The organism is Microbacterium sp. Root180, from assembly GCF_001428485.1.
In the GTDB taxonomy this organism is placed as follows: domain Bacteria; phylum Actinomycetota; class Actinomycetes; order Actinomycetales; family Microbacteriaceae; genus Microbacterium.
Genome location: NZ_LMHS01000003.1, coordinates 568963 through 930908 on the forward strand (window position 1 = coordinate 568963; position 361946 = coordinate 930908).

The window sequence follows — 361946 nt, forward strand, 5'->3', positions numbered from 1 at the left end:
GAGCACGTCGGGTATCCACTCGGCTGCCATGGCCTCAGCCTAGGCAGAGGGGAAGCATCCGGGCACCAGGTCCGAGGATCGCACGCCCTCAGTCGCGCGAGATCGAGACCATCTCGTCGCGCGGCACGACCTTGATGCGGGCACGTCCATGAGGAGCGCCGAGCGCCACCTCGTGCTCATCGAGGCGGTGCCAGCCGTCGAGGTCGGTCCAGATCACTCCGCGGGACGCGAGCATGGCCGGGATGGCATCCTCGGACGGGTCCTCGGGGGTCCACCACGAGCCCTGGTCGTTGATGAGGTGCCGGACCGTCTCCATCGCGTCGGACTTGGTGTGGCCGATGAGGCCGACCGGTCCGCGCTTGATCCAGCCGGTCGCGTACACGCCCGACACGCGCTCGTTGGAGTCCTTGTGCAGCGCCTGACCCTCGTGGTTGGGAATCACGCCGTGGCGCTTGTCGAACGGCACGCCCGGCAGCGGCGACCCGAAGTAGCCCACAGCGCGGTAGATCGCCTGGATCGGCAGTTCGCGCATCTCGCCGGTGCCGACGACGCCGCCCTCGCCGTCGGGACGCGTGCGCTCGTAGCGGAACGACGACACCCGGCCCTCGGCATCCTTCACGACCTCCAGCGGCTTGGCGTAGAAGTGGAGGTGGAGGCGGCGCGACGCCGATCCGCCGGCGTTGTTGACCGACTCCCGCTTGCGCCATGACTGCAGCACGCGGTCGATCACGAGCACCTGCTTGTTGCTCGCGATGGCGGCCTTGGACGCCTCGTCGTAGTCGAAGTCCTCGTCGTAGACGACGAGGTCGACGTCGCGCAGCTCGCCGAGTTCGCGCAGCTCGAGCGGGGTGAACTTCACCTGCGCGGGGCCGCGCCGGCCGAACACGTGGACGTCGGTCACCGCCGAGTCGACCAGACCCGCGTGGACGTTGTCGGGGATCTCGGTGGGAAGCAGGTCCTCGGCGTGCTTGGCGAGCATGCGGGCTACGTCGAGGGCGACGTTGCCGTTGCCGATGACCGCGACCGACTCCGCGTCCAACGGCCACTCGCGCGGCACGTCCGGGTGGCCGTCGAACCAGCTGACGAAGTCCGCCGCGCCGTACGAGCCGACGGCGTCGATGCCGGGGATGTCGAGGGAGGTGTCGCGGATGGCTCCGGTCGCGAAGATCACCGCGTGGTAGTGGCGCTTGAGGTCCTCCAGCGAGATGTCCTCACCGAAGCGCACGTTGCCGAAGATGCGGATGTCGCCGCGGTCGAGCACCTCCCGCAGAGCGGTGATGATCCCCTTGATGCGCGGGTGATCCGGGGCGACGCCGTAGCGCACGAGTCCGTACGGAGCGGGCAGCTGCTCGAAGAGGTCGATCGACACGTCGAACTTGCGCTCGGCCTTGAGCAGGATGTCGGCCGCGTAGATGCCCGCCGGGCCCGCGCCGACGATCGCCAGTCGGAGCTTGGTCATGGAAGGTCCTTTCGGAAGGAGGTCGTTGAGCGAGCGGAGCGAGTCGACACGGCCGCGCCCGACGCTAGCTGGAGCGGTCGGCGACGGCCTGCGCGAAGCGGGTGAGGGCCTCGCGGACCGGTCCGTCGGGCAACGGGGCCAGTGCCTGGACCGCCTCACTCGACCACGCGTTCGCGAGATCGAGCGTGGCCTGGGTGGCGTCGTGGTCGCGGAGCTCGGCGAGCGCGTCGTCGAGGATGGCCGGATCGGCGCCGTCGGCGATGCGCGCAACGCCCTCGTCGATGCGGTCGCGCAACGCGCGGGAGGCGGCATCCGGTCGCTCCGAGAGCACGAGGTACGGCATCGTCGGCACACCCGCGCGCAGGTCGGTGCCGGGCACCTTGCCGGTCTCGTCGGGGTCTGCCGACAGGTCGATGACATCGTCGAGCAGCTGGAACGCGACGCCGGCCTTCTCGCCGAACGTCACCATCGCCTGCTGGAACTCCTCAGGCCCGTTCGAGAAGATCACGCCCGCCTGCGCCGCGGCGGCGATGAGCGATCCGGTCTTGTCGGAGAGCACCTGGAGGTAGAACGCGACGCGGTCGTCACCCTCCTGGGGGCCGACGGTCTCGTGCATCTGGCCGAGCACGAGCCGCTCGAAGGTGTCGGCCTGCAGCTGGATGGCGCGATCGCCGTGGCGCGCCATGATCTGGCTGGCCCGCGAGAAGAGGAGGTCGCCGGTGAGGATCGCGACGCTGTTGCCCCACACCTCGTGAGCGCTGGGCACTCCGCGGCGCTTGTCGGCGGCATCCATGACATCGTCGTGGTAGAGCGAGCCGAGGTGGGTCATCTCGAGCGCGGTCGCGCCGTCGATCACGCGATCGGTCGCGCCCTCCCCGAGCTGCGACGTCAGCAGGGCGAGCACCGGCCGGATCCGCTTGCCGCCGGCCTCGTACAGGTAACGGCTGGTCGTGTCGGCGAGCGCATCGGAGCTTCGCAGCTCGCGCTCGAGCGCGACGTCGACGCGCTTCAGGCCCGCTTCGACCGCGGAGTGCAGCTTGCGGGACCGGGGCCCGGCGAAGATGCGGTCGGTCAGGCCCAGCTTGCCCGCGATGCGCGAGCCCTGCGCTGAGGGAGTCACACGCCCAGCCTACCGGGGCCCTCGCAGCCCGGTCGCCCAGGCCCGAGTCGCCAAGACACGCCGACACGGCGTCGCGGGTGCGGCGTGTTTCGGCGACTCGCGTGACGAGGAACGCTCAGCCGCGGTCGACCGGCCGCGTCGCGCGGTGCAGGGCGACGATGCCCATCGAGAGGTCGCGGTGCGCGACATCCGTCCAGCCCTGCTCCCGGATCCACGTCGAGAGCGTGCGCTGGTCCGGCCAGTCGCGGATCGACTCGTTGAGGTAGTCGTACGCCTCGGCGTTCGAGCTCATCGCCTTGGCGACGATCGGCAACACGCGGTCGTTGTAGAAGCGGTAGAGCCCGTGGAATGCGCGCGACGGCGGGTGCGAGAACTCGCAGACCACGAGGCGCCCACCCGGCCGCGTGACCCGCAGCAGCTCGGCGAGCGCCTTCTTGGGCTCGTTCACGTTGCGCAGGCCGAAGGACATCGTGACGGTGTCGAACTCCGCGTCGTCGAACGGCAGATCGGTCGCGTCGGCCTGAACGAAGGAGAGATTGCGGATGCTGCTGTGCCGCCGCCGCCCCTCGGCGATCATGCCGGGCGAGAAGTCGGCCGCGACAACGGTCGCACCGCTACGGGCGAGGGCGACGCTCGACGCGCCGGTGCCGGCCGCGAGGTCGAGGATGCGCTGGCCGGGACGCGGGGCCACGGCACGCGTCGTCGCGGCGCGCCAGAACCGGTCGTTGCCCATGCTCAGCACGGTGTTGGTGCGGTCGTAGGCGGGTGCCACCTGGTCGAACATGCCGCTCACGCGCGAGGGGTCCTTGTGGAGGTCGGCGCGGTTCGGCTCGTGCTCGGAGGGGTGGGATGCCACGCGACGAGTCTAGGCGCGCTCGACGCTCACTCGAGGTCGAGGGCTGCCAGGCGCGCGAGCCACGCATCCGGCGTCGCGTCGTCGAAAGGCGCCTCGTGGGCGATCACGCGGCGCTCCAGGTCGAGGGCGAGCGCTTCGAGGCGCTCGACGACCTCGAGCGGGTAGCCGTACGCGACGCGGTGCTCCTCCCACTCGTCCTGGTCGTCGATGTAGACACCCGTGCCCTCACGGTCGACGACGTCGAGATCCATGTCGATGCCCGAGGGCTCATCGCCCTCCCAGTGCACGTCCCACGCGAGGTCGATGTAGGTGCGGGTGCGGTGCGGCGCGGCGTTGCGGGTGAACACCCAATCGCCGGACGGTGGAACAAGGGTGACGTTCGGATGCTGCGGCGCGAACGTGCGACCGGGGCGTGAGCTGTCCCACCCCGGGAGCTGCCCGAACCACTCGCCCCAGCGGTCGCTGCCGAGGTAGACGCACTCGTGGATCCAGTGCGGACCGCCGTCCCACTTGCGCCAGCGGAAGAGCAGACGGGTGCCCGGCGCGGGGCGGTCGGAGACGGCATCGTCGGTCACCCAGCGAGTCTAAGCGCGACGGCATCCGGCCTCGCCTCCCCGTGCGAGTCGCCAAGACACGCCGACCCGGTCCCCGCCAGACGGCGTGTCTTGGCGAGTCGAGGAGGGGGAGAAGGACTCTAGGCTTGACGTGTGACCTCCCCGCGCCGCCTGCCGCAGCTGGTGGTCGAGACCCGCGAGATCGATCCCGTCGAGGACCTGCTCGCGTTCGCCGATCCCCGATCCCCGTTGGCGTGGCTGCGTCGCGGCGAGGGCATCGTCGGGATCGGCCACATGGTGACGGGATACGAGACGGGCGTCCCCGGAATCGACGCGGATTCGCTCCCCTCCCCGGCGGAGGCGTGGCGCGCGATCAGCGCCGCGGCGGAGATCGACGACCCGGTCGGCGTGCACGGCACCGGGCTCGTCGCGTTCGGCACCCTCGCCTTCGATCCGCGCTCGCGGGCCTCGAGCCGGCTGATCGTGCCGCAGGCCGTCATCGGCCGGCGCGACGGGAGATCGTGGCTCACAACGATCCGCTCGACGGCCTCATCGGCGCCGGCGCCGGTCATCGCGCCGGTCCCCTACGGTCCGTACTGGTCGGCGACGCTCGGTCCGGGCGCGCTCGATCCCGAGGGGTACCAGGCCGCCGTGCGGGCGGGTCTCGACGCGATCGCCGCGGGAGAGGTCGGCAAGGTCGTCCTCGCGCGCGACCTCGTCGGCACGGTGCCGGCCGGTTCCGACCTGCGCCGCCTGGTGCGCGCCCTCGCCATGGGATACCTCGACACGTGGACGTTCGCCGTCGACGGACTCATCGGCGCGAGCCCCGAGACGCTCGTGACGGTGTCGGGCGGCGCGGTCACGGCACGGGTCCTGGCCGGAACGATCCCCCGCGGCGCCGACAACGACGACGACGCCGCGGCATCCTTCCGTCTCGCCCACAGCGGGAAGGATCTCGACGAGCACCAGTTCGCGGTGCAGAGCGTGCTGGACGCCCTCGCCCCGCACGTGAGCTCGGTGCGCGCCGACGACGAGCCGTTCTCACTCGAGCTGCCGAACCTGTGGCATCTCGCGACGGACGTGGAGGGCGAGATCGCCGACCACGCGTCCGCCCTCGACCTCGTGGCGGCGCTGCATCCGACGGCCGCAGTAGCGGGAACACCGACGGATGCCGCGATCGAGGTCATCCGCCGCATCGAGCCGTTCGACCGCCGCCGCTACGCCGGACCGGTGGGCTGGGTCGACGCCCAGGGCGACGGCGAGTTCGCGATCGCGTTGCGGTGCGCGCAGATCGGAGCCGACCCTACGCGCGGCTTCGCGGAGTTCAGCGACACGATCCCCGTCGTAGCGCATGCGGGCGCCGGGATCGTGGCGGGAAGCGACCCCGAGACCGAGCTGCTCGAGACCCGCGTGAAGTTCCGCCCGATCGTCGACGCGCTGGCCTGACGCGCTCTCCGCTTCGGGCTTGCACAGTCCCGACGTGCAGAACTCCTCCGATCCGGTCGCCGAGGGCTGCCATCCCGGGGGATCTGCGGCCGAGCGCTCCGTTCTTGAGGAGTTGTGCACGCCTTCGACGAGACGCGCGGGGCTATCGGCGCGGGCTCACGCGGGAGATCCCGACGACGAGCACGGACTGCGTAGCGAGGGCGACGAGGATGAGCGCGCGCTGCACCAGCCCCGCAACACCGTCGTTGCCGCCGGCGCCGGTCGCGTCGAACGTCAGCTGGAAGACGACGAAGAGCACGAGGGTGAGAGCTCCGCCCACGAAGCCGACGGTCGCGAGGCGGGGCGAGACGCGGCGCAGCGCCGCACCGGCGAACAGGAAGCCGATCGCCGGTACCGGCACGGCGAGGAGGAACCCGAGGAGGTGCAGCATCATCGACTCGAGGGTGAAGACGCCGCACACGATCATGCCGACGCCGGTCAGCGAGATGAGGACGAACGCCGTCGTCGCGAGGCCGCCGTATCGCGTCCATCGCCGGGCGGTCGAGAGGGTTCCGGTGAGGACGAGGATGCCGCCCACGATGAACGCGGCGTTCATCCACGGCCCCGTGACGCCGAGGCCGAGTCCGCTCACCGGCTGACTGATCCACGAGTACGGCGAGATGACGTTCCCGAACAGCTCGTAGCCGGGGCTGATGACGCCGAGGACGAGCCACGCGAGGGTGAAGAGGATCGCTCCCGCGGGCGCGAGGACGGCAACCCGGTTGCGGGTCGAAACGGTGTTCTCAGGCATGGCGAAGCATCCCTTCCTTCGATTCGATGGGTGTGAAGCGCAGGTGGCGGAGGGTCAGGACTTCTTGTCGGGGGCGAAGAGCATGCGCGCGAGGACGAGCATCATCAGCGCGAAGCCCGCTGCGAAGGCGACCGGCGCCCACCACCACCCGACCGTGAAGACGAGCACGGCGATCACGCAGAACGTCACTATCCAGATCGCCGCGGAGTAGATGCCGAACCGCGCCGCGGTCTCGGGCTCGCGCTCGAACCGGTTCGCCGGCTCGTCGGCGAGTGCGCGCCGGGTCCAGGCCTTGTGGCGGTTGGTCTGCGTCGCGCCGAGGAAGGCGAACAGGATGATCGAGGTGATCACGCCGAGCGCGGCGAACACGATTCCCCACACGGGCATCGTGCCGAAGGCGACGAGCGCCCCGAATCCGATGCCGTATGCGCCGAGGAACGTCGCCAGCGCGTAGGCGCCCGCCCGCCCCGACGGCATGGGGTGGTTGGTCGTGGTCTCCTGCGAGAGCGAGTCGCCCACGAGCAGGCCGATCGCCGTCGACGCGAAGCCGAACAGGGCGACCTGTCCCCAGATGATGATCGGCAGCACGCCGACCGCGCTGAGGATCCCCAGCGTGATGCCGATGACGGCGACCGCCGACCACACGACCACGCGCACCACGAAGCCCGGCTTGGGCCGCACCCGGTGCTTCTGCTGCAGCGCGGCATAGCCCGAGAGACCGGCGGAGGGGGCGGCATCCGTCCCCTCGTCCAGGAGCTCGCGGACGTCGCCGAGCTCCGCGACCGCGGTGCGCGCGGCGTCGGCGGGGGTGCGTCCGTCGGCCTCGAGCTCGGCGGTGCGTGCGATGAGGCTCGTGCGCACCTCCTCCTTCAGGTCCTGGGCGTCGGGCGTCATCTCGACGCCGCGGAAGGCTTCGTCGAGCAGGCGGTGGATGTCGGTGTTCTCGGTCATTTGTCCAGGTCCTTCACGTCGAGGAGAGAGTCGATGATGCGCCGGGTCGCCGTCCAGGCGGCGACGTTGCTGCGGAAGACCGCGCGTCCGGCGTCGGTGATGCGGTAGTACTTGCGGCGACCGCCCTGCGTCTCGTCGCCCCAGTAGGACTCGACGAGCCCGTCCTTCTCGAGGCGGCGGTAGGTCGCGTAGAGGGTGGCTTCCTTGATCTCGTAGCCGCCGCCGGTCGCGTCGCGGATCGTCTTGTAGATCTCGAAGCCGTACCGGTCTCCGCGCCGCAGCACACCGAGCACGATGGTGTCGGTGTGGCCGCGCAGCAGGTCGGCTGCGAAGGCGTCGTCCTTTGTCATGTCGAGTACTGTATCACATCAAGTACTTTGCGACACAAGTATCTATATCGCATCGGATTCTCGGCGCCTAGACTCCCGCCATGTCGTTCGACGTCGCCGCCGAGGCGTACGACCGGTTCATGGGCCGCTTCTCCCGGCCGCTCGCCGTCGCGTTCGCCGACTGGGTCCCCGTCGCGCAGGGCGCGCGGGTGCTCGACGTCGGCTGCGGGCCCGGAGCACTGCTCGCCGCCCTCGCCTCACACACCTCCCCCGACCAGCTCGCCGGCATCGACCCGTCCGAGAGCTTCCTCGCCGCCGCGCGCGCCCGGTTCCCGTGGGCGGACCTGCGTCACGGATCGGCCGAGGCCATCCCCTTCGACGACGACGACTTCGACGCCGCGCTCGCTCAGCTCGTCGTGCATTTCATGACGGATGCCGCCGCCGGCGTCGCGGAGATGGTGCGCGTCACCCGCCCCGGCGGCACCGTGGCCGCGTGCGTCTGGGACTTCGCCGGAGGCCGTGCGCCGCAGAGCACGTTCTGGTCGGCGCTCGGCTCGGTCTCCCCGGGTGTGGAGAACGAGTCACGGCGCACCGGTTCGAGCGAGGGCGACATCACGGGGCTGCTGCGACAGTCCGGATGCTCGGACGTCCAGGAGGCGGAGCTCTCGGTCGCCGTGGACTTCGCGTCCTTCGAGGAGTGGTGGGAGCCGTACACACTCGGCGTCGCCCCCGCGGGGCAGCAGCTCGCGAGGCTCGCCGATGCCGACCGCGTGCGCGTGCGCGCGCGCTCGGCCGAGCTCCTGCCGTCCGGGCCGTTCACGATCACCGCGACCGCGTGGGCCGCGCGCGGCATCGTGGCGGACTAGGTCGCCGCGAGCCGCTTCTTCTCGGCCTCGATGTCGAAGGTCGCGGCCGGCCAGTGCGGGTCGATCTCCTCGAGCGCCTCCAGCAGGAGGTGCTGCACGGCGATGCGCGCGTACCACTTGCGGTTCGCCGGAACGACGTGCCAGGGCGCGTGGTCCGTCGAGGTCCGGTCGAACACCCGCTGGTAGGCATCCATGTACTTAGGCCACAGCTGCCGCTCGTCGACGTCGCCCGGGTTGTACTTCCAGTGCTTGTCCGGCCGCTCGAGCCTCTCGGCGAGCCGGGCCTTCTGTTCGTCGGACGAGATGTGCAGCATCACCTTGACGACGCGGGTGCCGGCATCCGTCAGCTGCTTCTCGAACGTGTTGATCGCCCCGTAGCGGCGCTCGATCTCCTCCGGCGGCGCGAGTTCGCGCACGCGCCCGATCAGTACGTCCTCGTAATGCGAGCGGTCGAAGACGCCGATCACGCCCGGCTCGGGCACGCGTTGAGCGACGCGCCACAGGAAGTCGTGCTCCAGCTCCTCGGGCGTCGGCTTCTTGAACGCGGTGATCGACACGCCCTGCGGATCGACCGACCCGACGACGTGCCGGACGATGCCGCCCTTGCCCGCCGAGTCCATCGCCTGCAGCACCAGCAGGACCGCGGACTGCGTCGCCCCGGCGCGGCTCTCGGCGAACAGGCGCTCCTGGTACTCGTCCAGCTGCACTGCTCCCGACGCCAGGTCCTCGGCCGCCTGGGCCTTGTCCTTCTCGTACCCGGGGTTCCCGGAGGGGTCGACGTCGGCCAGCACGAAACCCTCGTTCACGCGCAGCAGTTCGGCGACATCCCCGGTCCAGTGCTTCTGGCTCTTGGCAATCATCTGCCCATCATGCCGGGCGCAGGTCCGCGAAGGCGAGGCTCGCCGGCGCTACCGCTCCCGCGCTTGCACAACCGCGCCCGCGCTTGCACAACCGCGCCCGCGCTTTCCGTTTGTGCGGGAGTTTGCGCGCCCGACGGCGTGGTGGAGCGCACATTCGCCCGCACAACCGCGCCCGCACCCGCACCCGCACTACCGCTCCCGCGCTTGCACAACCGCACCCGCGCTTGCACAACCGCGCCCGCGCTTTCCGCTTGTGCGGGAGTATGCGCGCCCGACGGCAGGGTGGAGCGCACATTCGCCCGCACAACCGCGCTCGCACCTTCGCCCGCGCAACCGCTCCCGCGCTCTCAGTTTGTGCGGGAGTATGCGCGCCCGACGGCGGGGTGGAGCGCACATTCGCCCGCACAACCGCTCCCGCGCCCGACGGCGGGCTGGAGCGCGCGCGCCGGCGCTACCGCTCGAGGGGGACCTCGATGAGCTGCCGGCCGCCGACGGGCGAGGTCAGCGCCTGATCGAGCGCGGACCGGGTGGTGACGCGCCGATACTCCCACCCGTACGCGAGAGCGAGCTGCTCGAGGCGCACCGTGTGGGGCGTGAGCAGCACCCGGTCCATCGCTTCGGAACCCGCGATCTCGGCGACCTCGAGTCCGTCGAAGATGGTGCCGCCGCCGTCGTTGCCGACGACCACCTGCAGGCGCGGCTCGTCCTCGGCAGGAGGAAGGAGCAGGGCGCCGACGTCGTGCAGCAGCGCGAGATCGCCGAGGAGCACGCGGGTCACCCCGGGCCGTCCTCCGCTCTGGCTGGCCAGCGCGATCCCGGTGGCTGTCGCCACGGTGCCGTCGATTCCGGCGAGCCCGCGGTTGGCGTGCACCGGCACCTTCTTGCCGCCGAGCACCTCGTCGGCGACGCGAACGAGGCGCGACGAGCCGAACACGAGCCGATCGTGCGGCCACGTCGCACGCCACACCGCATCGACCAGCGCCGCACGGTCGAGGGGAGCCCGCACCGCCGCGAGTTCCGCGGCGATCGCTCCCAGACGCTCCTGCGGCACCGCGGAAGACAGGCCGTCCGCGTCGGGGGCGGGCGGGGCGAGATCGACGGATGCCGCGCGCGACGCGCGCATCCACGCGCCCAGCCAGGCGCGGTCCCCGTCGCCGCTGGCCGCGGCGATGGCGTCGACGGCGGTGGTCGCGCCGTTCAGGTTGAGCGGCTCCCCCGGCCCTCGGACCGCGATCACCTCGACCTCGGGGTCGGACAGCAGCGCGGCGACCTCCCGGCTCAAGGTCGGATGCCCGAGCACGACGGCGCGCTCGATGCGCCCGCCCAGCTCGGGGTCGCGCAGCAGCCCGCGATACCCGTGCACGAGGTGACGGCCGAAACGGGCGCCGCTCACGATCTCGGCGATGAGCGGCCACGAGCCCGCATGCGCGAGCATCTCGGCATCGGGACCTGCATCGGCCCCGGCGATGACGACGGTGCGCGGACCCGAGACGAGCACGAAGGGGTGGTCGTCGGGGTCGTCGGGGACGTCGGACTCGCCGATCCCTCCCCCGCCTTGGTACAGGGCGCCGGATGCCTCCTCCTCCGCCTCGTCCGCGGCGGGTGGACCGTCGGGATGGGCGTCGGGCGCGACGGCGAGCTCAGGACTCGGAACACCGAACCACGCGGGCAGGTCGCCGGCGAGCGGCTCGCGGAACGGGAGGTTGAGGTGCACCGGCCCGGCCGACCGCAGGCCCGCGCCGAGCGCGGCGGCCACGGCCTCTTCGGCCACGCGACGCAGCATGGCGCTCTGCTCGTCGTCGCCGGCGAGGTCGCACTGCTCGGGTACGGGGAGGTCAGCCTCGTAGCGCACGCTCGGGGCGAACATGCCGGGCTGCCGCGTGGTCTGGTTGGCCCCGACTCCCCGCAGCTCGGGCGGGCGGTCGGCGGTGAGCAGCAGCAGCGGAACGCCCGCGTGATGGGCCTCGAGCGCTGCGGGAAGCAGGTTGGCGACGGCGGTTCCCGACGTGCACACGACGGCTGCCGGCATCCGCGTCTCCCGTCCGATGCCGAGTGCCGTGAATCCCGCGACGCGCTCGTCGACGCGCACGTGCAGGCGAATCGCGCCGCGCCGCTCGAGTTCGGAGGCGACCAGGGCCAGCGCCTGCGAGCGCGAACCGGGGCTCAGCACCACATGGGCGATCCCGAGCTCGACCAGACGGCTCAGCAGGGCGGCGGCGGCGTCGGTGGCAGCGGAGGCGAGTCCGCGCTCGGCGCCTGACACGGTCAGCCGACGACTCCGCGCTGCCCGCGCTCGTCGTCGCCCTCGTTCGGGCGGACAGGCGGGTCGGCCGGGGCATCCGGCCCGGCCGAGGAAGGGGTGCCGGGCGTGGCGGTGCCGGCCGAGTCCGTCGCGGCTGCGGGCGCGGCGGTGTCGGCCGAGTCCGACGCGGCGGCGGGCGAGCCGGTGGGCCAGCGGGGGTCGTCGCCCTCGGCGTCGAGCTGGGCCAGCTCCTCTTCGAGGCGGCGGATGCGCTCGTCCTGGTCGGAGATCGCGCCGATGCGGCCGAGGAACTCGGGATCGTCGTCGGGTGCGCGCCGAGCGGCGCGCGCGGAGCCCCGCGTGCGACCGACGATGAGCCAGAGCAGGCCCCCCAGCACGGGGATCAGGATGACGATGAGGATCCAGACGGGCTTGCTCACACCCCGGTGGCGCGTGGCCGGCTGCACCGCGCAGTCCACGATGGTGTAGACCCAGAAAGCCGTCGCCACCAGGGCCAGGATCAGCAGGGCCCGCGTCATGCTCCCATCCTAGGCGAGCCCGACGCACCGTGGCCGCCTCGTGACCGAACCGTCGCCTGCGCCGCCGGGAGCGCCGGGCGGCTCGATTACGATGGACGGGTGAAAGCTCGCTCCGCCCTGGTCTACTCGGTGCTGCGGCTGCTCGCATTCCTCGTGCCGTTCGCGATCCTCATGCTCTTCCCGATCATGCGGCAGTACTACTGGCTCGCAGCGATCTTCGCCGCCCTCATCGGCCTGAGCCTGTCGCTGCTGTTCCTGCGCCGCCCGCTCGACGAGATGACCTCCGGCATGGCCGAGCGCCGCGAGCGCGAGCGCCGCGCGGTGAGCGACGAAGAGGCCGAGGATGCTGCGACCGTGGGCGACGCCGCGCCCGCCCCGGGCGACGCCGCATCCGGCGGTCGCACGCCGGGCGAAGGATCCGATCGCTCCACCGCCGACTGAGCCCGCGGTCGGCGGATCAGCCCACGAACGCCCAGAACAGGAACGCGCCGTACGCCACCGAGGTGAGCGAGGTGAGCCCGAGGGCGACGACCAGCTCGCGCGGGTCGCGGTAGGTCCACACGATGAGGATCGCGGGAAGCGCCGCCAGCAGGACGAGCAGCGTCAGCCACGCGATCGGGTAGAACAGGGCCAGGAACACGGCGATGCCGAAGGGCGCCAGCACGAAGATGCTGAAGAGCCAGCGCGTGGCCGTGCGGCCGATGAGCACGGTCAGCGTGCGCTTGCCGGCGACGCGGTCCTGATCGATGTCGCGCAGGTTGTTCGCCAGCAGGACGGCGCACGCGAGCAGACCCGCGGCGACCGCGCCGAACCAGGCCTCCTGCGGCAGCGAGAGCGCCTGCACCCAGGTGGTGCCGAGCGTGGCGACCAGCCCGAAGAAGACGAACACCATGACCTCGCCCAGGCCGTAGTAGCCGTAGGGTCGCTTGCCTCCGGTGTAGAACCAGGCGGCCGCGATGCACACGAGGCCGACGGCGATGAGCCACCACTGCTGCGTGCGGATCGTGATCGCGAGGCCCGCAACGGCCGCGACGGCGAAGAACAGCAGCGCGGCGGAGAGCACCGCCCGCGGAGACGCCTTGCGCGATGCGGTGAGGCGGGCGGGTCCGATGCGGCGGTCGTCGGTGCCCCGGATGCCGTCGCTGTAGTCGTTCGCGTAGTTCACGCCGATCTGCAGGGCGACCGAGACGATGAGGCAGAACAGCGCGATCACCCAGTGGAACTGGTCGACGACCAGCATCGCCGCGCCCGTTCCGATGAGGATCGGGGTCACCGCGAGCGGCAGCGTGCGCAGGCGCGCAGCGGCGATCCAGTCGCTCGTCGTCGCCTTCGCGACCGGGCGCGGACCGTGCGCCTGCTGCGGCTTCTGCGGGTTGCCGCGCGCGGGCTGCTTCTTCGGACCGGGATGCTTGCGCTTCTTGCTGGGAGTGCCTGCCACGGTTCGTCATCCTAGACGCCCTCCGTTTGTGCGGGTGAATGCGCGCACGACGCCCGGGCGCTGCGGGCGAATGCCCGCACAAACGGCAAGGCGGATGGGCGAGCGCGCAACCCCCTGGCTGTGTGCGCGTCCGCGGCGCAGGATGGGCGCCATGCTGAGCATCGGATCCATCGTTCTGACCGTGGAGGACATCGAGCGCGCCGGGACGTTCTGGCGCGCCGCGCTCGGGTACGTCGACCGCGACGCGCCGAGCGACGACTGGGTGATCCTCGACCCGCCCGACAAGGCGACCTGGGCCGCGCCCGGTGCGAGCCTGGCGCTCTCTGTGACGGGCTATCCGCAGCACTACCCGCCGCGGATCCACCTCGACCTCTACGCGGAGGATCAGTCAGCCGAGGTGGCTCGCCTCCTGGCGATCGGCGCTCGAGAGGTCGACTGGGACGACTACCCCGCCGACGCCGACTGGGTCGTGCTCGAGGACACCGAGGGCAACCGCTTCTGCGTCGTCGACACCGGCCCGTTCAGCGCCGCCGCGACACCCGGTCGTTGAGCGAGCGCATCCCCGGTCGTTGAGCGAGCGAAGCCCCGGTCGTTGAGCGAGCGAAGCGAGACGAAACGCCCCGCCAACGCCCCTCAGCGCAGCGCGATCACGGCCCGGCGGATCGCCTCGCGGTCGGGTTTCCCCGACGGCAGCGCCTCGAGCTCATCGACGAGGACGAGCCGGGACGGCCGGGCGTGCGCGCCGATCCCCTCCTTCACGGCGGCACGCGCCTCCTCGAGCTGCACGGATTCGCTGCGCCGCAGCGCCTCGCCGCGCGCCGCGACGATGACGGATGCCTCCCCCCAGCGCTCGTCGGGAATCCCCACGACGACGGACGAGGCGAGGCCCGGTACCGTCCGGACGATCGCCTCCACCCGATCCAGCGACACATTGACCCCGCCCGAGACGATCACGTTGTCGATGCGGCCATGCACCCGGAGGACGCCGTCGTCGACGAGTCCCGCGTCGCCTGTGCGATACCAGCGCGTGCCGTCGGCGTCGCGGAGGAACGCGGCATCCGTCAGCTCTTCCGACTCCAGGTACCCGTCGGCCAGCGTCGGGCCCGACACCTGCACCTCGCCGCGCGCGACGCGCAGGGCGACGCCGCGGAGCGGAACGCCGTCGTAGACGCATCCGCCGGACGTCTCCGTCGAGCCGTAGGTGCGCACGATGCGCGCGCCGGCCGCCTCCGCGCGCTCGAGGGTCGCCGGCGGGAGGGCCTGCCCGCCCACCAGGATCGCTTCGAAGGATCGCAGCGCCGTCAGGACGGGGGAATCGTGCGCGGCCGCGTCGAGCAGCTTCGCCAGCTGCGCGGGGACGAGTGAGGTGAAGGTCGGGATGCGCCGGCCGTGCTCGCTCGAGGCCATCATCAGCGCCGTCGCCGCGAACGCCTGCGGCGTGAAGGCACCGGCCATCACTGCCGGCTCGCGGTCGGCCACGATCGAGCGCACGAGCACCTGGAGCCCCGCGACGTAGGTTGCCGGCAGCGCCAGCAGCCACGCGCCCTCGCCGAGGCGGTCGGCCGTAGCCATCGCGCTCGCCGTGAGTGCGTCGCGACTGAGCACGACGCTCTTGGGGACGCCGGTCGACCCCGATGTCGTCACGACCACGGCGGTGCCCGCACGCACCTCCGCAGGGAAGGCGCTGACGAGGCCCAGGCCGAGCGCGGGCCCCGCGCCGTGCAGGGCCCCGCGCAGCCCTCGGAGGATCTCCCGGGGATCATCGCCGACGACGGGCTCGAGCTTCATCGGCAGCCCATTGCTTGGCGAGAACGCGCGCATGTCACCGAAGCGCCCTCCGCCAGTGACACAAGTGGGTTCTCGCGAAGCGGGGAGGGGCGCATCGTCAGTAGTGCCACGGATACGGCGACCAGTCGGGGTCGCGCTTCTCGAGGAACGCATCGCGCCCCTCGACCGCCTCGTCGGTGCCGTAGGCGAGCCGCGTCGCCTCGCCCGCGAACACCTGCTGACCGACCATGCCGTCATCGACGGCGTTGAACGCGAACTTCAGCATGCGGACGGCCGTCGGCGACTTGGTGAGGATCGTGCGGGCCATGGCGACGGCCTCGCGCTCGAGCTCCGCGTGCGGCACGACCCTGTTGACGGCGCCCATCTCGTAGGCGCGCTGGGCCGAGTACTCCTCGGCGAGGAAGAAGACCTCGCGCGCGAACTTCTGGCCGATCTGGCGTGCGAAGTACGCCGAGCCGTAGCCGGCGTCGAACGAGCCCACGTCGGCGTCGGTCTGCTTGAAGCGCCCGTGCTCCGCCGAGGCGATCGACAGGTCGCACACGACGTGCAGCGAGTGACCGCCGCCGGCAGCCCAGCCGGGGATCACCGCGATGACGACCTTCGGCATGAAGCGGATGAGCCGCTGCACCTCGAGGATGTGCAGCCGGCCGGCGCGCGCCGGATCCGTCACCGCATCCGTCTCGGAATACTTGTAGCCGTCGCGTCCGCGGATGCGCTGATCGCCGCCCGAGCAGAAGGCCCAGCCGCCGTCCTTCGGGCTCGGGCCGTTGCCGGTGAGGAGCACCACGCCGATGCGCGGATCCTGCCGGGCCTGGTCGAGCGCTGTGTAGAGCTCGTCGACAGTGTGCGGGCGGAACGCGTTGCGCACCTCGGGACGATCGAAGGCGATGCGGGCGATGCGCCCGTCCTTCGACACGTGGGAAGTGATGTCGGTGAACCGGTCGGCGCCGGGCGCCGGCATCCACTCTTCCGCGTCGAAGATCTCAGAGACCATGGCCTCCAGCATATTCGGGCGGATGCTGCGGCTCAGGCCGCGTTCTTCGCGTCGCGCCAGCGCAGCCACGAGCGGATCAGCTCGAAGTCCCAGTCCGGTCCCTGGAATCCGAGGGTGAACAGGCGCACGCCGGCGTCGTAGAGCTCATCGGCGACGTCCTCGCCCCGTCTCTGCAGCTCGTTCGAGACGACGAGCCCCGACGTGTCGCGCTCCTCGCGCTCGGCCCAGCGCTCGATGACCTCGAGCTTGTGCGCCAGCTCGTCGGGGCGCACGAAACTGTGCCAGATGTCGGCGTGGCGGGCGACGAGCCGCAGCGTCTTCTGCTCCCCCTTGCCGCCGATCATGACCGGGATCTCGCGCGTCGGAGCGGGGTTGAGCTTCGCCCAGCGCTCCTCGATGCGGGCGAGACCGTCAGCGAGATCGTTCAGTCGTGACCCCGCCGTGCCGAACTCGTAGCCGTACTCGTCGTAGTCCCGCTCGAACCAGCCCGACCCGGTCGCGAAGATGAACCGCCCGGTGCCGCCCTTGGCGGAGATGTGGTCGATCGTGCGGGCCATGTCCGCCTGCAGGTCGGGGTTGCGGTAGCTGTTGCAGTTGACGAGGGCGCCGAACTCGACGCGCTCGGTCTGCTCCGCCCACGCCGCGAGCATCGTCCATGACTCGAAGTGCAGGCCGTCCGGATCGCCGGACAGCGGGAAGAAGTGGTCCCAGTTGAAGAGGATGTCGACCCCCATCTCCTCGAGCCGCAGCACCGCGTCGCGGAAGGCGGGATAGGGAGCGTGCTGGGGCTGGAGCTGCACGCCGAGGCGCACCGGAGTGTCGAGGAGAGGCATGGATTCAGCCTATTTCCGCTCCCACACCGACTGGGCCGTTTGTGCGGGCGAATGGCCGGAGCAGCGAGGCGCCACGCAGGCATTCGCCCGCACAAACGGATTGTGGCTCAGGCTCTGCGGGCGCGATAGGCCTTGAGCGCGCCGTCCACGGTGTCCCACACGGCGATGCCGCCGATGAAGAAGCCGGTGACGATCGATACGATCGCGCCCACTTCGGCGCCCTCCTCGCCGATGATCGTCGGGAAGTACGCGGGATTGATGAGCTCGCCCTGCATGAGCAGCCAGATCGCGGGGATCGCGATCGCGGCGTTGAGCACGCCGTTGACCACCGCGAGCCAGGCCGTCCATCGCCCGACGGCGTAGACGGTGATCGCCAGTGCGGCCTCCAGCGCCATGAGCGCGAACAGGCCCAGGATCCACCCGGGCCACAGGCCGGGCGCGAGGAACGACAGGCCGGGCTGGGTCGGAACGAAGCCGATGAACAGGTCCCACAGGATCGCGCCCGCCGCGATCACGAGGAACACGAGGGAGGCGACGAGATCGCCCAGTCCGGCTCCTCGAGGGCGCGGCTCGGGAAGCTGATCGACGGACCATTCCTGGAACGGAAGGGACTTCTCACGGCCCTCGGTGCGCTCGACGACGACGAACACGAGTGTCGTCCAGAACGCCACATGCACGCCGACGGTGAGCGCGAGAGGCCAGATCGCGCCCATGATCTGGCCGAAGGACGCGCCGTCGATCACCATGGCGAGCGAGACGCCGAACACGGCGCACGGGATCACGATCCACAGCAGGAGCTTCAGCAGGCGCCACCACTGCAGGAAGTAGCGCGGACCCAGAAGCCACAGCGGACGATCCAGGTACCCGGCGGCGAGCTTGTCGGGGTCGCCGAGGTCGGTGAGCACGGCGCGCTCGGCGGCCTCGGGCGCGTCGCCGGCGGCGACGCGCGCCTCGACCTGGTCGTCGATCGACGCGCGCAGCTCCGCGGCGAGATCGGCGCGCTGCGCCTCGGGGACGGAGCGCATGGCGGCGTCGACGTAGCGGTCGGCGAGAGTGACGGAAGCGGTCATGTCAGTTCTCCTCGGGGAGGGTGCCGATCGCGGTCGCGATGGCGCGGAATTCATCGGTGAGGGTGGCGGCCAGGCGGGTGCCGGCGGCGCTGGTGCGGTAGAACTTGCGAGGCCGTGCCTCGTCGGTGTTCCACTCGCTGGTGAGACAGCCCTGCTTCTCGAGGCGGCGCAGCAGCGGATACAGCGTGTTCGCGTCGGTGGGGAAGCCGCGCTCCCCCAGCTGCTCGAGCAGGCCGTACCCGTAGCCGGGCGCCTCGAGCAGTCGCAGACACGCGAGCACGATCGTGCCGCGCCGCAGCTCCTGCAGGTGCGTCTCGAGGATCTCGGTTTCGCTCATGTCTCACACCATACTGTGTGACACACACTATCGTCAATCACACATTGCCGGATGCTGCGCGTTATTGCCTCACCGGCGTCTCGCCGACGCCGCAAGTCCCTTGAACAGCCCGTACCCGGCCGCGAAGACTCGATCCATGGTTCTCGTCGGCTACCACGCCTCCCACGAGCAGCTGCCGCCCAGCGTGCTCCTCCGCTCCGTCGTCGCCGCCGAGCGTGCCGGTTTCGATGCGGCGATGTGCTCGGACCACCTCGCGCCGTGGGGGGTGCGCCAAGGCGAGTCGGGCTTCGCGTGGTCCTGGCTCGGCGCCGCCCTCGCCTCGACGTCCTTCTCGCTCGGCGTGGTCAACGCTCCGGGACAGCGCTACCATCCGGTCGTGATCGCGCAGGCGATCGCCACCCTCGAGGAGATGTTCCCGGGGCGATTCTGGGCCGCCCTCGGCAGTGGGGAGGCGATGAACGAGCACGTCACCGCCGACCCCTGGCCCTCGAAGGACCGCCGCAACGCACGCCTCGACGAATCGATGACCGTGATCCGCCGCCTCCTCGCCGGCGAGGAGGTCACGCACGACGGCGAAGTCCGCGTCCACCGTGCGCGCGTCTGGTCGCGCCCGGCCACGCCTCCCCCGCTCTTCGGGGCGGCAGTCAGCGCCGAGACCGCCGGGTGGCTCGCCGGCCGCGTCGACGGCCTCGCGACCGTGGCGCAGTCCCCCGATGTGCTCCGCCGCGTGGTCGAGGCCTACCGGTCGGCAGGAGGCGAGGGACCGTGCGTGCTCCAGGTGCATCTGTCGCTGGCCGAGACGGATGCCGCGGCCCTCGCACTCGCGAAGGACCAATGGCCGAACGGCCTCATCGGACCGCCGCGCGCGTGGGACTTCGACCAGCCGGAGGACTTCGACGCCGCCGTCGCGGACCCGGACGAGGCCGAGCTGCGCAAGGCGGTCCTGGTGGACGCGGATGCCGTGGCGCTCGCCGAGCGCATCGCCGAACTGGTCGGCATCGGGTTCGACCGCGTCTATCTGCACCACGTGGGCAAGGGCCAGGACGCCTTCCTCGCCCGTGCCGCCGACGAGCTGCTCCCGGCACTGAGGAGGGCGCTGTGAAGATCACCGATACCGGAGACCTGTGGTGGAAGTCCGCGGTCGTCTACTGTCTCGACGTCGAGACGTACCTCGATTCCGACGGCGACGGCATCGGCGACCTGACGGGGCTCGGCCGCCGCATCGACTACCTCGCCGACCTCGGGGTCACGTGCCTGTGGCTGATGCCGTTCTACCCGACGGCCGACCGCGACGACGGCTATGACGTCACCGACTTCTACGGCGTCGATCCCCGCCTCGGCAACCACGGCGATCTCGTCGAGGTCATCCGCTCGGCGCGGGATCGCGGCATCCGCGTCATCGTCGACCTCGTGGTCAACCACACCTCCGACAAGCACCCGTGGTTCGTCGCCGCCCGCCGCTCGAAGACCTCGCCCTACCGCGACTTCTACGTGTGGCGCGACGAGCCGCCGGCGAACAACGTCAACGCGGTGTTCCCCGGCGAGGAGAGCACGCTGTGGGAGCTGGACGAGAAGACCGGCCAGTACTACCTGCACAGCTTCTACCGCCATCAGCCCGATCTGAACATCGCCAACCCGACCGTGCGGGACGAGATCGCCAAGACGATCGGCTTCTGGCTCCAGCTGGGGATCTCGGGCTTCCGCGTCGACGCGGTGCCGTTCCTCCTCGAGGTACCGGAGGGCGCGGACTTCAGCGATCCTCACGAGTATCTCCGCGACCTTCGGCGCTTCCTCCAGCGCCGGTCGAAGGAGGCCGTCCTGCTGGGCGAGGTGAACCTGCCGTATCGCGACCAGCGGACATACTTCGGCACGGGCAAGGGCGAAGAGCTGACCCTGCAGTTCGACTTCATCGGCATGCAGGCGCTCTACCTCTCGCTGACGCGCTCCGATCCGCGACCGCTCGCGAAGGCGCTGCGCGGGCGGCCGGCGATTGCGCCCGAGTCCCAGTGGGCGAACTTCGTGCGCAACCACGACGAGCTGACCCTCGACAAGCTCACCGAGGCCGAGCGTGAGGAGGTGTTCGCGGCTTTCGCTCCCGACGAGAGCCAGCGCGTGTACGGGCGCGGCATCACGCGGCGCCTCCCGACGATGCTCGGCGGGGATCCGCGCCGCATCCGCATGGTCTACAGCCTGCTCTTCTCGCTGCCGGGCACCCCGGTGCTGTTCTACGGCGAGGAGATCGGCATGGGCGAGAACCCCGAGATCCCCGGACGGATGTCGGTGCGCACGCCGATGCAGTGGCACGACGGCCGCAACGGCGGGTTCTCGAGCGCCGCTCCCTCGCGGCTCCCGTCGCTCCCGCCCGAGGGCGGACACGGGCCGCGGCACGTCAACGCCTCGGACCAGATGAACGACGAGGGCTCGCTCCTGCATTTCATGCGCCGCCTGGCCGCGCGCTACCGCATCTCGCCCGAGATCGGCTGGGGCGAGCTCGAGATCCTCGAGCACGACGCCCCGGGCGTGCTGGTCCACTCGCTCACCGCCGACGTGGGACGGATGATCGCGTTCCACAACTTCACCGACGAGCCCCGGGCGGTCCGCATCGCGCTGAGCGACGAGCCCGCGGGGACGGAGCTGAGCGATCTGTTCGGCCCCGGCCGGACACCGCTCGACGACCGGGGGCGCTTCGAGATCGAGCTTGCGCCCTACGGCTGGTCGTGGCAGCGGCTCTCGCGTCCCGGGGACGGCCGCATCGGCTGACGAGAAGCCGCTGCAGTTCGCTACGGACGCTGCGTCGCGCGACGCCGCGGTCGCCGGAAAGTGTGGCGGTCGGGCGCCGCGGGGGTCGCGGGAGCATGATGGGACGCGTGAGCACCCCCGCACCCCTTCCCCCGCTCGCCGAGCTCCTCGCGTCGGCGCACGTCGTCGCTCTCCCGCTCACGACGCGGTTCCGCGGTGTCGACGTGCGCGAGGCTGTCGTGTTCGAGGGGCCAGAGGGCTGGACCGAGTTCTCGCCGTTCACCGAGTACGACGATCACGAGGCGGCGATCTGGCTCCTCGCCGCGATCGACTTCGGATGGATGCCGCAGCCGGCCCCCGTCCGGTGGGAGGTGCCGGTCAACGCCACGGTGCCGGCGGTGGACGCGGCATCCGTTCCCGCGGTCCTGGCGCGCTTCGACGGGTGTCGCACTGCGAAGGTCAAGGTGGCCGAACCCGGACAGCGCCTCGCCGACGACATCGCCCGCGTGGCGGCCGTCCGCGCGACGATGGGCCCGGAGGGCCGCGTGCGGGTCGACGCCAACGGCGCGTGGAACGTCGACGAGGCCGAGCGGGCGCTGCACGCACTCGCCGAATACGACCTCGAGTACGTCGAGCAGCCCTGCGAGACGACCGAGGAGCTCGCCGAGCTGCGGCGCCGGGTGAAGTACATGGACATCCCGATCGCCGCCGACGAGAGCGTGCGCAAGGCGGCCGACCCGCTCGCCGTCGCGCGCGCCGGCGCGGCGGATCTGATCGTGGTGAAGGCGCAGCCGCTCGGCGGCGTGCGGCGAGCGCTCGAGATCGTGGCCGAGGCCGGGCTTCCCGCGGTCGTCTCGAGCGCCCTGGACACCTCGATCGGACTGTCGATGGGCGTCGCCCTGGCCGCCGCCCTTCCCGAACTCGACTACGACTGCGGGCTCGGCACCGCGTCGCTGTTCACGGCGGATGTCGCGGGCCCCGCACTCGCGCCGGTGAGCGGCATGCTCCCCGTCGGCCGCGTCACGCCTGATCCGGCGCTCCTCGCGGAGAACGCGGCATCCCCTGAGCGTCGCGACTGGTGGCTCGACCGGATCGCGCGCTGCCACGCGGTGCTCGCGGCGCGCTGAGCGTGCTCAGGACTGCGGCGGCTCGATGATGAGCTGCGCGACGCGGGCAAGCTCCTCATTGGTGCGACGGCACATCTCGTCGTAGTCGACTCCGGCCATGACGGAGCGGACGGCGGCGCCTTCCCACACGGTCAGCATGAGGCGTGCGGCGGCCTCGGAGGGCAGGCGGAAGCGCAGCATGTTCGCGCGCCCGATGTCCTCGATGATCTGAGCGACGCTCTCGCGCATCTCGTCGTCCTGAGCGAGGTACGCCGAGGCGAGCTCGGGATTGCGCAGCGCGTGGATGCGGATCTCGCTCATGAGCAGCACGCCCAGCCGGTCGTCGGCCGACACGTCGAGCGCCTGCTGGATGATCGCGAGCGCGTCGTGGGGAGCGTCTTCGAACGCACCGGAGCGCTCCAGGTCGCGGACCCGTCCGCGCACGGCGGCGACGCGCTCGCGCGCCACGTTGCCGGCGAGCTCGAGGAAGAGCTCGTCCTTGGTCTCGAAGTTGGAGTAGAACGCACCGCGCGTGAAGCCCGCGCGGTCGCAGATGGCTTCGACGGATGCCGCGTCCAGCCCGACCTCGGCGAAGACCTCGGCGGCGGCATCCAGGAGCTTCTGACGTGTGGCCTCGCGTCTGCGCGAGGTCACGGCGACGGCGTCGGTCATGCGGCCTCCTCTCCCGGCTTGTCAGTCCATGGAAACACACACGGACTACACAGGTTCGAGTCGCGCTCCGGTTCTACGATACACTCATGTATCCGATACGGCGCTGTATCGAAAAAACCTGATCCATCCGGAACGCGGAGGCGCTGTGTCCACCCTGCTGTATGCCCTCGGCCGTTGGTCCTACCGTCACCCGTGGCGGGTGCTCGTGGCCTGGCTGCTCCTGCTGGGCATCGCCGGCGGCAGCGCCGCAGTGTTCATGAAGGGCACCGACAACTCCTTCTCGATCCCCGGCACCGAGGCCCAGGAGGGCATCGCGCTCCTCGACCGCAGCTTCCCGCAGGCCAGTGGCACTAGCGCGCAGTTGGTGATCGTGGCCGAAGACGGGGAGTCCGTCGCCGAGGACCCCTACGCGGCCGCGATCGACGACACCATCGCCCAGCTCGAAGACCTCGACGGCGTCATCGCCGTGACCGACCCGTTCAACGAGATGGTCACCGGCCTCGTGTCGGACGACGAGTCGGCGGCGATCATCCGGCTGCAGTTCGACGGGCAGGCCACCGACATCTCGGACGAGACCAAGGAGACCCTCGAGCAGGTCGGCGACGATCTCCGCGAGACGCTTCCCGAGGGATCCCAGGTCGCCATGGGCGGCGACGTCTTCGCCACGTCGGTCCCGGCACTCTCGCTCATCGAGGGCGTCGGCGTGCTGATCGCGCTCTTCGTGCTCATCGTCACGTTCCGCTCGTTCGCGGTGGCGTGGTTCCCGCTCGTGTCGGCCCTCATCGGCGTGGGCCTCGCGATCGCGCTCATCTACGTGTCCACGGCGTTCGCATCGGTCTCATCGACCACGCCGATGCTCGCGATCATGCTCGGGCTCGCGGTCGGGATCGACTACGCCCTGTTCATCGTCGCGCGACATCAGGACCAAGTGCGCGCCGGCGTCGAGCCCGAGGAGTCCGCCGCCCGCGCCACCGGCACCGCCGGATCCGCCGTGGTGTTCGCCGGAGTCACGGTGCTCATCGCCCTCATCGGCCTCGGCTTCGCCGGCATCCCGTTCCTCACCACGATGGGCATCGCCGCCGCCGTCGCCGTCGCGATCGCGGTCGTCGTCGCCATCACGCTCACGCCCGCCCTGCTCGGCTTCTCGAAGGGCCGCATCGCGGGCTGGGGTCATGTCCGCAAGCAGCGCGGCGTCGCACTCCCGGTCCGCCGCCGCACAGCAGCAGGGGCAGCGGATGCCGAGGCCGAGGACGCCGCGACCGCCGCGCCCGCGACCGACGCCGAGCCCGCTGCGGAGGAGGCGGCGCCGGTCGCGCACACCCCCGCGAAGAAGACGAACCGCTGGGTGATGCTCGTGACGCGGCATCCGATCGTCACCACGGTCGCCGTCGTGCTCACCCTCGGGGTCATGGCCATCCCCGCCGCCAGCCTCGGGCTCGCCCTCCCCAACGCCGGGCAGCAGCCCGAAACCAGCCAGGCGCGTCAGGCGTACGACCTCACGGCGGAGCACTTCGGCCCCGGCTCGAACGGCCCGCTCATCATGACCGGCACGATCGTGACCTCCACCGACCCGCTCGGCCTCATGGCCGACCTCGCCGACGAGATCGAGCAGGTGCCGGGCGTCAAGGAGATCGCGCTGGCCACGCCCAACGAGACCGCCGACACCGGGCTGATCCAGATCGTGCCCGAGACGGCGCCCGACGACCCCGCGACCGCCCAGCTCGTGCGCGACCTGCGCGCCCTCGCTCCCGAGCTGGAGGAGGAGTACGGCGTCGACCTCAAGGTCACCGGCTTCACCGCCGTCGGCATCGACATCTCCGACCGCCTGGGCGCCGCCCTGTTGCCGTTCGGCGTGTTCGTCGTGGGCCTCTCGCTCGTGCTGCTGATGATCGTGTTCCGGTCGATCTGGGTGCCGATCAAGGCCGCGCTCGGCTACCTGCTGTCGGTGCTCGCCGCCTTCGGCGTCGTCGCCGCCGTCTTCGAATGGGGCTGGGGCGCGGATCTGCTGCACGTCACGCGCGAGGGCCCGGTCATCAGCTTCATGCCGATCATCCTCATGGGCGTGCTGTTCGGCCTCGCGATGGACTACGAGGTCTTCCTCGTCAGCCGCATGCGCGAGGACTACGTCCACGCCCGCCGAGGAGCCCACCCCACCCGTGGCGACGCCGACATCGCACTCGGGGCGGTGCGCTCCGGCTTCACCGCGTCGGCGCGCGTGGTCACTGCGGCCGCGATCATCATGTTCGCCGTCTTCGCGGCCTTCGTCCCCGAGGGCGACGCCTCCATCAAGCCCATCGCGCTGGGTCTGGCCGTCGGCATCGCCGTCGACGCGTTCCTCGTGCGTATGACGCTGGTCCCCGCGGTGATGGCCCTCCTGGGCGACAAGGCATGGTGGATGCCGCAGTGGCTCGAGCGTGTGCTCCCCCACTTCGACATCGAGGGCGAGGCGGTGGAGCGCGAGCTCTCGCTGGCCGAATGGCCCGAGCCCGGGACGACCGCCGTGGTCGTGGGCGAAGACGTCGCCGTCCGCGCCGACGGCGGACCCGCGGGCGACGTCGCGCTGTTCGATGGCGCGACCTTCCGGGTCGAGCCGGGCGGCACGCTCCTCGTGACGGGCGACCCCCGCGCCGTCCGCGCCTTCGGCCTGACCGTCGCCGGACGCCTCGCGCCGAGCGACGGACGCCTGCGCGTCGCCGGGCATCTGCTCCCGGAGCGCGCCGCGTGGGTGCGCGCACACGTCGGCGTGGCACTCCTCGCCGACGCCGACGACCCCGTGCGCGAGCTGCGCCGCGCACTCGGCGGGCGGACCACCCTGATCGTGATCGACGGCGTCGACGCGCTCGACCACGCCGAGCGCGACCAGGCGGCCGCGCTCCTGCGGGACGCCCAGGCCGCGCTGCGCGCCCGGGCCCGCGACGGCGCCGAGGCGCACCTCACCGTCGTCGCCACCGCGAAGGCCGACGGCCCCGCGATCTCCCTTCTCTCCGACGCCCGGCGCCCCGACGTGAGCTCGCTCGCGCTGAGGACGGGCGCGGCATCCGCTTCTTCCATCTCCGAGGTGAACGCATGACCCTCTCCATCGAACGCGCACGCACGCGCCGGCCCGTCACGTGGCTGACGCTCATCGGGGTGCTGCTGCTCCCCGTCGTCATCGGCGGCATCCTCGTGGCGGCGCTCTACAACCCGACCGAGCGGCTCGACTCGCTCAACGCGGCCATCGTGAACGAGGACGAGGCGGTCACGATCGACGACCAGCTCGTCCCCCTCGGACGGCAGCTGACCGCCGGGCTCGTCGAGGGCTCGGACGATCAGCCGAGCAACCTCACCTGGACGATCTCCAACGCCGACGACGCCGCATCCGGCCTCGCCGACGGCACGTACGCCGCGGTCATCACGATCCCCGAGAACTTTTCGGCGGCGGCGACCTCGACCCGTCCCGGCGAGACCCCCGAGCGCGCCACGATCGAGGTGCAGACGCCGCCCGACAGCCTGATCGTCGACGACGCCATCACCGCGCAGGTGACGTCGGCGGCGGCATCCATCATGGGCGAGCAGCTCTCGCAGGTGTACCTCGAGAACGTGTTCCTCGGGTTCACCACCCTCGGCGACCAGCTCGGCGAGGCCGCGACCGGTGCACAGTCTCTGGCCGACGGCGCCACGCAGGCCGCAGACGGCGCGACGCAGCTGGCCGACGGGATGCCGCAGCTGGCCTCCGGCGCGAGCGGTCTGGCCACCGGCGCGGGCGACCTGCAGGACGGGCTCGGGCAGATCGCCGGCGGGATCGGCGGCGCGGCCGACGGCGCGCGGGATCTCGGTGCCGGTCTCGACACCGCGGCCTCGAGGGTCAACAGCCAGGACCTGCAGGACGCCGCCGACGACACGGCCGCCTATGCGGGCGACGCGGCCGACGAGACGAAGGCGCTGGCGCTGCTGCTGGGCAATCCCGATCCCGCCGACGGCCCGCTCGGTCTGGCGCAGACCCTCGGCGGCCTTGCCCAGCAGTGCATCGCCGCGGGCGGTTCGCCGGCCTTCTGCGGTCAGCTCGGGACAGCGGCGGCCACGGCCGGCACTGCGGCGCAGGATGCCGGCACCGCGGCCACGAGCGCGGGCTACGCCTCCGGCTACGCCGACGGCACGGCCGACGGCATCGCCGACCTGATGTCGAAGACGAGCGCCGGCCTCACCGAGGCCGCCGACGGCGCGCGCGCGCTCGGCTCCGGCCTCGACCAGCTGGCCTCCGGCACGTCCCAGTCCGCTGCGGGTGCCGGGCAGCTCTCGTCGGGCGCCGCGCAGCTCGCGGACGGAATCGGCCAGGCGGGCACGGGGGCGACCTCACTCGCGGACGGCGTCGCACAGCTCGCCGGCGGCACCTCGACGCTCGCGGACGGGCTGAGCCAGGCATCCGACGCCGTCCCGTCGTACACGGACTCGGAGGCGACGAGCCTCGCCGAGGTCGTCGCGAACCCCGTCGGCGCGGAGGGCGTGGGCTCGTCGCTGTTCGGCGCGTCGGCGATCCCGCTGCTGTCGACCCTGGCGCTGTGGTTCGGCGGGCTCGCGACATTCATCGCGCTGCAGGCCGTCTCGCGCCGCGCGCTCACGGCCCGGGAGCCCTCGGCGCTCCTCGCGCTGCGCGGCTTCGCCCCCGCCGCCGCCCTCGGCGCCGCGCAGGGCTTGCTCGTCGCCGCCGTCGTGCAGCTCGCCTCGTCGTACGACTGGGGTCAGTGGTGGGTCTTCGCGGGTGTGAGCGTCGTCGCGGGAATCGCGTTCGCCGCCGTGAACCAGGCGCTCGTCGCCGTGTTCGGCGGCGCAGGCCGGTGGATCTCGGCGTTGATCGGCGTCCTCGCCGTCGCGACCGGAGTCGTGTCGACCGTGCCCGGCGTGCTGTCGGGGATCGCGGCCCTCATGCCGACCTCTCCGGCCTACAACGGCATGCTCGCCGCGCTCAGCGACACCAGCGGTGTCGGCGCGGCGCTCGCAGGGCTCGTGATCTGGGCGGTGCTGGCGTTCGGCGCGACGATCCTCGCGGTCGCACGTCGCCGCACCACGTCGGCGCGTGCCGTGCTGAACGCGGCACCCGTCACCGCCTGACGCTTCCGCCCCTCGCCGAGAACGGCCCGGTCCCACCTTGGGGCCGGGCCGTTCTGCGGTGCGGCGCCTGCCACCGAGACGCTTCGGTCTCTCCCGGCGGTCGCTTCCCTCCACCACCGGGCGGCCGCATGTCCCGCAATCGGCGGTCCCATGTCCCACAATCAGTCGCTAGGGCACCCTCTTCCGAGCGTTTGTGGGACACGATCCGGAAGAAGTGGGACATGGGATGAGCCGCGAGCGCGAGCCAGAAGAACGGATGCCGCCGCCCGGCGCAACGTGAGGGGACCGGATGCCGCCGCCCGGCGCGGGCCGGGACTCAGCTCAGGCCGGAGTAGGCGTGAAGGCCCTTGAAGAACATGTTGACGATCGTGAAGTTGAAGATCACGGCCGTGAAGCCGATGATCGACAGCCACGCCGAACGGCTCCCGCGCCAGCCGCGCGTCGCACGGGCGTGGATGTAGCCGGCGTAGAGCACCCAGATGACGAAGGTCCAGACTTCCTTCGTGTCGAAGCCCCAGTACCGGCCCCACGCGTCGTTGGCCCAGATCGAGCCCGCGATGAGGGTGAAGGTCCAGAAGATGAAGCCGAGGATCGCGAAGCGGTAGGCCAGCGACTCGAGCGCCTCGGAACTCGGGAGCGTCCGGAGGAAGCCCGGGCCGGACTTCACCGGCGCACCGTCCGCGATCTCCGCGGCAGCAAGGGCCCGTCGCTCGCGCCGTGCTTGCATCAGCTGCAGCACGGACAGCCCGAACGCCAGCGCGAAGAGGGCCGTCGCGAGTGAGGCGACGAACACGTGGATGACGAGCCACACCGACTTCAGCGGGTCCATCAGGGGCACGATGTCGGTGTAGAACCAGATCGCCGTGCCGCCCAGCAGCACGACCACGAGGCCGGTGATGAAGGTGCCGAGGAATCGCAGGTCGTAGCGGAACAGCACCCCGAGGTAGACGGCGACGATCAGCAGCGTGCCGGTCAGGGCGAACTCGTACATGTTCGACCACGGCACGCGGCCCGCGGCGATGCCGCGCGTGACGTCCGCACTGAGGTGGAAGAGGAAGGCCAGCACCGTGAGCGACGTGCCGATACGCGCCCAGACCAGCCGCGGACGCTGCGAGATCGGGGCGTTCAGCGCCGTCTCGGCCGCCCGCTCCTGCGCGCGCATCTCGGCGATGCCGACACGCCCCGCGCCGACGAGCTCGCGTACCTCGGCGTCCTTCGCGTCGACGGCGACCGCTCCCCGACGGGACAGGTCGACCGCGTACGCGATGAAGGCCAGCGCGTAGACGGCGATGGCCGTCCAGACGAGGAGCACCGAGACCGAGTCGAGCGAGAGGACGGAGGCTTCGGGCATGATCTCAGTCTACGCGCGGAGCCTGCGGGGTCTGCGGGGCCCGCAGGCTCTCGCGGTGGCGCTGCGCGAACTGCTCCACGGCCGTATCGAGCGTCGGGTCCTCGCCGCGCGCCAGCGCCGCGTACTCGATCTGCAGGGTTCCCCCGTCCGGCACGACCTTCACCCACATGCGCCGACGCGGGACGAACAGTGCGGCGAGGAGCCCCGCGGTCGCGAGCACGGCGAACACGAGCACCCAGGTGGCCGCGGCATCCCGATGGATCGACAGCGATACGTACCGCTTCACCGAGCCCTCGTAGCCATGGGCGGAATCGGATGCCTCGTTCTCGAACGTGATCGTGCCGTAGCCGCCGGGCAGCTCGGTGGTCTCGCCCGGGGCGAGCTCGATCGCCGCGACGTCGGCCCCGCGGCCCGCGAGCTTGTCCATGCCGCTCGGGTCGAGCGTGTACACCGAGCGGGGCGTGCCGTCGTCGATCCCGAGATCGCCCACGTAGACGTCGAGCGAGAGCACCGGGAGGACGAGGTCGGGGTAGGCGGAGGCGAACGCCCCGGTCGAGAGCGGCGCCTGCGTGGGGTAGAAGAATCCGACGAGACCCATCTGCTCCGACAGCCCGTCGGGGATCTTCACCACGCCGAGCGAGGTCATGTTCGTGTCCTGCGGCAGGAACGGCACCGACTCCGAGTACACGACCTCGCCCTCGGGGTCGCGGACGGTGATGGTCGGCGCATAGCCGTTGCCCATCAGGTAGATGCGGTCGCCCACCATCTCCAGCGGGTGGTTCACGCGCACCTCGCCGGTCTGCGGCTCCTCGCCGGCGAGCTGGGTCGTGAGGTTCGCGACGAAGTCGCCCGCCTGCCCCGAGCCCTGCTCGCCATACGGCTGGTAGGTGACGTCGAACCGGTCGAGCGTGAGCGAGTACGGCGCGAGCGCGTTCTCGTCCACGAAGCGGCCCGGGTTGAACGACGTGTAGTCCAGCATCGAGTTCACGAACGAGCGGCCCTCGATGATGACCGTCTGCCCGGTGTAGGTGAACCCGCCCCCGAGCCCGACCGACAGCAGCACGCCGACGAGCGCGGCATGGAAGACGAGGTTGCCGGTCTCACGGAGGTACCCGCGCTCCGCCGACACCGACAGAGCCGGGCCTGCGTCGTAGCGCTCGACGCGGTACCCGGCCTTCTTCAGCTGCTGCTGCGCGAGGTCGATCGCCGAGGACGCGGCGGTGGCGGCATCCGTCCCGGGCGTCAACTCGACGACCTCGGTGCGGTGCGCGTCCAGACGCGACAGGCGGGCGGGGGTGCGCGGGGGCTTGGCGCGCAGCGCCTTCCAGTGGTGCCGGGTGCGGGGGATCACGCAGCCGATGAGCGACACGAACAGCAGGATGTAGATCGCCGAGAACCAGGGCGACGTGTACACGTCGAACATGCTCAGGTTGTCGAGGATCGGCGCCAGATCGGGGTTGTCTGCGAAGTACTGCGTCACGCCGTTGGGGTCGGCGCTGCGCTGCGGCACGAGCGAGCCGGGAACCGCCGCGATCGCGAGCAGCAGCAGCAGCACGAGGGCGGTGCGCATCGAGGTGAGCTGGCGCCATCCCCAGCGCAGCCATCCGACGACGCCCAGTACCGGCTGGGTGATCTCGTCAGCGGAATCGGCGTGGTCGGCCGGCCGCAGCGGCTCGGAGCTGTCGAGGTCAGAGCGGGAGCGGGACACTGCGGAACACCCCCTGCAGCTGCGCCATGATCTGGGTCCACACGCCGGTCACCATGAGCAGGCCGAGCGCGATGAGCACGACACCCCCGGCGATGTTGACGGCGCGGATGTGGCGGCGCACGAACGTGACCGAGCGCGTCGCCCACCCGAAGCCCAGGGTGAGGAGCAGGAACGGGATGCCGAGACCCAGCGAGTACGCCACGCCCAGCAGCGCCGCGCGGCCCGCCGAGCCGGAGTCGAAGGCCATCGTGAGGATCACGGCGAGCGTCGGGCCGATGCACGGCGCCCAGCCGATGCCGAGGGCAACACCGAGCAGTGGGGCTCCGACGAGTCCGAGGTTGCCGCGCACCTGCGGGCGCGCGATGCGCTGGGCGAGGCCGAAGACGCCGATGAACACGAGGCCCATCGCGATGATGACGACGCCGAGGATGCGCGTGATGAGGTCGGCGTACTCGAGGAGGAAGCGGCCGAGGGTTCCGCCGAGCATCGCGATGCTCACGAAGACGACGGTGAATCCGGCGATGAAGAGCAGCACGCCCAGCAGCAGGCGTCCGCGCGCCGGGGCTTCGACCGCGACGGACGTCGAAATCCGAGGAGATTTCGACGAATCGGGGCCCGGAACGCCTCCGGACGCCGGAATGTCCTCGGATTTCGACGCCGAACCCGGTGCAGCGGCCGGGCGCGCGGAGCGCGAGGGCGCCGAGACGGCGCCGCCGATGAAGCCGAGGTATCCAGGGACGAGGGGCAGCACGCACGGCGAGAGGAAGGAGAGCAGCCCGGCGAGCACCGCGATCGGGATCGCCACGAGCAGCGAGCCGTCGGCGACGAGGTCGCCCGGATTCACGACTCCCCCAGCGCGTCGTTCACGAGTGTCTCGAGGATGGTGGTCTCGCTGAGCTGGCCGATCACGCGCGCCGCGACCCGGCCCTCGCGGTCGAGCACGAGGGTGACCGGCACGGCGTTGAGAGGCGTCTGACCCGCGAAGGCGAGCTTGATCGAACCGTCGACGCTGGCCAGCGCGCTCGGGTAGCCGACGCCGTAGGTCTCGGCGAAGGCCTGCGACGCCTCGGCGCCGTCGTACAGGTTCACGCCGAGGAACGCGACGTCGTCCGCGGCGAACGACTGGTTGACCTCTTCGAGCAGCGGCGCTTCGACGCGGCACGGCGCACAGGCCGCGTACCAGAAGTTCACGACGAGCACCTCGCCGCGATACTCGTCGCTGGTCGTCGCCTCACCGGTGTCCAGCACGCCCTCGAAGTCGACCGGCTCGGTGCGATCGGCCGGCTTGATCTCGACGACCTCGAAGCCGTCGGCGGCGATGAACCCCTTGCCGTCGCCCGAGCGGTACTGCTCGGCGAGCGGATCGTTCGTGCAGGCGGCCAGTCCCGCGACCAGCACCAGGGCGAGCAGAGCGGATGCCGCGCCCCGCGCGCGTCGCAGACCAGGACGGCGGTCGGTGGGACCGGAAGAACCCATCACACGGCCCCCACGTCGACCGAGCCCGACAGAGAGGCCGGCTCCGCGTAGGCGATCTCGGTCCACTTTCCGTCCTCGTCCATCTCGAAGCTCGTCACGCTCGACAGCGCGCACCGCCGTTCGCGCGGGTCGTGGCGCGAGGGGAGACCCGTGACGGCGAGGTGGGTGATCCAGATCGGCAGCTGGTGCGACACGATCACGACGTCGCCGCCGTCCGCGGCCGTCCACGCCTCGGTCATCGCCTCGTTCATGCGCGCGATCACCTCGGCGTACGGCTCGCCCCAGCTGGGCAGCGCGGGCTTGCGCAGGTGACGCCAGTTCCACGGGTTCACCAGGGCGCGCAGCATCCGACGGCCCTCGAACACGTTCGTGGGTTCGATCACGCGCTCGTCGATGCGGGGTTCGAGGCCGAAGAGCTCGGTGAACGGCTCGGACGACTCCTGGGTGCGCTGCAGCGGCGAGCACACGAGGGCCGTCACCGGGCGGTCGAGCGCCTGGACGTACTCGGCGGCCTGACGGGCCATGCGGCGTCCGTCGGCGCTGAGCCCGTATCCGGGGAGTCGCCCGTAGAGCACGCGCTGGGGGTTGTGGACCTCCCCGTGGCGCACGAGATGGAGGCGATCGGCGGGCACGGGTCCAGTCTACGGTGGCCGGATCTATGAGACGCCTGAGCGTCAGCCCGCCGAGACGCTCTCGCGTTCGCGCTCGGGCGCCTCGGCGGAGCGCGAGCGGGATGCCGCGATCAGTGCGCGCGTCCGCACGAAGAGGAACCACGCCACGGCGAGCGCGACGACCGCGATCACGACGTACTGCACGATGTCGACGTACTGCTCGACCACATGCCACGACTCCCCCAGCAGGAAGCCCGACAGCACGAAGATCGTGTTCCAGATGAGGCTCCCGGCGGCCGTCAGCAGACCGAATCGCCACAGCGGCATGCGCGTCACGCCTGCGGGGATCGAGATGAGGCTGCGGAAGATCGGGATCATCCGGCCGAAGAACACCGCGACCGAGCCGTGACGGTGGAACCACCCGACGGTGCGGTCGATGTCCTCCGGGTGCAGCAGCGGCACGGTCGCCGCGACGCGCCGCAGGCGGTCGACGCCCAGCCACGCCCCGAGGCCGTAAAGAAGGAACGCGCCCACGATCGAGCCCGCCGTGGTCCACGCGAGCGCCTCGAACAGCGTGAAGGAGCCCCTGCTCGCCGCGAGGCCGGCCATGGGGAGCACCACTTCGCTCGGCAGCGGCGGGAAGAGGTTCTCGAGGGCGATCGCGACGCCGGCGCCGGCCGGACCGATGACGTCCATGAGCGAGACGGACCACTCCAGCAGAGCGGAGAGCCAGGAGGTGTCGGGGGAGGTTTCGGTCATCGGGGGCTTCGCCTTCGGTGATCGGATGCCGCGGCCACGGCCGCGCGGTCACTTCGACGTTAGGCGGCGCAGGTGAACGGCGCCTGGGTGCAGACCCCCCGATATCCGGTGCGTCCTCAGGCGGACGGGACGCCCAGTCCGGCGATGAACGCGCCGAGGAACCACGACCCGATGATGAAGGGCGCCGCGGCGATCGGGACCCAGAACGCGATCTTGCGGAAGGCCAGCATCAGGATCGTGACGACGGATGCTGCCAGCAGCAGCACCCACGGGAGCGCGACGGCGGTGACCAGGCCGGTCCCGATGAGTTCCGAACTGCACTCCCGCGCCCCGCACGGGTCCGACGCCATGGCGAGGAAGAAGCCGAAGAACGACATCAGCGCCGCGAGCGCGGCCAGCCCGACGAGCAGGATCGATGAGACCACGATGTCCCAGACGCGCACCGGCTGCCGTCCGGCGGCGCTGCGGAGGGCGGGAGACGTGGTCACGGCGCCATCATAGAGCCCACGTAGACTGATCCCTCGTGAGTGAACGCGTCCTGGTGAAGCAGCTGCAGGGTCTCCCCGACGGTCCGGTCTCCGTCTCCGGCTGGGTCGAGACCGTCCGTGATCAGAAGAAGGTGCAGTTCGTCATCCTTCGTGACGAGACCGGCGCCGTCCAGCTGGTCAACCCGGCCACCCGCCCGGCGGAGGACGGCACGGAGCAGGATGCCGCGGCCCTGGCCCTCACCGACCTCATCTCGAACCTCTCCGGCGGCACCTTCCTGACCGTGACCGGCGAGCTCAAGCACGACGAGCGCGTCAAGCTCGGCGGAGTCGAGATCAAGATCGGCGCGCTCGACGTTGCCGCCGCGGCTCTCCCCGAGACCCCGATCGCCGCCGACAGCGGGCTCGACAAGCGCATGGACTGGCGCTTCCTCGACCTGCGCCAGCGTCGCAACAACCTCATCTTCCGGGTGCAGACCACGCTCGAGCACGCGTTCCGCTCTTACTGGATCGAGCGCGACTACATCGAGGTGCACTCGCCGAAGCTCATGGCGTCGGCCTCCGAGTCGAACGCGGAGCTGTTCGAGGTGCCCTACTTCGAGGAGAAGACGGCCTACCTCGCCCAGTCGCCGCAGTTCTTCAAGCAGATGGCCCAGGTCGCCGGCTTCGGCAAGATCTTCGAGATCGCCCCCGCGTTCCGCGCCGACCCCTCGTTCACGTCGCGCCACGCGACGGAGTTCACGTCCATCGACGCCGAGATCAGCTGGATCGACTCGCACGAGGATGTCGCCGCCATGCAAGAGGAGCTCCTGCAGACGGGCATCCAGGCGGTCAAGGACAAGCACGGCGCCGAGATCGAAGAGCTCTTCGGTCTCGAGGTGCAGGTGCCCAGCATCCCCTTCCCCCGCATCCCGCTGGCCGAGGCGCGCGAGATCGTCAAGGCGCGCGGCTACGACATCCCGCGCACCGACGGCGACCTCGACCCCGAAGGCGAGCGCCAGATCTCGGCGCACGTCGAGGAGACCTACGGGCACCAGTTCGTGTTCATCACGGACTACCACCCCGAGATCCGCGCGTTCTACCACATGCGCAACGAGGAGACCGGGCTCACCAAGAGCTACGACCTGCTCTTCAAGGGCGTCGAGATCACGACGGGCGCGCAGCGCGAGCACCGCGTCGACGTGCTCATCGAGCAGGCGGCCGAGAAGGGCCTGGAGCCCGAGCACCTCGACTTCTACTTCGACTTCTTCCGGTACGGCGCCCCGCCGCACGGCGGGTTCGGCATGGGCCTGGCCCGCGTGATGATGCTGCTGCTCGGACAGGATTCGATCCGCGAGGTCACGTATCTGTTCCGCGGCCCGACGCGCCTTGCTCCCTAGTCCCGTGATCCCCGGGCTGCAGAACTTCCGAGACACGGGAGGCACTCCGCTGCGCGCGGGCGGCTCGACGCGGTCGGGTGTGCTCTACCGCTCCGAGGCGCTGAGCGGTCTGTCGGCGGAGGGCCTCGACGCCCTCGCATCGTCGGGCATCGGGGTCATCGCTGACTTCCGCACCGAGATGGAGCGGGGCCTGGCTCCCGACGTGCTGCCGTCCACGCGCGCGTTCGACGTCGTCGAGCTCCCCCTGCTCGAGGGCGCTATGACGGGCCTCGCCCAGAGCGCCCTGACGGCATCGGATCCCTCGAAGGCGGAGGCCGCGATCGCGGCGGCGCTTGCCCAGCTGCCGTCGCTCGGCGATCTCTACGTCTCGATGCTCGGCGGGGGCGCGGCATCCTTCGCCCACCTCGCCCGGCTCGTCGCAGCCTCCCGCGACGATGCCCCGACCGCGGTGCTCGTGCACTGCACGGCGGGCAAGGACCGCACCGGCGTCGCCGTGGCACTGCTGCTCGACGCCGTCGGAGCAGACCGCGACGCCGTGGTGGCCGACTACAGCGCGTCCGCCGCCAACCTGGCCGGCCCGTGGGCGGACCGGATGCGGGCGATGATCACGGGCATGGGCGTTCCCCTCACCCCCGCGATCGACGCGCTCGTGACCGGCACTCCGCCCGAGGCGATCGAGCGGGCACTCGCCTGGATCGACGACCAGGGCGGATCGGCCGACTACCTGCGCTCGGGCGGCCTGACCGAGCCCGAGCTCGCCGCGCTGCGCACCCGCCTCACGGCCTGAACGGGCGGCCCTTCATCATGCGCCCGCGGCCTCGAGTGCGGCGCGCAGCCGGTCGGGCGACACGCGCCAGTGGCCGTGGAGGGTTCCGTCGATGAGCACGACCGGGATCTTCTCCCACCACTGCGCGTAGAGCGCGGGATCGTCGGCGATCGAGAGCTCCTCGACTTCGACCGCGTCCTCGGGCAGCTCGGAGACGACGGTCTCGACGATCTCGCGGGCGACGTCGCAGAGGTGGCAGTCGGGCTTGCCGATGAGGGTGAGGGTCGTCACGCCCGGCTCACTGCTCGAGGGGATAGCCGGCCGAGATCCATTCGTCTGTGCCGCCGTCGACGTTCGTGGCGTCGTAGCCGCGCGCCTGCAGGGCCTCGACGACACGGCCGGACCGGCCGCCGACCTTGCAGATCACGGCGAACGCTCCGTCGGGCAGCGCGTCGAGGTGCTCGCCGATCGTCGACATCGGCAGGTTGACGGCGCCGGGAACGCGGCCGGACTCGAACTCCCACGTCTCTCGCACGTCGATGACGGGCGTGTCGGGCTGGTCCCGGAGCTGGTGGACGGTGATCGACGGCATGCAGGTCTCCTTCGGCGGACGATCGGCGGATACACGAAGCGCCCGTCCGAAGACAGGCGCTTGGTGTCGATGCCGCTTACTTCTTGTTGCGGCGCTGGTGGCGCGTCTTGCGAAGCAGCTTGCGGTGCTTCTTCTTCGCCATGCGCTTGCGGCGCTTCTTGATGACTGAACCCACGGAAAACCTCACAATGTCGGGGTCTGGGCGCGATTGGCTCGCGCCCGGGATCGGGCAGATCGAAAAATGCCTCGGGACAGTCTAGCCGACGTCGGCGATAGGCCGTTGCAAAGCCGCCGTGACGGCCGACTCGGGCACTCGGTAGCTCCGTCCGAAGCGCACCGCGGGGAGCTCGCCCGAGTGGACGAGCCGGTAGACCGTCATCTTCGAGACGCGCATGAGCTCCGCGACCTCGGCGACGGTGAGGAAGCGCACGTCAGGCAGCTCCGTCATGTGATCCCTTTCCCCAGAAGTGCTTGCCACACTCTAGAGCGTGGAAGGGACGCGTGTAAACCTGTGTGACCAGTGAGATTCCTGGGGCCTGGGGGACTCAGCCGTCCGCCCGTTGCCGCGATCGGCGGTCGCGCGCCTCGCGAGCTGTCTGGCGCAGCATCCGATGCGCGTCCCGCAAGCCCTTCTCGGCGTCGCGCACGGCCTTCTGCGCCTCGCGATAGCGCTTGTCGTCGCTGATCTCCGCGTCGTCCAGCCCCTGCCATGGCGCCCGTGCCGGGCGGTCCCCACCGGCCACCGCGTCGATGTACTGCGCGACGCCGTCGAGGCTGCGCTCGAGGCCGAAGGCGAACGGGTCGGACTCGTCGAGGAACGCGCCGGCGTCGATCGCCTCGCGCAGCGCGGGGTACGCCTCGGCGCTGATGAGCGAGCGGAACAGAGCGTCCTCGTAGCGAGCGATCTCGTGGTCGCCCATCCCGCGCTCCCGCTCGAGGCGCGCGTAGCTGGCCAGCACGATGCCGGTCCAGCGGGCAGCTCCCGTCACGATGAGCAGCACGGCGAGACGCTCGTCGTGCGTGAGCGGCGTCTCGGCGAGAGCCCGGATCCCGGCATCCATCCACGCAGCGCTGTTGGGTGTCGACGGGATGCCGCGGATCGGCACCTCGAGGACCCAGGGGTGGCGCAGGTAGGCCTGCACCTGCTCGCGGTAGAGCGCCTCGAGCTGCGCGCGCCAGCCGCCCGCGTTGCGGCTCTCCTCGGTCGGGAGGCCGGTCGCCTCCTCCTGCATCAGCAGCACGAGGTCGTCCTTGGCGCTCACGTAGCGGTAGAGCGACATCGGCGTGTAGCCCAGGCGCGCCGCGACGGCCGCCATCGAGACGGCGCCGAGGCCCTCGGCATCCGCGATGTCCACCGCAGCCTCGACGATGCGCTCGACGCTCATCTCGCGCTTGGGCCCGCGCTGCGGGTTCGCCGCGACGCCCCATGCCAGCGCGATGCCGCGCGGGAGCTCGGGTTCTTCGACGTCCACCATGCCCGCCAGTCTAGGACTGTATATGTGGTAAACAGTGTGTTACCTTCATAAACAGTTTGCGGCATACACAGTATCGCCGCGAGAACGAGGAGATGCCATGGCGACCGACCGGAGCCCGCTCGCGATCGAGGTGAGCGCGCTGCGCAAGGCGTTCGGCGCGCAGACCGTGCTCGACGACCTCGACCTGACCGTCCGGCGCGGAGAGGTCTTCGCCCTCCTCGGCCCCAACGGCGCCGGGAAGACGACCACCATCAACGTGCTGACCACCCTCGTGCGTCCTGACACCGGCACCGCCCGGGTCGCCGGCGTCGACGTCGCGAGCGATCCCGAGGGCGTGAAGCGCCGCATCAGTCTCACGGGACAGTCCGCGGCCGTGGACGACGTGCTCACCGGAGGGGAGAACGTCGAGATGCTCGGCCGGTTGTCGGGGCTCTCCCGACGTGCCGCCCGGCGCCGCGCGGTCGACCTCCTCGAGCGATTCGACCTGGCGGATGCCGCGACCAAGCGCGTCCGGGCATACTCCGGCGGGATGCGCCGACGACTCGACCTCGCGCTGAGCTTCGTGGTCACTCCCGAGGTCCTGTTCCTCGACGAGCCCACCACAGGCCTCGACACCCGCAGTCGCCGCGAGCTGTGGGACGTCATCCGCTCCCTCGCGGACGCCGGCACCACGGTCTTCCTCACGACGCAGTACCTCGACGAGGCCGATCAGCTCGCCGACCGCATCGCGGTGCTCGACGGTGGCCGGATCGTCGCGACCGGCACGTCCGCGCAGCTCAAGTCGCGTGTGGGCGGCGACACCGTGGAGATCCGCGACGACCACGGCGACCTCCTGCGCGAGGTGCCCACCGACGGCACGGTGACCGGCCTGCGTGCCGCCCTCGACGTGCTCGACGAATCCGGCGCCGAAGGAGTCGTCTCCCTGCGACGACCGAGTCTCGACGACGTGTTCCTGGCACTCACCACGTCCGATTCCCGCCGCACCGCGGCCGTCCTCGAGGAGATCGCATGACCGTCCTGACCCCCGACGGGCCCGCCCTCAAGCCCCGCATCGGCGGACTCACCGCCGAATCCGTGTTCCTCGGGCGGAGCCTGCGGCACTCCCTCCGCGACGGCGAGTCCGCGCTGATGGCGGTGATGCTCCCCGTCATCCTCATGCTGCTGTTCACCTACGTGTTCGGCGGCGCGATCGATCCCTCCGGCGGCTACGTGGACTACGTCGTTCCGGGCATCATCCTGCTGTGCGCGGGCTTCGGCTCCTCGAGCACCGCCGTCTACGTCGCCAGCGACATGCAGGCGGGCATCATCGATCGCTTCCGCACGATGCCCGTTCGCGCGAGCGCCGTTCTCACTGGACACGTCATCGCGAGCGTGCTGCGCAACCTCGTCGCGACCGGGCTCGTCGTGGGTGTCGCGCTCCTCGTCGGCTTCCGCCCGACCGCCGACGTGTGGGGGTGGCTCGGAGCCATCGGCATGATCGCCCTGTGGATCGTGGCCATCACCTACCTCTTCGCCGCTCTCGGGCTCGCGACCGGCAGCCCGGAAGGCGCGAACGCCTACGGCTTCATCATCCTGTTCCTGCCGTACCTGTCCAGTGCGTTCGTCCCCGTCGAAACCATGCCGGGCTGGCTGCAGTGGGTGGCCGAGAACCAGCCCGTGACCCCGATCATCGAGACGATCCGGGGCACCCTCATGGGCACGCCGATGGACGGCGGGGAAGCCTGGTGGGGCGTGGGCTGGTGCCTCGGGATCCTGGCCTTCGCGTTCGTCTGGGGCGCGTGGCTGTTCCGGCGCAAGTCCGGTCGCCGCTGACCCTCAGCGGCCGGGGAGCTTCTTGAGCGCCGTGGCGACGGCGTGCTTGGCGGATGCTGCCGCCCGGCCGACCACGTCGGCCGCGTGCGCCGCCGAGTCCGGCAGCGTCGAGCCGTTCGAGCTCTCGAAGTCGTCGTCGTCGCCGAGGAAGGGGACCAGCCAGTCGTCGACCTCGTCGAGGGGGGCGGCCGACAGGCTGTAGTACCGGTGCTGCCCTTCCTCGCGCACCGACACGAGGTGCGCCTCGCGGAGCACCTTGAGGTGCTTCGATACGGTGGGCTGGCTCGCGCCGAGTTCGCTGACGATGTGCGAGACGCTCGTCCCCCGTTCGCCGGCGGAGGCACGATCGAGAAGGAGCTGCAGGATGTCGCGGCGCGTTCCGTCCGCGATCACGTCGAAGATGTCCGCCATGTGCTCAGATTAGTCATGCCGCCCGCGGAGTACCATGACGGGAGTCTCGTGGCGAGAGGGGCGACGGATGCCGACTGACCCGCGTGGGTCGCTCGTTCGACGCGCTGTCTCCGCATTGCGCAGCTTCTGGGATCAGCTTCGCAATCTCACGACCTCGTCACCGGCGCGGTTCGCCGTGCTCGTGTTCGCCATGCTGATCCTCGTCTTCACCGCCCTGCTCTCGCTGCCCGCGGCCTCGATGAGCGGGCGCCGTCTCCCGCTGGCTGATGCGGTGTTCACGGCGGTGTCGACGATCTGCGTGACGGGATTGTCGACCGTCGACATCGCGACGACGTTCTCGCCTTTCGGCAAGGCGGTCATCTTCGTCGGCGTGAACATCGGCGGAATGGGTGTGCTGACCCTCGCCTCGATCCTCGGCCTCGTGATCTCCAAGCGCCTCGGGCTGCGCGCGAAGCTGATCGCGGCAAGCGACTCGAATCCGCTGCGTACGCACGGCGGCCCGGTGAACGAGGGCCAGACGATCCGCCTCGGCGAGATCGGCACGCTGTTGCGAACGGTCGCCCTCTCGACGCTGCTCATCGAGGCTCTCGTCGCGATCGCGCTCTATCCCAGCCTCCTCTTCGCCGAGATCGCGCCGCTCGACGCGCTGTGGGAGGCGCCCTTCTACGCCGCGATGGCATTCACGAACACCGGCTTCACTCCCAACCCGGGCGGGCTCGTGCCGTTCGCCGATGACTACTTCCTCTTGACCGTGCTCATGGCCGGCGTGTTCCTCGGCAGCATCGGCTTCCCGGTGATCTACGCCCTGTGGAAGCACTACTGGCACGTGAGGAAATGGCCGCTGCACACCAAGCTCACGATCATCACCACCGTGCTCCTGTTCTTCGCCGGCGCGGCCGCGTTCCTGGCTCTGGAATTCAACAACCCCAAGACGTTCGGCTCGATGAACGCCTGGGACACGACGTTCCAGGCCTTCTTCCTCTCCGCCATGACGAGATCCGGCGGATTCTCGGTCGTCGATGTCGGAGACCTGTACGGCTCATCGCTCATCGTCGGGTGCATGCTCATGTTCGTCGGCGGCGGGTCGGCGTCGACCGCCGGCGGCATCAAGGTCACCACCCTGGCCGTGCTCGCCCTCGCGGTGTGGTCGGAGGCGAAGGGCCGCCAGTCCGTGGAGGCGTTCGGCCGGCGCATTCCGAGCGACGTGCAGCGCGTCGGTCTCTCGGTGGTCGCCTGGGGGGCCACGATCGTGGCGCTGTCCACGATCGTGATCGCCCAGATCAGCCAGGAACAAGTCTCCGACGTCCTGTTCGACGTGATCTCGGCGTTCGGCACGGTGGGCCTGTCGACGGGGCTCACCGCGGAGCTTCCAGACCCCGCCGTCTACGTCATGGCGCTGACGATCTTCATGGGCCGCATTGGTACAGTGACTCTCGCCGCGGCCGTGGCCGCGTCATCCCGATCGCAGCTTTACTCGCTGCCCGTGGAAAGGCCGATCGTTGGTTGAACGGATCCGCAGCGACGCTCCCGTCCTCGTGATCGGACTCGGGCGCTTCGGCGCCGCGTGCGCCGGCGAGCTCGACCGGCTCGACCGCGAAGTGCTCGCGATCGACGAGAGTCTCGAGCTGGTGCAGAAGTGGTCGGAACGCGTCACCCACACGGTGCAGGCCGACGCGAAGAACATCGACGCCCTCAAGCAGATCGGCGCGCAGGACTTCCAGGTCGCCGTCGTGGCGGTCGGTTCGTCGATCGAGGCATCCGTCCTCATCACCGCGAACCTCGTCGACCTCAAGGTGCCGCAGATCTGGGCGAAGGCGGTGTCGCAGTCGCACGGCAAGATCCTCGCCCGCGTGGGTGCGAACCACGTCATCTACCCCGAGCGCGAGGCGGGCGAGCGCGTGGCGCACCTCGTGAGCGGACGGATGCTGGACTTCATCCGCTTCGACGACGACTTCGCGCTCGCGAAGCTCTACCCGCCGAAGTTCATCCGCGGCGTCGGCCTCAACGAGTCCGGCGTGCGGACGAAGTACAACGTGACCGTCGTCGGCGTGAAGAGCCCGGGCAAGCCATTCCGCTACGCCGAGGCGAACACGGTCGTGACCAATCACGACCTCATCATCGTGTCGGGCACGAACTCCGACATCGAACGGTTCGCCGCGCTCGACCGCTGAACCCCCGCGGCTCCCAGTGCGCCGACCGCCCGGCGCATAACTCCTGCACTTTCGCTGGGCACGGCGGTGACCTCCGCGTCGCCTGGCCGACGGTCGAGCCCGCAAGGCAGCTTTTGCAGGAGTTATGCGCCCCGCACAACTGCAGCCGAGCGCCGGCCGCGCTTACGCGCCGGCGGCCAGTTCCTTGGCCCGCGCGAGGGCGGCGGCGGTCGCCGCGGCGAAGGTCTCGTCGAGGCGGGCGTCCTGCAGCACCGCGACCGCGCGCTCCGTGGTGCCCTTGGGGCTCGTCACGCGGCGGCGGAGTTCGGCGGGATCGTCATCGGATGCCGCGAGCAGCGCCGCAGCGCCGATGAAGGTCTGCTCCGCCATCAGGCGGGCGTCGGCTTCGCTGAATCCGTGGCCACGCGCCGCCTTGGTGAACTCCTCCACCACGAGGAAGAAGTAGGCAGGCCCCGATCCGGAGATGGTCGAGAGCGGGTCGATCTGCGACTCGGGCACCTCGACGACCGTGCCGACGGTCTCGAAGAGCCGCCGCACGAGGGCGGTCGCCTCGCCGCTCGCGTGCGTGCCCGCCGCCAGACCGGTCACGCCCTTGCCGACGAGCGAGGGCGTGTTCGGCATCGACCGCACAACCGCGATGTCATGGCCCAGGATCGACTCGAAGGTCGCGATCGTCACGCCGGCGGCGAGGCTCACGACGATCGTCCCCGGCCGCAGCGCGGGTGCGATCTCGCGGAGCAGGTCGGGCACCATGGCCGGCTTCACGCCGACGAGCACGACGTCGGCGGAGGATGCGGCATCCATGTTCCCGGTGGGCTGCTCCTCGAGCGCGATGCTCGCCACGCCCGGCAGTCCGGCGAGCGCGGCGGCCTTCTCGGCGGTGCGGTTGGTGACCGTCACACCGCCCACGGCGAGGCCCGAACGGACGAGGCCGTGAAGGATCGCACCGCCCATGGACCCGGCTCCGAGGATCGCGATGGGCGGGAGAACGGGCGCGTCGGTCATGCCGCCAGTCTACGATCGGTCATCTTTGTTGCGTATTGACTTATATAAGTCTTTACGCAATTATTGGGTCGTGCACGCACTCGACATCCTCGGAGACCCGGTGCGTCGGCGCATCCTCGAGCTCCTCGCCGAAGGAGAGCGGAGCGCCGGCGAGATCGGGGAGGTCGTGCAGCGCGAGTTCGGCATCTCGCAGCCGGCGGTGTCGCAGCACCTGCGCGTGCTGCGCGAATCCGGATTCGCCACCGCTCGCGCCGACGGCACCCGCAGGCTCTACGCGCTCGATCCCGAGCCCCTGTCGGCCGCGGCGGCGTGGTTCGACCCGTTCCGGCGCTTCTGGCAGCCGCACCTCGACGCGCTCGGCACGGAGCTCGCACGCGGGCGCAGGGAGCGGCGACGGGCGGAGGAGCCGGCCGGCACAGAGAAGTCCGACCACATCGTCACCGGCGACACAGCCACAGGCGACACAGCCACGACCGAACCCCAGGAGGATTGACATGGTCGACGTACAGCGACAGCTCGACGCGGTGACGCGCACGGTGCGGGCGAAGGACATCGACGGAGCACCGTCGCACGTCCAGACGCTCGCGCAGACGTATCCGTCTCCCATCGAGGACGTGTGGGATGCCGCCACCAACGCCGATCGCATCCCCCGGTGGTTCTCGCCGATCTCCGGGGACCTGCGCCTCGGAGGCCGGTACCAGATCGAGGGCAATGCCGGCGGCGAGATCCTGGAGTGCGTCCCGCCCGCGGGCGGCGCCGCCCACTACTCGGCGACCTGGGAGTACGGGGGCGGTGTGACCTGGATCACGGTCGCGCTCACCGCCGTCGGCGACGATGCGACCCGGTTCGAGCTCACGCACACCGCCCGGGTCGACGAGATCCCACCCGGATTCTGGGAGACATTCGGCCCGGGAGCGACCGGTGTCGGCTGGGACGGCGGCCTGCTGGGGCTCGCGCTGCACCTCTCCGGCGCCGGCGACGGACCCGGACCAGCCGAGTCGGACGCGTGGGCGAGGACCGACGAGGGCATGGCGTTCTTCCGCGGTGCGGCGGACGGCTGGGGCGCGGCGCACGCCGCCTTCGGAGCAGACGCCGACACCGCCGCGCGCGCAGCCGACCAGACGTTCGCGTTCTACACCGGCCAGGCACCCTCGGACATGGAGGGGTGACGCGAGGGGTTCCGGCGGTTCGCTTCGGCGACCGCGGGACTATCATCGTGACATCGGGGGCGAGGGCGCCTCCCGCGTGGACTCTGGAGGCCCTGAGCATGACCCTCTTCGACGGCATCGCGGAACGCGTCATCGAGACGCCGCGGCTGAACGTCAGCATCCTGGAGCGCGTGGGCGACAGCCCGTCGACGCCGGCGGAGCGCACGGTCGTGCTGATCCACGGCAACGTCTCGTCGTCGCTGTTCTGGCAGGAGCTCATGGAGGACCTCCCCAGCGATCTCCGGGTGATCGCGATCGACCTGCGCGGCTTCGGCGGCACCGAGCACGCGCCCATCGACGCGACGCGCGGCGTGCGCGACTTCAGCGACGACGTCCACGCGACGCTCGAGACCCTGGGCATCCGCGCCGCGCATTTCGTGGGCTGGTCCATGGGGGGCGGTGTCGTCCTGCAGTACGCGCTCGATCACCCGGTGCTCAGCCTGACGCTGGAATCCCCGGTGTCGCCGTACGGCTTCGGCGGCACGCGCCGGGACGGGAGCCGTGTCACCGACGACGACGCCGGCAGCGGCGGCGGTGCCGGCAATCCCGATTTCGTCCAGCGGCTCATCGACCACGATGAGACCGACGAAGCGCCGACCTCTCCGCGCAGCGTGTTCCGCGCCCACTACGTCGGCCCCGAGTACCGCACGGACCACGAGGACACCTGGGTCGCGTCGATGCTCACGACCTCGACCGCAACCGGCAACTACCCCGGTGATTCCGTCGCGAGCGACAACTGGCCGGGGTTCGCCGCCGGCACGATCGGCGTGCTCAACACCCTCGCCCCGAAGCATTTCAATGTGTCGGGGATCGTCAACCTCGCCGAGAAGCCTCCGATCCTGTGGGTGCACGGCACCCTCGACCCGATCGTCTCGGACACCTCGGTCTACGACCTCGCCACCCTCGGCAAGCTCGGAATCGTCCCCGGCTGGCCGGGCGAAGAGGTCGCTCCCCCGCAGGAGATGGTGTCGCAGACCCGCGATGTGCTCGCGCGCTACGCGGCCGGCGGCGGCGAGGTCACCGAGCTCGCCCTCGAGGGGGTCGGGCACACCGCGCACCTCGAGCGACCCGCCGAGTTCCGGCACGCGCTGCTGACGGTCATCGGCTACGTCGGCCCGTCGGCCAACCCCGCCCCGCCGACCGAGGCGATCATCATCCGCTCCGCCGACTGACCGGCCGTCGCACCCGGCGCGGGCCCGGTCGCGGCATCCGTAGACTCATCGCATGAGTGCTTCCGGCGGCGGCAAGGCGATCCTCGCGGCGTTCCTGGCGAACATGGGCATCGCCCTGGCGAAGTTCATCGCCTGGTTCCTCTCGGGGTCCGCCTCGATGCTCGCCGAGGCGATCCACTCCGTCGCCGACTCGGGCAACCAGCTGCTGCTGATGCTCGGCGGACGCAAGGCCAAGAAGCGCGCCGATCGCGAGCACCCGTTCGGCTACGGCCGCGAGCGGTACGTGTACGCCTTCGTCGTGTCGATCATCCTCTTCTCCGTCGGTGGCCTGTTCTCGATCTACGAGGGCATCGAGAAGCTCACCCACCCGCACGAGCTCACCAACTACTGGATCCCGATCGCGGTGCTGCTCATCGCGATCGTGCTCGAATCGTTCTCGCTGCGCACCGCCGTTAAGGAGAGCAACCACGTCCGCGGGCGCGGGCAGTCGTGGGTGTCCTTCGTGCGGCATGCGAAGGCTCCGGAGCTGCCCGTCGTCCTGCTCGAGGACATCGCCGCCCTGATCGGCCTGGTGTTCGCGCTCTTCGGCGTCGGCATGACCTGGATCACCCACAACCCGCTCTTCGACGCGATCGGCACGCTGATGATCGGGACGCTGCTGATCGTCGTGGCGATCACCCTCGGCATCGAGACGAAGAGCCTGCTCGTGGGTGAAGGAGCAACGGATGCCGACTACGACCGCATCGTCACGGCGATCACCGGCGGGCACGAGATCGAGAAGCTGATCCACATCAAGACCCTCTACCTGGGCCCCGACGAGCTGCTCGTGGCGGCGAAGCTCGGCTTCGCGTCGGATCGGCCGCTGGCGGATGTCGCCGCCGACATCGACCGCATCGAGACGCGCGTGCGCGAGGCGGTGCCCACCGCGCGCGTGATCTACTTCGAACCAGACATCTACCGGCCCGGAGACGACCCCGCCCCTCCGACGGAGGAGTTCGTCATCCGGTCGGCGGACTGACGCGGGCATGGAGTACTGCGTCTTCACCGAACCCCAGCAGGGCGCGAGCTACGACCACCAGCTCGCCTTCGCCCAGACTGCCGAGCGCGTCGGCTTCGACGGATTCTTCCGCTCCGACCACTATCTGCGGATGGGCGCCGGCGACCCGCTTCCCGGCCCCACCGACGCCTGGACGACCCTCGCGGGTCTCGCGCGCGAGACCTCGCGCATCCGCCTGGGCACCCTCGTCTCGTCCGTGACGTACCGCCAGCCGGGCGTGCTCGCGATCCAGGTCGCGCAGGTCGACGCGATGTCGGGCGGCCGCGTCGAGCTCGGCCTCGGAACCGGCTGGTTCGAGCGTGAGCACCGGGCCTACGGCATCCCCTTCCCCGCGAAGCGGTTCGACCTGCTGGAGGAGCAGCTCGCCATCGTGACCGGCCTGTGGGGCACTCCCGCAGACGCCACGTTCGGCTACGAGGGCGCGCACTACCAGCTGACGGACGCGCCCCCGCTCCCCCGGCCGGTGCAGTCCCGTGTCCCCGTCGTCGTCGGTGGCGGAGGCCCGAGGCGCACCCCCGAGCTCGCGGCGCGGTTCGCCACGGAGTTCAACATCGGCTTCCGCCCGGAGCGCGAGATCGCCGAGAAGTTCGCCGGTGTGCGTGCGGCGTGCGAGCGCATCGGCCGCGACCCCGCCACCCTCAAGCTCTCGGTCGCGCTCACGACCCTGGCCGGGGCGAACCAGGCCGAGCTCGAGCGCCGTGCCGCTCGCCTGGGCGACACGGTCGACGAGATGCGCGACGGCGTGAACATCGTCGGCGGCCGCGACGAGATCGTCGACAAGGTCGAGCGGCTCGCCGAGCTCGGCGCCGGCCGGATCTACCTGCAGCTGCTCGATCTGCAGGACGTCGACCAGGTCGAGTACCTCGGCGCGGACGTGCTGCCCCACCTTCCGCGGTGACGAGCCCCGCCGCTCATGACACGCGCGTGACCGGCAGGCGGTACGACGGCAGGCCGCGCCGGCGGATCAGCCATTCGGCGAACACCAGGTTGGGGAGCCAACACAGGAACGGGACCGCCGCGTAGGCGTTCGCGAACGCGCTGTCGAACTCCCACGGCTGCCCGAGCAGGAGAGGCGCCAGCAGCAGGAGCGGCAGCCACAGCCGCAGTGTCACGCCCGCGTAGGTGAGCGCGTAGTTGCGGATCATCCACGCCTGATGGCTGGGAACGTCGCGCCGGCGGATCGCCCGGTATGCCCGCCACCCCGTCACGAGCCACAGCACGGCCAGGGCGCCGAATCCGAAGAATCCGACGTAGCCTGCGGGACTCGAGGGCGCGATCACGAGCCCTGCGATGCCGCCGATGCCCACTGCGACCAGGTAGATCCGACCGACCCAGCGATGCACGCGCGGCACGCGATCGCGCAGGCCTCGCCAGAACTGCAGGGCGCCACCCACCAGCGCGATGGCACCGCCCACGATGTGCACGTACAGCGCCCCCTGGACGAAGACGGATGTCTCGGCATATGTGGACGCGAGGCCCACGTCGTCGCCGGCCAGGTCGCTGAGCGAGGCGGTGAAGTACGGAACCGCCGAGAAGGCCACCACGGCGAGCGCCGTGAGCAGCACGAACGTCCAGGCGATGCGGCGGCCCGCGCGCCGGTTGCGCGTGGCGAGAGGAGCGGTGCGGACGGGTTCGATGAGGCGGGTCACGCGAGTCACGCTAGAGCCGGCGCCGCGGTCCGAGGCAGGGGGCAGACCCCCCGAGGACCGGCGTGCGAACCCCCCGATTCCGCACCGGCGCCGACCTGTCGGAGGACTCGGCGCAGGAGTATTCTGCGCTCATCGATTGCGGGGTGGCACCATGCCCGACGGAATCAACGCACGACCCTGGGCGGCCGCGGCGGCCATCGCTCTCCTGGCTCTCGCGCTCGGCGGTTGCACCGCCGACTCGCGGACGCCCACGCCGGACGGCATCTCCCTCCCGAGCACGCCGACGTTGCGGTCCATCATCGACGCGCAGCCCGAGCATCCGGTCTTCGAGCTCGTCCAGGAGACGACGGACTTCGACGGCGACCGGGCCGAGGTGGTGTCCTACGAGAGCGGCGGACTCACCGTGCAGGCGGTCATCCGCAGACCGCCCTCGGGGGCACCGTCGAGTCCCGCGATCGTCTTCGTCCACGGCTCCACGGACGAGGAGGCCTACTCGGGGCTGACGGAGTACGACGATCTGGCAGACCTGCTCGTCGACAGCGGATACACCGTGGTGTCGCCCGACCTCCGCGGCCACGGCGACTCCGATGACGGCTCATCGTGGGAGATCGACATGGACGTCGGCGCGACACTGGACGTCGTCAACGCCGTGCGCGCCACCGCGGCCGACTCCCGGGTGGATCCGGACCGCGTCGCGATCGTCGGCCATTCGTCCGGCGGAACACTGGCCGTGAAGGCGTCGGTCGTCGATCCGCAGATCGCCGGGGCGATCGTCGCGCTCTCGCCGTCGCACGTCTCGCCGTGGGAGGAGGTGAAGACGTTCCTCTCCGGAACTCCGTCGTACGACACGGTCGTCGCCGCGCACGGCGACATCGACGAATCACCCGAGTACTGGCGCGACATCTCGGCGCTCACGTACGTCGACCGCGCGGCGGCACCGCTGCTCATCCTGCACGGCACCGCCGACGAGGTCGTGCCCATCGGGTGGTCCCGGTTCGTGCAGGCGCAGTGGTCGGCGGCCGGAAAGGACGTCACCCTGACCGAGGTCGAGGGGGCGGACCACTGGATGGACGGCGACGTCGCGCTCATCGACCGGACGGTCTCCGGCTTCCTCGCGGAGCGCCTGCCCTGATCCGGGATCAGCGGCGCACGTCGAAGAACGCGCGGAGCAGGGCGGATGCCTCGTCCTCGCGCACCCCTGCCACGACCTCGGCGCGGTAGGGCAGCCGACGGTCCCGCACGACGTCGTACACCGACCCGGCGGCGCCGGCCTTCTCATCCCACGCCCCGAAGACGAGGCGTGAGATGCGGGACTGCAGCACCGCGCCCGCGCACATCACACACGGCTCGAGGCTGACGACCAGGGTGCACCCTTCGAGGTTCCAGGAGCCGAGGGATGCCGCGGCCTGCCGCAGCGCGACGATCTCGGCGTGGGCGGTCGGGTCGTGGGTGGCCTCGCGAAGATTGCATCCCTCTCCGATCACGCTGCCGGCGGCATCCGTCACCACTGCCCCCACCGGCACGTCGCCGGCCGCGCCCGCGGCTTCGGCGAGCGCGAGCGCGCGTTCCATCGCAGCGAGGTCGGCGGGCTCGAAGGTCACAGCACGAGCGTAGGCCCGCACGGCCGCGCGCGAACACTCTCGAGCGAGCCGCCCCACGCACTACCCTGGGCGTATGCGCCTGCACGTCGCCGATCATCCTCTCATCACCCACAAGCTCACGGTGCTGCGCGACGAGCGCACGCCGTCGCCGGTGTTCCGTCAGCTCACCGAGGAGCTGGTGACCCTCCTGGCGTACGAGGCCACGCGCAACGTGCGGGTGTCGCCGGTGGAGATCCAGACCCCGGTCACCACGACCACCGGTGTCAAGATCAGCGAGCCGCGACCGCTGGTGGTCCCGATCCTGCGCGCGGGCCTCGGGATGCTCGAGGGCATGGTGAAGCTCATCCCGACCGCCGAGGTCGGGTTCCTCGGCATGGTGCGCAATGAGGAGACTCTCGAGCCCTCGACGTATGCCGAGCGGCTCCCCGACGACCTCAGCGACCGTCAGTGCTTCGTGCTCGACCCGATGCTCGCGACCGGTGGATCGCTTGGCGCCGCGATCGAGTTCCTCTTCGCGCGCGGCGCGCAGGACGTCACGGCGATCTGCCTGCTCGGCGCCCCCGAGGGCGTCGCCGCGATCGACAAGCAGGTCGCCGGGCGCGACGTCACCCTCGTGCTCGGCGCGATGGACGAGCGGCTCAATGAGAAGGGCTACATCGTTCCCGGTCTCGGCGACGCGGGTGATCGGCTGTACGGCACGGTCTGAGCGTCACCTCCGGGAATCGCGTCGAGGATCGCCCCCGCCGGTCGCCACGCGCTGCCGGGAACCGGATCGCAGCCCGATGCGCGCCGTGACCGTGAAGGCACCGGCCGCGATCGCATAGAAGGCAAGGTCGGCGACGACCTTGCCGGCCAGGAGTCCCCACATCGGGTCCGCGAACACCAGGACGCCGGCCACGAGCGCGGCCGGACGGATCAGGAAGGTGTCGAGCAGCTCCGCGACGCCGAACTCGGCGACCAGGAGCATCCCGGTGCGAGCCGCCGCGCGGCGACGCGGCGAAGGCCCCGTCCGCTGCTCGAGGTAGATCGTGACGGCGAGGACGGCATAGAACCCGACGGCCTCGCCCGCGACGGCCGCGAAGGCGATCGCTGCCGGGGCGTCGGTCCACGCCGTCACACCGAGTCCGGCGACGACCATCGCCGCGGTGCCGACGATCTCAGCCGGGAGGTAGCGCGTGATCCAGAAGACGATCCCGCGCCTCCGGGCGCGAGGAGCGGCGGGAATCGGGCCCCGCGCCGTCTCGTCGACGGTTCCGGTGGCGATCGCGCTCATCTCGCACCCCCTTCCCCGTGACAGAGGAAGGCAGGGCGCGCGTGATACGGAAGATGGTGCGGCATCCGCCCCTCGCCGAACGAATGCCGCACCCGCGTCTCTTCGACGCGAATCCCACGCTAGGCGACGGATCTGATCACGCGAACGGGGTTGACATGCCCGCCTGCGCCATTTACTGGCGGCGCTTCATTCCTCGAGGAGAGGGTCCTGGGGGCTGCGCCTCCCGGTCTCCTGCTCCCAGAACTCGAGCTGCTGGGTGAGCGCCTTGGCGAGTTCGAACACCTGCTCGGGAGGGATGCGGATGCGGCTGACGACGCGTGCGGGCACGATCGTGTGCCGTTCTCCGGTCTCGGCGTCGACCTGCTCGCGCGGCGGCTGCGCGAGGGTGAGGAAGTCCATCACGAAGACGGTAGGCGTGTGCCAGACGTTCGCGAAGTCGGCGTAGGCGCCGCCGATGTGCTCCGGGGGCAGGTCGATCTCGAACTGGCGGGGTGCCTCATCGGCCATGGATGCCTCCTTCTGCCGCTGAGCGCGAGTCTACGCGCGGCTCAGCGGCGCCCGACCAGCCGGGCGAATCCGCTCAGCCGGGCGACTCCTTCGGGCGTGTACGGCAGGTCGTCCAGCAGGGCTGGGGAGTGCACGAGGTAGGCGGTGTGCTTGGCGCGGGAGATCGCGACGTTGAGCCGGTTGCGCAGCAGCAGGAATTCCAGTCCGCGCGGGGCGTCTCGGCCGGAGGATGCTGCCAGCGACACGATGGCCACCGCAGCCTCCTGCCCCTGGAACTTGTCGACCGTGCCGACCGGAATGTCGGTGAATCCGGCGGCGGCGAGCGCCTCCTCCACGGCGACCTGCTGCGCGTTGTAGGGAGTGACGACGATGATGTCGCTCTGTGCGAGCGGGCGGACCGGCTGCACCGTCGCCGCGTCGGCGTCGTCGACGGCGACGTCGGTCCACGGCCGACCGACGAGGTCACGCACGATCGCGACCACCCGATCCGCCTCTTCGACCGAGCGGGTCGCGTTGCCGTGATGGCGGACGGGCACCGGCACCACACCCGCCGGCACGCCCTCGATGCGGCGCAGCCCCGTCGAGGGATGGGCCTCGAGTTCTCCCCGGTACGAGAGATGCGACACGGGCTCGGCGATGTCGGGGTGCATCCGCCGCGTGCGCGCGAGGAAGTAGCCGTACTCGGGCGGGATGACGTCGGCGCCGTCCATCACCCAGCCGAGCGCCGAGGTGTCGACGGGTTCGGGGTGGGTGCCCTGACTCACCTGCGGCAGCTGCTGGGGATCGCCGAGGAGCAGGAGACGTGGCGCCGCCACGGACACCGCGACGGTCGAGGCGAGGGAGAACTGGCCGGCCTCGTCGATGACGAGCAGGTCGAGGCTGCCGCGCGGAATGCGACCCTGGTGGCTGAAATCCCACGCGGTGCCGCCGATGACGAAGCCGGTCTCGGCCTGCTCGGCCGCGAACGCCATGACCCCGTTCTTCGGAATCGCAGTGAACCCGTGGTCGGCCGCGGCATCCTTCGGCGCCTTCGCCACGGCCTGCGGCGCGACCCCGGCGGCGATGACGCGTTCGAGCAGCTGCTCGACGGTGGCGTGCCCCTGCGCGACGACGCCGATCTTGAACGCGTGGTCGCGAACGAGCCGGGCGATGACGTGCGACCCGACGTACGTCTTGCCGGTTCCGGGAGGCCCCTGCACGGCGAGGTAGCTGCGATCCAGATCGAGCACCGCTCGGACGATCGCGTCGACGTCGTCTCCCGTCGATGCGGGAAGCGCGCCGGAACGGGTGCGCGGCGGGCGACGCCGCAGGATGTCGGTCGCCGGGTCGGCGGGGAACTCCGGCGCGGCGTCGAGGACCGCATCGGCCCACGCGTCGATCGCCGACTGCTGGTTGCCCGCCGACGGCGGGGCGGCGGGAGTGAGCGCGATCGGGAGACGGGACCACGTGACGCCGTCGACCGCCGTCTCCTCGACGATCGCCCCGTCGTCGAGGACGTCGATCACCGTGATCGTGCGGTACGAGTGGATCCAGCGCACCGTCGGCTCGAACGGATACGGCGCGGGCAGCTCGTACAGCGCGAACGGGTTGGCCCCCGTGCTGAGCCGCGTGCCGGGTGCGAGTTCGCCGCGCAGCTCGATCGTGCGTCGCTCGCCCCCGCGGCCGCTCTCGGCGAAATGCCAGTCCTCGACGACGCGGCTCCGCGCGGGGTCGATGACCACGACGTCCCGCGTCTCCTCCCACAGCGAGACCGGCTCACGCAGCCTCAGGAAGTGCGTGGCCCAGAACGACTTCGCCTCGCGCGGGTAGTAGTCGATCGCCGCCGCGCCGAGCCGCAGCGACTGCGCTTCGGCCGAATCGGTGGGATGCTGCGCGGCGAGCCGGTCGAGCGCGAGGGCACGCGGCGAGGGCTCGTAGGTCCGCTCGTCGGGCTCAGGGTTCGGCGAGGGCCGCATGCCGGTCTCACGCGCCCGATCGACGAGCCAGTCCCGCAGGCGACGCGTCGATACGCAGTCGTAGCGGTTGTAGTCGGCCAGGTCGTCGAGGATGGCCGAGCCCTCGGCATCCGCTCCGTCGGTGATCAGCGCGCGCGCCTCGACGTACCGGACGATCGAGTCATCGCCCTTCTGCACGTCGCTCGTGCGCACCTCGTCACCCATGTACAGCGGTTCGAGCTTCTTGATCGAGTACGAGCGCGACCCGACGCGCAGTGCGCGCCGGACGATCGGATAGAGATCGACGAAGACGCCGTCGCGCAGCAGCCGGTCGACGTCGGCCTCTCGCACGCCGTGCCGGGCGGCCATCGCCAGCAGGTGCGTGGGCTCGTAGGGCGCGTAGTGGTAGATGTGCATCCCCGGGAACTGCAGACGCCTCAGGTTGACGATGTCGAGGAACGTCTCGAGCGCCCGCTTCTCTTCGGCGAACGTGTGCGCCCACAGTGCGGTGTACTCTTCGCGGCCGTCGACCCACCCGAACAGATAGTCGATGCCCCACTGCACCGGCTCACTCTCGCGGCCCGGCGGATTGGTCTCCGTGTGGAGCGGATCGCCCTCGAAGTCGAAGAACAGGTCGCCGTGGTCGGGCCGGGGAAGGGCCCCCAGTGCGGTCGGAGCCACGACCCGGAAGGTGGGGACCGGCGGGGCGGCTGCGGGGTCGGGCTTCTGCGCCACCAGCGGCGGGGTGCCGGCGGGGCTGTCGAGCTGCAGCCGGGCCTGCGTGCGCAGCATCCCGAACGTCTCGGGGTTCATACCCGCCGGACCGACGGGCGCTGTGGCGAGGTCGTCGATCGTGCGAACGCCCGCGCTGCGCAGCCGCGCGCGCTGCACGGGTCGCATGCCCGCCACGAGAAGCAGGTCGCGGGATGCCACGACCTCGGCGTCGCACGTGGCGCAGCGACCGCACGCCATGATGTCGAGATCGCCGCGGGCATCGCCCCAGGCGATCGGCTCGCCGTGGCTCCCGAGGTCCAGGCGACGGTCGGCGATCAGCGCGGCGAGCCGCTCGCGTCGCAGCGAGAAGACGGGGAGCAGGTCGTCGACCTGATGCTCGCTGACGGTTCCGTCCCCCAGCAGCAGCTCCACCCGATCGGCACGCGCCACGCCGAGGCGGTCGAGCTGATCGACATACGCCGCGAGCTGCATGAGGGCGGTGACGCGCGCACGACGAGCCAGCTTGGTGTCCTGGACCACCCACCGGCCGGCGTCGTCGCGCACGAGGAAGTCCGCGAAGCCGACGAAATCGGTGGTCGCGAAGGCGGCCTGGTAGACCACGTCGGCGTCCGACGCCAGCGCGGCGTCGGTCATCGCCACGGCGGCGGCGAGAGCGGCGGAATCGGACGACCGCGTCTCGGGGATCTCGACGACCGCCGAGCCGAACTGCGCGATGTAGTCGACGAGCACGCGCCGCTCGTGCGCCGTGCCGAGCCGGCCTGCGCGCTCGAGGGTGAGGTCTTCGGGCTCCTCGACGGCGGCGACCCGTCCGAGCCGGGCGTCGATGGCGCGCAGCCACGCGAATTCGCACTCGGCCGCGGCCTTGAGGTCACTCGCGCTCCAGACGATCCGGCCCTCGTCTTCGATGTATCGCATGCCCGCCCTTCTTCCTCACGACCCTAGCCGCGGCATCCGACAGCTCCGGCTCGCGCTCCCTCGCCCTCCCTCGGCGCGCCGCGGGACCACGCCTGCCAGACTGGGGACATGAGCCTCCCCTTCGAGAGCGCCTACCGGCACGGGTTCGCCCGCATCGCGGCCTGCACGATCCCGGTCGCGATCGCCGATCCCGCCGCGAACGCGGATGCCGTGCTCGCGACGGTGCGCGAGTGCGATGCGGACTCGGTGGCGGTCGCACTCTTCCCCGAGCTGTGCCTCACCGGGTACTCCATCGAGGACCTCGTGATGCAGGATGCCGTGCTCGACGCCGTCGAAGCCGCGATCGAGCGCCTTGTCGAGGCATCCGTCGAGCTCTTTCCCGTGATCGTGGTCGGCGCACCGCTGCGCCACCGCAGCCGCCTCTACAACTGCGCCGTCGTGATCCACCGCGGGGAACTGCTCGGCGTCGCTCCGAAGTCGTACCTGCCGACCTACCGCGAGTTCTACGAGCGGCGCTGGTACGCGCCCGGCGACGACCAGATCGGCGAGGACATCCGCATCGGATCGCTCGAGTCCCCCTTCGGTCCCGACCTGCTGTTCGAGGCGCTCGACGTTCCCGGACTCGTCGTGCACGCCGAGGTGTGCGAAGACGTGTGGGTGCCGATCCCGCCGTCCGCCGGCGCGGCCCTCGCCGGTGCCACGGTGCTGCTCAACCTCAGCGGCAGCCCGATCACGATCGCCCGCGCCGAGGACCGCAAGGACCTCTGTCAGTCGCAGTCGCTGCGCTGCCTCGCCGCGTATGCATATGCCGCCGCCGGCATGGGCGAGTCGACCAACGATCTGTCGTGGGATGGACAGACCATGATCTACGAGGGCGGCGCGCTGCTCGCCGAGACCGAGCGGTTCCCCGACGGCCCGCGCCGGTCGGTGGCCGACGTCGACCTCGACCGACTTCGCCAGGATCGCCTCCGACAGGGCACGTTCGACGACAACCGCCGCACCTACGACCCGCGGTTCCGGGTCGTGCACTTCGAGCTCGACCCGCCCGCGGCCGACATCGGTCTCCGGCGCACCCTCGACCGCTTCCCGTTCGTGCCCGACGACCCCGCGCGACTCGCACAGGACTGCTACGAGGCGTTCAACATCCAGGTGTCGGGGCTGGTCCAGCGCATGGAGGCGATCGGCCGGCCGAAACCCGTCATCGGGGTCAGCGGCGGACTGGACTCGACGCACGCGCTCCTGGTCATCGCCCGGGCGATGGACCGTATGGGCCGGCCGCGGTCCGACATTCTGGCGTACACGATGCCCGGATACGCCACGAGCGACCACACGAAGTCGAATGCGATCGCTCTGGCCGAATCGGTCGGCGCGTCGATCGAGACGATCGACATCCGCCCCGCGGCGGGTGAGATCTTCGAGGGCATCGGGCACGCGTTCGCCGACGGCGAGCCGGTGCACGACGTGACGTTCGAGAACGTGCAGGCCGGCATCCGCACCGACTTCCTGTTCCGCCTGGCGAACCAGCACGGCGGCATGGTCATCGGCACGTCCGACCTGTCCGAGCTCGCGCTGGGCTGGGCGACCTATGGCGTCGGAGACCAGATGAGCCACTACGCGGTCAACGCGGGCGTGCCGAAGACGCTCATCCAGCACGTGATCCGGTGGGTCGTCGCCAATCGCGAGGGTGTCGACGATGCCGAGGCCGCCGTGCTCCAGTCGGTGCTCGACACCGAGATCAGCCCCGAGCTGGTCCCGGCGGGTCAGGACGGCAGGATGCAGTCGACGGAGGACCGCATCGGCCCGTACGCGCTGCACGACTTCGCGCTGCACCACATCCTGAGGTACGGCTTCCGGCCTTCGAAGATCGCCTTCCTCGCGGCGAAGGCGTGGGGGGACAAGGATGCCGGCGCCTGGCCGCCCGGATTCCCCGACGACGATCGCTACGCCTACGACCTGCCGACCGTCGCGAAGTGGCTGCAGGTGTTCCTGCGGCGCTACTTCGCCTTTGCGCAGTTCAAGCGCTCCGCGATCCCCAACGGCCCGAAGGTGTCGCCGACCGGTTCGCTCTCACCGCGCGGAGATTGGCGGGCACCTTCAGACGGCAACGCCAACGCGTGGATCGCGGAGCTCAAGGCCGCCCTGCCCGAGCTCGTCGAGGAGTGAGCGAGCCGGATGCCGCGCCACGAGGCCTCCGTGGGGCCGAGCGTCAGACCGGCGCCGCACCGTAGGCGAGTGTGATCACCCAGCTGTCGCGCGACAGATCGGCGAGCTGGTAGTAGACCCGGCGGTCGGGGATCCAGCCCTTCGTCAGCGGGCTGTCCAGTCGCACGTGCTCCGCAGCCACCCGCGCGCCGCGCCCGTCCGCGTCGCGAACGGCCTGCACCCGGGTCCAGTGCGCGACGAGCTTGCCGAGGTCGGTCTCCTCGAGCATGTGGGAGTGCCGCTTCATCTGGTGCAGGGTCGGCTCGTCAGGGTGGGCGTCGCGCAGATCGAGTCCGAGCGGAATCGCGGGATCGGCCACGGCGACCACGGTCGCCGCACGGAAGTTGGCGTTGCGGATGCCCAGCGGCACCTCTTCACCCTCGACCTCGGCGATGAGCTGCGTGTGGAAGCCGAACTGCCCCGGCGCCTCGCGCTCGATGCGGACCGCCTTCTCCTCGACCCCGAGCTGGGCCGCGACGATCTCGCGGGCGAGCGCGCGCTTGCGATCGTGCTCCGGCATCTTCGGGTCCCAGCCGAGCCGGGCGGTGATGCCCGAGGGGGTGTCGAGCAGAACGGATTGCATGGTGCGCCTCTTCCCGCGGTGGCCCGCATCCTCATCCTGTCCCCCAGGACGAGACGTGCACAACTCCGGAAGAATCGGATGCCGCGGCCGTGCGTCCCGCCGATTTCGAGGGCTCGACTGCGCGACCGCTCCCGTTCTGCCGGAGTTGTGCACGTTGCGGAAGGCCGCCACGCGCGGCCCGGGCGTACCCACAGCGCGTCCCCCGCGCAACCCGTGGCCGCGGCGACGACGGCGATGACAGGATGAGCGCGTGGACGGCTTCGCAGCGGTCGACTTCGAGTTCGCGCGGCAGGTGCTGCAGCGCGGCATCGCCCTGCTGTACGTGGTGGCGTTCGCCTCGACGCTGAACCAGTTCCGCCCGCTCCTCGGCGAGCACGGCCTGCTGCCCGCGACCGAGCTGCTCGAGTGGGTGCGCACGTCCCCGCGCGGACGCCGGATGCTCCGCCCGACCCTCTTCCGCTTCACGCGGTACACCGATCGCCGGCTCGCCGCGCTGTGCTGGGCGGCCATGCTGCTCGCGGCGGTACTGGTGTGCGGCATCCCGCAGCTCGTGTCGCCCTGGCTGACGATGGCGTGCTTTCTCGCGCTGTGGCTCGGCTACATGTCGATCGTGAGCATCGGCCAGACGTTCTACGGGTTCGGATGGGAGATGCTGCTGCTCGAGGCCGGCTTCCTGGCCGCGTTCCTGGGCTCGGACGCCGAGCCGCCCGCGACGGTCGTGGTCGTGCTCTTCTGGTGGCTCGTGTTCCGGCTCGAGTTCGGAGCCGGGATGATCAAGATCCGCGGCGGCCGCGAATGGCGCGACCTCACGGCGCTCACGTTCCATCACGAGACGCAGCCGATGCCCGGTCCGCTCAGCAGGCAGGCGCATCTGCTCCCGCGCTGGTTCCACCAGGGGGAGGTGCTCGGCAACCACTTCGCCCAACTCGTCGCGCCCTGGTTCCTGTTCGCGCCCCTGCTCGGACTGTTCGTGCCGGGACCGTGGCCGGCGGTCGTGGGCGCCGCGGCCGCCGCCGTGGTGATCGCGACGCAGCTGTGGCTCATCGTGACGGGCAACTTCGCGTGGCTGAACTGGGCCACGGTGGTCCTCGCGTTCTCGGCGATCGGACTGCCCGGGATCGGGTCGCCGTCGCGCGCCCCGGCGAACGATCCGCCCTGGCTCGTGGACGGGATGCCGCTGCCCTGGCTTCTCGCGACGTGCGCGGTCGGTGTTCTCCTCCTCGTGCTGAGCTGGGCTCCCCTGCAGAACCTGTTCGCCCACCGACAGCTCATGAACGCGAGCTTCAACCGCTGGCAGCTCGCGAATGCGTACGGCGCCTTCGGCACGGTGACGAGAGAGCGCATCGAGATCGTCGTCGAGGGCACGATGGACGAGGATCCGGATGCCGCATCCTGGCGTGAGTACGGCTTCCGGGGGAAGCCGGGCGAGGTGCGCCGCATCCCGCGCCAGTTCGCCCCGTATCACCTGCGCCTCGACTGGCTGATGTGGTTCCTGCCGCTCGGGCGATCGCTCGACGACTGGTTCACGGTGTTCCTGGTCCGGCTTCTGCAAGCGGATGCCGCGACCCTGCGCCTTCTCGCGCGAGATCCGTTCGGCGGCGAGCGGCCGCGGTGGGTCCGCGCCGTCGCCTACCGCTACCGCTTCACCACGCGCGCCGAGTTCCGTCGCTCACGCGACCGATGGCTGCGCGAACGGCGAGGCCTCGTCCTCGGCCCGCTGTCGCTGCGCTGACTGCCACCCGCGGGCGCGTGGGGCCTGCGTTCAGGCGGAGACGGGGAGAATGGACGAGTGAAGCTCCTCGTCGCGGCCCTCGAGGCCGAACTCGTCGCGTTCCCGACCGACCTCCCCGGTTTCGACCGGCTCGTCACCGGCCCGGGCAAGCTGCAGGCCACCTACGCGCTCACCCGCGCGCTGGACGCCGGCGACTACGACGAGGTCGTCGTCGTGGGGACCGCGGGGGCGATCGATGCCCGGCTCGATGCCGACGTGTACGACGTCGATGCGGCCATCCAGCACGACGTGACCGACATCGACGGCATCGTCGGCCAGCACGTATCTCTGCCGACCCGCGTCGAGCTGGGTCGCGAGGGCGTCACGATCGCCACGGGCGACCACTTCGTCGACGACGCCGAGGCCGTCTCGGTCATCCGCCCGCTGGGCGCCGGGCTCGTCGACATGGAGACGTACGCCTACGTGTGGGTCGCCGAGCAGTTCGGCGTGCCGATCCGCGTGCTCAAGGCCGTGTCGGACCGCGCCCAGGACAACGCCATCACCGACTGGCGTGCGACGGTCACCGCCTGCAGCCACCAGCTGCGCGATCGCATCCGCGCCGACTACGGCGTTTAGCGGGTCATTCGGCGCGGGAGCGTGAGAACAGTGCTCGCAGCGCGAAGAACACGATCGCGGCGACGATGGCCACGACCACGAGCTTGCCGATGAACCAGAGCAGCGAGAACAGCACGTCGACGAGCACCCACGCGATGATGATCGCGACGACGACTCCGACGATGGTCCACACGGTGGTCTTGTTCACGTCTCCAGCCTAGATAGTCTGGTGGGCCGTGGGGGTGCGACCTGGCTTCCGCGCGTCCGCACACATTCGCAGCAAGGATTTCCATGACCAACCCTACGGAGCCCACTCCCCCGCAGCCGGGCGACGACGCGACGGCGACGGCTGCCACAGCCCCCGAGTCCGTCGAGCCCGCCGCTCCGGAGCCGGCAGCGCCCGACGCTCCCGCCGCACCGGTCGCACCGCAGCCGGCCGACGTGCAGCCGACCGAGGCATACCCGCCCGCCGATGCCCAGCCGACCGAGGTCTACCCGCCCGCCGATGCCCAGCCGACCGAGGTCTACCCGCCCGCGGGTCAGCCCGTGTACGGCGATCCCGCTGCACCGTCGGCGTACGGCCAGCCCGCCTACGGCGCCCCCGCGGCCGGAGGCCCCGCCTATGGCGCACCCGTGGCCGGACCGGCCGCCGTGTCGGCCGCCGATCGCCCGCGCGGGCTCGCGTGGGCCTCGCTCGGTCTCGCGATCGGAGGTCTCGTCCTCGTCGGCGCCGCCTTCATCCCCCTCGCCTGGGTGTCACTCGTCCTCGCCCTCGTCGGCGGTCTCCTGCTGCTCGTCGCTCTGGTGCTCGGCATCGTGGCGCTCGCGAGCAAGAAGCAGGGTGGCAAGGGGCTCGGCATCGCCGCGATCGCCGTCTCGGTGCTGGGCGGGCTCCTCTGGATCTTCGCGCTCACCGCGGCGTTCCTCTGGATCGGTCTCGCTGTCGCCGGCTCGTCGAGCGGGAGCTCGGACCCCGAGATCTCGGTGAGCGAGGAGGCGACTCCCGGCGACGAGGAGTCCACCGAGGAAGAGGTGCCGGCCGGCGTCTACGACGAGGAGGCCTACCTCGCCGAGGTCCGCCCGGAGATCACCGCGATCCTCCAGGAGATCGACCCGAACTTCACCGAGGATCTGATCGGTCAGATCTACTCCGATGACATGCTCGTCTCCACCGGCCAGGCACTGCTGGCCGCCGGCGACTCCGCGCGCGACGCGTTCGTCACCTCGACGGTGGAGAGCAGCGACGGGATGTTCACCGAGGAGCAGGCCATCGCCTTCTACGACTCGGTGCTCGACGCGGCCGAGCTGTACCTCGTCGAGGAGTAAACCGACGCAGACCGAGAGGGGCGACGACTCACCGAGTCGTCGCCCCTCTCGCCTACGGTCAGCGGGTCACGAGGTCCACTGCGTCTTCGCCCACGTGACCGCGGCGAGATTCGCCTGCCCCGACAGCGACGGGTGGAAGTAGTCGCGTGTCGAGATGTCGGCCTTGGTGAAGGCGTAGCCCGCGACGGCACCGCCGTCCCAGCGGCAGGTGGCAGCGTAGCCCGCGCACACCTCGGCGAGCGCCTGGTTGTACTCGTTCACCCGCTGCTGCACGGCCGCACGGCGCTGCACATCGGCCGCCTTGGTGCTGGTGGGGCTCGCGAGCATCGACTGGCAGATGCCGAGCAGTCCCCACGCGAACCGCGCGCTGAGGCTCGACTTGCTGAGGTCGTACATCCGCTGCAGGTTCGGGATGCTGGCCAGGAAGATCTGCGGAGCGCTCGGGCTGGCCGACAGCGTGGCCATCGCCGCTTGCACGTTGGCCTTGAAGGTCGCCGTGGGCGTCATCGCACCGACCGTCCTGGTGCAGGCGTCGTTCGCTCCGATCTCGATCGTCACGTACTGCGCGCCCTGGGCCACCGCCTTCTGCGCCTGCCCGTTCAGAGCGCTCGATGCGGCGCCCGCGACGGCATTGTTGAAGCCGGCCAGGTTGTCGGGCGCGGCGGTCGCCCGCAGCCGCAGAAGGTGCGAGTTCACCGATGTCGTCGTCCCGGTCGACCAACTGTTGGCCGGGCAGCTCGTCAGGGAGCTGCAGGTCATCGACGCCTGGGTGATGGAGTCGCCCAGCGCGGCCATGACCCGCACGTTGTCGGGTGGGAGGGGGGCTGCGTGAGCGGCCGATGTGGAGAACAGCGTCCCCGAGACGATGATGGCCGCGGCCGCGAGGGACGCGAGGGCGCGGCGCGCCCCGGCTGAGATGCGCATGAGTGAACTCCATTACGACGTCGTGGACGGAGTGGGCGCGGTGCGTAACCGCGGCCGGACGCACCGGCGGGGGGCACGATCAGTCCCCAGACCGATCTGGCGCGACCATACACCCGTGTATCGAACGGGGCAATGGCGGTTCAGAAGACGGCGAGCTCGTCCTGCGAGATGGTGCTGGGACCGTGTGGCGCGGCGACGACGGCGAGCTGCGCGGGGATCTGCTCCTTCATCGCCGCCACGTGGCTGATGAGGCCGACGGTGCGACCGCCCTGGCGGAGCTCATCGAGCGTGCGCATCGCGAGTTCGAGCGTGTCGTCGTCGAGCGAGCCGAAGCCCTCATCGATGAACAGCGTGTCGAGGCGGACCCCGCCCGCGCGTGCGGTGACGACCTCGGCGAGGCCGAGCGCGAGGGCGAGGGACGCCAGGAACGTCTCGCCGCCGGAGAGCGACTGCGCGGGTCGGGACACGCCGGTGTGGGCGTCCATGATCTCCAGGCCGAGACCGGACGCGGCGCCGCGGGCTGCGAGGGCATCGCTGTGCTGCAGGCGATAGCGACCGGATGACATGTCGGACAGCCGCAGATTCGCGGCCTCGACGATCTCTTCGAGCTCGGCCGCGAGCACGAAGGACTCGAGAGTCATGCGATGGGTGTTCGGGGCGCGCCCGTTGAGGGTGTTGGCGAGCCGGGAGACGACGGCGTGGTCGTCGGCGAGCCCGGCGATGCGGTCATGGGCGGCCGTCGCGCGCGTGACGAGGTCGGCGAGCCGTTCCGAGGTCTGCGCGGAATGGGCCGCGCGGTCGACGGCCGAACTCCACCGCTCGCGCGCGGTCGCGAGGGCATCGGCGGTAGCCGTGATGTCGACGGCCTCTTCGGGTTCACCGGCGAGGTCGAGTTCGAGTTCGCGCAACCGCTCGCGCTCGGTGCGCAGCGCGACCTCGTGCTCGCGAACCCGATCGTCGAGAGCCGACCGCTCGGCGGCGGTGCGCAGCGCGGAGGTGGCCGAGTCGGCATCACGGAACACGGATGCCTCGACCCGGCCCTCGAGCTCTCCCCGGGCACGACGGGCCGCGACCCGCGCGGCATCTGCGGTGCCGAGCGCCGAGACGAGCGACACCGCCAGGCCGCGCGTCGTGCGCGCCCGCGCCATCCGCTCCGCGACCGAGGCGAAGTCTGCGCGCGCATCGTCCACGATCTTCCGGATCGACTCGTTCTCGCTCGCCAGCGCGGCCATCCGCTCACGTACGAGCGAGAGCTCGGCGGACAGGGCCTCGCGCTCGGCGCGCGCGTCGGACTCGGCAGCGCCGAGCGCGACGCGTTCGGCGGCCAGCCGGTCGCGCTCGACGACGGCCGCTTCGGCGGCGATCACGTCGGCCTCGACACGGACGAGAGCCGCGCGCAGCGCGTCGGTTCCGTCACCGCCGGCGCGGGCGGTCGCCACGGCCAGTGCGTCGCGTGCGACGCGCGCACCATCGGCGGCGGCAGCCTCCGCGAGCGCCGCGGCGTCGCGCTCCCCCTCGGCCGCGACGATCTCGTCGTCGGATACAGGGCGGTCGGATGCCGGAGCCGGAGCGGGGTGCGCGGTCGCACCGCACACGACGCACGGCTCGCCGTCCACCAGTCCGCCGGCCAGCTCGGCCGCATGGCCGGCGAGCCTCCGCCGCAGGAGAGACGTGACGAGGCCGCGAGCGGTGTCGTGCCGACCGCTCGCGGCGAGGTAGGCGGCTTCGGCCTCTCGCGCCGCGCCGCTCAACCGCTCGGCCTCGCGTGCGGCATCGAGGCGTGCGGCGAGGTCCGCGCGCTGCAGCGCGACGGCATCGAGCGCGGCCGCGGCCGCGTGGGCGGCGGGAAGCGCGGCGTCGATCTCGGCGATCCGGGCGGGGAAGGCGGCTCGAGCCCGATCGAGCGCCTCCTGCGCGCGCTCGAACTCGACCGCCGTCGCACGGGCTTCGGCGAGCCGCGCGTTCGTGCCCTCGAGCTCACGCTCGGCGGCTTCGGCCGCCGCCCATACGGCGAGATCGCCGGTGAGCCCGTCGATCAGGGCGACGAGTTCGTCGACCGTTTCGGCGTGGGCCGCGTCATCCGTCGCTCGCCACTCGGACCGGAGTCGGGCCGCGCTCTCGGCGGCCGTCGTTGCGGCGGCGTCGGCGTCCGCCGCGGCTTCGAGGTACGGGCGCAGGCCCTCGGCGGCGAGGGCGTGGGCGAGCGCGAGGCGGTCCGCCTCCACGCTCGGCTCGGCCTCTTCCAGCCGTGCGAGCGCCTCGCGCGACCGCGTGCGCCGCTCCTGCTTGTCGCGCAGTGACTTCGCAGCGGAGTGCGCCGTCTCGGCGAGGCGGTGCGCCGCATCCGCCCCATCACGTTCGCGCATGAGCGTGTCGGCGCGGTAGACGGCGCGCTGCACGCCGACCCCGGCGGCCTCGAGCCGCGTGACGAGGCTCGCGTGCGTCTCGTCGGCACCGGCGAGGTCGTCCATGACGAGCAGGCGCTCGACCTCGCCGACGAGGAGCTCGACGCCGTCACCAGCGGAGGCCAGGGCGTGCTCGGACTCTTTGCGTCGCTGCTCGAGCGCGGCCTGGTAGCCCTCGTAGGTGCGTGTGCCGAAGAGCCGTCGCAGCAGGCGCTGGCGCTCGTCGTTCTTCGCGAGCAGGAACTCCGCGAACCGGTTCTGGGCGAGCAGGATCACCTGCAGGAACTGCTGCTGGCTGAGCCCCAGGATCTCGTCGAGCTCGCGCGCGACGTCGACCGGGCGGGCGGCGCGGCCGATCCATTCGCCGCCGACGAGCTCGTCGAGCTGCGCGCGGTGCGGCTCGGTCGTCATTCCCGAGCCGCGCTGCTTCGGCCTCTCGTACTCCGGTGAGCGGGTGACGCGCCACCGGCGGCCGGCGGCGGTGAACTCCACCATCACCCGGGTCGGGTCGTCGGGTGCGCAGTGATCGCTGCGCAGGCGACGCTCGGATCCGTCGTAGCGGGGCACTCCGCCGTAGAGCGCGAAAGTGACGCCGTCGAGCACGCTCGACTTGCCCGCGCCGGTGCGCCCGGCGATCAGGAAGATGCCGTCACCGGCGAACGCGTCGAAGTCGACGGTCTGCGCCTCGCGGAACGGCCCGAACCCGGCGAGTTCGAGTCGATGGAGCCTCACGCGCTCGCCTCGATCAGCGTGCGCTCGTCGATCATGTCGCGGACGACCTCGGCTTCGCGGGCCGAGGCTCCCTCACCCTCACGGACGTGCACGAGGAACGCGTCGACGAGCTCGGCGTCGGAGCGCGCCTGCCGCACGCGGCGCGAGTAGCTCAGTCCGTCGTCTTCGCGCACACCCTCGGGCAGGTGGACGACCGTCGCGCAGAACGGGAAGCGGGTCTGCAGTCGGCGCATCGGATCGGGCTGCGGCGTCGCATCGGTGTACTGCGCGCAGACCCACGCGGCCTCGGCGTCGTCGAAGGAGCTGTCGGACAGCAGCTCGTCGAGCGTGCCGCGGAGCGTGCGGAGTCGTCGCGGGACGGGGAGGTCGAGCCACTCGGCGGAGGCGAAGCCGTCGGCGTCGAGCTCGAGCAGCCAGGACCCGCGCGGCTTGTCGCCCTCGCCGAAGCTGTAGTGCAGCGGAGCGCCGGCGTATCGCACGGTCTCGGAGAGCTGCTGGCGGCCGTGGATGTGGCCCAGCGCGACGTAGTCGGGGCCGTCGAAGGCGGCGAGCGGCACGACGTCGAGGCTGCCCTGGCGAATCTCGCGCTCGACGCCGGGCGTCGCGTCCACCCCCGCGGCGAAGCAGTGCGCGATCGCGACCGACCGCCCTCCGCGTGCGACTGCATCGGCGCGCACGAGACCCATCGCGTGCTCGATCGCCGAGCGCTGCGAGCGCAGCTCGGCCTCGGGCCACAGGTGGCGCACCAGCGCCGGCTCGAGGAAGGGGATCCCGTAGAAGTGCACGGGCCCCGCGTCGTCGGCCACGGTGATCGGCGTGCCGACGGACAGGGGATCGGTCACCACGTGGATGCCGTCGCGCAGCAGCGCGGACTGGAACCCGAGCCGGGCGGCGGAGTCGTGGTTGCCGCTCGTGACGAGCACGGTCGCACCGGTGTCGGACAGGCCCCGCAGGGTGTCGGTCAGCAGTCCGTAGCATGCGGCAGCCGGCGCGGCGGAGTCGAACACGTCGCCGGCGACGATCACGACGTCGACCTCGCGTTCGCGCACCTGCGCCACGAGGGCATCGAGTACGCCGCGGAGCGCATCGAGCGTGGCGTGGCCGTGGAACGACCGCCCGATGTGCCAGTCCGAGGTATGCAGGATCCGCATGATCTCACCGTACGTTCGCGCTCCGACATCGCGTTCGAGGCTGGCCGGGCGGGGGCCGACGGGAGCGCCCGCGCGGCGGGCGTATCCTGCCGACATGGCCTTGCCCGAGGTGTGCGTGGTGTACCTCCTACGCACGAGTGCGGAAGGTCTCGAGGTGCTCCTCGGCGACAAGCGCACCGGACTCGGCCGGGGGAAGGTCGTCGGCATCGGCGGCAAGCTCGACCCCGGCGAGAGCGCTCGCGACGCGGCTGTGCGAGAAGTGCTCGAGGAGGTCGGCGTCGCGGTAGCAGCATCCGATCTGCTCGATGCGGGTGCGATCGACTACCACTTCCCCACGAAGCCCGAGTGGTCGCAGCGATCGACCGTCTTCGTCGCACGGCGCTGGAGCGGCGACCCGGTCGAGACCGCCGAGATCACCCCGCGCTGGTACCCGCTCTCCGAGGTGCCCTACGCGCAGATGTGGGACGACGCCGTGCGCTGGCTGCCCGCCGTGCTCCGCGGCGGCAGGGTCGACGCGCGCTACACGTTCGGCCCCGACCTGTCGACGGTGGTCCTCGAGGCCAGCTGAACGGATGCCGCGCCGCCGTCGCCTACGCTTCCCCTGTGGCCCCTGCACGCCGATTCACGTTCGCCGGAGCGACGCTGGTCGTCGAGCGCCGCGGGTCCGGGGAGCCGATCTACGTGCTGATCCACGGCATCGGCATGGGCCGCACCGTGTTCGGCGACCTCGTCGAGCACCTCGGCGGGACGGGCGAAGTCGTCTCGGTCGATCTCCCGGGATACGGGGAGGCGCCCGAGCCCGAGCGGGTGCTCACGATGGAGCGCACCGCCGACCTCGTGGGGGCCTACCTCGCGGCGAACGTGCGCGAGCCCGCCGTCGTCATCGGCCACTCGATGGGTGCGCAGGTGGCGCTCGAGATCGCGGCGCGGCATCCGGCATCCGTCTCGAAGCTGGTCCTGGTCGGACCCACGGTCGACCCGTCCGCGCGCACTGGTCCGCGGCAGCTCGGCCGGCTGCTGCACGACCTCGCGGTCGAGAGTCCGAAGGTGATCGTGCTCGGCGCGCGGGAGTATCTCCGCGCCGGGCCGAATCTCGCGAGGAAGTTCCGCGCGATGCTCGCGCACCGCCCCGAAGACGTGCTGCCGAGGGTGAGCGCCCCCACCCTCGTGCTGCGCGGCGAGAACGATGTCGTCGCTCCGCGCGAGTGGTGCGCGCACATGGCCGCCGCCCTCCCCGACGGCCGGCTGGCCGAGGTTCCCGGCCACGGTCACGAGACGATGATCCGGGATGCCGCTCCCGCCGCCGCGCTCATCCGGAAGTTCGTCGGAGACAACTGATAACTGCCTCTCTCGCGAGCATTCCTGCCACCTCCAGCGGAAGCGGCAATGTCCGACCCCCGGCGTACGTTCGAGTCATCGGAACCCACGGAGGAAACCATGCTCTCGCTCGTCACCGCCGCCGAACAGCAGTACCGCCACGACACCTGGGCCCGCGATCGCGAACTCGCGCTCCTCGCGTCGATCCGCGAACGCCGCGCCGCTGAGAAGGCCGTCGCGCCTCGCCAGACGCGCCCCAGGCGCGCCGCCTGGGCCCGCCCCATCGGGGTCCGCCTCGCCCCCGCCGAGGTCTGCACGACCACCTGCGCGGTCGCCTGACGCGTCGCGCCGCCCGCCCGTTCCGGGGGCGGGCGGCGCGAATGCGGTCAGGCGGGATCAGGGCTGGTCGGGCGCTGCCGCGTCGCCGGTCGAGATCTGCTGTGCGAGTTCGCGCACCTCCGCCTCCGGCAGGGAGACCCCCGACTGCTCGAGCCTCTGCGCGAGGACGTGAGCGATGCTCTCCACGGACTCGGTACCGACGTCCTGCCGCGTCTGCGCGACGATCCCTGACACCTTCTCCACCGCGGATGCGTCGTTCTGCGACATCGCGGGCAGGCGCTGCTCCTGCTCGGTCCCGAGGGCGCCGGGCTGGCGCTGGGCCTGACCTGCCGTGAGCGTCTCGCGTCCCTGGTCCTGGCCGAAGTGGTCCGTGCCGTCGCCGGAGTCCCCGTCACCGGAGCCGAGATCGCCGGAATCGACATCGCCGGAATCGACGACGCCGATGCCCACCGCCTGGTGGCTCGCCGGGTCACGCACCGGTACATCGCCGGCGGGAGCCTCGGTGGCCTGCGGCTCGTCGGGTCCCGTGGCCGCGACGTCAGGCGCCTGCGGGTCCGGCGGGGCTGTCTCGTTCTCGTTCTTCTCGTGCGTCGTCATCACGGCTCCTCACCTCGGTCGGCGTCGGCTGCGAGATCCGGGTCGGCGCCCTGTCGTGCACTCTCGCCCTCGACGGGATCGTCGGGGCGCAGCGCGGCATCCGACAGCAGGTGATCGGAATCGAGGGACTCGGCGTTGCGCGCCTCCGCCTCCTCGTCGCCGACTTCGTCCCAGCCGCCGGGGGGATCGGCGTCGATGACGCCGTCGGGCAGATCGCGGTCCATGAATCGGTCCTCTCGTCGGACTCCAGCCTGACGCCGGATCCCGACGCGCGAGAGGGGCTTGACAGCACGGCGGTCCCGAGTGAGGGCACCGACCTCGGCGGCGACCGCCGGATCAGCCGCGCGCGGGGGGAGCGCCGGCGGCTGCGGCCTGCGCGGCCCGGTCGCGGGCGACCGCGTCGCCGACCATCTGACCGCCGCTGCGCAGCATGGCGCGCCGCCACGGGAGCATCCCCTCGATCTCGATCTGGATCGACATCGACAGCAAGGTGCGGATGAGCACGATGATGCCGAGGATCAGGGCGTCCTCGAGCGACGGCTTCGAGGTGATGGTGCGGATGAGATCGGCTGCGACCAGTACCTCGAGCCCGAGCAGGATCGCGGCGCCGAGAGTCGTGCGCAGGATCGTGAATGCGGCGGCGCCGCCCTCGTGCCGGGCCAGCGAGCGGACACCGAGGATGACCGCGATGGCGAATCCGATGATCATGGCGACCGCGCCGACGGCTTCGAAGCCGATCGCGACGGCGAGGAAGACCTCTTCGATGTGCACGCGGCCAGCATAGGGCGCGACGGCCCTGCGCGATGCGACCGCTAGGCGGAGCGGCGGTCGGCCAGGATGGCGCCGCGTCCCGGGTTGGCGGCGAACCAGTCGGCCACGTACCAGCAGACGGGGCTCACCCGGCGACCCCCCGCGTGCTCCAGCTCGGCGACCGCGCGCTCCACGAGCTCGCCGGCATAGCCGTGGCCGCGGAACGACGGGACGGTGTAGGCGCGGGTCATCGCCACCGTGCGCCCGTCGTCGCGGTAGTCCAGCACGCTGACGAGGTCGTCGCCCCGGTGGAGGGTGTAGCGCGAGGCATCCGGTTCGTGCATGAAGCGCATCTCGGTCACCCGCACAGCGTAAGCCTGGCCGGGGACGCGCGGACGCGCGCACCCGGGATGTCGCGGCCTTCGCACAGCGACATCCCGGCGCACGCTCAGGCGGGGAGAACCCCGGTTCGCGCGAGGCGCGAGTACCAGAGACCGCTGTCCTTCACCGTGCGCTCGAGCGTGTCGAAGTCGACGCGGACGATTCCGAACCGCTTGGCGTAGCCGTAGCCCCACTCGAAGTTGTCCAGCAGCGACCACACGAAGTAGCCGCGCAGGTCCACGCCCTGCGCGATCGCCCGGTGCGCCGCGGTGAAGTGGCGGCGCAGGTAGTCGAGTCGCTCGGGGTCGGGCACCGAGCCGTCGTCCGCGACCACGTCCGCGAATGCGGCGCCGTTCTCCGTCACCATGAGCGGCTGATCGGGGAACTCGGCCGTCAGCGCGAGCAGGAGCTCCTCGAGACCCTCCGGCGCGATGTTCCAGCCCATCTCGGTGTACGGACCCGGCTGCGCGACGAACTCGACGGCCTGGTCGCTGCCCGGCCACGCCGTGCCGCCCGCTGCGCCCTTGTGCCCGTCGTTCATCTGCTTCGGCGAGACACCATCCCACAGCTGCACGGTCGCGGTCGAGTAGTAGTTGACGCCCAGGACGTCGATCGGCTGATTGATCGCGGCGAGGTCGCCCTCGTGCACGAATGACCAGTCGGTGACGGATGCCGTGTCCTCGACGACGTCCGCCGGGTACTCGCCCTTCAGGAGAGGGTGGGTGAAGACGCGATTCGCGAGGCCGTCGATGCGGCGCATCGCCTCGGCCGCGCCGTCGCCGACCCCGCGCAGCACGTGGAAGTTCAGCGTGATCGAGTAGTCGGGGTCGCCCGCCGATGTCGCCCGCAGCGCCTGCACGGCGCGGCCGTGCGCGAGGTTGAGGTGGTGGACCGCGGCGAGCGCGGCCGCCGGCTCGTGGCGTCCTGGCGCGTGCCCGCCCTGCCCGTAGCCGAGATAGGCCGAGCACCACGGCTCGTTCAGCGTCGTCCAGGTGTGCACGCGGTCGCCCAGGGCGGCGCCCATCACCTCGGCGTAGCGCTCGAACGCGTCGGCGGTCGCGCGAACCGGCCAGCCGCCGGCATCCTCCAGCGTCTGCGGCAGGTCCCAGTGATAGAGCGTCGCCACGGGAAGGATGCCGCGCTCGAGCAGGCCGTCGACGAGGCGCGAGTAGAAGTCGACGCCTGCGTGGTTCACCTCGCCCGTGCCGGTCGGCATGATGCGCGGCCAGGCGATCGAGAAGCGATAGGCGCCGAGACCGAGCTCCTTCATCAGGTCGAGGTCCTCGTCGAGCCGGTGGTAGTGGTCGCAGGCCACGTCGCCGGTGTCGCCGTTCCACACCTTGCCGGGAGTCCTGCTGAAGGTGTCCCAGATCGACGGCCCGCGGCCGTCCTCGTCGGCCGCGCCCTCCACCTGGTACGACGCGGTGGCCGAGCCGAAGGTGAAGCCGGGCGGGAACACGAGGCCGGAGTCCCGGTAGTCGGGACTCCCCTGGACGACGGAGGAAGAAGTCACGGACGTCATCGTGTCACCGCCGAGAGGTCGGCCGCGAATTGTTGCGTCCGGCCGTCGGGGGTGATCACACTGACCGTGCGCGTGCCCGACCCGCCGGGGAAGACACGCAGCTCGAGACCGTCGAGGTAGTCGTAGTCCGGGCGGTCGGAACGCGCACCCCACGGGATGACCGCCCCCGGACGCACGTAGAGGGGCAGGCTGTCGAACCCGTGCGTCTCCCGGCGCCACCGTCCGCCGGTCACCGTCTCTCCCGTGAGCAGGCTGGTCCACTCGCCGTCGGGCAGGTAGAAGTCCACCTCGCCCTCTGCGGAGAACACCGGCGCGACGAGGATGTCGCCGCCGAGCATGTACTGCCGGTCGAGGTGGAGCACCGCCGGGTCGTCGGGGAACTCCAGCAGCATCGGCCGGAGGATCGGGATGCCGGTGGCCGCGGCATCCGCTCCCGCCTGGAACAGGTACGGCATGAGGTGCATCTTGAGGTGCGTGAAGCGGCGCGTGACCTCGACGGCCTCCTCGTCGAACGCCCACGGCACCCGGTAGGACCCGGAGCCGTGGAAGCGCGAGTGCGAGCCGAGCAGACCGAACGCGGTCCAGCGCTTGAAGACCGCGGCATCCGGAGTGCCCTCGAAGCCGCCGATGTCGTGGCTCCAGTGCGCGAAGCCGCTGTAGGCGAGCGACAGTCCGCCGCGAAGGGTCTCCGCCATCGACGCGAAGGTCGACGTGGAGTCACCGCCCCAGTGCACGGGCATCGTCTGCCCGCCGGCGGTGGCCGACCGTGCGAAGAGCACCGCATCGCCCTCGCCGCGCGCCTCGACGAGCACGTCGTGCACGGCCGCGTTGTAAAGCTGCGTGTAGAGGTTGTGCATGCGCAGCGGGTCCGAGCCGTCCGCCCACTCGACGTCGACGGGGATCCGCTCGCCGAAGTCGGTCTTGAAGCAGTCCACGCCCTGGTCGATCAGCCGCCGCAGGTGCCCCTGGTACCACGCCGTCGCGTCGGGGTTCGTGAAGTCGACGAGCCCCATGCCGGCCTGCCACAGGTCCCACTGCCACACCGAGCCGTCGGCGCGCTTCACGAGGAAGCCCTGGTCGGCGGCCTCGCGGAACAGCGGCGAGCGCTGGCCGATGTACGGGTTGATCCACACGCAGACCCGCAGATCCTTCTCGTGCAGGCGCGCGAGCATGCCGTCGGGGTCGGGGAAGGTGCGCGGGTCCCACTCGAAGTCGCACCAGTTGAACTCGCGCATCCAGAAGCAGTCGAAGTGGAAGACCGAGATCGGCAGATCGCGCGCGGCCATCTCGTCGATGAACGACGTCACCGTCGCCTCGTCGTAGTCCGTCGTGAACGACGTCGACAGCCACAGCCCGTACGACCAGGCCGGAACGATCGGCGGGCGTCCGGTGAGCGCGGTGTAGCGCGTGAGCACGTCCTTCGGGGTCGGGCCGTCGATCACGAAGTACTCGAGCACCTCGCCAGGCACCGAGAACTGCACGCGCTCGACCGCCTCGGAGCCGATCTCGAACGACACGTGGCCGGGGTCGTTGACGAGCACGCCGTAGCCGCGGCTGGACAGGTAGAAGGGCACGCTCTTGTAGGCCTGCTCACTCGACGTGCCGCCATCGGCGTTCCAGATGTCGACGGTCTGACCGTTCTTCACGACCGGACCGAACCGCTCGCCCAGTCCGTAGACCACCTCGCCCACGCCGAGATCCAGCTGCTCGTGCACGAACACGCGCTCCTCGGGGGCGGGCGAGGCGCCGCGCGCGTTGCCGACGATTCCCGTCTCGACCTGGGCGTCGGCGGCGAGGCGCACGTATCCCTCGGCCTTGTGCCCGCTCGAGGTGAGGACCCGTCCCTCGTGCTCGAACGACAGCGACCACGGCGATCCGGCCGCGACCCGGGCGGTCAGCCCGCCGGTCGCGAGCACCCCGCCGTCGGAGGTGACGGATGCCGCCGCGCCCGCACCGCCCGCGACGGCACCTGGCAGTCCGAAGCCGCCGTGCCACGTGCCGCCCTCGTGGTGGGCGATGCGCACGCGCACCACGCCTTCGAGCGGCGACGAGAGCGTCACGGTGAGGACGGGCCGGTTGAGGGTGTCGCCGCGCTTGGCGATGACCCCCGTCGGCGCCGTGACCACGAGTCCGGGGCCGTCGGGCGTCGCGTCGGTCTCCCAGACGTCGTACGCCTCCTGGGCGTACAGGGCGGTGACTCCGGGCCGGAGCTGCCAGAACCCATCGGTGAACTTCATTACTTGACTGCTCCTGCCGTGATGCCGCGCGTGAGCGTGCGCTGGAAGATGAGGAAGAAGATGATCGTCGGGATGATGCTCAGCAGCGCCGCTCCCGCCGTCGTGGTGACGTCCATGAGCCGATCTCCGGTCAGCACGCTGACCGCGACCGGGACGGTCTGGCTCGCGTTCGACGGCAGGAACGTGAGCGGGATGAGGAACTCGTTCCACGTCCAGATGAAGAAGAAGATGAGCAGCACCGAGAGCGTCGGTCGCGTGATCGGGAAGACGACCCGCCACAGGATCTGCCAGCGGGTGGCGCCGTCGATCGACGCGGCCTCGAGCACCTCCTTGGGGAAGGTGCCGAGCACGGACGCGAGGAGGTAGGTGCCGAACGCCGCCTGGATCACCGTGAAGACGATGATGACCGACCACACGCTGTCGTAGAGACCCACCGACTTGAACATGTAGTACAGCGGGTAGAGCAGCGCCTCCTGGGGCAGCAGGTTCGCCATCAGGAAGAGCAGGACGATCCACGAGCGTCCGCGGACACGTCCGATGCCGATCGCGAAGGCGTTGAGCAGTGAGATGACCACCGCGAGCACGGCGACCACGCCCGAGATGAAGATCGAGTTCCAGACCTTCTGCGGGAAGTTCACGCGCTCCCAGAAGGCCTGGATGCCCGTGAAGTCGATCGCCTGCGGCAGCGCGAACGGACCGGATGTCGCGTAGTCGACGGGCGTCTTGAAGGCGTTGACGAGGATCAGGTAGAAGGGCACCATCACGACAAGAGCGCCGAGGATGACGGCGACGAACAGCAGCCAGTCGATCGCGCGCTTCTTCGTCATGCCGCCGCGTGGGCGCACGCGGGTCTTGCCCTGCGTGATGATCGCGGTCGTGGCAGCCATCAGAGTCCCGCCCTTTCCTTGCGCTCCATCGAGTTCTGCACCCGGATGAAGATGATGGAGACCACCACGACGAGGATCGTGAGGACCGTGGCGATGGTCGCGCCGTAGCCGATGTTCCGCTTCGTGAAGAACTCGGTGTACGCGTAGTAGGCGGGCACGAGCGTCGCGCCGGCGGGACCGCCCTGCGTGATGATGTACACCGGTCCGAAGACCTTGAGAGCCGCGATGGTGCACGTGAGCGTCACGACGAAGATCTCGGGCCTGATGATGCTCATCGTGATCGCGGAGAACCGCTGGAACCAGTTCGCACCGTCGAGCTCGGCCGCCTCGTAGAGCTCGGGGTCGACCCGCTGGAGCGCGGCCATGAAGACGACGATGGGGTAGCCGAGCTGGACCCACACGAGGACCCCCATGAGCACGAGCAGAGCGGACGGCATCTGCCCCAGCCAGTCGTAGGCGGGGATGCCGAACACCGCGAGTATCTGGTTCACGGACCCCGTCGCGCCCGGCCGGAACATCCAGCCGATCACGATGCCGGCGACGGCGATGGGGAGGATCTGGGGGAGGTAGTAGGTGGCCCGCAGGAAGCTGCCGACCTTGCCGCCGAACTTGCGGCCGACGACGTCGAAGAGGAGGGCCGCGACGATGAGGCCGACCGTCGTCGGGATCACGACCATCGCGAGGACCATCCAGACGGAGTTCGTGAAGGAGGTCCAGAAGTCTTCGTCGGTGAAGATCTTGACCCAGTTCTCGAGGCCGATGAACTCGGGGGTCCGGACGCCGCGCCACTTCGTGAACGTCAGATAGACGTTGAAGATGAGCGGGATGATGACGATGACCAGGAGGAGGACGAACCCCGGAAGGAGATAGAGCCAGTACCCTGCTGTGCCGCCCTTGCGCTGCGGGATCGAGGGCTGTTCGGGGGGAAGCTTCGTGCGCGCGCCGCGTTCGGCGCGGGTGAGGACAGACATGGTGCGACTCCTTGTGAGGGCGGTGGGTGGCGTCGCCGCCACCCACCGCCGATCGATCAGCGGAAGTCCGCTGTGCCTTCTTCGTACTCGGCGCCGAGGTTGGCGTTCGTCGCCTGCGCATCCTGCGTGCCGGTCACGAGACCCTGCAGCTCGCGGACGATGACGTCGTAGAAGCCGGCGGCGGGCCAGTCGGGGTAGAACGACAGGCCATCGTTGTCGAGGATGCCGTTGAACGTCGCGATGAGCTCGGCGCTCTTCTCGTCGGTGATGTCGGCCGGTTCCGCGGCGACGGGGACGCCGCCGTTGTTGCCGATGATCGCCTGGATCTCGGGACGCATCGTGATGTCGATGAACTCGTACGCGAGCTCCTTGTTGGCCGCGTTCTCCGGCACGACCCACAGGTTGCCCGACGACCCGAGCGAGAGCTGCGTGTCGGGGAACGCCTGCAGCGTCCAGTCGAAGCCGGCCTCCTCGACGAAGCGCCCGTACCACCACGAGCCCGACACGAAGATCGGGGCCGTGCCGTTGATGAACGAGACACCCGCGTCCTCGGCCTTGACGGACGAGACGTCCGAGGCGATGTAGCCCTTGTCGACGTACTCCTGGAGGGTCTCGGTGGCGTAGGTGATCTCGTCGCCCTGCCAGTCGACCGGGTTCTCGTAGAGCTGGTAGTCGTTGACGAACTGGCGGTCCGCCTGCGTCAGCGCGAGCTGGTACCAGAGCTGACCCAGCGGGTACTCCGCGCCGGCCTCGGCGAGCGGGGTGATGCCCTGGGCGACGAAGGCGTCGAGCACGTCCACGAACTCGTCGTACGTGGTCGGGATCTCGAGGCCCGCCTCCGCGAAGGCCTCCTCGTTGTAGTAGACCCCGACGAACTCGCCGTAGTTGGGGACGCCGTACCAGGTGTCGCCGCCCATGACGCCGTCCTCGGTGTACTTGGCGGTCGTCTGCAGCGACGGGGCGAGCTTGTCCGCCCAGCCGTACTCGTCGACGGCATCGGAGATGTCGGCGATCAGGCCGGTGGATGCCAGGAACCCTGCCGTCGCGTTGCCCTTGTTGAACTCCATGAGGTCGGGCGCGGCATCCGAATCGAGCACCTGGCTCGCGGTCTTCTGGATCTGCTCGAAGGACTTCTGCTCGAACTCGACGGTCGCGCCCGTCTCCTCTTCGAACACTTTGATGGCTTCGTTCCAGGCCTTCGCCATGGCGCTGTCTTCGCCCTCGTAGTGCCAGAGCTTCAGCGTGTCGCCGTCGCCCCCGCTGCCGCTGCCGCCACCGGCGCAGCCGGCGAGCGCGAGAGCGCCGACGGTCAGGGCGCCCACGGCGGCGAGGCCGCGTCGGGCGTTCTTGCGTGTGATTCGTGCCATCGGTGGCACTCCTTTCTTGGTGACCAACGTTGGTCGAGGGTGTGGGATTCAGTTGTCGAAGCGCTTCGATAACGGGCAGCGAAACGCGAATCGGATGCCGCGGCGATCAGTCCGCCGCGGCCTCCGACGATCTGGGCGCGGCGATGGAGCCGCGGGGGGTGTAGGTCGGGGGGATGAGCCGCACACCGGGCTCCGGACGGTCGGGCCCCAGCGCCTTCAGTGCGAGGTCGACGGCGAGGTCGCACGAGGACTCGGGCACGAGCGGGAGGGAGTCGAGCGCGACCGGCAGCGCGGTCAGGTCGAACGACGCGCCGACGGACACGACGGAGACGTCCTCGGGCACACGCAGTCCGCGTGCATCGAGTTCGGCGAGGGCCGCAGCGTGGGCGTCGTCCGCGCAGTGCAGGATGAGGGCCGTCGCGCCGCCGTCCAGCAGTTCGGCGACGGTGCGACGGGTGCTCTGGCGGTCCGCGTGCTTCGAGCCGGTCGTGCCGTAGGCGGCATCCACGCCGCGCGCGGCACTCCGCTCGAGCACGCTGGCGCGCACACGCGGAGGGAAGTTCGACTTCACGTACGCGGTCTCGGTCTGGCCCACGAGTCCGATCGAGCGGTGACCGGCGTCGGCGAGAAGGTCGACCGCCTGCGCCGCGGCGGCCTCGAAGTCGAGGTCGACGCAGATCAGTCCGTCGTTGTCGTCGGGGATCCCGATGAACACGGTGGGAGTCGCGATCTGCCGAGCGAGCGCGACGCGCGCGTCGTCCGGGGCCACATCGAGGACGAGGATCGCGTCGACGAGGCCGTTCGCCGCCACGCGGCTCATGCCGGCCTGCGCCTGCTCGTCCGTCAGGAGCAGGATGTCGTAGTCGTTGCGGCGAGCGGCGATCGCGGTCGCGAGCACGAACGACATGTGGGTCGGCGCGTGCGTGTCCGTGCGCAGCGGCTCGGTCAGAGCGAAGATCTGCGTGCGCGACCCGGCGAGCATGCGTGCACCGGCGTTGGGGCTGTAGCCGAGCTGGAGCACGGCGGCCTCGATCCGGCGACGGGTGTCGGCGGCGACCGGGCGCTTTCCGCTCAACGCGTAGGACACGGTGCTGATCGACACGCCGGCGACCTCGGCCACCTCGTTGATATTCGCCATGTCGACCTCATCGTCTGTGGGAAGTTCCGTATCGAAGCGCTTCGCGGAAACGCTTCGATGTGCATGTTAGACACACGACGATCACCGGCGCAAGGCATTTGTGGCATTTGCCAACAAATCTCATCTCGCGCTCACGATCCGCTAACCCTCGAAGCGGCGCCCGCGCCCGGACCGATTGAGCAATGTGTCACATTCCGTCATGAATGGGAGGCGGCATCCGTGCGATTTGACGCACTGGGACGCACTCCGTCATAATCAGCCGCATGACTGACAACGCACGCTACCTGTCCGCCTGGGAGGCGAACGGAGCTGCCGGCATGATGATGGCCGGCCGCGTTGCCATGTGTTGTCGAATGTGCCACTAGCACGGTGACCCCCGCCGGACCCGCACGCCGCTTCTGAAACAACGGCCTGGCGAGTCCCCGAAGCACCGGATTCCTGCGTCGATCACGCGCGACCGGATGCCTCGCTCAACGCCCGAAGACGGGCACAGCCCCCACCGGGCACACGCACATCCGAGCCCCTTCCTGCCATCCTTCGGCCGGGCTCCCTCCCGCTAGGACCATCATCATGTCGACCACCGCCCTCCTCGAGCGTCCCACCACCATCAGCACCGACGCCCCCGTCCGTCACCTGCGCGCCGTCACGAGCCAGAGTCCGAGCGCCTCGGCGCCGGCACCCGCCGCCGAGGCGCCCGCCGCCCAGCGCCACCTGCCCGCCGGAACCGCTCCGCGAGGCTTCGCCCTGTACGTCGGCATCGACGAGGCGAAGGCCGCGGCATCCGGCGTCAGCCTCGGCGTGCTCGTCGACGCCCTGCGACGCACCCTCGGCGAGCTCGCCCCCGGCGCCGAGACGTACGCCACCGTCGCGCTCGCCCCCGTCGGATCCGGCGGCCGCGACGTCGACGTCGTGCGCCTCGCACTGCACGAGCCCTCGGCGATCGCCCGCACCAAGCAGGAGGAGCCCGAGGACGAGGACCGCGCCGGCGGCGGCGTGGTCGTCGACATCTCCCGCAAGCGCGTGCTGATCGACGGCGACTCCGCGGCGTTCACCTTCAAGGAGTTCGAGCTCCTGCAGTACCTGGTGCTGCGCGAGGGCCGCACGATCGAGCGCACCGAGCTGGTGACCTCCCTGTGGCAGGGCGCGACCGAGGAGGAGGCACCGGGCGAGCGCACGATCGACGTGCACGTCCGCCGCCTTCGCGCGAAGCTCGGACGCTACGAGGACATCGTCCGCACCGTGCGCGGCGTCGGCTACCGCTTCGACCGTCACGCCGACGTCGTCATCCGCTACGGCCACGGCACTCCCTCGCCGGACCGCTTCTGACCCTCCGCGCCGGTCTGCCTCCCTTCCGGCGGCGCATAACTCCTGCACTTCCGTTGCGGCGGCGTGCAGGTGGCGCGTCACGGCGCGTCCCGGGGTCGTGCTCCTGCACCATGTGCAGGAGTTATGCGCCCGGGCGGCTTCCGACTCGGTCCACTCCGGATGTCGGAGCCCGGGGCGTATCGTCGTGGCATGACCTTCGTCGCGCCGACCCGCCCCGTCACGCGCGACACCCGGCCTGCGTACGAGCGGCCGCTCGAGACGGAGTACCGGCCGCGGCATCCGCTCGATCTGCACCGCACGCTGCTCGTGCAGCGGCGCGGTGCGAACGACCCGTCGATGACCGTCGCCGGCTCGGTGATCTGGCGTGCCAGCCGCACACCGGAGGGCATCGCCACTCTCGCCGTCCGTGAGACCCATCCTGGTGTCGTGCGCGCCGCGGCGTGGGGTCCGGGCCGTGAATGGGCGCTCGGTCAGCTCCCGGCGCTGTGCGGAGCCGACGACGATGCGACCACGTTCGACGCGGCGCGGCATCCGCTCATCGCCGAAGCCCACCGCCGCAACCCCGGCCTGCGGCTCGGCGCCAGCGGCCTCGTCTTCGACGCCCTCGCCTCGGCGGTCTTCGAGCAGAAGATCACGGGTCTCCAGGCGTTCGCCGCCTGGCGCCGGATCCTCACGTGGTACGGCGAGCGCGCCCCCGGCCCGACGCCGCGCCCGATGTTCGCGCCGCCGACGATCGACGGCTGGCAGCGCGTCCCGTCCTGGGGGTGGCACCGGGCAGGGCTCGAGCCTCCGCAGTCGAAGACCGTCGTGCGCGTCGCCCGCCGCGGCGACTCGATCGTGCGGGCCGTGCTCGCGGCGAGCGACGGCGAAGCGGTCGACCGGGTGCTGGTGAGCCAGCCGGGCATCGGCGCGTGGACCTCGGCCGAGACGCGCATCCGCGCCCTGGGCGACCCCGACGCGGTGAGCGTGGGCGACTTCCACCTCGCGCACGAGGTGGGCTACGCGCTCACCGGCGAGCGCGTCGAGGACGACGACATGCTGCGACTGCTGGCGCCGTGGGCGGGCCATCGGCAGCGGGTGATCCGTCTCATCTACGCCAGTGGCGTGCACGAGCCCCGCCGCGCCCCGCGTCTGCATCCGGAGGACCATCGCGACCGCTGACCCTGCACGGGCGGCGTCCGGCGCAGGATCTCCCGGGCCCGGCAGGGCGCGCGTACGGCCAGAGGACGGATGCCGCTACCCGCCGTATCGGCCGGGCGCGATCGGCGCGTCGCGCGGGTCGCCCCCTGGCGGCACGCCAGGATGAGCCCATGATCGAGACGATGCACGGGCTGCCGGACGGCGTCCTCGGGTTCCGCGCGGTGGGCGCCGTCGACGCCGCCGACTACGAGTCGGTTCTCGACCCGGCCATCGACGCCGCCGTCGAGGCGGGGAACAAGGTGAACCTCGTGTTCGTGCTCGGCGAGGAGTTCGAGCGCTACTCGCTCGGCGCGCTGTGGAAGGATGCCGAGCTCGAGGGCAAGCCGGCGCACGTGTGGGGCAGGATCGCACTCGTGACGGACCACTCCGTGATCGCGGAGATCATCCACGGCATCTCGTTCCTGTTCCCGTGCGAGCTGCGCATCTTCGGGGTGGACGCGGTGGACGACGCCGTCGCGTGGGCGGCGGAGGGGCCGCGCGAGGACTGACGCACCGCCACTGGCGGATGTCGGAGGCGGGGAGCACACTGGCTCCCGCCACGCGGCCGGGCGCGGCATCCGCTGTCCTCGTCTCCAGGAGAACCACATGCCCAGCCTCAATCCCTACCTCTCGTTCCAGAATCAGGCTCGTGAGGCGATGACCTTCTATCAGTCGGTGTTCGGCGGTGAACTCGACGTCTCGACGTTCGGGCAGTTCGAGGGCATGGTGCAGGACCCCGCCGAGAACGACCTGGTGATGCACGCGCAGCTCACGAGTCCCGACGGGTTCGTGCTGATGGGGGCCGATACGCCGACGGGCATGGAGTACCGCCGGCCGGCGGGAATCTCGGTGTCGGTCAGCGGCGACGACGAGGCCGCGCTGCAGCGGTGGTGGGATGCCCTGTCCGCCGGCGGCACGACCGTCATGCCCTTCGCCACCCCGCCGTGGGGCGGTCGATTCGGCATGCTCACCGATCGCTTCGGGATCGATTGGATGCTGGCGCTCAACGCGACGCCCGAGTGACACCGCAGGACGCTCGCCGGCCGTCGCCCGGGCCCTAGGCTGTCCACATGACCACACCTCGCAAGCGCTGGACCCGCGGCCACTCGGGCTGGGCGTTCGGCACCGTGCTCATCTTCACGCTGGGCATCGTCTTCGGAATGATCTGGGGCCAGCTGCTCGTCGGCCTGTTCCTCGCCTTCGCGGTGTCGATCGGCTGGCTCATCGCCTACGAGTCCTGGCGCGGACGCAGCGTCGGCATCGACAACCGCGACGACAACGGCGCACAGCTGTAACGGCATCCGTCTTCCGCCCCTCGCCCGCGAGTCGTATCGTGAGCGCCAGGAGGTGATCCGAATGCGAGCCAGCGTCGGCGACCGTGTGATCATCCATGGGCGCACCGTCGGGTCGGCCGAGCGTGCCGGCGAGGTCATCGAGGTGCGAGGTCAGGAAGACACCCCGCTGCTCGTCGTGCGCTACGACGACGGTCATGAGGCGATCCTGTCTCCGGGGAGCGACTGCGAGATCCGGCACGAGACCTGAGCGGCCCGGAGTCGGGTTCACTCCCGCCTCAGCGTGAGCTTCTCTGGATTGCGCACGTCCCCCTCCGTCCGTTTGTGCGGGCGAAAGCACCCCACGGGCCCCGCTCTTCCGTGCTTTCTCCCGCACAATCGGACGTGTACACCGGATCCAATGAATGCTCAGGAGCGGATGAACCGCTCCCGAAAGGACGCCCCATGAAGATCGCGATCGCCGGCGGAACCGGCACGGTCGGACGCCCCACCGTCGATGCCGTGCGCGCCGCGGGACACGAGCCGGTCGTACTCAGCCGCAGCGGCGGAGTCGACCTCGTCGCCGGCGACGGCCTCGACGCCGCGCTGGAGGGGGTCGACGCCGTGATCGACACGGTCAACGTGTCGACGCTCGACGCCGACGCGGCGACGGAGTTCTTCACCACCGCGACCGGAAATCTCCTCGAGGCGGCCCACCGCGCGCGTGCGCGTCACGTCGTGGTGCTCTCCATCGTCGGCATCGACCGCATGGCCTACGACTACTACGCGGGCAAGGTGGCGCAGGAACGTGTGGTCGAGGCATCCCCGCTTCCGTGGACCATCCTCCGCGCGACGCAGTTCCACGAGTTCGCCGGGCAGCTGTACGACCGCGCCAAGCTCGGCCCGCTGCACGTCGCGCCCCGGGCGCGGGTGCAGCCGGTCGCCGCGCGCGAGGTGGGCGAGCACCTGGCGGCGATCGCCGCCGGCCCGGCGCTGGGCCGCGCACGCGATCTCGCAGGACCCCGCGAGGAGCGCCTGGACGATATGGTCCGCTCGTACGCGCGGCGCACCGGGCACCGTGGGTGGGTGCCGTCGATCAGTCTGCCCGGGGCTCAGATGAAGGGCATGCGCGCCGGATACGCCCTCCCCGGCGCCGACGCCGTACTCGGTCACCAGACCTTCGGGGAGTGGCTCGCCGCACGCTGACCCGGCCGGCCGTCATCCACTCGCCAGGACACGCCGACCCCGTGCGCAGGGAACGGCGTGTCTTGGCGAGTCGTGGCCTACATCTCCTCGTGGGTGTCGGGGTCGCCGTCCCACAGGCGCCCGCGCTCGAGGGCGGAGATGACCTCGACCTGCTCGTCGGTCAGGCGGAACCCGAAGACGTCGGCGTTCTCGCGCTGACGATCCGCGTCGGCCGACTTCGGGATCGGCGTGCTGCCGATCTGCACGTGCCACCGCAGCACGAGCTGCGTCGGCGTCACGTCGTGCACGACGGCGAGCTCCTGCAGGAGCTGTTCGGTCAGCAGCTCGCTGCGGCGGGCGAGCGGGCTCCAGCTCTCGGTGCGGATGCCGTGCTCGGCGTGGAATGCACGAAGCGCGGTCTGCGGGAAGTACGGGTGCAGCTCGACCTGGTTCACCGCCGGCACCACACCGGTCTCGTCGATGAGCTCGGAGAGCATCGCCTCCGTGAAGTTGGAGACCCCGATCGAACGCACGAGGCCGCGCTCGCGCGCCTCGATCATGCCGCGCCAGGTGTCGACGTACTTGCCCACGCTCGGGTTCGGCCAGTGGATGAGCTGGAGATCGATGCGGTCGAGCCCCAGCATCCCGAGCGAACCCTGGATGCTGTCGACCGCCTGCTGGTAGCCGTGATGGCGTCCCGGGATCTTCGAGGTGACGAGGAGCTCGTCGCGATCGAGGCCGCAGCGGCGCACGGCCTCCCCCACCTCGCGTTCGTTCTCGTAATTCACCGCCGTGTCCAGCAGCCGGTACCCGGACTCGATAGCCGAGACGATCGCAGCGATGCCGTCCTCCCCGCGCAGGTTGTAGGTTCCGAGCCCGAGCTCGGGGAACGCGGTGCCGTCGTTGAGGGTCACGGTGGGGATCGAGGTCATGGTTCCATCCTGGCCCTCCTGGCGCCGTGGCGGGGTCGCCCCCGGGCGCGGGCCGAGGATCAGGGTCGGTCCTCGATGTCGCCGTCGAGCTCGCCCTCGCGCGCGGCACGCTCGTCGGCGGCGGCGCTGGTCTGGCGGTCGTCGTCCAGGTCGGGGTCGAGCGGCCGGTCGTCGCCATCGAGCACGTCCGCGGCGTCGAATCGGTCGCCGTCGTCGGCGGGCGGGATGACGGGAGGAACGGGGTTGCTGGTCATGATGGAATCGTTTCGGCTTCCGCAACGCTAGGCGCCCCGTCGCCTCTCACGCAGGGGGCTTGCGGTGCGGGCACGACGGAGCTAGCGCCCGTCCCCCGAGCCGCCGGTCACCGATCGCAGCCGTTCGCGCTGACCCGGGAACCCCGACTCGATCCGGACCCATTCGGCGCCCTGCCGCACGTCGTAGGCGCGGAAGGCGCAGGCGATGCCCTCGGCGACGAGGAGGTCCGCGCTGTCCATGAGTTGGAAATGCAGGTGCGGCGAGGTCGAATTGCCCGTGTGTCCGACGCGTCCGAGGACGGCACCCGCCGGCACCCGCTGCCCCGGCTGCACGGCGACCGTGCCCGGGGCGATGTGCGCGAAGCCGGCATACACCGCGCCTGCGCGGAGGATCACGTGGTTGCCGAGGATCGCGGGGATCTTGTCCGGGCGGAAGGTCAGGCCGTTCCAGATCCCGCGCACCGTTTCGCGCAGCGGATTGACCCATCCGCGCTCCGCCATTCCGTCGACCGCCGCAACGACCTCTCCCTCGAAAGGGGCGCGGATCTCCTCGCCCCACGCGTAGCAGCGCGAGGTGCGGGCGCCGATCGTCGCAGCGACGAAGGCCGAAGACGGGTGGACGTGGATGCCGGGACGCTCGTCGACCTTCACGAAGTCGTACGCATATCGCTGTCCGAGGATGTCGACGCCGTGGCTGGGCACGCCGGCCACCGGTGTGGTCACCGCGACCCAGTTCTCCCCGCGCAGCGGGAATTCGACGACGACCGGGGTTTCGAGTCCCTCGGGCACGATCCGACAGTAGCCCCGCAGCGCCCTCGGCGGCAGTCGTCGTCACGACCGGCTGCCGCCCAGGACGGGGTGCGCTCAGCGCTTGGCCTCGATGATGAGGTTGAACGGGGTCTCGGCGACCACGCGCACCCGGCTGAACCCGGCGGTGTGGAGCACCTCTTCGAGTCGGGCCGGTCCGGCCTGCGCACCCAGCACGAGCTCGCCACCGTCCGCGAGCGAGTGTGCGGTGCAGATCATGCTCGATGCGGCGTAGTAGGTCTGCGCGATCATCGTCAGGTTGTCCTCGAGACGGTCCGCGGCGTTCGGCTCGACCAGCAGCAGCGAGCCGTCGGGAGTGAGCGCGTCGGCCGCATGCCGGAGCGCGCCGAGCGGGTCGCCCATGTCGTGCAGCGCGTCGAAGAAGCAGATGAGCCCGAAACCGAGCGCGTCGTACTCGTCGGCACGCACCTGCTCGAATACCGCACGGTCCTCGACCCCGGCTGCGCGCGCGTTGCGCCGCGCCTCCGACACCGATGGCCCGTGGCTGTCGAATCCGTGGAAGCGAGATCGGGGGAACTCTTCGGCCATCATCACGGTCGTGTGGCCGTGGCCCGCGCCGACGTCGGCGACCGCGATGCCGCGCTCGAGCGCGTCCACGACACCGTCGAGAGCGGGGAGCCACTGCGAGGTGAGAGCGGCGCGGTACCCGTTGCGGTAGAACGCCGCGGTGCCGTGGGCCAGCCGAGGGTCGTGATCGCCCCACGCGATCCCCTCGCCGGTCCGGAACGCGTGGAGCGCCTTGGCCTCATCCGACCACATCGCCGCCGGCACGTTCCAGGCTGGGGGCAGGTACACCGGACTCTCTTCGTTCGCCAGCACGAGCGCCTGCTCGGGCGTCAGCGCGAACGTCTGCTGTTCGGGGTCGTACTCGAGGTAGCCCGCCGCGGCCTGCGAGGCGGCCCAGTCGCGCACGTAGCGCTCGGCACAGTCGGTGCGGGCGGCGAGCCCGGCGGTGGTCAGCGGGCCGTCCTCGGCGAGCGCACGGTAGAGGCCGAGCCTCGCACCGAGGCTCACCATGACGCCGAGGTAGCCGGCGCCCAGGTCGTCCACCGCCTTCAGGACGAATGCCTGCAGTGCTGTCTCATCCACGGTCGTGGTGTTCATGTGTCGGTCCTTTCGGGTCCGTTCGATGGGGTGTGATTCCATGCTCGGGATGCTGCGCCCCGGTGTTGAGGGGCATCCCGACCCTCCTTCGGTCCATTCGTGCCACGATGTGGTCTCAGGAGGACGCCATGGCCGACCCACGCCCGCTCACGGTGAGCGTCGTCGCGCTGCCGGATGCGGGCGTCGCGACGATGTTCGGCGTCCTCGACGTGCTCAACTCCTTCGAACTGATGGGCATCGGCTCCGGGCCGCCGCCGTTCCGCGCGCAGATCGTCGGGGAGCGCGAGGGACCGCTGATGGGGGTCAGCGGCGTGCCGGTTCCCGTCGCCCGCGCCGTCGCCGATCTCCCGGCGACGGACATCGTGATCGTGCCGTCGGTCGTTCTGGGCCCGGCCGGGTGGAAGCGCGGGCGCTACCCCGCGCTGGTCGACTGGGCCGCGCGGATGCACGCGCAAGGGGCCCTCCTGTGCTCGGCCTGCTCGGGGATCTTCCTGCTCGCCGAGACCGGGCTGTTCGACGACCGCGACGTCACCGTCCACTACGACTACGCCCGCCACCTCGAGGTCTCGCGTCCCGCACTGCGCGTGCACCCGGAGCGCGCGCTCATGGTGACGGGAACCCGCGAGGAGCTGATCACCTCGGGAGCATCGACCACGTGGCACGACCTGGTGCTGTATCTCACCGGCCGGTACGCGGGAGCGGCCGTGGCGCAGGAGGCGGCGCGCATGTTCGCGCTGCAGTGGCACCAGGACGGCCTTGCTCCCTACATGGTGTTCGAGGGGCGCAGGGATCACGGCGATGCCGTCGTCGCCGATGCGCAGGACTGGCTGCGCACGCACTTCTCGGTCGCGGCACCGGTCGAGCAGCTCGTCGTGCGCTCCGGCCTTGCCGAGCGCACCTTCAAACGCCGATTCACCGAGGCCACCGAAGTCAGTCCGCTCGCCTACGTGCAGCGCGTGCGGGTCGAGGAGGCCAAGCGCCGGCTCGAGCGCAGCGAGGACTCGGTCGAGGCGGTGGGATGGGCGGTCGGCTACGAGGACCCGGCGTTCTTCCGCCGGCTCTTCAAGCGAGTGACGGGAGTGAGCCCGGCCGCCTACCGACGCCGGTTCCGCGTGCCGTCGGTCACGACCTCGGGCTGACGGGGGCTCGGGCCGCCGGGGCCGGGGATGCGGCATCCGTCGGGGATGCGGCATCCGTCCCCTCGCTGTCTGTGTGCAGCGACGGCGGTGCCGCCGCGTAGGCCAGGGAGAGCTCGCGATAGGGCTTGGAGACGAAGGCGAGGATCACCACGATCAGCAGCAGCGCGCTCGCGCCGAGGAAGGCCAGGGCGATGCCGCGCGCCTCGCCCGGACCGAGCAGCCAGCCGAGGGACTCCTGCCCGGCAGGCGAGTCCATGTAGGGGATCAGCCAGAACTGCGCGATCGGCCCGATCACGAACGCCGAGATCGGCGCGGCGGCGGATTCGACGCTGGCCGCGAAGCCGAACACCCGGCCCTGCTTCTCGAACGGCACGACCCGCTGCACGATCGTCTGCTCGGCGGCCTCGGCGATCGGCATGAGGCACATGAAGATCAGGATGCCGAGGGCGTACAGCCACCACCATTCGCGGATCGCGAACGTCATGCCCAGGATCGCGATGCCGATGTTGACGAGCAGCATCGTGCGAACTGGGTTCTTGCCGAGCCCGAACTTCGCCACCAGCCCGCCGCCGATGATGAAGCCGATACTCGTGATGCCCAGGATGACGCCCCACACCTCGACCGAGAACAGCGTCAGGCCATAGGGGTCCATGAGGGCCATGAAGACTCCGCCGACCAGGTTGTTGAAGGTGGTGAAGAGGATCAGCGCGAGCAGTCCGGGCACGGCGAGCACGGCGGGGATGACCTCCCGGAACCCGAATCCCTTCGGCGCCTCGCCCTCGACGTGCGCGATGCCGCGCTCGGGGATCGACACGAACAGCAGGTGCACGAGGGCGACCGCGGTCGCCGCGATCGCGATGACGACCGTCGCGCCCATGCCGAGGAGACCGATCGACAGGCCCGAGAACACGCTCGTGACCATGAAGGCGATCCCCTGGACGGCGCCGACGAGACCGTTCGCGCGGTCGCGACGATCGGAGGGGACCAGCAGCGTCACGGTCGTCGAGAGGGCGATGTTCCGGAGGTTCTCGACGACACCGCCGACGAGGATCACGCCGGCGAAAACCCAGAACCAGGGTCCACCCCAGTCGATGAGGACGCTCTCCGGGAAGGTGAGGTACAGGGCACCCGCGATGAGGTAGGTCGAGAGCGTGACGAGGCTCGAGAGCACCATCACCGCCTTCTTCTTCATGCGGTCGACGATCACCCCGAACACCACGCCGAACACGGCGACGAGGAGCATGTAGGAGCCGCCGATGATGGCGGTCGCAAGCACCGACTCGGTCTCGAGATACGCCCAGAACGTCAGCGCGAACCACAGGAAACTCGACGTCACGTTCGCGAGCGCCGTGTTGGCGAGCACCTGGTAGAAGGCGCGGACGGTGCGCGGCCCGGGCGCGGACTGGAGTTGATCGTCGTCCGTCGTCGGTGCGGGCGTCGGCTGACTCATCGGCTGTCCTTCAGCGTGTGGGCGGATGGGGGATGCACGGTGGGCTACGCTCGATGTGGACACCGTATACATTGATGTTCACACCGTACATATTCTTGTGAGGCAGGGCAATGGCTGCACAGCTAAGCACCTATCATCACGGGGACCTCCGACGTGCGCTCATCGACGAGGGCCTCCGCCTGGCGCGCACCGGCGGTCCCGCCGCGGTGTCGCTGCGCGAGGTCACGCGCGCCGCCGGCGTCTCGCCGAACGCGGCGTACCGGCATTTCGCGGACCGCGAGCACCTCATCCGCGCGGTCGCCGCCGAGGCGCAGACGGCCCTCGCCCGGGCGATCCTCGCGCGCGTCGACGCCGCTCCGCCCGCGGAATCCGCCGCAGCGGCCGCGATCGAGCGTCTGCGCCGCGTGGGCCTCGCCTACATCGACTTCGCGCGCGCCGAGCGAGGGTGGTTCGCGCTGGCCTTCGCGACCCAGGACCCGCAGGGCGGGGAAGAGATCGTGACGCTCGACGATGAGATCGTCGCCCCGTTCCGTCTCCTGCTCGACACCCTCGACGAGATGGTGGATGCCGGAGCCCTCACCCCGGAGCGGCGGCCGTTCGCCGAATGGCCGTGCTGGTCGGCCGTCCACGGTTTCGCCGAGATCGCCGTCCACGGGCCCGTGCAATGGCAGCCACCGGAGGTGATCGACGCGCTGGCGGCCGGCGTGGTCGAAGCGGCCATCGTCGGCGTGCGAGGCACCGCCGAGTCCGTCACCACGGCGGCCGCACCCTAGACTTTCGGCCATGACCCCCGCCGGCGCCGCACCGAACGGCGGGAAGCCGTGGAGCCTGCAGCGGGCGCTCTGGTGGACGGCGGACTACGTCTACGCCGCTCGGCGGCAACTGGCGATCCTGGCCACGCCGTGGGCCATAGGGCGCCGTCGCCCGACGCCGCCGGCGTGGCGGGTCGGCTCGCCCGGACTGCCCGAGGTGGTCCTGCTCCCCGGGGTCTACGAGCACTGGACGTTCCTGCGACCGCTGGGCGACGCGCTCGCCGCCGCCGGGCACCGCGTGCGCGTCGTCCACGGGCTCGGGGTCAACCGCCGAGGGATCCCCGAGACGGCGGAGCGTCTCTCGCGCGTGCTGGCCGATCTGCCGGTCGCGACCGCCGGGCGCGTGCTCGTCGCGCACAGCAAGGGCGGGCTCATCGGCAAGCATCTGCTGGTGAAGACCGGTGTGGCCGCAGCGGCGGCGGCCGAGGCATCCGCCGGCGGAGACCCTGCCGCAGCGGCCGCGGCCGCGCCTCCCGACCCCGGGCGCCCGTCCTTGGGCGTGCTCGGACTGGTCGCCGTCGCCACGCCTTTCGGCGGAGCCCGGCGCGCGCGCCTGTTCCTCGTGCCGAGCATCCGCGCTTTCCTCCCCAGCGACGAGACGATCGTCATGCTCGGGCGCGAGACCTCGGTCAACGGTCGCATCGTGTCGGTGTTCGCACCGTATGACCCGCACATCCCCGAGGGAAGCGCGCTCGACGGCGCGACCAACATCGTCGTGCCCGCTCCCGGCCATTTCCGCGTGCTCGGCTCGACGAAGACGCACGACGCGGTGCTCGAGGGCATCGGCCTGCTCGCCGCGCACTGATCGGCCGCCGCCCTCGGATCAGAGCTGTGCCGCGGCATCCGCCCTCACCCTTGTTCCAGACGCTCTCCGGCGGCGAGAAAGGTCAGTCCGACGCGGGACGCCAGACGAGCGTGTGGCCGGTGGCCTGGAACGACTCGTTCCCCGCGAGCTTGCCGGTGTTCGTGGACTCCCACACGAATCCGACGGCCTCGTAGAAGGCCCGGGCGCTGTTCCCCTCGAGCACTTCCAGCTCGACCGGTCCCGTAGCCCGCTTGAGCATGTGCTGCACGAGCGTGCGACCGACGCCGCGGCGGTACCGCGCGGGGTCCACGTAGGCCCACGTGATCTCGTCGGACGAACCGGCGATGAAGCCCACGACGCGGCCGTCGAGCTCGGCAACGAACACCTCGTCGTCGAAGAGGCCCTCGTTCTCGTACGTCGCCTCGAGATCGAGGTACGCCTCCAGCAGCCCGGCGCCGCCGAGCTCGTCGAGGCGGGCGGCGTCATGGATGCGCCGGATGTCGTCCCAATCGCGGGGCTCATAGGGGCGGACGGCGATGGTCATGCGAGACCGCCCGTCGAACGCCAGGCGCCGAGGATCTCGACGTGCCGGAGCAGGAATGCGCGCTCGTCGAGTCGCTTGCGGCGCAGCCAGGACGTGACCTCGTCGTTGCTCTTGCTCGCGTTGCACGACCGGCAGGCGGGCACGACGTTGCCGACGGTGTAGCGGCCTCCGCGCGAGATCGGCAGCACGCAGTCCTTCTGGAACGGACCGGCGACCGCGCCGCAGTACGCGCAGGCGCCCCACGCCTCGACGATGGACTCCCATTCGTCCAGGGTCAGGTCGTTGTCGGCGGCGGCGACGCGCCGCGCGCGACGGCGGCCGGCGCGCGCCCGACGGGTGTTGCTGAGCGGCATGCCGCGAGCGTAGCGGGAGCCGAGGACGAGGAGCGGATGCCGCGCCCCGGCCACGTGCGGTGGTCCGAGCTCACTGCTCCGTTGCGGGATCGTCCTCGGGTGAGGTCGTGTCGGATCCGCGCGTTCCCTCGGCGAGAGCCGCCTTCTCGCGGCGACGGTCTCGGAATCCCAGCGCGATGGTGACGATGCCGTAGACGAAGAGGCCTCCGACGAGGATGGGCAGCGCCAGAGCACGGGCCTGACCCGTCACGACGTTGTTGATCCAGCCGATGTAGGGAACCGAGTACCAGAGCTTGCCCACGATCTGCACGGGCTGGACGGGCTCGGGGTCATCGCCGTCGTTGGCGTCGCCGCGGGTGATGAAGATGGGCTCGCCCTCGGCATCAGCACCCACGGCCACGACGCGGTGCGTCACGACCTCGGGCTTGCCCGACTCGAGCTGATACGTGATCACGTCGCCGAGGTTGATCTCCGCGACGTCGACCGGCTTGACGACGACGAGCGTGCCGGGCGGGTACTGCGGCGCCATCGACCCGGTCAGGATCGTGTACGGCTTCGCTCCCGTGACGAGTGGCACGACCACCACAACGACGGCCAGGAGCGCGATCGCCGCCAGCAGCACCCACGACAGCGCGTTGAACAGCATGCGAGGGAACGACATCCGGTCGTCGTCGCCGCCGCGAGCATCAGCGGGAGACGCGGGAGTCCCGGCATCCGTCATCGCGGTGTCCTCCTCGTCGACGATCCGCTCCTGAGGCTGAGAGTAGCCGTCTACGATTCCCCCGCTCATGCGCACGCCGCCGACCGGATCAGGAAGACGAACAGGAAGTAGTAGGAGCGGAAGGTGAGGTTCGCGACCGCCACGGTCGTTCCGCCGGAGTTCTTGACGGTGACGTAGGTGTCGGTGGCCGCTTCGGTTCCGGAGGCCGTGTTGGTGACCGTGAGCGTCGTGCGAGCGGATCCCGAGACCGTGCCGGTGTACGTCGCGCCGGTGTCGTTGCGCACGATCGTGTAGGTGCCGGGCGCCACCGGCGCGGGAAGCGTCAGCGTCGCGGTGCGGTCGCCGGTGTTCGTGGTGCACGCGGCCCAGCCGGTGCTCGAGACGGTGAGCGCCGCCTGCTCCGTGTCGGTCCAGTTGCCCTGTGTCGCGGTCGCGCTCGTCGTGAGGGTGAGGCTGGGCACCGGTGCTGCCTGACCCGACGCGGTCTGGGTGTCGGTGTCGGTCACGGCGAGCTTGACGCACGCGTAGATGGTGGCGGCGGGTGCCACGACGGCGGTCGACGTCCACGACGACGAGCCGAGTGCGCTCTGAGCCGTGATGGCCGAGTAGGTGGCGTCGTTCTGGCACGCCGAGGCGGCGGTGTTGAAGGCGACCTGGACGGTGGCGACCGCGGCCGCACCGAATCCGGAGGCCGCGCTGATGCCGACCGTCTGGCTCGCCCAGGGCGTCGCGCCGGTGTTGGCGAGGGGGGCCGCGTAGTACTTGGTGCCGGACCAGCCGGTGAAGCTCGTGGGCGATCCGGCGGGAGCAGTGGCCACCGCGTACGGAGCGATCGAGAAGGTGCTCGCCTGCGCCGTGACGGCGAGCTGGGCGGTGACCACCCAGTAGGCGACGGCGGAGAGGGGCGCCACGACGACGAGCGCGATCGCAGCGACCAGCGCTGTGATGATCTTGGCTCGCTTCGTCATGATGTGCTTTCGTCTCGCTGCGGGAGGTCGGGAGGAGTGGGGGCGGTCAGGGTGCGACCTGGGTGCCGGTGACCGTGATGCTGACGGCGGCAGTCTGACCCTGGGTGCCGTTCGGGGTGTTCACGCCGAGACTCTGCCACACGCACAGCGTGCGGGTCGCGCCGATCGCGATCGTGGTCGGGACGGAGGTGGTGAGACCGGCGGTGGTGCCCTGCCACCGGCCGCTGTCGGCCGGCCAGGATCCCGGCGGGGTCGCGGCGCAGCTGCCGGTCTGCACGCTCATCGTGAGCACGACGCTCGAGGCGAGGTTGCCGGTCGCGGTGAAGGCGGAGGCCAGGCTGAGGGCGACGTCGCCGCCGTTGGTGATGGACCGCGTCGCGATGAGCTGGGCCGGTCCGCCGGGGTAGACCCCGGAGTTCGATCCGCCGGAGCCCGAGATCGTGAGAGCGGCCTTGCCGGTCGAGACCGAGACCGCCTGGGTCTGCTTGCTTGAGACGAAGTAGCTCAGGGTGCCCGGTGCGAGGACCACGGCGATGGCGACGATGCCGGCGATCAGTCCGGCGACCCCGAGGGGAGCTCCAGCCTTCTTGCGCGACATCCGTCTGCCTCTTCCGAGTGGTGCGAGTGGGGGGTGAAGGAGCCGGGAGGTTCGGGTTCCGCCCGGCTCCTTCAGTCAATGGACCAGCGTCAGGGGGTCGCGCCGTTGAGGTTCTGCGTGACGGTGACGGTGGTGGCGCCGAGGTTCCAGTTCTGGTTCATCGTCGCGGCCGCGGTGTCGTTGGTGGCGTTGGCGCCGTAGGGCCAGGTCAGCGTGAAGACGAGCGAGCCGTTGGCCGTGGCGTTGGGAGCCACGGTGAACGTGGTGCCGCTGATCGCGGTGCTGTTGTACGTGCCCGTGGCGGACGAGGTCAGGTGGGCGGGGATGCTGGAGTAGCCGCCCCAGGCGATCGCGCCGCTCGCGGTCAGGTTGGTGCCGGCGGCGACGGTCTGGAACGGAACCGTGTAGATGACCTGGTCGCCGGGGACCATCTTGAAGGTGGAGATGTTGGCGATCGCGGTCGTGGTCGCGCCCCGCTTGACCTGCCAGGTTGCGCCCGAGGTGAGCGACACGCTGAGCTCGCCGGTCTGGATGGAGGCCGAGCTGGTCGACGCGGTGCCCTGCCAGTAGGCGAGCGATCCGCCGCCACCGAGGAGCAGTGCGATACCGGCTGCGATGGCGATCGTGCCCTTCATGGACTTCTTCATGACATTCCCCTATCAGTTGGCGGGTCTGGGGCCCGCTGGTCTGTCGGCTCTGCTGTGCGCTTTGCCTGATGGGAACAGCCTGGAAGACCGAACTTGCGGTTCTTACGGGGGATGCGCAACGTTTCCGCAAGGAATCCACGAGGCTCCTGCGAACCGCAGGATTGGGCACAGTGCCGGCTCAGTTCCGCCTTTGCAGGGCTCGATCTCGGCCTTCTCGGTGTCGATTCGGGTCCATCGCGGGTGTGATTCCGGCCCGTTCTCCAGGGGGATTCCGGGTGCGTCTTCGTGATGTTCCCTGCCTCGCGGCTCGATCTACGCGGCGCTGCGGAACGAAATCACAAAAAGATAACGCTGCACCCTTGTCGTCGTTATCTCTCCGTTATAGAGTGCTAGCACGGTAGTTGTTTTGCTGTGGCAGCTACCGACATGTGATTGCAGGACACTCTTGGTGCAAGGGACAAGGGCCGGTCGGGAGCCTCTCCGACCGGCCCTTACTCTTGCCCGGGCGCGGGGAGTCCGCATCACTGCCGATGAAGCGGCGCGCGCGACGCCTCTCCTCCTCCACAGTCGCGTGGGTCGCGCGGTTTTCCACAACCGACCAGGGCTTTTCTGTCGCCAATGTCGGTGGCTCTCGGCAAGCTGGAGTCATGTCCACCGCAGCCACAATCGACGAACGCGCGCTCGCGGTGCTCGACTCGCTGGTCACGAGCATCGCCGAGACGCGCACCGCGATCGCGGCGCTGCAGGCGTTGGAGCTGACGTTCCTCGCGGCGGCTGAGGCGCTGGCCGAGGAGCAGACCGCGCGGCTCACCTCGGGCGACAGCCGGGCACGTGAGATGCCACGCCGCTCGATCGCCGCGGAGATCGGCGCCGCGACGCGCGCCAGCGACCGCACCGTGCAACGGCGCATGGGGGAAGCATCGGTGCTGACCGGCGGCTTCCCCCTCACCGTCCGGGCGCTGGGCGCCGGGCGCATCGACCGGGCCCATGTGGGGGTGATCCTCGAGACCGGCGCGATGATGACCGATGCCGCGGCTCGCGCCGACTTCGAAGCGGCCGCCGTCGCGCTGGCCGAGCGGGAGACGCCGGGCAGGCTGCGACCGCTGCTGCGCTCCCTCGCCGCCCGACTCGACCCCACCTCCCTCGACGTGCGCCACGCCGCCGCCAGCACCCGGCGCGGGGTATGGGTGGTCGATCTCGACGACGGCATGGCGCAACTGATCGCCACCCTCCCCGCCGCGATCGCCCACGCCATCCGCGATNGCCAGCACCCGGCGCGGGGTATGGGTGGTCGATCTCGACGACGGCATGGCGCAACTGATCGCCACCCTCCCCGCCGCGATCGCCCACGCCATCCGCGACCGGCTCACCCGGTTCGCGCACTCCGTGGTCGACGCGCGCCCGGCGCCCGGGCCGCCCGTGGCGGCGACGATCGACGCCGATCGCCACACGAGCGACGCCGATCGCCGCGCGGCCGAAGCCGCTCACCGCTCAGGCGACACCGATCACCGCACGGTCGAACAGGTCCGCGCCGATGTGCTCGCCGACCTGCTGCTCACGGCCGATCCGACCGCCGCTCCCCGCTCTCCCCAACCGATCACCGCCGTCGTGCAAGTCGTCGTCCCAGTACTGACACTGCTCGGCGACCGCGACGGGACCGGCGAGCCCGTCGAGCGCGCTGGCCCCGCCGGCCGCGCCGGTCCCGCGGAGCTCGCCGGCCGAGCCCCGATCGACACGGCAACGGCGCGACACCTCGCCGGCAGCGCACCAGGTTGGGACCGCATCCTCACCCACCCCGTCACCGGTACCGTCCTCGCCGTGGACCGCTACCGGCCCAGCGAACAGCAGCGCCGACACCTGCGCGCCCGCGACGAACGATGCCGATTCCCCGGCTGCCGGATGCCGGTGCACCGATGCGACGTGGATCACACCACCGATGCCGCGCTCGGCGGCGCCACCTCGACGTGCAACCTCGCCCACCTCTGCCGCCGGCACCACTCCCTCAAGCACGCCACCGACTGGACCGTCACGCAACGGTCTGACGGGACCCTCGAATGGACCAGCCCCACCGGCCGAGTCCACCTCGACCACCCACCCAGCACCGTCCGCTTCCGCGCCAGCAGCGACCCACCTCCGTTCTAGCCGAGGGCGAGGATCCTCGGCGACGGATCGCGCGTGGGCCCGGGCCCAGGCGACGCGTCGCCAGGCAGGCCGGACGCGGGCGCTCGGCTCGGAAATTGCGAAGCCGCGACCCACCGCCGTTCTAGCGGGTCAGCGACTCAGCGACTCAGCCGCTCCGCGAATCAGCCGCTCCGCGACTCAGCGGCTCAGCGGCTCAGACCCCGCCGCCACCACCACCGCCACCGCCGCCGCCGGCGGATCCGCCGCCGCTCGAACCGCCCGACGTCGACGAGGAAGAGGCGGTGCTCGCCGACAGCGTCGAGATGCCCGCCGAGAACGACGAGGCATCGAACCCGCCCGAGCCCGCGTACCAGACGGGTGACGCGCCGGGGCCGTAGAGCACCGCGAGCTCCCTCGCCCAGTCCTTCTCCTGACCGAACACCACGGCGTACGGCAGCAGCGCCTCGTACAGGCGCAGGACCATGCGCCGGTCGGTGGTGTCGATCTGCACGCGCTCCGCGCCCTGTGGCGACTGGAGCATGCGGATGCGATCGGCCTCAGCCCACTCGATGAACTCCTTCAGACCCAGCAGATGGTCGCGGGTCTCGGCACCGAGTGCGGTCAGCGGCTTCCGCGCCACCAGGCCGCCGACGACGATCGTCGCCGGCACCGCGCCCACGATCAGCAGGATCGGCACGAGCGGATTCACCATTCCGTCGAGAGCGGCGAAACCGGTCACGAAGATCAGCACCGCGGCCCCGATCGCCGCGAGGAACGGCCACACCCGCACGAGTACGGGCACCTCGCGTCGCAGCCGCCGGTTCACCAGCTCCTGATTGGCCGCCTTCAGGATCGACTGCGCCGCCGACGAGAAGCGCGTGTCCGTGCGACCGAACTCGAACTCTTCGCCCGGCACACCGTTCGGGAACAGGCCCTCCAGCAGCATCCGCCCGTCTCCATCGGCCTTCGACGGATCCACGAGCTGCGCCTTCAGCTTGGCCCCGCCCCAGAACTTGCGTTCGCCCTCGACGATGCGCAGGCTTCCGGCGACCGCCTGTTCGAGCACCTCGGCCGGGATCGCCTTGGTCGTGAGCCCGAGCATGACCGCGCCTTCGAGGGCGTCGACCATGCGCGGCGGCGTGTACTCGGCGATGATCACGGGCCGACCGGGGTCGTCGCGCAGATGGCGCCGGCGCACGATGAGAGCCCACGCGAGCGCCCCGACCATGCCCAGGGCCGACAGCAGCTGCAGCCACCCCCACGGCGACGCGAGATACGACGCGTCGAACTCCTCGAAGGTCGCGGGGTCGAACCCGATCGCGAGCGTCATCGTCTGGTACGCGAGCACGGGACCCGCGGATGCCTCGACCGCGGCGCCGCCGGACGCGATGGCGCATCGGACCGTCGAGCCCTCGTAGCCGACGTAGCACGCCTGTGCGCCGGTGAGCCCGTCGGCGACGTCGGGCGCCATGGTCACGCGCGCGGTGACCTGGCCGAACGGCTGCTGCCACTCGGTGCCGTTGACGTTCCAGAAGAACTCGTCGACGCCGGTGTCCTCGAAATGGCGCACGACGTTCTCGAGCGTGTAGGTGAAGACGTACGTCTGCCGGCCGTGCACGAAGTCGCCCGCGCGCGAGGTCATGATGTAGTAGTCGTCGTCCGACTCGGCTTCCTCCTCGCGCGAGTTCCCCTCGCCGTCGGTGATCGACACCAGGCGAGGGTGCAGCGGAGCACCGAGGTACGAGTCGGGAATCCGTCGCTGCATGCCGCGGTTCTGATCGAACTCCGGGAAGACCGCGACGAACGTCTCGGTCACGGTGAGCGTGCTGGTGCCGTCCTCTGCGCGGCCGAGCTCGTAGACGACGTCGAGGCTCTCGAACTCGAAGTCGTTCACATCGGCGAGCGCGCGAGGCATCGCTCCCCACACCACGGAGCCGACCGTCAGCACCACCGCGAGCGCGACCACGATGAGCGTGCGGGCGTGCGCGGCAACGGACGAGACTGTCCCCATGCGCTCAGCCTAAGGGTTCGACTTTGGCCCTACTCTTGTCGCTATGACCGATCGACGGCTGGCCATCGACGCGTGGGAAAGCCTGTTCCGCGCGCAGCACGAGGTCTTCGACGACATCAACGACGACTTCGACGAAGAGACGCTCAGTCAGGCCGAGTACGACGTCCTTCTCACGGTGACCCGCGGCCAGGACATGACCGCGCGCCTGCGCGACGTCACCGCGAACATGCTGATCAGCCAGCCGAGCGTCTCGCGCCTCGTCGACCGCATGGCGGTGCGCGGCCTCATCGCGAAGTGCGCGGATCCCGACGACGGGCGTGGCGCGCTGGTGCGGGCCACGGATGCCGGAGCCGGTCTCTTCCGCCGGCTCGCGAGCGCGCACGGACGCGCGATCGCCGAGCGGATGTCGCTGCTCAGCGACGACGAGCTCACCCAGCTGCGCGACCTCACTGCAAAGCTGCGCAAGAAGCAGCCCGACTGCTGACCTTGTTCGCGGGCACCGCACCCGCCTCGATCAGGGGGTGCGTCGGCGGAGCGTGAGCGAGGCGAGGATCAGCGAGCCCAGCAGGAACGCCGCCACGATCAGGAGCGGGCCGTACACGTCCCAGCCCTCGTCCCCGGCGGTGACGGCGTTGATGGCGTCGATCGCGTAACTCAGCGGCAGCCAGTTGCTGATCGCCTCGAGCGCCGGGGGCATCTCGTCACGCGGCATGAACAGTCCGCCGAGGAGGATCTGCGGGAAGACGATGAGCGGCATGAACTGCACAGCCTGGAACTCGGTGCGCGCGAAGGCGCTCGCGAGCAGTCCGAGCGCCATGCCGAGCACGGCATCCGTGACCGCCACCAGCCCGAGCTGCCACACTGGACCCTCGGTGTCGAGACCGCACACCCACACGGCGAACGACACGGTCACGACCGCCTGCAGCATCGCCATGAGCCCGAAGGCGATGGCGTAGCCGACGATGAAGTCGGCCTTGCCGAGCGGGGTCGTCATGAGCCGCTCGAGCGTCCCCGAGCGCCGCTCGCGGAGCGTCGTGATCGAGGTGATGAGGAACATGATGATGAACGGGAAGAGCGCCAGGATCGGCGGCCCGTAGATGTCGAAGACGCCGTCCTGCTCGCTGAACAGCCATGCGAACAGGCCGACCAGGAGGCTCGGTGCGACGAGCATGAGTGCGATGGAGCGCGGATCGTGGCTCAGCTGGCGCAGCACGCGCGCGGCTGTGGCGAGAGTGCGGACGCCGTTCATTCGGAGCCGTCCTCTCGCGCCGCGCGCCGGGTGGTCGGTGTGTGCCCCGCGCCCGCGACGTCGCGTTCGATAAGGGTCAGGAACGCGGCATCCGGATCGGTCTGCCCGGTGTCGGAGAGGAGACCGGTGGGAGTCGTGTCGGCGATGATCCGGCCGGCCCGCATGAGGATCAGCCGATCGCAGCGCAGCGCCTCGTCCATGACGTGGCTGCTGACGACGATCGTGGCGCCGTCGGCCGCGAGCCCGCGGAAGAGATCCCACAGCTCGGCCCGCAGCACGGGGTCCAGTCCGACGGTGGGCTCATCGAGCGCGAGGAGCTCGGGACTGCCCAGCATCGCGACGGCCAGCGAGACGCGGCTCTCCTGGCCACCACTGAGCGAATCGACCGTCTGGCGCGCCTGACCACTGAGCCCGACCTGGTCGATGACGCGCTCGACATCCGATCGCGGTGCACCGATGATGCGCGCGAAGTAGCGGAGGTTCTGCTCGATCGTCAGGTCGCCGTACACCGACGCGGCCTGCGTGTCGTAGGCCACGCGGCGGCGCTGCGTCGACGTGCCCGCGGGGTCGCCCAGCACGGTCACCGTGCCCCCGGCCACCTTCTGCACGCCGACGATCGACCGCATGAGCGTCGTCTTGCCGCATCCGGACGGCCCCATGAGGCCGGTGATCTGGCCGCGCGGGATGTCGAAGTCGAGGCTGGTGAACACCTCGGTCGTGCCGCGCTTGACGTGCAGGCCACGGACCTCCACGGCGCTCGCCGGCAATTTATTCATCACGTGATGAATTATTCGCCCCTCGCCGCACGCGGTCAAGGCCCCGTGCCCTTCCCGGCGAGAGTGTCAGTCGAAGAGGTAGCGCTGGACGGTCGGGCCGACGCGTTCTACGAGGTCGTCGACGGATGCCTCGGCCAGGGCGGGCAGCCGGAGGACGTAGCGCGCGATCAGCATGCCGGCGATCTGCGACGCGGCCAGCGCGGCGCGCAGGTCGGCGTCGGGGGTGTCGAGCGATCGGGCGATGCGCGACAGCAGCTCGCGGGAGAGGTAGCCCGCCAGCAGCGGCGTCGTGAGCTTGTTGCCGATCGCGCTGCGCAGCAGGACGACTCCGCGCCGGCGCACCTCGGGCTGCTCCCATGTCTCGAGGATGTACCGCATGATTCGCTCGCCGACCCGGTCGCGGGGCCCGGCGAGGATCTCGGGGAGCGCGAGGTCGGGCCGCATCGGCGCCTCGATGGTCTCGCCGAAGAGGTCGGCCTTGGTCCCGAAGTGGTGGTGGACGAGCGCGGAGTCCACACCGGCGCGGGCGGCGATCCCGCGGATCGTCGCCCCGTCGTAGCCGGCCTCGCCGAACTCCTCGACCGCGGCGGCGAGGATCCGGTCGCGCGCATCGGACTCCCCCGCGCGCGGCCGGCCGCGGCGCCGCTTCGGCGCGGGGACCACGTACTCCGCCACGCGCACAGCCTACGACCGCCCGGCCCTCCGCTCGTCGAGAGCGCACGAATGACCGTCCCCGACCGCCGGAATCGGTCATTCGTGCGTTCTCGGCAAGCCCGGACTCGGGGACCGGTGGGCCGGGTGCCATGATGAGCCATGGCCTTCGGGATGACGCGCAACGTGATGCGGCCGACCGACTCTCCGCGGGCCGACCGGGTCACCTACGTCGAGCTGTTCTTCGACCTCGTGTTCGTCTTCGCCCTGACGCAGCTGTCGGCGTACCTCTACGAGAACCAGACGCCGATCGGCGTCCTGGAGGGCGTCATCATGGTGTGCGCCCTGTGGTGGGCCTGGGTCTCGACCACCTGGGTCACGAACTGGCTCGATCCGGCGAAGCTTCCGGTGCGGGGCGCCGTCATCGCACTGGCCTTCGTCGCCCTCGTGCTCAGTGTGTCGATCGCCGAGGCGTTCGGCGATCGCGCCTGGGCGTTCGCGATCGCCTACGTCGTCCTGCAGGTGGGCCGGACCGGGTTCATCGTGTGGGCGACCGCGCGCCAGGACCATGCCATCTCGCAGGACTTCGTGCGGGTGCTGGTCTGGACGGCGGCGGGAGGGGTGCTGTGGATCGTCGGCGCGCTGCTGCCGCTCCCCTGGCAGCTGCCGTTGTGGATCGCGGCCCTCGGGCTCGAGGTTCTCGGCACGGCGCTCGGGTTTCCCGTGCCGCGGCACGGGCGCGTGCTGATCAGCGCGTGGGACCTCTCCGGCCCTCACATCGCGGAGCGGACCGCCCTGTTCGTGCTGATCACCCTCGGCGAGAGCCTCCTGGTCACGGGCTTCGCCTTCACCGCGAAGGAGTCGTCGCCGGAGTCGATCATCGCGATGGCCTCGGCATTCGTCGCCGCCGCGGCCACCTGGTGGATCTACTTCGATCACGGCGAGCGGATCGGCTCCGAGGCGATCGAGGCATCCGACGAACCGGGCCGACTCGCCCGCACCGCCTACACCTGGATCCACCTCGCGATCATCGCCGGACTCGTGCTGCTCAGCGTCGGCGACAAGGAGGCGCTGTCGCATCCGCACGCCCACGGCCTCGCACCGAGCATCACGGTTCTCGGCGGCCCGCTGCTCTTCCTCACCGGCACCGTGCTGTTCCGCCGCAGGCTCGAGAAGCGGTGGCCGCGCCCACAGGTCGGCGGCGTGATCGCAGTGGTGGCGCTCGCCGTCGTCGCGCTCACCGTCGGCACCCTCGACGTGCTGATGCTCACGGTGCTGGCGGCGCTGATCCTGGTGGCCGTGGCGATCGGCGAGACCGTCGGACGGGTCCGGCGCGGCCGCCGGGGCGGCGGGTAGCAGGGGTCCGCGAGAGCCGACGCGAGGCCGCCCTCGCTCGTCTCGGAGTACATGTCGTCTCAGGTCAGCACTCGATGACGTTGACCGCGAGGCCGCCCTCGCTCGTCTCCTTGTACTTGTGCGACATGTCGATGCCGGTCTGGCGCATGGTCTCGACCACGGTGTCGAGGCTCACGTAGTGGCTGCCGTCGCCGCGCAGCGCGAGGCGCGCGGCGGTCACGGCGGTCGAGGCGGCGATCGCGTTGCGCTCGATGCAGGGGATCTGCACCAGGCCGCCGACGGGGTCGCACGTGAGGCCGAGGTGATGTTCCATCGCGATCTCGGCGGCGTTCTCGATCTGCCGGTTCGTGCCGCCCATCACGGCAGTGAGCCCGCCGGCGGCCATCGCGCATGCGGACCCGACCTCGGCCTGGCATCCGCCCTCGGCGCCCGAGATCGACGCGTTGGCCTTGAACAGCGACCCCAGCGCGGTCGCGGTGAGCAGGAAGCGCCGGATGCCGCGTCGGCGGTTCGCTTCGGAAACGGATGCCTCGTCCCATGCCGCGCCGTCGTCGGGCGGCGTCGCGTGGCCGTCGTAGCCGAGGAGCGCGCTGCCGACGAGCTCGCCGTACGGGGTCACGGCGTTGCCCGCACCGAGCCCGGAATCGGCGAGGAAGCGCCACCAGTACATCGCAACGGCGGGAAGGATGCCGGCGGCACCGTTGGTCGGCGCGGTCACGACTCGTCCGCCCGCGGCGTTCTCCTCGTTGACCGCGAGCGCGAACGCCCCCAGCCACTCGCCCGGGAGCTCGCGGCGCCCGTCCGCCTCGGCCTCGTCGAGCTGCGACCGGATCGATCCCGCGCGCCGCTTGACCTGCAGCATGCCGGGGAGCACGCCGTCCGCGTGGAGGCCGGCGTCGACGCACGTTGCCATCGCATCCCAGATCGCATCGAGCCCGGCGGCGATCTGCTCGTCGTCGCGCAGCGCCTCCTCGTTCATGCGCGCGAGCTCGGCGATCGTCAGCCCGTGCTCGTCGCACAGTGCGAGGAGCTCCTCAGCGGTGCCGTAGTCGAACCGGTACCCGCGGGACTGCACGCGCGGCGGCTCGCCGTCCCGGCGGATGAACCCGCCGCCGACGGAGTAGTAGGTCTCGCGCAGCAGCAGGCCCGTGTCGTCCGCGATCGCCGGTGCGGGCGCAGAGGCGCGGGACGCGCCGGTCTCGCGCACGAGGCCGGCGGCGGCATCCGTCACCGCCCGACGCGGGCGACCGGCATCGGGCGCCGTCCAGGCCTCGAGCGTCATCGCGTTCGGGTGGCCGGGCAGCCGCGTCCGCGGCTCGAACGCGATGTCGTCCTTCGCGAACCCGATCGGGCGAGTGCCCCCGAGGGGGAGCTCGCCGCCCGCGGGCCACGCCGTCCAGGCCGAGCGGACGGCCTCGGGGTCGACGGTCTCGGGCTCGAGCCCCATCAGACCGGCGACCACCGCGTCGGGCGTGCCGTGGCCGATGCCGGTGGCGCCGAGCGAGCCGTAGAGCGTGCAGGTGACGCGCCCCACGCTGTCGAGGAGGCCTTCGGCGCGCAGACGGTTGACGAAGTCGAGGGCGGCCCGCATGGGACCGACCGTGTGGGAGCTCGAGGGTCCTACTCCGATGGAGAACAGCTCGAACGCCGAGACGTAGGCGCTCACCCTCCCAGGCTACGCGGTCGGAAATGCACCGTGCACGCCGTGATCACATCGAGATGAGCAGGATGCCGCGCTATCGCAGGCCGGACAAGGCAGTGTGGCGCTGCGCGAGGTCAGTGGGGCGCTGCCTCGAGCAGGAGCTCTGGCGGGTCAGCGCGAGGAGCCGAAGAACTCCAGCGCGACGCGCCGGAAGTCGCGCGATCCCGGCGCATTGAAGTGGTGCCGCCCGGGCAGCTCTGTGAAATCTCCGTGCGGCGTCGCGGCCGCCAGTGCCCGTGAGCGCTCGAGGATGGCGTCCTCGGTACCCGTCGCGAAGAGCACGCGCTGCTGCGGCGGACGCGCGGGGTCCGGGTCGGCATCACCGAGCCGCATGCCTTCGGCGAGCGCGACGAGCGCCCGCAGGTCGTTGCCGGGAACCCGCTCGGCGAGGGTGACGTAGTTGCGGGTGACCTGGTCCTCGACCGGCGTGCCGTGCTCGGCATAGGCCCGCGCCTGCTCGATCTGCAGGCGCGCGAGCGGGCGGCCGTCCGGGATGCCGCCGAGCACGGCACGCTCCACGTGCTCGGGCGCGTTCACGGCGAGCTGCCACCCGACGCGCGCGCCGAGCGAGTAGCCGGCGTAGAGCACGGAGTCGAGAAGGTACGTGTCGAGCACCGCGACGAGGTCGGACGTCAGAGCCTCCATGCCGTACGCCTCGGGCTCGTGGGGCTTGTCGCTGGCGCCGTGGCCGCGCTGATCCACGCCGAGCACGCGGAAGCCGGCCCGGGTGAGATCGCGCACCCACCCGGTGCTGACCCAGTTGTCCCGGCAGCTCGACGCGAATCCGTGGACGAACAGCACGGTCGGCGCATCGGGCTCACCCCACGTGTACGTCGCGATGCGATGGCCTTCGGCCGACATCACGAACTGCGGCTCGGGCATCTCGGTCAAGGCGGGGAAGGCGGCATCCACCCACCCATTCTCGTCGCTGCGGAGAGCCGGGGTGCGCTAGGGGCGCTGGAACGCGACGAGACCGACGGTGTTGCCCTCGGAGTCGCGGATGAAGGCCTGCCATTCCTGGTGGCCTTCGGGGCCGAGTCCGTCGTCCTCGTGGGTGAAGATCACGTGGGGGTGACTCACGACATCGGCGAGCCCCTCGAGCCGCTCGAGCGTCTCGTGGACGTTGTCGACGTGCAGGTAGATCATCGACGACGGCGCGTTGCGATCGAGCAGCAGCCGCACGCCGTCGAGGTCGAAGAAGAGGAGTCCGGGCGGATCGAAGGTGGCCACAGGCCCCGTCTCGAGCAGCACGGTGTAGAAGTCCGCGGCCCGCTGGAGGTCCTCCGCGCGCTGCGCGATCTGCAGGAGTCTCATGCGGCACATTCTCACGTGAAGGGGTGCGAGTGCGCCAGGGCGATGACGCGGGGTGTCGCGAGGTGTAGGAATGGGGTGACCGGTCGATCTTCGGAGGTGGTCATGCTCTTCGCGCTCTACGCCATCCTGCTCCTGGGTGGCATGTACCTCGTCGGCGCCTCGTTCGCGTCGCCTATCGCTCCGGCGCTCGTGTTCATCGCCGGGGTGCTGTGCATCGCGGCGGCGGTCGCCGTGCCCGTCATGACGCAGCACCGCGACGCAGGGCATCACCGGCGCGAGTGAGAGCGGGTCCCGCGCTCGCGCGGCCCGCAACGGCTCACGCCCATGTCGTCGGTGCGTGCGACGATCCGCAGATCGAGTGATCTGGGGAGGTCGGGATGCGGGGCGAGGCGACGGTGCTGCACGCCGACCTGGACGCCTTCTACGCGTCGGTCGAGCAACGCGATGCGCCCGAACTCCGCGGCCGGCCCGTCATCGTGGGTGGGGGCGTCGTGCTGGCGGCGAGCTACGAGGCGAAGGCTCGCGGAGTGCGCACCGCGATGGGCGGCAGGCAGGCGCGAGAGGTGTGCCCGGATGCCGTGGTGGTGCCGCCGCGGATGGAGGCGTACTCCGAGGCGAGCAAGGCGGTGTTCGCGATCTTCCGCGACACGACTCCCCTGGTCGAGGGGATCTCGATCGATGAGGCCTTCCTGGAGGTGGGCGGACTTCGCCGCATCGCGGGCACCCCGGAGGACATCGCGGCCCGATTGCGCACCCGGGTGCGCGCAGAGGTCGGACTCGCGATCTCGGTGGGCGTGGCCAGGACGAAGTTCCTCGCGAAGGTCGCCAGCGCGGTGAGCAAGCCCGACGGGCTGCTGGTGGTCGAGCCGGAGCGCGAGGAGGAGTTCCTCCTCCCCCTGCCCGTCGAACGGCTGTGGGGCGTCGGCGCGGTCACCGCCGAGAAGCTGCACGGGCTCGGCATCCGCACGGTCGGGCAGCTCGCCGAGCTCGAGGCCGCGACCGCGGAGCGCCTGCTGGGGAGGGCGGCCGGCGCTCACCTGCACGCCCTCGCGCGGCTGCGCGATCCGCGACCGGTCGATTCCACGAAGCGACGCGGTTCGATCGGCTCGCAGCGCGCACTCGGCAACCGGGCTCGCTCGGCCGACGAGCTGGACGTGTTCCTCACGCAGATCGTCGACCGGCTCGGCCGGCGCCTCCGCGAGAAGGACCGGGTGTGCCGCACGGTGGTGCTGCGCCTGCGCTACGGCGACTACGCCAAGGCCACCCGCTCGCACAGCGTGCGGCATCCGACCGATCGCACGGCCGTGCTGCTCTCGGTCGCGCGCGCCCTGCTCGCCGCGGCGCTGCCGACGGTCGAGGAGCGCGGCATCACGCTCATCGGCATCTCGCTGTCGGGGCTCGCCCGCGTCGACAGCATCCAACCGGAGCTGCCGATCGAGTGGGACGACGGCGCGCGGCTCGACACGGTGCTGGACGCCGTGCGCGATCGATTCGGCTCGGCGGCGGTCTCGCGCGCCACGCAGCTGGGTCGCGACCCGGGGTGGTCCACGCCGGTGCTTCCCGAGCACGAGTGACCCGGCGATGTCGGCGGCCACGCCTAGCCTGCTCGCATGGCGGAGCGCGTCGAACTGTGGTGGGCCCGCCGCCAGTTCTCGAAGGGAACGGCGGTGCCGTATCCCGTGGGGAGCTACCGCGAGGCGTGGGCGTCGTTCCCGGCGCTCATCCGGCAGTACCACCCCGAGCTCAACGCCGGCATCGTCCTGAGCCAGGTCCCGCCCGCCGCCGACGTGCTGCTGCTGTGGCAGTGCGAAGCCGGCCACGCCTTCGCCGCCACGCCCGATGAGCAGCGCCACCGACCGGGCCGCCAACGACGCCGCTCGGCGTGGTGCCCCGAGTGCGCCGACCTCGCCCGCCCGGCCCGGGCCCTGCCGATGCGAGACACGGTGGTCCCCGCCGGCTCGTCGGTGCCGGCCGCCGTCGCGAGTCCGGTCCGGCGCGCGGTGCTGCGGGCGAGGAGGCCGCGCCGCGCGCAGCAGCTGTGTCCGAAGACGCCCGACCTGCCCGTGGGCGAGCCGTTCCTCTCGGAATGCGCGCCCCCGCCGGCATCCGCGGTCGAGGCGCGACTGCGCGCCGACCTGTTCGCACGCCTCTCGGTCACTCCCGGCTTCAACGCCGTGCGGGTCGGGCGGCCGTTCTTCGAGCACGTCGAGGTGTGGCCCGACATCCTGCTCCCCGAGCTGCGCATCGCCGTCGAGTACGACAGCACCGGCCGCCACGGTCTCGAGCACGTCGGAAAGCGCGCCGACGCCGATCGGCGAAAGGACCGCGCGCTGCGCGCGGCGAGATGGGAGGTCGTCCGCATCCGCACCGGCCGGCTCGAGCCGCTGGGCCCGCACGACCTCCAGCTCTCGACGTGGAATCGCAGGGGCCTCGAACGCCTCATCGACACGCTGCGCGACATCCGCGGCCCGCTGCTCATCGACCCGTACCTGGTGTGATCGGGTGCACCGCTATCGGAGCTCGCGGCCCGCAACTATGGTCTCAGCATGAAGCGAATGCTGCCGCTGCTCATTCCCGGCGTCATCCTGATCGCCATCGGGCTCGTGTGGACTCTTCAGGGCCTGAACGTCCTGGGAGGGTCCGTGATGAGCGGCTCATCTCTCTGGGCGACGATCGGTCCGATCGTGCTGGTGATCGGCATCGTGCTGGTCGTGATCGCCGTCATCCTCCGACGGCGCCGCGGCGCATCCTGATCACGAGCGCCGCAGCGCCGTGATTCGGCGGCAGAAACAGAAGAAGGCCCTCGAGGGGCCTTCTTCATGACTGTCTCAACACAGTGTGCGCCCGAAGAGACTCGAACTCCCAACCTTCTGATCCGTAGTCAGATGCTCTATCCATTGAGCTACGGGCGCATGTCGCACGCTCTCGCGCACAACGTCGTCCAGAATACCCCACGCCCCGCATGCGCGCGAATCGACAGGGACGGATGCCGCGACCCGGGCGTGTCCCCCCGTCAGGCGTCGAGTTCGCTCAGATCGATCCCCGAAGCCCGAGGGCTCGGCGGGCCGTTCACGGCGTCCGCCGGGTCTGCGTCATCCGCGAGGTGACGGCGGTGCGCGGCGAGGCGGGGCAGGTCGACGAGGCGCAGCGACTGCATCCGCGCCACCCGCATCCGGTCGTAGTCGGGGTCGAGGTCGGGACGCATGCCCTCGACGCGGAGCCGGCGCTGCAGATTCGCCTCGACGTCGCCCCACGCGGCATCCCTCGACTGCTCGACGAGCGTGCGCACGGCATGCGGGTCCTCGGCGATGCGGCGGAGCTCTTTGGCCACGCCGATGTACTGCCGGTGGCGCTTGCGCAGATTGCGCATGTCGCGGTCCCGGTAGTCGTGGGTGCCGTCGGGGTCCGTGAACTTCCCCCAGGCCTTCTTGCGCTGACGTTTGGCGAGGGCGGCGGCGGCCTCCTGCTCCTCGGCGAGCGCGATCAGCGTGTCGTGAGCGAAGGGCGCGGTCGTCGCGATGTCGAACGGGGCGTCGTGCGCGATCGTCTCGACGAGGATGTGGTTGCGCACCGCGAGCCGTGCCGCCGCGGACGCGATGGACACACCCTCGGCGATCGCCTCAGCCGTCTTGCCCATCGCACCTCCCCGGTATCGAGGCTAGCGTCCGCGGAGGCCTCCCGAGTCAGCGAGAATCGGAGGGCAGGTCGATGGCGACGAGAGGACGAACATGGCGAGGATGCAGCGACTCGATGTCCGCGGGAAGACGACGGTGATCACCGGCGCCGCCAGCGGGATGGGCGCGGAAGTCGCGCGTGAGCTCGACCGCCGCGGCGCTCGGCTCGCCCTCGTCGATCGCAACGCCGAGGGGCTCGAAGCTCTCGCGGTCGAGCTCGTGGGCTCCGGGCACACGAGCCACGTCGTCGACCTCACCGACGACGACGCGGTGTTCGCGCTCGCGGCTGAGGTCGAGGCATCCCACCCTCACGTGCAGGCGCTGATCACGTGTGCCGGATCGTCGATGCTCGGCGACATCGATCAGCTGACGATGGCCGAGATGCGCTGGCTCATGGAGGTGAACCTGTGGGGCACCGTCAACGTGACGAAGGCACTCCTCCCGGCGATGCGCCGCGAGCCCGCCGCGCACATCACCCACCTGGTGTCGATCTACGGTCTCGCGGCACCCGCGGGCCGCATCCCCTACGCGATGAGCAAGTTCGCCGTTCGCGGCTTCACCGAGTCCCTGCGGCATGAGCTCGAGCGCACGAACGTCACGGTCGGCGCGATCTACCCGGCGGGCGTGAAGACCGGCATCATCGGGCGCGGGCGCTTCGCCGCGGCGATCGACCCGGCCGTCGCGGAGCGCGCGGCCACCGCCCAGGCGGCGATGTACCACACCGAGCCCGACGACGCCGCGCAGCGGATCGTCGAAGCCACGGTGCGGCGCCGGCCACGGACGATGGTGGGGCGTGAGGCACGTCTGGTCGATGTGCTGACGCGCCTCACACCCACGCGCTACTGGGCGCCGATGCGACGCCCGCTGCGCGCGGCCATCGACACCACGACGCCGATCGGCTGAGCGATCAGGCGGGCTTGGTGTAGGTGGCCTTGCCGAAGCCGATGATGAAGTAGCCGATGAAGGCGAAGAGCCACAGCAGGAAGAACGACCACGCGCCGCCCTTGCCGAAGCCGCGGCCAACGCGGATCGACACGATGATCGAGAACACGAGGTTCACGATCGGGATCAGGTAGAGCAGCGTCAGCCAGGCGGAGAACCCGGCGATCTTCACGAGGATGACGACGTTCACGATCGGGATGATCGCCAGGATGCCGGGATACCCGGCCTTGCTGAAGACCTTCCAGAGGGCGACGACGACGAGGACGTACCAGATCAGTCCGATGATGCTGTAAGGCCCCCAGAGGGAGGTCACATCGGCGGTGTCGGTCACAACGTTGGCGAGAGTCATGCGCTCAGCATAGGGGCGACACCGGAACCGAGTTGCGAACACGCGAATACCGGCGCGTGCGCCGCCGCGCAAGACCCCTGGTCTGTCGATCCGCGGGCTCTAGGTTCGAGCGATGGGCCGCGCCCTCGGCCGGTTCCAAACCGATCGGGCGAGCGATCCGAAGAACATTCCACACGCGGCATCCGCCGCCACACACAGGAGGAACGCTCATGCGATCGTCACCCAATCGCCTCGTCGCCACGATCTTCGGCGCCGTGTACCTCGTCGTCGGCGCACTCGGATTCGCCGTCACGGGCGGCGTTGGCTTCATCGCCACCGAGGGCGGGCTGCTCCTCGGGATCTTCGAGGTCAACCCGCTGCACAACATCGCCCACCTGCTGATCGGCGCGGCGCTGCTGATCGCCGGGCTGAGCAGCGCCCGCGCAGCCAAGACCGTCAACATCGTCATCGGTGCGGTCTACCTGCTGCTCGGCGTCGTCGGGTTCTTCCTCGTCGGCACCGCGCTCAACATCCTGGCGCTGAACACCTTCGACCACTTCCTGCACCTGGCCAGCGCCCTGGTGCTGCTCGGAGTCGGACTGGGCGCTGAGCGCTCGGTGCGTGCGGACGCCTCCGGCCGCGTGGCCTGACGGATCCGCTGATGACCACCGCGACCACCACGCCGAAGACGGCCCCCGAGGCATTCGTGAGGACGCCTGGGGCCGGCCTCCGCGGCACTGCCGTCGCCTGGGCGGCTGTCGCGGCGTGGGGCGCGGGACTGATCGAGCTCGCGCTCGGCGCAGGGGCATTGCCGCAGGACGGAGCCGCCCGGGGGGCCGGCATCGTCCTGCTGGCGCTCGGCGCCGGCGGACTCGTTTGGGGAGCCGCGACGCTCGCCCGCGGACGCATCGTCGTCCCGCGGGCGGGCGTCGCCGGCGCTCTCGCCGGCATCGCCGCCACGACCGTCGTGTTCGCCGCGGACCCGGTGCGCACCAGCGTGCTCGCGACGGCCGCCGCGATGGGACTGCTCGTCACCATCGCCCTCGTATGCGCCGCGGTGCTGCGGGCACGATCTCGGGGCAAGGCGGATGCCGCACCCCCGCCCGTCTGGGCGATCCTCGTCGCCGCGGCCATCGTCGCCGCGCTCGTCACCCCGGCGCTCGGCGCCACCGAGGCGGGTCGCAACGCGACCGGGCACGGCGGGCACCAGCTCATCGATCCGGGCCACCACTGACCCGGACGCGGGCCGAGCACAACTCCTCGGATACGCCGGGCACCGGCATCCGTCAGCGGCATCGCCGCCGTCGAGGAGGAGTTGTGCACACCACCGGCACCCACCGCCGCCGGAGCGCCTGGATCAGCCGATCGCGGCGATCCTCCACGAGGCCGTGGCCTCGGCGCCGGGCTCGAGGGCGATGAGCCCCGTATCGAAGGAATAGTTCGCGTCGTTGAAGGCATCCGGAGCGCAGGTCATCGGCTCGACCGCGAGGCCGAGGCGGCTGAGCGCGGGCTCGGCCTTGTCGGCCGTGTGGACCTGCACCCACGGGCACGCGGCATCCCACGACATCTGCACGCCCGAGCCGGCGGCGTCGGTCACGCGCACGGTCGCCACACCCGCGGCGTCGCGCGTGAGACCGGAGTAGGCGTGATCGATCTCGACGGCGCCGAGGCGGCGAGGCGCGCGGAAGTCGAAGCGCTCGGGGTCGTCGGAGTCGACCGCCACGAGATCGGTCGGAATGAGCCGGTCGTCGGTCACGGCGAGCACCTGGGACGCGGGGAGCTCGAGCGTCCAGTCGTCGACGTGACCCTCTCCCGCGACGAGATACGGGTGCGGTCCGGTGCCCCAGGGCGCGGCATCCGCGCTCTCATTGCGCGCCGTCACCGACTGGGTCAGTCCGTCGGGACCGAGCGAGAACGTGGTCACGACGACCACCCGCCACGGGTACGAGCTCTGCGGCTGCACGACCGCGGCGAGAGTGACGTGATCGGGCCCCTTGTCGACGGCCTCGAAGTCGAGCCATCCCGCGAGCCCGTGCAGGGCGTGGGAGCGGGCGGGCTCGGTGAGGGCGAGCTGATGCTCGACCCCGCCGAAGGTGTAGCGGCCGTCGACGACCCGGTTCGGCCACGGTGCGAGCGTCGCGCCGCGGTAGGAAGGACGCACCTCGTCGGCATCGAAGGGCACCACCAGGTCGCGACCGCGATAGGTGAGGGAGCGGACGGTCGCGCCGATGCTGGCGACGACCGCCTCGTAGTCGCCCGCGCGCAGCGCGTGCTGGGTGCCGGACGTCGGGATTCGAGGCATGGAGGAGTCCCCTGGATTCGGTGGGTGGAAGCGTTCCCAGTATCGCGCGATCACTGCGGGCCCGGCGACCGGGTCGGCCGGCCGGTCCCGGTCAGAGACCCTGGGCGAGCCGGTAGTAGGCCTGGTTCCAGCGAAGTTCGCGCTGGAAGGAGCGGACGGTGGTGTCCTCGTCGATGACGACGAGCTCGGTCCCCGCGATCTCGGCGAAGTCGCGGAACACCTCGATACCCACGGCGGTGGTCATCACGGTGTGGTGGGCGGCGCCGGCGGCGAGCCAGCATGCCGCCGAGGTGGCGAAGTCGGGAGCGGGCTCCCACACGGCGCGGCCGACCGGGAGGTTGGGCAGGTCGGGGGCCTCGACGTTGGTGACGACGTTGGCGACGAGGCGGAACCGGTCGCGCATATCGCTCATCGCGACCACGAGGGCGGGGCCGGGGTCGGCGGTGAAGACCAGGCGCACCGGGTCGTCCTTGCCGCCGATGCCGAGCGCGTGCACCTCCAGGCGAGGCTTGGCCGTGGTCAGCGACGGCGAGACCTCGAGCATGTGGGCGCCCAGGATGCGCTCCGCACCGGGCACGAGGTCGTAGGTGTAGTCCTCCATGAGGCTCGCGCCGCCGGGGAGCCCGGCGCCCATCACGTTCGCCACGCGGACGAGGATCGCGGTCTTCCAGTCACCCTCCGCGCCGAACCCGTACCCCTCGGCCATCAACCGCTGCACCGCCAGTCCGGGCAGCTGCTTCAGCGCACCGAGGTCCTCGAACGACGTGGTGAACGCACCGAAGCCGCCCTCCTCCAGGAAGGAGCGCAGCCCCAGCTCGATCGCCGCGCCGTCGCGCAGCGACTGGTGCCGCTCCGCGCCCGGCAGCAGCTCGTCGGCGACGTCGTACGAGTCGAGGTAGACGTCCACCAGGGCGTCGATGTCGGCATCCGTCGCCGCCTCGACCGCCGCGACCAGGTCGTTCACACCCCACGTGTTGACCTGGACGCCGAACCGCAGCTCGGCCTCGGTCTTATCGCCCTCGGTGACCGCGACGAAGCGCATGTTGTCACCGAAACGGGCGAGCTTGAGGGTGCGCGCGGCCGCCCAGCCGGCAGCGGCGCGCTCCCAGTCCTCGACCTGCTGCAGCACGGTCGGGTTCGAGACGTGACCGACGACGGTCTTGCGCGCGACGCCGAGACGGGTCTGGATGTACCCGAACTCGCGGTCCCCGTGGGCGGCCTGGTTCAGGTTCATGAAGTCGAAGTCGATGTCGGCCCACGGCAGCTCGACGTTGGCCTGCGTGTGCAGATGCAGCAGCGGCTTGCGCAGGGCGTCCAGACCCGAGATCCACATCTTCGCCGGGCTGAAGGTGTGCATCCAGGCGATCACCCCGATCACGTCATCACGCGCGTTGACCTCGAGCGCGAGCCGACGGATCGCGTCGGAGTCCTTCAGCACCGGCTTCCACACCACGGTGACCGGGAGACCGGCGAGGCCCTCGGCCACCGCCTGCGACTGCTCCGCCACCTGACGCAGCGTCTCCTCGCCGTAGAGGTTCTGGCTGCCGGTCACGAACCACACCTCGTACTGATCCAGGGAGGTGACAAGAGGCTGACGGGTCATATCGAGGGTCCTTGTGTTCGAAAGGGTTCAGAGAGCGGTGACGGCGGCGGACTCGACGACGAGTCCGGAGCGATAGCGGGCGAGGTAGGAGGCGAAGCCGGCCACGTCGTCGGGGTGAGGGACGACGGTGTGGACGGATGCCGCGCCGAAGACGCGCTCGCGCAGGTACGCGTCGAGGTCGAGTTCTTCCGCATCGACGAGGTAGGCGGCGAGGACGGCGATGCCCCACGCCCCGCCCTCCGACGCCGTCTCGCCCACGGCGACCGGTGCGTCCAGAGCGCCGGCGAGGAATCGCTGGGCGACTCCCGCCGTGCGGAACACGCCGCCGTGCGCGAACATGCGATCGATGGCGACGCCCTCGTCGCCGAGCACGCGCATGCCGAGCGCAAGGGTGCCGAAGACGCCGTACAGCTGCGCCCGCATGAAGTTCGCGAGGGTGAAGCGGCTGTCGGGCGTGCGCACGAACAGCGGCCGACCCTCGCTGAGCCCCGCGATCGGCTCGCCTGCGAGGTGGTTGTAGGCGAGCAGGCCGCCGGCATCCGGATCCCCGTCCAGCGCCTCGCGGAACAGCGCTTCGAAGACCTCGTCCGAGCCGAGGCGGCCACCGGCGATCGCTGCGAAGCGGTCGAACAGACCGACCCACGCGGCCAGCTCACTGGCGCCGTTGTTGCAGTGCACCATCGCCACCGCGTCGCCGGCCGGCGTCGTGACGAGGTCGAGCTCGTGATGAACGCGCGACAGCGGATGCTCCAGCACGACCATGGCGAAGATGCTCGTGCCCGCGCTCACATTGCCGGTGCGCGGGGCGACGGAGCACGTCGCGACCATGCCGGTACCGGCGTCGCCCTCCGGTGGGCACAGCGGAACGCCGGCCTGCAGGGCACCGCTCGGGTCGAGCAGGACCGCACCCTCGGCGGTCAGGTGGCCCGCGGGCTCGCCGGCGACCAGGACCTCGGGCAGCAGATCCGACACGGTGCGCTCGTGTCCGCGCTCCGAGAGGAGCCGATCGAACTTCTCCAGGAGTGCCGCGTCGTAGTCGCGGGTCGACGAGTCGATCGGGAACATCCCCGAGGCGTCGCCGACGCCGAGCACCGTGCGTCCGGTGAGCTTCCAGTGGACGTAGCCGGCGAGCGTGGTGAAGAAGGTCACCTCGCCGACGTGCGGCTCCTCGTCGAGCACGGCCTGATAGAGGTGGGCGATCGACCAGCGCAAGGGGATGTTCAGGCCGAACAGGCCCGACAGCTCCGCGGCCGCGCGCGCGGTGTGGGTGTTGCGCCACGTGCGGAAGCCGGTGAGCAGCTCACCGTCCGCACCGAACGCGAGGTAGCCGTGCATCATGGCCGAGACCCCGATCGCGGCGAGGGCCTCGAGGCCCACGTCGTAGCGGCGATGCACGTCGGCCGCGAGATCGGCGTACGCCGCCTGCAGTCCCGACCAGACGTCGTCGATCGCATAGGTCCAGAGCCGGTCGACGAACGCGTTCTCCCACGCGTGAGCGCCCACCGCGAGCACCGTCGACGGGTCGTCGGCCCTCACGAGGCACGCCTTGATGCGGGTCGACCCCAGTTCGATGCCGAGCACGGCCTTGCCGTCGCGGATCGCCTGAGCGGCAGCCGCCGGATCGAGTGTCCGCGAAGCGGATGTATAGAGATCATCCGTCGTCATGCCCGCTCCTCCACGTCGCGGCGCTCATCGGCGGACTGGCCGTAGACGTTCTGATACCGGTCGTAGAGGCTGTCGATCGCCGCCTGCGGGATCGGGATCAGCGGACCGGCTTCCCGCGCGTAGTGCACGGTGCGGGCGACGTCCTCGACCATCACCGCAGCCTTCACGGCGTCCTTGGCCGACGTGCCGATCGTGAACGGGCCGTGGTTCTGCATCAGCACTGCACGAGAGCGATGACCCCGCAGGGTCTCGACGATGCCGCGACCGATCGAGTCGTCGCCGATGATCGCGAACGGCCCGACCGGGATCGGCCCGCCGAACTCGTCGGCCATCGCCGTGATCACGCACGGGATCTCCTCGCCGCGCGCCGCCCACGCAACCGCGAACGTCGAGTGGGTGTGCACCACTCCCCCGACCTCGGGCATGTTCCGGTACACGTACGCGTGCGCCGCGGTATCGCTCGACGGGCTGCGCTCGCTCCCCGCAGTGCCCGGGACGACGTTGCCGTCCAGATCGCACAGGATCATGTTCTCGGGCGCGAGGTCGTCGTACGACACCCCCGACGGCTTGATCACGAACAGGTCCGCGCGGCGGTCATCACCGACGCGCACACGTCCGGAGACGTTGCCGCCGGTCCACACGACGAGGCCGTAGCGCACCAGCTCGCCGTGCAGCTTCGCCACCTCGGCGCGCACGTCGTCGATGGCGACCTGGAGTTCGGTACCGGTCATCAGCTCGCCCTTCGCCGCGTCAGCACGCGCTGCAGCAGCACGAACACGAGCAGGACGGCACCGGTGATGATCGTGAGGTACTCGGGGTTGATCGTCCCGTCCTTGGTGATGATGAGGCGCAGCGCCGCGATCACGAACACGCCGACCACCGAGCCCAGGACGTAGCCGTAGCCGCCGGTCAGCAGCGTCCCGCCGATGACGACGGCGGCGATCGCGTCGAGCTCCCAGCCGATGCCGGTGACGTTCTGGGCCTTGCCGCCGACCTCCGCGGTGTAGACAACCGCCGCCAGACCCGCCAGGGCGCCGGAGATGATGTAGATCCCCACACGCGTCCGCGCGACCGGCAGACCCATGAGCCCCGCCGACGACTCGCTGCCGCCGATCGCGTACACCGTGCGCCCGCTGCGACTGCGGTGCATGAAGAACATGCCGCCGAGCACGACGAGCAGCGCGATGATCAGGCCGGGCGTGACCGTCAGGTCGTTGACCTTGGGACCGTCGTACAGCTTCCAGTCCGTGGCGAGCAGGTGGATCGGCGAATCCTCGGGCGCCTGGACAGGCGTGGTCGAGAGGATCGAGGCCAGTCCTCGTGCGAGGAACATCATCGCGAGCGTCGCGATGAAGGGCTGCACGTTGAAGTACTGGATCATGACGCCCGCGATCACGCCGAAGAGCGCGCCGAACAGGATCATGAGCAGCATCGAGACCCAGCCGTTGATGCCGATGTTCATGAGCATGACGCCGGCGACCGAGCTGAACGCGACGACCGCGCCGACGGACAGGTCGATGCCGCCCGACACGATCACGATCGTCATCCCGACGGCCAGGATGATCGTCGGCGCGAAGCTGATGAGCAGGCTCGACATCGTTCCGGCGTGGAAGACCCTGCCGTACGCGACCTCGGCATAGATGAGCATGCCGAACAGCAGCACGAGCGCGGCGAGGGTGGGGATCACCGCCTGATTGCGCTCCCACAGCCGCGACAGGCGCGCGGCGCTGGCGGTGATCCTGCTCTCGGGCAGGTCGGGAACGGGCGGAACGGCTTCGGCGAGCGTGCGTGACGAGGTCATGCGACGGCCTCCTTCGAGACGGGTGCGGCCGGTCCCGTTGCGGGCGGCGGCGGCGCGCCCGGGGACCTGCCGCGCTCGAGGACCCACGAGCGCACGCGCTCGGACTGCAGGAGCACGAGGACGATGATGACGATGGCCTTGAAAGCCGGCGTCGCCGCAGCGGGGATCCCGAGGAACAGCACCGTCTTGTTGAGGGTCGCGATGAGGAGTGCGCCGATCGTGGACCCCACGATCGAGAACTTTCCGCCGGCGAGCGAGGTGCCGCCGATGACCACGGCGAGGATCGCGTCGAGCTCCATCAGGTTGCCGGTGCCTCCCACGCTCACCGTCATCACTTCCGAGACGCTGAACAGTCCGCCGACGGCGGCGAGGGCGGCAGAGAGGATGTAGACGCCGAACAGGATGGGGCGCGGACGGATGCCGGCGAGCCGGCTCGCGTGCGGGTTGATGCCGATCGACTCGATCATGAGCCCGAGCGCCGTGCGCCGCATCACCAGGGCGATGAGGACGACGATCGCGATGGCGAGCACGAAGCTGGTCGGGATGCCGAGGATCTGCCCGTTCGCGAGAAGGCGGAACGGCTCGTTGGTCGCGTTGGTGTTCTGTCCGCTGGTGATGACGCGCGCGATGCCTCGCGCGGCGAGCATCATGATCAGCGTGGTGATGAAGGGCTGCAGCCCGACGACGGCGACCAGGAAGCCGTTGATCGCACCGAGGACGATCGTCAGCGCCAACGCCAGACCGATCGCCGCCAGCATCGCGCCGATCGGCGCCGATCCGCTCAGGCTGGACAGGGTCTCCATCGCCACCGCCCCGCCGACGGCCATCATCGAGCCGACGGAGAGGTCGATGCCCCCCGTGGCGATGACGAACGTCATGCCGAGGGCGATCATGATGATGGGAGCCGACACGCGCAGGATGTCCAGCACGTTGCCCGTCAGCATCCCGGTGGTCGGGTTCACGCTGATCGCGAGGTAGGCGGGATTCTTCATCGTGTTGATCAGCAGCAGCAGTGCGATGCCGACGATCGCCCAGAACCAGGGCGTGCGCAGCGCGATCTTGACGCGATTCATGACGCGCTCCCTTCCTGGCCGGCGGCCGCTTCTCCGGCAGCCACCTCCTCGGCGAGCGCGTCGGCGGTCTTCTCGGCCTCGTCTCCCGACTCGGTGGCGATGACCGAGACGATGCTCTCGGCGGTCACCTCCGGCCCGTTGATGACCTCGCCCACTTTCTGGTGGTCCTTGAGGATGACGATCCGCTCGGAGAGCCGGACGACCTCCTCCAGCTCGGAGGAGATGAACACGACGCTCGTCCCGCCTTCGGCGAGGTCGGCCACGGTCTCCTGGATGTCGGCCTTGGCGCCGACGTCGATGCCGCGAGTCGGCTCGTCGAGCACGAGCAGGTCGGGGTCGGTGGCCAGCCACCGGCCGAGCAGCACTTTCTGCTGGTTGCCGCCCGAGAGCAGGCGGATCGGACGATCGGGGTCGTTGGGCCGGACGCTGAAGCGCTCCATATAGGTCTTCACCAGCTGGTCGACTTCGCGCGCGGGAACACGACGGAGCCAGCCGCGGCGGGCCTGGACGGCGAGCATGATGTTCTCGCGGACACTCAGATCGCCGACGATCCCGTCGTCGCGACGGCTCTCGGTCGAGTAGGCGATGCCGTGCGCGAGGCCCGCGACCGGAGAGTTCAGCGTGACCTTCTTGCCGCGGAGCTGGATCGTGCCGGAGTCGGACCTGTCGGCACCGGCGAGGAGCCTCGCGAGTTCGGTGCGACCGGATCCGAGGAGACCAGCGAATCCGACGACTTCACCCGCGTGGATCTCGAGATCGGTGGGCTCGATCGCGCCCTTGCGGCCGATGCTCTCGGCAGCGAGCAACGGCGTGACACTGCGGTCGCGCTGCTGCGTCTGACGATTGGACCCGAGGGCGCGGAGCGTTTCGAAGTCCTTGCCGATCATCTTCGAGATGAGCTGCGTGCGATCAAGGTCGCGCTTGAGGTACTCGCCGACGAACCCGCCGTTGCGCAGGACCGTGATCCGGTCGCTGATGGCGTAGACCTGGTCGAGGAAGTGCGAGACGAAGAGGATCGCGACGCCTTGGTCGCGAAGGCGTCGGATGACCTGGAAGAGCACCTCGACCTCGGTCGCGTCGAGGCTCGAGGTGGGTTCGTCGAGGATGAGGACTTTGGAGTCGGTGACCATCGCGCGGCTGATCGCGACGAGCTGCTGGATCGCGATGGAGATCGATGAGAGCGGCGCGCGGGGGTCGAGGTCGCCGAGACCCATTCGGGCGAGGGCCTCGCGGGCGCGGGCGTGGGTCTTGCGCCAGTTGATGCCCGTCCAGTCGCGCACCTCGTGCCCGAGCATCACGTTCTCACCGATGGTGAGGTTCGTGCACAGATTGACCTCTTGGTAGACGGTGGAGATCCCCGCGGCCTGGGCGGAGGCGGTGTCGTTGAAGTGGCGCACCTGTCCGGCGACGACGATCTCGCCGGAGTCGATCTTGTACACGCCGGTGAGCGCTTTGATGAGGGTGGACTTGCCGGCGCCGTTCTCACCCATGAGGGTGTGGACTTCGCCGGGGAGCAGTCGGAAGCTGACGTCGTCGAGCGCTTTCACTCCCGGGAAGGTGATGGACGCGTTGCGGACCTCGACGATCGCGATCGGTTCACTCATGGCTGCGGGTTCCTTCTGGCTTCGGAGTGGGCGAACGGGGACGAGCACGAGCGGGGGCCACCGCAGCGGCAGCCCCCGCTCGCATCACATCTCGTCTAGCCGATGCTGGGTCGAATCAGAAGCCCTTGCCGTCGTCGATCGCGGCCTGGCCGGCCTCGGGCGAGTCGAAGGTCTCGCCCGGGACGATGATGACCTTCTCGACGTTCTCGCCCGCGAGTGCGGCGTTGACGGCGTCGACGGCGAGGTCGCCGAAGAACGGGTTGTACTGAGCCACGAAGCTCAGCTCGCCCGCGGCGAGCGCCTCGAGGGCCGGCGTGGTGCCGTCGATCGTGGCGATCTTGACGTCGGTGCCCGGAGTGAGACCGGCGGCCGTGACGGCAGCGGCCGCGCCGATGCCCATCTCGTCGTTCTGTGCGAAGACGAACTGGAGATCGGGGTTCTCCTTCAGGACGGTCTCGATGACCGACTTGCCCTCGTCAGCGGTCCAGTTCGCCGTCTGCGCGCCGATCTTGGTCCAGCCCTCGGCGCTCTCGATCTCTGCCTCGAAGCCCTCGTTGCGCTCGTTGACCACCGAGAGTCCGGGAACACCCTCGAGCGTGAAGTAGCTCGCGCCCTCCGGGAAGGCCTCGAGCGCCCACGCGCCGACCGAGGCCGCCACGTCCACGTTGTCGGGGGCGATGCGCGTGACGTAGAGGTCGTCGCTGGAGTCGACACCGCGGTCGAGCAAGATCACGGGGATCTCCGCCTCCTGTGCCAGTGCGAGCGAGTCGTCCCAGCCGGATGCCTCGGTCGCGGTGAGGAGGATCGCATCGACCTCGTCGTTCACGAACGTCGCGAAGGCGTCGATCTGCGACTTCTGGTCGGTCGGGCTCGCCGCCGGCGCGTACTTCAGATCGAAGCCGGCATCCTCCGAGAACGCGTCCTTGATCGCCTGCTCGTTCGCGTCGCGCCAGCCGCCTTCGGGGCCGACCGCGACGTAGCCGACGGTGATGAGCTCGTCACCGCTGCCGCCATCCGAACCGCTGTCGTCGTTGCCGCCGCCGGCGCAGCCGGCGAGGCCGAGCGCGAGCGCTCCGGCGCCGACGAACCCGACAAGGCCCAGCATCCGCTTCCTGTTGACCATCTCTTCTCCTCCTTGAGACTCCCTGACGCTCTCGGTCGGGGAGGTGTCCCTGTGCCCCCAGTCGGGACAACGTCGGGTGTGTTCGGCTTCATTGTGCGCGCTAACAACTCCCCGCGCAAGCACGATTCTGGAATTCGTTACGTGTCCGTTACCGCGAACATTCGCGCGATCGCGGTGAACCGGCATCTTCCCGTGTTCGGGCACGATTGGGGGTCAGGATCGAGGGGCCGCGCTCGAGCCCCGCACGATGAGGCGGGGCTCGATGATGTCGTGACCGTCGACCTCGCCGCCCTCGATCGCGGCGATGATGATCTGCAGGGCCAGCGCTCCGAGCGCAGCGAAGTCCTGACGCACCGTCGTGAGCGGCGGCAGGAAGTGCCGCGCATCGGGGAGGTCGTCGAAACCAACGACGCTGATGTCGTCCGGCACCCGAAGCCCGCGCTCCGAGAGGCCGTGCACGAGGCCGAGCGCCATCTGATCGTTCCCCGCGAAGACGGCCGTCGCATCGGCGAAGTCGTAGGTCTTGCCGAACGTGTAGCCGTAGTCGGACGTCCAGTCGCCGACGACGGGCGGGGCGATCGGCAGGCCGGCGTCGGCGAGCGCGTCGCGCCAGCCCTGCTCGCGCGCCCGCGCGTCGTACCAGTCGAGGGGACCGGAGAGATGGGCGATCGAGCGGTGCCCGAGCTCGATCAGGTGCATCACGGCTGCCATCGCGCCGGCCCGCTGGTCCACGGCGGCGGTATGCATATCGGGATCGGACTCGGCCTTGATGACGAGAGTCGGAAGCCCGGTGCTCTGCTGACGGAGCGTGTCGAGCGAAGACGCTCGCGGCGCGATCACGCAGAGGGCGTCCACACCCTGCGTGAGGAGTTCGACGACGCCGGTGTCGATCTGCGACTCCTCGTCATCGGAGATCGAGAACGCGCTGATCGCATAGCCGGCATCACGTGCGGCGCTCTCGATCGCCCGCAGCGTGCTGTTCGGACCCCACTGCACGGGACTGTCGACGATGACGCCGATGCGCATGGCCCGTCGCGTCGCCAGCGCCCGTGCGATCGAACTGGGGGTGTAATTCATCTCGTCGATCGCCTGGAGCACGCGCTCACGGGTCGACTCGCGGATGTTCGGGTGCCCGTTGAGCACACGGGAGACCGTCATATGCGAGACGCCCGCCTGCTTGGCGACGTCGTAGATGCTAGGGCGCTGCCAGCCCCTTGTCGCCTGTTCGGACACTGCGAACCACCTTGCTCGATGTGTCCTACCCTCGCACACGGCGGCGGCACCCGGGATGCGGCGACCCGGGCGACCGGCGTGGACGGCCGGTACGGTGGAAAGCGTGACCGCCTCCGTCAACCCCCTCATCCCTGCGGCCTACGACCTCGCCTGGTCCGGGACGGCGCTGGCACTGCTCGTCCTGGCGGTCGTCGCACTCATCTCGCTCGCACGATCCGCGAAGCAGCTCTCCTCCGGGCAGGCACTGGTCTGGACGCTGGTCGTGATCTTCGTCCCCGCGCTCGGCGCGCTCGCCTGGCTGTTCATCGGACGTCGCGCCGCACGACCCGCTGCCGTCGCCGTCGATCGCGGCTGACCGACCCCGAGCCGGCAGGACGGGATCCGGCGGCCGCGGCATCCGTCCCCGTGGCACGCTGGAGAGGTGACCGGGATTGCCGACGAACCCCCCGCGCGCCGAGGCGGGATGGTCGCCGGAGTGCGGGCACGGCTGCTGACGGCCCTGTCGGGCGATCCGGACGGCACCCCCGGGTGGGTGCGGGAGCTCGCCGAGGGCGATGACGCCGGCTACTTCCCGGAGGACGGCGCGGCGTGGGCCGTGCACGCCGGAGTGGGCACGATGGTGGCGGGCATCCGGGCGCTGCTGATGCAGGCGCTGCACCCCGGCGCGCTCGCCGGCGTCCACGACTGGTCCCGGTATCGCGAGGACCCCGTCGGCCGCCTGACGGGGACCGTGCGCTGGGTCATCTGCCTCACGTACGGCTCGCGGGCGCAGGCGCAGCGTGAGACGGCGCGCGTGGGCCGCTTCCACGAGCGTGTCAGCGGCACCTACCGCGCTGCCGATGGCGCCGAGCGCGCCTACTCCGCCGCCGATCCCGAGCTGGTCGAGTGGGTGCACCTCGCCTTCACGGACGCATTCCTTTCTTGCCACCAGCGGTGGGGACGCGCGATCCCGGGCGGCGCCGATCGCTACGTCGACGAGTGGGCGACCGCCGGGACTCTGATGCGGGTGGCCGACCCGCCGCACACCGAGGCGCAGCTGCGCGGGATGCTGGACGGCTACCTCGAGCGCGGCATCCTGCGCCGCGACGAGCGCGTGGACGACGTGGTGCGGTTCCTCCGCCGCCCGCCGTTCCGCGAATCGCGGTCGATGTCGCTCGCCTACCGCGTGCTGTTCGCGAGTGCCGTCGCGACCCTTCCCCGGCGGTACCGCACGCTTCTCGGCCTGCGCCGTTCGCCGCTTCCCGTGGTGACCGCGACGCGGATGGTGCTCGCCGTGACCGAGCGGGCCCTGAACTCAGGCCCCCGTTCGCAGGATTTCGCGCGCCTGCGGCTGCGCCGCCTCGAGGCAGCTCGGGCCTGACCCGATCGGTCGAGTCGCCAAGACACGCCGTTCCGCGAACGCCTCGTCGGCGTGTCTCGGCAACTCGAGGTGGAACGCGGGCGGAGCGCGGGGACGGGCCCCGGATGCCGCGCGCGTGACAGGCTGGACGTATGCGCATCGCACTCACCGGATCGTCCGGAAAGCTCGGAACCGTCGTCGCCCGCGAACTCCGCGGAGCCGGATACGACGTCGTCGGCATGGACGTCGTGGGCGCCCGCGGCCCCTCGTTCGTGCAGGTCGACCTGACCGACTACGGCCAGGTGATCGACGCGTTCGGCGGCGTGGGAGACCGGCACGACGGCATCGACGCGGTCGTCCATCTCGGTGCGATCCCCGCCCCCGGCATCCGGAGCGACGTCGCCACCTTCCACAACAACATGACGGCGACCTTCAACGTGTTCTGGGCGGCGGTGCGGCTCGGCATCCGGCGCATCGTGTACGCCTCGAGCGAGACGGTGCAGGGCCTTCCGTTCGACGCCCCGCCGCCGTACGTGCCCGTCGACGAGGACTACGAGCCCCGCCCGGAGTCGGTGTACTCGCTCGTCAAGACCCTCGAGGAGCAGCTCGCGCGCGAGCTCGTGCGCTGGCATCCCGACCTGTCGATCACGGCGCTGCGGTTCTCGAACGTCATGGTGCCCGAGGACTACGCCGAGTTCCCCTCGTTCGACCACGACGCGCTCCTGCGCAAGTGGAACCTGTGGGGCTACATCGACGCCCGCGACGGCGCGCACGCCGTGCAGCGCGCCCTCGAAGTCGCCCCCGCAGGGTTCGACAACTTCCTCATCGCGGCATCCGACACCGTCATGTCGCGCCCCAACACGGAGCTGCTCGCGGAGGTGTTCCCCGATGTCCCGGTCGCGCGGTCGTTCGGCGACCACGACACGCTCCTGTCGATCGACAAGGCGCGCCGCCTGCTCGGCTACGACCCGCAGCACACCTGGCGCACCCACGTCGGCTGAGCCGGGAGCACCACCGGAGGTCATGATGAGCGACGATCCTCGACTCGCCGCCGCCCGCTACCGCCAGGAACGTGCGGACGACGACGGCGCGGAGCCGTCGGAAGCCGCCGCGACACCCGCGCGCAGCCCGTCCTCCGCCGGCGCGGTCGACCGGGCCGCGTACGTCGAGACGGCGATCCAGCAGGCGATCCGGCGCGGCGACTTCGACGACCTGCCGGGCGCGGGCAAGGCCATCCCGGGCCTCGGCTCGTCGCACGATCCGGACTGGTGGATCCGGCGCAAGATCGAGTCCGAGCAGCTGAGCGGTCTCGGCCCGCCGGCACTGCGGCTGCGGGTGGAGGACGCCGAGCTCGAGAGCCGGCTCGACGAGCTCTCCCGCGAGGAGGACGTGCGCGAGACACTCGAAGACTTCAACCGGCGCGTGATCGAGGCGCGACGTCAGCTCCTGGGCGGCCCTCCCGTGGTCACCCCCACCCGCGACATCGAGGCCGAGGTCGCCGCATGGGCCGGACGCCGGGCGCCCCGCACCGAGACGACGCCGGATGCCGCGCCCTCGCGCCGTCGCTGGTGGCGGCGACGCTCGCCGCACTGAGACTCAGCCGGCGGGGTTGGTGGCCTTGCCGTCGAGCCACAGCATGTTCGACGGGTCGGAATGGGCCCCGCCCGAGTCGACGTGCTTGTCGCTGATCTGCGGCCCCTTCGTGATGACGTGGACGATCGCCATCGCGTGACCCCTCCCGAGACCGTAGTCGGCGGCGAGCCACTCGACGATCGGCGTCGCCTTCGTGTTCTCGTCGAACCCCTTCTCGTGGGCGAGGTCGATGAGCTGACGCGGGGTGAGCCCCGTCTTGGTCTCGACCGCGTCGAGATAGGCCTGGAACGACATGCCTGGATCCTACCCAGGAACCCGCCAGGCCCCACCCGGTAGACTGGGGCCACCATCCTCGATGTGTATCTACCTGGTCCCGCCCGGACCAAGGCGGCACCACGTGCCGCGTCTCGCGGCGGACTTGCACAGGAACAAAGATGCACACCACTCTGGCGGCGCCCCGCCGCGCCAGCCTCGTCCGCGAGGCGGGCTTCGGCTACTTCCCCATCGCGCTGATCGCGCGCCTGCCGTTCGCCATGATGGTGGTCGGCATCCTGACCCTCGTCGTGTCGGCGCGCGACTCGCTCGCCCTCGGCGGACTCACCTCCGCCATGACGGGCCTGGGCACCGCGCTGTTCGGCCCGCTGCTCGGCGCCGCCGCCGATCGCTTCGGCCAGCGCCGTGTGCTCCTGATCTCGGGCACCGTCAACAGCCTGCTCCTGATCGCGATCGCCTGGCTCGCGTTCGCATCGGTTCCGGATGCCGCGCTCCTCATCGTCGCCTTCCTCATCGGTGCATCGATGCCCCAGGTCGCGCCGCTGTCGCGGAGCCGACTCGTCGGCATCATCGGCCGCACCTTCTCGAAGGACCGTCGCGATGCAGCGGTGGGCGGCACGATGGCCTACGAGTCGGCGGCGGACGAGATCGTCTTCGTCTTCGGGCCGGTGATCGTCGGCCTTCTCGCCACCACGATGAGTCCTGCGGCTCCGGTCATCGGGGCCGCCGTGCTGGCACTGGTGTTCGTGAGCGCGTTCGCGCTGCATCCGACCGCTGCCGTCGCGGCACCGGGGCACGGTGCGAAGCCGACGCAGGGATCCGCGCGCGAGCTCGCGCGCCCGGCGCTGCTCACCACGGTGGTCGGCACGCTCGGCATGGGACTGTTCTTCGGCGCGATGCTCACCTCGCTCACGGCGTTCATGGCCGAGCGGGGCGTGCCCGAGCAGGCCGGTCTGGTCTACGGGGCCATGGGCATCGGGTCCGCCGCGCTCGCGCTGGGCGTCGCGCTCTTCCCCGCGCGATTCACCCTCACCGCGCGGTGGATTGTGTTCGCCGTGATCCTCGTCGCGGGAACCCTGGCGCTGCCCTTCGCCGGCAGCGTGGGCGCCATCACCGTCTGCCTCCTCGTGATCGGCATCGGAATCGGCCCGACCCTCGTCACGCAGTACAGCCTCGCCGCGGGCCGCAGCCCGATCGGGCGCTCCGCCACCGTCATGACCATGCTCGGATCGGCCGTCGTGGTCGGTCAGTCCGCGGCATCCGCCGTCACCGGCATCCTCGCCGAAGCTGCCGGCGCACAGGCGGCGCTCATCGCACCGATCGTCGCTGCCGTCGTCGTCCTCGGCGCGGGGATCGTGAACGCACCGCTGTCGCGGAGCGGGTCGCGGCGACCCCGCGCCTGAGTCAGGGCGCACCGCACGCGCAGCGTTGCCGGTCGAGGTCGCGGGGGCAGGATCGGCATATGACGCGTCACTGGACTCCGCTCGCCGTCGTCTACCTGTGCCTCGCCGTCGCCGGACTGGCTGCCACGTGGTTCTTCAACGTGCTGGCGATCGTGCAGCTGCGCGACTTCCTCGGCGACCTCGTCTCGAGCGGCCCCGCCGTCTCGTCGATCACGGTCGACCTGCTGGTCGTCGCCGTCGCCGGCAGCGTGTTCGTGATCGTCGAGGCGCGCCGCCTGGGGATGAGGTTCGGGTGGCTCTACGTCCTCGGCGCCGCGATCACCGCGTTCGCCTTCACCTTCCCGCTCTTCCTCGCGATGCGCGAGCGCCGCAAGACGGAGATCGCCCGCGCCATCGAATGAGGGGTCAGAGTGCCCCGATGCGGGTCTGGAGCTCTTGGAGAGTGTCCGCGGGAAGCTGCCCGCCGGCCATCTTGAGCACCGCCGCCGCCGGCATCCCCTTGGCGAACCCGATCATCGGGTGGTCGGGGAGTTCGGGCACGAGTTCGACGATGATGCCGCGCGCCTCCGGGTCGTCCAGGAGCTCGCCGAGAGTGGTGGTCTCGAGGTCGTACTTGCCGGCCATGTGAACTCCTCACGCGTCCCCGGCGGATCCGGGCTGGCTACAGCCTGTCAGAGTCCGCGGCATCCGCCCAGCGCTCGAATGCCGCCGTGACAACCGCCTCGGCGGACCCCTCGATCGAGACGACCGCGCCCCGCTCATCGGCACCGAGCGGCTCGAGCAGAGAGAGCTGGGACTGCAGCAGCGAGGCCGGCATGAAGTGGTCGGTCCGCGCCCCGATGCGCGCGGCGAGGAGCTCGGGCGTGCCGTCGAGCTGTACGAAGAAGACATCGTCGGCGGCGCTGCGGAGGGCATCCCGGTAGGCACGACGCAGGGCCGAGCAGGCGACGACGGCCGTTCCGTCCCGCCGCTGCTCGGCCGCGACCATGGCATCAGCGACGAGGGCGAGCCACGGCATCCGGTCCTCATCCGTGAGCGGGATGCCCGCCCGCATCTTGGCGACGTTCGCGGGCGGGTGGAAATCGTCGGCGTCGAGGAATGTCCCGCCGACCTGTGCGGCCAGGCCCGCCGCGATCGTGGACTTGCCCGAGCCCGACACCCCCATCACGACGATCGGCACGGGCGCTCTCCTCGGGTGGTTCGGACGGATGCCTCTCCCAGCGTATCCGCGCCGGAACGGCCGGACGCCCGGCCCGCGTGATGCGGACCGGGCGCCGGCGCGGCGGTTCGGCCTAGAAGTCGAACTCGCCGATGTTGTCCGCGTCGAAGACGAACGGGTCGCCGAGGAGGACGCCGGCGTCGGGGCCGACTTCGAAGTCGCCGAGCTTTCCGGCCTCGAACGTGTCGCCCTCTTCGCCGGTGATCTCACCGGTGATCAGCGCCTGCGCCGCGTACGCGGCCAGGTAGCCGAGGTCGGCCGGGTTCCACAGCGCGAACGCGGTGACGGTGCCGTCCTCGACGTACTCGCGCATCTGGTTCGGGGTGCCCAGGCCCGTCAGCGCGACCTGGCCCTTGTACTCCGAGGTCGACAGGTAGCGTGCCGCCGCCGAGATGCCGACCGTGGTGGGCGAGACGATCCCCTTGAGCTCCGGGTAGGTCTGCAGCAGCGCCGCGGTCTTGTCGAACGAGGTCTGGTCATCGTCGTCGCCGTAGACGATCTCGACGAGTTCCACGTCCGGGTGGTTCGCGGCGAGCTCCTCCTCCATCATCTCGATCCAGGCGTTCTGGTTGGTCGCGTTGGCCGAGGCCGACAGGATCGCGATCTGGCCCGCGTCGCCGATCTGCTCGGTGATCAGATCGACCTGGACCTTCGCGATACCCTCCGCGGTGGCCTGGTTGATGAACAGGTCACGGCACTCCGGGTTGGTGTCGGAGTCGAACGTGACGACCTTGACACCGGCCGAACGCGCCTCGTCCAGCGCGTCGCACAGCGCCTCCGGGTCGTTGGCCGAGACGATCAGGCCCCCCGCGCCCTGCTGGGCAGCGGTCTGGATGTACTGCACCTGCGAGGTGGGCGACGCCTCCGAAGGGCCGACCTCCTCGAACGTGCCGCCGAACTCCTCGGTCGCCTCCTCGGCGCCGCCGGTCGACGTGTCGAAGTACGGGTTGCCCAGGTTCTTGGGCAGCATCGTGATCGACAGGTTGGCGTCGCCGCCGTCCCCGCCGTCCGAGGGGTCTCCACCCGAACCCCCACCGGCACAACCGGCGGCGACGAGCGAGACACCGACGGCGATCGCGGCGACCACGCCGGCGCGCCGCGTGCGCTTCATTCCGAACATCATTGTTTCCTTCCTTGGTGCAGTCTGCGAGTGCCTAGCTGCGATTGGTGTGTGGTGCTCTGGGGGCGATCACGGCTCGTCCGACGCGCCGGCTCTCCCCCTCCTCTTCCCGATGGCGGCGGCCCGGCGGACCTGCAGCCATGCGAGCAGGCTGGACGACACCACGGACACGATGAGCAGCAGTCCGGTGATGACGTTGATGATGTCGCTGGTGACGCCCGCGAGACGCAGGGCGCTGCCGAGCGTGCCGATGAGCAGCACGCCGGCGATCACGCCGTGCAGTGCGCCCCGGCCGCCGAAGATCGAGACGCCGCCGAGCAGGACCGCCGCGATCACCTGAAGCTCCATGCCCATGGCGTTGTCGCCGCGGGCGTTGGAGTACAGGAGGGTGAAGTAGACGCCGGCGAAGCCCGACACCGCGCCGCTGAGCACGAAGAGCAGGAACTTCGTCCGCCCGACGTCGATGCCCGAGAACGCGGCCGCCTCCTTGCTGAGGCCGATCGCATACAGCGAGCGCCCGAACGGCGTGAAGTGCAGCACGATCGCGAACACGATCGCGAGGATCACGAACGGGATCATGATCACCGGGATCGGGGTACCGGGGATGTTGGCCTTGGCGAGGTCGGTCCACTCCTCGGGGAAGTCGGTGATCGCCGTCGTGCCGAGCAGCCCCACGGCGATTCCTCGGAACAGGGCGAGCGTGCCGATCGTGACCGCGAGCGACGGGAGCCCGACCACCGTGATGAGGAAGCCGTTGAACGCTCCGGCGATCGTTCCCACCACGATCGCGACGAGCGCCGCGACCGGGAAGGGCAGACCCGCCTGGGTGAGGATGCCGGTCATCACCGACGAGAGCCCGACGATGCTCGCGACGGAGAGGTCGATCTCCTCGGTGATGATGATGAGCGTCATCGGAAGTGCGATCAGCAGGATCGGCGCGACGTCGCGGAGCAGGTAGGTGACGGTCAACGGGCTGTCGAAGTTGCGCACCGTCGCGAGCGCCACGACGATCACGAGCAGCAGGATCGCGATGATCGCCGCTTCGCGGGTGAGCAGCACGCGCCGCCAGGCGGGCTTCGCGTGAGCCTTGTAGACGCGGGCGGGCGCGGCATCCGTCAGGGCGGTCATCGTGTCTCCTCCCGCTGTGCGATGAGTCGTCGGTGCTGGCGGACGGCGAGCACCCGGTCGAGCACGATCGCGCCCAGGATCAGTGCGCCGACGACGGCGCGCTGCCAGAAGTCGTCGATGCCCAGGATCGGCAGTGCGCGGTTGATGGTGAGCAGCAGGAACGCGCCGATCGCCGCGCCCCACACGGTGCCGACGCCGCCCGAGATCGCGACGCCGCCGATGACGGCCGCGCCGATGGCCTGCAGCTCCCATCCGAAGCCGGCTCCGGAGGAGACCGTGCCGTAGCGGGCCGCGTAGAGCACGCCGGCGAGGCCGGCGAGAGCGCCGCTCGTGACGAAGGCGGCGATGATGCGGCGGGTGACGCGCAGTCCGTAGAGGTGCGCGGCGGCAGGGTCGGACCCGATGGCGTACAGCTCACGGCCGCTGCGCAGATTGCGCAGATACCAGGCCGCGACGACGAGCACCACGACCGCGATGATCGTGAGGATCGGGATGCCGAGGATGCGGTCGGTGCCGAGTGCGCGGAAGTCGGCCGGGAGATCGGACGCGTTGATGCGGTCGCTGCCGGTCCAGGCGACGTTGAGGCCGCGGTAGATGTACATCGTGCCGAGCGTGATCACCAGCGCGGGCACCCGGGCGAAGGCCACGAGCGAGCCGTTGATGAGCCCGAGCAGTCCGCCCATGAGCACTCCGCCGACGAAGACGCCGATGAGCGGGATGCCGGGGATGTCGATGAAGAGACGGCCGGTCAGATAGGCGGTGAGGCCGACGATCGATCCCACCGACAGGTCCACGTTGCGCGTGATGATCACGATCGCCGAGCCGACGGCGACCAGCAGCAGCAGCGACGGCGTGAGAAGCAGGTCGCGGAAGCCGTCGCCCGAGAACAGGAACGAGGGGTTGCTGATCGTCGCGAAGAGGATCACGAGCAGCAGCGCCACGAGGATGCCGGTCTCGCGCGCCGTCCCGATGCGACGCACCAGCTTGGACGCGGCGCTCGATCCCGGCTGGACGGTGGGAGTGGCGGTCGTGGTCATCGGGCCACCTCCGCGTCCGCGGTGGCGGCGTACATGACGGCCTCGGGAGTCGCCTGCTCGCGGGTGAACTCGCCGGTGAGGCGTCCTTCCCGCATGACGAGGACGCGGTCGGCCATACCCAGCACCTCCGGGAGCTCGGACGAGATCATGAGGATCGCGAGGCCCTGCTGAGCCAGCTGCGACAGGAGGCGGTGCACCTCGGCCTTCGTGCCCACGTCGATGCCGCGGGTGGGCTCGTCGACGATGAGCACCTTCGGCTCGGTCGCGAGCCACTTGCCGAGCACGACCTTCTGCTGGTTGCCGCCGGAGAGGGTGGCGGCCTCGGCGTCGAGGGCCGCCGTCTTGACCTCGAGGCGACTCGCCCAGACCTGAGCCGCCCGGTTCTCGAGCCCGCCCCACAGGAGGCCCCACTTGGAGAGCTTCGAGCGGATCGCGAGGGTGATGTTCCGCGAGACCCCGTCCTCGAGCACGAGTCCCTGCTTGCGGCGGTCCTCGGGCACGAGCGCGATGCCGCGGGTCGTGGCGAGCCGCGGGTTGCCCTTCGGCAGCGGCCTGCCCTCGAGCCGGACCGATCCCGCCTCGTACGGGTCGACCCCGAACACGGCGCGGACGACCTCGCTGCGGCCGGCGCCGACCAGGCCCGCGAGGCCCACGATCTCCCCGGCGCGCAGGGTGAACGTGATGTCGCGGAACACGCCCTTGCGCGTGAGTCCGTCGACTTCGAGCACCACCTCGCCGACCTCGGACGGCAGCTTCGGGAACAGTTCGGTCACATCGCGACCGACCATCTGACGCACGAGCTCGTCGACGGTGGTGTCGGCGATCGCCGTGGTGTCGATGTACGAGCCGTCGCGCATGACGGTGACGGTGTCGCACAGGGCGAACACCTCGTCGAAGCGGTGCGAGATGAACAGCAGGGCCCGGTCCTCGTCACGCAGGCTGCGTGCGACCGCGAAGAGACGCTCGACCTCCACACCCGAGAGGGCGGCGGTCGGCTCGTCCATGATGAGCACGCGGGCATCGAGCGAGATGGCCTTCGCGATCTCGATGATCTGCTGGTCGGCGATGGAGAGGCCCTCCGTCACGCGGTCGGGGTCGAGCGCGACGCCCAGGCGCTGGAAGATCTCGACGGCCTCCGTGCGCATGGCCTTGCGGTCGATCCGCCCGAACCGGTTCGTGGGCTGGCGGCCCATGAAGATGTTCTCCGTCACCGACAGGTCGGGGAAGAGCGTGGGCTCCTGGTAGATCACTGCGATGCCGGCGGCCTTGGACTGCGCCGTGCTGGTGAAGTCGACCGACTCGCCGTCGAGGAGGAACTCCCCCGCGTCACGGCGATAGAGACCGGCGACGATCTTGACGAGCGTCGACTTGCCGGCGCCGTTCTCGCCGATGAGGGCGTGGATCGAGCCGCGCTCGAGGGTGAGGCTGCCGGAGCGGAGGGCGACCACCGGACCGAACGACTTCACCACCCGTCGCAGCTCCAGGGCGGGGTGCGGCGCGGCGGGGGCGACATCTGCTGCCACGGCGGCCTCCTCGTTGAGGTGAAAGGGGTGAATCGATTCAGGCGGGTTTCAGGCTACTGTATGTACACCGACGATTCGGGTCAAGTCACCCCGTGACAGTGACCGAATCGTGATCCGACGAAGAAGTGGGGGCGCCGTGCCGGTCAGCATCCGTGATGTCGCGCTGCGCGCGGGCGTCTCGGTGGGCACGGTCTCGAACGTCCTGAACCGGCCGGAAGAGGTTTCCGCAGACTCCGTCGATCGAGTGAGCCGCGCCATCGAAGAACTCGGCTACGTGCGCAACGATGCCGCGCGCAAGCTGCGCGCGGGTGTGAGCACGACGGTCGGGTTCGTCGTGCTCGACGGCCAGAACCCCTTCTACAACGATGTCGTGCGCGGTGCCGAGGACGAGGCGACCAAGCACGGCATCGCGATCCTCTACGGCAACACCGACGAGGACCTCGCGCGAGAGAAGCTCTACCTCGATCTGTTCGAGGAGCAGCAGGTGCGAGGGCTCCTCATCGCCCCCTACGGCGATGTGAACGCGCGCCTTCAGCGGCTGCGAGCGCGCGGAATCGCCGCCGTCCTCGTGGATCGATTCAGCGGGGACGGGCGCTTCTCCTCCGTCTCGGTCGACAGCGTCGTCGGCGGGCGCATGGCCGTGGAGCACCTCATCGCCGGCGGACGACGTCGCCTGGCCTTCGTCGGCGGGCCGTTCGACATCCGGCAGGTGAACGACCGTCTGGCCGGAGCGCGGGTCGCCGCCGAGAATGCCGACGTGGATCTCGAAGTGGTCGCCACCGCCGCGATGACCGTGGAGGAAGGAGTCGCCGCGGGCGCCCGCATCCTCGCGCGGCCGCGCCGCGATTGGCCGGACGCGCTGTTCGCCGCGAACGATCTGCTCGCCCTCGGGCTGCTGCAATCCCTGGTGGTGGACGGCCGGATGCTGGTTCCCCAGGACATCGCGATCATCGGGTTCGACGACATCTCGTTCGCCGCAGCCGCCGCTGTCCCGCTGTCCTCGATCCGCCAGCCGAGTCGTATGATCGGCCGCACCGCCCTGCGCATCGTGCTCGAGGAGGCCGCCGATCCCGAGAGCATCGCACGCCAGACGGTGTTCCAGCCGGAGCTCGTCGTGAGGGCGTCCACCCTGCCCCGCTGAGCCTCGGACTCAATCGCGTATTACCTTGTAGCTCTATGTACCTTGTAGTTCTAGGTATAGAGTGACGGCGTGAAGATCGGCAAAGACCTGGTGGCAGCCGCCGCGACTCCGATGGTGCTCGGCATCCTCGCCGACGGCGAATCGTACGGCTACGCGATCCTGCAGAGGGTGAGCGAACTCTCCGACGGCGAGCTCGAGTGGAGCGACGGGATGCTGTACCCGCTGCTCCATCGGCTCGAAAGGCTCGGACACGTCGAGGCGACCTGGGGCGCATCGCCCGCGGGCCGCCCCCGCAAGCACTACCGGCTCAGTACCGACGGCGAGGCGGCGTTCGCCGAGCAGCGGAAGCAGTGGAGCGTCGTGAGCGCCGCGCTGCAGCAGGTGTGGGCAGACCGCGACGGCGGCCGGAGTCCCTTCGCGCTCGGGGGTGCACCCGCATGAGCGCTGAGCTCGACCCCCAGCTCGAGGAGCAGATCGCCGCCTGGCGCGCGTACGCCGGCCGCCGCGACGCGATCGCCGGCCGCGACGTCGACGAGCTCGAGGACCACCTGCGCGACCAGATCGAGCGGCTCGAAGCATCCGGCCTCGCGCCCGACGAAGCATTCCTCGTCGCCGTCAAGCGCATGGGCGGCATCGACGAGCTCTCGCGAGAGTTCGCCCGCGAGCACTCGGAGCGCCTGTGGAAGCAGCTCATGATCGACGAGCCGGCCGCGGAGTCGTCCCGCTCGCGCGCCCTGCCACTCGCCGTCGGTCTCGCCGTCGCTGCGGCCGCAGCCGTGAAGATCCCGGCACTCTTCGGGATCGACTTCGCGCAGGGCGGCGACTTCTACCTGCGCAACCTCGCGCTGCTCATCCTCCCGTTCCTCGCCGCCTACTTCCTGGTCCGGCGCCGTGCGCGGACGGCGACCATGCTCGTCGTGGCTCTGCCTTTCGTCGCCGCCGCGCTCGTGCTGAACCTCTACCCCTTCGGAACGGATGCCGCGACCCTGGCGCTCGCGGCGATCCACGCCGTCGTCGCCCTGTGGATCGTGGTGGGCATCGCGTACGCAGACGGCGATGTGCGCTCGAGCCGCGCCCGCATGGACTTCGTGCGGTTCACCGGCGAGTGGTTCGTCTACCTCGTGCTCATCGCTCTGGGAGGAGCCGTGCTGGTCGCCCTGACGATGGCGGTCTTCGGCGCGATCGGCCTCGACGCCAGTGCGTTCGTCGAGGAGTGGGCGATCCCCTGCGGACTGGCCGGTGCGGTGGTCATCGCGGGCTGGCTGGTCGAGGCGAAGCAGAGCGTCATCGAGAACATCGCCCCCGTGCTGACGAAGCTGTTCACGCCGCTGTTCACGCTCCTCCTCCTCGCGTTCGTCGTCGCCGGACTGCTCCAGGGCAGCCTCGTCGAGCCGGTCGACGGCGCCCCCGAGATGTTCGGGCAGCGGGACCTGCTCATCGTCTTCGACGTGGTCCTCGTCGTGGTGCTCGGCCTGCTCCTGTACGCGATGTCCGCCCGCGACCCGCTGGCCCGGCCCGCGTGGTTCGACCGGCTCCAGCTGGTGATGGTGATCGCCGCGATCCTGGTCGACCTGCTGGTGCTGATCGCGATGATCGGACGCATCGCCGAGTATGGCGCGAGCCCCAACAAGCTCGCCTCGCTCGGCCTCAACCTGATCCTGCTCGCGAACCTCGCCGGCTCCGCGTGGCTCCAGGTGCGCTTCCTCCTCGGACGCACCCGGTGGGACCGCCTCGAGCGCTGGCAGACCGGCTTCATCCCCGTCTACCTCGCGTGGTCGACGGTCGTCGTCGTCGTCTTCCCGCCGCTCTTCGGCTACGTCTGATCGCGGCATCCGCCCCGCGTACCCTCACCCCCGGGATCACCCGGGGTGAGGGTTGACACCCCTCCCCAAGCGCGAGAGTCTGGGCCTCGAAATCTCGCCGACGTCCCTCCTGGCTGCCTGGACACGGCGCATCTGGCAGTGCCCGAAAGGGCTCGAGGGACGGAGAAGTGTGTGAGCGACGTCAAACGACCGGCGACTTCCATCCACGCGAAGACGACTGGCATGAGTTGGATCACGATGGCGATCCTCATCGCCACCGCGGTCGCGAGTGTGCGCGGCCTACCCGCCATGGCGGGATACGGATGGGCGTCGATCTTCCTCTATGTCCTTCCCGCCATCGTGTTCATGATCCCGGTGGCGCTGGTCGCCGCGGAGCTGGCGAGCGGCTGGAAGGGCGGTGTCTTCGTCTGGGTGAAGGAGGCCTTCGGTGACCGGATCGGGTTCAGCGCGATCTGGCAGCAGTGGATGCAGAACGTGGTCTGGTATCCGGCGCAGCTCGCGTTCTTCGCGTCAGCGCTGGCCTACGTCTTCAACCCCGCCCTGGCATCGAACGGGCTCTTCACCGGGCTCGTGATCCTGGTTGTGTACTGGCTGTCGACGTTCATCGCCTTCGGAGGCGTGAAATCCTTCGCCGGCGTCGGCAAGTGGGGCTTCATCGCCGGCACGATCGTGCCGTCGCTGGGCCTCGTGGTGTTCGCGCTGTTGTTCCTGAGCTCGGGCGGCACCTCCGAGCTTCCGCCGGCTTCCGAGGCGTCCTTCCTGCCGACCTGGACGGGCATCGCGAGCATCGTGCTGATCGTCAGTAACTTCCTGTCGTACGCGGGCATGGAGATGAACGCCGTGCACGTGAACGAGATGGACAAGCCGGGCAAGCAGTTCCCGAAGGCCATCCTGCTGTCGGCGATCATCATCCTGATCGTGTTCATCTTCCCCACTCTTGCGATCTCGGTCGGAGTGGATTCGTCGAGCATCAATCTCACGCAGGGTGTGCTGCAGGCCTTCGATGTGTTCTTCGGACAGCTCGGCATCCCGTGGATGACGACGGTGATGGCGCTCCTGATCGTGTTCGGGATCCTGGCATCGGTGGTCACGTGGATCCCCGGTCCGAGCAAGGGCCTCCTGCTGGTCGGTCGCCAGGGCTACCTGCCGCCGTCTCTGCAGAAGACCAACAAGAACGGCATGCAGGTTCCGATCATGGTCGTCCAGGGCGTCCTCGTGACCATCCTCGCCGTGCTGTTCGCGATCGTCCCATCGGTGCAGAGCGTGTTCTGGATCTTCTCCGCGATGGCCGTTCAGCTCTACCTGATCATGTACATGATGATGTTCCTCGCGGCGCTCAAGCTGCGCCGCTCGCACCCCGACGTCAAGCGCGGCTTCAAGACGCCCGCGATGGGCTTGATCGGCTGGGTCGGGTTCTTCGCCAGCCTGCTCGCCCTCCTCATCGGGTTCGTAGAGCCCGAGGGCAGCACGATGGGCCAGCTCGGGTACACGCTGCTGCTCGTCGGCGGGATCGTCGGGCTCGGGATCTGGCCGTTCATCATCTACGCGTTCCGCAAGGAGAGCTGGAAGGTGTACGCCGACGAAGAGCACACGCACAGCGATGAAGAAGCCGGCGTCACCGATGCCGCGCCCGACACCAAGACCGCGAACTGACCCGGAGGACGACAGAACATGCTGCACAAGAAGGACGATGTCCGAGACGAACTGCTCGACGAGGTGTTCGCCTCGGGAGACCTCTCGGTGGCGCTTCCGAAGTACCGGATGCCGCAGAAGGAGCATCTGGCTGCGCACGCGTATCAGGTGGTCACCGACGAGCTGATGCTCGACGGCAACTCTCGTCAGAACCTCGCGACGTTCTGCCAGACCTGGCTCGAGCCGGAGGTCCGGGCGATCATGTCCGAGACGCTCGACAAGAACATGATCGACAAGGACGAGTACCCGCAGACCGCCGAGATCGAGGCGCGCTGCGTCCACATCCTCGCCGACCTGTGGAACTCCCCTGACGCCGCGAACACCCTCGGCACGTCGACCACCGGCTCGAGCGAGGCCGCCATGCTCGGCGGCATGGCGCTGCTGTGGAACTGGCGGGCGCGTCAGCGGGAGGCCGGCAAGCCCACCGACAAGCCGAACATGATCTGCGGCCCGGTGCAGGTGTGCTGGCACAAGTTCGCCCGGTACTGGGACGTCGAGCTGCGCGAGATCCCGATGGAGGGCGACCGCTACATCATGAACGCGGACGAGGTGATCAAGCGCGTCGACGAGAACACCATCGGCGTCGTGCCGACCCTCGGTGTGACGTTCACGGGCGCGTACGAGCCCGTGCATGAGGTGAGCGACGCGCTCGACAAGCTGCAGGAGGAGACCGGGCTCGACATCCCGATCCACGTCGACGGCGCGTCCGGCGGCTTCATCGCGCCGTTCACGCTTCCCGAGCTGGTGTGGGACTTCCGGCTACCGCGCGTGAAGTCCATCAACACATCGGGTCACAAGTTCGGCCTGGCCCCGCTGGGCGTGGGCTGGGTGGTGTGGCGGGATGCCGCGGAGCTGCCCGAGGACCTGATCTTCAACGTCAACTACCTCGGCGGGAACATGCCGACGTTCGCGCTGAACTTCTCGCGTCCCGGTGGCCAGATCGTCGCGCAGTACTACAACTTCGTCCGGCTCGGCCGCGAGGGCTACCGCAAGGTGCACCAGTCGTGCCACGACACGTCGGTGTACCTGGCCGAGGAGATCGACAAGCTCGGTCACTTCGACATCATCAACGACGGCAGTGCCGAGAAGGGCATCCCGGCCGTCTCGTGGAAGTTGAAGGACGGGGTCGACCACCCGTTCACGCTCTTCGACCTCGCCGACCGGCTGCGCACGCGCGGCTGGCAGGTGCCGGCCTACACGATGCCGGCCGATCGTCAGGACCTGCCGGTGCAGCGCATCCTGGTGCGACAGGGCTTCGGCCGCGATGAGGCCTCGCTCCTCATGGACGACTACCGCGCGGCCATCGAGCACTTCGACAAGCACCCGATCGTCAACTCCATGACAGAGGAGGAAGCCGGGAGCTTCCACCACTGACCCGCGACCGATCGAGGCCCGGCTGCACAGGCGAGGTGCACCCGGGCCTCGACACGTCCCGGTGCGGAGTCCCGGAATCCGCGAGTTGCCAAGACACGCCGTCGCGGGGCGCGAGGCGCGGCGTGTCTTGGCGACTCGAGGGGCTGTTCAGCGCTCCAGCACGACGGCGAGGCCCTGGCCGACGCCGATGCAGATCGCGGCGACCGCGACGCCGCCGCCCCGGCGCGCGAGCTCGTGTGCGGCGTGCCCCACGATGCGGCCGCCGGATGCTCCGAGAGGGTGGCCGATCGCGATGGCGCCGCCGTGGATGTTGACCCGCTCGGGGTCGAGGTCCGGCCAGAGCGCGAGGCACGCGAGCGACTGCGACGCGAACGCCTCGTTGAGCTCGACGACGTCGACGTCGGCCCACGTGCGCCCGGCACGCGCGAGCGCGCGGTTCGCGGCCTCGACCGGGGCGACGCCGAACACGTCCGGGTCGTTGCCTGCCACGCCGCGACCGGCGATGCGGGCCAGGGGCGCAGCATCCACCGCTCCCTCGGCACCGAGCAGCACAGCGGACGCGCCGTCGTTGATCGGAGAGGAATTGCCGGCGGTCACGGTGCCGCCGGCGGCGAACAGCGCGTTCAGCCCGCCGAGCCTCTCGAGCGAGGTGTCGTCGCGGATCCCCTCGTCGCGCGCCAACTCGGCGCCCGGAACCTGCACGACCTCGCCGTCATAGACCCCAGAGGTCCACGCGTCGGCCGCCAGGCGGTGGCTGCGCAGCGCGAACGCGTCCTGCGCATCGCGGGAGATGCCGTAGATGCCGGCGAGCTTCTCCGCGGACTGCCCGTTGGAGATGGTCCACTCCGACGGCAGAGCAGGGTTGACCATGCGCCAGCCGATCGTGGTGTTCCACATGGTCGGATTGCCGACCGACGGCCACGGGCGCGGCGATTTCTCCACGACGAACGGCGCGCGACTCATCGACTCCACGCCGCCCGCCAGCACCACGCGCGCATCGCCCGCCTCGATCGCCCGCGACCCCTGGATCACCGCCTCCACCGACGAGCCGCACAGCCGGTTCACGGTGACACCGGGCACGGAGGTCGGGAACCCCGCCAGCAGCGCTCCCATGCGTGCGATGTTGCGGTTGTCCTCGCCCGCCTGGTTGGCGTCGCCGAACACGACGTCGTCGATGAGTGCCGGGTCGATGCCGGTCCGCTCGACGATCGCGCGCATGGCCACGGCGGCGAGATCGTCGGGCCGCACGCCCGCGAGTGCTCCGCCCGCGCGACCGAACGGCGTGCGCACGGCGTCGTACACATAGGTTGCGGTCACGGCGAGCCTCCTTGCCCGAAAGGGGGCGGGATGCTGGTGGCCGGCGGACGCACGCGTCGAGACCGGGCGGCGGGCCCGTGGTCGACGCGGCAGGCGCGGATCACTCCCGCATTTCCAGGATAACGGCCGAGGGGGGCCTTGCCGCAAGGCCCCCCTCGAGGCGCATACTGGTCGGCCGTGATCCGCCGCGCCGCGCCGATCACGCCGTCCCGGAACGGAGCCCTCCCCGTGAACACCGTCGCCACCGACGTCTTCGATCTGCCCGAACGTCTGTCCGCCAAGGCCCGGCCCGCCCTCATCGGCGCCGACGAGCGCCACTTCGCCGCCATCGAACGCAGCCTGCGGGAGTCGATCGCCGACGCGTCGGCCCGGCTGGACGACGTGCGCCGGCGACCGCTCGGCGGCGGCCAGGACGCCCTCGACCGGGACCTGGAGGTGCATCAGCTCACCGCACGCCTGCGGGCGCTGCGCCGCTTCGGCCTCGACATCTGCCTCGGCCACATCGTCGAGGACGAGGGCGGTGAGCCGGTGTACATCGGCCGTCTCGGACTGACCGATCGCGACGGCCGCCGTCTGCTGATCGACTGGCGCTCCCCCGCGGCCGCGCCGTTCTTCGGCGCGACCCACGGCGATCCGATGGGGCTCGCCCGGCGCCGGCGGTACCGGTGGACGGCCGGACGCATCACGGACTACTGGGACGAGGTCTTCACGGCGGAGGGATTCGAGGACCAAGCCGCCCTCGACGACCAGTCGGCGTTCATCGCCAGCCTCGGCGCCAGTCGGTCCCCGCGCATGCGCGACGTGCTCGCGACGATCCAGGCCGACCAGGACGCGATCATCCGCGCGGGATCGCGGGGGGCGCTCGTCGTGGACGGCGGTCCCGGCACGGGCAAGACCGTGGTCGCCCTGCATCGGGCGGCCTACCTGCTCTACTCGGATCCTCGGCTGCGCCGCGGCCGGGGCGGCGTCCTCGTCGTGGGTCCGCATCGGCCCTACCTCGCCTACGTCTCCGACGTGCTTCCCGGCCTCGGCGAAGACGGCGTCGAGCTGTGCACGCTGGGCGATCTCGTACCTGAGGGGGCTGCGGCCTCTGTCGAGGCCGATCCGGCGGTCGCCGCGCTCAAAGCGACGGCCGCGATGGTGGATGCCGTCGAGACCGCGGTCGCGCATCACGAACGGGCTCCCCGTGCGTCGATGGTCATCGAGACGCCGTGGGCGGATGCTGTGCTCGACCCGGCCGACTGGGTCGAGGCTTTCGCCGCACCCGAGCCGGGCACCGCGCACAACGATGCGCGCGAGGAGGTGCGCGACGCCGTGCTCGCGATCATCTCCGACCAGCACGACGAGGACGTGCCGCGGCACCTGCTGCGCCGGGCGCTGCTGCAGCACGACGAGCTGATGCACGCGATCGCGAGAGCCTGGCCCCTGCTCGACCCGGCGAACGTGGTCGCCGATCTGTGGACGGTGCCCGCCTATCTGCGACGCTGCGCTCCGTGGCTCGGCGACGACGAGATCGCAGCGCTGCAGCGGGCGGACGGCCACGCGTGGACGGACGCCGACCTCCCCCTGCTCGATGCCGCGCGCCGGCGCATCGGCGATCCCGGTGCGGCGGCTCGGCGGCGACGGCGGGAGGCCGAGCAGGCGGCCGAGCGCGAGGTGCGCGACCGCGTGCGGGACGACCTCATCGCGGCCGACGATTCCGAGATGGCCGTGATGTCGATGCTGCGCGGGCAGGATGCGCAGAACTCCCTCGCCGCAGACGACGACGCCGTACGCCCGGATCGCCTCGCCGGCCCCTTCGCCCACATCGTCGTCGACGAGGCGCAGGAGCTGACGGATGCGCAATGGCGGATGCTGCTGTCCCGGTGTCCGTCGCGGAGCTTCACCGTCGTCGGCGACCGGGCCCAGGCGCGTCACGGCTTCGCGGAGTCGTGGACCGAGCGCCTCGAGCGCGCCGGGCTCTCGCGCATCGAGGTCGCCTCGCTCACGGTCAACTACCGCACACCGGCGGAGGTCATGGCGGTGGCGGAGCCGGTGATCCGCGCGGCGCTGCCCGACGCGAACGTGCCGGAGTCGATCCGCAGCACCGGGGTCCCGGTACGGCCGGACGCGGCATCCGCTCGCGACGGCATCCTCGCGCACTGGCTCGAGCGGCACCCGGAGGGCATCGCGTGCGTGATCGGCGACGAGACGTTCCGGGACGTCCCTCGCGTGCGCTCGCTCACGCCCCTGACCGCGAAGGGGCTCGAGTTCGACCTCGTGGTCGTGGTCGGCGCTGAGCGATTCGGGCCGGGCATCGAGGGCGCCGTCGATCGGTACGTGTCGATGACCCGAGCCACGCAGGAGCTCGTGCTGCTGACGTGAGGCGGACCCGCCGCGGACCGTCTGCGCTAGGCCACGACCTGGATCGTTGCGAGGGTGGGGTCGGCGGCGTACGCGATGCGACCGCCGTCGGCGCGCGTGTCCCGCAGCGCTGCGAGCGCCTCCAGGGTGACGACCTCGCCAGGGGCGAGGACCGGCACGCCGGGCGGGTAGGGGGCGATGAGCTCGGCGCAGACGCGGCCGGTCGCGGCGTCCGACGCCACCGTCTCGTGCGGCGCGAAGAACGCCTCGCGTGGGTCGATCGCCGTCTCGGCCCGCACGCTCCAGGCGGCCGACGGGCGGATGGGGCGCGGCTCACCCCGATGACGCTCGATCGCCGCGGTCAATGCCTCGATGAGGGTGTCCACGCCGCCCTCGTCGTCGGCGAGCGTGATCAGCGGCACCAGCACATCGCGGTCCGCCATCTCGACGGTGATGCCGTGTGCGAGGAGGTCCTCCTCGATCGCGTGGCCGTGCGCGCCGGTCCCCGCGAGCAGCACGACGAGCTTCGCCGGGTCGACCGCGACACCGTCGTCGGGTCGGTCGCAGAGGACCTCGACGCCGTCGATGGCGGCGAGCGCCGATCGCGCACCCGCCACGAGGTCGACGAGCCGGCCCACGAGCTCCGGGCCGTCGCGCTGCAGGAGCGCGCGCGAGGCGTCGGCGCTGGCCAGGATCGCTCCGGCGGCGCTGGTGGTGGCGGATGCTTCGAACCCGCGCTCGAGGCGATCGGGATCGAGCAGGCCGCCCGAGCGGGTGGTGCGCGCGAGCAGGAGCGCAGCCTGGCTCCACGCCGGCAGGGACTTGTGGGCGCTCGTGATCAGAGCATCCGCCCCGCGGGCGAGGGCGTTCGCGGGCACGCGGGGCGAGAAGCCGAAGTAAGCCGCCCACGCCGCATCCACGACGAGCGGCACACCCGATGCGTGTGCCGCCGCGGCGAGCGCCTCGATGTCGGACAGCGTGCCGACGTACGACGGATCACCGACCAGCACGCCGCACACATCGGGGTGCACGCGCAGCGCGGCGGCGACCTCCGCCGCGGGGACGGCACCGGGAAGACCGGTGACCGGGTCGATCTCGGGATTGACCCAGATCGGCCGGAGCCCCGCGAGCACGATGCCCAGCAGCACGGAGCGGTGCAGTGTGCGCGAAACGACGACCGACTGCCCGGGTCGTCCGAGCGCGAGCACGGATGCCTGGTTCGCGTGCGTGGAGCCACCCACCGACAGGCGCGCCCAGTCGGTGCCCCAGGCATCGGCCGCGCGCGCCTCCGCGGCCGCCAGCAGCCCGAGGCTCTCCTTCATCGTGTCGAGGCCGGCCAGCATCGGGACGTCGCCCTGCACCACGTCGCCCACGAGATCGTGGCGGTGCTTGTGCCCCGGGATGCTGAACGGTCGCATACGACCGGCGCGGGAATCGGCGGTGTACCGCAGCCACGCCTCGAACAGCGGCGCGTCGGCGGCGAGGCGCCGAGGGTCGCGCGGATCGGAATCAGTCATGCCACCCCTCCAGGAATCTGCGGTGGGCTGAGCGCATGGCTCGACGATACTGCCGCACCGACGACGGCGGAGTCCGCTGCGTCCGAGGCGCTACGGCGTCGCCGACGGGGTCGGCTCGGGAGTCGGCTCTTCGGTCGGCTCAGGGCTCGGCTCGGCGGTGAGCTCGGAGAGGGCCTTGTCGAACGCCGCGATGGTGGCGGCATCCACCTGCCCTGTCGGCTCGACTCCGAGGGCCCTCTGGAACTCCTTGACGGCCTCTGTGAGCTCCGGCGTCCACTCGCCGTCGATCGGGCCGTCCCAGAACCCCGCGAGCGCCAGCGTCTGCTGCACCGCGGCCGTCGACGCGATCGTCTCGCCGGCAGCATCGTGCCCGAGTGCGACCAGAGAATCCTGGAGAGCCTCGGTGGTCGCCTTGTCGACCGTGCCGGTGACGGGCAGTCCGGCCGAGCTCTGCAGATCCTCGACCGCCTGAACCGTCGAGGGCCCGTACACCCCGTCGATCTCCCCGCTGAAGAAGCCCGCGTCGGCGAGGTCCTGCTGCAGGGCCGCGGTATAGGCCGCGACGGCGGCCGCCGCGGTGGCGGCCTGCTCGTCCGAGACGCAGCCCGCGTCGATGAACAGCCGCAGCCACGAGAGCTCGAGCGCGACCACGGCGGCGTTGAATCGCTCCGAGGCCTCGGAGAGCGCCGTGTCGTCGGAGATCGACGAGACGGCCGACGCGAAGTCCTCCTCCGCCTGCTGGACGCGCGCGACGGATGCCTCGGGCACGCCCGGCGGCGGGCTCGGCGCCGCGGTCGGAGCCGCAGACACGGTCGGCTGAGCGGCCGCCAACGCAGCCTGCGCCTCGGCGAGCTCCTGCTGCGCGTCGACGAGCGCCTCCCGCGCGTCGAGCGCCGCCTCGGCGCCGTCCAGAGCATCCTGCTGCGGCTCGACCAGGTCCGCTCCCGCGGTCCGCACGTCGCCGACCGTCGGCGCGGTCGAATGCAGCACGTCGCCGTAGCGATCGAGGCTTTCGATATAGGTGCGGCTGGCGCCGCAGAACTCGTCGGACGCGGCGGCGAATGCCGCTTCGGCGTCGGCGAGCGCCCTCTCCTTCGCAGAGACCTGTGCCTGGGCCCGCTCAGCGGCATCGATCTCTCCCGCGCACCCCGACAGCGCGACGGCGATCACCGCTGCCGCTGCCAGCGCCGCGATTGCCCGTGCCGATGCGCGATCTCTCCGCATTCCGCCTCCGATGCTCCCGAGTGGATCCGGGATCATCGTGGCAAGTGCGGCGGGCATGCGCGTCACCCGGTTCAGATGACGTCAGCCCGTGCGAGTGCCCAGAACGCTCGAGGGCGGGAACGGTCCTGACTGCGCGGTGCCGGTGACCCGGTCGCCGATGACGCGGAGCTCGAACACCAGTGACATCGGAAGCGGAGCGGCCAGGTCGAGCACGAACTCCGCCGTGTCACCGACTGCCGTGCCGTGACGGAGCGGCACCGGTCCCGTCGAGCCGACGGCCGTGCCGGTGAGCGTCGTGCCCTCGGTCGTCACGGTGAGATCGAACCGCCGGGATCCCGCCAGCGTCGCGACCTCCAGCGCCCAGGTTCCATCGATATCCGCCACGCGTCGCCCTCTCCGGATGCCGCTGCCCATCGCAGCCGTGGAGGCCCATTCTGCTCGCTTCCCGGACTCGCCGGGGACTTCATCGCGCGAGGATGTCAGCAGACGCACATCGGATTTGAAAGATGAGACTTGCAGTCTCTAGAGTGTCAGAGTGCTCACCGGGGGGTGAGGGCACGGCGGTCCGCTGAGGAATGCGCAGCCGTACGGACCGTGCCGGTGCCGGGTTGTGGGGACCCGGCACCGCGACCGGCGCAGGATCTGCGGCACCGCGAGGTCCAGAGCGCGCGATAATCAGATCGTGTCGAACCTCGAACCCCGCACTCGGAGACCCGCAGGCGAGACACGCGCGCTCATGCTCGCGACCGCGATCGACCGCGTCACGGCCGAGGGCCTGCACCTCGACTTCGCGAATCTCGAACTCGAGGACCTCATCCGCGCCGCGGGTGTTCCCCGATCCACGGTGTTCCGCATCTGGCCGGATCGAGGCGCCTTCATCGGTGACCTCGTGCGAGCCCTGTTCGCAGCGGATCCCGGCTTCCAGGCGGGTTTCGACGGCGAGACGCTCGCGCTCCTCGAGCAGACGATCGCCGGCTCGGCCACCGGTGCCGACGCGCAGACGGAGCGTGAAGCAGCACTGCGCGCGGTCATCCACCGCACCGCCGCACACAACATCGTCGCCGTCGAGGAGTCCCTGACCTGGCGGACCTACCGCTCGCTGACCGTCGCACTGACAAGCGGTGACGCCGTTCCCGGCGGCGACGGGATCCGGGCGCTCCTCGGAGAGCTGGAAGCGCGGTACATCGAGCGCATGGCCGCGGTGTACGTACAGCTCAACGCTGCACTCGGGCTGCGCATGCGCCAGGGACTCACCGAAGAAGACCTCGCAGTGGCGGTGATGGCCGTCATCGACGGCATGAGCGATCACCGCCGCATCGATCCCGCCGGCGTCGACCGACCGCGAATCGTCGCGCTCGGGCCCGAAGGTTCAGCGGAATGGCACCTCGCGGGCGTCGCCGTGTACGGCGTGTACACGGCCTTCACCGAGAGCGCTCCTCGCTGACGCAACGATCCGCCACCCGCGCGTCATGTTCGACATGCCGGCGCAGTCTTCCCTGTGGGAGGTGCGTCGGACTTGATCCGACGCCTCATGGGCTCTCCTGAGCCGAGAGGGGATGTGGACCCGCACTCGGTCCTGGGGAGGCGGCGGCCTCCCTGAGCCGAGAGGGGATGTGGATCCGCACTCGGTCGCGGGGAGGCGGCGGCCTGGGGCTGCACCGCCTTCCCGCGCTTCCTGGGGAATCCCATGGCGGAGACCGCGCTTCGGCGCGATCAGGACGCTTCAGAGGAGAGTCTCCGGTTCGCTGAGGCCACCCCCGCGACGATGCCTCCCACCACGGTCGTCGTCCGCAGTCGACGGGCGACCTCGGCAGCCTCGCGGGCCAACATCGTGCAGCTGTGGGTGTGCTTCAGATGGCGTTCGATGCGCTTGCGCGTCGGGTTGGTCACCGCGCCGCGCGCGTACGCGCCGAGGTTCTTGCCGACGAACTGGCACTCGGGGTGGGAGGCGACGACATCGAGGTGCGCTTGCACCCACGCCGTTCGCAGCCCTTCGCGCGCTCGATAGGTCAGCGCGGCGGCAGCGTTCGCGGAGAGCCCCAGGGTGGTTCCGATCTCGGCCGCCGTGTAGCCCTCGACCTCGGAGTACCACAGGGCCTCGCGCCATCGCTCGGGAAGCGCGAGGAACGCGGTCGTGACGACGGAGTCGCGCGCTGCGGGCGATTGGTCCGCATCTTCGCCGTCCTGGAATGCCGTCGGGTCTTCGACGGCGATCTCCTTCGTCCGTGATCCCCACGTCGCCGCGGTGTTGCGGATGGTCGCCGCCAGATAGGGCATGAGGGACTCATCGGGCCCGTTTCCGGCCCGGAGCGCGCGGTACACCCTCGCAAAAGCCTCCGACGCGATGTCTTCGGGGTCGAATCGGCGGGTGACCGACCGCGCCACCTTGAGAGCGCCGTCGAGGTGACGACTCCACAGCGCCGCGAAGGCGTCGCGATCTCCCCCACGGGTCGCCTCGATGAGTTCGGCATCCGTCCTGTCTGGGTCTCCCGTCCCTGCACTTCGGTCGTCGGTTGCGAAATCAGTCAATAAACGTCCCCCTTGACCCGTCGGACAGCACACGGGCACATACCAAGGACTCCCGAGCACGGTCGGGTATGACGCGTCACCGCAAGGTGGGCGGAAGGCGGCATCCGTCAGAACAAGGGCATTCGGAGCTCGCCGTCATATTCGACGGCCCACCGTGTCTGTGTTTGTGAGGCGCTTCGCCGCCCTCCCCATGCGCGGCGATCCCGTTCCTCGGATCGGTGAGCGTGGTCTTCCACGCCCCGATCCCGGCTGGTCGGTGCGGTCTCCCACCGCACCGACCAGCCTCTCTTCGCCGGCGCTCCGCAGCCCCGTGTCGAGGCACGGACGCGCCCGGGAACGTGTGAGGGGCGGGCACCCCAGCGCCCGCCCCTCGTGATGCCGGTGGGACGACATCACGTACTCCCCCCGGAGTACTGCCGGCGAACGCCGGCGGGTCGCCATGGGAAGCGACCTCGTAATGCAGGACGACCCCCGCGCAGGAATATGACGCCGCGTGAAAGAGAAATCAGGAACGGCGGCAGGTCGAGCCCTCCCCGTCCTCCGGCCGTCAGCTGCGGTCGCTCCGATCCGGCCGGTCTCGCCCGACACTCACCTCAGCGGGTCTCCGTCCGACCACTCGGGCGTGTGCCGCTCCTCCACCGCCTCGCAGGCGGCGACGGCTCCGGTCGGTGCGGGTGCTCGCGGGGGTGGGCCACAGCGGGAAGTGCCAGCGCCGCGAGAAGAGCATCGCGCGAAACGGTCCATCCGTCCCGTCCGCGCACGCCCTCGATAGAGCCCGCCATCAGCAGGCGGTAGAGCAGGATGCGGCGCTCCGCGAGGAGGAGCTCGACTTCAGCAAGGTCCAGCGTCGCGGGGAGGGATCGGGTATCGACCGGCGACCATCGGCGGAGGAAGTCCGGAGCCTGCCCGCCGACCTCTCGCCGGTGCGTCTCCGCGAACGCGGTGACATCCTCCTGGCGGAGGAACCACTGATCTCCGAGCTTCACTCCGCTGAGCGTTCCCCGAGCGAGACGTCGGCGAAGGGCCGTCGGATTGGTCGTCAGGAGTCCCGCGGCGACCCGCAGAGGAACGGCGATCGCGTAGCGTTCGATGGATGCGAGGTCGGTCACGCGCGTCTCCGTCTTGAAGCAGGGGAAGACGCCCGGCGGGTACCGGGCGTCTTACCTCAAGACACGCGGACCGCTCGAAAATGACGGCAGCCGAGCACACAGCGGGCGCGAGCCGCGGCCGAGGAGTCAGCCGGCCCGGTCGGCGTCCGCGAGATCCTCAGCGATCCGACGAGCGCCGCGGACGGCGATGGCGACGCTCGTCAGGGTCGGGTTCATCGTGTTCGCGGTCGGGATCAGCGCGTTTCCTCCGACGACGAGGTTCGAGAAGCCCCAGACCCGGGAGTACGGGTCAGCGACCGACGTGCCGTCGTCGGCCGGCCCCATGCGCATCGTCCCCATGTAGTGCAGGCTCGAGCCGTTCGGCAGCAGTCGGGGCTGTGCGACGAAGTCGCCGAGGGCCTGGCCGGCGCGGCGGAGTCGTTCGGTCGCCTCCGCGATCTCACCGTTCTCCACGTCGGTGAGGGCGTACTCGATCGTCATGTTGGGGAGCCCACGGTAGTCGAGCTCGTCGTCGGAGAACGTGACGCCGTCGTCGGCCCGCGGGTGCTTGCGCACGCCGTAGCCCATGTTCACGTACCCCCACCGGTTGCCGGCATGCGGGCTCGAGGGGTCGAGCTGGAAGGGCGGGTTCTCGGCGTACATCACCTGCAGCGAGAACGGGTGCCCGGGCTCCGAGAACGGGATGCGGTTCACGGCGGCGACGGGATCGACCGCGTGGCGCGCGCGACGGGCGAGCTCGGCATCCAGCTGGTCATCGCTCACCAGCGCACCCATCCGGTCGGCGTTCAGCGCGACGGTCGTGATGACCACGTGGTGCTCGGTGAGGTAGCGGCCCAGTGCGTCGGGCCGGATGCCGGAGGCCCACAGCAGCTGCGGCGAGCGGAACGCATCCGCGGCCACCACCACCACGTCCGCCGCGACGGTCGAGACCTCGTGGGTGCGCAGGTCTTCGACCACGACCCCGGTCGCGCGGCCGCCGTGGTGCTCGACGCGGCGCACGAGAGAGAGGTCGCGGAGGGTGAAGCGCTGCGCGAGGGGATCGCCCGCGTCGATCAGCGGGCCGAGCACGACATCCGCACCGGCCCACCGCATCGAGCCGTCGGGCTGAGGGTCACCGGCCACGGGCAGCGTGCCGACGCCGTAGTCTTCGGGCAGCTCGGCGGCGAACTCGTCCTCGAGCAGCGTGCGGATGGCGGTGCCGATCGCGGAGTCGGCGAATGCTGCGCTCTGCGCGTGCAGCAGCGACTCGGCGGTGTCGATGAGCCCGTCCCACTCCGCGTCCGGGATGAAGGGGATCTTCTCACTGAAGGCGGGGCGCGGGATCGCGCACGTCCAGTGCGCGCCCTGACCGCCGACGTTGGTGGCGGCCGCCGCGGCGGGGAAGGTAGGGGCGTGCGCCGAGCCGTCGCCGCCGAAGTCGAGCAGGTGCGTGCCCTGCCGTGCAGTGAACATGCCCTCGACGACCACTCCCGCAGGAATGCCGAGGCTCTCTCGCAGCGCGCCCGCCTGCGGGCCCTGGGACATCTCGCGCGCGCGTTCCTTCGCGGCGGGGTCCTCGATGTTTCGCACGCTCTGCCCGGGGATCTCGGTGAGCTGCGGACCGGCCTCGAACATCGTCACGGTGGCGGTCGGGTGGGACTCGACGATGACCCGCGCGTACGCGGACCCGATGGGGCCGCTTCCGACGATGACGACGTGGGGTGCGGGGGACATGGCGTCTCCTTCTCGGGATCAGGCGGCGACGGGTTCGGCGTCGAGGACGGAGGGGCTCTCGTCGGGCAGGCGGCCCGCGGGCAGCAGCACCGCAGCGATCACGCCGACGGCATAGGCGATGGCGAGGCCGACGAAGATCGGCGAGAACACCTGGGTGTAGATGTCGGCGATCTGGGCCTGCACGGCGACGGTCGCGCCGTGGACCAGCTGCGGGGTGAGCGTCGACGCGTCGATCCCGGCGGGGAGGGCGGCGGCGACGCCGGCGGCGACGACTCCGCCGATCACGGCCGTGGTCACCGTCGCCCCGACCTGACGCACGAGGTTGACGGATGCCGTCACCGTGCCGAGTTCGCTGCGGGGAACCGCGCTCTGCACGACCGCGATGACCAGACTCATGAAGGAGCCGGTGCCGATCCCCACACCGAACATCACGACCATCGGCACCCACAGCGGCAGGCCGACGGGGAGGAGCGCCATGATCAGCAGCCCCACCGCGGCGAGGGCTGTGCCCGCGATCGCGAAGACCCGATAGCGCCCGGACCGGCTGGCCAGCCAGCCCGTGACGAGATTGCTCACCAGCATCCCGAACACGGTCGCGATCGGCACCAGTCCCGAGATCGTGACCGATGTGCCGTAGGCCATCTGGAAGTACGTCGGGAGGTAGGCGGTGACGGAGAAGAGGCCGACCCCGATGATCGCCGAGAGGACGAGGCCCGCCGCGATGGTGCGGTTCGCGAACATCCGCAGCGGAATGATGGGCTCGGCTGCGCGCAGCTCGACGAAGAGGAAGGCGGAGAACGCGAGCAGCGAGACAACGAAGGCGATCACGGCGGCGCTCGCGGACTCGCGATCTGCCGTCCAGCTGACGGCCAGGACGAGAGCCACCAGCGACATCGTGAACCAGGCCGCTCCGGCGATGTCGAATCGACGGCGCGCCGAGGCCTCGACATGCGGAACGGCGATCAGTGCGAGCGCGAGAGCGGCGAGGCCGATCGGGAGGTTGATCCAGAACACCCATGACCAGCCCCAGTAGTCGGTGATCAGTCCCCCGACGACGGGCCCGACGAGGATCGCAATGGGAAAGGCGGCCCCGATGATCGCCATGTAGCGGGGACGTTCGCGCGGTGTGGTGACGTGGGCGATGATCGTCTGCGACATCAGCTGGATGCCCGCCGAGCTCATTCCCTGCACGACGCGCGCGACGACGAGCCACGTCATGCTCTGCGCGAAGCCGCACAGGAGCGACGCGACGAGGAACACCACGAGCGAGGTGAGGAAGACCAGTCGGGGGCCGACCACGTCCCCGAGCTTGCCGATCACCGGCAGCAGCACGGTGCTCGCGAGCGTGTAGCCCACGACGACCCAGCTCATCTGCTCGAGCGCGCCGAGGTCCCCGGCGATCGTGGCCAGTGATGTGGAGACCACGGTGTGGTCGAGGGCGCCGAGGAACGACACCGAGAGGAGGGAGACGACGAGGAGGCGAAGCCGGAGCGGAGAGAGCTGCATGCGCGGGTCACCCGAACGATCGGGCCATCGACGCGACGGTGTGTGCCCCGGGTGCCACAACGCCCCCGGGAACGGACCCTGCGGCCCCGACGTCACCACCATCATAACACTCTTTAGTCGAAAACCAACTAAAGTGCGCGGGTTCGGCGCCGAGACCGCCGGCGGGCGGCGGGCACGGCCGGCGCAGCGACCATCGGCCCGACGGGACTCACCAGTTCGCCGATGCCTTCGATCGACATCCGTACGATGTCGCCGGGTGAGAGCGGCGGTGGGGTGAGGCCTCCGTGGCGTCCCCACAGCTCGCCGAGACATCCGCCGTTGCCCACCGTGCCGGAGCCCAGCACGTCGCCGGGCACCACGCGGGAGTTGCGCGCCGCGTACGCCACGAACTCCGGGAACGGCCACCCCGCGTTCGAGGTGAGGTCATGCCCGATGAGCTGGTCGTTGACGAAGACCTCTGCGCGGAGCTCGAGGAAGCCGTCGGCGTCGTGGAAGGGCTCGAGTTCGTCGGCCGTCACGATCCACGGACCGAGCGACATCCCGAAGTCCTTGCCCTTGGCCGGCCCCAGGCGCACTTTCATCTCCCGCGACTGGAGATCCCTGGCCGACCAGTCGTTCATGATCGTGTAGCCGAAGATGTGCGCGCGCGCCGACTCGACGTCGAGATTGCGCCCGTCCGAGCCCTCGACGCCGCCGATGACGACCGCGAGTTCCAGCTCGAAGTCCAGGCGCTCGGTGACCGGGGGCGAGACCGGCTCCGCAGGGCCCAGCACCGTGTGGGGGTTCGTGAAGTAGAAGGTCGGCGCCTCGTACCACTCCGGCACGACCTCGCTCTTGCCGTCGACGGACGCGCTCACGCCCTCGACGTGCTCCTCGAAGGCGACGAAGTCCCGGATCGATGCGGGCTCCAGTGGCGCGAGGAGCCGCACATCCTCGAGAACGGCGCCGGGCGCATCGGCCGCGCCGTCGAAGAGCCGCTGCGCAGCGGCGAGACCCTGCGCGAGCACCTGCGAGACACGCAGGCCGTCCGGAAAGGGGACGACGCGGTCCGCGATGACGAAGCCCTCCCCCAGATCGGCACCGTCGATCCAGCGCGCGATCCTCATGCGGTGACCTTGCTCCGCAGCAGAGCCTCGGCGTTCCCGCCCAGCACCAGCCGGGTGAGGTCCTCGGGCAGTCCCGCCGACTGGACGGCCGCCACCGGATCCTCCAGTCCCATGTCGAACGGGAAGTCGCTGCCCATCAGCACGCGCTCCCCGCCGGCCACCTCGATCAGGTGCCGGAGCGCGACCGGATCGTGCACGACGGTGTCGAACCAGAGCTTGCGCAGGTAGGTCGATGGCGCGTGCTCGCAGCGCCGCGCCTCAGGACGCACGTGCCACGCATGGTCGGAGCGACCGATCGCGAACGGCAGGTAGCCGCCGCCGTGCGCGGCCACGATCTTCAGGTCGGGATGACGGTCGAGCACGCCCGAGAAGATGACGTGCGACAGCGCGACCGCGTTCTCGGTGGGCTGGCCCACGGTGTTGGAGAGGTAGAACCGATCGAGCCGCTCGTCGAGACTGCAGCCGAACGGGTGCAGGAAGACGATGCAGCCGAGCTCGGCGGCGCGCGCCCAGAACGGCTCGAGCCGCTCGTCGGAGAGCTCGACGTCTCCCGCGAAGGACGAGATCTCCACGCCCGCGAGGCCGCGCCCGAGCACGGCGTCGTCGAGGTACTCGACGGCGCGGTGCGGATGCTGCAGCGGGACGACGCCGAGACCGACGAGCCGGTCGGGTGCCTGCGCGACATGCTCCGCGATCAGCCTGTTGGTCTCCATCGCGACCCACGCGGCGAGACCTTCCGGCGCCCACGGATAGAAGTGGTTCGGCGAAACGCTCACCCATTGCCGCTGGACGCCCTGCTCGTCCATCGCCGCGAGACGCGCGCGGACGTCGGTCAGCTTCGGGATGCGGGCGCCGATCATCGCACCGGACGCCTGCAGGCTCGCCACGCCGTTGCGCCGACGCTCGAGCTCGGCCGCTTCGGCCACGAGCTCGGGGGCTCGGCGCTCGACCTCGGCATGCATCGCGGGGAGCAGGAGGTGCGCGTGGACGTCGGTCGTCATGCGGGCACTGCCATCTGCTGCGCGATGCCGAAGATCAGACCGCCGGCGTCGGCGTCGCGGTTTCCGTCGATCTGCCACTGGGCGAGCTGAGCGGATGCCTCCACCACGGCCGTGGCGCGGGGCACGCGACGCGCGTGGAACTCATCCCACAGTCCCTGGTCGACACCGTCGCGGCCCACGAGAAGCTCGGTGAGGACGACGGCATCCTCGAGTCCCTGCGCCGCACCCTGCGCGATCGTGGGAGGGCAGGAGTGCGCCGCGTCGCCGATGATCACGACGCGGCCGCGGTTCCACGGGCCTTCGACGAGGTGCGTGGTGAACCACGTGTAGTTCGCGTGAGCGCCCTTCTCGAGATCGGCGCGGATCGAGTTCCACGGTCCGCCGTAGGCGCGCGACTCCTCCAGCATGATCGCCGAGGCCTCCTCGTCGGACACCCCGAAGCGGTCCTGCGCCTTCTCGACGAGGAACGCGTACATGGAGTCCTCGCCCGTCGGCGTGTACCCGGCGATGTAGACCGGCCCGCCGTAGTACAGCTCGCTGCGCTCGACCTCGGCGGGGCGCGAGACGAAGGTGCGCCAGATGCCCATTCCGTTCGGCTCGGGGGCGGTCTCGATGCCCATCAGGCCGCGCACGGCGGAGTTGAGTCCGTCGGCGCCGATGAGGAGGTCGTACACGCCGGCCGACTTCTCGTCGACGAACACCTCGACCCCATCGCCCCTCTCCGGTTGCTGAGCCTGTCGAAGCACGAGGCCGGTGACCTTGCGCCCGAAGTGCACGCGGGCGCCCGCCTTCTCGGCGTGGGCGAGCAGGATGCGCGCGAGCTCGGGGCGCGGCATCCCCATCGCCGCGGGGTAGTCGGGGCCGCCGGTCTTCACGTCGGGGAGGTTGGCCACCACAGGGGCATCGGGTCCCGGAGCGCGCAGCGCGAGACCCTCGAACGGGTAGCCCGCGGCGCGGATGTCGTCCCAGGCGCCGAGCGCGTCGAACGCGCGCAGCGCGTTGCCCTGCAGCGAGATGCCCGATCCCAGCACGCTGAGCTCGGCCTTCGATTCGAAGAGATCGACCTCGACGCCGGCCTTGGCGAGCTGGATCGCGGCGGCCAGTCCGACGACACCGGCGCCGGCGATCGCGACCTTGGTGACTGCGGTCATGTCAGAACCTCCCTGTTCTGTCTGGTGGAGAGTGTCTAGAGGATGGCGACGGGGTTGATGGGCGAGCCGACGGCCCCGGTGATCGGCAGCGGCGCCGCCGAGAGCAGCACGTCGTACCGCCCGAGCGCCGCACACGCATGAGCGAGCTCGTCGAGGTTCCACATCTCGCCGATGGTGAGTCCCATATTGGGGATCACGACCTGGTGCAGCGGCTGGAAGGCGGGCACGTCGAACTCGTTCGGTCGCACCTCGAAGCCCCAGGTGTCGGTCGCGATCGCGGCGATCTCGGTGCGGTGCAGCCATCCCGCCGTCGTCAGTGAGAGTCCGGGTGCAGGGCCTCCGGCGTAGTCGCCCCACCCCTCCCGGCGGGTGCGCGCGTACTGGCCGGTGCGCACGAGCACGATGTCGCCGCGGCCGACGGCGCTCGAGGCTCCCTGGGCGGCGATGGTCGCCTCGAGATCGGCCACGGTGATCGCGTAGCCGTCCGCGAGCTCCCCGGTCTCGGGCTCGAGGTGGCGGCCGACATCCAGCAGCACGCCTCGCGAGACGATGACGGATGCCGCGTGCTCGATGCCCGTCACGAGGTCGCCGTCGCTCGTCACGACATCACCCGCGCGACGCCCGTTCCACGCGTTGCCGTGGTCGAAGATGTGGCCCAGCCCGTCCCACTGCGTCGAGCACTGCAGCGGCATCGCGATCACGTCGTCGGCGCCACCGATGCCGTGCGGGAAGCCCTGGGTGCCGCGCTCGGCGTCGGTGCCGGTGTCGGTCATCGTGTGCACCGGGTTGGTGCGGCGGCGCCACCCCTTCTGCGGGCCGTCGGTGTCGAACGGCTGCGAGAGCGACACGACCCGGCCCTCGCTCACGAGCACCGCTGCCTCGATCCGCTTGGCGGGATCGATGAAGTTCAGCGTGCCGAGCACGTCGTCGGGGCCCCAGCGGCCCCAGTTGCGGAACGCCTCTGCGCGCGCGGCGATCTCGGCCTCGGGATCAGTCCGATCGAGCTCGGCGGGGTTCTCCGTCGGCGCGCTCATCGCGCCTCCTCCGCGACGCAGCGGACGACCTGGGTGCCGAGACCCTCGATGGACCCGGTCATCACGTCTCCGTCGCGCAGGAACCGCTTCCAGTGCTGACCGTTGCCGGCCGGGCTCCCGGTGAGCAGCAGATCACCCGGCAGGAGCGGCATGGTCTGCGACGCGCCGGAGATGAGCGCGGGGACGTCGAAGAGCAGATCCGAGGTCGACGCATCCTGCATCACTTCACCGTTGAGCTCGAGCCGCACGTTCAGTTTCGACGGATCCACGAACGGTGCGGGAACCAGCAGCGGCCCGGCGGGCAGGAAGCCCGGGGCGTTCTTCGCCCGGTACCAGTCGGTGCCGATCTCCTTCATGTCCTTGCGGAACACGAGGTCGCGCGTCGTGACGTCGTTGACGATCGTGTAGCCGGCGACGTGGTCGAGCGCGTCTTCGCGGCTCACCCGGAACGCCTCTCGGCCGATCACGACGGCGAGCTCGAGCTCCCAGTCGTGCACCTTGCTGTAGCCGGGCAGCGTCAGCGCGACGTCATCGCCGACGACGCATGCGGGCAGCCCGATGAAGAAGTACGGCTCACCGGTGCGCTTGCGCTCGTCCATGATGTCCGCGGCGAAGGATCGCGCCTGATCGGGCGTGCGCGTGCCGTCCTGGGTGAGCCCGGCGACCACGAGCTCGATGACGTGCTGCCGGTAATTGGCGCCGGTCTGCAGGACCTGCCGCGGCTCCACCGGCGCCACGAGCGTCACGTCGGCGAGCGGCATCCACTCTCCGTCACCGGCGGCGAGCGCTGCCAGGCGATCCCAGTCCGGCGCACCGAGGAAGTCGTTGAGCGAGCCCGCCCCGAGTTCGTCCGGGGAGACGGCGCGTACGCGGTCGCCGGAGAGCAGCCCCATACGCACCTCGGCGCCGGTGCGGAAGCGCACCAGCGCGTAGGGGGCCTCGAAGCGTTCGATCGTCATCGCATCATCCTTCTCGCTCATCATCGTGCGAAGTGGTGTCGCGGGCGACCCGGCAAGGAGTCCGGGCCGCCCGCGAAGCTGTCAGCCCTGGCCGTGCTTGGCGTACGGGTTGAAGAGCGCGTCCTTGATCTCGTCGGGAACGCCCTCCTCCGTCGCCGACGGTCCGTCGGCGGGCGGGAAGGACTCGGTCATCGACATCGGCATCGCGCTGTTGCGGTAGAAGTTGTTCGAGCCCTGCGACGGCTTCCAGGTGTTGGCCTCCCAGTCGGGCACGTAGTTGCGGTAGCCGCCCGTGTTCAGCTCGATGCGCAGGCTCGAGGGCTCGCGGTAGTACAGGAAGTTCTGCTCGCCGATGCCGTGGATCGACGGGCCGTACTCGATCGGGTAGCCGTTCTCACCGAGCACATCGGCGGCGATGAGGAGCTCCTCGCGGGTGTCGACCCAGAAGGCGTAGTGGTTGACGCGACCTGCGCGGGTCGACCCGTCGAGCACGACGCCGAGGTCGTGCGACTTCTCGTTCGTCGTGAGCACCGAGAAGACCGAGATCGGCGCTTCGTCGAGCTGCGTGCGCGCCATGAACCGGAAGCCGAGCACGTCGACGTACCACTGCACGAACGCGTCGACGTCGCTGGTCGCGACCGTGACGTGGTCGAGCTGACGGGGAGCGCCGGCGACCTTGCTGCGGCGCGAGGGACGGTCGGGGTAGATCGACGCGGCGTCGCCCTCGGTGTCGTGGTGGCGCGTGACATCCCAGTGGAGGGTCATCGAGTGACCCCACGGGCCGACGAAGCGGTAGGCGCGGCCGATGCCGTTGCCCTCGAACCACTCCCCCGTGATTCCTGCGGCCTCGATCTTCTCGGCTGCGGCCCGCAGGGCCTCGGCCGACGACGTGCGCCAGGCCATCGTCTCGAGCGAGGGCTCGTCGCCCTTCACCACGACGACGGAGTATTTGTAGTAGTCGCCCCAGCAGCGGAGGTAGACGCGGTCGTCTTCGCGACCGACCTCGATGAGCCCGACCTGGTTGACGTAGAAGTCGACCGATGCCTCCAGGTCCGGCGTCGTGATCGCGACGAACGAGAGGTGGGACAGCAGCTTGATCATCTTCGATCCTTTCCGGTGGGACGGAGGATCCCGACCCTTCTTCCACTATCCGACGGAAGTCGTGCATAAGGGAAGCGGATTGCATCGATGTCGATCATCGACCGTGGTTATGGCTTCGTGGCGCCCAGGAGCTCGTCGGCCAGCGAGCGATCATGGATCAGTGAGACCAGGTCGTCGACGGGGTCGCCGGCCGCCGCGGCGAGCGCGCGACGCAGCGCGAGTCGCTCCGAGGACTCGTATCGCGGTGCGGCGACCACGACCCCCTCCTCGCCGTGGATGGCGATCTCGCGGACTCCCGCTGCGCGATCGATCCGGACTCCGACGCGGCGCTCGCCGAGTCCGTCGACCGTGAGTGCGGGAGCGATCGAGGTGGCCAGACGGGTCGCGCTCAGTGCGACGCCGATGCCGGCAGGAGATTCCAGGGCGACGAGCAGCGACTCGCGGGTGCGCGCCGACGCCGAGACCGTGAGACCACCGCCGACGATGGCCCGGGCCCACCCGATCGCGTCGACGAGCGTCGCGCGCACATCGGCGCGAGAGGCCAGCGCATCGAGCACGAGGTGGCGCACGGTCGCCCCCGCGACGATCGCGGCATCGTCCGCGCGGAGAAGCGGTCGCATGGTGACGACGGGGATCCCCGCGTCCCTGAGCTGATCGACGGCGGCCTGGGAGGCAGACGCGGGATGGGTGAGGATCGCGACGATCGGGCGTTCTGCGAGGAGAGCCTGCACGGGCTCGGGTCGCTCGCGGCGGCCGTCGAGCACGATGATCGACGCGCCCGGACTGTGCGCGCGTTCGACCCGCTCAGGCAGCTGCGCGAGGGCGGCGTCGAAGCTGGAGTCCCGGACCCAGACCGGCGAGCGGCTCATCGGACGCCTCCCTCGCGCACCGCGACGGCAGCGGCATCCGCCACCGCGATCGCGAACCGTGCGTCGGCCTCGAGCTCGGAGTACTCCATCGGCAGGTCGCCGGCCAGGATCGACGCGAGAGCGCGCCACTCCTCGAGGTACCCGTCTTCGTCGGCGGCAGGGAATTCGACGATCCGCCCCTCCTCGTCACGCACCCGCACGCGCGCGCTCCCGGCATGGACGAACGGCGGGGGGAAGTCGATGTCGATCCGGTCATGGGTCGTCACGATCGACACGGTCCACCTCGTGTCCGCACCGGGCGGTGTCATCACCGCGGTGAGCCGGACGAGAGCCCCGCTCGCGCGGAAGCCGATGTCGTAGCCGATCGGCGGTACGGCACGGGCGTAGGCCACGCCCTCGAACTGCGGCAGGAGATCGCGCACGAGCGGCAGATCGTGGATGGCGAGACCGATGACGAGCTGGCGCACGATGCCCGCGGAGAGCGCGCGGTCTGCCGGGTCCACGGGCGGCCGCGCGGGGGGCGACGCCGCCGCCACGGGATCGGAGACGAGGTCGTGGTACCGGCCGTTCGGGGCGAGTGACAGGGTCGCCGAGACGCTGAGGACCCGAGCGGATGCCGCATCCAGCCGGTGCTTGACGCGATCCCATGCCGGGTCGAACAGGTGGTTCGTGCCGACGACGAGCGTGACGTCCGCAGAGATGCAGGCCTCCAGCACGGCATCGAGCTGCTCCTCGGATGTCGCGAGCGGCTTCTCGCAGAAGACGGCCCGCTTGCCCGCACGCGCTGCCGCGACGATCAGTTCTGCGTGCGAGGCGGGCGGCGTGCAGATCGCTACGACCTCCACCTCCGGATCGCTGAGCACCGCTTCGGCGTCGGACGACCAGCGCGCCCCCACCCGCGCGGCGATCGTCTCGGCCCGTCCCCCGCCGGTGTCGGCGACGTGGACGACGCGGAAGTCATCGGCGAGCGCGCCGAGCGTCGGAAGGTGCAGCGCCCACGTTCCCGGGCCTGCGCCGATGATCCCGACGTTGTGCATTCGTGCTCCGATCGCTCGCACGACCATACTCGCACTTCAGTCGATATAGAACAGAAGTAAGAGGATTCACCGACTATTTCATCGCCCAATCGACCGCATTCTGCGGAAGGTTGTGTCAAAATCAACCATGGCGACGGAATCCACACTGCGCTTCGGCGCGCAGACCGACGAGGTGACGAGCCTTCTGCGCATCGTCAACATGGTGCGAACAGGGGATGCCACCACCCGGCCCGACATCGGCCGAGTCACCGGCCTCGGTCGCGGCGTCGTCGCCCAGCGCGTGGACCAGGCGATCGAGATGGGTTTCCTCGGCGACGGCGACTTCGGCCCGTCCTCCGGCGGACGCGCCCCCCGGACCCTCCGCTTCCGGTCGGATCAGGGCCACATCGTCGTGTGCGCGCTGGGCGCACTGCACATCCACGTCGGCCTGTCCGATCTCGACGGCGCCATCGTCGACCAGACGCACCTGGATTGGGACATCTCGCGCGGTCCGGCGGACACGCTCGATGCGACGCTCGCGATGGTCGATGAGCTGCGCGGCCGCAACGAGACGAAGCCCGTCTGGGGGGTTGCCGTGGGCTTGCCGGGTCCCGTCGACTTCGCCACCGGCCGCCCGGTCGCCCCGCCGATCATGCCCGGCTGGAACGGGTTCGACGTGCGGCGACGCTTCGAGCAGCAGTTCGACGCGCCGGTCTGGGTAGACAACGACGTGAACCTGCTCGCCTACGGCGAGCGCGCCAGACGACGCGACGACGGTCTCGACCTCATCTACTGCAAGATCGGCTCGGGCATCGGCGCCGGCCTGCTCTCGCGCGGCCAGATCCATCGAGGCGCGAACGGCGCCGCCGGCGACATCGGCCACGTGCGCGTCGCCGGGTCGGAGCTGCAGTGCCGGTGCGGCAAGATCGGATGCCTCGAGGCGGTCGCCGGCGGCTGGGCGCTCACCCGCGACGCCGAGGCTGCCATCGCGGCGGGGGCGACGGGACAACTCGCACGGCAGTCCGCCGACGGCGTGCCGCCCACCCCCGAGAACATCTCGCGTGCCGCCGAGAACGGCGATGCCCTGGCGATCTCGCTGATCCAGGCATCCGCCCGCGTCGTCGGGGAATCGATCGCCGCCCTCGTCAACATGTTCAACCCCGGCGTGATCGTGATCGGCGGAGCCGTCGCGGCTGCCGGCGAGGTGTTCCTCGCGGAGGTGCGCCAGCGCGTCTACGAGCTGTCCCTGCCTCTCGCCACGCGAGACCTCAGCATCGTGCAGTCGATCGACGACGTCAGCGAGCCGCTGCGCGGCGGCGTCGAGATGGTGAAGGAGCAGCTGTTCGAGGCGACCTTCCCGAGGTGGTTCGCCCACCGCCGGCCGCCCGCATCGCTGACTGCGTAAGTCGGGACTTCTTCCACTTTTCGACGTAAGCGTGTATCTTCGGGACTAAAGCCCACGGAGGTTGTGCAATGACGCTTGCGACGCTGCGCGAGGACGCGCTCTCGGCACGCGAGGACGGATTCGTGCTGCGCCTGTCGCTGCCGTGGATCCGGTCGCTGCCGCTCGCGAGCCTGCTCGACCCGGCCGTGGAGATCGACGGCGTCGACGCCGGCCCGCTTCTGGTGGAGATCGGCGACCGGACGGTCTCCACTGCCGCACTCGTCCACGAACGCGGGTGGTGGTTCATCCAGGACCGCGTCGCACTGAGGGGACGTGCTCCGGTCGCCCCGGGACCCCGCACGGTGACCGTGTCCTTCCGGCTCCTGGTCCCGTACCTGCAGGCCGGACCGGACAGCCCGCTCTCCCTCCCGTTCACCACCACGCGAACGCTCGTGGCCGGCGCGCCCGCCCGTACCGCAACCGTCTCGCGCGATGTCGCCTGACCCGACCGGAGTGACCATGACCTCTCTCCCCGCCGGCTGGACGCTGTCCGCGAGTGCGTTCAACCTGACCCCGACCGTGATCGAAGCCGGGCGTCCCGCGCCCGAGATCGCGGCGTCGCTCGTCGCCGACGGGCTCGCCACCGACATCGAGGTCGAACTCGGTCAGCTGTGGCGCTCCTTCCCGCAGCCGACGGCCGCGGAGGCGCACGCCCTCCGGGAAGACTTGGCGGCGCTCGGCGGGCGGGTGAGCATCGTCGGCGGCAGCATCGACGAGTGGGCGGGGCCCGCTCGTCGGCGCACCGACGACGAGCGGTTCGACTTTCTCCTCCCCCAGCTGGAGACCACCGCCGCGCTCGGCGCGACCGGACTGCGCCTGCCACTCGGCCAGGCCGGACCCGCGCTCCTCGAGCGACTGGTTCCGGTGCTCACGGATCTCGACGTCGTGCTCTTCGAGGAGGCGCAGGGATCGGGCTCCCCCTCGAACCCGGCGTTCGCCCCCGCGTACGAGACGCTGGACCGGATCGCCGACCCGCACGTGCGCCTGCTGCTGGACATCAGCATGCTCATGCCCGAACTGCCCGTCACGTATCTCGACCTCCTCGACCGGTCCGACCTCCCACGCGACCTGCTGCGCCGCCTGCGCGACGACTGGGCCGATCCGGCGACCACGGGCGCGGTCGTCGAGGTCCTCCGGTCCGGCGCGGTCCCGCCGAGCATCCACACGCTCTACATGAACCTCCTGGTGCGCTTCGGCCGCAGCCGCATCGACGAGGTCGAGCCGGTGCTGCACCTGCTGTCGGGTGCGCACCTGAAGTTCTGGGACCTCGACGACGCCGATGGACGGGTCACCCAGCCGATCCGCGACCTCGGCGCGGCGCTGCGCCGGTCCGGCTTCACCGGCACCCTCTGCAGCGAGTGGGGCGGCCAGGAGTGGCTCGACGACGACCCGATCGAGACGACGCGCGCCCATCTCGCCCTGGCGCGCACCGCTCTGACCTCCGCCGCGTGAGCGCGGTCAGCCCTCGTGGTTGTAGTACGGCCAGGGGAGGAAGCGGCGCTCGCCGCGACGGTCCGGACCGTCCAGGGTGATCTCGCCGGTCGCCGCCCACTCCACGCCGCGCGGGAACATGCGGATGAACTCGATCCGCCGGAACGTGTCGATGTCGTGTCCGATCGTGATCGTGAACGATCGGCCCGCACCGTACTCGTTGATCCACGCGATCGGCTGATCGGTGTTCATTCCCGGCAGGGCGGCGATGCCCTCCTCCGGAATGGCGACCGGGTAGTGCGACATCGGCCACACCGGCGCCTTCTCGTACGACTCGAGGTCGTCGAAGGTCGTGAGCAGCACCTGGGCTCCGTCGAGGATCTCCACTCCCGTGAGGATGTCGTCGCCGGTGACGGTCCACCGCGCGCTGATGCCGTCGGTGATCGGATGCCGCGGCTCGACCGTGTCGAGCTGCGCCTCTCCCCACGGCCGCGGCCGCAGTCCGCCGGCGACCGTCAGGCGCGAGCCGCGCATCACGTTGTACTCCTCGGGGTAGCCCCAGTCGTCTTCCTGCGCGGCGGAGCCGTGGAACCACACGATGCCCTTGCCGTCGTCGTGGACGAAGCTCAGGAGCGCGGCATCCGTCTCCGCTCCGAACCCGAGAGCCTTCTCGTGGTACCCGTCGCGACCCTCGAACACGACGATCACGGCGTCGTACTTGTCGATGATCTCGGCGCCGAGACCCCGGGGATCCTCGACGACCCGCACGCGGAAGCGCCCGGTGTCTTCGAGGAGCGTGGTCAGCCACTGATTGTGCTGCCGGAAGCTGCGGTGCTCGTTGTCGTGCTCGCGGGTCATGTGCCCGGACAGGATGAGGACGTTCAGGACATCGTCGACGCCTCGCGTCATGTCAGGACGATCTCTCGTTCGACGGGGACGCGATTGGTCACGTACCGGCCGGGACCGCCGTCGACGCCCGGCATGATCTGCATGTAGAGCAGACGCATCGTCAGCACGACCTCGACGGTGATGGTCTCGCCGGCCGCGGGCACCTCGTCGAGCCGGATGAGCACGTCGGGGCGATCGGCGACGAACCAGAGCGTCTCGGACTGCTCGGGCAGCTCCTCGACGCGGTACTCGCGACCGCCGAGGGCGAAGCGCAGGTTCTCGGTGGGCACCGCAGCGCCGTTCACGGATGCCGCGACCCCGTCGACCGCCGAGAGCCACAGGCTGCGGTACCAGGGGAGCTGCACCGAGACGGCCAGACCATCGTCGGTGCGGCGGACGTCCGTGTCGGAGAAGAGGGAGTTGTGAGTGGCCATGGTGATCTCCTAGGCGAGCGTGTCGGTGGCGGTCCGGTGCGCGAAGGCGGCCTCGGCGGTGGCGGTGTCAGACATTCGCAGCCTCCGTGACGGACTCCTCGATGGCACGGCGCATGAGCTCGTGCTGCTTCTTGACCAGGTCGATCGGGTCGGACTCGCCGAGGTCGGAGAAGGCGTGCCCTTCCCATTCGCTCGAGAGATAGCCCTGGTAGCCGCCCTGGACGAACTGCCGCACGATACGCGGGATGTCCATCGCGGGCTCGTCACCGTCGGCGCCGATGTCGTAGAACTTCGCGTGGACGTGGAAGATCTGCGGCATGATGTCGAGCCACTCCTCCGGCGGCACGAGCCCGTGCATGTTGAAGGCGAGCCGCGTGAACGGGCCGAACGTCAGCGGGTCCACGCCCTCACCCGTGAGGTAATCCTCGAACTTCTGGTTGCGCACGTGCATCGGCGTCGGCTCGTGCCAGATCTCGTCCATGACCGAGAAGTGCTTCTCGTCCATGCCCATCTGGCTGAGCGTGCGCAGCAGCGTCGGCGACAGGCTGTGCATCGTCGACGAGAAGTCGGCCGTGAACCCGAGACGCTCGGACTGCAGTTCTTCGTACATCTCGCGCATCTGCAGGACGGCGGGATCGTTCGGACCCGACGGCGCATGGATCTCGTACCCGAGCTTCTGGTCGTACTTCTCCGCGAGCGGCAGGAGGCTGCGCAGGAGCTCCTTGCCGTGAGAGCGGATCACGACGCGCTTGAACCCGAGCGTGTGCGCGGTCTTCAGCTGCCGGGCGAGGAACTCGTGCTCCTCGTCGGGGGTCATGTCGCGGTCCTTGCGACGCCCCATGTCGAGGTTGGTGCCGACCGCGCTCGCCTCGAGACCGTACTTCTCGAGCGAGTCGAACCAGAGCGTCACGAACTCCTTGTCGACGTCGGGGTAGGTGCGCAGCAGCTGTGCGATGTTGAACTCGACGCCGGGGCCGATGCCCTCGTCGTGGACCGCCTTGATCAGCGTCTCGGGGGTGTAGAGCCCCGCCGCGAACTCGCTGGTCATCGAGTAGAGGGTCGTGCCGAGCTTGATGCCGGTGCCGGCGATGCCGTCAGTGGTCATGAGGGGGTCCTTTCAGCGACCGACGGTCTGGGGAAGATGGGCGGCGAGCGCCGCACGGGCGTGCGCAGCATCCGTGATCATGTGCGACCCTGCCGCTTCGGCAGCGGAGCGCTGCACGGCCTGCTCGCCGGCGATGATGTCGAAGGGCGACTGCCAGTAGTTCCAGTGCCATCCCTCGTACTCGCTGGAGATCGCGCCGCTGTAGCCGTTCTCGACGAGGAGCGTGATGAGGTCCCGCACCGGCACCGAGGGCTCTTCGCCGTTCTCGTCGATGCCGAAGAACTTGCCGTGGACGTGCGTGATCCACGGGAAGATCTCGAGCCAGTCGTCGACCCGCGCGGGGCCGAACAGGCCGGTGCCGTTGATCCCGAAGTCGATGCCGAGGTCGGGGCGGCCGTTCTGCGCGGCGAGGCCGATGAACCGTCCGAAGCGCTGACCGTGGTCGGCCTGATCGGCCGGCGGACCCTGCTGGTAGAACTCGTCCCACAGCGCGACGACCTTGCCGAGCAGCTCCTCCGACGCGCCGCGCCGGCGGTAGGCCTCGATCAGCGACGGGGCGAATCCCGTGACCGTGGCGCCCCAGTCCATGGTGAAGCCGAGGAAGGGCGAGCCGACCTTCTCGTACCGGTCGCGCAGGGCGAGGATGCGGGGGTGCGATGCGTACTGGTCGGCGTGCACCTCGAGGGCGAGCGTAACTCCGTGCGCCTCGGCGATGGGGGCGAGCGCCTCCATCGAGTCGGGGGTGATCGAGATCTGCACGCGGGCGATCGGGAAGCCGAGCTTCGCGGCCGCTTTGATCTGCAGCGTCATGTACTCGATGAGCTCGTCCTGCGTCAGCAGGCGATCGCGGTGGATGCCGACATCGGCGTTGACGGCGAGGGAGGTCGTGACGAGTCCGGTCTCGGCGACGAGGTCGCGGAACCAGCCCGCGTAGGCGTCGTCGATGTGCGGGAAGCCGCGGAAGCTCGAGAACCCGATGATCTCGAGTCCCGGGCCGTAGCCGTCGGTGGCCACCCTCCGGATGAGACCCTCGAGGTCGTACTCGCGGCCGTGGAACGCGCGCGTGAAGCTGTAGAGCGTGACGCCCTGGATGGGCGAACCGAGGGTGGCGCCGTCCTGAGCCTGTCGAAGGGTCATGCGGCCACCGCCTTCCGTGCGGTCATCGTCTTGACGTCGCGCTCCTCGATGTGGAGCACCTCGTTCTCGCCGATGACGATGTAGGGGATGTACAGGACCAGTCCGACCGCGACCTCGTGATCGGCGCTGTCGTCGGCGAGCGCGAGCTCGCCCGAGAGGACGGCGGAGTCGGTGGGGAACCACCACTCCTCGATGTTCGTCGCGAGCTCGTCGAACGTGAAGGTGCGGCCGTTCAGCTCCCAGCGCAGCGTCGCGGCGGAGGCCTCGACACCGTCGACCGTGAGGGTCGCGCCGGCGATGCACGATGCGGGGAGCGCCCGGTACCAGGGCAGACGGACCTCGACGGCGGCACGCGTGCCGTCGGTCGTGAGCGTTCCCTGCTCGATGATGCGGTCGGGGATCACTTCATGCTCCTGACTACTTTGTCCTTGTTTCTACACTCTAATGTCTGATTCAGACTGAAGCAAGAGCGCGGGCGATATGCCGAGCGCCCTGGACCGCGAGCGCGACCGACGTCAACGTCGGGTTGCACGCGGTGGCAGTAGGGATGACGCCGTTGCCCGCGACGAAGAGGCCGGGGGTCCCCCACACCTCACTGTCGGGCGAGCACACGCTCTTCCCGTCGTCGGTCTCGCCCATGCGCGTCGTGCCCTGATAGTGCAGCGAGGCTCCGAGCGGCATCATGAACGGGCGCTCGTCCAGTGGCTCGCCGATCGCCTTGCCGAGCCGGACGATCTCGGCCTTCGCCCGATCGATCACCTCGTGGTCGCGCGGCGTCAGCCGGTAGTGCACGGTCGGCGCCGGCATCCCGTACCCGTCGACCGCGTCGGCCGAGAACTCGACACGGTCGGAGGCCTGCAGGTCCTTGGCGCAGAACAGCCCGAGCCCCACGATCGATCCGGGCGCCGCTGGGTCGTCGTCGGCGAGCTTCACCGGAGACGCGTCGAGCTGCATGACCTGCCCGTGGAACGGCGCCTCGTCGGTGAACGGCACCCACGTCACCCCGCTGTACTCGCTGAGTCCTGTCGCCGCGGCACCGTCGCCGCCCTCGGCAGGGGCGAAATCGCGGATCCGCACCGCGAACACGATCTGCGCCTGGTCGTTGAGGTACTGTCCGAGCGCATCGGGACGGATGCCGGATGCCCAGAGCAGCTGGGGGGTGCGCAGCGCGTCGGCCGCCACGACGACGAACCGCGCGCGCACCTCGTGACTCTCGCCGGAGCGCCGGTCGGTGACGGCGACGCCCACGGCACGTCCGTCCTCGGTGAGGACGCGGGTGACGAGCGACTCGTCGAAGAGCGTGAAGTCCGCGTTGCCGCGGGTCTCGTCGCCCAGCACGACATCGGAGCCCGACCACACGAGACGGCCGTCGTCCCGCCGATGCACGGCGAGCGGCATCCGCTGCACCTTCGCGTGGGCGTCGCGGCCGTCGTCCGCGGCGGCGGCGAGTCGGCCGCGCACCAGGGGCGCGTGGGGCGAGCTGTCGAACGCGTCGGTCGTCACGCCGAGCAGCCTCTCCCCCTCCGCGAGCAGGTCGTCGAGAACGCCCGCCTCGTCGAGGAAGCCGATGCGCTCGCTGTCGTTCGGCCGCGGACATGCGCCGGTCCAGTGTGCGGACATGCCGCCGACATTGCTCGACATCGCGGCGACGGGCAGACCGTCTTCGCCGTCGACCTGGTAGCCGGTCTCGAGGAGGTAGGTTCCCGGTCGCGCCCGGCGCTGCGCGGTCTTGACGATCCCGCCCACGCGGTCGCCGTCGTCGTGAGCGGCCGGGCCCTCGGACCGCAGCTGCGCCCGCGCGCGCTCTTCGGGATCTCCGATGTTCTTCACGTGCGCCCCCGGCGGGTCGGACACGGTGGGACCGACCTCGAACATCGCGATGACGGCATCGGGTGCCTGCTCGGTCAGGATGCGGGCGTAGGTCGCGCCCGCCGGACCGCTGCCGACGATCGCGACGTCGACCTCGGCGGGGTACCTCGTCATGCCGATGCCGCCAGGTCCCGGATGAGGGCGACGGATGCCGCGGACTCCTGCGTCGGGTAGTACTCCAGGCCCACGGGTCCGTCGTAGCCGGCGGCGCGGAGGATGCCGAAGCGCTCCGCCCAGTCGAGCGAGCCGCTCCCGGGCTCGCCGCGACCGGGAGCGTCGGCGAGCTGCACGTACTTGACGAGCGAACCCGCGTTCTCGAGCTCGACGGCCATGTCCTCGCCCTCGACGGCCGAGTGATAGATGTCGTAGAGCACTCCGAAGAACGGCGAGTCGACGCCGCGCGCGACGTACACGGCCTCGGCAGTGCGGTCGAGCAGCGATCCGGGGTGGTCGACCCGCACATTGACCGGTTCGAGCACGAGCGTGATCCCGGAGCCGTCGATCTGCGCGATCGCCTTCTGGTAGATCTCGATGAGCTTGTCGAGCTGCACCTGGCGCTTCCACCCGCCGAAGCCCGTCCCGCTGCCCACGACCATGCGCGGTGTGCCGAGGAAGTGCGCGATCTCCACGCCCTCGTCGAGCTTGCGGAAGAACTCGGAGTGGTCCCACGGCGGGATCATGAACTGGGTGCGCGGCTCGGCCAGCTGGGCGGTGAGCTGCGTGCCGGTCTCTTCGAGCGCGGCTTTGAGCGCCGGCAGGTCCTTGGGTGTCGACGGCGCGTCCGCTCCCGTGGGACCCCACATCTCGACGGCGTCGAAGCCCGCGGCCGCGGCGGCGCGGACGCGGTCGTGGTAGTCGCCGGCCTCGGTGAAGAGCAGTTCGATGTTGGGTGCGAGCTGGTACACGGTGGTTCTCCTGTTGTCAGAACATCGGGTGGTCGTGGGCGGCATGCACGGGAACCTGCTGAAGCACGTCCCAGTGCTCGACGATCCGGCCGTCCTCGAATCGATAGATGTCCGCGACCGCGGCGTCAGGGGCGCCGGGCCGGGAAGCTTTCACGTGCACCATCGCGAGGTCCTCGTCGACGAGGATCCGCTGCACCTCGAACGACGCGTCCGGCGACTCGTCGAACTTGGGTGCGAGCATCTCGATCGCGGCGGCGGGCCCGTCGGCGATGGTCGGGTTGTGCTGGATGTATCGGTCCGAGACGAGGTAGGCGAAGGCATCCGCCACACGCTTCTGCGTGTAGAAGAGGTCCACGAACGTCTCGAACGCGGCTCGGTTGCCGGCGCTCTTCATCTGGATCAGCCCTTCAGACCACCGGCGAAGCCCTGGATGAACTTCTTCTGCGCGAACAGGTAGAAGGCGAGGATCGGGATCATCGAGACGATGACGATCGCGAAGATCTTGTTCCAGGACGAGACGAGCGAGCCGATGTAGTAGTACATCGCCACCGGGAGCGTCTGGTTCGACGAGCCGCCGAGGAAGATCAGCGAGGTGAAGAAGTCGTTCCAGACGATGAGGCCGGCGAGGATCGCCACCGTGCCGGTGGCCGGCGACATGAGCGGCAGCACGATGCGGAAGAAGATCTGCGTGCGCGAGGCGCCGTCGATGGTCGCCGCCTCCTCGTACTCGGTGCCGAGGCTCCGGAAGAACCCCGCGTAGAGGAAGATCGCCAGCGGCAGCAGCATCCCGGTGTAGAGGATGATCATGCCCCAGATGGAGCCGGTCAGACCGATCGTGCGAGCGCCGATGTAGAGCGGGACGGTGCCCAGCTGCGTGGGCAGGACGATCGCGATGAGGAAGAGATAGAACACCACGCGGCTCCACCGGCGGGTGCTCCGGGCGATGACATAGCCGGTGAGCGCGCCCAGCAGCACGAGGCCGATGATGCTTCCGGTGGTGATGAGGATGCTGTTGACCAGGCCCTGGATGACGTTGGAGTTGCCCTGCGCCGTCAGGACCTCGGTGAAGTTGCTGAAGTCCAGACTCGAGGGCGGCGCGAGGTTCGAGGTCGTGAGGACCTCCTCGTCGGACTTGAAGGCGGTCGTCACGAGGAAGTAGAACGGCGCGAGGAAGATGACCGCGATGATCCAGAAGGCGACTTCGCGCAGGCCGGTGAGCTTGGTGTAGCGGAACATGTCAGGACTCCTCGGGACGACCGCTGGTCACGCGCTGCTGGATGACGGCGAAGACCAGGATGATGACGGTGAGGACGAGCGCCAGCGCGGCGCCGAATCCGAAGTTGCCCAGGGCGAAGGATTCCTTGTAGACCTGGGTGGCGAGCGTCTCGGTCGCTCCGGCCGGCCCGCCGCCGGTGAGCGCCATGATCTGGTCGAAGACGCGGAGTCCGTTGACGAGTCCGAGCGTGGTCGCGATCGCGACGGCCGGGCGGATCGACGGAAACGTCACGTGCCAGAAGCGCTGCCAGAGGCTCGCGCCGTCGATGGCCGCAGCCTCCTCGATCTCCACCGGCACCGCGGCGAGCCCGGCCATGTAGATGACCATCGCGAAGCCGGTGTTCTGCCAGACGATCACGATGAGGACGGTCCAGATCGCCCAGGTCGGATCGGCGACCCAGGCCTTGGCGAACTCCCCGAGGCCCATGGCCCGCAGCACGCCGTTGATCGGACCGTTGTAGTCGAAGATGAACTTCCAGACGTACGAGACGGCGAGCGGGCTGAGCACGACCGGCATGAAGAAGAGGACCCGCAGCGCGTAGCGGGTCTTGAGCCCGCGATTGAGGCCGAGTGCCAGGGCGAGGCCGGCGATGTTGCTGAGGATGACCGACGCGAAGGCCAGGAAGAGCGTGTTGGTGACGGCGCCGATCTGGGTCGGGTCGTTGAAGATCGCGACGAAGTTGTCGAGCCCGATCCAGGTGAAGTCGCCGATGCCCGACCAGTCGGTGAAGGCGAAGAATCCGCCGATCGCCGTGGCGACGTAGTGGATGGCGAGAACGAGGAGGATGCCCGGGAGCGCCCACCACCAGTAGCCGAACTTCAGAAGTCCGGGGCGACGCGGTGCGACGTCGCGACGACGTCCGCGCCGATCGCGCTTCGGGACGATCAGCGCCTCGGTCTCGGAGTTGAGTGTGGCGGTCATGATTCCTCGTGTTCGTACGTCGTCGTGCGGGAGGTGTGAGCGAGCCGCCCGGGCGCGTGGCCCGGGCGGCTCATGATGTCACTCGCCCCAGGCGGCGTCCATGTCCTGGAGCACCTGGTCGACCGTCTTCTGACCGGTGAGCAGGCCCTGGACGCCCACCGACAGCGCCTCGTACACGGCCGGGTTCGGCCAGATGTTGTTGGGCAGCGGCGTGTACGAGCCCTCGGCCAGCAGGTCGACGACGGGCGAGTAGATCGTCTCGCTCAGATCGAGGTCCTGGTAGTTCGAGATGGGCAGGAGGCCGGATGCCTCGTAGTAGATCTCCTGCGCCTCGGGAGTGGCCAGCCACTCGACGAAGTCGGCGGCGGCTTCCTGCTTCTCGGACGCGGCGTTGATCGAGATCGTGTAGTTCGAGCTGGCGATGATGTAGGGGTCGCCGCCATCGGCCGGCGGGAACGGCTGCACCTTGAAGTCCGCCTCCGGCGGAGCGGCGGTCGCGATCTCGACCGCGGAGCCGGAAGGAATGAAGCTCCCGACCGAGCCGCCCTGCGAGAGCCCGTTGGTGATGGCGTCGAAGCCGCCGCCTTCCGCGCCGGCCTGGAAGCAGCCGCCGTCGTTGAGGTCGATGATCGTCTGGAGCGTGTCGGCCCAGCCGTCGCTGTCGGCGAACGTGACGTCGCCTGCGGCGCGCTGCTCGTTCCAGTCGGGGGTCTCGGCGTAGACCCGGGTGGCCGCGATGCCCTGCGCGGTGAGACCCGCGTTGGGCGGCGCGGCGCCGGCGATCACGAGAAGGGACTTGCCCTCGCCGGCGAGCGCCGAGCATGCGTCGTAGAGCTCGTCCTCGCTGGTGGGCCACTCCGTGAGACCGTTCATGCCGGCGGTGCCCATGCTGGCGACCACGGCCGCGATCGTGAAGTCCATCGGCTGGCCGTAGACCTCACCGTCGATCTCGAAGATCGTCTCGCTCCCCTGGGGGACCAGCGATGCCGCCGTCTCGCCGAGCGGCTCGAGGAAGCCGGCCTCCGCGAGCGGGATGATGCCGCGTGCGTCGCCCGAGCCGGGCGTGGTCTGCACGACGTCCGCTGCGTTGCCCGCCTGGAACTGCGTCCGGATGGTTTCGCCGTACTTGTCGTTCGGCGTCGGGTTCGTGGTGATGGTGACGTCGTCGTTGGCGTCCATATAGGCCTTCGCGAGCGTCTCGTACGGGCTCTCGAGGTTGTTCGACGTCGCGAACGTGAACGAGAACTCGACGGGTCCTCCGTCGCCGGAGTCGCCCGAGTCGCCGCCGGAGCCGGAGCAGCCGGCCAGGAGCAGCGCTCCGATGACGGGGATCGCGATGATCGCTCCTCGGCGCAGAGCGGTGTGACTGTGCTGTGACATGTCCAGCCTTTCTGACTTCGTTGTCGGCGGCTCGTCCATTCGAGCGCCTGTGCTGTGTCACCAGTATCGCGACCATGTGCCGAAAACGCACATAAGTGTTTGCGATATGCGGCATAAGCCGATACGGGGCACCGTCGTGCCGTCCCGCATTAGTGGGACGTATAGCCCCTCGCGTCGTCATCGGCTGCGTTGATACAGTGGAGCCCCGCTCTCGCACCGGAGGATCACGACGTGGTGACCGATCACGCCCTGCTGTCCCGACTGGATCTGAACCTGCTCGTCGCGCTCGACGCGCTCCTGACGGAGAAGAGCGTGACGCGTGCGGCCGAGCGGCTGCACCTGAGCCAGCCGGCGCTCAGCGCGTCGCTCGGCAGGCTGCGCACGCACTTCGGCGATCAGATCCTCGCGCGGCGGGGCAACACGTACGAACTGACCCCTTTCGCGCTGCGTCTGACGGAGCACACCACGACCGCCCTCGAGGCAGCGCGCCGGGTGTTCGAGAGCCAGGCGACGTGGAGTCCCGAGGAGTCCACCCGCGAGTTCTCGATCTACGGATCCGATTACGGGTTCGTCACGCTCGGCACAGAGGTGTCACGCCTGGCGGCGGAGCGCTCCCCCGGCGTGCGGTTCCGCTTCATGCTGCACAATCCCGTGATCGTGGAGGATGCCGCGACCCGGCTGCGCTCCGCCGACGGCATGGTGATCCCGCACGGACCGGTCTCGGACCTGCCGTTCCTGGACCTGTGGCACGACAGCTGGCTCGCCGTCGTCTCGGAGACCAATCCCGACGTGGGCGAGGCGCTCACGATGGAGAACATGTCGACACTGCCCTGGGTGATGACCTACCAGTCGCGCTCGGCCTTCACCTCGGCCGCCCGCCAAGTGCAGCAGCTCGGCGTGGAGCCGCGCATCGAGGTCGTCCTGGAGAGCTTCCTCTCGGTCGGCCACTTCGTCAGCGGGACGAACCGCATCGGACTCGTCCAGTCCGCGCTCGCGCCCCACATGCTGCGGATCGGCGGGCTCCGTGTCGTGCCGCTGCCGTTCGATGCCACGCCTCTCACGAACGCCCTGTGGTGGCATCCGTCCCACACGCGCGACCCCGAGCACACCTGGATGCGAGGCCTGTTCGAAGAGGCGGGCCGCGTCGTCGAGGCCGGCGCTCACGTCGTCTGAGCTCAGGCGGGCTGCAGCTCCCGCATCGTCTTGCGGATCAGGTCGTGCTGCCGGCGCACGAGCAGCAGCGGATCGACTTCGCCGAGCTCGGCGAAGGCGTGTCCCTCCCACTCGCTGGACCAATAGCCGCGATAGCCGCCGTCGACGAACACCCGCACGAGTTCCGGGTAGTCGATCGCGGGCTCCTGGCCGGAGTCGTCGATGTCGTAGAACTTCGCGTGCACGTGCAGGATCTGCGGCATGATGTCGGTCCACTCCTGCGGCGCGACATGCCCGTGCATGTTGAACGCCAGGTGGGCGAACGAGCCGAGGCGCGCGGGGTCGAAGTCGCGTCCGCGCAGATAGCCGATGAACTCCTCCTGCCGCTCGCGCATGGGCAAGTCGGTGGCCCAGATCTCCTGCAGCCGCGTGACGGCTTCGTCGTCGAGTCCGGCGCGTCGCACCGCCCGCAGCAGCGTCGGCGACATGGCGTGCATCGTCGAGGAGAAATCCGCGACGAAACCCAGCAGCGGGGAGTCGAGCTCGGCGTACGTCTCTCGCACCTTCAGGATCGCCTCGGCGTTGGGGCCGAGCGGTGCGTGGATCTCATACGCGAGACGCAGATCGAGCCGTTCGGCGATCGGCAGCAGCCTGCGCAGCAGCTCCGGCTTGGCGCTCTGGATGCGCACGAGCGGGAACCCGAGCCTCTTCGCACCCTGGAACATCAGCTCGCTGAAGGCGAACTCCTCGTCGGGCGTCATGTCGCGATCGCGGCGACGCCCCATGTCGAGGTTCGCCCCGAACGAGCTCGCGGCGAAGCCGTGCCGGTCGAAGGCGTCGCGCCACGTGCGCACGAAGTCGTCCGAGACGACGGGGTAGGCAGGGACCATCTGCGATGCGACGATCTCGATCCCCGGGCCGATCCCCAGATCGGCGACGCGATCCAGCAGACCGTCGAAGTCGAACCACCCCGCGCGGAACTCGGCGCTCGCCGAGTACAGCGTCAGGCCGAGCTGGAACGGATCCGCGTCCGTCGCGGGCGGAGGCGGCGGCACGTCGGTGACCATCGCCGGGGCCGGGGTATCGGCATCCGTCACCGTCAGGGTCAGCTCGTCGCGCACGAAGTTCGGCACATACATCCCCGGCCGGCCGTCCTGACCCGGCGCGATCTGCATATAGGGCAGGCGGAGCTGTCCGACCAGCAGCACGTCGTGCTGCTCGCCGAGAGCGACCGGCTGCTCGCGGCGCACCACGAGAAGCGGATGCTGCTGAAGGAACCACAGCGTCTCGCTCTGCTCGGGGAGCTCATCGAGCCGGTACGTCCGATCGGGGGTGACGAAGCGGATGTCGCCCTCGGGCACGGGTTCGCCGTCGACGGCGAGCTCGAGGCTGGTCACCGACGACAGCCACAGGCTGCGGTACCAGGGCAGGGTGAGACGCAGCGCGAGCCCGTCCGGGTGGGCGCGCAGGCTGTCGTCGTGGATGAGTCCGTTGGGCATGGCTGTCTCCTGAGGTCAGATCCGGTCGGCGATCTGGCGCATGAGCGAGTGCTGGCGACGCACCTGCTCGATCGAGCGCCACGGGACGCGCTCGCCCTCGTACTCGCTCGAGAGGTAGCCGGTGTATCCGGCTTCCTTGAGGGCGCGAAGGACCGGTTCCCACGGGATCTGCTGATCCTCGAGCGCGTTGTCGATGTCGTGGAACTTCGCCTGGATGAACACCACGTGCTCGATGATGTCGAAGACGTCGGCGGGATCGACGCCGATGCCGTCGAGGAAGGCGGGTCGCCTGCCGGGCAGCTCGCCGGGGGCCAGCGGGATCGGCCGATCCTGGAAGATGCCGGTGTCGAGGAGCAGCCCGAAGTGTTTGGTGCCGGTTCGCCGGATGAGGTCGATGTAGTCGTCGACGACCTCGTGCTTGATGGGGGTCGGCGAGTGGATCTCGGGGCAGATGATGACGTCGAGCTCGGCGGCGAGCGGGAGCGAGCGCTCCACGACCTCGGTCCAGATCGGATGGGGGACGAGGTCGCTCGAGACGACGCCGATCTTCGGCCGCACGAAGCGGAAGCCGAGGCGCTTGGCCAGACGAAGGTCGCGCTGAAGCGCCGCAGCCCCCTCCTCCACGGTCATGTCGCGACCGTTCTCGCCGCTCGAGTGGAGGCGCGTGTCGATCCAGGAGCCGTAGTTCGTCGGCTCCAGTCCGTACGCGTCGAGGAGGCCGAACCACTCGTCGACCCACTCCTGGGACGGGTCGGGGTAGTTCGGCACATGCCCCTCGCCGAGGATCTCCACGCCGGTCGCGCCGAGGTCGGCGATGGAGCGCAGCGCCGTCTCGAGATCGAGGTTCGTGCCGTAGTCGCCCATGTAGCTGTACAGCGAGACGCCGTAGCGGAACGGGGCGCCGGCCGCTTCGGGCGAGAGCGTCACCGCCTTGGTGACCTGGTATCGGCTGGGCTGGTGCTCCTGCGGGATGTACGACATCCGCAGCCGCAGATCGATCGAGAGCTCATGGATGCCGTCCGGCAGGCCTCCGGCGAGAGGGACCGTGACGATCGCGGCGTTCTCCAGCTGCCAGCGCACGCCGTCGGACTCCCAGAGCTCGGCGAGGGTATAGGTGCGACCTTGCAGGGTCCAGGTCGGCACCTCGGGTCCGACGTCGACCACGCCCGGGATGCTCACGGCGATGCCGTCGATGAGGGACGCGGCCATGCCCCGGTAGGAAGGCATGCGGACGCGGAACTGGAATCCGACGATGTCGTCGCCCTCGCGGACGTTGCGGAATCCCACCGACTGGATGAGGTCTCTTTCGAGAAGCATCGCGCTCTCCTTCGTGTCGCGCCGTCGCGGCATTTCGAGGCTATCGCGTTTAGTTCACTTCCCTCATAAGTATCCCTGATTCGCACATAAGCAGAAGTACCGCCGGCCGGTCACGGCCCCGGTGGCACCACTCCCCGGCGGTGGGCCAGGATGACGGCCTGCACCCGGTCCCGCGCACCGGTCTTGGCGAGAACGCGGCCAACGTGCGTCTTCACCGTCGATTCGCTCAGGAACAGGCGCTGCGCGATCTCGGCGTTCGTGAGCCCGACCGCGATGGCGAGGAACACGTCCCGCTCCCGGTCGGTGAGCTCCTCCAGCGGGTCTGAGCCGGCTTCGGCGCTCGGCGGCGGAGTGAGGTCGTGACCGTGGCGGGCGCGTTCGATCACGCGCCGGGTCACCGCGGGCGCGAGCACGGCGTCGCCGCGGTGGACGGCCCGGATCGCCGCGGTCAGCTCGGCTCGTTGGGCGTCCTTGAGGAGGAACCCGCTCGCCCCCGCGTCCAGCGCCCCGAACGCGTACTCGTCGAGGTCGAACGTGGTGAGCACCAGCACCCTGGTGGCCGCGTGGGCGGCGACGATCTCCCGCGTCGCGGCGATGCCGTCGGTGCGCGGCATCCGAATGTCCATCAGCACCACGTCGGGCGCGTGGGCGGCGACCGCGCGCACGGCCTCCTCGCCGTCCGCGGCCTCGCCGACCACCTCGATGTCGGCCTCGGCTTCGAGCACCAACCGGAACCCGACGCGGATCAGCTCCTGGTCGTCGACCAGCAGGACTCGGATGCTCTCGGTCACGGCGTCGGCTCCTCGCGTGTCGCGGCGGGAAGAGGAAGGCGGGCGCGGACGATCCAGCGTCCTCCGTCGCCGGGGCCGGCGGTGAAGGTGCCGCCCACGTGCGCGGCGCGCTCGCGGAGCCCGGGGATCCCATAGCCACCGCGGACACCGGGCGGGGCCGCGACGGTGGGCGACGGGACGCCGTCATTCACGACCGAGACATCGACGGCCGTCTCGTCCACGGCGACCTGCACGTCGATGAGCGTGGCCCTCGGCGCGTGGCGCATCGCGTTGGTGAGCGACTCCTGCACGACGCGGAAGGTCGCGAGCCGGATGTCGGCGGGCAGTGGGTCGACGCGGCCCTCTGTGTGCAGCACGACGGGGAACCCCGCCCGCTGCGCCGCCTCGACGGCATCCGCGACGCTCGCCGACTCGAGCGGCAGCAGGGCGCCCGGCATCGCCTCGGGTTCGCGGAGCACGCCGAGCATCGCGCGCATCTCGGTGAGGGCGCCGCGCGCGGTGTCGGCGATCTGCTCGGTGGCCGCGCGCGCACGCTCGGGGTCGGCCGTCGCGGTCGCCCCCTCGGCCAGGGCGACGACGACGGTGAGGTTGTGCGACACGATGTCGTGCATCTCGCGCGCGATGCGGGTCCGCTCGGCCGCCGCGGCCAGTTGCGCCTGCTGGTCGCGCTCGACGAGCAGCTGACGGGACCGGTCGATGAGGGCCTCGAGGTAGCGGCGACGGTTTCCGACGTTCGTTCCGATGAGCCCGCCGATGAGCATCGCGACGATGCCCGACACGAGGGACGTCACGAGCAGCGACACGTCCGCCGGCGCGCGGAGCGCGGCGATCCCGGTGGCGAGCGCGAGCGTCGCGCACGCGATGCCGAAGCAGATCCAGGCGGCGCGCGTGGAGCGGTACACCGCGACCGCGTAGAGCGCGAAGGCGGGCAGGAGCTGCGTCGCGGGCACCAGGCTCGGCGCGAGCACGACGGACGGGATCATGCACGCGGCGAAGACGAAGAGGGGCTGCCGGCGGCGGAACACGAGCGCCGCGCACGCGACGACGATGAGCACGATCGCGACCACGGTCTCCGCGACGGTGGGCTGCGTCGGGAACCCGGACCGGAAACTCGCGGCGGGCAGCGAGAGGAGCAGCGCGGCACCGGCGATGAGGACATCTGCGATGAGCGGATGCCGCGACCAGAACCGGCGCAGGACGCCCGGCGGTCGCGGCAGCAGCAGCCCGTCGTCCGCACCGGGATCGGCGCCGACGACGGGCGTGCTGTCTGCTCGCGACATCCGGTCGACTCTACGCGTCACGCATCGCGCGTGCGCAGGACGACCCATCCCAGGAGCAGCGGAACGATCGCCCATCCGAGAAGTGCGAGGAGCGACGGAAGCACGTCCTCAAACCCCGGAGTCGTCAGCATCGACGCCGCGTTCATCGGCAGGTACTCCGACAGGTCGACGATCCAGCGCCACCCCTCGCCGGCCAGGGAGAACAGGCTGAAGACGATCGGGAGGACGAACAGCACACCGACGGTCGCGGCGATCGCCCCGGCGCCGTTGCGGATGATGAAGCCGAAGCCGAGGCCGAGGAGGGTGAACGCCACCATCGAGAGCACGCCGTACGCCAGCGGGACGATCGACTGCGAAGGCTCCGACCAGTCGATGCCGTCCGCGAGGAACGGGGCCGTCGCCGCGATCGAAACGGCATAGATGAGCACCGTCGTGACCGCCATGAGCACCGACACCACGACGGCCTTCGCGACGACGATGGTGCCGCGGCGCGGCTCGGCGGTCAGCGTGGAGCGGATCATGCCCGTGGAGTACTCGCCGGTGATGACGATGGCACCGAGGATGCCGGCGACCAGCATCGTGAACTGCATCGGCGAGAGGATTGCACTCACCGCGGGGAAATCGCCCCCGAAGCTCTGCGACGCTCCGGCGATCATCATCGAGATGCCGACCGACAGCACGGCCGCCACTGCGAGCGACCACCACGTGGATCGAAGCGTCGTGATCTTGATCCATTCGCTGGCCAGGACGCGCGGGAAGGTCAGGCGGTGCACCGGGGCGGATGCCGCGTCCGAGCGCAGCGCGGGTTCGGTGGTGAGGGTGGTCATGAGAGCTCCTTGGACTTGTACTCGACGGCTTCGCCGGTGAGCGCGAGGTAGGCGTCTTCCAGCGAGCCGGTGCGGGAGGTGAGTTCGTGGACCGGGATGCCCAGTGATGCGGCGAGGTCTCCGATCGAGGCGGCGCTCACACCGACGACCTCCGCCAGTCCCGGCTCGGTCGTCGTGACGGTGACATCCGGTCCGGCCACGGCGGCGACGAGCTCGCTCAGACGCGGGGAGCGCACCTGGACGGTGTTGCTCGTCCAGGCGCGGACGAGCTCGGACAGCTCGGCGTCCGCGAGCACCTCACCGCGGCCGAGCACGATCACGTGGTCCGCAGTGAGGGCCATCTCGCTCATGAGGTGGCTCGAGAGCAGGACCGTGCGTCCCTCGGAGGCGAGGTAGCGCACGAACTGGCGCACCCACCGCACGCCCTCGGGGTCGAGGCCGTTGACCGGCTCGTCGAGGATCACCGTGTGCGGGTCGCCGAGGAGCGCCGCGGCGATGCCCAGCCGCTGCCCCATCCCCAGCGAGAACTTGCCGGCGCGCTTGCCCGCGACGCTGCCGAGGCCGGTGAGCTCGATGACCTCGTCGACGCGTGCCTTGCCGAGACCGTGGGTCGCCGCCATCGCGCGCAGGTGGTTGCGCGCCGATCGCCCGGTGTGGACGGCCTTCGCGTCGAGGAGGACGCCGACCTCGGCGAGAGGAGCGCGGAGGTCCGCGTACCGCTTGCCGTTCACGGTGACGGTGCCGGCGGTCGGCCGGTCGAGACCGACGATCATGCGCATGGTCGTGGATTTTCCTGCGCCGTTCGGTCCGAGGAATCCCGTGACCTTCCCCGGCTGCACGGTGAAGGACACCTGGGAGACCGCGGTCTTGTCCCCGAAGCGCTTGGTGAGCTGTTCTGCAACGATCATGCGTCCACGCTATGGGCGCACGCGCCGCTCCCGCGTCCACCCGTGGGAGGAGATTCGCCGGCGGACCGGTACCGCGGTGCCGATGACCGCGGTGCGGGCGCGGGACGTCAGCCCCGCCGCTCGAGCCGGATGATGACCGCCTTGGAGGTGGGCGTGCCCGACACGTCGGCGACCGAATCGAGCGGCACGAGCACGTTCGTCTCGGGGTAGTACGCCGCGGCGTTGCCCGGCGGCGTGTCGTACGCGACGATGCGGAACTCCTCAGCGCGGCGCTCCTGGACGGACCCGCTCGGACCCGTCCACTCCGACACCAGGTCGACGATCTCGCCCTCGGCGAAGCCGAGACGCCGGATGTCCTTGCCGTTCACCAGCACGACGCGCCGCCCGTCGCGGATCCCTCGGTAGCGGTCGTCCTTGCCGTAGATCGTGGTGTTGTACTGGTCGTGCGAGCGCAGCGTCTGCAGCAGCAGCCGACCCCGCGGGATGCGCGGATACTCGAGCGGATTCGCGGTGAACCTGGCCTTGCCGTCGACGGTCGCGAAGCGGCGGGCATCGCGGGGGCCGTTGGGCAGGAAGAACGTACGGCCCTTCTGGATGCGGCCCTCGAAGTCCTCGAACCCGGGGATGGTCCGTTCGATGTGCCCGCGGATGAGCGCATAGTCGGCCTCGAGCGCCGCCCAATCGGCCTGCGGGACGTTGAGCGGATGCCGCACCGCGGCGGGATCCGGGTGCTCGGGCTCGATCGCCCCGTGCTCGGGAAGACCCGCGTCGCCGGCACCGAGTCCGATACCAGCGGACGCCGTGCCCGTCGCATCGGACGCCGGGGCTGCGGCATCCGCTTCCCCGAAGACCAGCGCGCAGAGCCGCGCGACGATGGCGACCTCGCTGAGCAGGTCCTCCGAGGGTGGGGCGAGCCGGCCGCGGGACGCGTGCACGGCGCCCATCGAATCCTCGACGGTGACGCGCTGTTCGGCACCGTCGCGCCGGTCGCGGTCGGTGCGGCCGAGCGTGGGCAGGATCAGTGCACGCCGACCGGTCACGACGTGCGAGCGGTTGAGCTTCGTCGAGACATGGACGGTGAGGCCGACGCGCGCCATGCCCGCCTCGACGACGGCGGTGTCGGGCGTGGCCGAGACGAAGTTGCCGCCCATGCCCAGGAACACCCTCACGCGGCCGTCGCGCATGGCGCGGATCGCCTCGACGGTGTCGAAGCCGTGCGCGCGCGGGGCGCGGAAAGAGAACTCGCGGTCGAGGGCGGCGAGGAACTCCTCCGCCGGCTTCTCGTAGATGCCGACGGTGCGGTCGCCCTGCACGTTGGAGTGCCCGCGCACCGGGCAGACGCCGGCGCCCGGGCGCCCGATGCTGCCCTGCAGCAGCAGAACATTGACCACGTCGCGCAGGGTCGGCACCGAGTGCTTGTGCTGCGTCAGCCCCATCGCCCAGCACACGATGGTCGATGAGGAGGTGCGCACCTCCTCACCGATCGCGCGCAGGGTCTTCTCGGGGATCCCGCTCGCCTTCACCAGTTCCGGCCACGAGGCATCCGCCATCGCCTGCGCGTACGCCGCGAAGCCGCTGGTGTGCGCGGCGATGAACTCGTGATCGAGAACGCCGCCGTCGGCGGATTCCGCCTCGAGCAGGTGCTTGCCGATCGCCTGGAACAGCGCCTGATCGCCGCCCGATCGGATCTGCACGAACCGATCGGCCATCCTGGTGCCGCCGAACGCGACCCCGCGTATGGTCTGCGGGTTCTCGAACCGCATCAGCCCCGCTTCGGGCAGCGGGTTCACGGCGATGATCCTGGCCCCGCGCTGCTTGGCCTTCTCGAGCGCCGAAAGCATCCGAGGGTGGTTGGTTCCCGGGTTCTGCCCGGCGACGATGAGCAGATCGGCCGCGTGGATGTCCTCGATCGACACCGTGCCCTTGCCGATCCCGATCGTCTCCGTCAGTGCGGATCCGGACGACTCGTGGCACATGTTGGAGCAGTCCGGCAGGTTGTTCGTGCCGATGCCGCGCACCAGCAGCTGATAGAGGAACGCCGCTTCGTTGGAGGTGCGTCCGGACGTGTAGAACACGGCCTCGTCGGGGTCATCGAGCGTCCGGAGCTCGTCGGCGACGAGGCGCAACGCGTCGTCCCACGAGATGGCGCGATAGTGCGTGGCGCCGTCGTCGAGGACCATCGGGTGCGTCAGCCGCCCCTGCTGCCCGAGCCACCATTCGTCGTGCGCGCGCAGGTCCTCGACCGAATGGGTCGCGAAGAACTCCGGTCCGACCCGGCGCACGGTCGCCTCCTCCGCGACCGCCTTGGCCCCGTTCTCGCAGAATTCCGCGCGATGGCGCTTGTCCTCCTCGGGCCACGCGCAACCGGGACAGTCGAAGCCGTCCTTCTGGTTCACCTGCATCAGCGTCTGGACGGAGCGCGTGACACCCATCTGCTCGTGGGCGATCTGCAGCGCGTGCAGCACCGCGGGCACGCCCACGGCGACCTTCTTGGGCCGCGACACGCGCACGCGCGCCTCGTCGATGTCGGCTGTCGGGGGCTTCCTCGCCATAGCGCCAGGGTACGTCCTGCTCACGCTTGTTCACCTCGGCACATCGTCGAAGCACTTCGCACCCGGTTCGCCTTTGTTGAACGGATGCCGGGATGTCGGGCGCGGTCGGCTCACCGCGGCGGAGGATGATGTCGTACGTATGTTCTAAAGTCTGGAGCATGACAATCCTCGCAGATGACCCGGGCCAGCTTCCCGATGGTCCTGCGCCGGGGTGGGCGCCGCCGGTGCCCGACGATGTGGAGCTCGTGACCGAGGTGGCGGGAATGCTGTCGGTGTTCGCTGCCGAGCACCTCGTGCGCGTCGACGCGCTGCGTCGTCGGGCTCTGGCCGATGGCACGCGCTACGGCGGTGGCGCCGCCGACATCGTGGAGCGATCGGTGAGACTCGAGCTCGCGGCGGCGCTGCGCATCACCGAGGCCGCGGCGGGGATGCTGCTCGCGCAGGCGGAGGCGATGGTTTCGCGGTATCCGGGGGCACTCGCGTCGCTGGGTCACGCGGGCATGACGGAGCGCCATGCGCGCACTTTGGTGGACCTGTTGGATGCCGCATCCCCCGAGGTGCGGGACCGGCTCGTCGAGCGGGCGATCGCACTCGCTGAGGAGCTGCCGGTAGGGTCGTTTCGCCGTCAGCTCCAACGGCTCATCGAGACCGAGGAGTCGGCGACGCTGACCGAGCGGCACGCGCGCGAGCTGGCGCAGCGGCGCGTCGTGATCGAGCCCGCGGCAGAGGGGATGGCATGGCTGCACGCCTACCTGCCCGCGGTCGAGGCGCACGCGATCCATGACCGGATCACCCGGATGGCGAAGGTGATCAACGCCCACCCGGAAGAGACCCGAACGCTGGACCAGACGCGCACTGACGTGCTCGCCGACCTGCTGATCGAAGGACGCACCGACGCGCACCCGGCCGAGGCTCGAGGAATCCGCGCGACGGTCGCGGTTACCGTGCCCGTGCTGGCGCTGTTGGCGGACGATGACGAGCACCGCCATGCTCAGGGCCTTGCGCCGGCCACGGTCGAGGGCGTCGGGCCGATCCCGCTGGACAGGGCGCGGGAGCTGTGCGGCGGCGACGCCGGGTGGATGCGTGTCCTCACCGACGCTGAGACCGGGATGGTGCTTTCGGTGAGCCGGACCCAGTACCGGCCGCCGGCGGCGCTGCGCAAACTCATCCGGTGGCGGGCCGAGCGATGTATGGCACCCGGCTGCGGCATTCCGGCATCAAGGTGTCAGATCGATCACAACATCGCATGGGAACACGGCGGACACACCAGCCTCGACAACCACGCGCGCCTGTGCACCGGGCACCATACCGTCAAGCACCACGGCGGGTGGTCGGTGGATCATCTCCCCGAAGAGGGCGGCACGCTGCTGTGGACTTCGCCCGCCGGGCGCCGGTACCTCGTGAAACCCGAGCGGCCCGTCCCCGTGTTCCGGCCGGCGGGACCGCCCGGCGGATCCGACGTCCCGTTCTAGCGCGAGCGGTCGGCATGAACGTCGGCACGGATCACCGCCATCCGGCCGTGGATCCGGTCGTCCGCGCACTCTCGGCGCGCAGCGTCAGGCGCGGAAGCGCTGGACGATCGCTCCGATGCCCTCGATCCGATGCCGGTCGCCGCGGGAGCAGGCGTGTGATCCGTACCGGACACTCTCGTCCGGATGTCGGTATGCTGAGCCCGCACAAGGAGGTCCGATGGACATCGAGCAGGTGCTCCCGGAATTGCGCGAGCCGATGAAGCGCGCCCAGATCTCGGCCCCCCGGTGGCTCGTGCGGGCCGCGGTGCGGGTGATGCCGGTGCCGAAGTCCGATGCCGTCAGGGTCTCGACGGCGCGCGCCGGGTCGGTGCGGCTGCGGATCTACACGCCGCAGCGATCGCGCAGCGGTGCCGGGATGCTGTGGATCCACGGCGGCGGCCTGCTCTTCGGCGACGCCCGGCAGGACGAAGCGCTCTGCCTGTCGACGGCCGAACGGCTCGGGGCGATCATCGTCTCGGCGAACTACCGCTTCGCGCCGGAGCATCCGTTTCCCGCGGCTCACGACGATGTGCGCGCCGCGTGGACCTGGTTCCTCGACCATGCCCCCGACCTCGGCGTCGATGTCGGCCGGATCGCCGTCGGCGGCGAGAGCGCCGGCGGAGGACTGGCCGCCGGGCTGGTCCAGCGCATCCACGATGACGGGGGGACGCAGCCGAGCGCTCAGTGGCTCTTCGCGCCGATGCTCGACGATCGCACCGCGGCCGACCGGGAGCACGACGGCGTCGACCACCTCATCTGGAACAACACCTCCAATCGCGAAGGCTGGGCCGGCTACCTCGGCACGGAGCCAGGGGCGGACGCGGTGCCCGCGTACGCCGCGCCCGGAAGGCGTGAAGACCTCTCCGGGCTTCCGCCCGCGTTCCTCACGTGGACCGACATCGAGCTGTTCGCCGAGGAGGACCGCGCCTACGCCGACGCTCTCCGCCGCGCCGGCGTTCCCGTGACGACCGACGTCGTCGCGGGCGCCGTCCACGGCTTCGAGAACTGGGCGAAGGACACCCCGGTCGCGAAAGCGCTCATCGAGCGCGCGCAGGACTGGCTGGCGGGCGCCCTCGACGCCGAGCCGGAGTAACCGCCGGCCGGCAGGCGTGTCGAGAGCGGGGATCGTCCACACGTCGCGCCACGGTCGGCGGCCGACCCCGCTCAGCGCCGATCGCCGGCGGCGGTGGGCCGGAGGGCGAGGATCGCGAGCACCGCCGAGACGACGCACATCCCGATGACCGCCGTGAGGAAGCCGAGCCAGCCGATGCCGGTGAAGACGAAGCCGAGGCACCAGCCGAAGAGGCTCGACCCGACGTAGTAGCCGAGGTAGTAGAGGGAGGATGCCTGCGCCCGGGTGTCGCGGCGGGCTGCGGCGGGCGCCCAGCCCGACGCGACGGCATGCGCTGCGAAGAAGCCTCCGGTGTAGAGCAGGAGCCCGGCCACCACGATCCAGACGGCGGGGACCATCATGAGAGCGGCGCCGCTGATCATCACGCCGATGCCGCCGATCAGCACGCCGAGTCGTCCGTGACGGGAGGCCAGGATGCCGGCCCACGGCGACGAGACGGTCCCGGCGAGGTACGCGAGGAAGAGCAGCGTCACCAGTGACGCCGGCAGCGAGAACGGCGGCGCGCTGAGATGGAAGCCGAGGTAGTTGTAGACCGCGACGAATGCGCCCATGAGGAGGAAGCCCTGGGCGTAGAGCGCGAGCTGCATGGGCGTGCGCAGGTTCACGGCGATCCGCCCGGCGATGCCCGCTCCCCCCTCGGCGTGGAAGCGTCCGGGATGGAAGCCCCGTGCGCGCGGGATGAGCACGAGGAAGGCCACCGCCGCCCCCACGCAGAGCGCGGAGGCCGCCCACATGCCGACTCTCCAGTCGCCGACCTCGGCCGCGAATCCCGAGACGACGCGGCCCGACAGGCCGCCCACGGTCGTGCCCGCGATGTAGCTGCCTGCGGCGGCGGCCACGTGCCGGGCATCCACTTCCTCGCTCAGGTAGGCGAGCGCGATCGCGGGAACCGCACCCAGTGCCACCCCCTCGAGGAGGCGCACGCCGAGCAGCACCGTGCCGTCGGGGCTGAAGGGTGCGAGGATCCCGAGGATCGTCGCGGCGACGAGGCCGATCGCCATCGCGGGGACGCGGCCGATGCGATCGGCGATGAGAGACCACGGGATCACGGCAGCCGCGAGGCCGAGCGTCGACGCCGACACGGCCAGGGACGCGGTGGCCGGCGACACGTCTAGCGTCTCCGAGATGAGCGGGAGCACGGGCTGCGGCGAGTACAGCTGCGCGAACGTCGCGATGCCCGCGAAGAACAGGGCGACGAGCAGCCGCCGATACTCGCGGCTGCCCGAAACATGGCCCATGAAGCCATCCGACATGACTGTGACTCCCGTCGGGCGCAGCGGCGTCAGCGTACGGCGTCCGAGATCGCGCGGGCGAGCGAGTCGGTCGCGCCTCGTCCGCCGATGTCGGGGGTGAGCACGTCGGGGTCTCCCGCAGCGAGCACATCCTCGACCGCCGTGAGGATCGCCGTCGCCGCGTCGGAGTGGCCGAGGTGATCGAGCATCATCGCGCCGCACCAGATCTGGCCGATCGGGTTCGCGATCCCCTTGCCGGCGATGTCGGGGGCGGAGCCGTGGACGGGCTCGAAGAGACTCGGGAAGATACCCTCGGGGTTGATGTTCGCGCTCGGGGCCACGCCGATCGTTCCCGTGCACGCAGGCCCCAGGTCGGAGAGGATGTCGCCGAAGAGGTTGCTCGCCACCACCACGTCGAACCAGTCGGGATGCAGCACGAAGTTCGCGGCGAGGATGTCGATGTGGAACTGGTCGCGCGTGATCTCCGGATACTGCGCACCCATCGCGGCGAACCGCTCGTCCCAGTAGGGCATCGAGATGGTGATGCCGTTGCTCTTCGTCGCCGACGTGACCTTGCGCCGGTCGCGGCGCTCGGCCAGCTCGAAGGCGTAGCGCAGCACGCGATCGACGCCCGTGCGGGTCATGACCGTCTGCTGCACGACGACCTCACGGTCGGTGCCGTCGAAGATCCGCCCGCCGATCGAGGAGTACTCGCCCTCGGTGTTCTCACGCACGACCACGAAGTCGATGTCGCCCGGGCCACGACCGGTGAGCGGGCTCGGGATGCCGGGAAGCAGCCGGCAGGGGCGGAGGCTGATGTACTGATCGAACCGGCGCCGGAACTGGATGAGACTCCCCCACAGCGACACGTGGTCGGGCACCACCTCCGGCCAGCCCACGGCACCGAAGAAGATGGCGTCGAACCCGCTGAGCGTCTCGAACCAGTCGTCGGGCAGCATCTTCCCGTGCTCGAGCCAGTAGTCGGCCGAGGCGAAGCCGAAGTGCTCGTACTCCAGCGGCACGCCGTAGCGTGCGGCCGCGGATCTGAGCACGGCCAGGCCTGCGGGCACGACCTCCTTGCCGATTCCGTCGCCGGGGATCACAGCGATCCGGTGGGCGGTTGCGCTCACACCACGTTCCTTTCCGCGGGATAGTGACAGGCGACGCGATGCCCGTCGCCCTGGTCCAAGAGCGGCGGCTCCTCGGCCGCGCACAGGTCGGTCGCCTTCCAGCAGCGGGTGCGGAAGCGGCATCCCGAAGGCGGGGAGACCGGGCTCGGCACGTCTCCCGTGAGGACGATCCGCTCCCGTGCGCGTTCGATGCGCGGATCGGGCACGGGGATGGCCGAGAGGAGCGCCTGCGTGTACGGATGCATCGGTCGCTCGTACAGCGCATCGACCGGCGCCTCTTCGATGAGCTTGCCCAGGTACATGACGCCGACGCGATCACTCAGGTGCCGGACGACCGAGAGATCGTGCGCGATGAAGAGGTACGTGAGTCCGAGGTCGCGCTGCAGGTCGTCCAGGAGATTGAGGACGCCCGCCTGGACGCTCACGTCGAGTGCGCTCACCGGCTCGTCGAGGACGATGACCTCCGGCTCGACCGCCAGCGCCCGGGCGATGCCCACCCGCTGGCGCTGACCGCCCGAGAACTCGTGTGGATAGCGGTCGGCGTGCGCCGGGTTGAGGCCCACCATGTCCAGCAGCTCCAGGACGCGGTCGGACTGCCGTCCCTTGTGAAGTCCGTGGATCGCGAGCGGCTCGGCCAGGGCATCGCGGACGGACTTGCGCGGGTTGAGCGACGCGTACGGATCCTGGAAGACGAACTGGATGCGCCGGCGCAGCGCCCGCAGCCGGGTGCCGTGCATGCGCGTGATGTCGTCGTCGTCGAGACGGATGCGCCCGGCCGTCGACGACTGGAGCTTCGCCACGCTGCGCCCGAACGAGGACTTGCCGCACCCGGACTCGCCGACGAGTCCGAAGGTGGTGCCGCCGGGCACCGTGAGGCTCACATCGGAGACGGCATGGACGACCTCGGTCCCGCGCCGGAACAGTCCGCCACCGACCGGGTACTCCTTGACGAGTCCGTCGACCGCCAGCGTCGTGCTCACTGCAGCTCCTCTTTCCACTCGCCGACGCGCACGCAGCTGGCCGTGTGCGTTCCCCCCACGTTCACCGGCGGCGGTACGACGACGTCGCACCGTCCCGCGACCGCGTATGCGCACCGCGGGGCGAACCGGCATCCTTCCGGCCACCGCGTGGCCACGGGAGGCTGCCCGGGAATCTGATAGAGCCGCTCGTCACGCGACGAGCGGCGATCGAGGCGCGGCAGCGAGGCGAGGAGGCCCGCCGTGTACGGGTGGGCGGTCTCGTAGAACAGAGGGTCGACGTCGGCGGCTTCCACGACTCCGCCCGCATACATCACGACGACGCGATCGGCGATGCCCGCGACGACGCCGAGATCGTGCGTGATCACGACGACCGTCGTGCCCGTGCGCTGCTGGACCTCGCGGAGCACTTCGAGCACCTGCGCCTGCACGGTGACGTCCAGTGCCGTCGTCGGCTCGTCGGCGATCAGCAGATCGGGTTCGTTCGCGATGCTCATCGCGATCATGACGCGCTGCCGCATGCCGCCCGAGAACTCGTGCGGGTACCGCTCGATCCGCTTCTCGGGAGCCGGGATGCCGACGAGCCCGAGGAGCTCGATGGCCCGCGCCCGGCGCTGCTCGCGCGTGGTCTCGGGGCGGTGCACGCGGACCGCCTCGATGAGCTGATCGCCGACCGTCACGACGGGGTTGAGCGCCGTCAGCGCGTCCTGGAACACGATCGCGACGTCGTTGCCGCGAATCTCTCGCAGGTCGTCGTCGGACAGTCCGACCAGCTCACGACCCCGCAGGCGGATGGATCCCGTCACGATGGCGTTCTTCGGCAGGATGCCCATGATCGCCATGGCCGTCATGGACTTGCCGGAGCCGGACTCCCCCACGATGCCGAGGGTTTCGCCGGCGTGGAGCGAGAACGAGATGTTCTCGATCGCCCGAGCGGCACCGGCGTCGGTGGGGAAGGTGACCGAGAGGTTCTCGACCTCGAGGAGCGGGATCGCGGCGTTCACAGGTTCTTGCCTTGCGGGTCGAGGGCGTCGCGCAGGCCGTCGCCGATGAAGTTGACACACAGCACCGTGATGAGGATGAAGAAGCCCGGGAAGTAGAGCAGGTACACCTGCGGCGTTCCGACGTAGCCCGCGGCCTGGCTCAGCATCGATCCCCAGCTCGTCTGCGGAGACTGGACGCCGAAGCCCAGGAAGCTCAGCGTCGACTCCGCGATGATCGCCGACGCGACCGCGAGGCTCATGGCGACGGCGATCACGCCCGCGAGGTTCGGCAGGAGATGGGACAGGATGATCCGCACATTCGACGCTCCGATGCCGCGCGCGGCTTCGATGAAGTCCTTCTCGCGGAGCGAGAGCACTTGCGCGCGCACCACCCGGGCGATGTACGTCCAGCCCAGAGCGGTGAGGGCGAAGACGATCGTGGCGGGAGACGGCCCGAGACCCTGCACGATGACGGCCAGGAGCGCGATGGCGGGAACGATGAGGAACAGATCGGTGATGCGCATGATGAGCTCGCCGACCCACCCGGCTGCGTAGCCGGCGACCGCGCCGAGCGCCGTGCCGACGACTGTCGCGAGCAGCGCCACGCTGAGTCCGATGGCGAGCGATATCTGGCCCGCGTACAGGATCTCGCTGAGGTAGTCGCGCCCGAGCTCGTCCGTTCCGAGCCAGTGCTCGGCCGACGGCGCGGTCGGGCCGAGCAGGAGGTCCTGCTGCCCCTGCGGGAACGGTGCGATCCACGGCGCACCGAAGCACACGACGATCAGGATGAGCAGCACCACCAGGCTCACGACGGCGAGCTTGTGGTGGAGGAAGCGCTTGATCAGCTGCCGGGTCGATCCGCCCGCGACGGGCTGCTCGGCCAGGATCTCCTCGGCGCCGGTGAGTCCCGCCCCGCTCATGACAGCCTCACTCTCGGGTCGAGGATCGCATAGCCGATGTCGGCGATGAGGTTGCAGATCACGACCGCGATGGCCACGACGATCATCCAGGGCAGGAGCACGAAGAGGTCTCCCGCCACCAGGGACTGCAGGAAGAGCCGGCCCATGCCGGGAATGGCGAAGATCTGCTCCGTGACCACCAGCCCGCCGATGAGGATCGCCGCGTCGAGCGCGACGACGGTCACGAAGGGAGCGAGGGAGTTGCGCGCCGCGTGCCGCCAGATGACCTGCCGGCGGGGCACGCCCTTCGCCCGCGCGGTGCGTACGTAGTCGCTCGAGAGCGAGTCGAGCATCGCTGACCGCCCGAACCGGCTCCATGAAGCGACGAGCGCGATCATGAGGGCTGCGACGGGAAGGACGAGATGGCGCGCGTAGTCGACGACGCCGACCTCCGTCACGGGCGGCAGGCCGATGAAGAAGAACGGCGGCTCGTCGAGCCCGAAGGTCTCTTTGGGCCACACGGCGAGAGCCTGGATGAGGATGAGGCCGAACCAGAACGCGGGCATCGCGATGCCGATGTACGAGGCGCCCGTGAACGCCTGGTCCGCGAGCGAGTACTGCCTGACCGCCGAATAGACGCTGATGGCTCCCGCGACGAGGATCGCGACCAGGAGTCCCCAGAACGCCAGCTGGAGCGTGGGCCACAGCGCGTCGCCGATGAGCGGAAGCACAGGTGTACCGGTGCGGCTGCTCGTGCCCCAGTCCCCCGAGACGAAGGAACGCAGCCAGAGGAAGTACTGCTCGAAGATCGAACGGTCCAGCCCGAGTCGTTCGATCTCGCGCTGGAGCGCCGTCGGATCCGCCGCCTGCCGGAGCTTCGCGAGCGGGTCGAAGGTCGAGCGAACGGCCCAGAAGAGGATGAAGGAGGCCACGAGGATCACCGGCAGCGAGTACACAGCTCGCCGAGCGATGAATCGGAACATCTTCAGTTCTCCTGGGCCGTCGCGCGGTCAGCCCGCGAGACCCCACTCGGCGAGGTTCCAGAACGGGCCCTCGACGGGGTTGATCTCGAGCGGTCCACCGATCTTGTCACTCCACAGGAGCACGAGCGGCACCGTGTCCAGCGGCAGCGAGGGCACGTTCTCTGCGATCACGGCATCGGCCTCCTTCGACGCGGCGATGCGCTTGTCGACGTCGAGCTCCGTGTCGACCTGGTTCAGCAGCGGGTCGAGCTCGGGGATCGACACCCGGTAGAAGTTGATGCCCGAGAAGCCGTTGTCGGCCGACGGAATGTTGGTCGACAGGAACGAGGAGCTCAGAGTCGGGTCCGGGAACGTGTCGACGATCGCCCAGAGACCGGACTGGAAGTCACCCTCGGGGGCGATCGTGCCGAACAGGTCGGCAGGAGTGACCGCGTTGATCGTCATCTCGAAGCCGGCTTCGGCGAGCTGGGCCTGGAGCACCTGGGTGGTGAGATCGCGGCGCTTGTTGCCGGCCAGCGTCTCCATCGAGAAGGTGGCCGTCTGGCCGTCCTTCTCCCACACGCCGTCGGAGTTCTTGGTCCAGCCGTCGCCCTCCATCAGCTCGTCCACCTTGTCGAGGTCGAGCGTGTACTGCGAGAAGTCGTCCGCCGCGTAGGCACCCACGATGGGACTGTTGAAGCTCTGCTGCGGAGTGTCGACACCGAGGGCGCCGAAGAGGCGCTCGACGATCGCCTCGCGGTCGATCGAGTACGCGACCGCCTGACGGACGGCCTTCGAGTCGAACGGGAACGCGTCGTTGTTGAACCAGACGGCCTCCAGCGAACCGCTGCGCGCGTCGACCTGCGAGTTGATCCCCGGGAGCCCGGCATCGATCTGGCTGATCGCATCGAGCTGCGGAGACGGGTAGAGCACGTCGACCTGGCCGCTCTTGAGCGCCTGGAACGCTGCCGTCGTGTCGGGGAGGAAGAGGTAGGTGACCTTGTCGAGGTTGGGCTTGTCGCCCCAGTAGTTCTCGTTCGGAACCAGGGTCGCGGACGTGCCACGGTCCCACGATTCGATCTTCCACGGTCCGCCGCTGAAGTCGTAGCCGTCGGCCATGATGGCGGCGCGATCCTTCCCCTCGAGGAGGTGGGCGGGCAGCACGCCGTACGTGCTGAACAGCGTCCGCCATCCCGCGTAGGACTGGTCGAGCGTCACGACCGCGGTCTGCGGGTCGGAGGCGTCGACCGAGGCGATGCGGTCGTATCCGGTCTTGTCGAAGATGTCGTCACCGTCACGGATCTGCGTGGCGGTGTACGCGAAGTCGGCCGACGTGATCGGCTCGCCGTCGGACCACACGGCGTCGGGGTTGATCGTGTAGGTGATCGTCTGGCCGTCGCCCGTGCTCTCGGCGACCGGCTCCTCCGTCACGAGATCCGACGGGACGGGCGTCCATTCGCCGTCGACCAGGCGCGTCTCGAAGACGGTGGGGATGGTGGGGATCTGCATCATGTAGGTCCCCCAGATCGAGCCGGCGCAGGTCGCGATCCAGTCGACGCAGTCCGGCTCCTGCTCGGCGCCGATGACGACTTCACCGCCCTTCGTCACGGGCGCCGCCGTGCTGGACTCGGGCTCCGATCCGCCGGCGCTGCAGGCTGCGAGGGCACTGACGGCGACGATGGCGAGCGTGATGGCCGCGGTGCTGCGGAAGGTGCTGGGACGCGAGGACTTCGACAATTTTGACTCCGTGGTCGAGAGGTGTGGCGACGTTGCTTACCAGGTGCGAAGCGGTGGGTGGTCTGACTATAAGTCGAGATGCGACCCTTTAGCAAGGGTTGTAGTCAATGTCATTGATTAGAGTTCCAGCGGCGCCCTTCGAGCGTGCGCAGGGCGAGCTCGGTCATGCGTCGCTGGGTGTGCTCGAGGTAGTGGAGCCCGGTCGGCTCGTGACCACCGTCGAACACGTCCATGACGACGTCTCCGCCGCGTTCGCCCAGCTCGTCGACGAAGCGCTGCACGCCCACGATGGGCGTGCGGGTGTCGATCGCGCCCTGGTTGATCCAGACGGATGCCGTGACGTGCTCCGTGTACGAGATCGCGGAGTAGCGCTCGACCATCTCCGGCGGCACCCACGTCGTCCAGACGCTTCGGACGGCGGGGTTCATCTCGGCGATCGCGGCCGTCCAGTCGGCGACGGCGACGTGGGCGAGGCCGCCCGCGAACAGATCGGGGAGCCGACCGACGCTCAAGAGCGTCAGATGTCCGCCGAAGGACGCGCCGGTGATGAAGGTGGAGCGGGGATCAGCGAGCCCTTGGTCACGCAGCCAGCCGATGGCAGCGGCGACGTCCTCGATCTCGCGGTCGCCTCCGGAACCCCAGAAACCCTCGCGGAACGCCTGGCCGAAGGTCACCGAGCCACGGAAGTTGAGTGCGGCGTACGCGAAGCCCGCATCGATCCAGGCTTGCGCCGACGGGTCGTAGCCGTCGATCATCACCAGGTTGGGGCCGCCGTGAACCTCGAGCACGGTGCCGAGGGGCTCGCGGCCCTCGGGAACACCGAGCCAGAGCTGGACCCGGGTGCCGTCGGCACTGCGCACCATCGTCGAGCGCATCGGCGTGCCGGGCGGCACGGGCGCGGGCGCGATCAGCACGCGCCCCCCGCTCTCGTCGGCCTGCTCGATGCGCAGCGGAGAATCCCAGCTCGACCGCACCATCCGGACCGCACCATCCGGCGCGTAGTAGGACGCCCACTGGAAGGGATGCAGGTCCGCGACATCCGGGTTCGCGAAGCTCCCGCCTTCGGCGACCACACGCGCACCGCCGTCGGCCTCCGACAGTTCGAGGAGGCGATGGATGCCGTCTTCGACGTGGGCCGCGAGCACGCGGCCTCTCTGCGCGTCCCAGTCCAGCGGGATGACCTCGCCGACGAGGTCGGGCAGGGAGAAGTCCTGGCGCGCGCCGGAGAGGAAGTCCCAGATCACGGGTCGGGCGTACCCGGTGCGCTCGGTGTTCGCGAGGATGCGCGGATCGCCGGCGATCGGCGAGAAGCGGACACCCCGCACCGGACCGGCCGGAAGATCGTCGAGCACGGCGACTGTCTCGAGCGTGTGGGTGGCCACGACCGTCAGCGCGGGGCGGCGCACTCCCGGATTGTGGTCGGTCGTGTCGACGCTGACGAGCGCGCCGTCGGGCGAGATCTGGCCGTACCAGGCCTCGATCGGGCTGCTGTACACCGTGCGGGGCGGACCCCATGGCTCAGCCGGGATCACCAGGACGTGGAATCCCTCCTCATCGACGACGGTCACCACGATCGCGGCGCCGTCGTACGACGCCTCGATGCCGCGCAGCACGAATGCGGGGCGGCCCGGCGTGAGATCGATGCTCTCGGAGCCGTCGACCGCCGTCGCGACGAGCGTGCCCACCTCCGAGCCGCCGCCGTCATCGAGGTCGACGATCCACTTGCCGTCGCGCGTCAGGATCGCCCCGACGCCGACCGGGAACGGCAGAGGAGCGGACGGCTCCTCGCCGCCGCGCCAGATCCGCGCGCGCGAGCCCGCCTCGTGGTCCTCGATGAGCAGTGCGAGGTCGACATCGCCGACCACAGGTCGGACGGTGAGCAGATGGGGGAGGTCGAATCGCCGTGAAAGAACTGCGTCGATCTCTGCCGGAATCGCGTCCATGCGAGCCTCTCCACAAGGTTGGTCAGGTTCATTGACTATAGCAGTGGCTATCTTGCTGCGACAGGGGTGGCAGGGATCACGATCGTTGACTACGTTCGTGGCACCGGTGGGCTACGGTTGTCCTCACGACCGCCCCCAGCTCAACGAATGGAGCCCAGGACTCGATGGCGAAGGAAAAGGCTGCCGCGTCGCGCAAGACCGTCGCATCGTCGGGGACTCGCCCGCGCCGCCCCCGCGACTCGCTCAGCCGGGACATCATCGTCGCGGCCGCGGATGCCGTCGTCCAGCGCGACGGGCTCGACCGCCTCACGTTCCAGGCCATCGGCGAGGAGCTCGACGCGCATCCGACGTCGATCTACCGGCACTTCAGAGACAAGGACGAGCTCATGCTCGCCCTGATCGACTCGCTGCGAGCGCGCTCGTACACCGGCGCGATGATCGCGACCGACGACTGGATGGCCGACCTCCGCGGTCAAGCCCACCTCATCCATGACCATTACATGCGCTACCCCGAGTTCGCGCTGCAGATGGCGCTTCGCCGGCCGACCGACTTCACCTCGATGGAGTTCTCCATCGGCGCTCTCCGCCGCGGCGGGTACGGGCCGGAAGAGGCGGCCATGTACGCGCGAGCCCTGGGCCAGCTGGTGCGGTCGGCGAGCAGCATCCAGGCCGCCCTCGCGGCGCAGCCGCCTGATGTGAAGGATGCCGACGAGCTCATGTGGCAGATGGACTACCAGCGCCTGTCGCCGGAGGAGTTCCCCAACATCGCCTGGGTCGGCTCGAACCTTCCGGGGATCCAGGATCCCCGCGCGTGGGAGGCGGCGCTCGACCTGCTCCTGGAGAGCATCGAACGGCAGGCGCCGGTGAACTCGGGACGCCCGGACGCGTAGCCCGCGTCAGGGCATCCAGCCGTCGATCATCCCGGCCACGAGTCGCGCCCGCTGTGCGACGGACGCGAGCGAGGCCCACTCGTGCTCCGCGTGCGCGCCATCGCCATCGACGCCGAGACCGTCGAGTGTCGGGATGCCGAGCGCCGCGGTGAAGTTCCCGTCGGACGCCCCGCCCACCGACACGGTCCGCACGTCCGTGCCGTCCTGCTCCGCGCTCACCCGGCGCGCGAGCGTCAGGAGCTCGAGCGCGCTGCGCTCCTCCATCGGGGGCCGGTTGATCCCGCCCGTGACCTCCAGCCGCGCCTCGGGATGGAACGGGCGACGTTCACGGAGGGCGCGATCCACGCGCTCGAGCTCACCCGTCGACCAGCCCCGCACGTCGACGCGCATGAACGCGAGGTCGGGGATGACGTTCGTCGCGGTTCCCCCCTTGGCCACCGTCGGACTGACGGTGGTGCCCAGCTGGGCGTCCCCGAGACCGGGAAGCTCGGTGATGTGGCGTGCGAGTTCGACGAGGGCGTTGACGCCGTTCCACGGCTCGAGCCCGGCATGCGCCGCGCGCCCGGTCGCCGTGATCGTGTAGATGCTCCCGCCGCAGCGCGCGACCTTGACCGCGCCGCCCAGACTCGGCTCCATGACGAGCACGGCCTGAGACTCGGAGGCTGTGCGCTCGAGCAGGGCGCGGGACGTGAGCGATCCGACCTCCTCGTCGGCGGTCAGCAGGACGCCGACATCGTCGGTGCGTGCCGCCAGCGCCAGGGCTTCCGCGGCGGCGACCACGCCGCCTTTCATGTCGAAGACTCCTGGCCCGGAGCACCGGTCGCCGGCGACCGTGAACGGGAGCCGGTCGATCGTTCCCAGCGGCCACACGGTGTCGATGTGTCCGAGGAGCAGGACACGGGGACGGCGCGCGCCCCAACGAGCATGCTCGACGCCGTCGACGGCCTCCAGCCGTGCGGGGCCGATGATCGGTGCCAGCCAGGAGTCCACGAGCCCGAACGCCTCCGAGATCCCTGAGGCGTGGCCCGTCGGCGTCTCGATCGAGACGAGTGCCTCGAGTCTGTCGACGGCGGTCATGCTCGCACCTCCGCGGCCCCGGCGAAGAAGCTCGCGAGAGCGCGCGCGGTCTCCTCGGGGGCCTCCTCCGGCACGTAGTGATCGGCGCGGATCGCAGCGCCCTCGGCATGAGGGGCATACCCGCGCCAGACGTCGACGACGTCGAAGCTCCGGCCGACGTAGCTCTCGGATCCCCAGAGGGCGAGGAGGGGCATGTCGAGTCGATTGCCGGCGGCCGCATCGGCCCGATCGTGGTCCAGATCGATCGTCGCGGCGGCGCGGTAGTCAGCGCACGTCGCTTCGATGACGCCGTCACGCGTGAAGCAGTCGAGGTACCTGTCGAACGTCTCCGCATCCAGCGGATCGCGCACTGTCCATCGGTCCTCGAATCGGCTGCGCAGCCAGCGCTCCGGGTCGGCCCGGATCAGGTCGGCCGGCAGTCCCCCGCCGACCGTGAGGAAGAACCAGTGGAAGTAGCTCGTCGCCATCGCCCTGTCGACGTTGTCGAACATATGGAGCGTGGGAACGATGTCGATGACGGCGAGGGCGCGCACGCGCTCCGGCGCATCGAGTGCCAGACGGTGCCCGACGCGGCCGCCGCGATCGTGCCCGGCGACGAAGAATCTGTCGAACCCGAGGGCGTCCATCACCGCCAGCTGATCCGCGGCCATCTCGCGCTTCGAGTAGACCTCGCCCGCGGGCGCATCGGACTCGCCGTACCCGCGCAGGTCCGTCGCGACGACCGTGTGCGTTCGGGCCAGTGCGGGCGCGACGTGTCTCCACATGCCACGCATCTCGGGGTAGCCGTGCAGAAGCAGGACGGCGGGACCCTCTCCGACGACCGTGGTCGCGATGCGCACTCCGTTGGCGCCCTCGATGAGCTGCGGCGCCGCTGCCGATTGGTTCACACTAATCCCACTCTTAGTCAATGTCGTAGACTATACGTTAGCCTACGACCGGACCAGCCGCCAGAGCGGGCGGTGAGAGATGCCGGTCAGAGCCGCGGATCGATCGGATCGGACTCCAGCGCGAGCACCCCGAACACGGCTTCGTGCACGCGCCACAGCGGCTCGCCCGACGTGAACCGGTGGAGAGCCTCGATGCCCAGCGCGTACTCGCGGCCCGCGAGCGAGCGCTTGTGGCCGGTGTCGCGCTCGCGCAGCCGCGCGAGGTTGCCGGGATCGGTGTAATCGGGCCCGTAGATGATGCGCAGGTACTCGCGACCGCGCACCTTGATGCCCGGCTGCACGAGCCCCTTGCCGGTGCGGGTGAGGTTCGAGAACGGCTTGACGACCATCCCCTCGCCGCCGGCGCCGGTGAGCCGCTCCCACCACGCCACGGCCGCGGCCGTCGAATCAGCGTCGGCGAGGTCGACGCGCAGCCGTCCTGTCGAAGCGATGACCTGAGGAGCCGCCTCAGCGAGTCGATCGGCGACCGACAGATGCCAGCCGTGATCGCGCGTCTCGAACGTCGCGTCGCCGGCTGCGAGCACCTGGAACGGGGCGAACCGCACCTCTCCGGGGTCGCCGACGTAGCGACGATAGGCGTCGCGGAACCGCTGGACGCCCTCGGCACGCGTGCGAGCACGGTCCGCGAGCGCGGCGACATCGATCCCGGATGCCGCGGCCCGCGCCAGTACGGATGATGCCGCCTGCGTTGCCGCCACCCCCGCCGCGCCGACCGACGCGTAGAGGTCGCGGATCAGGTCGCCCGTCTTGATCGACCACGGGAGCATCTCTCCGTCGAGGAGCACCCAATCGCCGCCGAGCTCGTCCCACACTCCCGCCGCGGCGAGCGCCTCGTCGAGCTCGCCCAGCATCCGCGCCTCGGCATCGGGTGCGAAGAACGGCCGGCCGGTGCGGCTGAGGACCGCGCCCCGCCACCCCTCGGGAGCGCCGAAGCGTGCGGCATCCCGTGCCGCCAGCACGATCGCGCGGGAGCCCATGTGCTTCTCTTCGCAGATGACGTCGGTCACGCCGTGATCGAGGAAGTACGCGAACGCCTCGTCAGGGTGCTCGAGGTACCCCTCGCGCGCGGAGGTGCTCGGCGGTGACATCGTCGGCGGCAGGTAGATGAGCCATCTCGGATCCGCCGCCCATCGGCTGATGGTCTCGAGCCCGCCCGCGGACTGCTCCTCCTTGATGCCCACACGGCCATGCAGGCCGGTGTCGATGATGAGCTTGCCCTGGACGTCGGACAGGTTGAGCACTCCCGCCGCGCGCACCGGCGCCTCAGCCACGAGAGGGCGGATCGGCTCGTACCAGACCTGCTCGGCGGGCACCGACACGATCTCGCGCTCGGGATATCGCATGGCGGAGAGCGCTCCGCCGAAGACGCATCCGGTGTCGAGGCACGCGGTGTTGTTGACCCACTCCACCGTCGGCACCGGGGTGTGCCCATAGAGAACGACGGCCTTGCCGCGATAGTCCTGCGCCCACGGGTAGCGCACGGGCAGCCCGAACTCGTCGGTCTCCCCCGTGGTCTCGCCATAGAGCGCGAACGCGCGCACCCGACCGGACGCGCGACCGTGGTACTGCTCCTTCAGTCCCGCATGCGCGACGACGAGCCTGCCGTCATCGAGCACGAGGTGCGACACGAGGTCGTAGCAGAAGGCCGCGACCTGCTCGCGGAACTCCTCCGACTCGCCCGCGAGCTGAGCGAGAGTCTCCTCCAGGCCGTGCGAGACGCTCACCTGCGCTCCGCGCAGGGCGCGCACGAGCTTGGCCTCGTGGTTGCCGGGCACCGCCAGCGCGTTTCCCGACCCGACCATTCCCATCGCGAGCCGCAGCACGCCGACGACGTCGGGCCCGCGGTCGACCAGGTCGCCGAGGAAGATCACCCGACGGCCCTCGGGATGCCGCGCATCCACGGGCCTGCCGTGCGCGTCCCGCTCGATCTCGTAGCCCAGCCGCGTGAGCAGCGTCTCGAGCTCGCTGCGGCAGCCGTGCACATCGCCGATGGCATCGAAGGGTCCGCGTTCGTCGCTGCGGTCGTTGAGCAGGCGGGTCCGCGTGATGGTCGCGCTCGCGACATCCTCGGGGCTGCGCAGCACGTGCACCTTGCGGAACCCCTCCTTGGTGAGGTGGCGCATGCTCCGGCGCAGCTGATCGCTCTGCCGCTTGACCACCCCGACGGGGATGTCGCGGTCGGTGCGCTCGGCGTTGCGCGCGATGCCCACCGACTCGGGCAGGTCGAACACGATCGCCACCGGCAGCACGTCGTGCGCCTTGGCGAGGTCGATGAGCCGGCGCCGCGCGTCGGGCTGCACGCTCGTCGCGTCGATGACGGTCAGCAGGCCGGCATCCAGTCGCTTCGCCGCCACGTACTGCAGAGCATCGAACGCGGCCGAGGTCGCGGACTGATCGGCCTCATCGTTGGCGACGAGGCCGCGGAACACATCGCTCGAGAGGGTCTCGTACGCACCGAAGTGCTCCCGCGCGAAGGTCGACTTGCCCGAACCGGATGCGCCGATGAGCACCACCAGAGAGAGCGCGGGGATGTCGAGCGCGGTCATGCCGACTCCTCCCGTCGGAACAGGGCGAGCTGGGTCGGAGCGCCGAGTGCGGCATCCTCGACACCCACGGGCCGGTACTTGACGGCGTACCCATGCCGCTCCGCAACGCCCTCGGCCCAGTCGCGGAACTGCGTGCGCGTCCACTCGAACCGGTGGTCGTCGTGACGGAGGGCCCCGCCGGCGAGGTCCGGGTAGAGGGCGTTGTACTCCGCGTTGGGCGTCGTGACGACGACGGATGCCGGATGCGCGCCGGCGAACACCGCGTCCTCGAGCGCGCCGAGACGCGACGGGTCGACATGCTCGACGACCTCCATCAGCACCATCGCGTCGTATCCCGCGAGACGGTCGTCCCGATAGACGATCGACCCGTGGAGCAGCTCGATGCGCTCGCGCTCCGCGTCGGAGGCGGCATCCATTCGGAGCACTCGAGCGGCCGTCTCGAGCGAACGCGCCGACACGTCGACGCCGACGATCCTGGTGAACGAGCGATCCTTGGCTAGGCGCGAGAGCAGGGCACCGGGGCCGCATCCCATGTCGACGACGCGGCGAGCGGAGACGTCGTGCAGCGCGGCCAGGACGGCCTCGGCCCGATGGACTCGCAGTGGCGTCTCGCCGGGGCCGTCGACCGCTTCAGCGGCCTGAGGGAGCAGGGACCGCTGGTGCAGAAGGTACCGCCGCGTGATCAGATCGCGTTCGGGATGCCGGGTGAGCCAGCCTTCGCCCGCGCGCTCGAGCTTGGCGATCTCGTCGTCGCCGACCCAGTAGTGCTTGGCATCGTCGAGCACCGGGAGCAGCACGTAGAGCTGACGCAGTGCGTCGGACAGCCGGACCTCGCCGGTGAGGGTGACGGAGCTGAACCGCGAGTCCTCCCAGTCGGGAAAAGCCGGGTCCAGGGGGATGCGCTGCTCGGTCACCGTCCATCCGCAGGGCTCGAACACGCGGCGCACGAGATCGTCTTCGCGACCGCGCGTGGAGACCACGGGGATGTCGATCCGCAGCGGGAGGGAGGATGCCGCGAGCTCCGGGTACGAATCGCTTCGACCCGTCATCGCGGTGCGGAAGACCGAGCCGATCGCCACCGCCAGCATGCTCGAGGCCACATATGGGCGGTCGTTGACGTAGTGGTCGAGGGCTCCCGCGTCGCCGCGGAACCTCTTGTTGCGCACGAGCGCGACCGGATCGACCTCGACCATCACCGCCACGGTGCAGCGCTCGGCGGTCGCCTCGGGATAGAACACGTGGATATCCCCGACCGGCGCGGAGAAGGTCTGGACCCGGCCGGGATGCTTGTGCAGCAGATACCCGAGCACCGTCGCGTCGACGCCGGAGTCGCGCTCCGGCTCGTAGGTCACCGTGACCAGCATGTCCAACTCCCCCGATGTGGCAGTCGCACCACTCTATGGGGGTCGGTCGGTCGCTCTTCACCGGACGCGGACCGTGAGACGGCTGAGCCCACCGCCGGCAGGCGGGGGGCCAGGTGAGGCGGCCGCCGCTCGACGCGGGGTGCTGGGGGACACCCGCGGAGCGGCGGCCGACTCGTCACATGGCCGGGACGAGGACCCGGTCGATCGTGTGGATCACACCGTTGGATGCCGGGATGTTGATCGCCCACAGCACGAGGCGCGGGTCGGCCAGCGCGGGAGTCTCGTCACGGAGGGTGATGCCTCGCGGCTTCACGATTCCCCCATCGGCCATCGTCAGCGATCGGGCGGTGAGCACCTTGACGGGTCCGAGCTTCTTGCCGGGCACCACGTGGTAGAGCAGGATGCCGGTGATCTGATCGATCGTGAAGGCGGACGTGATCGTGGTCAGCGCCTCCGCTTCGCTCGCGGGAGCCTTCCCCGTGAGGTCGGTGACGAGCCGCAGGAAGGCGCGGTCGTTCGGCGCGAAGACGGTGTACTTCGTCGACGTGTCCGAGAGGGCGCCGTCGAGGCCTGTGGCGAGCACCGCCTGGACGAGGATGTCGTAGTCGTAGGGGTTCTTGTCGGGCGTGCCGCCGCCGGATGCCGCGACCGCGACGTCGACGATCGTGCCGGGAGGAGTCCCGCCGCCGTGTGCCTGTGCGGGTGCCGCGCTGAGGACCAGTGCGAGTGCAGCCGCCGCTGCGATGACCAGACGTGACTTCTTCATGGTTCGCTCTCCTTCGATGCGATGTGTGCACCTCTCGAGCGGGAGATGCCACCTGAGTATTCGGACGCCGCGCGCTTCGCGGATGCACCCACCGGGGAATCGTCGACCGGAACACCACCCTCGGGCGACGCCGCGGATGCAGGCGGATCAGACGAAGTCGAGCTCGCCCCGCACGATCGAGTCCCCGGAGTGCGCCGGGTCGCCGTCCTCGGGCTCCTGCGAGACGTCCACCAGCACGAAGTCGCTCAAGTCGACGTCGTCGGGGATGTCGAACACGCCCTCACTCCCCTCGAGAACCCCCAGGCTCACCAGGTCGGATGCATCGGCCGTGATCAACCACACCTCGCGGTATCCGTCCGCTGCGTCGGACCCGTCGAGCTCCACCGTCACCTGCCGCTCGCCGTCGGCGCTCTCCGTGACCACGGCCGTGCCGACGGCGCCGGGGTGGTCGGGGAAGGCTCCGAGCGTCGCGGAGGCGAGCTCGACCGGATCGGCCGGCCGCACCAGCGACCAGACGCCGACGACCGCGAGGACTGCGGCGACGCTCGCGGCGAGCGCGACGAGGACGCGCAGGCCGCGCCCGCGGGATGGAGCGGCGGGGGATGCCTCGGCCGCATTCGTCAGCGGGGCGCCGACGGCGGCGCCCGTGTCCGGGAAGCCCAGCTCGTCGGAGATGCGCCCCCATACGCGCTCGGGCGGCACCTCCAGCTCGCCGAGGGCGTGCGTCGACCGGCCGACCGTGACGGTGTACTCCAGTTCGGCGAGTTCGAGCGAGCAGTCGTCGCAGGTCGCGAGGTGCGCGGCCTCGTCTGCGGAGAGCGCGTCTCCGAGCGCGACCAGGGAAAGCCGCTCGGGATCAAGATGATGCGACATGACCCACCTCCAATCGGCTCCGAAGGCGCGTGAGACTTCGCCTGATGTGACTCTTCACGGTACCGAGCGGCATCTGAAGACGTTCTGAGATCTGGTCATGTGTGAGGTCGTCGTAGAAGGCCAGCCGGACCACGCGGCGGGCGTCGGGCTCGAGTCGGTCGATCTCGCTCGCCAGCAGCAGGCGATCGCCCAGATCGACCTCGGGCGTCGTGAGGCCGTCGGGGGTTGCGAAGCGCTGCAACTGTTCCTGAAGGGCGCGCACGCGAGTGCGCGCCTCCAGCGTGTCCGCGATCCGACGGCGCGTGATCGTCACCAGCCACGTCGAGATGCGTCCCTTCGCAGGATCGTAGGACGCCCTCGACGTCCACGCCGACACGAACGCCTTCTGCGTGACATCCTCGGCGTCCCCGCGGTCGCCGAGGAGACGCAGCGCCAGGGTGAAGATCACCGGCGACCAACGCCGGTAGAGCTCCTCCAGAGCTCGTTCATCGCCGCTGCGGAACCGGTCGCACAGATCACGCTCCTGCGCCTCGTCCACCCGTTCCCCTCCCCGTCGGCCGGCTACGGTGATGTCGGCGGGCATGCCCGGGTCGCGGGGGCATCGCCGACAGAGATGTATTCGCCCATCCTGCGCCGCTTGGATGCAGGGCGCCAGCAGGTTCTCGCGCGACTACCGTGCGTCTGCGCGACCGAGGTCGGCGGCGACATCCGGGACATGGGGGTACTCCTCGCGCGGAGGGCGCTCATAGTCCCCGGCGGCGGGACGGTCGGGGATGGAGACCGTCTCGGGTTCCAGCCGTTTGTACGGGACGCTGTCGAGCAGATGACTGATCGCATTCAGGCGCGCCGCGCGCTTGTCGTCGCTCTCGATGGTCCACCACGGCGACTCGGCTGTGTGCGTCGCCGCGAACATGTCATCCTTCGCCCGGGAGTAGTCCTCCCAGCGGTGGATCGACTCGAGGTCCATCGGCGACAGCTTCCAGCGCCGCAGCGGGTCCTCCAGGCGTGACGAGAAGCGGGACTGCTGCTCTTCGTCCGACACGGAGAACCAGTACTTGATCAGGATGATCCCGTCATCGATGAGCAGACGTTCCACGACCGGCACCTGCTCGAGGAAGAGCCGGTACTCCCTCTCGGACGAGTACCCCATCACGCGTTCCACGCCGGCGCGGTTGTACCACGAGCGATCCATCAGCACGATCTCACCCGACGTGGGCAGCCGCTCGATGTAGCGCTGGAAGTACCACTGCCCACGCTCCTTCTTCGACGGTTTCGGGAGTGCGACGACGCGTGCGTGCCGCGGGTTGAGGTACTGCATCACCCGCTTGATCGCGCCGCCCTTGCCGGCGGCGTCCCGCCCTTCGAAGATCACCAGGACGCGGGCCTTGTTCGCAATGAGCCACTGCTGCATGTCGACGAGTTCGGACTGCAGCCGCTGCAATTCGGCCTGGTAGAGACGCTTCTTCACACGGACCACCGACGAGGGGGCGGCGCTCTTCTTCCTCTTCTTCGCCATCAGGATGTCCTGTCGTCGATCGGGCTGATGTCGCTCATGTTCGCCTTCGGTTCCGGGAGGGCTTGTCCCGTTCACAACATAGGGATGGCGCGTGGGCGAGGAAACCCGGGTTGACAACGACGCGCCAGACTGATGTGCATCGCGAGACCCCTGCGCCGAAGAGCGGATCCCGTCCGCTGTCAAGGGCGAGCCGCATTCGCCGCCAGGACCGCATCATGGATGCGTAGCGACCCGGGGAGAGATCGATGACGTCGAAGATCGCAATCATCTGGAATCCGACCAAGACCGACAGGGAGAGCCTGCAGTCCGGTCTGGACGAGACGCTCGGCGAGGGAGGCGGACCGGAGATCAGCTGGTGGGAGACCACCGCGGACGACCCCGGTCAGGGCGCGGCGAGAGACGCTCTCGCTGCGGGCGCCGACCTCATCATCGTCGCGGGAGGAGACGGCACCGTCCGCGCGGTCGCAGAGCATCTCGCCGACGCCGAGACCGGGATCGAGCTCGCGATCGTGCCGCTCGGCACCGGCAACCTTCTCGCCCGGAACCTCGACGTTCCGCTCGGGGATATCCCGTCGGCGATGACGCGCGCGCTCGAGGGCGAGCCCCGAGCGGTGGATGTCGGCTGGGTCGAGGTCGATCTCGATGAGGGGATCGAGCGCCATGGATTCGTCGTCATGGTCGGCTTCGGCATCGACGCGCACATGATCGCTGAGACCGACGACGCCCTGAAGGACAAGGCGGGCTGGCTCGCGTACGTCGAGTCCCTCGGCCGTGCCCTCGCGGCGAGCGACGTCGTGCCGTTCCACATCACCAGCGACGGTCAGCCGGCACGCGACGAGGAAGGTCACACGCTTCTCATCGCGAACTGCGGCACGCTGCAAGGAGGCCTCACGCTTCTGCCCGACGCCGATCCCTCGGACGGCGAGCTGGACTACCTCGTGCTCAGCGCAGAGGGCGTGGCGCAGTGGGCAGGGACCCTGAAGACGATGATCTGGGACAACGGCCTGAAGCGGCTGGTCACCGACAAGGAAGACCTGACCAGCACGGACTCGATCGGCCATGGCCGCGCCAAGACGCTCGAGGTGACGCTCCCCGACGACAGGGCGTTCGAGATCGACGGCGAGGAGATCGGGGTCACCCGTTCGTTCACCGTGTCACTGCAGCCGTCGGCGATCCGCGTCCGCTGACGCAGCGCGTCGCCGACTATCGCGTCGTCACCGTGAAGCGGTTCTTTCCGCTGCGCTTCGAGTCGTACATCGCCGCGTCGGCGCGGCTCAGCAGCTGCGGTGCACTCGGGAGGGGGTCGGTCCCGGGGCGGTAGACGGTGACGCCGACGCTCACCGATGCCGAGATGATGCCGTCGGGGACCGCGATCGGTGCGCGGCAGGTCTCGAGCACGCGTTCCGCGACGTGCTCGGCGGCGGCGATGTCGGTGTTCGGGCAGATGGCGACGAATTCGTCGCCACCCATCCGGCCGACGACGTCGGCGACGCGAAGACTGTCGCGCAATCTGGTGGCCAGCTCGACGAGGACGAGGTCGCCGACGGCGTGTCCGAACCCGTCGTTGATGCCCTTGAAGTCGTCGATGTCGAGGAAGAGCACGGACAGCGGCTGCGCTGCGGCGGCAGACGTCGCGATCACCGCGTCGATCGTCGACTGGAGCAGCTGACGGTTGCCGACGCCCGTGAGCTGATCGTGGAGGGCGAGAAAGGCGAGCCGGCGTTGCAGCCGAACCCGCACGAGTGTCTGGGATGCCTGCCTGCCGAGCGCCTGCTGGAGGTCGAGATAGTGCTCGTCGAAGTCGGCGCGTCGTGCGAAGAAGCACACCAGCACACCGAGGTGCTGGCCGTCCGCGATCAGCGGTGTGACGCTGAGCGAGGTCAGGCGCGAGTCGCGCATCGCGGCCGCCAGCTCGGGAAAGTCCTGCTGATCGTCCTCCGCGTGCACGACCGTCACCTCGGCGGTGTTCCGCAGGGAGGGAACCGGGCTGACCTTCCCGGCGAGCGGATTGGTGCCGCCCATCAGGGTGAGCTCTCCGTCCTCCTGCCAGAGCAGCACGGCCGTCTCACGGGCCGCGAACGCGTCGCCGGCGACGGCGGCGAACGACTGTGCGACCTCCTCGTCCGACGCGGTGACCCCGAACGTGGTCGAGACGTCCTGGAGGACGCGCACACGCTCTTCGGAGGACTCCGCGGCGCGCTTCGCCTCCAGCAGATCGCGCTCATGGCGCGCGCGCTCGGTGGCGTTGAACACCGCGATGCGATCGATCTGCGTGGACGTGTCGCGCACGGAGTTGAGGAGCACCGGCATCCGCCCGCCGTCCGCCTTCTGGAGCACGAGCGCTACTTCGTCCACCGACCCGCGCAGGTGCAGCACCTGAGTGTGGCGGGTATCGAAGAACAGGCGGCTGCCCGGATCGAGCAGGGAGGCGAAGGGGCGGCCTCGAAGCTCGTCGAAGTCATAGCCGGTCCACGAGAGGAAGGTCGCGTTCGCCTCGACGATCGCACCGTCGATCGATGTCGCCACCAGCCCGCACGGGGCGTGGTCGAACCAGTCCCCCACCGCTGCGCCACTCACGTGAGGAACTGCCGGATCTCCGTGATGACCTCGTCTGCGGCGGACAGGATCGGGACATGCCCCGTCGCCTCCAGCAGTCGCAGGCGACTCCCCGGAATGGCTGCGTGGACGAATCGGCCGACCTCTGCGGGGGCGATCACGTCCTCGCGGGACTGCAGGACGAGTGTGGGCACGGTCACCGCGGCGAGGTCTTCGCGATTGTCCGAGAGGAAGGTGACGTGCGCGAAGTCCCGCGCGATCACCGGATCGAAGCGGCAGAAGGTGTCCGCGAGGCGCTCGCCGAGCTCGGGGCGGTCGGGGGTTCCCATGATCATGGGTGCGGTCGCCCGCGACCAGGCGATGAAGTTCGCGTCGAGCGAGTCGAGGAGCGCGTCGATGTCGGCGCGCTCGAACCCGCCCCGGTACGCGCCGTCGTTCGTGTACCGAGGCGACGGCCCCACCAGGACCAGCGCTCGGAAGCGCTCCGGCTCGCGGTTGGCCGCCAGGACTCCCACCATCGCACTCACCGAATGTCCGACGAAGACCACGTCCCGGGCGTCCAGCGCGTCCAGGATCTCGAGCACGTCCGTCGCGTAGCCGTCGAGCGAGGCGTACTTGCCGCGGCGATACGCAGAGCGATCCGAGCCGCCGGCTCCGACATAGTCGAAGAGCACGACGCGGTGGTCGCGCTCGAAGTCGGGCGCGACGAGCCCCCACGTCTCCTGACTGCATCCGAACCCGTGGGCGAAGATGATCACGCGCCCCGCCGGGTCGCCGGACACGCGCACATTGTTGCGCTGCAGAACGTCCGATGTCGCGACGCCAGTCATGGGTTCCCATCTCCGGGCGGGGGTCCTCGAATGGTATTCGACCCGGTCGTCATCGGCACCATCGGGCGGCGGGGTCCCTGGCCGAAACGAACTCACCCGCGGCGTATGAGGACGGACGGTGGGTATCGCCCCTATCTTTGGGTTCGACGCAGTACACCCACGTCGCGTGCGACCTTCACACCGACCGAACGAAAGACAGTGCAGATATGACCGGCAGCTTTTGGGACTTCCTCCTCTGGATCTTCTGGTTCTACATCCTGTTCGCCTGCATCTGGATCTTCATCACGATCATCGTGGACCTGTTCCGCGATCACACGCTGAACGGCTGGGGCAAGGCGCTCTGGGTGATCTTCCTGATCGTCGTGCCGTTCCTGGCCGCGCTGATCTACCTGATCGCCCGCGGCAAGGGCATGACCCAGCGTGAGATGGAGCGCCGAGGACAGGCGCAGAGCGAAGCCAACGACTACATCCGCAGCGTCGCCGGAAGCTCGTCCCCGACCAGCGAGATCGAGTCGGCGAAGAAGCTCCTCGACTCCGGTGCCATCACGCAGGCGGAGTACGACGCTCTCAAGGCGAAGGCGCTCGCGTAGGACCGCTCGTCCTGCCTGCGTCGGGTGGGGTGCCGCGATCTCGCGCACCCCGCCCGCGCAGGCAAGAGCCATAAGGCTCTCGGGGTCGATGCGGAACGTCGATGGCGGTCGCCGCCGTCACACGGTCTCCACCCTGGCGTAGACGATGTTCCAGTCGTCTTTGACGCTCACCACGGTCCAGCCGAGCTCCTCGGCTCGGGTGAAGGCGGCATCCGCCCCCGTCGTGTAGGCGAACTCCCGCTCCGCGTCGTCATGTTTGATGATCAGCGCGAACGCCGCGGATTCGAGCATCTCGATGTCGACGTCGGCATTGCCGCCGGCGAAAGCGGGCAGCCGGCCGGTCTGCGCGAAGATGTGCTCCGGTTTGCCCGGACCGATGTTCAGGCCGCCGAGCGCGAGTTCTGCGCGGACGATCCTCCCGCCCACGTACCGGTACTCGGCGGCGGTGCCGATGACGTTCTCCTTGTAGATCCCCCAGGTCTGTTCTGCGAACACGCGCATGAAGTCGCGGCCGCCGCCGGAGCAGACGAACACCCGGAAGTCGTGCACCTTCAGGTACTCGATCAGCTCGAGCATCGGCGTGTAGACGAGCTCGACGTAGGGGGCGTCGAACTTCGGCTGCTTCACGGTCTCCAACCACACGCGCACCTCAGCGTCGAAGTCCTCCGGCGTGACACCAGACCAGCATCGGGTGAAGGCGGCGAGCAATGTCTTGATCGTCTCGGGGTCCTGAGTTTCGACACCCGCGAAGAAACTCATGTCCCGCTCGACGAGCGCCTTGTACGGCTGGGTGCCCGCAAGGCTCGGATCGGCTGCGACCTCCTGGCCCCAGCGACGGAAGACGAAGTCGAACTGCGGCGCCAGCGGCTGTTCTGACCACAGGGTGCCGTCGTTGTCGAACGTCGCGATGCGATCGGCGATCGCGACGAACGCCGGCCCGGGCGTGGTGGCGGCATCGATGTAATCGAGTACCGCCTGCTTCGCTGGGCCTTCGTTCCAACTCGGCAGCGCCGTCGTGTCCGGCATGTTCGTGCCCTTTCGTCGGATCCACCCTCCGCGGGCCGCGCCCGCGAACCGTGCTGACTACTGACGGGCCATCGCGACGCGCAGGCGTTCGTCCGGATCGATGAAGTGGTCGTGATCGTCGAGCCCGAGGTCGAGCTGAACCCACGCGATCCGGCCGCGGAACCGGCTCGTCTCTGCGCGGTAGTCCTCGCTGACGGGGGTGCCCGACTCGAATCCGATGTCGGTGGTCTCATCCGCCGAGAACACCATGGGCTGGGTGGCACCGACACGGCCGGCGCCGACCTGCTCTCCGTCGTAGAAGAGGGTGACGTCTCCGCCCTTGGCGAGCCCGCCGCCGTCGTAGGCGAACTCCATCCGCACCTGATGGGTGCCCTCGGGGATCGGCGACTCCGCGATGGTGGTGAAGTGATGGATGCCGAGCACGTTGTAGGTGAAGCGTGCGACGCCGTCGATGACGTAGAGGCTCCAGCCGCCGAACCGCCCACCCTGAGCGATGATCACGCCCTTCGATCCGCCGGCCGGCACGGTGACCTCGGCGGTCAGCGAGAACGATCGGTTCTTGATGCTGACGACGCTGTTCTCGGACAGTCGACCCATTCCCGGGTAGAACAGTTGCGACGTGCCGCGCACGAGCGTCGGACGACCGGCGATGTCGGGATTCAGTCGGTCGGCGGTGCGGTCGTCGAGGGGCAGCACGTTGTACTTGACGGCCTCGATGAGCCAGAGCCGCTGCAGCTCGTGAAGCTTCTGCGGATGCTCCGCGGCGAGGTTTCGCGCCTGGCTGTAGTCCGCTGAACCGTCGTACAGCTCCCAGACGTCGTCGTCGAAGGCGGGCAGCACCCCGCCGACCATGACCCAGGGCGTGCGGTGCTTCGTGACGGCGCTCCATCCGCGGTGGTAGATCCCGCGGTTGCCGAACATCTCGAAGTACTGCAGGTCGTGCTGCTCGGGAGCGTCTGTTGCAGCGAAGGAGTAGAGCATGCTGCGCCCCTCCATCGGGGACTGCTGCACGCCGTTGACCACGGTGGGCTCGGGGAGTCCCGCCGCCTCGAGGACGGTAGGGGCGATGTCGATGACATGCGTGAACTGACTGCGCAGCCCGCCCTTGTCCGCGATCCCGTTCGGCCAGTGCACGATCGTGCCGTTGCGGGTGCCCCCCCAGTGGGATGCCACCTGCTTCGTCCACTGGAACGGGGTGTCCATCGCCCACGCCCAGCCGACGGCGTAGTGGTTGTACGACATCGGGGAGCCGAACTCGTCCACCTTCGACCGCATGAACTCCGGTGTCTCCAGCGCGGCCATGCCGTTGAAGTTCGCCATCTCGTTGAAGGCGCCATTGACCGTGCCCTCGGCCGAAGCGCCGTTGTCGCCGATGATGTAGTAGATCAGGGTGTCCTCGAGGATGCCGAGATCCTCGACCGCGTCCAGCACCCGGCCGACATGGTGGTCGGTGTGCTCGAGGAATCCGGCGTACACCTCCATCTCGCGCTCGAGCACGGGCTTCAGGTCGTCGGGCATGTCGTCCCAGGCTGGGATCTCGTCGTGCCGCGGGGTCAGCTCCGCATCCGCAGGGATGACGCCGAGCTCCTTCTGCCGTGCGAAGGTCTTCTCCCGCTGCACGTCCCACCCGTCCGCGAATTCTCCCTTGTAGCGATCCGCCCACTCCGCCGGCACATGGTGAGGCGCGTGCGTGGCGCCGGGGGCGAAGTAGACGAAGAACGGTCGATCCGGCGCGAGGGCCTTCTGGGTGCGCATCCACCCGATCGCCTGGTCGGCCAGATCCTCGGTGAGGTGGTAGCCCTCCTCCGGCGTGGCCGGCGGCTCGACCGCCGTCGTTCCCTCGTAGAGGGCGGGCTCCCATTGGTTGTTCTCGCCGCCGATGAACCCGTAGAACTTCTCGAATCCGCCGCCCGCGGACGGCCATGCGTCGAACGGGCCGATCGGCGACGATTGCCACACCGGCACCTCGTGGCACTTCCCGAACTGCGCCGTCGAGTAGCCGTTGAGCTTGAGTGTCATCGCGAGAGGCGCTTTGGTGTTGGGCCGCAGGGAACTGTTGCCTGGCGCCGACGTCGCCGTCTCGGTGATGCTGCCCATCCCCACCGAGTGGTGGTTCCGGCCCGTCAGCAGCGCCTGACGCGTCGGCGCGCACAGCGCCGTCGTGTGAAACCGGTTGTAGCGGAGTCCACCCCCGGCAAGACGCTCCGCCACCGGCGTCCGGCACGGTCCGCCGAAGACACTCGAGGCTCCGAATCCGACGTCGTCGAGGAGGATCACCAGCACATTCGGCGCACCCTCGGGCGGAAGCAGCGGCATGATGGGCGGGAACGCGGTGTCGGGATCCTTGGCGTCATAGGTCGTCAGTGTCGGCGCGGGACGGTCCGGGATCGGAAGCATCGTGCGGGCGTGACGGTCAGCGGTCATGAGGATCCTCCTGGGCTCACGCGCACGCTATGACGAGGCACTCGACAGCGCGTCACCCGGGCGGGGTGAGCGGGTGTGTGATCCCGCAGGTCCAGACGTTTCGCGCGCTCTGCCGCACCGGTCGCTCGACCCGGTGGTGCCGAGCACGACCGAGGCACGACCGCGTGGGCTTAGATGGAGCCCGTGGACGCGAATCGCGCAGATGCACTGACGGGCCTCACGCCTGCCGAAGTGGCGGAGCGGGTCGCCGCAGGCAAGACGAACGCCTTCGTCGCGGACTCCAGCCGCAGCGCCTGGAGCATCGTTCGCGCGAACGTGTTCACGCTCTTCAACGCCATCGTGTTCGCCTGCTTCTTCGTGCTGTTCCTCGTGGGGCGCTGGCAAGACGCGCTGTTCGGGTTCGCCGCGTTCGCGAACGCGATCATCGGCTGTGTGCAGGAGTTCCGTGCGAAATCGGCGCTCGACCGGCTCGCACTGCTCAACGCACCCAGAGCGCGCGTGCTCCGTGAGGACGCGGAAGAGGACATTCCGCCGGGCGAGGTCGTGATCGACGACCTCCTGGTCCTCCGCGCGGGGGATCAGGTCCCCGCCGACGCCGAGGTGGTCTCTTCCCGCGGGTTGCAGATAGACGAGTCGATGCTCACCGGCGAATCGGACGCGGTGGACAAGAAGCCGGAGGACGAGGCGCTCTCCGGGTCGATCGTGGTCGGCGGGGAGGGCATCGCACGCGTCACGCGAGTCGGCGCGGATTCGTACGCCAACCGCTTCGCCGGCGAGGCGAAGCGGTTCTCGCTCGTGTCCAGCGAGCTGCGGACGTCCGTCAACCGCGTCCTGAAGTGGGTCGGCTGGATCATCGGACCCGTCGGCATCCTCGTGTTCAACGCGCAGGTGCAGGTCGCCGGCGGCTACGAGACCGCGTTCACGACCGGCGCGTGGGTGCAGGCGGTCGTCAACACGATCGCCGCGCTCACCGCGATGATCCCGCTCGGGCTGGTCCTCATGACCAGCATCGCCTTCGCGGTGGGCGCGGCGAAACTCGCGGGCAAGCAGGTGCTCGTCAACGAGCTGCCGGCGGTGGAAGGGCTCGCGCGCGTCGACATCGTGTGCCTCGACAAGACCGGCACGCTCACCGTCGGCGACATCGCCTACGACGCCGCTCACCCCCTGGCGGACGACGAGGGTTGGCGCGAAGCACTGACGTGGTTCGCGGCCGCGCCCGACGCCAATGCGACCGCTCGCGCGCTGCGCGGCGAGTACGACGGTCCCGTCGCCGAGGCAGCCGCGTACATCCCGTTCTCCTCGGCGCGGAAGTGGAGCGCCGTCACCCTGGAAACCGGGACCTGGGTCATGGGTGCCTCCGAGATGGTGTTCGACGACGCCGACGCCGAGTTGACGCGCACGGTCACGGCGCTCGCCGAGACGGGCCGGCGCACGCTCGTCCTCGCCCGCTCCGACGCGGCGATCGACGACCCCGCCGCCGAGCGGCTTCCGGAAGGGCTGGCGGCGATCACCGTGCTGACCTTCAGGGAACAGGTCCGACCGGATGCCGCGCAGACGCTCCGCTACTTCGAAGACCAGGGTGTCGGCATCCGCATCATCTCGGGCGACAGCCCGCGCACGGTCGCGGCGATCGCGAGAGCCGTCGGCCTGGACGTGGCGCACGGTTTCGATGCGCGAGAGCTCCCCGACGACGATGCACAGCTCGGCGAGGTGCTCGAGCAGAACCTCGTGTTCGGCCGCGTCACGCCCGAGCAGAAGAAGCGGATGGTGGTCGCGCTGCAGGCGCGCGGGCACACCGTCGCCATGACCGGAGACGGAGTCAACGACGCCCTCGCCATCAAGACCGCCGACATCGGCATCGCGATGAACTCCGGCTCGCCCGCGACGAAGGCCGTCGCACGGCTCGTGCTGCTCGACGGACAGTTCTCGCATCTCCCCGACGTCGTGGCCGAGGGACGGCAGGCGATCGCCAACATCGAGCGCGTGTCGATGCTGTTCCTCAACAAGACCGTCTACGCGACCGCGCTCGCGATCATCTTCGGCGTACTCGTCCTCGAGTTCCCCTTCCTCCCCCGGCAGCTGTCGATCACCGACGGACTGACCATCGGCATCCCCGCGTTCTTCCTCGCTCTCATGCCCAACGCGCAGCGCTACGTCCCCGGCTTCCTGCGCCGGTCGCTGGCCTTCGCGATCCCCGCGGGCCTCATCGTCGCGCTCGGCCTGACCTGGTACACGTTCGTGGCGCAAGGGCTGGGCGTCTCCGAGGAGCAGTTGCGCAGCGGAGCGACGATCATCCTCGCGGTCGTCGGGATCTGGATCCTCGCCGTCCTCTCGCGTCCCCTCAACCGCTACAAGGTCATGGTCGTCGGCGGGATGTTCATCGCCCTCGTGGCAGTGTTCACGATCCCTCTCTCAAGGGAGTTCTTCGAACTCGTCGACCCCGGCGAAGAACTCGCCATCGCACTCACAGGCATCACCGTCGTGATGATCGCCGGCATCGAAGTCGTTCGGTTCGTCCACCACCGCCTCGTCGGCGCGACGCCCGGAGGCTCCGGCCCACCCGTGAGCAGGGCTGCGGTCACGGGGCAGGTGCGCCGCGCCCCGGCTGTCGGCCGGACGATCATGACCGTCGTCGCCGTGCTCGCCTACGCGACCGGCTTCCTCGCTACGGGACTCGGGGTGCTCGTGCTCCTCAGCCGGTATGAAGCCGACACCCCCGACGTCAGCACGGCACTCTCGATCGTCGGCTCCGCGATCGCGTTGCTCGGCCTCCTGATCGTTGCGGTCGCCGCTGGAGTGCGCCGCGGCAGCGGGCTGTCCCGACTGCTGCTCACTGTCCTCCTCGCAGTTGTGGCAGTCCTCAACGCGGTCGTGTTCGCGACCACGGACCGCTGGGACTGGGGCTCCCTCGTCACCGCCGCAGTCGCCATGATCGTCATCGTGCTCCTGTGGACACCTCCGGTCGCACGAGGTTTCGGACGGATCCGGGAATCGTCGATGCGCAGCACGTCTCCGGTCCCCCGCGATTGACGCACAGCGGTCGCGAGTTCTGGCGCGACCGTCCATCTCGTCGCGCGTGTTGGGTCGCAGGGCTGCCGTGGCAGGGCGGGTCGGCCCAGACACGACCGGCCACCGCGAGATCTAGCTTCCGGACTGTGCGGGTCGCCGCCGGCCGATGGCCAGGACCAGGCCCACCCCGATGAGTGCTGCCGCGAGACCGACCGCCCACCCGGTGGGGAGAGCGGAACCCGTGGCCGCAAGGCTGGGGGGAGGGGAGCCGGGCGGCACTGTGGTGGGGTTCTCGAGTGCGATCGCGACGGCGGGTTCGTCGGTGATCGTGAACGACGCGGTGCCATCACCGTTGTCGGTGACCCCGGCGCCGGTGAACACCGGCGTGCCGAAGACCACACCCGGCATCGACGGAGCAACCTCCGACAGCGTCACCACCGTTCCCTCGGGCACATCACTCAGCGCAGCGGTCTCACCGTTCGCGACGACCAGCTCACCCGTCACAGGCTCGCCGTCGAGATCGTAGGAGTACTCGACCGTGAAGCCCCGATCCCCCACGACACCCGCACCCGGTCCGGTCACGGACTTCGTCACCTCCAGACCACCCAGAACACGAGTGGCGGGGTTCTCGAGTCCGATCGCGACAGCGGCTTCGTCCGTGATCGTGAACGACGCGGTGCCGCCACCGTTGTCGGTCACCCCGGCGCCGGTGAACACCGGCGTGCCGAAGACCACACCCGGCATCGACGGAGCAACCTCCGACAGCGTCACCACGGTCCCCTCGGGCACATCCGTCAGCCCAGCGGTCTCACCGGTCGCGACGACCAGCTCACCCGTGATGGGCTCCCCCGCGAGGTCGTAGGAGTACTCGACCGTGAAGTCCTGACCCCCCACGACGCCGGCACCCGTACCGGTCACCGTCTTCGTCACCGCGAAGTCGCCGAGCCCGTCCCCGTCGACGCCGCCGCCAGAGCCCACGTACTCGACGGGTTCCGCGACGACGTTGAATCCGGTTCCGCTGGCGGTGTTGTTGAAGACATCGCCGTCTTCCACCCCGGCCGGGAGCGGCATCGTCACGAAGATGATGTAGATGCGGGATCCGTCGGTCACCGGACCGTTGATCGTGACGTCGAACTCGTCCTCGGCCGGCCGGTCGGCGACGGTGAACGTCCCGGGGGTCGTGCCCTGCGCGAGCCAGCTGACCAGATCGAGATCCGGCCAATCGCTCGTCGCGAGCGACGCGACCTTCGCATCGGTCGTCGGGTTGAACGCGAGGGCCGAGTCATAGTGGTCGGTGATGACCACCGGCGATCCGTCCACAGGAGCGAGAAGTGCTCCCGGTACGACGATCTGCCATTCGATGAGCGAACCGTTCGCGCGGAGGTAGCCGTACTTCTGCACCTCGGTCGGCACCGGTCGGTCCGCGATCACCACGCCACCGGGTGTCGGGACGGTGTAGGTCACCCCGTTCTCCGACTCGAAGACGACCTCGTCCTCGTCGACCTCCTCGACGAACTTTGCCGCGAAGTCGACATGCCCGGTGATGTTGACGTGGGTGTCGGCGTAGTCCGACAGGGTGCAGACGAACGAGTGGTCGTTGACGACACAGGTGCCTGCGACGTTGCCCTCGGCATCCAAGAGGTCGAAGGTCGAGGAGTAGCCCAGCACGGCTTGCGGGAAGTTGATCGTGAACGTATCGCCGGCCACCGCGGAGTCCGGAATCGCGAAGTCCGCTCGGAACGTGTAGGGGGTCTCCCCGTGCAGAGGCGGCGGATTGGTGATCGTGATGTTCGTGACCGGATCTATTTCCGCCGCGTGGGCGGCGGTCGGCGCGAATGCCAGACCGGCTATCGCCGTCAAAAGCGCCATGAGCGCGGCCATCCAGGTGCGGATCGGCCGGCGGGTTCTGCGCAGGTCGGCGGGGGTTGTCATGCTGGCTCCTCGTGGGAAAAAACGGTGTCAGGCATTCCGTTGCGTGCCTGAAGAGTTAGAGCCCACGAATGCGCGTTCTATGACGCGTCTTCGGGAATCCGTTCGGGCTTGTCGGCTGCGACTGAGGGACGACCGCGGACTGACGACGACCGCATCGGCGGGTTGTTGCCGGCGGTGTTAGCCTCTGACGAGATCAGGCGATGGCCTCCCCCATCGACCACCGTTCGCGAGGTGCCCCATGGCTCGGTGGACCACCACCAGCGTCGCTCGAGCCGCTTCCCGGTCGGCCTCGGGCCGGTTCCTCTTGCGAGTGGCTCGCGATCTCGGACGGATTCAGTTCGTCGACCGCGGCATGACTCTCGCCGCGCATGCCTTCACCTCGATCGTGCCGATCTTGATCATCGCGGGAGCGCTGCGTTCGCGACTGGACTCGCAAACGGGCCCGATCTTCGCCGAGCACCTCGGGCTTGACGCGGCGACGGCCGAGATTCTGCAGAGATCACTCCCCGCCGGCGAGCAAGAGCTGCGGGCGACGGGCGTCATCGGCATCGTCCTTCTCGTGATCGCCGCTACGTCGTTCGCGCGGGCTCTGGAGCGGAGCTTTCGCGTCATCTGGCATACGCCGCCCAACCGTCTCGGATTCGGCTGGCGTTGGCTGGCAGCGCTCGCCGCGGTGGTCATAGGCCTCGCTTTGGTCATCGCGGCACGCATCCTCGTGCAGGGTGACGGCGCACTGACGCTGCTCGAGTTCGTCATCGAAGTCGTTCTCTGGAGTGCACTGTGGTGGATCGCGTCCTGGATCGTGATCGACCGCCGGGTCACGCTTCGCGAGCTTCTGCCCGGCTCTGTGCTCGCCGGACTCGGATTCGCGGTTGCGGGGATCGTCGGCCGTGCATTTCTTCCTCTGCTGCTCGCGGACTCTGCCCATCGATTCGGCGTTCTCGGCATGACATTCGCCTACATCGGGTGGCTGCTGGCGTTGGCGATGATCCTCCTCGTCGCGGTGACGGCGGGCCGCGTCGTCCATCTCACGTATGCAGGGCGTGCGTGGCGTCAGTCCGCTTCGGCGTCGGCGGATCGCCGCTGAGACGCGGGCTCCCCGTTCGACAGGGTCTGGACAGCGCCTATTCGAAGACGGGCGTGAGGAATCGGCGTTCGTAGCGGCGGATGCAGCCGGTGCGGCGAGCGAATTCGTACGCGTCCATGCATTCCGGGTCGGTGCGGGAAGCCTGCCGGTAGGTTTCGTAGTCGGCGAGGGAGGGGAAGGTGAACAGGGCGAACGCTTCGTCGCTGTCACCTTCGCTGGGCAGGAAGTAGCCGTGGTGCGTGCCGCCGAAGCGATCGACCAGGCGGATCCACGTCTGCGCGTACTGAGTGAAGTCGTCGAGCTTGTCGGCGTCGATCTCGTAACGGAGGTGGACGGTGATCATGTGGTCTCCCGGTCGAGGACGTAGCGGTGGTTGCGGATGCTGCGAGCGCGAGCAAGTATCGCCGAACGCTGAGACCGTCCCTGCCACAATCGGTGGTCCCGCCGCGATGTGGCAGGAATCCGCGCAAGATCGGACGCGGGAACGGATGGCGGCGTACGCCCGCGCGGGGTCGTAGACTTCATCAACACTCCGTGGATGGTGCCGGCGATCGAGAACGTCGCCCACATCTTCATCGTCTCGATGACGATCGGAGTGACGCTGTCGGTACCGGTGGGAGTGAACATGAGCGGCGAGTGGCATCGTAAGCATCTCGGAGACGACGTACCGGAGCAGGCGCCCGGTGAGGAGACGCTGTTGGGCGCCGCCGGCGACGAGGTTCCCCCGGGCGGAGTCGTCGCGGGCTCGTTCGATCAGGAGTTCCCCGTCGCCGACCCGTACGCGGGCATTCCGGCCGATGAAGTCGGCCTGCCGCCCCTGAGCGAGGCGGAGCAGGAGGCCGTGGCGCGCGAGGCGGACCGTCTCGCAGACGACCTGGACGCACGCCGCGACCTCTGACCACCCGCGACGCGAGAGACTCCAGCGAGGAGTGAATTCGGATCAGGTCACCGGCGTCGCAATGGCCACGACATTGTCGGCGTACAGTCCTGTCGTCGGATCGATCGGTCCGCCGCAGGTGATGAGCACCAGGTTCCGTGAACCCTCCCGCGCGAACAGCTCGGCGACCGGCAGTTCCCGCTTCCGGATGTTCGTCACGCTCTCGACTGCGTACCGATGCACGCCTCCCGCGGCGTCGGTGACCTCGACGACCGCGCCCACCGCCAGGTCGCGCAGTCGGCTGAACGGGCCGATCGAGTACACCCGCGAGTCGACGTGGGCGGCGATGACGACGTTCCCGTCCGCGCTGGAGGGGTCGGATCCGTAGCGGTACCATCCGCCGATCGCAGGATCGTCGGGGATCTGCATGAAGCCTTCGGGCTCGACTCCGACCGGCTGCACCGCCACATCGACCTCGACGGTGGGCGCGACGAGCCTCACCGGCGGTGTCGGCGTGCGGGTGGGTGGCGGAGTCGCCGGGGCGACCGGCACCTCGACGGCGGGGGTCGGGCGCACCGTCGCCGTCGGCGAAGGCGTGCCCGCCGTAGGGGCGGCGCCCGGTGATGAGGCGCACGCCGTGAGCGCGAGGACGACCGCAAGGACCGAAGCGGCCCCTGCGGTCGTCCTGATCATGTCGCGTTCTTTCAGCGATCGGCCCGCGCACGCACGGTGACGACGACGGTCGCCGCGATCGCCGCAGCCACGGCGAGGCCGCCGAGCACCCACAGCGACTGCTGCATCATGTCGCGCTGCGCGAGCTGGCCGCCGGTTCCCGACTCCACGCCGTCCGGGCCGGAGTGGAGCCCCGTGATGGTCTGGACGGCGAGGTCGAGATTCTCGTCCTCGAGGCTGCCCCACGCGTACACGATCGTGAGGACGCCTTCCTGCACCTCGACGGGCGCGGGACCGATGACGGGATCGGTCGTACCCGCAGCGGCGACGGATGCCTCGATCGTGCCGGCGGCCAGGTCCAACGTCGCCTCATCGGGATTCGCAAGCCCTTCGATGACCGGCGTGCCGCCGGCGAGGACGTCGACGGCGGGCGCGGCCGCGTCGTGGCGGACCGTGAGACGTCCCTCGCCGGCAGCGGTCGGCGAGGTGTCGTTGACGTAGGGGGTGACCGTCGGCGACCCCGACTCGTCGAGGTGGGCGACCGCGGTGTAGTTCACACCCGCGTCGAGCGTCAGGTCCACGGGCCCGAGAACCGGCGCGCTGTCGTCCGCCGCGTCCGTAGCCGTGAGCGCGACGGAGTACGTCCCTGCGGGCAGGTCGAGCGGGCCGGCGAGGTCGCCGGGGGCGAAGTCGTCGAGGGTGAGCTCGCCGTTGACGTACACATCGACGGGGGTGTCCGGGATGCCGTGAAGCACCGAGAGCACGGCATTGGCCGAAGTGTCGGCACTGGCCGGGGCGATCGCGCCCAGGGCGGCGACAGCCCCGGCGGCGACGGCGGCGAGAATCTTCTTTCGCACGATGTTCCTCCTACGTCGGAGCGGCCCGTTGCCGCCCATCGGAGAGTTCTTCCGCGCGATGCATGCGTATGGATGCAGTTGGCCGAGACGGATCTCTATGCGACGTGCGCTGTCGAAAGGTGGGCCTTCGCGGCACCGCCCTGCACGGCGGCGGTGCGGGGCCATGTCCAGGCGGAGCGCAGGATGAAGGCCAGGAGCAGCACTTCGATTCCGATCGAGAGACCGTAGAAGAACGCCCATTCCCACGTCGAACCGGCCGCGTTGAACACCGAGTAGGGGATGTAAAGCGATGCGACGACGAGATTCACGACCCGGCTCGCCCGCGCGGGAAGCGCCAGGGAGAGCATCACCATCAGGGCGGGGATCGCCACGGACGCGAGCATGGTGGTCAAGAGCGTCGAGCTGACCTCGAACCTCCAGACGAGGCCGTTAAGGATGCCGTCGACGACGCCCGGCTTGTAGAGGTTGAAGAAGTCGACATAGATGTAGAGGAACATGAAGCTGGTCCAGGCGGCGGCGAGCTTCGCCTGAACCGGAACCGGCGGGGTGTCGAGCAGGTTCGAGGTTGTCGTTCGGATGGTCATCGGTTCTTCTTTCGAGTCGAGCGGTCCGTCCGTGAGTGACGGCGGGCCTGGGTGTGCATGCGCACGGGTGAGTCGTTCCCTTGGTCGGGTCCTCAGATGGTGACCACGACCTTCCCGCGGGTGTGGCCGGCCGCGATGTAGTGGAGGGCGTCGGCTGCTTCGTCGAGGGGGTAGGTGCGGTCGATGACGGGCGTGACCTGCCCGGTCGCGAGCAGGTCGGCCAGGGTGAGCAGGTCCTCGTGCTTCTCGACCGACGCGAAGGGCCTCAGGTGCTGACGGGTGAACGCGGACAGCACGCGCGCTGTGACGATCCGACCGAGAGGGCCGACCCAGCGTCCGCCGCGTCCGCTGTTGGGGATCAGGATGCCGGTGGGCGTCAGCGCTCGTCGGACTGCCCTCAGCGGCTGGGCTTCCACGTTGTCGAGGATGACGTCGTAGAGCTTCTCGGCGCGGGTGAAGTCGGTCCTCGTGTAGTCGACGACGTGGTCGGCGCCGAGTGAGCGGACCAGCTCGATGCTGCGGGTGCGGCACACACCCGTGACTTCGGCGCCGAGCGCCTTGGCGATCTGCACGGCGAAGGAGCCCACGCCGCCCGACGCGCCCGTGACCAGCACGCTCTGACCGGGTTGAACGTTCGCGATCCTGCACAACGCCTGAAGTGCTGTGAGCGCGGATGTGGGCACCGCTGCCACGTCCACGACCGAGACGTCGGCGGGCACCGTCACGAGGTGGTCCGCCGGGACGCAGGCGTACTCGGCGAGCGTTCCCTCGGCGCTCCACCCGAACACCTCGTCGCCGGGGCGGAGCTCGGTGACATCCGTCCCGACCGCTGACACCACGCCGGCGAGATCCCGGCCCGGGACGCCGTGACGCGGCCGGCGGAGCCCGAACACCAGGCGCACCATGTACGGAACGCCGGTCATGACGAAGTAGTCGCCGGGATGCACCGAGGCCGCGCGCAGCTGCACGAGCACCTCGCCGCGAGCGGGTGACGGCATGGCCACCTCGGTCAACTCGAGCACGGAGGGCGGGCCGTAACGGTGCTGGACGACCGCTCGCATCGTTCCCGCACGAGCCTGATCCCTCACCCCAGGCGCCCGTCCTCCGGCATCCGATCGCTGATCGATTCCCACAGAAGTCTCCCTTTCCGAGCCGCGATTCTCGCCGCTCGTACACTGTACGTCGTACGGTGTACTATGACCGTACGCTGTACGATTGTCAAGCCGTTCGAACGAGCGAGGAGAGTCGTGTCCGCGAAGGAACAACGCCCAGACGCGTCAGAGGCGGGGCTGAGCAAGCAGCGGGTGGTGGCCGAGGCGGTGCGGCTCGCCGACCGCGAAGGGGTCGACGGGCTGAGCATGCGTCGACTTGCCGGCACGCTCGGCGCCGGCGCGATGTCGCTCTATCACTACGTGGCGAGCAAGGACGAGCTGCTGGACGCCATGATCGACATCGTGTTCGAGGAGATCGAACTCCCGCCCGAGGGGACCGACTGGCAGTCCGCCCTGCGACGGCGGGCGGCGTCGGCCCGACAGGTTCTCGCACGCCACCCGTGGGCGATCGGCCTGCTGGAGTCACGGACATCGCCCGGGCCCGCGAACCTCCGCCACCACGAAGCGGTCACAGCCTGCCTGCGGAAGGCGGGATTCTCGGTCGTGATGGCGACGCACGCCAACTGGCTGCTCGACAGCTATGTCTACGGATTCGCCCTGCAGGAAGCCAGCCTGCCTTTCGACACCCCCGACGAGTTCGCGGACGCTGCCGAAGACGTCTACCTGCCCCAGCTTCCTCCGGACGAGTTCCCCTACCTCAACGAGTCCGCCGCGGCGCTCGTCGCTGCCGACTACGACCCGGCGGAGGAGTTCGCCTTCGGCCTCGACCTGATCCTCGCCGCCCTCGAGCCCCTGAGAGCCACCGCCTAGCGACGCTCACCAGGCCAGCACGGTCCAGACTGAGGCGGCGAAGCCGGTCGGCGGTCTATTCGGGCGCGTACTTGAACGAGAGCTGGATCCGGACTCTGAACAGCAGCGTGCCGTCGTCGCCGACGACGACATCCTGCTTCGCCACTTCTGCGACGCGAAGGTCGTGCAGCGAGCCCGCGGCCGCGAGTATGGCTTCTCGCGCCGCCTCCTCCCAGGACGAGGCACTCGTGCCGATGACATCGATTACGCGGTAGACGCTCATCTCGACCTCTCCTCTGCGGACGCGGACAGGTCCATAGTGACCTTGCCGGCGCTCGAATGGAAGAGCCTCACGGGATGGCGCCTCACGGGATGGCGCCTCACGGGATGGCGCCTCACGGATTCGCCTTCACCCTCGCCGACGCAACGCTGGATCTGGAAGAAGTCGCCAGATGGAACGTCCGGGTCCTGCTGGGACGGGGGGTGAACCCTGCGACGTCAATGCCACTCGCGCGCGAGGGGCTTCATGCTCCGGCATTGCAGAACGATGGCCGATTGACGGTGCGCGGCGCTCTGCCCTCTGGCGCTCCGACAGGGTGTACGCCGCCGCCTGCAACCCATCGACGACGCACGACAGCGGGCGTACTCTGACGCTCATCGATCCGGAGGAAACGTGAAGAAGCGACGAGCCCCTCGCCCGATCAGCGATGACGAGCACATGGCGCGGTATGCGTACGTCCTGGGCAACGTGCCGGCCAGCGTCGCCGATAAGGCGTTCGCGGCTGCCTTCGCCCAGCTCTCGGAGGCACAGCGTCGGGTCGTTCTCGACGAGCTTCGCCCGCACCTGCCCGCGCAGACGGAAGCGGAGACCGATATCGACCCGGATTCGTTCGCCGTGAACATGCGGGACCTGCATTGGCGCAGCGCTCTGGCCCGCATCGAGAGTGCCCCCCTCATCGCAGCGGAGTTCGTTCGGAGCCGCCCGACCGTCGACTACTTCAGGGTCGGTGCCGGCTCGGTGACGATGGACCATCAGCCGCCGTGGGTGCACGAACTGGCCGGGCATGAAACAGCCCCACTCGACGGGGGAAGGATGCACCACCGCCAGGGCATGAACCAGGGTGAATGGTACGTCTGAGGTCTTGCGCGCAGGCGGTGGGGGTTGCAGAACCGTCGGACTATGCGTACAGCGATTTCGATCGCGCGCGAAGGGGTCGACGCATCGCGACACCGCGCATGGTGGCAGTTGCAGGACTCGAACCTGCGAAGCCTTTCGGCAGCCGGTTTACAGCCGGCCCCCTTTGCCGCTCGGGAAAACTGCCTCGCACTCGATTGGATGCCTGCATCCGCCGTGTTGTTCCCGCTCTCCCACTCGGATCGCGAAAACGCACGAGCGCGGACGCTCTGCACTGGCACCCGATGCACGGCGATTGAGCGCCGGTCCCCCCGGCACGCGACCACGTCCGGCGGGAACATGCCGGCAACCTGCAGCATCCAACCTGCGTGGACGAGCCTGTGCGCAGCATCCAACTCGGACATCTCCGGCGCGCCTACGAGTCTGTCAACCGGTTCTACGGCGAACGGGCGGAGACGAGCGCGTTCTCCGACGGCGGCTCCGCCGGGTTCGTGTTCGTTATCGCGCCCGGGCTGAGAGTGTCGCTGGAGGTCAACTTCAGCGACGGCGTCATCGCCGTCGGCCTGGCGTACGGCGACATGTCGTGGCCGCTGATGTCGGTCGAGTCCGTCCCGCATGAACCTACTCGCTGCGGCGGGGAACCCTCGCCGCAGTAACGCTAGGCGTTTCGCGCTGCGTCGAGCACGGCTGTGGCGGCCACGACGGCGGCGCGAAGTCCCGACGCCAACTCGCTCCACTTCGACTCACCACTGAGTAGATCGACCTCGCTCGAGGCGCGCCACAGCTCGGTTATGTGGTTGGGCGAGCTACTCAAGTCTTCGATGTCGACCATGGCATGCAGACGGACGATATCCCCATCAAGTAATTGGAGCGCCGCCGCGGCAATGAGTTCAGGAGGGTGCGCTGATTCCGAGACGCGCGCGTCTCTCGCGATGAGCATCTGCCCGGTTTCGAAATGAACTCGTTCGCCTACTACTCCGGGTGCACGCCGCCGATAGGCCGTGGGCACCGCGCGCGCCGACGACAGGGCTCTGAGAGATACACCGTCCACGAAACCGCTAACGGACGGAAGCTTGTCGACGTCATCCCTGATTGTGCGTGCTAGATGGGCAGTTGCTTCCAAACCCTCTGCGCGCAGCTTCTCAGCCTCCAGTTCGGCCGACCTCAGCATCGCTGCACGGTCGGCGAGCGAACCTTCACGCCGGGCTGCTCCCCATGGACCTGTTGCCAGTCGCTCAGTCTCTGCAGGTTGCTCCGCTATGTGCGGGTGACGATTGTGGAAGTAACTGCGGTATACCGGGAGTCCGGGGTGAAGGGCGAGTACTTCATGGAGGGCGGGAAGACGGTTATCCGGGAACCGCTCGCCGAGGATCAGGCCAGTTAGCGCCTCCCGAATGTCGAGCTCGACGGGAAGACGTGATTGGTGGAGGCCGATCAAGCGGTACTCGGACTCGTTCTCCCAATCGCGGTGTTTCTCGAACAGCAGTCCGCGGTGATGCTTCTCGATGTATCGCGCGGCGACCGCGTCGAGACCGAACTCCCGAATCTGGCCGATGTCGAGGGCCTCCCCGACGGAGCCCCACCCGCTCGCGCGGTACACCACTGGCCCATGGAAGGTGGCGCTCGCCAAGTCAGCTGATTGCGCTAGCGCGTTGATGAGTTTGGCTCGGTCGAAGCGAAGACACACACCGGCGTGTGCATTGCCGTAGTGTGCCCACGCAGAAAGGTGATTCCATCCTGCGAACGCGTGTTGGTCACCGACATGGTCCGGGAGGGACCACTCCTGCGTGAAGCACGCTACTTTGACCCGAAGTCGGATCTCTCGGTCGATCGATTCCCACAGGTCCACCCCAGGGTCAACGGCGATGTCGTCCTCGTGCGCCTGGATGGTCGGGTGCCCCGGTTTCGACTCCCACAAATCGTTCGTCGATTCGAATGGCGACATCCGCAGTTGACCAGACTTGAGGATCCCAAAGATCGCGGCGTCGGCGTTCGTGTAGTGGTACAGATTTGCCGTAGGAGTTCGCGGCGCAAGCAGCACCTCCGCATCCAAGAACGCTGAATGGTCGAACTCCACTCACTCAATCTACTCAGCCCTGCGCGGCTCGAAGATCAATCCATCGTGATCATCGGGGCGGGCACTTCAGTCGCTCCATCACGGGGTCGAGAGCATGCGTCCCGGTTCGACGCTGCGGTGACCGTGGGATTTGAACGCACGCGAGATGGGGTCACAGGGATCACATGAGGCTGAAAACCGCGTGAAGTCCACATCCTGAGTTCTCCCACACTGCAGTGAGTCACACCGGATTCACTGCGACTGTTCCCGCATGTGTTCCCAAGCTGAACGGATCAGATGCGGGCCCATGCTGGGCCGACCCTTGGAGGAGACAATCGGCCCCGGCTGGGGGAAGCGCCGACTGCGGCGAGCTGGACGATCTCGGCGAACAGTCGTGGTGCCGATCGGATCAGTGGAGCCGAGGTCCTCCAGTGGCTCAAATGTGATGATGCCGCAGCACCTCGGCGCTCGACAGTAGTGGGAGCGTTTCCACCAACTCCAAGGTGTTGACAGGGTTTCGCCTCAGCACTCCGGCGCCGAGACGCGCAGAATGCGAGCCAAGGTCGCCGGCCAGATAGCGGTAGTGGTTCCGGCAGCAATGTTGGTGATTGTCGTGTGACCCACTGATGCCACCCGTCCAATTTCTCGGAGGGACCAACCAGCCTCTCGCAACAGTTGTATCTTGGCGACAGCCGGCGACGTGTCGACAGGTAGTGGGCGCGTAGGGACTCCTCGTGCTCGCGCCGCTCTGCGACGTGCGGCGTTGCGGGCTTCGGAACAGGTCACTCCATCGATGCCACCAGGGCACTCCTCCGGCCGACGGCAACCTTTCAGATACCCAGAAGCGGAACCATGGACTGGGCGCTGAGCCTCCCGTCGTTGCCAATGCGGTTCCCTCTTCGCCGATGCACGGTTTGTTGAAGCCTGCCGCTCACGCACGGCCCGAGTTCGGTCGACCTCATCGCGCCGAATCGGTTCATCGAGCGGTTTGCGCCCAAGGACGAAGTCAGACCGCCACGCAGTCTCGGCGTCGACACAAGTGATGAGGTGATCCGAATGGAGATTGGGGCATCCCCCACGCGACCGGCAACCGCTTCGATAGCCGAGCGGCGAGCCGTGCCGCACCGCCAACGGCGGGAAGGACGGTTCTGCCTCCATGAGCGTTGCTCCTTGACGAGTTGTGGACAGAGAGATCGCGATGTCCGCGGATTCACCATCCATATTCAGAACGTCTACGACGAGAGTCGATGGACCACTCGTCAGTTCCCGCTGCCAAGAGACCTTTCAGCCGGCCGCGCGAGGTCGCCGCGCCCACGGCTCGGGATCGGGCGCGGGTTCGCTGCGCAGCGGAATCGTGCCGCCGAACGCGCTCCACGCGCTGCGCATCAGGTCAAACGAGAGCGCGGTCACCGGTAGCGACAGCTCCAGAGCATCGGCCTGCCGAGTCGCCGCCCGCATGTCCTTGACCAGGATGTCGAGTCCATTGCCTGCGCCGCGCCAATACTCCTCGACATGAGGCCAATTGCGCGCGACCCAACTGTCGGCGACCGAATGAGTGAGGACGCGAACGAGTTCGTCGGGGGCGATGCCGAACGCGGTGCCGAGTCGCAATGCCTCGAACACGCCCAGCATGTTCACCCCGTAGATGAGTTGGACGGCCAGCTTCGCGGCGTGCGCCATCGGCGGATCCTCGCCGACGACGTGCAGCTCGGTACCGGTCGACTCGAAGATCGTCCGGACGCGAACGACGTCCGCCGCGCTCCCCGCGACCGCCCATGTCAGCGTCCCCGCCTGCGCACCCCACGGTCCGCCGCTGAGCCCGGCTCCGATCGGCGCGAGTCCCTCCGCCCGCAGATCCCCACTGATCTCTGTCATCGTCGTCGGCGAAACCGTGCTCGCGACGATCACCGGCACCCCCGGCCGAAGTCCGGCTGCGACACCGTCCTCGCCGAAAAGGGCATCCCGCACCTGATCGTCGGTCCGCACGACCACCATGACGGCGTCGGGCGACGTGTCCGCGAGCGCCCTTCCTCCCTCGGCGAGCCGTACGCCGTCGGATGCCGCGGTCCGCCTCGCCTGCTCGCTCGCATCGACACCCACGGTGTCGAACCCAGCTGACGCGAGGTTCTTCGCGATGCCCCCACCCATCATCCCGAGCCCGATCACTCCGATCGTCTGTATACCCTCAACCACTTCGCTTCTCCTTCGAGTCGGTCGCTTCATCACCAGCGCCTGCGTCGGCCGGCGTTCAGATCGACACCGATCGCCCGCATCTCCTGGAACGGGCGGCCGGCGCCTCCGCGGCTGACCACGACCTCCTCCAATGCAACCCACTCGACAATCAGTCCGCTATCGCACGGTCCACCGTGGGCAATCCGGCGAATCCCTGCCAACTGCGCGGCGGCGCGGCACAGCGGGCAGGGATCACAGCTCGAAACGAGGACCGCGCCCTCCAGCCACTCGGATCCCGTAACCCGACAGGCGTTTCGGATGGCGTCGACCTCGGCGTGCGCCGTAACGTCTTCCGTCTCGAGCACTCGGTTGCGGCCCTCAGCGATCACGATTCCGTCGCGCACGACCAGTGCGCCGTACGGCCGCTGACCCTGATTCACGTTCGCGCTTGCGATCGCGATGGCGCGATCGAGCAGCGGGAGGTAGTCCTCGGTTGTCATCCCTTGACCGACCCGCCGACGCTGTCCACGAACCCCCGCTGCGCGAACAGGAAAAAGATCACCGGCGGGAGAGTGAAGATGAACGTCGCAGCCATGATCGTGTCCCACGGCACGTCGTAGACCCCGAGGAACGAGGCGATGCCGATGCCGCCCACCCATTGCTCGCCGCTCTGGATGACGATGCGCGAGAACAGGAACTCCTGCCACCCCCACATGAATGCGAACGCGGCGGCGCTCGCGATACCGGGGAGGGATGCGGGGATGGTGATCCGCACGAGCGTGCCCAAGCGCGTGCACCCGTCCACCTGAGCGGCTTCCTCGAGTTCGATCGGGACGGCCTTGAAGCTCGCCGCCAGCATCCATGTCACGACAGGGAGCGTGAAGGCGACGTTTCCGACGATCACCGCAAGCAGGCTGTCGAAGAGACCCATCTGCGTGACGATCAGATAGAGCGGCACCATCAGCACGACGGGCGGGATCATCTGGCTCGCGAGCACGAAGACCGACGAGGCGACGACCAGACGGCTCCGGTAGCGGGCGATGGCGTACGCCGCGCCCGCACCGAGCACAAGGGATGCCGCGGTGGAGGCAAGCGCGACCACGGTGGAGTTGCGGAGCCAGACGAATAGCTCCCCTCCCCCGATCGCCGAAACGAAACCGTCGAGGGTGAACGCCCGCGGATCCACGACAGGTGGGACGGAGAAGCGGAGCTCGTTGGGGACGAGCGCCTGAACGAGCATCCACAAGAAGGGGAAGACGATCACTGCGGCGAATGCCCAGCTGACCGCAGTGAGCGCGCCCGAACCCATCCGACGGAGTCGGCGGGAACGGGTTGGCCGCGCGGTGGCGGCGCGGTAGGAGATTTCAGTCATCACGCGCAACCTTCAGGTAGAACACGGTCAGCAGCGCAGCGATCAGCATCACGACGATCCCCAGCGCGGACGCCTGCGGAAGATCGAAGAGCTGAAAGCCCGTTTGGTAGGTGCGCAGAACGAGCGTCTCGGTGGCACCTGCCGGGCCACCGCCCGTCGTGAGGAAGATCACCATAAACGCGCGCCCGAACGTCCACAGCACGAGGAGCAGGGTGAGCGCGACGAGGGTGCCGCGCAGTCCCGGCAGGGTGACGTGAACGAACCGCGACCAAGCACCCGCTCCGTCGAGCGATGCCGCCTCATAGAGCTCCTGCCCGATGTTCTGGCGCCCGGCGAGCAGCATGATCGCGGCGAGCGGGAAGTTCTTCCAGATCTCGATCACCGAGACGGTGAGCAACGCGAAGGGCGAGTTGAACGGGCTCGCGGACACCTCGCCGCCGAGCGCCTCGACGAGAAATGTCACGACGCCGTACTGCGGATCGAGCATCCACCGCCAGACAAGGGCAGCGGAGACGAACGGCATCGCCCACGGGAGGACGTACAGCGCGCGGAGCACCGCTCGACCACGGATCGGCCGGTTCAACAGCATGGCCACGGCCATTCCGAGAACCAGCGAACCGGTGACCACCAGCACCGTGTACACCACCGAGACACCGAGACTAGCGGCGAACCGCGGATCCCCCACCGCCCGGAGGTAGTTGTCGAAAGTGAACACGCCGGTCGCCTTCTCCTGCAGGCTTAGCCAGAAGGTCTGAGCGAGCGGCCACAGGAAGAAGAGCGCCATGCCGACGAAGGTCGGCGCGAGGAAGGCGAGAGGGACGAGCGCGTCCCGGCTACGGCGGGTGCGACGCGACGCGCGAGGCCGGAGCCCCGCGGTGCGGCGGGGCTCCGGATCGGTCAGCACGGAGTGCTGGTCGGTGGTCAGCATGGTCATCAGTTCGCGAGGATCTGCGTCAGCTCGTCCTGCAGGCGGTCGGCGACGTCCTGGGCGCTCGCGTCGGTGAACAGCAGCTCCTGATAGTGGCGGGTGACCGCATCCTGCACGCTCGGCGCCAGCTCCTCGACACCAGAAGGGGCGACCGACTCAGCGTTCGGCACCGCGTCGACCACTGTCTGGAACCAGGGATTCTCGGCGACGTACTCCTCGGGCGTCATCCCCGGACGAGCAGGAGTCTGTGCCGACATCTCGACGAGCTTGCGCTGCCACTCGTCCTGCAGCAGCTGGAGCACGACCTTCGCAGCGCCCTCCTTGTTCTTGGCGTCCTTCGGAATCGCGAGGAATCCGTTCGCCGACGACGTGCGCTCGGTGCCGAACGGCAACGGGACGGCGATGAAGTCGTCCAGCGCGTCGGGGTTCTTCTCCGCGATGATCGCCATGATGAACGAGCCAACGACGAGGCTTGCGATCTTCCCCTGCGCGAACGCCTCGCGATAGACGAGTTCGGTCTGTCCGGTCGGGATCAGCCCGTCATCGTGCATCGCCTTGATCCACTCGAGCGCCTCGACGGTCTCCTCCGAATTGGCTACCGCTTCGCCGTCGCGAACGAAGTCTCCACCGAAGCTCTTCACGATCGGCACCAGTTCGCCGTACGTCGGGAACGCTGCCGCCGAGGCAGACATGGTGGCGAAACCGTAGAGTCCCGGGTCGGCCGCATGGAGCTGCTCCGATACCTCGCGCACCTCCTCCGGCGTGGTCGGGATGTCGAGACCGTGCTCCTCCAGAAGCCGCTTGTTCACAAACATCACGCGCGGGTTCGAAACGAGGATGACTCCGTAGATCTTGCCGTCCTCACCCTTGGCCATCTGGTTCGCCGGGATGAAGCTGTCCAGGTCGTACCCGGCCTCCTCAAGCCAGGGATCCAGGGGCTCGAGCAGGCCCGCCCCCATCCACGCGCGGAGCGTGGGATCGAACGGGGTGACGAGGTCCGGCGGGTTGCCCGACGACAAGAGCGTGAACATCTTGTCCTGGTACTCGCCACCGGGAATGACGTCGTCCGTGAGCGTGGCGCCGGCGTGCTCCTCCTCGAAGCCCGCCTTCATCGCCTGCCAGAACGGGGCGTTGTCCGGTGCGCTCCACATCCAGTTTGGGAACTCGACCGTTCCCACCTCGCCGGCGTCGGAACCTGACTCGCTGGGACCGGCGCACGCTGCGAGAGCGGTCGAGGCCGCCGCGATCAGAACAAGAGCCCGGCCGAATCGGCCGATCCGCGACATGCCACTGCGTTGTGTTCGGGAATCCACTGACTGCCTCCTTGTAGTTCGTGGACCTCCTTCCTAACGCACATGTACTGCCTTTGTCTAGTGATTGTCATAGATATGTGTGCCAAACAATGTGCGGTAGATTGTGCAGTGAGTGGCCCGCACCCGTGTGTCGTAGCGGACAGTGGCAACGGCTGTCCAGGGGGTGCGCGAGCGCGTCGCGCACACGCCTCATGCCTCGATCGACCAGCTGATCGATCGAGGCGTGGGTGGGTCGGCGCTTCAGGCTCCCCGTGGAACAGCCCGGAAACCGCCGTTATCCGGGAGGAGGTCAGTGCTGAAGCGCCGCCGGGACTCCGAGCGCACATGGCGTGCGACTGCCGCAGCATCCTCGTCACCGAGAAGCGCCGGTCGGCCGTCGGGCTCCGTCTCGATCGGGACGATCCGCAGCGCGACTTCCCCGGCTTCATCGATGTCGATGACAGATACGTACGCGTCGGGCGAGAATGCCTCGTAGATGGCGATGACCTCGGGCGTCGCATGCTCCGGATCCCGGGGCTGCTGGGCGATGAAGTTGCCTGGGCTGTAGACGATCGGCGCCCCGCGATAGAGCTCGACTCCCTGCGGTGCGTGCGCGTGATGTCCCAGCACCGCTCCGGCGCCTGCTTCGATCAGCTCGTGCGCCAGTGGACGCTGATACTCGGCCATGTCGGTTCCGAAGCCCCAACCCCAATGGATCGACACGATGACGACGTCGACGTCCCTCGCTAGTGCGCGCACGTCCTCGAGCAGACGCGATCTGTCCTCGGCGCGAGGCGTCGTCCGGATCCGCGGCGGCACACCGGGTTCTTCGAGCTGATACTCGCCATTTACCTCCCACGCGGTCTCGATGTGAACCGCGGCGACCCCTGGCCGCTCCGGACCGGCCGCCGCGCCCAGCGGGATCAGGCACGTGCGAGGCACGAATCCGATCCGCTTGCCGTTGACTTCGAGCACGAGCGGACGCTCGGCGGCATCCCGATCCGCGCCGGCGCCGATCGCACGGATGCCCGCACCCTCGAGTCTTCGTCGGGTGTCGTCGAGCGCCACCCATCCGTAATCAGAGGAGTGGTTGTTGGCGAGGGTGGCCACGGTCAGCCCGTATGGCACGAGTTCGCGGACGAGCTCCGGCCGCGCCCGGAAGTTCAGCACGCGATCGGATGGGTGACCGAGATCACTGAAAGGGAGCTCGACGCTCGAGAGCACGACATCTGCGCTCTGCAGCATCCGTTGCAGGGCACCCACACGCGGGTCGTCGCGGCAATCCTCGGACGACTTGGTCAGGACGATATCGCCGGTCGCGACGATGCGAACGCTCATGCGCGCCTGTCCTCGTCGTGGCGCTCGATCCACACGGCGAAGGGAACCCGCGACACCGCCGGAGGGATGTCGCCGGCGACGACGTATCCCGGGAGCTCGCTCCTCAGTCGCTCTTGCACGCGGGCGGCGCGAGAGGGTGCCGGGAACCCCATGTCGGCGGCAAGCGCGCTGGATGCCGCGAAGACCATGCGCTCCACTCCGCTGAAGAGGCCCGTCGCCTGGCACATGATGCAGGGCTCGCAGCTCGTGTAGACGATCGCCCCCGACAGATCCTCGCCGCCGACCGCCTGGCTCGCGGCGCGGATGGCCCGAACCTCGGCGTGGTCGGTCGGATCCCCCGAGCTGGTCACGGTGTTGACCCCCTCTGCGACAACGCGCCCGCCGGCCACGACGATCGCACCGAACGGACGCTGCCCGTCGCGCACGTTCGCGGCGGCCAGATCCAACACGCGCTGCAGAATACCTCGCTCATCCATGTCGGTCGGCACCCCTTCGTTCCTCACCGGCCGGCGAACGGACTCGTGCGTTCCGCCGTGCGAATCTGCAACGTGCGGTACTCGGTGAACTCGCGGTAGCCCTCGAAGCCGGCGTCGCGCCCGTATCCGGATGCCTTCACTCCGCCGAACGCCAGCTGCGGCGAGCCGTCGGTGCACGTGTTCACCCAGATCGTTCCGGCCTCCAGCCGCCGGCCGAGGTTCACGCCGCGATCCAGATCGGTCGTCCACAGCGAATGCGCGAGGCCGTACGAAGTGGCGTTCACCAGAGCAACGGCGTCGTCGTCGTCATCGAAGACGCTGACCGCGAGCACGGGACCGAAGACCTCCTCGGAGAACAGGGCGGACGTGGGGTCGACGCCCGAGACGATCGTCGGCGGATAGAAGGCTCCGTCCGACAGTTCGCCCCCCGGGATCTCGCCACCCAGCTCGAGGACGCCGCCCGCGGCGACGGCCGCATCGACGGCGGCCGCGACAGCGTCGCGGTGCGGCGGATGGATGAGCGCGCCGAGGTCCGCCTCCGGGTCCTCCGGCCGTCCCAGTCGCAGCTTCGCAGCACGCGAGACGACCATCGCGGTGAATCGCTCGGCGATCGATCGCTGCACGATGAGCCGCGTCGTCGCAACGCACGACTCCCCCTGGTTGATGAAGGCGCCGAAGACCGCGCCGTCGGCGGCCTTCTCGAGGTCGGCGTCAGCGAACACGACGTTCGCCGCCTTGCCTCCGAGCTCCAGTCCGACCCGCTTGAGCTGACGGGCAGCGGTCTCGGCCACCACGCGCCCAGTGCGAGTAGACCCGGTGAACGACACGTACGCGACGTCGGCGTGCTCGAGGATCCCCTGACCCGCGGTGCGGCCATACCCTGTGACCACGTTGACTGCCCCCGCGGGGATGGCCGCCGCCTCGGCGAGCTGCGCGATGACGACCGCCGAACTGGACGTGAACTCGGATGGCTTCACCACGGTCGTGCAACCGGCGGCGAGCGCGTACGGCAGCTTCTGCAGCATGATCTGCGCCGGGAAGTTCCAGGGGATCACGAGCCCCACGACACCGAGCGCGCGTCTCTCTCCCACGGCGAGGTAGCCGTGGGAGACGCCGGGAAACGCCTCCCCGGTCTCGGTTCGTGCGATCGCGGCTGCTTGACGTACGTGAGCGATCCCGAGGTCGATGTCACCGAGTGCGAACGCGAGCGGCTTGCCGACCTCCTGCGCGTCGATCTCGGCGAGGCGCTGGCGATTCTCCGTCAGGATCTCGGCGAACCGCTCGAGCCAGGAGGCGCGCTGACCGTGAACGGTGCTCTGCCACGTCTCTGACTCGAAGGTCGTCCGGGCTGCTGCCACGGCAGCGTCCACTTCCTCTGCCGTCGCGTCGGCGTACAGGGCGACGAGTTCGCCGGTCGCCGGTGCGTGTCTCTCGATAGTCGGCTCACCGACCTCCCTCCCGCCGATCCAGTGACGGACGAGACGGACGTCGGTGAGTGTCTGAGGGTCTGCGATGGTCATCGGTCCTGCTTCTCCTTGCGGTCGAGTCTTGACGGCCTGTTCCGAGCGCTATCCACGCTTCGAGGCCTCTACGGCGTCCACGGCCTCCTGGGGCGCGTCGGGCGGGAGACGGTAAATCGGGCCGCGCTCCATGACGGCGTCGAGGAGTCCGTCCTCGATCGCTTGGAACACGTCGTCCGGACGGACGATCTTCGCCTCCTGCCAGGGGTAGCGGAGAGCATCGGCGACGGTCTGCGACATCAGGTAGCCGCCGGCGACGACGAGTCCGACGACCGCGAGGCCCGGCTCGGCATCCACGCGCGCCGCAATCCTGTGAGCCGCCTCGCCGGCGAGGATGTCCAACCCCACGAGAAGCGGCTCGGCGAGGTCGGGTCGCACCGTCAGCACCTGGTCGAGAAGACCCGCGTCGATCCCGACGTCGACGGCCGACGGGAGCCCGGCCCCGGCCGGAATGAGCGCCTCGGCGACGGTGCGGAGTACCGCGCGGTGCTCCGCACCGATCCGGGGCGAGACTTCGCCGGCGGGAAGACCGATGTTCAGCGCGCTCATGCCGACCTCCGGACCGCTGCCCGCCGTTCGACGAGGTGACGCGCGTTGCGAAGAGCGACCGCGGCGATCGTGGCAGTGGGGTTCACTCCCGAGGAGGTGGGGAAGGTGCTTCCGTCGAAGACGAACAGGTTCTCGACATCGTGGGCCTCCCCCCAGCGATCAACGACCGACGACTCGGGATCGTCACCCATGACTGCGGTCCCCATGAGGTGCCATCCCGTACCGCGCAGATGGGGATTCTTGATCACCTTCGTGGCGCCCATCTCCTGGAGGAGTTCCTCGATTCGCGCGAGGTGCCAGTCCATCATGGCGAGCGTGTTGGGCGAGGTCCGATAGTGGACGCGCACTCCCGGGATGCCGCCCTCCGCGGCGGACCCGGATCGGTCGTCGAGCGTGACCCGGTTCTCGGCATCGGGCAGGTCTTCGCAGATGACCCCCCAGATCATCGAGTGGCCGAACCGCTCCCGCAGGAGGCGGGTGAATCCCTCGCCCCAGACCGGTTCGTCGCCCCAGGTGCCCGGAAGCATCATCGAGAGCGGCGCACCCGAGGGCAGGAGGTTCCACTTCGCCCCCCGGACGAATCCTCGGGAGAGATCCGTCTCGTAGAACTCCAGCGAGTGGAGGTACTGCCCCAGTGGTCCGCGCCACGACTCGAGGTCCTCGTCGAAGATCCCGATCGCGTTGCCGAACGGATGCATCATGAGCCGACGGCCAACGAGGTCGGTGGAGTTCGCGATCCCCGCGCCGTCGGCGGAGTTGAGAAGTATCCGCGGCGTGCCGAGCGCGTTCGCTGCGAGGATCACGACGTCTGAGGTGAGAACACGTCGCGCGCCGTCGGCGTCGACGTAGACAACGCCGGATGCCCGGCCCCGCGCATCCACGAGCACCTGCTCGACGGTGCTTTTCGTGCGCAGATCCACACCATCGCGAACGAGTGAGCGCCAGTGCGTGCGGTCGGCCGAGCCCTTCGCTCCCGTCGGACAGCCGAAGGGACATGCGGTTCGCTGACCGCACGCGTGCATGTCGCGGACGTTCCGCGTCGCGATCGCGTTCATTCCGGGCCACCAGTGCCAGCCTTTCGCCGCGAGGCCCTCCGCGCCCCGACGGCCGACCGCGTTGAGCGGCACCGGGGGGAGCTCGAGTGGCGCGGCCTCGGGGAACGCAGTGTCACCGTCGAGACCGCTCACCACGAAGGCCGGCTCGACCTCGTCGTAGAAGGGTGCGAGGTCCCAGTACGACATCGGCCAGTCGTCCCCGACGTCATCGAGCATGCGCGTGCGGAAATCGCTCGGCAGGAAGCGCTCCCAATGTCCTGCGTAGAGCACGGTGCTGCCGCCGACCCCCGCGTACATCAACGCGGTCACGTCGGAGTCCCGGTCGTCGATCGCGTAGTCGCCGACACCTCGACGCTGATTCGGATCCCAGTTCCAGTGCTTGCGCGCACCGAGCTCGAAGTCGGGATGTCCCGATCGAGCCAGCGCGTAGTCCGGCCACGCGCCCTGCTCCAGGCAGACCACCGTCATCCCCGCGTCGTGCAGCTCCCGTGCGGCCACCGCGCCCGAAGGGCCGGCACCGACGATCACCGCATCCACCTGATCCGTCATGTCTTCTCGTTCCGTCTCCTTGGATCCTGTGCCCTCATCGCACGCCTACTCAAGCGCCTCGGGCGAAGCCGCGATCGTCATTCCGCGGCGCCGGTAGCCGATGCCGGCGACGACCATCGCTACGATCGTGGCGACGTACGGCGCCATCTGGATGAACTGCGAAGGCACCTGGCCGCCCCACGTGAGTTGCGCCTCGATCCCGATCCCCTCGGCGAAGCCGAAGAAGATCGCAGCGGCGGCGGTCCCGATCGGCGTGACACCCCCGAGCAGCACCGCGATGAACGCGACGTAACCCCGTCCCGCCGCCATGTTTTGGCTGAAGCTCTGCACGTTCGAGAGGGCCAGCTCCGTCCCGGCGAGCGCACAGCACGCGCCGGCGATCAGGAGGGCGACCAGTCTCGTGCGGTCGACGTGAACTCCCGCGCTGCGTGCGGCGAAGACATCCCTCCCACTGACGGAGATTCTGAGGCCCCACCGCGTCCGCGCGAAGACGAACCACGCGACGGCCGTGAGCCCGACCGCGGCGTAGGTCAGGATCGACAGCTCGCCCCCGAATGGTTTCGGCAGTTCCACCGTGGTCTGAATCGCGGCCTGCGAGCCGAAGATGCGCACCAGGGCATATGTCGTCGCCGATGCGGCCGTCAGTGAGATCGCGAGGCCCACGATCACGACGTTCGCTCTCAGTTTCGTGATGAGCAGCCAGAACAGGACGGAGACGACGAGCGACGCCGCGATCGCCACGGTCATGGACATGACCAGGGAGCCGGTCGCGATGGCGATGGTGACGCTGACGAACGCGCCGATCAGCATGAGTCCCTCGAGGCCCATGTGGAGCACTCCCGCACGCTGGGCGAAGAGTCCACCCAGTGCGGCGAGCCAGATCGGCGTGGCCGCTTGCAGGCACGTGATGAGGAAATCCATGGTCACTTGCCTCCTGTCTTCGCGAGCATGGGACCGGTGTCCTGGGCATTCCGCGGCGGATCGCCGTCCGATCTCGGCACGGGTGCGATCAGGGCCGACTCCTGCATCCGTCTCCGCCGCCGCGCCAACCACGCCGGGATCGCCGCGATCGAGAGGGGAACCGCCGAGATGGTGATGAGGAGCGCGACGAGTCCGCTGATGAGTTCGACCCCGCTCTGAGGTACGTCGCTCACCACGGGGAGGAAGAGCGTTGCGGCGCGGAGGGCACCGAAGAACGCTGCGGCGGCGAGGACGCCGAAGACCCCCAGCCCGCCGACCAGGGCGACGATGATCCCCATGAATCCGACCTGCGGAGAGTACGCGGCCCGGATCATGCCGGCCGGCCCGAGCACTTCGACGGCACCCGCGAGCCCGGCCGTTGCGCCCGAGAGCGCGAAGACGAGCGATCCCAGCTTCTTGTCGTCGACGCCCTGCCATTTCGCCATGACGGGATTGCGACCCGCGATCCGGATCTCCAGCCCCGTCCGCGTGAACCGGCCGAAAACGAAGGCGGACGCCGTGACGACCGCGCAGATGACGAGGATCGTCGGTGATACGCCCGAGATCCCGCTGATCCGCAAGTCCGTCGGAACCGGCACCGAGACGGCGGCCTGCCCGCTGCCGGCGCCGCTCTTGAGCGGTCCCGCGGCGACCCACTGGAGCAGCAGGATCGCGATGAAGTTCAGCATGAGGCTGGTGACAACTTCGTCGGCGGCGAACACGAACCGCAGCACTCCGGAGATGAGCGACCAGATCGCGCCGCAGACAATACCGGCCAGCAGCACGATCGGGACCGCGAGCCACGCGGGCATGCCTTCGAGGCTCACCGCTGCCCAGAGGGCGCCGATCGATCCGAGGTACATCTGACCTTGCGCGCCGACGTTGAAGTAACCGGCGCGGAACGACACGGAGACGCCGAGCGCGATGAGCAGGAGCGGCACAGCCCAGCGGACCGACTGCGTGAGCGCTTCGGGTGTCGCGACAGATCCCTGCAGGATCCCCGATACGACCTCACCGACGTCGTATCCGGTCAAGGCGTACACGGCGAGCGCAACGCCGATCCCGGCGACCACGACGCCGACGGTCCTGGCAACCCGCGCCAGCCCGGTGGTACGGCTCATTCGTGTTCCCCTCCGGTCATCGCCCATCCGACCGCGTCGCGGTCCCACGGCGCGGTGAATTCGCCAGACACGCGGCCCGCGCAAAGCACGACCACGCGGTGAGAGAGCTGGAACAGTTCATCCAGATCAGCCGAGACCAGGAGCACCGCGGTGCCATCGGCGGCTGCCTCGGTGACTGCTTGCCGCACCGACTCGGTCGCCGCGAGGTCCAGGCCGCGGGTCGGATGCGCCGCGATCAGGCAGCGTACGTCGCCCGCGATCTCGCGGGCAAGGATCGTCTTCTGCACATTGCCGCCCGAGAGTTCACTCGGTCGCTGGTCCACGTTCAGATACTTGACCCGCCAGCGATCGAGCGCCGCGGCGCATGCCCGCTTGGCGCGACGAGGGCTGAAGAAGAAGCCGTCTCCGGAATGACGGAGCATGGCGTGGTTCTCCCACAGCGTGCTCGACTTGGATGCGCCTTCCGTGTTGCGCTCGAACGGGATGGTGCGCAAGCCGTGCGCGCGGCGCTGACGTACCCCGACGCCCCCGAGCGAGACGCCGTCGAGCTCCAGGGCGCCGCTCTGCACGGACACGACGCCGACGATCGTCTCCACGAGATTTCGCTGGCCGTTGCCCTCCACGCCCGCGATGCCGACGATCTCTCCCGGGAGGATCTCGAGGTCCACCTCCTCGATCGAGTGATCGTGTCGGGAACCGGATGCTGTCACTCCGCACAGTCGGAGCAGAGCGGGCTGATCTTTCGGGGGTGGCGGCGCGTCGACGACCGGCACGACGGCGTCCCCGATGATCGCGCTCGACACGGTGCGACGATCGAGCGATTCGGCAGGCGTCGGTGGGAGGATCAGTCGCCCCTCACGGAGAACGCTGATCGTCTCCGCCACCCCGAACACCTCACCGAGCTTGTGCAGCACGAGGATCACGCAGATCCCGGCCCTCGCGAGGGCGCGGACGCGATCGAACAGTCGCTCGACCGCCTGCGGCGAGAGCACAGCGGTCGGCTCGTCCAACACGAGGACCGAGGGCTTCGATGCCAGCGCTCGCGTGATCTCCAGCGCCTGCTGGGTCTCGACGGGAAGGTCGCCGACCTTCGCATCGGGGGACAGATCGAGGTCGCCGACAGCGAGCTGACGGGTCGCGTCGGCTCGGAGGGCGCGACGGGTGAAGACGCCGCCCGGACGTCGCTCGGCGCTGAAGAGCTCCAGGGCCTGAGCCACCGTGAACGAGGAAGGCAAAGCGAAATGCTGGTGCACGATCTCGACACCGCGGCTGCGCGCCGCGACCACGTCTGCGCTGCCCAGCTCTTCGCCGCCGATCAGAACGCCACCGTGGCTCGGGTGCTGAAGTCCCCCCAGCACCCGAGCCAGCGTGGTCTTCCCTGCACCGTTCTGCCCGACGACGACGTTGATCGTGCCGGGGAGCCAGGCGAGCGAGACATCCGACAGCGCCTGGAAAGCCCCATACTGCACGCTGACGGCCCGAGCCTCGATGGCGGCCGGTGTCGTGCCGACGGTCGTCGCGAGGACATTCGATGCAGAGGTCATGCTCAGAATCCGTCGGTATTGAACGGGATCTCGACTTCGCCGTCGATGATCTGCTGCTTCACGTCCTCGATCTCCGGAAGCGCGTTCTCGAACGCGGCAACAGCCTCCTCTGATCCGGAGGTGATGAAGAGGTCGTTCGGAGCCAGGACGACACCGCCGTCCGCGAGGCCGGCCACGACGTGTCCCGGCTTCCATGTTCCGGCCACGATCTCGCCAACCTCATTGAAAATCGAGGTGCCGAACTGCTGGGTCGCGGTCGAGGACACGACGTCCGAGATCTGTTCCGTGACCTGGCCGTCGTAGACGACGATCGAGCCGGCGTCCTGTGCAGCCTTCACGACTCCGAGCGAAGCTCCGCCGCCATAGGCGAGCACGTAGTCGATGCCTCGCCCGAACAGGCTCTGGCCGACCTGCTGGCCCTTCACCTGGTCGGTCCAGGATCCGACGACGAGACCGGTGATCTCGACATCCGGGTCCGTCGCCTCGACTCCCGCGGCGAACGCGTGATAGTCCGCATTGACCTGTGGGAGAGCCTCTCCGCCCACGAAGCCGACCTTGCCGGTCTTCGTCGATGCAGCCGCGAGCACGCCCGCGAGATAGGCGGGTCCGTTCGTGTCGTAGGACACGGATCGGACGTTCTCCAGCTCGGGCTCGTAGGGGTCGGCGTAGAGGTGGACGATCTTCGTCTTGGTGCAGTTCGGCGCGACGGCCTTGATCGCGTCGGTGAACTGCGTGAAGGCGATGAAGGCGACGTCGGTGCCCGCCTGGCACAGATTCGAGATGGTCGACTCGAAGGTCGACGGGTCGGTCGCCTCGATGTGCCGTGTCTCGATGCCGTATTCCTCCTCGGCCTGTGCGAGGCCGGCCAGCATTTGGTCGGTGGGGCCGCCGTCGCCTGCCTTCTCCGGAGTGACGAGGGCGACCTTGAGCGGCTCGTCGCCGGAGTCGGGAGCTGCCGGCGACTGGCCGCAGCCCGTCAGCGTGAGCAGCGCTGCGGAAGCGAGCGCCACCAGCAGGACGCTGCGTCGGTTTCGTGATGCCATCGATGTCTGCTTTCTCGAACGCTCTCAGAGCGGGACGGCGCCGATCGGGTGTCGGCGTTGACGTGGCAACTGTAACGTATTGTATGTTCATTGTCCATCGAATGTGATGCTTACGTGACAAGAACATTCCAGAAAGAAGGGTCTCGCTTGTCGCAAGGGTGGATCGTCGCCGCGCGTGGCATTGATATGTACTGGCATTGTTCCAGCGATGTGTGCTGATTTCAATGGGATCGTGGCGACGATCAGAGCGGACATCGCTGTCACGACCGCTGTGCTCACCAGCACGTGCGCACGCTGAGGTTCGATCTCGTCACCGCAGGAGATCAGTCGACCGATGGCGGCCGAGGTTGGTCCCGGCCATGATCGCGGCCCACCTCGGCGCGCCCGCGCTCATGCTCGACGAGCCGTGCGGTCCTCATCGATTCGCCCGCACCCCTATGGCCATCGTCGGAAGGAGCCGTGTATGACCACAACCCTCTTCCTCGACACCCGTTTCAACGCAATCGTCGGGAGCTGTTGGTGGGTCGACCTAGGGCGAGAACAGCAAGTTCCCCCGCCCCATCGACTCGTCGATGGCGCGGAGGATCGCGTCGGAGATCTCGCCGAGGCGGCTGGGCTCTGCGGCGCCCACGTTCACGCGGATGAAGTTCCGGCGACCCGGGACCAGGAAGAACGGTTCGCCATCGGCGACGAGCACGCCCCGCTTCGCTGATGCCTCGACGACGGCATCCGAACGGGCGCCCGCTGGCAGCTTGACCCACAGGTGCAGGCCCTCCGTGCCTTCGGTGGCGAGCGAGGACGTACCGACCTGCGCAGCCATCCGCTCGATCGCCGCAGCACGATTCCCTCGGTACTGGTCTGCGGCTACCTGCAACGTCGCGGGGAGCTTCGCGTCGGCGAGGATCGCGGCGAGCGTGCGCTGTGCGAACACCGATGTCCAGCCGTCCGCGTACGAGCGCTCCTCGAGGAAGGCGCCACGCACGGCGGCGCCGACGTATGCGACCGCCGTGCGGAGGTCGGGTCCGATCGACTTCGAGAAGCTTCGCACGTGCACGACACGGTCGCGCAGGCGGCTGTCACCCGAAATGGAGCCGGGACGAGCCTCCGCGAGCTCGGCGAAGTAGTCGTCCTCGAGCACCCACACGTCTCGAGCGTCCGCGAGGATGTTCGAGAGCTCTGCACGGCGTTCCGCGCTCCAGGTCGCGCCGGTGGGGCTGAGGGCACGGGGGGTGAATACCACGAGACGGACGCCCGCCGCAACCGCGGCACGCAGCGCGTCGGGAGTCACGCCGCGCTCGTCGACGGCAAGCCCGTGGAGGTTGCAGCCGGCACGTTCGATCGTGTCCATCGCCGTCTGATACCCCGGCTCTTCGATCGCGACGAGGGGGCGCTCGACAGCCACGCCTTCCACGATCTCGCCGCTGCGGACCAGCACCTGAGCGACCAGGGTGATGCACTGCTGAGCGGAGTTCACCGCGACGAGGGCTTCGCGATCGGACGCGATCCCGTCCGCCGCGAATCGCTCGCCCACCAGGTCGGCGAGGGTCGGATCGATCGCCAGGGAGAGCGGGTACTCCAGGTCCTGGGTGCGGTACCCCTTGGCTGCTGCACCCCACGATCGGCGCACGATGTCGAGCGGAAGGAGCCGCGCGGCAGGACTGCCCCGCATGAGATCCACCGCCTGCGGAAAGCGATCTCGCAGACGTGCCTCGCTCTCCGCGAGCGCCCGCCGCCTCCATGGATGGCTCCGTCGATGCGCGGAGTCTCCGCGGCGGCCGGGGCCTTGCAGCGCTGCCGACCGCTCGTTGGCGGGTGTGTTGACGAACGTGCCACGACCCGCCTCACCCGTCGTGTACCCGTGCTCGCTCAGACGCGCGTACATGCTCATGATGGTGGTGGCGCTGACGGAGGCCTCACTCGCGAGCTTGCGCACCGTCGGCAGCTTCGCGCCGCCCGACAAACGGCCGTCGTCAATGGCTCTTGCGACCGCGTCGGCGAACCGCTCGTACTGAGGGCGACCATCGTCCTCGGCGGCGAATAGCAGGTCAACGACTGTTGTCATGAGCACAATATACACACAAGTGCGCTACGACATTCCGACGAGGCCTCGTCCGGTCGTGTCGGCCGCGCGAGACCGCCACCGGCCCGCTTCCACGTCGTCGACGAACTCCGCCACGAGCGCGGTGAACCTCGCCGGATCCTCGAGATTGGGCGTATGCCCCGTCCGGGGGAGCACGACGAGCGCGCTCGAGGGCATCGCCCGCTTGAGCGCGAGGTTAGTCTCGAGACATCCGTCGTCCTCGTCGCCCACAACGAAGAGGACCGGCGCACGCACCTCACCGAGCGGCTCGGTAAGGCTCAGCAGCGACGGGCGGCGTCCCTGGACCTGCGCGAAGGTGAGGGACATTCCCGTGGGGTCGTGACCCTCGAGTGACTCTCGGAAGGCCTGCCACCGCTGAGGCGCCTTCGACTTCAATTGCATCCGAGTCGGACCGTCCGCATAGGCGCGGGCGGCAGCGACGCGGTCCGACCGAAAGGCCTCCGCGGCCGCGCGAGCCTCTGCCTGAAAGCGTGGCCTCTCATCTGGGTTGGAGCCATACCCTGCGCCAACGATCACCGCGGAGCGTGCGCGCTCTGGTGCGGTCAAGAGGAGGTGAGCGGCCGCGAAGCCACCCATGGAGAAGCCGACGACGTGTGCCGAGTCCACGCCGACCGCATCGAGCACCGCCGACGCGTCCTCAACCGCAATACTTTGCGAGTACATCTCGGGATCCGTCGGCACATCCGAGGGCGGATAGCCCCGGGCGTTGTATCGGATGCAGCGGTAGGTTCCGGCGAGTTCGCTCACCTGAGCGTCCCAGCTCCTGACGGTTCCTGCGACTTCATGGAGGAACAGGATGGGCGGGGCATCCGGCGGTCCGTCAACCTCGACATGCAGCGACGTGCCACCGGTCGACCATGCCCGGAGCAACACGTGGCTCACGATCGCTGCCAGACGTCACGAAGCAACTGGAACGTGAGGGCGGAGACCGGGACCGGCACGACGTCCTGATCGGCTTCGGTCATGGTGGAGCGCAGATCCTTGAGGAGGATGTCGAGATCCTCGCCGGGCACGTAGGTCTCCCACCACGGCTTCACGCGAGACCAGTTCTTTGTCGTCCAGCTCCCGCCGACGCTGTGCGACAGGATCTCCATCAGCTGCCCCTCGTCCACGCCGTGCGACTTGACGACCTGCAGCGCCTCGAAGACCGCCATCATGTGAATGCCGAAGGACAGCTGCACCGCGAGCTTCGTCGCCTGGCCGGTTCCCGGAGTGTCCCCGACGACATACCGATTGCCGCTCACGGACTCGGCGAGCGGCGCGATGCGCTCGACCGCGGCCGGCGCTCCCGAGATCATGAGCGTCAGTGTGCCGGCCTCCGCGCCCCACGGTCCACCGGACATGGTCGCGTCGACCGCCGAACCGCCGGTGGACGCGACGCGCTCGGCGATGGAACGCATCGTCGTGGGATCGAGCGTGCTCGAGATCACGACGGTCCGCGGTTCGCCGATCGACGTCACACCCCCGGGGCCGAACAACACGGCCTCGGTCTGAGCCTTCGTCCGGACGACGGACCAGACCACCTCGTCGGCGGCGAGCGCTGCAGCGCGCGGGGAGTCGACGGTGACGATGCCTTTGTCGCGCGCTTTGGCCTGCTGTTCCGGCGAGGGGTCGAAGCCGTGCACGCTGTGGCCGGCTGCCACGAGGTTCGCGGCGATGCCGAGTCCCATCGCACCCAGCCCGATGAATCCGATCTGCTCGCTCATGCGGGCGTTCCTTTCAGGTCGATGACAGTGACCGCGGCGCCGTCCAGTCGCTGCGCCGCGGCGATATGTGCGGGGTCGTCCAGGTAGGCGTCCAGCGCAGCCTCGTCGGCGAACACCGCGGCCAGGGCGAGGGCGGCGCCGCCGGAGAACTCGCTGGGTGCTGCATTCGCCCCGTGATGCACGTGGGCGGCGCCGGCAGATCGCGCGAGGCGCGCGAGCTCCTCCACCACGGGGGCCAGCGCCTCCGGGTCCGTCTCGGACCCGATCGCCACGACGTGCGCGACGGTCATCTCGACAGCTCCACGGTCTCCATCGCGGCGATCGGACCCGGCGAGCCGGATGCCGCCTCTCGCGCCTGCGCCTGGACCCAGTCCGGATGCTCGCGGAACGCGGCCCACTTGGCGTCGCGGTCATCGGGCGAGTCGAACTCCGCGACGTAGACGAACACCTCGCCCTTCTTGAGAGATCGCAGCCACGGACCATGGACGACGATGCCGATGTCAGCGAAGATCGGACGGCTCACCTCCTCGAACTGACGGAGCATCGGCTCTCGGCCATCGGCGGTGAGCGTGTAGGTGCGCAGTTCAGCCAACATCAGCGGATCCCTTCGGACGTCGGTGCAGACCAGGCGGTCTCGAAAGCGGAGGTGTCGGCGACGACCGCGAAGCGCTGCGCCGCCGTGAGGAGCGAGGCCTCATGGAGGGCCATGTCCCAGGATGCGCACGCGTCGTGGGCGATATGGACCGAGATCTCGCGTGCGAACGCCTCGCGCGCGGTGGTGTCCACGCACACGTTCGTCGACACGCCCGCGCAGACGACCGACCCGATGCCCACGCTCCGCATCACCAGCTCGAGCTCGGTGCCGGTGAACGCGCCGTACCGGTACTTCTTGACGATCAGGTCGCCGCCTTCGGGAGCCAGCGCGGTCACGGGCTGCTGTCCCCAGGTGCCGTCTTCGCAGATGTCGGTCGCGGAGTATGTGGCGCGGGACCGCGCATCGCGCCAAACCGGCGAGTCCGACCTGCCGTCCGGCAGCGTCGTGTGCAGACAGTGGATCACGGTGACTCCTGACGCGCGAGCTGCCTGGAGAAGTCGCCGCGCGTTGGCGATCGCGGACACCGCGTGCGAGACATCCCGCTTGCCGACCGTCGCGGCCTTGCCAGCAGGGTCCACGAAGTCGTTGGAGAAGTCGATCAGGAGGAGCGCCGTTCGCCCGGGAGCGACGCGTGCCGGTTCCACGGCATCGGCGAATGGATGGGTCATGCAAGTGTCCGTTCTGACGTTCGAGGTCGAATGAGCCACCGGTCGCCGAGGCCGTCTGCGATTGCCGACGGGTCAGCGCCGGGGGCGACCAGCGCAAAGAGCCCGCGGCGCCCCGCGAGCGCGTCACGGTGTCCTTCGACGCCGGTGGCCGCGAGCTCCGCGGCCTCCGCGCCGGCGCGGACGGCATGCGCACGCTGGAGCGCACCGAGTGGTCCCGCCTCGAGCTCCTCGAGTCCACCGGCCTGAGTCGCCGCGAGGCCGATCGCTCGCTCAGCCGTGCGGGAGTCGAGCTTGCGCCATCTGCTCCCGGCGACCGCGGACCCGACGACGAGCGCCGCGCTCGTGCGGCTCCAGCCGCCTTCGACGTGACCGTCCAGCGCGGCGATGATGCGGAGCGCGACCTCCGCGCCTGCCGCGAGGTCGGGTTCGGCGGCTTGCGGATGCGCCTCTCTGAGCGCGTCGATGAGCGCCAGCGCGTCGGCGGAGACCGGCACGGGTTCCCCGTCCGCCGCCGCGAATGCGGCCACCGCTGCCGTGATGCCCGCGTCGATCATCGGGCCACCTCCTCGGCATCGAGGCCCAGCGACCGCCAAGGATGGTTGTCGGACCCGTGCAACGCTGTGACCGTCGACTCGACGGCACGGATGCCGGGAGTGCGCGCGAACCCGAGGAGCACCGCGGCCTTGGCTCGCACCTCGTCGTCCGTGAGTGGACGGGCGGCGCTCCCCCGGGCGTGCGCGATGTGATGCCGGAGCACCGTGCCGTCCTCCAGTTCGACGGATACCTCGGCTTCGTCGCGTCGCAGTGAGGCATCGGTGATGACCTCCGTCGCGAAGCGGATCCGGCGGATCTCGTCGTCGACAGCGACGGTCTCCTCGAACTCGGCGATACCGGCGGCGCGATGCCGCAGTCCTACGGCGACACCGTGGCGGGCCGAGAATCGCGCCTCGAGAGAGGTCTCCGGATCCACCCGGCCCATGAGCTCCTCGACGAGCGGATGTGCGCGATAGCGGACGACGCGGATGCTCTTGGTCGAGACTCCCGCCCCGACGAGTTGCTCACCTACCGCCACCCCGGCATCGATCCCCGGATGCGCCACGATGCCGCACGGATACGGCTTGAACGCGTTGTACTCCAGCTCCCACGGGGTGTCCACGCCCCACTCCCGCGCGAGCAGCCCGTGGTCGGCGGCGCCGGGAGCGAATGCCTCGAGCAGGAGTGCCAGGGGATCCGCGCCCATGCGCCAGTCGGCGTGCCTCTCAGCGAAGCCCGGTGCTTCGTCGGTGATCTCGACGCCCGCGGCGGCGGCGAGGCCGGCGTGCAGCGGCTTGGTCTCGCTGCCGAAACCCTCACGGTGCCCGAGCGTGCGAACACATGCGATGGCGATGCTCGCGGCGAGGGTCTGTCCCCTGAGCCCGCGCAGGAGCGCGGCTGTGACGGTCGCGCCGACGACGCCGCACGTGCCGGTGATGTGCCAACCGCGATCGTAGTGCTCGGGGCACACGGCCTCTCCCAGCCGCAGCTGCGCTTCGCAGCCGATCGCGAAGGCCCGCAGCAGGTCGTCGCCCGTCACCTCACCGCTCCAGCCGATCGCCCACGCGGCGCCGAAGCACGCGGCCGACGGATGGATCACGGTGCCGAGATGCGTGTCGTCGAAATCGTCGTAGTGCCCCGCGAATCCGGAGACGAGCGCGGCATCGCGGACACTGGCGCGCCCGGGCACGAGATCCGTGATCCCGAGCGGGGCGGTTGCCGCGCCGGCTTCCCCATCTGCGACTCGTACGTATGACGCCAAACGCTGTACGCCGGGTGTCCGCTCGGCTCCTGCAATCACGCCCACGATGTTAAGCAGGGACCGCTCAGCCGCGCGCCGGACGCGCTCCGGCAGCGGTCTCTCCCACTCCCGGGCGATGACAGCCACGAACGCGTCCAGCTCGCCCATGGTCACGCGGACTCCGGCGTGAAGGGTGCACCGGCCGCGTCGGCGTCCGGGCCGAGCCACGTGATGGGGCCGAACGACAGCGCCAGCTGCGCCAGCGCAGAGTCCTCGGCGGCGCCGTGATAGTGCTCTTCCCCGGGCTCGATCCACACCACGTCCCCGGCTTCGAGGCGGAGGGGATCTTGACCGCGCCGACCGACGACACCGGAGCCGTGGACCACGTGGATGAGCTGCCCGTCGGTGTGGCTGTGCCAATTTCCGCGGACCGCGGGCGCCAGCCGGATGAGGGCGGCGGTGGCCTTGCTGGTCTGCGTCTGACCGATGGACGACTGGAACGCATCACCGCTGAACTGCGCCGGCTCCGGGACCGGAGTGGGGTCGGCCAGGAGTTCGCTGATGGAGACGCGCTTCACGCCGAAGCCTCCGCCGCCGCGGGAACCTCGGCGCCAGGCAGGGCGATCGAGGTGAAGGCCCGGATGGTCTCGGTCATCGCGATCTCGACGGGAATGCGCTCCATGCTCGAGGCGCCGAGGAATCCGACCACTCCGTGGCACTGGCCAATCACGTACGCGGCGTCCTCCGGAGTTGCGATGGGCCCGCCGTGGCACACCACGTGGGAACGGTCGTTGACCTCGCGGACCACGTCGTGAACGCGCTGGGTGAGCTCGACCGCGCGATCGAGGTCGACGGCGTGCTGTCCGCCGATGAATCCCTGCGCGGTCAGTCCCACGTGCGCGACGATGATGTCCGCGCCGACGGCGGCCATGGCGCGGGCCTCCTCGTCGGTGCGGACGTACGCAGCAGTGACCAGGTCCAGCTCTATGGCGCGACGGACCATTTCGACCTCTTGCGCGAAGGTGTACCCCGTCGACTCGAGGTCAGCCCGCGCGGCACCGTCCAGCAGACTTACGCTCGGGAAGTTCTGCACTCCCTTGAAGCCCTGCTCCTTCAGCTGAACGAGGAATCGAGGGATGTCGCGCATCGGGTCGGTCGCGCACACGCCGGCGAAGACGGGAGTGTTCGGCGCGACCGGGAGCACTTCCGCGCCCATCTCCACGACGATGTCATTGGCGTTCCCATACGGCATCATGCCTGCCATGGACCCGCGGCCCGCCATCCGAAAACGACCCGCGTTGTAGACGACGATGAAGTCCGCTCCCGCTGTGTCGGCGCACTTCGCCGACAGGCCTGTTCCGGCGCCCGCTCCGATGAGTGCGACTCCGCGGCGCACCTTGTCGTCGTAGCCGCTGAGGATGTGTTCCCGGCTCATGGTCGTAGGTTCTCCAAATCTCGCTCGTGATTCGAGTCAGTGCGACGAGGCACGATCGAACATTGTCAGCATATTGTGTGTTCCTTGTTTATGCAATGTGCGGGTGTCGATGACGATCCATCTCGGACGGAGGCAGGAGCGCAAGAAGCTCCTGCGCGGCGATCCGCCCGAAGTCGGCAGTGTCCAGGGGCACTCCGGCGTGCACTACGCGGATGTTCTCGGAAAGCCTGGTCACCAGGGACTGTACGAGAGCGGCGTCCGCATCGGCATCCGCGAATGCGCCGCCTGCGGCGCCGAGCGATGAGAAGCCCCCCTCCGGCAGGACGACGGTCGTCGGCCCCGTCGCGGCGGTGAGCTTCTCAGCGAGAATCTCTCCGAGTCTGACGCCGTCCTCGCTGTTGGTCCGGACGAGAGTGTCCAGGGGACCGTGCTGCGACATCGTGCGCGAACGCAACCGGGCAGGCACCGTATCAGGAGGGCCGAAGTTGGCGATATCGAGCGCACCCACCGACACCACCTGAGGGATGCCGGCGCGTGCGGCCGCGCCCAGTCGATCCGGCCCGGCGGTGGCCTTGCCTCCGAGGAGCTCATCGGCTAGTTCGGTCGTGGTCAGGTCGAGGACGGCCGCGATACGGCCGTCCCGGACGAGGCGTTCGACCGTGCGGCCGCCAGCACCGTTCGCATGGAAGGCGACAGGCTCCCATCCAGCGCTCGCCAGAACGCGGGCTGCTTCTGTGGCGGCCGTCGTGGTGACGCCGAACATCGTGACGGCGACCGTCCGACCGCCCTCGCGAGGCTCGGGCACAGCAGCGGCCGCCGAGACCATCGCCGCGGCCCGGTCGAGCACCAAGCGGGTCAGTCCATTGAGGCCGGCGAAGTCGACAGGCGAAGGGACGACGATGACGTCACTGCCCGAGGTCGCCTGAGCCGCCACCTCGGCCATCGTCGTGAGGAGCAGCTTGGGCATCCCGAGCGGCAGAGCGACGAATGCGGGGGCTGCCAGGGCGACGGCACCGGAGCCGCCGACGGCGACGGCCCCCGTCAGGTCATCCGCCCGCTCGAGAGCCAATCGACGCAGCCCCTCGGCCATCCCTGCCAGCACCGGCGCCCGGTCGGCGCGGTCCCGATCGCCGAGTGTGACGTCACCCGCCCGCGCGATCGCCTCTCGCGTCACGTCCGCCACGAGGCCCGGCACTCCCGAAGTGCCCACGTCAACTAGAAGCACCTGCTCGCCACGGGCAACCAGCACATCGCGGAGATGCGCGAACTCCGCCGCCTTCGTGTCGAAGCTACCTGCCAGCAGAATCACGTCGCCTCCTTGTACGCTTAATGTGTGCAAAACATACCGCAATCGCGGATGGAACGGGCGCCCGGTCCGCGCACCTCTATCCCATGTCAGAGAGAAGGATGATCCGAATGACTCCCGATACCAACGCTCCCAAGCAGCTCCGGCTGATCATCGAGACAGACGACTTCGACAGCGCGGTGCGCTTCTATCGTGATGCGCTCGGCATGAAGGAGCAGCTGGCCTTCGCGACGGAGGGCGACGACCGAGTCGCGATCCTCCACGCCGGGATTGCGACGATCGAGCTCGCGACTCCGACTCACGCGAAGAACATCGACGCCGTCGAAGGCGCACCGCACGCGGCGGGCGTGCTCCGGCTAGCCCTCGAGGTGGGAGACACCGCCGGCGCCGTAGAGACGGCGCTGGAGGAGGGGGCTGAACTCATCGCTGCCCCCGTTAGGACGCCATTCCAGAGCCTGAATGCCCGGGTGGCCGGGCCGGCCGGCTGGCAGGTGACGTTCTTCCAAGAGCTCGAGTCGATCGAAGAGCGCGCCGCGCGCGAGGGGTTCACGACGGACGACGCCAGGACGCGCTAGTCCGTGAGGGACTCCAGCGGCTGCCGTTTCCGATACCTTCCGGCGTCATTCGGCTCGCGCCGTCACGTGCAGACAGGATGTCCGCCAGAGTGCGAGCGCCGCCCTCACGCTCACCCCGCGCCTGGCAACGCGGGAACAGCCGCCGCGATGATCTCGCGACGGCTGTTCCCGTTCTACCCCACGTTTGTTCCCGCCAAAAGAGAGAAAATAGGGTTTGACCTGGGCTTTTTATGACTGCGACGGTGGATTTGAACCCTCGGGAGGTCTCCACCTGCGGAGAGGTGTTGCACCCGGACGGCTGATCGACGCGATTTCCGCGGAAACACCCGGCGCAGTGGTGGCAGGACGCTGTGCCCGCGCGCGAATCTGGCTCCTAAGTGTCCCCCAGGTGTCCCCGCTGGGGGTCCCCTGGGGGACACCTGGAGCGCGAACTGAGCGGTTCAACGCCCTCAGAACCGACCCGACCAACGCGAAAACCCCCGGATAACCGGGGGTTCTTCCGCGGAGACGGAGGGATTTGAACCCTCGGTCCCCGTGAGGGGACTCCACCTTAGCAGGGTGGTGCACTAGGCCGAACTATGCGACGTCTCCAGGCGCCCGACGGCCGAAACCGGCGGATGCACCCAGCAATCATAACCGCTCGCCGCGGCCGATTCGAACCGTCAGCCCCCGGGGACCGTGCACGTGGTCTGCGCCGCGGTCTGGCCGGCGATGCCCGAGGGCAGGTCGACCCGCTCCTCGGCGGCGGGGGTCTCGGCCGGTGCTGCCGAGCCGGTCGGGTCGGGGGTCGGCGTCGCCGACGGGGCCGGCTTCGCGGCCTCTCCCGTCACCTCGACTCCGTAGCCCTGGCTCGCCTCGCCGGTGAGGGCGATCGGCTTGTTCTCACGCAAGGCAGTGAAGAGCACGTCCGCCGTCTCGGTCACGGGGATGACCCGGCTGTAGCCGTCGGCGTACGCCGTCGGGTACTGCACGAAGACGATGTCCTCGTACGGCACGTCCTTGACCGCCATCGCAATCTGCACCATGAGTGTGGGGTTCGCGAGCGACTGACTCAGGATCAGCTGCTTCTGCTGCACCTGGTTGATCGCGGTCGTCGCGAGGTTGAGCAGCACGCTCGGATCGGCGAGCACGGAGTTGGACTGCAGCTTGCGTACGAGCGACGACATGAACTGCTGCTGGTTCGAGATGCGTCCGAGGTCCGACCCGTCGCCGATGCCGTGGCGCATGCGCAGGAACTGCAGCGCCGCCACACCCGCGAGGTTGTGTTTCCCGGCGGTGAGCGTAAGACCGGTGTGCGGATCGTGGACGTCCCCCGAGACGCACACGTCGACGCCGCCGATGGCGTCGGACATGTTGATCACGCCTGTCCAGCGGATGGCCGCGGCGAAGTCGATGTCGTCGCCGATGAGCTCCTCGACGGTGAGCACCGTGCAGGCCAGGCCGCCGTACTGGTACGACGCGTTGAGCATCTGCGCGCTCATGGCGGAGTAGCTTCCGCCGTCCTCGGAGGGGCACGACGGGATGGGCACGACCATGTCACGCGGGAACGAGACGACGGTCACACGCCGGGGCTCGTCCGAGATGTGGACGAGCATCGTGACGTCGTTGCGCTCCCCCGCGGTGTCACCGTTCTGGCACGCGCCCGACAGCGCGGCGTTGGCACCCTCGCAGGAGTCGGTGCCGACCATGAGCAGGTTCACGCCACCCTCGATGGCGCCCAGCGACGGCGGCAGCGCCTCGCCCTCCTCACCGAGGACGATGGCGTTCGCGGACAGGGAGTTGGCGGCATCCCACACGTTGAACGCCACGAGACCGACGGCACTCGCGCCGACGACGCCGAACGCCACGGCGGCCATCGCGATGAACGCGAGGATCGGATGCCGCTCCCGCTGCACCGCGTGACGCGCCAGTGGCGCGCGGCCCTCGCGAGAGGGTCCCGTGCCCGCCGCCATCAGCCGTTCGCCCGCAGGTTGCCGGCCGAACACGTCTGGTCCGCGCCCGAGGTTCCCGAGATCGACCCCGGAAGATCGACGGCCGCCTCGGTCGGCGCCGGCGTGCCCGACGCCGTCGGCGCGGGAGTCGCGGCCGGGGTCTGTGCCGGATCGGGCTCGACCGCGATGACCCCGCCACCGGCGTTCGGATCGTTCGTGACGTTGATCGCCTTGTTCTCGGCGAGCAGCTGCCACAGCGTGTCGGCGCTGCCGTAATCGGGAACGACGCGGTTGATGTCGTCGGGGTCGGTGTTGACCGGGTACTGCAAAAACACGATCTCCTCGAGCGGCACGTTCTTCACCGCCAGCGCGATCTGCACCATCGTCGTCGGATTCGCGAGCGACTGGCTGGGCGTGATGTTGTCGACGGCCGTCGTGGCGAGCTTGTACAGCGTCGCGGGGTTCGACAGGACGTCTTCACTGGTGAGCTTGCGGGCCAGGCTCGACATGTACTGCTGCTGGTTGCTGATGCGCGCGAGGTCGCTGCCGTTCTGGAGACCGTGGCGTGTGCGCAGGAACTGGAGAGCCTCGACGCCCTTCACGTTGCGGATTCCGGCCGGCCAGTCGATGGCCGTGTAGTAGTCGCGGATGCCGCCGTTGCCGATGCAGACGTCCACGCCGCCGATGGCGTCGGTGATGTTGATGACGTTGCCGAAGCTGACCTTCGCCGCGAACGGGATGTTCATGCCGCTCAGCTCCGAGATGGTCTTGGTGACGCACGACAGCCCGCCGTAGGACCATGCCGAGTTGAGCTGCTGCTTGGACATCGCCGAACTCACCGAGCCGTCCTCGCGCGTGCACGACGGGATCGGCGCCATCAGATCGCGGGGGAACGAGATCACCGTGACGCGTCGAGGATTGTCGGAGATGTGCAGCAGCATGTTGACGTCGTTGAGCTGCCCACCCGAGTCGGCGCCGGTGCAGCGGTCGCCGAAGATGCTGGCGTACTCGGGCTCGCACTCGTCAGTGCCGACCAGCAGCACGTTGACGCCGCCTTCAATGGCGCCGATGTCGGGCGGAACCGGCTCCTGGCCCTCGAGGGCGACGGAGTTCTCGGCGATGCTCGTCGTGAGGTCTATCGCGGCATAGGCGGCGACGCCCGCGCCCGAGACGAGGACGACGGCGACGATCACGCCGAGGACCTTCATGATCAGCGAGAAGGGATGCGGCGACGAGAGCTCACCGTGCCGTGCGACGGTGCGACGGCCGCGCTTGGCGGGCTTGGTCGTCTCAGCCACTCGGGTTCCTCTCGGGGTGCTCGCTCACGGTTCGCCCCCCGGCCAGCCTTCTGCGGAGGGTGTGGGATTCGAACCCACGGGACATTGCTGCCCACTGGTTTTCAAGACCAGGTCCATCGGCCGCTCGGACAACCCTCCCGACAGATCACCCCGGGTGGAGGCATCCGTCGAACAGGCGTCGAGTCTAGCCGACAGCACTGTCGAGCCATTCTTCCAGGCACGCCTGTGCAAGCTCTGAAAGGCGCTCCGGATGCCGCCATCCCGCCTCCGGCATCCCTCTCGCGGGTTTGGGGCGAACATCGTCCGTTGGGGCGCCCGATACCCGCCCCAACGGAAGGATCGCGCCCCGAATCCGGGTCCGCGGTGTGCCGGACGCCTTCCCTGCGCGGACGGGGTGCCCGACGGGCTGCGCGGCGCGGCCTACGGCGCGGTCAGCGCCTGGTACACCCATTCCGCGACGGCGGGATCGCCGAGATATCCGCGGATGCCGTGATGGTCGTCGAACTCGTTGTCCACGCCGCCGTTGTTCTTGACGGCCGGATCCACGGCGAACCACGGCGCAGACAGCGGTCGCAGCGCGACGACGTCCGCCGGGTCGTACGCGTTCATCCATTCGCCGACGGCGGCCGGGTGGCGAGTGGCGCCGAGACTGCCATTGATCGCCCGGATGCCGAGTGGCGACCCGACGGTGATCAGCCGCGGCACCTTCCACGCCGACTCACGCGCGCGTTCGCTGATCAGCCGGTAGGCCACGACACTCCCGAGCGAGTGAGCGACGACGACGTTCTCGCGGTCGGAGGACATCGCCTCGCTGACCCCGTCGTCGATCCTCTCCGCGATCCGGCCGTTGTGCAGGTACACGTACACGTCGTGCGTGACCGCCGAGATGAGGGCGCCGCCCAGGCCGGGCAGATACTCGTTGATCGCCCGCAGAAGCGCGAGCACCGGCGCGGAGTTCTGGATGCCCATCTCCACCAGCTCGGCTTGATTGACCTCGCGAACCTGTTCGTCGGTCACGCCGGCCTGATCCTTCACCTCCCGCAGCACAGCCTCGAGGAAGCGCCGTTCCCGGTCGTCCTCCTCGGTTCCCATGACGATGACGTTGGCGAGGTCATCACCGGAGCGCCCCTCGATCATCCCGATCAGGGTGTCCCCGTAGAAGGGGAAGCGGATGTCCGTCTCGTCGATGGGGAGTTCTCGACCGGCTTTCCGGAGTCCCTCGCGCAGCGCGTCCACCCACTCCTTCTTCGCCGCGACAGGATCCCTGCCCTGCTGGCTGCGGCCGTGCACGAAGACGAGCTGCCTCTTCTTCTCGTTCACCACTGGCACCATGCGATGATCCCTCTTTCCGTTTCTCGACGGCCCGTTCAGGCCCTGCCGAACGCTCGACGCGCGATCTCGACGCCCTGCTCGTCGAGTTGGGTCCACACGGAAGCGGTGAGGTGCGACTCGAGCGCAGCGAGATCCGGGTCGAGCGACACGTTGCGGGCTCCGAGCATCGACCAGTGCCGCGTCAACAGTGGCGCCGCGGGGATCACTCCCTCACGGTCGCCGGGGACCGTGCCGTCGAGCGCACCCGTGAGCAGCGCGAGGTCGAACAGCTGCACCCCGAGTGCGCGCTGGACCTGCACGGCGGCCTCGGCGACGAGGTCACGCCGTCGAAGCGCCGAGAACGCGGTCGCCGCGAGGAGCGCGAGGATCGGGTCGAGACCGTCCTCGTCCAGGGCGGCGGCGGCGAGTGCGTCGACCTCGTCCGCATCGAGTTCGAGGGCGTCCACCCGGGAGGCCGCCGCCAGGAGGCCGCGCAACTGCTCGTTGCGGAAGGACGGGCGCGCGCTGCGCGACCCGACCGCCACGTCGCGCAGCTCCCCCTCGACGAAGGCGGCCCGGGTGAGGCATCGCTCGACGATCGGCAGGATGACGCCGCGTCCGTCGTCGGTCACGGCGAAGACCGAGCCCGCGGCCGCTCGCTCCAGCTTCAGCAGCGCGCCGCGCGAGCCGGGGTCGAGCACCGCGGCGTCGGGAGAGATCGCCTCCGTGAGCGTCGCCCCCTCCAGGCTGAGGACGGCCTCGACGGGAGCGACGAGCCCGTCGGCCTGGCCCGCCCCGTTCGGTGCGGCGACCACCAGCACGCCGTCGGCGAGCTCGCCCACGCCGTCCGCGCCCGGCATCCCGGCTTCGTCGACGGACAGTTCACGCCGCCGCAGAGAGCGGAGCTGCTCGCCCACCGAATCATGGGCCGCGACCTCGCCGGTGTACGCACCGTCGTCCTCGTCCCCGCCGGCACCGGGCATGCCTCCGGGCGACTGTTCCCCGCCGCCGTGCCACTCGAACCGGGCGATCCAGGACTCCTCGGACTCCGGCCGCACCACGGGATTCTGGAAGACGGCGGCATCCACCTGCAGCTCGTCGAGCTTCTTCCCGACGAGGCGCTTGAGCCGCGCGGTGTGACTGCGTCGCGCGCGGACGAAGGCGAATCCCTCCTCTCCCGCGCCGCCTCGCTCGAGGAGCGCGGGCTCCTTGCCGGACAGCACCGACACCATCACCTCGGTGAAGACGCCGCGGTACCGCGGGTCGGCGGCTCCGGGGGCCTTGACCTGGTGCGCTGCGTACCCGAGCTCGGCGCCGAAGAAGATCGCGACCGGGCTCTCTCCCCCGGCCGGTCCCGCGTTGGGGAACACCTCGCTGCCGGTGACGTTCGACATCTCGATTCCGCTGCCGCCGGTGCGGCAGGCATCCGCGATGAAGACGACCTCCGAGACCCCGGCCATACGTGCGAGCTCGACGGTCCCGTGCAGGTTGATGGCCGCCTGCGGGTCGTCGGGCGCGTCGGACAGCAGCCAGTACTCGCTGTAGCGCTGATAGACGCCGTGCCCCGCGAAGTACACGATGAGCTGCCCGATCGTGCCGCGGTCGCACAGAGTCTTGATGGCCTTCCTCACGTCGGCGGCCGTGACGACGCCACCATCGATGTCCGTCACCCTGATCACCGACTCGCGGGTCATCTCCTGCGCGAGCGCCCATTCCTCCATCGCGTCGATGCAGTCGCCGACGGCGGGCAGGTGGTCCAGCCCACCGCTCCTGCTCACCCCGATCAGGACTGCTGCGCGTTCCATTGCTCACTGAACCCTTCGTCGTCGGTCGCAGCGATCGAGTACGCCAGCCGGGCCAGCGTCTCCACGCCGCTCCAGGAGCTCACCCGGTCGCTCGCATCGGCCGGTGGGGCCACACGCACGAGGCCGGGGATCGCCGACGCGTCGCGCAGCACCCGCTCGGGTCGCTGCGCCACGACCCACGCCTCGGGGGCGAACCACTCCTCCCAGTCGACGAATCCGGTGATCGGTGCTCGTCCGTCGGCGAGTTCGACCACCACCGACTTCCGGTCCAGAGAGTCGTCGATGTCCAGCTCGAAGGGTCGAAGAGACGTGTATCGATCGCCCGATCGCACCAGCGCGGCGCGCGCGAGAAGAACACCCCGCACGAAAAGGCGCGGATCCTTCCCCGGTTCCGATAGAGCCGAGAGACTGTCGACCCACTCCGGGCCCATCAGGAGGCGAAGTGTTCGGGAAGCCGGATCGAGCAATGCCTCTGCGACGGCATCCGATCCACTTTCGCTGGGCTCGCCGCCGCCCGCTTCGTCGTTCGGCACGAAGTCTGTACTGAGGATCTCTCTCAGATCACCGATCAAGCCTGTGGCCAGAGGCGACGCAAGCGCCCTGACGGCGCGGTCCCACTCCCAATGCATGAGAGCTCCACTGTCCGCAGCAGGTCGCGTGGACTCGATCTCCGCCCGCACCTCCTCGACCAGCCCGTCGAAGCGGTCGACGATCCGATCCGAGCGGGCGTCGAGCCCCGGATCCTCGTCTCGCTGCCGTCGCAGCATCTCGCGCACGAACACGCGGTTGAGGTCGAACTCCTCCGCGACCAGCGTGCGCGCGAAACGTTCGCGAAGCATCGCCCATCCGCTCGTGGAATCCGCGCTGACGATGTTCACGACCGCGAAAGCCGTGTCGGCCGAGCACGGCGCCATGGCGAGTTCACAACTCGGCGCCAGCGGTTCGGAGAGATCGCGCGCAGATCTCATTGCTCTCTGGTAGATCGCCGCCCAGGTCGCGAATCCGCTCTGCGCGGTATTGGCGAGATCGGATCGCTTCCAGACCTCTGCCCAGAGCCGGCCGGCACCTTCGCCATAACGCGTGTGCATCTCGGCGGCCCAGTTGGGGTACTCGAGAAGATCCTCTGCGCGGCGCGCACGGTCGAAGCACTCGTCGGCCTTCTCGATCTCCCCGAGCGACCCGTACGCGATCCCCCGTAGTGCGTCGAACCATCCTGCGTACTCGTCCGGCTGGGGCTCGACCTGGTCGAGCAGCTCGATCGCCTCGCCGTACCGGCCGCTGTTGAGAGCCGCGTATGCACGCGCGCGGAGCGCCTCGGGCGACGCCGGATCGAGGCGGTCGGCGACGAAGGACGCCGTGTGCATGAGCCCGACGTCGATGAGATCCGCGACGAGACCCGCCCACCGGGCGTCAGAGACGTCGCCCAAGCGGATGGCCGCCACGGTCTCGCCGAGGGCGAGCCAAGGATGCTCGGGTCTCGGGCGCGCCGCGACGCGGTACAACTGCTGGTACACGGCACGAGCGAGCGAGTGAGCCCACGCGTCAGCGAGGGTGATGGGTGAGAGTTCGGCGGCCCGGGCAGTGAGCTCGAGCGCCGCTTCCAGATCGCGCACCGCAACCGCGCGATCCTTCTCGCTGAAGGCGCCGGCCTGGAGTGCGTCGGCGAGACCCCGCATGGTGGCCGCGTCCGTCGGGCGCACCTCCAACGCGCGCTCGAAGTACCCACGGGCCTCGACGCTCATCATCGACCAGAGCGCCCTGTTCCCGGCCGAGCGGAGTTCGTCGGCCAGCACATCGGACGAAGGGTGGGTGGCTTCGGTGATGCGCACCTCCAGATCGCTCGCCGGGACGAGCAGCTCGGGGCGGAGCGCCACCCCGTCGAGCTGCCCGAGCAGCGCCTGGGCACGCTCGAACTCGCGCTCGGCGAAGAGGCGGGTCGCGAGCGCGAGCACGAGCTCCGGGGCGGGCGTCTCGAAGATCATGTCCAGGCGCTCCGCGCCGCCGGCGACGGAGTGCAGGCCGTCGACGAGGCTCTGAATGTCGGCCAGAGCCCGATCTCCGTCGGGATCATCGGCGTCCGCTTCGGACCGCTGCAGTTCGATGTACTCGTGGATCGCGAACAGGTCCGCCACTGCTCCACGTGCCGCCCAGCTCCGCCCGGGGCGATGCGTGCCCACGCTGTGTCGGGCGAGGAACGACTCCGTGGTGACCACCGCACGGTTGAGAGCCGCCTGACTGCCCGTTTCGGCGTAGCCGACGAGGTGTCGCGCCTGTTCGACGAGACGGTCCGCCTGAGAGTCTCCGGCGAGAGCGAGCACCCGCGCCGCGACGACAAGGAGCAGAACCCGCGAGCGGACGGGGTCACGGCCGAATTGCTGCAAACGGCCGAAAACGTGATCGAGATCGGATGCCGCACCCTCGTCGTCGATGAGCATGTCGACGAGTCCGCCGAGTAGGGCCGCCGCGCTCTCGGGATCGTCTCGCGCATACTCGACGGAGAGCTGGAGCGCTGCCGCGCGATCGGGGAGCCAGACCGCCCACGGGGCGAGTTCGACCGATGCCCGCAGCACGCTCCACGCCTCGTCCGCGGCGCCCGCGATCATCGCATCGAACCAGGCCTCGAACCAGCGCACTGTTCCTCGATCGATGTCATCAGCGAGTTCACTCTGCAGCCGGGCAGCGCGCTCGGCGCGACCTCGCGCAGCGAACCGGGAATCCCACTCGGCATGCGTCGCACGTGACTCCACGAGCGCCCCCGCAGCACCCAGGGCCGACGACAGCTTCTTTAGAGACTTCGCAGCGAGGTCCGCGATGTCGACGTCTCGCGCAGTGACTTCCGCGGTGCCCTCGCGAAGCAGCATCGCGATTCTCGCGACGACGTCGGTCACCCCCTCGAGCGCGGCCTCGAGGGGCGCCGGCGACAGCGCGGGCTCGAATCGCGCCGAGGAGGACTCGGCGTCGGACGCCGGCGACTCACTGCGTGATGCCTCTTCGTACTTCATTGGCCGAACTTCCTCGCTCCGACGCTCGGCCCCCTGCGCTGGAACTGCCGGGCAGCCGGCACCGGGGCCTCCGGCCCCTGACCGACCCCATACGCATTGGCTCCGGCCGGGGGCGGCGGAGTGGCCGCCGGCGGCGCCGTGAGCACCCGGACGTTGCCTTCGGCTGTGGTCACGACGCTCACAGCACCGAACGCGGCGTGGTCCTTGCCGATCCCCTCAACCGGCGAGTTCGGCGGGTCGCTTCGCAGGTTCTCCCGTACGGTCTGCACCGCGCGCTCGATCGAATAGCCGAGGTCGAGCGCGGCATAGAACGCCCGGGTGAACATGGTGATGTGGTCGGTCGTCGTCGTATGCTGCGTCAGGATGAGCGCGTGCGCTTCCGTGGGCACCACCGAGCCGTCGGCGCGACGGTCGGGCTCGAAGACGTCCACAAAGGTCGAGAGCATCGGCGGCGCCTCGAATCGAGGCGTGCCCACCTGGAGGACGACCACCTTCGCGCGCGACTCGGCGAGCGCCTTGACGATCGTGCGCCACTGCTTGCGTTCCATCCGCCGCTCCGCGAACTCACCGGGCGCCTGCTCGCCGCCTTGCTCGGGGAAGGCGAGAGCGCCGTCGCTCCACCCCGTGCCGGCGATGTGGATGACATCCCACCCCTCGCGCGCGACCTTGACGAACTCGGGGCCGCTGATGCCGTCGTAGAGGGTGAACTCGATGCGCGGGAAGCTCGAGCTGAGGTATTCAAACAGCGACTCCGCGAACGTCGCGCTGTGCACCCCCTCGATCGCGTTCAGGACAATGAGCACCCTCGCCTCAGCGAGGGCGACGGTCGGGGACTTCTTGCGGTCCACGTAGCGAGCGAACGACCATTCCGGCGAGGTCGCGAGGTTGTCGGCGTACTCCCACGGCATGGTCATCAACCGATCCTTCGACAAGTGCAGCCGAACGATGGGGGGCTCGGCTCTCGGCAGCGCCCTCGCCTTCGCTGCGATCTGCTTCACCAGCAGACCGCTCGCGAGTACCTGGCCGAGCACGCCGACCTGATCCTCGTCCGCGAGGTTTGTCCGGCGCGACCAGTAGTCGACCGCCTCGAGCACTCCCCCTTCGAGGTCTGCCACCGCCCTCGCGGTAGGCGTATCCTTGTCCGCCCCGAGCATGCCCACTGTCCACGCCTGGATCGACGTGCTCGCCGCCGCCGCATCCACCTGCGTCACGTCTTGGAGCTGGATGTCGACAAGCTCAGGCTTCGCCACCTCTGCGTCGAATCGATGACCGTTCTCGTCGCGCTCGAAGTCCTTGAGCTCCATCTGCTTGTACAGGTCGAGCCACGCCTTGACCGCCGGATCCGGGCGATCGTGCAGCAGGCGGAGGTCGTCGATCTCAGGAAGGATGTCGCGGATCGGTACGAAGAAGCCCCCGAGCTGCGTCTGCCGGCCACGCGTCACGCGGACGTACCCGCACACGAAACCATCGGAGGTGACGACAGCGGCTCCCGACATCCCGGGATCGATGCTCTCCCCGGCGATGAGCACATACCGGCGCCCCGCTGCGTCGAAGTTGAACTTCGACCCGATGCCGTAGTTCCGCGTCTGGTACCCGACAGCCTCCTGCGCGGGGAAGCCGCCAACGTACACCACGTTCTCGTCGGCGGGAAGACGAGCGTCGAGGATCACCGCGGTCGCGAGGGGCTCGCCGACGACTTCCAGAAGCGCAAGATCCGGCCACCGATCGGAGGCCGCCCGGCCGGCAAGCTCGTCGTCGGCCGGAAACTTCTGCAGAACCTTCGCGGTGCGAGCGGGACGACCGGGGAACGAGAGCTCCACCTCGTCGCCCTTCTCCCGCTTCTCAACGACATGGCGGCACGTAACGAGCAGCCTCGACGACACCGCGAACGCGGTGCCTTTGTCTGCGCCGGTCGTCACAAGATACGTACTGCTCGCCAGCTGATCCCCGAAATCCTCAAGCTGCATCCGCGCCACTCCTCGACGAGTCGCACCACCCCATTGTTCCGGCCAGTGTCGTGCACTCCGCTATCCGGCGCAAGAGGTCGGGCAAAGCGGCTGACCTTGGGGGTTCGCTACAGCTTCCGCAGTACCTCGGCCACGCCACCGGCCGACACCGACGTGGTGGTCTCGCCCGCGGCATCCCGCACCTCCTGCGGACCCTGCTCCATCGCCACCGCGCGCCCGCCGTTCTCGAGCGCCCACCCGAACATCCCCAGGTCGTTGCGGCCGTCGCCGATCACGAGCACGTGGGAGGGATCGATGCCGAGCTCGGTGCGCACGCGCTCGAGGCCGGTGCTCTTGTCGACGCCCTGCGGGGCGATGTCGAGCCACGCGGTCCAGCCCACGGCGTACGAGACCTCGTTGAGGCCGATGCGGCCGACGAGGTCGACAAAGTCCTGCTCTTGCTGCTCCGGGGCGACGACGACGATGCGGCACACGGGCTGCGCGGCCAGCTCCTCGAAGGAGACGCGCTGGGCGTGCATGAGGTTCCAGTCGTCGAGGTACTCGGTGTACAGGCGCCGCCCGTCGGGCAGCTCGACGAGGTAGCGCGCGTCGGGAAGATGCTCGCGCAGCTGGGTGAGCACCTCGGTGGCGTCGAACGTCTCGACGTGCTCGCGGTCGTAGTGCAGCGCGCCGGCGTCGACGCGCTTGAGGACGACGGCACCGTTGGAGCAGACGACGTACTCGGGCGCGATCCCGAGCATGCGCAGGATGCCCTGCGTGCCCTCCCAGCTGCGGCCGGTCGCGATCATGACCTCGTGCCCGGCGCGCTGCGCATGCGCGACGGCGTCGACCACTCCGGGACTGAGCGACTCGTCTTCGAGGATGACGGTGCCGTCGATGTCCAGCGCGATGAGCAGCCGCTCGGTGACGACGGCCTCGTCCTCGGTGTCGCGCGCGACCCGCTCGACGAGCTTGGCCGCCTTCTTCGGCTTTACGACCTTGATCGATCCCGTCGGGGGCAGATGCGCTTCGGTCACTCGACGGGCTCCATCACCTCGAGGCCGCCGAGGTACGGACGGAGCACCTCCGGCACGACCACCGAGCCGTCCTCGCGCTGGTGCGTCTCGAGGAGGGCGACGATCCACCGCGTGGTGGCGAGCGTGCCGTTGAGCGTCGCGACGTGCTCGGTCTTGCCGCCGCGGTCGGCGGGCAGGCGATGACGGATGTCGAGCCGGCGCGCCTGGTACGTCGTGCAGTTCGACGTGGAGGTGAGCTCTCGGTAGGCGCTCTGCGTGGGAACCCACGCCTCGACGTCGTACTTGCGGGCCGCGCTCGAGCCGAGGTCGCCGGCGGCGACGTCGATCACGCGGTAGCTCAGGCCGAGGTCCTGCAGCATCCGCTCCTGCAGCTCCACCAGACGCACGTGCTCCGCCTCGGCGTCCTCGCGCGTCGTGTAGACGAACATCTCGAGCTTGTTGAACTGGTGCACCCGGATGATGCCGCGGGTGTCCTTGCCGTACGAGCCGGCCTCGCGCCGGTAGCAGGTCGACCAGCCGGCGTAGCGCTTGGCGCCCTTGCCGAGGTCGAGGATCTCGTCCATGTGGTAGCCGGCGAGCGGCACCTCACTGGTGCCGACGAGGTACAGGTCGTCCTCTTCGAGGTGGTAGACCTCGGCGGCGTGCTGACCGAGGAATCCGGTGCCCCGCATGACCTCCGGCCGCACGAGCGTCGGCGGGATCAGCGGGATGAAGCCGGCCTGCAGCGCCCGGTCGAGCGCGAGGCTCATGAGCGCGAGCTCGAGGCGCGCGCCGATGCCCTTGAGGAAGTAGAACCGGCTGCCCGAGACCTTGGTGCCCCGTTCCATATCGATCGCGTCGATCATCTCGCCGAGCGCGAGGTGGTCGCGCGGCTCGAAGTCGAACCGGGGGATCTCGCCGTGCGTGCGCAGCGTGACGAAGTCCTCTTCGCCGCCGGCCGGTACACCGTCGATGACGATGTTCTCGATCTTCGAAAGGGCGAGAGCGGATGCCTCCTCCGCGGCCGTGACGGCGTGCTGTGCCTGCTTGACCCGCTCGCTGAGCTGCTTGGCCTCGGCGACGAGGGCCGCCTTCTCTTCCTTCGGCGCCTGCGCGACCTTCTTGCCGTGGGCGTTCTGGGCGGCGCGGAGCTCTTCGAAGGACGTGATCGCCGCTCGACGGTCGCGGTCGGCGGCGAGCGCCACGTCGACCGTGTCGGGAGACTCCCCCCGGGCCTCCTGCGAGCGCTTGACCAGCTCGGGATTCTCGCGGAGGAGCACAGGATCGATCACCCTGCCAGCCTAGTCGCCGCTCGTGACAGGGCCGCGGGATGCCATCAGTCGTCGTCGAGGCGACCGGAGAGCGAAGCCAACGCGACCCGGTCGGTGAAGAAGCGGGCGTAGATGGCCTCGAGATCGGGGGCGAACCCGTCCACCCGCACCACCTCGCTGCCGAGGTAGGCGAAGATCTCGCTCTCGAGTGACGCCTCATGCCCTCCGACCGACCACTCGATGCTTCGGCGGATCGGGTCATCGATCGCTACGCGCTCGAGCTCCGCAGTGAGCAGCGGACCGAGGCGCACGCGCTCGGCGGAGCTCAAGTTCGCGTACGCCGCGTGCAGCAGTTCGTGCGCGAGCGTCGTAACGGCCAGGTCGGCGGCGCGCGGGTCGGCGGGCTGCGCGACGAAGATGCGGTCGAAGTTCCCCACCGCCACGTAGCAGCCGGTCGGCGGATCGTCGGCGGGGCGTTGGCACGCCTCGGCGACCGCATCGCGATCGACCAGCTGCGGACGGGTCTCGATGAGCAGCTGCATGCCCTCTTCCGTGAGATGAGCCTTCTCGGCGAGCGCCATGACCTCGTCGCTCAGGTCGGCGTAGCCGGGGGCGAACACGTTCCGCACTGCGCCGATGACCGTGCTCGGACCGATCACGACCACAGCGACGAACAGGACGGCGCACAGCGCGGCGGCGGCGCTGCTCCACCGGACCGTCGCCCGCCGTCGGCGCTCCTCCCTCGGCGTCGAGAGCGGATCGTCGGAGTGCCGTCGCCGGGAGTCCGTCGGGCCGGGCTCGAAGAACGTCACGGCAGTACGGTACTGGCTCCGGGGCGCTCGCTCCGGCACCGGGCGGTGTATGTCTCGCGTCCCACTCGCGCCGACCCCGTCCGATCGGCCGACTCCCGGCGCGGCCGTAGGGTGTACGCATGGCGAGCGTGCGGGATCAGGAGCGGTCGGGGCCTGGCGACGAGGCGCTCGACCCTGCCGGGGCTGCCGAACCGGACGGGGTGATCCGCGAGCCTGACGACGTCGAGCCCGATTCGGCCGGCGGCGAGGGCGGCGAGGCCCGGCGGGTCGGACCCGAGGGTGAGCCACGCCCGATGGAGGGCGGGCAGGAGCGACCCGCTCCCAAGGCCGCGCTCGTCTACAACCCGATCAAGGTCGACGCCGACGCGCTGCGCGCGACGGTCCAGCGGCTCTCCGAGGCGGCCGGCTGGTCGGAGCCGCTCTTCTACGAGACGACCGTGGACGACCTGGGCGACGACGTGACGCGGCAGGCGCTGGAGGAGAGCGTCGATGCCGTGCTCGTGGCGGGCGGCGACGGGACGGTGCGCGCGGTGTCGGAGGCGATGACCGGCAGCGGCGTGCCCCTCACGATCGTGCCCAGCGGCACCGGGAACCTTCTCGCGCGCAATCTGCGGCTGCCGCTGGACGGCGGCGACGCGATGGTGCGGGCGACGTTCGACGGCGATCGCCTTCCGATGGACGTCGGCTGGGCCGCCCTCCGGCGCAGCGACGGCACGGTCGCGGAGCACGCCTTCGTGGTGATGGGCGGGATCGGGCTCGACGCCGCGATGATCGCCAACACCAGCCCGCAGCTCAAGAAGACCGTCGGCTGGGTGGCCTACGTCGACGGCGCCGCACGCTCGCTCGCGTCGGCCAAGCCCTTCCGCGTCATGTACCAGCTCGACGGCTCGCGCCTGCACTCCGCCCGTGTGCAGAGCGTGCTGTTCGCGAACTGCGGCTCGCTTCCCGCGGGCCTCGAGCTCATCCCCGAGGCATCCGTCGCCGACGGCGCGCTCGACATCGTGATCTTCCAGCCCAAGGGTCCGCTCGGATGGATCTTCGTGTGGCGCCGCGTCGCGTGGGACAACAGCGTGCTCCGGCGGTTCCGCGCCGGGCGCCGCGTGCTCACCCTGCGCACCAAGGACAACGCCGTGAAGTACTCCCGCGGCACCGGCATCGAGATCGCGACCGCTCAGGCCACGCCGGTGCAGCTCGACGGCGACGAATTCGGCGAGGCCGTGCACGTGCGCACGCGCGTCGACGCCGGCTCGCTGCTGATCACGGTGCCGAAGGGCCACAACACCGCCGGCCTCTGACGCGGCCTCCGCTCGACCACATCCTTCTTCCGTTTGTGCGGGCGGATGACTGCCCGAACCCGGTGTCGCACGCGCATACTCCCGCACGAACCCTCGTCCGTTTGTGCGGGCGGATGTCTGCCCGAACCCGGTGTCGCACGCGCCCTCTTCCGTTTGTGCGGGCGGTTGTCCGCCCGAACCCGGTGTCGCACGCGCATACTCCCGCACGAACGGAAGAGGAGGGGGCGGTTCCTCCCCAGAGCCCGGATCCGGCCGGGATTCGCCGGGATCGGAGAGAGGCACCGAGCGCGGGTCGGCGAAGAGCAGGGTCGACGGATGCCCCGACCCGCACCCCTGCCCGAAGAGCTCTCGCGATCGGGATTCCGTTCGAGCACCGCCCGGCAGCTCGGTGTCTCGCCCGGACGCCTCAGCCGCAGCGACCTGCACAAGCCGTTCCATGGCGTTCGGGTGCCCTCGACCTCACTTGCCCGACTCGGCGAGACCGACATCCGCGGTGCGGAGGACTATTGGGAGCGGCTGCACGCCGTGGCCCTCGCTCGAGTGGATGCTGCGCTCCTCCTGGTCGGACCGCGAACCGTCCTCAGCCACATCACGGCAGCCAGGCTGCTTGAGCTGCCGCTGCCCGTGCGGCTCCAGCGCGATGTCGCGGTGCACGTGTCGGTTGCCCGGCGCGAGGAGCGGCCGCAGATCGTCGGCATCCGATCGCACCTTGCTCCCCGGGATGTGACCTCGGCAATCGAACTCGACGGCCGCCGGATGACCAGCGCCGTCCAGACCTGGTGTGCACTGGCCCCACTGGTCCTCCTGGATGAGCTCGTCACCGTCGGCGATGACCTCGTCCGGCGGATCGACCCGCACTCGACGATGGCTGAGCTCGACGACGCGGTTTCCCGGTCCGCCGGACGTCACGGCGCGAAGAGGCTCCGCGCGGCGCTCGAGCTCGTACGTCCCCGCACAGATTCGCCCAAAGAGACCGAGTTGCGCCTCCTCTTGGCTGACGCAGCCCTGCCGGAGCCGATCGTGAACCACCCACTGTTCGATGTGCGCGGGCATTTCATCAGACATGGCGACCTCGCTTATCCTCGCCACCTCGTCCTGGTCGAGTACAACGGCGAGCAGCATCGCACAGATGATGCGCAGTTCCGTCTGGACACCGAACAGCTCGACCGAATCGTCGCGGCCGGCTGGCTGGTCGTGCAGGTCGTCAAGGACCAGATGCGCCACCCGGCCGGTGTCGCTCAGCGCGTGCGCTCCGCTCTCGTCTCACGAGGCTGGCGTCCCTGACCGGCCGTTTGTGCGGGCGATTGCCCGCAACGGTGTTCCTCCACGCGTGCACACGCCCGCACAAACGGAAAGAAGAGGACGGACGGATGCCGGGGCTCGGCCTCGGCGGGGCCGGGACTGGGGCGCGCGAGCGCGGCTCAGCCCTTGACGGCGCCGCCGAGCCCGGCCGACCGCAGGAACACCGACTGGAACACCAGGAACATCGCGATCGGGATGAGCGTCGCGATCGCGAGCGCGGCGAGGAAGACGTCGAGCTCGGTCTGGGACTGCACGGCGGGCAGGCGCACCGACAGCGGCTGCACGGCCGGATCGGGGAGCACCAGCATCGGCCAGAGGTAGTCCTTCCACGCCGCGATGATCGCGAACACGGACACGACTCCGAGGATCGGCTTGGACATCGGCAGCACGATCGACCAGAACAGGCGGAAAGGCCCCGCCCCATCGGTCTTCGCGGCCTCGAACACCTCGCGCGGCAGATTGTCGAAGAACCGCTTCACCAGCAGGATGTTGAACGCGTTCGCCCCCATCGGCAGCCATACCGCCAGGTAGTTGTTGAGCAGGCTGACGTCGCCCAGCAGCGGCGGGTTGACGATCGTCAGGTACAGCGGCACGAGCAGCACGATGCCGGGGATGAACAGCGTTGCCAGCACGAGCGCCGACAGCACTGGTGCGTACTTCGGGCGCAGCACCGACAGCGCGTAGCCGGCCGTCGTCGCGATGAACAGCTGCGTCACCCACGCGCCGAGCGCGATCACGATCGTGTTCCAGAAGTAGAGGTCGATGTGGATGTCGTTCCACGCCGTCGACAGGTTCGCCCAGTCGATCCCGTTCGGCCACAGCGCGAACGGCTGCTGCAGCGTGTCCTGGGTGGGGGTCACCGCCGATTTCGCGAGCCAGAGGATCGGCCCGAGTCCGGCGATCACGAGCGTCACGAACAGGAAGACGTGCGTGAGCGACATCCCGAACCGCGTGCCCGGGCGTCGGCGCTCGGAGTCCGACACGACCGTGCGGTCCGCGAGGTCGTCGAGGGATTCGCGCTTGCGGCCGCCACCGGCGCCGCGGCGGCCGAGCCACCCGCGAAGCCCCTCGCGCCCCTCGGCGGTGGAGATCGACGTGGTCATGAGGTGCTCCAGCGGTTCGTGAGCTTGAAGTACAGCCAGGACAGGACGGCGAGCACGATCGCGAGGAGCACCGACACCGCGGTCGCCTCGCCGTAGTCGCCGCCGAGGCTGTTGCGGAACGCCTTGTCGTAGATGTAGAGCAGGATCGTCTTGGTCGCGCCCGCCGGACCTCCGCCGGTGAACAGGAACGGCTCGAGGAACACCTGCGCGGTCGCGATGACCTGCAGGATCAGCATGATGAAGAGGATGCCGCGCAGCTGCGGCAGCGTGACGTGCCACACCTTGCGCCAGATCCCCGCGCCGTCGACCTCGGCGGCGTCGTAGAGCTCCGGCGGCACCGAGAGCAGGGCGGCGAGGTAGATGATGATCGACCCGCCCGCGGCTGCCCACGTCGCCTCGATCACGAGGGACGGCATGGCCTGCACCGTGGACTGGATCCAGGGCTGCGGCGGAATCCCGAACCACCCCAGCACGGTGTTGAAGACGCCCGAGGGGTCGGCGCTGTAGAAGAACTTCCACAGCAGCACGGCGACCACGGGCGGGATGACGACGGGCAGATACGCGAGCGCCGAGTACAGGCCCTTGCCGCGGCGCACCTCGCTCATGAGCACGGCCACGAACAGCGGCAGCGGGAACCCGAACAGCAGGGCAAGCAACGCGAAGTAGACCGTGTTGACGACCGCGCGACCGAGTTCGGGATCGCTCATCACCGCGACGTAGTTGTCGAACCCGACCCACTCCGAGACGATCATGTTCGTCTTCTGCAGGCTCATGATCACCGACTGCACGATCGGCGACCACGAGAAGAAGAAGAACACGAACAGCATCGGCAGCACGAACAGCAGGTTCGCGAGCCCGCCGCCGCGGTACCACGTGAGCGGCGAGCGGCGGATCCTTCGCCGCGCCGGCGGCGGGGCGGGAGGGGCGGATGCCGCGGCCGGCCGCTCCGGGAGGGTGGCTGTCATTCGGGGGCCTTCGCTGTGGGTTCTTCCGATTCTGTCCCCGCCCCGCCCCCGCCCCCGCCCCCGCCCCCGCTCCGTTTGTGCGGGCGTATGCCCGGGTGGGCGGAGCACGGAGCAGGCATTCGCCCGCACAAACGGAAAGGAAAGGGAGGGAAGGAAGGAGGGAGGGAGGGAGGGAGGGAGGGAGGGAGGGATGCCGCGGCCCGGCGGCGAGACCGGGCCGCGGCATCCGATGGGCCTACGAGTCGAGCAGCGCCTGCGCGTCCGTCTGGGCCTGCGCGAGGAGAGCGTCGATGTCGGCGTTCTCATCGGTGAGGACCGTCTGGACCACGGTGTCCAAGAGAGCGTAGACCTCCTGCGTCTTCACCTTGGCCTCGCCGACGGGCGTCTGATCCCAGATCGCGTCGGTGAACGGCGCCATCTGATCGCGCGGCACATTGATGTACGGCTCGATCCACACGAGGGACTCCTCGTAGAGCTCACGGCTCAGCACCGGCAGCAGCGGCGTGCCGACGGCCTGGCCCGACTCGTTGAGGGTCTTGGCGTCCTGCACCGCGGCATCCTCGTCCAGCAGCTTCTGCATGTAGTACCAGTCGATCCACTCGACGCCGGCGGCCTTCGTCTCGTCGTCGATCGTCGGGCTCATGACGGCGATGTCGCCACCGCCGAGCGTGCCCGGGTCGTCGCCCTCGAGCGGGATGACGGTGAGCCCGTACACGTCCGAGTCGAGACCGAAGTCGCGCACGAGCGCCGTGTAGATGTCGGAGCCGGTGGTGTACATGCCGATGTTCCCGGCGGCGAACTCCTGGTTGATCGTGCCCCAGTCGAGGTCGACCTTCGAGCCGAAGGAGCCGTCCTCCCACTTGAGGTCGTGCAGGAACTGCAGGACTCCGCGCGTGGCGTCGTTGTCGATCGTCGACTGCGCCGTGCCGTCGCCGTTGTCAGTCTGCGTGCGACCGCCGCGGGCCACGGTGCCCACCGTCAGCTGCCAGCCGCCGGTGTTGTTGATCGCCATCTGCGAGTAGCCGGCCTTGCCGGTCTCGTCGGTGATCTTCTTGGCGTACTCGCGCACCTCGTCCCACGTCGTCGGCGGGCTGTCGGGGTCGAGCCCGGCCGCCTCGAACAGCTCGCGGTTGTACGAGAGCGCGTTGGCGTAGGCCTGGCGCGGGAAGCCGTAGATCTTGCCGTCGTCGCCCGTGACGCCCTCGAGGATGATCGGGTTGAAGCTGTCGGTGTACCCGAGGTCGTCCATCTCGGCCGTCACGTCCATGAGCTGGTCGTTCTCGAGCAGCGTCTTGGCGTCGGTGAACGGCACCGTGAACACGTCGGGCAGGCTTCCGCCGGCGAGCTGCACGGCGAAGGTCGGGCCCTCCCACTCGTATTCGACACCGATGATGTCGATGTCGGGGTGCTCGTCCTCGAACTGCTTCTCCTGGGCGGCGAAGGCCTCGTAGGCTGCGGCATCCGCTCCCGGGGGGAACGTCGCGACGCGCAGCTCGGTCTTTCCGCTGCTGTCGTCGCCTCCGGCGGTGGAGCAGCCGACGAGCGCGCCGACGGTCGCCGCGGCGGCGACACCGGCGAGCAGGACCCTTGCTGGTGACTTCATCGTCTTTCCTTTCGTTGGGCGGTTCCCGCGTCAGCCTCTCGGCGCGGGAGCCTCCGTGGTGTGTGCGGTGGGGTGGGGATCCGTCGCTGCGCCGATGCGCAGCCACGCGGTGGCGTTGCCCGCAAGGGCGCCGTGCTCGAGCGGCGAGCTCGAGAGCAAGAGGTCCGCGCCCGCCGGGAGGGCCGCGGGGTCGTCGCCGGTGTTCACGACGCAGGCGAAGTCGTCGCCCCGGCGGAACGCGAGGACGTCGGATGCCGCCGGCGCGGCGTCGTCCCACCACTCGAGCGGTCCGTCGCCGAGGGCGGGGAGCGCGCGCCGCAGGCGCAGTGCCTCGCGGTAGAGGCTGAGGGTCGAGTCGGGGTCGGCCGCCTGGGCCTCGACGGTCAGGCCGCTCCAGCCCGCCGGCTGCGGGAGCCACGGCGCGGAGCCGTCGCGTCCGAAGCCGAAGGGGGCGGAGGACCCGGCCCACGGGAGCGGGACGCGGCATCCGTCCCTTCCCGGGTCCGTGCCTCCGGAGCGGAAGTGCATCGGGTCCTCGATGAGGTCCAGCGGAAGGTCCTCGACCTCGGGGAGCCCGAGCTCATCCCCCTGGTAGATGTAGAGACTGCCGGGGAGGGCAGCCACGAGAAGCGCGGCGGCGCGGGCGCGGTGCAGCCCGAGCTGCGGGTCGGTCGGCACGCCGAACCGCTTCCTCAGGAACGCGAACGCCGTGTCCTCGCGGCCGTAGCGGGTGACCGGGCGCGTGACGTCGTGGTTGGAGAGCACCCAGGTCGACGGGGCGCCGACGGGCGCATGCGCGGCGAGCGTGGCCGAGATGGACTCGCGGAAGGATGCCGCGCCCCACGGCCGCGCGAGGAAGTCGAAGTTGAACGCGGTGTGCATCTCATCGGGCCGCAGGTACGCGGTGAACCGGTCGATGTCGGGCACCCAGATCTCGCCGACGAGCACGCGCGTGCCGGGGTAGGAGTCCGCGATCGCCCGCCACGACCGGTAGACGTCGTGCAGTTCGTCGCGGTCCTCGGTGGGGTGGTCGGGCTTCTCGCCCACCTCGGGCAGGTCGGCGTCCTTGATGAGGAGCGCGGCCGAGTCGATCCGCACACCCGCGACACCCCGGTCGAACCAGAAGCGCAGGATGTCCTCGTGCTCGCGGCGCACGTCGGGGTGGTTCCAGTTCAGGTCGGGCTGCTCCGGCGTGAACATGTGGAGGTACCACTCCCCCGGCGTGCCGTCGGGGTTCGTCGTGCGGGTCCACGTCTCGCCCTGGAAGCTCGAGACCCAGTGCGTGGGGATCTCGTCGCCGTTCTCGCCCTTGCCCGGGTGGAACCAGAACCGCTCGCGCGCGGGGCTTCCGGGGCCGGCCGCCAGCGCCTCCTGGAACCACGGATGCTGGTCGGAGATGTGGTTGGGCACCACGTCGATGATGGTGCGGATGCCGAGCTCCAGCGCCTCTGCGATGAGCGCCTCCGCCTCGGCCAGTGTGCCGAAGCGCGGATCGATGTCGCGGTAGTCCTGCACGTCGTAGCCGCCGTCGGCGAGCGGGCTCGGGTACCAGGGGTTGAACCAGATCGCGTCGACGCCGAGGTCCTTCAGGTAGCCGAGCCGGGCGCGGACGCCCGCGAGGTCGCCCGTGCCGTCGCCGTTTCCGTCGGCGAAGCTGCGCACGTAGACCTGGTAGATCACGGCGGAGCGCCACCACAGCGGGTCGGCGGTCGACGGCGCCGGCGCGGCGGGCGCCTGGTCGGCTCGGGTGAGGACGTCGCTGTCCACGGATCTCCTCGTCGTCGGGGGGAAGGACTCGATGCGACGAATGTATTCCGGGTTCGCGTTGTTTGCAAGTCTTAGACAGAATCACGCAAGATCACGATTGTGTGACAGCCGGCGGCGGGCTGCGTGAACGCCGTCCCCGGCCGCCGAGCCCGTGGCCGGGTGGCGTGGCCGGTCGGCGCCGGTGGCCGTGTCACACGACGCGCGCGTGAAGGAGCCGAGGACCCGCCGATCGTGTGACACGACGGGTGGGCGGGACGGGCTCAGGCCGGCGGCGGCGCGGCGGCGCGGCGGCGGGCGGGCTCAGGCCGCGGCGGGACCGGTGGAGGCCCGCAGCACGAGCTCGGGCTCGAAGAGGAGCTCGTCGCCGGGCTCGGTCGTGCCGGCGATCTGTGACAGCAGCAGGTCGATCACCGTGCGGCCCATCGACTCGATCGGCTGGCGCACCGTCGTGAGGGGCGGCTCGGTGCAGCTCATCAGGAACGAGTCGTCGAAGCCGACGACGCTCACATCGTCGGGCACGCGCAGGCCGGCGCGACGGGCGGCGCGCACGGCGCCGAGAGCCAGTGGGTCGCTCGCGCACACGACGGCCGTCGCGCCGGCGGCGAAGAGGCGGGATGCTCCTGCCTGACCCGACTCGAGCGAGTACAGGCCTCGCACCACGAGCGCGTCGTCGAGCGGAGAGCCGAGGCGCTCCAGCAAGGGCCGCGCGGCGGCGAGCTTGCGCTGCGAGGGGATGTGATCCAACGGGCCGAGCAGCATCCCGATCCGGCGATGGCCGAGCTGATGGAGGTGCTGGATCGCCTGCTCCGCGGCCGCGCCGTCGTCGGTCGAGACCGTCGCGAAGTCGAGCTTCGGGATGCGCGCATTGACCAGGACCGTGGGGAGGTTCACCTGCCGCAGCCTGCCGTAGTGGTCGTGCGGGGCATCCGCCTGGCTGTAGTTGCCGCCGAGGAAGATCACTCCCGACACCTGCTGCTGGAGCAGGAGGTCGATGTAGTCGGATTCGGTGATGCCGCCGGCGTTCTGCGTGCACAGCAGCGGCGTGTAGCCGTTCTGCGTCAACCCACCGCCGATGATCTCGGCCAGCGCCGGGAAGATCGGGTTCTGCAGCTCCGGCAGCACGAGGCCGACAAGTCGCGCGCGCTCCCCACGCAGCTTGGTCGGCCGCTCGTAGCCGAGCACGTCGAGCGCCGTCAGCACGGCCTTGCGCGTGGCGTCGGACACGCCAGGCTTGTCGTTGAGCACGCGGCTGACGGTGGCCTCGCTGACACCGACCTTGCGCGCCACTTCGGCGAGACGCTTCGACATGCGCTCAGTGTACGCAAGAACTTGCAGGATCGCGCAAGCGGGATACATTGCCCGGGCGTGTGCGGCTCGGCCCCGACTGCCCCCATGATGGACCGATGGGGAAAGCGACGCGCACAGTGACCCTCCTCGCGATCGTCGCGGCCTTCGCAACCGGGTGCACGGCGACCAACACGGACACGGCAGCGCCCACACCCACCCCGACGCCGACACCGGCGTGCATCGTCGGCTCGTGGTCGGTCGGCGCAGCGGAGCTCCAGCCGATCTACGACGCCCTGCCCGGCGGTCTCGAGTACCCGGACGGGGTCATCGACCCCGCAGCATCCGCGAGCATCTCGTTCGCGTCCGACGGCACATTCTCGTTCGAGCAGGACGTGCCGACCTCGGTCACCTGGCTCGGCCACACCGCTTCGGTCGCACTCGGCGGCACGATGACCGGCGAGTACACGGCCGACGACGAGGCGCTCGCCCTCACGGCGCGCGACAACGGGCTGACCGTCGCGCCGACCGACGACGGCACGGCGAGCGCGATCTTCGCGTCCGAGACGGCGGAGACCCTCGCCGAGTGGCCCGTGTCGGCATCGTCGTACACCTGCGCCGGCGACGAGCTCGTGCTGCACCTCGGCACCGAGGGCTACGCGGCCTCCGTTCCCTTCGTGCGCGGCTAGACCCTGTCAACCCCGCCTCCCCGGCGACCGGGGCGGGCAGGATGGAGCCATGCCGAGCCCCTCGATCGTGTGGCTGCGCGACGACCTGCGCCTGGCCGACAACCCGGCACTGCGCGCGGCCGTCGACCGAGGCGAGCCGGTCGTGGTCCTGTACGTGCTCGACGAGGAGTCGCCGGGCGTCCGGGCGCTCGGCGGCGCCGCACGGTGGTGGCTGCACCACTCGCTCGCCTCACTCGGCGAGCGGCTGGCCGAACGCGGCGCCCGCCTGGTGCTGCGGCGCGGACCGGCCGAGCGCGTCGTCCGCGAGGCGGTGACGGATGCCGCGGCCGGCGCCGTCTTCTGGAACAGGCGCTACGGCGGTCCCGAGCGCGAGGTCGACGCCGCGCTCAAGGCCGGGCTGCGCGCGGACGGCGTCGAGGTGGCCTCGTTCGCCGGTTCGCTCCTGTTCGAGCCGTGGACCGTCACGACCGGCGCCGGAACGCACTTCTCGGTCTTCACCCCGTTCTGGCGCGCGTGCCTCGCGCTTCCCGCGCCCCGGCAGCCGCTGCCCGAGCCGCGCGAGGTGGCGGGGGCGCGGCATCCGATCGCCTCGGACGAGCTCGAGGACTGGGGCCTCCTACCGACGGGTCCGGACTGGGCGGACGGCCTGCGCGAGACGTGGGAACCGGGCGAGCCCGCCGGGCGGCGGCGACTGCGGGAGTTCCTGACCCACGACCTCGACGCCTACGACCGCGCCCGGGACGAGCCGTCCGCCGGGGCGACGTCGCTGCTGTCGCCGCGCCTGCGGTGGGGCGAGGTGAGTCCGTTCACGGTGTGGCACGAGGCCGTCGAGCACGGCCACGGCGGGCGGTTCCTGTCCGAGCTCGGATGGCGGGAGTTCGCGTGGCACACCCTCTTCCACTCCCCCGATCTCGCGACGGCCAACCTCCGGCGCGAGTTCGACGCGTTCCCCTGGCCGCGGCTGAAGCCAACCCACCTCGAGGCATGGCAGCGCGGACGCACCGGCGTCGCCCTCGTCGACGCGGGCATGCGCGAGCTGTGGGAGACCGGCTACATGCACAACCGCGTCCGCATGGTGACGGCATCCTTCCTCGTCAAGAACCTGCTCATCGACTGGCGCCGCGGCGAGGAGTGGTTCTGGGACACGCTCGTCGACGCGGATGCCGCCAACAACCCCTTCAACTGGCAGTGGGTCGCGGGGTCCGGGGCGGATGCGGCACCCTACTTCCGTGTGTTCAACCCCGAGCTGCAGGCCAAGAAGTTCGACGCCGACGGGCACTACGTGCGGCGGTGGGCGCCGGAGCACCTGTCGGACGATCCTCCCGAGCCGATCGTCGACCTCGGCGAGACGCGCAAGGCCGCGCTCGCGGCGTACGACGTGGTGAAGCGGGCGCTGCGCGGCTGACCGCCGCCCGCCGGCCGCCGCGCGGGCGGCGCGGGGTGGCTGCCCCGGCGCATAACTCCTGCACCTTCCGGCACGCACCGCGCGCGGCTCGCGGAATCCCGCGGCGCCGTGCCCGGACGGTGCGAGAAGTGCAGGAGTTATGCGCCGGAGACCGCGGACAGCGGGCGGGTTCAGACCGCCGCGACGTGCAGCACGAGGGCGTTCCCGGGAAGCAGCAGCGGCATCGCCAAGCCGACGGCCGCGAGCACGGCGCCCGGCAGCTCCACCCCGGAGGCGAGCCACGGCGGCGGGGCGTCCTCGAGCGCGGCGGCGGGAGCCCCGACGTCGACCACCTCGACGCGGTAGCGGCGGGCCGGATCGAGTCCGGGCAGCCGCAGCGGCTCGGGCAGGGCGGCGTCGGCGGCTTCGAGCACGGCGTAGGAGAACAGCGCCTCGCCGGCGTCCGGCGCGACCACGCCGTGGATCACGACGGCGTCGGAGGCGGCATCCGCCCGAACCACCCGGCCGGTGTGCAGCAGCTCCCGGTGCGCACGGTGCACGGCCGTCCACGCGCGCAGCGCCTCGAGGTCGTCGGGGCCGACGCGCGTCAGGTCGGACTCGATGCCGGCATGGCCGAACAGCGCGGTCGCCAGGCGGAAGCCGAGTCCCGCGACGCGGCCCGTCGTATGCGCGCGGGCGTCGCCGACGTGCGAGCCGAGGTATTCGGGCGGGATCACGATGCCGGTCCACCGCTGGATCCGCTGCCGCATGAGCGGGTCGTTCGTGTCGCTGGTCCACACGCGGTCGACGCGGCGCAGGATGCCCAGATCGACACGCCCGCCGCCGGAGGCGCACGACTCGATCTCGACTCCGGGATGCGCGGCGCGGAGGCGGTCGATCAGCCGGTACAGCGCGCGCACCTGAGCACCCGCGTCGGGCACCAGGAGGTCACGGTTGTGATCCCACTTGAGGTAGGCGATCGGGTACTCGGCGAGCAGAGCGTCGAGCTGGGCGAACAGGTGCTGCTCGACCTCGGGCAGCGACAGGTCCAGCACGTGCTGTGCGCGCCACGTGACCGAATCGGGGTCGGTGAGGAGCCAGGTCGGATGCTGTCGCGCGAGCTCCGAGTCGAGGCTGACCATCTCGGGCTCGACCCACAGGCCGAACTCCATCCCCCGGGCGTGCACGCGCTCGACCAGCGGCGCGAGGCCGCCTGGCCAGCGGACGGGGTCCACGGTCCAGTCGCCCAGCGCGCGACGGTCGTCGGTGCGTCCGAGGAACCAGCCGTCGTCGAGCACGAACCGCTCGACGCCCACCTCGGCCGCCCGGTCGATGAGAGGCGCGAGCCGGTCCAGGGAGTGCTCGAAGTACACCGCCTCCCACGTGTTGAGGGTGACCGGTCGGGGCCGGTCGATCGTCGACCACGACCGCACCCACGGGTGCAGGCGGTCCGACAGCCCGTCCAGTCCGGCGCCGGACCACGTCGCGACCACCGTCGGCGCGGCGTATTCCTCACCCGGCATGAGGGTCACGGCACTGATCCGCTCGCCCGCGCCGAGCACCGTCGGTCCGACGTCGGTGCGCTCGAACCAGAGCCGGACGTCGCCGCTCCACGCGAGATGCGTCGACCACACCTCACCCGCGCCGAATCCGAACCCCGGCGTCCCCGCGACCATCAGGAAGGGATCATCGTGCCCGCCGCGGCCGTGACGGGTCTCGCGGAGCCAGACGCCGTGGCCCGGCACCGCCCGCTGCGGCCGGCGCTCCCCTGCCCAGCGTCCCGAGAAGTCCAGCACCTCGCGCGCCCGGTCGGGCACCGGAAGGGCGACCCCCGCAGAGGTGAGCGTGAGGGCGCTGTCGCCGACGTTGCGCACGGCCTGCGATGCGAGGAGCACGCCCTGCGCCGTGAGTTCGAGGCGGGTCGTGATGACAGCATCCGCCCACTCCGTCTCGGCGACGAGCACGTCGCCGTCGCGCACCGTGCTCCGCTGACGCGGCGCGGAGCGCGACCCCTCGACCACGACGGCGGGGAGTCCCGACCAGCCGTCGGCCAGGGAGGGCAGCAGGGTCAGCCGGAGCGGGACGTCGATCGAGCTCGGCGGCACCGCGGGCACGGCCGCGTCCGACAGGAGGGCGAGGTCTGATTCGGCGAGCGCCCCGAGGTCTCGTCCCCAGTGGACGATCGACGGAACGCCCGAGCCGCGGGAGTCGAGCACGAGGCTGACTCCCGCGGCGCGGAGGTGATGGATCACGCGGGGAGACTACTCCGCAACCGGGATGGACTGCGCCTTCAGGGTCGCGATGGTCGACTCCTGAGCCGCCTCGAGGGCCTCGAGCAGCGTGCCCTGACCCGTCACGGCCTTCTGGAAGCCGTCCGAAACGTCGGCGTAGGTCTGCGTCATCGTCGGGCCCCACACGAAGTCGGGGTTGACCTGCTCGGCCGCCTCGGCGAAGACGTCGTAGATCTTCTGCCCGCCGTAGAACTCCACACCCTCCTGCAGCGACGGCAGCGCGAGGCCGGCCGTCGTGGCGGGGTAGATGTTCGCCGACTCGTTGAGCGCGGTCAGCGCCTCGTCCGAGGTGTTGAGCCACAGCGCGAACTTCGTCGCCTCGTAGAGGTGATCGGTGCCCTTGAAGACCGCGATGGACGAGCCGCCCCAGTTACCGGAGCTGGCGCCGCCGGCCTCCCACTGCGGGGACGGAGCGACCGACCAGTTGCCGGCGGTGTCGGGAGCGCCCGACGAGATCGAGTTGGCGCCCCACACGGCCGAGTTCCAGCTCCAGACCTCGCCCGAGTTGTAGGCGTTGTTCCACTCCTCGGTCCAGGCCGGATAGGTGGCCACGAGGTCCTCATCGAGGAGCTCCTGCCAGTAGTCGGCGACCGTCGTCGACTGCTCGCCGGTCAGGTCGACCGTCCACTCCTCGCCGTCGTTGGAGAACCAGTCGCCGTTGCCCTGCCACACGAAGCCCGCGAACTGGTTGATGTCGGCGGTGGAGAAGTTCGTGATGTACCCGCCGGCGGCGCGCACGGCCTTGGCGGCCTCCTTGTACTCCTCCCACGTCGTCGGGACCTCGATGCCGTTCTGCTCGAACAGGTCCGAGCGGTAGAACAGCGCCATGGGACCCGAGTCCTGCGGCACGCCGTAGACGCCGTCGGTGCCGAGGGTGACCTGGCCCCACGTCCACGGGATGAACTCGGCCTCGGCGGCGACGACGTCCTCGCACACCGAGAGGTCCTCGAGCCCGTCCTGCACGCGGAAGCTCGCGAGCGCGTCGTACTCGATCTGGCCGAGGTCGGGGGCGTTGCCCGCCTCGAGCTGGCTGAAGAAGCTCTGGTAGGTGCCGCCGTTGCCGTTCGGGCCGGTCTGCACCTCCACCTGGATATCGGGGTTCTCCTCGTTCCACATCGCGGCGACGTCCTCGATACCGGGGATCCACGAGGTGAACTCGAGCGTGACGTCTCCGTCCGACGGCGCGCAGGCTGCGGCATCCGCGCCACCGCCGTTGTCGGTTGCGGAGCCTCCGCCGGCGCATCCGGCCAGCGCGAGCGCGCTGAGCAGTGCGACGCCGGTGACGACTGCCCTCTTGTTGTGCTGCATGTCATTCCTAACTTGTGGGTGATGCGGGATTTACTGCGGATGCCGGGGGCGGGACCCCCGGCGGGGACTCACTTCACGGACCCGGTGCCGAGGCCGTTGCGCCAGAAGCGCTGAAGGAGGAGGAAGGCGATGATGAGCGGGACGATCGACAGGAACGACCCGACCAGGACGTAGGTGCGCAGCTCCGGGATCTGGTTGAGCTGCGTGTTCCACGAGTAGAGGCCGTACGTGACCGGGAACAGCTCCTGGCTGCGCAGCATGATCAGCGGCAGGAAGAAGTTGTTCCAGATCGACACGAACTGGAAGAGGAACACCGTGATGAGGGCGGGCATCATCAGGCGCATCGAGATGGTGAAGTACGTGCGCACTTCGCTCGCACCATCGATGCGACCGGCCTCGATGAGCTCGTCGGGCACGCTCGCCGACGCGTAGATGCGGCTGAGGTAGACGCCGAACGGGCTCACGATGCTCGGCAGCAGCACCGCCCAGAACGTGTTGGTCATGTTGACCTGGCTGAACAGCAGGAACAGCGGGAGCGCGAGCGCCGTGGCGGGGACCAGCACACCGCCGAGCACGGTGTTGAAGTAGGCCTCCCGGCCGCGGAAGCGGTACTTGGCCAGCGCATAGCCGCACATGCCCGCGAACACCGTCGCCAGCAGCGCGCCCACGCCGGCATAGCCGAGGCTGTTGAGAAGCCAGCGCACGTAGATGCCGTCGTTGTAGGTCAGCAGGTCGCCGACGTTGGCGAAGAAGTTCCAGTCCGCGAACCACAGGGCGTTCGTCGTGAGCAGGTCGCCGCGGTCCTTGGTCGAGGCGATGAACAGCCACCAGATCGGCACGAGGAAGTAGAGGGTGAAGACCCCCATCACGATGAGTGCCGCGCCGCGCGACAGGATGCTCTCCTTCGGCCCGCGCGAGGGCTTCAGGTCGTCGGCGGTGGCGCCGGCGGTACGGGTGAGGAGGCTCATTGCTCGGCCTTCCGCTGGGTGACCTTGAGGAACACGAACGAGAGCACGAAGGTCGCCAGGGCGAGGACGACCGAGAAGGCCGCCGCCAGGTGCGTGTTCGGGATCGCGCTGGTCGCGTAGATGGTCATGTTCGGGGTGTACGTGCTCGACACCGCGGCGCTGAACGAGCGGAACACCTGGGGCTCGGCGAGCAGCTGCAGCGTGCCGATGATCGAGAAGACGGCCGTCAGGATGAGCGCCGGGGCGATCATCGGGATCTTGATCGACCACGCGATGCGGACCTGACCGGCACCGTCGAGGCGCGCGGCCTCGTAGACCTCGGCCGGGATCGCGAGGAGCGCCGAGTAGATGATCAGCATGTTGTAGCCGACGAACACCCATGTCACGACGTTCGCGATCGACCACAGCACGAGCTGCGGCGAGAGGAAGTCGACGTTCTGCGTCACCTGCGTGAACGGCGACAGGTTCGGCGAGTAGAGGAAGCCCCACATGATCGCCGCGATCACGCCCGGCACGGCGTACGGCGCGAAGAACGCGAGGCGGAAGAACTTCTTGCCCTTGAGCACCGGCGAGTCCAGCAGCAGTGCGAACAGGAGAGCGAGGCCCAGCATGATCGGCACCTGCACGACGCCGAACAGGAGCACCCGCCCGACCGACTCCCAGAACGGCGCGTTCTGGAACACGAGGAGGTACTGGGTGAGCCCGCCGAAGACCTCGGTCGGCTCGCCGTAGAGCCCGTCGCGCTCGACCACGAGGAGCGACTGCCACACCGCGTAGCCGATGGGGATCAGGTAGAACAGCAGGAACAGCACGCTGAACGGACCGGTGAAGATCGCGATCGCGCCCTTGTGCGGGGTCTTGCGCCGCACGGTGTCGGACCGTCGCGGCCCTTTTCGTGCCCCGCGTGTGACGAGGACTTCGGTGGCGGTCATGCGGCCGCCTCCTCTCTGATGATGCGCACCGCGCCGCCGGGGACCTCGACGTCCGCGGTGACCGGCATCCCGGTGACGAGCTCGACGCCCGCGGCCGTGACGACCGCCGGAGTCTCGCCGTGGTTGACGACGAAGAGGTACGAGGCATCCGTCCCCGTGCGCCGGACGATCTCGAGCGCGTCGCTCGCGCCGCGGACCTCGGCCGCCGGACGCACGCCCGCGTCCGCTGCGAGGCGGGAGACGAGTGCGCGGTACGCGTCGGGGGTGGGGAGCGTCGCGAGGTACCAGGCCGATCCGTCGCCCCACGCGTTGCGGGTGAGGGCCGGGTGGCCGGCCGAGGGGCCGTCGGCGAAGGAGGCCTCGACCTGCGCCGTCGTGACGTGGGACCGCTCCGACCAGAGGGTCGACGCGGTGCCGTCGGTGAGGCTGAGGGTCGCGCCCTCGGCGATCGGGGCGAACTCCTCGATGCGGATGCCGAGCGCGTCGCGGAACGGACCGGCGTAGCCGCCCGTCCAGACGCGGTCGTCCTGGTCGACGGTGCCGCTGTAGAAGGTGATGAGCGCGGTGCCGCCGGCGGCGATCCAGTCGGTGATGACGGATGCCTCCTCCGCGCGCACCAGGTGCAGCCCGGGCACGACCACCAGGCGGTATGCCGAGAGGTCGGCGCCCGGTGCGACGATGTCGACGGTGAGGCCGAGCGCGTGGAGCGCGCCGTACGCGGCGTGCACCTGGTCCAGGTAGCCGAGAGCCTGGCTCGGACGCGAGTCGGTCTGCGTGGCCCACCACGACTCCCACGAGAAGACGAGGGCGACGTCGGTCTCCACGCGCGAGCCCGCCACCTCGCCGATGCGCTCGACGATGCCGCCGAGCTCGACGACCTCGCGCCACACGGCCGTGTCGGTGCCCGCATGGGGCAGCATCGCGGAGTGGAACTTCTCGCTCCCCTGCACGGAGGCGCGCCACTGGAAGAAGCACACGCCGTCGGCGCCGCGGGCGACGTGGGTGAGTGAGTTGCGGATGATCTCGCCCGCCGCCTTGGGCTTGTTGAGGGGCTGCCAGTTCACGGCGCCGGTCGAGTGCTCCATGAGGATCCAGGGCGCACCCTGGCCGAGTCCGCGAGAGAGATCGGCGGCGAAGGCGAGTTCCGCGCGAGGATCGGCGAGACGGTTGTCGAGGTAGTGGTCGTTGGCGACGATGTCCATGTCGGCCGCCCAGGACCAGTAGTCGAGGTTCTCGATGTGCGCGGTGACCATGAAGTTCGTCGTGATCGGCACGGTGCTGACCGCGCGGATCACCTCCGCCTCAGCCCGGTAGTACGACAGCAGCTCGTCGGAGCTGAAGCGGTGGAAGTCGAGCGCCTGGCCGGGGTTGCGCGCCGACAGGGTCGTGCGCGGCGGGAGGATCTCGTCCCAGTCGCCGTAGGTCTGGCTCCAGAAGGCCGTGCCCCATGCGGCGTTCAGCGCGTCGAGCGTGCCGTAGCGGGCGCGAAGCCACCGGCGGAACGCCGCAGCGCTCTCGTCGCAGTAGCAGAGGGCGTTGTGGCAGCCGAGCTCGTTCGACACGTGCCACAGCTCGACCGCGGGGTGGTCGGCGTAGCGGCGCGCCACGGTGTCGGCGAGCTGCAGGGCGGCCTCGCGGAACACGGGCGAGCTCGGGCAGAATGCCTGGCGTCCGCCGGGGTAGCGGCGGGTGCCGTCCTCGGCCATGGGCAGCATCTCGGGGTGGGCCGTGGCGAGCCATGCCGGAGGGGAGGCCGTGCCGGTGCCGAGGTTCACGCGGATGCCCGCGGCGTGCAGGCGGCCGAGCACGTCGTCGAGCGCGGCGAAGCGGTACTCCCCCGGGCGGGGCTCGATGTGGGACCAGCCGAAGATGTTGATCGCGACCAGGTCGACTCCCGCTTCGCCCATCAGGGCGATGTCCTCGTCCCACACGTCCGGCGTCCACTGTTCGGGGTTGTAGTCGCAACCGAACGCGATGCCGTCGTGCTCGAAGGGCCGGGCGGGGGTGGTCATGCTCTCCTCGGATCTGTGAACGTGCACAGATCCGCACAATGTTCCTCTGCGCTGAGATTCTGTGAACGTGTACAGAGTAAGCACGCCTGCGATCGCTGTCAACATCACACTCGCAAGTTGTGCTCGTGCACATACGATGGGAGCCGTGGAGACCAACGGACGCAAGCGGCGCGCGACGGTCAAGGATGTCGCGACCGAGGCGGGCGTCTCGAGGGGGACCGTCAGCCGCGTGCTCAACGGCCAGCCGTACGTCTCCGACGAGGCAAGGACCGCCATCGACGCCGCCATCGCGAAGGTCGGATTCATCCCGAACCGCGCGGCACGCAGCCTCGTGATGCAGAGCTCCCAGGCGATCGGCCTGATCGTGCACGAGCCGCATTCGCTGTTCATCGAAGACCCCAACATCGGGTCGATCCTGCTCGGCGCGAACGCGGCACTGTCGGAGGCCGACTACCAGCTCTCGTTCTTGATCGCCGACTCCCCCCGCGACATCGAGCGCCTCGCGCGCTACCTCAGCGGAGGGCTGATCGACGGCGTCATCATCGTGTCGGCGCGCGTCGGCGACCCGATCACGCGCGCGATCGCCGACCTCGGACTTCCTGCCGCGTTCGTCGGGCATCCCCGCGACATCGGGGACGCCGCGTATGTGGCCATCGACAACCGCGGCGCCGCGCGCGAGATCACCAGCCGCCTCGTGGCGACGGGGCGTCGCCGGATCGGCATGATCGCCTCGGCGCTGGACCGGGACTCCGGCTCGGATCGCCTCGCCGGCTTCGTCGACGCTCTGGGCAACAGCTTCGATCCGCAGCTCGTCGAGCGCGTCCCGCTGTACTCGTACTCGGACGGCCAGACCGGCATGCGCGCGCTCCTGGAGCGCGCTCCCGACATCGACGGCGTGTTCGCCTCGAGCGACGCGGTCGCTGCGGGCGCGATGGACGTTCTCCAGGCGGCGGGCCGCCGAGTCCCCGACGATGTCGGGGTGGTCGGCTTCGACGACAGCTCGTGGGCGCTGCGCACCGATCCCCCGCTCTCGACCGTGCACCAGCCCGCGACCGAGCTCGGCCGCGCCGCCGCGGAGTCGGTGCTGCGCCAGCTGCGCGGCGAGGACCCCGACACCGGCGGCCGCGTGCTCGAGTGCCCGGTCGTCTGGCGCGGCTCCGCCTGAAGCCGGTCGGACGGCGGATGGGGCGCGGCATCCCTCGCCTCCTCTCCCCCGCCCGCGCGTGCACAACTCAGGCAATCTGTTCGCGTCGCCGCCCGAACGCCCCGAAATACCGGGACCGCCCCGACGCTCGGCGTGCGGTCTGCCGGAGTTGTGCACACCCCGCCGTGGGCGGACGCGGAATAGCCCGGCACCGCGGCGGGGTTGAAGCCGGGGATGAGCACTCCGAACCCTGCCCTGTCCGTTCTCGACCTCGTGCCGGTGCGCGCCGGGCAGACGAGCGCGCAGGCGGTCGCGGCATCCCTCGCCCTCGTCGTTCGCGCCGACGCGCTCGGCTTCCGGAGGTACTGGTTCGCCGAGCACCACAACATGCCCGCCGTCGCCTCGACCACGCCCCCCGTACTCGCCGCCGCCGCGGCCGCCCGCACCTCGCGCATCCGGCTCGGCTCAGGCGGCGTGATGCTGCCCAACCACTCGCCGCTCGTCGTCGCCGAGCAGTTCGCGGCGCTGGAGGCGCTCGCTCCCGGCCGTATCGACCTCGGCCTCGGCCGCGCTCCCGGCTCGGATCCGGTCATCACGCAGCTGCTGCGCCAGAGCGGCACCACGAGCGACGTCGAGCGGTTCCCCGATCACGTGCGCGACATCGTCTCGCTCGTCTCGCCCGACGGCGCCTCGGTGCGCTTCACGTCGGGCGGTACCTACGACGTGCACGCGACGCCGGCCGCCGCGACGGTTCCCGAGGTGTGGCTGCTGGGGTCCAGCGACTACTCGGCGCAGCTGGCCGCCTCGATCGGGCTGCCGTACGTGTTCGCGAACCACTTCTCGGGCCAGGGGCTCGGGCGCGCGCTCGATCTCTACCGTTCGGCGTACCAGCCGAGCGAGGCCCATCCCGAGCCGCGCACGTTCCTCACGGCGAACGTGCTCGCCGCACCCACCGACGACGAGGCCGAGGCGCGGGCCCTGCCGAACCTGCGCATGACGGCGCGGCTGCGCACGAATCGGCCCCTCATCCCGCTCGAGACGGTCGAGCAGTCCCTCGCCGGCGCCGCCGACTTCGAGGGGCTCGGCGACTCGTTCATGGACTCGGCCCGTGCGAACTGGTTCGTCGGCACCCCCGACGCGGTCGCGACGGGGCTGCGGGAGTTCGCCGCGACGCACGGGGTCGACGAGATCATGATCTCGCCCATCGCAGGCAGCTATGACGGAGAGCCGATGGATGCCGCGCCCGGCCGCGTGCAGACTCTCGAGCTGCTCGCCGCCGAGCTCGCCGCGGCGGCCTAGCCGGGCTTCGCCGTCTCGTCGGTTCAGCGCGTGAGCGCGTAGAACCGGAAGAAGCTGAAGTCCTCGATGGGGAGGATCTCGAGCCCCGCGAATCCCGCATCCTGGGCGTACCGCTTCAGGATGCCGGGACGCATGACCGTTCCGGTCCCCACGCTCTGCTCGTGCGACAGGCCATCGGGCAGGCAGCAGAAGAGGCTGAACCCGTACATGATGCGCTCGAGATCGTCGCCCGGAGCGACGAGCTCGTGCGCCACAGCTTCGTCCATCACGATCACCGGCCCGCCGTCGCGCACGGCGAGGCGCATGGCCTTGAGCACCTCGACCGGCCGCGGCATGTCGTGGATGCACTCGAACGCGAAGGCCGCGTCGAACGGTCCGTGGCGCTCGAGCCCGTCGCCGTCGGCGTTGTGGAACGCGACCCGGTCGGACACGCCCGCCTCGATCGCGTTCGCGCGGGCGAGCGCAATCGAGGGCTCGTCGATGTCGAACCCATCGACCCGGAGCGCGGGGTACGCCTTGGCCAGCTCGATCGATGACCACCCGCCGCCCATCCCGACGTCCGCGATGCGCGCGCCGGGGCGCGACAGTGCCGCGTGCAGCTCGGGCACCGTCGCGAACGCCCCGGCCAACTCTCCGAACCAGGGGCGGTTCAGGTCTGCCTGCGCCTCACGGGCATCGGCGCCGAGCTGTTCCCAGCTCACCCCTCCGCCCGTGCGGTACGCCTCGAGGAGCGCCGCAGTCTGTGCGCCGGTCGCCGCGAACAGGCGTGACAGGGGCGCGAGATAGGAGAGGCTCGCGGCATCCGTCAGCACCTCGGCAGGTCCGGGCGGCAGCGCGTAGCGCCCCGCGGAGTCAAGGCTCAGGATGCCGCTCACAGCCTGCTGCTCGAGCCACTCGCGGGCGTATCTCGGCGATGTGCCGGTGCGCGCGGCGAGCTCGCCGGGCGTCGACGGACCGGCCTCGCGCAGACTTCGATACCAGCCCAATCGGTCGCCGAGGTAGGCCGACATGATGTCGACCCAGCCCAGGGCGGAGGCCAGCATCCGCTCGGCGAACTCGTCCGCGGACGGTCCGGCGGCTTCGGAGAGGGAAGGCGAGGTGGACATCGGAGGACCCCCGTTCGCGAGCGCCCCAGTGCGCCCGCCCTTCCGAGGGTACGAGCCGGGAATCGCCGCGTCGAGCCCGTTCGACGTAAGAGTTCGTCTGTACCAAACCGACGTTCACCGTGCGCGCGAAGGCCGGTTTCGTGCAGACGAACGCGGGCGCGGAGGCCGGAACGAGTGCGCTACCAGGCGATGAGCGAGACGGGGGTGATCTCGATGACGGTGCTGTACCGGGCGAACATGGTCTCGACGGTGAGGCCGAGGCGCAGCATCCACTCGTCGTACTTGGCCCCGTAGGCGGCACCGACGCGCGCGGCCCACTCGGGACCCGCACCCGGCGAGAGGGTCGCGACGCCGCGGAGCACGGCGAGCTGCTCACCGTCGGCACCGGCCTCGAGATGCAGCAGCACCTTCGGGTCCGCCTCGAGGTTGCGCACCTTCGCGGTACGCGGCTCGCTCAGCACGAGGGCGCGATCGCCGAGCCACAGGAACCAGACCGGCACCGCGTGGGGGTAGCCGTCGCGGCCGGTCGTGCCGATCCAGGCGACCTGCTCGCCCTCGAGGCGCGCGAGCGTGCGCGCGTGGACCTCGTTCGAGGGATCGAAGGCGAACGGCTCGGGTGCGGTCATGCTTCGTCGGGCTCTCCGCTGAGGAGTCCACGCAGCCAGTCGCGGGCCTCGACGAACACGTCGTCGGAGTAGCGCTCCGGGTAGTGCACCACGGCGCGATCGGCACGCGGATACGACCCGAGGAACACCACCTGCGGACTGAAGCGCCGCAGACCCAGCAGGGCGTCGGCCATGCGCTCGTCCGAGATGTGCCCGTCCGCGTCGATGACGAACCGGTACCTGCCCAGCGCGTCGCCGATCGGGCGCGAGGCCAGCAGCGAGAGGTTGATGCCGCGGGTCGCGAACTGCTCCAGCATCTCGAGCAGCGCACCGGGGTGGTCATCGGGCAGCTCGGCGATGAGCGAGGTCTTGTCGGCACCCGTCGGGGGCGGCGGCGCGACCGTGCGGCTCACCAGCACGAACCGGGTCACCGCGTTCGGGTTGTCGCCGATCGCGGAGGCGAGGAGTTCGAGCTCGTGGTGCTCGAGGATCCCGGGCGGGGCGATCGCGGCATCCGCATCGCTCGATCCGTCGATGAGGCCCATCGCGCTGGCGACGTTGCTCGCGGCGGGGATGTGGGCATGCGCGGGCAGGTTCGTCGACAGCCACTGCAGGCACTGGGCATAGGCGACGGGGTGCGCGGCGACGAGCGAGACGTCCTCGATCCGCGCGCCCGGGCGGCCGACGAGGACGAACTCGACCGGCACGAGGTACTCGCCGACGATCCGCAGGCCCGGCACGGTCGCGAGTGCGTCCTGGGCCGTCGACACGCCGCCGTCGACCGAGTTCTCGATCGCAATCATCGCGGCATCCGACCGCCCTTCGATCACGTCGGCCAGCGCCTCGCCGACGTTGCGCACCGGCCGCCACTCCTGGCCGCGCGCCTCGGGCACCTGAGCCAGCGCCGCCTCGGTGAACGTCCCGGCGGGGCCGAGGTAGCTGTAGCTGCGTCGTGGGGGGACGGATGCCGCGGTCTCGGGCGCCTCGGAAGTCACGGGTGCCAGCCTAGCCCCGGCCATAACTCCTGCAGTTCGGCGCGATGGCGCGGAAGGGACCGCGGAAAGACGGGGTTCTTCCGTCGTCGCGCCTCCGAACTGCAGGAGTTATGCGCCGCGGGGCGAGGACATCCGTCGTCAGCCCCGCGACACGAACCCCCTGGACCGGGCAGACTGGACCCATGAGTCGCGCAGGACAGCCCGCCGAAGCATCCGACCTCATCGACATCGATGAGCTCATCTCCGCCTACTACGACGTGGTCCCCGATCCCGCCGTGCCCGAGCAGCGCGTCGCTTTCGGCACGAGCGGCCACCGCGGCTCGTCGCTCTCGGCGAGCTTCAACGAGAATCACATCCTCGCCACCACCCAGGCGATCGTCGACTACCGCCGGTCTCAGGGCATCGAGGGCCCGCTCTTCCTCGGCCGCGACACCCACGGCCTCTCGCTGCCCGCCGAGCGCAGCGCGATCGAGGTGCTCGTCGCGAACGGGGTCGAGGTGCGAGTGGACGCCCGCGACTCGTGGGTGCCGACGCCGGCGCTCAGCCACGCGATCCTCGCCTACAACCGGGGACGGGATGCCGCGGATCCGGGCCGCGCCGACGGCATCGTCGTGACTCCCAGCCACAACCCGCCCCGCGACGGCGGGTTCAAGTACAACCCGCCGAACGGCGGCCCGGCCGACACCGACGCGACGGGGTGGATCGCGGACCGCGCGAACGAGCTCATCGCGGCCGGACTCGCGGGCATCGCACGCACGCCGTTCAAGGACATCGACGCAGACGCACTGGGCGACTACGACTTCCGCGACGCGTACGTGCGGGACCTCTCCGACATCATCGACGTCGAGGCGATCCGCAGCGCCGGCGTTCGCATCGGCGCCGACCCGCTGGGCGGCGCATCCGTGGAGTACTGGGCGCTGATCGCCGAGGTGCACGGGCTCGACCTGACGGTCGTGAACCCCGACGTGGACCCGACCTGGAGGTTCATGACGCTCGACTGGGACGAGAAGATCCGCATGGATCCCTCGTCGCCGTCGGCCATGGCGAGCCTGGTCGCGCGCCGCCACGACTACGACATCCTCACCGGCAACGACGCCGACGCCGACCGGCACGGCATCGTCACGCCCGACGCGGGGCTCATGAACCCCAACCACTACCTCGCGGTCGCGATCGACTACCTGTACTCGCACCGGCCGAACTGGCCCACGGATGCCGCGGTCGGCAAGACCCTCGTCTCGTCCATGATCATCGACCGGGTCGCGGCATCCCTCGGCCGCTCCCTGCTCGAGGTGCCGGTCGGGTTCAAATGGTTCGTCCCCGGCTTGCTCGACGGCTCCGTCGCGTTCGGCGGCGAGGAGTCCGCCGGCGCGTCCTTTCTCCGCAAGGACGGCACCGTCTGGACGACCGACAAGGACGGCATCCTGCTGTGCCTGCTCGCGGCCGAGATCCTGGCGGTCACCGGCAAGACGCCGTCGCAGCGGTACGCCGAGCTCGAGGCCGAGTTCGGCTCGTCGGCCTACCAGCGGGTCGATGCTCCGGCCAGCCCCGCGCAGAAGGCGGCGCTGGGCAAACTCGCGCCCGCCGCCGTCACCGCGACCGAGCTCGCCGGCGAGGCGATCACGGCGAAGCTCTCGCACGCGCCCGGCAACGGCGCGGCGATCGGGGGGCTGAAGGTGCAGACCGAGCACGCCTGGTTCGCCGCGCGCCCCTCGGGCACCGAAGACGTCTACAAGCTCTACGCCGAATCGCTCAAGGGCCCCGACCACCTCGCCGAGGTGCAGGAAGAGGCGCGCGCGGTCGTCTCGGCGGCACTCGGGAGCTGAGTCGCGGGACCATCGGCCCTGCGGCGACACCCCTGACCCGGAGGCTGTTCCAGGCCTAGAATCTGGCCGTGAGCGAGATGCACGCGCCTGCCCGAGGCGCAGCAACATTGCACGACGTCGCACGCGAGGCCGGTGTGTCCCTGGCGACCGCCTCTCGCGTGCTCAACGGTTCGACCCGCAAGGTGGCCGAGAGCTACCGCGAGCGGGTCGAAGCCGCGGCCGAGATGCTCGGCTACACCGCCAACCTCTCCGCGCAGGCGACGGCACGCGGCACGTCCGCCGTCGTCGGCCTCGTGGTCGCCGACATCGCCGATGCCGCGCTCGGCCAGCTGGCCGCCGGCGTCGCGCGCGGCGCGGAGGAAGCCGGCCTCGTGGTGACGATCGCCGTGACCGGACGAGATCCGCTGCGCGAGGTGGCCGTCGTTCGCGCCCTGCGCGGCCACCGCCCGCGCGGGCTGATCCTCGGCGCGTCCCGCACGGAGGGGCCTGACGCCACCGATCTGCAGTCGGAGCTCGAGGCGCTCGCAGGCACCGGGGGGCGGGTCGTCGTGCTGGGCCGCCGAACTTCGGGTCTGCGGGCCGTCGGCACCGACGAGCGCGCCGGGGCCGCGGCGCTGGGTGAGACGCTCGCCCGCCTGGGCTACCGCGCCGCGGTGATCGTCGCCGCGGACGAGGGAATCCGCACCTTCGACGACCGCGTCGCCGGCTTCTCGGACGGCTTCACCACCGGCGGCGGCACGATCCTCGACGTGCGTCGCGCGGGCTTCACCCGTGAGGCGGGGTACGCGAGCGCGCAGGCGCTGATCGACGAGGGCGTCACGGCGGGGACCGTCGTGGTCGGCATCCGCGATGTCGTCGCGATCGGGGTCATGTCGGCGCTCCGCGAGGCGGGGCGCCGGGTCGGGGAGGACGTCGCGGTGGCCGGGTTCGACGACATCCCGTTCGCGCAGGATGCCGCACCCGGGCTCACCACGGTGCGCGTCCCTCTCGAGGAGCTCGGCTACCGCGCGGTGCGCGCGGTCGTGGAACCCGAGTGGGATGCCGCGTCCCCGCTGCTCCCCGTCGAAGTGGTCGTACGCGGCAGCACACCGCCGCGCGCCTGAGTTCAGCGCGCGGCGCGGAGTGCGGCGGTGCTGGCCCGCACGGCCAGGACCGTGGGCACGGTGTGGAAGGCGGTCGCACCGTCTTCGATGGCCGCGACGAGAGCGGCCACGGCCAGCTCGCCGAGGCGGTCGAAGTCCTGACGCACGGTCGTGAGCGGCGGACGGTAGTCGGCGGCGTCGGCGATGTCGTCGAATCCCACCACCGACACATCGCCGGGTACCGGCCGGCCCGCGTCGGCGAACGCGCGGATCGCGCCCAGCGCCGTCTGGTCGTTCGCCGCGAACACGGCCGTGACGGCGGGATCGGCCGCGAGCGCCGTGGCCGCGAGGTGACCGGATGCCGCCGTCCAGTCGCCGCGCGCCATCGGCGGGCTCTCGCAGCCGGCCTCGGCGAGCGCCTCTCGCCAGCCCCGTTCGCGCTCCGCGGCCGCGAACGACCCGACGGGCCCGGCGAGGTGGTGGACGGTGGCATGGCCCAGGCCCAGCAGGTGCGCCGTCGCGGCGTGCGCCCCCTCCGCATGATCGGACTGGACGACGCCGACGCCCGGGGTCCCGGGGGGTGCGTCGACGACGACCAGGCGCAGCCCGCGCGGCGCGGAGGTTCCCCGTGCCGCCGCGGTGGCCTCGTTGAGCACGACCGCACCGTCCACGCCCTGATCGCTCAGCCGCTCGAAGGCGGACGCGACATCGGGCTCGGTGCCGAGCGTCACGACGGTGAGCGCGTAGCCGCGGCCGGCCGCGGCATCCGCCACCGCCTGCAGCATGCGGGAGTTGCCGACCGTGGCGAGCGTCGACACCACGAGGCCGATCGTCTGGGTGCGGCCGGTCCGGAGGGCGCGGGCGGCGCGATGCGGCCGGTAGCCGAGCCGGGCCATCGCGGACTCGACGCGGGCCCGCGTGGCGGGGTCCACGCGCGGGCTGTCGTTCACGACCCTGGAGACGGTCTGGCCGGACACGCCCGCGGCGGTCGCGACGTCGGCCATCGACACCCGTCGCTCCATCTCGCCTCCTCGCCCCGGTCGATGCGCGCCGTGCGCCGTCGAGAATCCAGGAATGTTGACGTTACCACGCGTCGCTTGCTACCGTGTTGACGTGAACATTCCTGCGATCTCAACGGGCGAACCCCTCGGCAACGGCGTCGTCAAGCGCCCGACCCGGCTCGCCGACGGGCGTGAGCTGATCTACTACGACGACCCCGGCACGAGCCTCGGCTCCGAGCGCCGCGTCGACGCCCGCGACCTCGCACCGCGCCCCGACACGGCGACGATGCGCCGCGATGTGCTCACCGGCGACTGGGTGTCGGTCGCAGCCGCGCGGCAGAACCGGGCCTTCCTGCCTCCGGCGCACCTCGACCCGCTCGCGCCGCAGTCGGCATCGAATCCGTCGGAGATCCCCTCGCGGTACGACGTCGCCGTGTTCGAGAACAAGTCGCCGTCGTTCGGTCCCGCCCTCGCCTCTGCCCACGACGGCGTCCCGGCCGGCGTCGACGCCCCGCGCGACCTCGCCGACCTCGATGCCCCGGGCCTCGGCCGCACCCGCACCTCCGTCGGCCGCTGCGAGGTCGTCTGCTTCAGCCCCGAGCACTCCGGCTCGTTCGGCACGCAGACCCCCACGCGCGCCCGCACCGTCATTGAGGCTTGGGCCGACCGCACCGCGGCGCTCTCCGCCCTCCCCGGGGTCGAGCAGGTGTTCCCGTTCGAGAACCGCGGCGAGGCCATCGGCGTGACTCTCCCCCACCCGCACGGGCAGATCTACGCCTATCCCTACATCACGCCGCGCACGGCCGGGCTGCTCGCCTCGATCGAGCGAGAGGGCGCCGACCTGTTCGATCGCATCCTCGACTTCGAGCGTGAATCGAACCGCGTCATCCTCTCCGGCGAGCACTGGACCGCGTTCGTGCCGTTCGCCGCACGCTGGCCGCTCGAGGTGCACGTGCTCCCGCATCGTCACGTCGCGGACATCTCGGAGACGACGGATGCCGAGCGCGACGAGCTCGCTCCCCTCTACCTGCGCCTCCTGCGCGGCGTCGACGCCCTGTACGACACCGAGACGCCCTACATCGCCGCATGGCACCAGGCTCCTGTGAACCGCGGGCGCGACACCGTGCGTCTGAACCTGCAGCTGACCTCGCCCCGCCGCGCCGCCGACAAGCTGAAGTTCCTCGCCGGCTCCGAGGCGGCGATGGGCGCGTGGATCGGGGACGTCCCGCCCGAGTCCGCGGCGACGCGGCTGCGCGAGGCGGTCGCCTCGATCCCCGAGGTGACCCTGTGACCGCGGCCGCGGCGGCCCGCGCGCTCTTCGGCGAGCGCTTCGCCGCTGATCCGGTCGGCACGTGGTCGGCGCCCGGCCGCGCGAACCTCATCGGCGAGCACACCGACTACAACGACGGCTTCGTGCTGCCGTTCGCGATCGAGCACCGCACGCACGTGGCGCTCGCACCGCGCGAGGACGGCATGATCCGCGTGGCCTCGACCTTCGACGACGGGGTCGTCGAGCTTCCGCTGAGCGAGCTCGACTTGTTCTTCCCGGCGCGGCGCGACGAGGTCGTCGAGTGGGCGCGGTACCCCCTCGGCGTCGCCTGGGCGCTGCAGCGCCTCACCGGCCGGACCGATCTCGCCGGGGTCGACCTCGCGTTCGCGTCCGACGTGCCCGTCGGAGCCGGGCTGTCCTCGTCCGCCGCCATCGAGGGCGCCACGGCGGCCGCCCTCGCCGAGACGTGGGAGCTCGAGGTCGACCGGGTCCAGCTCGCTCGGGCGGGCCGTATCGCCGAGAACGACGCCGTGGGCGCCCCTACCGGGATCATGGACCAGATGGCGTCGATGCTCGGCCGTGCCGACGCCGCGATCTTCCTGGACTGCCGCACGCTTCACGCCGAGGTCGTCGACCTGGGCTTCGCGCAGGCGGGCCTCGAGCTCGTCGTGATCGACACCGGCGTGAAGCACTCGCATGCCACGGGCGGCTACGGCGAGCGCCGGGCATCGTGCGAGCGAGGAGCCGCCCTCCTCGGCGTTCCGGCGCTGCGCGACGTCGCCCCCGATGACCTTCCGCGCGCCCGCCGGCTGATGGACGACGTCACGTTCCGCCGGGTCCGTCACATCGTCACCGAGAACCAGCGCGTGCTCGACACCGTGCGCACCCTCCGCGAGGACGGCCCCACCGCCATCGGCGACCTCCTCGTCGCCTCGCACGCGTCGATGCGCGACGACTTCGAGATCTCGGTGCCCGAGCTCGACACCGCCGTCGAGGCCTCCCTCGGCGCCGGCGCCATCGGCGCGCGCATGACCGGCGGCGGATTCGGCGGTGCGGCGATCGCGCTCGTCGCACGCGGCGGAGTCGCCCGACTCACGGATGCCGTGACGGCGGCGTTCGCGGCATCCGGATTCTCCGCACCCACGATCTTCACCGTCACCCCGTCCGCCGGGGCCGCGCGCGACGACGCCTGACGTCACGCGTTCACCGGGGCGCGATCGTCAACCCCTGGATCTGACGGATGCCGCGCTCTAGCGTCGTAGCTGGGCCGCGGCATCCGCTCGCCCGGCCCGGAAGGAAGAGATCGTGGCGTACATCACCGTCGGGTCCGAGAACTCGGCAGACATCGAGCTCTACTACACCGACCAGGGGCACGGTCAGCCGGTCGTGCTGATCCACGGGTTCCCGCTCAACGGCGAATCCTGGGGCAAGCAGCAGGCCGCGCTGCTGGACGCGGGGTACCGCGTGATCGCGTACGACCGCCGCGGCTTCGGGGCGTCGTCGAAGGCCGGTTCCGGGTACGACTACGACACGTTCGCGGCCGACCTGCATGCCCTGGTGGAGGACCTCGACCTGAGGGACGCGATCCTCGTGGGATTCTCGATGGGCACCGGCGAGATCGCGCGGTACCTGTCGCGTTACGGCAGCGCGCGCGTGGCGAAGGCCGCGTTCCTCGGCTCGCTCGAGCCGTACCTGCTCAAGACGGACGACAACCCCGACGGCGCGGGCCCGCAGGACTTCTTCGACGGCATCGCGCAGTCCGTGCGCGAGGACCGCCACGCCTTCGTCGCAGGCTTCTTCAACGACTTCTACAACCTCGACGACAACCTGGGCTCGCGCATCTCGCAGGAGGCCGTCGACGCCAGCATCCAGGTCGCGAACACCGCGAGCAACGCGGGTATCTCGGCCGCTCCCCTGACCTGGCCCACCGACTTCCGCGGCGACATCGGCTCGATCGACGTTCCGACGCTGATCCTGCACGGGACGGCCGACAACATCCTGCCGATCGACGCCACCGCGCGGCGGTTCCGCAAGCTCCTGCCGGATGCCACCTACGTCGAGATCGACGGCGCTCCGCACGGCCTGCTGTGGACCCACGGCGCCGAGGTCAACGAGGCGCTGCTGGCCTTCCTCCGCACCGCCTGAGTCGGCGCCCGTCGCCGGGTTCGGCGGGTCCTCCGGCTGACGCTTTCCGGCCAGGTCTCACGCACGCGGAGGGTTTTCAGGAAGCGTTGCACTCGTCTTGCGCTTGTCTTGCGCTTCACCCGGCAGGATCGATATCACCGAGCGATGCCGGACTCGGGGAAGGGCACCGGCATCACCGGGGACGAGGGCCGTGGGGGCGGTCGGACGATTCTGTCGTGGGGGGCGGCGGGATCCGTCTCACTCGTGAGAATGGCCGCTTCTGGGGAGCGGCCATTCGCATGTCCGGGCATAGATTCCCGACGGATGCCCCGGCACGGGAGGTGCCGGAGCATCCGTCTGGCCTGTCAGAAACGCGGATGCCGTTCGCTGCGTCTAGGTGCGCGCAGCGCGGCGGCGGCGCAGCACCAGAGTCGCGGCGCCGGCGATGAGCAGTGCGGCCGCGAGACTCGCCGAGCCCGCGATCGCACCCGGCGTGGACCCGGTCGCGGCGAGCGCCTCGGTCACGGTGACCTCGGTCCAGCCGAGCACATTGCCCTCGGCATCCAGCACGACGATCCGATGCGCGCCCGCCTCGATGCCCGCCGGCAGGACCACCGTGACGGTGCCGTCGGCGGCCACGACGTGCGCGCCGAGCGAGATCGGCGTCGAGTGCAGCCACACCCACACGGTGTCGCCCGCGTAGCGCGTGCCGACGTAGACCGTGATCGTCTGACCCGCCTCCACGGCGTCCGGCGCGACGACGTCGCCGCGCGTGGCGTCGGTGAGCTGCTCGTCGGTCGCGGGGTCGGTCGCAGGGTCGGTGCCGGGGTCGGTCCCGGGATCCGTGCCGGGGTCGGTCGGACCTCCGGTCGTCGGGCACGGAAGGGTGCCCGAGCGCAGCGAGAAGCCGTCGGTGTCGCCGTCGTCTGCCCACACGACCTCCTGGAGGCCGTCCACGCAGGTCGAGGCGGGCGCGATCGCCATGCCCTCGTTGTTGAGGTTCGGCATCCCGGCGGGTCGCGCGTAGGAGCGCGCCACCTCGAAGTCGCCGTCGACGACCTTCAGGAGGTTGTACGCCCCGCCGCAGCCGTCGTCGCACAGCGCCCACAGGGCTCCGCGGTCGGCATCGTAGGCCACGTCCATCGACCACGGGAAGCCCGAGGCCTCGACCTTCACCTCGACCGGGGCCCCGCCCACGGGGAGTGAGAAGAAGTGGAGCGCCCCCGTGCCCTCGACCGCCGTCACGAACAGCCCCGGCGTGGGATAGGCGGTCGCCGAGTAGGCGACGCCGTCGATCCTCCAGCCGGCGCGCACGAGGAACGCGTCGGGGACGTAGGTGATGCCCTCGAGACCCAGGTTCGTTCCGGTCTGCACGAAGCCGTTCACATCCCACTCGTGGGTGGCGACGAGCTCCGTCGTGGCCGCCGTCACAGCGCTCACGTCGTAACGCGCGACCTTGTTGTACGACGTGCCCTTGGCGCGCAGGTTGTCGCGCTCGGAGGTGAGGTACACCGCCCCGTCGGGGCCCACCGTCACTCCCTCGGCGTCGAGCTCACCGCCGCCGTCCGCGAAGCGCACCGGGATGCCGCCGGCCCACTCCGGGAAGGCCGTGTAAAGGCCCCCGACGAGGTGCATCTTGAAGAGTCGGCCCTTGTTCATCGCGACCCACAGGACGGTCGGGTCGTTCGGATCGAATGCGGCACCCGAGACGTCGCCCTCGTCGTTGGCGTCGAGGTCGGTGAACGCATCGACCGCGTCGACGATCCGCACCGTGCCGGCACCCGGCCAGGTCTCGGTCTGGAGCGTCGGGCACGCGTTGGCGGCGCCCCACGTGGCGGTCGGGGTCTCGATGTACGTCACGGAGCCGAACACCTCGCAGCGGCTGTAGGACGCGATGCCGTCCTCGAACCAGGTGTGACCCACGACGGTGGCGCCCGACGTCGAGCGGATGGTGAGCGAGTCGACGCTCTCCAGGCCGGCGACGCTTTGGGCGACGTAGAAGCCGCCCGCGGGGATCGTCGTGGGCACGGGCACCGTGTGCACGACGTCGCCCTCGGAGTCGACGAGCTCCCAGCCCGAGATGTCGACGGGCGACGTGCCCGTGTTGAGCAGTTCGGCCTTGCCGCCGACGTTCGAGACCTCGTTGAGGAGGACCGCCGTGTCCAGGCGACGCGACTTCGTCTCGCAGGACGCGGAGTTGTCGCGGCCGAAGCTGCTCTCGGTGACGCGCCAGAACTCGTCGGATCCGTCGGGGCACGCCGCCGAAGCGCGCGCGTCGGACTCGTACGTGTCGGACACGCCGGCATCGCCGTCGCCGTAGGCCTGCTCGTCGACGAGCTGACGCACGCCGGCATCGGCGCCGGGACCGTAGATCTTCACGCTGTCGCCCTCGCCCGAGAGGCCCTTCTTGGACGAGAACGCGACGTAGCCGCCGGCGGGGATGATCCACGAGATGGCGGGCTCCAGCGAGTCGCCGTCCCACATCTTGAGGTCGGCGAGCGTCAGGGCCGATGCTCCGGATGTCGCGCCGCTGTCGGTCTGATACCAGCCCTGGATCGTCACGTCCTGCGCACCCGTGTTGGCGAGCTCGACGGCGTCGCCGAAGCCGGGGTTGCCCGGGTCGTCGGCATTGAGGGAGGCGATCTCGTTGATCTCGATGTCGTCCCAGTTCGGATCGAGCGCCGGCGGGGGTGTCACGGCGCACACGTTGGCCGCGCCGGGAGTCGACGGCGTCGATTGGAAGACACCGCTTCCGTCGGGGCAGCGGCCCCACGTCGTCGCGTGCGTGTCGGCGGGCCACGTCGTGGTGTCGACGCGCGTCGCGCCGTCGGGCAGGTAGAGGTTGGCCTCGTCGCCCTTGCCGAACCCGGCGACCGTGTAGTCGACCGTGAGGAAGCCGCCCGCGGCGATCGAGGTGCCGGCGGGGAGGGTCTGGAGATGGGTCGGGTCGGAGAGGCGTGCGTTGTCGGACAGCATCCAGCCCGAGACGTCGACCGCAGCGGGGCCGACGTTGACGAGCTCGACCCAGTCCTGCGGGTCGGAGCTGACCTCGTTGATCCGGACGGCGTCGGCTCCGACGGCCACGCACTCGTTGACGGCGCCCTTCGTGGGCGTCATCGAGACGAGGTCGGCCGCCCCGGGCGTGCACAGCCCCATCGACGTGGCGTGCACGCCGGCGGGCCAGGTGACGGTGTCGACGAGCACCGCGGTTCCGGCGTCGAACGCCGCCTTGTCGCCCTGGTAGATCGCCACGCTGTCGCCCTTGCCCAGGCCGACCGTCGAGTCGACCGCGAGCACGCCGTCGGCCGGCACGGTGCCGGACAGCGCAACCCAGTGCTCGGGGTCGTCCGTGGCGCTGTCGACGTACCAGAGCCCGTTCAGGTCGAGGTCCTCGGCGGTCGGGTTGGCCAGTTCGAACCAGTCGTCGGGGTTCGAGTTGACCTCGTTGATCACCAGCGCGTCGACGGTGGCGGCCGATGCCGGCGCGGCGGCGACGGCGGGGACGAGGACCACGGACAGAGCCGCGAGTGCGGCGAGGAGCGAGCGGGAGCGCGCGTGGGAGGGCATGCGAGAACGCATCGGGTGTGCACCTTCAGGACGAGGGTCGGGGTTGCGACCCAGCGTCGTGACCGCCGGCGACGAACGGGTGAACGACGGATGTCGCCGCACTGTCCGCCCTCCGACCAGCCGGTGCCGTCAGCTGCGGACCGACGGATGCCCCGGCACAACCCAGTGCGCCGGGGCATCCGCCCGCTTCAGTCCTGCTGCGGGGCGTTGGCCATCGCGATGAGGCCGTCGATCATCTCGGGGTTGATCGCGCCGTTCGAGTCGCCGAGCGCGAACATGCCCGCCCGCCCGATGGGGAACGACTCCATCATCTTCGAGGCGTCCACGCCCTCGGGCATGATGTCGGCCACACCGTCCATCGCGCCCATCATCTGCGCGATCGCCGCCTGCACCATCGGCCCCACGACGGGGTGCGCCATGACCTCGCCGATCGACGACGTGCGCGACAGGGGCAGCACGACGGGGTCGCCCTCGACCTGCACCGAAACGGACGAGCGGATGTCGCGGCTCGACGCCGCCACGTCGACGACGTACTCGCCGCCCTCGACCACCCACGCATCGAGCCGGATGTCCCAGTAGGCGAGATCCTTGCGGCGCACCGTGAGAGTGACGACCTCCGTCTCGCCCGGCTCGAGCGCCACGGATGCGAACGCCTTGAGCTCGCGCACCGGGCGCTGCACCGCACCGCCGGGGAGCGACGTGTACACCTGCACGACCTCGCGACCCGCGCGGTCGCCGGTGTTGGTCACCGCGACGGTCACCTCGACGTCGCCGTCCGCGTTCACGGCGGCCGCTGCATCCCCGTAGCCGAACGTCGTGTAGGAGAGGCCGTGACCGAACGGGAACGCGACATCCATGCCACGTGCGTCGTACCAGCGGTAGCCGACGAAGAGCCCCTCGCCGTAGCGCACGTGCGAGAACTCGCCCGGGAAGTCGAGGAACGCCGGGGTGTCCTCGAGGCGGTGCGGGATCGTTTCGGTGAGCTTCGCCGACGGGTTGACGACACCGTAGAGCACGTCGGCGATCGCGCCGCCGCCCGCCTGACCGAGCAGCCAGCCCTCGAGGATCGCGGGAACGCGGTCGGCGAACGGCAGCGTCACGACACCCCCGTTGGAGAGCACGACGACGGTGTTCGGGTTGACCTCGAGCACGGCATCGAGCAGCTCGAGCTGCACGGCCGGCAGGTCGAGGTGCTCGCGGTCGTAGCCCTCCGACTCGGCCGCGGCCGGGAGCCCGAGGAAGACGACGGCGACCTCGTTCTTCGCGGCGAGCTCGACGGCGTCGGCACGCAGCTGCGCGGCGTCGCCCGAGCCGTTGAGCGTGAACCCCTGCGCCTGGAAGACGTAGTCCTCAGTGGCCTGCGCGACGATCTCGAGAGCGACCTCGTCGACACGGGTCGGGTTGATCATCGACGATCCCGCCCCCTGGAAGCGCGGCTTGTCGACGAACCCGCCGATGAGAGCGACCGACACGTACGGCTTCAGGGGCAGCAGCCCGCCCTCGTTCTTGAGCAGCACGATCGACCGGCCGGCCGCCTCGCGTGCGAGCGCGTGGTGCGCGTCGACATCGAGCGGGCCCGCGACGGCGCCCGCACCGTCGGTCGACTTGCGCACGAGATCGAGCACGCGGCCGGCGGCGGTGTCGAGAACACCCTCGTCGAGGGAGCCGTCCTGCACCGCGGCGACGATCTGCGCGTCGGTCGTGCCGTTCGACGACGGCATCTCGAGGTCCATGCCGGCGGCGAGGCCGGGCACGCGCTCGTTGACGGCGCCCCAATCCGAGATCACGAGCCCCTCGAAGCCCCACTCGTCGCGCAGCACCTGCGTGAGCAGCCAGGGGTCCTCCGATGCGTACACGCCGTTGATGCGGTTGTAGGAGCACATCACCGTCCAGGGCTGGGCGTCTTCGACCACGCGCTCGAATCCGCGCAGGTAGATTTCGCGCAGCGGCCGCGGGTCGATGTCGGAGCTCGACCGCATGCGGTCGTCCTCCTGGTTGTTGGCGGCGAAGTGCTTGAGAGAGGAGCCGACACCCTGCGACTGGATCCCCCGCACGATCGCGGCGCCGAGCACGCCCGACACGATCGGATCCTCCGACAGGTACTCGAAGTTGCGGCCGCACAGCGGCGAGCGCTTGATGTTGATGCCGGGGCCGAGCAGCACCGCGACGTTCTCGATCGAGGTCTCGACACCCAGCGCCTCGCCCACGCGGTGCACGAGGTCGACGTCCCACGACGATCCGAGGCCGACGGCCGGCGGGAAGCATGTCGCCGGCACGCTGTCGCCGATGCCGAGGTGATCTCCGCCCTCGCGCTGCTTGCGCAGGCCGTGCGGGCCGTCGGTGACCATGATGCTCGGGATGCCGAGACGCTCGACGGGTTTGGTGTACCAGAAGCTCGCACCGCTCGTGAGCGAGGCCTTCTCCTCGAGGGTGAAGTCGGCGACGGATGCCGGGGGTGCGGCTGCGGTCGTGGTGTCGGTCATGGTGACCATCCTTTCGTGGATGAGGGGTCGGGTGTCAGGCGGCGACGGAAGTTCGCCGGCGGAGGTGCAGGAACCACACCGGCCGGCCGTAGTCGCGCTGCAGCCAGGGCCAGAAGGCCCACCACATGAGCAGCACGCCTGCGACGCCGGCGACGATGCCGAAGAACGTGTCGGAGAGCCAATGCGCGTTGATGAGCGTGCGCTGCCACATCATGCCCACCCCGATGAGTGCGCCGATGATCCACCACGTCAGGCGCAGCGCCGGGCGCTCCGCGGGGATGAGCGCCGCGATGATGACGACGAGCGCACCCGCGGCCACCGCGTGGCCCGACGGGAACGACCCGTGGTCGACCGTGAACAGCGGCCCGAACAGCGAGAGCAGCTCGTCGGCGGCGGGCCGGGGCCGGTCGACGAGGTTCTTCATGCCCTGCGAGTACAGGCCGAGCGAGACCAGGCAGGACGCGAAGACGAACAGCGCCGACCGCCACCGCCCGACGACCGCGAGGCCGACCGGAAGCAGGATCACCATGAACAGCGCGCCCGGCGCCTCGCCGAGGTACTGGAAGAACATCGGCAGGAACCACGTGTGGCTGCCGCCGTCCGGCGCCGCGCCGACCAGGCGCCGCCACCAGTCGTCGATCGGCTGCGTGAACGGCCCCTCCGCGTGGAGCGAGACGAACAGCCCCATGAGGCCGAACGCCCCGAGCAGCACGAGCGCCCACACCAGGAGCGCGAGCGGGCGCCCGGTGCGGGGAGCGGATGCCGCAGCATCCGTCGTCCGAACCGTGTCGGTGCGTGCCGCCATCAGCGGCTCGCCTTGATCGGCCAGACCGCGAAGGCGCCGAGGATGCTCAGCACGATGCCGACCGGGAAGAGCCCGACGAAGCCGACGCTCAGGACGATTCCGCCGGCGACGGCCGGGGCCAGCGTCTGCGGAAGGGTCGCGGCGATGTTCACAACGCCGAGGTCCTTCGCGAACGACTTGGCCGACGGCAGCACCTGGCTCATCAGCGCGGTGTCGACGGCCTGGAACATGCCGAAGCCGAAGCCCGAGATGAAGGTCATGAGCATCCACGCCTCGATGGTCGGGGAGACCATCGGGATCACCATCGCGAGACCGACGAACACCGACGAGCCGAAGATGAAGGGCTTGCGGCGACCGACCTTGTCGGAGAGCGGCCCGGAGATGACCGTCGAGATCAGGATGCCGACGAGGCTGAGCAGCCCGAGCAGCGGGATGACCGTGCCGGGGTCCTCGACGCCGAGGTAGTCGGTGAGGATGAAGAACTGGTATCCGGTGACGGCGAAGTAGCCGGTGTAGAGGAGGAGCCGGCCCGTGAACGCCCAGAAGAAGTCGGGGTGCTCGATCGGGTTGACCCAGAACGTGCGCAGGAAGTCGGCGAGCTTGAACGGCTCCGGCACGATCTCCTTGCTCGAGTAGTCGGGGTTGAAGACGAGGAAGAGCGTGAGCGTCACGAGCGAGATCACCGCGAAGATCACGTAGCCGGCGGCGATGCTGTGGAGGAACAGCGAGCCGACGATCGAGCCGCCGAGCGCGCCGACCATGAGGCCGATCCCGGACAGCGCGGCGAAGGTTCCGCGGCGCGCGAGCGGCACGCGGTCGGGCATGATCGCGCTCAGCGGGCCCTGCGCGAAGTTGTAGGCGATCTGCACGAGAGTCCAGGCGATCACGATGCCCAGGAGCGAGTTCGCGAACGCGAGGCCGGTGAGCGCGAGTCCGCCCGCGAGGGAGCCGAGGACGATCCAGGGCGCCCGGCGGCCGAAGCGCGAGCGCGTGCGGTCGGAGAGCTGGCCGGCGATCGGCTGAGCCAGGATCGACGCGAACGAGCCGATCGTCGTGACGATCAGGAGGTTGACCACCTTGTTCGCCGGATCGAGCTCGGTGATCTGGGCGGGGAGGAGGATGCCCGGCACCGCGCCCCAGATGAGGAAGATGCCGAGGTTCGCGGGGATGATCCACCACAGCAGGCGGCGGAGGCCGCGGATCGGGACGGGCGGATCGTCGTTGCCGGCGGCGGTCGCGACGAAGGTGTTCTCGGTCATCGGGGCGCGCGTGAGCCCCTCGGGGTCGGGGGCGAGAGCGGAGTCAGACGGCGTTGTCATAGTGCGTCCTGTTCGGAGGGAGGGCGCTCTGCGTCGAGCGCAGCAAAACCATATGACATTTGGTTTTGAGAAATCAAGCATCATTCGGTTTACTGTCCCCATGGTGGAAAGCCAGAAAGAACGCAGGGGTTCTTACGCGAAGGGCGTGGCCAAGCGCGAGGAGATCCTCGAACGCGCGCTCGACGTCATCGCGCGAGAGGGGTATCGGGGCGCTTCGGTGAAGGAGCTCGCGGATGCCGTGGGACTCAGCCAGGCAGGGCTTCTCCACTACTTCGACAGCAAGGAGGAGCTCTTCACGGCGATCCTCCGCAAGCGCGACGAGGTCGACTCGGCCGGGTTCGGACTCTACGAAGCAGACGGCACGGTCACGATCAGCGATCCGCGCGAGGGCTTCCTCGGAGTCATCCGGCACAACGCCGATGTGCCGGGTCTCGTGCAGCTGTACGCCCGCCTCTCGGTCGATGCCGTCGACCCCGACCACGCGGCGCACGAGTTCTTCGTGAGCCGCGGCCAGGTCCTGCGCGACGTGTTCTCGAACGCGATCGCCGCCAGGCAGGCATCCGGTGAGGTCACCGACCGCATCGACCCGACGACGCTCGCCCGGATCTTCCAGGCCGTCGCGGACGGCCTCCAGGTGCAGTGGATGCTCGAGCCCGACGTCGACATGGCAGGCACGGTCGACGCCCTCTTCGAAGCCCTCGATCCTCGCCCACACGAGACCTCTGGTCGCGATGACTGAGCCGGCGCACTCCCCGGCGCCGCGCGGTGCGGCGACCGACGCACCGGTGGCGGCCTCGGCTGCGGACCCGGCCTCAGGTCCGGAGACAGACCGATCCACCCCGGCGCCGACGCCGGCGGCGGCCAACGAAAGGCGGACCTCTGTGGCGCAGCATCCGGACGGCCCGATCGTCTCCATCGCACCCGGCGACGTCCGCGGCCTCTGGCGCGGCGAACCCGGCGCGCGCGGCGCCTCGGCGGCGTTCCTCGGCATCCCGTTCGCGCAGGCGCCGGTGGGCGACCTGCGCTTCGCGGCGCCGGTGCCGCCCGAGCCGTGGACCGGTGTGCGCGAGGCCACCGAGTACGCCGCGACGGCGCAGCGCGGCGACCCGGGCATCACGCTCATCCCCGAGCCGTCGATCCCCGGCGATGCGACGCTGAACGTGAACGTCTTCACCCCGGAGCCCGGGAACCGGGATGCCGCGCTCCCCGTGCTGGTGTGGATCCACGGCGGCGGGTTCATCAGCGGCTCCCCCGCGAGCCCCTGGTACGACGGACGCGCCTTCAACCGCGACAGCGTGGTCACCGTGACGATCTCCTACCGCCTCGGATTCGACGGGTTCGGGCACATCCCCGGAGCCCCGTCGAACCGCGGCGTGCGCGACTGGCTCGCCGCCCTCGAGTGGGTCCAGGAGAACGTCGCCGCGTTCGGCGGCGACCCCTCGCGCGTGACGATCGCGGGGCAGTCCGCCGGAGGCGGCGCGGTGCTGACACTGCTCGGGATGCCCGCCGCCCAGCACCTGTTCCATTCGGCATGGGCCCTGTCGTCGGCGACCGCCGACGTCAGCCCCGAACGCGCCCGCACGCTGTCGGCCAGGCTCGCCAACCTGGCCGGAGTCGCACCCACGCGCGACGGCTTCGCGTCCGTCCCCGAGGAGCGGCTCCATGAACTGCAGGAGAAGGCGTCGTCGCCCGACGACCCGAACCCGCTGGCCGGCATCCTCATGCTCCTGCAGGACGGCCCGTCCATGGGCCCGGCGATCGACGGCGATCTGATCGCGCGCCCGACCCTGGAGTCGCTGCGCGCGGGCGTGGGGGCAGACAAGCCCCTCGTGTTGGGCGCCACCGACGACGAGTTCACGATGGTCACCGACTCCGCGAAGGGCAAGCTGCGCTTCGTGCCGGCGAGCCTCGCCCTGTCGAAGCTGCAGCTGTCGAAGGGGACCCGCCGGTCCTACCTCGCGGCCAACGCCGCACAGCGCAGGAAGGGCACCGCCGCCGTGCTCGGCCGGTACGTCACCGACGTCGTGTTCCGCTCGACGGTCGTGCGCATCGCCGAGGCACGGGGCGACGCGACCACGTGGGCGTACCGCTTCTCGTGGGTGTCGCCGAAGCAGGGCTGGGCGATGCACTGCCTCGACGTGCCGTTCTGGTTCGACTGCCTCGACGCCGACGGCGTGCCCGAGATCGCCGGAGACGCTCCGCCGCGCCGGCTCGCGGACGCCGTCCACAGTGCCGCCGTCGGACTCATCCGCGACGGCGACCCCGGCTGGCCCGCCTGGGCGACGCACCCCGGCGTTACGCGGGTGTTCGGCGGCGAGGCCTCCCGCCCCGACGTCGATGCCGACGGCTACGCCTCCGTGCGGAGCCTGGTGTAGCCGCCGAGCCGGCGGCCCGAGCCGCTGCGGCGGGGCGCGTCACGCGTCGGCGTGGCGCGTCGCGCGTCGAAATCCGAGGAGAAACGCCGGTGGCCAGGCGCGGTGCGGCTCAGACGTCGGCGAGCCTCCTCATTTCTCGACACTCAGCGCCGGCGAAGGGAGCCGACGAGTCCCCGCAGCGCGGCCAGGACCTGGGCGGGATCCCAGAAGATGTCCTCGGCGATAGGACGGAAGGTCGCATAGCCGCGAGCGGCTGCCACCTGATCACGGCGTCGGTCACGTCGCTGGGCCGCCCAGTCGGAGTGGTGCGCGCGGCTGTCGCACTCAACGATGAGCCACCCGTTCACGAGGAAGTCGACCCGACCGACCCCGGCGATCTCCGCCTGCGCTTCGAAGTCGACGCCGAGCGTTCTGAGCATGAGACGAGCCAGCGACTCCGCACCGGATTCCGCCCGGGGATCGAGCAACGAGCGGATCCTGCGGTATCGACGAGGGAGGACGGCGAAGAACTCGTCCAGGTCGTCGGCATGCAGGTGGCCGAGATGCAGCGCGGAATCCAGCATCGCGATGGTGGCGCGCGGACTCTGACATCGCGCGGCCTGAAGCAGTGCGTCGAAGAGGTCGACGGCCGTCGCGCGCGGGTGGGGCGTCCGGTGCAGCCGACCCCAATGGTGACGGACTGGCCGGGCGACCCTCCCCTGCATCGAAGAGGTCGCCGAGTGGTGGACATGCAGCGTCGGAGCTTCGAGAACGAAGACGCCCTGGCGGGCGACCTCCGAGAGGCAACCGAGTCGGGCGCGCAGACGGCACGCATCAACGAGATCCGGGTGTGTGTCATGGGGAAGGTAGCTGCCACCGCGAGGCCGGAGGACGGCACCCGTGCGGACCGCCTCGGTGATTCCGCGTTCGGTGAGGCCCGCGCCCCGCAGGTCCGAGCGGCGCCAGGTCAGGCTGGGCGATACGGCGAGATCAGACGGTTCAGGCACGGCGCCACGTTGCGCTATCTGGACGTGACGCCGAGCGCCGCGCAGCCAGGTTGGGGATGCCGCATGCCCAACGCCGGGCGGGGAGGAGGGGCGCTCGTGCGGGTTGCCGCGCCGGACGGACGAAACGGAGGAACACGCCGCGCGCGGCGAGCCCGCGACGTCGTGCCCCGGCGTTTCTCCTCAGTTCTCGACACCGGCGAGGACCGAGTCCGGCCGGGCAGCGTCGCGGTTCGGTGGGTCGGAGCGGCAGGCAGCAGGGCACGCGAAGGCTCGCACACCCGCATCGCCGAGACCGGCGGGCACGGCCGGTACCCGGCGGGTTTCAGTTGCGCCCCGGCTCGGCGGTGGCCGGTACCCGGCGGGCTTCACCCACCCGGCCGATCGAGCCACCGAACGGAAGAAACTGAGGAGACACGCCGCGCGCGGCGAGCCCGCGACGTCGTGCCCCGGCGTTTCTCCTCAGTTCTCGACACCGGCGACGGCCGAGCCACCTGCGAGCCACGCCGCCGCCGGCCGGCTCACCGGCCCGCCGCGGCCCACCGGCCTAGCCCAGCGCGCCGATGACCTCGCGCTCGAAGAGCTGCACGCCGGAGCGGTCGTAGGCCGCCTCGGGGAAGTAGTGGACGGCGTAGCCGAGGCCATGGCGTTCGCGCTCGGCCAGGCGCTCGGCGACCTGCTCGACGGAGCCGAACGCGGGCGAGGCGAGGTACTCCTGCTCGATGGCGTCGGCGCGGTCCTGGCCGACGAACGGCAGCATCCGCGCCTTGACGGCCGCCAGGCGATCGGATGCCTCGGCTTCGGTCTCACCCACGATGGTGTTGAAGTTGCCCGACCGGGTGATCGTCGCGAAGTCCCGGCCGAGGGCGTCGCAGTGCCCGCGGAGGATCTCGCTCTTGCGATCCCACACCTCCAGCGTGCCGTTGAAGTTCGTGTATGCCGCGTACTTCGCGGCGATCTTCAGCGTCACCTTCTCGCCGCCGCCGGCGATCCACAGCGGGATGCCGCCCTGCTGCAGCGGCAGAGGCCGCACGATCGCGCCGTCGACCTGGTAGTGCCTGCCGTCGAGCGTGGCCGTGCCCGTCGTCCAGGCCTGGGTCATGATGTCGACTCCTTCGCGCAGCATGCCCAGCCGGTCCTTCACCTCGGGGAACCCGTACCCGTACGCCCGCCATTCGTGCTCGTACCAGCCGCCGCCGATGCCCATCTCGACGCGGCCCCCCGAGACGGCGTCGACGGTCGCGGCGACCTTGGCGAGGTACGCGGGGTTGCGGTACCCCATGCACGTGCACATCTGCCCGAGCCGCACACGCGAGGTCGAGGCCGCGAATGCCGCCATCAGCGTCCACGCCTCGTGGGTCGCCTCGTCGGAGGGCACCGGGGTCGTGTGGAAGTGGTCGTAGACCCACAGGGACTCCCACGGGCCTTCGTCGGTGAGCTGGGCGAGCGTGGCCATCACGCGCCATTGGTCGGCGGGGTCGATGCCGACGAGGTCGAATCGCCAGCCCTGGGGGATGAAGGTTCCGAAGCGCATTCCCCCAGCCTACGAGCGATGACGGATGCCGGAGCCGACGACGGTGGCGTGCGGCATCCGCTCTCGCATCACCGCGATCGCGGCGGGGTTCTCGTCGACGAGCACCGCGTCGCGGCCGAGCGCCGATGCGACCGCGCCGGTCGTGCCGCTGCCGGCGAAGAAGTCGAGCACCCTGTCCCCGGGTCGCGAAGACGCCTGCACGATGCGGCGGAGGATGCCCTCGGGCTTCTGCGTCGGATACCCGGTCTTCTCACGACCGGTCGTCGGCACGATCGTGTGCCACCACACGTCGGTCGGCAGTTTGCCGCGCGCCGCCTTCTCGGGGGTGACCAGCCCGGGCGCCATATACGGCTCGCGGTCGACGGCCTCGGAGTCGAACCAGTACCGGTCGGGATCCTTGACGTACACGAGGATCGTGTCGTGCTTGGTGGGCCAGCGCCGGCGGGTCTTGGCGCCGTAGTCGTAGGCCCAGATGAGCTCGTTCAGAAAGCGGTCGCGCCCGACCAGCGCATCGAGCAGCACCTTGGCGTAGTGCGCCTCGCGGTAGTCGAGGTGCAGGTAGAGCGTGCCGTCGTCGGCCAGCAGGCGCCACGCCTCGAGCAGGCGCGGCTCGAGGAAGCCCCAGTAGTCGTCGAACCGGTCGCCGTACGCGCGGAGGTCGCCGCGCAGCCGCTCGTACTCGCGGCCATGGAATCCGCGCCGCACGACCGCGTCGCCCGAGCGCTCTTCGCCCGGGGGACGGGCGACCTCGAGCGCGCGCTCCTGCGTGCGCCCGGTGTTGAACGGCGGGTCGAGGTAGACGAGGGTGAACGAGCCGTCGGCGAACGCGCGGATCACGTCGAGGTTGTCGCCCTCATGGATCTCGACAGCACCGGATGCCGCGCTCGGCCGGGTGGCGGCATCCGCCTGCTCGCTCACAGCAGTACGCCCGACGAGTCGATCACGGCACCCGGCGCAGCCACGCGTCGGTGGCGAACTTCGACTCGACGAGCGCCTCGGCCTCGGCGTATTCCTCTTCGGTGATATGCCCGGGCACAGCGCCGTACAGAGCGGCGAAGGTCTCCTTGAGCTTCTCGATGACGGCCTCGCGGGGCAGCCCGGTCTGGCGGCGCAGCGGGTCCACGCGCTTCGCCGCCGAGGCGGTGCCCTTGTCGCTGAGCTTCTCGCGGCCGATGCGCAGCACCTCGGTCATCATCTGGCCGTCCATGTCGTAGCTCAGCGTTGCGTGGTGCAGCACGCCGCCGTTGGCGAGGCGCTTCTGCGCGGCGCCGCCGATCTTGCCCTGCGGCGAGGCGATGTCGTTGAGCGGCTGATAGGTCGCTTCGATGCCGAGCGACCGCAGCGCCTGCAGCACCCAGTCGTCGAGGAAGGCATACGAGTCGGCGAACGTCAGTCCGGCGACGAGGGATGCCGGGACGTACAGCGAGTAGGTGACGATCGAGTTGGCGGCCATGAGCATCGCCCCGCCGCCGGAGATGCGGCGCACGACGTCGAAGCCGTGTCGCCGCGCTCCGTCGGGGTCGACCTCGTTGCGCAGCGACTGGAACGAACCGATCACGACGGCCGACTCGTTCCATTCCCACAGGCGCAGCGTCGGCCGGCGGAGCCCGTCGCCGACGCGTGCGGTGAGCACCTCGTCGAGCGCGAGGTTCATGCGCGGCGATACCGGTCGCTCGTGCACGATCTCCCAGTCGAAGTCGCGCCATCCCGGCGCCGTCACCAGTGAGCGGCGCACCGCGGTCCCGACGGCCTCCGGCGTGAAGCCGAGCAGCTGGGCGCCCTCGGGGAGGGCCGCGCGCACGGCGGCGGCGATCGTGGTGACGTCGGCCTCGATCGGGAGCCCGTTCACCGCGGCGTCGATGTCGTCGAGGGCCGAGTCGGGCTCGAGGAAGAAGTCGCCGGCGAGATGGAAGTCGGCGATGCGGCCGTCCCGCTCCTCGAGGTCGACGACGACCAGCTTCCCGCCGGGCACCTTGTATTCGCCGTGCATGGCCTCAGCCTAATTGCGGAGCGGCGGCGCCGGGCGGGGGCACCCGGCGCCGCCGCTGGTCTCAGGAGGTGCAGGCCTTTCCGTTGAGGTGGAACTGCCACGGCTCGACGGCTGCTCCGACGCCGGTGACGACGAGCGCCGTCGTCTTTCCGGGGCGCAATGCCTTGAGCGCCTTCGGTGCCGTCACGGTGACGGTGGCTCCGTCCTGCACGAACGAGCCGCCGACCACCTTGACCACCTTCTGCGTGCCGTCGAACGTCCACGACAGCGTCCACGGACTGAGCGTGGTCGTGCCGCCGTTGCGGACGGTCAGCGCCGCGATGAACCCCTTGCCGACCTTGGTGCCGACGACCTTGACGTGGCAGTCGAGCGGTGCGACCGGCGGGTCGGCGAGCGCGATGAGCTCGCGCGCCTGCTCGACGAACCACTGCCCGGCCGCCGGATCCTCGATGCCGCGCTCGGGGTCGAGCGGTCCGTCGGTCCCGCGGTAGCACTTGCCGTCCGACTCGCCCGGGACCTTGATCCAGAGGTAGGCGTCGACGAGCGCGACACCGGTCTCGGTCGACGGGCGCAGCCCGAGGCCCCGATCAGGGGGGTTGCACCAGTCCTCGTGGGCGGAGTAGACCCCGCTGGGGTATGCCCATGGTCCGAGGCCGTTGCGGCTCGTGTCGATCACGAACCGCGTCGTCGGCTCGACCGCGCCGAGGATCGAGGCGTAGCGGGAATCGACGCCGTCGGTGTTCAGGGCGAGGTCCGCGTTGCCCGGTCCCCACTCGCCGTACGGCGACATCGCCGTGCCGTCCCAGTTCGTGGCGGGACCGCCGTTCCAGTACTGGTTGCCGCACGAGCCGAAGTCACCGGGGTTCACCTTCGTGACGTACGCGATACACGACGACACCCAGGTGCCGAAGTACGTCGAGTTGGCCGTGAACTGGTAGTTCGAGGCGTTGAGGAAGAATCCGTCGGCCCGCTCCACGCCGCCCTTGATGAGACGGTCGGAGATCTCCCCGACGTTGAGCCAGCTCGCGCCGGTGCCATCCAGGTAGACCGAGGTCGAGGCGAGGGCGCCGAGCGCGTCCACGGCGTAGTTCACCTGGGTGTATCGATCGGATGCCGCGGTCGCGGCCGGCACCTCGGCCGGCTGACACCATTCGGTCGGCCCTTCGAGCGGCGTGTAGTGGGGGATGATGCCGAGGCCGTCGGGCTCGAGGATCACCGTGGCGGCACGGTCGCCGATCCCTGCCGCGAAGCCGTCGATCCACGCCTGGTAGGCCGCGGTGTCCAGCGCCCCGCCGGCCGAGTACTGCGCGCAGTCGCGGAAGGGCAGGTTGTACGCCACGAGGATCGGCATCTGGCCGTTCGCGGCGGCGGCCGAGACGACCTCGTCGACGGCGGCCTTCACTTTGGCCGGGGTGCCCTTCGTGAACCAGTCGGCGGAGGGGATGGAACCGAGCAGCTGTGCGTCGGTGCGTGCCTGGCCGCGCAGGGTCTGCGCGGCTTCGAGGGTCGTGCTCCAGGGGTTGAGGTACAGCTCCGAGCCGGCGAGACCCGGTTCGTCGGCGACGGCGGTTCCCGCGGCCAGGGGCACCGCGAGGCCGACCGCGAGCGCGGCCGCTGCGGTGAGCGCCAGGGTTCTGCGTCGGCGCGTTGCGGCGACGGTCGGACGGGGCATGTCCTGGGTCATGGGGGTCTCCTGGTCTTCGTCGACCACCGGGCGTCGTCGTCCGGGGAGCTGCACCGTGCCGGCGTGGGAGCGCTCCCACGGTGCACGCTGGCCCCAGGATGGCCTACAACGTCCGCTGCGTCAACGGCGCGACAGCGCCGGCATCCTCCCGTTTGTGCGGGCGAATGCATGCAGCAAGGCCAACGAATCCACGCATATGCCCGCACAAACGGGCCCTGCGCGTCAGCCTCGGGTCCTGCGCCTCAGCCTTGGGTCGGGAAGCGCCGATCGAGCCATGCCAGCAGATCGGCCCGCACCTCGGCCTGGCTGACGTCGTTGAAGATCTCGTGACGCACGTCGGGGTAGACGAGGGTCGTGACATCGGTGAGGCCCGACCGCGTGCGGTAGGCGTCGGCGAGGCGATGCACGCTCTGGGGTCCGCCGACCGTGTCGTCGCGGCCGACCATGAGAAGGACCGGGATGTCGAACCCGAGGTTCTTGCGCGGCTTGCCGATGAGGCGCAGCGTGTCGAGGGGCCCGAACAGCTTCATGAGCGGCTCGTCGGTGGTGAGCGGGTCGTCGAGGAACGCGCGTCCGACGCTGAGGTCGGATGCCAGCCACTCGGTGCCCATCGCGTCGGGCGCCTTCCACGGCTTGTTGAGGTCGCCGGAGTTGAGCGAGCCGGGCCAGCGCAGCGCAGTGCCGCTGAGGACGACCGCGTCGTAGGCCTCGGGGTGGTCGTCGACGAGGATCTGCGTGAGAAACGATCCCCACGAGTGGCCGAGGATCACGAGCGGCAGACCCGGGTTCTCGGCCCGGATGAGCTCGGTGAACTGCCAGCATCCCGCGATCGCGGCGCGGAGCCCGCCGGGGCCGAGCCGGCCCAGCTTCTCGGCATCGCCGCCGTGGTGGCGCATCCCGGTGCGGCCGTGGCCGCGGCGGTCGTCGGCGTAGACGGTGAAGCCGTCCGCGGTGAGCGCGTCGATCACGGCGGCGTAGCGCCCGGCGTGCTCGCCCACGCCGTGGAGAAGCTGGACGACGCCCCGAGGCTCGGCGGTCGCGGGGTGGACGTCGTAGACGATCGCGATGCCGTGCGCATCGATGAACTCGGGCATGCGGAGAAGTCTAGGGGAGGCGCGGGAGGCGGCATCCGATTCCTTTAGCATGACTAATGAGCTATGCTAAGGATTCGAATGAGCACCGATACGAAACCGACGCAGACGCCCGCCGACGCACACGACGACCACTCCGCCGCCGCCTCCCGGCTGCGCATCGCGACCTTCCGGCTGGCCCGCCGCATGCGCACGCAGCGCGCGGTCGACTCCATGAGCGACGGCCAGTTCGCGGTGCTCGCCGCCCTCTGGGTGCACGGTCCCCATACGCTCGGCGAACTCGCCGAGCGCGAACGCGTGTCGGCGCCGTCGATGAACCGCACGGTCAACTGCCTGCAGGAATCCGGGTACGTGGCGCGGTCGGCCGACGAGAACGACGGACGCAAGGTCGTGATCTCCCTCACCGACGACGGTCAGGCCGTCGTCGCCGAGACGGCGCGGCGCCGGGATGCCTGGGTCGAGTCGGCGCTCGACGAGCTCACCGCCGACGAGCGCGATGCCCTCGACCGGGCCGCAGAGATCATGGAGCGGATGGCCGCCCGATGAGCCGCCGCGAAGGCTCGGCGATGTTCCGGTCGTTCTCGATCTTCAACTACCGCGTGTGGTTCATCGGCGCCCTCGTGTCCAACGTCGGCGCCTGGATGCAGGCGACGGCACTCAGCTGGGTCGTGCTCACCGAGCTCACCGACAACGACGCCGCCGCCATGGGCATCACGATGGCGCTGCAGTTCGCGCCGCCGCTCCTCCTCGTCGGGGTCACCGGCTGGGTGGCCGACCGGTTCGATCGTCGCCGACTGCTCGTGGTCACGCAGAGCCTGCTGCTCGTGCTCGGAGTCGCCATCGGTGTGCTGCTGCTCCTGGGCGTGATGACGCTGCCCCTCATGTACGCGTTCGCGCTGGGCCTCGGGGTGATCGCCGCCTTCGACAACCCCGCGCGGCAGGCCTTCGTCTCCGACCTCGTCTCGCGCGAGATCGCCTCCAACGCGGTCGCCCTCAACGCAGCCTCGTTCAACGGCGCGCGCATGATCGGTCCCGCCGTCGCCGGCGTGGTGATCGTCGCGGTGGGCACCGGCTGGGTGTTCCTCGTCAACGGGGTCACGTTCTTCGCCATGATCGTGGCGCTGCTGCTGATCCGCACCGACGAGCTCATCCCGCGCGTCAAGGCGCCGGGCGCCTCGCGCCTCGCCGACGGGTTCCGCTACGTCGCGCGACGTCCCGACCTGATGGTCACGTTCGCGATGGTGTTCATCATCGGCGCGTTCGGCATGAACTTCCCGATCTTCGCCTCCACGATGGCCCTCGAGTTCGGGCAGGAGGCCGACGGCTACGGCCTGCTCAGCTCGATCCTCGCCATCGGCTCACTCGCCGGCGCGCTGCTCGCCGCGCGCCGTGACCGCGCCCGCATCCGGGTCGTGATCGGCGGCACGCTGCTGTTCGCCGTGGCGGCCACCGTGTCGGCCTTCATGCCCACGTACTGGGCATATGCCATCACGCTCATGTTCACCGGATTCGCCGTCGTGACGATGCTGACGACCGCCAACGGCTACGTGCAGACCACCACTGATCCCGCCCTGCGGGGCCGTGTCCTGGCGCTTTACATGGCGATCCTGATGGGCGGGACGCCGATCGGCGCGCCGATCGTGGGATGGGTCGCCTCGGAGTACGGGCCGCGCCAGGCGATCCTGCTCGGTGCGGGTGCGGCGCTCGTCGCCTTCGCCATCGGCGCCACGTGGCTGATCGTCTCGGGCCGACTGCACCGCAACGACGAGAAGCGATTCCGGCTCACCATCGACGAGACGCGCCCGCTCTCGGTCGTGCAGCCCGCGCCTGAGGAGTTCAGCGACGAGGTCGCATCGACCACCCCCGTGCGACTGCCCGAGAAGGCGATGGCCGAGCGCCGGGCGGGCTGAGACGGCGGGTCTGCCCGCGTCAGCGCGGCTCGCGCACGCCGAGGCGCTCCAGGTGGGCGTTCGAGAACCGGCCCGCGGGGTCTAGTCGTTCGAACACGGCCCGCGCATCCCCCAGTCGAGGATGCACGCGCTCGATCGCCGCGCGATCGAATCCGTGCCGCTTGCCCCAGTGCGGACGAGCGTCGAACCGCGCCAGCGCCGCCTCGATCCGCGGAAGCACCGTGGCCACGCCCGCCGGGTCGTTGTGCCACGTGAAGTGGATCGCGAGGACGTTCTCTCCTGATGCCGGGCTCAGCCACAGGCTGTCTTCGGACGCGGTGCGCAGCTCGCTCACGAACAGCAGCGGACGGATGAGGTCGCCGAGCTCGAGCATCGCGCGCAGCGCGGCCGGTGCGTGCTCGCGCGCGACGAAGTACTCGCTCTGGATCTCATCGCCGAACGACGGTGTGCCGTCGAGCCGGAAGTGCGGGAGCCGCAGCATCCAGGGGCCCGGCACGCCGCGCAGCTCGGTGACGTCGGCGAGTCCGCCCAGCGGCTCGGCGTCGGCGTCGCGCACACCGTCCAGCAGCGTCCCCGGCACCTCGGCGTCGTCGGACTCGATGCGCGATTTCACCCACACCCACCCGACGGACGACTCCTCCCAGCGCGTGAACACCGACACGCTGTATCCGGCGCCGGTGACGGCGTCGAGTGCGCCGAGCGCGGCATCCCACGACACTCCCCCGTAGACGTCCTGCCGCATGCGGTAGGACGGGCGGGTGGCGATGTCGAGCGAGACCACGACGCCGAACGCCCCGAGTCCGACCGCGAGCGCGTCGAAGTCGGCGTCGCCGTCGCGGACCTCGCGCACCTCGCCGTCGGCATCGACGTAGCGGATGCCGCGGACCGCCGTGGTGAGCACCCCGTTGCGGTCGCCCGACCCGTGCGTTCCGGTCGCGGTCGCTCCGGCGACGGAGATGTGGGGGAGCGATCCGAGGTTGTGCAGGGCAAGCCCGCGCTCCTCCAGCCAGGCCGCGAGCACGCCGTAGCGCGTGCCGGCGGCCACGCGCACCACGCCGTCGCCGAGGGAGAACCCGCCCTCGAGTCCGGCCAGGTCGAGGAGGGTTCCCGAGGTGTCGGGCAGATCGGTGAAGGAGTGGCGCGTGCCCAGGGCGTGGACCGGCTCACGGTCGGCGCGCACGGCGCGCACCACATCGGCCTCGCTCCACGCCGGGACGATGCGCGGTGCGGCGTAGTGGTGGGTGCCCGCCCAGTTGCGGGTCATGCGCGTGCCCTCGTCGAGTCGCGCACGATGAGTTCGGGCTGGAACACGACCTGTTCACGCTCGGCCGCGCCGTCGACTTCGGCCAGGAGCAGCTCGACCGCGCGGCGGCCGATCAGCTCGCTGGGCTGGCGGATCGAGGACAGCGGCACCACGGTCACGGCCGAGAAGTCGATGTCGTCGTACCCGATGATCGCGACGTCGCCGGGAACCGCGACCGAACCGAGCATCACGAGCGCCTGGAGCACGCCCACCGCCAGCAGATCGTTCGCGGCGAAGACCGCGTCGGGGCGTCCGTCCGGCCCGCGGGAGCGGAGCCTCTCGCCCACCGCGCGCCCTTCGAGCACGCTGAGCGCCGACGTCTCGACCACCTCGAGCGCGGCATCCGGTTCCTCCGCCACGGCGCGACGCGCGCCCTCGAGCCGGTCGGCCACCTGGCGGACGTGCTCCGGTCCCCCGACGAAGGCGATGCGGCGGCGGCCGATGTCGAGGAGGTGGCGCACGGCGAGATAGCCGCCGGAGACGTCGTCCACCGAGACCGACGAGAACTCCGCGCCCTCGCTCAGGCGGTCGACCAGGACGGCGGGGATGCCGCGCGTGCGCAGTCGTTCGAGGCGGCCCGAGATCTCGTCGACGGGCGTGATGAGCACGCCGTGGACGCGCTGCTGCTCGAAGAGGTCGAGGTAGTCGGACTCGCGCGCGGGGTCGTCGTCGCTGTTGCCGAGGAGGATCGACAGGCCGTCTGTGGCCGCGCGACGTTCGGCGCCGCGGGCGACGTCGGTGAAGAACGGGTTGCGTACGTCGAGCACGACGAGTCCGATGCTGCGGCTGCGTCCGGCACGCAGCTGCCGTGCGGCGTCGTTGCGGACGAACCCGAGCTGCGCGATCGCGGACTGCACGCGCTCGACGGTCGTCGGGGCGACCTTGTCCGGTCGGTTCAGCACGTTGGAGACCGTGCCGACGGACACGCCCGCGAGCGCCGCGACGTCCTTGACGCTCACCGACATGCCGCCACCTCGATTCCCACCCCTGCGGGGTTGCGTGAAACGATACCCGCGAGTTATCGTTGAAACGATTCAGACCACGAGCAACAGGAGCAACTCGATGACGAGCACCGCCGCGACGACGCGCGTCTGCTTCGAGCTTCACGTCAAGCCCGAGCTGCTCGACGAGTACGTCGCCCGCCACAGCCCCGTGCGCGCCGAGATGCTGGCCGAGATCGCGGCATCCGGCCGACGCAACTACTCGCTCTTCCTCGCCGACGGCGGACGCCTCATCGGCTACTACGAGACCGACGACGACGCGGCCGCGCAGGCCTACCTCGCCGCCTCCCCGATCGCCTCCCGCTGGGAGGCCGAGATGGCCCCCTACTTCGTCGGCCTCGCCGGTCGTCCCGACCAGGCCGCCACCGCGCTGACCGAGATCTTCAACCTGCACGAACAGCTCACGGATGCCGCAGCATCCGGGGCGGAAAGCGACGCATCGTGACCACTCTCTCCCCCGATATCCTCGCGCAGCTCGAGGGCCAGGGCATCGAGCTGCCCTCGTGGGCATTCGGCAACTCGGGCACGCGGTTCCGTGTGTTCACGACCGCCGGCACGCCTCGCGATCCGTTCGAGAAGATCTCCGACGCGGCGAAGGTCAACGAGTTCACCGCCCTCGCGCCGAGCGTCGCGCTGCACATCCCGTGGGACAAGGTCGACTCGTACGACGAGCTGCGCCGCCACGCCCACGACCTCGGCGTCGAGCTCGGCACGATCAACTCGAACACCTTCCAGGACGAGGACTACAAGTTCGGCGCCCTCACCCACGCCGACGACCGCATCCGCCAGAAGGCCGTCGACCACCACTTCGAGTGCATCGACATCATGCACGCGACCGGTTCGCGGGACCTCAAGATCTGGCTCGCGGAGGGCTCGAACTACCCCGGCCAGAACGACATGCGCGCCCGCCAGGACCGCCTGCAGGACTCGCTGCAGCAGATCTACGCACGCCTCGGCGAGGAGCAGCGCCTCGTGCTGGAGTACAAGTTCTTCGAGCCGGCGTTCTACCACACCGATGTTCCCGACTGGGGGACCTCGTACGCCCAGGTGGCCGCCCTCGGCGACCGGGCGATGGTGTGCCTCGACACCGGCCACCACGCTCCCGGCACGAACATCGAGTTCATCGTGATGCAGCTGCTGCGCCTCGGGAAGCTCGGCTCCTTCGACTTCAACTCGCGCTTCTACGCCGACGACGACCTGATCGTGGGCGCAGCCGACCCGTTCCAGCTGTTCCGGATCCTCTTCGAGGTCATCCGCGGCGGCGGCCTCAACAACCCCGACGTCGCCTTCATGCTCGACCAGTGCCACAACATCGAGGACAAGATCCCCGGTCAGATCCGCTCCGTGCTGAACGTGCAGGAGATGACGGCCCGCGCGCTCCTCGTCGACCGCGATGCCCTCGCCGCCGCCCAGGCCGCGAACGACGTGCTCGGAGCGCAGGCCGTGTTCATGGACGCGTTCTACACCGACGTGCGTCCCCCGCTCGCGGCGTGGCGGGAGTCGCGTGGCCTGCCCGCCGATCCGATGGCCGCCTACGCGGCATCCGGCTACCAGCAGCAGATCGCGGCCGACCGCGTCGGCGGCACCCAGGCCGGCTGGGGCGCCTGACCCCCCACCCCCGAACTCAAGATCGAGTCGCCCAGACACGCCGTCCCCGGCGTTCCCGTCCGGCGTGTATTGGCGACTCGCGAGACATGACAATGAGAACGACAGAGGACATCATGACGAACGCGACAGCTCAGGAGCTCATCGAGCGGTCCAACCGCCTGGGCGCCGACCCGAAGAACACGAACTACGCGGGCGGCAACACGTCGGCCAAGGGCGTCGACACCGACCCGGTCACGGGTGAGCCGGTCGAGCTGCTCTGGGTCAAGGGGTCGGGCGGCGACCTCGGCACCCTGACCGAGTCGGGCCTCGCGGTGCTGCGCCTGGACCGCTTCCGCGCACTGGTGAACGTCTACCCGGGCATCGACCGTGAGGACGAGATGGTCGCGGCCTTCGACTACTGCCTGCACGGCAAGGGCGGCGCGGCCCCGTCGATCGACACGGCGATGCACGGACTGGTGGATGCCGCGCACGTCGACCACCTGCACCCCGACTCCGGTATCGCGATCGCTACCGCCGCCGACGGCGAGGCGCTGACCGCTCGGATCTTCGGCGACAAGGTCGTGTGGGTGCCCTGGCGCCGCCCCGGCTTCCAGCTCGGCCTCGACATCGCCGCGATCAAGGACGCCAATCCGCAGGCGATCGGCACGATCCTCGGCGGTCACGGCATCACCGCGTGGGGCGACACGTCCGACGAGGCCGAGCAGAACTCGTCCTGGATCATCGAGACCGCCGCCGCCTACATCGCCGAACACGGCAAGGCCGAGCCGTTCGGAGCGGTTCGCGCCGGCTTCGAGGCGCTCCCCGAGGCCGAGCGGCGTGCGAAGGCGGCCGCCCTCGCGGCGACGATCCGCGGTCTGGCGTCGACCGACCGGCCGATGGTCGGTCACTTCACCGATGCCGCAGTGGTCACCGACTTCCTCGCGTCCGAGAAGGCGCCCGGCCTCGCCGCCCTCGGCACGAGCTGCCCCGACCACTTCCTGCGCACCAAGGTGAAGCCGCTCCTCCTCGACCTGCCGGCGGACGCCTCGGTCGAGGCATCCGTCTCCCGCCTGCAGGAGCTGCACGAGGCCTACCGCGCCGACTACCAGGCGTACTACGACGCCCATGCCACGGCCGAGTCGCCCGCGATCCGCGGCGCCGACCCGCTCATCGTGCTCGTGCCGGGTGTCGGCATGTTCTCGTACGGCGCGAACAAGCAGACCGCGCGCGTCGCGGGCGAGTTCTACGTCAATGCGATCAACGTCATGCGCGGTGCCGAGTCGCTGTCGACCTACTCCCCGATCTCGGATGCCGAGAAGTTCGACATCGAGTACTGGGCACTCGAAGAGGCCAAGCTGCAGCGGATGCCGAAGCCGAAGACGCACCAGGGGCGCATCGCCTTCGTCACCGGCGCGGCATCCGGCATCGGCAAGGCCATCGCGACGCGCCTCGCCGCCGAGGGTGCGTGCGTCGTCATCGCCGACCTCGACCTCGAGAAGGCGCAGGCCGCCGCGGCCGAGCTCGGGAACACGGATGTCGCCATCGGCGTCGCCGCGAATGTCGCCGACGCCGCCGGGGTGCAGGCCGCGATCGACGCCACGCTCCTCGCGTTCGGCGGCATCGACCTCGTCGTGAACAACGCCGGCCTGTCGCTGTCGAAGCCGCTGCTGGAGACCACCGAGAAGGACTGGGACCTGCAGCACGACGTCATGGCCAAGGGGTCGTTCCTCGTCGCCAAGGCCGCCGCGAAGGCTCTCATCGAGCAGAAGCTGGGCGGCGACGTGATCTACATCTCGTCGAAGAACTCCGTCTTCGCCGGCCCGAACAACATCGCCTACTCGGCGACCAAGGCCGACCAGGCCCATCAGGTGCGCCTGCTGGCTGTCGAGCTCGGCGAGCACGGCGTGCGTGTGAACGGCATCAACCCCGACGGCGTCGTGCGCGGCTCGGGCATCTTCGCCGCCGGCTGGGGCGCCAACCGCGCCGCGACGTACGGCGTCAAGGAGGAGGACCTCGGCCAGTACTACGCGAACCGCACGATCCTCAAGCGCGAGGTCGTGCCTGAGAACGTCGCCGACGCCGTCTACGTGCTGACGGGCCCCGAGCTCTCGCGCACGACGGGCCTGCACATCCCCGTCGACTCCGGCGTCGCCGCCGCCTTCCTGCGATGAGCCCGGGTTCGGGGCGTTTCGTCTCGTCGCTGCGCTCCTCGCTCAACGACCCGCTGCTCGTTGAGCGAGCGGAGCGAGACGAAACGCCGTGGGGGTCCCGATGACCGGCGGTGTGGTCGCGGCCGTCGACCTCGGGGCGACCAGCGGCCGCGTGATGCTCGGGTACGTGGACGACGGGATGCTGCGCCTCGAGGCCGTCTCGCGGTTCCCGAACGGTCCGGTACCGGGCCCCGACGGCCTCCACTGGGACTTCACCGCGCTGTACCGGCACATCATCGAGGGGCTGCGCGACGCGATCGCACGCGAGCCGGGCCTGGCCAGCGCCGGGATCGACTCGTGGGCCGTGGACTATGGACTGGTCGAGGCCGGCGAGGTGCGCGGCGAGCCGTTCCACTACCGCGACGAGCGCACCGTGCGGGGCGTCGAGCAGGTGCACGCGGTCGTGCCGTTCGACGAGCTGTACCGCCGGAACGGTCTGCAGTTCCTGCCCTTCAACACGCTGTACCAGTACGTCACCGAGCGCGGGCTCGCCGATGCCGACGTCGCGCTCCTCATCCCCGACCTGGTCGCGTATCTCCTCACCGGGGCCCGGGTCGCCGAGCGCACGAACGCCTCCACGACGGGGCTCATCGACGTCCGCACCGGGCAGTGGGATCTCGAGCTCGCCGAGCGGCTCGGCATCCCGGCATCCGTCCTCCCCCGCCTCGTCGATCCGGGCGAGCACCTCGGCGCGCTGCGGGGCGCGGCGCGCGAGCGCGTGGGGGCGGCCGTCGAGGTCGTGGCCGTCGGCTCGCACGACACGGCATCGGCCGTCGCCGCGGTGCCGCTGAGCTCGCCCGACGCGGCGTACATCTCGTGCGGCACGTGGGGTCTGGTCGGCGTCGAGCTCGATGCGCCCGTCGTCAGCGATGCCGCGCGTGAGGCGAACTTCACGAACGAGGGCGGGGTCGACGGACGCGTGCGCTTCCTTCACAACGTCACCGGCCTGTGGCTGCTGAGCGAGTCGGTGCGCGCGTGGGAGGCCGAGGACGGCTCCCCGATCGACCTTCCGGGACTGCTGGATGCCGCGGCATCCGTCGACGGGGAGGTTGCCCTCTTCGACGCGAACGACCCGCGACTGTCGGCACCGGGCGACATGCCCGCCCGCATCGCCGCGGTGCTCGACGAGGCGGGCGCGGCCGTGCCCGCGTCGCGCGCGGCCTTCGCCCGCACGATCGTGGAGAGCATCGCGCAGGCGTTCGCGACCGCCGTGGCCACCGCCGGACGCCTCACCGACCGTGAGGTCGACGTGATCCACATCGTCGGCGGCGGCGCGCTGAACCGCCTGCTGTGCCAGGCGACGGCCGACCGGTCGGGGCTCCCCGTGCTCGCCGGACCCGTCGAGGCGACCGCACTGGGGAACGTGCTCGTGCAGGTGCGCGCGCACGGATGGTTCGGGCCGGATGCCTCGCTCGAGACTCTCCGGGAGGCCGTAGCCGGCGCGTTCCCGCCGGAGAGGTACGAACCGCGGGCCTGACTCGCGCCTGGACGGAACCCTCGCGGGACGGTTTCGTCAACCCCCTGCGGGCCGCCGTCACCGCGGCCTAGCGTGAGCCCATGACCGACGAACGCCGCGCAGAAGACGCCCCCCTCGAACAGGATGCCCCGACCGGGGGCGACGAGACCACCGAGGATCAGCTCGAGGCCGACAATCCGGCCGAGGAGGACACCCTCAAGACACTCGACCCCGACGCTCCGCCGGCCTGAGCCGAGCCCGGGTCCACCGTCGCCAGGGCGCATAACTCCTGCACTTTGGCCGCAGGCTGGCGGCCCACCACCGTCCTGCCGCGGGTCGCCGCCGACAGGCGACCTGAAGTGCAGGAGTTATGCGCCGGGCAGGACCGCGCCGCGCCTGCGCGGCTACTCAGGATGAACCACGTTCTCACGCCTCGCGCGTGATCCCTTCGATACGCCGCTGCGCGGCTACTCAGGATGAACCACGTTCTCACGCTTCGCGTGTGATAGTGACCTTCACGTGGAGATGGGACTTGAACGGGCCGGCATAGACGCCGCGCAGCGGCGGGACGTCGCCATAGTCGCGCCCGCGGCCGACCAGCACGTGCCGATCGCCGATCTCGATGTTGTTCGTGGGGTCGAAGCCCTGCCATTCGCCCGCGAACCACTCGACCCACGCATGGGACTCGCCGGTCACAGCGACGCCGACATCGGCGGTGGGGCGCGGGTGCAGGTAGCCCGAGACGTACCGGGCCGGGATCCCGACCTCGCGCAGGGCGCCGAGCGTGATGTGCGCGATGTCCTGGCACACGCCCTTGCGCGCCTCCCACGCCTCCTGCGCGGTCGAGTGCACCCCGGTGATGCCGTGCATGTACTCGACGGCGTCCCCGATGCCGGTGGAGATCGCGTGCGCGGCGCGGCCCGGATGATCGTGCTGCGCCGCGATCGACCGGGCGAGCTCGGCGACCTCGGGGTGGGGGCGCGTGCGGCCGGTCTGCACCAGCTGCTCGACCGTCTCGATCGAGCGATTCGACTCGCGCGACAGGCCGTGCCACGTGACATCGACGTGCTCGAGGGGTCGCGGGCGCACCTCGACAAGCGACTTCGCGGTGATCGTCAGCGCGGCGTGCGGAGACAGCACATCGAACGCCGCCACCCGCGTGCCGAAGTAGTCGACGTACTGGTTGACCGACGTCGACGGCTCGATGTCGAGCGACGAGTTCAGCACGAACTGGCTGTCGGTCGAGCCCGGCAGCATGCGCGCCTCGTTGTACGAGGCCGAGACGTCGCCCTGGTAGCTGAACCCCGTCTGGTGCTCGATCCGGAGGCGCTTCATGAGATCTCTCCGATCCAGCTCGGCTCGGCCTGCGTCGGGAAGAAGCGGCTGCGGATGGCTTCGGATGCCTCGCGCGTGACGGTCTGCACGCGCTGCATGTGCTGGGGGAGCTCGTTGAGGATCTCGCCGACGGGCCGGTACTCGAGGTCGTTGCGGATCTGACCCAGCGCCCGCAGCACGGTGTTGGAGTGACCGACACGGTCCGCGCGCGGGTCGATCGCGCTCATGCACTCCTCGGCCCGCTGGATCGAGTAGATGATCGAGCGCGGGAAGAGGCGGTCCAGCAGGAGGAACTCCGCCGCGTTGCGCGCGCTCGGCATGCCCCGGTAGGTGCGCAGGTACGCCTCATAGGCGCCGCACGAACGCAGGATGGTGGTCCAGGACGGCCCGGATGCCTGGGTCAGCGACCTCGTCGCGAGGAGCCGCGCCGTCATGTCGGTGCGCTCGATGCTGCGCCCGAGGGTGAAGAACTGCCAGGCCTCGTCACGGCTCGTGGACGAGTCGACGATGCCCACGGCGAGCGCCGCGCGCTCGCGCACCCACTGGAAGAACTCGTGCACCCGGTCCGCCTGGAGACGCCGCGGCATCCGGGTGTTCGTGGTGTTGAGGGTCTCCCACAGCTCGGTCGACACGATCTCGCGGGCACGTCGGGCGTTCTCGCGCGATGCCGTCAGCGCGTACGCGATGCTCGACGGGTTCATGCGATCGACGGCGAGCCGCGCGAGCACATCCTCGCGGCGCACGTGCTGCACGCCCTCGGGCGGCAGGGATCCCATCACGCTCAGCAGCGACCGGCACGCCGTGTCCTCGTCGATCCACGGGTCCTCCAGCAGCAGCTGCAGATGGACATCGAGGATGCGCGCGGTGCCGTCGCTGCGCTCGATGTAGCGGCCGATCCAGAACAGCGACTCGGCGATGCGGCTCAGCATGGGCCGTCCTCCTCGGCGTCGGTCGCGGCCTGCTGCTGCTGCTCGTGCTGCTCGCGACGGTTCCCGTCCGGATCGCGCGGCGAGTGGGCCGGTGGGGGCTGCCCGTCGTAGATGATCGGGATCGACGCCGTCACCGTCGCGGCCTGATCGGCGACGAGGCCCGGGACACCGTGGCCCTGGCCGTACTCCACGTGCGACGGTGCCGATCCGCCGATCACCCAGGTGTCCTTCGAGCCGCCGCCCTGGCTGGAGTTGACCACGAGCTGGCCCTCCGGGAGCGCGACGCGGGTGAGTCCGCCGGGCAGCACCCAGACGTCCTCGCCGTCGTTGACCGCGAACGGGCGCAGGTCGGCGTGGCGCGGACGCATGCCGTCCTCGACCAGCGTCGGAATCGTCGAGAGCATCACGACGGGCTGAGCGATCCACCCGCGCGGGTCGGCCAGGAGCCGCTGCCGGAGCTTCTCGAGCTCGGCGGGCGAAGCATCCGGTCCCACCACCAGGCCCTTGCCGCCCGATCCGTCGACGGGCTTCACCACGAGCTCATCGAGCCGGTCGAGCACTTCCTCGAGGGCGTTCGGGTCTTCGAGCCGCCACGTGTCGACGTTCTTGAGGATCGGCTCCTCGGCCAGGTAGTAGCGGATGAGCTCGGGCACGTACGTGTAGAGCAGCTTGTCGTCGGCCACGCCGTTGCCCACGGCATTGGCGATGGTGACGTTGCCCAGGCGCGCAGCCAGCATGAGTCCCGGGGCGCCGAGCATGGAATCGGCACGGAACTGCAGCGGATCGAGGAACTCGTCGTCGACACGGCGGTAGATGACGTCGACCCGCTTGGGGCCGCGCGTCGTGCGCATGAACACCTTGCCGCCCACGCATAGCAGGTCGCGGCCCTCGACGAGCTCGACCCCCATGAGCCGGGCGAGCAGGGTGTGCTCGAAGTACGCCGAGTTGTACACGCCCGGCGTGAGCACGACGACATTCGGGTCCTCGATGCCGGCGGGCGCCGACGCGCGCAGCGCGGCGAGGAGCTTGTTGGGGTAGTCGCCGACCGGGCGCACGCGCATCGATACGAACAGCTCCGGCAGCGTCTGCGCCATGACCCGGCGGTTCGAGATCACGTAGGAGACCCCCGACGGGACGCGCACATTGTCTTCGAGGACGCGCATCTCGCCGTGCTCGTCACGGATGAGATCGATGCCCGAGACCTGGATGCGCACGCCGTTCGCGGACTGGATGCCGGCGGCCTGCCGGTAGAAGTACTGCGACGAGGCGATCAGACCTGCCGGGAGCACCTCGTCGCGCACGCAGTGCTGGCGGCCGTATGCGTCGTCGAGGAACGCCTCGAGAGCCTTGACGCGCTGCTTGACCCCGGCCTCCACGCGCGACCACTCGTCGTAGGTGATCACGCGCGGAACCGCGTCGAGCGGGAAGGGTCGCTCCTCGCCGGCGAAGTCGAACGTGACGCCCTGCGCGAGGTACGAGCTCGCGAGCGAGTCGGTGCGCCCGCGCAGCTCTTCCTGCGTCATCTGGGCGAGCGCCTGGTAGAGCTCCCGGTAGGCGTCGCGGGACTCGGCCAGATCGCCCGGGTGCGCCGGACTGCCGAACATCTCGTCGTAGGCGGGAACCCCGGAGGCCGTCTTGCGCGGCGCCAGAGTGGAACCGTAGCCGTCGAAGAGATCACCCATGCCGGAAGCCTAGTCCGGGCCGTGTTGCCGGAGTGTTTCGCAGCCGGACTCCGCGAGTTCGAGCCGATGGCGCGCGTGTGTGTGAGCAAAGACGAGGAGACACGCCGCATCATCGGCCTCCCACGCCGGGCATCGCGGCGTGTTTCCTCCGTTTTCGACGGCGCCGACCGGTTCCGGCGGACGTACGCTGTCCTCGTGAGCACGTCGCGCGGGGACCGCGGCACTCCGGCGCCCTACGCGTGGGCGGCCGGAGTGGGGGCCGTCGCGCTCGGCGCCGGCCTCGGCGAACTCGTGGGCGCCGTCGTAGCGCCGACGTCGGGACCGTTCGTCGTCGTCGGCGGTGCACTCATCGACGCCGCGCCGTCGTGGGCGAAGGATGCCGCGATCGCCCTGTTCGGGACCGCCGACAAGATCGCGCTGCTGGTCGGGATCGGACTCGTCGTGCTCGTGCTCGCGGGGCTCGCCGGCTGGCTCGAGCTGAGGCGACCGCCGTGGGGCCGCGTCGTCGTCGTGGCGTTCGGCGCGGTCGGCGCCGTCGCGGCCGTCACCCGCGCCGACGCGGGGCCGCTCGCGTGGGTCCCCTCCGTCGTCGCGGGTCTGGGCGGCGCGCTCGCGCTGTGGTGGCTGGTGCGGATGCTGGCGCTCGGCGCCGCTGCGCGGGATGCCCTGTCGGGCGAGACATTCCCTCGCGCGCCCTCCGGGCGGGCTCCCGCCGACCCCGTGGCCGTCGGCCGGGCTCCCGCCGACCCCGACGCCGCCTCGCCGGACGACGCGTCCCGCTCCGCTCCCCCGCCCGGCGACGTCGGGCCGTCACGCCGTTCGTTCCTGGTCTGGTCGGGAGCGGCGGTCGTGGCGGGAGTCGTCGCGGCGGCTGCGGGGAACGCGATGCGGGCGGGGAACGCCGCCGTGTCGGCCATCAAGGCGGTCGTCCTGCCGAAGGCCGCGGTCGCGGCGCCTCCGATCCCCGTCGGTGCGGAGCTCGACATCCCGGGTCTCGCACACGTCGTGACGGAGACCGACCGCTTCTACCGCATCGACACCGCGCTCATCGTGCCGACGCTCGACCCCGCGAACTGGAACCTGCACATCAAGGGCATGGTCGAAGAAGAGGTCATGCTCACGTGGGACGACCTGCTCGAGCTGCCCCTCGAAGAGCACTACACCACGCTCGCGTGCGTCTCGAATGAGGTGGGCGGCACGCTCATCGGCAATGCGATGTGGCTGGGATACCCGGTGCGGGAGCTGCTCGCGCGCGCCCGCCCCACGGCAGACGCAGATATGGTGCTCTCCCGCTCGATCGACGGGTTCACGGCATCCACTCCGCTCGAAGCACTCACCGACGGCCGCAACGCCCTGCTGGCCATCGGGATGAACGGCGAGCCTCTGCCGCCGGAGCACGGGTTCCCGGCGCGTCTGGTCGTGCCGGGACTGTACGGCTACGTCTCGGCGACGAAGTGGGTGAAGGAGCTCGAGGTCACCCGCTTCGACCAGGCACGCGCGTACTGGACCGACCGCGGCTGGTCCGAACGCGGGCCGATCAAGCTGCAATCGCGCATCGACGTGCCGCGCAAGGCCCAGGGCCTCAAGGCGGGCGACGTCGTGATCGCCGGTGTCGCCTGGCAGCAGCAGGTGGGCGTCGCCGGCGTCGAGGTGCAGATCGACGAGGGCGCGTGGCAGCCGGCGACGCTAGCCTCCGCGATCTCGGAAGACACGTGGGTGCAGTGGCAGCTGCCCTGGACCGCCGCGCCCGGCGACCACCTCATCCGCTGCCGCGCCATCAGCACCACCGGTGAGGTGCAGACATCCGACCGCGCCCACCCCGCGCCCGACGGCGCGACGGGCTGGCACGAGCGCTTCGTCAGCGTCTTCGCCTGAGCGCCACCGCCCTTCACGTGCCACGAGTCGCCAAGACACGCCGGAGATCCGGCGCGCGGACGGCGTGTCTTGGCGACTCGGGTGGCTCAGCGCGCGAGGACGACCCGCAGCTGCTCGACGGCCCAGTCGAGCTCGGTCGCCCGCACCACGAGCGGCGGGGCGATGCGGATCGTGTGCCCGTGGGTGTCCTTCACCAGCACGCCGCGGGCGATGAGCCGCTCGGCGATCTCGCGCCCCGTGCCCACGGCCGGGTCGATGTCGACGCCCGCCCACAGGCCGGCCACGCGCACACCGGTGACGCCGTTCCCCACGAGAGTCGACAACCCCGCCGCCAGGTGCTCGCCGAGAGCCTGGGCCCGCGTCTGGAACTCGCCGGTCTTCAGCATCTCGACCACGCGCAGTCCGACGGCCGCCGCCAGCGGGTTGCCGCCGAAGGTCGAGCCGTGCTCCCCCGGGCGAATCACCCCGAGCACGTCGTCGTCCGCGACGACGGCGGAGAGGGGCAGGATGCCGCCGCCCAGCGCCTTGCCGAGGAGGTAGACGTCGGGGACCACGCCTTCGCGATCGCACGCGAAGGTCGCGCCCACGCGACCGAGGCCGGACTGGATCTCGTCGGCGATGAAGAGCACGCCGTTCTTCGTGCACAGCTCGCGCACCGCGCGGAGGTAGCCCTCCGGGGGGATCACGACGCCCGCCTCGCCCTGGATGGGCTCGATGAGCACGGCCGCGGTGTTCTCGTCGATCGCGGCCTCGATCGCCGCGGCATCACCGAACGGGACGTGCACGAAGCCGGGCGTGAACGGGCCGAAGCCCTCGCGGGCCTGCGGATCGTCGCTGAAGCCGACGATCGTCGTCGTGCGGCCGTGGAAGTTCCCGTTCGCGACGACGATGGTGGCGGCATCCGGAGCGATGCCCTTCACGCGATAGCCCCACGCCCGGGCCACCTTGATGCCGGTCTCGACGGCCTCCGCGCCGGTGTTCATCGGCAGCACGAGGTCCTTCCCGCACAGCTCGGCCAGCGCTTCGGCGAACGGGCCGAGACGGTCGTTGTGGTACGCGCGGCTCGTGAGCGTGAGGCGGTTGAGCTGCTCCTGCGCGGCGGCCAGGAGAGCCGGATGCCCGTGCCCGAAGTTGAGAGCCGAGTAGGCCGACAGCAGGTCGAGGTACCGCTTGCCCTCGACATCGGTCACCCACGCGCCCTCGCCGCGGGAGATGACCACGGGCAGCGGGTGGTAGTTGTGGGCGACGTGCTCGTTCTCGTCGGCGATGATGCGGGCCATGGCGGTGTCGACCGCGGGCGAGGTGGTCATCGGGTCGTCTCCTGTCCATGCCGCAGCTCGAGCGTGCAGCACTTGATGCCGCCGCCGCCGAGCAGCAGCTCGGACAGGTCGATCAGCACGGGGTTGTAGCCGCGTTCGCGCAGCTGCGTCTCGAAGCCGGTGGCGCGCGGCGAGATGAGGACGTTGAGGCCGTCGCTCGCGGAATTGAGGCCGAACACGGCGCCGTCCTCGTCGGCCACGAGGATCGCGTCCGGGAAGCGGTCCTCGAGGACGCCGCGGCTCGCGTCGTCGAACGCGCTCGGGAGGTAGGCGATGTTGGCCTTCTCGACGCCGCCGGGTCCTTGGACGGGATCGAGCACGGAGATCGCCGTATCGAGGTGGTAGAAGCGCGGGTCGATGAGGGTGAGGCTCACGACCTCCTTGCCGAACACGTCGCCGAGCTCGCGGTGACTGTCGCCCGTGGAGCGGAATCCGGTTCCGGCGAGCATCGTGTCGCCGACGAGCAGGAAATCGCCCTCGCCTTCGTTGACCTCGACCGGCTCGACGACCTCGAACCCGTTCTCGCGGAACCAGTCCATGAACGCCGGCCCTTCGGGCGCACGCTCGGCGAAGCGGAACTTCGCGCCGTAGGCGACGCCGTCGATCACGAACCCGCCGTTGGCCGTGTAGACCATGTCGGGCAGCCCCTCGACCGGGTCGATCAGCTGGACGTCGTGACCGAGCGCGACGTAGGTGTCGTAGAGGACCTGCCACTGCGCGAGGGCCTTGGCCGTGTCGGTCGGCTTGGCGGGCTCCATCCACGGGTTGATCGTGTAACTGACGGTGAAGTGCTCGGGCCGGCACATCAGGTAGCTGCGGTGCTGCGGGATGCGGGTGGCCGGCGCGGTCGCCTGGGCGGCGGACGCCGTGTGGTGCGTGGACATTTTGCTCCTTGCGAAGGGGCGGCGGACGCTGTCCAGGGGCCCGGCGGAGCTCGGGAAGCCGACGACTCGGGCACGCCTCACCCATTGTCTCACCAGCGTCCGGAGATCAGGCGTGCCGAGCGGCTCGAGGGCGGGCCGCCGAGCGCATAACTCCTGCACTTCCGGCCTCGAACCCCGCCGAGCCGAGGCTCCCGCGGCGTGTCGCTCCGAGAGTGCAGGAGCTATGCGCCCTGGCCCGCCCCGCCCGGAACTCGGCGCCGGCCGGTTCAGGGGGCGATGACCACCAGCTTTCCGACGACGTGCCCGTCGGCCAGCCGGGCCAGAGCGGCGCCGCCCTCGGCGAAGGGGTACGTCCGCTCGATCACGGGACGAAGAGCTCCGGATGCCGCCAGTTCGACGAGTGCGGTCAGCACGTCGGTCTTCGCCACGGCCGCGACCGGGCGCAGCGGCCGCTTCGAGCCGAGGGAGCGTACGGATGCCGCGAGGATCCGGCCGATCGGACCCAGCACGCGCCCGCCCTCGCCCGAGACGAGCGCAATCGCGCCCCCGTCGCGGACGAGCCCCTGGAGCGCCGACAGCGGTGCCGTTCCGGCGATGTCGATGACGGCGTCGAAGCCCGAGCCGAGAGCATCCGACCCCGGTTGCACGGACCGGTAGTCGAACGTCCGCGACGCGCCGATCCCCTCGACGAGCGCCCGGTTCCGCTCGCCGCACAGGGCCCAGACCTCGGCGCCGCGGTGCACGGCGAGCTGCACGGCGAAGGTTCCCACCCCGCCGGATGCGCCGATCACCAGCACGCGGTGTCCGGCCGCCACACCGACGCGATCGAGCGCCTGCCAGGCGGTGCCGGCGGCCACGGCCAGCGACGCCGCGAGCACCGGGTCCAGCGCATCCGGACGTCGCACGAGCCGCGCGGCGGGCGCGACGGCGTAGGGCGCGAGGCCCCCGCCGCCCGGCAGCTCGCAGACGACCTCGTCGGCGACGGCGAAGTCGGCGACTCCGTCGCCCACGGCGATCACCGTGGCCGCGACATCCATCCCCCGCACCGGCTGCTTCGGTCGGCGCAGGCCGAACACGGTGCGCACCAGGAGCGGCTCGCCGCGCATCACGCGGACGTCGCCGTTGTTCAGTCCCGTCGCGTGCAGGCGCAGCAGCACCTCACCGCGGCGCGGCGCACGGACCCCGACGGCCGCGAGGGCGACGACGGCCGGGCCGCCGTAGCGCTCCTGCCGCCACCCGTTCATCGTCGCCGGCACGGCCGCCGCGGCATCCGCTCGGTGGTTCTCGTGCGCGGTCATGTCAGGCCTCCGGGTACTGGAAGACGTCGTCGAGCCCCACGCCGAAGACGCGCGAGATCTGGAAGGCGAGCTCGAGGGTGGGCGAGTACTTGCCCTGCTCGATCGCGATGAGGGTCTGGCGGGTCACGCCGATCTGCCGGGCGAGGTCGGCCTGCGTGAGACCCGCCTGTTCGCGCAGGGTGCGGATCGAATTGGTGACGCGGGTGGGCTTGACCATCAGACGAGCCCGCGGCGGTAGGCGATCACGCTGGCGACTCCGCCGACGATGGACGAGAGCGCGAATCCGTAGAACATCGTGTTGGCGATCCAGAACCAGTCGACCTGGAACGCGCACTCGACGATCACCCCGAGTCCGGCGATCACCAGGAACGCCTGTCCCACCCGCGTGCTCATGTGGCTGATGTCGCGGTCGCGCTGGTCGGACTTCCCGACGCCCTCGGGATCGCGCATGCCCGCGAGCATGCCCCACACGATGCTCACCACGATCGCGGCGACGATACTGGCGCCGATCGTCCACAGCATGAGGGGCACCCAGTCGACGTCGTCGAGCGGACCGCCCGCCGCCTGCTGCAGCACGAGGATCGTGTACACCGCCATGCCGATCACGCTGACGATCAGGCTCGCCCAGATGTTGCGTTCCTCGTAGACCATGACGCCCTCCGATGTCTAGAATGTTTGACATCACGAGAGTACGTCGGCTGCCGCGGCCGTGTCAAGAATTATTTACACGGAGACGGCGCGTCGGAGGATGGACGCCAGCTCCTCGCGGATCAGACATCGGGAGAAGGCGAACCCGTCGGCGAGCGACTCGGCCTCGTCCGGTCCGACGCCGTCGAAGGCGCGCGCGAACTCGTCCACCATCGCCTCGGCGAGCATGACGTGGCGGATGTGCCCGTGGATCCAGCGGCGAGCACCCCAGGGGTAGGGCTGGAAGTCCGGGAACTCCTGCTCGAACAGCCGCTCGATGGGTTCGAGGATGTCGCGGATGCCGGCATCCGTCGAACCCCAGGAGTCGACGCCGAAGCGCGCCTTGCGTTCGAGCGCCGGGGCGATGCGCCGCAGGTAGGACGAGTCGGGATCCACGGTGACGACGCCCTGGAGACCGATGTCCTTGTAGGTCCACAGGGCCCAGCTGGCATCGTGGCGGTCGAAGATGGCGAGGTGGTCCTCGAGCAGCCGATAGCGCTGCTCGTCCCGCGCGGGGTCACCCGTGTAGACCGGTCCGAACTCGCCCACCCAGATCGGCGTGCCCGTCTCACGCATGTACGCGGTGCGTTCGAGGAAGGTCTCCTCCACGCGGTCGCGGTCGACGTACTGCCCGCGGGACACGCCCGGATACGGGCCGCCGTCGACGAAGCCCGGGAGCGCGTAGTCGTGTGCCGTGTAGACGCAGTTCGGGAGCGGATCGCCCAGCTGATCGAACTGCGTGGAGTAGCGGTTCCCGTCGAGGAAGAGGATGTGGTCCGGATCCACCGACCGCACCGCCGCCTCCAGTCTGCGGTAGAACGGCCCGATCGCCTTCCCGGTCACGTCGGCCGGCTCGTTGACGGGGTTGAAGCCGGCGACCCAGGGGTGGCCGCGGTAGTGCTCGGCGATCGCCTCCCACAGGTGGACCACCCGGTCCTGGAACTGCCGTTGCGACCAGAAGTGCGCCCACTGGGTCGGGTTGTCGCTGTGCCAGTGCTGATTCTGGGCGCCGGGAACGGCGTGCAGGTCCAGGATCGTGTAGATGCCGTGCTGTGCGCACGCCTCGACCACCTGGTCGAGAAGCCGGAACCCTTCTGCCCGGACGGTGAACGGCTCGTCGTCGCTCTCGAAATGCCGGTAGTTGAAGGGAATGCGCAGCGAGTTGAGGCCGAGCGAGCGGAGGAACGCGGCATCCTCCGCAGTGAAGAACGCGTGCATGAACCGGTCGAAGAAGCGATCGTAGGCATCGTCCCCGAGCACCCGGCGCAGCGCCCGACGCTGCTGCGACTCGGCGCCGGCATAGCCGGTGATGAAGTTCTCCATGTTCATCCACCCGCCGAGCCCGAACCCCCTCAGCGTCACGGGCTCCTCGCCCGCCATGATGCGCGTCCCCTCGACGCGGAGCACGTCCTGCGGCATTCTTGCTCCCTCCCGGTGTGATCAGTCGAAGGTGAGGACTGTCCACGACACGGGCGGCAGCGTGACGGTGATGACGCCCTCGCCGATGCGAGCGGAGGAGTTCACCCGGGGAGCCACGCGTTCGGGGTCTTCCAGGGTGTTCGCGGCGTGGATGTCGTCATCGGAGAGGGTCTGTGCCGTGGCGCTCGCGATCTGCCCGAGCGAGAGGACATCGATCTCGAGGGACACCTCCTCGGCCAGGCTGCGGTTGACGATGAACACCGTCGTCGCGCCGCCTTCCTCATCGCGCGTGGCGACCGCATCGACGATCGGGACGTCGCCGTACAGCTCCGTCGGGTAGGTGGGGCTGTCGAGCTTCAGCTCCAGCGCGACCCCGCGCGCCAGGCGCGAGGTGAGCGAGAACGGATAGAAGGTGGTCTGCCGCCAAGCGGGTCCGCCCGGCTCGGTCATGATCGGCGCGATGACGTTGACCAGCTGCGCGAGGCTTGCGGCCGTCACGCGGTCGGCGTGGCGGATGAGCGAGATCAGAAGGCTCCCGAAGACGACGGCATCGAGCACGGAGTAGGAGTCCTCGAGCAGGCGGGGCGCCACCGGCCAGTGCGTGGGGTGGGTGATCTTGTCGACCTCGTTGAACCGGGACTGGTACCAGACGTTCCACTCGTCGAAGGAGATGTCGATGGTCTTCTCGCTGCGGCGGACCGCCTTGACGTGGTCCGCCGTCGCCACGACGGCATCGATGAACCGATCCATGTTGACCCCGGAGGCGAGGAAGCTGCCGTAATCGTCGCCCAGCGGCTCGTAATAGGCGTGGCACGAGATGTAGTCGACGTCGTCGTAGGTATGACTGAGCACCACGCGCTCCCAGTCTCCGAAGGTCGGCATCTGGGCACTCGAGCTCCCACAGACCACGAGCTCGAGATCCGGATCGATCTGCCGCATCGCCCTCGCCGTCTTGGCGGCCAGCTGGCCGTACTCCTCCGCCGTGCTGTGACCGAGCTGCCACGGACCGTCCATCTCGTTCCCGAGGCACCACATCCGGATGCCGTGCGGCTCGGGATGGCCGTTCGCGACGCGCCCGTCCGACCACTGCGTGCCCGAGCGCAGGTTGGCGTACTCGAGCACGTCGAGCGCCTCCAGGATGCCGCGCGTCCCGAGGTTCACCGCGTACATCAGCTCGCTGTCGACCTTGGTCAGCCAGCGGGTGAACTCATCGAGGCCGATCTCATTGGTCTCGGTCGAGTGCCACGCCAGATCCAGTCGTCGCGGCCGCGACTCGCGAGGCCCCACGCCGTCCTCCCACCGGTAGCCCGACACGAAGTTCCCGCCGGGGTAGCGGATCGTCGAGACGCCGAGCTCGCGCACCAGGTCGATGACGTCCGTGCGGAACCCCTCCTCGTCCGCACTCTCGTGGCCCGGTTCGTAGATCCCGTCGTAGACGCAGCGGCCGAGGTGCTCCACGAACGAGCCGAAGAGTCGCCGGTTGATGGGCCCGATGGTGAAGTGCGGGTCGATGGTGAGGTGTGCGCTGATCATTCTGGTCTTCCGGGAAGCGTCGGGAGAGGGTTGCGTGGCCGGCCGCGGGTCATTTCAGGCTTCCGATCGCAAGCCCGCCCTGCCAGTAGCGCTGGAGCGTGAGGAAGGCGATGATCAGCGGGATCACTGAGACGAGGGAGCCGAGGACGATGATGCTCCACAGGCTCTGGCCGCCGGCCGCACCATAGGTGGATGCCGTCGAATTCCAGAGGCCGATGCCCACGGTGACCGGGAACAGGCGGTTGTCCGACAGCATGACCAGCGGCAGGAAGTAGTTGTTCCACGACGAGACGATCGACAGCAGCAGCACGGTCACGATCGCCGGGCGCAGCAGCGGCAGCGCCACCGTGAAGAAGGTCCTGAACTCGCCCGCACCGTCGACGCGGGCGGCATCCAGAAGCTCGTCGGGAACCGCGTCACGCGCGTAGACGTTCATCAGGTAGACACCGAACGGGTTCAGCAGCGTGGGGACGATCACCGCCCAGACCGTATTCGTCCAGCCCACCTGCGCGAACAGCACGAAGGTCGGGATCACGAGCGCGGTCGTCGGCACCATGACGGCACCCAGCAGGATCGCGAACGAGAAGCGCCGGCCGGCGAAGGTGTACTTGGCCAGTCCGTAGCCGGCGAGTACCGCCAGCGCCGTTGCGCCGATGCCGCCCACGAGCGCGTACAACGCCGAGTTGGCCAGCCAGCGCGCGTAGATGCCGCCGCCGTAAGTGAACAGATCGATGAAGTTCTGGACGTAGTTGATGTCGTCGGCGAACCAGAGCGAGCTGCCCCCGCCGAACAGGCCTGCCGCGCTCTTCGAGCTGTTGACGATGAGCCACCAGAACGGGATGAGGAAGTAGAGCATCAGCAGCCCGAGCACGATGTTCAGCGGCACCCGGCCGGGCTTGCGCGGTGTCGATCGGCGCTCGATGGTCTTCCCGGGCGTGCGGCGTGCTCTCGTGCCCTCGCTCAGTGTGGCGCTCATGAGGTGATGCTCCCTCGCTTGCGGGTCGCGAACAGGAAGATGTACACGCAGATGAACACCACGGCACCGAGGGCGAAGGAGATCGTCGCACCGTAGTTGTAGTTCGCGAGAGAGAACGCCTGCTGATATGCGTACATGTTCGGGGTGAAGTCATTCGGGATCGCGCCCGCAGCGAGCTGCTGGAGGATCTGCGGCTCGTTGAAGAACTGCAACGTTCCGATGAGCGCGAAGACGAGGATCAGCAGCAGAGCGGGCGTCAAGAGCGGGATCTTGAGACGCAGGACGATCTGCCACTGCGAGGCGCCGTCGATGCGGGCAGCCTCGTACATGGTCGGATCGATCCCCTGAAGAGCGGCGTACAGGATGATCATGTAGTAGCCGGCCCATTGCCACGTCACGATGTTGAGCAGGCCGTAGAAGATCAGGCTGCTGCTCAGGAAGTCCGGGGCTTCTCGACCGAAAGATTCGAAGATCTCCGCGAGCGGACCGAAGTTGTCGCTGTAGAGGAAGCCCCACATGAGCGCGCCGATCACGGTCGGGATCGCGTACGGCATGAAGATCATGAGCCGCGAGAAGCGCGCGTAGCGCGTGATGACGATGTCGAGAATGAGCGCGATCGCCAGCGAGACCGCCATCTGCAGCGGGATCAGCACGATCGAGAACCTCACGACGAACCAGACGCCGTCGAGGAACGAAGGGTCGGAGAAGGCTTTGACGTAGTTGCCGAGCCCGACGAACCTCGTGCCGCCGATCAGCGACTTCTGGAACAGGCTCAGGTAGAGGGCGTAGCCGATCGGGAGGATCAGCATGGCGACGAAGACGATGCCGAACGGTCCGACGAAAAGCCAGCCCATCAGGTTCTGACGAGCTGATGTCGACCGGCGGCGCTTCGTCGGGATGGCGACGTCTTCGAGCGTGGTGGTCATGATTACTCCAGGTCCGTGAAGGGTCGACCCGGGGGCCGGTCCGCGCGGACGCGGACCGACCCCCCGGCTCAGCTCACTCGACGACGGTGAACCCCTGCTCCTCGGCGTAGGCCACCACATCTGCCTGGAGGGCGTCGGCAGCTTCGGAGCCGGTCGCCGAGCCATCGATGATGGCGGCGATCTGGTTCGTCAGCGCGGTGTAGTAGTACTGACCGAGCGGCGTGTACGTCATGCCGGTGTAGGCGTCCGCGGCGGGCACGTACACCTCTTTGTTGGCCTGCTGGCCGCTGAAGAACGGGACCTCGTAGTCCTGGAACTCCGACGAGGACAGGACGTTGGCGTTCAGCGGGAAGATGATCTGCTGCTGCCAGCCTTCGTCCAGCGATGCCTGGTCGGCGTAGACCCCGAATGCCACCTTGGCGGCCAGCTCCGGGTCGGCCGCCTGGCTGCTCACGACGAACGCAGAGCCTCCCCAGTTGATCGCGATGGGGTTGGCCGGATCCCACTGCGGCATCGGGGCGACCCCCCACACACCCGCATCCGCTCCCTCGCCGACGCCCGCGCCCTGGAGGTACCCGGGAGCCCACGCGGCCGAGAGGTAGGTGGCGTAGTCGCCGCCGATCACACCCGCGATGTACTCGGGGGTGAACTGGTCCTCGGTGCCGACGAGTCCCTTGTCGACCAGGCCGTCCCAGTAGTCGAGGACCTCCTTGATCTCGGGGCTGTTGAGGTTGATCCCGATCTCGCCCTCGTTCGCGGGGTCATAGGTGAACGGCTCGGCGCCGTTCCCGTAGAAGTACGCCGTCGTGGTCGCGGGCTGGTTCGCCGCGAAGCTCGCGAAGACCGGTCCGCCCGCATCCTTGAGCGCCTGGGCGGTGGTCTCGAGCTCGGCCCACGTCGTGGGCGCCGTGAGGCCGTACTGCTCGAAGATGTCGGTGCGGTAGATCATGCCCATCGGGCCGCCGTCGACAGGAGCGCCGTAGACGGCGTCGCCGACCGAGACATCCTTCCAGGCACCTTCGCTGAAGTCCGCCTCGACATCCGCGTATCCGAGGTCGGTCAGGTCGACGAGCGCGTCCTGAACCTGGAAGGTCGGGATGCGGTCGGCCTCGACCATCATCACGTCGGGGGCGCCGCTGCCGGCCGTGACGGCCGTCTGGAACTTGTCGTACGCGTCGCCACCGGCACCGGCGTTCGTCCAGCAGACCTGGACGTCGTCGCTGGCCTCGTTGAAGTTGTCGACGACCGTCTCCATGTTGGGATACCAGGCCCACATGGTGACGATCGGCAGGTCCTCCTTCGGAATGGAGTTCGTGCAGTTCGCGTCTTCGTTGCCACCACCACCACCGTTTTCGTCGCCGCCTCCGGCGGTGCACGCGGACAGAGCGCCGGCAAGGGCGAGCGCTGTGACCGCAGCAAGGACAGGCTTTGTCTTCACTGGAGTTTTCCTTTCGGTAATTGCTGACTTCTTCGTCGGTGCACGACCGTTACCGGTCTGACGCAGGGAGAGATGCGCCGATCCGGGCTGATCTACAACGTTGTAGAGCAACGTTGTAGAAACCATTCCATCGCGGTCGGCGACTGTCAAGGGTGGACCGGAATTCTCTCGGCGCGGCCCGAAACGTCGGGGTGCCGACGGTCCACCGGCGGCATCGGCGAGCGCAGTAGAGTGCAGTGATCGGCAGGAGGATGGGGGCACCGATGGGACCGACGATGCACGACGTCGCTCGGGTGGCGGGCGTCTCGATCAAGACCGTCTCGAATGTGATCAACGACTACCCGCACGTGCGACCGGGCACTCGCGACCGCGTCAACGAGGCGATTCAGCAACTCGCCTACCGCCCGAACCTCTCAGCCCGCGGACTGCGCTCCGGGCGAACCGGAGTCATCGGCCTGGCCGTCCCCTCGCTGCGCGAGAACTACTTCGCCGAGCTGGCGGACGAGGTGATCCGGGCCGCCGAGAAGCGAGGTCTCGGCGTCATGGTCGAGCAGACCAGCGGCGACCGCGAGACCGAGCTCCGAGCAGTCACCGCGAACCGTCCGCGCTTCCTCGACGGCATGCTCTTCAGCCCGGTCAGCCTCGGCCAGGAGGATGCCCACGCACTGGACGGGGACGGTCCGCTCGTGCTTCTCGGCGAGCGCATCTTCGGGGGCCCGACCGACCACGTCACGATGCACAACACGACGTCATCGCAGGCGGCGGTCGAGCACCTGCTGAGTATCGGCCGACGACGGATCGCCCTCGTCGGCGCCGACCTCGAGCACGGCGATGAGGCGAGCTCTGCAAGCCTGAGGCTGAAGGGCTATCTGCGCGCCCTGCAAGGAGCCGGCATCGAGCTCGACCGAGCCCTCGTCCGACCCACGTCGATGCACCGATGGAATCGCGCCGGTGGCGCCGCCGCGACGCACCTCATGGTGGAGGAGGGCGTCGACTTCGATGCCGTGTTCGCCCTCAACGACACGCTGGGCCTCGGCGTCCTGCGCGCCCTGCGCGAAGAGGGCATGCGCGTTCCGGACGACGTCGCCGTGATCGGCTTCGACAACATCGACGAGAGCAGGTACTCCGTCCCCTCGATGTCCACCGTCGACATCGGCCGCGCCCAGATCGCGGCACTCGCGGTAGACCGCCTCATCGAGCGCATCAGTGAGAAGGGCGAGCGGCGTCCCCCCGAAACGTTCAAGCCCGAGTTCCGCATCGTGGCGCGCGAGTCGACCGGCTTCGCCGACGCCGACGCGGAGTAGCCGGCACCACGGACTGCGGCGCCTGCTCACCGGCGGCGGATCAGCGTCAAGAAACGAGGAAGAATCGGCGGTACGGCCGCCGGCCACTCCTCGATTACGGCGTGTCTCCTTGTTTCTCGCTGCCGCAGCGGCCGCCGCGCCCTGGCTAGATCACGTCCTCCGACCACCGGTCGGGATTGCCGAACCGGTGCGCGGTGATCGTGATCGACTGCTCACGCAGGAAGGGCAGCAGCTCGAGCCGGCCCGCCGTGGTGACCTCGTCGTCGTAGACCGCGAGGTCGGGATCGCCCCCGGTGGCGACCGCCAGCGCCCGGTGCGCCTCGGCCACCGACTCGCGCGGCCCGATGAGCCGCACGCGCGAAGGACGGGGAGCGGATGCTTCGCCCGCCGCCGCGGCGACGAAGTCCTCGGTCGGAGCGGAAATGCGCTGCAGCCACTCATCGTCGGTCTCGACGAACACGGTCACGCCCTGATCGCTCAGTGAGCGGCGCACCGCGGCGGGAAGGCCGGTCGGCGCGCTCAGCGTGAGCGGAGCACCGGCACGGATCCCGGCGAGCACGACGCGCAGCACCGCCTGCCAGGTCGCATCGGATGTCGCACGCAGTGCCACGGCCGGCACCGGACGGTAGCGGAAGAGGTTGCGCTCCACGCCGAGGGCTGAGACGTCCTTGACCTGACCGAACTCGCGATCCCACGCGATCGCGTCGGACAGAGCACCGCGGCGCAGCCATTCGAACGCCTCGTAGTCGAGGGAGGGCTGGGCGGCCTCGATCACCGTCGTGATGCGCGAGTCCAGACCGCGCAGGTGCAGCGTCGCCGAGGCCGCACCGCTCGACGACGACCGCCAGGAGCCGAGGCCGACGAGATAGTTCGGGCCGCCGGCCTTCGTGCCGGCGCCCACCGAGGAGCGCTTCCAGCCGCCGAACGGCTGTCGCTGCACGATGGCGCCCGTGATGCCGCGGTTGACGTAGAGGTTGCCTGCCTCGACGCGGTCCAGCCACACCCCGAGGTCGTCGGGGTTCTGGGTGTAGAGCCCGGCGGTGAGGCCGTAGGCGACGGCGTTCTGCAGTTCGATCGCGTGTGCGAGCGAGTTCGCATGCATGACCCCGAGCACGGGTCCGAAGAACTCCTCGTGGTGGAAGCGCGATCCCGGCCGCACGCCGGTGCGGATGCCGGGACTCCACATGCGACCCGCGAACTCGGGTCCCGCGTCGACCGGCTTCGGCTCGACGAGCCAGCGCTCGTCGTCGTCGAGGGTCGTGAGCGCCCACTCGAGCTTGCCGCTCGGCGGCTCGACGACCGGACCGACCTCGGACAGCGGATCGGAGGGCGAGCCCACGCGCAGCGACGTCGCCGCGTCGACGAGCTGGCGCGCGAACCGCTTCGAGTGCCCCACCGGCCCGACGAGGATCGCGAGCGAAGCTGCGGAGCACTTCTGCCCCGCGTGCCCGAAGGCGCTCTTGATGAGATCGGATGCCGCGAGGTCGAGGTCGGCCGACGGCATGACGATCATCGCGTTCTTGCCGCTGGTCTCGGCCAGGAGCGGAAGCTCCGGGCGCCACGAGCGGAACAGCGCGGCGGTCTCGAACGAGCCGGTGAGGATCACGCGGTCGACGGCGGGGTGCGAGACGAGAGCCTGACCGAGTCCGCCTTCGTCGATGTCGACGAGGGCGAGCACGTCGCGCGGAACGCCGGCTTCCCAGAGCGCCTCCGCGAGCACGGCCGCGCAGCGACGCGCCTGGGGGGCGGGCTTGAAGACGACGCCCGAGCCGGCGGCGAGCGCCGCGAGCACGCCGCCGGCCGGGATCGCGACGGGGAAGTTCCACGGCGGGGTGACGAGGGTCAGCCGGGCCGGCTCGAAGACCGCTCCGCTGACGCTGTCGAGTTCACGCGCGGTCGCCGCGTAGTAGTTCGCGAAGTCGACGGCCTCGCTCACCTCGACGTCGGCCTCGGCGAAGATCTTGCCGGTCTCGGAGGCGGCCACCTCGATGAGCTCGCCACGTCGCGCCTCGAGCGCGCGGCCAGCCGCGGCGAGCACAGCACCGCGCTCGGCGGCGGGCTGGGCGCCCCAGCGGGCGGCGGCATCCGTCACCGTCTTCACGACCGCTTCGAGGGCCTCGGCATCGTCGATGCGCGCGGCGGCGATGGTCGCGTCTCCGGCGCTCGAGGCGTCGATGCGACCGAGGATGCGCCGCGCCCACACCCGGTTGGCGGGGAGCGCGGGGTCGGTGTCGGCGGCGTTGCGGAAGCCGGGCGCACCCGCGGCGGGGCTTGCCGTCTGGCGCGGTGCGAAGACCGCGGTCTCGACGTAGGCCGCACCGGCGAAGAGCTGCTCCTCGACCGACGGCGCGATCGGGGCGGTCTCGGCGGGATCGGCGGCAGCCGAACGCGCGATGCCGATCACGGCCTGCGTGAGTCCGGCATCGTCGCCGATCGGGCCGGTGCCGCGCAGGTGCGCGCGGGTGACGGGCTGCTCCTCGGGTGCCGCGTCGCGGTTCTGCGCGCGGTTCGGGCCGGTTGGGAGGGACGGATCGGCGGCGCGGTCCAGCGAGGCGAAGAAGCGGTCGCGCTCGCGCTCGAACATCGCGGGCTCGTCGGCGAGTTCGAACGCCGCGGAGAGGAAGTTGTCGCTCGACGCGTTCTCCTCGAGGCGACGGACGAGGTAGCTGATCGCGACGTCGAACTCGTCGGGGCGGACGACGGGGACGTAGAGGAGCACGTGGCCGACTTCGCGCGCGACCGCGGCGACCTGGCCCTGAGCCATGCCGAGCAGCATCTCGAACTCGAGATCGGGGCTGCCGGCAGGCACCCCCGATGCCTGCCCTGAGCCTGTCGAAGGGTCGCGCACGCCGGTCTCGGCCGCGAGCAGCCACGCGTAGGCGATGTCGAACAGGTTGTGGCCGGCGACGCCGATGCGCACCGCGGCGGTGTTCTCGGGCCGCAGCGCCACCTGCAGGCAGCGCACGTAGTTGGCGTCGGAGTCGACCTTGGCGTCGTACGTCGCCAGCGACCAGTCGTGCATGACGGCGTCGACGCGCTCCATCGCGAGGTTCGCTCCCTTGACGAGCCGCACCTTGATGCGCGCTCCGCCCGCGGCGACGCGACCCTGCGCCCACTCCGTGAGCCGCTCGAGCGCCGGGAGGGCGTCGGGGAGGTACGCCTGGAGCACGATGCCCGCATCGAGAGCCTGCAGCCGCTCATCGTCGAGGATGCGCGTGAAGACCGCGATCGTCAGGTCGAGGTCGCGGTACTCCTCCATGTCGAGATTGATGAAGGTGCCGTCGGTTGCCGCCGTCAGGTAGAGCGGCATCAGGCGGTCGACGACCTTGTCGACGACCTCGTCGAACGCCCACATGGAGATGTGGCTGGCGATCGCCGACACCTTGACGGAGACGTAGTCGACGTCGGGCCGCCGGATCAGCTCATGGATGCCCTCGAGGCGCCGCAGAGCCTCCTGCTCGCCGAGCACCGCCTCGCCGAGGAGGTTGAGGTTGAGGCGCGCCCCCGATTCGCGGATCTTCGCGATCGCCGGCCCCAGCTTGTCGGGACGAGCGTCCACCACGAGGTGGCCGACCATCTCGCGCAGCACGCGGCGCGCGATCGGCACCACCGGCGAGGGGAGCACGGGCGCGACGGCGCCGCCGACGCGCACAGCGCCGCGAAGGTACCAGGGGAGGAACTCCGGTACGAGCGGGGCGACGCGGCTGAGATTGGATGCCGCCGCCGTCAGGCTCTCCGGCCGCATCACGCCGTCGACGAAGCCGATCGTGAAGGGAAGTCCGTTGGGGTCTTTGAGAACGCCGGCCAGTCGCTCGGCGGCGGGGTCCACGTCGACCTCTGCGCTCTCGGTGATCCACCGCTGCGCGAGCACCACGGCACGCGAAGCGAGGTCATCGCCGGAGGCCGTGAGGTCGGTGTCCCCCTGGTAAGGGTCGGTCACCATGCGACAAGCCTATGCGCTGCGCGCCCGTCCGGTCGGCGCACGACTGTGAGAGTGTGGATGCATGAGGGCGACGGCGGCGAACCGCACCCGCTGGGTCGCGGGTGCAGGTGTGCTCGCACTCGGCCTCGGCGTGCTGGCCTTTTCGGCGCCCGCTGTCGCAGCACCGGGCGACACGATCGGCCCATTCAACCCCGTGACCAGGCCTCTCGGGCAGTTGGTCGATGGGCACGCGGCCAACAGCGAGTTCCTCGTCTTCGTCGAGGGGGACGCGCAGCTCAACGCGGATGAGGCCGAGGGCACCGTCGCCCTGGGCGGCGATCTGGCGTTCAACTCCTCTTACAACATCTTCAGCTCGCGCCCGACGTTCACGGTGGAGGGCGAGACCAGCCCGGTGTTCCTCTACGTCGGGGGCGGCATCCGGTGGCCCGTGCAGCCGCACGTGCTCAAGGTGCTGCAGGACGGCTACGCGAAGGTCGGCGACACCAGCACGTACGCGGCGTTCAACACCGACCAGAACGGCGCCCTGCGCGACTTCCGCATCGTGCCGCCGGGTGGGAACTACGAGACGAACCCCCACATCGAGGGCACAGAGCCGCAGTCCCCGGAGTCGATCGCGGAGCCGGTGCCCGACGGCTACATCGACATCGCGGCCGCCTTCGAGCTCTACCGGCCGAGCTCGGCGCTGCTCGGATCGTGCGCGCCGACGCTCGAGCTGACCTCGCGAGACTCGCCGTACCCGCCCCTCCCCTCTCCCGCCCCCGTTGGCGCGGCCGGTCGTGTGGAGCTCGTGGCGGATCGGACGAACGTGCTCGACATCACGACGGACGACCTCGAGAACCTCGCCGAGATCACGTTCGCCGGCGCGGCACCTGCCGCGGACACGCCCCTGCTCGTCAACATCCACGGTGCGTCGTTCACGGGGACGATGCCCAACACCGCGGGCATCGGCGGAGCGCAGGCGCCCTTCATCCTCTGGAACTTCGTCGATGCGACGTCGATCGTGGTGACCGGCGGCGACTCGCTCGAGGGCACGCTGTACGCGCCGAGAGCCGTGCTGAACTGGCAGGTCACGCAGAACATCGAGGGCAACGTGATCGCGGCGGAATTCATCCACGGGCTGTCCGTCGTGGAACCGGTGGGGACCCCCCGCGAGGTGCACGACTTCCCGTTCTCCGCCGAGGTCAGCTGCGTCGAGGACGGCACACCCACTCCGACCCCGACGCCCACTCCGACCCCGACCCCGACGCCCACTCCGACGCCGACACCCACACCGACTCCCACCCCGACACCAACGCCGACGCCGACGCCGACGCCGACGCCGACGATCGCCCCCACACTCTCCCCGGACGAGCCCGACCTCCCCGCGACGGGCGGCAAGGGCGTCGGCTGGCTTCCGTACGCCGCGGGCCTCGCCCTGGTGGGCGGCGGTGTCCTGCTTCTCGGCGACGCGGTGCTGCGACGCCGCCGGACCTGACCTCCCGGGTCACACCCGATCGGCGCGCGGATCCCCAGCGGCGGGTCGCTCGTCCGCCGCGGGAGCGGCGCGCATGTCGCCCTCGCGGACGGCGCCGACACGCGTGTCGTCCGCGGTCGCGGCATCCGCTCGCCCGTCCGTGACGTAGGGGTCGACCTCGTCCGCCTGGCGCAGGCGCTCGGCCTGCTCGGCACGATGCTTCTCGGCGTCGGCCTGCAGGTCGTCGATGTCGCCGGCGCGACGGTCGGCGTCGAGGGTCGCCTGCGCTGCCTGGGCCTTGGCCTGCTCGGCGGCGGCAGCAGCCGATGCTGCGTCGGCGCGCGCCTGAGCGGCCTGCGCCTCGTGCTCCCTCGCCGCGATCTCGGATTCGCGGGCGTCCGCCCGGATCTGCTCGGCCTTGTCGTGCTGCGCCTCGAGGCGCTTCTGCCGGCGACCCCGACCCGTGACCATCACGACGACGACGACGAGGATCGCGACGACCAGGATGCCGACGACGATCCAGATGACAGTGCTGGTATCCATGAGATGCCTCCTTCGCGCGTCGGCCGATCGGCCGACGCCGCACCACCAGGCAACCCCGAGCCGGCCGCGGCGGCAAACGGGTTGCGCACCCCGCGCACGTGCGCTATCGGATGCCGCGTGCCGAACCTCGGCCGAACGAGCGGCGTCGGGCGGTCGTCAGCTCGCGGCGGGCCGAGCGGGCTCGGGCACGACGCGCAGACCCCCGGGGGAGTTGGCCGTGTCGACGAGCTCCTGCAGCCACAGACGGTTGATCTCGGGCATCGGCGCCTCGTACTCGAACCGCAGCGTCGTCACCGGTGAGATCCAGACGGCCTGACGCACGTCGGTCTCCTCGTCGACGATGGCGAACGCGAAGCTCTCCTGCCGGCGGAGCTTCGCCGTCATCACGAGCTCGAGGTGTGCGAGCACCCGATCGTCGAGAGGGAAGCCGATCGACGGCGAGCCGTAGTGGAGGGTGCCCATCCTCCGATCCTACGGGGACCGGCCCGTCCCGGCCCCGCTAGGGTGGGCGCATGGCTATCGTGAACCGGCTGACCGTGGATGGACGCGACTACTTCCTCCCCGAGCCCGTGACCGAGCTCAAGAACGCGATCCTCGAGGCGATCAAGTCCGGCGGCGGGTACGTCAACATCCCGCCGCTGCGCGGGGGCCCCGGCATCGACATCCTCTTCTCGCCCGGGATGCCCGTCACCTGGTCGCAGATCGACGTGGGAGACCCCGCGTCGGATGACGGGGCCGACGCCGAGGACGACATCCTCTGACGCTCCTCCGCTAGAGCAGGCGCTCGAGCTCGGCGACGCCCATCGGCGCACCGAGCAGGTAGCCCTGCCCCCGGTGGCACCCGCGCGCGATCGCGCGCTCCAGATCTGCCGTCGTCTCGATCCCCTCGGCGAGGACGCGCCAGCCGTAGCGCGCGGCACGCTCGACGACACCGGCGACGAAGTCCGAGGCCGCGGCATCCGCTCGCTGAGTCAGCGACCGATCGATCTTGATCTCGTCGATGGGCAGCGCCTCGACCATCTCGATGGTGGTGTCCCGCGAGCCGAAGTCATCGATCGAGATCGCCAGTCCGAGCGAGCGCAGGAGCTGCAGGGGCCCGTCCATGACCGGCAGCAGCTGCGGCGAAGGCGACTCGGTGATCTCGATGGTGACGCTGGCCGGGTCGATCGAGAGGTCCTCCAGCCGGGCGATCACCGCATCGGCGTAGTCGAAGGTGATGTGCGACGGCGACGCGTTCGTCGCCAACCCGACGGGATGGCCGTCCTGCTGCCACGCGGCCACTTGCGCGGCACCGCGCTCGAGCATGAGCACGTCGATCTCCTCGATCAGATCGGCGCGCTCGGCGATCGGGATGAAGGTCGAGGGCGGCACCTCGTCGTCTGGTCCGCGCGTCCACCGGCAGAGGCCCTCGACGGCGACCGGCGCCGACGAGACGCCACCGGGCCCGAGGGCGAACTGCGGCTGATAGGCGATCGACAACCCGCCCGAAGCCACTGCCTCACGAAGGTCGTCCACCAGCGATGCCGAAGTCGTCACCTGGTCAGACTGTCCAAGCGCACGATTCACCGCAACACCCGACAAAGATGGCCGAAAAGCGTATACTCCGCGTCTTCCCTGCGGCAGCGCGGAGCATGCGGGCGTCTCGCGCGGATACGCTTGCGGGATGGGCACGCTCACGTACGACTCGCGGGTCACCGTTTCGATCGACGACCGGATCCTCGCGCACCTGCAGGTCGTGATCTGGGCGAAGCTGCGTCGCGGCGAGCACTTCCCCTTCACGTGGACCGACCCGACGCGCAACGGGATGGGACGCACATCGGTGTGGCTCAGCCCCCACCAGCCGCTCGTGTTCGAGTACTTCGGCGGGCGTCAGCCCCGCCTGAACCCGGCCTGGATCGAGGTTCTCACCAAGTCCGCGAACTCCCCCGCCGGCCTCTCCATCGTCGACGAGCCCGTCGAGCCGGCGCTCCCGCCGCGCTAGATCCTCAGTTCCAGACGCTCGGCGCTTCGGCACGCGTCGGCGGAAGAGCGGATGCCGCAGCCCAGTCGTGCACCCACGCCTCGACCTCCGGGATCCCGTCCGGATAGCCGATGGCGCCGAACAGCTCCTCGTGCGACAGGGTGCCGCCGCTGCGCTTCATCATGCGGGCGCGGACGATGACCCGGGCGTACACCTCGCCGCCGACCACGGCGCGATGCTCGAGGTAGACCGCCTTGTCGTCGTGCCCGACCATGCGGGACTCGATGTCGAACCGCTGCCACAGCTCGAGCGACTTGCGGAAGGTCACTGTCTCGCTCGATACGACCGCGTACCAGCCGCGGGTCTTCATCACGTCCCAGAGCCCCGTGCGCACGAGCAGATCCCACCGGCCGAGGTCGAACAGCGACAGATACCGGCCGTTGTTCATGTGCATCAGCAGGTCGATGTCGGTGGGCAGGGTGGTGAGGCGGATGCGACTGATCCCGGCCGGTCCGAGGCGGCCTTCGCGGCGCACGCGCCGTCGCGCCGTCAGCATCACGACAATGGTGCGCCAGATCACGTTCACGACCAGCGATCGTAGCGACCGTGACGCCGGCGGCGCATTCGGTTGTGGGTTTCCGACAGTGCGGGAGGCGGCATCCACATCCCGATTCGCGAACGCTCCATCGCCCGATCGGCCGATTTCGCGTCCCGAGCGGCCCGGCGTAGAGTCTGGCCATGGAAGCCGAACTCCAGACCGACATCGTCGTCCGTCCGGTGCGAGACGTCGACGCAGAGGCCCTGGGCCGTGTCCACGCCACCTGCTGGCACGAGACCTACGACCACCTCATCAGCAAGGCCGCGCTCGAGGCCGTCTCGCCCAAGCGCCTCGCCGAGCTGTGGACGCACTGGGCCGTGCAGGGCCCCGAGTTCAAGATGTTCGCGGCCCTCGCCGGCGGCGAGATCGTCGGCTTCGCGGGCTCCGGGCCGGCGCGCGACAAGGACGCTCCCCGGTTCCGCGAGCTGTACTTCATCTACCTCCTCGACGCGTACCACGGCACCGGCATCGGCCAGCGCCTGTTCGATGCCGTCGTGACCGGCGACGAGCCGGTCTACCTGTGGGTCGCCGACGACAACCCGCGCGCCCACCGCTTCTACACGCGCAACGGCTTCGCGCTCGACGGCGCCACGCACACCGAGCCCTTCCTGGGCGAGACGCTCACCGAGGTGCGGTTCGTCCGCTGACCCGGGCGCTCGTCCGGTGCGCGATGCTGAAGAGGTGCACTCCTCGATGCGCCCGCTGACCGTCTGGCCCCTCGCCGGGATCCCCGAGGTCGCCTCGGGCGCCGATCTGGCGGCGATGATCGCGGATGCCGCTGCCGGCGAACTCGCCGACGGCGACATCCTCGTGGTGACCTCGAAGATCGTGTCGAAGGCCGAGGGCCGCTTCGTCACCGCCGACGACCGCGAGGATGCGATCACCGCAGAGACGGTACGGGTGGTCGCGACCCGCGAGTCGCCGGGCGGCCATCTCACCCGCATCGTGCAGAACCGCCTCGGGATCGTGTCGGCCGCCGCCGGCGTCGACGCGTCCAACACCCCCGAGGGCACGATCCTCCTCCTGCCGGTGGATCCGGATGCCTCGGCCCGCGCCCTCGCCGCGACCCTGCGCGAGCGGCTCGGCGTGCAGGTCGGCGTGCTCGTGTCCGACACCCTCGGCCGCGCCTGGCGAGACGGCCAGACCGATCACGCCATCGGCGCCGCGGGCGTGCACGTCTTCGAGGACCTGCGCGGAGGGACGGATGCCGAGGGCCGCCCTCTCGTCGTGACGATGCCGTGCGTCGCCGACGAGCTCGCGTCCGCCGCCGACCTCGTCAAGGGCAAGGCGTCGCGCCTGCCGGTCGCCGTCGTGCGGGGCAGGGCCGACCTCGTCGGATCCCTGGACCTTCCGGGCGCTCGGTCGATCGTGCGCCCGCTCGAGCGCGACATGTTCCGGCTCGGCGCCGACGAGGCCTACGCCGAGGGATTCGCCGCGGGCGCAGCATCCGCTCACCCTGCCAGTCGCTGACACCCACGCTCACGAGTCGCCAAGACACGCCGACGGCCCAGCAGAGCAGCGGCGTGTCTTGGCGACTCGCGGGGGTGTTCGTCGCGGACGCGGCATGCGTCACCCTGCGAGTCCCTAGCGGTTTGGGGCGCATTCCGGCCGTTGGGGCGGACGATATGCGCCCCGACAGACGGGACGCGCCCCAAACCCGGTACGTGCGGGGCGTCGAGACTGAGGCGTTCGGGGCGCACCTCGTTCGTTGGGGCGGACGATATGCGCCCCGACGGAGCGTGCGCGCCCCAAACCCGAGGCGCCAGGATGCGGGTCGACCCTGAGGGGCACGTCCCGCGGAGGTTCGGGGCGCACCGAGGTTCGGGGCGCAATCCGTCCCTCGGGGCGGACGATATGCGCCCCGACGGACCGTGCGCGCCCCAAACCCGAGGCGCCAGGATGCTGACCGGGCGCGGCGTCAGCGGCCGGAGACTTTGCCGAACAGGCGGGCGATGGGGGCGAGGATGAGGGGACGGGCGGCGATCCAGGCGGCGACGATGACGAGTATCGAGGCGGAGAAGATCCAGAACCCGGTCCAGTTCATCGCGTACGCGTCGGGATCGACCGAGCCCTGCGCGGCGTACATGTGGTTGAGGTTGCGCAGCGCCCCCGTGGCGAACACGAGCACGACGTGGACGAAGATGAACGCGACGAAGTAGAGCATCACCGGGAAGTGCACGGCTCGGGCCCACTCCACCGGGTACGCCTTGCTCAGGCCAGCCGCGTTCTTGGGCCAGATGCCGCTCATGCGCACCCCGGTGATCGCCGCCAGCGGGGCGGCGATGAACACGGTGGTGAAGTACGCCAGCTGCTGCAGCGCGTTGTAGTTGACCCAGCCGTTCTCGGTCGGCCAGTCCAGCGACACGTACTGCAGCGCCGCGGAGATCGCGTTGGGGAACACCTCCCACGAGGTGGGGACGATACGCATCCACTGCCCGGTGACGAAGAGCAGCACGACGAATATGACGCCGTTCACGAGCCAGAGGATGTCGAGGGACTGGTGGAACCACAGGTTCAGGCTGATCTTGCGCTTGCCGTCACCGCCACGACGGGTCCAGAAGACCGACGGCCGCTTCTCGGTGCGCACCTGCAGTCCGGAGCGGATGATCAGCACCATCAGGAACACGTTGAAGAAGTGCTGCCATCCCAGCCACGCCGGGAACCCGACCGGCGCCCCCGCGGGCAGGTGGTACTCGCCCGGGTACGCGGCGAGGAAGTCCAGGCCCCACTGCGTGCTCAGCAGCCACCGCACCGCGAACACGGCCATCAGGCCCGCGTAGAGCAGACCCGCGCCGCCGACGATCACCGCACCGGCCCACTGCAGCCGCGTGAACGGGCCGATCCGCTGTGGCTCCGGCTTGGGCTGCGGGCGGGTGCGGGCCGTCTGGCCAGCCCACACGGTCCGCGGGAACGGCAACGGCGTGGAGAAGTCCGGGCCGGAGGCGGCGGGTGCAGGGGGCGCCTGCGCAGCGGGCGAGTCCGGGACGACCGCGGGCGCGGACACGGCCGCGACCGTCGCGGGCTGCGCGACGGCAGTCTGAGGCTCGCTCGTCGCGGTGACCAACGGGCCATCGGATGCTGCGGCCGCCGCGGGTTCGAGCGCCTCAGCCGCGGTGGGCGTGGCGAACAGGCCCGGCGGGGGCCATGGTTCGCCTCCCGCGACGCGGGGCAGCCCGCGGCGCATCGCCCCGGTATCCGGGGTTTGGGGCGCGGTTCCTGCCTGACCCGCCGGGCTGGCCGGCGCGTCGAGCGCACTCGGCGCCCCAGACACTTCCGCCGCGGCGTCGAGGATCGGGACATGGTCCGGAGCGGGAACCGGGCGCTGCACGCGCGGCGACGGGGACGGAGCAGTCGCCGCGATCCCCGCGGCGACACCCGAAGCGACGGCGGCTGCGGCATCCGACGTGTCCGCTGCGGCCCCTGCACCCGCTGCGCCACGGGCGTCGCCGCCGGGGGCGTCGCCGGCGGGCGGCCAGGGCTCGCCGCCGGGAACGCGGGGCAGACCGCGACGGAGGGCTCGCCCGGCCCCGGTCGTTGAGCGAGCGGAGTGAGACGAAACGTCCTCGGCCGACGCGGACGCGGCCGCGGCCGCCTCAACCGGGATCGTTTCCGCGACCGCTGTCGTTTCCTGCGAGTGCTGCTCCGATTTCTGCAGCGGTCGCAGGGAACTGCCTCGCTCGGCAGCGGGCTCGGCGGACGCGACCTCGGGCGCGGCGGCAGCCTCGGGCGCGGCCTCGCCCGGAGGCGCGACGCCCGCGGGCGCGTCGCCGGCGGGGGGCCAGGGCTCGCCGCCGGGCCGCCGCGGAAGCCCGCGGCGGATCGCCTGTCCGAAGGTCGCCACGCCCGGTTACGCCTTCTTGGCCTCGAGCGCCGCGATCAGCTGCGGCACGACGGTGAACAGGTCGCCGACGACGCCGTAGTCGGCGATGTCGAAGATCGGAGCATCCGCGTCCTTGTTGATCGCGACGATCGTCTTCGCGGTCTGCATGCCGGCCTTGTGCTGGATGGCACCCGAGATCCCCAGCGCGACGTACAGCCGCGGCGCGACCGAGACGCCGGTCTGGCCGACCTGGTACGACTGCGGCACGTACCCGGCATCGACCGCGGCGCGCGACGCGCCGACAGCGGCGCCGAGCACATCGGCGAGCTGGTCGACGAGCGCGAACTTCTCGCCCGAGCCGAGCCCGCGGCCGCCCGAGACGACCTTCGCGGCTCCGCGCAGCTCGGGACGTGACGAGGTCACCGCGGCCTCCTCGACCGACACCACGGTCGCGGCCTTGCGCCCCGAGGGGGTCACCGCGAGCGTCTCCACCACCGGAGATGCGACGGCCTCCGCGCGGGCGTCGACCGCACCCTGACGCACCGTGATCACCGGGGCGCCCCACGTCACCGCGGCGTCGACGTTGTACGCACCGCCGTAGACGGAATGGTGGGCCACGACCCCCTCCGCGTCGCGCGAGACGCCCACGGCATCCACGCACAGCCCCGCGCGGGTGCGAGCGGCGAACCGGCCCGCCGCCTCGCGGCCCTCGATGGAGTGCGACACGAGCACCGCGTCGGGTCGAACCAGGTCGGATGCCGCGACCAGCGCGTCGGCGACCGGGACCACGAGACCCTCGCCGGGAGCCGCCACCAGCACCGACGACGCACCCAGCGCACCGGCATCCGCCGCCAGCGCCGCATCGCCCACGATGAGCGCGACCGGCGTGCCCACCTGCGCAGCGGCACCCAGCAGGCCCGCGGACGACTTCGCCAGCGCGCCCGACGGGGTCACGTCCAGCAGGACGAGGATCGAATCATCCGGGAACGTCATGTCAGCCACCCCTATGCCAGCCGGTTCTGGATGAGGAACTCCGCGAGCTTCTCGCCCGCATCGCCCTCGTCGACGATCTTGATGCCCGCCTCACGCGGCGGCTTCTCGGTCAACCCGATCACGATCGACCGCGACGCGTCGGCGCTGTGCGCATCGATGTCCAGGTCGTCCAGCGACAGTGTCTCGAACGGCTTCTTCTTGGCCGCCATGATCCCCTTGAAGTTCGGGAACCGAGCATCCGGAAGCGCCTCCGTGATCGAGATCACCGCCGGCAGCTCCGCCGACACCTGCACGCTCGCACCATCCGAGCCGCGCGCACCCGACACCGAGCCCTCGGCGATCTCCACCGAATTCAGATACGTCGCCGCCGGCACGTCGAGCAGCTCCGCGACCATCGACCCGAGCACACCCCCCGAACCGTCCGTCGACTGATTCCCGGCGATCACCAGATCGAAGCCGACACGCTTCACCGCCGCCGCGAGCACCTCCGCCGTGAGCCCCAGATCGGCGCCCAGCAGCACGTCGTCCACCACCTGCACCGCCGACGCCGCACCCATCGCGAGCCCCTTGCGCACCGTCGCCGACGCGGACTCCGGAGCCACCGACAGCACCACCACCTCGGTGCCGGCGTTCTTGTCGGCATACGCCAGCGCCACCTCGAGCGCCCGCTCGCCGATCTCATCCAGCACGGACTCACTCGCCGCGCGGTCGGCCAGACCCGTCTCGAGACTGAGCTTGCGATCTCCGTACGTATCCGGGACTTCCTTGACCAGGACGACGATCTTCATAGCCATCTCCTCACGCTGCGCACGAGTCTATGGCGCCGCCAGGCGTGCACCCAATCGGTAGGAGGCCCCCCTCGACGCGCCCCCGATCGGCGCATCCGGGGATCCCCAGACCTCTCCGCACACCGTCTGACGCACGGGTCGGCGCAGCGCCAGACGCTACGGTGGGACCAGGAGGTGCCCGTGTCTGCCAGCCGACGACTCCCGGTCGACCCGATCGCCGAGGCGAAGCGCCAGTGGGTCGACCACGGGTGGGAGCCCGCCGCTGCCGGCATGACCGCCGTGACCTCGGTCATCCGCGCGCAGCAGCTCATGTTCGCCCGCATCGACGCGACCCTGAAGCCCTTCGGCCTGTCGTTCGCACGGTACGAGATGCTGCGCCTTCTCGCCTTCACCAGAGCAGGACGGATGCCGATGGCCAGCGCGATCGCCCGTCTGCAGGTGCATCCGACCAGCGTCACCAACACGGTCGACCGCCTCGCCCGGGACGGGCTGGTCTCGCGCGAGCCGCACCCCATCGACGGGCGCGCGGCGATGCTCGTGATCACGCCGGCCGGAGTCCACCTGGTCGAGGACGCGACCACGGCGCTGAACACCGAGGTCTTCGAACAGGTCGGCCTGACCGAGGACGACACCGCGGAGCTCGTGCGGATCATCGCCCGCTTCCGCAAGGACTCCGGCGACTTCACCGACCCGCGGCCGCAACCCGACCCGCTCTGATCGGCACCCGTCGGGGGTTCGGGGCGCGTCCTGTCCTTTTGGGGCGGACCCGATGCGCCCCAAGGGACGAATCACGCCCCAAACCAGGAGCGGGAGGCTGAGACGGGGACCGGGCGGCGCGGAGCCGGGGGGTCAGCGCCCCTGGAAGTCGGGCGACCGCTTCTCCCGGAAGGCGGCCATGCCCTCCTTCTGGTCGGCCGTGTCGAAGAGGCTCGCGAACACGTGCCGCTCGAGCCGCAGCCCCTCGGCGAGAGGCACCTCCATCGCGGCATCCAGCACGGCCTTGGCCGCGTAGACGGACGGCAGCGACTTGGCCGCGACGCCGTCCGCGAGCTTCGCCGCCTCCTCGAGCAGGTCGGCTGCCGGGACGACGCGCGAGACGAGTCCTGAGCGCTCGGCCTCCGCGGCATCCATCATCCGCCCCGACAGGACGAGATCGGCGGCCTTGTAATAGCCGACCGCGCGGATGAGCCGCTGCGAGCCGCCCATGCCCGGAATGACGCCGAGGTTGATCTCGGGCTGCCCGAACTTCGCGGTGTCGGCCGCGAGGATGATGTCGCACATCATCGCCAGCTCGCAGCCGCCGCCGAGTGCGTAGCCGGAGACCGCGGCGATCACGGGCGTGCGCACGCCGGCGAACTGCGCCCAGCCGCCGAAGTGGTCGGCCATCAGCATCTCGAGGCCGGATTTCGCCTCCATCTCCTTGATGTCGGCGCCGGCGGCGAACGCGCGCTCCGATCCTGTGAGCACGATCGCTCCGATGCCTTCGTCCGCATCGAAGGCGGATGCCGCGGCCACGACATCCTTCATGGTCTGCGTGTTGAGCGCATTGAGCGCTTCCGGGCGGTTGAGGGTGATCCAGCCGACGCGGCCGCGCGTCTCGACGAGGATCGTCTCGTATTCGGTCATGGCTCTCCCGGAGTTCGGCGTCATCGCAGCACCTCGATCGTAGGCGGCGGCTGCCGCTCGCGGCGGCGGGTCCCGCATGGGGAATCCTCCCCATGTGCCATTCGCGGGGATTCGATTAGCGTGAGGACGGCGCCGCAGGGCGGACCACAACGTTTCCGAAGGGGATGGATCATGGCGGATTTCAAGGCTTCGTACGGTGAGATGGAAGCGATGTCGGGCAAGCTCGACTCGGGTCGCGAGGAGATCGGCGACATCCTGCGCCGCCTCAAGG

The 361946-nt window shown here is 69.9% G+C and carries 338 protein-coding genes, 4 tRNA genes and 1 pseudogene (1 of these 343 running past the window's edge); 107 read left to right on the forward strand and 236 right to left on the reverse strand.

What is annotated here, in order from left to right; all coding sequences use genetic code 11:
- The 5 genes from ASD93_RS10115 to ASD93_RS10135 all read right to left on the reverse strand — a co-directional run.
- A protein-coding gene (locus tag ASD93_RS10115; RefSeq protein ID WP_056121878.1) for an alpha/beta hydrolase crosses the window boundary here: on the reverse strand, window positions 1-30 show its 5' portion. It extends 993 nt beyond the left edge of the window; only the first 30 of its 1023 coding nucleotides appear in the window; its start codon is at window positions 28-30; its stop codon lies beyond the left edge, outside the window.
- Window positions 31-88: 58 nt separating this feature from the next.
- Window positions 89-1459 (reverse strand): FAD-dependent oxidoreductase, encoded by a 1371-nt coding sequence (locus ASD93_RS10120; protein WP_056121880.1) that lies wholly within the window; start codon window positions 1457-1459, stop codon window positions 89-91.
- 64 nt (window positions 1460-1523) lie between these two features.
- Window positions 1524-2579: a polyprenyl synthetase family protein gene (locus ASD93_RS10125; protein ID WP_056121882.1), complete on the reverse strand. Its 1056-nt coding sequence runs from the start codon at window positions 2577-2579 to the stop codon at window positions 1524-1526.
- A 115-nt stretch (window positions 2580-2694) separates the two neighbouring features.
- Window positions 2695-3363 carry a bifunctional demethylmenaquinone methyltransferase/2-methoxy-6-polyprenyl-1,4-benzoquinol methylase UbiE gene (gene ubiE / locus ASD93_RS10130; protein WP_235566970.1) on the reverse strand — a complete coding sequence of 223 codons (669 nt, stop codon included), beginning with the start codon at window positions 3361-3363 and terminating at the stop codon, window positions 2695-2697.
- A gap of 98 nt (window positions 3364-3461) precedes the next feature.
- A complete protein-coding gene (locus tag ASD93_RS10135; RefSeq protein WP_056121886.1) occupies window positions 3462-4010 on the reverse strand; it encodes a DUF402 domain-containing protein in 549 nt (182 codons plus the stop codon).
- Window positions 4011-4142: 132 nt separating this feature from the next.
- Here ASD93_RS10135 and ASD93_RS10140 point away from each other — a divergent pair, with 132 nt between their 5' ends.
- Complete coding sequence (locus ASD93_RS10140) at window positions 4143-5435, forward strand: isochorismate synthase MenF (RefSeq protein WP_056121888.1); 1293 nt, start codon at window positions 4143-4145, stop codon at window positions 5433-5435.
- A gap of 142 nt (window positions 5436-5577) precedes the next feature.
- Here ASD93_RS10140 and ASD93_RS10145 read toward each other — a convergent pair whose 3' ends face one another.
- Genes ASD93_RS10145 through ASD93_RS10155 form a run of 3 tightly spaced genes read right to left on the reverse strand, consistent with a single transcriptional unit; the run spans window position 5578 to window position 7526 of the window.
- Window positions 5578-6225 (reverse strand): DUF998 domain-containing protein, encoded by a 648-nt coding sequence (locus ASD93_RS10145; protein ID WP_056121889.1) that lies wholly within the window; start codon window positions 6223-6225, stop codon window positions 5578-5580.
- 54 nt (window positions 6226-6279) lie between these two features.
- Window positions 6280-7176 carry a permease prefix domain 1-containing protein gene (locus tag ASD93_RS10150; RefSeq protein WP_056121891.1) on the reverse strand — a complete coding sequence of 299 codons (897 nt, stop codon included), beginning with the start codon at window positions 7174-7176 and terminating at the stop codon, window positions 6280-6282.
- Window positions 7173-7526, reverse strand: a complete 354-nt coding sequence (locus ASD93_RS10155) for a PadR family transcriptional regulator (protein WP_056121893.1) — start codon at window positions 7524-7526, stop codon at window positions 7173-7175. The genes ASD93_RS10150 and ASD93_RS10155 overlap by 4 nt, the downstream gene beginning before the upstream one ends.
- Before the next feature lie 80 nt (window positions 7527-7606).
- Here ASD93_RS10155 and ASD93_RS10160 point away from each other — a divergent pair, with 80 nt between their 5' ends.
- Window positions 7607-8371 (forward strand): class I SAM-dependent methyltransferase, encoded by a 765-nt coding sequence (locus ASD93_RS10160; protein WP_056121895.1) that lies wholly within the window; start codon window positions 7607-7609, stop codon window positions 8369-8371.
- Here ASD93_RS10160 and ASD93_RS10165 read toward each other — a convergent pair.
- The 3 genes from ASD93_RS10165 to ASD93_RS10175 all read right to left on the reverse strand — a co-directional run bounded on the left by ASD93_RS10165 (window position 8368) and on the right by ASD93_RS10175 (window position 12012).
- The gene (locus ASD93_RS10165) at window positions 8368-9231 is read right to left on the reverse strand and encodes a PPK2 family polyphosphate kinase (protein ID WP_056121896.1); all 864 of its coding nucleotides are present in this window, start codon (window positions 9229-9231) and stop codon (window positions 8368-8370) included. The genes ASD93_RS10160 and ASD93_RS10165 overlap by 4 nt on opposite strands.
- 451 nt (window positions 9232-9682) lie before the next feature.
- Window positions 9683-11494 (reverse strand): 2-succinyl-5-enolpyruvyl-6-hydroxy-3-cyclohexene-1-carboxylic-acid synthase, encoded by a 1812-nt coding sequence (gene menD, locus ASD93_RS10170; protein ID WP_056121898.1) that lies wholly within the window; start codon window positions 11492-11494, stop codon window positions 9683-9685.
- 2 nt (window positions 11495-11496) lie between these two features.
- Entirely contained in the window at window positions 11497-12012 is a 516-nt protein-coding gene (locus ASD93_RS10175; protein ID WP_056121899.1) for a PLD nuclease N-terminal domain-containing protein, read from the reverse strand.
- A gap of 99 nt (window positions 12013-12111) precedes the next feature.
- Here ASD93_RS10175 and ASD93_RS10180 point away from each other — a divergent pair, with 99 nt between their 5' ends.
- Window positions 12112-12453: a DUF4229 domain-containing protein gene (locus ASD93_RS10180; RefSeq protein WP_056121901.1), complete on the forward strand. Its 342-nt coding sequence runs from the start codon at window positions 12112-12114 to the stop codon at window positions 12451-12453.
- A 16-nt stretch (window positions 12454-12469) separates the two neighbouring features.
- Here the strand turns inward: ASD93_RS10180 and ASD93_RS10185 are convergent, their stop codons facing one another.
- On the reverse strand, window positions 12470-13450 hold the full coding sequence (locus ASD93_RS10185) for a 1,4-dihydroxy-2-naphthoate polyprenyltransferase (protein ID WP_056121903.1): 981 nt from the start codon (window positions 13448-13450) through the stop codon (window positions 12470-12472).
- A 151-nt stretch (window positions 13451-13601) separates the two neighbouring features.
- Between ASD93_RS10185 and ASD93_RS10190 the strand changes: the two genes are divergently transcribed.
- Window positions 13602-14000 (forward strand): VOC family protein, encoded by a 399-nt coding sequence (locus ASD93_RS10190; RefSeq protein WP_082569276.1) that lies wholly within the window; start codon window positions 13602-13604, stop codon window positions 13998-14000.
- Between the two features lie 83 nt (window positions 14001-14083).
- Here ASD93_RS10190 and ASD93_RS10195 read toward each other — a convergent pair whose 3' ends face one another.
- The 5 genes from ASD93_RS10195 to ASD93_RS10215 all read right to left on the reverse strand — a co-directional run bounded on the left by ASD93_RS10195 (window position 14084) and on the right by ASD93_RS10215 (window position 18472).
- Complete coding sequence (locus ASD93_RS10195) at window positions 14084-15238, reverse strand: AMP-binding protein (protein WP_056121905.1); 1155 nt, start codon at window positions 15236-15238, stop codon at window positions 14084-14086.
- Window positions 15239-15335: 97 nt separating this feature from the next.
- Window positions 15336-16244, reverse strand: coding sequence for a 1,4-dihydroxy-2-naphthoyl-CoA synthase (locus ASD93_RS10200; protein ID WP_056121907.1), 909 nt, complete (start codon window positions 16242-16244; stop codon window positions 15336-15338).
- 20 nt (window positions 16245-16264) lie between these two features.
- Entirely contained in the window at window positions 16265-17065 is an 801-nt protein-coding gene (locus tag ASD93_RS10205; protein WP_056121909.1) for an LLM class F420-dependent oxidoreductase, read from the reverse strand.
- A 107-nt stretch (window positions 17066-17172) separates the two neighbouring features.
- Entirely contained in the window at window positions 17173-18135 is a 963-nt protein-coding gene (locus ASD93_RS10210) for a permease prefix domain 1-containing protein (protein ID WP_056121912.1), read from the reverse strand.
- Window position 18136: 1 nt separating this feature from the next.
- A complete protein-coding gene (locus tag ASD93_RS10215; protein ID WP_056121914.1) occupies window positions 18137-18472 on the reverse strand; it encodes a PadR family transcriptional regulator in 336 nt (111 codons plus the stop codon).
- A 136-nt stretch (window positions 18473-18608) separates the two neighbouring features.
- Between ASD93_RS10215 and ASD93_RS10220 the strand changes: the two genes are divergently transcribed.
- The 3 genes from ASD93_RS10220 (at window position 18609) to ASD93_RS10230 (ending at window position 22338) form a co-directional block, all read left to right on the forward strand.
- Window positions 18609-19574 (forward strand): TIGR03885 family FMN-dependent LLM class oxidoreductase, encoded by a 966-nt coding sequence (locus ASD93_RS10220; protein WP_056121916.1) that lies wholly within the window; start codon window positions 18609-18611, stop codon window positions 19572-19574.
- A complete protein-coding gene (locus tag ASD93_RS10225) occupies window positions 19571-21232 on the forward strand; it encodes an alpha-amylase family protein (protein ID WP_056121918.1) in 1662 nt (553 codons plus the stop codon). The genes ASD93_RS10220 and ASD93_RS10225 overlap by 4 nt, the downstream gene beginning before the upstream one ends.
- A gap of 107 nt (window positions 21233-21339) precedes the next feature.
- Window positions 21340-22338: an o-succinylbenzoate synthase gene (locus ASD93_RS10230; RefSeq protein WP_235566933.1), complete on the forward strand. Its 999-nt coding sequence runs from the start codon at window positions 21340-21342 to the stop codon at window positions 22336-22338.
- 6 nt (window positions 22339-22344) lie between these two features.
- Here the strand turns inward: ASD93_RS10230 and ASD93_RS10235 are convergent, their stop codons facing one another.
- Window positions 22345-22989 carry a TetR/AcrR family transcriptional regulator gene (locus tag ASD93_RS10235; RefSeq protein ID WP_056121921.1) on the reverse strand — a complete coding sequence of 215 codons (645 nt, stop codon included), beginning with the start codon at window positions 22987-22989 and terminating at the stop codon, window positions 22345-22347.
- Window positions 22990-23134: 145 nt separating this feature from the next.
- Here ASD93_RS10235 and ASD93_RS10240 point away from each other — a divergent pair, with 145 nt between their 5' ends.
- Together ASD93_RS10240 and ASD93_RS10245 are read left to right on the forward strand one after the other, a co-directional pair.
- Complete coding sequence (locus ASD93_RS10240; protein WP_056121923.1) at window positions 23135-26059, forward strand: MMPL family transporter; 2925 nt, start codon at window positions 23135-23137, stop codon at window positions 26057-26059.
- Complete coding sequence (locus ASD93_RS10245; RefSeq protein WP_056121925.1) at window positions 26056-28077, forward strand: YhgE/Pip domain-containing protein; 2022 nt, start codon at window positions 26056-26058, stop codon at window positions 28075-28077. Before ASD93_RS10240 ends, ASD93_RS10245 begins: the two co-directional genes overlap by 4 nt.
- A 316-nt stretch (window positions 28078-28393) precedes the next feature.
- Here the strand turns inward: ASD93_RS10245 and ccsB are convergent, their stop codons facing one another.
- The 7 genes from ccsB to ASD93_RS10280 all read right to left on the reverse strand — a co-directional run bounded on the left by ccsB (window position 28394) and on the right by ASD93_RS10280 (window position 34470).
- Complete coding sequence (gene ccsB / locus ASD93_RS10250) at window positions 28394-29428, reverse strand: c-type cytochrome biogenesis protein CcsB (RefSeq protein WP_056121927.1); 1035 nt, start codon at window positions 29426-29428, stop codon at window positions 28394-28396.
- Window positions 29429-29432: 4 nt separating this feature from the next.
- The gene (locus tag ASD93_RS10255) at window positions 29433-31136 is read right to left on the reverse strand and encodes a cytochrome c biogenesis protein ResB (RefSeq protein ID WP_056121929.1); all 1704 of its coding nucleotides are present in this window, start codon (window positions 31134-31136) and stop codon (window positions 29433-29435) included.
- Entirely contained in the window at window positions 31117-31980 is an 864-nt protein-coding gene (locus ASD93_RS10260; protein WP_056121931.1) for a cytochrome c biogenesis CcdA family protein, read from the reverse strand. The genes ASD93_RS10255 and ASD93_RS10260 overlap by 20 nt, the downstream gene beginning before the upstream one ends.
- Entirely contained in the window at window positions 31977-32612 is a 636-nt protein-coding gene (locus ASD93_RS10265) for a TlpA family protein disulfide reductase (RefSeq protein ID WP_056121933.1), read from the reverse strand. Before ASD93_RS10265 ends, ASD93_RS10260 begins: the two co-directional genes overlap by 4 nt.
- Window positions 32612-33244, reverse strand: coding sequence for a histidine phosphatase family protein (locus ASD93_RS10270; protein WP_056121935.1), 633 nt, complete (start codon window positions 33242-33244; stop codon window positions 32612-32614). The genes ASD93_RS10265 and ASD93_RS10270 overlap by 1 nt, the downstream gene beginning before the upstream one ends.
- 42 nt (window positions 33245-33286) lie before the next feature.
- Window positions 33287-33982: a DedA family protein gene (locus ASD93_RS10275; RefSeq protein ID WP_056121936.1), complete on the reverse strand. Its 696-nt coding sequence runs from the start codon at window positions 33980-33982 to the stop codon at window positions 33287-33289.
- A gap of 116 nt (window positions 33983-34098) precedes the next feature.
- Complete coding sequence (locus ASD93_RS10280) at window positions 34099-34470, reverse strand: hypothetical protein (protein ID WP_056121938.1); 372 nt, start codon at window positions 34468-34470, stop codon at window positions 34099-34101.
- A gap of 35 nt (window positions 34471-34505) precedes the next feature.
- Here ASD93_RS10280 and aspS point away from each other — a divergent pair, with 35 nt between their 5' ends.
- Both aspS and ASD93_RS10290 read left to right on the forward strand, forming a co-directional pair.
- Complete coding sequence (aspS, locus tag ASD93_RS10285) at window positions 34506-35846, forward strand: aspartate--tRNA(Asn) ligase (protein ID WP_056121940.1); 1341 nt, start codon at window positions 34506-34508, stop codon at window positions 35844-35846.
- A 4-nt stretch (window positions 35847-35850) separates the two neighbouring features.
- Window positions 35851-36633 carry a tyrosine-protein phosphatase gene (locus ASD93_RS10290; RefSeq protein ID WP_056121942.1) on the forward strand — a complete coding sequence of 261 codons (783 nt, stop codon included), beginning with the start codon at window positions 35851-35853 and terminating at the stop codon, window positions 36631-36633.
- A gap of 15 nt (window positions 36634-36648) precedes the next feature.
- Here ASD93_RS10290 and ASD93_RS10295 read toward each other — a convergent pair whose 3' ends face one another.
- The 5 genes from ASD93_RS10295 to ASD93_RS10310 all read right to left on the reverse strand — a co-directional run bounded on the left by ASD93_RS10295 (window position 36649) and on the right by ASD93_RS10310 (window position 38679).
- On the reverse strand, window positions 36649-36903 hold the full coding sequence (locus ASD93_RS10295; protein WP_056121944.1) for a glutaredoxin family protein: 255 nt from the start codon (window positions 36901-36903) through the stop codon (window positions 36649-36651).
- Window positions 36904-36910: 7 nt separating this feature from the next.
- Window positions 36911-37204, reverse strand: coding sequence for a rhodanese-like domain-containing protein (locus tag ASD93_RS10300; RefSeq protein WP_056121945.1), 294 nt, complete (start codon window positions 37202-37204; stop codon window positions 36911-36913).
- A 76-nt stretch (window positions 37205-37280) separates the two neighbouring features.
- The gene (locus ASD93_RS15745; RefSeq protein ID WP_003792170.1) at window positions 37281-37379 is read right to left on the reverse strand and encodes a 30S ribosomal protein bS22; all 99 of its coding nucleotides are present in this window, start codon (window positions 37377-37379) and stop codon (window positions 37281-37283) included.
- Window positions 37380-37460: 81 nt separating this feature from the next.
- Window positions 37461-37652, reverse strand: coding sequence for a helix-turn-helix domain-containing protein (locus ASD93_RS10305; RefSeq protein WP_056121947.1), 192 nt, complete (start codon window positions 37650-37652; stop codon window positions 37461-37463).
- A 97-nt stretch (window positions 37653-37749) separates the two neighbouring features.
- A complete protein-coding gene (locus ASD93_RS10310; protein ID WP_056121949.1) occupies window positions 37750-38679 on the reverse strand; it encodes a TetR/AcrR family transcriptional regulator in 930 nt (309 codons plus the stop codon).
- 97 nt (window positions 38680-38776) lie between these two features.
- Between ASD93_RS10310 and ASD93_RS10315 the strand changes: the two genes are divergently transcribed.
- Together ASD93_RS10315 and ASD93_RS10320 are read left to right on the forward strand one after the other, a co-directional pair.
- On the forward strand, window positions 38777-39691 hold the full coding sequence (locus ASD93_RS10315) for an ATP-binding cassette domain-containing protein (protein WP_056121950.1): 915 nt from the start codon (window positions 38777-38779) through the stop codon (window positions 39689-39691).
- A complete protein-coding gene (locus tag ASD93_RS10320) occupies window positions 39688-40491 on the forward strand; it encodes an ABC transporter permease (protein ID WP_056121953.1) in 804 nt (267 codons plus the stop codon). The genes ASD93_RS10315 and ASD93_RS10320 overlap by 4 nt, the downstream gene beginning before the upstream one ends.
- 3 nt (window positions 40492-40494) lie before the next feature.
- On the opposite strand, the gene ASD93_RS10325 is transcribed toward ASD93_RS10320, so the two are convergent.
- A complete protein-coding gene (locus tag ASD93_RS10325; protein WP_056121955.1) occupies window positions 40495-40902 on the reverse strand; it encodes an ArsR/SmtB family transcription factor in 408 nt (135 codons plus the stop codon).
- 67 nt (window positions 40903-40969) lie between these two features.
- Here ASD93_RS10325 and ASD93_RS10330 point away from each other — a divergent pair, with 67 nt between their 5' ends.
- The gene (locus ASD93_RS10330) at window positions 40970-42409 is read left to right on the forward strand and encodes a TrkH family potassium uptake protein (protein WP_157536926.1); all 1440 of its coding nucleotides are present in this window, start codon (window positions 40970-40972) and stop codon (window positions 42407-42409) included.
- Window positions 42402-43073 carry a potassium channel family protein gene (locus ASD93_RS10335; RefSeq protein WP_056121958.1) on the forward strand — a complete coding sequence of 224 codons (672 nt, stop codon included), beginning with the start codon at window positions 42402-42404 and terminating at the stop codon, window positions 43071-43073. The genes ASD93_RS10330 and ASD93_RS10335 overlap by 8 nt, the downstream gene beginning before the upstream one ends.
- A 162-nt stretch (window positions 43074-43235) precedes the next feature.
- Here ASD93_RS10335 and proC read toward each other — a convergent pair whose 3' ends face one another.
- Window positions 43236-44078 (reverse strand): pyrroline-5-carboxylate reductase, encoded by an 843-nt coding sequence (proC, locus tag ASD93_RS10340; protein ID WP_056121961.1) that lies wholly within the window; start codon window positions 44076-44078, stop codon window positions 43236-43238.
- 70 nt (window positions 44079-44148) lie between these two features.
- Here proC and ASD93_RS10345 point away from each other — a divergent pair, with 70 nt between their 5' ends.
- The 5 genes from ASD93_RS10345 (at window position 44149) to ASD93_RS10365 (ending at window position 48413) form a co-directional block, all read left to right on the forward strand.
- The gene (locus ASD93_RS10345) at window positions 44149-44571 is read left to right on the forward strand and encodes an ArsR/SmtB family transcription factor (protein WP_056121963.1); all 423 of its coding nucleotides are present in this window, start codon (window positions 44149-44151) and stop codon (window positions 44569-44571) included.
- Window position 44572: 1 nt separating this feature from the next.
- Entirely contained in the window at window positions 44573-45247 is a 675-nt protein-coding gene (locus ASD93_RS10350) for an SRPBCC domain-containing protein (RefSeq protein WP_056121965.1), read from the forward strand.
- A 98-nt stretch (window positions 45248-45345) separates the two neighbouring features.
- Window positions 45346-46458 (forward strand): alpha/beta hydrolase, encoded by a 1113-nt coding sequence (locus tag ASD93_RS10355; protein ID WP_056121966.1) that lies wholly within the window; start codon window positions 45346-45348, stop codon window positions 46456-46458.
- Between the two features lie 52 nt (window positions 46459-46510).
- The gene (locus ASD93_RS10360; protein ID WP_056121969.1) at window positions 46511-47476 is read left to right on the forward strand and encodes a cation diffusion facilitator family transporter; all 966 of its coding nucleotides are present in this window, start codon (window positions 46511-46513) and stop codon (window positions 47474-47476) included.
- Window positions 47477-47483: 7 nt separating this feature from the next.
- Window positions 47484-48413, forward strand: a complete 930-nt coding sequence (locus ASD93_RS10365; protein WP_056121971.1) for an LLM class F420-dependent oxidoreductase — start codon at window positions 47484-47486, stop codon at window positions 48411-48413.
- 13 nt (window positions 48414-48426) lie between these two features.
- Here the strand turns inward: ASD93_RS10365 and ASD93_RS10370 are convergent, their stop codons facing one another.
- The gene (locus ASD93_RS10370; protein WP_056121973.1) at window positions 48427-49164 is read right to left on the reverse strand and encodes a DUF2306 domain-containing protein; all 738 of its coding nucleotides are present in this window, start codon (window positions 49162-49164) and stop codon (window positions 48427-48429) included.
- A 151-nt stretch (window positions 49165-49315) separates the two neighbouring features.
- Here ASD93_RS10370 and ASD93_RS10375 point away from each other — a divergent pair, with 151 nt between their 5' ends.
- Window positions 49316-50296, forward strand: coding sequence for an alpha/beta hydrolase family protein (locus tag ASD93_RS10375; protein WP_056121975.1), 981 nt, complete (start codon window positions 49316-49318; stop codon window positions 50294-50296).
- Window positions 50297-50303: 7 nt separating this feature from the next.
- Here the strand turns inward: ASD93_RS10375 and tadA are convergent, their stop codons facing one another.
- Entirely contained in the window at window positions 50304-50735 is a 432-nt protein-coding gene (gene tadA / locus ASD93_RS10380) for a tRNA adenosine(34) deaminase TadA (protein WP_056124350.1), read from the reverse strand.
- A 103-nt stretch (window positions 50736-50838) separates the two neighbouring features.
- Between tadA and upp the strand changes: the two genes are divergently transcribed.
- A complete protein-coding gene (gene upp, locus ASD93_RS10385) occupies window positions 50839-51471 on the forward strand; it encodes a uracil phosphoribosyltransferase (protein ID WP_056121977.1) in 633 nt (210 codons plus the stop codon).
- A 3-nt stretch (window positions 51472-51474) separates the two neighbouring features.
- Here upp and ASD93_RS10390 read toward each other — a convergent pair whose 3' ends face one another.
- The 3 genes and pseudogenes from ASD93_RS10390 to ASD93_RS10400 all read right to left on the reverse strand — a co-directional run bounded on the left by ASD93_RS10390 (window position 51475) and on the right by ASD93_RS10400 (window position 56129).
- Complete coding sequence (locus ASD93_RS10390; protein WP_056121979.1) at window positions 51475-52038, reverse strand: DUF2613 family protein; 564 nt, start codon at window positions 52036-52038, stop codon at window positions 51475-51477.
- Between the two features lie 186 nt (window positions 52039-52224).
- Window positions 52225-52548, reverse strand: a pseudogene (locus ASD93_RS10395) (DUF3467 domain-containing protein); the annotation flags it as partial.
- 38 nt (window positions 52549-52586) lie between these two features.
- Entirely contained in the window at window positions 52587-56129 is a 3543-nt protein-coding gene (locus ASD93_RS10400) for a TM0106 family RecB-like putative nuclease (protein WP_056121982.1), read from the reverse strand.
- A gap of 108 nt (window positions 56130-56237) precedes the next feature.
- On the opposite strand from ASD93_RS10400, the gene ASD93_RS10405 reads away from it, so the two are divergent.
- Window positions 56238-58292 (forward strand): NAD(+) synthase, encoded by a 2055-nt coding sequence (locus ASD93_RS10405; protein WP_056121984.1) that lies wholly within the window; start codon window positions 56238-56240, stop codon window positions 58290-58292.
- 43 nt (window positions 58293-58335) lie between these two features.
- Here the strand turns inward: ASD93_RS10405 and ASD93_RS10410 are convergent, their stop codons facing one another.
- Window positions 58336-58914: a hypothetical protein gene (locus ASD93_RS10410; protein ID WP_056121986.1), complete on the reverse strand. Its 579-nt coding sequence runs from the start codon at window positions 58912-58914 to the stop codon at window positions 58336-58338.
- A gap of 250 nt (window positions 58915-59164) precedes the next feature.
- Here ASD93_RS10410 and ASD93_RS10415 point away from each other — a divergent pair, with 250 nt between their 5' ends.
- Both ASD93_RS10415 and ASD93_RS10420 read left to right on the forward strand, forming a co-directional pair.
- Window positions 59165-60646: a lipase maturation factor family protein gene (locus tag ASD93_RS10415; protein WP_056121988.1), complete on the forward strand. Its 1482-nt coding sequence runs from the start codon at window positions 59165-59167 to the stop codon at window positions 60644-60646.
- Between the two features lie 57 nt (window positions 60647-60703).
- A complete protein-coding gene (locus ASD93_RS10420) occupies window positions 60704-61261 on the forward strand; it encodes a nucleoside phosphorylase (RefSeq protein ID WP_056121990.1) in 558 nt (185 codons plus the stop codon).
- A 4-nt stretch (window positions 61262-61265) separates the two neighbouring features.
- Here the strand turns inward: ASD93_RS10420 and ASD93_RS10425 are convergent, their stop codons facing one another.
- Window positions 61266-61448 (reverse strand): hypothetical protein, encoded by a 183-nt coding sequence (locus ASD93_RS10425; protein WP_056121992.1) that lies wholly within the window; start codon window positions 61446-61448, stop codon window positions 61266-61268.
- Window positions 61449-61531: 83 nt separating this feature from the next.
- Here ASD93_RS10425 and ASD93_RS10430 point away from each other — a divergent pair, with 83 nt between their 5' ends.
- Window positions 61532-62566, forward strand: a complete 1035-nt coding sequence (locus ASD93_RS10430) for a hypothetical protein (RefSeq protein ID WP_056121994.1) — start codon at window positions 61532-61534, stop codon at window positions 62564-62566.
- 66 nt (window positions 62567-62632) lie between these two features.
- On the opposite strand, the gene ASD93_RS10435 is transcribed toward ASD93_RS10430, so the two are convergent.
- From ASD93_RS10435 to ASD93_RS10445, 3 genes are all read right to left on the reverse strand, one after another.
- On the reverse strand, window positions 62633-63490 hold the full coding sequence (locus ASD93_RS10435; RefSeq protein ID WP_056121996.1) for a GDSL-type esterase/lipase family protein: 858 nt from the start codon (window positions 63488-63490) through the stop codon (window positions 62633-62635).
- Window positions 63491-63630: 140 nt separating this feature from the next.
- Complete coding sequence (locus ASD93_RS10440; protein ID WP_056121998.1) at window positions 63631-66627, reverse strand: AAA family ATPase; 2997 nt, start codon at window positions 66625-66627, stop codon at window positions 63631-63633.
- Window positions 66624-67778 carry an exonuclease SbcCD subunit D gene (locus ASD93_RS10445; protein ID WP_056124353.1) on the reverse strand — a complete coding sequence of 385 codons (1155 nt, stop codon included), beginning with the start codon at window positions 67776-67778 and terminating at the stop codon, window positions 66624-66626. The genes ASD93_RS10440 and ASD93_RS10445 overlap by 4 nt, the downstream gene beginning before the upstream one ends.
- A gap of 94 nt (window positions 67779-67872) precedes the next feature.
- Here ASD93_RS10445 and ASD93_RS10450 point away from each other — a divergent pair, with 94 nt between their 5' ends.
- The 3 genes from ASD93_RS10450 to ASD93_RS10460 all read left to right on the forward strand — a co-directional run bounded on the left by ASD93_RS10450 (window position 67873) and on the right by ASD93_RS10460 (window position 69434).
- Window positions 67873-68346 carry an 8-oxo-dGTP diphosphatase gene (locus ASD93_RS10450; RefSeq protein WP_056122000.1) on the forward strand — a complete coding sequence of 158 codons (474 nt, stop codon included), beginning with the start codon at window positions 67873-67875 and terminating at the stop codon, window positions 68344-68346.
- A 35-nt stretch (window positions 68347-68381) separates the two neighbouring features.
- Window positions 68382-69116 (forward strand): alpha/beta fold hydrolase, encoded by a 735-nt coding sequence (locus ASD93_RS10455; RefSeq protein WP_056122001.1) that lies wholly within the window; start codon window positions 68382-68384, stop codon window positions 69114-69116.
- Window positions 69117-69215: 99 nt separating this feature from the next.
- Window positions 69216-69434, forward strand: coding sequence for a hypothetical protein (locus ASD93_RS10460; RefSeq protein WP_056122003.1), 219 nt, complete (start codon window positions 69216-69218; stop codon window positions 69432-69434).
- Window positions 69435-69491: 57 nt separating this feature from the next.
- Here the strand turns inward: ASD93_RS10460 and ASD93_RS16170 are convergent, their stop codons facing one another.
- The 10 genes from ASD93_RS16170 to ASD93_RS10510 form a co-directional block, all read right to left on the reverse strand.
- Window positions 69492-70031: a hypothetical protein gene (locus ASD93_RS16170; protein WP_056122005.1), complete on the reverse strand. Its 540-nt coding sequence runs from the start codon at window positions 70029-70031 to the stop codon at window positions 69492-69494.
- Window positions 70031-70255 carry a hypothetical protein gene (locus tag ASD93_RS10470; protein ID WP_056122006.1) on the reverse strand — a complete coding sequence of 75 codons (225 nt, stop codon included), beginning with the start codon at window positions 70253-70255 and terminating at the stop codon, window positions 70031-70033. The genes ASD93_RS16170 and ASD93_RS10470 overlap by 1 nt, the downstream gene beginning before the upstream one ends.
- A gap of 112 nt (window positions 70256-70367) precedes the next feature.
- Window positions 70368-70802 (reverse strand): DUF1622 domain-containing protein, encoded by a 435-nt coding sequence (locus ASD93_RS10475; protein ID WP_157536927.1) that lies wholly within the window; start codon window positions 70800-70802, stop codon window positions 70368-70370.
- Between the two features lie 41 nt (window positions 70803-70843).
- Window positions 70844-71134 carry a GNAT family N-acetyltransferase gene (locus tag ASD93_RS10480; RefSeq protein WP_056124359.1) on the reverse strand — a complete coding sequence of 97 codons (291 nt, stop codon included), beginning with the start codon at window positions 71132-71134 and terminating at the stop codon, window positions 70844-70846.
- 95 nt (window positions 71135-71229) lie between these two features.
- A complete protein-coding gene (locus ASD93_RS10485; protein WP_056122008.1) occupies window positions 71230-72684 on the reverse strand; it encodes a GH1 family beta-glucosidase in 1455 nt (484 codons plus the stop codon).
- Window positions 72681-74921: an alpha-xylosidase gene (yicI, locus tag ASD93_RS10490; RefSeq protein WP_056122010.1), complete on the reverse strand. Its 2241-nt coding sequence runs from the start codon at window positions 74919-74921 to the stop codon at window positions 72681-72683. Before yicI ends, ASD93_RS10485 begins: the two co-directional genes overlap by 4 nt.
- Window positions 74921-75808 carry a carbohydrate ABC transporter permease gene (locus ASD93_RS10495; RefSeq protein WP_082569280.1) on the reverse strand — a complete coding sequence of 296 codons (888 nt, stop codon included), beginning with the start codon at window positions 75806-75808 and terminating at the stop codon, window positions 74921-74923. Before ASD93_RS10495 ends, yicI begins: the two co-directional genes overlap by 1 nt.
- Window positions 75808-76779 (reverse strand): carbohydrate ABC transporter permease, encoded by a 972-nt coding sequence (locus ASD93_RS10500; RefSeq protein ID WP_056122012.1) that lies wholly within the window; start codon window positions 76777-76779, stop codon window positions 75808-75810. The genes ASD93_RS10495 and ASD93_RS10500 overlap by 1 nt, the downstream gene beginning before the upstream one ends.
- Window positions 76780-76835: 56 nt before the next feature.
- Window positions 76836-78146, reverse strand: coding sequence for an extracellular solute-binding protein (locus tag ASD93_RS10505; protein WP_056122013.1), 1311 nt, complete (start codon window positions 78144-78146; stop codon window positions 76836-76838).
- A gap of 106 nt (window positions 78147-78252) precedes the next feature.
- Complete coding sequence (locus ASD93_RS10510; RefSeq protein WP_056122015.1) at window positions 78253-79284, reverse strand: LacI family DNA-binding transcriptional regulator; 1032 nt, start codon at window positions 79282-79284, stop codon at window positions 78253-78255.
- A 570-nt stretch (window positions 79285-79854) separates the two neighbouring features.
- Between ASD93_RS10510 and ASD93_RS10515 the strand changes: the two genes are divergently transcribed.
- The 7 genes from ASD93_RS10515 to ASD93_RS10545 all read left to right on the forward strand — a co-directional run bounded on the left by ASD93_RS10515 (window position 79855) and on the right by ASD93_RS10545 (window position 84266).
- Window positions 79855-80610: a winged helix-turn-helix domain-containing protein gene (locus ASD93_RS10515; protein ID WP_056122017.1), complete on the forward strand. Its 756-nt coding sequence runs from the start codon at window positions 79855-79857 to the stop codon at window positions 80608-80610.
- A gap of 189 nt (window positions 80611-80799) precedes the next feature.
- Window positions 80800-81771 (forward strand): DNA-3-methyladenine glycosylase family protein, encoded by a 972-nt coding sequence (locus tag ASD93_RS10520; protein WP_056122019.1) that lies wholly within the window; start codon window positions 80800-80802, stop codon window positions 81769-81771.
- Window positions 81772-81920: 149 nt separating this feature from the next.
- Entirely contained in the window at window positions 81921-82298 is a 378-nt protein-coding gene (locus tag ASD93_RS10525; RefSeq protein WP_056122021.1) for an STAS/SEC14 domain-containing protein, read from the forward strand.
- 97 nt (window positions 82299-82395) lie between these two features.
- Window positions 82396-82812 (forward strand): VOC family protein, encoded by a 417-nt coding sequence (locus tag ASD93_RS10530; protein ID WP_056122023.1) that lies wholly within the window; start codon window positions 82396-82398, stop codon window positions 82810-82812.
- A gap of 47 nt (window positions 82813-82859) precedes the next feature.
- Entirely contained in the window at window positions 82860-83084 is a 225-nt protein-coding gene (locus ASD93_RS10535) for a hypothetical protein (protein ID WP_056122025.1), read from the forward strand.
- Between the two features lie 61 nt (window positions 83085-83145).
- A complete protein-coding gene (locus tag ASD93_RS10540) occupies window positions 83146-83331 on the forward strand; it encodes a DUF1918 domain-containing protein (RefSeq protein WP_056122028.1) in 186 nt (61 codons plus the stop codon).
- 194 nt (window positions 83332-83525) lie between these two features.
- Window positions 83526-84266 (forward strand): SDR family oxidoreductase, encoded by a 741-nt coding sequence (locus tag ASD93_RS10545; RefSeq protein ID WP_056122029.1) that lies wholly within the window; start codon window positions 83526-83528, stop codon window positions 84264-84266.
- Window positions 84267-84343: 77 nt separating this feature from the next.
- On the opposite strand, the gene ASD93_RS10550 is transcribed toward ASD93_RS10545, so the two are convergent.
- The 4 genes from ASD93_RS10550 to ASD93_RS10565 form a co-directional block, all read right to left on the reverse strand.
- Window positions 84344-85177, reverse strand: a complete 834-nt coding sequence (locus ASD93_RS10550) for an aldo/keto reductase (protein ID WP_056122031.1) — start codon at window positions 85175-85177, stop codon at window positions 84344-84346.
- Between the two features lie 59 nt (window positions 85178-85236).
- The gene (locus ASD93_RS10555) at window positions 85237-85431 is read right to left on the reverse strand and encodes a hypothetical protein (protein ID WP_056122033.1); all 195 of its coding nucleotides are present in this window, start codon (window positions 85429-85431) and stop codon (window positions 85237-85239) included.
- Between the two features lie 81 nt (window positions 85432-85512).
- Window positions 85513-86220: a peptidoglycan DD-metalloendopeptidase family protein gene (locus ASD93_RS10560; RefSeq protein ID WP_056122035.1), complete on the reverse strand. Its 708-nt coding sequence runs from the start codon at window positions 86218-86220 to the stop codon at window positions 85513-85515.
- A gap of 75 nt (window positions 86221-86295) precedes the next feature.
- Window positions 86296-87363, reverse strand: a complete 1068-nt coding sequence (locus tag ASD93_RS10565; protein WP_056122036.1) for a class I SAM-dependent methyltransferase — start codon at window positions 87361-87363, stop codon at window positions 86296-86298.
- 128 nt (window positions 87364-87491) lie between these two features.
- Here ASD93_RS10565 and ASD93_RS10570 point away from each other — a divergent pair, with 128 nt between their 5' ends.
- On the forward strand, window positions 87492-88502 hold the full coding sequence (locus ASD93_RS10570) for a GlxA family transcriptional regulator (RefSeq protein ID WP_082569281.1): 1011 nt from the start codon (window positions 87492-87494) through the stop codon (window positions 88500-88502).
- Here the strand turns inward: ASD93_RS10570 and ASD93_RS10575 are convergent.
- The gene (locus ASD93_RS10575) at window positions 88486-89952 is read right to left on the reverse strand and encodes an MFS transporter (RefSeq protein WP_082569282.1); all 1467 of its coding nucleotides are present in this window, start codon (window positions 89950-89952) and stop codon (window positions 88486-88488) included. The two genes, ASD93_RS10570 and ASD93_RS10575, sit on opposite strands and share 17 nt — an antisense overlap.
- A gap of 110 nt (window positions 89953-90062) precedes the next feature.
- Between ASD93_RS10575 and ASD93_RS10580 the strand changes: the two genes are divergently transcribed.
- Both ASD93_RS10580 and ASD93_RS10585 read left to right on the forward strand, forming a co-directional pair.
- Window positions 90063-90725 carry a TetR/AcrR family transcriptional regulator gene (locus ASD93_RS10580; RefSeq protein WP_056122040.1) on the forward strand — a complete coding sequence of 221 codons (663 nt, stop codon included), beginning with the start codon at window positions 90063-90065 and terminating at the stop codon, window positions 90723-90725.
- A gap of 10 nt (window positions 90726-90735) precedes the next feature.
- Window positions 90736-91569: an esterase/lipase family protein gene (locus tag ASD93_RS10585; protein ID WP_056122042.1), complete on the forward strand. Its 834-nt coding sequence runs from the start codon at window positions 90736-90738 to the stop codon at window positions 91567-91569.
- A gap of 82 nt (window positions 91570-91651) precedes the next feature.
- Here the strand turns inward: ASD93_RS10585 and ASD93_RS10590 are convergent, their stop codons facing one another.
- The 6 genes from ASD93_RS10590 to ASD93_RS10615 form a co-directional block, all read right to left on the reverse strand.
- Window positions 91652-92113, reverse strand: coding sequence for a GNAT family N-acetyltransferase (locus tag ASD93_RS10590; RefSeq protein WP_056122044.1), 462 nt, complete (start codon window positions 92111-92113; stop codon window positions 91652-91654).
- On the reverse strand, window positions 92110-92466 hold the full coding sequence (locus ASD93_RS10595) for an HNH endonuclease (protein WP_056124371.1): 357 nt from the start codon (window positions 92464-92466) through the stop codon (window positions 92110-92112). Before ASD93_RS10595 ends, ASD93_RS10590 begins: the two co-directional genes overlap by 4 nt.
- A gap of 70 nt (window positions 92467-92536) precedes the next feature.
- Window positions 92537-93256, reverse strand: coding sequence for a signal peptidase I (locus ASD93_RS10600; protein WP_082569283.1), 720 nt, complete (start codon window positions 93254-93256; stop codon window positions 92537-92539).
- Complete coding sequence (locus ASD93_RS10605; protein ID WP_056122046.1) at window positions 93253-94155, reverse strand: hypothetical protein; 903 nt, start codon at window positions 94153-94155, stop codon at window positions 93253-93255. Before ASD93_RS10605 ends, ASD93_RS10600 begins: the two co-directional genes overlap by 4 nt.
- Before the next feature lie 46 nt (window positions 94156-94201).
- Window positions 94202-94753 carry a hypothetical protein gene (locus tag ASD93_RS10610; protein ID WP_056122048.1) on the reverse strand — a complete coding sequence of 184 codons (552 nt, stop codon included), beginning with the start codon at window positions 94751-94753 and terminating at the stop codon, window positions 94202-94204.
- A gap of 89 nt (window positions 94754-94842) precedes the next feature.
- The gene (locus ASD93_RS10615; protein ID WP_056122050.1) at window positions 94843-95400 is read right to left on the reverse strand and encodes an alternate-type signal peptide domain-containing protein; all 558 of its coding nucleotides are present in this window, start codon (window positions 95398-95400) and stop codon (window positions 94843-94845) included.
- Window positions 95401-96047: 647 nt separating this feature from the next.
- On the opposite strand from ASD93_RS10615, the gene ASD93_RS16175 reads away from it, so the two are divergent.
- Window positions 96048-96662 (forward strand): DUF222 domain-containing protein (locus tag ASD93_RS16175; protein ID WP_268777956.1); only part of this gene is annotated, 615 nt, incomplete at its 3' end.
- A gap of 46 nt (window positions 96663-96708) precedes the next feature.
- The gene (locus ASD93_RS16255) at window positions 96709-97542 is read left to right on the forward strand and encodes an HNH endonuclease signature motif containing protein (RefSeq protein ID WP_268777967.1); all 834 of its coding nucleotides are present in this window, start codon (window positions 96709-96711) and stop codon (window positions 97540-97542) included.
- Between the two features lie 193 nt (window positions 97543-97735).
- On the opposite strand, the gene ASD93_RS10625 is transcribed toward ASD93_RS16255, so the two are convergent.
- A complete protein-coding gene (locus ASD93_RS10625) occupies window positions 97736-99532 on the reverse strand; it encodes a DUF2207 domain-containing protein (RefSeq protein WP_056122055.1) in 1797 nt (598 codons plus the stop codon).
- 43 nt (window positions 99533-99575) lie between these two features.
- On the opposite strand from ASD93_RS10625, the gene ASD93_RS10630 reads away from it, so the two are divergent.
- A complete protein-coding gene (locus tag ASD93_RS10630) occupies window positions 99576-100016 on the forward strand; it encodes a MarR family winged helix-turn-helix transcriptional regulator (RefSeq protein WP_056122057.1) in 441 nt (146 codons plus the stop codon).
- A 30-nt stretch (window positions 100017-100046) separates the two neighbouring features.
- Here ASD93_RS10630 and ASD93_RS10635 read toward each other — a convergent pair whose 3' ends face one another.
- From ASD93_RS10635 to ASD93_RS10645, 3 genes are all read right to left on the reverse strand, one after another.
- Window positions 100047-100781: an ABC transporter permease gene (locus ASD93_RS10635; RefSeq protein ID WP_056122059.1), complete on the reverse strand. Its 735-nt coding sequence runs from the start codon at window positions 100779-100781 to the stop codon at window positions 100047-100049.
- A complete protein-coding gene (locus tag ASD93_RS10640; RefSeq protein WP_056122062.1) occupies window positions 100778-101557 on the reverse strand; it encodes an ABC transporter ATP-binding protein in 780 nt (259 codons plus the stop codon). Before ASD93_RS10640 ends, ASD93_RS10635 begins: the two co-directional genes overlap by 4 nt.
- 66 nt (window positions 101558-101623) lie before the next feature.
- Window positions 101624-102232 (reverse strand): TetR family transcriptional regulator, encoded by a 609-nt coding sequence (locus ASD93_RS10645; protein ID WP_056122063.1) that lies wholly within the window; start codon window positions 102230-102232, stop codon window positions 101624-101626.
- Window positions 102233-102370: 138 nt separating this feature from the next.
- Here ASD93_RS10645 and ASD93_RS10650 point away from each other — a divergent pair, with 138 nt between their 5' ends.
- Complete coding sequence (locus ASD93_RS10650; protein WP_056122065.1) at window positions 102371-103564, forward strand: low temperature requirement protein A; 1194 nt, start codon at window positions 102371-102373, stop codon at window positions 103562-103564.
- A gap of 64 nt (window positions 103565-103628) precedes the next feature.
- On the opposite strand, the gene ASD93_RS10655 is transcribed toward ASD93_RS10650, so the two are convergent.
- The 3 genes from ASD93_RS10655 to ASD93_RS10665 all read right to left on the reverse strand — a co-directional run bounded on the left by ASD93_RS10655 (window position 103629) and on the right by ASD93_RS10665 (window position 106580).
- Window positions 103629-105230 (reverse strand): L-serine ammonia-lyase, iron-sulfur-dependent, subunit alpha, encoded by a 1602-nt coding sequence (locus ASD93_RS10655; RefSeq protein ID WP_056122067.1) that lies wholly within the window; start codon window positions 105228-105230, stop codon window positions 103629-103631.
- 147 nt (window positions 105231-105377) lie between these two features.
- Entirely contained in the window at window positions 105378-106178 is an 801-nt protein-coding gene (locus ASD93_RS10660) for an alpha/beta fold hydrolase (RefSeq protein WP_157536929.1), read from the reverse strand.
- Window positions 106179-106214: 36 nt separating this feature from the next.
- Window positions 106215-106580: a VOC family protein gene (locus tag ASD93_RS10665; RefSeq protein ID WP_056122069.1), complete on the reverse strand. Its 366-nt coding sequence runs from the start codon at window positions 106578-106580 to the stop codon at window positions 106215-106217.
- Between the two features lie 75 nt (window positions 106581-106655).
- Between ASD93_RS10665 and ASD93_RS10670 the strand changes: the two genes are divergently transcribed.
- The 4 genes from ASD93_RS10670 to ASD93_RS10685 all read left to right on the forward strand — a co-directional run bounded on the left by ASD93_RS10670 (window position 106656) and on the right by ASD93_RS10685 (window position 109333).
- Entirely contained in the window at window positions 106656-106862 is a 207-nt protein-coding gene (locus tag ASD93_RS10670; RefSeq protein ID WP_235566934.1) for a hypothetical protein, read from the forward strand.
- Window positions 106863-106957: 95 nt separating this feature from the next.
- Entirely contained in the window at window positions 106958-108154 is a 1197-nt protein-coding gene (gene dinB, locus ASD93_RS10675; RefSeq protein WP_056122071.1) for a DNA polymerase IV, read from the forward strand.
- A 36-nt stretch (window positions 108155-108190) separates the two neighbouring features.
- Entirely contained in the window at window positions 108191-109078 is an 888-nt protein-coding gene (locus tag ASD93_RS10680) for a zinc-ribbon domain-containing protein (RefSeq protein WP_056122073.1), read from the forward strand.
- A 48-nt stretch (window positions 109079-109126) separates the two neighbouring features.
- A complete protein-coding gene (locus tag ASD93_RS10685) occupies window positions 109127-109333 on the forward strand; it encodes a hypothetical protein (protein WP_056122075.1) in 207 nt (68 codons plus the stop codon).
- An 86-nt stretch (window positions 109334-109419) separates the two neighbouring features.
- Here ASD93_RS10685 and ASD93_RS10690 read toward each other — a convergent pair.
- Window positions 109420-109492, reverse strand: a tRNA-Arg gene (locus tag ASD93_RS10690).
- A gap of 101 nt (window positions 109493-109593) precedes the next feature.
- Window positions 109594-110217, reverse strand: a complete 624-nt coding sequence (locus ASD93_RS10695) for a hypothetical protein (protein WP_056122076.1) — start codon at window positions 110215-110217, stop codon at window positions 109594-109596.
- Between the two features lie 91 nt (window positions 110218-110308).
- Between ASD93_RS10695 and ASD93_RS10700 the strand changes: the two genes are divergently transcribed.
- On the forward strand, window positions 110309-111157 hold the full coding sequence (locus ASD93_RS10700; RefSeq protein WP_235566935.1) for an SDR family NAD(P)-dependent oxidoreductase: 849 nt from the start codon (window positions 110309-110311) through the stop codon (window positions 111155-111157).
- Window positions 111158-111161: 4 nt separating this feature from the next.
- On the opposite strand, the gene ASD93_RS10705 is transcribed toward ASD93_RS10700, so the two are convergent.
- Window positions 111162-111545: a DUF5684 domain-containing protein gene (locus ASD93_RS10705; protein ID WP_235566936.1), complete on the reverse strand. Its 384-nt coding sequence runs from the start codon at window positions 111543-111545 to the stop codon at window positions 111162-111164.
- A gap of 209 nt (window positions 111546-111754) precedes the next feature.
- Here ASD93_RS10705 and ASD93_RS10710 point away from each other — a divergent pair, with 209 nt between their 5' ends.
- Both ASD93_RS10710 and ASD93_RS10715 read left to right on the forward strand, forming a co-directional pair.
- On the forward strand, window positions 111755-112174 hold the full coding sequence (locus ASD93_RS10710; protein WP_056122079.1) for a DUF4383 domain-containing protein: 420 nt from the start codon (window positions 111755-111757) through the stop codon (window positions 112172-112174).
- A gap of 11 nt (window positions 112175-112185) precedes the next feature.
- Window positions 112186-112758: a hypothetical protein gene (locus ASD93_RS10715; RefSeq protein ID WP_056122081.1), complete on the forward strand. Its 573-nt coding sequence runs from the start codon at window positions 112186-112188 to the stop codon at window positions 112756-112758.
- A gap of 123 nt (window positions 112759-112881) precedes the next feature.
- Here the strand turns inward: ASD93_RS10715 and ASD93_RS10720 are convergent, their stop codons facing one another.
- From ASD93_RS10720 to ASD93_RS10760, 9 genes are all read right to left on the reverse strand, one after another.
- Complete coding sequence (locus tag ASD93_RS10720; protein ID WP_056122082.1) at window positions 112882-113826, reverse strand: aldose 1-epimerase family protein; 945 nt, start codon at window positions 113824-113826, stop codon at window positions 112882-112884.
- 91 nt (window positions 113827-113917) lie between these two features.
- On the reverse strand, window positions 113918-115429 hold the full coding sequence (araA, locus tag ASD93_RS10725; protein ID WP_056122083.1) for an L-arabinose isomerase: 1512 nt from the start codon (window positions 115427-115429) through the stop codon (window positions 113918-113920).
- A gap of 27 nt (window positions 115430-115456) precedes the next feature.
- Window positions 115457-117094: a xylulokinase gene (locus tag ASD93_RS10730; RefSeq protein ID WP_056122085.1), complete on the reverse strand. Its 1638-nt coding sequence runs from the start codon at window positions 117092-117094 to the stop codon at window positions 115457-115459.
- Window positions 117091-117825 (reverse strand): L-ribulose-5-phosphate 4-epimerase, encoded by a 735-nt coding sequence (locus ASD93_RS10735; protein ID WP_056122087.1) that lies wholly within the window; start codon window positions 117823-117825, stop codon window positions 117091-117093. The genes ASD93_RS10730 and ASD93_RS10735 overlap by 4 nt, the downstream gene beginning before the upstream one ends.
- Complete coding sequence (locus ASD93_RS10740; RefSeq protein ID WP_082569284.1) at window positions 117825-118895, reverse strand: ABC transporter permease; 1071 nt, start codon at window positions 118893-118895, stop codon at window positions 117825-117827. Before ASD93_RS10740 ends, ASD93_RS10735 begins: the two co-directional genes overlap by 1 nt.
- Entirely contained in the window at window positions 118892-119968 is a 1077-nt protein-coding gene (locus ASD93_RS10745) for an ABC transporter permease (protein ID WP_056122089.1), read from the reverse strand. Before ASD93_RS10745 ends, ASD93_RS10740 begins: the two co-directional genes overlap by 4 nt.
- The gene (locus ASD93_RS10750) at window positions 119965-121572 is read right to left on the reverse strand and encodes a sugar ABC transporter ATP-binding protein (RefSeq protein ID WP_056122092.1); all 1608 of its coding nucleotides are present in this window, start codon (window positions 121570-121572) and stop codon (window positions 119965-119967) included. The genes ASD93_RS10745 and ASD93_RS10750 overlap by 4 nt, the downstream gene beginning before the upstream one ends.
- Before the next feature lie 115 nt (window positions 121573-121687).
- Window positions 121688-122695: a substrate-binding domain-containing protein gene (locus tag ASD93_RS10755; protein ID WP_056122093.1), complete on the reverse strand. Its 1008-nt coding sequence runs from the start codon at window positions 122693-122695 to the stop codon at window positions 121688-121690.
- 213 nt (window positions 122696-122908) lie between these two features.
- Window positions 122909-123928 (reverse strand): LacI family DNA-binding transcriptional regulator, encoded by a 1020-nt coding sequence (locus ASD93_RS10760; protein WP_056122097.1) that lies wholly within the window; start codon window positions 123926-123928, stop codon window positions 122909-122911.
- A gap of 103 nt (window positions 123929-124031) precedes the next feature.
- On the opposite strand from ASD93_RS10760, the gene ASD93_RS10765 reads away from it, so the two are divergent.
- From ASD93_RS10765 to ASD93_RS10780, 4 genes are all read left to right on the forward strand, one after another.
- Window positions 124032-124283 (forward strand): PLDc N-terminal domain-containing protein, encoded by a 252-nt coding sequence (locus ASD93_RS10765; protein ID WP_235566937.1) that lies wholly within the window; start codon window positions 124032-124034, stop codon window positions 124281-124283.
- Between the two features lie 108 nt (window positions 124284-124391).
- Window positions 124392-125288: an oxygenase MpaB family protein gene (locus tag ASD93_RS10770; protein WP_056122104.1), complete on the forward strand. Its 897-nt coding sequence runs from the start codon at window positions 124392-124394 to the stop codon at window positions 125286-125288.
- A 131-nt stretch (window positions 125289-125419) separates the two neighbouring features.
- Complete coding sequence (locus ASD93_RS10775) at window positions 125420-126268, forward strand: NAD-dependent epimerase/dehydratase family protein (protein ID WP_056122107.1); 849 nt, start codon at window positions 125420-125422, stop codon at window positions 126266-126268.
- A gap of 25 nt (window positions 126269-126293) precedes the next feature.
- Window positions 126294-126860 carry a DUF1992 domain-containing protein gene (locus ASD93_RS10780; RefSeq protein ID WP_056124389.1) on the forward strand — a complete coding sequence of 189 codons (567 nt, stop codon included), beginning with the start codon at window positions 126294-126296 and terminating at the stop codon, window positions 126858-126860.
- Between the two features lie 3 nt (window positions 126861-126863).
- On the opposite strand, the gene ASD93_RS10785 is transcribed toward ASD93_RS10780, so the two are convergent.
- Window positions 126864-127154 (reverse strand): DUF4287 domain-containing protein, encoded by a 291-nt coding sequence (locus tag ASD93_RS10785; RefSeq protein WP_056122111.1) that lies wholly within the window; start codon window positions 127152-127154, stop codon window positions 126864-126866.
- A 140-nt stretch (window positions 127155-127294) separates the two neighbouring features.
- Here ASD93_RS10785 and ASD93_RS10790 point away from each other — a divergent pair, with 140 nt between their 5' ends.
- Window positions 127295-128536 carry an MFS transporter gene (locus tag ASD93_RS10790; RefSeq protein WP_056122114.1) on the forward strand — a complete coding sequence of 414 codons (1242 nt, stop codon included), beginning with the start codon at window positions 127295-127297 and terminating at the stop codon, window positions 128534-128536.
- 59 nt (window positions 128537-128595) lie between these two features.
- Complete coding sequence (locus ASD93_RS10795) at window positions 128596-128937, forward strand: DUF2834 domain-containing protein (protein WP_056122116.1); 342 nt, start codon at window positions 128596-128598, stop codon at window positions 128935-128937.
- A gap of 4 nt (window positions 128938-128941) precedes the next feature.
- Here ASD93_RS10795 and ASD93_RS10800 read toward each other — a convergent pair whose 3' ends face one another.
- The 6 genes from ASD93_RS10800 to ASD93_RS10825 all read right to left on the reverse strand — a co-directional run bounded on the left by ASD93_RS10800 (window position 128942) and on the right by ASD93_RS10825 (window position 134563).
- Window positions 128942-129160, reverse strand: a complete 219-nt coding sequence (locus ASD93_RS10800) for a hypothetical protein (protein ID WP_056122118.1) — start codon at window positions 129158-129160, stop codon at window positions 128942-128944.
- A 37-nt stretch (window positions 129161-129197) separates the two neighbouring features.
- Window positions 129198-129716 (reverse strand): gluconokinase, encoded by a 519-nt coding sequence (locus ASD93_RS10805; protein WP_157536930.1) that lies wholly within the window; start codon window positions 129714-129716, stop codon window positions 129198-129200.
- 112 nt (window positions 129717-129828) lie between these two features.
- Entirely contained in the window at window positions 129829-130875 is a 1047-nt protein-coding gene (rhaS, locus tag ASD93_RS10810; RefSeq protein WP_056124407.1) for a rhamnose ABC transporter substrate-binding protein, read from the reverse strand.
- Between the two features lie 69 nt (window positions 130876-130944).
- Window positions 130945-132003, reverse strand: coding sequence for an ABC transporter permease (locus ASD93_RS10815; protein WP_056122121.1), 1059 nt, complete (start codon window positions 132001-132003; stop codon window positions 130945-130947).
- The gene (locus ASD93_RS10820; protein WP_056122123.1) at window positions 132000-133040 is read right to left on the reverse strand and encodes an ABC transporter permease; all 1041 of its coding nucleotides are present in this window, start codon (window positions 133038-133040) and stop codon (window positions 132000-132002) included. Before ASD93_RS10820 ends, ASD93_RS10815 begins: the two co-directional genes overlap by 4 nt.
- Window positions 133037-134563, reverse strand: coding sequence for a sugar ABC transporter ATP-binding protein (locus ASD93_RS10825; protein WP_056122126.1), 1527 nt, complete (start codon window positions 134561-134563; stop codon window positions 133037-133039). Before ASD93_RS10825 ends, ASD93_RS10820 begins: the two co-directional genes overlap by 4 nt.
- A gap of 136 nt (window positions 134564-134699) precedes the next feature.
- Here ASD93_RS10825 and ASD93_RS10830 point away from each other — a divergent pair, with 136 nt between their 5' ends.
- The 5 genes from ASD93_RS10830 (at window position 134700) to ASD93_RS10850 (ending at window position 140593) form a co-directional block, all read left to right on the forward strand.
- Window positions 134700-135704, forward strand: a complete 1005-nt coding sequence (locus tag ASD93_RS10830; protein ID WP_056122129.1) for a LacI family DNA-binding transcriptional regulator — start codon at window positions 134700-134702, stop codon at window positions 135702-135704.
- 69 nt (window positions 135705-135773) lie between these two features.
- Window positions 135774-136145, forward strand: coding sequence for a PadR family transcriptional regulator (locus ASD93_RS10835; protein ID WP_056122132.1), 372 nt, complete (start codon window positions 135774-135776; stop codon window positions 136143-136145).
- Window positions 136142-137527, forward strand: coding sequence for a permease prefix domain 1-containing protein (locus ASD93_RS10840; protein ID WP_056122137.1), 1386 nt, complete (start codon window positions 136142-136144; stop codon window positions 137525-137527). The genes ASD93_RS10835 and ASD93_RS10840 overlap by 4 nt, the downstream gene beginning before the upstream one ends.
- A gap of 222 nt (window positions 137528-137749) precedes the next feature.
- On the forward strand, window positions 137750-139180 hold the full coding sequence (locus tag ASD93_RS10845) for an amino acid permease (protein ID WP_056122140.1): 1431 nt from the start codon (window positions 137750-137752) through the stop codon (window positions 139178-139180).
- An 18-nt stretch (window positions 139181-139198) separates the two neighbouring features.
- A complete protein-coding gene (locus ASD93_RS10850; RefSeq protein ID WP_056122142.1) occupies window positions 139199-140593 on the forward strand; it encodes a glutamate decarboxylase in 1395 nt (464 codons plus the stop codon).
- Window positions 140594-140740: 147 nt separating this feature from the next.
- Here the strand turns inward: ASD93_RS10850 and ASD93_RS10855 are convergent, their stop codons facing one another.
- A complete protein-coding gene (locus ASD93_RS10855; protein ID WP_056122145.1) occupies window positions 140741-141910 on the reverse strand; it encodes a thiolase family protein in 1170 nt (389 codons plus the stop codon).
- Between the two features lie 228 nt (window positions 141911-142138).
- Between ASD93_RS10855 and helR the strand changes: the two genes are divergently transcribed.
- Entirely contained in the window at window positions 142139-144274 is a 2136-nt protein-coding gene (helR, locus tag ASD93_RS10860) for an RNA polymerase recycling motor ATPase HelR (protein WP_056124410.1), read from the forward strand.
- Window positions 144275-144300: 26 nt separating this feature from the next.
- Here helR and ASD93_RS10865 read toward each other — a convergent pair whose 3' ends face one another.
- The 3 genes from ASD93_RS10865 to ASD93_RS10875 form a co-directional block, all read right to left on the reverse strand.
- Window positions 144301-145770: an aminotransferase class I/II-fold pyridoxal phosphate-dependent enzyme gene (locus ASD93_RS10865; protein ID WP_056122148.1), complete on the reverse strand. Its 1470-nt coding sequence runs from the start codon at window positions 145768-145770 to the stop codon at window positions 144301-144303.
- Window positions 145771-145860: 90 nt separating this feature from the next.
- Entirely contained in the window at window positions 145861-146994 is a 1134-nt protein-coding gene (locus ASD93_RS10870) for a peptidoglycan-binding domain-containing protein (protein ID WP_056122151.1), read from the reverse strand.
- 81 nt (window positions 146995-147075) lie between these two features.
- Window positions 147076-147378: a hypothetical protein gene (locus ASD93_RS10875; protein WP_157536931.1), complete on the reverse strand. Its 303-nt coding sequence runs from the start codon at window positions 147376-147378 to the stop codon at window positions 147076-147078.
- 298 nt (window positions 147379-147676) lie between these two features.
- On the opposite strand from ASD93_RS10875, the gene ASD93_RS10880 reads away from it, so the two are divergent.
- Window positions 147677-148438, forward strand: a complete 762-nt coding sequence (locus tag ASD93_RS10880; protein ID WP_235566938.1) for a hypothetical protein — start codon at window positions 147677-147679, stop codon at window positions 148436-148438.
- A 269-nt stretch (window positions 148439-148707) separates the two neighbouring features.
- On the opposite strand, the gene ASD93_RS10885 is transcribed toward ASD93_RS10880, so the two are convergent.
- From ASD93_RS10885 to ASD93_RS10940, 12 genes are all read right to left on the reverse strand, one after another.
- Complete coding sequence (locus tag ASD93_RS10885) at window positions 148708-149523, reverse strand: RNA polymerase sigma factor (RefSeq protein ID WP_162253391.1); 816 nt, start codon at window positions 149521-149523, stop codon at window positions 148708-148710.
- A 593-nt stretch (window positions 149524-150116) separates the two neighbouring features.
- The gene (locus tag ASD93_RS10890) at window positions 150117-150632 is read right to left on the reverse strand and encodes a hypothetical protein (RefSeq protein WP_056122160.1); all 516 of its coding nucleotides are present in this window, start codon (window positions 150630-150632) and stop codon (window positions 150117-150119) included.
- A gap of 126 nt (window positions 150633-150758) precedes the next feature.
- The gene (locus ASD93_RS10895; RefSeq protein WP_056122164.1) at window positions 150759-152345 is read right to left on the reverse strand and encodes a GMC oxidoreductase; all 1587 of its coding nucleotides are present in this window, start codon (window positions 152343-152345) and stop codon (window positions 150759-150761) included.
- Window positions 152346-152363: 18 nt separating this feature from the next.
- Window positions 152364-153851, reverse strand: a complete 1488-nt coding sequence (locus tag ASD93_RS10900; RefSeq protein WP_056122167.1) for an MDR family MFS transporter — start codon at window positions 153849-153851, stop codon at window positions 152364-152366.
- A 128-nt stretch (window positions 153852-153979) separates the two neighbouring features.
- Window positions 153980-154957 (reverse strand): fumarylacetoacetate hydrolase family protein, encoded by a 978-nt coding sequence (locus tag ASD93_RS10905; RefSeq protein WP_056122170.1) that lies wholly within the window; start codon window positions 154955-154957, stop codon window positions 153980-153982.
- Complete coding sequence (locus ASD93_RS10910) at window positions 154954-155958, reverse strand: amidohydrolase family protein (RefSeq protein ID WP_056122173.1); 1005 nt, start codon at window positions 155956-155958, stop codon at window positions 154954-154956. The genes ASD93_RS10905 and ASD93_RS10910 overlap by 4 nt, the downstream gene beginning before the upstream one ends.
- Window positions 155955-157109 carry an FAD-dependent monooxygenase gene (locus tag ASD93_RS10915; protein ID WP_056122175.1) on the reverse strand — a complete coding sequence of 385 codons (1155 nt, stop codon included), beginning with the start codon at window positions 157107-157109 and terminating at the stop codon, window positions 155955-155957. The genes ASD93_RS10910 and ASD93_RS10915 overlap by 4 nt, the downstream gene beginning before the upstream one ends.
- A gap of 35 nt (window positions 157110-157144) precedes the next feature.
- Window positions 157145-158143, reverse strand: coding sequence for a cyclase family protein (locus tag ASD93_RS10920; protein ID WP_056122179.1), 999 nt, complete (start codon window positions 158141-158143; stop codon window positions 157145-157147).
- Window positions 158140-159102, reverse strand: coding sequence for a fumarylacetoacetate hydrolase family protein (locus ASD93_RS10925; RefSeq protein WP_056122181.1), 963 nt, complete (start codon window positions 159100-159102; stop codon window positions 158140-158142). The genes ASD93_RS10920 and ASD93_RS10925 overlap by 4 nt, the downstream gene beginning before the upstream one ends.
- An 81-nt stretch (window positions 159103-159183) precedes the next feature.
- On the reverse strand, window positions 159184-160203 hold the full coding sequence (locus ASD93_RS10930) for a VOC family protein (protein WP_056122184.1): 1020 nt from the start codon (window positions 160201-160203) through the stop codon (window positions 159184-159186).
- A 107-nt stretch (window positions 160204-160310) separates the two neighbouring features.
- Window positions 160311-161072 (reverse strand): hypothetical protein, encoded by a 762-nt coding sequence (locus ASD93_RS10935; protein WP_056122187.1) that lies wholly within the window; start codon window positions 161070-161072, stop codon window positions 160311-160313.
- The gene (locus ASD93_RS10940) at window positions 161069-162109 is read right to left on the reverse strand and encodes a Gfo/Idh/MocA family protein (protein ID WP_056124413.1); all 1041 of its coding nucleotides are present in this window, start codon (window positions 162107-162109) and stop codon (window positions 161069-161071) included. The genes ASD93_RS10935 and ASD93_RS10940 overlap by 4 nt, the downstream gene beginning before the upstream one ends.
- A 127-nt stretch (window positions 162110-162236) precedes the next feature.
- On the opposite strand from ASD93_RS10940, the gene ASD93_RS10945 reads away from it, so the two are divergent.
- The 3 genes from ASD93_RS10945 (at window position 162237) to ASD93_RS10955 (ending at window position 164984) form a co-directional block, all read left to right on the forward strand.
- A complete protein-coding gene (locus ASD93_RS10945; RefSeq protein ID WP_056122189.1) occupies window positions 162237-163493 on the forward strand; it encodes an ROK family protein in 1257 nt (418 codons plus the stop codon).
- A 68-nt stretch (window positions 163494-163561) separates the two neighbouring features.
- On the forward strand, window positions 163562-163975 hold the full coding sequence (locus ASD93_RS10950; RefSeq protein ID WP_056122193.1) for a hypothetical protein: 414 nt from the start codon (window positions 163562-163564) through the stop codon (window positions 163973-163975).
- 16 nt (window positions 163976-163991) lie between these two features.
- Window positions 163992-164984 carry a hypothetical protein gene (locus ASD93_RS10955; protein WP_056122196.1) on the forward strand — a complete coding sequence of 331 codons (993 nt, stop codon included), beginning with the start codon at window positions 163992-163994 and terminating at the stop codon, window positions 164982-164984.
- Between the two features lie 6 nt (window positions 164985-164990).
- On the opposite strand, the gene ASD93_RS10960 is transcribed toward ASD93_RS10955, so the two are convergent.
- The 11 genes from ASD93_RS10960 to ASD93_RS11010 all read right to left on the reverse strand — a co-directional run bounded on the left by ASD93_RS10960 (window position 164991) and on the right by ASD93_RS11010 (window position 174878).
- The gene (locus ASD93_RS10960) at window positions 164991-165872 is read right to left on the reverse strand and encodes a ThuA domain-containing protein (RefSeq protein ID WP_056122199.1); all 882 of its coding nucleotides are present in this window, start codon (window positions 165870-165872) and stop codon (window positions 164991-164993) included.
- Window positions 165869-166285, reverse strand: coding sequence for a C-glycoside deglycosidase beta subunit domain-containing protein (locus ASD93_RS10965; protein WP_056122202.1), 417 nt, complete (start codon window positions 166283-166285; stop codon window positions 165869-165871). Before ASD93_RS10965 ends, ASD93_RS10960 begins: the two co-directional genes overlap by 4 nt.
- 67 nt (window positions 166286-166352) lie before the next feature.
- Window positions 166353-167390: a sugar phosphate isomerase/epimerase family protein gene (locus ASD93_RS10970; RefSeq protein ID WP_056122205.1), complete on the reverse strand. Its 1038-nt coding sequence runs from the start codon at window positions 167388-167390 to the stop codon at window positions 166353-166355.
- A 12-nt stretch (window positions 167391-167402) separates the two neighbouring features.
- Window positions 167403-168527, reverse strand: a complete 1125-nt coding sequence (locus ASD93_RS10975; protein WP_056122208.1) for a sugar phosphate isomerase/epimerase family protein — start codon at window positions 168525-168527, stop codon at window positions 167403-167405.
- Complete coding sequence (locus ASD93_RS10980; RefSeq protein WP_056122210.1) at window positions 168524-168931, reverse strand: C-glycoside deglycosidase beta subunit domain-containing protein; 408 nt, start codon at window positions 168929-168931, stop codon at window positions 168524-168526. The genes ASD93_RS10975 and ASD93_RS10980 overlap by 4 nt, the downstream gene beginning before the upstream one ends.
- 49 nt (window positions 168932-168980) lie before the next feature.
- On the reverse strand, window positions 168981-170510 hold the full coding sequence (locus ASD93_RS10985) for a GMC oxidoreductase (protein WP_056122214.1): 1530 nt from the start codon (window positions 170508-170510) through the stop codon (window positions 168981-168983).
- Window positions 170507-171301 (reverse strand): TIM barrel protein, encoded by a 795-nt coding sequence (locus tag ASD93_RS10990; RefSeq protein WP_056122217.1) that lies wholly within the window; start codon window positions 171299-171301, stop codon window positions 170507-170509. Before ASD93_RS10990 ends, ASD93_RS10985 begins: the two co-directional genes overlap by 4 nt.
- Window positions 171302-171317: 16 nt before the next feature.
- Window positions 171318-171695: a nuclear transport factor 2 family protein gene (locus ASD93_RS10995; RefSeq protein ID WP_056122220.1), complete on the reverse strand. Its 378-nt coding sequence runs from the start codon at window positions 171693-171695 to the stop codon at window positions 171318-171320.
- A 5-nt stretch (window positions 171696-171700) separates the two neighbouring features.
- Entirely contained in the window at window positions 171701-172537 is an 837-nt protein-coding gene (locus ASD93_RS11000; protein WP_056122223.1) for a carbohydrate ABC transporter permease, read from the reverse strand.
- 1 nt (window position 172538) lies between these two features.
- Window positions 172539-173498, reverse strand: a complete 960-nt coding sequence (locus tag ASD93_RS11005) for a carbohydrate ABC transporter permease (protein WP_056122226.1) — start codon at window positions 173496-173498, stop codon at window positions 172539-172541.
- A gap of 78 nt (window positions 173499-173576) precedes the next feature.
- Window positions 173577-174878 (reverse strand): extracellular solute-binding protein, encoded by a 1302-nt coding sequence (locus tag ASD93_RS11010; protein WP_056122229.1) that lies wholly within the window; start codon window positions 174876-174878, stop codon window positions 173577-173579.
- A 234-nt stretch (window positions 174879-175112) separates the two neighbouring features.
- On the opposite strand from ASD93_RS11010, the gene ASD93_RS11015 reads away from it, so the two are divergent.
- Entirely contained in the window at window positions 175113-176051 is a 939-nt protein-coding gene (locus ASD93_RS11015; protein ID WP_056124416.1) for a LysR family transcriptional regulator, read from the forward strand.
- 2 nt (window positions 176052-176053) lie between these two features.
- On the opposite strand, the gene ASD93_RS11020 is transcribed toward ASD93_RS11015, so the two are convergent.
- The 7 genes from ASD93_RS11020 to ASD93_RS11050 form a co-directional block, all read right to left on the reverse strand.
- Window positions 176054-177529, reverse strand: a complete 1476-nt coding sequence (locus ASD93_RS11020) for a C-glycoside deglycosidase beta subunit domain-containing protein (protein ID WP_056122232.1) — start codon at window positions 177527-177529, stop codon at window positions 176054-176056.
- 15 nt (window positions 177530-177544) lie between these two features.
- Window positions 177545-178846 (reverse strand): C-glycoside deglycosidase beta subunit domain-containing protein, encoded by a 1302-nt coding sequence (locus ASD93_RS11025; protein WP_056122235.1) that lies wholly within the window; start codon window positions 178844-178846, stop codon window positions 177545-177547.
- Window positions 178847-178956: 110 nt separating this feature from the next.
- Window positions 178957-179637, reverse strand: coding sequence for a response regulator transcription factor (locus ASD93_RS11030; protein WP_082569287.1), 681 nt, complete (start codon window positions 179635-179637; stop codon window positions 178957-178959).
- A complete protein-coding gene (locus ASD93_RS11035; RefSeq protein ID WP_056122238.1) occupies window positions 179634-180917 on the reverse strand; it encodes a sensor histidine kinase in 1284 nt (427 codons plus the stop codon). Before ASD93_RS11035 ends, ASD93_RS11030 begins: the two co-directional genes overlap by 4 nt.
- Before the next feature lie 17 nt (window positions 180918-180934).
- Complete coding sequence (locus tag ASD93_RS11040) at window positions 180935-181744, reverse strand: ABC transporter permease subunit (RefSeq protein ID WP_056122241.1); 810 nt, start codon at window positions 181742-181744, stop codon at window positions 180935-180937.
- Complete coding sequence (locus tag ASD93_RS11045; RefSeq protein ID WP_056122244.1) at window positions 181741-182652, reverse strand: ABC transporter ATP-binding protein; 912 nt, start codon at window positions 182650-182652, stop codon at window positions 181741-181743. Before ASD93_RS11045 ends, ASD93_RS11040 begins: the two co-directional genes overlap by 4 nt.
- Window positions 182653-182759: 107 nt before the next feature.
- On the reverse strand, window positions 182760-185204 hold the full coding sequence (locus ASD93_RS11050; RefSeq protein ID WP_056122247.1) for an FdhF/YdeP family oxidoreductase: 2445 nt from the start codon (window positions 185202-185204) through the stop codon (window positions 182760-182762).
- Between the two features lie 293 nt (window positions 185205-185497).
- Between ASD93_RS11050 and ASD93_RS11055 the strand changes: the two genes are divergently transcribed.
- Both ASD93_RS11055 and ASD93_RS11060 read left to right on the forward strand, forming a co-directional pair.
- On the forward strand, window positions 185498-186676 hold the full coding sequence (locus ASD93_RS11055) for an HNH endonuclease signature motif containing protein (protein ID WP_235566939.1): 1179 nt from the start codon (window positions 185498-185500) through the stop codon (window positions 186674-186676).
- Window positions 186677-186893: 217 nt separating this feature from the next.
- Window positions 186894-187808: an alpha/beta hydrolase gene (locus ASD93_RS11060; RefSeq protein WP_056122255.1), complete on the forward strand. Its 915-nt coding sequence runs from the start codon at window positions 186894-186896 to the stop codon at window positions 187806-187808.
- A gap of 71 nt (window positions 187809-187879) precedes the next feature.
- On the opposite strand, the gene ASD93_RS11065 is transcribed toward ASD93_RS11060, so the two are convergent.
- The 8 genes from ASD93_RS11065 to ASD93_RS11100 form a co-directional block, all read right to left on the reverse strand.
- Entirely contained in the window at window positions 187880-189085 is a 1206-nt protein-coding gene (locus ASD93_RS11065) for an MFS transporter (protein WP_235566940.1), read from the reverse strand.
- Window positions 189086-189129: 44 nt separating this feature from the next.
- Window positions 189130-190209: a tartrate dehydrogenase gene (locus ASD93_RS11070; protein ID WP_056122261.1), complete on the reverse strand. Its 1080-nt coding sequence runs from the start codon at window positions 190207-190209 to the stop codon at window positions 189130-189132.
- The gene (locus tag ASD93_RS15935) at window positions 190206-191189 is read right to left on the reverse strand and encodes an ABC transporter ATP-binding protein (protein ID WP_056122265.1); all 984 of its coding nucleotides are present in this window, start codon (window positions 191187-191189) and stop codon (window positions 190206-190208) included. Before ASD93_RS15935 ends, ASD93_RS11070 begins: the two co-directional genes overlap by 4 nt.
- Window positions 191186-192190, reverse strand: a complete 1005-nt coding sequence (locus ASD93_RS15940) for an ABC transporter ATP-binding protein (protein ID WP_056122268.1) — start codon at window positions 192188-192190, stop codon at window positions 191186-191188. The genes ASD93_RS15935 and ASD93_RS15940 overlap by 4 nt, the downstream gene beginning before the upstream one ends.
- Window positions 192187-193089, reverse strand: coding sequence for an ABC transporter permease (locus ASD93_RS11085; protein ID WP_056122271.1), 903 nt, complete (start codon window positions 193087-193089; stop codon window positions 192187-192189). Before ASD93_RS11085 ends, ASD93_RS15940 begins: the two co-directional genes overlap by 4 nt.
- Window positions 193086-194051, reverse strand: a complete 966-nt coding sequence (locus tag ASD93_RS11090) for an ABC transporter permease (protein WP_056122274.1) — start codon at window positions 194049-194051, stop codon at window positions 193086-193088. Before ASD93_RS11090 ends, ASD93_RS11085 begins: the two co-directional genes overlap by 4 nt.
- 27 nt (window positions 194052-194078) lie before the next feature.
- On the reverse strand, window positions 194079-195767 hold the full coding sequence (locus tag ASD93_RS11095; protein WP_056122276.1) for a peptide ABC transporter substrate-binding protein: 1689 nt from the start codon (window positions 195765-195767) through the stop codon (window positions 194079-194081).
- Window positions 195768-195877: 110 nt separating this feature from the next.
- On the reverse strand, window positions 195878-197710 hold the full coding sequence (locus tag ASD93_RS11100; RefSeq protein ID WP_056122280.1) for an alpha/beta hydrolase family protein: 1833 nt from the start codon (window positions 197708-197710) through the stop codon (window positions 195878-195880).
- A gap of 164 nt (window positions 197711-197874) precedes the next feature.
- Between ASD93_RS11100 and ASD93_RS11105 the strand changes: the two genes are divergently transcribed.
- Window positions 197875-198600 carry a TetR/AcrR family transcriptional regulator gene (locus ASD93_RS11105; RefSeq protein ID WP_056122283.1) on the forward strand — a complete coding sequence of 242 codons (726 nt, stop codon included), beginning with the start codon at window positions 197875-197877 and terminating at the stop codon, window positions 198598-198600.
- 6 nt (window positions 198601-198606) lie between these two features.
- On the opposite strand, the gene ASD93_RS11110 is transcribed toward ASD93_RS11105, so the two are convergent.
- The 8 genes from ASD93_RS11110 to ppk2 form a co-directional block, all read right to left on the reverse strand.
- Window positions 198607-199677: a M20 family metallopeptidase gene (locus ASD93_RS11110; RefSeq protein ID WP_056122286.1), complete on the reverse strand. Its 1071-nt coding sequence runs from the start codon at window positions 199675-199677 to the stop codon at window positions 198607-198609.
- Window positions 199674-200564 carry an alpha/beta fold hydrolase gene (locus ASD93_RS11115; protein WP_056122289.1) on the reverse strand — a complete coding sequence of 297 codons (891 nt, stop codon included), beginning with the start codon at window positions 200562-200564 and terminating at the stop codon, window positions 199674-199676. Before ASD93_RS11115 ends, ASD93_RS11110 begins: the two co-directional genes overlap by 4 nt.
- A gap of 86 nt (window positions 200565-200650) precedes the next feature.
- Window positions 200651-203170 (reverse strand): polynucleotide kinase-phosphatase, encoded by a 2520-nt coding sequence (locus ASD93_RS11120; RefSeq protein ID WP_056122291.1) that lies wholly within the window; start codon window positions 203168-203170, stop codon window positions 200651-200653.
- Window positions 203167-204534: a 3' terminal RNA ribose 2'-O-methyltransferase Hen1 gene (locus ASD93_RS11125; protein WP_056122294.1), complete on the reverse strand. Its 1368-nt coding sequence runs from the start codon at window positions 204532-204534 to the stop codon at window positions 203167-203169. The genes ASD93_RS11120 and ASD93_RS11125 overlap by 4 nt, the downstream gene beginning before the upstream one ends.
- 175 nt (window positions 204535-204709) lie before the next feature.
- A complete protein-coding gene (locus ASD93_RS11130) occupies window positions 204710-205300 on the reverse strand; it encodes a fasciclin domain-containing protein (RefSeq protein ID WP_056122297.1) in 591 nt (196 codons plus the stop codon).
- A 147-nt stretch (window positions 205301-205447) separates the two neighbouring features.
- Complete coding sequence (locus tag ASD93_RS11135; RefSeq protein ID WP_056122300.1) at window positions 205448-206173, reverse strand: anti-sigma factor; 726 nt, start codon at window positions 206171-206173, stop codon at window positions 205448-205450.
- A complete protein-coding gene (locus ASD93_RS11140; protein WP_235566941.1) occupies window positions 206157-206711 on the reverse strand; it encodes an RNA polymerase sigma factor in 555 nt (184 codons plus the stop codon). The genes ASD93_RS11135 and ASD93_RS11140 overlap by 17 nt, the downstream gene beginning before the upstream one ends.
- Before the next feature lie 132 nt (window positions 206712-206843).
- Window positions 206844-207689 (reverse strand): polyphosphate kinase 2, encoded by an 846-nt coding sequence (gene ppk2, locus ASD93_RS11145; RefSeq protein WP_056122306.1) that lies wholly within the window; start codon window positions 207687-207689, stop codon window positions 206844-206846.
- Between the two features lie 245 nt (window positions 207690-207934).
- Between ppk2 and ASD93_RS11150 the strand changes: the two genes are divergently transcribed.
- The gene (locus ASD93_RS11150; RefSeq protein ID WP_056122309.1) at window positions 207935-208876 is read left to right on the forward strand and encodes a diacylglycerol/lipid kinase family protein; all 942 of its coding nucleotides are present in this window, start codon (window positions 207935-207937) and stop codon (window positions 208874-208876) included.
- Window positions 208877-208892: 16 nt separating this feature from the next.
- Here the strand turns inward: ASD93_RS11150 and ASD93_RS11155 are convergent, their stop codons facing one another.
- Complete coding sequence (locus ASD93_RS11155; RefSeq protein ID WP_056122313.1) at window positions 208893-210266, reverse strand: diguanylate cyclase; 1374 nt, start codon at window positions 210264-210266, stop codon at window positions 208893-208895.
- Complete coding sequence (locus ASD93_RS11160) at window positions 210263-211027, reverse strand: alpha/beta fold hydrolase (RefSeq protein WP_414843702.1); 765 nt, start codon at window positions 211025-211027, stop codon at window positions 210263-210265. Before ASD93_RS11160 ends, ASD93_RS11155 begins: the two co-directional genes overlap by 4 nt.
- 254 nt (window positions 211028-211281) lie before the next feature.
- Here ASD93_RS11160 and ASD93_RS11165 point away from each other — a divergent pair, with 254 nt between their 5' ends.
- Window positions 211282-211665 (forward strand): SHOCT domain-containing protein, encoded by a 384-nt coding sequence (locus ASD93_RS11165; protein WP_056122319.1) that lies wholly within the window; start codon window positions 211282-211284, stop codon window positions 211663-211665.
- A 117-nt stretch (window positions 211666-211782) separates the two neighbouring features.
- Here ASD93_RS11165 and ASD93_RS11170 read toward each other — a convergent pair whose 3' ends face one another.
- Complete coding sequence (locus ASD93_RS11170; protein WP_056122321.1) at window positions 211783-212691, reverse strand: HAD family hydrolase; 909 nt, start codon at window positions 212689-212691, stop codon at window positions 211783-211785.
- A gap of 57 nt (window positions 212692-212748) precedes the next feature.
- On the reverse strand, window positions 212749-215115 hold the full coding sequence (locus tag ASD93_RS11175) for an arylsulfatase (protein ID WP_056122324.1): 2367 nt from the start codon (window positions 215113-215115) through the stop codon (window positions 212749-212751).
- A 174-nt stretch (window positions 215116-215289) separates the two neighbouring features.
- Here ASD93_RS11175 and ASD93_RS11180 point away from each other — a divergent pair, with 174 nt between their 5' ends.
- On the forward strand, window positions 215290-218145 hold the full coding sequence (locus ASD93_RS11180; protein ID WP_056122327.1) for an HAD-IC family P-type ATPase: 2856 nt from the start codon (window positions 215290-215292) through the stop codon (window positions 218143-218145).
- Window positions 218146-218256: 111 nt separating this feature from the next.
- On the opposite strand, the gene ASD93_RS11185 is transcribed toward ASD93_RS11180, so the two are convergent.
- Window positions 218257-220056, reverse strand: coding sequence for a DUF5979 domain-containing protein (locus tag ASD93_RS11185; RefSeq protein ID WP_056122330.1), 1800 nt, complete (start codon window positions 220054-220056; stop codon window positions 218257-218259).
- 310 nt (window positions 220057-220366) lie between these two features.
- On the opposite strand from ASD93_RS11185, the gene ASD93_RS11190 reads away from it, so the two are divergent.
- Window positions 220367-221143, forward strand: coding sequence for a YhjD/YihY/BrkB family envelope integrity protein (locus tag ASD93_RS11190; RefSeq protein WP_056122333.1), 777 nt, complete (start codon window positions 220367-220369; stop codon window positions 221141-221143).
- Between the two features lie 37 nt (window positions 221144-221180).
- Here the strand turns inward: ASD93_RS11190 and ASD93_RS11195 are convergent, their stop codons facing one another.
- A complete protein-coding gene (locus ASD93_RS11195) occupies window positions 221181-221486 on the reverse strand; it encodes an NIPSNAP family protein (RefSeq protein WP_056122336.1) in 306 nt (101 codons plus the stop codon).
- Window positions 221487-221681: 195 nt separating this feature from the next.
- Between ASD93_RS11195 and ASD93_RS16030 the strand changes: the two genes are divergently transcribed.
- Complete coding sequence (locus tag ASD93_RS16030; protein ID WP_056122338.1) at window positions 221682-222041, forward strand: hypothetical protein; 360 nt, start codon at window positions 221682-221684, stop codon at window positions 222039-222041.
- A gap of 42 nt (window positions 222042-222083) precedes the next feature.
- Here ASD93_RS16030 and ASD93_RS11205 read toward each other — a convergent pair whose 3' ends face one another.
- The 4 genes from ASD93_RS11205 to ASD93_RS11220 all read right to left on the reverse strand — a co-directional run bounded on the left by ASD93_RS11205 (window position 222084) and on the right by ASD93_RS11220 (window position 225194).
- Entirely contained in the window at window positions 222084-222713 is a 630-nt protein-coding gene (locus tag ASD93_RS11205) for a class F sortase (protein WP_056122341.1), read from the reverse strand.
- 11 nt (window positions 222714-222724) lie between these two features.
- The gene (locus ASD93_RS11210; RefSeq protein WP_056122344.1) at window positions 222725-223549 is read right to left on the reverse strand and encodes a DUF4397 domain-containing protein; all 825 of its coding nucleotides are present in this window, start codon (window positions 223547-223549) and stop codon (window positions 222725-222727) included.
- A gap of 95 nt (window positions 223550-223644) precedes the next feature.
- Window positions 223645-224133 (reverse strand): DUF6326 family protein, encoded by a 489-nt coding sequence (locus tag ASD93_RS11215; RefSeq protein ID WP_056122348.1) that lies wholly within the window; start codon window positions 224131-224133, stop codon window positions 223645-223647.
- 92 nt (window positions 224134-224225) lie between these two features.
- Window positions 224226-225194: an NAD(P)-dependent alcohol dehydrogenase gene (locus ASD93_RS11220; protein ID WP_056122349.1), complete on the reverse strand. Its 969-nt coding sequence runs from the start codon at window positions 225192-225194 to the stop codon at window positions 224226-224228.
- A 186-nt stretch (window positions 225195-225380) separates the two neighbouring features.
- On the opposite strand from ASD93_RS11220, the gene ASD93_RS11225 reads away from it, so the two are divergent.
- On the forward strand, window positions 225381-226055 hold the full coding sequence (locus ASD93_RS11225; RefSeq protein ID WP_056122352.1) for a TetR/AcrR family transcriptional regulator: 675 nt from the start codon (window positions 225381-225383) through the stop codon (window positions 226053-226055).
- Between the two features lie 55 nt (window positions 226056-226110).
- On the opposite strand, the gene ASD93_RS11230 is transcribed toward ASD93_RS11225, so the two are convergent.
- The gene (locus ASD93_RS11230) at window positions 226111-226317 is read right to left on the reverse strand and encodes a dodecin domain-containing protein (RefSeq protein ID WP_056122353.1); all 207 of its coding nucleotides are present in this window, start codon (window positions 226315-226317) and stop codon (window positions 226111-226113) included.
- A 390-nt stretch (window positions 226318-226707) separates the two neighbouring features.
- On the opposite strand from ASD93_RS11230, the gene ASD93_RS11235 reads away from it, so the two are divergent.
- Window positions 226708-227172 carry a hypothetical protein gene (locus ASD93_RS11235; protein ID WP_157536933.1) on the forward strand — a complete coding sequence of 155 codons (465 nt, stop codon included), beginning with the start codon at window positions 226708-226710 and terminating at the stop codon, window positions 227170-227172.
- 99 nt (window positions 227173-227271) lie between these two features.
- Here the strand turns inward: ASD93_RS11235 and ASD93_RS11240 are convergent.
- A tRNA-Tyr gene (locus ASD93_RS11240) sits at window positions 227272-227356 on the reverse strand.
- A 181-nt stretch (window positions 227357-227537) separates the two neighbouring features.
- Between ASD93_RS11240 and ASD93_RS11245 the strand changes: the two genes are divergently transcribed.
- Window positions 227538-227825 carry a hypothetical protein gene (locus ASD93_RS11245; RefSeq protein WP_056122359.1) on the forward strand — a complete coding sequence of 96 codons (288 nt, stop codon included), beginning with the start codon at window positions 227538-227540 and terminating at the stop codon, window positions 227823-227825.
- A 2-nt stretch (window positions 227826-227827) separates the two neighbouring features.
- Here the strand turns inward: ASD93_RS11245 and ASD93_RS15760 are convergent, their stop codons facing one another.
- From ASD93_RS15760 to ASD93_RS11380, 26 genes are all read right to left on the reverse strand, one after another.
- On the reverse strand, window positions 227828-229246 hold the full coding sequence (locus tag ASD93_RS15760; protein ID WP_082569289.1) for a DUF2971 domain-containing protein: 1419 nt from the start codon (window positions 229244-229246) through the stop codon (window positions 227828-227830).
- A 1263-nt stretch (window positions 229247-230509) separates the two neighbouring features.
- Complete coding sequence (locus ASD93_RS11260) at window positions 230510-231418, reverse strand: NAD(P)-dependent oxidoreductase (RefSeq protein WP_162253393.1); 909 nt, start codon at window positions 231416-231418, stop codon at window positions 230510-230512.
- 29 nt (window positions 231419-231447) lie between these two features.
- Complete coding sequence (locus ASD93_RS11265; RefSeq protein ID WP_056122371.1) at window positions 231448-231897, reverse strand: nucleoside deaminase; 450 nt, start codon at window positions 231895-231897, stop codon at window positions 231448-231450.
- Window positions 231894-232769, reverse strand: a complete 876-nt coding sequence (locus ASD93_RS11270) for a carbohydrate ABC transporter permease (RefSeq protein WP_082569291.1) — start codon at window positions 232767-232769, stop codon at window positions 231894-231896. Before ASD93_RS11270 ends, ASD93_RS11265 begins: the two co-directional genes overlap by 4 nt.
- Window positions 232762-233703: a carbohydrate ABC transporter permease gene (locus ASD93_RS11275; RefSeq protein ID WP_056122377.1), complete on the reverse strand. Its 942-nt coding sequence runs from the start codon at window positions 233701-233703 to the stop codon at window positions 232762-232764. Before ASD93_RS11275 ends, ASD93_RS11270 begins: the two co-directional genes overlap by 8 nt.
- On the reverse strand, window positions 233703-234848 hold the full coding sequence (locus ASD93_RS11280) for an ABC transporter substrate-binding protein (protein WP_162253394.1): 1146 nt from the start codon (window positions 234846-234848) through the stop codon (window positions 233703-233705). The genes ASD93_RS11275 and ASD93_RS11280 overlap by 1 nt, the downstream gene beginning before the upstream one ends.
- Before the next feature lie 402 nt (window positions 234849-235250).
- Complete coding sequence (locus ASD93_RS11285) at window positions 235251-236327, reverse strand: CapA family protein (protein WP_056122383.1); 1077 nt, start codon at window positions 236325-236327, stop codon at window positions 235251-235253.
- Entirely contained in the window at window positions 236324-236803 is a 480-nt protein-coding gene (locus ASD93_RS11290) for a nucleoside deaminase (RefSeq protein WP_268777968.1), read from the reverse strand. Before ASD93_RS11290 ends, ASD93_RS11285 begins: the two co-directional genes overlap by 4 nt.
- Before the next feature lie 23 nt (window positions 236804-236826).
- Entirely contained in the window at window positions 236827-238323 is a 1497-nt protein-coding gene (locus tag ASD93_RS11295) for an aldehyde dehydrogenase family protein (RefSeq protein ID WP_056122389.1), read from the reverse strand.
- Window positions 238324-238371: 48 nt separating this feature from the next.
- Entirely contained in the window at window positions 238372-238872 is a 501-nt protein-coding gene (locus ASD93_RS11300; RefSeq protein ID WP_056122393.1) for a hypothetical protein, read from the reverse strand.
- Entirely contained in the window at window positions 238869-240476 is a 1608-nt protein-coding gene (locus tag ASD93_RS11305; protein WP_056122396.1) for a GMC family oxidoreductase, read from the reverse strand. The genes ASD93_RS11300 and ASD93_RS11305 overlap by 4 nt, the downstream gene beginning before the upstream one ends.
- 45 nt (window positions 240477-240521) lie before the next feature.
- Window positions 240522-241397 (reverse strand): ABC transporter permease, encoded by an 876-nt coding sequence (locus ASD93_RS11310; RefSeq protein WP_056122399.1) that lies wholly within the window; start codon window positions 241395-241397, stop codon window positions 240522-240524.
- A 2-nt stretch (window positions 241398-241399) separates the two neighbouring features.
- Window positions 241400-242557, reverse strand: a complete 1158-nt coding sequence (locus tag ASD93_RS11315) for an ABC transporter permease (protein ID WP_056122402.1) — start codon at window positions 242555-242557, stop codon at window positions 241400-241402.
- Complete coding sequence (locus ASD93_RS11320) at window positions 242554-244101, reverse strand: ATP-binding cassette domain-containing protein (protein WP_056122407.1); 1548 nt, start codon at window positions 244099-244101, stop codon at window positions 242554-242556. The genes ASD93_RS11315 and ASD93_RS11320 overlap by 4 nt, the downstream gene beginning before the upstream one ends.
- A 2-nt stretch (window positions 244102-244103) precedes the next feature.
- Entirely contained in the window at window positions 244104-245144 is a 1041-nt protein-coding gene (locus tag ASD93_RS11325; RefSeq protein ID WP_056122410.1) for a BMP family ABC transporter substrate-binding protein, read from the reverse strand.
- A 529-nt stretch (window positions 245145-245673) separates the two neighbouring features.
- Entirely contained in the window at window positions 245674-247206 is a 1533-nt protein-coding gene (locus ASD93_RS11330; RefSeq protein WP_157536935.1) for a PLP-dependent aminotransferase family protein, read from the reverse strand.
- 24 nt (window positions 247207-247230) lie between these two features.
- On the reverse strand, window positions 247231-248127 hold the full coding sequence (locus ASD93_RS11335) for an alpha/beta hydrolase (RefSeq protein WP_321163627.1): 897 nt from the start codon (window positions 248125-248127) through the stop codon (window positions 247231-247233).
- Window positions 248124-248951, reverse strand: coding sequence for an NAD(P)-dependent oxidoreductase (locus ASD93_RS11340; RefSeq protein WP_056122417.1), 828 nt, complete (start codon window positions 248949-248951; stop codon window positions 248124-248126). The genes ASD93_RS11335 and ASD93_RS11340 overlap by 4 nt, the downstream gene beginning before the upstream one ends.
- Window positions 248948-249241 (reverse strand): Dabb family protein, encoded by a 294-nt coding sequence (locus tag ASD93_RS11345; protein ID WP_056122419.1) that lies wholly within the window; start codon window positions 249239-249241, stop codon window positions 248948-248950. The genes ASD93_RS11340 and ASD93_RS11345 overlap by 4 nt, the downstream gene beginning before the upstream one ends.
- Window positions 249238-249546: an NIPSNAP family protein gene (locus tag ASD93_RS11350; RefSeq protein ID WP_056122421.1), complete on the reverse strand. Its 309-nt coding sequence runs from the start codon at window positions 249544-249546 to the stop codon at window positions 249238-249240. The genes ASD93_RS11345 and ASD93_RS11350 overlap by 4 nt, the downstream gene beginning before the upstream one ends.
- The gene (locus ASD93_RS11355) at window positions 249546-250214 is read right to left on the reverse strand and encodes a cysteine hydrolase family protein (protein WP_056122423.1); all 669 of its coding nucleotides are present in this window, start codon (window positions 250212-250214) and stop codon (window positions 249546-249548) included. Before ASD93_RS11355 ends, ASD93_RS11350 begins: the two co-directional genes overlap by 1 nt.
- The gene (locus tag ASD93_RS11360) at window positions 250211-250768 is read right to left on the reverse strand and encodes an MmgE/PrpD family protein (protein WP_056122425.1); all 558 of its coding nucleotides are present in this window, start codon (window positions 250766-250768) and stop codon (window positions 250211-250213) included. The genes ASD93_RS11355 and ASD93_RS11360 overlap by 4 nt, the downstream gene beginning before the upstream one ends.
- On the reverse strand, window positions 250765-252156 hold the full coding sequence (locus ASD93_RS11365) for an MmgE/PrpD family protein (protein WP_082569294.1): 1392 nt from the start codon (window positions 252154-252156) through the stop codon (window positions 250765-250767). Before ASD93_RS11365 ends, ASD93_RS11360 begins: the two co-directional genes overlap by 4 nt.
- A gap of 2 nt (window positions 252157-252158) precedes the next feature.
- On the reverse strand, window positions 252159-252566 hold the full coding sequence (locus tag ASD93_RS11370; RefSeq protein WP_056122430.1) for a cupin domain-containing protein: 408 nt from the start codon (window positions 252564-252566) through the stop codon (window positions 252159-252161).
- Complete coding sequence (locus ASD93_RS11375; RefSeq protein WP_056122431.1) at window positions 252563-253423, reverse strand: phosphoenolpyruvate hydrolase family protein; 861 nt, start codon at window positions 253421-253423, stop codon at window positions 252563-252565. The genes ASD93_RS11370 and ASD93_RS11375 overlap by 4 nt, the downstream gene beginning before the upstream one ends.
- 88 nt (window positions 253424-253511) lie before the next feature.
- Window positions 253512-254732 (reverse strand): Tm-1-like ATP-binding domain-containing protein, encoded by a 1221-nt coding sequence (locus ASD93_RS11380; RefSeq protein ID WP_056122435.1) that lies wholly within the window; start codon window positions 254730-254732, stop codon window positions 253512-253514.
- Between the two features lie 107 nt (window positions 254733-254839).
- Between ASD93_RS11380 and ASD93_RS11385 the strand changes: the two genes are divergently transcribed.
- Complete coding sequence (locus ASD93_RS11385; RefSeq protein WP_056122438.1) at window positions 254840-255304, forward strand: VOC family protein; 465 nt, start codon at window positions 254840-254842, stop codon at window positions 255302-255304.
- A 502-nt stretch (window positions 255305-255806) separates the two neighbouring features.
- Here the strand turns inward: ASD93_RS11385 and ASD93_RS11390 are convergent.
- The 11 genes from ASD93_RS11390 to ASD93_RS11440 all read right to left on the reverse strand — a co-directional run bounded on the left by ASD93_RS11390 (window position 255807) and on the right by ASD93_RS11440 (window position 269696).
- Window positions 255807-255895 (reverse strand) — tRNA-Ser (locus ASD93_RS11390).
- Between the two features lie 71 nt (window positions 255896-255966).
- Window positions 255967-257256: an LCP family protein gene (locus tag ASD93_RS11395; RefSeq protein ID WP_056122441.1), complete on the reverse strand. Its 1290-nt coding sequence runs from the start codon at window positions 257254-257256 to the stop codon at window positions 255967-255969.
- Entirely contained in the window at window positions 257256-258533 is a 1278-nt protein-coding gene (locus ASD93_RS11400; protein WP_056122443.1) for an LCP family protein, read from the reverse strand. Before ASD93_RS11400 ends, ASD93_RS11395 begins: the two co-directional genes overlap by 1 nt.
- Window positions 258534-258586: 53 nt before the next feature.
- Window positions 258587-258671: transfer RNA gene (locus ASD93_RS11405), tRNA-Ser, on the reverse strand.
- Window positions 258672-258953: 282 nt separating this feature from the next.
- A complete protein-coding gene (locus ASD93_RS11410) occupies window positions 258954-259865 on the reverse strand; it encodes an alpha/beta hydrolase (RefSeq protein WP_157536938.1) in 912 nt (303 codons plus the stop codon).
- A 35-nt stretch (window positions 259866-259900) separates the two neighbouring features.
- On the reverse strand, window positions 259901-261649 hold the full coding sequence (locus ASD93_RS11415; RefSeq protein ID WP_056122449.1) for a caspase family protein: 1749 nt from the start codon (window positions 261647-261649) through the stop codon (window positions 259901-259903).
- On the reverse strand, window positions 261628-264651 hold the full coding sequence (locus tag ASD93_RS11420) for a hypothetical protein (RefSeq protein ID WP_056122454.1): 3024 nt from the start codon (window positions 264649-264651) through the stop codon (window positions 261628-261630). Before ASD93_RS11420 ends, ASD93_RS11415 begins: the two co-directional genes overlap by 22 nt.
- Window positions 264648-266618, reverse strand: coding sequence for a S1 family peptidase (locus ASD93_RS11425; RefSeq protein ID WP_082569296.1), 1971 nt, complete (start codon window positions 266616-266618; stop codon window positions 264648-264650). The genes ASD93_RS11420 and ASD93_RS11425 overlap by 4 nt, the downstream gene beginning before the upstream one ends.
- A gap of 107 nt (window positions 266619-266725) precedes the next feature.
- Complete coding sequence (locus ASD93_RS11430) at window positions 266726-267634, reverse strand: HAD family hydrolase (RefSeq protein ID WP_082569297.1); 909 nt, start codon at window positions 267632-267634, stop codon at window positions 266726-266728.
- Complete coding sequence (serS, locus tag ASD93_RS11435; protein ID WP_056122461.1) at window positions 267631-268905, reverse strand: serine--tRNA ligase; 1275 nt, start codon at window positions 268903-268905, stop codon at window positions 267631-267633. Before serS ends, ASD93_RS11430 begins: the two co-directional genes overlap by 4 nt.
- Before the next feature lie 44 nt (window positions 268906-268949).
- Window positions 268950-269696 carry a hypothetical protein gene (locus tag ASD93_RS11440; RefSeq protein ID WP_056122463.1) on the reverse strand — a complete coding sequence of 249 codons (747 nt, stop codon included), beginning with the start codon at window positions 269694-269696 and terminating at the stop codon, window positions 268950-268952.
- A gap of 119 nt (window positions 269697-269815) precedes the next feature.
- Between ASD93_RS11440 and ASD93_RS11445 the strand changes: the two genes are divergently transcribed.
- Window positions 269816-270991, forward strand: coding sequence for a diacylglycerol/lipid kinase family protein (locus ASD93_RS11445; RefSeq protein ID WP_056122465.1), 1176 nt, complete (start codon window positions 269816-269818; stop codon window positions 270989-270991).
- Window positions 270992-271306: 315 nt separating this feature from the next.
- On the forward strand, window positions 271307-272275 hold the full coding sequence (locus tag ASD93_RS11450) for a hypothetical protein (protein WP_056122468.1): 969 nt from the start codon (window positions 271307-271309) through the stop codon (window positions 272273-272275).
- A 137-nt stretch (window positions 272276-272412) separates the two neighbouring features.
- Here the strand turns inward: ASD93_RS11450 and ASD93_RS11455 are convergent, their stop codons facing one another.
- The 5 genes from ASD93_RS11455 to ASD93_RS11475 form a co-directional block, all read right to left on the reverse strand.
- Window positions 272413-273396, reverse strand: a complete 984-nt coding sequence (locus ASD93_RS11455) for a carbohydrate ABC transporter permease (protein WP_157536939.1) — start codon at window positions 273394-273396, stop codon at window positions 272413-272415.
- On the reverse strand, window positions 273393-274361 hold the full coding sequence (locus ASD93_RS11460) for a carbohydrate ABC transporter permease (protein WP_200950668.1): 969 nt from the start codon (window positions 274359-274361) through the stop codon (window positions 273393-273395). The genes ASD93_RS11455 and ASD93_RS11460 overlap by 4 nt, the downstream gene beginning before the upstream one ends.
- 235 nt (window positions 274362-274596) lie before the next feature.
- Entirely contained in the window at window positions 274597-275964 is a 1368-nt protein-coding gene (locus tag ASD93_RS11465) for an extracellular solute-binding protein (protein ID WP_056122471.1), read from the reverse strand.
- 30 nt (window positions 275965-275994) lie between these two features.
- Window positions 275995-277731 (reverse strand): glycoside hydrolase family 13 protein, encoded by a 1737-nt coding sequence (locus ASD93_RS11470; RefSeq protein ID WP_056122473.1) that lies wholly within the window; start codon window positions 277729-277731, stop codon window positions 275995-275997.
- A gap of 300 nt (window positions 277732-278031) precedes the next feature.
- Window positions 278032-279039, reverse strand: a complete 1008-nt coding sequence (locus ASD93_RS11475) for a LacI family DNA-binding transcriptional regulator (protein WP_056122477.1) — start codon at window positions 279037-279039, stop codon at window positions 278032-278034.
- Between the two features lie 95 nt (window positions 279040-279134).
- On the opposite strand from ASD93_RS11475, the gene ASD93_RS11480 reads away from it, so the two are divergent.
- A complete protein-coding gene (locus tag ASD93_RS11480; RefSeq protein WP_056122480.1) occupies window positions 279135-279704 on the forward strand; it encodes a hypothetical protein in 570 nt (189 codons plus the stop codon).
- 49 nt (window positions 279705-279753) lie between these two features.
- Window positions 279754-281109 (forward strand): cryptochrome/photolyase family protein, encoded by a 1356-nt coding sequence (locus ASD93_RS11485; RefSeq protein ID WP_056122483.1) that lies wholly within the window; start codon window positions 279754-279756, stop codon window positions 281107-281109.
- A 170-nt stretch (window positions 281110-281279) separates the two neighbouring features.
- On the opposite strand, the gene ASD93_RS11490 is transcribed toward ASD93_RS11485, so the two are convergent.
- The 5 genes from ASD93_RS11490 to ASD93_RS11510 all read right to left on the reverse strand — a co-directional run bounded on the left by ASD93_RS11490 (window position 281280) and on the right by ASD93_RS11510 (window position 288599).
- The gene (locus tag ASD93_RS11490) at window positions 281280-283340 is read right to left on the reverse strand and encodes an alpha-galactosidase (RefSeq protein WP_056122486.1); all 2061 of its coding nucleotides are present in this window, start codon (window positions 283338-283340) and stop codon (window positions 281280-281282) included.
- A 9-nt stretch (window positions 283341-283349) separates the two neighbouring features.
- Window positions 283350-284687 (reverse strand): ABC transporter substrate-binding protein, encoded by a 1338-nt coding sequence (locus ASD93_RS11495; RefSeq protein WP_056122489.1) that lies wholly within the window; start codon window positions 284685-284687, stop codon window positions 283350-283352.
- Between the two features lie 68 nt (window positions 284688-284755).
- Complete coding sequence (locus ASD93_RS11500) at window positions 284756-285655, reverse strand: carbohydrate ABC transporter permease (RefSeq protein ID WP_056122492.1); 900 nt, start codon at window positions 285653-285655, stop codon at window positions 284756-284758.
- Window positions 285652-286587, reverse strand: a complete 936-nt coding sequence (locus ASD93_RS11505) for a carbohydrate ABC transporter permease (RefSeq protein ID WP_056122495.1) — start codon at window positions 286585-286587, stop codon at window positions 285652-285654. Before ASD93_RS11505 ends, ASD93_RS11500 begins: the two co-directional genes overlap by 4 nt.
- A complete protein-coding gene (locus ASD93_RS11510) occupies window positions 286584-288599 on the reverse strand; it encodes a beta-galactosidase (protein ID WP_056122498.1) in 2016 nt (671 codons plus the stop codon). Before ASD93_RS11510 ends, ASD93_RS11505 begins: the two co-directional genes overlap by 4 nt.
- A 145-nt stretch (window positions 288600-288744) precedes the next feature.
- Here ASD93_RS11510 and ASD93_RS11515 point away from each other — a divergent pair, with 145 nt between their 5' ends.
- Both ASD93_RS11515 and ASD93_RS11520 read left to right on the forward strand, forming a co-directional pair.
- A complete protein-coding gene (locus ASD93_RS11515) occupies window positions 288745-289764 on the forward strand; it encodes a LacI family DNA-binding transcriptional regulator (RefSeq protein WP_414843703.1) in 1020 nt (339 codons plus the stop codon).
- Between the two features lie 213 nt (window positions 289765-289977).
- Entirely contained in the window at window positions 289978-291042 is a 1065-nt protein-coding gene (locus ASD93_RS11520; protein WP_056122503.1) for an LLM class flavin-dependent oxidoreductase, read from the forward strand.
- A 23-nt stretch (window positions 291043-291065) separates the two neighbouring features.
- Here ASD93_RS11520 and ASD93_RS11525 read toward each other — a convergent pair whose 3' ends face one another.
- From ASD93_RS11525 to pheA, 3 genes are all read right to left on the reverse strand, one after another.
- Entirely contained in the window at window positions 291066-292148 is a 1083-nt protein-coding gene (locus ASD93_RS11525; RefSeq protein ID WP_056122506.1) for a class I SAM-dependent methyltransferase, read from the reverse strand.
- 179 nt (window positions 292149-292327) lie between these two features.
- A complete protein-coding gene (locus ASD93_RS11530; protein WP_056122511.1) occupies window positions 292328-292774 on the reverse strand; it encodes a pyridoxamine 5'-phosphate oxidase family protein in 447 nt (148 codons plus the stop codon).
- Entirely contained in the window at window positions 292771-293748 is a 978-nt protein-coding gene (gene pheA, locus ASD93_RS11535) for a prephenate dehydratase (RefSeq protein ID WP_056122515.1), read from the reverse strand. Before pheA ends, ASD93_RS11530 begins: the two co-directional genes overlap by 4 nt.
- Before the next feature lie 182 nt (window positions 293749-293930).
- Here pheA and pgm point away from each other — a divergent pair, with 182 nt between their 5' ends.
- Both pgm and ASD93_RS11545 read left to right on the forward strand, forming a co-directional pair.
- Complete coding sequence (gene pgm, locus ASD93_RS11540; protein WP_056122517.1) at window positions 293931-295571, forward strand: phosphoglucomutase (alpha-D-glucose-1,6-bisphosphate-dependent); 1641 nt, start codon at window positions 293931-293933, stop codon at window positions 295569-295571.
- Between the two features lie 77 nt (window positions 295572-295648).
- Entirely contained in the window at window positions 295649-296674 is a 1026-nt protein-coding gene (locus ASD93_RS11545) for a LacI family DNA-binding transcriptional regulator (RefSeq protein ID WP_056124433.1), read from the forward strand.
- Window positions 296675-296676: 2 nt separating this feature from the next.
- Here ASD93_RS11545 and ASD93_RS11550 read toward each other — a convergent pair whose 3' ends face one another.
- A complete protein-coding gene (locus tag ASD93_RS11550; RefSeq protein WP_056124436.1) occupies window positions 296677-297657 on the reverse strand; it encodes a LacI family DNA-binding transcriptional regulator in 981 nt (326 codons plus the stop codon).
- 115 nt (window positions 297658-297772) lie between these two features.
- Between ASD93_RS11550 and galT the strand changes: the two genes are divergently transcribed.
- From galT to ASD93_RS11565, 3 genes are all read left to right on the forward strand, one after another.
- Entirely contained in the window at window positions 297773-298945 is a 1173-nt protein-coding gene (gene galT, locus ASD93_RS11555; protein ID WP_056124439.1) for a galactose-1-phosphate uridylyltransferase, read from the forward strand.
- Complete coding sequence (gene galK / locus ASD93_RS11560) at window positions 298942-300117, forward strand: galactokinase (RefSeq protein WP_056122520.1); 1176 nt, start codon at window positions 298942-298944, stop codon at window positions 300115-300117. The genes galT and galK overlap by 4 nt, the downstream gene beginning before the upstream one ends.
- 112 nt (window positions 300118-300229) lie before the next feature.
- Complete coding sequence (locus ASD93_RS11565; protein ID WP_056122522.1) at window positions 300230-301069, forward strand: alpha/beta fold hydrolase; 840 nt, start codon at window positions 300230-300232, stop codon at window positions 301067-301069.
- Between the two features lie 372 nt (window positions 301070-301441).
- Here the strand turns inward: ASD93_RS11565 and ASD93_RS11570 are convergent, their stop codons facing one another.
- The 4 genes from ASD93_RS11570 to ASD93_RS11585 form a co-directional block, all read right to left on the reverse strand.
- The gene (locus ASD93_RS11570; protein WP_056122525.1) at window positions 301442-304615 is read right to left on the reverse strand and encodes a lamin tail domain-containing protein; all 3174 of its coding nucleotides are present in this window, start codon (window positions 304613-304615) and stop codon (window positions 301442-301444) included.
- Window positions 304616-304803: 188 nt separating this feature from the next.
- Window positions 304804-307098, reverse strand: coding sequence for a glycoside hydrolase family 3 C-terminal domain-containing protein (locus ASD93_RS11575; protein WP_056122527.1), 2295 nt, complete (start codon window positions 307096-307098; stop codon window positions 304804-304806).
- A gap of 34 nt (window positions 307099-307132) precedes the next feature.
- Window positions 307133-307903 (reverse strand): phosphatase PAP2 family protein, encoded by a 771-nt coding sequence (locus tag ASD93_RS11580; protein ID WP_056122530.1) that lies wholly within the window; start codon window positions 307901-307903, stop codon window positions 307133-307135.
- Complete coding sequence (locus ASD93_RS11585; protein WP_056122533.1) at window positions 307903-309222, reverse strand: MFS transporter; 1320 nt, start codon at window positions 309220-309222, stop codon at window positions 307903-307905. The genes ASD93_RS11580 and ASD93_RS11585 overlap by 1 nt, the downstream gene beginning before the upstream one ends.
- A gap of 145 nt (window positions 309223-309367) precedes the next feature.
- Here ASD93_RS11585 and ASD93_RS11590 point away from each other — a divergent pair, with 145 nt between their 5' ends.
- Both ASD93_RS11590 and ASD93_RS11595 read left to right on the forward strand, forming a co-directional pair.
- Window positions 309368-309961 carry a TetR/AcrR family transcriptional regulator gene (locus tag ASD93_RS11590; protein WP_235566946.1) on the forward strand — a complete coding sequence of 198 codons (594 nt, stop codon included), beginning with the start codon at window positions 309368-309370 and terminating at the stop codon, window positions 309959-309961.
- 142 nt (window positions 309962-310103) lie between these two features.
- On the forward strand, window positions 310104-311597 hold the full coding sequence (locus tag ASD93_RS11595) for a carboxylesterase/lipase family protein (RefSeq protein WP_056122538.1): 1494 nt from the start codon (window positions 310104-310106) through the stop codon (window positions 311595-311597).
- 143 nt (window positions 311598-311740) lie between these two features.
- Here ASD93_RS11595 and ASD93_RS15990 read toward each other — a convergent pair whose 3' ends face one another.
- From ASD93_RS15990 to ASD93_RS11625, 6 genes are all read right to left on the reverse strand, one after another.
- A complete protein-coding gene (locus ASD93_RS15990) occupies window positions 311741-312160 on the reverse strand; it encodes a DUF559 domain-containing protein (RefSeq protein ID WP_056122541.1) in 420 nt (139 codons plus the stop codon).
- 967 nt (window positions 312161-313127) lie between these two features.
- Window positions 313128-314114, reverse strand: a complete 987-nt coding sequence (locus ASD93_RS11605) for an LLM class F420-dependent oxidoreductase (RefSeq protein ID WP_056122544.1) — start codon at window positions 314112-314114, stop codon at window positions 313128-313130.
- 9 nt (window positions 314115-314123) lie between these two features.
- Window positions 314124-315032, reverse strand: coding sequence for a DNA-methyltransferase (locus ASD93_RS11610; RefSeq protein WP_082569301.1), 909 nt, complete (start codon window positions 315030-315032; stop codon window positions 314124-314126).
- A 22-nt stretch (window positions 315033-315054) separates the two neighbouring features.
- Window positions 315055-316104 carry a biotin/lipoate A/B protein ligase family protein gene (locus ASD93_RS11615; RefSeq protein ID WP_056122548.1) on the reverse strand — a complete coding sequence of 350 codons (1050 nt, stop codon included), beginning with the start codon at window positions 316102-316104 and terminating at the stop codon, window positions 315055-315057.
- A gap of 61 nt (window positions 316105-316165) precedes the next feature.
- Window positions 316166-317788, reverse strand: coding sequence for a glycoside hydrolase family 6 protein (locus ASD93_RS11620; RefSeq protein WP_056122551.1), 1623 nt, complete (start codon window positions 317786-317788; stop codon window positions 316166-316168).
- Between the two features lie 242 nt (window positions 317789-318030).
- Window positions 318031-318882 carry an alpha/beta hydrolase gene (locus ASD93_RS11625; protein WP_056122554.1) on the reverse strand — a complete coding sequence of 284 codons (852 nt, stop codon included), beginning with the start codon at window positions 318880-318882 and terminating at the stop codon, window positions 318031-318033.
- Window positions 318883-318960: 78 nt separating this feature from the next.
- Between ASD93_RS11625 and ASD93_RS11630 the strand changes: the two genes are divergently transcribed.
- On the forward strand, window positions 318961-319425 hold the full coding sequence (locus ASD93_RS11630; protein ID WP_056122557.1) for a MarR family winged helix-turn-helix transcriptional regulator: 465 nt from the start codon (window positions 318961-318963) through the stop codon (window positions 319423-319425).
- Complete coding sequence (locus ASD93_RS11635) at window positions 319422-320789, forward strand: MFS transporter (protein WP_056122559.1); 1368 nt, start codon at window positions 319422-319424, stop codon at window positions 320787-320789. The genes ASD93_RS11630 and ASD93_RS11635 overlap by 4 nt, the downstream gene beginning before the upstream one ends.
- 19 nt (window positions 320790-320808) lie before the next feature.
- Here the strand turns inward: ASD93_RS11635 and ASD93_RS11640 are convergent, their stop codons facing one another.
- Both ASD93_RS11640 and ASD93_RS11645 read right to left on the reverse strand, forming a co-directional pair.
- Window positions 320809-322053, reverse strand: coding sequence for an FAD-binding protein (locus ASD93_RS11640; protein WP_056122562.1), 1245 nt, complete (start codon window positions 322051-322053; stop codon window positions 320809-320811).
- A complete protein-coding gene (locus ASD93_RS11645; RefSeq protein WP_056122566.1) occupies window positions 322050-323057 on the reverse strand; it encodes a LacI family DNA-binding transcriptional regulator in 1008 nt (335 codons plus the stop codon). Before ASD93_RS11645 ends, ASD93_RS11640 begins: the two co-directional genes overlap by 4 nt.
- Window positions 323058-323154: 97 nt before the next feature.
- Here ASD93_RS11645 and ASD93_RS11650 point away from each other — a divergent pair, with 97 nt between their 5' ends.
- The 5 genes from ASD93_RS11650 to ASD93_RS16035 all read left to right on the forward strand — a co-directional run bounded on the left by ASD93_RS11650 (window position 323155) and on the right by ASD93_RS16035 (window position 328597).
- Complete coding sequence (locus ASD93_RS11650; protein ID WP_056122569.1) at window positions 323155-323538, forward strand: L-rhamnose mutarotase; 384 nt, start codon at window positions 323155-323157, stop codon at window positions 323536-323538.
- On the forward strand, window positions 323535-324701 hold the full coding sequence (rhaI, locus tag ASD93_RS11655; protein ID WP_056122572.1) for an L-rhamnose isomerase: 1167 nt from the start codon (window positions 323535-323537) through the stop codon (window positions 324699-324701). Before ASD93_RS11650 ends, rhaI begins: the two co-directional genes overlap by 4 nt.
- Window positions 324702-324814: 113 nt before the next feature.
- Window positions 324815-326851 carry a bifunctional rhamnulose-1-phosphate aldolase/short-chain dehydrogenase gene (locus ASD93_RS11660; protein ID WP_056122575.1) on the forward strand — a complete coding sequence of 679 codons (2037 nt, stop codon included), beginning with the start codon at window positions 324815-324817 and terminating at the stop codon, window positions 326849-326851.
- Window positions 326852-326951: 100 nt separating this feature from the next.
- Window positions 326952-328367 (forward strand): rhamnulokinase, encoded by a 1416-nt coding sequence (locus tag ASD93_RS11665; protein ID WP_056124445.1) that lies wholly within the window; start codon window positions 326952-326954, stop codon window positions 328365-328367.
- An 80-nt stretch (window positions 328368-328447) separates the two neighbouring features.
- Window positions 328448-328597, forward strand: a complete 150-nt coding sequence (locus ASD93_RS16035; RefSeq protein WP_200950674.1) for a hypothetical protein — start codon at window positions 328448-328450, stop codon at window positions 328595-328597.
- Between the two features lie 238 nt (window positions 328598-328835).
- Here the strand turns inward: ASD93_RS16035 and ASD93_RS11670 are convergent, their stop codons facing one another.
- The 3 genes from ASD93_RS11670 to ASD93_RS11680 are packed head-to-tail and all read right to left on the reverse strand — an operon-like array spanning window position 328836 to window position 332292.
- Entirely contained in the window at window positions 328836-329681 is an 846-nt protein-coding gene (locus ASD93_RS11670) for a transglutaminase family protein (protein ID WP_056122578.1), read from the reverse strand.
- On the reverse strand, window positions 329678-330610 hold the full coding sequence (locus ASD93_RS11675) for an alpha-E domain-containing protein (RefSeq protein ID WP_056122580.1): 933 nt from the start codon (window positions 330608-330610) through the stop codon (window positions 329678-329680). The genes ASD93_RS11670 and ASD93_RS11675 overlap by 4 nt, the downstream gene beginning before the upstream one ends.
- A complete protein-coding gene (locus tag ASD93_RS11680; RefSeq protein WP_056122583.1) occupies window positions 330604-332292 on the reverse strand; it encodes a circularly permuted type 2 ATP-grasp protein in 1689 nt (562 codons plus the stop codon). Before ASD93_RS11680 ends, ASD93_RS11675 begins: the two co-directional genes overlap by 7 nt.
- 195 nt (window positions 332293-332487) lie before the next feature.
- On the opposite strand from ASD93_RS11680, the gene ASD93_RS11685 reads away from it, so the two are divergent.
- On the forward strand, window positions 332488-334167 hold the full coding sequence (locus tag ASD93_RS11685; protein WP_056122586.1) for a molybdopterin-dependent oxidoreductase: 1680 nt from the start codon (window positions 332488-332490) through the stop codon (window positions 334165-334167).
- An 86-nt stretch (window positions 334168-334253) separates the two neighbouring features.
- On the opposite strand, the gene rocD is transcribed toward ASD93_RS11685, so the two are convergent.
- The 10 genes from rocD to ASD93_RS11735 form a co-directional block, all read right to left on the reverse strand.
- Entirely contained in the window at window positions 334254-335477 is a 1224-nt protein-coding gene (gene rocD, locus ASD93_RS11690) for an ornithine--oxo-acid transaminase (protein WP_056122589.1), read from the reverse strand.
- Entirely contained in the window at window positions 335474-336370 is an 897-nt protein-coding gene (ddaH, locus tag ASD93_RS11695) for a dimethylargininase (RefSeq protein ID WP_056122591.1), read from the reverse strand. Before ddaH ends, rocD begins: the two co-directional genes overlap by 4 nt.
- Window positions 336371-336636: 266 nt before the next feature.
- The gene (locus ASD93_RS11700; RefSeq protein WP_056122594.1) at window positions 336637-337668 is read right to left on the reverse strand and encodes an NAD(P)-dependent alcohol dehydrogenase; all 1032 of its coding nucleotides are present in this window, start codon (window positions 337666-337668) and stop codon (window positions 336637-336639) included.
- Window position 337669: 1 nt separating this feature from the next.
- Window positions 337670-337885, reverse strand: coding sequence for a helix-turn-helix transcriptional regulator (locus ASD93_RS11705; RefSeq protein ID WP_056122597.1), 216 nt, complete (start codon window positions 337883-337885; stop codon window positions 337670-337672).
- Complete coding sequence (locus tag ASD93_RS11710) at window positions 337885-338319, reverse strand: hypothetical protein (protein WP_056122599.1); 435 nt, start codon at window positions 338317-338319, stop codon at window positions 337885-337887. The genes ASD93_RS11705 and ASD93_RS11710 overlap by 1 nt, the downstream gene beginning before the upstream one ends.
- 72 nt (window positions 338320-338391) lie before the next feature.
- The gene (locus ASD93_RS11715) at window positions 338392-339774 is read right to left on the reverse strand and encodes a glycoside hydrolase family 5 protein (RefSeq protein ID WP_056122603.1); all 1383 of its coding nucleotides are present in this window, start codon (window positions 339772-339774) and stop codon (window positions 338392-338394) included.
- A 21-nt stretch (window positions 339775-339795) separates the two neighbouring features.
- Complete coding sequence (locus tag ASD93_RS11720; protein ID WP_056122606.1) at window positions 339796-341307, reverse strand: alpha-N-arabinofuranosidase; 1512 nt, start codon at window positions 341305-341307, stop codon at window positions 339796-339798.
- Window positions 341308-341356: 49 nt separating this feature from the next.
- A complete protein-coding gene (locus ASD93_RS11725) occupies window positions 341357-342283 on the reverse strand; it encodes a carbohydrate ABC transporter permease (RefSeq protein WP_056122609.1) in 927 nt (308 codons plus the stop codon).
- Window positions 342280-343209, reverse strand: coding sequence for a carbohydrate ABC transporter permease (locus tag ASD93_RS11730; RefSeq protein ID WP_056122611.1), 930 nt, complete (start codon window positions 343207-343209; stop codon window positions 342280-342282). Before ASD93_RS11730 ends, ASD93_RS11725 begins: the two co-directional genes overlap by 4 nt.
- 73 nt (window positions 343210-343282) lie before the next feature.
- On the reverse strand, window positions 343283-344647 hold the full coding sequence (locus tag ASD93_RS11735) for an ABC transporter substrate-binding protein (RefSeq protein ID WP_056122614.1): 1365 nt from the start codon (window positions 344645-344647) through the stop codon (window positions 343283-343285).
- 263 nt (window positions 344648-344910) lie between these two features.
- Between ASD93_RS11735 and ASD93_RS11740 the strand changes: the two genes are divergently transcribed.
- On the forward strand, window positions 344911-345951 hold the full coding sequence (locus tag ASD93_RS11740; RefSeq protein WP_056122617.1) for a LacI family DNA-binding transcriptional regulator: 1041 nt from the start codon (window positions 344911-344913) through the stop codon (window positions 345949-345951).
- A gap of 145 nt (window positions 345952-346096) precedes the next feature.
- Here the strand turns inward: ASD93_RS11740 and ASD93_RS11745 are convergent, their stop codons facing one another.
- On the reverse strand, window positions 346097-349894 hold the full coding sequence (locus tag ASD93_RS11745) for a proline dehydrogenase family protein (protein ID WP_056122620.1): 3798 nt from the start codon (window positions 349892-349894) through the stop codon (window positions 346097-346099).
- Between the two features lie 61 nt (window positions 349895-349955).
- Here ASD93_RS11745 and ASD93_RS11750 point away from each other — a divergent pair, with 61 nt between their 5' ends.
- The gene (locus ASD93_RS11750) at window positions 349956-351368 is read left to right on the forward strand and encodes a collagen-binding domain-containing protein (RefSeq protein WP_056122622.1); all 1413 of its coding nucleotides are present in this window, start codon (window positions 349956-349958) and stop codon (window positions 351366-351368) included.
- Between the two features lie 9 nt (window positions 351369-351377).
- On the opposite strand, the gene ASD93_RS11755 is transcribed toward ASD93_RS11750, so the two are convergent.
- Both ASD93_RS11755 and ASD93_RS11760 read right to left on the reverse strand, forming a co-directional pair.
- On the reverse strand, window positions 351378-351890 hold the full coding sequence (locus ASD93_RS11755; protein WP_056122625.1) for a hypothetical protein: 513 nt from the start codon (window positions 351888-351890) through the stop codon (window positions 351378-351380).
- A gap of 156 nt (window positions 351891-352046) precedes the next feature.
- A complete protein-coding gene (locus tag ASD93_RS11760) occupies window positions 352047-352352 on the reverse strand; it encodes a hypothetical protein (protein WP_056122629.1) in 306 nt (101 codons plus the stop codon).
- 50 nt (window positions 352353-352402) lie between these two features.
- On the opposite strand from ASD93_RS11760, the gene ASD93_RS11765 reads away from it, so the two are divergent.
- Complete coding sequence (locus tag ASD93_RS11765; RefSeq protein WP_056122632.1) at window positions 352403-352651, forward strand: hypothetical protein; 249 nt, start codon at window positions 352403-352405, stop codon at window positions 352649-352651.
- Between the two features lie 10 nt (window positions 352652-352661).
- Here the strand turns inward: ASD93_RS11765 and ASD93_RS11770 are convergent, their stop codons facing one another.
- Window positions 352662-353426, reverse strand: coding sequence for an EAL domain-containing protein (locus ASD93_RS11770; protein ID WP_056122635.1), 765 nt, complete (start codon window positions 353424-353426; stop codon window positions 352662-352664).
- Window positions 353427-353553: 127 nt separating this feature from the next.
- Here ASD93_RS11770 and ASD93_RS11775 point away from each other — a divergent pair, with 127 nt between their 5' ends.
- The gene (locus ASD93_RS11775) at window positions 353554-353871 is read left to right on the forward strand and encodes a hypothetical protein (RefSeq protein WP_056122638.1); all 318 of its coding nucleotides are present in this window, start codon (window positions 353554-353556) and stop codon (window positions 353869-353871) included.
- 4 nt (window positions 353872-353875) lie between these two features.
- Here the strand turns inward: ASD93_RS11775 and ASD93_RS11780 are convergent, their stop codons facing one another.
- On the reverse strand, window positions 353876-354436 hold the full coding sequence (locus tag ASD93_RS11780) for an acyl-CoA thioesterase (RefSeq protein WP_056122641.1): 561 nt from the start codon (window positions 354434-354436) through the stop codon (window positions 353876-353878).
- A 152-nt stretch (window positions 354437-354588) separates the two neighbouring features.
- Here ASD93_RS11780 and ASD93_RS11785 point away from each other — a divergent pair, with 152 nt between their 5' ends.
- Both ASD93_RS11785 and ASD93_RS11790 read left to right on the forward strand, forming a co-directional pair.
- Window positions 354589-355095: a GNAT family N-acetyltransferase gene (locus ASD93_RS11785; RefSeq protein WP_056122644.1), complete on the forward strand. Its 507-nt coding sequence runs from the start codon at window positions 354589-354591 to the stop codon at window positions 355093-355095.
- Window positions 355096-355111: 16 nt separating this feature from the next.
- Window positions 355112-355918, forward strand: a complete 807-nt coding sequence (locus tag ASD93_RS11790; protein ID WP_268777959.1) for a coenzyme F420-0:L-glutamate ligase — start codon at window positions 355112-355114, stop codon at window positions 355916-355918.
- Between the two features lie 448 nt (window positions 355919-356366).
- Here ASD93_RS11790 and ASD93_RS11795 read toward each other — a convergent pair whose 3' ends face one another.
- Genes ASD93_RS11795 through ASD93_RS11805 form a run of 3 tightly spaced genes read right to left on the reverse strand, consistent with a single transcriptional unit; the run spans window position 356367 to window position 360049 of the window.
- On the reverse strand, window positions 356367-358289 hold the full coding sequence (locus ASD93_RS11795) for a cytochrome b/b6 domain-containing protein (protein ID WP_082569304.1): 1923 nt from the start codon (window positions 358287-358289) through the stop codon (window positions 356367-356369).
- A 6-nt stretch (window positions 358290-358295) separates the two neighbouring features.
- Complete coding sequence (locus tag ASD93_RS11800; RefSeq protein ID WP_056122648.1) at window positions 358296-359261, reverse strand: electron transfer flavoprotein subunit alpha/FixB family protein; 966 nt, start codon at window positions 359259-359261, stop codon at window positions 358296-358298.
- Between the two features lie 11 nt (window positions 359262-359272).
- Complete coding sequence (locus ASD93_RS11805; RefSeq protein ID WP_056122651.1) at window positions 359273-360049, reverse strand: electron transfer flavoprotein subunit beta/FixA family protein; 777 nt, start codon at window positions 360047-360049, stop codon at window positions 359273-359275.
- Between the two features lie 180 nt (window positions 360050-360229).
- Between ASD93_RS11805 and ASD93_RS11810 the strand changes: the two genes are divergently transcribed.
- Entirely contained in the window at window positions 360230-360766 is a 537-nt protein-coding gene (locus ASD93_RS11810) for a MarR family winged helix-turn-helix transcriptional regulator (RefSeq protein WP_056122654.1), read from the forward strand.
- Between the two features lie 132 nt (window positions 360767-360898).
- Here the strand turns inward: ASD93_RS11810 and ASD93_RS11815 are convergent, their stop codons facing one another.
- Window positions 360899-361675 carry an enoyl-CoA hydratase gene (locus tag ASD93_RS11815; RefSeq protein WP_056124454.1) on the reverse strand — a complete coding sequence of 259 codons (777 nt, stop codon included), beginning with the start codon at window positions 361673-361675 and terminating at the stop codon, window positions 360899-360901.
- Window positions 361676-361946: the final 271 nt, after the last annotated feature.

Excerpts from the sequence above, each read along its gene's own strand:
- ASD93_RS10120 (WP_056121880.1), bottom strand. The coding sequence starts at position 1,459 with ATGACCAAGCTCCGACTGGCGATCGTCGGCGCGGGCCCGGCGGGCATC.
- ubiE (WP_235566970.1), bottom strand. The coding sequence starts at position 3,363 with ATGTTCGACCAGGTGGCACCCGCCTACGACCGCACCAACACCGTGCTG.
- ASD93_RS10145 (WP_056121889.1), bottom strand. The coding sequence starts at position 6,225 with ATGCCTGAGAACACCGTTTCGACCCGCAACCGGGTTGCCGTCCTCGCG.
- ASD93_RS10150 (WP_056121891.1), bottom strand. The coding sequence starts at position 7,176 with ATGACCGAGAACACCGACATCCACCGCCTGCTCGACGAAGCCTTCCGC.
- ASD93_RS10155 (WP_056121893.1), bottom strand. The coding sequence starts at position 7,526 with ATGACAAAGGACGACGCCTTCGCAGCCGACCTGCTGCGCGGCCACACC.
- ASD93_RS10160 (WP_056121895.1), top strand. The coding sequence starts at position 7,607 with ATGTCGTTCGACGTCGCCGCCGAGGCGTACGACCGGTTCATGGGCCGC.
- ASD93_RS10165 (WP_056121896.1), bottom strand. The coding sequence starts at position 9,231 with ATGATTGCCAAGAGCCAGAAGCACTGGACCGGGGATGTCGCCGAACTG.
- ASD93_RS10175 (WP_056121899.1), bottom strand. The coding sequence starts at position 12,012 with ATGACGCGGGCCCTGCTGATCCTGGCCCTGGTGGCGACGGCTTTCTGG.
- ASD93_RS10190 (WP_082569276.1), top strand. The coding sequence starts at position 13,602 with ATGCTGAGCATCGGATCCATCGTTCTGACCGTGGAGGACATCGAGCGC.
- ASD93_RS10195 (WP_056121905.1), bottom strand. The coding sequence starts at position 15,238 with ATGAAGCTCGAGCCCGTCGTCGGCGATGATCCCCGGGAGATCCTCCGA.
- ASD93_RS10200 (WP_056121907.1), bottom strand. The coding sequence starts at position 16,244 with ATGCTGGAGGCCATGGTCTCTGAGATCTTCGACGCGGAAGAGTGGATG.
- ASD93_RS10205 (WP_056121909.1), bottom strand. The coding sequence starts at position 17,065 with ATGCCTCTCCTCGACACTCCGGTGCGCCTCGGCGTGCAGCTCCAGCCC.
- ASD93_RS10210 (WP_056121912.1), bottom strand. The coding sequence starts at position 18,135 with ATGACCGCTTCCGTCACTCTCGCCGACCGCTACGTCGACGCCGCCATG.
- ASD93_RS10215 (WP_056121914.1), bottom strand. The coding sequence starts at position 18,472 with ATGAGCGAAACCGAGATCCTCGAGACGCACCTGCAGGAGCTGCGGCGC.
- ASD93_RS10220 (WP_056121916.1), top strand. The coding sequence starts at position 18,609 with ATGGTTCTCGTCGGCTACCACGCCTCCCACGAGCAGCTGCCGCCCAGC.
- ASD93_RS10235 (WP_056121921.1), bottom strand. The coding sequence starts at position 22,989 with ATGACCGACGCCGTCGCCGTGACCTCGCGCAGACGCGAGGCCACACGT.
- ASD93_RS10245 (WP_056121925.1), top strand. The coding sequence starts at position 26,056 with ATGACCCTCTCCATCGAACGCGCACGCACGCGCCGGCCCGTCACGTGG.
- ccsB (WP_056121927.1), bottom strand. The coding sequence starts at position 29,428 with ATGCCCGAAGCCTCCGTCCTCTCGCTCGACTCGGTCTCGGTGCTCCTC.
- ASD93_RS10265 (WP_056121933.1), bottom strand. The coding sequence starts at position 32,612 with ATGGGTTCTTCCGGTCCCACCGACCGCCGTCCTGGTCTGCGACGCGCG.
- ASD93_RS10275 (WP_056121936.1), bottom strand. The coding sequence starts at position 33,982 with ATGACCGAAACCTCCCCCGACACCTCCTGGCTCTCCGCTCTGCTGGAG.
- ASD93_RS10300 (WP_056121945.1), bottom strand. The coding sequence starts at position 37,204 with ATGCCGTCGATCACCGTCCACCAGCTCCGGGACCAGCCCGACACGCCC.
- ASD93_RS10305 (WP_056121947.1), bottom strand. The coding sequence starts at position 37,652 with ATGACGGAGCTGCCTGACGTGCGCTTCCTCACCGTCGCCGAGGTCGCG.
- ASD93_RS10310 (WP_056121949.1), bottom strand. The coding sequence starts at position 38,679 with ATGGTGGACGTCGAAGAACCCGAGCTCCCGCGCGGCATCGCGCTGGCA.
- ASD93_RS10315 (WP_056121950.1), top strand. The coding sequence starts at position 38,777 with ATGGCGACCGACCGGAGCCCGCTCGCGATCGAGGTGAGCGCGCTGCGC.
- ASD93_RS10320 (WP_056121953.1), top strand. The coding sequence starts at position 39,688 with ATGACCGTCCTGACCCCCGACGGGCCCGCCCTCAAGCCCCGCATCGGC.
- ASD93_RS10325 (WP_056121955.1), bottom strand. The coding sequence starts at position 40,902 with ATGGCGGACATCTTCGACGTGATCGCGGACGGAACGCGCCGCGACATC.
- ASD93_RS10330 (WP_157536926.1), top strand. The coding sequence starts at position 40,970 with ATGCCGACTGACCCGCGTGGGTCGCTCGTTCGACGCGCTGTCTCCGCA.
- proC (WP_056121961.1), bottom strand. The coding sequence starts at position 44,078 with ATGACCGACGCGCCCGTTCTCCCGCCCATCGCGATCCTCGGAGCCGGG.
- ASD93_RS10350 (WP_056121965.1), top strand. The coding sequence starts at position 44,573 with ATGGTCGACGTACAGCGACAGCTCGACGCGGTGACGCGCACGGTGCGG.
- ASD93_RS10355 (WP_056121966.1), top strand. The coding sequence starts at position 45,346 with ATGACCCTCTTCGACGGCATCGCGGAACGCGTCATCGAGACGCCGCGG.
- ASD93_RS10360 (WP_056121969.1), top strand. The coding sequence starts at position 46,511 with ATGAGTGCTTCCGGCGGCGGCAAGGCGATCCTCGCGGCGTTCCTGGCG.
- ASD93_RS10365 (WP_056121971.1), top strand. The coding sequence starts at position 47,484 with ATGGAGTACTGCGTCTTCACCGAACCCCAGCAGGGCGCGAGCTACGAC.
- ASD93_RS10375 (WP_056121975.1), top strand. The coding sequence starts at position 49,316 with ATGCCCGACGGAATCAACGCACGACCCTGGGCGGCCGCGGCGGCCATC.
- tadA (WP_056124350.1), bottom strand. The coding sequence starts at position 50,735 with ATGGAACGCGCGCTCGCGCTCGCCGAAGCCGCGGGCGCGGCCGGCGAC.
- upp (WP_056121977.1), top strand. The coding sequence starts at position 50,839 with ATGCGCCTGCACGTCGCCGATCATCCTCTCATCACCCACAAGCTCACG.
- ASD93_RS10390 (WP_056121979.1), bottom strand. The coding sequence starts at position 52,038 with ATGAGCGCGATCGCCACCGGAACCGTCGACGAGACGGCGCGGGGCCCG.
- ASD93_RS10400 (WP_056121982.1), bottom strand. The coding sequence starts at position 56,129 with ATGCGATACATCGAAGACGAGGGCCGGATCGTCTGGAGCGCGAGTGAC.
- ASD93_RS10405 (WP_056121984.1), top strand. The coding sequence starts at position 56,238 with ATGAGCCTCCCCTTCGAGAGCGCCTACCGGCACGGGTTCGCCCGCATC.
- ASD93_RS10410 (WP_056121986.1), bottom strand. The coding sequence starts at position 58,914 with ATGCAATCCGTTCTGCTCGACACCCCCTCGGGCATCACCGCCCGGCTC.
- ASD93_RS10430 (WP_056121994.1), top strand. The coding sequence starts at position 61,532 with ATGACCAACCCTACGGAGCCCACTCCCCCGCAGCCGGGCGACGACGCG.
- ASD93_RS10435 (WP_056121996.1), bottom strand. The coding sequence starts at position 63,490 with ATGCGCATCTCAGCCGGGGCGCGCCGCGCCCTCGCGTCCCTCGCGGCC.
- ASD93_RS10445 (WP_056124353.1), bottom strand. The coding sequence starts at position 67,778 with ATGCGGATCCTGCATACCTCGGACTGGCACATCGGGCGGTCGTTCCAC.
- ASD93_RS10450 (WP_056122000.1), top strand. The coding sequence starts at position 67,873 with ATGGCCTTGCCCGAGGTGTGCGTGGTGTACCTCCTACGCACGAGTGCG.
- ASD93_RS10460 (WP_056122003.1), top strand. The coding sequence starts at position 69,216 with ATGCTCTCGCTCGTCACCGCCGCCGAACAGCAGTACCGCCACGACACC.
- ASD93_RS16170 (WP_056122005.1), bottom strand. The coding sequence starts at position 70,031 with ATGACGACGCACGAGAAGAACGAGAACGAGACAGCCCCGCCGGACCCG.
- ASD93_RS10470 (WP_056122006.1), bottom strand. The coding sequence starts at position 70,255 with ATGGACCGCGATCTGCCCGACGGCGTCATCGACGCCGATCCCCCCGGC.
- ASD93_RS10480 (WP_056124359.1), bottom strand. The coding sequence starts at position 71,134 with ATGCGCTTCATGCACGAACCGGATGCCTCGCGCTACACCCTCCACCGG.
- ASD93_RS10485 (WP_056122008.1), bottom strand. The coding sequence starts at position 72,684 with ATGACGTCCGTGACTTCTTCCTCCGTCGTCCAGGGGAGTCCCGACTAC.
- yicI (WP_056122010.1), bottom strand. The coding sequence starts at position 74,921 with ATGAAGTTCACCGATGGGTTCTGGCAGCTCCGGCCCGGAGTCACCGCC.
- ASD93_RS10495 (WP_082569280.1), bottom strand. The coding sequence starts at position 75,808 with ATGGCTGCCACGACCGCGATCATCACGCAGGGCAAGACCCGCGTGCGC.
- ASD93_RS10500 (WP_056122012.1), bottom strand. The coding sequence starts at position 76,779 with ATGTCTGTCCTCACCCGCGCCGAACGCGGCGCGCGCACGAAGCTTCCC.
- ASD93_RS10505 (WP_056122013.1), bottom strand. The coding sequence starts at position 78,146 with ATGGCACGAATCACACGCAAGAACGCCCGACGCGGCCTCGCCGCCGTG.
- ASD93_RS10510 (WP_056122015.1), bottom strand. The coding sequence starts at position 79,284 with ATGGCGAATATCAACGAGGTGGCCGAGGTCGCCGGCGTGTCGATCAGC.
- ASD93_RS10515 (WP_056122017.1), top strand. The coding sequence starts at position 79,855 with ATGTCGACCACCGCCCTCCTCGAGCGTCCCACCACCATCAGCACCGAC.
- ASD93_RS10520 (WP_056122019.1), top strand. The coding sequence starts at position 80,800 with ATGACCTTCGTCGCGCCGACCCGCCCCGTCACGCGCGACACCCGGCCT.
- ASD93_RS10525 (WP_056122021.1), top strand. The coding sequence starts at position 81,921 with ATGATCGAGACGATGCACGGGCTGCCGGACGGCGTCCTCGGGTTCCGC.
- ASD93_RS10530 (WP_056122023.1), top strand. The coding sequence starts at position 82,396 with ATGCCCAGCCTCAATCCCTACCTCTCGTTCCAGAATCAGGCTCGTGAG.
- ASD93_RS10535 (WP_056122025.1), top strand. The coding sequence starts at position 82,860 with ATGACCACACCTCGCAAGCGCTGGACCCGCGGCCACTCGGGCTGGGCG.
- ASD93_RS10540 (WP_056122028.1), top strand. The coding sequence starts at position 83,146 with ATGCGAGCCAGCGTCGGCGACCGTGTGATCATCCATGGGCGCACCGTC.
- ASD93_RS10545 (WP_056122029.1), top strand. The coding sequence starts at position 83,526 with ATGAAGATCGCGATCGCCGGCGGAACCGGCACGGTCGGACGCCCCACC.
- ASD93_RS10550 (WP_056122031.1), bottom strand. The coding sequence starts at position 85,177 with ATGACCTCGATCCCCACCGTGACCCTCAACGACGGCACCGCGTTCCCC.
- ASD93_RS10555 (WP_056122033.1), bottom strand. The coding sequence starts at position 85,431 with ATGACCAGCAACCCCGTTCCTCCCGTCATCCCGCCCGCCGACGACGGC.
- ASD93_RS10565 (WP_056122036.1), bottom strand. The coding sequence starts at position 87,363 with ATGAACACCACGACCGTGGATGAGACAGCACTGCAGGCATTCGTCCTG.
- ASD93_RS10570 (WP_082569281.1), top strand. The coding sequence starts at position 87,492 with ATGGCCGACCCACGCCCGCTCACGGTGAGCGTCGTCGCGCTGCCGGAT.
- ASD93_RS10575 (WP_082569282.1), bottom strand. The coding sequence starts at position 89,952 with ATGAGTCAGCCGACGCCCGCACCGACGACGGACGACGATCAACTCCAG.
- ASD93_RS10580 (WP_056122040.1), top strand. The coding sequence starts at position 90,063 with ATGGCTGCACAGCTAAGCACCTATCATCACGGGGACCTCCGACGTGCG.
- ASD93_RS10585 (WP_056122042.1), top strand. The coding sequence starts at position 90,736 with ATGACCCCCGCCGGCGCCGCACCGAACGGCGGGAAGCCGTGGAGCCTG.
- ASD93_RS10590 (WP_056122044.1), bottom strand. The coding sequence starts at position 92,113 with ATGACCATCGCCGTCCGCCCCTATGAGCCCCGCGATTGGGACGACATC.
- ASD93_RS10595 (WP_056124371.1), bottom strand. The coding sequence starts at position 92,466 with ATGCCGCTCAGCAACACCCGTCGGGCGCGCGCCGGCCGCCGTCGCGCG.
- ASD93_RS10600 (WP_082569283.1), bottom strand. The coding sequence starts at position 93,256 with ATGAGCGGGGGAATCGTAGACGGCTACTCTCAGCCTCAGGAGCGGATC.
- ASD93_RS10605 (WP_056122046.1), bottom strand. The coding sequence starts at position 94,155 with ATGACGAAGCGAGCCAAGATCATCACAGCGCTGGTCGCTGCGATCGCG.
- ASD93_RS10610 (WP_056122048.1), bottom strand. The coding sequence starts at position 94,753 with ATGTCGCGCAAGAAGGCTGGAGCTCCCCTCGGGGTCGCCGGACTGATC.
- ASD93_RS10615 (WP_056122050.1), bottom strand. The coding sequence starts at position 95,400 with ATGAAGAAGTCCATGAAGGGCACGATCGCCATCGCAGCCGGTATCGCA.
- ASD93_RS16255 (WP_268777967.1), top strand. The coding sequence starts at position 96,709 with ATGGCGCAACTGATCGCCACCCTCCCCGCCGCGATCGCCCACGCCATC.
- ASD93_RS10625 (WP_056122055.1), bottom strand. The coding sequence starts at position 99,532 with ATGGGGACAGTCTCGTCCGTTGCCGCGCACGCCCGCACGCTCATCGTG.
- ASD93_RS10630 (WP_056122057.1), top strand. The coding sequence starts at position 99,576 with ATGACCGATCGACGGCTGGCCATCGACGCGTGGGAAAGCCTGTTCCGC.
- ASD93_RS10635 (WP_056122059.1), bottom strand. The coding sequence starts at position 100,781 with ATGAACGGCGTCCGCACTCTCGCCACAGCCGCGCGCGTGCTGCGCCAG.
- ASD93_RS10640 (WP_056122062.1), bottom strand. The coding sequence starts at position 101,557 with ATGAATAAATTGCCGGCGAGCGCCGTGGAGGTCCGTGGCCTGCACGTC.
- ASD93_RS10650 (WP_056122065.1), top strand. The coding sequence starts at position 102,371 with ATGGCCTTCGGGATGACGCGCAACGTGATGCGGCCGACCGACTCTCCG.
- ASD93_RS10665 (WP_056122069.1), bottom strand. The coding sequence starts at position 106,580 with ATGAGACTCCTGCAGATCGCGCAGCGCGCGGAGGACCTCCAGCGGGCC.
- dinB (WP_056122071.1), top strand. The coding sequence starts at position 106,958 with ATGCGGGGCGAGGCGACGGTGCTGCACGCCGACCTGGACGCCTTCTAC.
- ASD93_RS10680 (WP_056122073.1), top strand. The coding sequence starts at position 108,191 with ATGGCGGAGCGCGTCGAACTGTGGTGGGCCCGCCGCCAGTTCTCGAAG.
- ASD93_RS10685 (WP_056122075.1), top strand. The coding sequence starts at position 109,127 with ATGAAGCGAATGCTGCCGCTGCTCATTCCCGGCGTCATCCTGATCGCC.
- ASD93_RS10695 (WP_056122076.1), bottom strand. The coding sequence starts at position 110,217 with ATGGGCAAGACGGCTGAGGCGATCGCCGAGGGTGTGTCCATCGCGTCC.
- ASD93_RS10700 (WP_235566935.1), top strand. The coding sequence starts at position 110,309 with ATGGCGAGGATGCAGCGACTCGATGTCCGCGGGAAGACGACGGTGATC.
- ASD93_RS10705 (WP_235566936.1), bottom strand. The coding sequence starts at position 111,545 with ATGACTCTCGCCAACGTTGTGACCGACACCGCCGATGTGACCTCCCTC.
- ASD93_RS10710 (WP_056122079.1), top strand. The coding sequence starts at position 111,755 with ATGCGATCGTCACCCAATCGCCTCGTCGCCACGATCTTCGGCGCCGTG.
- ASD93_RS10715 (WP_056122081.1), top strand. The coding sequence starts at position 112,186 with ATGACCACCGCGACCACCACGCCGAAGACGGCCCCCGAGGCATTCGTG.
- ASD93_RS10720 (WP_056122082.1), bottom strand. The coding sequence starts at position 113,826 with ATGCCTCGAATCCCGACGTCCGGCACCCAGCACGCGCTGCGCGCGGGC.
- araA (WP_056122083.1), bottom strand. The coding sequence starts at position 115,429 with ATGACCCGTCAGCCTCTTGTCACCTCCCTGGATCAGTACGAGGTGTGG.
- ASD93_RS10730 (WP_056122085.1), bottom strand. The coding sequence starts at position 117,094 with ATGACGACGGATGATCTCTATACATCCGCTTCGCGGACACTCGATCCG.
- ASD93_RS10735 (WP_056122087.1), bottom strand. The coding sequence starts at position 117,825 with ATGACCGGTACCGAACTCCAGGTCGCCATCGACGACGTGCGCGCCGAG.
- ASD93_RS10740 (WP_082569284.1), bottom strand. The coding sequence starts at position 118,895 with ATGACCTCGTCACGCACGCTCGCCGAAGCCGTTCCGCCCGTTCCCGAC.
- ASD93_RS10745 (WP_056122089.1), bottom strand. The coding sequence starts at position 119,968 with ATGAATCGCGTCAAGATCGCGCTGCGCACGCCCTGGTTCTGGGCGATC.
- ASD93_RS10750 (WP_056122092.1), bottom strand. The coding sequence starts at position 121,572 with ATGAGTGAACCGATCGCGATCGTCGAGGTCCGCAACGCGTCCATCACC.
- ASD93_RS10755 (WP_056122093.1), bottom strand. The coding sequence starts at position 122,695 with ATGGTCAACAGGAAGCGGATGCTGGGCCTTGTCGGGTTCGTCGGCGCC.
- ASD93_RS10770 (WP_056122104.1), top strand. The coding sequence starts at position 124,392 with ATGGTCGCCGGAGTGCGGGCACGGCTGCTGACGGCCCTGTCGGGCGAT.
- ASD93_RS10775 (WP_056122107.1), top strand. The coding sequence starts at position 125,420 with ATGCGCATCGCACTCACCGGATCGTCCGGAAAGCTCGGAACCGTCGTC.
- ASD93_RS10780 (WP_056124389.1), top strand. The coding sequence starts at position 126,294 with ATGAGCGACGATCCTCGACTCGCCGCCGCCCGCTACCGCCAGGAACGT.
- ASD93_RS10785 (WP_056122111.1), bottom strand. The coding sequence starts at position 127,154 with ATGTCGTTCCAGGCCTATCTCGACGCGGTCGAGACCAAGACGGGGCTC.
- ASD93_RS10790 (WP_056122114.1), top strand. The coding sequence starts at position 127,295 with ATGCACACCACTCTGGCGGCGCCCCGCCGCGCCAGCCTCGTCCGCGAG.
- ASD93_RS10795 (WP_056122116.1), top strand. The coding sequence starts at position 128,596 with ATGACGCGTCACTGGACTCCGCTCGCCGTCGTCTACCTGTGCCTCGCC.
- ASD93_RS10800 (WP_056122118.1), bottom strand. The coding sequence starts at position 129,160 with ATGGCCGGCAAGTACGACCTCGAGACCACCACTCTCGGCGAGCTCCTG.
- rhaS (WP_056124407.1), bottom strand. The coding sequence starts at position 130,875 with ATGTTCGGAATGAAGCGCACGCGGCGCGCCGGCGTGGTCGCCGCGATC.
- ASD93_RS10815 (WP_056122121.1), bottom strand. The coding sequence starts at position 132,003 with ATGACCGCCCTGACGGATGCCGCGCCCGCCCGCGTCTACAAGGCTCAC.
- ASD93_RS10820 (WP_056122123.1), bottom strand. The coding sequence starts at position 133,040 with ATGACCACGACCGCCACTCCCACCGTCCAGCCGGGATCGAGCGCCGCG.
- ASD93_RS10840 (WP_056122137.1), top strand. The coding sequence starts at position 136,142 with ATGAGCGCTGAGCTCGACCCCCAGCTCGAGGAGCAGATCGCCGCCTGG.
- ASD93_RS10845 (WP_056122140.1), top strand. The coding sequence starts at position 137,750 with ATGAGTTGGATCACGATGGCGATCCTCATCGCCACCGCGGTCGCGAGT.
- ASD93_RS10850 (WP_056122142.1), top strand. The coding sequence starts at position 139,199 with ATGCTGCACAAGAAGGACGATGTCCGAGACGAACTGCTCGACGAGGTG.
- ASD93_RS10865 (WP_056122148.1), bottom strand. The coding sequence starts at position 145,770 with ATGACTGATTCCGATCCGCGCGACCCTCGGCGCCTCGCCGCCGACGCG.
- ASD93_RS10870 (WP_056122151.1), bottom strand. The coding sequence starts at position 146,994 with ATGCGGAGAGATCGCGCATCGGCACGGGCAATCGCGGCGCTGGCAGCG.
- ASD93_RS10895 (WP_056122164.1), bottom strand. The coding sequence starts at position 152,345 with ATGTCCCCCGCACCCCACGTCGTCATCGTCGGAAGCGGCCCCATCGGG.
- ASD93_RS10900 (WP_056122167.1), bottom strand. The coding sequence starts at position 153,851 with ATGCAGCTCTCTCCGCTCCGGCTTCGCCTCCTCGTCGTCTCCCTCCTC.
- ASD93_RS10905 (WP_056122170.1), bottom strand. The coding sequence starts at position 154,957 with ATGAGGATCGCGCGCTGGATCGACGGTGCCGATCTGGGGGAGGGCTTC.
- ASD93_RS10910 (WP_056122173.1), bottom strand. The coding sequence starts at position 155,958 with ATGACGACCGACGTCCACGCGCACCTCCTGCTCCCCGCGATGCATGCC.
- ASD93_RS10915 (WP_056122175.1), bottom strand. The coding sequence starts at position 157,109 with ATGACCGCAGTCACCAAGGTCGCGATCGCCGGCGCCGGTGTCGTCGGA.
- ASD93_RS10920 (WP_056122179.1), bottom strand. The coding sequence starts at position 158,143 with ATGAGCGCGCCGACGGAGAACCCCGCCGAGCTCGATCGGACTGATCCC.
- ASD93_RS10925 (WP_056122181.1), bottom strand. The coding sequence starts at position 159,102 with ATGACGATCGAACGCTTCGAGGCCCCCTACGCGCTGGTGCGCTTCCGC.
- ASD93_RS10930 (WP_056122184.1), bottom strand. The coding sequence starts at position 160,203 with ATGATCAAGCTGCTGTCCCACCTCTCGTTCGTCGCGATCACGACGCCG.
- ASD93_RS10935 (WP_056122187.1), bottom strand. The coding sequence starts at position 161,072 with ATGAGCCGCTCGCCGGTCTGGGTCCGGGACTCCAGCTTCGACGCCGCC.
- ASD93_RS10940 (WP_056124413.1), bottom strand. The coding sequence starts at position 162,109 with ATGCACAACGTCGGGATCATCGGCGCAGGCCCGGGAACGTGGGCGCTG.
- ASD93_RS10945 (WP_056122189.1), top strand. The coding sequence starts at position 162,237 with ATGGCGACGGAATCCACACTGCGCTTCGGCGCGCAGACCGACGAGGTG.
- ASD93_RS10950 (WP_056122193.1), top strand. The coding sequence starts at position 163,562 with ATGACGCTTGCGACGCTGCGCGAGGACGCGCTCTCGGCACGCGAGGAC.
- ASD93_RS10955 (WP_056122196.1), top strand. The coding sequence starts at position 163,992 with ATGACCTCTCTCCCCGCCGGCTGGACGCTGTCCGCGAGTGCGTTCAAC.
- ASD93_RS10960 (WP_056122199.1), bottom strand. The coding sequence starts at position 165,872 with ATGACGCGAGGCGTCGACGATGTCCTGAACGTCCTCATCCTGTCCGGG.
- ASD93_RS10965 (WP_056122202.1), bottom strand. The coding sequence starts at position 166,285 with ATGGCCACTCACAACTCCCTCTTCTCCGACACGGACGTCCGCCGCACC.
- ASD93_RS10970 (WP_056122205.1), bottom strand. The coding sequence starts at position 167,390 with ATGACCACTGACGGCATCGCCGGCACCGGCATCAAGCTCGGCACGACC.
- ASD93_RS10975 (WP_056122208.1), bottom strand. The coding sequence starts at position 168,527 with ATGACCCTTCGACAGGCTCAGGACGGCGCCACCCTCGGTTCGCCCATC.
- ASD93_RS10985 (WP_056122214.1), bottom strand. The coding sequence starts at position 170,510 with ATGACGAGGTACCCCGCCGAGGTCGACGTCGCGATCGTCGGCAGCGGT.
- ASD93_RS10995 (WP_056122220.1), bottom strand. The coding sequence starts at position 171,695 with ATGAAGAGCGCCGGCAACCGAGCCGCGTTCGAGACGTTCGTGGACCTC.
- ASD93_RS11000 (WP_056122223.1), bottom strand. The coding sequence starts at position 172,537 with ATGTTCCGCTACACCAAGCTCACCGGCCTGCGCGAAGTCGCCTTCTGG.
- ASD93_RS11005 (WP_056122226.1), bottom strand. The coding sequence starts at position 173,498 with ATGACCGCCACACTCAACTCCGAGACCGAGGCGCTGATCGTCCCGAAG.
- ASD93_RS11010 (WP_056122229.1), bottom strand. The coding sequence starts at position 174,878 with ATGTCACAGCACAGTCACACCGCTCTGCGCCGAGGAGCGATCATCGCG.
- ASD93_RS11020 (WP_056122232.1), bottom strand. The coding sequence starts at position 177,529 with ATGCCCAACGGACTCATCCACGACGACAGCCTGCGCGCCCACCCGGAC.
- ASD93_RS11025 (WP_056122235.1), bottom strand. The coding sequence starts at position 178,846 with ATGCTTCTCGAAAGAGACCTCATCCAGTCGGTGGGATTCCGCAACGTC.
- ASD93_RS11035 (WP_056122238.1), bottom strand. The coding sequence starts at position 180,917 with ATGTCGCGAGCAGACAGCACGCCCGTCGTCGGCGCCGATCCCGGTGCG.
- ASD93_RS11040 (WP_056122241.1), bottom strand. The coding sequence starts at position 181,744 with ATGACCACCCTCACCACCGAACCCGCGCTGCGCTCGGACGCGGCATCC.
- ASD93_RS11045 (WP_056122244.1), bottom strand. The coding sequence starts at position 182,652 with ATGATCGTTGCAGAACAGCTCACCAAGCGCTTCGGGGACAAGACCGCG.
- ASD93_RS11050 (WP_056122247.1), bottom strand. The coding sequence starts at position 185,204 with ATGGCGAGGAAGCCCCCGACAGCCGACATCGACGAGGCGCGCGTGCGC.
- ASD93_RS11060 (WP_056122255.1), top strand. The coding sequence starts at position 186,894 with ATGGACATCGAGCAGGTGCTCCCGGAATTGCGCGAGCCGATGAAGCGC.
- ASD93_RS11065 (WP_235566940.1), bottom strand. The coding sequence starts at position 189,085 with ATGGGCCATGTTTCGGGCAGCCGCGAGTATCGGCGGCTGCTCGTCGCC.
- ASD93_RS11085 (WP_056122271.1), bottom strand. The coding sequence starts at position 193,089 with ATGAGCGGGGCGGGACTCACCGGCGCCGAGGAGATCCTGGCCGAGCAG.
- ASD93_RS11090 (WP_056122274.1), bottom strand. The coding sequence starts at position 194,051 with ATGTTCCGATTCATCGCTCGGCGAGCTGTGTACTCGCTGCCGGTGATC.
- ASD93_RS11100 (WP_056122280.1), bottom strand. The coding sequence starts at position 197,710 with ATGGACGCGATTCCGGCAGAGATCGACGCAGTTCTTTCACGGCGATTC.
- ASD93_RS11105 (WP_056122283.1), top strand. The coding sequence starts at position 197,875 with ATGGCGAAGGAAAAGGCTGCCGCGTCGCGCAAGACCGTCGCATCGTCG.
- ASD93_RS11110 (WP_056122286.1), bottom strand. The coding sequence starts at position 199,677 with ATGACCGCCGTCGACAGACTCGAGGCACTCGTCTCGATCGAGACGCCG.
- ASD93_RS11120 (WP_056122291.1), bottom strand. The coding sequence starts at position 203,170 with ATGACCGCGCTCGACATCCCCGCGCTCTCTCTGGTGGTGCTCATCGGC.
- ASD93_RS11125 (WP_056122294.1), bottom strand. The coding sequence starts at position 204,534 with ATGCTGGTCACGGTGACCTACGAGCCGGAGCGCGACTCCGGCGTCGAC.
- ASD93_RS11130 (WP_056122297.1), bottom strand. The coding sequence starts at position 205,300 with ATGAAGAAGTCACGTCTGGTCATCGCAGCGGCGGCTGCACTCGCACTG.
- ASD93_RS11135 (WP_056122300.1), bottom strand. The coding sequence starts at position 206,173 with ATGTCGCATCATCTTGATCCCGAGCGGCTTTCCCTGGTCGCGCTCGGA.
- ppk2 (WP_056122306.1), bottom strand. The coding sequence starts at position 207,689 with ATGGCGAAGAAGAGGAAGAAGAGCGCCGCCCCCTCGTCGGTGGTCCGT.
- ASD93_RS11150 (WP_056122309.1), top strand. The coding sequence starts at position 207,935 with ATGACGTCGAAGATCGCAATCATCTGGAATCCGACCAAGACCGACAGG.
- ASD93_RS11165 (WP_056122319.1), top strand. The coding sequence starts at position 211,282 with ATGACCGGCAGCTTTTGGGACTTCCTCCTCTGGATCTTCTGGTTCTAC.
- ASD93_RS11170 (WP_056122321.1), bottom strand. The coding sequence starts at position 212,691 with ATGCCGGACACGACGGCGCTGCCGAGTTGGAACGAAGGCCCAGCGAAG.
- ASD93_RS11175 (WP_056122324.1), bottom strand. The coding sequence starts at position 215,115 with ATGACCGCTGACCGTCACGCCCGCACGATGCTTCCGATCCCGGACCGT.
- ASD93_RS11180 (WP_056122327.1), top strand. The coding sequence starts at position 215,290 with ATGGAGCCCGTGGACGCGAATCGCGCAGATGCACTGACGGGCCTCACG.
- ASD93_RS11185 (WP_056122330.1), bottom strand. The coding sequence starts at position 220,056 with ATGACAACCCCCGCCGACCTGCGCAGAACCCGCCGGCCGATCCGCACC.
- ASD93_RS11195 (WP_056122336.1), bottom strand. The coding sequence starts at position 221,486 with ATGATCACCGTCCACCTCCGTTACGAGATCGACGCCGACAAGCTCGAC.
- ASD93_RS16030 (WP_056122338.1), top strand. The coding sequence starts at position 221,682 with ATGGTGCCGGCGATCGAGAACGTCGCCCACATCTTCATCGTCTCGATG.
- ASD93_RS11205 (WP_056122341.1), bottom strand. The coding sequence starts at position 222,713 with ATGATCAGGACGACCGCAGGGGCCGCTTCGGTCCTTGCGGTCGTCCTC.
- ASD93_RS11215 (WP_056122348.1), bottom strand. The coding sequence starts at position 224,133 with ATGACCATCCGAACGACAACCTCGAACCTGCTCGACACCCCGCCGGTT.
- ASD93_RS11220 (WP_056122349.1), bottom strand. The coding sequence starts at position 225,194 with ATGCGAGCGGTCGTCCAGCACCGTTACGGCCCGCCCTCCGTGCTCGAG.
- ASD93_RS11230 (WP_056122353.1), bottom strand. The coding sequence starts at position 226,317 with ATGAGCGTCTACCGCGTAATCGATGTCATCGGCACGAGTGCCTCGTCC.
- ASD93_RS11265 (WP_056122371.1), bottom strand. The coding sequence starts at position 231,897 with ATGACAACCGAGGACTACCTCCCGCTGCTCGATCGCGCCATCGCGATC.
- ASD93_RS11270 (WP_082569291.1), bottom strand. The coding sequence starts at position 232,769 with ATGACTGAAATCTCCTACCGCGCCGCCACCGCGCGGCCAACCCGTTCC.
- ASD93_RS11275 (WP_056122377.1), bottom strand. The coding sequence starts at position 233,703 with ATGACCATGCTGACCACCGACCAGCACTCCGTGCTGACCGATCCGGAG.
- ASD93_RS11280 (WP_162253394.1), bottom strand. The coding sequence starts at position 234,848 with ATGTGGAGCGCACCGGACAACGCCCCGTTCTGGCAGGCGATGAAGGCG.
- ASD93_RS11285 (WP_056122383.1), bottom strand. The coding sequence starts at position 236,327 with ATGAGCGTTCGCATCGTCGCGACCGGCGATATCGTCCTGACCAAGTCG.
- ASD93_RS11290 (WP_268777968.1), bottom strand. The coding sequence starts at position 236,803 with ATGGATGAGCGAGGTATTCTGCAGCGCGTGTTGGATCTGGCCGCCGCG.
- ASD93_RS11295 (WP_056122389.1), bottom strand. The coding sequence starts at position 238,323 with ATGACCATCGCAGACCCTCAGACACTCACCGACGTCCGTCTCGTCCGT.
- ASD93_RS11300 (WP_056122393.1), bottom strand. The coding sequence starts at position 238,872 with ATGAGCGCGCTGAACATCGGTCTTCCCGCCGGCGAAGTCTCGCCCCGG.
- ASD93_RS11305 (WP_056122396.1), bottom strand. The coding sequence starts at position 240,476 with ATGACGGATCAGGTGGATGCGGTGATCGTCGGTGCCGGCCCTTCGGGC.
- ASD93_RS11310 (WP_056122399.1), bottom strand. The coding sequence starts at position 241,397 with ATGGATTTCCTCATCACGTGCCTGCAAGCGGCCACGCCGATCTGGCTC.
- ASD93_RS11315 (WP_056122402.1), bottom strand. The coding sequence starts at position 242,557 with ATGAGCCGTACCACCGGGCTGGCGCGGGTTGCCAGGACCGTCGGCGTC.
- ASD93_RS11320 (WP_056122407.1), bottom strand. The coding sequence starts at position 244,101 with ATGACCTCTGCATCGAATGTCCTCGCGACGACCGTCGGCACGACACCG.
- ASD93_RS11325 (WP_056122410.1), bottom strand. The coding sequence starts at position 245,144 with ATGGCATCACGAAACCGACGCAGCGTCCTGCTGGTGGCGCTCGCTTCC.
- ASD93_RS11330 (WP_157536935.1), bottom strand. The coding sequence starts at position 247,206 with ATGACAACAGTCGTTGACCTGCTATTCGCCGCCGAGGACGATGGTCGC.
- ASD93_RS11340 (WP_056122417.1), bottom strand. The coding sequence starts at position 248,951 with ATGAGCGAGCAGATCGGATTCATCGGGCTGGGTGCGATGGGACTCGGC.
- ASD93_RS11345 (WP_056122419.1), bottom strand. The coding sequence starts at position 249,241 with ATGACCGTCGCGCACGTCGTGGCGATCGGGTCCGAGACGGACCCGGAG.
- ASD93_RS11350 (WP_056122421.1), bottom strand. The coding sequence starts at position 249,546 with ATGTTGGCTGAACTGCGCACCTACACGCTCACCGCCGATGGCCGAGAG.
- ASD93_RS11355 (WP_056122423.1), bottom strand. The coding sequence starts at position 250,214 with ATGACCCATCCATTCGCCGATGCCGTGGAACCGGCACGCGTCGCTCCC.
- ASD93_RS11360 (WP_056122425.1), bottom strand. The coding sequence starts at position 250,768 with ATGATCGACGCGGGCATCACGGCAGCGGTGGCCGCATTCGCGGCGGCG.
- ASD93_RS11365 (WP_082569294.1), bottom strand. The coding sequence starts at position 252,156 with ATGGGCGAGCTGGACGCGTTCGTGGCTGTCATCGCCCGGGAGTGGGAG.
- ASD93_RS11375 (WP_056122431.1), bottom strand. The coding sequence starts at position 253,423 with ATGAGCCGGGAACACATCCTCAGCGGCTACGACGACAAGGTGCGCCGC.
- ASD93_RS11385 (WP_056122438.1), top strand. The coding sequence starts at position 254,840 with ATGACTCCCGATACCAACGCTCCCAAGCAGCTCCGGCTGATCATCGAG.
- ASD93_RS11395 (WP_056122441.1), bottom strand. The coding sequence starts at position 257,256 with ATGGCGGCGGGCACGGGACCCTCTCGCGAGGGCCGCGCGCCACTGGCG.
- ASD93_RS11410 (WP_157536938.1), bottom strand. The coding sequence starts at position 259,865 with ATGGTGCCAGTGGTGAACGAGAAGAAGAGGCAGCTCGTCTTCGTGCAC.
- ASD93_RS11415 (WP_056122449.1), bottom strand. The coding sequence starts at position 261,649 with ATGGAACGCGCAGCAGTCCTGATCGGGGTGAGCAGGAGCGGTGGGCTG.
- ASD93_RS11420 (WP_056122454.1), bottom strand. The coding sequence starts at position 264,651 with ATGAAGTACGAAGAGGCATCACGCAGTGAGTCGCCGGCGTCCGACGCC.
- ASD93_RS11425 (WP_082569296.1), bottom strand. The coding sequence starts at position 266,618 with ATGCAGCTTGAGGATTTCGGGGATCAGCTGGCGAGCAGTACGTATCTT.
- ASD93_RS11445 (WP_056122465.1), top strand. The coding sequence starts at position 269,816 with ATGGCGAGCGTGCGGGATCAGGAGCGGTCGGGGCCTGGCGACGAGGCG.
- ASD93_RS11450 (WP_056122468.1), top strand. The coding sequence starts at position 271,307 with ATGCCCCGACCCGCACCCCTGCCCGAAGAGCTCTCGCGATCGGGATTC.
- ASD93_RS11455 (WP_157536939.1), bottom strand. The coding sequence starts at position 273,396 with ATGACCACGTCGATCTCCACCGCCGAGGGGCGCGAGGGGCTTCGCGGG.
- ASD93_RS11460 (WP_200950668.1), bottom strand. The coding sequence starts at position 274,361 with ATGACAGCCACCCTCCCGGAGCGGCCGGCCGCGGCATCCGCCCCTCCC.
- ASD93_RS11465 (WP_056122471.1), bottom strand. The coding sequence starts at position 275,964 with ATGAAGTCACCAGCAAGGGTCCTGCTCGCCGGTGTCGCCGCCGCGGCG.
- ASD93_RS11475 (WP_056122477.1), bottom strand. The coding sequence starts at position 279,039 with ATGTCGAAGCGTCTCGCCGAAGTGGCGCGCAAGGTCGGTGTCAGCGAG.
- ASD93_RS11480 (WP_056122480.1), top strand. The coding sequence starts at position 279,135 with ATGGGGAAAGCGACGCGCACAGTGACCCTCCTCGCGATCGTCGCGGCC.
- ASD93_RS11485 (WP_056122483.1), top strand. The coding sequence starts at position 279,754 with ATGCCGAGCCCCTCGATCGTGTGGCTGCGCGACGACCTGCGCCTGGCC.
- ASD93_RS11495 (WP_056122489.1), bottom strand. The coding sequence starts at position 284,687 with ATGCAGCACAACAAGAGGGCAGTCGTCACCGGCGTCGCACTGCTCAGC.
- ASD93_RS11500 (WP_056122492.1), bottom strand. The coding sequence starts at position 285,655 with ATGAGCCTCCTCACCCGTACCGCCGGCGCCACCGCCGACGACCTGAAG.
- ASD93_RS11505 (WP_056122495.1), bottom strand. The coding sequence starts at position 286,587 with ATGACCGCCACCGAAGTCCTCGTCACACGCGGGGCACGAAAAGGGCCG.
- ASD93_RS11510 (WP_056122498.1), bottom strand. The coding sequence starts at position 288,599 with ATGACCACCCCCGCCCGGCCCTTCGAGCACGACGGCATCGCGTTCGGT.
- ASD93_RS11520 (WP_056122503.1), top strand. The coding sequence starts at position 289,978 with ATGAGCACTCCGAACCCTGCCCTGTCCGTTCTCGACCTCGTGCCGGTG.
- ASD93_RS11525 (WP_056122506.1), bottom strand. The coding sequence starts at position 292,148 with ATGTCCACCTCGCCTTCCCTCTCCGAAGCCGCCGGACCGTCCGCGGAC.
- ASD93_RS11530 (WP_056122511.1), bottom strand. The coding sequence starts at position 292,774 with ATGACCGCACCCGAGCCGTTCGCCTTCGATCCCTCGAACGAGGTCCAC.
- pgm (WP_056122517.1), top strand. The coding sequence starts at position 293,931 with ATGAGTCGCGCAGGACAGCCCGCCGAAGCATCCGACCTCATCGACATC.
- ASD93_RS11545 (WP_056124433.1), top strand. The coding sequence starts at position 295,649 with ATGCACGCGCCTGCCCGAGGCGCAGCAACATTGCACGACGTCGCACGC.
- ASD93_RS11550 (WP_056124436.1), bottom strand. The coding sequence starts at position 297,657 with ATGGCCGACGTCGCGACCGCCGCGGGCGTGTCCGGCCAGACCGTCTCC.
- ASD93_RS11570 (WP_056122525.1), bottom strand. The coding sequence starts at position 304,615 with ATGCCCTCCCACGCGCGCTCCCGCTCGCTCCTCGCCGCACTCGCGGCT.
- ASD93_RS11575 (WP_056122527.1), bottom strand. The coding sequence starts at position 307,098 with ATGACCGACACCACGACCGCAGCCGCACCCCCGGCATCCGTCGCCGAC.
- ASD93_RS11580 (WP_056122530.1), bottom strand. The coding sequence starts at position 307,903 with ATGGCGGCACGCACCGACACGGTTCGGACGACGGATGCTGCGGCATCC.
- ASD93_RS11585 (WP_056122533.1), bottom strand. The coding sequence starts at position 309,222 with ATGACAACGCCGTCTGACTCCGCTCTCGCCCCCGACCCCGAGGGGCTC.
- ASD93_RS15990 (WP_056122541.1), bottom strand. The coding sequence starts at position 312,160 with ATGCTGGATTCCGCGCTGCATCTCGGCCACCTGCATGCCGACGACCTG.
- ASD93_RS11605 (WP_056122544.1), bottom strand. The coding sequence starts at position 314,114 with ATGCGCTTCGGAACCTTCATCCCCCAGGGCTGGCGATTCGACCTCGTC.
- ASD93_RS11615 (WP_056122548.1), bottom strand. The coding sequence starts at position 316,104 with ATGCACGGCGAATACAAGGTGCCCGGCGGGAAGCTGGTCGTCGTCGAC.
- ASD93_RS11620 (WP_056122551.1), bottom strand. The coding sequence starts at position 317,788 with ATGACCCAGGACATGCCCCGTCCGACCGTCGCCGCAACGCGCCGACGC.
- ASD93_RS11625 (WP_056122554.1), bottom strand. The coding sequence starts at position 318,882 with ATGCCCGAGTTCATCGATGCGCACGGCATCGCGATCGTCTACGACGTC.
- ASD93_RS11630 (WP_056122557.1), top strand. The coding sequence starts at position 318,961 with ATGAGCACCGATACGAAACCGACGCAGACGCCCGCCGACGCACACGAC.
- ASD93_RS11635 (WP_056122559.1), top strand. The coding sequence starts at position 319,422 with ATGAGCCGCCGCGAAGGCTCGGCGATGTTCCGGTCGTTCTCGATCTTC.
- ASD93_RS11640 (WP_056122562.1), bottom strand. The coding sequence starts at position 322,053 with ATGACCCGCAACTGGGCGGGCACCCACCACTACGCCGCACCGCGCATC.
- ASD93_RS11645 (WP_056122566.1), bottom strand. The coding sequence starts at position 323,057 with ATGTCGGTGAGCGTCAAGGACGTCGCGGCGCTCGCGGGCGTGTCCGTC.
- ASD93_RS11650 (WP_056122569.1), top strand. The coding sequence starts at position 323,155 with ATGACGAGCACCGCCGCGACGACGCGCGTCTGCTTCGAGCTTCACGTC.
- ASD93_RS11660 (WP_056122575.1), top strand. The coding sequence starts at position 324,815 with ATGACGAACGCGACAGCTCAGGAGCTCATCGAGCGGTCCAACCGCCTG.
- ASD93_RS11665 (WP_056124445.1), top strand. The coding sequence starts at position 326,952 with ATGACCGGCGGTGTGGTCGCGGCCGTCGACCTCGGGGCGACCAGCGGC.
- ASD93_RS16035 (WP_200950674.1), top strand. The coding sequence starts at position 328,448 with ATGACCGACGAACGCCGCGCAGAAGACGCCCCCCTCGAACAGGATGCC.
- ASD93_RS11670 (WP_056122578.1), bottom strand. The coding sequence starts at position 329,681 with ATGAAGCGCCTCCGGATCGAGCACCAGACGGGGTTCAGCTACCAGGGC.
- ASD93_RS11675 (WP_056122580.1), bottom strand. The coding sequence starts at position 330,610 with ATGCTGAGCCGCATCGCCGAGTCGCTGTTCTGGATCGGCCGCTACATC.
- ASD93_RS11680 (WP_056122583.1), bottom strand. The coding sequence starts at position 332,292 with ATGGGTGATCTCTTCGACGGCTACGGTTCCACTCTGGCGCCGCGCAAG.
- rocD (WP_056122589.1), bottom strand. The coding sequence starts at position 335,477 with ATGACCACCTCGCCCGCGGTCGACACCGCCATGGCCCGCATCATCGCC.
- ddaH (WP_056122591.1), bottom strand. The coding sequence starts at position 336,370 with ATGTCCACGCACCACACGGCGTCCGCCGCCCAGGCGACCGCGCCGGCC.
- ASD93_RS11700 (WP_056122594.1), bottom strand. The coding sequence starts at position 337,668 with ATGACCGCGCACGAGAACCACCGAGCGGATGCCGCGGCGGCCGTGCCG.
- ASD93_RS11705 (WP_056122597.1), bottom strand. The coding sequence starts at position 337,885 with ATGGTCAAGCCCACCCGCGTCACCAATTCGATCCGCACCCTGCGCGAA.
- ASD93_RS11710 (WP_056122599.1), bottom strand. The coding sequence starts at position 338,319 with ATGGTCTACGAGGAACGCAACATCTGGGCGAGCCTGATCGTCAGCGTG.
- ASD93_RS11715 (WP_056122603.1), bottom strand. The coding sequence starts at position 339,774 with ATGCCGCAGGACGTGCTCCGCGTCGAGGGGACGCGCATCATGGCGGGC.
- ASD93_RS11720 (WP_056122606.1), bottom strand. The coding sequence starts at position 341,307 with ATGATCAGCGCACACCTCACCATCGACCCGCACTTCACCATCGGGCCC.
- ASD93_RS11725 (WP_056122609.1), bottom strand. The coding sequence starts at position 342,283 with ATGAGCGCCACACTGAGCGAGGGCACGAGAGCACGCCGCACGCCCGGG.
- ASD93_RS11730 (WP_056122611.1), bottom strand. The coding sequence starts at position 343,209 with ATGACCACCACGCTCGAAGACGTCGCCATCCCGACGAAGCGCCGCCGG.
- ASD93_RS11740 (WP_056122617.1), top strand. The coding sequence starts at position 344,911 with ATGGGACCGACGATGCACGACGTCGCTCGGGTGGCGGGCGTCTCGATC.
- ASD93_RS11745 (WP_056122620.1), bottom strand. The coding sequence starts at position 349,894 with ATGGTGACCGACCCTTACCAGGGGGACACCGACCTCACGGCCTCCGGC.
- ASD93_RS11750 (WP_056122622.1), top strand. The coding sequence starts at position 349,956 with ATGAGGGCGACGGCGGCGAACCGCACCCGCTGGGTCGCGGGTGCAGGT.
- ASD93_RS11755 (WP_056122625.1), bottom strand. The coding sequence starts at position 351,890 with ATGGATACCAGCACTGTCATCTGGATCGTCGTCGGCATCCTGGTCGTC.
- ASD93_RS11760 (WP_056122629.1), bottom strand. The coding sequence starts at position 352,352 with ATGGGCACCCTCCACTACGGCTCGCCGTCGATCGGCTTCCCTCTCGAC.
- ASD93_RS11765 (WP_056122632.1), top strand. The coding sequence starts at position 352,403 with ATGGCTATCGTGAACCGGCTGACCGTGGATGGACGCGACTACTTCCTC.
- ASD93_RS11775 (WP_056122638.1), top strand. The coding sequence starts at position 353,554 with ATGGGCACGCTCACGTACGACTCGCGGGTCACCGTTTCGATCGACGAC.
- ASD93_RS11785 (WP_056122644.1), top strand. The coding sequence starts at position 354,589 with ATGGAAGCCGAACTCCAGACCGACATCGTCGTCCGTCCGGTGCGAGAC.
- ASD93_RS11800 (WP_056122648.1), bottom strand. The coding sequence starts at position 359,261 with ATGACGTTCCCGGATGATTCGATCCTCGTCCTGCTGGACGTGACCCCG.
- ASD93_RS11805 (WP_056122651.1), bottom strand. The coding sequence starts at position 360,049 with ATGAAGATCGTCGTCCTGGTCAAGGAAGTCCCGGATACGTACGGAGAT.
- ASD93_RS11815 (WP_056124454.1), bottom strand. The coding sequence starts at position 361,675 with ATGACCGAATACGAGACGATCCTCGTCGAGACGCGCGGCCGCGTCGGC.